The organism is Desulfuromonas soudanensis (genome assembly GCF_001278055.1).
GTDB classification, from domain to species: domain Bacteria; phylum Desulfobacterota; class Desulfuromonadia; order Desulfuromonadales; family WTL; genus Deferrimonas; species Deferrimonas soudanensis.
Genome location: NZ_CP010802.1, coordinates 3,202,747 through 3,664,119, shown reverse-complemented (window position 1 = coordinate 3,664,119; position 461,373 = coordinate 3,202,747). Strand labels below are relative to the sequence as shown.

393 protein-coding genes, 2 tRNA genes, 1 other RNA gene, 5 pseudogenes and 5 riboswitches (2 of these 406 cut by a window edge) are annotated in these 461,373 nt (G+C 62.7%); of the genes and pseudogenes, 227 read left to right on the top strand and 174 right to left on the bottom strand.

Annotated elements, in window-relative coordinates; genetic code table 11:
* The 10 genes from DSOUD_RS16310 to DSOUD_RS16270 all read right to left on the bottom strand — a co-directional run.
* A protein-coding gene (locus tag DSOUD_RS16310; protein ID WP_053552007.1) for a HAMP domain-containing methyl-accepting chemotaxis protein crosses the window boundary here: on the bottom strand, positions 1–624 show its start. Its footprint begins 1,464 nt before the window's first position; the window shows 624 of its 2,088 coding nt (coding positions 1–624); it begins with the start codon at positions 622–624; the stop codon falls past the left edge of the window.
* 68 nt (positions 625–692) lie between these two features.
* Positions 693–1,484, bottom strand: coding sequence for a substrate-binding domain-containing protein (locus DSOUD_RS16305; protein WP_053552006.1), 792 nt, complete (start codon positions 1,482–1,484; stop codon positions 693–695).
* 288 nt (positions 1,485–1,772) lie between these two features.
* Positions 1,773–1,925, bottom strand: a complete 153-nt coding sequence (locus tag DSOUD_RS18595; RefSeq protein WP_157671899.1) for a hypothetical protein — start codon at positions 1,923–1,925, stop codon at positions 1,773–1,775.
* Between the two features lie 68 nt (positions 1,926–1,993).
* Positions 1,994–2,695 carry a cytochrome c biogenesis CcdA family protein gene (locus DSOUD_RS16300; RefSeq protein ID WP_053552005.1) on the bottom strand — a complete coding sequence of 234 codons (702 nt, stop codon included), beginning with the start codon at positions 2,693–2,695 and terminating at the stop codon, positions 1,994–1,996.
* A gap of 139 nt (positions 2,696–2,834) precedes the next feature.
* Positions 2,835–3,239 (bottom strand): thioredoxin family protein, encoded by a 405-nt coding sequence (locus tag DSOUD_RS16295; RefSeq protein ID WP_053552004.1) that lies wholly within the window; start codon positions 3,237–3,239, stop codon positions 2,835–2,837.
* A 19-nt stretch (positions 3,240–3,258) separates the two neighbouring features.
* Positions 3,259–3,492, bottom strand: a complete 234-nt coding sequence (locus DSOUD_RS16290; protein ID WP_053552003.1) for a thioredoxin family protein — start codon at positions 3,490–3,492, stop codon at positions 3,259–3,261.
* A 75-nt stretch (positions 3,493–3,567) separates the two neighbouring features.
* Entirely contained in the window at positions 3,568–4,887 is a 1,320-nt protein-coding gene (locus DSOUD_RS16285; RefSeq protein ID WP_053552002.1) for a permease, read from the bottom strand.
* Between the two features lie 74 nt (positions 4,888–4,961).
* Entirely contained in the window at positions 4,962–5,297 is a 336-nt protein-coding gene (locus tag DSOUD_RS16280) for an ArsR/SmtB family transcription factor (RefSeq protein ID WP_053552001.1), read from the bottom strand.
* Between the two features lie 71 nt (positions 5,298–5,368).
* Positions 5,369–6,025 carry a potassium channel family protein gene (locus DSOUD_RS16275; RefSeq protein ID WP_053552000.1) on the bottom strand — a complete coding sequence of 219 codons (657 nt, stop codon included), beginning with the start codon at positions 6,023–6,025 and terminating at the stop codon, positions 5,369–5,371.
* 18 nt (positions 6,026–6,043) lie between these two features.
* Positions 6,044–7,426, bottom strand: a complete 1,383-nt coding sequence (locus DSOUD_RS16270; protein WP_053551999.1) for a TrkH family potassium uptake protein — start codon at positions 7,424–7,426, stop codon at positions 6,044–6,046.
* Between the two features lie 279 nt (positions 7,427–7,705).
* Between DSOUD_RS16270 and DSOUD_RS19020 the strand changes: the two genes are divergently transcribed.
* Positions 7,706–9,172 (top strand): GspE/PulE/PilB domain-containing protein, encoded by a 1,467-nt coding sequence (locus tag DSOUD_RS19020; protein ID WP_082351335.1) that lies wholly within the window; start codon positions 7,706–7,708, stop codon positions 9,170–9,172.
* Positions 9,173–9,234: 62 nt separating this feature from the next.
* Here the strand turns inward: DSOUD_RS19020 and DSOUD_RS16260 are convergent, their stop codons facing one another.
* From DSOUD_RS16260 to DSOUD_RS16225, 8 genes are all read right to left on the bottom strand, one after another.
* Positions 9,235–9,780: a hypothetical protein gene (locus tag DSOUD_RS16260; protein ID WP_198300328.1), complete on the bottom strand. Its 546-nt coding sequence runs from the start codon at positions 9,778–9,780 to the stop codon at positions 9,235–9,237.
* Positions 9,781–9,950: 170 nt separating this feature from the next.
* Entirely contained in the window at positions 9,951–10,964 is a 1,014-nt protein-coding gene (gene hypE / locus DSOUD_RS16255; protein WP_053551997.1) for a hydrogenase expression/formation protein HypE, read from the bottom strand.
* A gap of 35 nt (positions 10,965–10,999) precedes the next feature.
* Positions 11,000–12,091 carry a hydrogenase formation protein HypD gene (gene hypD / locus DSOUD_RS16250; protein ID WP_053551996.1) on the bottom strand — a complete coding sequence of 364 codons (1,092 nt, stop codon included), beginning with the start codon at positions 12,089–12,091 and terminating at the stop codon, positions 11,000–11,002.
* Positions 12,088–12,318, bottom strand: coding sequence for a HypC/HybG/HupF family hydrogenase formation chaperone (locus DSOUD_RS16245; RefSeq protein WP_053551995.1), 231 nt, complete (start codon positions 12,316–12,318; stop codon positions 12,088–12,090). Before DSOUD_RS16245 ends, hypD begins: the two co-directional genes overlap by 4 nt.
* A gap of 135 nt (positions 12,319–12,453) precedes the next feature.
* Positions 12,454–13,353 (bottom strand): hydrogenase nickel incorporation protein HypB, encoded by a 900-nt coding sequence (hypB, locus tag DSOUD_RS16240; RefSeq protein WP_082351334.1) that lies wholly within the window; start codon positions 13,351–13,353, stop codon positions 12,454–12,456.
* Positions 13,236–13,577 carry a hydrogenase maturation nickel metallochaperone HypA gene (hypA, locus tag DSOUD_RS16235; protein WP_053551993.1) on the bottom strand — a complete coding sequence of 114 codons (342 nt, stop codon included), beginning with the start codon at positions 13,575–13,577 and terminating at the stop codon, positions 13,236–13,238. The genes hypB and hypA overlap by 118 nt, the downstream gene beginning before the upstream one ends.
* A 94-nt stretch (positions 13,578–13,671) precedes the next feature.
* On the bottom strand, positions 13,672–14,187 hold the full coding sequence (locus tag DSOUD_RS16230; RefSeq protein WP_053551992.1) for a helix-turn-helix domain-containing protein: 516 nt from the start codon (positions 14,185–14,187) through the stop codon (positions 13,672–13,674).
* The gene (locus tag DSOUD_RS16225; protein ID WP_053551991.1) at positions 14,187–15,167 is read right to left on the bottom strand and encodes a MinD/ParA family ATP-binding protein; all 981 of its coding nucleotides are present in this window, start codon (positions 15,165–15,167) and stop codon (positions 14,187–14,189) included. The genes DSOUD_RS16230 and DSOUD_RS16225 overlap by 1 nt, the downstream gene beginning before the upstream one ends.
* Before the next feature lie 377 nt (positions 15,168–15,544).
* On the opposite strand from DSOUD_RS16225, the gene DSOUD_RS16220 reads away from it, so the two are divergent.
* The gene (locus tag DSOUD_RS16220; protein WP_053551990.1) at positions 15,545–17,716 is read left to right on the top strand and encodes a putative bifunctional diguanylate cyclase/phosphodiesterase; all 2,172 of its coding nucleotides are present in this window, start codon (positions 15,545–15,547) and stop codon (positions 17,714–17,716) included.
* Between the two features lie 50 nt (positions 17,717–17,766).
* On the opposite strand, the gene DSOUD_RS16215 is transcribed toward DSOUD_RS16220, so the two are convergent.
* From DSOUD_RS16215 to DSOUD_RS16200, 4 genes are read right to left on the bottom strand one after another with little or no spacing between them, the layout of a single operon-like run.
* Positions 17,767–18,210 (bottom strand): hydrogenase maturation protease, encoded by a 444-nt coding sequence (locus DSOUD_RS16215; RefSeq protein ID WP_082351332.1) that lies wholly within the window; start codon positions 18,208–18,210, stop codon positions 17,767–17,769.
* Positions 18,207–19,502, bottom strand: a complete 1,296-nt coding sequence (locus tag DSOUD_RS16210; RefSeq protein WP_053551989.1) for a Ni/Fe hydrogenase subunit alpha — start codon at positions 19,500–19,502, stop codon at positions 18,207–18,209. Before DSOUD_RS16210 ends, DSOUD_RS16215 begins: the two co-directional genes overlap by 4 nt.
* On the bottom strand, positions 19,492–20,238 hold the full coding sequence (locus DSOUD_RS16205) for an NADH-quinone oxidoreductase subunit B family protein (RefSeq protein WP_053551988.1): 747 nt from the start codon (positions 20,236–20,238) through the stop codon (positions 19,492–19,494). The genes DSOUD_RS16210 and DSOUD_RS16205 overlap by 11 nt, the downstream gene beginning before the upstream one ends.
* On the bottom strand, positions 20,235–22,130 hold the full coding sequence (locus DSOUD_RS16200) for a 4Fe-4S dicluster domain-containing protein (RefSeq protein WP_053551987.1): 1,896 nt from the start codon (positions 22,128–22,130) through the stop codon (positions 20,235–20,237). Before DSOUD_RS16200 ends, DSOUD_RS16205 begins: the two co-directional genes overlap by 4 nt.
* 228 nt (positions 22,131–22,358) lie before the next feature.
* On the opposite strand from DSOUD_RS16200, the gene DSOUD_RS16195 reads away from it, so the two are divergent.
* Together DSOUD_RS16195 and DSOUD_RS16190 are read left to right on the top strand one after the other, a co-directional pair.
* The gene (locus DSOUD_RS16195) at positions 22,359–23,150 is read left to right on the top strand and encodes a PstS family phosphate ABC transporter substrate-binding protein (RefSeq protein WP_053551986.1); all 792 of its coding nucleotides are present in this window, start codon (positions 22,359–22,361) and stop codon (positions 23,148–23,150) included.
* 244 nt (positions 23,151–23,394) lie between these two features.
* Positions 23,395–24,567 (top strand): GAF domain-containing protein, encoded by a 1,173-nt coding sequence (locus tag DSOUD_RS16190; RefSeq protein ID WP_053551985.1) that lies wholly within the window; start codon positions 23,395–23,397, stop codon positions 24,565–24,567.
* 76 nt (positions 24,568–24,643) lie between these two features.
* On the opposite strand, the gene dmpI is transcribed toward DSOUD_RS16190, so the two are convergent.
* The 3 genes from dmpI to DSOUD_RS16175 form a co-directional block, all read right to left on the bottom strand.
* Positions 24,644–24,832 (bottom strand): 4-oxalocrotonate tautomerase DmpI, encoded by a 189-nt coding sequence (dmpI, locus tag DSOUD_RS16185; RefSeq protein WP_053551984.1) that lies wholly within the window; start codon positions 24,830–24,832, stop codon positions 24,644–24,646.
* A 48-nt stretch (positions 24,833–24,880) separates the two neighbouring features.
* On the bottom strand, positions 24,881–25,144 hold the full coding sequence (locus tag DSOUD_RS16180; protein ID WP_053551983.1) for a hypothetical protein: 264 nt from the start codon (positions 25,142–25,144) through the stop codon (positions 24,881–24,883).
* A gap of 431 nt (positions 25,145–25,575) precedes the next feature.
* On the bottom strand, positions 25,576–26,997 hold the full coding sequence (locus tag DSOUD_RS16175; RefSeq protein ID WP_232426462.1) for a sigma 54-interacting transcriptional regulator: 1,422 nt from the start codon (positions 26,995–26,997) through the stop codon (positions 25,576–25,578).
* Between the two features lie 222 nt (positions 26,998–27,219).
* On the opposite strand from DSOUD_RS16175, the gene DSOUD_RS16170 reads away from it, so the two are divergent.
* The 9 genes from DSOUD_RS16170 to DSOUD_RS16130 all read left to right on the top strand — a co-directional run bounded on the left by DSOUD_RS16170 (position 27,220) and on the right by DSOUD_RS16130 (position 41,620).
* On the top strand, positions 27,220–28,206 hold the full coding sequence (locus tag DSOUD_RS16170; RefSeq protein ID WP_082351331.1) for an amidohydrolase family protein: 987 nt from the start codon (positions 27,220–27,222) through the stop codon (positions 28,204–28,206).
* Between the two features lie 15 nt (positions 28,207–28,221).
* The gene (locus DSOUD_RS16165; RefSeq protein WP_053551981.1) at positions 28,222–31,614 is read left to right on the top strand and encodes an acyl-[ACP]--phospholipid O-acyltransferase; all 3,393 of its coding nucleotides are present in this window, start codon (positions 28,222–28,224) and stop codon (positions 31,612–31,614) included.
* A gap of 76 nt (positions 31,615–31,690) precedes the next feature.
* The gene (locus DSOUD_RS16160; RefSeq protein ID WP_053551980.1) at positions 31,691–32,989 is read left to right on the top strand and encodes a hydroxymethylglutaryl-CoA reductase; all 1,299 of its coding nucleotides are present in this window, start codon (positions 31,691–31,693) and stop codon (positions 32,987–32,989) included.
* Positions 32,982–33,902, top strand: coding sequence for a UbiA family prenyltransferase (locus tag DSOUD_RS16155; RefSeq protein WP_053551979.1), 921 nt, complete (start codon positions 32,982–32,984; stop codon positions 33,900–33,902). Before DSOUD_RS16160 ends, DSOUD_RS16155 begins: the two co-directional genes overlap by 8 nt.
* On the top strand, positions 33,899–36,571 hold the full coding sequence (locus DSOUD_RS16150) for a PEP/pyruvate-binding domain-containing protein (protein WP_053551978.1): 2,673 nt from the start codon (positions 33,899–33,901) through the stop codon (positions 36,569–36,571). The genes DSOUD_RS16155 and DSOUD_RS16150 overlap by 4 nt, the downstream gene beginning before the upstream one ends.
* Positions 36,561–37,658 carry a BtaA family protein gene (locus DSOUD_RS16145; RefSeq protein ID WP_053551977.1) on the top strand — a complete coding sequence of 366 codons (1,098 nt, stop codon included), beginning with the start codon at positions 36,561–36,563 and terminating at the stop codon, positions 37,656–37,658. The genes DSOUD_RS16150 and DSOUD_RS16145 overlap by 11 nt, the downstream gene beginning before the upstream one ends.
* Complete coding sequence (locus tag DSOUD_RS16140; RefSeq protein ID WP_053551976.1) at positions 37,658–39,028, top strand: diacylglycerol/polyprenol kinase family protein; 1,371 nt, start codon at positions 37,658–37,660, stop codon at positions 39,026–39,028. Before DSOUD_RS16145 ends, DSOUD_RS16140 begins: the two co-directional genes overlap by 1 nt.
* A 43-nt stretch (positions 39,029–39,071) precedes the next feature.
* Positions 39,072–40,067, top strand: a complete 996-nt coding sequence (locus DSOUD_RS16135) for a hypothetical protein (RefSeq protein WP_053551975.1) — start codon at positions 39,072–39,074, stop codon at positions 40,065–40,067.
* The gene (locus DSOUD_RS16130) at positions 40,064–41,620 is read left to right on the top strand and encodes an AMP-binding protein (RefSeq protein ID WP_053551974.1); all 1,557 of its coding nucleotides are present in this window, start codon (positions 40,064–40,066) and stop codon (positions 41,618–41,620) included. The genes DSOUD_RS16135 and DSOUD_RS16130 overlap by 4 nt, the downstream gene beginning before the upstream one ends.
* A 447-nt stretch (positions 41,621–42,067) precedes the next feature.
* Here the strand turns inward: DSOUD_RS16130 and DSOUD_RS16125 are convergent, their stop codons facing one another.
* Entirely contained in the window at positions 42,068–42,688 is a 621-nt protein-coding gene (locus tag DSOUD_RS16125) for an arylesterase (protein ID WP_053551973.1), read from the bottom strand.
* Between the two features lie 253 nt (positions 42,689–42,941).
* On the opposite strand from DSOUD_RS16125, the gene DSOUD_RS16120 reads away from it, so the two are divergent.
* Positions 42,942–43,238, top strand: a complete 297-nt coding sequence (locus DSOUD_RS16120) for a hypothetical protein (RefSeq protein ID WP_053551972.1) — start codon at positions 42,942–42,944, stop codon at positions 43,236–43,238.
* Between the two features lie 44 nt (positions 43,239–43,282).
* Here DSOUD_RS16120 and DSOUD_RS16115 read toward each other — a convergent pair whose 3' ends face one another.
* Positions 43,283–45,577, bottom strand: coding sequence for a heavy metal translocating P-type ATPase (locus DSOUD_RS16115; RefSeq protein WP_053551971.1), 2,295 nt, complete (start codon positions 45,575–45,577; stop codon positions 43,283–43,285).
* A 152-nt stretch (positions 45,578–45,729) separates the two neighbouring features.
* On the opposite strand from DSOUD_RS16115, the gene DSOUD_RS16110 reads away from it, so the two are divergent.
* Positions 45,730–46,095, top strand: coding sequence for a DUF2784 domain-containing protein (locus DSOUD_RS16110; protein ID WP_053551970.1), 366 nt, complete (start codon positions 45,730–45,732; stop codon positions 46,093–46,095).
* 32 nt (positions 46,096–46,127) lie between these two features.
* On the opposite strand, the gene DSOUD_RS16105 is transcribed toward DSOUD_RS16110, so the two are convergent.
* On the bottom strand, positions 46,128–46,889 hold the full coding sequence (locus DSOUD_RS16105) for an endonuclease (RefSeq protein ID WP_198300327.1): 762 nt from the start codon (positions 46,887–46,889) through the stop codon (positions 46,128–46,130).
* A 262-nt stretch (positions 46,890–47,151) separates the two neighbouring features.
* On the opposite strand from DSOUD_RS16105, the gene DSOUD_RS16100 reads away from it, so the two are divergent.
* Positions 47,152–47,352, top strand: coding sequence for a hypothetical protein (locus tag DSOUD_RS16100; RefSeq protein ID WP_053551969.1), 201 nt, complete (start codon positions 47,152–47,154; stop codon positions 47,350–47,352).
* An 85-nt stretch (positions 47,353–47,437) separates the two neighbouring features.
* On the opposite strand, the gene nrfD is transcribed toward DSOUD_RS16100, so the two are convergent.
* The 9 genes from nrfD to DSOUD_RS16055 form a co-directional block, all read right to left on the bottom strand.
* Complete coding sequence (gene nrfD / locus DSOUD_RS16095; RefSeq protein WP_053551968.1) at positions 47,438–48,622, bottom strand: NrfD/PsrC family molybdoenzyme membrane anchor subunit; 1,185 nt, start codon at positions 48,620–48,622, stop codon at positions 47,438–47,440.
* Positions 48,612–49,538, bottom strand: coding sequence for a hydrogenase 2 operon protein HybA (gene hybA, locus DSOUD_RS16090; protein ID WP_053551967.1), 927 nt, complete (start codon positions 49,536–49,538; stop codon positions 48,612–48,614). Before hybA ends, nrfD begins: the two co-directional genes overlap by 11 nt.
* 3 nt (positions 49,539–49,541) lie before the next feature.
* Positions 49,542–50,645: a hydrogenase small subunit gene (locus DSOUD_RS16085; RefSeq protein WP_053551966.1), complete on the bottom strand. Its 1,104-nt coding sequence runs from the start codon at positions 50,643–50,645 to the stop codon at positions 49,542–49,544.
* A 21-nt stretch (positions 50,646–50,666) separates the two neighbouring features.
* Positions 50,667–51,227 (bottom strand): hydrogenase maturation protease, encoded by a 561-nt coding sequence (locus DSOUD_RS16080; RefSeq protein ID WP_053551965.1) that lies wholly within the window; start codon positions 51,225–51,227, stop codon positions 50,667–50,669.
* Positions 51,227–52,792, bottom strand: a complete 1,566-nt coding sequence (locus DSOUD_RS16075) for a nickel-dependent hydrogenase large subunit (RefSeq protein WP_053551964.1) — start codon at positions 52,790–52,792, stop codon at positions 51,227–51,229. Before DSOUD_RS16075 ends, DSOUD_RS16080 begins: the two co-directional genes overlap by 1 nt.
* Positions 52,793–53,048: 256 nt before the next feature.
* Entirely contained in the window at positions 53,049–54,410 is a 1,362-nt protein-coding gene (locus DSOUD_RS16070) for a sigma-54-dependent transcriptional regulator (protein ID WP_053551963.1), read from the bottom strand.
* Positions 54,411–54,514: 104 nt separating this feature from the next.
* Positions 54,515–56,911 (bottom strand): sensor histidine kinase, YfiR-like protein-associated, encoded by a 2,397-nt coding sequence (locus DSOUD_RS16065; RefSeq protein ID WP_053551962.1) that lies wholly within the window; start codon positions 56,909–56,911, stop codon positions 54,515–54,517.
* A complete protein-coding gene (locus tag DSOUD_RS16060) occupies positions 56,908–57,471 on the bottom strand; it encodes a TOL_0243 family YfiR-like periplasmic protein (RefSeq protein ID WP_053551961.1) in 564 nt (187 codons plus the stop codon). The genes DSOUD_RS16065 and DSOUD_RS16060 overlap by 4 nt, the downstream gene beginning before the upstream one ends.
* A 20-nt stretch (positions 57,472–57,491) precedes the next feature.
* The gene (locus DSOUD_RS16055; protein WP_053551960.1) at positions 57,492–59,537 is read right to left on the bottom strand and encodes a TOL_0244 family TonB-dependent receptor; all 2,046 of its coding nucleotides are present in this window, start codon (positions 59,535–59,537) and stop codon (positions 57,492–57,494) included.
* Between the two features lie 215 nt (positions 59,538–59,752).
* Between DSOUD_RS16055 and DSOUD_RS16050 the strand changes: the two genes are divergently transcribed.
* Together DSOUD_RS16050 and DSOUD_RS16045 are read left to right on the top strand one after the other, a co-directional pair.
* The gene (locus DSOUD_RS16050; protein ID WP_053551959.1) at positions 59,753–60,589 is read left to right on the top strand and encodes an MBL fold metallo-hydrolase; all 837 of its coding nucleotides are present in this window, start codon (positions 59,753–59,755) and stop codon (positions 60,587–60,589) included.
* 144 nt (positions 60,590–60,733) lie between these two features.
* Positions 60,734–61,399 carry a hypothetical protein gene (locus tag DSOUD_RS16045; RefSeq protein WP_053551958.1) on the top strand — a complete coding sequence of 222 codons (666 nt, stop codon included), beginning with the start codon at positions 60,734–60,736 and terminating at the stop codon, positions 61,397–61,399.
* A 51-nt stretch (positions 61,400–61,450) separates the two neighbouring features.
* Here the strand turns inward: DSOUD_RS16045 and DSOUD_RS16040 are convergent, their stop codons facing one another.
* On the bottom strand, positions 61,451–64,012 hold the full coding sequence (locus DSOUD_RS16040) for a PAS domain-containing sensor histidine kinase (RefSeq protein ID WP_053551957.1): 2,562 nt from the start codon (positions 64,010–64,012) through the stop codon (positions 61,451–61,453).
* Between the two features lie 259 nt (positions 64,013–64,271).
* Here DSOUD_RS16040 and egtD point away from each other — a divergent pair, with 259 nt between their 5' ends.
* The 4 genes and pseudogenes from egtD (at position 64,272) to DSOUD_RS16025 (ending at position 69,820) form a co-directional block, all read left to right on the top strand.
* A complete protein-coding gene (gene egtD, locus DSOUD_RS16035) occupies positions 64,272–65,309 on the top strand; it encodes an L-histidine N(alpha)-methyltransferase (RefSeq protein ID WP_053551956.1) in 1,038 nt (345 codons plus the stop codon).
* A 36-nt stretch (positions 65,310–65,345) separates the two neighbouring features.
* Positions 65,346–66,755: pseudogene (locus DSOUD_RS18910) on the top strand (molybdopterin-dependent oxidoreductase); the annotation flags it as partial.
* Positions 66,756–66,958: 203 nt separating this feature from the next.
* Positions 66,959–68,608 (top strand): IscS subfamily cysteine desulfurase, encoded by a 1,650-nt coding sequence (locus tag DSOUD_RS18905; protein ID WP_232426461.1) that lies wholly within the window; start codon positions 66,959–66,961, stop codon positions 68,606–68,608.
* A 210-nt stretch (positions 68,609–68,818) separates the two neighbouring features.
* The gene (locus DSOUD_RS16025) at positions 68,819–69,820 is read left to right on the top strand and encodes a YhdH/YhfP family quinone oxidoreductase (RefSeq protein WP_053551955.1); all 1,002 of its coding nucleotides are present in this window, start codon (positions 68,819–68,821) and stop codon (positions 69,818–69,820) included.
* Positions 69,821–69,928: 108 nt separating this feature from the next.
* Here DSOUD_RS16025 and DSOUD_RS16020 read toward each other — a convergent pair whose 3' ends face one another.
* A complete protein-coding gene (locus tag DSOUD_RS16020) occupies positions 69,929–70,588 on the bottom strand; it encodes a 3'-5' exonuclease (protein ID WP_053551954.1) in 660 nt (219 codons plus the stop codon).
* Positions 70,589–70,655: 67 nt separating this feature from the next.
* Positions 70,656–70,907: a CDGSH iron-sulfur domain-containing protein gene (locus tag DSOUD_RS16015; RefSeq protein ID WP_053551953.1), complete on the bottom strand. Its 252-nt coding sequence runs from the start codon at positions 70,905–70,907 to the stop codon at positions 70,656–70,658.
* A gap of 585 nt (positions 70,908–71,492) precedes the next feature.
* Here DSOUD_RS16015 and DSOUD_RS16010 point away from each other — a divergent pair.
* Together DSOUD_RS16010 and DSOUD_RS16005 are read left to right on the top strand one after the other, a co-directional pair.
* A complete protein-coding gene (locus DSOUD_RS16010) occupies positions 71,493–72,044 on the top strand; it encodes a hypothetical protein (protein WP_053551952.1) in 552 nt (183 codons plus the stop codon).
* Between the two features lie 97 nt (positions 72,045–72,141).
* Positions 72,142–73,170 (top strand): annotated as a pseudogene (locus DSOUD_RS16005) (IS4 family transposase); the annotation flags it as partial.
* A 231-nt stretch (positions 73,171–73,401) separates the two neighbouring features.
* Here the strand turns inward: DSOUD_RS16005 and DSOUD_RS16000 are convergent.
* On the bottom strand, positions 73,402–74,748 hold the full coding sequence (locus DSOUD_RS16000) for an IS1380 family transposase (protein ID WP_053551338.1): 1,347 nt from the start codon (positions 74,746–74,748) through the stop codon (positions 73,402–73,404).
* 118 nt (positions 74,749–74,866) lie between these two features.
* Here DSOUD_RS16000 and DSOUD_RS18590 point away from each other — a divergent pair.
* From DSOUD_RS18590 to DSOUD_RS15875, 27 genes and pseudogenes are all read left to right on the top strand, one after another.
* Positions 74,867–75,010: pseudogene (locus DSOUD_RS18590) on the top strand (IS4 family transposase); the annotation flags it as partial.
* Between the two features lie 433 nt (positions 75,011–75,443).
* On the top strand, positions 75,444–75,785 hold the full coding sequence (locus DSOUD_RS15995) for a PilZ domain-containing protein (protein WP_053551951.1): 342 nt from the start codon (positions 75,444–75,446) through the stop codon (positions 75,783–75,785).
* Positions 75,786–76,895: 1,110 nt separating this feature from the next.
* Positions 76,896–77,480 carry a type VI secretion system-associated FHA domain protein gene (locus DSOUD_RS15990; RefSeq protein ID WP_053551950.1) on the top strand — a complete coding sequence of 195 codons (585 nt, stop codon included), beginning with the start codon at positions 76,896–76,898 and terminating at the stop codon, positions 77,478–77,480.
* Positions 77,477–77,941: a type VI secretion system lipoprotein TssJ gene (tssJ, locus tag DSOUD_RS15985; RefSeq protein ID WP_053551949.1), complete on the top strand. Its 465-nt coding sequence runs from the start codon at positions 77,477–77,479 to the stop codon at positions 77,939–77,941. The genes DSOUD_RS15990 and tssJ overlap by 4 nt, the downstream gene beginning before the upstream one ends.
* Before the next feature lie 14 nt (positions 77,942–77,955).
* Positions 77,956–79,299, top strand: coding sequence for a type VI secretion system baseplate subunit TssK (gene tssK, locus DSOUD_RS15980; protein ID WP_053551948.1), 1,344 nt, complete (start codon positions 77,956–77,958; stop codon positions 79,297–79,299).
* An 11-nt stretch (positions 79,300–79,310) separates the two neighbouring features.
* Positions 79,311–80,060, top strand: coding sequence for a type IVB secretion system protein IcmH/DotU (gene icmH / locus DSOUD_RS15975; RefSeq protein ID WP_157671898.1), 750 nt, complete (start codon positions 79,311–79,313; stop codon positions 80,058–80,060).
* Positions 80,057–83,728, top strand: a complete 3,672-nt coding sequence (gene tssM / locus DSOUD_RS15970; RefSeq protein WP_053551946.1) for a type VI secretion system membrane subunit TssM — start codon at positions 80,057–80,059, stop codon at positions 83,726–83,728. Before icmH ends, tssM begins: the two co-directional genes overlap by 4 nt.
* Before the next feature lie 32 nt (positions 83,729–83,760).
* Positions 83,761–84,780 carry a type VI secretion system-associated protein TagF gene (gene tagF, locus DSOUD_RS15965; RefSeq protein WP_053551945.1) on the top strand — a complete coding sequence of 340 codons (1,020 nt, stop codon included), beginning with the start codon at positions 83,761–83,763 and terminating at the stop codon, positions 84,778–84,780.
* Entirely contained in the window at positions 84,777–86,291 is a 1,515-nt protein-coding gene (tssA, locus tag DSOUD_RS15960; protein WP_053551944.1) for a type VI secretion system protein TssA, read from the top strand. The genes tagF and tssA overlap by 4 nt, the downstream gene beginning before the upstream one ends.
* 73 nt (positions 86,292–86,364) lie before the next feature.
* Entirely contained in the window at positions 86,365–86,874 is a 510-nt protein-coding gene (tssB, locus tag DSOUD_RS15955; RefSeq protein WP_053551943.1) for a type VI secretion system contractile sheath small subunit, read from the top strand.
* Between the two features lie 46 nt (positions 86,875–86,920).
* Positions 86,921–88,456, top strand: a complete 1,536-nt coding sequence (gene tssC / locus DSOUD_RS15950; protein WP_053551942.1) for a type VI secretion system contractile sheath large subunit — start codon at positions 86,921–86,923, stop codon at positions 88,454–88,456.
* 131 nt (positions 88,457–88,587) lie between these two features.
* Positions 88,588–89,073, top strand: coding sequence for an Hcp family type VI secretion system effector (locus DSOUD_RS15945; RefSeq protein ID WP_053552427.1), 486 nt, complete (start codon positions 88,588–88,590; stop codon positions 89,071–89,073).
* Positions 89,074–89,157: 84 nt separating this feature from the next.
* The gene (tssE, locus tag DSOUD_RS15940; RefSeq protein ID WP_053551941.1) at positions 89,158–89,583 is read left to right on the top strand and encodes a type VI secretion system baseplate subunit TssE; all 426 of its coding nucleotides are present in this window, start codon (positions 89,158–89,160) and stop codon (positions 89,581–89,583) included.
* Positions 89,576–91,306 carry a type VI secretion system baseplate subunit TssF gene (tssF, locus tag DSOUD_RS15935; protein ID WP_053551940.1) on the top strand — a complete coding sequence of 577 codons (1,731 nt, stop codon included), beginning with the start codon at positions 89,576–89,578 and terminating at the stop codon, positions 91,304–91,306. Before tssE ends, tssF begins: the two co-directional genes overlap by 8 nt.
* A complete protein-coding gene (gene tssG / locus DSOUD_RS15930; protein ID WP_053551939.1) occupies positions 91,270–92,256 on the top strand; it encodes a type VI secretion system baseplate subunit TssG in 987 nt (328 codons plus the stop codon). Before tssF ends, tssG begins: the two co-directional genes overlap by 37 nt.
* Positions 92,257–92,272: 16 nt before the next feature.
* Positions 92,273–94,981, top strand: a complete 2,709-nt coding sequence (gene tssH, locus DSOUD_RS15925; RefSeq protein ID WP_053551938.1) for a type VI secretion system ATPase TssH — start codon at positions 92,273–92,275, stop codon at positions 94,979–94,981.
* A 73-nt stretch (positions 94,982–95,054) separates the two neighbouring features.
* A complete protein-coding gene (locus tag DSOUD_RS15920; RefSeq protein WP_053551937.1) occupies positions 95,055–97,121 on the top strand; it encodes a type VI secretion system Vgr family protein in 2,067 nt (688 codons plus the stop codon).
* A 20-nt stretch (positions 97,122–97,141) separates the two neighbouring features.
* On the top strand, positions 97,142–97,576 hold the full coding sequence (locus DSOUD_RS15915) for a hypothetical protein (protein WP_053551936.1): 435 nt from the start codon (positions 97,142–97,144) through the stop codon (positions 97,574–97,576).
* Positions 97,577–97,590: 14 nt separating this feature from the next.
* Positions 97,591–98,148, top strand: coding sequence for a DUF4150 domain-containing protein (locus tag DSOUD_RS15910; protein ID WP_053551935.1), 558 nt, complete (start codon positions 97,591–97,593; stop codon positions 98,146–98,148).
* Complete coding sequence (locus DSOUD_RS15905; protein ID WP_053551934.1) at positions 98,145–101,474, top strand: toxin VasX; 3,330 nt, start codon at positions 98,145–98,147, stop codon at positions 101,472–101,474. The genes DSOUD_RS15910 and DSOUD_RS15905 overlap by 4 nt, the downstream gene beginning before the upstream one ends.
* A 26-nt stretch (positions 101,475–101,500) precedes the next feature.
* A complete protein-coding gene (locus DSOUD_RS15900) occupies positions 101,501–102,565 on the top strand; it encodes a hypothetical protein (RefSeq protein ID WP_053551933.1) in 1,065 nt (354 codons plus the stop codon).
* Positions 102,566–102,681: 116 nt separating this feature from the next.
* Positions 102,682–103,158 carry a DUF805 domain-containing protein gene (locus DSOUD_RS18050; RefSeq protein ID WP_082351326.1) on the top strand — a complete coding sequence of 159 codons (477 nt, stop codon included), beginning with the start codon at positions 102,682–102,684 and terminating at the stop codon, positions 103,156–103,158.
* A gap of 183 nt (positions 103,159–103,341) precedes the next feature.
* Positions 103,342–105,219, top strand: coding sequence for an NAD-dependent DNA ligase LigA (ligA, locus tag DSOUD_RS15895; RefSeq protein WP_053551932.1), 1,878 nt, complete (start codon positions 103,342–103,344; stop codon positions 105,217–105,219).
* A gap of 87 nt (positions 105,220–105,306) precedes the next feature.
* The gene (locus tag DSOUD_RS15890) at positions 105,307–106,566 is read left to right on the top strand and encodes a hypothetical protein (protein WP_053551931.1); all 1,260 of its coding nucleotides are present in this window, start codon (positions 105,307–105,309) and stop codon (positions 106,564–106,566) included.
* Positions 106,559–107,593, top strand: coding sequence for a DUF2169 family type VI secretion system accessory protein (locus tag DSOUD_RS15885; protein WP_053551930.1), 1,035 nt, complete (start codon positions 106,559–106,561; stop codon positions 107,591–107,593). Before DSOUD_RS15890 ends, DSOUD_RS15885 begins: the two co-directional genes overlap by 8 nt.
* Positions 107,590–108,711 carry a hypothetical protein gene (locus DSOUD_RS15880; protein ID WP_053551929.1) on the top strand — a complete coding sequence of 374 codons (1,122 nt, stop codon included), beginning with the start codon at positions 107,590–107,592 and terminating at the stop codon, positions 108,709–108,711. The genes DSOUD_RS15885 and DSOUD_RS15880 overlap by 4 nt, the downstream gene beginning before the upstream one ends.
* Positions 108,712–108,791: 80 nt before the next feature.
* Positions 108,792–109,706: a phospholipase A gene (locus DSOUD_RS15875; RefSeq protein WP_053551928.1), complete on the top strand. Its 915-nt coding sequence runs from the start codon at positions 108,792–108,794 to the stop codon at positions 109,704–109,706.
* 143 nt (positions 109,707–109,849) lie between these two features.
* Here DSOUD_RS15875 and DSOUD_RS15870 read toward each other — a convergent pair whose 3' ends face one another.
* From DSOUD_RS15870 to DSOUD_RS15860, 3 genes are all read right to left on the bottom strand, one after another.
* Positions 109,850–110,155: a cupin domain-containing protein gene (locus tag DSOUD_RS15870; RefSeq protein ID WP_053551927.1), complete on the bottom strand. Its 306-nt coding sequence runs from the start codon at positions 110,153–110,155 to the stop codon at positions 109,850–109,852.
* A 59-nt stretch (positions 110,156–110,214) separates the two neighbouring features.
* Complete coding sequence (locus tag DSOUD_RS15865) at positions 110,215–110,394, bottom strand: hypothetical protein (RefSeq protein ID WP_053551926.1); 180 nt, start codon at positions 110,392–110,394, stop codon at positions 110,215–110,217.
* Positions 110,395–110,489: 95 nt separating this feature from the next.
* Positions 110,490–110,864 (bottom strand): HEAT repeat domain-containing protein, encoded by a 375-nt coding sequence (locus DSOUD_RS15860; RefSeq protein ID WP_053551925.1) that lies wholly within the window; start codon positions 110,862–110,864, stop codon positions 110,490–110,492.
* A 151-nt stretch (positions 110,865–111,015) separates the two neighbouring features.
* Here DSOUD_RS15860 and DSOUD_RS15855 point away from each other — a divergent pair, with 151 nt between their 5' ends.
* Together DSOUD_RS15855 and DSOUD_RS15850 are read left to right on the top strand one after the other, a co-directional pair.
* On the top strand, positions 111,016–111,540 hold the full coding sequence (locus tag DSOUD_RS15855; protein ID WP_053551924.1) for an O-acetyl-ADP-ribose deacetylase: 525 nt from the start codon (positions 111,016–111,018) through the stop codon (positions 111,538–111,540).
* A 106-nt stretch (positions 111,541–111,646) separates the two neighbouring features.
* Positions 111,647–112,111, top strand: coding sequence for a ferritin family protein (locus DSOUD_RS15850; RefSeq protein ID WP_053551923.1), 465 nt, complete (start codon positions 111,647–111,649; stop codon positions 112,109–112,111).
* Between the two features lie 111 nt (positions 112,112–112,222).
* Here DSOUD_RS15850 and DSOUD_RS15845 read toward each other — a convergent pair whose 3' ends face one another.
* Entirely contained in the window at positions 112,223–112,435 is a 213-nt protein-coding gene (locus DSOUD_RS15845; RefSeq protein ID WP_053551922.1) for a hypothetical protein, read from the bottom strand.
* Positions 112,436–112,859: 424 nt separating this feature from the next.
* On the opposite strand from DSOUD_RS15845, the gene DSOUD_RS15840 reads away from it, so the two are divergent.
* The 3 genes from DSOUD_RS15840 (at position 112,860) to DSOUD_RS15830 (ending at position 116,579) form a co-directional block, all read left to right on the top strand.
* Positions 112,860–114,488 (top strand): PAS domain-containing sensor histidine kinase, encoded by a 1,629-nt coding sequence (locus DSOUD_RS15840; protein ID WP_198300326.1) that lies wholly within the window; start codon positions 112,860–112,862, stop codon positions 114,486–114,488.
* On the top strand, positions 114,481–115,926 hold the full coding sequence (locus DSOUD_RS15835) for a sigma-54-dependent transcriptional regulator (protein WP_053551920.1): 1,446 nt from the start codon (positions 114,481–114,483) through the stop codon (positions 115,924–115,926). Before DSOUD_RS15840 ends, DSOUD_RS15835 begins: the two co-directional genes overlap by 8 nt.
* A gap of 272 nt (positions 115,927–116,198) precedes the next feature.
* Positions 116,199–116,579: a hypothetical protein gene (locus DSOUD_RS15830; protein WP_053551919.1), complete on the top strand. Its 381-nt coding sequence runs from the start codon at positions 116,199–116,201 to the stop codon at positions 116,577–116,579.
* Between the two features lie 87 nt (positions 116,580–116,666).
* Here the strand turns inward: DSOUD_RS15830 and DSOUD_RS15825 are convergent, their stop codons facing one another.
* A complete protein-coding gene (locus DSOUD_RS15825; RefSeq protein ID WP_053551918.1) occupies positions 116,667–117,308 on the bottom strand; it encodes an outer membrane protein in 642 nt (213 codons plus the stop codon).
* A 134-nt stretch (positions 117,309–117,442) separates the two neighbouring features.
* Positions 117,443–118,012: a porin family protein gene (locus DSOUD_RS15820; protein ID WP_157671897.1), complete on the bottom strand. Its 570-nt coding sequence runs from the start codon at positions 118,010–118,012 to the stop codon at positions 117,443–117,445.
* Positions 118,013–118,326: 314 nt separating this feature from the next.
* Between DSOUD_RS15820 and DSOUD_RS15815 the strand changes: the two genes are divergently transcribed.
* From DSOUD_RS15815 to DSOUD_RS15805, 3 genes are all read left to right on the top strand, one after another.
* The gene (locus DSOUD_RS15815) at positions 118,327–120,021 is read left to right on the top strand and encodes an ATP-binding protein (RefSeq protein WP_053551916.1); all 1,695 of its coding nucleotides are present in this window, start codon (positions 118,327–118,329) and stop codon (positions 120,019–120,021) included.
* The gene (locus DSOUD_RS15810; protein WP_053551915.1) at positions 120,011–121,000 is read left to right on the top strand and encodes an HD domain-containing phosphohydrolase; all 990 of its coding nucleotides are present in this window, start codon (positions 120,011–120,013) and stop codon (positions 120,998–121,000) included. The genes DSOUD_RS15815 and DSOUD_RS15810 overlap by 11 nt, the downstream gene beginning before the upstream one ends.
* 134 nt (positions 121,001–121,134) lie before the next feature.
* Positions 121,135–121,704: a response regulator gene (locus tag DSOUD_RS15805; protein ID WP_053551914.1), complete on the top strand. Its 570-nt coding sequence runs from the start codon at positions 121,135–121,137 to the stop codon at positions 121,702–121,704.
* Between the two features lie 38 nt (positions 121,705–121,742).
* On the opposite strand, the gene DSOUD_RS15800 is transcribed toward DSOUD_RS15805, so the two are convergent.
* Positions 121,743–121,819 (bottom strand) — tRNA-Met (locus DSOUD_RS15800).
* Between the two features lie 163 nt (positions 121,820–121,982).
* On the opposite strand from DSOUD_RS15800, the gene mnmH reads away from it, so the two are divergent.
* Positions 121,983–123,032 carry a tRNA 2-selenouridine(34) synthase MnmH gene (gene mnmH / locus DSOUD_RS15795; RefSeq protein WP_053551913.1) on the top strand — a complete coding sequence of 350 codons (1,050 nt, stop codon included), beginning with the start codon at positions 121,983–121,985 and terminating at the stop codon, positions 123,030–123,032.
* 71 nt (positions 123,033–123,103) lie between these two features.
* Complete coding sequence (locus DSOUD_RS15790; protein ID WP_053551912.1) at positions 123,104–123,286, top strand: hypothetical protein; 183 nt, start codon at positions 123,104–123,106, stop codon at positions 123,284–123,286.
* A 307-nt stretch (positions 123,287–123,593) separates the two neighbouring features.
* Here the strand turns inward: DSOUD_RS15790 and metX are convergent, their stop codons facing one another.
* From metX to DSOUD_RS15725, 13 genes are all read right to left on the bottom strand, one after another.
* On the bottom strand, positions 123,594–124,706 hold the full coding sequence (gene metX / locus DSOUD_RS15785) for a homoserine O-acetyltransferase MetX (protein WP_053551911.1): 1,113 nt from the start codon (positions 124,704–124,706) through the stop codon (positions 123,594–123,596).
* A gap of 150 nt (positions 124,707–124,856) precedes the next feature.
* Positions 124,857–124,968: riboswitch (SAM riboswitch) on the bottom strand.
* Between the two features lie 78 nt (positions 124,969–125,046).
* Complete coding sequence (locus DSOUD_RS15780; RefSeq protein WP_053551910.1) at positions 125,047–126,192, bottom strand: trans-sulfuration enzyme family protein; 1,146 nt, start codon at positions 126,190–126,192, stop codon at positions 125,047–125,049.
* Positions 126,193–126,255: 63 nt separating this feature from the next.
* Positions 126,256–128,610 (bottom strand): methyl-accepting chemotaxis protein, encoded by a 2,355-nt coding sequence (locus DSOUD_RS15775; protein ID WP_053551909.1) that lies wholly within the window; start codon positions 128,608–128,610, stop codon positions 126,256–126,258.
* Positions 128,611–128,640: 30 nt separating this feature from the next.
* Positions 128,641–129,603 carry an ABC transporter substrate-binding protein gene (locus DSOUD_RS15770; protein WP_053551908.1) on the bottom strand — a complete coding sequence of 321 codons (963 nt, stop codon included), beginning with the start codon at positions 129,601–129,603 and terminating at the stop codon, positions 128,641–128,643.
* A gap of 45 nt (positions 129,604–129,648) precedes the next feature.
* A complete protein-coding gene (locus DSOUD_RS15765; protein ID WP_157671896.1) occupies positions 129,649–131,772 on the bottom strand; it encodes a porin family protein in 2,124 nt (707 codons plus the stop codon).
* A gap of 55 nt (positions 131,773–131,827) precedes the next feature.
* On the bottom strand, positions 131,828–132,808 hold the full coding sequence (locus tag DSOUD_RS15760; RefSeq protein WP_232426460.1) for a DmsE family decaheme c-type cytochrome: 981 nt from the start codon (positions 132,806–132,808) through the stop codon (positions 131,828–131,830).
* Positions 132,809–133,084: 276 nt separating this feature from the next.
* Positions 133,085–134,218 (bottom strand): trans-sulfuration enzyme family protein, encoded by a 1,134-nt coding sequence (locus tag DSOUD_RS15755; protein WP_053552425.1) that lies wholly within the window; start codon positions 134,216–134,218, stop codon positions 133,085–133,087.
* Between the two features lie 126 nt (positions 134,219–134,344).
* A riboswitch (SAM riboswitch) is annotated at positions 134,345–134,470 on the bottom strand.
* Between the two features lie 94 nt (positions 134,471–134,564).
* Complete coding sequence (cysK, locus tag DSOUD_RS15750; protein ID WP_053551906.1) at positions 134,565–135,521, bottom strand: cysteine synthase A; 957 nt, start codon at positions 135,519–135,521, stop codon at positions 134,565–134,567.
* 51 nt (positions 135,522–135,572) lie between these two features.
* Complete coding sequence (cysN, locus tag DSOUD_RS15745; RefSeq protein ID WP_053551905.1) at positions 135,573–137,420, bottom strand: sulfate adenylyltransferase subunit CysN; 1,848 nt, start codon at positions 137,418–137,420, stop codon at positions 135,573–135,575.
* Positions 137,420–138,325 carry a sulfate adenylyltransferase subunit CysD gene (gene cysD / locus DSOUD_RS15740; protein ID WP_053551904.1) on the bottom strand — a complete coding sequence of 302 codons (906 nt, stop codon included), beginning with the start codon at positions 138,323–138,325 and terminating at the stop codon, positions 137,420–137,422. Before cysD ends, cysN begins: the two co-directional genes overlap by 1 nt.
* Positions 138,326–138,374: 49 nt before the next feature.
* Positions 138,375–139,082 carry a phosphoadenylyl-sulfate reductase gene (locus tag DSOUD_RS15735; protein WP_053551903.1) on the bottom strand — a complete coding sequence of 236 codons (708 nt, stop codon included), beginning with the start codon at positions 139,080–139,082 and terminating at the stop codon, positions 138,375–138,377.
* A gap of 20 nt (positions 139,083–139,102) precedes the next feature.
* Positions 139,103–140,551 (bottom strand): SLC13 family permease, encoded by a 1,449-nt coding sequence (locus tag DSOUD_RS15730; protein WP_053551902.1) that lies wholly within the window; start codon positions 140,549–140,551, stop codon positions 139,103–139,105.
* A complete protein-coding gene (locus DSOUD_RS15725) occupies positions 140,551–141,315 on the bottom strand; it encodes a hypothetical protein (RefSeq protein ID WP_053551901.1) in 765 nt (254 codons plus the stop codon). Before DSOUD_RS15725 ends, DSOUD_RS15730 begins: the two co-directional genes overlap by 1 nt.
* 388 nt (positions 141,316–141,703) lie before the next feature.
* Here DSOUD_RS15725 and DSOUD_RS15720 point away from each other — a divergent pair, with 388 nt between their 5' ends.
* Positions 141,704–142,918, top strand: a complete 1,215-nt coding sequence (locus DSOUD_RS15720; protein WP_053551900.1) for an ammonium transporter — start codon at positions 141,704–141,706, stop codon at positions 142,916–142,918.
* 133 nt (positions 142,919–143,051) lie between these two features.
* On the opposite strand, the gene DSOUD_RS15715 is transcribed toward DSOUD_RS15720, so the two are convergent.
* On the bottom strand, positions 143,052–143,492 hold the full coding sequence (locus tag DSOUD_RS15715) for an RrF2 family transcriptional regulator (protein WP_053551899.1): 441 nt from the start codon (positions 143,490–143,492) through the stop codon (positions 143,052–143,054).
* A gap of 164 nt (positions 143,493–143,656) precedes the next feature.
* On the opposite strand from DSOUD_RS15715, the gene gluQRS reads away from it, so the two are divergent.
* Entirely contained in the window at positions 143,657–144,571 is a 915-nt protein-coding gene (gene gluQRS / locus DSOUD_RS15710) for a tRNA glutamyl-Q(34) synthetase GluQRS (RefSeq protein WP_053551898.1), read from the top strand.
* A 15-nt stretch (positions 144,572–144,586) separates the two neighbouring features.
* Here the strand turns inward: gluQRS and DSOUD_RS15705 are convergent, their stop codons facing one another.
* Complete coding sequence (locus DSOUD_RS15705; RefSeq protein ID WP_053551897.1) at positions 144,587–145,399, bottom strand: hypothetical protein; 813 nt, start codon at positions 145,397–145,399, stop codon at positions 144,587–144,589.
* Between the two features lie 163 nt (positions 145,400–145,562).
* Here DSOUD_RS15705 and DSOUD_RS15700 point away from each other — a divergent pair, with 163 nt between their 5' ends.
* The 26 genes from DSOUD_RS15700 to DSOUD_RS15580 all read left to right on the top strand — a co-directional run bounded on the left by DSOUD_RS15700 (position 145,563) and on the right by DSOUD_RS15580 (position 170,328).
* On the top strand, positions 145,563–146,372 hold the full coding sequence (locus DSOUD_RS15700) for a hypothetical protein (protein ID WP_157671894.1): 810 nt from the start codon (positions 145,563–145,565) through the stop codon (positions 146,370–146,372).
* Between the two features lie 436 nt (positions 146,373–146,808).
* Complete coding sequence (rho, locus tag DSOUD_RS15695; RefSeq protein WP_053551895.1) at positions 146,809–148,056, top strand: transcription termination factor Rho; 1,248 nt, start codon at positions 146,809–146,811, stop codon at positions 148,054–148,056.
* 121 nt (positions 148,057–148,177) lie between these two features.
* Entirely contained in the window at positions 148,178–148,387 is a 210-nt protein-coding gene (gene rpmE / locus DSOUD_RS15690; protein WP_053551894.1) for a 50S ribosomal protein L31, read from the top strand.
* A 137-nt stretch (positions 148,388–148,524) separates the two neighbouring features.
* Positions 148,525–149,211: an FAD-dependent thymidylate synthase gene (gene thyX, locus DSOUD_RS15685; protein ID WP_053552424.1), complete on the top strand. Its 687-nt coding sequence runs from the start codon at positions 148,525–148,527 to the stop codon at positions 149,209–149,211.
* A gap of 52 nt (positions 149,212–149,263) precedes the next feature.
* Complete coding sequence (prfA, locus tag DSOUD_RS15680) at positions 149,264–150,331, top strand: peptide chain release factor 1 (protein ID WP_053551893.1); 1,068 nt, start codon at positions 149,264–149,266, stop codon at positions 150,329–150,331.
* 2 nt (positions 150,332–150,333) lie between these two features.
* Complete coding sequence (gene prmC / locus DSOUD_RS15675) at positions 150,334–151,182, top strand: peptide chain release factor N(5)-glutamine methyltransferase (RefSeq protein ID WP_053551892.1); 849 nt, start codon at positions 150,334–150,336, stop codon at positions 151,180–151,182.
* A 79-nt stretch (positions 151,183–151,261) separates the two neighbouring features.
* Positions 151,262–152,512, top strand: coding sequence for a UDP-N-acetylglucosamine 1-carboxyvinyltransferase (gene murA / locus DSOUD_RS15670; RefSeq protein WP_053552423.1), 1,251 nt, complete (start codon positions 151,262–151,264; stop codon positions 152,510–152,512).
* A 63-nt stretch (positions 152,513–152,575) separates the two neighbouring features.
* On the top strand, positions 152,576–153,238 hold the full coding sequence (gene hisG / locus DSOUD_RS15665) for an ATP phosphoribosyltransferase (RefSeq protein WP_053551891.1): 663 nt from the start codon (positions 152,576–152,578) through the stop codon (positions 153,236–153,238).
* A gap of 47 nt (positions 153,239–153,285) precedes the next feature.
* Positions 153,286–154,569, top strand: a complete 1,284-nt coding sequence (hisD, locus tag DSOUD_RS15660; protein ID WP_232426552.1) for a histidinol dehydrogenase — start codon at positions 153,286–153,288, stop codon at positions 154,567–154,569.
* A 135-nt stretch (positions 154,570–154,704) separates the two neighbouring features.
* Complete coding sequence (gene hisB / locus DSOUD_RS15655; RefSeq protein WP_053551890.1) at positions 154,705–155,292, top strand: imidazoleglycerol-phosphate dehydratase HisB; 588 nt, start codon at positions 154,705–154,707, stop codon at positions 155,290–155,292.
* Between the two features lies 1 nt (position 155,293).
* On the top strand, positions 155,294–155,917 hold the full coding sequence (gene hisH / locus DSOUD_RS15650) for an imidazole glycerol phosphate synthase subunit HisH (RefSeq protein WP_053551889.1): 624 nt from the start codon (positions 155,294–155,296) through the stop codon (positions 155,915–155,917).
* Complete coding sequence (gene hisA / locus DSOUD_RS15645) at positions 155,914–156,651, top strand: 1-(5-phosphoribosyl)-5-[(5-phosphoribosylamino)methylideneamino]imidazole-4-carboxamide isomerase (RefSeq protein ID WP_053551888.1); 738 nt, start codon at positions 155,914–155,916, stop codon at positions 156,649–156,651. Before hisH ends, hisA begins: the two co-directional genes overlap by 4 nt.
* Before the next feature lie 225 nt (positions 156,652–156,876).
* Entirely contained in the window at positions 156,877–157,647 is a 771-nt protein-coding gene (gene hisF / locus DSOUD_RS15640) for an imidazole glycerol phosphate synthase subunit HisF (RefSeq protein WP_053551887.1), read from the top strand.
* An 83-nt stretch (positions 157,648–157,730) separates the two neighbouring features.
* Entirely contained in the window at positions 157,731–158,423 is a 693-nt protein-coding gene (gene hisIE, locus DSOUD_RS15635) for a bifunctional phosphoribosyl-AMP cyclohydrolase/phosphoribosyl-ATP diphosphatase HisIE (protein WP_053552421.1), read from the top strand.
* Positions 158,424–158,543: 120 nt separating this feature from the next.
* Positions 158,544–158,990 carry a GatB/YqeY domain-containing protein gene (locus tag DSOUD_RS15630; protein WP_053551886.1) on the top strand — a complete coding sequence of 149 codons (447 nt, stop codon included), beginning with the start codon at positions 158,544–158,546 and terminating at the stop codon, positions 158,988–158,990.
* 38 nt (positions 158,991–159,028) lie between these two features.
* Positions 159,029–159,508 (top strand): CvpA family protein, encoded by a 480-nt coding sequence (locus DSOUD_RS15625; RefSeq protein WP_053551885.1) that lies wholly within the window; start codon positions 159,029–159,031, stop codon positions 159,506–159,508.
* A gap of 33 nt (positions 159,509–159,541) precedes the next feature.
* The gene (locus DSOUD_RS15620) at positions 159,542–161,908 is read left to right on the top strand and encodes an endonuclease MutS2 (RefSeq protein ID WP_053551884.1); all 2,367 of its coding nucleotides are present in this window, start codon (positions 159,542–159,544) and stop codon (positions 161,906–161,908) included.
* A complete protein-coding gene (gene dnaG / locus DSOUD_RS15615; RefSeq protein ID WP_053551883.1) occupies positions 161,908–163,722 on the top strand; it encodes a DNA primase in 1,815 nt (604 codons plus the stop codon). The genes DSOUD_RS15620 and dnaG overlap by 1 nt, the downstream gene beginning before the upstream one ends.
* A gap of 61 nt (positions 163,723–163,783) precedes the next feature.
* Positions 163,784–165,541 carry an RNA polymerase sigma factor RpoD gene (rpoD, locus tag DSOUD_RS15610; RefSeq protein WP_053551882.1) on the top strand — a complete coding sequence of 586 codons (1,758 nt, stop codon included), beginning with the start codon at positions 163,784–163,786 and terminating at the stop codon, positions 165,539–165,541.
* A 66-nt stretch (positions 165,542–165,607) separates the two neighbouring features.
* A tRNA-Ile gene (locus tag DSOUD_RS15605) sits at positions 165,608–165,683 on the top strand.
* A gap of 107 nt (positions 165,684–165,790) precedes the next feature.
* On the top strand, positions 165,791–166,918 hold the full coding sequence (locus DSOUD_RS15600; RefSeq protein ID WP_053551881.1) for a Nif3-like dinuclear metal center hexameric protein: 1,128 nt from the start codon (positions 165,791–165,793) through the stop codon (positions 166,916–166,918).
* 73 nt (positions 166,919–166,991) lie between these two features.
* A complete protein-coding gene (locus DSOUD_RS15595; RefSeq protein ID WP_053551880.1) occupies positions 166,992–167,702 on the top strand; it encodes a zinc ribbon domain-containing protein in 711 nt (236 codons plus the stop codon).
* A 102-nt stretch (positions 167,703–167,804) separates the two neighbouring features.
* An RNA gene (gene rnpB / locus DSOUD_RS17635) (RNase P RNA component class A) lies at positions 167,805–168,197 on the top strand.
* 74 nt (positions 168,198–168,271) lie between these two features.
* A complete protein-coding gene (locus DSOUD_RS18585; RefSeq protein WP_053551879.1) occupies positions 168,272–168,817 on the top strand; it encodes a hypothetical protein in 546 nt (181 codons plus the stop codon).
* 60 nt (positions 168,818–168,877) lie between these two features.
* Entirely contained in the window at positions 168,878–169,906 is a 1,029-nt protein-coding gene (locus DSOUD_RS15585) for an LOG family protein (protein ID WP_053551878.1), read from the top strand.
* A 50-nt stretch (positions 169,907–169,956) separates the two neighbouring features.
* Positions 169,957–170,328: an acyl-CoA thioesterase gene (locus DSOUD_RS15580; RefSeq protein ID WP_053551877.1), complete on the top strand. Its 372-nt coding sequence runs from the start codon at positions 169,957–169,959 to the stop codon at positions 170,326–170,328.
* A gap of 89 nt (positions 170,329–170,417) precedes the next feature.
* Here DSOUD_RS15580 and DSOUD_RS15575 read toward each other — a convergent pair whose 3' ends face one another.
* From DSOUD_RS15575 to nadA, 4 genes are all read right to left on the bottom strand, one after another.
* A complete protein-coding gene (locus DSOUD_RS15575) occupies positions 170,418–171,374 on the bottom strand; it encodes a SurA N-terminal domain-containing protein (RefSeq protein WP_053551876.1) in 957 nt (318 codons plus the stop codon).
* Between the two features lie 19 nt (positions 171,375–171,393).
* Positions 171,394–172,326, bottom strand: coding sequence for a peptidylprolyl isomerase (locus tag DSOUD_RS15570; protein WP_053551875.1), 933 nt, complete (start codon positions 172,324–172,326; stop codon positions 171,394–171,396).
* A 119-nt stretch (positions 172,327–172,445) separates the two neighbouring features.
* The gene (gene mfd, locus DSOUD_RS15565; RefSeq protein WP_053551874.1) at positions 172,446–175,931 is read right to left on the bottom strand and encodes a transcription-repair coupling factor; all 3,486 of its coding nucleotides are present in this window, start codon (positions 175,929–175,931) and stop codon (positions 172,446–172,448) included.
* A gap of 341 nt (positions 175,932–176,272) precedes the next feature.
* Positions 176,273–177,187: a quinolinate synthase NadA gene (gene nadA / locus DSOUD_RS15560; protein ID WP_053551873.1), complete on the bottom strand. Its 915-nt coding sequence runs from the start codon at positions 177,185–177,187 to the stop codon at positions 176,273–176,275.
* A 179-nt stretch (positions 177,188–177,366) separates the two neighbouring features.
* On the opposite strand from nadA, the gene DSOUD_RS15555 reads away from it, so the two are divergent.
* Positions 177,367–177,717 (top strand): twin-arginine translocase TatA/TatE family subunit, encoded by a 351-nt coding sequence (locus DSOUD_RS15555; RefSeq protein WP_232426459.1) that lies wholly within the window; start codon positions 177,367–177,369, stop codon positions 177,715–177,717.
* Complete coding sequence (gene tatC / locus DSOUD_RS15550) at positions 177,710–178,471, top strand: twin-arginine translocase subunit TatC (protein ID WP_053551871.1); 762 nt, start codon at positions 177,710–177,712, stop codon at positions 178,469–178,471. The genes DSOUD_RS15555 and tatC overlap by 8 nt, the downstream gene beginning before the upstream one ends.
* Positions 178,472–178,534: 63 nt before the next feature.
* Here tatC and DSOUD_RS15545 read toward each other — a convergent pair whose 3' ends face one another.
* A complete protein-coding gene (locus DSOUD_RS15545) occupies positions 178,535–179,362 on the bottom strand; it encodes a ribonuclease H-like domain-containing protein (protein ID WP_053551870.1) in 828 nt (275 codons plus the stop codon).
* A 79-nt stretch (positions 179,363–179,441) separates the two neighbouring features.
* On the opposite strand from DSOUD_RS15545, the gene DSOUD_RS15540 reads away from it, so the two are divergent.
* Both DSOUD_RS15540 and DSOUD_RS15535 read left to right on the top strand, forming a co-directional pair.
* A complete protein-coding gene (locus DSOUD_RS15540; protein ID WP_053552420.1) occupies positions 179,442–180,380 on the top strand; it encodes an ABC transporter ATP-binding protein in 939 nt (312 codons plus the stop codon).
* Entirely contained in the window at positions 180,377–181,156 is a 780-nt protein-coding gene (locus tag DSOUD_RS15535) for an ABC transporter permease (RefSeq protein WP_053551869.1), read from the top strand. Before DSOUD_RS15540 ends, DSOUD_RS15535 begins: the two co-directional genes overlap by 4 nt.
* Before the next feature lie 300 nt (positions 181,157–181,456).
* Here the strand turns inward: DSOUD_RS15535 and DSOUD_RS15530 are convergent, their stop codons facing one another.
* Together DSOUD_RS15530 and DSOUD_RS15525 are read right to left on the bottom strand one after the other, a co-directional pair.
* Positions 181,457–182,629 carry a cation:proton antiporter gene (locus DSOUD_RS15530; RefSeq protein WP_053551868.1) on the bottom strand — a complete coding sequence of 391 codons (1,173 nt, stop codon included), beginning with the start codon at positions 182,627–182,629 and terminating at the stop codon, positions 181,457–181,459.
* A 49-nt stretch (positions 182,630–182,678) separates the two neighbouring features.
* On the bottom strand, positions 182,679–184,163 hold the full coding sequence (locus DSOUD_RS15525) for a potassium channel family protein (RefSeq protein ID WP_053551867.1): 1,485 nt from the start codon (positions 184,161–184,163) through the stop codon (positions 182,679–182,681).
* Positions 184,164–184,332: 169 nt separating this feature from the next.
* On the opposite strand from DSOUD_RS15525, the gene DSOUD_RS15520 reads away from it, so the two are divergent.
* The gene (locus DSOUD_RS15520) at positions 184,333–187,155 is read left to right on the top strand and encodes a GPMC system transcriptional regulator (RefSeq protein ID WP_053551866.1); all 2,823 of its coding nucleotides are present in this window, start codon (positions 184,333–184,335) and stop codon (positions 187,153–187,155) included.
* 221 nt (positions 187,156–187,376) lie between these two features.
* Here DSOUD_RS15520 and DSOUD_RS15515 read toward each other — a convergent pair whose 3' ends face one another.
* The 9 genes from DSOUD_RS15515 to DSOUD_RS15475 all read right to left on the bottom strand — a co-directional run bounded on the left by DSOUD_RS15515 (position 187,377) and on the right by DSOUD_RS15475 (position 196,763).
* Positions 187,377–188,672 (bottom strand): M16 family metallopeptidase, encoded by a 1,296-nt coding sequence (locus DSOUD_RS15515; protein WP_053551865.1) that lies wholly within the window; start codon positions 188,670–188,672, stop codon positions 187,377–187,379.
* Between the two features lie 30 nt (positions 188,673–188,702).
* Entirely contained in the window at positions 188,703–189,398 is a 696-nt protein-coding gene (locus DSOUD_RS15510; RefSeq protein WP_053551864.1) for a DUF2270 domain-containing protein, read from the bottom strand.
* A 99-nt stretch (positions 189,399–189,497) separates the two neighbouring features.
* Complete coding sequence (gene hemB, locus DSOUD_RS15505; protein ID WP_053551863.1) at positions 189,498–190,472, bottom strand: porphobilinogen synthase; 975 nt, start codon at positions 190,470–190,472, stop codon at positions 189,498–189,500.
* A 216-nt stretch (positions 190,473–190,688) separates the two neighbouring features.
* Positions 190,689–192,206: a uroporphyrinogen-III C-methyltransferase gene (gene cobA, locus DSOUD_RS15500; protein WP_053551862.1), complete on the bottom strand. Its 1,518-nt coding sequence runs from the start codon at positions 192,204–192,206 to the stop codon at positions 190,689–190,691.
* 96 nt (positions 192,207–192,302) lie between these two features.
* A complete protein-coding gene (gene hemC, locus DSOUD_RS15495; protein ID WP_053551861.1) occupies positions 192,303–193,265 on the bottom strand; it encodes a hydroxymethylbilane synthase in 963 nt (320 codons plus the stop codon).
* 15 nt (positions 193,266–193,280) lie between these two features.
* Entirely contained in the window at positions 193,281–194,597 is a 1,317-nt protein-coding gene (gene hemA, locus DSOUD_RS15490) for a glutamyl-tRNA reductase (protein WP_053551860.1), read from the bottom strand.
* Between the two features lie 27 nt (positions 194,598–194,624).
* The gene (gene ccsB / locus DSOUD_RS15485; protein WP_053551859.1) at positions 194,625–195,461 is read right to left on the bottom strand and encodes a c-type cytochrome biogenesis protein CcsB; all 837 of its coding nucleotides are present in this window, start codon (positions 195,459–195,461) and stop codon (positions 194,625–194,627) included.
* Entirely contained in the window at positions 195,458–196,126 is a 669-nt protein-coding gene (locus DSOUD_RS15480; RefSeq protein WP_053551858.1) for a precorrin-2 dehydrogenase/sirohydrochlorin ferrochelatase family protein, read from the bottom strand. Before DSOUD_RS15480 ends, ccsB (DSOUD_RS15485) begins: the two co-directional genes overlap by 4 nt.
* Before the next feature lie 58 nt (positions 196,127–196,184).
* The gene (locus DSOUD_RS15475) at positions 196,185–196,763 is read right to left on the bottom strand and encodes a D-sedoheptulose-7-phosphate isomerase (RefSeq protein WP_053551857.1); all 579 of its coding nucleotides are present in this window, start codon (positions 196,761–196,763) and stop codon (positions 196,185–196,187) included.
* Between the two features lie 182 nt (positions 196,764–196,945).
* On the opposite strand from DSOUD_RS15475, the gene trxA reads away from it, so the two are divergent.
* Entirely contained in the window at positions 196,946–197,275 is a 330-nt protein-coding gene (gene trxA, locus DSOUD_RS15470) for a thioredoxin TrxA (RefSeq protein ID WP_053551856.1), read from the top strand.
* A gap of 236 nt (positions 197,276–197,511) precedes the next feature.
* On the opposite strand, the gene yjgA is transcribed toward trxA, so the two are convergent.
* The 5 genes from yjgA to dapF all read right to left on the bottom strand — a co-directional run bounded on the left by yjgA (position 197,512) and on the right by dapF (position 200,921).
* Complete coding sequence (gene yjgA / locus DSOUD_RS15465; RefSeq protein WP_053551855.1) at positions 197,512–198,027, bottom strand: ribosome biogenesis factor YjgA; 516 nt, start codon at positions 198,025–198,027, stop codon at positions 197,512–197,514.
* Positions 198,027–198,476, bottom strand: coding sequence for a D-aminoacyl-tRNA deacylase (dtd, locus tag DSOUD_RS15460; RefSeq protein WP_053551854.1), 450 nt, complete (start codon positions 198,474–198,476; stop codon positions 198,027–198,029). Before dtd ends, yjgA begins: the two co-directional genes overlap by 1 nt.
* A 3-nt stretch (positions 198,477–198,479) precedes the next feature.
* Entirely contained in the window at positions 198,480–199,352 is an 873-nt protein-coding gene (locus DSOUD_RS15455; RefSeq protein ID WP_053551853.1) for a deoxyribonuclease IV, read from the bottom strand.
* A complete protein-coding gene (locus DSOUD_RS15450) occupies positions 199,352–199,987 on the bottom strand; it encodes a pyrimidine 5'-nucleotidase (RefSeq protein WP_053551852.1) in 636 nt (211 codons plus the stop codon). Before DSOUD_RS15450 ends, DSOUD_RS15455 begins: the two co-directional genes overlap by 1 nt.
* A 94-nt stretch (positions 199,988–200,081) precedes the next feature.
* Positions 200,082–200,921 (bottom strand): diaminopimelate epimerase, encoded by an 840-nt coding sequence (gene dapF / locus DSOUD_RS15445; RefSeq protein ID WP_053552419.1) that lies wholly within the window; start codon positions 200,919–200,921, stop codon positions 200,082–200,084.
* Between the two features lie 150 nt (positions 200,922–201,071).
* Here dapF and DSOUD_RS15440 point away from each other — a divergent pair, with 150 nt between their 5' ends.
* Together DSOUD_RS15440 and DSOUD_RS15435 are read left to right on the top strand one after the other, a co-directional pair.
* Positions 201,072–201,290, top strand: coding sequence for a hypothetical protein (locus DSOUD_RS15440; protein WP_053551851.1), 219 nt, complete (start codon positions 201,072–201,074; stop codon positions 201,288–201,290).
* Entirely contained in the window at positions 201,287–201,910 is a 624-nt protein-coding gene (locus DSOUD_RS15435) for an MBL fold metallo-hydrolase (RefSeq protein ID WP_053551850.1), read from the top strand. Before DSOUD_RS15440 ends, DSOUD_RS15435 begins: the two co-directional genes overlap by 4 nt.
* Before the next feature lie 101 nt (positions 201,911–202,011).
* On the opposite strand, the gene DSOUD_RS15430 is transcribed toward DSOUD_RS15435, so the two are convergent.
* The 3 genes from DSOUD_RS15430 to prmA are packed head-to-tail and all read right to left on the bottom strand — an operon-like array spanning position 202,012 to position 204,462.
* A complete protein-coding gene (locus DSOUD_RS15430) occupies positions 202,012–202,785 on the bottom strand; it encodes an RDD family protein (protein ID WP_053551849.1) in 774 nt (257 codons plus the stop codon).
* Complete coding sequence (locus tag DSOUD_RS15425) at positions 202,782–203,537, bottom strand: 16S rRNA (uracil(1498)-N(3))-methyltransferase (RefSeq protein WP_053551848.1); 756 nt, start codon at positions 203,535–203,537, stop codon at positions 202,782–202,784. The genes DSOUD_RS15430 and DSOUD_RS15425 overlap by 4 nt, the downstream gene beginning before the upstream one ends.
* 4 nt (positions 203,538–203,541) lie before the next feature.
* Positions 203,542–204,462 (bottom strand): 50S ribosomal protein L11 methyltransferase, encoded by a 921-nt coding sequence (gene prmA, locus DSOUD_RS15420; protein WP_053552418.1) that lies wholly within the window; start codon positions 204,460–204,462, stop codon positions 203,542–203,544.
* A gap of 231 nt (positions 204,463–204,693) precedes the next feature.
* Between prmA and DSOUD_RS15415 the strand changes: the two genes are divergently transcribed.
* The 5 genes from DSOUD_RS15415 to odhB all read left to right on the top strand — a co-directional run bounded on the left by DSOUD_RS15415 (position 204,694) and on the right by odhB (position 211,978).
* Positions 204,694–205,503 (top strand): pyruvate, water dikinase regulatory protein, encoded by an 810-nt coding sequence (locus DSOUD_RS15415; protein ID WP_053551847.1) that lies wholly within the window; start codon positions 204,694–204,696, stop codon positions 205,501–205,503.
* Between the two features lie 73 nt (positions 205,504–205,576).
* Positions 205,577–206,251 carry a heavy metal response regulator transcription factor gene (locus tag DSOUD_RS15410; protein ID WP_053551846.1) on the top strand — a complete coding sequence of 225 codons (675 nt, stop codon included), beginning with the start codon at positions 205,577–205,579 and terminating at the stop codon, positions 206,249–206,251.
* Entirely contained in the window at positions 206,252–207,694 is a 1,443-nt protein-coding gene (locus DSOUD_RS15405) for a sensor histidine kinase (RefSeq protein ID WP_053551845.1), read from the top strand.
* 195 nt (positions 207,695–207,889) lie between these two features.
* Positions 207,890–210,571: a 2-oxoglutarate dehydrogenase E1 component gene (locus DSOUD_RS15400; RefSeq protein ID WP_096335451.1), complete on the top strand. Its 2,682-nt coding sequence runs from the start codon at positions 207,890–207,892 to the stop codon at positions 210,569–210,571.
* 225 nt (positions 210,572–210,796) lie between these two features.
* Positions 210,797–211,978, top strand: coding sequence for a 2-oxoglutarate dehydrogenase complex dihydrolipoyllysine-residue succinyltransferase (gene odhB / locus DSOUD_RS15395; RefSeq protein WP_053551844.1), 1,182 nt, complete (start codon positions 210,797–210,799; stop codon positions 211,976–211,978).
* A gap of 77 nt (positions 211,979–212,055) precedes the next feature.
* Here the strand turns inward: odhB and DSOUD_RS15390 are convergent, their stop codons facing one another.
* The 7 genes from DSOUD_RS15390 to DSOUD_RS15365 form a co-directional block, all read right to left on the bottom strand.
* The gene (locus tag DSOUD_RS15390; protein ID WP_053551843.1) at positions 212,056–212,460 is read right to left on the bottom strand and encodes a pyridoxamine 5'-phosphate oxidase family protein; all 405 of its coding nucleotides are present in this window, start codon (positions 212,458–212,460) and stop codon (positions 212,056–212,058) included.
* Entirely contained in the window at positions 212,457–213,410 is a 954-nt protein-coding gene (gene trxB / locus DSOUD_RS15385) for a thioredoxin-disulfide reductase (protein ID WP_053551842.1), read from the bottom strand. Before trxB ends, DSOUD_RS15390 begins: the two co-directional genes overlap by 4 nt.
* Positions 213,394–214,275, bottom strand: coding sequence for a lipoyl synthase (gene lipA, locus DSOUD_RS15380; protein WP_053551841.1), 882 nt, complete (start codon positions 214,273–214,275; stop codon positions 213,394–213,396). The genes trxB and lipA overlap by 17 nt, the downstream gene beginning before the upstream one ends.
* The gene (gene lipB, locus DSOUD_RS15375) at positions 214,238–214,945 is read right to left on the bottom strand and encodes a lipoyl(octanoyl) transferase LipB (protein WP_053551840.1); all 708 of its coding nucleotides are present in this window, start codon (positions 214,943–214,945) and stop codon (positions 214,238–214,240) included. Before lipB ends, lipA begins: the two co-directional genes overlap by 38 nt.
* Entirely contained in the window at positions 214,933–215,124 is a 192-nt protein-coding gene (locus DSOUD_RS15370; protein ID WP_053551839.1) for a ferredoxin, read from the bottom strand. Before DSOUD_RS15370 ends, lipB begins: the two co-directional genes overlap by 13 nt.
* Before the next feature lie 14 nt (positions 215,125–215,138).
* Entirely contained in the window at positions 215,139–215,297 is a 159-nt protein-coding gene (rd, locus tag DSOUD_RS18045; protein ID WP_082351320.1) for a rubredoxin, read from the bottom strand.
* Positions 215,298–215,410: 113 nt separating this feature from the next.
* Positions 215,411–219,952, bottom strand: coding sequence for a glutamate synthase-related protein (locus DSOUD_RS15365; RefSeq protein ID WP_053551838.1), 4,542 nt, complete (start codon positions 219,950–219,952; stop codon positions 215,411–215,413).
* A 419-nt stretch (positions 219,953–220,371) separates the two neighbouring features.
* On the opposite strand from DSOUD_RS15365, the gene DSOUD_RS15360 reads away from it, so the two are divergent.
* From DSOUD_RS15360 to DSOUD_RS15300, 13 genes are all read left to right on the top strand, one after another.
* On the top strand, positions 220,372–220,815 hold the full coding sequence (locus DSOUD_RS15360; RefSeq protein ID WP_053551837.1) for a MarR family winged helix-turn-helix transcriptional regulator: 444 nt from the start codon (positions 220,372–220,374) through the stop codon (positions 220,813–220,815).
* Between the two features lie 67 nt (positions 220,816–220,882).
* Complete coding sequence (locus DSOUD_RS15355; protein ID WP_053551836.1) at positions 220,883–221,473, top strand: YceI family protein; 591 nt, start codon at positions 220,883–220,885, stop codon at positions 221,471–221,473.
* A gap of 99 nt (positions 221,474–221,572) precedes the next feature.
* Positions 221,573–222,019 (top strand): DoxX family protein, encoded by a 447-nt coding sequence (locus DSOUD_RS15350; RefSeq protein ID WP_053551835.1) that lies wholly within the window; start codon positions 221,573–221,575, stop codon positions 222,017–222,019.
* 12 nt (positions 222,020–222,031) lie between these two features.
* On the top strand, positions 222,032–222,628 hold the full coding sequence (locus DSOUD_RS15345) for an NUDIX hydrolase (RefSeq protein ID WP_053551834.1): 597 nt from the start codon (positions 222,032–222,034) through the stop codon (positions 222,626–222,628).
* A gap of 13 nt (positions 222,629–222,641) precedes the next feature.
* Positions 222,642–223,340 carry a pirin family protein gene (locus DSOUD_RS15340; RefSeq protein WP_053551833.1) on the top strand — a complete coding sequence of 233 codons (699 nt, stop codon included), beginning with the start codon at positions 222,642–222,644 and terminating at the stop codon, positions 223,338–223,340.
* Positions 223,341–223,480: 140 nt separating this feature from the next.
* Positions 223,481–224,218, top strand: a complete 738-nt coding sequence (locus DSOUD_RS15335; RefSeq protein WP_053551832.1) for an SDR family oxidoreductase — start codon at positions 223,481–223,483, stop codon at positions 224,216–224,218.
* Between the two features lie 301 nt (positions 224,219–224,519).
* The gene (locus DSOUD_RS15330) at positions 224,520–225,182 is read left to right on the top strand and encodes an isochorismatase family protein (protein WP_053552416.1); all 663 of its coding nucleotides are present in this window, start codon (positions 224,520–224,522) and stop codon (positions 225,180–225,182) included.
* Positions 225,183–225,232: 50 nt separating this feature from the next.
* Positions 225,233–225,634 (top strand): iron chaperone, encoded by a 402-nt coding sequence (locus DSOUD_RS15325; RefSeq protein WP_053551831.1) that lies wholly within the window; start codon positions 225,233–225,235, stop codon positions 225,632–225,634.
* Between the two features lie 74 nt (positions 225,635–225,708).
* Complete coding sequence (locus DSOUD_RS15320; RefSeq protein ID WP_053551830.1) at positions 225,709–226,113, top strand: VOC family protein; 405 nt, start codon at positions 225,709–225,711, stop codon at positions 226,111–226,113.
* A 206-nt stretch (positions 226,114–226,319) separates the two neighbouring features.
* Entirely contained in the window at positions 226,320–227,315 is a 996-nt protein-coding gene (locus DSOUD_RS15315; protein WP_053551829.1) for a TAXI family TRAP transporter solute-binding subunit, read from the top strand.
* 108 nt (positions 227,316–227,423) lie between these two features.
* Entirely contained in the window at positions 227,424–229,856 is a 2,433-nt protein-coding gene (locus tag DSOUD_RS15310; RefSeq protein ID WP_053551828.1) for a TRAP transporter fused permease subunit, read from the top strand.
* Between the two features lie 24 nt (positions 229,857–229,880).
* Entirely contained in the window at positions 229,881–230,327 is a 447-nt protein-coding gene (locus DSOUD_RS15305; RefSeq protein ID WP_053551827.1) for a universal stress protein, read from the top strand.
* 46 nt (positions 230,328–230,373) lie between these two features.
* Positions 230,374–230,907, top strand: coding sequence for a VOC family protein (locus DSOUD_RS15300; protein WP_082351318.1), 534 nt, complete (start codon positions 230,374–230,376; stop codon positions 230,905–230,907).
* On the opposite strand, the gene DSOUD_RS15295 is transcribed toward DSOUD_RS15300, so the two are convergent.
* The 3 genes from DSOUD_RS15295 to DSOUD_RS15285 form a co-directional block, all read right to left on the bottom strand.
* Positions 230,892–231,077 carry a hypothetical protein gene (locus tag DSOUD_RS15295; RefSeq protein ID WP_053551826.1) on the bottom strand — a complete coding sequence of 62 codons (186 nt, stop codon included), beginning with the start codon at positions 231,075–231,077 and terminating at the stop codon, positions 230,892–230,894. The genes DSOUD_RS15300 and DSOUD_RS15295 overlap by 16 nt on opposite strands.
* A 216-nt stretch (positions 231,078–231,293) precedes the next feature.
* Positions 231,294–231,956, bottom strand: a complete 663-nt coding sequence (elbB, locus tag DSOUD_RS15290) for an isoprenoid biosynthesis glyoxalase ElbB (RefSeq protein ID WP_053551825.1) — start codon at positions 231,954–231,956, stop codon at positions 231,294–231,296.
* 110 nt (positions 231,957–232,066) lie between these two features.
* Positions 232,067–232,663: a helix-turn-helix domain-containing protein gene (locus tag DSOUD_RS15285; protein WP_053551824.1), complete on the bottom strand. Its 597-nt coding sequence runs from the start codon at positions 232,661–232,663 to the stop codon at positions 232,067–232,069.
* Positions 232,664–232,851: 188 nt separating this feature from the next.
* On the opposite strand from DSOUD_RS15285, the gene DSOUD_RS15280 reads away from it, so the two are divergent.
* From DSOUD_RS15280 to DSOUD_RS18040, 5 genes are all read left to right on the top strand, one after another.
* Positions 232,852–233,595, top strand: coding sequence for an HAD family hydrolase (locus DSOUD_RS15280; RefSeq protein WP_053551823.1), 744 nt, complete (start codon positions 232,852–232,854; stop codon positions 233,593–233,595).
* Between the two features lie 86 nt (positions 233,596–233,681).
* On the top strand, positions 233,682–233,951 hold the full coding sequence (locus tag DSOUD_RS15275) for a hypothetical protein (RefSeq protein ID WP_053551822.1): 270 nt from the start codon (positions 233,682–233,684) through the stop codon (positions 233,949–233,951).
* Complete coding sequence (locus tag DSOUD_RS15270; protein WP_053551821.1) at positions 233,952–234,926, top strand: RluA family pseudouridine synthase; 975 nt, start codon at positions 233,952–233,954, stop codon at positions 234,924–234,926.
* Positions 234,927–234,953: 27 nt separating this feature from the next.
* A complete protein-coding gene (gene pgeF, locus DSOUD_RS15265; protein ID WP_053551820.1) occupies positions 234,954–235,748 on the top strand; it encodes a peptidoglycan editing factor PgeF in 795 nt (264 codons plus the stop codon).
* A 4-nt stretch (positions 235,749–235,752) separates the two neighbouring features.
* The gene (locus tag DSOUD_RS18040) at positions 235,753–236,106 is read left to right on the top strand and encodes a translation initiation factor (protein WP_082351316.1); all 354 of its coding nucleotides are present in this window, start codon (positions 235,753–235,755) and stop codon (positions 236,104–236,106) included.
* A gap of 82 nt (positions 236,107–236,188) precedes the next feature.
* Here DSOUD_RS18040 and DSOUD_RS15255 read toward each other — a convergent pair whose 3' ends face one another.
* The 8 genes from DSOUD_RS15255 to DSOUD_RS15220 all read right to left on the bottom strand — a co-directional run bounded on the left by DSOUD_RS15255 (position 236,189) and on the right by DSOUD_RS15220 (position 246,139).
* The gene (locus DSOUD_RS15255) at positions 236,189–237,631 is read right to left on the bottom strand and encodes a TrkH family potassium uptake protein (RefSeq protein ID WP_053551819.1); all 1,443 of its coding nucleotides are present in this window, start codon (positions 237,629–237,631) and stop codon (positions 236,189–236,191) included.
* The gene (trkA, locus tag DSOUD_RS15250; protein ID WP_053551818.1) at positions 237,632–238,984 is read right to left on the bottom strand and encodes a Trk system potassium transporter TrkA; all 1,353 of its coding nucleotides are present in this window, start codon (positions 238,982–238,984) and stop codon (positions 237,632–237,634) included.
* 137 nt (positions 238,985–239,121) lie between these two features.
* Positions 239,122–239,952, bottom strand: coding sequence for an exodeoxyribonuclease III (gene xthA, locus DSOUD_RS15245; protein WP_053551817.1), 831 nt, complete (start codon positions 239,950–239,952; stop codon positions 239,122–239,124).
* A 106-nt stretch (positions 239,953–240,058) separates the two neighbouring features.
* The gene (locus DSOUD_RS15240) at positions 240,059–240,601 is read right to left on the bottom strand and encodes a type II toxin-antitoxin system VapC family toxin (RefSeq protein WP_053551816.1); all 543 of its coding nucleotides are present in this window, start codon (positions 240,599–240,601) and stop codon (positions 240,059–240,061) included.
* Positions 240,591–240,956 carry an STAS-like domain-containing protein gene (locus DSOUD_RS15235; protein ID WP_053551815.1) on the bottom strand — a complete coding sequence of 122 codons (366 nt, stop codon included), beginning with the start codon at positions 240,954–240,956 and terminating at the stop codon, positions 240,591–240,593. The genes DSOUD_RS15240 and DSOUD_RS15235 overlap by 11 nt, the downstream gene beginning before the upstream one ends.
* A 9-nt stretch (positions 240,957–240,965) precedes the next feature.
* Positions 240,966–241,835 (bottom strand): ATP-binding protein, encoded by an 870-nt coding sequence (locus DSOUD_RS15230; RefSeq protein WP_082351314.1) that lies wholly within the window; start codon positions 241,833–241,835, stop codon positions 240,966–240,968.
* A gap of 48 nt (positions 241,836–241,883) precedes the next feature.
* Complete coding sequence (locus DSOUD_RS15225; RefSeq protein ID WP_053551813.1) at positions 241,884–244,325, bottom strand: DEAD/DEAH box helicase; 2,442 nt, start codon at positions 244,323–244,325, stop codon at positions 241,884–241,886.
* On the bottom strand, positions 244,322–246,139 hold the full coding sequence (locus DSOUD_RS15220; RefSeq protein WP_053551812.1) for a site-specific DNA-methyltransferase: 1,818 nt from the start codon (positions 246,137–246,139) through the stop codon (positions 244,322–244,324). The genes DSOUD_RS15225 and DSOUD_RS15220 overlap by 4 nt, the downstream gene beginning before the upstream one ends.
* Positions 246,140–246,461: 322 nt before the next feature.
* On the opposite strand from DSOUD_RS15220, the gene DSOUD_RS15215 reads away from it, so the two are divergent.
* Positions 246,462–246,758, top strand: a complete 297-nt coding sequence (locus tag DSOUD_RS15215; protein ID WP_053551811.1) for an HNH endonuclease — start codon at positions 246,462–246,464, stop codon at positions 246,756–246,758.
* Between the two features lie 12 nt (positions 246,759–246,770).
* Here the strand turns inward: DSOUD_RS15215 and DSOUD_RS15210 are convergent, their stop codons facing one another.
* The 7 genes and pseudogenes from DSOUD_RS15210 to DSOUD_RS15185 all read right to left on the bottom strand — a co-directional run bounded on the left by DSOUD_RS15210 (position 246,771) and on the right by DSOUD_RS15185 (position 257,610).
* Positions 246,771–246,968, bottom strand: coding sequence for a hypothetical protein (locus tag DSOUD_RS15210; protein WP_053551810.1), 198 nt, complete (start codon positions 246,966–246,968; stop codon positions 246,771–246,773).
* A pseudogene (gene glgA / locus DSOUD_RS19210) lies at positions 246,961–248,400 on the bottom strand (glycogen synthase GlgA); the annotation flags it as partial. The gene DSOUD_RS15210 and the pseudogene glgA, both read right to left, overlap by 8 nt.
* Positions 248,401–249,312: 912 nt before the next feature.
* Positions 249,313–251,283, bottom strand: a pseudogene (locus tag DSOUD_RS19205) (alpha-amylase family glycosyl hydrolase); the annotation flags it as partial.
* Between the two features lie 633 nt (positions 251,284–251,916).
* Positions 251,917–252,954 (bottom strand): galactose-1-phosphate uridylyltransferase, encoded by a 1,038-nt coding sequence (locus DSOUD_RS15200; protein WP_053551808.1) that lies wholly within the window; start codon positions 252,952–252,954, stop codon positions 251,917–251,919.
* A gap of 21 nt (positions 252,955–252,975) precedes the next feature.
* Positions 252,976–255,498: a mannose-1-phosphate guanyltransferase gene (locus DSOUD_RS15195; protein ID WP_053551807.1), complete on the bottom strand. Its 2,523-nt coding sequence runs from the start codon at positions 255,496–255,498 to the stop codon at positions 252,976–252,978.
* 88 nt (positions 255,499–255,586) lie between these two features.
* Entirely contained in the window at positions 255,587–255,949 is a 363-nt protein-coding gene (locus DSOUD_RS15190) for a response regulator (protein WP_053551806.1), read from the bottom strand.
* Positions 255,946–257,610, bottom strand: coding sequence for a two-component system sensor histidine kinase NtrB (locus tag DSOUD_RS15185; RefSeq protein WP_053551805.1), 1,665 nt, complete (start codon positions 257,608–257,610; stop codon positions 255,946–255,948). Before DSOUD_RS15185 ends, DSOUD_RS15190 begins: the two co-directional genes overlap by 4 nt.
* A gap of 148 nt (positions 257,611–257,758) precedes the next feature.
* Between DSOUD_RS15185 and mnmL the strand changes: the two genes are divergently transcribed.
* The 4 genes from mnmL (at position 257,759) to DSOUD_RS15160 (ending at position 262,814) form a co-directional block, all read left to right on the top strand.
* Positions 257,759–258,694, top strand: coding sequence for a tRNA modification radical SAM protein MnmL/YtqA (mnmL, locus tag DSOUD_RS15180; RefSeq protein WP_053551804.1), 936 nt, complete (start codon positions 257,759–257,761; stop codon positions 258,692–258,694).
* A 428-nt stretch (positions 258,695–259,122) separates the two neighbouring features.
* Entirely contained in the window at positions 259,123–261,162 is a 2,040-nt protein-coding gene (locus tag DSOUD_RS15170; protein ID WP_053551802.1) for an ATP-dependent helicase, read from the top strand.
* 279 nt (positions 261,163–261,441) lie between these two features.
* Positions 261,442–261,621 (top strand): hypothetical protein, encoded by a 180-nt coding sequence (locus DSOUD_RS15165; protein ID WP_053551801.1) that lies wholly within the window; start codon positions 261,442–261,444, stop codon positions 261,619–261,621.
* 128 nt (positions 261,622–261,749) lie between these two features.
* Positions 261,750–262,814, top strand: a complete 1,065-nt coding sequence (locus DSOUD_RS15160) for a branched-chain amino acid aminotransferase (RefSeq protein ID WP_053551800.1) — start codon at positions 261,750–261,752, stop codon at positions 262,812–262,814.
* 2 nt (positions 262,815–262,816) lie between these two features.
* On the opposite strand, the gene DSOUD_RS15155 is transcribed toward DSOUD_RS15160, so the two are convergent.
* From DSOUD_RS15155 to DSOUD_RS15145, 3 genes are all read right to left on the bottom strand, one after another.
* A complete protein-coding gene (locus tag DSOUD_RS15155; RefSeq protein WP_053551799.1) occupies positions 262,817–263,620 on the bottom strand; it encodes an FKBP-type peptidyl-prolyl cis-trans isomerase N-terminal domain-containing protein in 804 nt (267 codons plus the stop codon).
* Between the two features lie 184 nt (positions 263,621–263,804).
* Positions 263,805–264,392, bottom strand: a complete 588-nt coding sequence (locus DSOUD_RS15150) for a cohesin domain-containing protein (protein ID WP_053551798.1) — start codon at positions 264,390–264,392, stop codon at positions 263,805–263,807.
* A 26-nt stretch (positions 264,393–264,418) separates the two neighbouring features.
* Positions 264,419–266,860 (bottom strand): multicopper oxidase domain-containing protein, encoded by a 2,442-nt coding sequence (locus DSOUD_RS15145; RefSeq protein ID WP_053551797.1) that lies wholly within the window; start codon positions 266,858–266,860, stop codon positions 264,419–264,421.
* A 483-nt stretch (positions 266,861–267,343) separates the two neighbouring features.
* Here DSOUD_RS15145 and DSOUD_RS15140 point away from each other — a divergent pair, with 483 nt between their 5' ends.
* From DSOUD_RS15140 to DSOUD_RS15125, 4 genes are all read left to right on the top strand, one after another.
* Entirely contained in the window at positions 267,344–268,624 is a 1,281-nt protein-coding gene (locus DSOUD_RS15140; protein WP_269745854.1) for an ammonium transporter, read from the top strand.
* 314 nt (positions 268,625–268,938) lie between these two features.
* A complete protein-coding gene (locus DSOUD_RS15135) occupies positions 268,939–270,045 on the top strand; it encodes a class II glutamine amidotransferase (RefSeq protein WP_053551795.1) in 1,107 nt (368 codons plus the stop codon).
* Positions 270,033–271,676 carry a glutamate synthase-related protein gene (locus tag DSOUD_RS15130; protein ID WP_053551794.1) on the top strand — a complete coding sequence of 548 codons (1,644 nt, stop codon included), beginning with the start codon at positions 270,033–270,035 and terminating at the stop codon, positions 271,674–271,676. Before DSOUD_RS15135 ends, DSOUD_RS15130 begins: the two co-directional genes overlap by 13 nt.
* A 12-nt stretch (positions 271,677–271,688) precedes the next feature.
* The gene (locus DSOUD_RS15125) at positions 271,689–273,998 is read left to right on the top strand and encodes an FAD-dependent oxidoreductase (protein ID WP_053551793.1); all 2,310 of its coding nucleotides are present in this window, start codon (positions 271,689–271,691) and stop codon (positions 273,996–273,998) included.
* A gap of 189 nt (positions 273,999–274,187) precedes the next feature.
* Here DSOUD_RS15125 and DSOUD_RS15120 read toward each other — a convergent pair whose 3' ends face one another.
* The 4 genes from DSOUD_RS15120 to efp form a co-directional block, all read right to left on the bottom strand.
* Entirely contained in the window at positions 274,188–274,457 is a 270-nt protein-coding gene (locus tag DSOUD_RS15120; protein ID WP_053551792.1) for a cytochrome c3 family protein, read from the bottom strand.
* Positions 274,458–274,593: 136 nt separating this feature from the next.
* Entirely contained in the window at positions 274,594–275,385 is a 792-nt protein-coding gene (locus DSOUD_RS15115; protein ID WP_053551791.1) for a J domain-containing protein, read from the bottom strand.
* A gap of 132 nt (positions 275,386–275,517) precedes the next feature.
* Entirely contained in the window at positions 275,518–276,429 is a 912-nt protein-coding gene (gene epmA / locus DSOUD_RS15110; RefSeq protein WP_053551790.1) for an EF-P lysine aminoacylase EpmA, read from the bottom strand.
* Between the two features lie 7 nt (positions 276,430–276,436).
* Positions 276,437–277,000, bottom strand: a complete 564-nt coding sequence (gene efp / locus DSOUD_RS15105) for an elongation factor P (protein WP_053551789.1) — start codon at positions 276,998–277,000, stop codon at positions 276,437–276,439.
* Between the two features lie 191 nt (positions 277,001–277,191).
* Between efp and DSOUD_RS15100 the strand changes: the two genes are divergently transcribed.
* The 3 genes from DSOUD_RS15100 to DSOUD_RS15090 all read left to right on the top strand — a co-directional run bounded on the left by DSOUD_RS15100 (position 277,192) and on the right by DSOUD_RS15090 (position 281,471).
* Positions 277,192–277,755 (top strand): elongation factor P, encoded by a 564-nt coding sequence (locus DSOUD_RS15100; RefSeq protein ID WP_053551788.1) that lies wholly within the window; start codon positions 277,192–277,194, stop codon positions 277,753–277,755.
* 157 nt (positions 277,756–277,912) lie between these two features.
* Positions 277,913–277,990, top strand: a riboswitch (cyclic di-GMP riboswitch).
* Between the two features lie 123 nt (positions 277,991–278,113).
* A complete protein-coding gene (locus DSOUD_RS15095) occupies positions 278,114–279,349 on the top strand; it encodes a cytochrome-c peroxidase (RefSeq protein ID WP_053551787.1) in 1,236 nt (411 codons plus the stop codon).
* A 469-nt stretch (positions 279,350–279,818) separates the two neighbouring features.
* A complete protein-coding gene (locus tag DSOUD_RS15090; RefSeq protein ID WP_279330583.1) occupies positions 279,819–281,471 on the top strand; it encodes an L-lactate MFS transporter in 1,653 nt (550 codons plus the stop codon).
* 136 nt (positions 281,472–281,607) lie between these two features.
* Here the strand turns inward: DSOUD_RS15090 and DSOUD_RS15085 are convergent, their stop codons facing one another.
* The 8 genes from DSOUD_RS15085 to DSOUD_RS18890 all read right to left on the bottom strand — a co-directional run bounded on the left by DSOUD_RS15085 (position 281,608) and on the right by DSOUD_RS18890 (position 291,180).
* Entirely contained in the window at positions 281,608–283,500 is a 1,893-nt protein-coding gene (locus DSOUD_RS15085; RefSeq protein WP_053551786.1) for a rhomboid family intramembrane serine protease, read from the bottom strand.
* 172 nt (positions 283,501–283,672) lie between these two features.
* A complete protein-coding gene (locus DSOUD_RS15080) occupies positions 283,673–284,053 on the bottom strand; it encodes a hypothetical protein (protein ID WP_053551785.1) in 381 nt (126 codons plus the stop codon).
* 61 nt (positions 284,054–284,114) lie between these two features.
* A complete protein-coding gene (locus DSOUD_RS15075; RefSeq protein WP_053551784.1) occupies positions 284,115–284,747 on the bottom strand; it encodes an acetate uptake transporter in 633 nt (210 codons plus the stop codon).
* 390 nt (positions 284,748–285,137) lie between these two features.
* Positions 285,138–286,505: a sigma-54-dependent transcriptional regulator gene (locus tag DSOUD_RS15070; RefSeq protein WP_053551783.1), complete on the bottom strand. Its 1,368-nt coding sequence runs from the start codon at positions 286,503–286,505 to the stop codon at positions 285,138–285,140.
* Positions 286,506–286,522: 17 nt separating this feature from the next.
* Positions 286,523–288,487 (bottom strand): cache domain-containing protein, encoded by a 1,965-nt coding sequence (locus tag DSOUD_RS15065; protein WP_053551782.1) that lies wholly within the window; start codon positions 288,485–288,487, stop codon positions 286,523–286,525.
* 133 nt (positions 288,488–288,620) lie between these two features.
* Positions 288,621–289,745: an AI-2E family transporter gene (locus DSOUD_RS15060; protein ID WP_053551781.1), complete on the bottom strand. Its 1,125-nt coding sequence runs from the start codon at positions 289,743–289,745 to the stop codon at positions 288,621–288,623.
* Positions 289,746–289,752: 7 nt separating this feature from the next.
* On the bottom strand, positions 289,753–290,274 hold the full coding sequence (locus DSOUD_RS15055; RefSeq protein WP_053551780.1) for a cyclic nucleotide-binding domain-containing protein: 522 nt from the start codon (positions 290,272–290,274) through the stop codon (positions 289,753–289,755).
* 39 nt (positions 290,275–290,313) lie between these two features.
* Complete coding sequence (locus tag DSOUD_RS18890) at positions 290,314–291,180, bottom strand: hypothetical protein (RefSeq protein ID WP_053551779.1); 867 nt, start codon at positions 291,178–291,180, stop codon at positions 290,314–290,316.
* Between the two features lie 246 nt (positions 291,181–291,426).
* Between DSOUD_RS18890 and uvrC the strand changes: the two genes are divergently transcribed.
* From uvrC to DSOUD_RS15015, 7 genes are all read left to right on the top strand, one after another.
* Positions 291,427–293,274: an excinuclease ABC subunit UvrC gene (gene uvrC / locus DSOUD_RS15045; protein WP_232426458.1), complete on the top strand. Its 1,848-nt coding sequence runs from the start codon at positions 291,427–291,429 to the stop codon at positions 293,272–293,274.
* The gene (locus DSOUD_RS15040) at positions 293,274–293,690 is read left to right on the top strand and encodes a gamma-glutamylcyclotransferase family protein (protein WP_053551778.1); all 417 of its coding nucleotides are present in this window, start codon (positions 293,274–293,276) and stop codon (positions 293,688–293,690) included. The genes uvrC and DSOUD_RS15040 overlap by 1 nt, the downstream gene beginning before the upstream one ends.
* Before the next feature lie 407 nt (positions 293,691–294,097).
* Positions 294,098–296,623, top strand: coding sequence for a DEAD/DEAH box helicase family protein (locus tag DSOUD_RS15035; protein WP_053552411.1), 2,526 nt, complete (start codon positions 294,098–294,100; stop codon positions 296,621–296,623).
* A 92-nt stretch (positions 296,624–296,715) separates the two neighbouring features.
* Positions 296,716–297,549: a KilA-N domain-containing protein gene (locus DSOUD_RS15030; RefSeq protein WP_053551777.1), complete on the top strand. Its 834-nt coding sequence runs from the start codon at positions 296,716–296,718 to the stop codon at positions 297,547–297,549.
* 2 nt (positions 297,550–297,551) lie between these two features.
* Positions 297,552–300,065 (top strand): N-6 DNA methylase, encoded by a 2,514-nt coding sequence (locus DSOUD_RS15025; protein WP_053551776.1) that lies wholly within the window; start codon positions 297,552–297,554, stop codon positions 300,063–300,065.
* Positions 300,062–300,766, top strand: a complete 705-nt coding sequence (locus DSOUD_RS15020; protein WP_053551775.1) for a DUF6602 domain-containing protein — start codon at positions 300,062–300,064, stop codon at positions 300,764–300,766. Before DSOUD_RS15025 ends, DSOUD_RS15020 begins: the two co-directional genes overlap by 4 nt.
* 54 nt (positions 300,767–300,820) lie before the next feature.
* On the top strand, positions 300,821–302,824 hold the full coding sequence (locus DSOUD_RS15015; RefSeq protein WP_053551774.1) for an ATP-binding protein: 2,004 nt from the start codon (positions 300,821–300,823) through the stop codon (positions 302,822–302,824).
* Positions 302,825–303,255: 431 nt separating this feature from the next.
* Here the strand turns inward: DSOUD_RS15015 and DSOUD_RS15010 are convergent, their stop codons facing one another.
* The 4 genes from DSOUD_RS15010 to bamJ all read right to left on the bottom strand — a co-directional run bounded on the left by DSOUD_RS15010 (position 303,256) and on the right by bamJ (position 306,053).
* Positions 303,256–303,888, bottom strand: a complete 633-nt coding sequence (locus tag DSOUD_RS15010) for a DUF924 family protein (RefSeq protein ID WP_423739488.1) — start codon at positions 303,886–303,888, stop codon at positions 303,256–303,258.
* Positions 303,857–304,597 carry a response regulator gene (locus tag DSOUD_RS15005; protein WP_053551772.1) on the bottom strand — a complete coding sequence of 247 codons (741 nt, stop codon included), beginning with the start codon at positions 304,595–304,597 and terminating at the stop codon, positions 303,857–303,859. Before DSOUD_RS15005 ends, DSOUD_RS15010 begins: the two co-directional genes overlap by 32 nt.
* A 233-nt stretch (positions 304,598–304,830) precedes the next feature.
* Positions 304,831–305,259, bottom strand: coding sequence for an FKBP-type peptidyl-prolyl cis-trans isomerase (locus DSOUD_RS15000; RefSeq protein ID WP_053551771.1), 429 nt, complete (start codon positions 305,257–305,259; stop codon positions 304,831–304,833).
* Positions 305,260–305,351: 92 nt separating this feature from the next.
* Positions 305,352–306,053, bottom strand: a complete 702-nt coding sequence (gene bamJ, locus DSOUD_RS14995; RefSeq protein WP_053551770.1) for a BamJ family beta-barrel-assembly machinery protein — start codon at positions 306,051–306,053, stop codon at positions 305,352–305,354.
* A 326-nt stretch (positions 306,054–306,379) separates the two neighbouring features.
* Here bamJ and DSOUD_RS14990 point away from each other — a divergent pair, with 326 nt between their 5' ends.
* Positions 306,380–308,785 (top strand): DUF3536 domain-containing protein, encoded by a 2,406-nt coding sequence (locus tag DSOUD_RS14990; RefSeq protein ID WP_053551769.1) that lies wholly within the window; start codon positions 306,380–306,382, stop codon positions 308,783–308,785.
* A gap of 78 nt (positions 308,786–308,863) precedes the next feature.
* On the opposite strand, the gene DSOUD_RS14985 is transcribed toward DSOUD_RS14990, so the two are convergent.
* Positions 308,864–309,877, bottom strand: coding sequence for a transglutaminase-like domain-containing protein (locus tag DSOUD_RS14985; protein WP_053551768.1), 1,014 nt, complete (start codon positions 309,875–309,877; stop codon positions 308,864–308,866).
* Positions 309,878–310,182: 305 nt separating this feature from the next.
* Between DSOUD_RS14985 and DSOUD_RS14980 the strand changes: the two genes are divergently transcribed.
* Positions 310,183–311,016: a hypothetical protein gene (locus DSOUD_RS14980; protein WP_053551767.1), complete on the top strand. Its 834-nt coding sequence runs from the start codon at positions 310,183–310,185 to the stop codon at positions 311,014–311,016.
* Positions 311,017–311,040: 24 nt separating this feature from the next.
* Positions 311,041–312,078 (top strand): acyl-CoA thioesterase, encoded by a 1,038-nt coding sequence (locus DSOUD_RS14975; protein ID WP_053551766.1) that lies wholly within the window; start codon positions 311,041–311,043, stop codon positions 312,076–312,078.
* Positions 312,079–312,084: 6 nt separating this feature from the next.
* Here DSOUD_RS14975 and DSOUD_RS14970 read toward each other — a convergent pair whose 3' ends face one another.
* Entirely contained in the window at positions 312,085–313,383 is a 1,299-nt protein-coding gene (locus DSOUD_RS14970; RefSeq protein WP_279330581.1) for a M48 family metallopeptidase, read from the bottom strand.
* 235 nt (positions 313,384–313,618) lie between these two features.
* On the opposite strand from DSOUD_RS14970, the gene corA reads away from it, so the two are divergent.
* Genes corA through DSOUD_RS14950 form a run of 4 tightly spaced genes read left to right on the top strand, consistent with a single transcriptional unit; the run spans position 313,619 to position 319,099 of the window.
* A complete protein-coding gene (corA, locus tag DSOUD_RS14965) occupies positions 313,619–314,695 on the top strand; it encodes a magnesium/cobalt transporter CorA (protein WP_053551765.1) in 1,077 nt (358 codons plus the stop codon).
* Positions 314,696–314,753: 58 nt separating this feature from the next.
* A complete protein-coding gene (locus DSOUD_RS14960; RefSeq protein ID WP_157671892.1) occupies positions 314,754–316,967 on the top strand; it encodes an ATP-binding protein in 2,214 nt (737 codons plus the stop codon).
* 11 nt (positions 316,968–316,978) lie between these two features.
* Positions 316,979–317,827 carry a mechanosensitive ion channel family protein gene (locus tag DSOUD_RS14955; protein WP_053551763.1) on the top strand — a complete coding sequence of 283 codons (849 nt, stop codon included), beginning with the start codon at positions 316,979–316,981 and terminating at the stop codon, positions 317,825–317,827.
* 48 nt (positions 317,828–317,875) lie between these two features.
* Positions 317,876–319,099: an anion transporter gene (locus DSOUD_RS14950; protein ID WP_053551762.1), complete on the top strand. Its 1,224-nt coding sequence runs from the start codon at positions 317,876–317,878 to the stop codon at positions 319,097–319,099.
* On the opposite strand, the gene DSOUD_RS14945 is transcribed toward DSOUD_RS14950, so the two are convergent.
* Complete coding sequence (locus tag DSOUD_RS14945; protein WP_053551761.1) at positions 319,096–320,442, bottom strand: FAD-dependent oxidoreductase; 1,347 nt, start codon at positions 320,440–320,442, stop codon at positions 319,096–319,098. The genes DSOUD_RS14950 and DSOUD_RS14945 overlap by 4 nt on opposite strands.
* A gap of 186 nt (positions 320,443–320,628) precedes the next feature.
* On the opposite strand from DSOUD_RS14945, the gene DSOUD_RS14940 reads away from it, so the two are divergent.
* Positions 320,629–322,215: a peptide chain release factor 3 gene (locus tag DSOUD_RS14940; RefSeq protein ID WP_053551760.1), complete on the top strand. Its 1,587-nt coding sequence runs from the start codon at positions 320,629–320,631 to the stop codon at positions 322,213–322,215.
* Between the two features lie 18 nt (positions 322,216–322,233).
* Here DSOUD_RS14940 and DSOUD_RS14935 read toward each other — a convergent pair whose 3' ends face one another.
* Entirely contained in the window at positions 322,234–324,366 is a 2,133-nt protein-coding gene (locus tag DSOUD_RS14935) for a sensor histidine kinase (RefSeq protein WP_053551759.1), read from the bottom strand.
* 170 nt (positions 324,367–324,536) lie between these two features.
* Between DSOUD_RS14935 and asnS the strand changes: the two genes are divergently transcribed.
* The gene (asnS, locus tag DSOUD_RS14930; RefSeq protein WP_053552409.1) at positions 324,537–325,922 is read left to right on the top strand and encodes an asparagine--tRNA ligase; all 1,386 of its coding nucleotides are present in this window, start codon (positions 324,537–324,539) and stop codon (positions 325,920–325,922) included.
* Positions 325,923–325,981: 59 nt separating this feature from the next.
* Here the strand turns inward: asnS and DSOUD_RS14925 are convergent, their stop codons facing one another.
* The 3 genes from DSOUD_RS14925 to DSOUD_RS14915 form a co-directional block, all read right to left on the bottom strand.
* On the bottom strand, positions 325,982–326,602 hold the full coding sequence (locus tag DSOUD_RS14925) for a hypothetical protein (protein WP_053551758.1): 621 nt from the start codon (positions 326,600–326,602) through the stop codon (positions 325,982–325,984).
* 83 nt (positions 326,603–326,685) lie between these two features.
* The gene (locus DSOUD_RS14920) at positions 326,686–328,623 is read right to left on the bottom strand and encodes a sodium/solute symporter (RefSeq protein WP_053551757.1); all 1,938 of its coding nucleotides are present in this window, start codon (positions 328,621–328,623) and stop codon (positions 326,686–326,688) included.
* Positions 328,624–328,636: 13 nt separating this feature from the next.
* A complete protein-coding gene (locus DSOUD_RS14915; protein WP_053551756.1) occupies positions 328,637–328,903 on the bottom strand; it encodes a DUF485 domain-containing protein in 267 nt (88 codons plus the stop codon).
* A 462-nt stretch (positions 328,904–329,365) separates the two neighbouring features.
* On the opposite strand from DSOUD_RS14915, the gene DSOUD_RS14910 reads away from it, so the two are divergent.
* The gene (locus tag DSOUD_RS14910) at positions 329,366–330,226 is read left to right on the top strand and encodes a TIGR02757 family protein (RefSeq protein ID WP_053551755.1); all 861 of its coding nucleotides are present in this window, start codon (positions 329,366–329,368) and stop codon (positions 330,224–330,226) included.
* Position 330,227: 1 nt separating this feature from the next.
* Here DSOUD_RS14910 and DSOUD_RS14905 read toward each other — a convergent pair whose 3' ends face one another.
* Complete coding sequence (locus DSOUD_RS14905) at positions 330,228–330,497, bottom strand: hypothetical protein (RefSeq protein WP_053551754.1); 270 nt, start codon at positions 330,495–330,497, stop codon at positions 330,228–330,230.
* Positions 330,498–330,544: 47 nt separating this feature from the next.
* Here DSOUD_RS14905 and DSOUD_RS14900 point away from each other — a divergent pair, with 47 nt between their 5' ends.
* Entirely contained in the window at positions 330,545–330,733 is a 189-nt protein-coding gene (locus tag DSOUD_RS14900) for a hypothetical protein (protein ID WP_053551753.1), read from the top strand.
* A 16-nt stretch (positions 330,734–330,749) separates the two neighbouring features.
* Here DSOUD_RS14900 and DSOUD_RS18580 read toward each other — a convergent pair whose 3' ends face one another.
* The 4 genes from DSOUD_RS18580 to DSOUD_RS14885 form a co-directional block, all read right to left on the bottom strand.
* Positions 330,750–330,926: a hypothetical protein gene (locus DSOUD_RS18580; protein ID WP_157671891.1), complete on the bottom strand. Its 177-nt coding sequence runs from the start codon at positions 330,924–330,926 to the stop codon at positions 330,750–330,752.
* A 91-nt stretch (positions 330,927–331,017) separates the two neighbouring features.
* Complete coding sequence (trpS, locus tag DSOUD_RS14895; RefSeq protein ID WP_053551752.1) at positions 331,018–331,983, bottom strand: tryptophan--tRNA ligase; 966 nt, start codon at positions 331,981–331,983, stop codon at positions 331,018–331,020.
* Between the two features lie 316 nt (positions 331,984–332,299).
* Positions 332,300–334,762, bottom strand: a complete 2,463-nt coding sequence (locus DSOUD_RS14890) for a hypothetical protein (RefSeq protein WP_053551751.1) — start codon at positions 334,760–334,762, stop codon at positions 332,300–332,302.
* Positions 334,763–335,029: 267 nt separating this feature from the next.
* Complete coding sequence (locus DSOUD_RS14885) at positions 335,030–335,680, bottom strand: helix-turn-helix transcriptional regulator (RefSeq protein WP_053551750.1); 651 nt, start codon at positions 335,678–335,680, stop codon at positions 335,030–335,032.
* A gap of 291 nt (positions 335,681–335,971) precedes the next feature.
* On the opposite strand from DSOUD_RS14885, the gene DSOUD_RS14875 reads away from it, so the two are divergent.
* From DSOUD_RS14875 to DSOUD_RS18575, 3 genes are all read left to right on the top strand, one after another.
* Positions 335,972–336,178, top strand: a complete 207-nt coding sequence (locus DSOUD_RS14875; protein ID WP_053551748.1) for a DUF3185 family protein — start codon at positions 335,972–335,974, stop codon at positions 336,176–336,178.
* A 399-nt stretch (positions 336,179–336,577) separates the two neighbouring features.
* Entirely contained in the window at positions 336,578–336,913 is a 336-nt protein-coding gene (locus DSOUD_RS14870; RefSeq protein WP_053551747.1) for a BON domain-containing protein, read from the top strand.
* Between the two features lie 66 nt (positions 336,914–336,979).
* A complete protein-coding gene (locus DSOUD_RS18575) occupies positions 336,980–337,129 on the top strand; it encodes a lmo0937 family membrane protein (RefSeq protein ID WP_157671923.1) in 150 nt (49 codons plus the stop codon).
* A gap of 71 nt (positions 337,130–337,200) precedes the next feature.
* On the opposite strand, the gene DSOUD_RS14865 is transcribed toward DSOUD_RS18575, so the two are convergent.
* From DSOUD_RS14865 to DSOUD_RS14845, 5 genes are all read right to left on the bottom strand, one after another.
* On the bottom strand, positions 337,201–338,079 hold the full coding sequence (locus DSOUD_RS14865) for a DUF1207 domain-containing protein (protein ID WP_053551746.1): 879 nt from the start codon (positions 338,077–338,079) through the stop codon (positions 337,201–337,203).
* Between the two features lie 161 nt (positions 338,080–338,240).
* The gene (locus tag DSOUD_RS14860) at positions 338,241–339,245 is read right to left on the bottom strand and encodes a sigma-54 interaction domain-containing protein (RefSeq protein ID WP_232426457.1); all 1,005 of its coding nucleotides are present in this window, start codon (positions 339,243–339,245) and stop codon (positions 338,241–338,243) included.
* A gap of 279 nt (positions 339,246–339,524) precedes the next feature.
* Positions 339,525–341,081 carry a sigma-54-dependent transcriptional regulator gene (locus tag DSOUD_RS14855; protein WP_232426456.1) on the bottom strand — a complete coding sequence of 519 codons (1,557 nt, stop codon included), beginning with the start codon at positions 341,079–341,081 and terminating at the stop codon, positions 339,525–339,527.
* Positions 341,078–344,899, bottom strand: a complete 3,822-nt coding sequence (locus tag DSOUD_RS14850; RefSeq protein ID WP_082351305.1) for a hybrid sensor histidine kinase/response regulator — start codon at positions 344,897–344,899, stop codon at positions 341,078–341,080. Before DSOUD_RS14850 ends, DSOUD_RS14855 begins: the two co-directional genes overlap by 4 nt.
* 57 nt (positions 344,900–344,956) lie before the next feature.
* Positions 344,957–347,551, bottom strand: a complete 2,595-nt coding sequence (locus tag DSOUD_RS14845; RefSeq protein WP_053551745.1) for a CheR family methyltransferase — start codon at positions 347,549–347,551, stop codon at positions 344,957–344,959.
* Between the two features lie 443 nt (positions 347,552–347,994).
* Here DSOUD_RS14845 and DSOUD_RS14840 point away from each other — a divergent pair, with 443 nt between their 5' ends.
* From DSOUD_RS14840 to DSOUD_RS14815, 6 genes are all read left to right on the top strand, one after another.
* Complete coding sequence (locus DSOUD_RS14840; protein ID WP_053551744.1) at positions 347,995–349,842, top strand: ice-binding family protein; 1,848 nt, start codon at positions 347,995–347,997, stop codon at positions 349,840–349,842.
* Between the two features lie 154 nt (positions 349,843–349,996).
* The gene (locus tag DSOUD_RS14835; RefSeq protein ID WP_082351304.1) at positions 349,997–351,052 is read left to right on the top strand and encodes an OmpA family protein; all 1,056 of its coding nucleotides are present in this window, start codon (positions 349,997–349,999) and stop codon (positions 351,050–351,052) included.
* Between the two features lie 437 nt (positions 351,053–351,489).
* Positions 351,490–352,296 carry an ice-binding family protein gene (locus DSOUD_RS14830; protein ID WP_053551742.1) on the top strand — a complete coding sequence of 269 codons (807 nt, stop codon included), beginning with the start codon at positions 351,490–351,492 and terminating at the stop codon, positions 352,294–352,296.
* Positions 352,297–352,394: 98 nt separating this feature from the next.
* The gene (locus tag DSOUD_RS14825; RefSeq protein WP_053551741.1) at positions 352,395–354,053 is read left to right on the top strand and encodes an ice-binding family protein; all 1,659 of its coding nucleotides are present in this window, start codon (positions 352,395–352,397) and stop codon (positions 354,051–354,053) included.
* 514 nt (positions 354,054–354,567) lie between these two features.
* The gene (locus DSOUD_RS18885; protein ID WP_232426455.1) at positions 354,568–355,917 is read left to right on the top strand and encodes an ice-binding family protein; all 1,350 of its coding nucleotides are present in this window, start codon (positions 354,568–354,570) and stop codon (positions 355,915–355,917) included.
* Between the two features lie 412 nt (positions 355,918–356,329).
* Positions 356,330–358,240 carry an LTA synthase family protein gene (locus DSOUD_RS14815; protein WP_053551740.1) on the top strand — a complete coding sequence of 637 codons (1,911 nt, stop codon included), beginning with the start codon at positions 356,330–356,332 and terminating at the stop codon, positions 358,238–358,240.
* 153 nt (positions 358,241–358,393) lie between these two features.
* Here DSOUD_RS14815 and DSOUD_RS14810 read toward each other — a convergent pair whose 3' ends face one another.
* The 3 genes from DSOUD_RS14810 to DSOUD_RS14800 all read right to left on the bottom strand — a co-directional run bounded on the left by DSOUD_RS14810 (position 358,394) and on the right by DSOUD_RS14800 (position 360,704).
* Positions 358,394–358,876: a hypothetical protein gene (locus DSOUD_RS14810; RefSeq protein WP_053551739.1), complete on the bottom strand. Its 483-nt coding sequence runs from the start codon at positions 358,874–358,876 to the stop codon at positions 358,394–358,396.
* Positions 358,873–359,427, bottom strand: a complete 555-nt coding sequence (locus DSOUD_RS14805; protein WP_053551738.1) for an FMN-binding protein — start codon at positions 359,425–359,427, stop codon at positions 358,873–358,875. Before DSOUD_RS14805 ends, DSOUD_RS14810 begins: the two co-directional genes overlap by 4 nt.
* 71 nt (positions 359,428–359,498) lie before the next feature.
* Positions 359,499–360,704, bottom strand: a complete 1,206-nt coding sequence (locus DSOUD_RS14800) for a hypothetical protein (RefSeq protein WP_157671890.1) — start codon at positions 360,702–360,704, stop codon at positions 359,499–359,501.
* 246 nt (positions 360,705–360,950) lie between these two features.
* Here DSOUD_RS14800 and DSOUD_RS14795 point away from each other — a divergent pair, with 246 nt between their 5' ends.
* From DSOUD_RS14795 to nfi, 11 genes are all read left to right on the top strand, one after another.
* Complete coding sequence (locus DSOUD_RS14795) at positions 360,951–361,169, top strand: hypothetical protein (RefSeq protein WP_053551736.1); 219 nt, start codon at positions 360,951–360,953, stop codon at positions 361,167–361,169.
* 52 nt (positions 361,170–361,221) lie between these two features.
* The gene (locus DSOUD_RS14790) at positions 361,222–361,680 is read left to right on the top strand and encodes a hypothetical protein (protein WP_053551735.1); all 459 of its coding nucleotides are present in this window, start codon (positions 361,222–361,224) and stop codon (positions 361,678–361,680) included.
* Positions 361,680–362,234 (top strand): hemerythrin domain-containing protein, encoded by a 555-nt coding sequence (locus DSOUD_RS14785; protein WP_053551734.1) that lies wholly within the window; start codon positions 361,680–361,682, stop codon positions 362,232–362,234. Before DSOUD_RS14790 ends, DSOUD_RS14785 begins: the two co-directional genes overlap by 1 nt.
* 241 nt (positions 362,235–362,475) lie before the next feature.
* Complete coding sequence (locus DSOUD_RS14780) at positions 362,476–362,676, top strand: cold-shock protein (RefSeq protein WP_053551733.1); 201 nt, start codon at positions 362,476–362,478, stop codon at positions 362,674–362,676.
* A gap of 282 nt (positions 362,677–362,958) precedes the next feature.
* Positions 362,959–364,314 carry a magnesium transporter gene (gene mgtE, locus DSOUD_RS14775; protein WP_053551732.1) on the top strand — a complete coding sequence of 452 codons (1,356 nt, stop codon included), beginning with the start codon at positions 362,959–362,961 and terminating at the stop codon, positions 364,312–364,314.
* Positions 364,315–364,342: 28 nt separating this feature from the next.
* Positions 364,343–365,116 carry a DNA repair protein RecO gene (gene recO / locus DSOUD_RS14770; RefSeq protein ID WP_053551731.1) on the top strand — a complete coding sequence of 258 codons (774 nt, stop codon included), beginning with the start codon at positions 364,343–364,345 and terminating at the stop codon, positions 365,114–365,116.
* A 135-nt stretch (positions 365,117–365,251) separates the two neighbouring features.
* On the top strand, positions 365,252–366,121 hold the full coding sequence (gene glyQ / locus DSOUD_RS14765; RefSeq protein ID WP_053551730.1) for a glycine--tRNA ligase subunit alpha: 870 nt from the start codon (positions 365,252–365,254) through the stop codon (positions 366,119–366,121).
* A 55-nt stretch (positions 366,122–366,176) separates the two neighbouring features.
* Positions 366,177–368,243 (top strand): glycine--tRNA ligase subunit beta, encoded by a 2,067-nt coding sequence (glyS, locus tag DSOUD_RS14760; protein WP_053552405.1) that lies wholly within the window; start codon positions 366,177–366,179, stop codon positions 368,241–368,243.
* A 76-nt stretch (positions 368,244–368,319) separates the two neighbouring features.
* Entirely contained in the window at positions 368,320–370,980 is a 2,661-nt protein-coding gene (gene ppdK / locus DSOUD_RS14755) for a pyruvate, phosphate dikinase (protein ID WP_053551729.1), read from the top strand.
* A gap of 283 nt (positions 370,981–371,263) precedes the next feature.
* Positions 371,264–371,716, top strand: coding sequence for a hypothetical protein (locus DSOUD_RS14750; protein ID WP_053551728.1), 453 nt, complete (start codon positions 371,264–371,266; stop codon positions 371,714–371,716).
* 282 nt (positions 371,717–371,998) lie between these two features.
* Positions 371,999–372,682 carry a deoxyribonuclease V gene (gene nfi / locus DSOUD_RS14745; protein WP_053551727.1) on the top strand — a complete coding sequence of 228 codons (684 nt, stop codon included), beginning with the start codon at positions 371,999–372,001 and terminating at the stop codon, positions 372,680–372,682.
* A 22-nt stretch (positions 372,683–372,704) separates the two neighbouring features.
* Here nfi and DSOUD_RS14740 read toward each other — a convergent pair whose 3' ends face one another.
* From DSOUD_RS14740 to DSOUD_RS14730, 3 genes are all read right to left on the bottom strand, one after another.
* Positions 372,705–373,577, bottom strand: coding sequence for a Rossmann-like and DUF2520 domain-containing protein (locus tag DSOUD_RS14740; protein ID WP_198300324.1), 873 nt, complete (start codon positions 373,575–373,577; stop codon positions 372,705–372,707).
* 8 nt (positions 373,578–373,585) lie between these two features.
* Positions 373,586–374,242, bottom strand: coding sequence for a fumarylacetoacetate hydrolase family protein (locus DSOUD_RS14735; protein WP_053551725.1), 657 nt, complete (start codon positions 374,240–374,242; stop codon positions 373,586–373,588).
* A gap of 100 nt (positions 374,243–374,342) precedes the next feature.
* Positions 374,343–374,948: a trimeric intracellular cation channel family protein gene (locus DSOUD_RS14730; protein ID WP_053551724.1), complete on the bottom strand. Its 606-nt coding sequence runs from the start codon at positions 374,946–374,948 to the stop codon at positions 374,343–374,345.
* Positions 374,949–375,087: 139 nt separating this feature from the next.
* Between DSOUD_RS14730 and DSOUD_RS14725 the strand changes: the two genes are divergently transcribed.
* On the top strand, positions 375,088–376,260 hold the full coding sequence (locus DSOUD_RS14725; RefSeq protein ID WP_053551723.1) for a rhomboid family intramembrane serine protease: 1,173 nt from the start codon (positions 375,088–375,090) through the stop codon (positions 376,258–376,260).
* 25 nt (positions 376,261–376,285) lie between these two features.
* Complete coding sequence (locus DSOUD_RS14720; protein ID WP_053551722.1) at positions 376,286–377,176, top strand: radical SAM protein; 891 nt, start codon at positions 376,286–376,288, stop codon at positions 377,174–377,176.
* A gap of 61 nt (positions 377,177–377,237) precedes the next feature.
* On the opposite strand, the gene DSOUD_RS14715 is transcribed toward DSOUD_RS14720, so the two are convergent.
* From DSOUD_RS14715 to thiF, 6 genes are all read right to left on the bottom strand, one after another.
* Entirely contained in the window at positions 377,238–379,013 is a 1,776-nt protein-coding gene (locus tag DSOUD_RS14715) for an SLC13 family permease (RefSeq protein ID WP_053551721.1), read from the bottom strand.
* A 97-nt stretch (positions 379,014–379,110) separates the two neighbouring features.
* On the bottom strand, positions 379,111–379,752 hold the full coding sequence (thiE, locus tag DSOUD_RS14710; RefSeq protein ID WP_053551720.1) for a thiamine phosphate synthase: 642 nt from the start codon (positions 379,750–379,752) through the stop codon (positions 379,111–379,113).
* Positions 379,753–379,754: 2 nt separating this feature from the next.
* Positions 379,755–380,882, bottom strand: coding sequence for a 2-iminoacetate synthase ThiH (thiH, locus tag DSOUD_RS14705; RefSeq protein WP_053551719.1), 1,128 nt, complete (start codon positions 380,880–380,882; stop codon positions 379,755–379,757).
* 4 nt (positions 380,883–380,886) lie between these two features.
* The gene (locus DSOUD_RS14700; RefSeq protein ID WP_053551718.1) at positions 380,887–381,657 is read right to left on the bottom strand and encodes a thiazole synthase; all 771 of its coding nucleotides are present in this window, start codon (positions 381,655–381,657) and stop codon (positions 380,887–380,889) included.
* A gap of 50 nt (positions 381,658–381,707) precedes the next feature.
* Complete coding sequence (thiS, locus tag DSOUD_RS14695) at positions 381,708–381,908, bottom strand: sulfur carrier protein ThiS (protein ID WP_082351302.1); 201 nt, start codon at positions 381,906–381,908, stop codon at positions 381,708–381,710.
* 185 nt (positions 381,909–382,093) lie between these two features.
* A complete protein-coding gene (gene thiF, locus DSOUD_RS14690; protein ID WP_053552403.1) occupies positions 382,094–382,900 on the bottom strand; it encodes a sulfur carrier protein ThiS adenylyltransferase ThiF in 807 nt (268 codons plus the stop codon).
* A gap of 50 nt (positions 382,901–382,950) precedes the next feature.
* A riboswitch (TPP riboswitch) is annotated at positions 382,951–383,054 on the bottom strand.
* A gap of 149 nt (positions 383,055–383,203) precedes the next feature.
* Here thiF and DSOUD_RS14685 point away from each other — a divergent pair.
* Positions 383,204–383,521, top strand: a complete 318-nt coding sequence (locus tag DSOUD_RS14685; protein ID WP_053551717.1) for a hypothetical protein — start codon at positions 383,204–383,206, stop codon at positions 383,519–383,521.
* A gap of 17 nt (positions 383,522–383,538) precedes the next feature.
* Here the strand turns inward: DSOUD_RS14685 and glpK are convergent, their stop codons facing one another.
* Complete coding sequence (gene glpK / locus DSOUD_RS14680) at positions 383,539–385,017, bottom strand: glycerol kinase GlpK (RefSeq protein ID WP_053551716.1); 1,479 nt, start codon at positions 385,015–385,017, stop codon at positions 383,539–383,541.
* A gap of 162 nt (positions 385,018–385,179) precedes the next feature.
* On the opposite strand from glpK, the gene DSOUD_RS14675 reads away from it, so the two are divergent.
* The 17 genes from DSOUD_RS14675 (at position 385,180) to DSOUD_RS14595 (ending at position 404,811) form a co-directional block, all read left to right on the top strand.
* Positions 385,180–386,061 (top strand): AAA family ATPase, encoded by an 882-nt coding sequence (locus DSOUD_RS14675; protein WP_053551715.1) that lies wholly within the window; start codon positions 385,180–385,182, stop codon positions 386,059–386,061.
* On the top strand, positions 386,051–386,596 hold the full coding sequence (locus tag DSOUD_RS14670; RefSeq protein WP_082351301.1) for a formylmethanofuran dehydrogenase subunit E family protein: 546 nt from the start codon (positions 386,051–386,053) through the stop codon (positions 386,594–386,596). Before DSOUD_RS14675 ends, DSOUD_RS14670 begins: the two co-directional genes overlap by 11 nt.
* Entirely contained in the window at positions 386,589–387,545 is a 957-nt protein-coding gene (locus tag DSOUD_RS14665) for a permease (protein WP_053551713.1), read from the top strand. Before DSOUD_RS14670 ends, DSOUD_RS14665 begins: the two co-directional genes overlap by 8 nt.
* A gap of 275 nt (positions 387,546–387,820) precedes the next feature.
* Entirely contained in the window at positions 387,821–389,317 is a 1,497-nt protein-coding gene (locus DSOUD_RS14660; protein WP_053551712.1) for a CRTAC1 family protein, read from the top strand.
* Positions 389,318–389,430: 113 nt separating this feature from the next.
* Positions 389,431–390,474: a hypothetical protein gene (locus DSOUD_RS14655; protein WP_157671889.1), complete on the top strand. Its 1,044-nt coding sequence runs from the start codon at positions 389,431–389,433 to the stop codon at positions 390,472–390,474.
* Positions 390,471–392,309: an outer membrane protein assembly factor BamB family protein gene (locus tag DSOUD_RS14650; RefSeq protein ID WP_053551710.1), complete on the top strand. Its 1,839-nt coding sequence runs from the start codon at positions 390,471–390,473 to the stop codon at positions 392,307–392,309. The genes DSOUD_RS14655 and DSOUD_RS14650 overlap by 4 nt, the downstream gene beginning before the upstream one ends.
* A complete protein-coding gene (locus tag DSOUD_RS14645) occupies positions 392,306–394,741 on the top strand; it encodes a spermidine synthase family protein (RefSeq protein ID WP_053551709.1) in 2,436 nt (811 codons plus the stop codon). Before DSOUD_RS14650 ends, DSOUD_RS14645 begins: the two co-directional genes overlap by 4 nt.
* A 29-nt stretch (positions 394,742–394,770) precedes the next feature.
* The gene (locus DSOUD_RS18570) at positions 394,771–395,856 is read left to right on the top strand and encodes a hypothetical protein (RefSeq protein WP_053551708.1); all 1,086 of its coding nucleotides are present in this window, start codon (positions 394,771–394,773) and stop codon (positions 395,854–395,856) included.
* A complete protein-coding gene (locus tag DSOUD_RS14635; RefSeq protein WP_053551707.1) occupies positions 395,853–397,049 on the top strand; it encodes a right-handed parallel beta-helix repeat-containing protein in 1,197 nt (398 codons plus the stop codon). The genes DSOUD_RS18570 and DSOUD_RS14635 overlap by 4 nt, the downstream gene beginning before the upstream one ends.
* Positions 397,046–398,080 carry a carboxypeptidase-like regulatory domain-containing protein gene (locus DSOUD_RS14630; RefSeq protein ID WP_053551706.1) on the top strand — a complete coding sequence of 345 codons (1,035 nt, stop codon included), beginning with the start codon at positions 397,046–397,048 and terminating at the stop codon, positions 398,078–398,080. Before DSOUD_RS14635 ends, DSOUD_RS14630 begins: the two co-directional genes overlap by 4 nt.
* Positions 398,055–399,428: a NosD domain-containing protein gene (locus DSOUD_RS14625; protein ID WP_053551705.1), complete on the top strand. Its 1,374-nt coding sequence runs from the start codon at positions 398,055–398,057 to the stop codon at positions 399,426–399,428. Before DSOUD_RS14630 ends, DSOUD_RS14625 begins: the two co-directional genes overlap by 26 nt.
* Positions 399,425–400,459 carry a hypothetical protein gene (locus tag DSOUD_RS14620; protein ID WP_053551704.1) on the top strand — a complete coding sequence of 345 codons (1,035 nt, stop codon included), beginning with the start codon at positions 399,425–399,427 and terminating at the stop codon, positions 400,457–400,459. Before DSOUD_RS14625 ends, DSOUD_RS14620 begins: the two co-directional genes overlap by 4 nt.
* Before the next feature lie 49 nt (positions 400,460–400,508).
* Complete coding sequence (locus DSOUD_RS14615) at positions 400,509–400,811, top strand: DUF3467 domain-containing protein (protein ID WP_096335444.1); 303 nt, start codon at positions 400,509–400,511, stop codon at positions 400,809–400,811.
* 10 nt (positions 400,812–400,821) lie between these two features.
* Positions 400,822–401,715: a NosD domain-containing protein gene (locus DSOUD_RS14610; RefSeq protein ID WP_082351299.1), complete on the top strand. Its 894-nt coding sequence runs from the start codon at positions 400,822–400,824 to the stop codon at positions 401,713–401,715.
* On the top strand, positions 401,712–402,320 hold the full coding sequence (locus tag DSOUD_RS14605) for a glycine betaine ABC transporter substrate-binding protein (RefSeq protein WP_053551701.1): 609 nt from the start codon (positions 401,712–401,714) through the stop codon (positions 402,318–402,320). The genes DSOUD_RS14610 and DSOUD_RS14605 overlap by 4 nt, the downstream gene beginning before the upstream one ends.
* A 26-nt stretch (positions 402,321–402,346) precedes the next feature.
* On the top strand, positions 402,347–403,267 hold the full coding sequence (locus DSOUD_RS14600; RefSeq protein ID WP_082351297.1) for a DUF362 domain-containing protein: 921 nt from the start codon (positions 402,347–402,349) through the stop codon (positions 403,265–403,267).
* The gene (locus tag DSOUD_RS14595; protein WP_053551700.1) at positions 403,264–404,811 is read left to right on the top strand and encodes a 4Fe-4S binding protein; all 1,548 of its coding nucleotides are present in this window, start codon (positions 403,264–403,266) and stop codon (positions 404,809–404,811) included. Before DSOUD_RS14600 ends, DSOUD_RS14595 begins: the two co-directional genes overlap by 4 nt.
* An 82-nt stretch (positions 404,812–404,893) precedes the next feature.
* On the opposite strand, the gene DSOUD_RS14590 is transcribed toward DSOUD_RS14595, so the two are convergent.
* Positions 404,894–406,342 (bottom strand): glyceraldehyde-3-phosphate dehydrogenase, encoded by a 1,449-nt coding sequence (locus DSOUD_RS14590; protein ID WP_053551699.1) that lies wholly within the window; start codon positions 406,340–406,342, stop codon positions 404,894–404,896.
* A 248-nt stretch (positions 406,343–406,590) separates the two neighbouring features.
* Between DSOUD_RS14590 and DSOUD_RS14585 the strand changes: the two genes are divergently transcribed.
* Positions 406,591–407,571: a class II fructose-bisphosphate aldolase gene (locus DSOUD_RS14585; protein WP_053551698.1), complete on the top strand. Its 981-nt coding sequence runs from the start codon at positions 406,591–406,593 to the stop codon at positions 407,569–407,571.
* A 107-nt stretch (positions 407,572–407,678) separates the two neighbouring features.
* Here DSOUD_RS14585 and DSOUD_RS14580 read toward each other — a convergent pair whose 3' ends face one another.
* Positions 407,679–408,926, bottom strand: a complete 1,248-nt coding sequence (locus DSOUD_RS14580; RefSeq protein WP_053551697.1) for a ChaN family lipoprotein — start codon at positions 408,924–408,926, stop codon at positions 407,679–407,681.
* Positions 408,927–408,960: 34 nt separating this feature from the next.
* Complete coding sequence (speD, locus tag DSOUD_RS14575; protein ID WP_053551696.1) at positions 408,961–409,761, bottom strand: adenosylmethionine decarboxylase; 801 nt, start codon at positions 409,759–409,761, stop codon at positions 408,961–408,963.
* Positions 409,762–410,068: 307 nt separating this feature from the next.
* On the opposite strand from speD, the gene DSOUD_RS14565 reads away from it, so the two are divergent.
* Positions 410,069–411,226: an efflux RND transporter periplasmic adaptor subunit gene (locus DSOUD_RS14565; protein WP_053551694.1), complete on the top strand. Its 1,158-nt coding sequence runs from the start codon at positions 410,069–410,071 to the stop codon at positions 411,224–411,226.
* Positions 411,223–414,336 (top strand): efflux RND transporter permease subunit, encoded by a 3,114-nt coding sequence (locus DSOUD_RS14560; protein WP_053551693.1) that lies wholly within the window; start codon positions 411,223–411,225, stop codon positions 414,334–414,336. Before DSOUD_RS14565 ends, DSOUD_RS14560 begins: the two co-directional genes overlap by 4 nt.
* A gap of 59 nt (positions 414,337–414,395) precedes the next feature.
* Here the strand turns inward: DSOUD_RS14560 and DSOUD_RS14555 are convergent, their stop codons facing one another.
* Entirely contained in the window at positions 414,396–415,340 is a 945-nt protein-coding gene (locus DSOUD_RS14555; protein ID WP_053551692.1) for a LysR family transcriptional regulator, read from the bottom strand.
* A 146-nt stretch (positions 415,341–415,486) separates the two neighbouring features.
* On the opposite strand from DSOUD_RS14555, the gene DSOUD_RS14550 reads away from it, so the two are divergent.
* Positions 415,487–417,976 carry a cytochrome c3 family protein gene (locus DSOUD_RS14550; protein ID WP_053551691.1) on the top strand — a complete coding sequence of 830 codons (2,490 nt, stop codon included), beginning with the start codon at positions 415,487–415,489 and terminating at the stop codon, positions 417,974–417,976.
* A 161-nt stretch (positions 417,977–418,137) separates the two neighbouring features.
* On the opposite strand, the gene thiC is transcribed toward DSOUD_RS14550, so the two are convergent.
* From thiC to DSOUD_RS14535, 3 genes are all read right to left on the bottom strand, one after another.
* Entirely contained in the window at positions 418,138–419,442 is a 1,305-nt protein-coding gene (thiC, locus tag DSOUD_RS14545) for a phosphomethylpyrimidine synthase ThiC (protein WP_053552401.1), read from the bottom strand.
* Between the two features lie 75 nt (positions 419,443–419,517).
* On the bottom strand, positions 419,518–420,969 hold the full coding sequence (gene thiD / locus DSOUD_RS14540) for a bifunctional hydroxymethylpyrimidine kinase/phosphomethylpyrimidine kinase (protein ID WP_053551690.1): 1,452 nt from the start codon (positions 420,967–420,969) through the stop codon (positions 419,518–419,520).
* A 339-nt stretch (positions 420,970–421,308) separates the two neighbouring features.
* Positions 421,309–421,414, bottom strand: a riboswitch (TPP riboswitch).
* A gap of 16 nt (positions 421,415–421,430) precedes the next feature.
* Entirely contained in the window at positions 421,431–421,616 is a 186-nt protein-coding gene (locus DSOUD_RS14535; RefSeq protein ID WP_053551689.1) for a CooT family nickel-binding protein, read from the bottom strand.
* 156 nt (positions 421,617–421,772) lie between these two features.
* Here DSOUD_RS14535 and alr point away from each other — a divergent pair, with 156 nt between their 5' ends.
* From alr to DSOUD_RS14465, 14 genes are all read left to right on the top strand, one after another.
* Complete coding sequence (gene alr, locus DSOUD_RS14530) at positions 421,773–422,942, top strand: alanine racemase (protein ID WP_053551688.1); 1,170 nt, start codon at positions 421,773–421,775, stop codon at positions 422,940–422,942.
* A gap of 19 nt (positions 422,943–422,961) precedes the next feature.
* A complete protein-coding gene (locus DSOUD_RS14525; protein ID WP_053551687.1) occupies positions 422,962–424,194 on the top strand; it encodes an ASKHA domain-containing protein in 1,233 nt (410 codons plus the stop codon).
* Between the two features lie 78 nt (positions 424,195–424,272).
* A complete protein-coding gene (gene purH, locus DSOUD_RS14520) occupies positions 424,273–425,838 on the top strand; it encodes a bifunctional phosphoribosylaminoimidazolecarboxamide formyltransferase/IMP cyclohydrolase (RefSeq protein WP_053551686.1) in 1,566 nt (521 codons plus the stop codon).
* A 214-nt stretch (positions 425,839–426,052) separates the two neighbouring features.
* Positions 426,053–427,324: a phosphoribosylamine--glycine ligase gene (gene purD / locus DSOUD_RS14515; protein WP_053551685.1), complete on the top strand. Its 1,272-nt coding sequence runs from the start codon at positions 426,053–426,055 to the stop codon at positions 427,322–427,324.
* Between the two features lie 154 nt (positions 427,325–427,478).
* The gene (purE, locus tag DSOUD_RS14510) at positions 427,479–428,003 is read left to right on the top strand and encodes a 5-(carboxyamino)imidazole ribonucleotide mutase (protein ID WP_053551684.1); all 525 of its coding nucleotides are present in this window, start codon (positions 427,479–427,481) and stop codon (positions 428,001–428,003) included.
* A gap of 429 nt (positions 428,004–428,432) precedes the next feature.
* On the top strand, positions 428,433–429,797 hold the full coding sequence (resB, locus tag DSOUD_RS14505; RefSeq protein WP_279330766.1) for a cytochrome c biogenesis protein ResB: 1,365 nt from the start codon (positions 428,433–428,435) through the stop codon (positions 429,795–429,797).
* 32 nt (positions 429,798–429,829) lie between these two features.
* Positions 429,830–430,687, top strand: a complete 858-nt coding sequence (gene ccsB / locus DSOUD_RS14500; RefSeq protein ID WP_053551682.1) for a c-type cytochrome biogenesis protein CcsB — start codon at positions 429,830–429,832, stop codon at positions 430,685–430,687.
* 216 nt (positions 430,688–430,903) lie between these two features.
* Positions 430,904–432,868 carry a cytochrome c3 family protein gene (locus tag DSOUD_RS14495; protein WP_053551681.1) on the top strand — a complete coding sequence of 655 codons (1,965 nt, stop codon included), beginning with the start codon at positions 430,904–430,906 and terminating at the stop codon, positions 432,866–432,868.
* A gap of 304 nt (positions 432,869–433,172) precedes the next feature.
* Positions 433,173–434,276: a 6-bladed beta-propeller gene (locus DSOUD_RS14490; RefSeq protein ID WP_232426549.1), complete on the top strand. Its 1,104-nt coding sequence runs from the start codon at positions 433,173–433,175 to the stop codon at positions 434,274–434,276.
* Between the two features lie 262 nt (positions 434,277–434,538).
* On the top strand, positions 434,539–435,528 hold the full coding sequence (locus tag DSOUD_RS14485) for a cytochrome c3 family protein (RefSeq protein WP_053551679.1): 990 nt from the start codon (positions 434,539–434,541) through the stop codon (positions 435,526–435,528).
* A 62-nt stretch (positions 435,529–435,590) separates the two neighbouring features.
* Entirely contained in the window at positions 435,591–436,688 is a 1,098-nt protein-coding gene (locus DSOUD_RS14480) for a 6-bladed beta-propeller (protein WP_053551678.1), read from the top strand.
* Positions 436,689–436,999: 311 nt separating this feature from the next.
* Positions 437,000–437,602 carry a cytochrome c3 family protein gene (locus DSOUD_RS14475; protein WP_157671888.1) on the top strand — a complete coding sequence of 201 codons (603 nt, stop codon included), beginning with the start codon at positions 437,000–437,002 and terminating at the stop codon, positions 437,600–437,602.
* Between the two features lie 244 nt (positions 437,603–437,846).
* Positions 437,847–440,108 carry a hypothetical protein gene (locus tag DSOUD_RS14470; protein ID WP_053551676.1) on the top strand — a complete coding sequence of 754 codons (2,262 nt, stop codon included), beginning with the start codon at positions 437,847–437,849 and terminating at the stop codon, positions 440,106–440,108.
* Positions 440,109–440,289: 181 nt separating this feature from the next.
* Positions 440,290–441,024, top strand: coding sequence for a tRNA1(Val) (adenine(37)-N6)-methyltransferase (locus DSOUD_RS14465; RefSeq protein WP_053551675.1), 735 nt, complete (start codon positions 440,290–440,292; stop codon positions 441,022–441,024).
* A gap of 6 nt (positions 441,025–441,030) precedes the next feature.
* Here DSOUD_RS14465 and DSOUD_RS14460 read toward each other — a convergent pair whose 3' ends face one another.
* Both DSOUD_RS14460 and DSOUD_RS14455 read right to left on the bottom strand, forming a co-directional pair.
* Entirely contained in the window at positions 441,031–441,546 is a 516-nt protein-coding gene (locus DSOUD_RS14460; RefSeq protein WP_053551674.1) for a DciA family protein, read from the bottom strand.
* The gene (locus DSOUD_RS14455; protein ID WP_279330569.1) at positions 441,543–441,800 is read right to left on the bottom strand and encodes a hypothetical protein; all 258 of its coding nucleotides are present in this window, start codon (positions 441,798–441,800) and stop codon (positions 441,543–441,545) included. Before DSOUD_RS14455 ends, DSOUD_RS14460 begins: the two co-directional genes overlap by 4 nt.
* Before the next feature lie 450 nt (positions 441,801–442,250).
* On the opposite strand from DSOUD_RS14455, the gene DSOUD_RS14450 reads away from it, so the two are divergent.
* The 8 genes from DSOUD_RS14450 (at position 442,251) to rplS (ending at position 446,869) form a co-directional block, all read left to right on the top strand.
* On the top strand, positions 442,251–442,502 hold the full coding sequence (locus DSOUD_RS14450) for a putative Se/S carrier protein (protein WP_053551673.1): 252 nt from the start codon (positions 442,251–442,253) through the stop codon (positions 442,500–442,502).
* A 110-nt stretch (positions 442,503–442,612) separates the two neighbouring features.
* Positions 442,613–443,965 (top strand): signal recognition particle protein, encoded by a 1,353-nt coding sequence (ffh, locus tag DSOUD_RS14445; RefSeq protein ID WP_053551672.1) that lies wholly within the window; start codon positions 442,613–442,615, stop codon positions 443,963–443,965.
* 63 nt (positions 443,966–444,028) lie between these two features.
* Positions 444,029–444,298, top strand: a complete 270-nt coding sequence (rpsP, locus tag DSOUD_RS14440; protein ID WP_053551671.1) for a 30S ribosomal protein S16 — start codon at positions 444,029–444,031, stop codon at positions 444,296–444,298.
* A 49-nt stretch (positions 444,299–444,347) separates the two neighbouring features.
* Positions 444,348–444,581 (top strand): KH domain-containing protein, encoded by a 234-nt coding sequence (locus DSOUD_RS14435; protein WP_053551670.1) that lies wholly within the window; start codon positions 444,348–444,350, stop codon positions 444,579–444,581.
* Positions 444,581–445,117: a ribosome maturation factor RimM gene (gene rimM, locus DSOUD_RS14430; RefSeq protein ID WP_053551669.1), complete on the top strand. Its 537-nt coding sequence runs from the start codon at positions 444,581–444,583 to the stop codon at positions 445,115–445,117. The genes DSOUD_RS14435 and rimM overlap by 1 nt, the downstream gene beginning before the upstream one ends.
* A complete protein-coding gene (gene trmD, locus DSOUD_RS14425; RefSeq protein WP_053551668.1) occupies positions 445,107–445,844 on the top strand; it encodes a tRNA (guanosine(37)-N1)-methyltransferase TrmD in 738 nt (245 codons plus the stop codon). Before rimM ends, trmD begins: the two co-directional genes overlap by 11 nt.
* Positions 445,841–446,404, top strand: coding sequence for an RNA methyltransferase (locus DSOUD_RS14420; protein WP_053551667.1), 564 nt, complete (start codon positions 445,841–445,843; stop codon positions 446,402–446,404). The genes trmD and DSOUD_RS14420 overlap by 4 nt, the downstream gene beginning before the upstream one ends.
* A 117-nt stretch (positions 446,405–446,521) precedes the next feature.
* Positions 446,522–446,869, top strand: a complete 348-nt coding sequence (gene rplS / locus DSOUD_RS14415; RefSeq protein ID WP_053551666.1) for a 50S ribosomal protein L19 — start codon at positions 446,522–446,524, stop codon at positions 446,867–446,869.
* Positions 446,870–447,150: 281 nt separating this feature from the next.
* Here the strand turns inward: rplS and DSOUD_RS14410 are convergent, their stop codons facing one another.
* A complete protein-coding gene (locus DSOUD_RS14410) occupies positions 447,151–447,339 on the bottom strand; it encodes a hypothetical protein (RefSeq protein ID WP_053551665.1) in 189 nt (62 codons plus the stop codon).
* 103 nt (positions 447,340–447,442) lie between these two features.
* Between DSOUD_RS14410 and DSOUD_RS14405 the strand changes: the two genes are divergently transcribed.
* From DSOUD_RS14405 to rsmI, 4 genes are all read left to right on the top strand, one after another.
* The gene (locus DSOUD_RS14405) at positions 447,443–448,084 is read left to right on the top strand and encodes a ribonuclease HII (RefSeq protein WP_053551664.1); all 642 of its coding nucleotides are present in this window, start codon (positions 447,443–447,445) and stop codon (positions 448,082–448,084) included.
* Positions 448,081–448,443 carry a YraN family protein gene (locus DSOUD_RS14400; RefSeq protein WP_053551663.1) on the top strand — a complete coding sequence of 121 codons (363 nt, stop codon included), beginning with the start codon at positions 448,081–448,083 and terminating at the stop codon, positions 448,441–448,443. Before DSOUD_RS14405 ends, DSOUD_RS14400 begins: the two co-directional genes overlap by 4 nt.
* A 275-nt stretch (positions 448,444–448,718) precedes the next feature.
* Positions 448,719–450,689: an NAD(+) synthase gene (locus tag DSOUD_RS14395; protein ID WP_053551662.1), complete on the top strand. Its 1,971-nt coding sequence runs from the start codon at positions 448,719–448,721 to the stop codon at positions 450,687–450,689.
* Positions 450,686–451,534: a 16S rRNA (cytidine(1402)-2'-O)-methyltransferase gene (gene rsmI, locus DSOUD_RS14390; RefSeq protein WP_053551661.1), complete on the top strand. Its 849-nt coding sequence runs from the start codon at positions 450,686–450,688 to the stop codon at positions 451,532–451,534. Before DSOUD_RS14395 ends, rsmI begins: the two co-directional genes overlap by 4 nt.
* 19 nt (positions 451,535–451,553) lie before the next feature.
* Here the strand turns inward: rsmI and DSOUD_RS14385 are convergent, their stop codons facing one another.
* From DSOUD_RS14385 to ligA (DSOUD_RS14375), 3 genes are read right to left on the bottom strand one after another with little or no spacing between them, the layout of a single operon-like run.
* The gene (locus DSOUD_RS14385; RefSeq protein WP_053551660.1) at positions 451,554–451,832 is read right to left on the bottom strand and encodes an acylphosphatase; all 279 of its coding nucleotides are present in this window, start codon (positions 451,830–451,832) and stop codon (positions 451,554–451,556) included.
* 33 nt (positions 451,833–451,865) lie between these two features.
* Positions 451,866–452,306: a hypothetical protein gene (locus DSOUD_RS14380; RefSeq protein ID WP_157671886.1), complete on the bottom strand. Its 441-nt coding sequence runs from the start codon at positions 452,304–452,306 to the stop codon at positions 451,866–451,868.
* Positions 452,284–454,410, bottom strand: a complete 2,127-nt coding sequence (gene ligA, locus DSOUD_RS14375; protein WP_053551658.1) for an NAD-dependent DNA ligase LigA — start codon at positions 454,408–454,410, stop codon at positions 452,284–452,286. Before ligA (DSOUD_RS14375) ends, DSOUD_RS14380 begins: the two co-directional genes overlap by 23 nt.
* A 174-nt stretch (positions 454,411–454,584) precedes the next feature.
* Here ligA (DSOUD_RS14375) and DSOUD_RS14370 point away from each other — a divergent pair, with 174 nt between their 5' ends.
* The 7 genes from DSOUD_RS14370 to DSOUD_RS14340 all read left to right on the top strand — a co-directional run.
* Positions 454,585–455,844 (top strand): HlyC/CorC family transporter, encoded by a 1,260-nt coding sequence (locus DSOUD_RS14370; RefSeq protein WP_053551657.1) that lies wholly within the window; start codon positions 454,585–454,587, stop codon positions 455,842–455,844.
* Positions 455,845–456,022: 178 nt separating this feature from the next.
* Positions 456,023–456,475 (top strand): division/cell wall cluster transcriptional repressor MraZ, encoded by a 453-nt coding sequence (locus tag DSOUD_RS14365; RefSeq protein ID WP_053551656.1) that lies wholly within the window; start codon positions 456,023–456,025, stop codon positions 456,473–456,475.
* Positions 456,476–456,478: 3 nt separating this feature from the next.
* Positions 456,479–457,423 carry a 16S rRNA (cytosine(1402)-N(4))-methyltransferase RsmH gene (gene rsmH / locus DSOUD_RS14360; RefSeq protein WP_053551655.1) on the top strand — a complete coding sequence of 315 codons (945 nt, stop codon included), beginning with the start codon at positions 456,479–456,481 and terminating at the stop codon, positions 457,421–457,423.
* Positions 457,424–457,461: 38 nt separating this feature from the next.
* Positions 457,462–457,779 (top strand): cell division protein FtsL, encoded by a 318-nt coding sequence (gene ftsL, locus DSOUD_RS14355; protein WP_082351295.1) that lies wholly within the window; start codon positions 457,462–457,464, stop codon positions 457,777–457,779.
* Positions 457,779–459,749, top strand: coding sequence for a penicillin-binding protein (locus DSOUD_RS14350; protein ID WP_053551654.1), 1,971 nt, complete (start codon positions 457,779–457,781; stop codon positions 459,747–459,749). The genes ftsL and DSOUD_RS14350 overlap by 1 nt, the downstream gene beginning before the upstream one ends.
* A 47-nt stretch (positions 459,750–459,796) precedes the next feature.
* The gene (locus DSOUD_RS14345; RefSeq protein ID WP_053551653.1) at positions 459,797–461,299 is read left to right on the top strand and encodes a UDP-N-acetylmuramoyl-L-alanyl-D-glutamate--2,6-diaminopimelate ligase; all 1,503 of its coding nucleotides are present in this window, start codon (positions 459,797–459,799) and stop codon (positions 461,297–461,299) included.
* On the top strand, positions 461,296–461,373 hold the 5' portion of the coding sequence (locus DSOUD_RS14340; RefSeq protein ID WP_053551652.1) for a UDP-N-acetylmuramoyl-tripeptide--D-alanyl-D-alanine ligase. 1,317 nt of this gene lie beyond the right edge of the window; the window shows 78 of its 1,395 coding nt (coding positions 1–78); it begins with the start codon at positions 461,296–461,298; its stop codon lies beyond the right edge, outside the window. The genes DSOUD_RS14345 and DSOUD_RS14340 overlap by 4 nt, the downstream gene beginning before the upstream one ends.

Genomic DNA, 461,373 nt, shown 5'->3' with positions numbered 1-461,373 from the left:
CAAATACCCCCTGGCCTCCTGGGCCGCTTCGTTCTCCGTTTCAAGGTGTTCGAGCCACTGCCAGAACGGCGAATCTTCCATGACCAGATTGCCGTCGAAGGGCGCCCGTTCTAGGACGGCTTTGCCGCTTGCCGCCCCCCAGGCCCGATAGGCGCCGAAATTGCGCTCCAGTTCGAGCGCCAGCTTTTGCGGATTTTGCAAGCGCAAATCGTTGACCCTGGAACTGACGACCAAAAAGCCGTCGACCTTCTCACGCCATTGGTTCCAGGCCGCCTGTACGTCTTTCCAGAGCACCTCTTCTTCGGTGCTCTTTGCTATTCCCTGATAGATACCGATGAGGGAATCGGCCTTTGCAAAGCTTTCCCGAATCTCTGCATGGCGAAGACTTCGCACCGATAATGGCAGCGCCGGGTTGAGCAGGGCTTGTTGCGCGGCGGTAATCCGGCTGGCCGTTTCATCCAGCCCCAGGACGGCCTGAAGCCCTGGGACATCGCCCCGCCCCGTCGCCACCAGCTTGGTCTCGATCCGGGCGGCTCCCAGCCAGCCGACAACCCCGATGACCGCACAAACAAGGGCGACACTGCCAAAAGCCAGGAGGAGCTTGTTTTGTAGATTATTAATCATGGGGATATCCGTTCATCAAAAGCATGAGACCGACGATGGATGGGCCCGTGGGGCCGTAAAGTCACCGGTTAGTCGAGAATGTATTTCCTGCCTTCGGCCGAACGGAAAAAATCGATAATTTTCTGCACATCCGGGGCCGGGTTGCCGATGGTGATCAGCGCCAGGGGCCGGGAAACGGTCTCGGTTTTTACGGTCTTGGTTCTGCCGGGATTCATGTTAAAGAAGCCGGCACTGACGGCACCGACACCGCCGGGGGCTTTGGATACTTCATTAATCTCAAGGCGCGTGCTGTTGACCTCAATGGCGCCGGCCGAATAGGCTGCTTTTTTCATGACGAGTTCCTGGAAAACAGCCTTGGTCGAACTTCCGGCATGGCTCGTCACGACCTGTACCGGCAGGTCGGGGCCGCCGACATCCTTCCAGTTGGTGATCTTTCCCGTGTTGAGATCGGCCAGTTGGGTCCAGGTCAGGCTTTCCACCGGGTTGTCCTTGTTGACAATGGGGACGATGATGTCGGTCGTGATTTCATGAAACTGCAAATTCGCCGGAATTCTGGCTTCAGGCTTGCCTTCTTTTTTGAGAACACCCTGGGCCGACTTGATCGTCCCTTCAAGGTCATTGGACGTCATGGCCACATTCGTTTTTCCGTCCAGAAGCGCCAGCATCCCTTTTCCCGTACCCACGCCGAAGACCTTGATGTCGACACCGGTCGCGTCCTTCAACGGTTTAGCCCCTGGTTCGAGGAAACGCTTTTGACAGGTCGTTGAACCCCAGAGATCCACGTTCCCGGCCATCGCACCGCAAACAGTAAAGATCATGACCATGATAAATGCCGACAACTGCAGACCGAATCGTTTCATGACTGTTTGTTCTCCTTTGTTGGATAGAGTTGTTTTTTGCGACGTAAAAACTAACAGTGTTTTATTGTTGAACGTCTGTGGGGTTCAGGAAAATTTTATGTGATATATTGCACTTAGCATACCAATACCTTTTTCAAGAAACGTCTGTCCACGGCTCATTGCAACGTCTTGTCTTCAATAACAAAAGAAGACGGGGCGACTGGATAATTCTTGAAACCAGATATGCATATTTTTGTGGATTGTCGGAGATTTTCTGGGGCGCCCTGTCAAAAAACGACGCTGGTGGCGTTATTTTGACAGGGACGGGAGACATTCCTTGAGGAGATACCGGGCGTCCTCGCCGCGCAGATTTTCCATCAGCACGAGGAGGGCATCGGTGAGATAGCGGGCCGCGAATCCCCGGGGGGAAAGGTAGCCCATGGCGATGACCGCCCGGTCCATGTGCGGGGAGACACAGGCGACGATTCTGCCCTTCGGCTGCTCGGCAAGGAGTTCGTTGAGGGGTTTCTTCAGATCGGCGCGCTGTAGATCAGCCAGATCCCGCCGGCGATCACCAGCAGGCCGCAGATTTTTTTCAGGATGATGGCGCCTTTGGATTTTTCATTCCAGTCGAGATAGCGCTGGATGACTTCGGTAAAGGTGCCGGCCAGAACGATTACCGCACAGTGCCCGAGGCCGTAGGCCAGAAGCAGGGCGGTCGCATAAACCGTGTTGTCGGCCGCCTGGTTGAAGGCGACAGCGAGCATCGGCGCCATGTAGGCGAAGGTGCAGGGACCGAGAGCGACGCCGAAGATCAGGCCGAGGAGGAAGGCGGCGAGCATCCCCTTGCGGGCCATGCCGATCCTGCCGGGGGCCGACCAGGGGATGGGGATGATGTCGAGGAGGTGCAAGCCCACGAGAATAAAGATCGCCGCCACGAACCAGTTGGCCCCGGGTCCGAGGTCGCCCATCATCCTTCCTGCCGCGGCGGTGACGGCACCGATCAGGGCGATGGTTAAAAGGATGCCGAAGGCGAAGAGGTTGGAGATGACGAAGGCGCGGCGCGTGCTCATCCGCCCCTGGCCGTCGATGAACCCGACGATGAGCGGGATGCTGGCCAGATGGCAGGGGGAGAGGACCACGCTCAAAACGCCCCAGGCGACGGCGGCGGAGAGGGCGACCAGCGGGGTGCCGGATACGGCATGGTTCAACGTAATAAAGAGCGATTCCACACATAACTCCCGGATTTGGAATGTCTGACCAACGTCTCAACGCAGAGACCGCAGAGTTTTGGAGTTTTGGTGAAAAGGGTTTTCCTCCGCGATCTCAAGGGATTCTCTGCGCCTCCCCGTTAAAATCTTTTTCCAGGTATCAATCCCTGAAGTCGTAACCAAGCTCCCGCCACCTGGCCAGGATCTCCTCCTTGCCGATGAACCCCGAATGACGGAAGAGTTCCTTGCCGCTGGCGTCATAGAAAATCTGCGTCGGGATCATCTGCACGCCGTACCGGGCGGCTTTCTCGCGAAATTTCCAGGCATCGACGAATTCGACCTCGAACTTTCCGGCATACTCCGTCTTCAACTCCTCGAGAATCGGCGCCATCATCTTGCAGGGGATGCATTTGTCGGCGCCGACATCGACCATTTTCGGCAGTCTTCCGGCAGCGACAGAGGCGGCCGGCGTTGTTGAGGCGGCCGACTCGGCCCGGCTGAGCGAGGGAAGGATCAGGGCCAGGGTCAGAACCAGGGGAAAAATCCAGTGTTTGGCCGTCGGCATAAGGGGTTCCTTTCGTCTGTTAGCGCAAAAATTCGTCGATCTGAGCTGCCGTGAGCACCTTCCCCTGGGAGACGACCCTGCCGTCGATGGCCAGGCCGGGAGTCGTCATCACCCCGAAGGTCAGCATCTCATTGATGCTGGTGACCTTCTCCAGCTCATAGTCGATTCCGAGGGCTGTCGCGGCATCTTTGGCGTTGGCGGCCAGCTGATTGCATTTCGGGCAGCCGGTGCCGAGAATCTGGATTTTTTTCATGGTTTTTTCTCCCTTGTCGTTTTGGAGGGGCAGGGCATGCCTTGTCCAGGGCGACGCCTGCGTCGCCCCTGCGGGTTAAAAGAGGGCGCCGAAAATCATCCCGGAAATCGTCGCCATGACGATCACCAGACCGACGAAAACGACGGTCTTTTTGGTCCCCATGACGCTGCGGATCACCAGCATGTTGGGGAGGCTCAGCGCCGGCCCCGAGAGGAGGAGGGCCAGGGCCGGACCCTTCCCCATGCCGGCGCCGATCAGTCCCTGGAGAATCGGCACCTCGGTGAGGGTTGCGAAGTACATGAACGCCCCGACCACCGAAGCGAAGAGGTTGGCCGAGAGCGAATTGCCGCCGACCAGCCCGGCGATCCAGCCGGAGGGGAGGAGCCCCTCGTGGTCGGGGCGACCGAGGAGCGCCCCGGCGATCAGGACCCCCAAAAGGAGGAGGGGGAGGATTTTCTTGGCAAAATCCCAGGAAGTCGCAAACCATTCCCGCAGTTCGCCGTCTTCGGTATCGGCCGTTGAAGTCAGAAGCGACAGGCCGATGGTGCCGGCGATGAAGGGGAGAAGGGGATAGTCCGGCAGGAAGAGGGCGAGCCCGGCGACGGGGAGGGCGGTCAGGAGCATCCGGTACTTGCCGACCTTGAACCAGGCGACGAGAATCACCGCCAGAGCCAGGGCAAAGAGTGCGGTGATGGACCACTTGGCGGCGTAAATGGCCTGCCACACTCCGACCGGCTCGGCCGGTTTCCCCCAGTTGGCAAAGACCAGGATGCCGACCATGCTGGCAAAATAAAGACCGTTCTGCCAGAGGGGGCGCGCCACCTCCGGCTCCGGCATCGCCGCTGCCGCCGCGACCTTGGCCGACTCTTCCTTGCGGAAAAAGAGGTGCATGAGAAGGCCGATGACAACGGCGAAAACGACCGCCCCCACGGCCCGGGCGATCCCCATCTCGGGACCGAGAACGGCACCGGTGAGGACGATGGCGAGGATGTTGATGGCCGGTCCCGAATAGAGAAAGGCGCAGGCGGGTCCCAGTCCGGCTCCCATGCGGTAGATCCCGGCAAAGAGGGGCAAGATGGTGCAGGAGCAGACGGCCAGGATCGATCCCGAAACCGAAGCCACCCCGTAAGCCACACCCTTGTTTGCTTTGGGCCCGAGATACTTCATGACCGCGGCCTGACTGACGAAGACTCCGACGGCTCCGGCGATGAAAAAAGCCGGAACCAGGCAGAGGAGGACATGTTCCTGGGCATACCATCGGACGAGGTGGAGCGATTCCCACAGGGCGTTTTCCAGCCGCTGCGACTCCTGCAGCCATTCCACGGGCAGATAATAACAGGCGAGAAAAACCGCAATGATGGTGGTGAGCGGCTTCCATTCCCGGGAAAAATTCATGACCTGTGCCTCGATGGGGTTTGGTCGTTTGGCGATACGGCCAAATAGATTGTTAAAAAAAAGGGGAGGACCGGCTAGCGGTCCCCTCCCACAGCCAGGAAGCCGGCGTGGGCCCGGGCCTGCGACTCGAGAACCGATTCGATGCAGCCGAAAAAGTTGAGGATGCAGGGGACCTGCAGACGGTAGAAGACCTGGTTGCCGCGCTTGTCATCGACGACGATCCCGGCCTGCCTGAGCACAGACAGATGCTTGGAGACGGTGGAGACGTCGGCGCCGATCATCGCCGTGAGGTCGCAAACGCAGCGCTCCTCTTTTTCCAGCTCTTCGATGATGAAGAGGCGGGTCGGGTGCGCCATGGCCTTGAGGACCCGGGCGCGGGCGTCGAGATGGTTTTTTCTGTTCAGATCCATAGCTCTCTCTTTGGGTATTTGGCAATATAGCCAAATACCCAGGCGTTGTCAATCCGCGGTTTCTCCAGTCCTTATTTATTCAAGGCCTTTCCCACATCCTCGGTCTTGCCGATGACGATTAAAACGTCGCTGTCCTTGATCATATGGGTCGGCGGAGGGGCGGGGATGAACTGATCGCTCAAGACATCCTTGATGGCAATTACCGTGATTTTGAACTTGCGGCGCAGGTCGAGATCGATCAGGGTCTTGCCGATGAAGTGCTTCGGCGGCGCCGATTCGGAGATGGAGTACTCCTCGGCCAGGGGGATGAATTCGAGGATATTCGGCGTGGAGAGGCTGTGGGCGATCCGTATGGCCATGTCCTTTTCCGGGTAGATCACATCGGAAGCCCCGACTTTTTCGAGAATTCGGCCGTGATCTTCGCCGATCGCCTTGACCAGAATGCGCCGAACCTTCAGTTCCTTCAGATAGAGGGTGATCAGGGTCGACAGGTGGGTGCGCTCGCCGGTGGAGACGACCACCGCATCCATTTCATTGACGCCCTGGGCGGAGAGGAACTCCTTGCTGGCTGCATCGCCGAGAATGGCATAGGAACAGATGTCCTTGACGGACTGAACCTTCTCCTTGTCGGTATCGATGGCCGTCACTTCGTGTCCCTGCTCGTAGAGAGTCGAAACGACATGAAAACCAAAATTCCCCAGGCCGATGACGCAAAACTTTTTTTTCATCGTAACGTTCTCCCGTCCCTATCCAATCATGATGTTTTCTTCGGCATAGCGGGTGGCGAAGCGCCGAGTCCGCCCGGCAATGGCAAAAGCCATGGTGAGGAGACCGACCCTGCCGACGAACATCAGGACAATGATGATCGTTTTGCCGGCGCCGGTGAGTTTGGCGGTGGCGCCGATGGACAGTCCGACCGTACCGAAGGCGGAAAATGCCTCGAAGGTGTAGTTTAAAAATTCCCTGGCGGATTCATGGGCGAGGTCGAGATTCTGGCCGATCATCAGCGCAAAGAGGGCGATACCGATGAGGATGATGGCCAGGAGCACCAGCGCCAGCGCTTTGCTGATCAATTCTTCGGGAATCGTCCGCCGAAAGAGACTGGTATGGGGGCTCCCCTTGAGACGGTTATAGAAGATGGCGAAAAAGAGCGCCATGCTGGTGGTCTTGACGCCGCCCCCTGCCGACCCCGGGGAGGCGCCGATGAACATGAGGAAGATGATCAGAAAGAGGGTCGGGGCGCGGAAAGTATTGAGATCGATGGTGTTGAAGCCGGCGGTGCGGGCCGACACCGATTGAAAGAGCGCGGTCCAGAAACCCTCCATGAGCGGCATCCCGGCCAGGGCGTTGCCGCCTTCGAGCCAGCCGATCACCACCGCGCCGTAAAGAATGAGAAAGGAGCTCGTCACCAGAACGATCTTGGTATGGAGGGAAAGTTTCGGTCGCTGGGAGCGTTTCTTCGAACGGTTCCGTGCGACCTGCAGCAGTTCGCGGATGACGAGAAAGCCGATCCCGCCGAGGACGATCAGCCCCATAAGGGTCAGATTGACCAGCCCGTTATCGCGAAAGGCGACCATGCTGTCGGGAAAGAGGGAAAAGCCGGCGTTGCAGAAGGCGGAAATCGAATGGAAGAGAGCACTGTAGAGTCCGGGCCAGAAACCGAGGACGGGGACAAAGGCAAGGGCGAGGAGGAGCGCTCCTCCCCCTTCGATGACCAGGGTCATGACGAAAATCCCCTTGATCAGTTCCTGCCAGGAGCTGACCGGACTGTGCATCAGGGTTTCGTTGATGATCCAGCGGCCGCGGCTGCTCATTCCGACCCGCAGGTAAATAAAGAGATAGACTGAAAAGGTCATGATCCCCAGCCCGCCGATTTGAATCAGCACCAGGACGACGCTTTGGCCGAAGAGGGTGAGCCTGGTCCCGGTGTCGACCACGATCAGGCCGGTGACGCACTGGGCCGAGGTGGCCGTAAAGAGGGCGTCGAGAAAGGAGAGAGGGGAGTCGTTGGCCGCCCAGGGGGTGGCCAGCAGCAGCGCCCCGAGGAGAATGGTCGCTCCGTAATAGAAGACCAGCGCCTGGGCCGGTGAGAGGTTTTTGAGCCTTTTGAGTAAAGGGACGTCGGCCATCGGTGCTTTTCCCCCTGGATCGCAGTTTTAATTGGCGTCGGTCTGCCGCACCCTCGGGGCGTGGCAACCGGTCCGGACCTGCCGGACTCGGGACAGGGCAGGAGAATATAACATACCTGCGGGCAATGGTCACCTCCCCCTTGGTCCGCCGGCGCACTCGGGGGGTGGGGGAAAAGGGGAGGGCCGAAGACAGGCATTCCCTTTGATCCATTAATTTGTTATAAATTGCGATGCTGCTAATGGGCAGGGTTATTGGTGCGGACGCTTTGCGGAGGGAAAATGGCGATTACATTAAGGGACATGCTCCTCGAGGTGAACCTGATCACTCCGGAGCAGTTCGACGAGGCGCTGCGGAACCTGGTCATCTACGGCGGCAAGATCGGCACCAGCCTGGTCGAGATGGGATATCTGGACGACGGGGAACTGGCGCGGCTTCTGAGTAAGAAGCTGGCCGTCCCTTACGTCCGTGCCGACGACCTCCTGCACATTCCCGACGAGGTCATTGGGCTTCTCTCCCGGGAGCTGACCCTGAAGTACAAGGTCATCCCCCTGAAACTCGAAAAAAAGAAGCTCAGCCTGGTCATGGCCGACCCCACCGACCTGCGGGCCATCGACGATATCGCCTTCATTACCGGCTACGTCATCAAGCCGCTGGTCGCCCCGGAACTGCGCCTGATCCAGGCCCTGGGGCAGTACTACCAGATGGAGATCAGCCCCCGGTTTCAGCAGGTCATCGACAAGGTGGCCGTGCGGGACCAGGAGAAGGAGCGGCAGCGCCGGGAGGCGGAGGAGCAGGAGCGTGCCGAGGCCGAGGAGCGGCAGCGCCTCGAACTCGAGGAAGAGGAGCGTCGGCGGACCGAAGAGCGGCAACGGCGGGAGGCCGAAGAGGCGGAGCGCCGCCAGGCCGAGGAACGGGAGCGCCAGGAGCAGGAGGAACGGGATCGCCTCGAAGCCGAGGAACGGCAGCGTCGGGAACTCGAGGAGTGGGAAAAGCGCGAATTGGCCGAGTGGGAGGCGCAGCGCAAGATCAAGGAGCAGCAGCGCCGCGAGCTGATGGAGCGGGCGGCGCGCGAGCGGGAGGAGCGTTCGCTTCTGGAGCGGGCGGAGCAGGAGCGCCTGGTCCGCGAGGACCGCCGGCGTCGCGAGCAGGAAGTTCAGGAGCGGGAGCGGCTCAAGAAAGAGGCGGCGGAGCGTGCTGCCATGGAGGAGCTCGAAGAGCTCGAAGTGATCGAGGAGGGGGCCTGGGTCGAGCGTCTGGAGCGTTATTCCATCGGCGAGATCCCTCTCAAGCTGGCCCGGGCCGAGAACCGTGACGAGATCGCCCAAACCCTCCTGCAGTTTCTCGGGCGGGAATTCGATCGGGCGGCCCTCTTTCTCATCCGCGGCGGTGTGGCCACCGGCTGGCAGGCCTTCAACCGCGAGGAGCCCGTGGAGAATTTCGATACCTTCAATATCACCCTCGAGCGCGCCTCGTTTCTCAAGACCGTGGCCGAAGGGAAGAGTCTCTATCTCGGCCCCCTCCCGGATACGGCGCAGAACCGGCGCATTCTTGCCGGTCTCGGCGGCGGGCGGCCGGAGACCGTCCTCCTCATCCCCCTGATGATCTCGGGGCGCGTGGTCAACGTCATCTATGTCGAGGGGGGTGAAAAGATGCTGGCGGATCGCCTCGGCGAGCTGACGTCCCTGGTGGCCAAGGTCGCCCTCGCCTTCGAAATTCTCATTTTGCGGGAGAAGATCCTCAGCTGAAGCGGCGGAGGGGACGTCTCCCTGAAAATCTCAAGCCGGGCGGAAAATCCGCCCGGCTTTTTCTATGAGCGCCGGGCGTTGCCGGCGCTGCGACCGCTGAGACGGGGGACGGAGGGCCCTCGGGGATTGAGCTCCCTTGACCCCTCCCGGACGGCGGCCGGGACGGTCTCGCAATCGGGCCGGGAGAGGTGGAGAAAGAGTCCCATGCCGATGAGGAGGACGCTGGCGCTGCAGAGAATCCCCACCGGGTAATAGAGGTTGCCGGCGAGATCGAGCTGGCTGTACTTGATGATCATGATCAGCCCTTCGAGGACCAGGGCGATGCAGACCGTGCCGACGAAACGGACGATGGTGCGCCGCACCAGGGCGTAGGTGTTTTGCTCATGCTCCCGGCCGATGTATTCCTTGCTGATGCCGATCCCCAGTTCGAAGATCGCCAGAGAGATGATGACGGTGTTGATCGACTGAACGAAGACCGAGATCATCTCCTTGCTCTGCGCCAGACCGTGATAGAACTGGTAGCCGGCCAGGGCGATCAGTCCCAGGGCCATGAGCAAAAAGGCCGCGGCGAAGATCCCTCCCATCCAGGATTTTATCTTGTGCTGCATCAGGTTTCCTCCTTTTGACCCCCCTTTGGAGGGGTTCGTTGACGGACCCCAAGGTAGTCGATAGCGGGGACGGAAGGAAGGGGACAACGCGCAAATATCCGCGGCACAGAGGCGGTAGGGGAGTGTGGTATCGCACAGGAGGGAAAGGAGAAGGGAGAAGGGAGAAGGGGTCAGCAGATGCGCGGCAGCTGCTCGCCGGCGAGCATCTCGATGGCACGGCGGCCGCCGATGGCGGTGGCCATGTAGACCTTTCCTGCGGAGACGGCGCCGACCTCGCCGATAATCGCCGCCTCCCGTCCCTCGGGGCGGCGGCGCATCAGCGCCAGGATTTCTTCAGCGGCTTCTGGGGCGACCACCGCCAGCAGCTTCCCCTCGTTGGCGACGAAGAGCGGGTCGAGGCCGAGAATGGCGCAGGCGCCGGCGACCGCCTCCCCCACCGGCAGGGCGCTCTCCTGCAGGGTGATGTCGACGCCGGACTGCAGGGCGATCTCCTTGAGGGTGGTGGCGACGCCGCCGCGGGTCGGGTCGCGCAGGGCATGGACCGCCCCGCCGGCTGCGGCGAGAATGTCGGCCACCAGGTGATTGAGGGGGGCGCTGTCGCTGCGGATGTCCGACTCGAGAGCGAGCCCTTCGCGGGAGGCCAGGACCGCCATGCCGTGGTCGCCGAGGGTGCCGTTGATGAGGATCTTGTCTCCGGGACGGGCGCCGCTGCCGCGAATTTCCAGGGGGTGGTCGAAGACCCCGATCCCCGAGGTGTTGATGAATATGCGATCCCCCTTGCCGCGGGGGACGACCTTGGTGTCGCCGGTAACGATGGCGACTCCGGCCAGGTCGGCGGCCGCTCTCATCGCCTCGAGAATCGCCTTCAGATCGGCCAGGGGGAGCCCCTCCTCGAGGATCAGTCCGACGCTGATGGCCAGCGGCCGGGCGCCGGTCATGGCCAGGTCGTTGACCGTGCCGTTGATCGCCAGGTCGCCGATGTTGCCGCCGGGAAAGAAGATCGGATCGACGACATAGGAGTCGGTGGTGAAGGCGAGGCGGCCGCCGTCATGGTGCAGCACGGCCGCGTCGTTCTGGTCGCGCGTAGCGATTCCGGAAAGGATCGGGACGATGAGGTCGTCGAGGAGCTGGTGGCTGAGTTTGCCGCCGCTGCCGTGACCGAGAAGAATGACGTCGGATTTCATGGAGACTCCTGAAGACGGTGACGGGTATTGCGGTTTCAGCAGCCGTACTTGTATTCGGCGGCGCAGGTCCCCTCGCTGGAGACCATGCAGGCCCCCACCGGGTCTTCGGGGGTGCAGACCGTGCGGAAGAGGGGGCATTCCTTCGGCCTGACCTTCCCCTTGAGAATCTCCCCGCAGAGGCAGCCGCCGTGCTCCACGGGCTCCTCGACCGTTACGCAAAGCTGACGGGCGGCATCGAAGTATGCGAAGGCGGTGCGGATTTTCAGGCCGCTGCCGGAGATCTCGCCGATCCCCCGCCAGCGGGCGTCGCAGGGGGCGAAGACTTCATCGAGGATCGCCCGGGCCCGGGGATTGCCGTCTGGTTTAACGTAGCGGCTGTACTGGTTTTCGACCCGCGCCTCTCCGGTTACAACCTGACGGGCGAGCATCAGTACCCCCTGGAGAACGTCGAGGGGCTCGAAGCCGGTGACGACGCAGGGAACCCGGTGCTTTTTGGCGAGAGGGAGATAGGCGTTGGCGCCGATGACGGCGGAGACGTGGGCCGGGCAGAGGTAGCCGTCGACTTGCAGCTCCGGGTCGGAGGCGAGAGCGGCCATCGGCGTCGGCATCGTCTTGTGCGCCGCCAGAACCAGATAGTTATCGAGTCCGCGGCGCCGCGCCTCGAGGATCGAGCCGGCGACGGTCGGAGCGGTGGTTTCGAAGCCGACGCCGAGGAAGACCACCGTCTGCTGCCGATTGTGTTCGGCAATAGTCAGGGCGTCGAGGGGGGAGTAGACGATGCGCACATCGGCCCCCAGGGCCTTTTCCCGCAGCAGGGTGCTGCTTGAGCCGGGGACCCGGACCATGTCGCCGAAGGTGGCGACGATCGTCCCGGGGAGCCGCGCCAGGGCGATGGCGTGGTCGACGTACCCCACGGGGGTGACGCAGACCGGGCAGCCGGGGCCGGAGATCAGCCGGATCCCTTCCGGGAGGAGGGCGCGGATGCCGTGCTGGTAGATGGCCATGGTATGGGTGCCGCAGACTTCCATCAGCGTCATTTTACCCCTGTACCCGGCCACCGTTTCGGCGATGGCCGCAAGGAGCCCCCGGGCCAGAGCCGGGTCGCGGAATTCGGCCGAGTATTTCATTCCGGGATCATCCCCTTGTCGAGGAGTTGGCGAAAGAGGCGCAGCGTCTCCAGGGCCTCTTCTTCGTCGAGTTTCTCGATGGCGAAGCCGGCATGGATGAGGACGAAGTCCCCGACGGCGACGTCCTCGACCATCATCAGGCTCGCCTCCCGTTTCACCCCGTCGACCTCGCAGATCGCCGTTCCCTCCTCGATGGTCATGACTTGCATCGGTACGGCCAGGCACATCGCTTCCTGCTCCTGTTGTTTTTTGAGGGGAAAACCTTAATCACCCCCTCGCGTTGCTCGCTGGAGGTACCGAGAGACAGAGGTTAAAGACAAAACAGAGGCAAATAAACAAAAATAACAGGAAGTTCTGCTTTTCTAAAGATCTCCTCTGTGTCTCCGTGCCTCTGTGGTGAGGTCTTTCAAGGCCTTTTTCCGCGATAAACCCGCCGCCAGCCACGCGTACCACCCCTCCATCCCTACGCCGCTCTGGCAGGAGAGTTCGAGGATGGTGATCTTCGGATTGACGCGGCGGGCAAAAGTCTTGCATTTCTCGAGGTCGAAGCGCAGATAGGGGAGGAGATCGATCTTGTTGATGAGCATCAGATCGGCGGCCTGGAACATCTGCGGGTACTTGAGGGGTTTGTCCTCCCCTTCGGTGACGGAGAGGACCGCGACCTTGTGATCTTCTCCGAGGTCGAAGGAGGCCGGGCAGACCAGGTTGCCGACGTTTTCGATCATCAGGATTTCGGCCGCCGCCAGGTCGAGGTGTTCGATGCCGTGCCCGACCATGTGCGCGTCAAGATGACAGCCGGTGCCGGTGTTGATCTGGTGGACCGGGACGCCGGTGGCGGCGATGCGGTCGGCGTCGTTGGCCGTCTGCTGGTCCCCTTCGAGAACGGCGAAGGCGATGCGTCCCCGCAACTCGACAAGGGTGCGCTCGAGGATGGAGGTCTTTCCCGAGCCCGGCGAACTCACCAGGTTGAGGACCAAAAGCCCCCTGGCAGCAAAGAGGGCGCGGTTGATCCCGGCCAGACGGTCGTTTTTGGCCAGGAGGTTTTCCTCGATGCGCACGGTCTTGCCGCCCTGCGTACGGACCTGGTCGTGGTCGTGAGGGTGATCGTGCCCGCCGGAGGGGCAGCCGCAGTCGATGCACATGATCAGTCGATCTCCATTTCCCTGATGCGAAGTTCGTCCCCCTGCAGCCGGTCGAGGGCGAACTCGCCGCACGCCGGGCAGGCGAAGGTGAAGGTGTCGATGGCCGCTTCGGTGCCGCATTCCCGGCAGCGCCCCCGTCCGGCGATTTGTTCGATGATCAGCGTCGCCCCCTCGAGGAAGGTGCCGCAGCTGCAGGCCTCGAAGCAGAATTCCACCGCCTCGGCCATGACCCCCGAGAGGGCCCCGATCTCCACGGTGACCGACAGGATTTTGCTCGCGCCCTGGTCGCGGGCGCTGCGCTCGGCGATCTCGATGATACTGCGGGTGATGCCGACTTCGTGCATGCGGGGCCCTCGAAACGGTCGGAGGTATCAAGACTGACTATAGTGCGGGGGGGGGAGAAAAATCAAGGAAGAGCTGGCGCCGAAGGCGTATACGTCAGGTATCGGAGGACTGCTGCCGGAAGCGCTCGAGAAAGAGGGAGGCCAGCCCTGCCGGGTCGGGGTACCCGAGGGCGCGGGCATATTCGTGGATGAACCCCCGTAGGTAGACAGGGGCGGGGAGGTGGTCGAAACGCTCCTGCTCGATGCAGTCGATGGTCGTCGTGCTGATCTTGGTGCGGCTGGCGATCTCGCTGCGGGGGAGTCCCTGGGACTCCCGCAACCGCTTGAGAAAGAGCCCCGGCGAGTCCGCCGGGTCGATGGGCGGAGGCTCGGGCCCCTCCTGCTCTTCGCGGAAGGGGGGGGAGACGCTGCGCTGGGCCAGTCCGTGGCTGAGGGCCTGATAGGCCTCTTCGATCGCCTCGAGTTTGTCCCGTCTCTCCTCGTCGTCGAGGAGGGTGTAGGTGGCCAGGCTCCCCTCGGCATAGAGGTTCTTCATGCGCAGATAGGCGCGCTTCACCTCGAGGATGCCGGCGTCCGGGGGGATCCCCAGGGTCTGAAAATGACGCTCCATCAGCACCCTCCGAAGGGGGCGGCGGCGAGTTTGCGGGTGATCTCCCGCAGAGCCAGGGAAAAGGAGGATTGGGGGTAGGCCTCCATGGCGGGACGCTTCATGCGCACGGCGTTGTAGGCCCGGTCGTCGTTGCGGATGCAGCCGAGAAAATCCACATCGAGGCCGAAGAAGTCGCGGCAGGCGACCTTCATCTGCGGCCCCAGATCCATCTCCTCCTCGGTGCGGATCTGGTTGACGATCAGGGCCGGTGCCAGAGGGGACATCTCGGCCTCCAGGGAGGCCCCGAGAGGGGGATTTTCCCGGGAGATGCTGGCGATGAGGTCGCGGGGTGAGCGGATCCCCCGCAGCATCTTCTCCCCCATGGCCCGGTCGACGAGGCGCTGCGCGCCGAGGGTCTGGATCGCCCGTTTCAGTTTGCGGTAATAGACGGCCTTGAGGAAGTGATAGGCGTTTTCCACCGAGGTCGGGGTGGGAACGACGACCATGATCTGGGTATGGGCGGCCAGGAAAAAGTCGAGGGCGTTGAAGGCGGAGCCGGCGCCGAGGTCGATGAAGATGTGATCGACGTCGAGGGAGAAGAGCTGGCGGATGATCTTCTCTTTCTGAACGTGTTTGGGGTTGGCCATCTCCATCAGCGCCCGCGAGCCGCTGATCAGCTGGAGGTTGGGAACCGGGGTGTCAACCATGACCGCCTCAAGCTTCATCCCCCGGCGGCTGAAGAGGTCGGAGAGGGTCGTTTTCGGGTTGGGGAGGCCGATCAGGGTGTGGATGTTGGCACCCCCGAGATCGGCGTCGAGGATCACACAGCGCTTCCCCTCCCGGGCGAGGACAACGGCCATGTTGGCGGTGATCACCGATTTCCCCACCCCCCCCTTGCCGCCGCCGACGGCCCAGATGCGCGGCGCCGCGGTCGCCGCCGTCGGGGTCGGAACCGGAGAAGAAGGGGTGGTTTCTGTCGTCAGGGGGAGGGACTGGTGCATGGCACAAGACTCCGTCGAGGGGTTTCCGGATAAAGTCATATAAATAGATGCACAAGGGGTGCCGAGCGGGGAAGCGCCGGGAACTGGCGGGCGCCCGGCGGCGGGGTGTCGGTAAAATGACACCCGTCCCCGGCGGATTTGCCGGGACGGGAGGGAGAGGCCCTATCCCGACAGAGCTCCGGGGCCTCCCCCGGGACCCGCGATTCGGCCGCGCCGGGTGACGCAATGGCGCCGGGGCGCGGCGGTGATTTGGCGGTCCTTTTGCATGGAATCGGGAATGATGGGGGACAGGCCGGGGATTATGTGTTTTAATGTTCAACGAGTCGGAGCCGTCCCCGATGCAATGTTCCTGACGGGGTTTCCCCGGGAGGTGTGCGATGGAGTTGGCGAAAAAACCGGGGCAGACCCTGGTGCTGGTGGTGGACGACGAGCCGTTCATGCGGCGGACGATTCGCGAGGCCCTGGAACCCTTCGGCTTCGAAGTCGCCGAAGCCGTCGACGGTCGGCAGGCCCTCGAGCTCATCCCCCGCCTTTCTCCCGATGTGGTCCTGCTCGATGTCATCATGCCCCACCTCGACGGCTTCGAGACCTGTGCCGCCCTGCGTCGTCTCCCTGAGGGGGCTCATCTTCCGGTGGTGATGCTCACCGCCCTCGATGACAACGCCTCGATTCTCCGGGCCTACGAGGTCGGCGCCACCGATTTTGCTTCCAAACCCCTCAATTACTCCGTCCTCGGCCACCGCCTGCGCTACATCCTGCGGGCCAACGCAGCCTTCGCCGGGCTGCACCGCAGCCAGGCGCGACTCGCCGAGGCCCAGCGCATCGCCCGCCTCGGGGGGTGGGAGTGGGATCCCAAGGGGGAGCGGTTCCGATTAAGCGCCGAGGCGGCGCAAATTCTCGGTCTGGGAACGGATGAGGTTTGTCTTTCCGAGAAGGAATTGCTCCAGGGCCTTCTCCCGGCGGACCGCCCCGTCCTCGCCGAAGCCCTGGAGGCCATGCTCCGGGAGGGGATTCCCTTCGGCGTCGACTGCGGCCTCCTTCTTCCCGGGAGGGAATTGCGCCATCTGCGCGCCCAGGGGACCACCGCCTGCGATCTTCCCGAGGCGACGACGCGCATCTTCGGGACCATCCAGGACATCACCGAGCACAAACAGGCCGAAGAGAGGATGCACTTCCTCGCCTACTACGATCCCCTGACCGCTCTCCCCAACCGGCTGCTCTTCAACGAGCGCCTCACCTACATCCTGGCCCATGCCCGGCGCTACAAGACCCGGGTCGCTCTCCTCTACCTCGACCTCGACCGCTTCAAGACCATCAACGAATCCCTCGGCCACAGCGCCGGAGACCGGCTGTTGCGGGAGGTCTCGCGACGGATCCTGGCGACCCTGCGGGTGACCGACGTCGTCGCCCGACAGACGGCGGAGGAGTTCCCCGAAACCCTCGCCCGCCTCGGCGGCGATGAATTCAGTCTCTGGCTCCCCGAGGTCGATGAGGTGCAGGACGTGGTCAAGGTCGCCCGACGGATCATGGAGATCTTCGAGCGTCCCTTTGAGGTGGCGGGGCAGGAGCTCTTCGTCTCCGCCAGCATCGGCATCGCCCTTTTCCCCGACGACGGCGGCGACATGGAGGTCCTCCTCAAAAACGCCGATACGGCCCTCTCCCACGCCAAGCGGATGGGGCGCAAAAACTACCAGTTCTATTCCCGGCCGATGAACGCCGCCGCGGTGCAGATGCTCGAGATGGGAAATCACCTCCACCGGGCGGTGGAGAGGGGGGAACTCCTCCTCTATTACCAGCCGCAGATCGACCTGCGCAGCGGCGAGATCTTCGGCGCCGAAGCGCTGCTGCGCTGGCGCCACGGCGGCAAGGATCTGGTCCTACCCGGGGAATTTATCCCCCTGGCCGAAGAGTCGGGGTTGATCATCTCCATGGGCGAATGGGCGTTGCGCAGCGCCTGCCTTCAGGCCAGGGCCTGGGAGGAGGAAGGGCACCCGCTGCGCGTTTCCGTCAACCTCTCCAGCCGCCAGTTCTGGCACCGGGATCTGGCGCCGATGGTCGCCCGGATCCTTGCCGAAACGGCTCTTCCGCCCCATCTCCTCCATCTGGAGATCACCGAGACGATCCTTCTCGAAAGCGGACCCGCGACCCTCGAGACCCTGATGGCACTCAAGGATCTCGGAGCAGTTCTCTCCCTCGACGACTTCGGCACCGGGTACTCCTCCCTGAGCTACCTGCGGCGCTACCCCTTCGCCATGCTCAAGATCGACCAGGCTTTCACCCGTGAGATCGAGGGGGATGCGGGCGCCGGGATGGTGGAGGCGATCATGGCCATGGCCCGTTCCCTGAAACTGCAGGTGATCGCCGAGGGGGTGGAGAACGCCGCCCAGCTCGATGCCCTTCGGTCCCGGGGATGCGACATCATTCAGGGCTTTCTGGTCAGTCCTCCCCTCGCCGCCGAAGAGTTCGGCACCTTCCTGCGCCGCGCCGCCTTCGCCGGCGAAAAGCCCCTCCCGCCGGGAACGGGGTGGCTTGCTGAAGGGGCGATTTAGGGGAAAAAACTGGAAGGCAGAAAATAGAATACAGAATATAGAAGAAAGCGTCAGGCTTTGAGCTCTTCTCGGATGAGGGCGAGGAGGGGGGGGAGGGCGGCGGCGACCGGGTCCGAGAGGCCGAGGCGCACCTCCACCGAGTGCGGCTGCACCCCGAAGAGAATCAGCGGCGGAAGGGTGCCGAGCGCGCGCCCGAGGGCCAGGACCTCGGGGAGGCCGCCGGAATGCAGGGAGAGGGAGGACGCCGCCGTCTCCGGCTCCAGGTCCTCCCCCGCCAGGCGCAGGATCGTCCCCGGGGGGCTCCCCGTCTCCACCGCATCGACCAGGATCACCCTCTTTGCCCCTTCCATCAAAGTCAGCAGCGTCAATCCCCCCGTTCCGCCATCGATAATGTCCACCCCTTCCGGAACCCCTTCCTTCTCCAGAGCCGCGACGGCGGCGATGCCGATGCCGTCGTCCCCCATCAGCGGGTTGCCGATGCCGATGATTCTCACTTCCCTCCCTTTCCGCCGACGAAGCGCACCTCGAGGAGGTGGGTCGAGCAGCTGATGCAGGGGTCGTAGGCCCGCACCAGCATCTCCAGGCGCTTCGTCACCTCTTCCTGCGGCAGGTGGAGGAGAGTCGGCACCAGGCCCCGCAGATCAGCCTCGATATTGCCGAGATTCTGAGCGGTGGGGATGACGCAGTCGGCGCTTTCGATGCAGCCGGAGGCGTCGTAGCTGTAGGCGTGGAAGAGAGTCCCCCTTGGGGCCTCGATGGCCGCCGCTCCGCGCCCCGGTCCCGAAGGGGAGGGTGCCGTTTCCGGTCGCAGTCCGTCCTGAAGGACCAGGTCGATGAGGTGAATCCCTTCCTCCAGACAGTGCACGACTTCCACCAGTCGGGCGACGAGGTTGAAGTAGGGGTTGGCGGTCGCCGCCGAGAGCCCCAGGGCCCCGGCCACGGTGCGGGCCATGGGGGAAAGTCGGTCGTGGGCGTTGCGCACCCGGGCCAGGGGGCCGACCATGTAGGCTCCCCGCGTCGCCCGGGCGAAGCGGGCCGTGGAGTGGGGGACCGGGTACTCCTCGATCACTGTGCGGTACTCCGCCGCCGGGGCGCAGAGGCCGACGCTGGAGACCAGGGTGTCGCCGAGGAGGGGGTAGCCGTCTCCGGCGGCGAGGGAGAGGTATTCGGTCTCCCGGATGAATTCGGGGATGGGGAAGGCGGCAAAGAGCTCGACGGTCGCTTCGAGGTCGGGGAGCGCCTCCACCAGTCGTCGTCGCAGATCCTGCAGGGCCTGGGGGGAGGGGAGGGCGGAGAAGCCGCCGACGCAGGGGGTCACCGGATGGACCGGCCGGCCGCCGACGGCCAGGCAGATGTCGTTGGCCAGCTTCTTCAGGCGTAGGGCGCGGGTCACCAGCTCGCGCTCGCTGCGGACCAGGGGGAAGATGCTGGCCACTCCCAGGTAGTCGGGGACGGCCATGAAGTAGATCTGCAGGATGTGGCTCTGCAGAATCTCGCCGTAGGCCAGAAGCCGGCGCAGCCTGCGGGTCTGATCGCTGACGGCGATCCCCAGGGCGTTTTCCGTCGCCGCCAGGGAGACGAGGGTGTGGGAGTTGGAGCAGACTCCGCAGATCCGGGCGACGATCGGCGCCACGTCCCGGTAGTGGCGCCCCCTGAGGATCCCCTCGAAGAAACGGGGCGATTCGACGATCTCCAGCCGGCACTCCTTGAGTTCCCCCTTTTCGGCGTCGATTACCAGGTGGGCGTGTCCCTCGACCCGGGCCAGATGCCGGACTTCAATCCTCATGGCGCCCCCCTTTGCCGGGAAGGTTGAAGGTGCGGAATTCGCCGAGAATCTCCTCGGCGTCGAGGCCGTGCTCCTCGAGAATCCGGTAGTAGGGGGTCTGCCGGGGGTTGTCGATGACCCCGCGGCAGCCGCGGCAGCGGTCGCCGGCGGCGATACACAGGGCGTTGCAGCCGGCGCGGGTCACCGGACCGAGGCAGATCCGCCCCTCCTCGAAGGTGCAGGGGAGTTCGGCGAGCTTGCACTCCACGCAGAGGGAGAAGCTCGGCAGCTCCGGCGGGCGGCCGACGAGGAGCGCCTGGAGGACGGAGAGGAACTCCCGCCCGTCGATGGGGCAGCCGGGAACCCGCCAGTCGACGGTGACGTGGGCGCTCAGGGGGAGGGGATGCCCCCCCTGCAGGCGGGCCGGGTCGTCGCCGTAGAGATCGCGCCGCAGCTGCTGCGGGTCGTGCAGGTAGGTGAGGGCGTTGACGCCGGCGGTGTCGGCGCAGGCCCCGAGGGCCACCAGGGTTTTGGTGCGGGCGCGGATCGCCTGCAGGCGGGAGGCTTCCTCGGGAGTGGCGATGCTCCCCTCGACGAAGGCGATGTCGAGGTCGCCTTCTTCGGAGCTCATCACTTCGCGGAACTCGACGATCTCCACCAGTTCGAGGAGCTCGAGAAAAGACTCCTCGAGGTTGAGGACGGTGAGCTGGCACCCCTCGCAGCCGGTGAAGTCGAAAAAGCCGATCCGTGGTTTCATCGTTCGATGGCCTCCCGCAGGTGCCGCACCCGGTCGTAGGAAAAGATCGGTCCGCACTCGCAGACGCAGATGTCGTTGATCCGGCACTTGCCGCACTTGCCGAGGCCGCACTTCATGTGGCGCTCGAGGTTGAGATAGATCGCCTCCTCGGGGATCCCGAGGCGGAGCAGGAGGGGATTGACGAAACGGTACATCCCCGGGGGGCCGGAGACCGCGGCGGTGGTGCGTTGCGGCGCCAGGTCGAGATCGCGCAGCAGCACGGTGACGTCGCCGACGGCGCCGCTCCAGGCGTCCCCGCCGTCGCTGACGGTGAACCGGCAGTCGAGAATCCCCTCGCGGTGCCACCGCAGAAGGTCGTGACGAAAGAGGAAGGCCTCGGGGGAGCGCGCGCCGCAGAGGAGGAGAACCCGGCCGAACTCGCCGCGGCGGGCAAGGATCGTCAGGAGGAGCGAGCGCAGGGTCACCAGCCCCAGTCCGCCGGCGATCAGCAGCACGTCGCGGCCGAGGAAGCGATCCACCGGGAAGCCGCTGCCGAAGGGGCCGCGCACCCCGACGGTGTCGCCGGGCTTGAGACGGTGCAGGGCGCAGGTGAGGGCTCCGGCGGCGCGCACCACAAGGTCGATTTCGCAGGTGCCGTCCGGCGGCGAGGCGATGGTGAAGGGGGCCTCGCCGAGGCCGAAGACGGAGACTTCCATGAAGGCGCCGGGAGCAAAGGCCAGCGGCGCGTCGAGCCGCAGCCGCAATCCCCGTTCGCCTTCGGTGAGGGTCTCCACCCCGACCACCTCCGCCAGCTGTGGGTGGTACTCCCCCCCCGGAGTCTCCGGGATCTCCGGCAGGGCCTCGGCGGTAAAGAGGCGGTTGAGGACCGAAGGCGGGTCGATGCGGCTCAGGCATTCGCGGCTGCACCGGCCGCAGCCGACACAGGCGGTGCGCTGGTGTTTTTCCCAGAGGTACTTGTACTTGCGGAAAAAGCGGTGGCGCTGGCGGTCGGCCTGATCGGCGCGGAAGTCGCCCCCGCCGGCGACCTTGCTGAACTGGTCGAGCTGGCAGGAATCCCAGGTCCGCAGCCGTTCCCCCCCCTCGAGGTCGAGGTCGAGGCGGTCCTGGACGTTGAAACAGTAGCAGGAGGGGCACAGAAGGGTGCAGGCGCCGCAGCCGAGGCACTTCTCCCCCAGTTCCCCCCACAGGGGGTGGTCGTAGACCCCTTCGAGGAGGGGGGCCAGGGACTCCACGGAGAAGCGCAGGGCGCTCTGCGTCTGCTTGACCTGTAGGGGGAGAGGCGGTTCCCCGGGGCGAAGGGCGACCTGGGGGAGGTAGCGGCCGAGGAGGGCTTCGCCTCGTTCGCTCCCCGTCTGGGCCAGGTACCCGCCGTCGACCTTATGGAGAAAGAGGTCGAAGCCGCCGGCGACCCGGTCGGTCCCCATGCTGGTGCAGAAGCAGTGCTCGTCGGGGACGCAGTCGACCCCGATCAAAATCGTTGCCTCCCGCTTCGCCCGGTAGGCGCTGTCGGCTTCCCCCTCGAAGAGGCAGTCGTCGAGAACCCGCACCGCATGCAGGTCGCAGGGGTGCATGCCGAAGATCACCCGCGGTGCCGCCGCTTTTTCCGCCTCGAGGAGGACCCGGCCGCCGAGGCGGAAGCGGAAAAGCTTCTCCCAGTGGGGAAAGAGGTACTTTTTCGGTGAGTGGACCCGGGGGGGGAACTCGAGGAGGAGTTCGGCTGGATCGTCGAGGCGCTCCAGGGTCAGGCGTCCCCGCAGGCGCTGCACCCCGACCACCTCGTAGGCGCTGGACAGGGCCCGGGCGAAGCGTTCGATTTCGCCGCGGCTGATCGGTCGCCAGGGGGTTCCGCCGGACGACGGGGGAGCGGCAGAGGGAGAGATGGGGCGGTTCATCGAAGGACCCTTCCTGGAGGGATCGCGGGCGCCTGGCGCCGAAGTTTTCCAGTGTAGGCGAGGGGATGAGGCAGAGTCAAGCGGAGGGGGCTATCGGTTCCTTCCGAGGAGAGGGCGCAAAATTCTCCACCGAGTAAATTTCAATTGCCGAGGGACCCTTATAAGGCTACTGTTGCGGAATCGAATGGATAGTTCTGTCCCCTGCAGGCCAAAAAAGGAGAATGCCGCGTGAAAAAAGGATTACGTAAACTGGGACTCGGTCTGCTGCTGCTCACTTTGGCTACACCGGCGATGGGTGCCAGGATCGATATTCCCGGGACGGGTGACGGCGTCAATATCCTTGCCGCCGTCGGCGAGGCCTTCACCGCGGCCACCGGAGTCGAGGTCAGGGTGCCGCAAAGCATCGGTTCATCGGGAGGGATCGAGGTTGTCGGGACCGACAAGGCGCTGATCGCCCGGGTGGCCCGCCCGATCAAGGACAAGGAACAGCACTACGGCTTGACCACCGTGAATTTCGTTCGGGTGCCGACGGTTTTTTTCGTCGATCCGGCCATCGGAATCGACGGCCTGAGCAGCCGCCAGATTCTCGACATATATGCCGGAAAAATCACCAACTGGAAGGCCGTCGGCGGCATCGATGGGGAAATCGAAGTTTTCAGGCGCGAAGACGGCGACAGCTCCTTGCAGAACCTGATGCAAACCTTCCCCGGCTTCAAGGATATCGTTCTGAGCGACAGGGCCCGGATCATGAACAAGACGCCGCACATGGTTAAAGCAATCCTCTTTACCCCGGGGAGCATCGGATTCGGACCCCTCGATGTCGCCATCGCCGGAAAGCTCAAGGTGTTGAAAATCGACGGCATGGCCCCTGAGCAGAAGGGATATCCCGCTTTCGGCATTCTCTCCTTTGTTTTTAAACAAAATAATTTCCAGGGTGATGTCAAGGCGTTCGTCGAATTCGCCACCTCTCCGGCGGCCCATGATGCCATCAAAAAGGCGGGGGGCGTGCCGCTCATTTGATAGAGTCCGGTTATCGATAAAAGGAAAAGGGGGCAAGCTGTTTTCCACAGCCTGCCCCCTTTTTATTGAGCCATCGATGCGAACTCCAGGATGTCGTTTCGTCCTAGGGTGAGCGGATTCGCGTCCAAGGGGTAAAATCGACCCATCCGGGGGAGTTTCTGAAAAATCCCTTCTCCTTGTCCGGATTTACCGTTATACTAAAATAGAACACGGTCTCAATTCTCTCGATGGAGATTATCCTCCCATGCCGCAAAGCCAGTCAGTCGCCTATTTTAAACTGTTTTACGAAGCGGCGCAGACGATCCTCTCCTCTTCGTCGCTGCAGGTCACGCTCGAGACGCTGGTCGAACGCTCCGTTGCGGCGCTGCACGTCAGGGGGGGGAGCCTGCGGCTCGTCGACGAGGAGACCCACCGTCTGGAACAGATGGCGTCCTGCGGCCTGAGCGAGGCCTATCTCAACAAGGGGGCGCTCAACGCCGACCTCAGCGTCCCCGAGGTCCTCGACGGGAAGGTCGTCTGCATTCAGGATGCCTACGACGACCCGCGCATCCAGTATCGCGACGAGCTGCGATCCGAAGGGATCAACACCCTGCTGTCGCTGCCGCTGGTCGCCTCCGGCAGGGCCATCGGCGTGCTGCGTCTCTACAGCGCCGAGCGCCGAACCTTCACCGACGAAGAGATCGAACTGGTCTCGGCGATGGCCGAACTCGGCGCCCTGGCCATCGTCAATGCCCGGCTCTACAAGGCCCAAGGGGTCAAGCTCTCGGCCCTGCTTCAGGATGTCGGCGTCGAACTCACCGGCGCGCCGGCCGAGGTCGAGGAGCAGACCCGTCCCTTCGCCTCCGTCCCCGGGGAGACAGGGCGCAGCCTCGAATATTTCCGCGCCCTGCACGAAATCACCCGGGCCATGCTCTCGACCCTCGATTCCCGCGAGTTGATGCAGCTGATCATCGAGCGGGTGATGGGACTGATGCACGCCAAGGCGGCGGCCCTGCGCCTGATCAACGAAGTCTCCAACGAGCTGGAACTCCTGGCCGCCCGGGGGCTCAGCGACCGCTTCCTGGCCAAGGGGTCGCCCCATGCCGACAGAAGCATCCGCGAGACCCTTGAGGGGATTCCGGTCCTCATCGCCGACACCGGTAGCGATCCGCGCCTCGAATACCCGAAGCAGACCGTGGCCGAGGGGATCGCCTCGATTCTCTCTCTGCCGATCATCGCCCGGCATCGGGTGATCGGTGTGCTGAGGGTCTACTCGGATCGGCCGCGGGCCTACAGCCAGGAGGACGTCACCTTCCTTTCGGCCGTCGCCGAAATTGCCGGGATCGTCATCGTCAATGCCCGCCTTTTCGAGAAGACCCATTACGACCTGTCGTTCTGGAATGCGACGCTCGGGTATCTGCGGGAGCCGGAAAGCTGAAAAAAAGAAAATCCGAGGAAAAAAAGAGCCGGCTGCGTGAAGCAGCCGGCTCTTTTTTTTTGCTGTCCCGGAGACGTTATCTCAGGTCAGCGAGCAGCTTGCCGCCGACGGCCACCTGTTCCGGGGTGTTTTCGCGGATAAGGACAATGATTTTTTCTTCCGGCAGGGCGTAGGCCCGGGCGGCGGCGGACGTCAATTCACTGACCAGTTTGCGGCGGACATTGAGATCGGCGATGGGTGGCCCTTCGATGGCGATGATCGGCATGGTGAACTCCTGTGAATGTAGTGGAGGGAAAAATCTCCCCTGAACCGGTCAGCGCTTCACCGGCATGATCGGCTCGCGATTGTGTTTTGCGATGTCGGCCGAAACCTCCTTGACGCTTCGATGATAGAGGATCTCGCGCCCCATCAGGCTTCCGACGTAGGCGAGGTTGTTGCGGGTGGGGGTGAGCTTGCACTTGACGTTGTGGAGCCCTTCGCCGAGGACGATCCAGATGGCGTCGGCTTTCTTGCTGGTGACCACGACCTCCAGGGTCTGATCGTTTTCCGTCTCCACCTTGATCTTCTCGATGTCCATGCGGATCCAATCTCCTTGTTCACATCGTGGTTGCCAAACGAGTCCAAGCCATCGTTGAGGGGTGCTCTTGCCGTTCTCGGTGAGATCCTCCTGGGTATTTAGAGGGCGAAGGCGAAATTGACTACCCCCAGGCTCCTTGGGGGGTGATTGCTGTCCATTCGTCATGTCGGGCAGGGACGATTGCGGAAGGATTGGAATCAAAGGGTGCGTGTCCTGAAACGTGCAAATCGCGCGTCAGCATACTATGCCAACCCGGGATGTCCAAATGCCAACCCGGATCCCAAGGATTTTCTGGTGCATCCATCGAGCATGAATATACACTTTGCTTCCTTTAATGCATGCGGCCCACATGCCGGGCAGGGACAATCCCTGGCCTCTTCCTGCCGATCGAATGTCCTATTCAAAAAACCAGGGCACGCCAAGCTTCTCTTTCAATCTCCGAGGTACTTCTTGACCGTTCTGCGATCAAGGTCGGTGCGGCGGGCGACTTCCTCGATGGTGCCGTGGCGTTGGTAAAGAAGGCGGCAATAGCAGGCCTGGAGTTCCCGGGCATTGAGGGCCCCGGCATCGATGTCAATCAAGAACTGCTGTTTCCCGTTGGCCGCCGTCGGTGGGGTTTCGCCTCGGAAATCCTCGGTCACGAGGATGCGGCGCACCGCCTGTTCGAGTTCGCGGACATTGCCGGGCCAGGGGTAGTCGGGTGCGACCGACCGCGTCAGGGTGGCACAGACGAAATCAACCAACCTCAGCCCTGAAGAGCCGAGCATCCGGGAGAGAATTCCGCTCACCATCTCGGTGAGTTCCCGTGGTTCTTCACGCAGGCGTTGGCGCAAAGGCGGCACGACGATGATATCGGAGCAGAGTCGATAGTAAAAGTCGTCGCGAAATTGCCCGGTTCGGCGCATCGCCTCGAGGGGCTTGTGGGTGGCGGCAATGACCCGACCGTGAAAACGCTGACGGTCATGGCTCCCCACCGGAGAAAAAATGCGTTCCTGCAGGATCTGCAGGAGCTTGATCTGCACCGGGATGGAGAGATCGCCGATTTCGTCGAGAAAAATCGAGCCATGGGGGGTGCAGCGGGAAAAAGCTCCGGGGTGGTCGACGATGGCGCCGGTGAAGGCCCCCTTTTTGTGGCCGAAGAGTTCCGACTCGATGAGCGCTTCGGGATACTGGGAAAGATTGAGGTGGATGAAGTTGCGGGTGAAGCTCTCGCTGAAGCACCCCTTGCGCTCCTCGAAGGGGATGAAGCCCGAGCGGCCGATGGCGGCGGCCGCCGCCCCCTTGCCGGTGCCGGTTTCGCCGAGGAGCAGGGTCGAAAAGTCCTCCATCCTGTCCCAGAGGAGGGTCTCATAGCGGCCGATATCGGCAGTAAAGATGCAGTTCCAGAGGTTCCGCCGCAGGGTGTTCATCGACGGGGAGAGCCCGAGCAAGGTTCCTTCGATGAAATAAAAAGCACGCCGGAGCTGGTAGAAGATGGCGAAGTAACGGAGGATTTCGTCGTCGGCAAAGCCCCGTTGCGCGAGGAGGGAGAAGATCTCGGGGGCAAAGGGGATCTGGCAGGGGGCGTCGCCGGCGGCGATCTGCTGCTGGATAGAGGCGTCGAACGCCTCGCGGTAGCGATGATAGATGTCGAAGAGACAGACTGTGCGCAAGACATCCTGGTCTTCACTGCGGTAGCGGGTCAGGTCCACCCGGCCATCGACCTCCAGTCGCCGCAGAGCAGCCTCGGCCCGGTCCACCGCCCGTGCATAGAGCTCGTTCCGGTCGAGGGGAATATCGACCCCGGCGATGCGCCGATCGAGATCCTCCCGCTCGGAGCCGAAGGGGTTGGCGAAGGACGCTCGGGCAATCATCGTGAAAAACTCACGATCCGCTGGGCCTAGGGTGAGGGTATTATTCATGCACGGAATGTAAGGCTAATGTTCATTTTTTGTCAAGTCTGCCGTGACCTCCTAACAATGAAAAAGAGATAATCCTTTACTTTTGCTGTAAATTCACCATGATAGCAACGCTTGCCATTTTCGGCACGACTCCTGCGTAAGGCATGACTGTCATCACGAGACAAGGAGAGAATCATGGACAAATCGATGGTCATCGACATTCATACCCATGGGGCCGGAATCGGCGGCGGCGGCAGCGGCTGCCATGTGGCGCCGCAACTGCGCAACAGCTGGAAGTTCCGCTTTTACCTCAGGGCCTTCGGCGTCACCTTCGCCGATCTGGAGCGGGACGGAGACATGCGGGTGCTGCAGGGGATGTCCGCACGCCTGGCCGCCGCGCAGCATGTGCACAAGGCCGTGGTCTTCGCCCTCGATGGCGCCATCGACGGCCAGGGTCACCTCGATCTAGAGAAGACTGAACTCTACATCCCCAACGCCTTCATCGCCCAGGCCTGCCGCGAACACAACAACCTCCTCTTTGGCGCCAGCGTCAATCCCCGGCGCCGCGACGCCCTGGAACAACTCGACGCGGCAGTCGCCGATGGCGCGGTGCTGCTGAAGTGGCTGCCGTCGATCCAGGGGATCGACCCGGCCGACCGGGCCCTGATCCCCTTCTACAAGCGCCTTGTCGAGTTGAAACTGCCGTTGCTCAGTCACACCGGAAACGAGGAGTCCTTCACCCGCACCGACAACCGCCTCGCCGACCCAGAACGTCTGCGTCTCCCTTTGGAGCAAGGGGTGACGGTGATTGCCGCCCACTGCGCCAGCAACGGCCGCAACGGCGGCGAGGGCAACTTCGGGCGTTTCCTGAGTCTGGCTGCAGCCTATCCCCATCTCCATGCCGACATCTCCGCCCTGACCCAGATCAATCGCCTCGGTCACCTGCAGCGGGTTCTTGCCCGTCCGGAGCTGCACAGCCGGCTCCATTTCGGCACCGACATGCCACTCCCCTGCACCGGCCTGACCTCCCCCTGGTTCCAACTCGGGCGTCTCCCCCTGGCTACCATCCGTCGTCTCTCGGCTATCGACAATCCCTGGGACCAGAGCCTGCAATTGAAACTGGCGCTAGGCCTTCCGCAAGCGGTGCTGGGCAACACTCCCCAGCTGCTGCGCCTGAACTGAACAAGGAAGAAACCGATGCCCGCTATCGAGCCCAATGTGCAACTGCCCCTGTCATTTCGCCGCCTCAACCTCGTCCAGGCCCTCGGCGCGCTCAACGACAACCTGATCAAGCTTATCATCATCTTCTTTCTCATCGGCCAGGGGGGCGAGGCGAACGCCGCCGGCATCGCCGCCCTCGGCAGTGCCGCCTTCATCGCGCCGTTTCTCCTCTTCTCCGCCCTGGCCGGTTCCCTCGCCGACCGCCTGCCAAAAAGCAGGGTGATCGTCGCGGTCAAGGGGCTGGAGGTCGGCATCGCGATCCTGGCCGCCGTCGGCGCGTGGCAGCAGAATGCTCCGGTACTCTACCTGGCGATCTTCTTCCTCGGTTGCCACAGCGCCTTCTTCGCCCCGGCCAAGTACGGCGTCGTCCCGGAGCTGGTGGGGCGACAGGAGCTTTCAAGGGCCAACAGCCTCCTGGAGATGCTGACCTTTCTGGCAATTGTCGGCGGCACAGCCCTCGCCCCCTTCCTGGTGCAGGCTGCCAACGGGCGCCACGGCGTCGCACTTTTTGGCGGAATCGCCATCGCTGTTTGTGGTCTGCTGATCGCCTGGCGGTTGCCAACCACCCCGCAGGGTGCGCCGACGCGCCCCCTTGCCCTCTTCCCGGCCGCCTACTGGCGTACCCTGCGCAGCCTCCGCCAAGACGGCTATTTGCTCCTGGCGATCTTCGGCGCTGCCTACTTCCTCTTCGTCGGTGCCTTCTGCCAGCTCAACCTTCTTTCCTACGGCATGAGCCGCCTTGGCCTCAGCCAGGAGGAGAGCGGTTACCTCTTCGTCGCCGCCGCTCTCGGGATTGGCCTCGGTTCTCTCCTGGCGGGACGCCTCTCCGGCCGCACCGTGGAATTCGGCGTCGTACCTATCGGCGCCACCGGTCTGACCCTCACCTCTTTCGCCCTGTACGCCGCCCCCCCCCATATTCCCACGGTTCTGGGCATCGTCGCCCTCTTTGGCCTCAGCGCCGGCGTCTTCATCGTGCCGCTGCAATCCTTCATCCAGCTACGCAGTCCGGCCGACCGCCGCGGGGAGATTCAGGCCGCAGCCAGCTTCCTCAGCTGGGTCGGCGCCCTCGCCGCATCGGCACTCCTCTGGTTTCTCTCCGGTCCGCTGCAGGTTTCGCCGGGCGCCTCCTTTGCCCTGCTGGCGGTCGTGACCCTGATTCTGACGGTGCTGACCCTCTGCATCCTCCCCGATTTTCTCCTGCGCTTCATCTCCCTTCTGGCCATGCGCCTCTGCTACCGACTGGAGATCGTCGGCCGCAATAACGTCCCCATGGAGGGGGGGGCACTGCTGGTCGCCAACCATGTCTCCTGGCTTGACGCCCTGCTGCTGATCGCCACCCAACAGCGCCGGATCCGTTTCGTTATGGAGCGGGAGATATACAACACGCCGTTGCTTCGCCAGCTTTGCCGCCTGATGGGAGTGATTCCGGTCTCGTCCAAGGACGGCAAAAAGGGGATGTTGACCTTTATCGCGGCAGCCCGCCAGGCTCTCGACGACGGCTACCTGGTCTGCATCTTTGCGGAAGGGGCGATCACCCGCAACGGCATGCTCAACCAATTCAAGGGAGGCTTCGAGCGCATCGTCAAGGGGAGTAAGCACCCGATCATCCCGATTTATATCGGCGGCGCCTGGGGGAGCATCCTCTCCTATGCCCACGGCAAGCTTCTGTCGCGCCTGCCGACCCTCTTCCCCTATCGGGTGACGGTACTCTTCGGCACGGCCCTCCCGGCCGGCAGCAATCCCCAGGAGGTGCGGGGGGCGGTGATGGAACTCTCCTGTGCTTGGTTCGATTCCCGCAAGCCCCGGCGCCGCGCTCTCGGCGAACTTTTTGCCGAAACCGCCCGTGAAAACTGGCGCCGGCCCGCCCTGGCCGACACCGGGGGCCGCACCCTGCGTTATGGAGAGGCCCTGATCGCCTCTACGGCTCTGGCGGCAAGGCTGCGGACGCAGATCAAGGGGGCGCCGATGATCGGGGTCTGCCTGCCGCCGACGGTCGGCAGCGCTTTGGCCAATCTTGCCCTGAACCTTGAGGGGACGGCGCCGGTAAATTTCAACTACACCGCCTCCCCCGACGGGATCCGTTCCGCCATCAATCAGTGCGGAATCGACACCGTGATCACCTCGCGGACCTTTCTCGATAAGCTCTCTGCCCTGCCGGAGCTTCCCGGCGTTCTCTACATCGAGGACCTCCTTGTCGAGCTGAGTCCCGGTGAAAAACTCCGCGCCTTTTGCAAAGCACGTCTCCTGCCGCTACGGCTCTGGGCCCGTCCGAAAAGCTTCACCGCCGACCGCCTCGCCACAGTGATTTTTTCTTCGGGGAGCACCGGCGAGCCGAAAGGGGTGATGCTGTCGCACCACAACATCCTCTCCAACCTCGAGGCGCTGCGCATCGTCTTTCGCGTCACGAAGCGCGACAACATCTGCTCGGCCCTCCCTTTCTTCCATTCTCTCGGCTTCACCGGCACCCTCTGGCTACCGCTGTTGTCCGGCTTTTCTGCCGTCTACCACACTAACCCCCTCGACGGCGAGGTCATAGCCCGCACCGTGCGCAAGGAGCGCTCGACTCTGCTTATTGCCACCCCGACCTTCCTCATGGCCTACCTGCGCCGTGCCAGACGGGAAGACTTTGTAACTTTGCGCCTGGTCGTCACCGGAGCCGAAAAACTCAAGAGCAAGCTTGCCGACAGTTTCGAGGAGAGGTTCGGACTCCGCCCTCTCGAAGGATACGGCGCCACCGAGCTGTCCCCGGTCATCGCCCTCTCCCTCCCCGATGTGGAGATCGACGGCATCCGTCAGGCCGGCTGGTGCGACGGCAGTGTCGGCCTGCCGATTCCCGGTGTCGTCGTCAAGGTGATCGATCCTGAGAGCGGAGCGCCGCGGAGGACATGTGAGTCCGGCCTGATTCTGGTCAAGGGACCGAATGTCATGCTCGGCTATCTCGGCCAGCCGGAGAAGACCGGCGAAGTGGTCCGCGACGGCTGGTATGACACCGGCGATATCGGCCATCTCGACGCCGGCGGTTTTTTGCACATCACCGATCGCCTCGCCCGCTTCAGCAAGATCGGCGGCGAAATGATTCCGCACGGCGCGGTGGAGGATCTTCTGCACGCCCAGCTCAATCAGACCGGGGTGGTCGCGGTGACGAGCATTCCCGACGAAAAACGGGGTGAGTGCCTGGTCGTGGTCTACGAGAGCGCTTCCAGCACTGTCGAAACCCTGCATCGCCTGATTTCCGAAAGCGACTTGCCCAACCTCTGGAAACCGGCGCGGGATTGCTATGTAGCGGTCGAACGTCTGCCGTTGCTCGGAAGCGGCAAGCTCGACCTCTGCGGCGTCAGGGAGCTGGCTCAGGCAGGGATTCATCCATAAGAGACGAGTGCCCTTGCGGAACAAACCGGGCCGGACCCCAGACGCTGGAACAGTCCCGATGTCAAAGGAGATCACCATGCCAAGAGATGCGATACAGACTCAGGGATTTTTGGCGCACCTGCTTCAGAACCAGAGCAAGGGAGAGCTTCTCAAAAGACTCGAACCGAACTGGGAGCCCCCGGCGGCGAAGGTGCCGGGAGGTGCCCGGATCACCCCGGAGATTGTGGCGCGGCGCTGGAAGAGGCTGGCACTGGCCCCGGAGATCAGGGCGGCGCTCCTCGGTGACCTGGATCCGGCGACTCTGGCCTCCTTTGGCCGCAATATCGAAAACTTCATCGGCGTCGCCCGCCTCCCCATCGGCCTTGCCGGACCGCTTCGGGTCAACGGACTCTTTGCCCAGGGAGACTATCTCCTCCCTCTGGCTACCACCGAGGCGGCTCTGGTCGCTTCCTACCATCGCGGGGCCTCTCTCCTCTCCCAGGCGGGCGGCTGTAGTTCCATGCTGCTGGCCGAAGGGGTCAGCCGCGCGCCGGGATTTGCCTTCCAGACGGCTCGCGAGGCCGGTCTGTTCGTCGCCTGGGCGATGGAGAGCCTCGAGAGAATTCGGGGCGCCGCCGACGCCACCTCGCGATACGCACGACTTAAGGATCTGCGCATTACCATCGAGGGAAACCACGTCTATCTCCTTTTGGAGTTTCAGACCGGCGATGCCTCGGGTCAGAACATGGCGACGATTGCCACCGAGGCCGTCTGTGCCCTGGTTGCCGCGGAGTCTCCCGTTACTCCCGAATATTTCTTCGTCGAGGCCAATATGTCCGGCGACAAAAAAGCCAGCGCCCAGTCGTTCTTGGGTGTGCGCGGAAAGAAGGTGACAGCCGAAGCGATCATCCCGGCCGAACTGGTGGAAAAGATCCTCCATACCACGCCCCTACGCATGACCGACTATTGGCGCATGTCGGCCCTCGGCGGGGTCCTCTCCGGCACCATCGGAGTCCAGGGACATTACGCCAACGGCCTGGCGGCTTTGTACATTGCCTGTGGCCAGGATGCCGCCTGCATCGCCGAATCGGCGGTGGGAGTGACCCGCTTCGAAGTACGAGAGGACGGGGCACTCTACGCGGCGGTGACCCTTCCCAACCTGATGGTCGGAACCATTGGCGGCGGGACCGGCCTTCCCACCCAGCACGCCTGTCTGGAGCTGATGGGGCTCGCTGGTGCCGGGAAGGCGCGGGCGTTGGCCGAGGTCTGTGCCGGCATGGTCCTGGCCGGTGAACTCTCGATCATCGGTGCACTGGCTGCCGGCGAGTTCACTTCGGCCCACAAAAAACTCGCCCGGGGAAAAGAGCAGTCAAAAGAGGGAGATAATCATGACTAACCGCTGGTGGCTCTACCAGAAGGAACGCTTCCCGATCTTTGCCCACGGTCCGCTGATCCTGGCCTTCAGTCTGTCGGCGATGAGTTATTCGGCTTTGCTGCGCGGCGAATCAACCCTGCGCCCAGCCGCAGCCCTCGTCGCCTTCGTCACCGCTTTCTTCTTTTTTCTTCAGCTGCGCATCGCCGACGAGTTCAAGGACGCCGCCGACGATGCCCGCTGGCGCCCCTACCGGCCTGTCCCCCGGGGGTTGGTCACCCTGCGGGAGCTCGGCTGGATCGGGGTCGGTGCCGGGGTGATCCAGTTGGCCGGATCGTTGTGGCTGCGGCCGCTGCAGGCGCTCATGCTGGTAATCGCCTGGGTCTATCTCGCCCTGATGAGCCGGGAGTTTTTCGTCCACGATTGGCTCAAGGCCCATCCCACCTTCTACCTTCTCTCTCACATGATCATCCTTCCGGTTTTCGATATTTACGCCACCGCCTGCGACTGGCTCATGGCCCGGGCTACACCACCGCAGGGCCTGATCTGGTTTTTGGCAGTCAGTTACCTCAACGGGATCGTCATCGAAATCGGCCGGAAGATTCGCGCCCCGGAGGATGAGGAGGAGGGAGTGGAAACCTACACCGTTCTCTGGGGGCGGCCCCGGGCCCTGGCCGCCTGGCTGGGGGCGATGGGGCTCACCGCCCTCTGTGCCTGGCGCGGGGCGGTACTCATCGGCTTTGCCACGCCGGTGGCGCTCCTTCTTCTTATTCTGCTCGTCAGCGCGACCCTGGTCGCTATCCGTTTTGCAAGACATCCCCTCCCCGGTAGGGGGAGACACTTCGAACTGGTATCCGGCATCTGGACCCTGGTAATGTACCTGAGTCTCGGGGCCGGGCCGTTGCTTCTGCGTTTTCTGCAGGGAGGTTTGCGATGACCTACATTATCACCCCAACCCCAGGGAAGTCCCCTGCGGCGCTGGGAGGGAAGGCAAAAGCCCTGGCGAGCCTGCAGGGGGCCTCCCTCCCCATTCCACCCTGGTTTGTCGTATCACCGACAGCCTTTCAGGACAGTCTCACGGCTGCAGGTCACGCCGCCCTCTCCGCAGGCAACCCGGCAGAGGTCCTGATCGCACTCCAACTCCTATCGCCGGCAGAGCCCGTTTGCCTTGCGGTCGCCGCGGCCCTGACCCGGCTCTGCCCCCAGGGGGAGTTGGTGGCGGTGCGCTCCTCGGCGCTGGACGAGGACGGCAACGAGCATTCCTTTGCCGGACAGCTCGATTCTTTTCTCTTCGTTTCGCCGACAGACGTGGCGAAGCAAATCGCCGCCGTTTGGCGCTCCGGCTTTCATGAGCGGGTTCTGGCCTACCGGCGAGAAAAATGTTTAACGCCCCTCCCCGCTCCGCCGGCGGTCCTGATTCAGCGCATGGTCTCTGCCGATGTCGCCGGGGTCGCCTTCAGCGCCGATCCGGTCAGCGGTCGGCGCGGCGTTGCCGTAGTAAGTGGCGTTTTCGGCCTGGGGACGTCCCTGGTTTCAGGGGAGTGCGATGCCGACACCTGGCGGGTGGATCGCAACGGCACAATCGTCGAGGTGGAGTTGGCCGACAAAGAGACGGCGCATCGGGCCGACCCGGAAACGGGGGAGGGGGTACGCAGCACCGTGATCGCCCCGGAAGACGCCAAAAAACCCTGCCTGAGCGATGGTCAGGTCCGGGAGGTGGCGGCGCTCGCCCGCAGTGCCGCAAGTCATTTCGGCCGCCCTCAGGACATCGAATGGGCGATCGAAGGCGACCGGCTTCATCTTTTGCAGTCCCGTCCCATCACCTCTCTGGCGGCCTTGCCCGACCCGGACGGGGAGCTCAATATCTGGGACAACAGCAACATCGCCGAAAGCTACGGAGGTGTCACCACTCCTCTCACCTTCTCCTTTGCCCGCCATATCTATGAAGAGGTCTACCGCCAGTTCTGCCGCATCATGGCCGTGCCAAAAAAAGCTATCGTCGCCAACGAGCGGATTTTCCCCCGCATGCTGGGGTTGGTGCGGGGACGGGTCTACTACAACCTCCTGAACTGGTACCGCCTGTTGGCCCTCCTCCCCGGATTCACCACCAACCGGCGTTTCATGGAACAGATGATGGGGGTAAAAGAGGGGATCCCCGATGAGATCCTCACCGAGGCTCTGGCGACCTGCAAGGTCGGCCGTATGCAAGATGCCTTCAATCTCTCCCGGAGCCTGGGGGGGCTGGTCCTTAATCAGCTTGGCCTGCAGAAAAATATCGATCGTTTCTACGCACGGATGAATCGGGCTCTGGCTCCGCCGAATCCTCCCCTGGAAGAGCTGCGCCCCGACGAACTCGTCGCCCATTACCGGATGCTGGAGGAGCAACTTCTCACTCGCTGGGATGCACCGCTGGTAAACGATTTCTTTGCCATGGTCTTCTACGGGCTGTTGCGCAAGGTGATGGCGACCTGGTGTGGTGACGGCAACGAAACCCTGCAGAACGACCTCCTTTCCGGAGAAGGGGGGATCATCAGCGCCGAACCGGCCAAGCGGGTTAGGGAGATGGCCGAGGTTGTCGCCGAGGATGAAGCTCTGACCGAACTCCTGGCCACCGGGGATGTGCCGAGGAGCCACGCTGCCAGCATTGCTCACCCCGCTCTCGGGCCTTTGTATCAGGGTTATCTCGCCAGATTCGGCGATCGCTGCCTCGATGAACTCAAGCTGGAGAGCGCCACCCTCCTGGACGATCCCTCACCGCTCCTGTGCTCCGTCGGCGAGTTTGCCCGTCGTATCCGCAGCGGTCGCGCCCTGGCGCCCTTCGACGAAACCGCGTTGCGGCAAGTGGCGCAATTAAAGGTGCGGGTGGCCCTTGCCGGTCATCCGCTCAGGCGCATCCTCCTGACCTGGATTCTCAAACAGGCCCGGGCGCGGGTGCGTGACCGGGAAAATCTGCGCTTCGAGCGCACCCGCCTTTTCGGTCGGGTGCGGCGGATCTTTGTCGAGCTAGGAAAACGCTTCGCCGCCGACGGTATTCTTGCCGAGGCTCGGGATATCTTCGCCCTGGAGAAAGAAGAGATTTTCGGGTTTGTCGAGGGGACCGCCTCGGGCACCGACCTGCGTGGTCTGGCTGCCCTGCGCCAGGCCGAGTTCCTTCGCTGGCAGAGCGCGGAGCCGCCATCCGACCGCTTCGATACCCGCGGCATGGTCAACCATGCCCAGACCTGCCGCTCCACCAACCCCACGCCGGCCGTTCCGCAAGGGGAGAGTTTGCAGGGGCTAGGCTGCTGTCCCGGTCTGGTGAGGGGACGGGCGCGGGTGATCACCGACCCGCGCGGCGCGGTCATACGCGAGGGGGAGATCCTCGTCGCCGAGAGGACCGACCCCGGCTGGATCATGCTCTTTCCTGCCTGTTGCGGACTGCTGGTGGAACGGGGGAGTCTCCTCTCCCATTCGGCCATTGTCGCCCGCGAGATGGGGATCCCGGCCGTGGTCTCTCTCGCCGGGATCACCGCCTGGCTCAAGGACGGTGACTGGGTGGAGCTGGATGGTGCAAGTGGCCAGGTCCGCAAACTCGATCAAACGGAGGTGCCGGCCGATGCAGAGTGAAGCCGCCCGACATGCTGATTTTTCCCTGATCCGCTATGCCCAGTGCTGGGAGGATGCCGACATCCTGCTGGCGGGGCTGGACATCCGTCCCGGCGACACCTGCCTCGCCATCGCCTCCGCCGGAGACAATGCCCTGGCGATGCTGGCAGCCGGTGCCGGACGGGTTATCGCCCTCGACCTCAATCCTGCCCAACTGGCCTGTCTGGAACTGCGGGTGGCCGCCTACCGGCAGCTTTCCCACCTTGAGCTGCTGGAACTCGTCGGTTCCCGCCCGAGCAGGCGCCGCAATGAACTCTACCGGAGGTGCCGTCCCCTCCTCTCCAGTGCCTGTCGGGACTTCTGGGATGCCCAGCCGGCGGCCATTGCATCGGGGATCGGCGGTGCCGGCAAGTTCGAGCGTTACTTTGCCCTCTTCCGCCAGCGGCTTCTGCCGCTGGTTCATTCCCGGGCCACCGTCTCGGCTCTGCTGGCCGGTGGCGAGGCATCCATCCGGGAAAAATTCTACCGCAAAAAATGGGATACCTGGCGCTGGCGGCTTCTGTTTCAGGTCTTCTTCTCCCGCCTTGTCATGGGTCGGATGGGACGCGATCCCAGCTTCTTTCGCTACGTGGAAGGGAACGTGGCGCAGCGCATCCTCACCCGCACCCGCCATGCCCTCACCGCTCTCGATCCGGCGGATAACCCCTATCTACAGTGGATCCTCACCGGCTACCATGCCACGGCGCTCCCCTACGCCCTGCGACCGGAGAACTTCGAGGTTATCCGCGCCAACCTTCACCGGCTGGAGTGGCGCTGCCAGCCGCTGGAAGCGTTTCTCGACGAGGAAGGGGATCAGGCCATCGACCGCTACAATCTCAGCGATATCTTTGAATATATGTCCGAGGAAAATTACCATCACCTGCTGGAGAAGCTGCACCGGGCCGGCCGGGCCGGCGGCCGCCTCGCCTACTGGAACATGCTGGCACCGCGCAGCCGGCCGCAGGCGATGGCGGACCGGCTGCACCCCCTGAAACCCGAGGCCGAGAAACTCTTTAGCCAGGACAAGGCCTTTTTCTACAGCGCCTTCGTCATCGAGGAGATCCTCTGATGCCCTCCCCCTGGCTTGGTATCCTGCTGGTGGTAACCGGGCTCGGCGTGGTCCTGGCCGCACTGAAATGCCTCATCCCCCGCCTTGGCCTGCATCCCGAGACCAGCCGCAAAATGGTCCATATCCTCATGGGATTGGTGACGCTCTCTTTCCCCTGGCTCTTTGATGCCGCATGGCCGGTTCTCCTCCTCGCCCTCCTGGCCGTGGCTGCCCTGGCGGCAACCCGAGTCTTTGCCCCCCTGCGGCAGAGCTTCGGCGGGGTTCTGCACGGAGTGGAGCGCCAATCGCTGGGAGAGATCTACTTCCCCCTGGCGGTGGCCCTCCTCTTTTTGCTCGCGGCTGGCAATCCCCTCCTCTATACCATCCCCTTGCTGACCCTGACTCTGGCCGATGCCGTCGCAGCACTGGTGGGGGTGCGCTACGGGCAGCTCCGTTTTGCCACTTCGGAGGGAACCAAGAGTGCCGAAGGATCTTTCGCCTTTTTTACCCTGGCCTTTCTCAGTGCCCATGTGCCGCTTCTCCTTTTAAGCGACACCGGCCGCGCCGAGTCGCTGCTGGTCGCCCTGGTCCTCGGCCTTCTGGTCATGATGTTCGAGGCCATCTCCGTCGGCGGACTCGACAACCTCTTTATCCCCCTGGGGTGCTACGCCCTCCTACGGCGTTACCTGACTATGGGTCCGGATGAGCTGCTGGTGCGTCTTGGGGCCATCTGCCTGCTGGCACTCCTGGTCCTTCTCTGGCGGCGGCGCACCACCCTCAAGGAGAGCGGTCTGCTGGCGGCCGCCCTGACCGGGTACATGAACTGGGCTCTGGGGGGCTGGTCATGGCTTGCCGTGTCGCTCATCCTTTTCTTAACCTATACCCACCTCTGGCCCCGCAGCGAGGAGAACAGCCTCCCTGTGCATACGGTCCGCGCCGTGGCCTCCGTCGCCGCGCCGGGCCTTCTCTGGCTGCTGGCCCGGGTAGAAACGGGGGAGAGCAGTTATCTCTTCCCTTTTATCCTCGTCTATGGGGTGCATTCCGTTGTCGTCGGCTGCAGCCAGCTCGCCTATGCCAGGCCCGGACAGCCGATTGGCCGGCGTCTGTGGCAGGCGGTGGTCCGGAGCTGGCTCATTTTCTTTCCGACCTTCTTTTTCCAGGCGATTGCCGCCGTGGGAAACGGCCCTGTAGTGGACGAGCTTTTTGCCGGACTCTTTTCGGCCACGGTCGCCTTCCCGCTGCTGCTGGCCGCCGCCACCGTCCATCTGTGCCTGACCCGGGGTTGCGGCGAAGTTGAAACGGGATTCGGGCGCTGGTTCCAGCGTGCCAGCATCGCCCTTGGCACCTCCCTGGCGGGATGGGGGTTGTCGCTCCTCGTCGTACGGCTTTAGCCTCGTCCCTTGCTATGCTCCCTTTTTGCCCAAGGAGACCCTCATGAAGCACCTCGTCAGGATCACAACGCCGGAAGAGCTGGCGGCTTTCGGTGCCGGGGAGTCGGTTTCACTCGTCAGTGCCGACGAGTTGAACCATCATGGTGCCGATGCCCACTGGATTCTGGCCGACGGGAACAACCGACTGGCGGCCCGCTGCTCCCTCTGGTGGAAGAGCGTTCCCGACCACCCGGGGAGGCGGCTCGGAATCATCGGCCACTATGCCGCGCGGGACGCGGCCGCGGCGGCCAAACTCCTTTGCCACGCCGTGACCGAACTGGCCGCCGAGGGATGCACTCTGGCCGTCGGGCCCCTCGACGGAACCACCTGGCGGCGCTACCGATTCATCGTCGAGCGCGGGGGGGAACCGGCTTTTTTTCTCGAACCGGACAACCCCGACGACTGGCCCCACCACTTCATGTCGGCCGGTTTCCGGGAGTTCGCCTCCTACAGCTCTTCGCTCAACACCGATCTGAACTACGCCGATCCGCGCATGGCGGCGGTGGCCGAGCGGATGAGGCGGCAGGGAGTGACCATCCGACACCTCGATCCGGCCCGGTTCGATCAGGAACTCGACGCCATCTTCGAACTCTCCCTGATCGGCTTTCAGCACAACTTCCTCTATACGCCGATCGGGCGGGATGAATTCAAAACGTCCTATCTCAGGGTGCAGCCGTTTATCCGCCCCGAATTAACCCTTATTGCCGAACATGAGGACCGCACCGTGGGCTTCCTCTTCGCCCTGCCTGACATGTTGCAGGCGCAGCGCGGGATGGCCATCGATACGGTGGTCATGAAATCGATCGCCGTTCTCCCCGGTAAAACCTACGGCGGGCTCGGCAACCTGCTGATGGTGCAGACCCTCGGCAACATCAGCGAACTCGGCTATCGCCGAGCCATCCACGCCCTGGTCTACGACAGCAACAGTGCCCGTAACATGAGCGCCCAGTACGCCCAGCCGATGCGCCGCTATGCCCTCTTCAGCCGGGAGATCCCATGAATATCGCCGAAATTTTACAAAAACAGGCACGGGAACGAGGCGAGGCCCCGGCCATCATCGATGTGCGGTGCGGTAGCGACCGAACCACCACCTTTGCCGGTCTTGAGGGGGCGGCGGCCCGCGGTGCGTCACTCCTAATGGCTCGCGGTTTGACCCCCGGGGAGACCGTGCTGGTCTTTCTGCCGATGTCGGCAGAGCTCTACATCGCCCTGATGGCCCTCTTTCGGCTCGGGATGACCGCCATGTTCATCGACCCTTCCGCGGGGCGGGAACATATCGAGCGCTGTTGTGCCATTCGCGCCCCGGCGGCTCTGATCGCTTCCCCCCGAGCCCATCTGTTGCGCCTAGTCATCCCGGCCCTGCGATGCATCCCGCACCACTTTTCCATGGGTGGGTTCATCCCCGCCACCACTCCCTGGAACCATTCGAATCGCATGTCGCCCCGGACGGCGATCACTATTTGTGCGCCTGAAACCCCGGCCCTGATCACCTTCACCAGCGGCAGTACCGGGCAACCCAAGGCGGCGGTCCGCAGCCACGGTTTTCTTCTTGAGCAGCACCGGGTCCTGGAGCGCGCCATCCATCTCACCCCCGGCGCTACCGATCTGACCACCCTGCCGATCTTTGTCCTTGCCAACCTCGCTTCGGGGGTCACTTCCCTGATTCCGGATGCTGATCTGCGCCGTCCCGGTGAGATCCGGCCCGCCCGGGTTCTGAGGCAGATCGACCGCTTTTGCCCAACCAGCCTCGCCGCCTCACCCGCCTTTGTGGACCGTCTTTGTGCCGGAGTCCTGGCTGCCCGGCCGACAATTCCCGGTTTCCGTCACGTCTTCACCGGTGGCGCACCGGTCTTCCCCGACCATCTTGAGCGGTTTGCTGCCACCTTTCCCGGTGCCGAAATCGTCGCCGTCTACGGTTCTACCGAGGCGGAACCGATTGCCCACATTGCTCGCAACGAACTCTCAAATGAGGAGATGTCGGCCATGGCCTCCGGAGCCGGTCTGTTGACCGGAAAACCGGTGGTCGAGATCCGGGCCGTGGTCATCGCGGCGACCTGGGGTGTACCCCTCGAGGCCATGGGGAGAGATGAGTTTGTTGCCCGATCCCTGCCATCGGGAGCTTCCGGCGAGATCGTGGTCAGTGGCGGGCATGTTCTGCAGGGTTATCTGAACGGTGTCGGCGACGGGGAAACCAAGTTTTCCGTCGAGGGTAGGGTCTGGCATCGCACAGGGGATTGGGGCTATTTCGATGCCAGGGGACGATTGTGGCTCCTCGGCCGGGCATCGGCAGTCATCAGGGACGAGCGGGGAGAATTGCACCCTTTTGCCGTCGAGTGCGCGGCCAGGAATATTCAGGGGGTCGAGCGAGCGGCACTGGTGGCTCGTAACCGGCGAAGGATACTCTTTGTGCAGCGACGGCGGCGAGCTTCAGTCGATATGGAGGCGCTACACACCGCCCTGAAGTGGGCCGATCTCGATGAGGTACGCATGTTGCGCGCGATCCCCCTCGATAAAAGGCATAATGCCAAGGTCGACTACACGCGCCTGCGCTGACCAGGACGCGAAATCGCATCTTCCCAAGGAGTAAAGTGGAGCCAGCACGAAATGTTGAGTTGCGTTGTTACATCTCTTCCATGATCAAAACCCCTCTCAATTTCCTTCTCCCGTCTGGCGCGTAGAGGGAACCCCCCCCCGACTGATTCCCGGAAGGTTGGCTCTAATCACCATAGTACCCGTATTTTTAACAACTTTCGACGGCAGTTTCAAAAAAGGCAAGACGCGTGAAATTCTGAGGCACGAAGTGTGTTGTCAGGATACGCTGCAGGGGAAGTCAGGGGGGCTACCATTGAAGGGAGTAAACCGCGGGGCACCCCTTGATGGAGAAACTCAAAGCTCAGAGTTGCATTTGGGAGGAAAGGTGCAAGTGAAACTAACGGGGAAGAACAAAAACGCGGCCGATAAATTGATCTCGGATCAAGCAACCCGAGCTGCCTTGATCAGCTAGATCGCGCCGCTTCGTCGCAACAGCTTCGCCAGGGATTCGGCGATCTGCCGGTAGCCGGCGGCGTTGGGGTGGATCGGGTCGGATTTGAGGGCGGCGTCGGAAAAAACCTTTTCGAGGGTCTTCTCGTCGAGGAGGACCTCCTCCTTCTCGGCCATCTGGCGGAAAAAATCGGGGATCTGCAGGCCGAATCCGAGCTTCGGCACCGCGATCAGCACGACCTCGACCCCTTGACTCCGGGCCAGGCGGACCATGGCGCGCAGGTGGTCCCGAGCCCTTTTTTCGTCGAGACGGCGGAGAAAGTCGTTGCCGCCGAGGCAAAGGATCAAGAGCGCCGGCCGGCTCTCCTCCAGCACCCGGGGGAGACGGGCGAGCCCTTCGGCCGTCACCTCCCCCGGCACTCCGGCGTTGACCACCCGGCGGCCGATGAGCCTCGAGAGGACCGCCGGGTAGCTCTCGTCCCTTTTTGCCCCGGTGCCGAAGGTCAGGCTGTCGCCGAAGGCAAGGACCACGGCGTCCTCCGGCAGGGGCGAAAGCTTCGGGTCCTGCCGGCAGGCGGCCAGGAGAAAAAGGAGGCACAGGGCAAGGGCGGTGCCGCGGAAAAGAGGTCCTTTGAACATGGGTGCCGGCTTTCTCCGTTTTTCCGGGGGCAAAAATCCGTTTTCCGCAGGAATGATTTAGAGCGACAGCATAGGGAGTTTTGCCGGAAATTTCAAACGGAACCTTGCCGCTCGATCTGTCCCGGGACCTGTTCGTAACCGGAGTGCGGTAAAAAGGGGGAGGAGGGCTCGGGGGATTTCGTCACCCCGTCTTGACAGAACGAAACGTTCCGGCAAACTTGGACCCGGTGGCGTTGTTTATATGGGGGGTCTCATGACTCTTGAGGAATTTTTACAACGGGCGCGTCGGAATCAGATCCTCAAGGACAGGGGGATCGTCGGAATCTTTCACCCGATTTTCGGACTCCGGGCCGTCTGCGGCGTCTGCCGGGGTCGGACGGCCGCCGGTTTGGTGCGTTTTTTGGAACTCGGTCAGAGCACCGGCAAAGGCTACTGCTGCCGTTCCTGCTGGGCCAGCATCAGGATGGAGCAGGAGCGCGGAACCCGGTTCCGGTACCGGGAAGGAATTCCTTTGACTCTGCACCATCGGCACGAGGCGAAACAGGAGTGACCCGGGGAGAGAGTCGGCGGACGGGAAGGGGCCGGCCCTCTTCATTACAATTCCCTGTGCCGCAACCGCAGGGCGTTGGCGACCACCGAGACCGAGCTCAGACTCATGGCGGCGGCGGCGATCATCGGGCTGAGCAGGAGTCCGAAGAAGGGGTAGAGGAGACCGGCGGCGACGGGGATGCCGAGGGCATTGTAGACGAAGGCGAAGAAGAGATTCTGACGGATGTTGCCCAGGGTGGCGCGGCTGAGCTTGACCGCCTTGACGATGCCGTTGAGGTCCCCCTTGACCAGGGTGATGCCGGCGCTCTCCATGGCGACCTCGGTCCCCGAACCCATGGCAATGCCGACATGGGCCTGGGCCAGCGCCGGGGCGTCGTTGATGCCGTCGCCGGCCATGGCGACGATTCGCCCCTCCTCCTGCAGCGCTTTGACCACCTCGATCTTCCGGTCGGGGGAGACTTCGGCCTCGAGGTCGTCGATTCCCAACTCCCTGGCGACGGCGCGGGCGGTGGTTTCGCTGTCGCCGGTGAGCATGACGACCCGCAGCCCCATCTTCTGCAGCTCTTTGATCGCTCCGAAGGTCGAGTCCTTGATGGGATCGGCGACGGCGAGGAGTCCGGCCGGCGCTCCGTCGATGGCCACGAACATCGCCGTGGCCCCCTTCCGCCGCAAGGTCTCCGCCTGATCGGGGAGATCGCCGGGGTCGATGGAGAGCTCATGAAGGAGTTTGAGGTTGCCGACGGCCACCTTGCGGCCGTCGATCTTTCCCGTCACCCCCTTGCCGGTCACCGATGCGAACTCGTCGGGGGAGGTGAGTTGCACCCCCTTTTCCTTGGCCGCATCGACGATGGACTCGGCCAGGGGGTGTTCGCTCCCCTGTTCGAGACTTGCGGCGAGCCGCAGGAGGTCGTCCCCGGAAAAATCCCCCTGCACCCGGACGGCGGTGAGCTTCGGTTTGCCTTCGGTGAGGGTCCCGGTCTTGTCGACTACCAGGGTGTCGATTTTTTCCATGGTCTCGAGCGCTTCGGCGTTCTTGATCAGCACCCCGGACGTCGCTCCCCGGCCGGTGCCGACCATGATCGACATGGGGGTGGCCAGCCCCAAGGCGCAGGGGCAGGCGATGATCAGCACCGCCACGGCGTTGACCAGGGCGTGGGCGAGTCGGGGTTCGGGTCCGAAGAGGGACCAGAGAATGAAGGTGAGGATGCTCACCCCGACGACCGCCGGCACGAACCAGCCGGCCACCTTGTCGGCCAGTCCCTGGATCGGTGCCCGGCTCCGCTGGGCCGCGCTCACCATCCGGACGATCTGCGCCAGCATCGTCTCGCGACCGACCCGCTCGGCGGTCATGATGAAGGTCCCGCTCTTGTTCAGGGTGCCGCCGGTGACGGCGTCGCCCTTCCCTTTTTTTACCGGCAGAGGTTCGCCGCTGATCATCGATTCGTCGATCGAACTCGATCCCTCCATGAGAACGCCGTCGACGGGGACCTTTTCGCCGGGGCGCACCCGCAGGCGGTTCCCCTTTTCCACTTCATCGAGGGGGATGTCCTCCTCGCTGCCGTCCTCGCCAACGCGGCGGGCTGTTTTCGGCGCCAGGCCGAGGAGCGCCCGGATGGCGCCGCTGGTCGCCCGGCGGGCCCGCAGTTCCAGCACCTGGCCGAGAAGAACCAGGGTGATGATGACCGCCGCCGCCTCGAAATAGACCGCCACGTCTCCTTCCGGGCCGCGAAAGGACGGGGGGAAGGCGCCGGGGAACAAGAGCGCCGCCAGGCTGTAGACATAGGCGACGCCGGTCCCGATGGAGATGAGGGTGAACATGTTGAGATGGCGCTGGACCAGGGATTTCCAGCCGCGCCGGAAAAAGATCGCCCCCCCCCAGAGAACCACCGGAGTCGCCAGCAGACACTGAATCCAGCTCTGGACCTTCGTCGAAAGGAGCTCCTGCACCTTAAGCCCCGGAATCATCTCCGACATGGCCAGGGCAAAGACCGGCAGGGTGAGGACGAGGGAGACCAGGAAGCGCCGGGACATGTCCTTGAGTTCGGAGCTCTCGCCCTCCTCCTCGAGGCTGGCCTCCTTCGGCTCCAGATCCATGCCGCACTTGGGACAATCTCCCGGGCCGATCTGCACAATCTCGGGATGCATCGGGCAGGTGTACTCGCGCGAGCTCTCCCCGGGGCGGGCCGATTTCTCATCTGTCCCTTCGAGATAGCGGTCGGGATCGGCCGTGAACCTGTCCCGACAGCGTTCCGAACAGAAATAGAAGTTCTTTCCCTGGTGTTCGACGGTCCCGGCCGACTCCTCCGCCGAGACCGTCATGCCGCAGACGGGGTCTTTCATGTCGCCTCCCTGAGCTTCGACTCGAATTGTCCGACAGGTTCCTGCAAAGCTTAACGGGGGTCCGGTCCGATGACAAGGGGGAAGGCTCTGCATTTGACCCCAGCGTCCCGGCGCCGGAGCCAAGACGACCGGCAAGTTTCCAAGGAGGATCGATGTTCTTCCGGTTCCTCGCCGACCTCATCGTCGTCATTCACCTCCTCTTTATCCTGCTGGTGGTCTTCGGCGGCCTGCTGGTGTGGTGGCGGCGATACCTGATCTGGCTCCATCTGCCGGCGGTGATCTGGGGGGTGGGGATCGAGCTGCTCGGCGGGGTCTGCCCCCTGACGCCCCTCGAGGTGCGCCTGCGGGAAGGGGCGGCGCAGCAGGGGTACCAAGGGGGGTTCATCGAACACTACCTGATTCCGATCATCTATCCCCTGGAGATGACGCGCAGCGTGCAGATCGGCCTCGGCCTCGCCGTTCTGGTCGTCAACCTGGCGATTTATGCCTGGATCTGGCGCCGTCGACGCTCCGGCTGAGGAGGGTCAGGCTCGCCTCCGGAAGGCCCATCTCACAATCCCGCCTCCTGACAAGCGCCCCCCACGAAGGGGTTCCCGTTCCCCTGCAGTACCGCCACTTTTTGGCTGCGCTCGCACTCCCAGGCGTCGACGGGGTCGCCCTTGTTCCAGGCTTCGAACATCTTCCTGCATTTGTTGCCGATTATGCCGCGGCCGGGATAGGCCGCCTCCATGTAGAAGTAGGTGCGGGCGATGTCCCCCCGGACCTCCGGCGGCGGCTCGGCCTTTTTGCTTTCGATTTCCATGTCGCAGGAACCGAACCTGCGCTTCTCGCCGGGGATCATGGCGAAGGAATAGTTGGAGCGAAGGCCGTTGACCTCCCCGATGGCCGGGACAAGGTTGTGCATGTCGGCCTGCATGTAACGGTAGGTCAGATTCATCTTTTCGGCGCAGTTGCGCCCCTTGAAGCTCTTCCCTTTGCGGTCGACACAGGCCGGGTCCCCCTGGCGCCATTCGGTAAAGGACTGGCCGAAGGCCTGGGCGGGGACGATGTGCTCCCATTCCAGGCGCCGGGCCCGCTTCCCTTCTTTCTTCGCTCGATAGCCGCTGCTGTGAGTCACCCTGCCCTTGCTGTCGAAGCCGGAGTCGCAATAGAAGGTCCGGAGATGATCGGCGTAGACGTCCCTCAGAAGGGTTTTTTTGGCCTTGTTGAAGGAGGAGTTGCTGGTGTTGCCGGGTGTGGAGGCGGAAAAAGACGGGGTCGCCAGGAGGAGCGCAAGGACGAGGAAGGCAAGGGAGGTCCGATGGGCGATCAAGGTCTCTTCGTTTCTCCCGGCGCGGAAAAGCGGGGTTGGGGTAAGCATTACAACATGTTAATTTTATTGAATAAATGACCTCCTTCAACATACTCTCCGGGCCTTCGGCAGTCAATTTTAATCCGAGCGTCGCCGGGGGAACGACCCGGCGGTGCAGTTGTCATGTCCTTTGTTTGTGCTAATTTGTCTTCAGGGGGAGAGGCCGGGTTTGCTCCGGCGACCCATTTTGCCCTCAGGGGGCGCAAAGGAAAGGAGAAGGGAGATGAACAGATGGATTCTGGTTTCGATCGTGATCCTCATGGTCACCGGGTGCGCCGGCAAGGAGCGCCTGGCCCAGGGTGATGAAAAGATCTACTGCCGCACCCATGCGCGGGAGGCGGCGGTCTCCGGGTCCCCCGACGAGGAAGCCCTCTTCCTCAACTGCATGCACCTCAAGGGGGTTCACGAGGTCGAGGTTCGGTAAAAATTACGGCCACCGTGTTGTCAGACAAAAAAAGCCCGCATCGCTGCGGGCTTTTTCTTTTACATCAGTCATCTGTGGCCTTGGATCAGTGCTCCTCCTCGAGAATCGGCAGGTAGTTGACGCCGATCTTGTAGAGGAGGACGCCGAAGGCGATGAAGGCAAAGGTGATCGCCCACTCGCCGACGGAGGGGAAGTAGCTGTATTCGGGCCCCATGTCCATGCCGATGAGAAAGACGTTGAAGCGGTTGAGGACGACGGCGCAGATCACCGACAGCGAGCAGAGGAAGAGGAGGGTCGGATTCTGCCGCGACCGTCGCCGTTTGAGGACGAAGTAGGGGACGGCGAAAAGGGCGAATTCGAGAAGAAAGGCGTTCCCCTGCAGGCTGCCGTCGAAGGCGGTGGCGAGGACCCCGCGGTAGGCGAGGTCGCCGAGGCGCAGGAGGAGATAGGTGCCGAGGAAGAGGGGGATGTACTTGGCGATCCCGGCAAGGAGCTCCGTTTCCGGCTTGCGGCCGAAGAATTTGGCGGCCAGCGTCCCCTCGAAGACGACCATCGGAATGCCGACGGAGACCGCCGAGGTCAAAAAGAGAAGGGGGGAGAGGGGCGTGTACCAGAGCTCGTGGAGCTTGTAGGGGGCGATGAGCATCATCGTCCCGAGGGAGGACTGGTGGCCGAAGGAGAGGACCACGCCGGCGATGACGAAGAAGGCCATGGTCCGCCTGCAGAACCCGTCGGCCTTGCCGAGAAGCCAGTCGGTGGGTCCGTTGAGGCCGGAGAGAAACCCGGGGAGGGCGACCTTGCCGCGGAACTGCTCGATAACGTTGGGGAGGTTTTCGATGGCCAGAACCGTAAGGTAGAGCATGACGCACCAGGCGACTTCGAAGAGGACGGAGGTGCCGTTCCAGTAGACCAGGGCGTGCCAGATGTTGTAGTACTTGCCGAGGTCGAAGAAGACCGCCAGGCCGACGAGGAAATAGCCGATGAAGGCGGTGAGGATCGCCGGGCGGACGAGGGCGTGATATTTGTGGCGGCCGAAGATTTCGACGATGGCGGCGGTGGTGAAGCCGCCGGCGGCTAGCGCCACGCCGCAGGCGACGTCGAAGGCGATCCAGATGCCGAAGGGGTAGGCCGGGTTGAGATTGGTCACGGAGGCGAAGCCGTGGAAGAAGCGGAAGTAGGCGAAGACCACCCCCGAGGCCATGAAGAAGAGAAGGACCGCGACGTTCGGTGTCCAGAATCTGTGCCGCAGCGGCAGCGCTTTAATATTCATCGTCCCCTCCTTCGATGCCGGCGTTGTGCTTGCGCCGCTGGTTGTAGGCCATGATGCCGCCGAGGATGCTGTAGACGGCGATGGGGGGGATAAAATACTGGAAGATGCGGTGCTGGATGCTCTCGGTGAGCCCGGAGACCGGCTTGTAGTCAAAATCCCCCAGACCCAGTCCGGCAAAGGCGACGTACTTCTTCGTCAGATAGAGAACGCCGGTACCGCCGACCTCCTGCTCGCCGTAGATATGGTCGAGATAGATCTCGGGGGCGGCGTCGATGCGGGCGCGGGCTATTTTGATCAGCTCGCTGCGTCTGCCGAAGGTGATGGCCCCGGCGGGACAGACGCCGGCGCAGGCCGTCGGTTTCCCCTTCTCGAGGCGGGTCTCGCTGCACAGGGTGCACTTTCTGATGGAAGGAATCGCCCTGTGCCACTCGAACTGGGGGACGCTGTAGGGGCAGGCGACCATGCAGTAGCGGCACCCCATGCACATCCCTGCGTCGTACTTGACGGCGCCGTTGTCCTCTTTTTTCAGGGCGCCGACGATGCAGGCCGAGGCGCAGGCCGGGTCGACGCAGTGCATGCACTGGGCCTTGACGAAGGTTTTCTCCTGTTCCCCCTCGCCGTGCATCTTGATCAGGGTGTAGGTGTGCTCGGAGAGGGCGCGGGGGGCGTCGTAGAGCTGCTCCCCGAGAGCCTCCTTTTCGCCGAGGGTCGACTCGGCCTCGAGTTTGTTCTCCTTCTTGCAGGCGACCATGCAGGCCTTGCAGCCGATGCAGCGCGTCGAGTCGTTGAGCATCCCGTACCACTGGGGCTCGGGTTGCCGGGCGTTTCTCGCCTCGGCCTTGGCGGCGACGGCGCAGGCGGCACTTCCTCCGGCTGCGGCGCCGATCTTGAGAAATTTTCTGCGGCTGATGTCCATCCCCTACTCCTTTTCGTCCTGAGCCTGCGTCTCTTCGCCGCTCTTCTTGCCGGCGAGGCGCATGCCGACGACGCCGGCGGCAACCCCGGCAAGAGCTGCATAGCCGGGGGTGACGTCGATGGCTGATTTACGGTCGGTGAAGATCGGCGGATAGGCCGCCGGCGGAGTCATGTCCTTAACCGGCACGGGGGTCCACATCGACTGTTCGTAGGGGTATTCGGGCTCGACGCAGCCGTTGCAGGGGTGGCCGTTGTCGATGCACCAGTTGGTGCCGGAGTTGAAGCGCTTCTCCGGACAGTTGGCGTGGGCCACCGGCCCCTTGCAGCCGAGCTTGTAGAGACAGCCGGCATCGCCGAAATTTTCGGCGAAACGCCCCGCGTCGAACTGGCCGCGCAGCGGACAGAAGTCGTGGATCAGTTTGCCGTAGAACATCTCGGGGCGACCGAGAGCATCGACCTTGATCCCTTCCGGGCCGCCGAGGAGGATCGCCGCCACGGTGCCGATGAACCAGTCGGGGTGGATAGCGCAGCCCGGGAGGTTGATGGTCGGGGTGGTGACGCCGTGCTCCCGGAAGACCTCCATCACCCCCTTGGAGCCGCTGGGGTTCATGTTGGCGGCCGGAACGCCGCCGAAGGAGGCGCAGCTGCCGACGGCGAGGACCGCCTTGGCCTTGTTGCCGAGGCGCAACACGTGCTCGAGGACGGGGATGCCGTGGCCGTTCTTCTCGCCGACCTCGCAGTGGCGGCCGCCGTCGGCGGTGGTGATCGACCCCTCGACGACGAGGAGGAAGGGCTTCTCCTCCGTATCGTACATCGCCTGCATCGCCAGGTCGCCGGAGGCGGCCATCACCGTCGGATGAAAGGCGAGCTCCGTGTGGTGTCCCGGAATGACCTGGTCGAGGAGGACGTCCTGGATGCGCGGCGAGAGGGCGTTGAGGAGCGAGACGCTGCAACCGCTGCAGGCCCCTCCCGCCAGCCAGATGATGGGGGTCTCCTGGACGGCGCCTGCGAAGGCCTTGCGCAGCAGGGGGTTGTCGAAGAGGTTGACGCCGAGGGCGGCGGCGCCGCCGGCGGAGTATTTTATGAATTTACGTCTTGAGATGGGCATGGGTGCTTTTCTCCTTGTGATTTAAAGAGGTGCGTGGGGGCGACCAGGGGGTCGCCCCTGCGAATAGATTTCCTGCAGCACCAGTTCCACCGCCTTCTCCACCGCCGCGGCCACGACGGGCGAAAGACCGATGCCGAGGGCGGTGTCCTGCGGCTGGACTCCGATCACCACCGTCTCCTTCGGCTTGCAGTTCACCAGCTCGCCGAGGCGCAGCGTCTCGAGGAGGCCGACCTGGTGCAGGGAATTCATGGGGAGGGCCTGGGCCTCCACCTCCTCGGGGCTGAAGCGGTAGAGGGTGCCGGGGGCCGCTCCGCCGCGCACCGCATCGAGGACGATGAGCCTGTCGCGACGGTCGAAGATCTCCATGAGGTCGATGGCGGAGGTCCCGGCGTCGAAGAGCTCCACCGTCTCAGGGAGATCCCGCTCTGCGAGGGCGGCAAGGACCGCCTCGGCGAAGCCGTCGTCGCCGCGGAGGAGATTCCCCACCGCCATGACCAGGATCGGCGCTCTTGCAGGAACGACCCAGGGGTCGCCCTGGGCGAGGGATGCCTCGCCCCTGCGGTCGGTATCTGCGTTCCCCATCACTGGGCCCCGACGACGAAACGGCCGAGGTCCTCACCGGCGGGGGTGACGACATGCACGGCGCAGGAGAGGCAGGGGTCGTAGGAGCGGACGATGCGTACCAGCTCGAAGGGGTTCTTCTCGTCCTTGACTTTTGTCCCGATGAGGGACTGCTCGATGGGTCCGGGCTGCCCCTTGGCGTCCATGGGACCGGCGTTCCAGGTGGTGGGGACGACGGCCTGATAGTTCTTGACCTTCCCCCCTTCGGCGACGACCCAGTGGCCGAGGGCCCCGCGGGGCGCCTCGTGGAGCCCCATCCCCCGGGAGGTGACGTCGAGGCCGAAGGGGGTGAAGGTCGGCTCGCCGGGCTTGAGCTGCAGGACCCACTCCTTGAGGCGCTCGGCCACCAGTTTGGTCTCGATGGCCCGGGCGGCGTGGCGGCCGAGGACGGAGAAGAGGGCTTCGGGGCCGGCGTGGAACTGGCCGAGGACGCCGTCGACCATCGTTTTGACCTCCCTGTTGCCCGTGACGTAGGCCCCGAGCATGCGCGCCAGGGGTCCGACCTCCATGACTTCGCCGTCGTAGCGCGGCGACTTCACCCAGCTGTAGGCGCCGGCCTTGTCGCGGTCGGGGACGGTCTGGCCGTCGTAGGGGTGGACCGGGCCGTTGGCGGCGAACCAGCTGCTCTCCACCTCTTCGGTGATCTTCCCCGGATCGATGCGCCGCAGCTTGAGCTCGCTCCCCCGGACGATCCCCTGGGGGAGGTAGCGCTGGCGCTTGGTGAGGTCGGGGTCGCTGTCCATGTCGAAGACGCCGAAGGAGAGATACTGCTTGCAACCGGCACCGATCCCGAAGTAGTCGCTGTAGCGCCTGGCGACCATGAGGACGTCGGGGAGGTAGACGGTGTCGATGAAGTCGGTGAGCTGCTCCATCTTCCAGAGGAAGGAGGCGATCTTGTCGAGGGTCGGGGCGGCCGTGGCGCCGCCGGCGACGATGGACATGTTGTGCGGCATCTTGCCGCCGAAGATGGCCACCGCCTCGTGGGCGAGACGGCGCATGTTGAGAGCCTCGACGTAGTGGGCGACCGCCAGGCGGTTCTCTTCCTTGCTGAGGCGGTAATCCCCCTCGTAGCGGGGGACGAAGGGGCCGAGGTGGCCGCGGCCGATGAAATCCCTGACCTTGTTCAGGGTCGGGTCGGAGCCGCTGTAGTCGGCCACCGCGGTGACGTCGACGTAGTCGAGGGCGGCGAGCTGATAGAAGTGCAGGATGTGCGACTGGACGAAGTTGGCGCCCTGGATGAGGTTGCGCAGGATGCGGCCGTTGTCGGTGATGTTCCCCTGGACGCCGTAGAGCTCGTCGAGGGCGAAGGCCGCCGCCAGGCCGTGGGAGGTGGGGCAGACGCCGCAGACGCGCTGCATGATGCGGGCGGCGTCCCGGGGATCCCGGCCGAGGAGGATATTCTCCAGGCCGCGGTACATCATGCCGGAGCTGCGGGCCTCCTTGACAACGCCGTTTTCCACCGTCGCCTCGATCTTCAGGTGCCCTTCGATGCGGGACACCGGATCAATTACAATCTTTCCTGCCATCACTCTCTCCTCATCGGGTATTGGGAAGGGCCCGGAGGGCGCCGGCGGGCGGCGCCCTCGGACAAAAGTCAGCCTAACGGAGGATTCTCAATGGCAAGGAGCGTGCCGCCCGTCGGAGGCGGAAAGAAAAACGGAGTTATATCGGAGGATTAAGCAGGGAAGCGTATACGGAGAGGGGAGGGTCAGTCGGAGCGGCGTGACGGACAAAATGTCCCATCATGGAGCCTTTTGATACAGGGGGGCGGCGCGCAGCCCCTTATTCATCTTCCTGGCGGCCGATGCCGTACTGGGCGAGCTTGCGGTCGAGGGTCTTGCGGGAGATCTCGAGGATCCGGGCGGTATTGACCTTGTGTTTGTGGCTCTGGAGGTAGACCTGCTCGATGTACCGGCGCTCGATGGCGGCCAGGGACATCGCCTGGGGGGGGAGGGTGAAGGCGACGGCGGGGGTCTCGGTGAGCTTGAGGGGGAGGTGGTCGGGGGTGATCTCGGCGCCGTCGCAGAGGATGGCCGCCATCTCCATGACGTTCTCCAGCTCCCGGACGTTGCCGGGCCAGTCGTAGCTCCGCAGGCGGGCAAGGGCGGCGGAGGTGAGGGCTTTGTCTCCCCGGGGGGCGAAGCGCCCGAGGAAATACTCGGCGAGTGGCTGGATGTCGTCGCGCCTTTCGCGAAGCGGCGGGACATAGAGGGTGATGACGTTGAGACGGTAGAGGAGATCCTCGCGGAAGCGGCCCCCTGCGACCTCGGTTTCGAGGTTCTTGTTGGAGGCGGCCAGGAAGCGGACGTCGGCCTGGCGCACCCGGGTGGCGCCGACGGGGATATATTCCTTTTCCTGCAGCACCCGCAACAGCTTGGCCTGCAGGGCCGGACTGATGTCGCCGATCTCGTCGAGAAAGAGCGTTCCCCTCTCGGCCTCCTCGACCAAGCCGCGCTGGTTGGCGACGGCGCCGGTGAAGGCCCCCTTGAGGTGACCGAAGAGCTGGCTCTCGAGGAGGGTGTCGGTGAGGGCGGCGCAGTTGATGGTGAGAAAGCGCTCGTTTCGGCGCCGGCTGCTGTAGTGGATGGTCGAGGCGATGAGCTCCTTGCCGGTGCCGCTCTCCCCCTGGATGAGGACGCTGGCGTCGCTGGGGGCGACCCGCCGGGCGAGATCGAAGACCTTGCGGAAGGGAGCGCTCTTGAAGATCACCTGGTCCGGGTCGAAGCGGCGCCGGATCTCGGCCTTGAGGGAACGGTTCTCCTCCACCAGGCGGCGGCGGTCGACCTCCTTCTCGACGACGGCGAGGAGCTCCTCGGCGACAAAGGGCTTGATCAGGTAGTCGCAGGCGCCCTGCCTGATGGCGGCGACGGCGCCGCGGACCGTGGCGCAGGCGCTCATGACGATCACCGGCGTCTCGGCACAGGTGCTGCGGAGCCGGCGCAGGATCTCGAGGTTGTCGCCGGAGCCGCCGGCGTCGAGGAGAATCAGGTCGGGACGAGCCTCCCGGGCCTCTTCGAGGGACTTGAGAAGCTGGGGACCTCCTGGTTGAATCTCGACGGCGTATCCGCTCGATTCGAGGGTGCGGGAGAGAAAATCGCGCACCTCCTCCTGGCTTTCGCAGATGAGGATCTTGTCCTGGTGCATGACGGGCGGCCTGGAAAAAAAGGGAGAGGTGCTCCAGCGCGGCCCGGTCGGCCGCGGCGGATTTTAATCACCATAGCAAAGAGATCCCCCGCGGGGCAAATGAATTAGCCTTCGGCGGAAACGGAAGGGGAGGCCGGCACCTCAGGCGGGGCGAGCCAGCGGCGGAGGATCTCCCGCATCTGTTCCTGCTTGAAAGGCTTGCAGAGGAAGTCGTTCATGCCGACCTCGCGGCAGCGGGCCTCGTCATGGCGCTGGGCGTTGGCGGTGAGGGCGACGATGGGGGTCTCGCACCCCTGGCGGCGCAGCCGTAAGGTGGCCTCGTAGCCGTCGGTGCCGGGCATCTGGCAGTCCATGAGAATCAGGCGATAGGGGGTGGCGCTCGCCATGGCCACCGCCTCGCTGCCGTCGACGGCGACATCGACGTCGCAGCCGAGGTTTTCGAGGATGATCCGTACCAGGCGCTGGGTCGAGGGGTTGTCCTCGGCAAGGAGAATGCGCCCCTGGAATTGAAACATTTTGGCCGGCAGCGGCGCGGCGGCGTCGTTTTCGCGAGTCGGCAGGAGGGCCTGACGCAACGCCTCGAAGCGCAGGGGCCTGACGAGATAGCCGTCGATGCCGGCCTCCTGCCAGGGAGCGATCGTCTCGGGACCGCTGCGCGGTCCGAGGAGGATCAGCTGCACCCCTGCGGCGCCGGGGTCGCGGCGGACGGCGCGCGCCAGGGAGAGGGGGATGGGGGTGCCGGGGGGGACGCAGATCAGGGCGTGGGTGAACGGGCTCGTCCCTCCCCGGGGGGCAAGGAGGGGAAGAGCCTCTTCGGCGTTTTCCGCAAAGGTCGCCGTGCTGCCGAGGGCGACCAGATAGGAGTCCAGGGCGGCACGGGTGGCCGGGGGCGCGGCGACCACCAGAACGGTTGCCGGCGGCGAGGAAGGGGGGACCGGGAGGCTTTCGGAGATTTCGAGGGGGAGCTTGACGGTGAAGACCGTCCCCTTCCCCGGTTTGCTGGTCACCGCCACCGTCCCCCCCATCAGGTCGACCAGTTGCTTGACGATGGCCAGGCCGAGGCCGGTGCCGCCGTAGCTGCGGGAGGTGGAGTTGTCCTCCTGGGTGAAGGTGTCGAAGATCGTCTCCTGGGATTCGCTGCGGATGCCGATGCCGGTGTCCCGCACCTCCAGAAGCAGGTGCGGGGTGTCTCCGTCCTTCACCACGGAACTCCGGACTTCGACGGTGCCGACGGTGGTGAATTTGACGGCGTTGCCGACCAGGTTGAGAAGAATCTGCCGCAGCCGGGCCGGGTCGCCGACGACCCGGACGGGGGAACGGGGATCGACCAGGGTGACGAGTTCGAGCCCCTTGCGCTGGGCCCCTTCGGCGAAGAGTTCCACCGTCTCCTCGATCGTCTGCCGCAGATCGAAGGGCTCCTTCTGCAGCTCGAGGCGGTCGGAGGCGATGCTGGCGACATCGAGGAGCTCGTTGAGAATGGCCAGCAGCGCTTCCCCCGAGGAGCGAACCGTGGCGGCCAGGGAGCGCTGGCGCTGGTCGAGGTCGGTCTCGAGAAGGAGGTCGGTCATCCCCAGCACGCCGATCATCGGCGTGCGGATTTCGTGGCTGATGTTGGCCAGGAAACGGGATTTTGCGCGGCTCGCCCCTTCTGCGGCATTTTTGGCCTGTTCGAGGGCGGCGACGGTCTCCTCGAGCCGGGAGTTGGCCACGGAGAGTTCGGCGGTGCGGCGGAAGATCTTGTCCTCCAGGTGCCCCTTGTACTGTTCGAGCTGGCGGTCGCGACTGGCAATCTGCTCGAGCATGGCATTGAAGCCGTCGACCAGGGCGCCGATTTCGTCGTCGCCCCCTCTCGGGGCGCGCAGGGCGTAGTTTTTTTCTTCGCTGACCCGGCGCATGACCTGGCCCAGGTCGATGAGAGGTTCGGAAATCACCCGCTGAAGGCGCCGGGAAAGGAGGAAGCCGATCAGAGTGGAAATCAGGAGAACCACCAGGCCGACTCCGGACATGGCCAGGAGATGGAGATAGAAGAGCCGGAGGTTGATCTGCAGATAGACGGTGCCGAGACGCTCGCCGTCGACGACGACGGGGGTCGTCAGACCCAGGGCGTCGAGACCGAAGAAATGCCGCTCCTGGCTGCCGGCGACGGCATCGACGTGTCTGTGGAGCAGGGAGGGGAGGGCGAGGCCTGCGGCGGCCGGATAGCAGGCGAAGGCGGACCCTTCCCCGTCGAGGAGACAGGCGGCGTTGATCATCGCCTCGGATTCGAGAGCCTGAAGGATTTCCTGGGCGGCCCGGGGGTCGTTGAAGGCCAGGGCGGCGCGGCTGTTGGCGCCGACGATCTGGGCCAGGGAGGAGAGTTTGCCGAGCATCGCCACCCGGAATCCGACGGCCTCGGTGACCATGAAGGCGCCGTAAGCCAGAAAGAGGACGCTGCAGCTGGTGAGCATGATGATGCCGGTGAGCTTGGAGCGGATGGGGAGATCTTTGAGTCGGGAAATCACGGCGTCTCTCCTTGTTTATTACCGACCACGATGGTGGCCAGATCGAGAAGCTGGGCGCTGAGCGTCAGGCCGTTCTTGCGCACCGCTCCGAGATTGATTTCAAAACGGATCCTCCCCCCCTCGGGAACGAGAGCGATCATCCCCCCGCGGCCGGCAAACCCCTCCGAATCGCCGACGGTGAGGACGGGGCGCCCCTTGAGCAGCGAGAGGGTCTTTTCGAGGGAGTGACGCTTGCAGGGGGCGATGAAGAGAAGCTGACAGGCGAAAATCTCCTCTATGTCGCCGATCCGCCGCACCTCCACGGGGCGCCCCTTGATCCGACGGCCCGCCAGCAGGGATAGGTCCTCGCCAAAGGGATCGCTGCCGAGAATGCCGAGAACAAAGGGTTTCTCCCCGAGAGGGAGGGCTCCCGGAGGCCAGTCGGTGAACTGGGCGAAATGATGGAGAAAGGCCACCTTGACCTGGCTCTCCTCCCAAGGTCCGGCGCCGGTTGCCGGAACCGGCCAAAGGAGGAGCCCGGCGAGGAGCCCGGTGGCGATATATCGGGAAAAAATAATCATGGAGTCTTGCCGGGATCGTTTCAAAATTGCCAGGTTGCCTTGCCGTAGACTCCGCGCTCGATCTCTATGCGGGCGGCATCGAGGTATTCCGATGCGAATTCGCCATGGCGGGGTGCCAGCAGGTTCTGTCCGACCAGGGCCAGCTCGAGTCCGGTGCGGGGGCGCCAGGCGATCCGGGCATCGAGGGTCTGGTAGTGACGGATGGCCGAGGACGGCAGGTCGCCGACATAGCGCCACCAGAGGTCCCATTCCAGATTGTCGGTGAGGTCGAGGGAGGAGCGCAGCGTCCCCTGGTGGTGGGGACTCGCTTCGGCCAGCTCCTTGAACAGGGTGTTGCTCCCCTCGTCGACTTCGAGCAGGAGCTGCAGGTAGCTGTAGCTCCCCTGCAGCCGCCAGCAGGGGAGCACCTGCCATTCGCCGGCCAGTTCGACGCCGAAACTTTCGCCGTCCATGGCGTTGGCCGCCACCAGAGGGTAGACATAGTGGGGCGGCGGAGGCGTCGTCTCCAGATAGGGGGTCCCCGGTTCGACGGTGATCAGGTTGTCGTAGCGGTGGTAAAAGGCGGCGATGTCGATACTGGAGTGCCTGCCGAGATCGGCGCGGTAGCCCGCCTCCAGTGCCAGCAGATCCTCGGCCTGAACGCTGCGGCTCCCCTGGAGGATGACCTGCGTCGGCGGGTTGGGCGGGTCGGGGAGGACGACCTGTTTGATGCGGATGTCGTCCTCGGACCGCGCCGGGGTGCGCACGGCGCGGGAAACGGCGGCCCACAGGGTCTGGCCGGGGCGGGGATGGCCGAGGAGACGCAGGGTCGGCTGGACTTCCCAGCCGCTGTGGTCGTTGTGCTCCACCTGGGCGCCGAGGATCAGTCGCAACCCTTTTTCCACCAGGACGACATCGTCCTGGAGAAAGAAGCGGAAGAGCTGCTGGTGGTTGTCGGGCGGGGCAAAGGAGGTGACCGCCCCGGCGCTGGACCGGTCGGGGGAGTAGCGGTATCCACCCCCCCAGAGGAGAGTGTGACGGTTCCCCGGCGAGACGCGGTGCTGGAGGTCGAGATCGTAGACCTCGCGAAGCTGGCGGGCGACCAGGTCCTGGTTGCGGGCCCGGTCGTAGTAGAGCTGCAGGGCGAGCTCCGACCCCCGGGTGGAGAGATGCGTCCAGCGGCCGAGGAGAAAACCTCCCGTCGTGCGGGTGTCCATGTCGACGCTGGCGCTGTAGGGGGGGGTCAGCTGCGGGATGGTGAAGGTCTCGCCGACCTGGGCCCGATAGAGATCCCCGGTCAGCAGGTAGCTGTTTCCCCGGCGGTCCTTTCCATCGAGGCGCAACCCCCCCCGGAGGCTGCGCCAGTCGTCGGCGCCGTTGCCGTCGTCCGTCTGGTGGCCGCCGTCGCGCTCGAACCCCTTCCCCCAGATCCGCAGCGCCGCCTGGTCGCCGAGACGCATCCCCTGACGCGCGGCGACGAAGGCCCGTTCCTCGGTCCCTCCTCCCGCCGTCAGAAGGGTCCCGGTGGTCTTTTCGGCGCTACGGGTGATGATGTTGATCACCCCGTTGACGGCGTTGGCGCCCCACAGAACCGCTCCCGGACCGCGGATCACCTCGATGCGCTCCACGTCCTCGAGAAGGGTGTCCTGGACGTCCCAGAAGACGCCGGAAAACATGGAATTGTAAAGGCTGCGGCCGTCCATCAGGACGAGGAGCTTGTTGGCGAAGCGCCCGTTGAACCCCCGGGCGCTCACCGCCCAGGCGTTGGCGCTGATCCGCGCCACCTGGACCCCCGGGGCCAGACGCAGGGCTTCAGGGATGCTGGTGACCCCGGAGCGGCGGATCTCCTCGCGGCTGATGACGAAGATCGCCGCCGCCGCCTCCGCCAGCGGCTGGGCGTTTTTGGCCGCCGAGGTCACCTCGAGATTCATCAGCGTCTCGAGACTCATCTCCAGCAGCTCCGATCCGTCTTCGGCGGCGCGAAGGGGGGCCGCCCCGGTGAAGGTCAGAAGGAGGGCGGCCACCGGGACGAGGCGGCGCAGCAGGGTGCGGCTGTGGGGGGAACCCCCGGGGGGAGAAGAGCTCATGTCGTCGTATCCGGTTGCCGGCGACGAAGCCGGGTCTATTGGCCGCTTTTTCGAAGGGGGCCATGGAAAAATTTTGAAAAATGTTTCCTAATATAATGGCGTCCTTAGATCCTGTCAATGTTTTGTTTGTTACTCCGGAGTGGAGGGAAAAAGGGGTGCGGCCCGCCGGGGTCTGGGGTATGCTCGAAATCAAACACCGACAGAAGGAGTTGCCCATGCGCGTCAAGCTGACCATCCTCTGCGACAACACCGTGGGTCGACCCATCGCCGCCGTCGGCGAGCACGGCTTCGCCTGCCTCGTCGAAACGTCCGAGGGCGCTACCCTCTTCGATACCGGCCAGGGTCTCGGCCTGGCTCAGAACGCCCGGGCCCTGCACAAGGATCTCTCCAGCGTCCGGAGAGTGGTCCTGAGCCACGGCCACTACGACCACGTCGGCGGCCTCCCCGAGCTGCTGCGCATCACCAGTCCCCTCGACGTCCACGCCCACCCAGAGATCTTCCTTGATCGCCTCTGGGAGGGGGCCGACTCCACCCGCGACATCGGCATCCCCTACCGGCGCGCCCATCTCGAATCCCTCGGCGCCCGTTTTCGCCTCGAAACGGGGTTCGCAGAGATCGCCCCCGGCCTCCATCTCAGCGGCGAAATCCCCCGCACAACCGATTTCGAAAGGGGCGACCCGCGCATGATCGCCATCGCCCCCGACGGCAAGCGCCTTTCCCCCGACCCTTTCCGCGACGATCTTTCCCTCTTTATCCACAGCGACCGGGGCCTGATCGTCCTCCTCGGCTGCGCCCACGCCGGGCTGATCAACATCCTGCGCCATGCCCTGGCCAGGACCGGCTGCGACCGCATCTACGCCGTCCTCGGCGGCACCCACCTCGGCTCGGCCGGCGACGCCGATTTCGAAGCCACCCTCGAGGCCCTCGACAGCTTTTCCATCGAACGCCTCGGCGTCTCCCACTGCACCGGCCTGCCACGGGCGGGAAGGCTTCAGGAGCGCTACGGGCGGCGGTTTTTCTTCGCTTCGGTGGGGACGGTTCTGGAGGCGTGAGTTTCGGTAACGACGGGAAGGGTGTTTTCGCCGGGAACAGGGGTGCCTATCGGGTTGATTCCCCGGGACTCTGGTCTAAAATGGAAATGAGAAGAAAAAAACTCTCTGCCGACGGCCTGCGAGCCGCGCAACAGGAGGTCGATCATGAAAGGATTTTGCCGCCGCCATGTTCACCGTCTCCTCATTCTTCTGCTGCTGACCCTGACGGCCTGTCCGGCCAGCACCAGATTGACCGGAGCCTGGAAGGATACCGATTTCCACGGCCGCATCCACCAGGTTCTGGTCATCGGCATCTCCGGACAGGAAACGACGCGGAAGATGTTTGAAAATGCCTTCGCCGAGGCCCTGGCTACCTACGGCGTCAGGGCCGTTCCCGGATACAAGCTGATCCGCGGCGATGAGGTCGAGAAGGAAGAAGAAATCATGGCCAAGGCCCGGGGGGCCGGCGTCGACTCGGTGCTCATCACCAAGGTCATCAGCATCGACAGGGAAAAAGAGCAGGTCACCGATGTCGACGCCTACGGTCCGGAATACGACCGCTTTTACACCTACGGGCGCAGCTACCCCTATCACTACCGTCCCCGCTACGACTCCTGGTACCATGACTACTACGGCAGCTACACCCAGGTGCGCACCTATACGGTGGAATACAAGGTCGCCTCCCTCGAGACCACCCTCTATGATTTTCCCGGCGGCGGGGCCGTCTGGAGCGCACTCTCCCGGACGGTGACCATGGACACCCTCTCCGAGGAAATCGACGGGATCGTCAAGGCCCTGGTGGAGCGCCTCGCCGCGGACGGCCTTATCTAGAGGTAATGGTTGCCAAAAAAGACCTGCCCCTGGCAACGGGGCGCACTCCCCTCAACCGGCGGCGAGGGTAAAATAGAAGGTCGCTCCCCGCCCCGGTTCTGCTTCGGCCCAGATCCGCCCGCCATGGCGCCGTATGATCCGCTCGACGGTGGCCAGTCCGACTCCGTGCCCTTCGATCCCATCGGATCCCGGAAGTCTCTGGAAGGGGATGAAGAGCCTGTCCGCATCGGCCATGGAAAATCCTGAGCCGTTGTCCCGCACGAAATAGACCGGAGCCTCACCTGTCAGCTCTCCGAACTCGATGAAGGCTTCTTTTTGCCCCCCGGTGTACTTCCAGGCGTTGCCGAAGAGGTTTTCCAGAACCAACTGCATCAGACTCTCGTCGCCAATTGCCCTGATTCCTTCGCCGATCTGAAACCGCACCCGTCGCTGCGATTCCGCTCCCTTGAGTTCTACGGCCACCCTCTGGGCCAGGGCCGAGAGGTCGATCTCCTTTGGGTGCGGTTCGAGCCTGGTAACCCTGGAGAAATCGAGGAGGGTGTCGATGAGCCGGTTCATGCGCCAGGTCCCTTCGTAGGTTTCACGGAGATAGGTGTTGCAGGCCTCGTCGAGCCTCTCTGCGCAGAGGTCGCGGAGGATCTGGCAGTAGCCGATGATCGTCGTCAGGGGTTTGCGCAGGTCGTGAGCCACGGCGAAATTGAAGGCCTCCAGTTCCCTGTTGGCGTCCTCGAGTTCAGCCGCCCGCTGCTTCAGATCGGCGTTCAACCGCTCGATCTCCTCCTGGGCCCGCCGGCGCTCGGTGATGTCCTGGCAGACGACCATGACATTGAGGTCGCCGCGGGGATCCTGGACCGTCTGGGCCAGTTCATCTACCCAGAGAAGTCCGCCGTCCTTGCGGATCTTGCGGAACTGCCAGCGAAAAACCCGGCCGGGATGTTCCAGGCAGTTCTGCAGCTGCCTGGCCACCGCCGGCCGGTCATCCCCATGGAACAGTTTCAGCACCGACTCCCCCTCCAGTTCGTCGATGGTGTAGCCGAGCTGGCCTGCACAGGCCGGGTTGACCGAGAGCATCGTCCACTCGGCATCGAGAGTCGTTATCATGGTGGGATTGTCGCGGTACAGGGCCTGGTACCGGGCCTGGCTGAAGCGCAGGGCCTGTTCCACCTCCTTGCGGGCGCTGATTTCCTCGACGACCCCGACGAAAAATCTCGGCCTGCCGTCGGCATCGGAAACCTTGGAGACGGTCAGGTTGACCCAGGCCGTCGATCCGTCCTTGCGAATGTAGCGTTTTTCCATGGTACAGTCGGCGAGGGTCCCCTCAAGGAGGCGCCCCAAGGCGGTCATGGTGGCCTCCAGATCATCGGGGTGGGTGATGTCCCTGACGTCCATGGACGTCATCTCCTCCATCGTGTAGCCGACGATATCGCAGTATTTCTGATTGACTCTCAGCCAGCGCCCTGTCGGATCGACGTGACCGATGCCGACGGCGGCCTGATTGAAGGTGGCCCGGAAGCGCTCCTCGCTCTCCCGCAACGCTTCCTCGGAGTGCAGGCGCTCGGAGATGTCGCGGATGAAGGCGCAAAAGGTGAATCCGCCTTCCCAGGGGGTGGGGGTCAGGGTCAGCTCGATGGGGATTTCCCTGCCGTCCCGGTGCTGGGCCATCAGTTCGATGGGCCGATTGGGGATCGGTCCTTCCCCTGTGGCGAGAAAATGTCCCAGTCCCTCCTCGTGGGCGTCCCGACAGCTTCGGGGGAGGATCGTCTCGGACGGTTTTTGCCCCACCGCCTCCCTCTGCGACCAGCCGAAGATCTCCTCGGCCCGGGGGTTCCAGGAGGTGATCACCCCCCTGTCATCCATCTCGACCACGGCGTCGAAGGCATTGGTGATGATCGCCTGCAATCGGTCCCGGCTCTGGCGCAACGCCGTCTCGGCCCGGAGGCGCTCCAGTTCTCCGGCGGCCCGCGCGGCAAAGAGGGGGAGGATTTCCTCCGCCCTCTCGCGACCGGCCAGCGACCGGTCGTCAAGGGCGGCCAGCAGGCCGATAACCTGGCCGTGGGCGTCGACGAGGGGTGTGGCGAGGAAACTTTCGGCGGCCAAATCGGAGGGGAACCGGGCGTCGATCAGGAATTGGCGCAGGTCACCGGAAAAAACGGTCGTGTGCCCTCCCCGGAGAACCGGTTCAAGGGGAGTCCCGATGGAGGAAGCCTCGAAATCTCCGAAACGGCGGCCGCGGCAGAAGACGGCCAGGGAGTGTATTCTCTCTCCGGCGTCCCCCTTGAGTTCGCAGATGAAGGCGCACTCTGCTTCGAGGACCCGGGCGAGACTTTCCGCCAGCCGGGGAAAGAAGTCGGCGCCGCCGCCCGTTGAAAGTCCTTCGCTGACTTCCCGCTGCCGGCGTTTCCGGTGTTGGGTCCCCGCGATGCGTCGCTGGATCAGGACGGCCAGGAGGATCGCGGTGCCGAGAAAGAGGAACCATTCGATGTATTCGGCCTGCTCCCAGGCGAGAATCCAATGGGCAAGAAGTTCGGTGAGGATCATGACCAGGAGGTAGACCCCGGCAGCGATCAGGGCCTTTGACCAGGTCCCTTTCTCTTTCGATTTCCGTTGCGCCATGATGACCTGGATCCTTGAACCTTCGGGGTCGTTTCCTTCCGGCGGCCCTGACCGCCGAAGCCTCTCCCTGTCGGGAGTTTTAACTATAATCCCTTCAACCGTCCGCGCAAGGCGAACTCCGTCGGCAGGAGGGGCCGGGCGGTTCCCGGTTTTTTTCTCCGGGACTCCATCCCCTTGACAGGACCGGTACAGATCCTAGACTGATCAGGGTGGGCCAAGAGTGGCCCATGGATTTCGGCCGTCAACAAAGGAGCCCGCCATGCTCTTTGACCCGAGGATCCCAGAGACCGCCCCCTCCCGGGGTTTTCCGGTCCCCCTGGAGGGAACCCGCAGCGTCCTCCTCCAGGCCTCTTCGCAGGGGAAAGATCCCGCCCTCGAATTCGCCGCCTCCGTGGCCGCCGGGCTGGAGCGGCGCCCCCGCTCCCTCGACTGCCGGTTCCTCTACGACGAGGAGGGGAGCCGCCTCTACGAGGAGATCACCAGACAGCCCGAATACTACCTCACCCGCACCGAAGCCTCCCTCCTCGCCCGTTACGCCGTCGACATCAGCCGCTTGACCGGCCCTGCAACCCTGGTGGAATTCGGCTCCGGCTATTCGGTGAAGACCGACTATCTCCTCTCTGCCTACGAGGCGTGGAGCCCGGAGGTTTCTTACCTCCCCGTCGATGTCAGCGACAGCGCCCTGCGGGGAGCGATTTGCGCCATCAACAGGGCTCATCCGGCCGTCCGGGTTATCGCCCTCCATGGCACCTTTGAAGAGGCCTTTGCCCTCTTCGACCACGTCTCCCCGATCCTGGCCCTCTTTCTCGGCAGCACCGTCGGCAACATGAACGAAGAGGAATCAAGGGACTTCTTCACCCGGGTGGCCGACCATCTGCGGCCCGGAGACCACTTCCTCCTCGGCGTCGACCTGCTCAAGGACAAGGGGCTCCTGGAGGCGGCTTACAACGACGCCGCCGGCGTCAGCGCCGCCTTCACAGGCAACCTCTTCGTGCGGATGAACCGGGAACTCGGGAGTCAAATAGACACCTCCGGCCTCGAGCATGTGGCCCGTTTCGACGCCGAGAAGGAGCAGATCGAAATTCATGCCCGGTTCCTCCGCGCCCAGACCCTCGAGCTCCCCCTTCTGCAGCGCTCCTTCCGGATCGAAGCCGGAGAAGAGATCCTCACCGAGATCAGTCGCAAGTACCGCATCGAAACCCTTCTTCCCGAGATGGAAACGGTCGGCTTCCGGCTCCGGCGTCTCTTCACCGATGAGCGCCGCTGGTTCGCTCTTTTGCTGTTGGAAAAGGGGTAGGAAGAGGGAGAAGGAAGAAGGAAGAAGGAGAACCGCATGATCGAAACGGGAATCGAGGAGCGTGACGGCCTCTGCGGCATCTGCCCGGCCGGGTGCTGGATTCGCGCCCGGCTCCGCGACGGGGCCCTGGAGTCGGTGGAGCCGCTGCCGGACCATCCCCTGGGGATCCTGTGCCGCATCGGACGCTCCGCCCCCGAGATCGTCCACGATCCTGACCGGCTGCGCTTCCCCCTGCGCCGCAACGGCCCCAAGGGAACCCACGCCTTCGAGCGCATCTCCTGGGAGGAGGCCTACGACCTGCTGGTCGGCAAACTGCAGGGGATCAAGGAGGCCTACGGCGCCGAAGCGGCAGCCATCTACACCGGCCGCGGCAGCTTCGATATGGCCATGTGCGATCTCTTCCAGCCGCAGGGGGTCGCCGTCTCCTCCGCCTCCTCCGTCCTCTTCCCCTTCGGCTCGCCGAACACCCTCGGAGTCGGCGCCCTCTGCTACGTCTCCTTTGCCATGATCGCCCCCCACGTCACCCTGGGGGAGATGTACGTCACCATGGACGTCGACATCGAGCAGGCCGAACTGATCGTCATCTGGGGGGCCAATCCGGCCACCGACTCCCCCCCTCTGGCGCACCGGCAGATTCTCGAAGCGCGGCGGCGCGGCGCCGAAGTCATCGCCATCGATCCGCGGCGCAACGGCACGGCGAAGGAGGCGGACGCCGAATGGATCGCCGTTCGTCCCGGCACCGACGGCGCCCTCGCCCTCGGGATGATCCAGGTCCTCCTCGAAGAGGAGCTCTACGACGAGCGCTTCGTCGCCGACTGGACCGTCGGATTCGACGGGCTGAAAAACCTCGTCCGGCACTACCGCCCGGAGATGGTCGAGACGATCACCGGCGTGGCCGCCGAAACGGTCCGGGCCACGGCCCGGCGGATCGCTTCGGCCCGGGGAGCCACGCCGATCATGTACACCGGCCTCGAGTATTCGGACAGCGGCGTGCAGGCGATTCGCGCCGTCTTCACCCTCTGGGCCCTCGCCGGCCAGCTCGACGTCCCCGGAGGGCTCCTCATCCGGATGAGGGAAAACGCCTTCCCCCAGAACCGCCGCCACCTCATCGCCAATCCGGACCTGCGCAAGGCCCTGGGGCGGGAGCGCTTCCCCGTCTACAGCCGTTATCGCGGCGAATCGCACGCCATCGCCCTCCCCGACGCCGTCCTCAAGGGGGATCCGTACAAAATCCGGGCCCTGATCGTCCTCGGCGGCTCGATTATCACCTCCTGGCCCGACCCCGATCTCTGGCGCCGGACCTTTGAGGCCCTCGACTTCTCCGTCTGCATCAACCGCTACCACACGGCCGATTCGGCCTATGCCGACCTGGTCCTGCCGGCCACCACCCAGTTCGAGACGACCTCCTACATGCGCTACGGCCCCCTCTTCAAGATCCGGGAGAAAATGCTCGAGCCCGTCGGCGAGGCGCGCAACGACTTTCTCATCCTCGCCGAACTCGCCCGGCGTCTCGGCTACGGCCATCTCTATCCGCAGAGCGAAGAGGAGATCCTCGAAAAGGCCCTCGAAGGGACCGGCTTCACCGTCGCCGCGGTGCGCCAGGCCGGCGGTTCGGTGCGGGTGCCGACGGTGATGAGAGAGTACAAGAAGTGGCAAAAGGGGTCGCTGCGCCCCGACGGCCTCCCCTGGTCTTCAACTCCGGCACCCGCACCCCCTACGACTTCCGCAGCCAGCATCACGGCGTACGGGGGCTCGGGGAGTTTCACCCCGAACCCGAGGTGCTCCTGCACCCCGATGATGCTGCGCCGCGGGGGATCAGGGACGGCGATCCGGTGTGGGTCGAGACGCTCCGCGGCCGCGTGCGCCTGCGGGCCCGCCTCTCCGGAGATATCGTCCGCGGCGCCGTCGACGCCGCCATGGGCGGGGGCGGCCCCCTGGGTCCCGAGTCCTGGCAGCAGGCCAACGTCAACGCCCTCACCGACCCGGAGCATTATGACCCCATCTCCGGATTCCCCGTCTACAAGACGCTCCTCTGCCAGGTGAGCCGGGCTTTGGGGACGAGGGGCGCCGCCGCACCCCTCCCCGGGGAGGAGACCGGCATGGAGAAAGAGAAGGATCCTGCCGCAGGCACCGAGCCGGTGCAGCGGGTCTATCTCGACCACAACGCCACCACTCCGGTCGATTCCGAGGTCCTCGAGGCCATGCTCCCCTTCCTGAAGGAGAACTGGGGGAACCCGTCGAGCATCCACGCCCTCGGCCGCGCCAGCCGCACGCCCCTCGAGAACGCCCGGCGCCAGGTGGCGCAGATGCTCAACTGCACCGCCCGGCGCATCCTCTTCACCGGGAGCGGCTCCGAGGCCGACAACCTCGCCATCCGCGGCATCCTCCCCTGCCGCCCGGGGCGCCACCTCATCACCTCGGCCGTCGAGCATCCGGCGGTCCTGCAGACCTGCCTCGGCCTGGGCCGGGAGGGGTACGAGGTCACGGTCCTCCCCGTCGACGGCCAGGGGCGCGTCTGCCCCGAATCCCTGGCCGAGGCCCTGCGCCCCGACACGGCCCTGGTGAGCATCATGCTGGCCAACAACGAAACGGGGACCCTCCAGCCGGTGGCGGAACTGGCCGCCGTCGCCCGCCGCCGGAAGGTCCCCTTCCATACCGATGCGGTGCAGGCTCTTGGGAAGATCCCCCTCGACGTGGAGGAGCTCGGGGTCGACCTCCTCTCCTTGTCGGCGCACAAGATTGGCGGCCCCAAGGGGGTGGGGGCCCTCTACGTCCGCAGCGGACTGGAGCTGGCCCCCCTCATCACCGGCGGCGGCCAGGAGCACGGCCTGCGCTCGGGAACGGAAAACGTCGCCGGCATCGTCGGCTTCGGCAAGGCCTGCGAGGTCGCCCTGCGGCGTCTGAACGCCGGGGAAATGGCGCGCCTGGCGCACCTGCGCGACCGGCTCGAAGCCGGCATCTGTTACCTCCTTCCCGATGCCCGGCGCAACGGCCCGGAGGAGGACCGGCTGCCGAATACCCTGAACCTGACCCTGCCGGAGATCCGGGGGGAGTCGCTGGTCCTCTCCCTCGACCGCCGCGGCGTCTTTTTCTCCTCGGGATCGGCCTGCAAATCGGGGAATCCCGAACCTTCCCCTGCTCTTCTGGCCATGGGACTGAGCGTCGAGGAGGCGCACTGCGCCGTCCGCTTCTCCCTCGGGACGGGGAACAGCGCAGAGGATATCGATTACGTCCTCTCCGCCCTGGAGAAGACCCTGGCCGAAACCCGCAGCGCCATCCGCTTCGTCTCCTGTCGCTGAGGTTCCCCGACCTTTCAAATCCGGCTTGACTTGAGTCGGAGCCTGTCGGACACTCCATGGGCCGGCTGCAAAATCCTCTGTTTTTGCCGTATCCGAGCGCCTCACTGCGGCCGGAAGGCGAATTCGTCGCTATCCTCTTCAGCCGTGTGCCGGCCGCTGGGTCACCGTCGCCACTCCGCCCGTCCCCCCTGCCCAAGAAGGAGAACATTGATGAGCGAGCAATCCTTTTCCGCCCTGGTCGTCACCGAGACCGCCCCGAAAACCTTCAGCCGCGCCATCGTCAAGCGCAGCATCAACGACCTGCCGCCGGGAGAACTGCTGATCCAGGTCCATTACTCGTCGCTGAACTTCAAGGACGCCCTCTCCGCCTGCGGCAAACCGGGGGTGACCAAAAACTACCCGCACACACCGGGGATCGACGCCGCCGGAGAGGTGGTCAGCTGCAGCGACGGGCGCTTCAAGGCCGGCGATCCGGTCATCGTCACCGGCTTCGACCTCGGCATGAACACAGCCGGCGGCTACGGCCAGTTCATCCGCGTCCCTTCCGCCTGGGCGGTCCCTTTGCCGCAAGGGTTGTCCCTGCGGGAAAGCATGATCATCGGCACCGCCGGTTTCACCGCCGGTCTGTCGGTGTACAAGCTGCAGAATAACGGCGTGCAGCCGGGGGATGGCGACGTCCTGGTCACCGGCGCCACCGGCGGCGTCGGCAGCATCGCCGTCGCCGTCCTGGCCAGGGCCGGCTACCGGGTGGTCGCCGTCACCGGCAAGGCGGCCGAGCACCCCTACCTGAAGGAGCTCGGCGCCGCCGAGGTCATCGACCGCCAGACCATGCTCGCCGGCTCCGAGCGGCCGATGATGAAGGAGCGCTGGGCCGGGGTGGTCGATGTCGTCGGGGGGGACATGCTCAGTGCGGCGCTGAAATCGACCCGCTACGGCGGCACCGTCACCTGCTGCGGCCTGGTCGGCTCCCCCGATCTGCCGGTCAACGTCTTTCCCTTTATCCTCCGCGGCGTCAGCCTGCTCGGCATCGACTCGGTGCAGTGTCCCATGGAGCCGCGCCTTGCCGTCTGGAAGCGGCTCGCCGGTCCCTGGAAACCCCAGCGCCTGGAGACCACGGTCCACGAAGTGACCCTTGCAGGGCTCGAGGAGCCGATCAACGACATCCTCGCCGGCAAGCTGCGCGGCCGGACGCTGGTCAACCTGCAGGGATAAAATACGCCGGTTCCCTTAAAAAAAACGTCCGTATCGACGCGATGCCGATACGGACGTTTTTGCTGGCAGACGTTTGGGGAGGAAGGCGGGGCCCCCCGCTTGCCGATACTAAAACAACCGCCCCTGCTCCCCCTTTTGCAGCGGCAGGGCGCCGCGCTCGATGATCTGCCTCCCCCGGAGCCAGAGGCTTCGCGTCAGCTCGATGTCGTACTGGGAATCGTGCAGGCGGCTCTCGTCGACTTCGAGACCGGCGTAGGCGGCGACGGTCATCAGCTTGAAGTTGGTCAGTTGGGCGCGGACCGGCAGCAGGATCTGCGCCCAGAGGAGCATGACGTCGAGGCAGGGATACCAGAACCAGCTGCCGAAGAAGCGGTCATTGTTCTTCTCCCAGAACTTGCGCAAAAACGGCATGTCGAAGCTGTGGGCGTTGTAGCCGACGAACTGGAATTTGTCGCCCTTGTCAAATTGGTTGACATGCTTCCCCAGCAGCCCGACCAAACTTATATACACCGCCTGTGGATCCTGGAATCTCTGTCCGGGGACAGCGAGAAAATCGGGGTGAGATTCGGGGAGAAACTGCCGGCGGTCGATGCCGGTCACATCGAGGGCGGTCTGTTCGATCAGATCGGTCGCGTAAGGGCGGAGATAGTAATCGAAGCTGTCGGTCAGGGTCTCGCCGATCTGGATGCAACCGGAGATCTGGGTCAAGCCGTTGCGTTCAGGGTCGACGCCGGTGGTTTCAACATCGATGAAAACCAGCTTTTGCATAGGAGTGTCCTGATCGGTGAGAGCCATTCCTTCCAGCCGGTTTCATCCGGCACCTTTATGGCCCGCCTTACTGTCGGTCCGCCAGGGAAACCCCGCAGCTGCCGTCGCAGAAGGGCTGCTCCCCGGTCAAGCCGCAACCGCAGATAAAAACCTTCTGACGCTTATCGATTTCAAACCGGATCGGCAGATCCGCCGAGCCGCTATGGGACTCATCGCAAAAAGGGAGGTTTTTCGATTTTCCGCAGCCGCAGCGGTAATAAACCCCCGGATCGAGAGTTATTCCGATGGGCATGCCTTTGTCTTTCTTTTCCGTGGTCATGTTGGTCTCCTGAGTCGCAGGGGGAAAATTATCCAGGCTGCCGATGAGCGGTTTGAATGCGGGCCTGGGAGGAAGTGAGAGTTTTGGAGAGTGGTATGGACACTTTAACATTTAGAGAGGCCGTGGGGATATCCATGAATTTATAAATTCTTCGAGACAACTCTACGGCCTGCCAGCGAATCCCTCCTGGGGAATTGGGTCTTGGGCTGACACATTTGTTTTATGGCAAGATCTGACCAGCACTAGCGACTCTGCACCCGTTCATAAAAAGGAAAGGGGCCATTCGGATCGCCAGATCTGATGGACCTTCATTGACGGGCGGGGTAGCGGGGCAGGAGTGACCAGGTATGCCTATCGCTTAAGGGGCGAACCTTCAGGAACGACTCTCCTGAGGACTAATGCTTTGACAGAACTCATAGTTTAAACTAAATTGGCAACGCCTTAATTTGTATATTCAGAATGTGGAGAAGTTTGGGGTCGGTGAGAATAATAAGGAATTGGGGCTTGGGAATATCCGCGCCTCGGGCTATGGTCGACCAAGGCGGCGCGAGCCGATGTAGCCATAAGACATTTCAGGAGGTTGGAATGAAAAAAATGGTGTTACTGGTCATGTCCGTCCTGGCGCTGGCGGCCTGTGGCGTCCCGAAGAACGCTACGGAATTCCGGCAAATAATTAAGGGAGGTGGGCGCTTTGCGGTGAACCGCCAGGTGCAGATTCCCCGTCCTTTCAGTGCCGTCTGGGCCGATATCAAAGCGCGCAGCGAAGCGTGTTTCAACGTCACCGTCGAAAACACGGCCATCGTTTATAATACCTCCGGTGGTCCCCCCTATACCTACACCGCCGGGGGGCAACTCACGCAAAGCGGCACCGGCGAGCTGATCATCCGGGAATCGACCCCAGGCATCACCCTCGGTAGTGCTCCTCCCGGGGGGTTGGCGTATCACCTGATTGCCGATGTACGACCTCTCTCAACTGAGGCAGCCGAAGTGACGATTTACGGCATGGCCGGGACGGACAGGCTGGCCAAGGCGATTCTCGCCTTCGCAGCTGGCGATGAGCAAAGCTCCTGCCCTAAGTTTAACGGATCCTACCACTACTGTCCGGTTAACTTTGAATGTACGTCGATAACCTACTGAAAATTATAGTACTTTGGCTCAACTGTTCTTTTCTCGATTTGAAATCGCTTCACCCCGCCCGCGAGTGATATCTTCCTGACACTTCAGGAGGGCATCCATGAACGCTGGCCAGACCGTTTTCAGACAGCTACTTCAGTTTCTCCCGCGTCACGAGTTCAACCTCTGTGCCCGACGGTATCGCGGCGAGTACCGGGCCAAAAGCTTTACTGCATTTGACCAGTTCCTGTGCCTGGCTTATGCCCAGCTATCGGGTCGCGAGAGCTTGAGGGATATCGAAACGTGCCTGAACTCTCATCGGGAGAAGCTCTACCACATCGGATTTCGTGGCGCTGTCTCCCGCTCCACCCTTGCCGACGCCAACGAGCGCCGGGATTGGCGCATTTTTCAGGATTTCGGCCAAGTCCTGATCGGCATGGCACAGCAGCTGTACCGGGATGAGCCCTTGGCCATCGAGTTGAAGCAGCCACTGTTCGCCTTTGACTCGACGACCATTGACCTCTGCCTCACCCTGTTTCCGTGGGCCGAGTTTCGCACGACCAAGGCAGCGGTCAAGATGCACACGCTCATTGACTTGCGCGGCATCATCCCCACGTTTGTGGCCGTGACAACCGGCAAAGTACATGACGTCAAGATGCTTGACGAAATGCCCGTCACCGAAGAGGCCATCTACACGATGGACCGCGGCTACGTAGATTTTGCCCGGCTCTATGCCATTCACCGACAGGGCGCCTTCTTCGTGGTGCGGGCCAAGGACAACCTACGCTACCAGCGGTTGTACTCTTTGCCCAAGGACAAGGAGGCCGGCGTCCGAGCCGACCAAGTGATTGCCTTGGTCACCCAGAAATCGAAAAAGGGTTACCCGGAGAGATTGCGCCGGGTCAGTTATGTTGATAAAGAGCGAAACAAGCGGCTTGTATTCCTCACCAACCACTTTGAAATTGGAGCCACAACGGTTGCAGACATCTATAAACAGCGCTGGCAAGTGGAGCTATTCTTCAAGTGGATCAAACAGCATCTACGAATAAAAGCGTTCTACGGGACTTCTATCAATGCGGTCAAGAGCCAGATATGGGTAGCTCTTTGCATATATCTACTTGTGGCGATCGCTAAAAGGCAGCTTAGCATCAACCTGAATCCGTGAGCAATAATCTCGCATCGTGATTTTCCTCCAGAAAAGTGAGTTCGGGAGGCTGGGGCTGTACAAATTTTGAAAAACCGGCTCTCTGAGAGCCTCTGTAACCTCCGCTCTTTGGCAGTTTGTCCGCTACGCACCGGTTTGTGCCGATTTCAGGACGAGTTCGGCTGTGAACACTGCGGTGCCCGGGTTTTTGCCAGGTCTGTTGGCCGAGAGAGTGGCCTAACCGTAGGCCAGGCGCCGATAGACCCGGTCGAACGCCGCGAAAGAGAGCCCGCTGTGGCGGCTGAAGCGCAGGTACAGCCGGTGACCCGTGGCGATCAGGCGCGCAGCCAGGTACATCAGCTCCTGGATGACGGTCTTGAGTCGCCGTCGTTTGGCGCTGTGTCGCACCGGGGTTTTGTCGCCCAGCAGGCCGAGCTGGCCGATGAAGCGCAGGATGTTGTAGGCGAGCGCGGCGCAGGCCATGACCAAGCTGTTCACCTCGAAATTTTCTGCGGGGAGCCGCTCCAAATCCATGTCGGTCTTGAGTTCGCTGTGAAACTGTTCGCTGGTGCCGTGATCCTCGTAGAGGGTGATGATCTTCTCGGCCGGCAGCTTCAGGGAGGTCCACCAGCCTTCCATCTCGATGTCGGGCTCCAGCAGCAGCTGCCCCTTCTTGTCGATAGTGCGCTCGATGACGCGCACGACCCGGCGGCAGGTGAGCTCCCGTTTCGTGCCGACCTCGTCGGTCCACTGATGGGTGTCCCGGACGCTCAGCAGCGCCACCCGTTTACCCGGGCGCGGCTCGCTGATGCGGCCTTCGGCAAAGGCCCGCCGATGCCAGAGCGTCTTGCCTTGCCCCCGGGGATTCCATTTGAGGATGTAGTCGACCCGCTCGTGGCCGGCCAGTTCGATTCGGGTCTCCCAGGCATCGTGGGCCGAGTCGATCCGCACCAGAAGTGGTTCGGCCGTCAGCTTCAGGGCCTTGTGCAGCACCCGGGCGAGAAAGGGGATAAAGTTCTTCTGGCTGTGCTGGGAGCCCTCGCGGTGCTCGATCTCCAGCAGCCACCCCTCCAGGGCCAGATAGGCGGCGATCGGGGCAAAGCCGTCGAAGCCCATGTAGGTGCGCGAGACGCCCTGCTTCTTGGTCCCGGAGTTGTCCATCGTGAACACGTCGATGTCCAGCGGCACGTGACCGGTAGCCAGGGCCGAGAACAGCGCTCCGGAGTTCTGCAGAAACTCGGTGACGCTGTAGTTGACGATGGTCCGAAACGCCTGGGCGTGCTCCTTCATGCGCTGGCGCAGGGTCGGTTCGGAAGGGACCTCCGCAAGGCCCAGAGCGTCGCGGAAGAAACGATCCTGGCGGAAGCCTTCGATGGCCGCGAAGTCGCTCTTGCCGAGACAGAGCAGCCCGATGTAGCCGCGCACCACATCGGCGTGGGCGATGGCTCCCTTTTTCAGTTTGGACACCCCGTATAATAGCTTGGTCAAAGGGGTGTAGCGGTTCAGACACAGCCCGATCAGAGCGGCGCCAGAGTGGGAGGTGTAGAACTCGTCCTCGGATTTCTCGATGATGAAACGCTTCATGGAATTCACCCGCCAAGTGAGATGTTGACGGGTTGCATGCTAGCAATAATTGACAACAAATTCAATGACTTGAATGCATTGGATGGCTAATTTATGACTATAATCTCACGGATTCAGGATCAAATGTACTCTCTACACTTTTTTGCAGATCCTGGAGGTCAATCTGTTCGAGAAAAAGCCCATTTCATCGTTGGTTGCGGAAGCGCTCAAGCAGATTCCAGACACCCAAGATTATAACCAGCTGAATTTATTCGGCTATTAACCGGACAGTAGTGGGATCCTACAACAAGGTCTACCACTATGCCTCTTCGCAGCGCTGATGGTCTCTGCTGCTGCACCGGCAAATCCTAAGGCTGCCGGATGGTCGTTGGCAGTCGGGAACATCTTGGTGGACATTCATAAGAAGTTTAAGAAACATCAGGTCTCAACTCATGACATCGTCAAGAGTTGAGACCTGACTCTCTGTACTGCTGTTGACCCGGGAAGGAGGCGCGGCCGGTTAAATTAAACTATGGTGGGATTGTTCGCAACGGATAAGAATAAAGGGAGTTGGTTTTTGCGTTGACACATTTGTTCCCTAGCAAGACCCTTAACCCTAGTGATATTTAATTGGGCAATGGTCATTTTCGGTGCGAAATGTTATAAAGCCTCGATTTCACTCTTGTTGGGGGATTTAATTCAATTGCGGAGGCGACATGGCAGGTGACAAGCGCAATATCCGGCGGCACCGCAAGCGCCTGCAGGTCAAGTTCGGAGTGGAGGAGGCCGGACGCTTCGGCTTCACCGAGGATCTTTCCGATACCGGCATCTTCATCAAGTCCGCGGTGGTGCAAAACCCCAACTCGGTGCTCAAGCTGGAGCTGACCTCTCCCGGTGGCGAGATCATTTACCTGGTCGGGCGGGTGATGTGGGCAAGGAAGGTTCCACCCAACCTGCTTCAACGGCTCAAAGGGGGGATGGGAGTGCGCATTCTGAACATTACCAGTGGGGAAAACACCTATCGCTCCCTGCTCAGCGAACTGAAAGAGCGCCTTTAGAACGAACGGCTCCTGGAACGGTAGATTCCAACGGGAAATCGTGGGTGAAGCAGTGGGCGGTGGGGACGCCCATCGGTTTATAGGTTGCCTTCCATTAACCCTTCAGTCGCCTCTCCTGGTCTCGCACCAGCCTCTCCCCCCGTTGCATCGCCAGGGGCAGGGGTTTGCTATAAAACCAATGTGTCAGAACGGGACCCCAATTCTCTGTGTTGGCGCATTCCTCTGATGTGACCCCAGAAGCCGGAAATAAAAATTAGCGAAAAAGGCGACTCCTGCGGGGTCGCTTTTTTTTGTCCCGGGAAAAGGGGGCGCGGCCAGCTAAATAAAACTGTGGTGGGATTATTCGAAGGCATCAGGGTCAGGTCTCAACTCTTGACATTGTCAAGAGTTGAGACCTGACCCTCTGAACGACGCTTGTATGGGAAACCACAGGGTCAAGAATGGGAAACCACAGGGTCAAGTCTACACTTTTGACAAGGGTAGTGGGGACGCCCATAAGTTTATAGGTCGCCTTCCATTAACCCTTCAGCCGCCTCGCCTGGTCCCGCACCAGATTCTCTCTCTGTTGCATCGCCAGGGGCAGGGGCCTTCTTGCTATGAAACCAATGTGTCAGAACAGGATCCCAATTCTCTGCGTTGGCGCATTCCTCTGATGCGACCCCAGGAGCGGGAAAAAAATTAGCGAAAAAGGCGACTCCTGCGGGGTCGCTTTTTTTTTGTCCCGGGAAAAGGGGGCGCCCGACTAAAAAGTATCGGCCGGACAGGGGATTGGAGCTGATGGAGGAGTGGAGGTCACAAGAAAGAAAATAAAAAAAAGAAAAAGTTAATTGACAAAAGAAAATTTAAAATGATAAAAGTCCCGTCACCAAAAGTGCTTTTTCTAATTTGATTTTATCAATGTTGTGGTCGGAATGAACTGGCAAAAGGCCCTGTTTGTGGATTTGACCTGTGCCAGCCCTTTAAATTGCCACCCTGAAACACTGTATGTCGATTCATCCAGGGGGTTGCAAACGGGACGCACAACCCGTGATTTCGACCGTTTTTCGCCGGTGTATCCCTGCGATGGCAGGAGAAGCGCTTCCGGAAGGCTAAGGGTTTTTTGGAGTCTGCATGAACAGTGGTGATCAAACGGAATTTGTCGTCGAGGAGAGGAAGGGGAACACCGTCTGCCTCCGGCGCGAAGCAGAAAAGGCGGCACCGGTTTCCGGGACCGTTGCCGTCCTGATGCAGGGTCTGGCCCGGCTCATCGAAGGACAGCGCTGCTTCGCCGAAGAATTCGGGCTGGCCTACGGCCGTGTTTTTTGCGAGGAATTCGAGGATTTCAAAGGGAATACGCCGGATGAAGTCTTCAGGCTCTGGGCGGATGGGGGCGAGGAAGGGATCCTTCGTTTGACCCGGGTGTTTGACGACCTGGTGTATCACCAACTGGCCCTTGTTGCCGCTCTCGATGGCGTCGCCCGGGAGACGGTGGCCGAACTCAGTCCCCGCCGGGTGGCCGAGCAGGCGCCTGGGTGGCTGGGGTTGAAGCCCTTTGTCTGGCGCAGCTACCGACTTCTGCACAGGAAGCTGGAGCACAACCCCAATCTGCGCCACGCCCGTCTGGTCCTCCCAGGGTTCGTGAAGGGATATGTTCGGTGCCGGGAAGAATGGAAAAAGCAAACAGCCCAGCAACAGGAAAAGGGAGGTGCTCTATGAACTGGAAGCCTTTGGTCAGACTGTCGGTGATTCTTCTCCTTTTCTCCCTGGCCGCCGGCTGTTCGGGTCCCCGGGTCAAGGTGGCGATGTCGGCGACGGCCAACCTCAATCTCAACGAATTTGACGAACCCCTTCCCGTGGTGATCCGTTTCTATCAGCTTTCGGACAACAAGGCCTTCGAGAAGGCGGCCTTCGAGGAGTTGTGGAAAAAGGATCTGGTGACCCTGGGCGACGCGCTCCTGACCAAGGAGGAGGTGGTTATCAATCCGGGGACCCAGGAAAGATTGATCTATCCCCGCCATGACCAAGCCAAATATGTCGGAGTGATGGCGATCTTCCGCCGGCCCGGCGGCGAAGGCTGGCGTTCGGTGAAGACCGTCGCCTCGGGTTTTATCTCCCGTCAGTTTTCCAACTCGGTGACCGTAAGTCTCAAGGGAAATTCGGTCGAGATCGTCGACTGATCAAGGATGGGGTCATGGCTGTGCAGGGATTGAAGAAGGTCGTCTGGTCCGAAGGAATTTTTCTCGGCCCGCAACATTTTCAGCAGTGGGAAGAGTACGGCGAGGCCTGCCGGCAGTTGCAGGGGAGGGCGCTTAACCCTCTGGCCTGGGGGGTGCTGTCGTTGCTGGTGGACGAAAAGGGGCTCGAGAGCGGTCGCTTCCGGGTTCAGGAGTGTACGGCGATCTTCCCGGGCGGACAACTGGTCTGCCACGACGGCGCCGTCGATGCCCCCCTGCAGGTCGATCTCGGCGGCCGTGGCGGGGAGACCCTCGAGGTCTTCCTCGCCCTCCCCGCCAATGGCCACGTCGAGGGGATCAACGGCTATCCGCGGCCGGGACGGCTGAGTGCCTGGAGCGCCGATTACCTTCAGGTCGCCGATGCCTACGACCCCCAGCGAAAGCGGGAGGTCCTCGTTGCCTGTGCCAATCTCCAGCTTCTTGCCGGCGACCAGTCGCGGGAGGGCTTTTCCTTCCTGAAGATCGCCGAAGTCGTCAACGAGGGGGATGGCTCCTTCCGTCTCCTCGGAGAATACATCCCCCCCCTGGTGCGGATCGGCGCCTCTCCTTCCCTGCGGGGAATGGTCGGGCGCCTGGTGGAAATCACTTCCGCCCGTCTGCGCGCTCTAAGCGAGCGGATGCGCCAGGGGAACGGCGGTCCGGCGGAATTTGCCCAGCGCGAGCCGACAAATCTTTTCCTGCTGCAGGCCCTCAATGTCGCCAGCCCCCTCCTCGCCCACTACCAGGCCAACCCCGACTTGCACCCCGAGGGACTCTACCGGACCCTCTGCGCCCTGGTCGGAACCCTCTGCTCCTTCTCCCCGGTTCTCGATGTCGGCGTCATCCCGACCTATCAGCACGAGGCCCCCTCGGCGGTCTTTCCGCCCCTTGAGCGGGCGCTGGGAAACCTGATGAATGTGGCGGGTCCCTCACGCCCTACCGCCTTGAAGCTCGTCAGAGAGACCGAGGCGCTCCTCTGCGTGGCGGGGTTCGAGGAGAAAACCCTGCGGGAGTGCACCTTCTTCCTCGAAGTGCTGGTCGACGCCGCCGACCCTTCCTGGGTCGCCGACTTTGCCCGGCAGGTCAAGGTTTCCTCCCGGGGAACGATCGAAATGGTCGTTGCCTCGGCCCTCCCCGGGGTGCGGATGACCCACACCCAGCGTCCGCCGGCCCGGCTTGCCACCAAAAGCGGCTTTGAATACTTCCGCCTTGAGCCCAGGGGAGATTTCTGGGGGCGGATCGTCGAGGAGGCGACCCTCGCTCTCTTTTTGCCGCAGCACTTTATCTCCGGCACGATCGAACTCGTGACCATTCAGGAATAAGGGACATGGATATGGAAGAGCGTAAGTCCACGGGGAACACCCTTCTGCAATGCGGCGCGACGGTCCTGTCGCTGGTTGCCCCCTTCCGGCGCAGCGACCGCGGTATCGCCGTCGAAAGCGACTTTCGCGAAAAGGTCCTCGCCGGTTTCGACGAGATGGAGCGGCTGGCCTTTGAGTCCCGGATCGCTGCCGGAATCCTTCGCGACGCCAAATATGCCCTGGCCGCCTTTGTCGACGAGGCGGTCCTCAGTTCGAGCTGGCCCGGGCGTCTGGCCTGGATGAGCAAGCCGCTGCAACTGGAAATGTTCGGCGACCACCTCGCCGGGGAAGGGTTCTACGACAAGCTCAACCTTCTCCGCCAGGGCGGGGAGGGGCATGTCGATCTCCTCGAACTTTATTACATCTGTCTTCAGCTCGGTTTCGAAGGGATCTACAAAATCCGCGGTCTCGAACATCTCACGGCGCTCCAGGTCGACCTGCGCAGCCAGATCGAGAACTACCGGGGGGTCGTCGATCCACGCCTCTCCCCGGCGGGGGTGCCCAAGGTCGGCATGATGGCTCGGGTACGGAGGGAAATCCCCTGTTGGGTGATCGGGGTCTCCACGGTATCGGTGGTCTTTTTCACCTATCTTGGTTATTCGCTGGTCGTCACCAACCTGATGAACGAAAGCGTCTCCACAATCACCCAGAGTCGCGAGGCGATCCTGCGCTTTGTCGAAAAGAGTCCGGCCGCCGCCGTCGAGAGGGAAGTGCGCCCATGAAACGGATCCTGAATTTCCTCCGGGGGTATCTTCTTGGCCGTTCCGGAAGTACCGTCGTCGGCCTTTTCCTTCTCCTTTCCCTGGTGTGGTGGGGCGGACCCTCTGTCGGTCTTAGGAGCGGCGCCCTTCGCCTGACGGTAATGGCGGCTCTCGTCGGGGTCGCCGGGGCGATCTGGCTGTTGCGTCTGTGGAAGGTACGGCGCAGCGCCGCCCGATTCCGGATGGAGTTGCAGGGGGAGGGGGGTAGCGCCCCGGAGCGCCAGCTGGAGATCGCCGAGCTTAGGGAGAAGATGAATGCCGCCATTTCGGCCCTCAAGTCGTCGGGACTCGGAGTCGGTTATCGGGGGAACGCGGCCCTCTACGCCTTGCCCTGGTTCATGATCATCGGCCCAGCCGCCGCCGGCAAGACGACCCTTTTGCGAAATTCGGGGCTGCACTTTCCCTATGCCCATGGCGACGACGCCGACATCAAGGGGTTCGGCGGCACCCGCAACTGCGACTGGTGGTTTTCCGACGAGGCGGTGATTCTCGATACGGCCGGTCGCTACACCACCGAAGATGACGACCGTGAGGAGTGGGTGGCCTTCCTTGACCTCCTCCGCCGCCACCGCAGCCGGGTGCCGGTCAACGGGGTGATGGTGGCCTTGAGTCTCGCCGAGCTCCTGACCTGCGACGGCGCCGGAATCGAATGGCATGTCAAGGTAATCCGCGACCGTCTCGACGAGCTGATCAACCATCTCGGCTGCAACTTCCCCATCTACCTGGTGGTGACCAAGTGCGATCTCCTCCACGGCTTCACTTCCTTCTTCGAGGATCTCAGCGAGCATGACCGCAGTCAGATCTGGGGGGCCTGGCTCCTTGACGAGGGGGAAAATCAGGATCTGGCCGCCAGCTTCGAAAAGCGGTTGCAGCAGTTGCAGGGGCGGCTGAGCGAACTGCGGTTGCGCAGGCTATCCATGCAGCGAAAGTTAGAACTTAAACATGCGATTTTCGACTTTCCCAACCAGTTTCAGGTCGCAACGGACAAGCTTCAGGAATTTTTCAACCTCCTGGTCAAGGAAAATCCCTACCAGGAAACCCCGCGCTTCTGCGGCGTCTATCTCACCAGCGGCACCCAGGAGGGGACACCGATCCAGCGCATCGTCGGCAATCTCCGTCAGGCCTTCGGCTATGTGGAGGATGCCTCCCTCGACGATCCGGGGACGACGAAGAGCTATTTCATCAAGAAACTCTTCCAGGAGGCGATATTCCCCAATTCCGGCGGGATCGTCCGCAACCGCCGCCGGGAGGTCCTCAACCGCTGGTTCAAGAGCGCCTGGGTGGCCACGGGACTGGCGGTCATCGTCGGCAGCGTCCTCCTTCTCAGCGCCTCGCTGGCCAGCAACACCCTCCTGGCAGGCAAGGGGAGCGATTTTGTCCGGGTGATGACCGAGGAGGTCGTCTCCGGCGACCGCAACCAGGAGCGAAGCTTCAGCTCCATCCTCAGCGTCTATCGCCATTATCGCAAACTGTGCGGTTATGAAGAGCGCCTCCCCCTTCATCTCCTGCTGGGGATCTACCAGGGGGAAAAACAGCTCGAACCGACCCTCACGGCCCTCCTCGATTCCCTCGACCTGGTCTTTTTCAAGCCGTCGGTGACCTCTCTCGAATACCGGCTGGAGAACTTCGCCCGCCAGTGGGACGGTTCCGACGACAAGGGGCAGGAGAAGATTCGCGAACCCTACTATCAGGCGCTCAAGACTTATCTGATGCTGTCGATGCCGGAGCGGCTTTCGCCCGAGTTCGCCGCGCCGGTGCTTGCGGAAACCTGGTGCGAACTGATTTTCCGGGGGGGAGCGGAATCCGAGTTCCAGGAAGAGGAGCGCCAGGATATGGAGGAGATGATTCTTCTTTATCTTGCCCATCTCAAGCGTCCCATGGACGATCCTCTGGCGGTTCGCCCCTGGAAGCGGCGAAAGGAAATCGTTGCCAGGTCCCGGGAACAGCTGCGGACCCCCCCCAACGCCGAGCGCCTCTATGTGCAGATCCTCAACAAGGGGAAGCTCTCCCTCAAGGACCGCAAATTCGAAGAATTCATCAAAGGGCACGGTTACGGCGTCCTCCACAGCGACCATGTGCAGCCAGGCGTCTATACCGCCCGGGGGTGGACGGATTTTGTCCAGCCGGAGATCAAGAAGGTGGTGACGGTGGCCAGTCGCGGCGACTGGGTGATCGGCTATTACCGCGACGGCGAGGGTCCCGCTTCAGGGAACCCAGCCGAGGTGGCGACCGGGGTGACCGTCGCCGATTCGCCGGAGGGGGCCGAGCCCGACGAGGGGGCTGTCAATGCCAAGCTGGCGATGCGCCTGGAGAGGGAAATTCGCCAGCAGTATTTTCGGGACTATGCCGACGCCTGGTTCTCGCTTCTGGAGTCGGTGCGGTACCCTTCCTTCACCTCCGTGGCCGACGCTTCCAAAAAGATGCTGGTCGTCGCTCAGAGCGACGGGCCGATTGGCGAACTGATGCGGGTTATCTCCAACAACGTCAACCTCGAGGATCCCCCGGAATCCGGTGTCGGAGCGCCCCTGGAAAACCTCGCCCAGGGAGCCGGAGGCTTTCAAGCCCGCCGCAGCGTACCGGAGCTCGAAGAAACCCTGCGCGACCTGCGCAAGTTCGCCGATCCGGCGGAAAAGATGACCGTCAGCCTCCTTATTAATCAGTACCTTCTCGCCATTTCCTCGGTGCAGAACGAGATGGAGCGACTGGGGGCTTCGGTCGACGTGCAGCGGGAGGCCAACCTCTATGCGGCGAAGATCCTCACCGGCTCCGGCGGGGATCTCGAGCTCTACAAGAGCTGGGTTTCGACCTCCAGCATGCTCAACGGCATCGAGCCGCGAACCCGTAAACTTGCCTCGGGCGTTTTGATCGGGGCGATTCGCAGCGCCTGGGGGGCCGTCCTCAGCGAAGCCGATCAGGACCTGCAGCTGCAGTGGAAGAATTCGGTGGTCAGTCCCTACGAGCGCAAGCTGCAGGGAAAATTCCCCTTTGCCAGCAAGGGGTCCGATGCGGCCCTGGCCGACGTCGCTGATTTCTTCCGACCCCAGGACGGAATTTTCTGGTCCTTTGTCCGCACCAATCTCGCCCCCTTTGTCAGCGAAGGGCGGGGGGAATGGCGGCAGAAGACCTGGCTCGATCTGGGACCGGGCTTCAGCAAGGAGCTGATGACCTCCCTGTCCCGCTCAAATGTCATCACTGCCGGTCTCTTTCGCCGCGGCAGCGACGAGCCGAATCTGCAGTTCTACCTCTATCCCATGCCGAGCCGGGGCCTCAGTGAAACGATGATCGAGAGCAACGGTCAATCCTACCGCTACCGCAACGAACCTCAGGAGTGGCGCAAATTCCTCTGGCCCGGCAACGGGGAAGGGCTCGGGGCGAAGATCCAGGGGGTGAGCGGACGGAGTGCGGCGCGGGGCGAGCTGAACTACGAGGGGATCTGGGGACTCTTCCATCTGTTGCAGAAGGGGAAAATCACCGCCGAGAGCGGCAACCAGTACCTCGGCGTTTGGGAACTCACCGGCAGCGACGGCGCCCCGCTCACGGTGCAGTTCAAGATCAAGGCGGACCGGGAGAACAACGTTTTTGACCGTAAGGTTCTCTCCGGGTATGCCCTCCCCGTATCCCTTTTCTGATCGACCCACACCCAGGGAGTCAATAACCCGCGATGTTCGGACTCTTCTCCAAAGCTATCAAGCATCAGCCCCGTGCGGTTGCCGGCGATCAGCTCGGTTGTTTCGGCAAGATGCCGATCCACTCCGAGTTCATCCGTCACAACGTCAAGAGTCGCGAGGCCGTGGCCCTCGACGCCTGGATTCAGGAGGGAATCGGCTTCATCATCCGCAAGCATGGCAGCAGCTGGCCTGAAACCTATCGGACCTTCCCCGGATGCCATTTTGTTATGGTCGGCGGCGAGGAGGAGCGGACGGTGATCGGTACGCTGATCCCCAGCCAGGATCGCAGCGGACGCCATTATCCCTTTATCCTCTTCACCGTCGCCGAGGACCCGATTTTCCGCCGGATGCAGGCCGTCCCCCCGGCGGTCTACGACGAGTTTTTTCTTAAGGCGCAGGAACTCTGTGAAGAAAGGTGGAAAAACGAGGGTGTGCCGCTCCTGGTCAGCCGGGTCGAAGGGTTGTACCGCCGTCAGGGAGAACTTTCCCGCCGCCTTCTTCTCGAGCAGCAGATCGAAATCCTCAAGAATGTCGAACTCGGTCTCCTCTGGCGCACGGCGCTGCCGGATCTTGCGCCGGAGAACCGCCAGATGTTGTTTGCCACCCTCGTTCAGACACTGCGAACCGTCACGAGGCGGACGCCGCTGCGCACCAGTTGGGGGGTGCGCCTGCCCCTGCCGGGGGAGGGGAACCCGCGCCCCTTCGTGATTTTTTGGATGCAGCTCATCGAGTCGATCCTCGAGGACCGCAACCTGCGCGCACATTACTTTTGGCGCGCCTCCTCCTGCGCGGCACCGGCCTCCCTGACGGTCTTCTTCCGCCCCATTCCCGGCTCCTATCTTCTGCACCTTATCGATCCTGCCCTAAACGATGGTTCGATATTCGACGTGGTGGCCGAAATGAGCCGGGGAGAGGGGAAGGAGAACCTCGACCTGCGGCGCCTTCTGGCCGATGACCGGGTCAGCCTCCTCGATGTCCTCTACCGGCTCGGTCGTCGGGAGGTAGCTGGGTGAGCGGCGCCTGGCTCGCCGCGGTGGCAACCCCCCTGCCCAAAAGCCCCTGCGGGGAAGATCCTCGTTACCACGACGATTTTTCCGCGATCCGGCAGGAGATGGAAAAACTTCAGGGAAACGACTACGGCCGGGTGCTGGAGAGGGGGCGCCATCTTCTCGCCACCCACAGCAAGGACCTGCGGGTGGCTGGATACCTGATGCTGGCTTCGACTCACCTTGCCGGGATCGCCGGAGTGCAGGAGGCGGCTTCGGCTTATCGCCTGATCCTTGAAGGGTTCTGGGCCGACTGCCACCCCCTCAAGGCCGGCGCGCGCAACGCAGCCCTGACCTGGCTTAACAACCCCCGCTTCGACGGGGCCCTGCAGGAGGCCGCCACCCTTGCCGGCGCCGACGAACTGCGCGCCCTTGAGGAAACCGTCGCCGGGATCAATCAGGCAATCCGCACCGCCGGAGGTGATGAAGCGCCTCTCTGGAGCGCCCCCAATCATTGGCTCCCCGGGAAACTGCGGGAGAAGACAGGGAAGGCGCAATCCGTCGCCGTTCCCCTTTCCGGGGAACAGATGGCCGAGCTTCTGTGCGCTCTCTCTCCGTCAACTCAGACGATGCCTGCGGCGGGGAGCATTACCTCGGACCGGGAGATGATCGCCTCCACCAAAGCGATTCGCGAATTTTTGCTGCAAAAAAAGGCTTATCTGCATGCGCTCAGTTTCAGTCGGACCCTGCGCTGGGGGGGGCTGACCCTCCCCCCTCATGAACAGGGGAAGACGCGGATCCCCCCCCTGCGTCAGACCGGATGGAATGAGCTGCAGCAGGCCGGAGAGCGAGGCGAAGGTGAAGGCGCCTTCCTTCTCTGTGAAAACCTCTTTCTCGAACCGGGAGGTCAATTCAGCCTTGACCTGCAGCTGGCAGCCTGCGAGGCGGCGGGGCGGTTCGGCCGGGAGGACCTGGCGGCGGGAATCGCCGACCAGACTCGGAGCCTTGTGCGACGTCTTCCCGAGATTCTCGCCCTGAGTTTCGAAGACGGCCGTCCCTTTGCTTCTCTCGAGACCAGGGAGTGGCTCGACACCCGCCTCGCCGGGGGAGAAGAGCCGTGTCGCGGGAAGGAGGAGGGGTGGGACGCCCTTCTGGAGTCGGCCCTGGCCGAGGCCCGCAGGCTGTCTCCGAAGAAGAAGCTTGCCGAGGGGCTCGCCTGCCTCAAGGCGGTGGCCGTTGGCAACGAGAAGGAGCGGTTAACGCTGCGTCTGACCATGGCTCGCCTCTGCCTCGAAGGGGGGCGTCCCGACCTGGCCCTCCCGGTCCTCGACGACCTGACGAAAAGGGTGGAGGAAGAATCTCTCCATCTCTGGGATTCGTCCCTGGCCCTCGGAATCTGGAAGATCTCGCTCGAGGCCGGGCGTCTCCTCGCCCCCAAGGTGACAGGAGAGGAGGCCGAGACGCTGCGGAACAAAATGGCCGATCTGCGGAGCCTGATCTGCCGGGCCGATCCTGAAGCGGCGGCCCGTCTGGTTTGACCGGCAGGCGACACTCCGAACTCTGGGATCCCGGAGATATGAATACTAAGGCGGCAAAGACAAGGAGACGATGATGACAGACAGTTTTCAGAAGGAAATCCCCAAGGCGCGGATCAACCTCTCCCTCGATGTGGAAACCGGGGGCGCCAAAAGGAAGACGGAACTCCCCCTCAAGCTGTTGGTGATGGGTGACTTCAGCAGCGGGAAGGGGTCCGGACGACTGGCGGAGCGGGAGCGGATCAGCCTCAACCGCAACAACCTTGAAGCGGTCCTCAAGGATTTGGCGCCGACGGCGGAATTTTCCGTTCCCAGCATCGCCCGGGGGGAGGGTGAGATCGGCATCCATCTCCGTTTCGATTCCCTGAACTCCTTCCACCCGGAGCAGGTGGCCAATCAGGTCCCCGAGCTCCACAGCCTGATGGCGATGCGCAATCTCCTCAAGGATCTCAAGTCCAACGTCCTCGACAACGGCAAATTCCGCCGGGAGCTGGAAAATATTGTCAAGAACCGTCCGGAACTCGAGGGGCTGCAGAAGGAGTTGGAAAAGATCGTCTCCGAAGCTTCGGCGGCAAACGGCGAGTAAAACCTTTCATCCCTTGAGCAAACCGGAACCTTTGGGAGAATCCGTCATGACCATCCAGGAAAGTGCGCAAGCCAAAACGATATCTGTCGTGGACGCCTCGGCCGCAAGTGTTTATGAGCGTCTTTGCGGATTGGTGGACATCAGCCCGCTCGCCGAGCAAATCGACCTGGGCAGTTTCTCCAGCTCAGCCCGCCTGGCGGAGGCGCCCCTCGACAAGCGGCTGACGGCAGCCATCCAGGTCTTCATTGACCTGGTCGCCAAAAGCGGCCACCCCATCGAGAGGATCGACAAGGCCCTCCTCGACAGCTACATCGCCCAGATCGATGCCACCATCAGCAGGCAGCTCGACGCCATTTTACACCACGGGCGTTTCCAGGAGATCGAATCGGCCTGGCGCGGCCTGAAATTTCTCGTCGACCGCTGCGATCTCCGCAGCAACGTCAAGGTCGACCTCCTCGACTGCAGCAAGGCAGATTTGCAGGACGATTTCGAAGAGGCACCGGAGACGATCCAGACCGGCCTCTACAAGCACGTCTACATTGATGAATATGACACTCCCGGCGGTGAACCGGTCTCGGCGGTGGTGGCCAATTATGTTTTCGACAGCTCGCCCCAGGATGTCGCCCTCCTCGGCGAGGTCTCCCGGGTGGCGGCCAGCGCCCATGCCCCCTTCCTGGCGTCGGTGGGAGCCCGTTTCTTCGGCAAGGAGAGCATCGACGACCTCCCGAAGATCCACGACCTGACCAACTACATGGAAAAGGCGGAATATCTGCGCTGGAAGGGGTTCCGCGAGACGGAGGACGCCCGCTACGTCGGCCTGACCCTCCCCCGATTTCTCCTGCGCCTCCCCTACGGCAGCACCAGCAATCCGGTGCGGACCTTCAACTACGAGGAGAGCGTCGGCGGCGAGCAGCATGGCAACTACCTTTGGGGGAACTCGGTCTTTGCCTTTGCCGGCAACATGGCCCGCAGTTTTGCCAAAAATGGCTGGGCGGTGAACATCCGCGGCCCCGAGGCCGGCGGCAAGGTCGAGGGGATGCCGGTGCATCTCTATGACGCCGGCAAGGGACTGCAGGCCAAGATCCCCTCCGAGATCCTCATCCCGGAGACGCGGGAACTCGAGTTCGCCAATCTCGGTTTCATCCCCTTGAGCTACTACAAAAACAGCGATTTCGCCTGCTTCTTTTCCGCCAACTCGGTGCAGAAGGCGACAGAATACTCCACGGCGGAGGCGACGGCCAACAGCCGCATCAATGCGCGCCTCCCCTACATCTTTCTGGTGTCGCGCATCGCCCATTACCTCAAAGTGCTGCAGCGGGAGAACATCGGCTCCAGCAAGAGCCGGCAGGTGCTGGAGAAGGAGCTCAACGACTGGATTCAGACCCTGGTGACCAAGATGAAGGACCCGGAACCGGACCTGATTGCCACCCACCCCCTCAAGGACGGACAGGTCGTGGTCAAGGAGATTCCGGAGAATCCGGGGTATTTCAGCGTCAGCCTCTTTATCATGCCCCATTTTCAGATCGAGGGGGTCGACGTCCGGCTCTCCCTGGTGGCCCAGATGCCGACGGGGAAAAAATAGGGAATCCCTGAAGAAATCAGAGGAAAGGGGGGATGGAGGGGGACCGGCGGCCTGAGGCTTCCGGTGGAGGGTTTCATTGACGGGCAGTTGAATTCTTATTCATGGTTTTTCAAAAAAAGGAGGAGTTCGCCATGGCTATTCCAGCCTACATGTGGATCGAGGACGACCAGGGGAGCAAGATCGAAGGGCCGGTTTCCATTTCCGACCGGGAGGGGAGCATCGAGGTCCTCGGCTTCGATCATGAACTGAGGATCCCCACGGATTCTGACTCGGGAGCGTTGACCGGGACCCGCAAGCACGAGCCGCTGGTCTTTCTCAAGGCTTTCGACAGCGCCACCCCCTATCTCTACAAGGCCTGCAGCAACGGTCAGACTCTGAAGAAAATGGAGATGCGCTGGTACAAGATCGACGATACCGGCACGGAAAAGGAGTATTTCCGCCACACCCTGCAGGGGGTGAAAATCACCTCCATCAAGCCGAAGATGCACAACGTCAAGGATATCGACAAGGAGCGCTACCCCCACCTCGAGGAGGTTTCGGTGCGCTACGCCAAGGTGACCTGGACCTACGTCGACGGCAACATCGAGTTCTCCGACGCCTGGACCGAAGGGCGTTAGCTCCCCCTGGCCGCCGCCCGGCGCCAGCACGGCGCCGGGCGGCGAATGTTACCCCCTCCCACCGCGAAGGCGGAAAGTATCCCCATGTCCCGAGCGCTTTACGAAATTCTGGCCGGTCGTTACCGTGACGGGCGCCCCCTCGCCGAGGTTTACCCCGCCGAGGCGCTTTTGGCCAGCATCCGTGATCACATCGAGCGACTTCTCAGCGCCCGGCGGCGGACTCTGGTCCATCTGCCGGATTACGGTCTGCCGGATATGGATGCCATCTACGAGGCCCTTCCCTATTCCATCGACTCTCTGGTGGCCGAAGTCAGGAAGTGCATCGAGCGGTTCGAGCCGCGCCTAAGCCGGAGTCAGGTTAGTTACCGTCCCCTCAGCGACGCCAAAAACCGTCTGCATCTCGATATCTCCGGGGTGGTCGCCTCCGGTGCCGTGGTGCGGTTGCAGGCGATCTTCGTCTGCGGCGGGGCGACCACCGTCAGCATCCCCTCGGGATATTCCCATGCGTGACTATTTCGAGGCGGAAATGCGCCTCCTCCATGAGGCGGCGCAGGATTTTTCCCGGGCCTATCCCGAGCAGGCCGGCATGCTCAACCTGCAGGAGGTCAAGGACCGCGATCCCTATGTGGAGCGTCTCCTCGAGGGGATGGCGTTTCTGACAGCGCAGATCCGCCAGCGCATCGATGACGACGTCCCCGAGGTCTGCGAGGCGCTCCTCAATCAGCTCTGGCCGCATTTTTTACGCCCGGTCCCCTCCTTGAGCATCCTCCAGTTCTCCCCCCGGCCAGGGCAGCTCCAGCAGACCCGGACGCTGGCGAAGGGGAGCGCCGTCCTCAGTCCGCCGGTGGGGGAAGAGCGGGTCATCTGCCGCTTTCGCACCACCAGCGATACCCTCCTGCAGCCGATGCGCCTCGCCCGTCTTTCCCTGATCGAACCGCCCGGGGGAGGGACGGCCCTGATCCTCGGATTTCAGCTCGACGCCGGGATCGTCGCCGAGTCCCTCGAGCTCAGGGGGATCAAGCTCTATCTCCATGCCGACCCCCAGGTCGCCCTGAAGCTGCACCACGCCCTGACCGCCGATGTCCAGAGCGTCCGGGTCTCCTTTCCCGACCACCCCGGCCAGGGAGCCCGAAGCCTCGGCGGGCCGGAGACCGTCACCGCGGCCCATCTCGGCGTCGAGGAGATGCTCGTCCCCGGGGCGGGGCGCAGCTTTGTCGGATTTCACCTCCTGCAGGAGTATTTCGCCTTCCGGGAGAAATACCAGTTCGTCAACCTGTCGGGGTTCGATCTGTTGAACTGGCCTCCCCACTGCAGCGCCTTCGAGGTCGAGATCCGCCTCAAGGGGGTGCTGGACAAGGAGCTGAAACTCAAGAAGGAGAATTTCCTCCTCCACTGCACTCCGGCGGTAAATCTCTTTTCCGCAACCAGCGAGCCGATCCATCTCACCCACCTGCGGAGCGAATACCCGGTGGTGGCCGATGCTGCCGCTGCGGAGGGGATGGAAGTCTACAGTGTCGATGCGGTCTCCGGGAGCGACGGCGGCAGCGGCCGCCGCCACGACTACCTGGCGCTCCACGCCTACAAGCATCGCGGTGGGCGGGGGCGCTATTTCCAGAGCAGTCGCAAGGAGAACGGCGTCCGTCCGCTGATCTCCATCCGTGTCGGCGGAGACAGCGCCTTCAGTCGGGAATCCCTCTCCTGCGCCATTACCGCCTGCAATGGCGACTACCCCCGGCGCCTCCTGCAGGAGAACACCCTCCGCGTGCCGTCGCCGGACATCCCTTCCTGGGTGCAGGTGGTCAACCTCACCCGGCCGAGCAAGGTCCTGCGCCCCCCGATGCGGCGAGATTACCGCCTGGCCCTCATCTCTCACCTCTCCCTTCATTACGGAACCCTCTCCTCCGTGGAGACCTTTCGCCAGATGCTCTCCCTCTACGACTGGAGCGGGCTCGAGGCGAACCAGCGGCGGATCGAGGGGATCCTGGGCATCGCCGTCCACCCCGTCGACCGGATCTCCCGGGGGGCCCTGATGCGCGGACTGCGGGTCGAATTGACCCTGCATGAGGAAAATTTCGCTTCCCAGGCCGACATCCACCTCTTTGGTCTGATCCTGCACCATTTTCTCGGGATGTACGCGTCGCTCAACACCTTTGTCGAAACCCGCATCCTCTGTCATCCGTCCCACAGGGATTACGCATGGAAACCGCTCGTCGGGGAGAGCTACCGGCTCTGATAGCCGCCCTCGTCGAGGAGGGGCCCCACTACAATTTTTTTCAGGCCGTGCGTCTCTTCGAAGCGGCGGCAGCGAAGGTTCCCCGAGGTCCGGGAGAGCTTCCGTCTACGATCCGCTTCCGGCCGGCGGCGGAACTGAGCTTTCCGGCCGGCGACATCCGCCGTTGCCGCCTCGACGAGGAGGGTCGCCTCGAAATGCAGCTCAACTTCATGGGTTTTTACGGGGTGGATGCCCCCGTTCCCCATTATTTTCTCGAGGCCGCCGCCGAGGAGGAGGGGGGGGCGCTGCGCGCCTTCCTCGACATTTTCAACCATCGCCTCTATGAGCTCCTCTACCTCGGGTGGAAGAAGTTCTTATCCCCGGTCCTCCCCGGCGGGGAGAGCACCTTCGAACGCTACCTCTCGGCCCTCTCCGGGGTGGGAGGGGGTGCCGGGAACGATCTTGCGCAGGCCTTTGCCGGCCCCCTCGGAAGTCCCGTTCAAAACGGGGCGGGGCTTCGAGGGGTCCTTCGGGAATTTCTCGACGAGACCCCGGTGGAGGTGGTGCAGTTCTGTCCCCAATGGGTCTCCCTGCCAGAAATTCCCCCCGTCGGCGGGAGGGGGGGAGAGGAGCTGGTCCTCGGCGAGAACCTGGTTCTCGGCGGCTCCGTCCTCGACGTCGGTCGCCGGGTGGAGATCCGCATCGGTCCCCTCCCCCTGGATGAGGCCCTCGCCCTCCTCCCCGGCGGGGAGCAGTCGGAAACCGTGGCCCGTCTGATTCGCCGGTATCTGCCGCCGACAATCGATTTCGATCTGCTGTTGCGGGTGCGCATCGAAGGGACCGCCCCGTTGCAGCTCGGCGTTGAGGCGATGATGCTCGGCTGGAACAGCTGCCTGGGGGAAAACAGCCGGGCCGAAAGCGAAATCCGTCTCCCCGGAGCGAATCTCCTCGCCCGGACCCCTTCTATCTAAAGAGAGGATCAACCGGATGGACAGCAGACACCTCAGGGCCCTCCTCGACCGCCTGAATCCCCATTGTGCCAGGGCCCTGGAAGCCGGCGCGGCCTTTGCCGCGACCCGCGGCCACTACGAAGTCACCATCGAGCATGTGGCGGTCAAGCTCCTCGAGGACGGCGGAGGCGATTTCGACCGCATCCTCCAATATTTTGCCGTCGACCTCGACTCCTTCTGGCAGGATCTGCTGGAGAATCTCTCGCGGTTGCGCCAGGGAAACCAGGGGAAGCCGATCTTCTCCCAGAACCTGTACCAGTGGCTCGAAAGGGGTTGGCTGACGGCTTCCCTTCATTACGCCGGCACGGAACTTCGCTCGGCGGCCCTCCTCGAGGCCCTCGTGGAAATGATCCCCCAGTTGCCGGGCAAAGGTTTTGATCGCCTCGAGGCGCTGCCCCTCCCCCAGTTGCGCCGGCAATACTCTGCGATGGCCGCCGGTTCGGCCGAGAGTGCAGCGGAGGGCGCCGAAGCACCGCGCCCGGAGGTTCTCCCCTCGATTTCCTCCCCCGAGGGGAGCTCGGCCCTGGCCCGCTTCACCATCGACGTCACCGGCCGGGCCGCTTGCGGCGAGATTGATCCGGTCCTCGGGCGCCACGACGAAGTCCGCCAGGCAATCGATATCCTCACCCGGCGCCGCAAGAACAACCCGATCCTGGTCGGAGAGCCGGGGGTGGGGAAGACCGCCATCGTCGAAGGGATGGCGCTGCGCATCGTCGAGGGGAAGGTCCCGGCCCTCCTTTGCGGGGTGCGGCTTTTGACCCTCGATCTCGGCCTCCTCCAGGCCGGCGCCGGGGTCAAGGGGGAATTCGAGAAGCGTCTGAAGAACGTCATTGACGAAGTCAAAACCTCGACGACTCCGATCATCCTCTTCATCGACGAGGCCCACACCCTCGTCGGTGCCGGGGGGGAGGCGGGACAGGGGGACGCCGCCAATCTCCTCAAGCCGGCCCTTGCCCGGGGAGAACTGCGGACCATCGCCGCCACCACCTGGGCCGAGTACAGGAAGTATTTCGAGCGTGACGCCGCCCTGGCGCGGCGCTTTCAGCTGGTCAAGGTCGACGAGCCGGGCCTGGAGCAGGCGATCGGCATGCTCAGCGGCCTCAAGACCCTCTACCAGTCCCATCACGGGGTGCTGATTACCGACGACGCTCTCGAGGCGGCGGTGCGCCTCTCCAGCCGCTACATCAGCGGCCGCCAGCTTCCCGACAAGGCGATCGACCTCATCGATACGGCGGCGGCCCGGGTGCGCATGGGACAGGCGGCGATTCCCGCCCTCATCGACGCCGGCCGAGAGCACATCGCCTACCTGCAGCGGCGCCTCGGGCATCTCGAGGAGGACCGCCGCCAGGGGGTGAACGCCGATTCCCGACTGATCGCCACCCTGCAGCGGGAGGAGGCGGAGAGTCGGGAGCGCCTCGAGGGGCACGAGCGGCAGTGGGAGGAGGAGCGGGCCCTGGTCGGAGAGATCGGCCGGGAGCGGCCGACGGAGGACGGCGACGGGGACTTTTCGGCGGCGGGGTGCCGGGCCCGACGCCGACTGCGGGAGGTTCAGGGGGATGCGCCCCTGGTGCAGGCCGAAGTCGATGCCGAGGCGATCGCCGCCGTGGTCGCCGACTGGACGGGGATCCCCGTTGGCAAGATGGTCCGGGACGACATCGCCTCCCTCATCGAGCTCGAGGGCGCTCTGGCGACAAGGATCGTCGGCCAGGAGGGGGCGCTCGCCGAGATCGGCCGGGCGGTGCGCAGCGCCCGGGCGAAACTGCGCAACCCGGAGACGCCCCAGGGGGTCTTTCTCCTCGCCGGTCCCAGCGGGGTCGGCAAGACCGAAACCGCCCGGGTCATCGCCGAGCAGCTCTTCGGCGGCGAGCGCTTTCTGATCACCATCAACATGAGCGAGTACCAGGAGGCTCACACCGTCTCCCAGCTCAAGGGGGCGCCGCCGGGGTATGTCGGTTACGGCGAGGGGGGCGTCCTCACCGAGGCGGTGCGCCAGCGCCCCTATGCGGTCCTCCTCCTCGACGAGGTGGAAAAGGCCCATCCCGAGGTGATGAACCTCTTCTACCAGGTCTTCGACCGTGGGTTCATGCGCGACGGCGAGGGGCGGGAGATCGACTTCAAGAACACGGTGATCCTCATGACCACCAACCTCGGCGCCGCGGAGATTTCCGAGCGGACCGTCCCCCCCGAGGCGGCGGACACCCCCTGGGAGCGTCCGTCCCTGTCCGCCCTCGCCGAGGCGATTCGGCCGGCGCTCCTGAGCGCTCTGGCCCCGGCTCTCCTGGCGCGGATGCAGGTCGTCCCCTATCTCCCCCTCGAAGCCGAAGCGCTGCACTCCATCGCCGCCCTCAAGCTCGAGGCCTTGGCCAAACGCCTGCGCCAGGCCCATGACATCGAACTGCGCTGCCGGCCGCAGGTCGTCGCCTATCTGGCGGGGCGCTGCCGGCAGGGTGCCAGCGGCGCCCGCATGGTCAACGCTCTCATCGAACAGCAGCTCGTCCCCGGCATCGCCAAGAGCCTGCTGCAGTTCATGGCCGCCGGCGAGATGCCCGAGATCCTCTCACTGGAGATCGACGACAAAGGGGATCTCTCCTGTCTCTTTGCCGACCGCTGCGCCGACGGAGAGGAGGACAGGGCACCGGGGGACGAGGAGCACGAAGACGACCTGGCGAAGGCGGCCCAGGGGTAGCGCTCCTGCCAAACTGGGGCAATGAATCCGAAGAGACGGCGACCCGGAAACGGGCGCCTGGGGAGGTCGTTCCATGCATATCCCATCCCTGGCCGCAGGGAAGATCGACGCCCCGGCCAACCGCAGCCAGTTCGCCTGCTCCGTGCGCGGCATCCCCGATGAGACCTTTTCCGTCCGTTCCTTCTCCGGAAAGGGTCATGCCCTCGGCGGGGATTACCGTTTCCGGATCGAACTCCTGGCCTCCTCGGCGATCGATACGACGTATATCATCGGTCGCCCGGCGGCCCTGCACCTGGCCCCGGGGGGAGAAGTCCCGATCCACGGGGTGATCCTCGAGGTCGCCTATGGCGGAGCGGGGGCCAACGGCCACGAATATCAGGTTGAGTTCGCCTCCCCCCTGGCGCCTCTGGGGATGGGTCGGAGGCATCGGGTCTTTCTCGGCAAAACGGCGCCGAAGATCATCGAGGAGGTCCTGCTCGGCGGCGGGTTTGCCGCCGGCGATTTCGAGCTGCGCCTCAAGGAGAACCATCCCGCCCGGGAGTTCACCGTCCAGTTCGACGAGAGCGATCTGGCCTTCATCAAGCGCCTGGCGGCCGGCGCCGGAATCTTCTTTCGCTTCGAGGTCGGCTCCTCCGGAAGCCGGCTCCTCTTTCACGACGGCGTCGGCGACCTCCCGCATCTAGGCTCCGGTCCGTTGCGATTCCAGCTTCAGACCGGGGCGGTACGCGACGAAGAGACGATCTTCGCCTTCACCCCGAGAGCCAGGCTCCTCAGCCAAAAGGTCGAGCTGCGGGACTACAACGACCAGACCCCCGAGGTCGTCCTCGAGGCCTACGGCTCTCCCGGAACCGCCGTTGCCGGTGCCGGGACCGATTACCGCTTCGGCGAGCACTTCAGGGACATGGCCGAAGGGGCGGCCCTGGCCCGCATCCGCCAGCAGGCCCTCGACTGCCAGCGGGAGACCTTCGTCGCCGAATCCGACTGCCGAGGCCTCTCCCCCGGGCTCCGCATCACCCTGACCGGCCATCCGGAATCGGGCAACAACGGCGACTACCTGGTGGTGGATGTGGAACACGCCGGCGAGCAGGGGGCCGCCTTCGCCTACGGCGGCAGCCCCGGAAGGATGACCTACCGCAACAAGGCGCTGCTTGTCCGCGACGGCGTCGCCTACCGTCCGGTCCCCATCCCGAGGCGGCTGCACGGAACCTACACCGCCCGCATCGAGAGCAGCGGCGGCGAGTACGCCTTTCTCGACGAGCAGGGGCGCTACCGGATTCGCGCCGACTTCGACCTCGGCGACGCCCAGAAAGGGTCGGCAAGCCATCCCGTGCGTCTGATGCAGCCGGCCGGCGGCGACAACTGCGGCCTGCACTTTCCCCTTCACCCCGGCACCGAGGTGGTCTTCACCTGCATCAACGGCGACATCGACCGGCCGATCCTCCTCGGCGTCCTTGCCAACCCCGACACCCCCAGCCCGGTCACCAGCGCCAACAGCAGCGAAAACATCCTGCGCACCAAAGGCGGCAACGAACTGCTGATGGACGACCGAAGGGGAAAGGAGAAGGTCGAACTCTTCACCGCCGAACGGAAGAACCTCCTTGCCCTCGACGCCGACAGCGAAGGGCACCGGGTGCGCCTCGCCAGCGAGGAGGGGACGATGGAGCTCTTCGCCGCCAAAACTCTCCTCCTCGATTCGGGGGAGACCCAGACGGTCGAAGCGGGGGGGGATCATATTGTCACGGTCGAAAACGCCCAGCGCCTGATGACGAAAAACAAGGAGATCGAGCTGCAGGCGGCCACCGATATCCTCCTCAAGGCCGGGGAGAACATCCTCATGCAGGCCGAGGGGGGGGAGATCTCCCTCATGGCCGGAGAAAATCTCCTCCTCGACGTCGGCGAGACGTTCTCGGTCGAGGTTCGCAACCGGAATCTCGAGATCCTCGCCGACCAGGGGAACATCAGCATCCGCGCCGCCGGAGCCCTGAGCATTCTCGGTCAGGGAGGGGGGACCATTCACCTCGGCCAGGGGGGAGGAGCCATCGAGATCTCCGCCGAAGGGGATCTGACCATCGATGCGCCGCGCGTCGAGATCAACGGCCAAAGCATCGGCATCAAGGGGGCGAGCCTCGTCAACAACTGAGGCCCGGCCAGGGAGGTTCCATGAAGAGCAGGGTCAGGCAACTCCACGAACAGAAACTCGCCGTCGGAACGGTGGGAATCGCCGAGGTTGTAACCGCCGAAGGCGGAGAGGCGCTGCAGGTGATCCTCTGCGGGCAGCGCGAACCGTTGTCCGTGGCCGGGCATTTCAGCGACGTGCCGCCGCTGCGGGAGGGGGATAGGGTGGCGCTCCTGGCGAGCGCCGAAGGACCTCTGGTGATCGGACGGCTGCGCGGGAGCGGCGAATCTCCTCCTCCCCTGCTGCAGGATCGGGAGGGGCGCCTGCTCATCGCCGCCGGGGAGGGGATCTGCCTGCAGGCGGGAGGGAGCCGCATCGAGCTCGACGCCGACGGCCGTATCCGACTCGACGGCCGGGAGATTGCCAGCATCGCCTCGGGGCTACAGCGCCTGCAGGGCTCCACCATCGAACTCAACTGATACCGGGGCATTTTATGGGCAACGTCCTCATCAACGGCCGCACCGCCGTCCATGCCGGTAGTAAAGGCACCCTGAGCACCGTCGACATCTGCCTCACCCAGATCGGTCAGGCGGTGGTCCCCATCCCCTACAGCAACGTCGCCCGGTCGAGCGACGCCGACGGCACCGCCAGCAGCGTCCTCATCGACGGTAAGCCCGCCTGCCACAGGGACTCGACCTTTGCCAGGAGCGCCGGCGACGAGGCGGGGAACAGGAAGGGGCTCATCTCCGGCACCATCCAGGGGAAGGCCGAGTTCATCACCGCATCAGGCAATGTCTATTTCGAAGGGGTCGCCGCCGTGCGCGCCTTCGACCTGATGACCTCCAACAACGGCAACACCGCACCGATGCCGCTGATGCAGCCCGGCGCCGGGGCGCCGCCGCAGGGAGCGCTGGAGGGTGCGCAGGAGCGCCAGGCGAGCGAAGCGCCGGATGTCATCGGCTGGGAGGTCGCCGGCTTCAATCCGCAACGGCTCAAGGGGATGCTGGAGTCCGCCCCCGAGCCGCAAGGAACCGAGGGAGAAGAGGGATGAGCGAGTCCGCCCAGAAGATCGATCCCAGGGAGATCGTCGTTAAACCGGTCGGCTCCGGAGAGCAGAAAGAAGGGAGCCGGGAGCTCCTTTTTTCCGTCAGCCCCGGGAAAAAGATGGTCTGGCTCAAGCTTAAGGATGCCGAGTTCGGCTGGAACAACCTTACTCTGGGGACCGTCGAGCCGGAAAAAAAGGGGGAGGCGACCAGGGGGGCCAATGTCCTGGTGCCGGTCGTGCCGCTCCGCTACACCACCGCCGAGTGCGACGAGGAGGAGGCCGACAAGCTCCGCCCCGGCTGGGTCTACGTCTTTCGCCGCGAGGTCGGGGAGGAGGGCCCTATGCAGCTGTGGCGGGAGCTGGCTGTGGACGATGCAGGGTATTTCAGTGACGTCCACCTGGGGAAGATGGATGGAAAGGATCTGCGCCGGGCCACCGGGTCTCCCGACAGCCGCATTCTTCTTCCCTACAAGGTCTTTAACGTCGAGCAGGAGATCCTCATGGCCTACTCAGAGGTGCAATGGAGCTGGGTCCGGGTGCAGAAAGTCGCCGAGGATGCCGAACTGCAGGGGGAGCGGCTGCAGCGCATCCCCCTGGCGGGGTATGAAAACAACTTTGCGCGTAACACTCCTGCGGGCAACGACGCGGTCGTCAAGAATGTCGAGGAGGCGCCGCAGTTGTACCATTTGAGTCTGTTGCGCAGGGAGAAGGTTCCGGTTGTCTATCTGCATGACCCGCTGGGGGTGGCGGAAAGATATATCGATGCCTTTTTTACCGTCGAAGGAGACTTGGCAGGAATAATCAAAGGGCTGCCAGAGCTAAAGCCGATCGAAGGACGGGAGGAAATCAAAGGTTTCTCCCTGGCGGACAAACAGGCATATTATCGTTCTGCGGTTATGACCTACCGAACCTTCTTCGATCCCCAACTCTCTAAGCGCAGCCGGAAATTTCTCGTCAAGGGGGTGGTGACAACCAAAGAGTTCGATACCCCGATTGGCCAAGCTGCAAACGAAATTGACAGGATCTACCTTGAGGAGATCCTTGCGGTACAAAAACGTAAAGAATTGCGTGCCCAGATCAGGGAGATTAAGCGCATCTATGTTGAGTTTCTTGAGGGTAAATTCAATGGCCGAGACCTTAAAACCGAATATCCTGATTTTGTCGATATAAACGCCGCATTGCGCGACTTTTCCAGCCAGGAAGGCGCCGCTTTTATTCTTTTTTGGGACAAGGTTAAGGAGCTAATCTGTTTTCTCAATCACGATCCTAGCGTGCTCGATTCTTCTCACGACATCGCTTCGCTTGTTGCGGCAGAGCGTCCCAAGCTTGAAGATGACCCCGGTCACCGCTTCTTGGATAGCCTGCTTGAACCTGCGCACCCCCTGCATAGCATCCTGTTTCCAAGTGCCGAGCAGGTCGACATCTATACGGCGGAGATGGATTTAGATCTGAACCACGATCAGCAGAGTGAGTCGGCCCGAAACAGTGAAAATTTCCGCCCGGCCTGTTTTGCGACTGCGATTGCCGCTTCTCGACGGCCCCCCAGAGGGGCAGCCAGTAATCTCAAAAACACCTTGGCTCAAAGCGAAAAAATTGTCGCCGATATCTTGTCCAGTTTTCAAAAGCAGTGGCAGCTGGCCCTAAAAAACAGCTCTACAGTTAAAATCGAACCGCTACTTCGCCTTGTCAAAGGGGCGAAGATTCCCGAACTTGCTGGCATGCACATCGCCAAGGCTGGCAGTGATCTGGGCGGACAGGTCGTCATCGACGGCAAGCTGCGGATCATGAAGGTTCTCAATCGTCATCAGCGCAGGGCGGCCACTTCAGTTGCAGAAAAGCTGGCGGTAGATTCTATAAACATCGTTGATTCTCGCACCAGAAAGGTGATCGGGAGCCAAAGGATAACCGATCTGGGTAACTTCAAGGGTGCCTCACCTAAAGTGTCCAATCAGGATTGGACCGACCTCTGGGGTCAGTCCTGTAAAACCGGCAACCGGGTTAATATTGTCCGCACGCACGCTGATCTCGTCGTCGTGCCTGAGACCTCACCCTATGTCGTCAAATATCATAACCCCGATGCTGTTAGCAGTTCAGCTGTCGGTACGCAAATTAAAGCGCTGCGCGGTCTCAGCAGAACCCTGCCGCCGTTGGTCGCGGTGTTGGAGGGGTGGAACCTGATCTCTACAACTAATGCAGCAATTGCAAGCAAAGAGAGTGTCGCCAGGAAGTCCTCAAGAATTCTGACGGGCTTTTTTTCCCTCGCTTATGCCTCCACGGACGCGGCAATTAAGATTGGTGGCGAAGAGGCTGTCGCCAACAAGCTTGCCAACTACGGCAAAACGGGCAGGATGGGCAGCAGAATAGTCAAAGGCAGCATAAAAATCTTTAGCAAGGAGATCAAAATCTTTGGCGCGGCCGGAGCAGGGGTAGCAGGTCTCGGCGCAGTTATGTCGGCCTGGGAGATGATTGATAGTATTCAGCACGATGATGACGATGCGGCGCTGGGGCATGGAATCGCAATGGCGGGTACGCTCGGGTTGGCGCTGGCGGGTCTGGGCTCCAGCGGCGTTACCATGCTGGCCTTCCTTGGCCCTTACGGCTGGGCTTTTATGGGGGTTGCCATCCTCGGCAGTGTTTTAGCCTATGCCTTCACGGACACCGACATGGAAAAATGGGCCAAGCATGGTCTCTTTAGCGTGGATCAAGAAACTCGGATGACCCACGAATTCTCCCAAAAAACGCCGCAAGAAATGCTTGAACATTTTATGGGGATGTTCATGCGTCCCTCCATGACCATGGAAAAGGATACATCAACCGGAAGCAGAAACGAGCAGGGCAATTTGATTCCGGATATCGTGGTTGAGGTTATCGCCCCCGGCTTTGAACCCGACCTCAGCAATCTTGACGTGCGCGCAACCTTCGAAGAAGGAGAGGTTGACATACGCGGACATCAACCCACACTCGCTCGGTTGAGTGGTGAGCAGAAAAGTCAAACCCCGTATCTTATTGAGCAGCTCTATGCCGACGAACAAAGCCAACAAATTATCGGAGTTCGCTACCGGTACCGCGCACCGAGTTCGCACCCTCTCCGCTGGCGCTCCTGTGCCCGTCATATCACTAAAGATAGGATTGTTTTGCCGCAATATTCACAGGGGCAAACAAGCAAGAGTACCGATATGCTCTCTTGCCATACCTCTCTAAACATTGGCATGCTGGCCAGTCATGGCCCGATCGGCCCTGCCACCGCTTCACAACAAGCAAGCCTGCAAGCTAAAGAGAACGGTGCCAAGATTATTGATACCGTGCCTGGCTGGGTCTATGCAAAGTTGTAACGAATGAACAAACAAGGACAATCAGGATGAAAAATCAGTATTACGCCGACACCGCCTATGACAGTACCTCCCCGCGCACCTTTGCCTCGGGTAACAATCTGCAGTTTGGGATGACGACCCGCAAGCTGCGCGTGATGCCGTTGAACACTAACGGCATTCATTGTCGTGAATGCCTGGCCGAGGATGATGCCGAAGTCATCGAACTTCTGAACGAGGACAGTGCCGAGGTCCGTAAACAGTTAGAAGCCGCCGGGCACGAAGCCCAACCCTGGCAGACCTTTGGTAATCCCCGTGCTGTGGTGACGGTAGTGACTGCAGTGGTGGGTCTTTTCATTGTGTTCGGGGGCTTACCTGGCCTTGTCACAATGATATTAATCGGAGGTGTAGGTTTTTTTGAAGCAATTAAAGGATGTAGCTATTTGCTCGTCCCTGCATTTTCTATCTATGCTATCGGCAAGCTCATCCTTCGCTACGATCTAGTCAAAGACAAAAATAACGTCCTGATCAACCGGCGCACCGGGATGATCTCCATCCCGCAGAAAAAAAGGGGGCTGCTGGAACTTCCGTTTGATGAATTCGATCCCTATCTGACCGCCGGAACCAACCCCACCGGCAGCAGTGAATTCTATCTGCAGCTTGGCCACCGTTACAGCGAGGCCCGAGTGCAGTATCCGCCCAATATGACCGAGCCCTGGCAGGTCTATCTGGCCTGGGAATACTGGCAGCAATACATGGATATATCCCAGCCGCTACCCGACACCCCGCGCATGGAGCCCTTCCGGTCGCGTGATCCGGTGACTGCCGCCTACGACAAAGAGCACAACCGTCCCGCAGATTACTGGAAGAAGACACCCGTCGATCAGGCCAGAAAGATGAAAATGGCGTCGGTGAAGAGCGCCGCCGCTTACCCCTGGGGAGCAAGCTACCAACAGGCGCGGGCAATGGGCTGGCAGCCTTCTGGCTACGGCGAGGGTCCATCCACCGAAAATCCTGCGCCACTACCCGATATGACAGTGTCACAAGAACCAGAAGTCCCACCCGAGGATTTTGCGGTGGTTGAACAGCGCGGAGATTTTGAGGTTTTTAAGTAAGGAATCGATATTGGGGTCAACTCTCCATTATTCACGAAACAGGGTCCACAACAGGGGTCAGGAATCTCAGAAAGCCTTCAGTTTAACCATTTACTAATATAGTCGTGGAGGAGTCAATGAATATAAAAACAGTTTTTGGAAAGATGCTTAGTTTGACGTCAATACATGGAAGAACAAGCCGCAAAAACTATCTTGTTTTCTTTTATGTAAGTATAGCAGTGACTGTTGCACTTGTTTTACTGCTTCCAGATACAGACAATTCATTTGTTTTTTTGATTTTATGGTTGCCAATTTATTGGATTGCTGCACCAAGTATAATTACGATAAAAAGATTTCATGATATTGGACTTAGCGGGAAATCTATATTTGTCACAACAATTATATCAATCATTCTGTTTGTAATAATTTGTTTTTTTCTCGTAATTGGTCTAGCTGCCGGCGTTGGTGGTGGTAACACCACGTTTCCTGCATGGTTTTTCCCTTTGTTTCTTTGTGCCATTCTAGCCTTTATTGGTGTTGTGGGACGCAATGTCCTTATCTGCCTTCGTCCAGGGCAAGAAGATGTGAACGCTTACGGTGAGTCGCCCAAGTAAATTTATGATGGAAGAGCCCTTAAAGTAGAGGAGGGAAAGTTGGGTCGCGGAGAAAGAAAACTTCCTTTTGTTTTGGCTACGCACGGTGATTTTGAGGGCTTGTGAGAAAGTTGCCGAATTTTGCCTGTTCTAAAATTTCGGGAGTCCGAACCTGTGGCATTTTTGATCATTTTGGAGGGAGGTATGTGTCGTAATCTCTGTCTTTGTTTCCTGTTCGTTCTCCTCCCGGGGATGTCATCGGCGGTCGGCGCTTCCGCCGGCTGTCCCGAACTTGTACCTGTCGTCGCCAAAAAGCGGATGGCCGATCTCGGTGGTGAAATAAGGTATCACGATGACCTCTATTACCGTGGGGCGCGGCCGGTCGTCAGCGATGCGGCCTACGACCGGCTCCTGGGCGAACTCCTTCGTCTCGAAGGATGCTTCCCCGAACTGGCGGACCCGGCCTCGCCGACCGCCGGGGTCGGCAGCAGCGACAAGGAGAAGCTGACCGTTGCCCACGAGGGGCCGATGCTCAGTCTGAACTCGACCGTCGGCAGCGAGGCGGTCGAGGCGCTGTTGCGGCGTCTGGCTCAACATCGCATCGGCGAGCCGCTCCTGGTGCAGCCGAAGGTCGACGGACTCCCCGTGGAACTCCTCTACAAAAAGGGGCGGCTGGTTTCGGCGGCGACGCGGGGGGACGGCCTCTCCGGAGAGGATGTGACGGAGCGCGCCGGCCGCGTCCAGGGGATTCCCCGGCAGCTGATCCCCCCTTTCCCGGAGCGGTTGGCGGTGCGGGGCGAAGTCTACGCCGATCTCCCTTTGTTCGCTGCGGCGCAGGCCGGGAAAACGCAGGAGGAGTGGTACTCTACCCCGCGGTACCTGGCGGCGGCGACCCTGCGGACCGGCAATCCGGATCCCTGGGCCCTGGCGGCGCTACGCTTCTTTCCCTACCAGTTGGTCAATCCCCTCTCCCTCGGCCGGACTCTGGAGTCCGAAAGGCAGGCGCTGCAACGCCTGGCAGCCTGGGGCTTCCCCGTTGCAGCCGCAGAGAGCCGCACGGCGAGAAATCTGGAGGAGATTCGGGCCGTCTATCGCCATTATCTCATCCATCGGTCCGAGCAGCCCTTTGCTATCGACGGCATCGTCGTCAAGGCCGACAGCCTCTCCCTGCAGAAGAAACTCGGCGAGGGAAGGCGGGCCCCCTCCTGGGCGGCCGCCTGGAAATTCCCTCCGGCGACAGTGCGGACGACGGTGGTGGGGATCGACTGGAGCACCGGCCGCACCGGCCGACGCACGCCGGTGGCCGAGGTGGCGCCGGTGACCCTCGGCGGCATCAGCGTCGCCCGGGCGTCGCTGCACAGTGAAGCGGAAATGGTCCGCCTCGGGGTCAGCGCGGGAGCCGAGGTCATCGTGGCCCTGATGGGGGATGTGATTCCCCAGATCATCGAGGTGGTGAGTCGTGGGCCCCATCCTCCGGGGCCGCTGGATCTTCTGACGGAGGCCCCGGCCATCGACGCCTGCCTGAGCGATTCGCCGCAGTGCCGGGAGCAGTTCCTGGCGCGGGCTCTTCATTTTGTATCGAATAAGGGACTTGATATTCCCGGGCTCGGCGCCGGACGGCTGCGCACGCTGATCGAGGCGGGACGCGTCACCGATCTCCCCTCATTTTTCGAGCTGCAGGAGAGCGATCTCGCCTTTCTCCCCGGATTCGGTGCCGATTCGGCCCGGCAGGTTTCCGAGTCTCTGGCGGCGGCCCGCCGGCCCCCCGTATCCAGGTTAATCCGTGCCATCGGCATCCCCGGGATCGGCCCGGCAAACGCCGAGCGACTCGGGAGCCATTTTCCCAACCTGGAATATCTGGCCGCCGCCGGAGTGGAAGAACTGTCCGCCATCCCCGGGCTTCAGTCGGAGCGGGCCGGGAATGTCCGGGCGTTTTTCGCCTCTTCGGGGGGCCAGAAGCTGCTGAAGCGCCTGCGCCTCCTCGGGATCGTCGAGCCGCCCGAGGAACCGGAGTCGGCGGCGATAACGACAACGCACCGCCGGGGAAGTTTCTCCGCAGTCCTTCCGCCGACGCTGAAGTGACGTCGGAGGCTACCAACGTTCAGCAGTGAAGAGAAACAGGGTAAAAATTGCCGCCGACGGTGGCTCGCCTGTCGAAAAGGACCCACCATGTACGTTCCCTTTGCCCGGTTGCACCGGGATTCGGCCGTCGCCCTCTTTCGCCAGCGCCAGGGGTGGCTGGCCCAGGACGCAACCGCCGCGGTCCCCCTCGGACGCCTCGAGCGACGGCTGCGGCTGCACCTCCATGTCCTGTCCCGGTGCGGCGACGAAGACCCGCCGCCGGAGAAGGGGCCGGAGACCTTCGTTCACCTGGCGGCCCGGCTCGATTCCCCCCTGGAGGGACAGCGCATCGCAGGGGTGGAAGCGGCCTGTGCTTTTCTTGCCGAGGGGGGGGCGCAGGGGGAGGGGGCCTTTGCCGCTCTGGCGCTTGTTGCTCCTCCGGAGGCGCAGGAGGCCCTTCTCGATCTCTACCGCGGCCACGAAGGGCTGCGTCCGACCCTCTTCCGGCTGTGGCGTGAGCAGGGCGTTGTCGTTCCGGCGGCGCTTGTCGCCAGGGATGAGCTGCGGCGGGGGGGTGTCGACCTTCAGCAAGCCGCTCTGGAATATGCTGCGGAAGCCCCGGCGGTCGGCCCGGAAATTTTTCGTTCCTTCTACCAACCGCTTCTTGGCGGGGCTGCGGCCCCAAAGATTCCCAAAACGCTGCTGGTCCCCGCCCTGTGGGGTGGGATGGTGCGCGGCGAGCGGGAGGCCAGCCGGGCCCTGCGCCGCGCCATCGAGCGGGAAACCGGCGCCGGGGATGAAGCCTTGCTGCGGCTGGCCGCTCTGGGAGGGGATGCCGATTTCTTGCCGGTGCTGCGCCGTCACTTCGAGACCGATCCCGCGCAAGGCGCCGGACTTCTGGCCCTGCACGGCAGAGCCGGGGCGGTCGAAATTCTCCTTGAAGCACTCAAGCATCCACCGGCGAGGACGGCTGTCGCCAGGGTCTGGCCGCATCTCACCGGATCCCCCCTCCCCCTCGTCCCCCGCCTGCGCCTGGTGGGGGACGAGAATCCCGGGGAGAACGCCGCCACCATCCCCGATCCCCTGGCCGCAATCCGCTGGTGGGAAGAGCACCGCAAGGAAGGGGCCGGACGCTGGATCGGCGGTGCGGCGATGAGCACCGCGCACCTGGCCGATCTGGCCGGGAAAACGAGCGGTACGGCCGGGCGCGACATCCTCGACCTCCTCGCCCTGCAGCTCGGGCGTCCCCTGGGACTTTCTGCCAACGCCGAGCAGGCCCGGCGGAGGGTGGCTCTTCAGGAAGCCCTGAATCAGGCGCCCTTAAGGGCCGTTAAACAGCAGCCCCCCGGAGTGTCCTGCCATGTTTGAACTCGACAATCCTACCCCCTGGGCCGCTGGCCTCTACCCCGGGTGGAGCCGGGATCGGCAGCGGCAACTCACCCTTGTCGTCAAGGCAGGCTTTTCCTTCGACGCGCGCGGACGGCTCGCCCCTCTCGCTTTGCCACCCATCGAGGAGGCAGATCGCTACCGCGGCGCGGCGGATCGATCGAGCCTGGCGGCAGCCTGCGAGACGGTCCCCTTCAAGGCCGGCGCCGAACTCCTTCTTTCCGGCACCGCCCGTCCCCTGCGCCCGGGGAATACCGGCACGGAAATCGAAGTAGGGCTGCGCCTGTCTGACGGTTGCTATTGGAAAAAGACTCTCGCCGTTTTCGGCGAGCGCCGCTGGGAATTGAGCCTCCTCAGGCCGGTGGTCAGCGCCCCGCAGCCGCTCCTGAACCTCCCTTTGTGCTATGAACACGCGTTTGGCGGCTGCGACCGGCACGACGAAAAGATGGTCTTTTCCGCCAACCCCGTGGGGAAGGGGTACAGTGGCAAGGGGTGGCGGCTCAAGGGGCTGGAACTGCCGCAGATCGAAAGCGGCCCCAAATTCATCGCCTCTCCCGGCAGTCGACCCCAGCCGGCCGGATTCGGTCCCATCGCTCCTTTCTGGGAACCGCGCAGTCGGGTCTCCGCGGCCCTCGATCTGGAGGCCGCGGCCCGCGCCGGCTCCCCCTTTGCCGCCAACGCCCCTGCCGACATGTACAACGCCGCTCCTCTGGACCAGCGTTTTGACCGTCCATTTTCCGGCGGGGAAGCCCTGAGCCTCAAGGGGCTCATCGAGGGTGCCTCGGCGCCGGAAGGGGTGCGCCTTGAACTGCCGCGGCTGCGGCCGCAGCTCACCCTGGCGGCGGGGGAGACCCGGCAAAGACTGACGGCGGTGTGCGACACCCTCCTTGTCGACGGTGACCGACGGCAACTCTTCCTGCTCTTTCGGGCGGCCATCCCCTTCAGCCTCAAGGCCCCGGCCGGGGGGTGGGTGTTGGTTCGTGAGCCCGATGCCGAGGTGCTTCCATGAAGTGGTCCAAAACCCTGTGTCCCGATTCGGGGGAAGCCCCGTCCTGTCCCTCCCGGCTCTCCGAAGGGTTCGATCCGGTTCCCGACATCCGGATCGGCGCCCTCGGTCTCTCTTGTCTCTCCGGCAACCAGCCCTTCGCCCTCCTCGGTGCGGTGGGGACCTCCCTGAGCGGCGCCCTGCCGAGCTCCTCCCTCACCGCAGCGGCCTCCGGTCAAGGGGGCGAGTCGCCGGTTCTGCGGGCACCGATTCCGGAACTGGAGGGACTCGATTCGCCTGGCGGGAGGATCACCTGCCTCGCCGAGGCAGCCCTGGGGCAGGCGCTCTTCGCCCTCTCCGAAGGGACGGACTGGAGCCGGGTTCTGGTCCTTACCCTCCTTCCTCCCCCTTCGAGTCCTCGCGGCAGGGCCCTTGAGACGTCGGCGCTGGAAGGGGCCCTGCGGACCCTTCATCCGGGATTGGTGCAGGCGAGTTTCCGTTTTGCCGAGGCCGAAGCGGGTGCAGTGGTACGTCTTAAGGAGATCGGTCAGGCGCTGGCCGGGGGGAGGTGGGAGGCGGTCCTCTTCGGGGGGGCCGACTCGCTGGTCGATGTTGGGACCTGCGGCACCCTCATCGGAAAGGGGCGGATCGCGACGGTCGCAGCCGCCGGGCTTTTCCCCGGCGAGGGGGCGGCCTATCTGCTGCTTCAGGGAGGGGGCGCCGGGACCCCGGGTCGGGCGCGGATCGCCGGGGCGGGGCACGCCCCCGAACCCCATCCCGGGGAGGCCGACAGTCACCCCATGACCGGACTTCATGCGGCCATCGAGGCAGCCCTGGCCGAGGCGAAGAGGGCTGCCGCCGATCTTGCGGTCGTCGTCCTTCCCTTCGGAGCCGAGACCTCCGGTCCTTTAGAATGGCACCAGGTGACGCAGCGCCTCTGGGCTCCCTCGTCGGCGTCGGTCGTCCGTCCCGCGGAGCTGCACCCTTCCCTCGTTTTGGGTGAGCTCGGCGCCGCGGCTCTCCCCGTCGCGCTGGTCCTCGGCTGTGCGCGTCTCGATTTCCGACATCCCGCCGCCGGCACGGTCCTGGTCTGCGAGGGGGGAGATCATCCGCAGCGCGGCGCGGTTCTGCTGACCCTGTGAAGGTGTAGCCGGATCGTCGGAAAACATGCTATCCTCCCCGTGGTCACGCTGCCAATAATGACCTGGGGGGGAGAGTTTAGATGAAACTGCGACGTTTGTATTCGCTGGGGCCGGTCCTTTTTCTCGTTTTCGGGCTGCTGCAGATTGCCGATCCTGCCGCGGCTCAGGAGACGGGAGGGGTGGCCGTCGCCGCGACCGCTCCAGGGGACGAATCGGCCATCGAAAAACGGAGCAAACTGGAACGTCATGTCTCCGGCAACCGTTTTGCCATTCTCCCCCACAAGCAGAACTATCTTCTCCCCGTCAGCTACAATTTTTCGCCCAACCGGGGAGACTCGGAGGAACTCGGCGACGGCATCAATCACGCCGAGGTCAAGTTTCAACTGAGTCTCAAGATGCCTCTCTGGGAAGGGATCTTTTCCAGGCGGGGGACGCTTTTCGGCGGCTACAGCCAGCAATCTTTTTGGCAGGCCTACAATTCCAACCGTTCGGCCCCCTTTCGCGAAACCAACTACGAACCCGAGCTCTTTCTCTCCTTCGACACCGATTTCGATGTCCTCGGGGCGCGCAACCGCATCGTCTCCTTCGGGGTGGTGCATCAGTCCAACGGTCGGAGCGAACCCTATTCCCGCAGTTGGAACAGGATCTTCGCGCTGCTCGCCTTCGAACGGGGCAACCTCTACTTTGCCCTCAAGCCCTGGTATCGGATCCCCGAGTCCCTTGAGGACGATGACAATCCGGATATCGATGCCTATCTTGGCTTCGGCGAGTTCTATGCCGTCTATTCCTGGCGCACCCAATGGCTGGGGCTGATGCTCCGCAACAACCTCCGCGCCGACAACCGCGGCGCAATCCAGATCGACTATAGCTTTCCCCTGATCAAAAAAATGGACGGCTACCTGCAGTTTTTCAACGGCTATGGAGAAAGTCTCTCCGACTACGACGAGTCCGTCAGCCGCATCGGCTGCGGAGTGATCATGGCCAACTGGCTCTGAGGGGTCTGGCTGCGGCGCAGCAGGGGGCGTACCGCCGTCGGGACGACGCGTCAAGAAATTGACTTTCGGAGGATGGGAAGGCTTCCTGCGGGGGTTTTTCGGGAAAAAGGGAAGACGTCGTGGAGGGCTTCGGAGGAGGGGGATTAGCGGGCGACGGCGATGAAATCGTAGCGCCCTCCCCCTTGCACGAGGAGGTACCTTGCCCGCTCCTTGCCGGGGTTTGCCACCCGGTGCGGTCGCCGGCAGGCGATCTCGCAACGGTCGCCGGGGTGGAGCGTCACGTTTTGCGGCGGGTCGAGGAGGTCGATGCCGATGCGCCCCTCGAGGCAAAAAATATTGTCGGTGACGGCGCTGTGGGTATGCCAGGGGACCTCCTCTTTTCCCTGGAGCGTCATGATCCGTACTCGGGCTTCCTCGCAATCGATCAGGACCTGCTGGGGTTCGCTCATGGGGTACCGCTCTCCGGGGGGAAGGTCTGCTCCCTTGGAAGTGGGTGCTGGGCTGGCGGCTACAGGGGCCGGGGCTGGCAGAGGTCGCGACCGGCATTGGCCCTGGCGCCGCATTTGCTGCAGATCACCGTCGGCCGGCTGGAACGTCGGTCGAGCTCTTCCATCAGTCCCTTCCTGAGAAGTTTGCACAGGTGCATATCGTGAGAACGGGGGGTCTGGCATTCTTCCGTTGGCTTCATTGTCGCCTCCTTGACCGTGCCTGGAGCCATTATAGCGCATTTCCCTTTCGAGATGCAGGGGGGCTACAAGGGGAAGGAGGGCGCTGCGCGGGGCTTCAGGGGGTGCGGAGCATCTCGAGGCTGCGCAGGGCGTTGCGCCGCACCACGGGGGACGGGTCGTCGGCGGCGGCGCTGAGGGGGATGCGGGCGGACGGGTCGCCGAGCAATCCCAGGCTCTTGGCGGCGCTCTTGCGCACGAATTCGTCGGGATCCTGGAGCAGGCCGATCAGCGCCGGCGTCGCCTGAGCGGCGCCGATTTCCCCGAGGGAGAAGGCGGCGTTGCTGCGTACCGACGGGTTGGCGTCGGCCAGGGCGTCCAGAAGGGGGGCGGCGGCGCGGGCGTCGCCGAGTTTTCCCAGGTCGGCGGCGGCCCGCGATCGGATGATGCCGCTGGTCGCCTTGAGATCGTCGATGAGTTGCTGGAATGTCATATTGTATTCAGTCCTCTCTGGTTGGAATTGTGATCGATTATAACGAAAAATATCCGGGAGGGAACCGGAAAACGCGAGGAGGGCTGCTGCAGGGAGTATCCCCGGTGGTACGATGGGGTATAGACCGCCTTGATGAAGGGAGAAGAAGGGGATGAAAGAGGGAGGAATTGCCATTGTCCAGGGGGACATCACCCGGATGAAGGTCGATGCGATCGTCAACGCCGCCAATACCTCCCTCCTCGGCGGAGGTGGGGTCGACGGGGCCATCCACCGCGCCGCAGGTCCGCAGTTGCTTGCCGAGTGCCGGACTGTCGGTCCCTGCCCGACGGGAGAATCCCGCATCACCGGCGGCTACCGCCTGCCGGCGCCTTACGTGATCCACACCGTCGGACCGGTCTGGCAGGGCGGGGCTCACGGCGAGGACCAGCTCCTCGCCTCCTGCTACCGTTCCGCCCTGCGACTGGCGACGGAGCACGGACTCTCGACTTTGGCCTTTCCCTCCATCAGCACCGGGGCCTACCGTTTTCCCCTCGACCGCGCCTGCCGGATCGCCCTCGGAGAGACCCTGCGCTTCCTCCGAGAGGAGGACTCTCTGGCCGAGGTGACCTTCGTCTGTTTCACGGCAGCCGACCGGGAGGTCTATCGCCGGATCCTGGCCGAGATGTCGGTATCCTGAAGACGCTTCGGATAAAAAATGTTCAGGGAGGGAAAAAATCGTGATAAGGTTCGCCACCCTTTGACAAATTCTTCTGTAACCCATCGACCTGTGACGGAGGCCAAGGATGACGAATAGAGCAAGTGCCCAGGCGGCGATCCGCGATGCGATCCGAACGGAAAAGGACGCCATGGATTTCTATCTTTATGGTGCCGAAAAACTCAGCGAAGAGAGGGCCCGCCAGGTCTTCGAGCTCTTGGCCCGCGAAGAGCGGCAGCACGCCCGGATGTTCTATCAGGCTTACACGGGGGGGGATCTTCCCCCCTTCGACGAGTATATGCAGGCCCCTCCCGACACCTCTTCCGAGTGGTGGACGGCGCTGCAGCAGGTCATGATGGGGGGATTCGACGAGCGCAAGGTCCTTGAGCTGGCCATGGAGCAGGAAGAGGCCCTGGAGAAAAAACTGCGGGAAGTGGCCTCGGGGATCGCCGATCCGGCGATCCGGGCCATCTACGAGGCCAACGCCAGTTCGACCCATCATCACGGGATGCTCATCGAGGAAGAGTATCGGGCGATGTTCGGTATGTCCTGATCCGTCGGGGCTTTCCCTTTCAGGGGAAACCTGAGAAGCAGGAGAGCCTCCTGCAGCGGCGCATGGCCGTTGCAGGAGGCTCTTTTTTCTTGGGACGTCTCCGGCGGGAGGTTATCGTTGCCGGTTTTTTCCCGTCAGGATATCGGTTTGCGCCCCGATGCCGCAGACGAAGCGGCTCCAGGCGACGCGCTGCCGGGTGCGGCGGGAGAAGTGCAGGGGACAGGAGCGCTTCGCTGCGGCGTCGCGGCGACTCCACCATGCCATCAGAGGGTCGAGATGGAAGACGTGCAGAGCGCGCTGGCAGAAGGTCGAAGTCGGGGACATGGGCATCTCGCTGCGGGTTGAATGTTGTTACAATTGGTCTTACCATAAGACCGTCCCGATCCGGTGTCAAGGGGGGTAAAATGTAGAATGTTGTTTCTGTTCGGCTCTTTGCGACAACAGATGAATATGACTGACTCCCTGCCGACAGGGACAGGAAGCCAGGTGCAAAAAATATGACCATTTGCCAGATAGATAACATTGTCTCACCGCAGATTCCGATTCGTCTCCGGCGCACCCTGGGTGCGGATCTTGTCACCAGGGGCGAAAACCCCCGGTTCTCGGCTCCCTTCTGGCCGATCCGGGCCGAAGGGGCAGGAGGGGGGGGCGTGGCGGGGAAAAAGGCTGGGGGCGCTTCCGGAACGGATTGTGCATCGACAGGAAATGAAGGCGACAGATCGTCCTGCAGAAAGAAAAGGTGAACGCGGTGAGTTTCGAAAGCTGTTTAGTCGGGTTGACGGTCGCATGCCTCCTGATCGGCAGCGGGTGGATACTGCGGGAACGAAAAAAATCCGGATCCGTCGACGCTCTCCTGCGGCCCCTGGTCGAACTCTCCGACGACGCCTGCTTTCTGACGACGGTCGGCGGTCCCTGCATCGCCGTGAATCAGCGCGCCTGCGATTTCCTCGGCTACACCCGCCCCGAGTTGCTCGCCCTCTCCTGGGAGGAGATCGAGGCTTCCGGCGTCGGTTTTTCTCTGGGGCGGTTTCTCCTGGGGGCGGTCGCCGGGGAAATTGTCAGCGAAGGCGGGCTCCTGCGCCACCGGGACGGCTCAGAACTCGCCGTGGCAATTCGGGGGACCCTCCAGAGCGTCGGCAGGCGGAAATTTTTACTCATTTGGGCCCGGGATGCGGAGGAACGTCTGCGGCTCGATTCGGAGCTGCTGGAGAGCCGGGCCCGTTACCAGAGTCTTTCCCAGGAGTTTCAGACCCTCCTCGACGGGATCCCCGATTCTCTGAGTCTCCTCAACCCCGAGGGGGGGCTGATCTGGGCCAATCGCAGCACCGGCGATTACCTTGAGGCCCAGGGGGATTCCCGGCAAGGAACGTTCTGCCACGGGTTGTGGTTCTCCTGGGCGGATTCCCCGGGGCCGCTCCTCTGCCCTGTCTGCGAGAGTTTCCGCAGTGGGAAACCTGCCGAGGCCCTCGATCGGACACCCGACGGCAGGATCTGGGGGGTCAAGGCATTTCCCCTCACCGACGGCGCCGGCCTGGTCACCGGGGTGATCCGGCTCTCCAGCGACATCACCGAGAAGTTCGCCTTCCGGGAAGAGGCCCTGCGCAACAGCCGTCTGGCTGCCCTCGGCGAACTGGCGGCGGGCGTCGCCCATGAAATCAACAACCCCAACGGCCTGATCATCCTCAACCTTTCCCTGCTGGCGGATGTGTGGGCCGATGCCCAACCGATCCTCGAGGCCCACTGGGAGAAGGAAAGAAATTTCACCCTCGGAGGGATGGAATACGAGCGGATGCGGGAAGAGCTGCCGATGGCCTTGAAGGAGATGGAGGACAGCGCCGGGCGCATCCGGCGGATCGTCGTCGATCTCAAGGATTTTGCCCGCCAGGACCCCCAGGGCTGCAAAGATTCTTTCGATTTCAATGATTCGGTTCAGACGGCGGTGCGCCTGGTCGCCAGCACCATCCGCACCGCCACCACGGTCTTCGACTGCAGATACGGCGAAGGGTTGCCCCAGCTCTCTGGCAGCTCCCAGCGTCTCGAACAGGTGGTCATCAATCTCCTTCTCAACGCTTGCCAGGCGCTTGACGCCAAAGACCGGGGAATCTTCCTGACCACCCGCTTCGATCCCGGGCGGGGAATGAACCTCCTGGAGATCAGGGATCAGGGGCGGGGAATCGCCCCGGAACATCTCCCCCATATCCTTGAACCCTTTTTCACCACCCGGCGGAACAACGGCGGGACCGGCCTCGGACTTTCCGTCTCCGCCCGCATTGTCAAGGAACACGGCGGCACTCTCCGCTACGACTCGACCGTCGGCGAGGGGACCACCGCGACCCTTTCCCTCCCCGTGAATACCAAGGATGACGCCGATGAGTAATTGCACCTCCCCGCCCCTGCCGATTCTGCTGGTGGACGATGAAGTTCTCTGGACCCGCAGCCTCTCCCGGATGCTCGAGCGCTCAGGGGGCTACGGCAACCTCCTGACCTGCCACGACAGCCGCGAGGTCATGGGGATTCTGGCGCATCAGCCGGTCAGTCTGGTCCTCCTCGACCTGACCATGCCCCACCTCTCCGGGGACGATCTCCTGGCGACCATCGCCCCGGAGTATCCCGACATCCCGGTGATCATCCTGACCGGTCGGGATCAGGTCGACATGGCGGTCAAGTGCATGAAGGGTGGCGCCTTCGACTATTTTGTCAAGACCGTGGAGGAAGAACGGCTTCTGGCCGGAGTGCAGCGGGCGATACGCATGCAGCAGCTGCAGCGGGAAAACCAGATCCTCAAGACGCGTCTGGGTCGAAAGGATCTGAAGTTCCCCGCCGCCGTCGCCGCCATCCTCACCGGCGACCGGCAGATGGAGTCCCTCTTTCACTATCTGGAAACCGTGGCACCCACCAGCCAGCCGGTACTGATCACCGGCGAGAGTGGGGTCGGCAAGGAACTCTTCGCCCGAGCCGTCCATGAGGTGGGCCGTCCGGGCAAACCCTGGGTCGGGTTGAACGTGGCCGGACTCGACGACACCATCTTTGCCGACACCCTCTTCGGTCACAGCCGCGGCGCCTTTACCGGCGCCGACCGGGAACGCCCGGGGCTCGTCGAGCAGGCCCGCGGCGGCACCCTTTTTCTGGACGAGATCGGGGATTTGAGCCTGAATTCCCAGGTCAAGCTCCTGCGCCTGCTGCAGGAAGGAGACTACTATCCCGTCGGCAGCGATCGTCCCAAGCGCAGCGGCGCCCGTATCGTCCTGGCGACCAATGTCGATCTCACCGCCCGCCTGGCCTCCGGTGCTTTCCGCAAGGATCTTTACTACCGCCTTCGCACCCATCACATCCACATCGCTCCTCTTCGGGAGCGCAGCGACGATATTTCGCTTCTGCTCAACCTTTTCCTTGAAGAGGCAGCCAGCGAGTTCGGCAAGAAGAAGCCGACCGCCCCCCCGGAACTCTCCGTCCTCCTGGCCACTCACCCCTTTCCCGGCAACATCCGCGAGCTGCGGGCGATGGTCTTCGAGGCGGTCAGTCATCACCAGGGGAGGATTCTGTCGACCCGGACCTTCCGGATGGCGATGGGCCTGACGCCAAATGCGGCCGCCGGCGAACCTTTGACCCCGGGAGCCGATGGCGCTCGGGAAGGAATCTCCTACGGCGACCGGTTGCCGACCCTGACCCAGGGGGCCAACCTGCTGGTGGAGGAGGCGATGCGCCGCGCCCAGGGGAACCAGACCATCGCCGCCGGAATGCTCGGCATCTCGCGACCGGCACTGAGCAAGCGTCTAAGGAACCAGCGCCAGGAGGCCGCCTCCACCCCCCGGTAAACACCGATTTCACAAAATCAGCGGAGCCCAGGAGAACCTGGGCCCCGCTGATTTTTTCGGGGGAAGGGGAGCGGCGGGGAACTTTCGGCTCAACGGCGCGGGTCGAGCGCAACTCCGGTTACACCCTTCGTGGAGAGCTTTTCTGAAGCCAGTCGATGAAAAAATCAGTAAAATTGCAACCCTGCGTCTTGGACGTCATCCTGGCATCGACCTTGCTCCTCTAAGAGAACAAGAGAGAGGCATTTTTGCAACGGTCGACGAAGAGGTGAACCATGGGGGCAAAAAATATCCTGATGGTGGAACGGCCGAGCGATGAACCGGTCAGTCTCAACTTTTTGCTGCATATTGCCGGGAACAGGGTAGTCGTGGTCAGCGACCCGATCGAGGCGATCAACCGGATCTCCAGTCACAGGGAGACCGAAGCTCGAAGCGATCTTTTGCTGGTGAACAACTGGGGGGCACAGGAGGAGATCCGCGAGATGGTTCTGCGCGTCCGCGAGGTTCAACGGACCCTGCCGATCGTCATCGTCGATCGGGGGAACCGCTTTCGAACGGCTCTTGCCCCGTTGATTCGGGAGGAGAATCTCACCTATCTCGGCGTTGCCGAGCCGTTCTTCATTGTAAAGCAAGTCGGAGCGCTCCTCGCCGGATGAAATCATAACGAAGATCAACCCCTCAGGGTTCTCCCCCACGAAAAAAGGCCAGCCTTTCGGCTGGCCTTTTTCGTGGACGTTGGAACCCTAGAACATGATGCGCAGGCCGAGGGAGGCATTGTGGGTTTTGTATTCCGATTCTAACTTGAAGCCGTCGACGTCGGTGAACTCGGGGTCGGAGGTGGCAAAGTAGCGGTAACCGAGATCGAGGGCCATATTGGGGTTGAGTTCAAAGGCGACTCCGGCGCCAACCTGGTAGGCGAAGACCGTATCGTCATCGTCGGCAATCGGTCCAATCCCTGGTGCGCCCAGGTCATTAATCGAAACATTTGCGACCCCGATACCGCCGCCGAGGTACGGTGTGACCGGACTCCCCGTCGGGATGTCCCAGAAGGCGTTGGCCATAAAACTGATGGCGCTGATGTCGCCATCCAAGCCTGTAATGACAAGACCTGGTACGGAAATTTTATCAAAATCGTTCTGCCGATAGTTTAATTCGAGCTCGTAACGCCCCGGCCCGCAGTCGACTCCCCCCGTAACCCCGACGTTGAAGCCCGTGTCGAATTCGGCTTCGCCAAAGGTTCCTGTCTCGTCACTGAGGTCTGCGTCATCCACCCAGGTTCCCCCCACCTGAACGCCCAGGTAGGGGACGTTGGCGGCGAAGGACACCGAAGCCAGACATGCCGATGCCAGCAGCGTCGCCAGCAGCCCCAAAATCTTCCTTTTCATAACAACCTCCTCCTTGTGGTTAGAGAAAACTCTAAAACACATTAGCAGGTTTGTTTCGACCTGCAAGAGAGGAGGGTTATTTTTTTGCCGGGGAAATTTGTTTTGTGGGACGGGGGGTTGGGGGCCGAACCTGATTAAAAAGCCAGTTTTAGGCCAACGGAGATGTGATGATCGTCGCCGGCCGGATCGGAGTCCAGGCCGAGGGGGTTGGCCAGTTCCGGGAGGCTGTGTGTGGCGTAGCGGTAGCCGAGGTTGAGCCGGGCTCCGCGGTTCAGGTCACAGGCGATTCCGGCGCTGAGAAGATAGGCGGAGGATTGCTCGAGGTTTTCCGGAGGTGCCGAGTCCGGTCTCCCTGCGGGGGTGGCGTCGGCGGCGGAAGGACCGATGGCCGCGCCGAGGTAGGGGGTGAAGGGGGATGCGGTCTCGAAACGGAGGGATACACCCTTGGTCTTCGGCGTCGACCCGACGACTGGAGGGGCGGGCGGAGCGTCCGGAACCTTGAGATCGGTAAAAGGGGAGGTGTCGGGCTCTGCGACGGTCCCCGGCGCCCCTTCGAGAGAGGGGATCTCTATCCGGTCGTAGTGGAGAGCGGGAGAAGAGGTGGGGGGGAGAGGACAACTGCTGTTCCCGGCGCCGAAGGCCGGCAGAGCCGTCAGGAGGGTAAAGAAGAGAAGTCCCATCCAATACGTCGAGTTTTGTCCCATCGTTGTCCTTTCCGGGAGCGCGGCAGGGAAAATAACTTGGCGAATTATAACAGCAATGGTCATTTGAGTCAAGATCGGCAACGCGGAGACGGGCCGTGGGGGGAGGGAAAGGGAGGATCGGGCAAGGCGGAGGTGGCACGGTAATTGAAGAGTTTCCCCTGATCCCCGCCGCTCTGTTGGCCCGGGCGTGCTGAGGAACTCCGGGTCCGGGATAAAGGCAGGCTTCAGGGCGGCGGAAGGCGGGCGGGCAGGTCAAAACTTTGACCGGCCGTTCGTTCAGAAGCGGATGCCGGGAGGCAATCAGAGGATTTTCGATGAATCTTGGCGAAACCAGAATCAATTCAGCGGCGGGGCCAGAGGTTCTGGACGAAATGTTCCGGATGGTTTTTGCCGGCGCCACAAGTGCGAAGATCATTCTCGATCCCGGTATGAAGATTGTCGCGGCCAGCGATGAATTTTCGAAGCTGATCGGCCGTCCGCCGGCGTCCCTTCCGGGGAGCGAAGCTTGGTTGGAGATGTTTCCTGCCGGGGTGCGCGCGAAAATTGTTTCACTCCACGGGTTTTGCCAGGAGGAGGGGGCTTTGCTCTCCGGCCGGGAGGAGATCCCCCTGATCCGGGAGGGAGAGGCCCCCCGCACCCTGATGGTCTCGGCGCGGTCTATTCCCTCCCTGGCCTGCAGCGTAATTTCTTTTGTCGACATCACCGATCGCAAAAAGACCGAAACCGAGCTTGAATCGGCGAGGGGGGAGCAGGAGAGGAAACACACCGAACTCAGGGACGTCTTTTCCCAGGTCGTCAAGGCGAAGCAGGAGTGGGAAGAGAGCATGGACCGGATCGCCGATCTGGTGATCCTCATCGACGAAACGGGGAGGATCCGGCGCTGCAACAGGGCCTTTGCCGTTCTTGTCAAAAAAGGGTTCAACGAGATCCTCGGGACGCCCATCGGCGGCTTTCTCGCCGACTTCGACACCTCCGTGGAGGAACTCAACCCCCAGGGCGTCGAATGCTATCACTGGGATTCGGACCGCTGGTTTTCGGTGAAATTCTCCGAGAATGCATACAACAACGGAGCGGGAATCATCGTCTGTCACGATATTTCGGAAATGAAGCGCATCAGTCTCGAACTGCAGGAGAGTCATCGGCAGCTGGAGCGAAGCCGGGCGGAACTCGAGCAGGCCTTCGACGACCTGAAGTCCACCGAGGCGCAGATGGTACAGCGGGAGAAAATGGCCTCTCTCGGGCAACTGGCGGCGGGGATGGCCCACGAGATCAACAATCCCATGGGATTTATCGCCAGCAACCTCCTGTCGCTGTCCCGATACGCCCAGAAGATTGTCGATTATCTCCTCGAAGAAAGAACGCTCCTGGGCAGGGACGCCCTGGGGGGGGAAACGGCGGCGGCGCTGGAGCACCTCCGGAAGAGGATGAAGATCGACTACGTCCTCAAGGACATCGTCGACCTGGTCGAAGAGTCGCTGGAAGGAGCCGATCGGGTGAAGAAGATCGTCCAGGATCTCAAGAGCTACTCCCGCAAGGACGGGGAGGAGAGGCAGGCGGCCGACCTCATCCAGTGCCTCGAATCGACCATCAACGTGGTCTGGAACGAGATTAAATACAAGGCGACCGTGGAGAAGGATTACGGGGAGATCCCCATGACCCTCTGCCATCCCCAGGCCCTCAACCAGGTCTTCATGAACCTCCTGGTCAACGCCGCCCAGGCCATAGAGGTGCAGGGAACGATCCGTATCCGCACCTGGTATGAAGACGAAAACATTTTCGTCTCGATTGCCGACAGCGGCCAGGGGATTCTCCCCGAGAACCAGAGCCGCCTCTTCGAGCCCTTTTTTACCACCAAGGAGGTCGGCAAGGGGACGGGACTGGGTTTGAGCGTTTCCTACGACATTGTCAAAAAACATGACGGCGAAATTCGCATCTGCAGCACCCCCGGTCAGGGGAGTACCTTCACCGTTGTCATCCCGGTGGTCAGGGAGGAGTCGCATGGTGCCTGAGGCCGTCCTCTTCGTCGATGACGAGGAAAAGATTCTGAACTCCCTGGAGCGGCTGTTCCTCGACGATGATTTCGAGTTTCTCCGGGCGAGCAGCGGCGCTGCGGCGCTCGAGCTGATACAGCAGCGTCCCGTCGCCATGGTGGTCTCCGATCACTGCATGCCGGGGATGAACGGGATCGAGCTGCTCTCCCGGGTGCGGGGCCTTTCCCCGGAGACGGTGCGGGTGCTGATGACGGCCCATGCCGATCTGGCGACGGCGGTGGCGGCCATCAACCAGGGGGAAATATTCCGCTTTCTCTCCAAGCCCTGGGACGATGCGGAGCTGAAGGGGGTGGTCATCGACGGGCTCTTTCGCTACCGGCTCGCCGGCTCCATGCGCAGCCGCGACGATTCGACCCTCCGTTCCCTGGGGCAGATGGTCGAGCTCAAGGATCCCTATACCAAGGGACATTGCGACCGGGTGGCAGACTACGCCCAGCGAATTGCCTCTGTCCTCCCCCTGGAGGGTGAGGCGTTGAAGGAGATCCGCTACGGCAGCTGGCTGCATGACTGCGGCAAGGTGGGGGTGCCGGAAGAAATCCTCAATTTCCCCGGGCCCCTGAATCCCCAGCAATACTCCCTGGTGAAGAACCATTCCCAGTGGGGAGCCGAGGTCGCCCTGCAGGCGCGCCTGGCTCCGGCGGTGGTCAACATCATCAGGCATCACCATGAGCGCTACGACGGCAAGGGGTATCCCTGGGCCCTCGCCGGGAAAGCCATTCCTCTTGAGGCGCGGATCGTTTCCATCGCCGATGTCTTCGACGCCATGACCAGCGATCGCCCCTATCAACGGAAGCTCTCCTTCGGGGGGGCGATGGAGATGCTCGAAAGACTGCGCGGCACATCCCTCGATCCGGAATTGACCGGAGCCTTTCTCGATATCCTCAGAAGAGACGAAGATTTCCGGGACGGGGATGACAGGGTCGCAGGACAGGGATGACGCCGACCCGGTCAGCGGGGCCGGGCCTTCAAGAAAAAGATGACAGGGAGCCAGGGGGAGCGGCGGAACGATCGGCGCCTTTTTCGGCCGACACAAGGGTTCGGCCCCTGCGGCCGCAGCCGGGAGATTAAATCATGAGCAATGCCATTCTACTCGTCGATGACGAGGCAAACGTACTCAAGGCACTGCAGCGGGCACTGATCGACGAGGATTGGGAGGTGCAGACGGCCAGCAGCGGCGAGGAGGCCCTGGCACTCCTCAAGGAGGTGCGATTCAAGGTGGTCGTCTCCGATGAGCGGATGCCCGGCATGACCGGTTCGGAATTTCTGTCCCTGGCCAGCTTGCGCGCCCCGGAAACGGTGCGGATCATGCTGACCGGTCATGCCAGTCTCGACGGGGCGATGCGGGCGGTCAACGGCGGAGAGATCTACCGTTTTCTCATCAAGCCGTGGAACGACGTGGAACTGCGCATGGCAATCCGTTCGGGGATCGAACGGTACGATATGGACATGGAAAACCGTCGGTTGCTGTCGCAGGTGCGGGGGGAGGAATATCGGTTGAAGCAGGCCGAAAGGCTTCAGCCGGGGGTCACCGTTCCGGAGAAGAATGCCGACGGCAGCTTCAGGGTCGAGGAGCTCTCCGAGGGGGAGATCAAGGACCTGCTGCGCGACTGCGGTGTCGGCACCCCGGAGGAGGGTGGATAAAAAAAGGACCGGCCTGATGGCCGGTCCTTGATGTTTTTTGGTTGCGGGGGAAGGATTTGAACCTTCGACCTTCGGGTTATGAGCCCGACGAGCTACCAGACTGCTCCACCCCGCGACAGGGAAGGCAGACTATAGGGCATCGCCTGGCCGATGTCAACCCTCAAAACACGATTTCTTTGGCTGAACCCCCCTTGCCGGGGAAGGCCCTTGTGTCTGCGGCGCTTTTCCGGTATAACCGGGCAAGAAACAAACCCTTTCCCCCCCGGTGTCCCTTTCCCATGTCCCACCTGACCATCGATCTCCACCAGGCCCTTGCCCTGCGCGACCTCGGCGCACTCCTCATCGACGCCCGCAGTCCGGCGGAATTTGCCGAGGGGACCATCCCCGGCGCCGTCAATGTGCCGATCTTCGACGATGCCGAGCGGGCGCGTGTCGGGACCCTGTACAAGGTCGAGGGGAAGCGGGCGGCAAAGCGCCTCGCCGTGGAACTGGTGGCGCCCCGTCTTCCGGCGATGATCGCCCGGATCGAGGAGGCCCTGGCGGGACGGCGTCCTCCGGTGGTGGTCTTCTGCTGGCGTGGGGGGATGCGCAGCCGCGCCCTGACCACTTTTCTCGACTTCGCCGGAATTCCCGCCCGCCAGCTCATCGGCGGACACAAGGCCTTTCGCGCCGAGGTGCGCTCCTTTTTCGAGGAGGGGCGCTGGGGACGGCTTCTGGTGCTGCGGGGGCTCACCGGGGTCGGCAAGACCCGGCTGCTGCTGCGCCTGCGGGAGGAAGGGTACCCGGTCATCGATCTCGAGGGGCTGGCCCATCACCGCGGCAGCGCCTTCGGAGGCCTCGGCCTGCAGAACCAGCCGACGCAGAAGACCTTCGAAACCCGGCTGTGGGAGGCCCTGCGGCAGGTCCCCGCGGACGGCTATGCCCTGGCCGAAGGGGAGAGCAAGCACATCGGTCGTCTGGTCGTCCCCCCCCGCGTCTTCGAGTCCCTGCAGCAGGAGACGACCCTCTGGATCAACGCCTCCCTCGACTACCGGGTGCAGGTCACCCTCGACGACTATCCCGCCGTCGACGATCTCAAGCCGTCCTTCATTGCTCCGCTCAACGCCCTGCGTCAGCGCCTCGGCGCCGAGACCGTCGAGCGTCTCCTTGGGCTCCTCGAAGCCGGGCGCTGGCAGGAGCTTGTGCGCGACCTGATGGTCCTCTACTATGACCCCCTCTATCGGCACACCCGCCCCGAGCGGCGCATCGAGATCGACATCGAACCGGAGGAGGAAGGGGTGCGGCGACTGCGCACGGCGATCGAAGCGGTCCTCAAGGGGACGCTCTGAGGGCTCCTTTACTTTCGGCGGCCGGTTCGGCGACAATGACTCAGGGATAAATTCCAGGGCGGCAGGGGACCATGGGCAAAGAGATCAAGGTGCAGAAATATAACGTCCTGTGCGCCAAATGCCTGCGCACCTGCAAACAGCTCGAGGGATTGCACGTTCTCGACTGCCCCCGCTATCTCCATCGCCCCTTCAAGATCGTCGAGCACAAATTCTCCCAGCTCGATCTCTTCGGCGTCGATGAAGAGGGGGATTGAGAAGTCAATCGAAAGGTTTGACGCAGAGGCGGGGAGGTGCAGAGAAAAAGTGCGGGAGAGGACTTTGACCGGATTTCCTGTGCTCAGGGGGAGCGAAGGATTCCGGCGCAATTCCCATTGAAGGGCCATTGACGAATGAGGAGCAGGGCGGAGCCGGCAGGTACCGCTCTTTTTTTGTGCCCCGCCTGGAATATAAGCCATTCCGATGCGGACAACCTGAGGGAGAAGAGGCAAGAGCCAACCCTCGCTCGGGAATATTCTCTGCGCTCTCTGCCTTCTCCGCGTCTCGGCGTTGAAGGTTTTGTTGTTAGCCGAGTCGATCGAGAAAGGCGACGATGAAGGGGGTGAACTTCTCCGGTTCGACGAGGAAGGAGTCGTGACCGTAGTCCGAATCGATCAGGTGGTAGGCGACGGATTTGCCGAGGCGGGCAAGGATCTCCGTGACCTGTTCGGTCTGCTGCGGCGGATAGAGCCAGTCGGAGGTGAAGGCGAACCACAGGGACGGGCACCGGAGGTGGTCCAGGGCGTCCTCGAGACCGTCAAAATTCCAGGCCGCGTCGTAGAGGTCGAGAGCCTTGGCCAGGTAAAGAAAGGCGTTGGTGTCGAAGCGCTCGACGAAGCTGGCGCCGTTGTACTCGAGATAGCGCTCGACCTCGAACTGGCCGAAGAAGTCGAACATCCCGTCGCGGGCGGAGAAGCGGCGGCCGAACTTGAGGTGCATGGAGGCGTCGGAGAGGAAGGAGATGTGCCCTACGGCGCGGGCCAGGGCGAGTCCGTCGGCCGGAGGGTGCTCGGGGCGGTAGTTCCCCTTCTTCCACATCGGATCGTTGAAGATCGCCTGGCGGGCCACGGCGTTGAGGGAGATGGACATGGGCGAGGTGCGCCCGGTGCCGGCGATGGGGATGATGGAGCGGACCATCTCCGGATAGAGTATCCCCCACTCGAGGGCCTGCATCGCTCCCATGCTGCCGCCGATGACGGTGAGGAGCGAAGGGAGGCCGAGGCGGTCGACGAGGAGCTTCTGGGCGCGCACCATGTCGCGGACCATGACGACGGGAAAGGCGAGATTATACGGTTTGTCGGTGCGGGGATTGATGCTCGTCGGTCCGGTGGACCCCTTGCAGGAGCCGATGACGTTGGAACAGACAACGAAATAACGCTCGGTGTCGAGGACCTTGCCGGGGCCGATCATGTCGTCCCACCAGCCGGACTTGCGGTCATCCTCATGGTAGCGCCCGGCGGCGTGGGCATCGCCGGTCCAGGCGTGGGTCACCAGGATGGCGTTGCTGCGCTCGGCATTGAGGGTGCCGTAGGTCTCGTAGGCGAGGGTGACCGGCCCGAGAAGGCGGCCGCTCTCGAGCTGCAGTTCGACGTCGAACTCGGCGTATTCGGTTTTGACGATACCGACGGATCCGTTCAATGCTCCGGCCCTTTGCCTGGTGGGGGTTTTTTCTGCTTCTGTCCTGAAGTCGATCGGTGCCCCTGGCGGGGTGAAAATAAAAAAGGCCCCTTCCCATAGATGACGGGAAGGGGCCTTTTGGATACCAGGAGACGTATCTGCCAGACTCCGCCCTCATCTTGCCCCTGGATCTCGGGCAGGAATTAGCACCTGGCATCCGCAGGACGCGGATCGGTTGCTGTGGTTTCACAGGGCCTTTTCCCTCCACCACTCTTGATAAAGACGTTGCGCTATTTGATTGTAGGGGCGAACTTAACGGAATCCCGGGAAAAAGTCAATCGGATTAGACGGCTGCCGTCCTTCACGGAGCGAGGGCGGCCTCGAGATCGTCCCAGAGATCCTCGGGGTCCTCGATTCCCGTCGAAATCCGCACCAGCGTCTCGCGGATACCTAGCTGTTCTTTGACCGAGGCCGGAATGGCGGCGTGGGACATGGACCAGCAGTGGGTGAGGATCGTTTCGACCCCGCCGAGGCTCGGGGCGATGATCGGCAGCTGCACCCTCTCCAGGAGCGGGACGATCCCCTTTCGCTCCTTGAGTTCGAAGGAGAGGACGGCGCCGGCGCCGGCGGCCTGGGAAAAATGGAGATCCCGGCCGGCAAATCCCTCAAGCCCCGGATAATAGACGCGGGCCACCGCCGGATGCGCCTGAAGGCGCTCGGCGAGGATCTGGGCTCCCTGCTGTCCGGCCTCGAGGCGCAGCTTGAGGGTCTTGATCCCCCGGGAAAGGAGAAAGGAGTCGAAGGGGGAGAGGACGGCGCCGAAGGCGTTGTGAAAAAATTTGAGACGCCGGGCGATTTCGGGGTCGGCGGTGGTCGCCAGGCCGGCGAGAAGGTCGCTGTGGCCGCCGAGAAATTTGGTGGCGCTGTGGATGGCGATGTCGATGCCGAGATCGAGCGGGCGCTGCAGCAGCGGCGTCATGAAGGTGTTGTCGAGAAGGGTGAGCAGACCCCTCTCCCGGGCCAGGGCGGCGATTCCCCGCAGGTCGGTGATCTTGAAGAGGGGGTTGGAGGGGGTTTCGAGAAAGATCGCCCGGGTCCGGGGGCGGATGGCGGCGGCGACGGCCTCGAGGTCGGTGACGTCGACGAAACTCGCTTCGATCCCCTGTTGGGGAAGGACCGTGGAGAGATAGCGGTAGGACCCGCCGTAGAGGTCGTCGGGGGCGATCAGGTGATCGCCGCTCTTGAGCAGAGCCAGGGCGCTGCCGATGGCCGCCATCCCCGAAGGGTAGGCAAAGCCCCGGACACCCCCCTCGAGGAGAGCGATCGCCTCTTCGACCTGGTCGCGACTCGGGTTGCCGCTGCGGGCGTAGTCGTACTCCCCCGGTTTTCCGGCGGTGTGATGATAGGTCGAGGCGGGATAGATGGGGACGACGGCGGCGCCGGTGGCCGGGTCGCGGTCGCGCCCCTGGTGCACGAGGAGGGTTGCGGTGCGCAGTGTTCTGGTCATGGTCGTTCCTGACTCAAGGGGGTCGTTGCACGGAGTCGGACCCGGGTTTGGCGAATTGTTCGCTCAGGCCTTGAAGGCGCCCATTTCCCGGGTGAGTTCGGCCGCCTGCAGGGAGAGGGCGTCGACCACCTGGTCGAGTTCGACGGCCCGGCCGCTGTTGGCCTCGGCGATGTGCCGGATCTGCGAGACCGCCTCGATGACCTGGCGGTTGCGGCGGGTCTGCTCGCCGGTGGCGCTGTCGATGGACTCGACCATCTGCTGGATCCTCTGCATGTTTTCGGCGATATGCTTGCTCCCCTTGGTTTGCTCGCCGGTGCTGAGCTTGACGTGGGAGGCGATCTCCTTCATCGCCTCGGCGGCTTTGGCCAGCTGCCGGGTACCGTCGGTCTGCTGGCGGACGGCGGTGGAGATCTGGCCGAGCATCGATGCGATCTGGTTGATCGAATTGGTGATCTGCTTGCTCCCCCGGGCCTGTTCCTGGGTCGCCCGGACGATGCTGCGGACCTGGTGAGTGGCGTTGAGGGTACTGGTGCGAATCTGATCGAGTGCGCCGACCGTCTCCTTGCTGCGGGAGGCCTCCTGGTGGACCCGTTCGCTCCCCGCCTGCATCGCCGCCACGGCGTCGCGGGTTCCCTTCTGGAGGTTGTCGATGATGGTGGAGATCTCCCGCGTCGAAATCGCCGTACGGTCGGCGAGATTGCGGATTTCGCTGGCGACCACGGCGAAGCCCTTGCCGTGCTCGCCGGCCTGGGCGGCAATAATCGCCGCATTGAGGGAGAGGAGCCCGGTCTGGTCGGCGACTTCGTCGATGACGGTGAGGATCTTGCCTATGGAGTGGGACTGCTTGCCGAGTTCCTGAATCGCCGTTCCGGCGCGGTCGACCATGGTGCGGATCGCTTCGATCCCTTCGATGGTCTGGTCGACGGCTTCCTTGCCGCGCTGGGCGTCCTTGGCTGCGGCCTCCGAAAGGAGGTTGGTCCGTTCGGCGTTCTCCTCGATCTCCTTGATCGAGGAGTCCATTTCGATGATCGAGGAGGCGGTGACTTCGGTGGAGGAGGAGAGGATGCCGACGTTTTCGGTGATCTGCTGGCTGGTGACGGACATCTCGTTGATGCTGCTGGAGACCTCGTCGACGGTGGCAAAGAGGCGCTCCATCTGCTCGGCGATTTCCGAGGTCGAGGCGCCGAGCTCCAGCGTTGCCGCCGAACTTTCCTCGGCCGCCTCGAGAAGGGAGCCGATCTTTCCCGCCACGGCCGTCGCCGTCGCGTCGATCCCCTGGATGGCGGTAAAAGACTCTTCGAGGGCGCTGGCCTGGCTGGCGGCTCCTCTGGCCACCTCTCCCGAGGAGGTGCGGATCTTTTCCGTGGCGCCGTTGACGTCGGCAGTCACGGCCCGGATACGCTGGACCATCTCCCGCAAACGGAGGATAAAGCGGTTGAAGGTGATTGCCAGATCGCCCACCTCGTCCTGGGAGGTGACGGCCAGGGTGCGGGTGAGATCCCCTTCGCCGTCGGCGATTTCCTTGAGATTGTCGACCACCGCCGTCAGGGGCCGGATCAGTCCCCGGGAGAAGGTCAGCCCGACGATCAGGGCGAGAGCGGCGACGATAGCGGCAAGGATGAAGAGGACCCGGCGGATCGATGCGCGGGACTCCTGCTCGGACTGGCGGTCGAGGGCAAGAATCACCCCCTGGCCTTCGCTGCCGAGGGGTTTGCTGTAGAGAGCGTAGGATTTGCCGTCGACCTCCACCGTCTGCAGGTCCATGGCTCTTCCCGGATCGAGGTCCCTGAGGCCGGCCAGGGAGCTGGCGACGATGCCGCTTTCGTTGAAAAAGGCGACTTCGGTGCCGCTCAGGGTCTTGAGGCGGGAGGCGAATCCGTCATCGAGGAGGGTGACCCCGACCATGGTGCCGATGGGTTGATTCTGCAGCATGATCGGGGAGGTGACGATGATCGAGAGTCGGCCGGCAAAGGCGCCGATGGCACTGCTGGCTTCGCCGCTTGCCGGGAGCTGGTCCGCCCCGACGGTTTCGTCGAGAGACAGGCCCTCGCGACCGACGCGCAGCAGGCGCCCTCCGCCGGTGCCGCGAACCTCGAGGAGATCGAAGTCGTAACGCGCGCGGGCCTGGACGATGAGTTCGGAGAGCTGGTCGACGTCCTGGGTCAGGGTCGCGTAGTAGGTGGCGTTGACCACGTCGGTATTGCTGCAGAGAAGATCGATGTAGTTGGCGTTCTCCCGTTGCGACGAGGCGGTGCTGCGCTCGGCAAAATTACCTGTCCTCTCGGCGAGCTGGCTCATGTCCCGCTGGATCAGGTCGTCGGTCAGGCCGGAGATGAGAACCAGCGTGACGATCATCGGGGTGACGGAGAGGCCGATAAGGGCAAGAAGAATTTTCCAGCGCAGTTTCAATGTGTTCATGGCATCAGGCCCTTTTCTTCGATGATGACCTCAGCGGACGACGCGGGTGGCGGCGGCGAGAGTTTTTGCCGGCACACTCAGCCCGAGGGCGCCGGCGGTCTTGAGATTGATGACCAGCGCCATCTTTTTCGGCGAACGGACGGGAAGGATGAAGGCCTTCTGCCCGCCGAGCACCTGCAGGGTGTGGACCCCCAGGAGCTTCCCCTGTTCATCGGGATCGGCTTCCAGGTTGATGAGCGCGCCCTGCTCGGCCAGGCCGGGGATCTGGGAAATCACCGGAAGTTTCTTGGCGGAAGCCAGGGCGAGGAGCTCCTGGGTCCTGGTGCCGATCATCAGGCTATTGGAGAGAAAGAGGACATCGGCTTCCCCTGCCAGTTTGCCGACGGCACCGGCTGCCTCCTGGGGGGTTCCCACATCCTGCTTGAGGAGGGAGAAACCGAGCTTTTGGGCAAGAGTCTGGAACTCCTGGACCTGCAGGACCGAATCCTTGTCGTCGCCGCTGTAGAGAACGCCGATTTTCTTACCCGGGACGATGGCCGACAGAGCCTCGAGAAGGGGCGCCATCGGGATCATGCTGCTGGCGCCGCTGCGGTTGACGCCGGGGGCGCTGAGGGTATTGACGATCCCCAGCCCGACGGGGTCATAGACGTCGGCGAAGAGGACGACGGATTTCTTCGCTTCCTGGGCCGCTCCGTCTGTCGCCGCGCCGCCGTAGGTGATGAAGAGGTCGGCGCCGGCCGAGGAGGCCCGCCGCAGGCTGTTGGTAATCGACATCCGGTCCGCATTCGGTTTCTGGACAAAGACCTTGACCTTGTCCTCGCCATACCCGCCGCTTTCGAGGATCTTGAGGAAAGCGGCATGGGCCTCGCCGTAGCGGGGGAGATCGCCGGGGATGATGACAGCCACGATCTGCGGCCCCGCACTCGCCGGGACGGCCGGGAGGAGCATGAGCGCCAGGAAGAAGGCGGACAAAAAATGAATTTTATAGTTCATGGTCACTGTCCAGGGAGAGCAGGGGTTGACGTGCCACGAGGCAGATTACCAGCTCCTCGACAGGTTGGCCAGATAAGTTTGGACTTTTCCTTCGTAGAGTCCGTTGGTGCGGTCGTCGTAGGCGTCGTAGGTGTAGGTTCCGGCAATATCCCAACCCTTCACCAGGGTCCAATCGAAGCCGGCCGACAGGCCGTTTTGCTCGATGTTGAGCTCGGTCAGCTCGCGCAGCCCGGTGGAGTCGGCGGCAATGGCGCCGGGGGGGAAATTGGAAAAGGTCGAAAAGGTGGAGCTGAATTGCGGGTCGAAGTAGGCCCGGGAGCGGATGTGGCGCCCTTCGGTCCGCAGGAGCAGTTTTTGGACGATCTGCCATTGGATGCCGACGGACACCGTCTGCACCCGTTGCAGGTAATCGACATCCTCGGCTTCAATGTTGGCCTGGGACGGTTCGTTGCCGATCAGCAGATCCTGGACGATCTTGCTCCGCAGATACCCGTAGTTGGCGGTGATCAGGGACCCTTTGCCGGGGTTAAACCAGAGGCCGGCCGAAAAATTCTGGTTTTCGTTTTTGCGGTCCAGTTCGTAGGCTTGAAGATTTGCACTGCCGTCAAATTGCAGAACGGTCTGGTTCTGCTTGGCGGTGCGATCGGCCCGGACGGTGGTGTTGACCCCGAAGCGGGGAGAAAGGAGCCAGTCGAGGGCGGCGAATCCGCGGTGACCTTCCTCGATGGAGGTTCCGTAGGCGGGGTCGTCGCTGGTCCGGTACTGATACCAGCCGCGCACCTTCAGGCGCCCCTTGTCCAGGGGACGGGCGAAAAAGCTGACCTTGTACCGGTTGATGACTTCGTCTTCCGGCAATTCCCAGTACGGGTCGATCACATGGACACCGCCAAAAGCGGTGAAAAGAGTCGGGAGGAAGGGGGCGCCGGTGTTGCCGCGATGAATATCCTCGCGTTTATAGTCCGCCCTGAGGGTCAGCCTGCGTACGGGACGATAGCTGAGGGAGGCTTCGTAGGTGGCCGTGGTCAGATCGACGTTTTCCCGGACGTTGATGGTGTTGGGCGGGTTGTTCGGTCCGACATTGAGGCTGTCGACAACCAGGGTGTCGCTGTTGTCGTTGTCCATGTCCAGAAGACGATAGCGGAGATTGATGGTCAGTTGGGAGAAGGGGGTCAGGGTCAGATCGCCGGCGGTTTTTTGAAAGTCCGTTTCTGATTTAATCGGCCGCACGTCGCTCAAATTCGAGCGGTTTTCCCTCTGGCCGATGGTGAAACTGGCGGCGCCGACGACTCCGCCGGAGAGGGAGGTGTGGGCCTGGATGGTGTGGGAGGTCAGCCGGGAGTCCGGCGCTTCGTCATGTTCCCAGTCGCCGGTGATGCGTTGTCCCGCGAGACCTTCGAAGGGATCGATGGGGATCGGCTGCTGGTCACGGAAGTCGCGGTTGAGAAATTCATAGACCAGGTCCACGGGGCCGAGGTGGACGTCGAACCCGGCGGTGACTTCCTCGGTGACGCGGTCGAGTTTGCGGGTCTGGCTCCTCATGTGGCAGGTGGAGCAGGGAGACCCCTCGGCCACATAGCGCAGCTGCTGTTTTCCGCTGCGTTCCAGACGCCAGTAGCCGAGATTGAGGTGGGCGGGGACCCCGGGGTGTTTCCCCCGGAATTTGCCGCCGTACTGCTCGAGTTTGACCCCGTAATGGTCGCCGGGATCGGCATCGGCATAATCGATCAGGGTGCTGGGACCGGTCGCGACGGGTACGGCGGCCGGGTTTCCCGGCGTGCTGGCGACCGGTCGGTTGAGGTATGGGACGTGGTCGAGATTATGGAAAAAGGCGTCGGTGAAGAGCGTCAGCCTCAGCAGCCCCTTGTAGTCGAGGTGGGCATCCCCTCGGTAATCGTCCTGGTCGAGGTAATCGAGGCCGAGGGAGAGGTGATTGGGTCCCTGGCCGGCCTCGACCTCGGCGCCAAGGGTGACGCTGGAGTTGTTGGTTTCATATTCGGCCGCCCGGTTGGGATTGTCCCGAGTGTCAACGAGGCGGTAGCCGATGGTGAAGTTCTGTTCGATATACCCTTCGTCGAGCGAACCAGGGCCGCTGTCGGCAAAGGCCAAGGCGGAACAAAGGGTCGTGATCAAGAGGGTCGGCAGGCAGAGTTGTTTGAATAAACGGTCCATTTTCACGGCAGTCTCCTGATAGAAATGTCATTCAAGGGGAAAAGGGTCCAACCCCTTACCGGGCCAGGAAGGTGCCCCGTCCCTTGCTGGACGGCACATCGGTGCCGTGAATCTGTGAGTGGCAGTCGGTACAGCGGGTGTAGAAGGCCCCCTTGAAAGAACCGTTCCCCTGGGGATCGGTGGTTGCCGGGACGACATTGCTCTGGTGGCCGGCATGGCACTGCAGACAGAGAAAGGGCTGGGCCGTGATCAGCAGCGGATCGTTGGGTGAGCCATGCGAACGGTGGCAGTTGGTGCAGTCCTCGGTGACGTCGGCGTGCTCGTAGACGTAGGGGCCCTGGTATTCCATGTGGCAGCGGGTGCAGGTTTCCTTGACTGTTGTCCCCTTGAGGAGATGGTCGCTGGCGCTGCCGTGGGGGTTGTGGCAGTCGGTGCAGACCATTTTCCCCTCGGGGACCGGGTGATGGGAGAACTGGGCGAATTCGGAGCGGATGTCCTGGTGGCAGGCGTAGCAGAGTTCGTCCATGTCCTTGCGGTCGACCTTCTGCTGCGGGCCCTTGTGCAGCTGGTGGCAGTCGAAGCAGCTGACGTCGCTGCCGGCGTGGGTGCTGGCGTTCCAGAACTGGAGGTTGGGGGTCGAGGAGGCCGAATGGCACTTGAGGCAGATCAGCGACTGGACCTGAGCCGGGAATTCCTTGAGTTGCAGGAAGGTGCTCGCGTCGCAGCTCTTCTGCTCGGCGGCGTGTTCGACCGCCAGGCTGCCGGCGCCGTGGCACGACTCGCAGTTGACCAGGGGGAGACCGGTTTCCGAGCTGAGCTGCTCGCCGTGGACCGAAAGACTGAAATCCCTGCGGATCCGGTCGTGGCTATGGCACTTGGCCATGCAGTTGTCGTTGCCGATGTAGCCGGCCTCGAGATTGCCGACGAGGAGCCTCTCGTAGTCGGCCACAGGGGCGATGGGGTGGTCGGTCCGCAGCGAGCTGCAGGCGGCGACCGTCAGGGCGACGATGGCGATGATCAGGGACGTTGTTTTCAAGGGGGGGCCTCCTTGGGGAATATAACGTGCAAATGTTTGAATTATTGGATGAATCAGATCTCCCGGACAAGACTCGGGCCTGCAAGTTTCGTGCAATTTTAATGCTGGAGCGGGTGCGTTGATTAAAGTGTCGGTATCCCGGGCTGTTGGAAGAAAAGTGCCTGCCGGGGGAGGGGAGGGGGGAGCGTCAAGAAACCGACTCGGAAGGGGGATTCAGTGAGGGCGCGGCACCGTTCCCCTCCCCGCCCGGAGACCCGGGCGGAGAAGGGTGCGGAATCAGGCGAGGGCCTGTTCGAGATCGGCGAGGATGTCTTCGGACGATTCGATTCCCACCGATAGGCGCAGCAGGCTCTCGCAGATTCCGAGGCGCAGGCGTTCCGCCTCGGGGATGTCGCCGTGGGTCTGCACCGCCGGCAGGGTCATCAGCGACTCGACGCCGCCGAGGCTCTCGGCAAAGGAGATGAGCTGCAGCCGTTTCAGGACCTGGCGCGCCAGGTCCGGGGACTCGACGCGGAAGGAGAGCATGCCGCCGAAGCCCTGGGCCTGCCGCCGGGAAAGGAGGTGCCCCGGGTGCTCCGGCAGCCCCGGGTAGTAGACGGCGGCGACCCGGGGGTGCGCCTGCAGCCAGGAGGCGACCTGCAGGGCGTTCCGACAATGGCGCTCCATGCGCAGCGCCAGGGTCTTGAGGCTGCGGATGAGCAGCCAGCAGTCCTGGGGGGAGAGGACGGCGCCGGTGGAGTTCTGCAGGAAGTAGAGGCGCTCGCCGAGCTCGGGCTCCCGGGCGATGAGCACACCGGAGCAGAGGTCGTTGTGGCCGCTCAGGTATTTGGTTCCCGAGTGAATCACTACGTCGGCTCCCAGGGCGAGGGGGCGCTGCAGGATCGGGGTGAGAAACGTGTTGTCGACGATGAGGAGCAGGCCCCGTTGCCGGCAGAGCTCCGAGAGGGCGGCGATGTCGGCGACGCCGAGGAGGGGATTGCCGGGGGTCTCCACGAGCAGCGCCTTCGTTGCCGGCGTGAAGGCCGCTTCCACCGCGGCGGTGTCGCTGGTGTCCACATAGGCGGCGCAAAGGCCGAGCTTGGCAAAGACCTGTTCGAGAACCCTGTAGGTGCCGCCGTAGAGGTCCTGGGAGACGACGAGGTGGTCGCCGCTGGAGAAGTGGAGAAAGAGCGTCGTCAGAGCCGCCATCCCCGAAGAGAAGGCCAGGGCGCGGCTCCCCCCTTCGAGCTCGGCCAGCCCTTCCTCGAGGATCTGCCGCGTCGGGTTGCCGGAGCGGGTGTAGTCGTAGCCGGTGCTCTCGCCGACGGCCGGGTGACGGTAGGTGGCGCTCGGGTAGATCGGCACGCTGATGGCGCCGGTCCGCTCGTCGCAGCCGACGCCGAGCTGCACCAGTTTGCTTTCCAGGGTCAGTCTGTCCTTTTGTTTCATCGGTGATCCCCCTCTGTCGGGCTCTCGGGGCCATAAAAAAGCCCCTTCTCACGGGAATGAGAAGGGGCTTCGAGGCATGCGGAATCGTCGCTGTCCGTCGAAGCGCCGTTCCCATCTTTCCCGCCGCTCCCCTGGGGGGCGTCGGCGGGTAGGATTTAGCACCTGGCATCCGCAGGAGGCGGACCGGTTGCTGTGGCTTCGCAGGGCCTGTCCCTCCGCCACTCTGGATAAAAACGATGCTGTCTGTATGTTGATCAATAATGTAGGGAATCTTTGGACTCTTGTCAATAGTAATTCCCACGGTCCGATGGGGTAGCCGCCCGACCGATTACAACAGCCCCTCGTAGAGGACACTGCTCAGGTAGCGCTCGCCGGAGTCGGGGAGGATGACGACGATGGTCTTTCCCTTGAATTCGGGGAGGACCGCCAGTCGCAGCGCCGCGGCGACGGCGGCGCCGCTGGAGATGCCGGCGATGATCCCCTCCTCTTTGGCCAGGCGCCGGGCGAACTCGATCGCCTCGTCGTTGCCGACCTGCTCGACCCGGTCGATCAGGGAGAGGTCGAGGGTGTCGGGGATAAACCCGGCGCCGATCCCCTGAATCTTGTGGGGACCGGGGGTCAGTTCGGCCCCGGCGAGCTTCTGGCTGATGACCGGCGAATCGGACGGTTCCACCGCCACCGAAAGAATCTGTTTCCCCCGGGTCTTTTTCAGGTAGCGGGAGACGCCGGTGATGGTGCCGCCGGTGCCGACCCCGGAGACGAGGAGATCGACGGCGCCGCCGGTGTCATCCCAGATCTCCGGGCCGGTGGTCCTCTCGTGGATCGCCGGGTTGGCGGGATTTTTGAACTGGTGCATGAGGAGATAGCGCTGCGGGTCGGAGGCGGCCATCGTCTCGGCTTCGACAATCGCCCCGGTCATGCCGCGGTTGCCGGGGGTCAAGACCAGGTTGGCGCCGAAGGCCTTGAGGACCTTGCGGCGCTCGAGGCTCATGGTTTCCGGCATCGTCAGGGTGATGGGGATGCCGCGGGCTGCGGCGACGAAGGCCAGGGCGATCCCGGTGTTGCCGCTTGTCGGTTCGACGATCTCCATGCCGGGCTTCAGGAGGCCCCTCTCCTCGGCGTCCCAGACCATCGCCGCGCCGATGCGGCACTTGACCGAGTAGGCGGGATTGCGCCCCTCGATCTTGGCAAGGACCGTGGCTCCCCCGGCGGGGACCATGCGGTGGAGGCGAACCAGCGGCGTGCCGCCGATGGAGAGGCTGTTGTCCTGAAAAATTCTGCTCATGACGATCTCCTTTTGCTGGCGGGAGGGGACCTTCGTCCCCTTCTCCCGAAATCAGATGATGCAGCTTGGCGGCTCTCCGAAGATCAGGCGCACGAGGGTCAGGGCGATCTCCTCGGGGGCGTCGGCGCCGTCGACGGTGAAGTCCGGGGCCTCCGGAGGCTTGTAGGGCAAATTGACCCCCCCGGAGCGGGAGGCACAAACGTCGGCGGCGGTGTCGATGAAAATTTCGCTGAACTCCCCCGGAGCGAAGCGTTCCCGGGCGATTTGCGAGCCACGGCCGGAATCGGATGCCAGGACGATGAGCCCGGCATCGGCGAGAATCCGCGCCACTTCGACGATGCGGCGGCGGATTTCCTCCTCCTCGGACCCCGAGGCGCCGAGATCGGCGTTGAGGCCCTGGCGCAGGGTGTCGCCGTCGAGGAGGTAGGTGTGCTTGCCGAGGGAAAGGAGCCTCTTCTCCACCAGGGCGGCGACGGTCGACTTCCCGGCCGAAGGGCGGCCGGCAAACCAGAGAACCTTCGGCGTCTGCCCCTTGAGCCCGGAGCGGGCGTCCTTGTCCACGGTGAGGGTCGGCCAGGCAAGGGTAACCGCCTTCTGGAGCGGCGCCTCGATCATCCCGGCGCCGACGGTGGCGTTGCTCAGCCGGTCGATGAGGATGAAATTGCCGGTGCCGCGGTTTTCGCCGTAAGGGTCGAAGGGGATCGTCCTGCCGGCGGTGAGGGTGCAGGCGCCCACCTCGTTGAGGGAGAGGGTCTCGCCGGGTTCCTCCTCCAGGGTGTTGACGTTGACCTTGAAGCGCAGGGCGCTGACCGTTACCGGGGCGGTGGTGGCGCCGGCCTTGATCAGGTAGCTGCGTCCGAGGTGCAGGGGTTCCTCGTGCATCCAGACCACCTTCGCCTCGAACCGGTCGCTCTGACAGGGGCGGGCGTCGGGGGTGGCGAGGAGGTCGCCGCGACTGATGTCGATTTCGTCGGCCAGGGTCAGGGTCACCGCCTGACCGGCTCCGGCCTTTTCGAGGTCGCCGTCCATGGTGACGATCCGTGCTACGCGCGAGGTCTGTCCCGAGGCGGAAACGATCACCGTCTCGCCGGCGGAAATCGATCCCGAGGCGATGGTGCCGCAGAAACCGCGGAAGTCGAGATTCGGGCGGTTGACCCACTGCACCCGCAGGCGAAACGGCTTGCCGGCGTCGGCATCGGCGATCGGCACGGTATCGAGGTGCTCCATGAGCGTCGGTCCGGCGTACCAGGGGGTGCGATCGCTGCGGGTCAGGACGTTGTCCCCCTCGAGGGCCGAGATCGGGATGGCGGCGATGGCGTCGAAACCGAGGCTTGCGGCGAAGTGTTCGTACTCCCGGCGGATCTCTTCGAATCGCTCCTGACTGTAGTCGACGAGGTCCATCTTGTTGATCGCCAGGACCACCTGACGGATGCCGACCAGCGAGACGAGATAACTGTGGCGGCGGCTCTGGGTGAGGACCCCCTTGCGGGCGTCGATGAGGATGACCGCCACCTGGGCGGTCGACGCCCCGGTGACCATGTTGCGGGTGTACTGCTCGTGCCCCGGGGTGTCGGCGACGATGAACTTGCGCCTGTCGGTGGAGAAGAAGCGGTAGGCGACGTCGATGGTGATTCCCTGCTCCCGCTCGGCCTGCAGGCCGTCGAGGAGGAGGGCGTAATCGATCTTCTCCCCTTGAGTTCCGACCCTCTTGCTGTCGGCGGCAAGGGCGGCGAGCTGGTCCTCGAAGACCATCTTCGAATCCCAGAGGAGGCGGCCGATCAGGGTGCTTTTGCCGTCGTCGACGCTGCCGCAGGTGATGAAGCGCAGCATTGTTTTCTCTTCCTGGCTCTTCAGATAGGCGAGGATGTCTTCGGCGATCAGTTCGGATTGGTGAGCCATTAGAAATATCCCTCCTGCTTTTTCTTCTCCATGGACCCGGCCTGGTCGTGGTCGATGAGGCGCCCCTGACGCTCGGAGGTGCGGGTGAGGAGCATCTCCTGGATAATCTCCGGCAAGGTGGCGGCCGTCGACTCGACGGCGGCGGTGAGGGGGTAGCACCCGAGGGTGCGGAAGCGCACCGATTTCATCTGCACCTCCTCGCCGGGGCGCAGCTCGAGCCGCTGGTCGTCGACCATGATCAGCATCCCGTCCCGTTCCACCACCGGCCGCACCGCCGCGAAGTAGAGGGGGACGATGGGGATTTTTTCGAGATAGATGTACTGCCAGATGTCGAGCTCGGTCCAGTTGGAAAGGGGAAAGGTGCGGATGCTCTCCCCGGGGCGGACGCGGGCGTTGTAGATGTTCCACAGCTCGGGGCGCTGGTACTTGGGATCCCAGCGGTGACTGGTGCTGCGGAAGGAGAAGATCCGCTCCTTGGCCCGGGATTTCTCCTCGTCGCGCCGCGCCCCGCCGAAGGCGGCGTCGAACTTGTACTTGTCGAGGGCCTGCTTGAGCCCCTCGGTCTTCATGATGTCGGTGTAGACGGACGAACCGTGGCTGAAGGGGGTGATGCCGCTGTCGACCCCCTCCCGGTTGGTGTGGATGAGGAGGTCGAAGCCGCACTCGGCCGCCATGCGGTCGCGAAACGCGATCATCTCCCGGAATTTCCAGGTGGTGTCCACGTGCAGCAGGGGAAAAGGAGGGGGCGACGGATAGAAGGCCTTGCGCGCCAGGTGGAGCATGACGGCGGAGTCCTTGCCGATGGAGTAGAGCATCACCGGGTTTTCGAACTCGGCGGCCACCTCGCGCATGATGTGGATGCTTTCCGCCTCGAGCTGGCGCAGGTGAGTCATTTTTGTCTTCATGGGTTCGATCCTTCCTGGTGAACTCTATCGTCTCTGGGCTCTGTTCCTATTATTTGCGGTGCAGCCCGCACTCCCTGTGCTCCGGGTCTTCCCACCACCAGCGCCCGGCCCGGGTCGATTCCCCCGGCTGGACGGCGCGGGTGCAGGGGGCGCAGCCGATGGACGGATACCCCTGTTTATGCAGGGGGTTGACCGGCAGTCTTTTCTTCTCGGCGTAGGCCCAGACCTCGGCTTCGCTCCAGGCGGCCAGGGGGTTGATCTTGACGATCCCCCCGTGGGGGAAGTCGATCTCCAGGGGCGCCAGGACGCTGCGGGTCACGCTCTGTTCGGCGCGCATCCCGGTGACCCACCCGGAGAGTCCGGCCAGGGCCCGTTGCAGCGGCTCGACCTTGCGGATGGCGCAGCACTGATGGCGGTCTTCGAGGCTGTTGCGGAAGGAGAAGAGTCCCTTGTCCCTCTCCAGCTCTTCCACGGCGGAGCGCTCGGGAAAGTACCAGTCGATCCGCACTCCGTAGCGCTGTGCCACCGCCTCGGCGGTCTGGTAGGTCTCCTCGGGGAGGCGGCCGGTGTCGAGGGCGAAGATGGACACCGGCAGCTGCAGCTCCCGGATCAGGTCGATGACGACCACATCCTCGATGCCGAAGGAGGAGGCGAGGGCGACGGGTCCGCCCGCGGCCTCGAGGCCGGCGCGGAGGATCTCTTCGGCACCGGCGCCGCCGGGGAGTTGCGGAAGATTTCTTGGAGTCGGTTTGTTCATGGGTGCGGGTCCTTTTTTGGTCAGATGTGCAGTCCGATCAGGGGCCAGACAAGCCAGGCCGAGCCGAGAAAGAGGAGCCAGGCGATGGCCATGACGATCATCCCCGGGACGATCATCTCCCGAGTTTTTAGATACCCCGACGAGAAGACGATGGCGTTGGCCGGAGTGCCCATGGGGAGACAGAAGGCGAGGCCGGCCGGCAGGGCAATGGTCAGGGTCATGACGCGCGGGTCGATCCCCATGCTCTGCTGCAGGCTCATGCCGATGGGCATGAGGATGGCGATCACCGCGGCGTTGCTGATGCATTCGGTGAGAAGGAGCGAGAGAAGGGAAAAAATCGCCACCACCATGAAGGGGGAGTGGAGCCAGCCGGCGAGTCCTTCCTCGGCAAGCCAGCGGGCTGCGCCGCTCTTCTCCAGCGCCGAGGCCAGGGTGATGGCGCCGCCGTACATCAGGATCACCCCCCAGTTGACGTACTCCTCGATGGCCTGCCAGGTGACGACCTTGAAGACGAAGAGTGCCGCCACGGCGAGAATGGCGATGTTGGCCAGGCCGTAGCGTTTGCCGAGAAAGACCCAGCCGAAGAGGGTCAGAAGCATGATGACGGCGACGATCTTCTCGTTGTAGCTCATGCGCCCCATTTCGAGGCGCTGCCTGTTGAGAAAGGTGATCCCCGGGGCGATGCTGTCGATATCCCGGGGGAAAAACCTTCCCAGGAGGAAAAAGCCGATCACCAGCAGCGGCAGCACCACGGGGAGGGCGGCGACGGTCCATTCGAAGAAGGTGAAGTCGAGGCCGGTCGCCTCCCGCAGCATCCCCACCGCCAACGGCGCCCGCGCCCCGCCGAGGAAGGTGGCAATGCCGCCGATCACGCACCCCCAGCCGATAGACATGAAGAGGAACTTGCCGTAGTTGCTCTGGCCTTTTTTGAGATCGAGACTGCGCACGATCTCCAGGACCACAGCGAACATCATGGCCGCCACGGCGTGTTCGCTCATGGCGAAGGAGAGGACGGTCGAAAGAAGAAAAACCGTCAGGACAAGGCTCCTCGGGGTACGGCCGAAACGGACCAGCATCGTCCGCGCCAGGCGCGTAGAGAGACCGCTCCCGGTCATGGCCGCCGCCAGGATAAAGGCGCTGAGGATGAAAAAGATCGCCTCGTTGCCGAAGAGGGCGTAGGTCTTCTTGGTTTCCAAGATCCCCAGCAGGGGGATGACCGCCATCGCCAGCAATGAGGTCACCGCCAGGGGGAGGAGCCCCGAGACCCAGAGGATGACGCAGGCGCCGAAGACGATGAGGGCGTGGTAGCCCTGGTGGGAGAGACCCGACGGCGGAGAGAGACAGAAGAGGACGGCCCCGACGATGAAGAGGGCTGCGATCACCTGGTAGCGCAGCGTCCGGTCGGCGAGGATACGCCACAGCGGCCGACGATCGATTTTGAGCGGTTTGTCGAAAATGATCTGGTCCATCAGAGCCCCGCTGATTCGAAGGATGCTTCCACTTCCCTGACCCGCAGCAGGCGGCGCAGATCCGATGCCGCGTGAAGGCGCGCGTCGTCGACTTTGTCCAGCAGGCCGACGATTCCCCTGCGTCGGACCGGCTCCACCAGCGGGGTGGCCACGGAGAGGAGAGGGTGCAGGGGCTTGAGTGCCACCTTGCGCTGGCGCCAGGTGCGCACCAGGTGTTTGAAAACGGGGATGAGGGTGTTTTCGGCCGAACTCCCGGAAAGACCGTCGAGGGAGAGAAGGGGCACGATGCCGCGCTCGGCCAGGGTCTCGACGTCTTCCCCGAAGCGGGATGCCGCCGGAAGGGTCCCGATCACCGACCAGAGGGGGAAGACCGTGCAGGCATAGTCGAGGGCCTCAAGACGCTCCTTGCTGATTCCGCCTTGAAGAGGGATCTCCAGCAGGTCGAGGCCGGCGGCGTAGGCGCGTTCGATCAGGACGCCGGAGGGGGGCATTTTGAAACGGCCGAGTACGAAGCCACGGAAATTTTTCTTGATCTGGCGCAGGAGTTCTTCTGCCCGGAAAAATGCTGCCTCGTTGTCGAAGGCGAGGCAGAAGAGATCGGCGGGTTTCTGGCAGGTGCTATCGAAGATGGTTTCCAGGGTCGGCAGGATCGGCAGGTCTGCGGCGACGAAGAAGACCTGGTCCTGGCGGCGCAGTTCTCCGGGGACCGGGGAAGCGACCGGCTGTGCTCGGAGGATGGCGATTTTGGCTGGATCCAGGTTCATAGGGTATTTCTCGTCTGGCTCGTTGGCCGCAGTGTGGACGGCTGCCGTTTTACCAAGTTGGCTGCTGTTGAAGTCAGACTACAATATTGCTAGCTTGGTAGTCAAGAATAAAAAAGCAAAAAAGAGACCAATTGTTTAGTATATTGGTGTAGTATTCTCTGGCCTGTATTTCTTGGGTTGGCGGCTCGACGGCGCCGGCCGAGAGTGTCTTATTTTTGGGCAGATGTGCCTGGAAAGTATGCAGATCGGAGGGACGGGGGGAAATAGGCTCTTCGTAAGGTTCGGGAATTAAGGGGATCGTCGGCTGGCACGGGTATTGAATTCTCCCTTAACCCTGATTCCCCGGCAAAGGCGCCATCGGGATCATAGACGAGGAGGTCAAAAGACGATGGAGTCGGCAATCACATCCCTGGGGCATAGCGGCGACGTACTTTTTTTGATGCTGGGCGCGGTCATGGTCTTTGCCATGCACGCCGGTTTTGCCTTTCTTGAGGTCGGCACGGTTCGCAAAAAGAGCCAGGTCAATGCCTTTGTGAAAATCCTTTCCGACTGGTCGGTGTCGACGGTCGTCTATTTCGCCATCGGCTACCCCATCGCCTACGGCATCCACTTCTTCCATCCGGCCGTCGAGCTCCTCGGTGACAATCAGGGGTTCGAGCTGGTGCGCTTCTTTTTTCTCCTCTGCTTTGCCGCCTGCATTCCGGCGATCATCTCCGGAGGGATCGCCGAACGCGCCCGTTTCTGGCCCCAGGTGCTGGCCGGAGGGATCTTCGTCGGCCTGACCTACCCCCTCTTCGAGTCCCTGATCTGGGGGCGCAACAGCGCCGGGCTCCAGGCCTTTTTCGTCAAAAACTTCGGCGCCCCCTTTCACGATTTCGCTGGAAGCGTGGTGGTCCATTCCATGGGGGGGTGGCTGGCGCTGCCGGCGGTTCTCATCCTTGGTCCGCGCATGGGGCGCTTCGTGCGCGGGCGTTCGCACGCCATCCCCGTCAGCAATATCCCCTTCCTCTCCCTCGGCTCCTGGATTCTGGCGGTCGGCTGGTTCGGCTTCAACGTCATGAGTTCCCAGCGTCTCGAGGGGATTTCCGGCCTGGTGGCCATCAATTCCCTCATGGCGATGGTCGGCGGCGTCCTCTTCGCCCTGGTGGCGGGGCGCAACGACCCCGGCTTCGTCCACAACGGCGCCCTCGCCGGGCTCATCGCCATCTGCGCCGGCAGCGACCTGGTTCATCCGGTGGCGGCCTTTTTCATGGGGGGGATCGGTTCGCTCATCTTCGTCTACGGGTTTGCCTGGGAGCAGGAAAAATTGAAGATCGACGACGTTCTCGGCGTCTGGCCCCTGCACGGCATGATCGGGACCTGGGGGGGGATCGCTGTCGGCATCTTCGGCCTCCCCCTCTTCGGGGGGCTCGGCGGGGTGAGCTTTTTCAGTCAGCTCTGCGGCAGCCTGGCGGCGGTCGTCTACGCCCTCCTGACCGGCGTCCTCGTCTACGGCCTGATCTCCAGGACCATCGGTTTCAGGCTCAGCGACGAAGAGGAATTTGCCGGTCCTGACCGCGCGATTCACAACATCCACGCCTATCCGGAAGATTCGGTGCAGTAGGCCGGTGGGCTTTGATTCCGGACTGCACGGAACGAAGGCTCTCCAGGTTTTTTTGCCGTAAAAAAGCGAAGAGCCGTTCCCCGAATCGGGAACGGCTCTTCGCTTTTTTTTACTCAACCCCGGCGGAGGACCGTCAGGAGACTTTTTCGCAGAGCGTCTGCAGGTTGTGTTCCTCCTGGAGAGCGAGGCGGGCAAAGGTGTAGCGGGAGAGGGTGGCGGTCATTTCGTCCCGGACTTCTTTCCATGCGCCATGGACCGGGCAGAAGAGGTCCTTGGCGCAGGCCCCGGACCTGACCAGGCACTGATTGAGATGCAGCGGACCTTCCTCGGCCCGTACCACGTCGAGGAGGGTGACGTCCTCGGGAGTCTTGAGGAGATAAAAACCGCCGCCGACTCCCCGCTGGGAGCCGACGATCCCGTCCTTGATCAGGGGCTGCAGGATCTTGGTGAGGAAGGCGGGGGTGATGTCCTGGGTGGCGCAGATGTCCTTTTTGAGGACGATTTGGCCCCGGGGCTGTTTGGCCATGAAGAGCAGGGCGCGGATGGCGTATTCGGTGGCGCGGGTGATGAACAAGGAGACCTCCTATAGATAACCGGTACGGTTATCCTTACCCGGAGAGGGGCCGTTTGTCAACGGCAAAGGTCCCCCGCCCGCCCCTTCCCCTCGCGACGTCCTTGACAGGGGCGGGGCGGGGGGGCATCATCAGGGGAATCTTCAGGTAAAGGAATTCCCCGTTCATGTCGTCTCCGGGAACTGCGCCCGTCGTCGTCGGCCGCTTTGCGCCGAGTCCCTCAGGTCCCCTGCACATCGGTTCGCTGGTGACGGCGGTCGGCAGCTATTGCCTCGCCCGAAGCCAGGGGGGGCGCTGGCTGGTGCGGATGGAGGATCTCGACAGGCCGCGGGTCGTGGCGGGGGCGGCGGAGGAGATCCTCCACACTCTGGAAGTGCTGGGTTTTGAGTGGGACGGAGAGGTCGTCTGGCAGAGCCGCCGCACGGCGGCCTATGAGGAGGCCCTGGATCGGCTGCGCAGCGCCGGGCTGGTCTTCGATTGCGCCTGCTCCCGCAAGGAGATTCTCGCCAGCGCCCCTCACGTCGGGGAAGAGGGCCCCGTCTATCCGGGCACCTGCCGTCAGGGGTTGGAGGGAGGGAGTCAGGCGCGGGCGCAGCGCATCCGGGTTCCGGCCGGCCCCCTCTGCTTTACCGACGGGGTCTTCGGCCCCGTCGAGCAGTGCCTGGCCAGCGTCGTCGGCGACTTCGTGCTCCGGCGGGCCGACGGTCTCTTTGCCTACCAGCTGGCCGTGGTGGTGGATGACGGCGCCGCCGGGGTCACCCAGATCGTTCGGGGGGCGGATCTGCTCTCGTCGACGCCGCGGCAGATCTTTCTCCAGGCCGCATTGGGCCTCCCCCTTCCCCGCTATCTTCACCTCCCCCTGGCCCTGGCCGAAAACGGAGAAAAAATAAGCAAGCGTCATGGCCCCCTGCCGCTGGCCGCCGAGGGGGGAGAAATTCTTTGGAGGGTTCTGCGTTTTCTCGGGCAACCGGTGCCGCCGGAGCTTCGGTCGGGCTGCGCCGCGGAGGTTCTCGCCTGGGGGGTCGGCCACTTTGATGCGGCGCTGATTCCCTCAGCCGACCGTTTTTTGTCCGGGGACTGAAAAACGCCCCCCCCCTCAGGAGCCGTCGGGAAGGGTGAAGGGGAGGGTCAGGCCGCTGCGGACGCTCCATTCCTCGCTGTTTCTTGCATAGCCGAGGCTACCGCCGATGTCCCAGAGCCACTTTCCCGCCGGTATCTGGATTCCCGCCAGCAGAGCGCCCCGCTTGTTGGTCCGCTCTCCCAGGTCCAGTCCTTCGGCGGAGAGCAAAAAGGCCCCTTGGCTGTCACCCATGGGGATGCGCAGGCCGAAGGCATACTTGAGGAGATCGTCCTGGCCGTCCGTTGTTTCGCCGGGGTCCCCGAGAATGGCCAGTCCGAGGTTGAGGTGAAGCGCCATCGGACCGAGGTCCTTGCTGAGGAGGAGTTCGGTGAAAATGTCGGCCTCGTCGGTGCCGAAATCCTTCTTCTCGTCGGCATTGGGGAACTTGGTGGCAAAACGCAGAGCCATGGCCGACCCGCTGTCGTTAGGGGGAAGGAGGCGGATTTTGAAGGCGACCAAAAGGTCGCCGCTCCCCCAGGTGGTGTCCTGCCCCGTCTCCTGGACGCGCATCCAATTGTAAAGGAGCTGGCCTTCGACGCGGCTTCCGAGGCCGACGGCGAGGCGCAGCGTCGGCGCTTCCCAGACCCGGCGGGTGCGGTCGACGCCCTGGAACGGCAGATGGAGGCCCGAGCTGTAGGCAAGGCCGGCGCGGAACTCGCCATCGTCCTGTCTGAGGAGGGCGGCATCCTCGATGCCGAGGGGCTGGAGGCCCGCAGCGGCGGCGGGTCCTGCGGCCATGGCAATCAGCAGCAGGGCAAGGATGAAGCGGCGGGGGGGAAGGGGTGGCATGGCAGTCCTCCTGGGCATGGAAACATGACATGAACGCTCGATTATTAATACCTTCGGGAACGGAGATGTCAAGATGCGGCCGGCAAAGGAGAGGGGTGTGGGCGCGGTTCGGAAAATTGTGTGGTATGATACTTCCCTTATTACAGACCAAGGAGTCAAAATGATGAGTCGTCGGTTGTGTGTGGCCCTTGCCCTGCTGCTGCTTGCCGGTTGCGGACAGAGTTATTACAAAATTCCCAAGGAAGAATTCCGCCAGACGGTTCGGACCCTCGGGGTGCTGCCGCTTTTGGTGGACGAAAATTCGACGATCATTCATCCCGAGCGGCAGGGGATTGTCGACCTGCTGCGGAAAGAAAATGCCGGGAAGGAGATCCCCCTGGTGGCGATGCTGCGGGAGGAAAAGGCGTACTTCGATGTCCGCGCCATTGCCGGGGATCCTGCCGCCCTCTTCCCCCTTCTGGTCTCGGGTTCCTCCCTGCGGGGGAACGGGGCCGACATTGTCCGCCGCTATCGTTTTAACCCCGCGGGCGTCTCAGAGATTGCCGCCCGAGAGAGGGTCGACGGCATCCTTGTCGTGATCATGAACGGCGTCGAACGCCCGGAAAAGCGCTGGGACCGCGATTCATCGAGCATGAGTTATCTGGAAACCGTGTACAACGACATCCTCGTCTACGCGGCCGTTCTCCTCCCCACGGGGGTCGTGGCCTGGGAATACCCGGTGAACGGCGGCGGCAAATTTCTCAACCTGCAGTATCCCGACTTCGACGGGGCCTTCTTCAACCGGACCGAAAACGTCCAGGTGCGGCCGATCTCCCTGGCCGGTCTCGGCCGGACCCTCTCGGAACGCGAGCGGGGGCTCTTTCGCGAAGAGGACCTCCCTCGCCGCTACAAGGAGCTTTTCGAGCATTTCACCCAGGTCCTGAAGCCGGGGCTTCTCAGCCGCCTCGGCAACGGCGACGGCGCGGCCCGGTGACGAAGGGGAATTGACGGTGCGGGCGCTCGGGACGGCAGGGTCCAGATGCCCCGAGGGCCCGCACCGGCTACTTTTTTGCTGGCGGCAGCAAATTAATGGATTGACAACCGCCGGCAAAGAGGGTAAAAAAAATTCCATCGTCCCCGGTCTTCCCCCCTGATTTCCGTGCCTGTCCTTTCATTGTCATCCCGCAGCTCTCTTTTTCAGGTTTCCGGACGTCTGCAACCAGACCCGAGAAATGAATCTGTGGCGGGTGCGTGGTCCTTTTGGGCCGCCCGGTCCCGTACGAGGAAATATCCCACCTCCACTCATCACTATTTGAATCCCATAGATGCCTGTTGACAATCGGACCGTCTTTTGCGGGGCCGCCAAAATGGCGACCGACCCGGCGTATCCCCGTGAACGTCATTCTGCCGCGCTCGACCTAGGAGAACACATGAACCTGAAGGAACTGAAAGAGAAAAAAGCCACCGAACTTGCGGCTCTTGCCAAGGAATTGAAGGTGGAGGGGGCTCCGGGAATGCGCAAGCAGGACCTGATCTTCGCCATACTCAATGCGACCGCCGAGAAAAACGGGGCTATTTTCGGCGAGGGGGTACTGGAAATCCTCCCCGACGGCTTCGGTTTCCTTCGGGCTCCCGATGCCAACTATCTTCCGGGGCCGGACGATATCTACGTTTCCCCCTCCCAGATCCGCCGGTTCAATCTGCGCACCGGCGACACGGTCTCCGGTCAGATCCGTCCCCCCAAAGAGGGAGAGCGCTACTTCGCCCTCCTCAAGGTCTCCGAGGTCAACTTCGAAAATCCCGCCGTCGCCAAGGACAAGACCCTCTTCGACAACCTCACCCCCCTCTACCCCGAGGAACGGGTCATTCTCGAGACGACCTCGGACAACCTGCCGATGCGGGTCATGGATCTGGCCTCCCCCATCGGCAAGGGACAGCGCGGCCTGATCGTCGCCCCGCCCCGGACCGGCAAGACGATGCTGCTGCAGAACATCGCCAATTCCATCACCGCCAACCATCCGGAAGTCTATCTCATCGTCCTCCTCATCGACGAGCGCCCCGAGGAGGTCACCGACATGCTCCGCTCGGTGAACGGGGAGGTCATCTCCTCGACCTTCGACGAGCCGGCCACCCGCCACGTCCAGGTGGCCGAGATGGTCATTGAGAAGGCCAAGCGTCTGGTGGAGCACAAGCGCGACGTTGTCATCCTGCTCGATTCCATCACCCGCCTGGCCCGGGCCTACAACACCGTCGTCCCCCCTTCGGGGAAGATCCTCTCCGGCGGCGTCGACTCCAATGCCCTCCACAAGCCCAAGCGCTTCTTCGGCGCGGCCCGCAACATCGAGGAGGGGGGGAGCCTGACCATCATTGCCACCGCCCTCATCGATACCGGCAGCAAGATGGACGAAGTCATCTTCGAGGAATTCAAGGGGACCGGCAACATGGAGCTCCATCTCGACCGGCGCCTCGTCGAGAAGCGGACCTTCCCCGCCATCGACATCAACAAATCGGGGACCCGCCGCGAGGAGCTCCTCATCGATCGCACCAGCCTGCAGCGGATCTGGCTGCTGCGCAAGGTCCTCTCGAGCATGAACGTCGTCGACAGCATGGAGTTTCTGCTCGAGAAGCTCGGGGAGTCCAAGAGCAATCAGGAATTTCTCGATTCGATGAATCGTTAGTCCCCGCCGGCTCATAGAAAGGGCTTGCAAAATCTGGCGGAAAGTGGTAATTGTCCGTCTTTATCCCGACCCAATAAACCAGCGATGGCCTGTACAAAGCCAGGCCGCAAGGAGACGCATCATGAAAGAAGGAATCCACCCCAGTTACGCGCCGGTGACCGTCAACTGCCAGTGCGGCAACACCTTTGAGACCGGCTCGACCAAGCCCGGCGGCGAGATTCGTACCGAGATTTGTTCCGAATGCCACCCCTTCTACACCGGCAAGCAGAAGCTCATGGATACGGCCGGCCGGATCGAGCGTTTCCGCAAAAGATACGATCAGGGCAAGTAATTGCCGGAGACGGCCCTCCGGGGCCGTCTCTTTTTTTTTGTCCTGGAGCTTCTCGGCTTGATCCTCGCCAGCGGGCACCAGGTTCCTGCCTCAGTTCCGGACGCCGGCTGCTGCAGCGGGGAGACGTCGCCAAGATGATGCTTGTCCAGCTTTTGACCCATACCCCCGACCCGGAGCAGGTCGCCGCGGCCGCGGCCCGGCTCTGCTACTCGGCCTCCTCCATCGACCGACTCCTCGACCAGGATGCTGTCCAGCGCCAGGCCCTGCTGGAGAAGATCCTCTCCCTCGGCCACCATTCGGTTCTGGAACACGCCTCCTTCACCTTCGGTATCGAAGGGATCAGCCGCGCCTGTTCCCACCAGCTGGTGCGCCATCGGGTGGCCTCCTTTTCCCAGCAGAGCCAGCGATACGTTTCCCACAAGGAACCGTTTGAAGCCGTCGTCCCCCCGACCATCGCCGGCCGTGCCGACCTGGCCGAGCGCTACCGGGATCTGCTCGAGGAAATCCACGGGGTGTATCGCCAGCTCATCGATGCCGGGGTGCCGGCGGAGGACGCCCGCTTCGTCCTTCCCAATGCCGCCGCCACCAAGCTGGTGGTGACCATGAACGCCCGCGAACTGCACCACTTCTTCAATCTGCGCTGCTGCCGGCGGGCCCAGTGGGAAATTCGCGCCATGGCCAAGGAAATGCTCCGCTGTTGCCGTCGCGCCGCCCCTTCGCTCTTTGCCGTTGCGGGCCCCGGCTGCCTGAAGGGCGCTTGCCCCGAAGGAGCGATGAGCTGCGGCGAAATGGCCGCAGTGCGCCGCGAATATTCCGAGTTTTGAGTTTCTTTATCCCTGCATTGGACCCCTCCGGGGAGGATGATAGAAAAATCGTATGTTTAAGAGACTTGAAGCAGTTGTAGACCGCTTTCGCGAGGTGGAGGGGCTTCTCTCCGACCCGAAGGTGGTGTCCAACCAGGAAAAATTCCGCGGCCTGACCCGGGAACACTCCGAACTCTCCGCGGTGGTCGAGACGTACGGCAAGTACAAACGGGTCAGCGAGGATCTCGAGGGGAACCGCGAGCTGCTCCGCGATGCCGACCCCGAGGTCAAGGAGATGGCCCGGGCCGAAATCCCCGAACTCGAGGCGCGCAAGGACGCCCTGGCCAAGGAGCTCAAGGTTCTCCTCCTCCCCAGCGACCCCAACGACGACAAGAACATCATCCTCGAGATCCGGGCCGGTACCGGCGGCGAGGAAGCGGCCCTTTTCGCCGGCGACCTCTTCCGCATGTATTGCCGCTTTGCCGATGCCAAGGGGTGGAAGGTCGAGGTGATGAGCCTCTCCGAGGCCGATGCCGGCGGCGTCAAGGAAGTCATCGCCATGATCAGCGGCCAAAGGGTCTACTCGCGGCTCAAATTCGAGAGCGGCACCCATCGGGTGCAGCGGGTGCCGGCGACCGAGGCCCAGGGGCGGATTCACACCTCGGCCTGCACCGTCGCCGTTCTTCCCGAGGCCGACGACGTCGATGTCTCCATCGATCCCCAGGACCTGCGCATCGACGTCTACCGGGCCTCCGGCGCCGGCGGCCAGCATGTCAACAAGACCGAGTCGGCGGTGCGCATCACCCACATCCCCACCGGTGTCGTCGTCGCCTGCCAGGACGAGAAGTCGCAGCACAAGAACAAGGCCAAGGCGATGAAGGTCCTGCAGTCGCGCATCCTCGACGCCAGGATTGCCGCCCAGAATGCCCTTACCGCCGCCGACCGCAAGAGTCAGGTCGGCAGCGGCGACCGGAGCGAGCGAATCCGTACCTACAATTTTCCCCAGGGGCGCTGCACCGATCACCGCATCGGGTTGACCCTCTACCGCCTCGAGGCGATCATGCAGGGGGATCTCGACGAAATCCTCGATGCGCTGGTGACCGACTTTCAGGCCGGGGAACTCTCCAGCCAGGACGGGTGATTTTGAGCGAGAACTGGACGGTCCTCAAGGTGCTGCAGTGGACGGCGGGGTATCTCGGGTCCCAGGGGGTCGAGGGGGCCCGTCGCGATGCGGAACTCCTTCTGACCGACATCCTCGGGCTCGACCGCGTCGGCCTCTATCTCAACTACGATCGTCCCCTCGAATCCGCCGAGCTCGCCGCCTTTCGCGGGCGGGTCGCCCGCCGGGCCCGCCGGGAACCGCTGCAGTACATTCTCGGCTCGACCGAGTTCTGGTCCCTGCCGCTGACGGTGACTCCGGCGGTGCTGATTCCCCGGGCGGACACGGAAATTCTTGTCGAGGAGGCCCTGGCACGCTGTCCCGCCTCCGGCGCCGTTCTCGATGTCGGAACCGGCAGCGGCGCCATCGCCATCGCCATTGCCAGCGAGCGCCCCGCGGCCCGGGTGGAAGGGGTCGATCTCTCCCTTGAGGCCCTCGCCGTCGCCGAAGGGAATGTCCGCCGCCACGCCCTGGAGGGGCGACTGACCCTGCGCCAGGACGACCTGGCGGCTCTGACCGGCGGCCCCTGGGATCTGATCGTCTCCAATCCCCCCTATATCGCCGAGGGCGAATTGGCGGGGCTGATGCCGGAGGTGCGGGATTTCGAACCGCGCCAGGCTCTGGCCGGCGGAGAAGACGGTCTCGACTGCTACCGCCACCTCGCCGGTCAGGCGTCGCACCTGCTGGTGAGCGGCGGCTGGCTGCTGGTGGAAGTCGGCCTCGGCCAGGCCGCACCGGTCAAGGATCTCTTCGCCGCCGTTGGGCTCGACCAGACCTTTCTCCGGAATGACTATGCCGGTATCCCCCGGGTGGTCGGAGGACAAAAACGCTGAGTCCGCCCTGGGGCAAGACCTTGTTCTTTTGCCGATCCTTTCCTCTTCTCCTCTTTTTCTCGAAACGGTAGTGACTGCGTTGGAAAAAATCGTGATCCACGGCGGAAGCCGACTCAAGGGGGAAGTTCAGATCAGCGGCGCAAAGAATGCGGCGCTCCCCCTTCTCTTTGCCACCCTCCTGGCTCCCGGCGAGCATCGGCTCACCAATGTCCCGCACCTGCGGGATATCGCCACGGTGGAAAAGCTCCTCGGCACCCTCGGGGCAAAAGTCAGCCATAACGGCACCTTCCTGGTCGACGCCTCGAACATCGATAGCATCGAGGCCCCCTACGAGCTGGTACGCACCATGCGCGCCTCGGTTCTGGTCCTCGGGCCGCTCCTGGCCCGTCTCGGCCATGCCCGGGTCAGCCTCCCCGGCGGCTGTGCCATCGGCGCCCGGCCGATTAACCTCCACCTCAAGGGGTTAGAAGCGATGGGGGCGAAAATCACCCTCGATCACGGCTATGTCGAGGCCAAGGCGTCGCGCCTGCGCGGGGCGAAGATTTGTTTCGATTTCCCCTCCGTCGGCGGTACCGAAAACCTGATGATGGCCGCGACCCTGGCCAGGGGGACGACCCTCCTGGAGAACGCCGCCTGCGAACCGGAGATCGTCGATCTCGCCGAGGCTCTCAACGGCATGGGCGCGAGGATCTCCGGAGCCGGGACCGACACCCTGACCATCGAGGGGGTCGACGAGCTCTCTCCCATGAATCACGCGGTCATGGCCGACCGCATCGAGGCCGGCACCTTCATGGTCGCCTCCGCCATCACCCGCGGCGACGTGCGCCTCCAGGGGGTGATCCCGGCCCACCTCGAGGCGGTGATCGGCAAGCTCCGGGAAGCGGGGGTCGAGATCCTCGACGAGCCCGGCGGTCTGCGGGTCAAGGGGCCGAAGAAGCTTACGGCGGTGGACATCAAGACCCGTCCCCATCCCGGCTTCCCCACCGACATGCAGGCCCAGTTCATGGCCCTCATGACCCTGGCTGACGGGACGAGTCTCATCTCCGAGAACGTCTTCGAAAATCGCTTCATGCACGTCTGCGAACTGCAGCGCATGGGAGCGGACATCACCATCGAGGGGCATACCGCCATGGTCAAGGGGGTTCGGGGACTCACCGGCGCCCCGGTCATGGCGACCGACCTGCGGGCCAGCGCCTCGCTGATTCTTGCCGGTCTCGCCGCCGACAATACCACCGAGGTCTCCCGCATCTATCATCTCGACCGGGGCTACGAGCGGATCGAGGAGAAGCTGCGGAAGCTCGGTGCCGACATCCGGCGGGAAAAGGAGTAAACCAGTGACGGGGCCTTTCCTCCGGGGAGCCGCCGGTCCCTCACCTTCGACAGGGTTACAGTCATGAGCGATTACATCACTTTCGCCCTCCCCAAGGGGCGCATCCTCCAGGACTCCATGGAGCTCTTCGCCAAGATCGGCATCACCTGCCCCGAGATGGAAGGGAGCAGCCGCAAGCTGGTCTTCGAGAACCGCGAGAGCAAATTCCGCTTCATGGCGGTGCGGGCCACCGACGTGCCGACCTATGTCGAGTACGGCTGCGCCGATATCGGCGTCGTCGGCAAGGACACCCTCCTCGAGCAGGGGAAGGATCTTTACGAACCCCTCGATCTCAAGTTCGGCTATTGCCGCCTGGCGGTGGCCGAGCCGGTGGCCCTGCGTCAGCAGGACGATCCCGCTTCCTGGTCCAATATCCGCGTGGCCACCAAATATCCCAATATCACCGAGCGCTTCTTCGCCGCCAAGGGGATCCAGGTCGAGCTGATCAAGCTCTACGGATCCATCGAGCTGGCCCCCCTGGTCGGCCTCTCCGAGCGGATCGTCGATCTGGTCTCCACCGGCGCGACCCTGAGGGAAAACGGCATGGTGGAGGTGGAAACGATCGCCGAGATCACCAGCCGGCTCATCGTCAACCGCGCCAGCCTCAAGACCAAGCACCTGCGGATCACCGCAATTCTCGAGGGACTCGAGAAGGTGATCGGCGACGAGGTTCGAATTTCCAACTAGAACGGTCCGCGCCGCGACCCGTTATGCAGGGAGTCCGCATGATTCAGATGCTGCGTTTTTCCGATCCCGGCTTTGAGGCCGCTTTCGCCAAAATTGTCGCCCGGAGCGAGACCCTCCCCGAGGGAGTGGAGGAGACCGTCCGCACCATCATCGACGACGTGCGGCGCCGGGGCGATCAAGCCCTCTTCGAGCTGACCGCGCGCTTCGACCGGCTGGAACTGACCTCAGGCACCGTGCAGGTCAGTGAGGCCGAGATCGACCGCGCCTGCGCCGCCGTTTCCGCCGTCTCCCATGCCGCCCTCAAGCTGGCCGCCGAACGCATCGCCGCCTTTCACGCCAAGCAGAAGGTGGAAACCTGGATTTCCACCACCGAGGAGGACGTCCTCCTCGGTCAGATGGTGCGCCCCCTCGACCGGGTGGGGATCTACGTCCCCGGCGGCAAGGCCGCCTACCCCTCCTCGGTGCTGATGAACGCCGTCCCCGCCAAGGTCGCCGGCGTCCCCGAGGTGATCATGACGGTGCCGACTCCCGACGGCGTGGTCAATCCCCACGTGCTGGCGGCGGCGCGTTTGGCCGGCGTCGACAGGATTTTCCGGGTCGGCGGCGCCCAGGCCGTGGCCGCCCTGGCCTACGGCACCGAGTCGATTCCGCGGGTCGACAAGATCACCGGCCCCGGCAACATCTACGTCGCCACGGCCAAGAAGATGGTCTTCGGCCAGGTCGACATCGACATGATCGCCGGCCCCAGCGAGATCCTGGTGATCAACGACGGCAGCGGCGACCCGGCCCATATCGCCGCCGATCTCCTCTCCCAGGCCGAACACGACGAGCTCGCCTCCTCGATCCTCATCACCACCGACGAGGCCTTCGCCGGAAAAGTCGCCGCGGCCTTGGAGTCGCAGCTGCAGGCCCTCTCCCGGCAGACGATCGCCCGCCGGTCCATCGAGGACTTCGGAGCGATCGTCGTCGCCGAAAGTCTCGACGACGCCATCGCCTTCTCCAACCGCATCGCTCCCGAGCACCTGGAGCTGGCGGTGGCCAACCCCTTTGAAATTCTCCCGCGCATCCGCCACGCCGGGGCGATCTTCATGGGGCATCACACCCCAGAAGCCGCCGGCGACTACCTGGCCGGGCCCAATCATACCCTTCCCACCGGCGGAACCGCCCGCTTCTTTTCCCCTCTGGGGGTGGACGATTTCATCAAGAAGTCGAGCATCGTCTCCTTCTCCCGCAGCGGGCTCGAGCGGCTCGGGCAGGAGATTATCCACATCGCCGAACTCGAAGGACTCGAGGCCCATGCCCGGTCGGTTTCCATCCGGTTGAAAGACTGACAAGACTCACCACGGAGGCACGGAGACACAGAGGAAAGCATTTTTGGACAAGGTTAGTTTCTATGTCTGGTTTCCTCCGTGCCCTCTGGGACTTCTGTGGTTAACCCTGTTTTTTGATAGACAACAGGAGATGCCATGCGTAGTGCAACCATCGAGCGCAAGACCAGCGAAACCGAGATCCGCCTTGAATTGACCCTCGACGGCCACGGGGAGAACGACATCCGCACGCCGGTGCCGTTCATGGACCATATGCTCAGCGCCGTCGCCCGCCACGGCTTCTTCGATCTGAAGGTCCAGGCCACGGGGGATGTGGAGATCGACGCCCACCACACGGTGGAGGATCTCGGGATCTGCCTCGGCGAAGCCTTCAAGAAGGCTCTCGGGAACAAGGCCGGGATCCGCCGCTTCGGTCGCGCCACCATGCCGATGCATGAGGCGTTGGCCTCGGTGATCATCGATTTTTCCGGGCGCCCCTTTCTTGTTTTCAACGTCGACATCCCCAAGGCCAAGGTCGGCGAGTTCGACACCGAGCTGGTCGAGGAATTTTTCGTCGCCTTCTGCAACCACTCCGGCGCAAACGTCCATGTCAATCTCGCCTACGGCGACAATCTGCACCACATCATCGAGGGGATTTTCAAGGCCTTCGGCCGGGCTCTCGACGAGGCGACCGGTCTCGATCCCCGCATCGAGGGGGTTCTCTCCACCAAGGGGAAGCTCGAATAGCATGATCACGATCATCGACTACGGCATGGGGAATCTGCGCAGCGTGCAGAAGGGGTTCGAAAAGGTCGGCTTTGCCGCCCGGGTGACCTCCGACCCGCGCGACCTGGCGGCGGCGGACAAGCTGGTTCTCCCCGGGGTCGGCGCCTTCCGCGACTGCATGGCCAATCTCGTCGACGGGGGGTTCGTCGAGCCGATCAGGGCCCACGTCGCCTCCGGCCGCCCCTTTCTCGGCATCTGCCTCGGCTTGCAGCTCCTCTTCAGCGAAAGCGAGGAGTTCGGTCTTCACAGGGGTCTCGACATCATCCCCGGGCGGGTGGTGCGCTTCCCCGCCGACCTGCGCGTCGCCGGCGAGGCCCTCAAGGTGCCGCACATGGGATGGAACCAGATTTCCATCCGCCGCCCGTCGCCGATTCTTAAAGGGGTGGCCGACGACGCCTCCGTCTACTTCGTCCACTCCTATTACGTCGTCCCCGACGACCCGGAGGTGGTGGCGACCGTCACCGATTACGGAATCCCCTTCTGCTCGAGCATCTGGCGGGACAACGTCATGGCCACCCAGTTTCACCCGGAAAAGAGCCAGCAGGTGGGACTGACCATCCTCAAGAATTTCGGAGAACTCTCATGATCGTCATACCCGCCATCGATCTCAAGGGAGGGCGCTGCGTCCGGCTGGAGCAGGGGCTCATGGAGAAGGACACCGTCTACGGCGAGGAGCCGGCGGCCCAGGCGCGCATCTGGCAGGAGGCGGGGGGGGAGCTTCTCCATATCGTCGACCTCGACGGCGCCTTTGCCGGCGTGCCGCGCAATCGCGAGGCGATTTCCGCCATCGTTTCGGCCATCGACATCCCCACCGAACTCGGCGGCGGCATCCGCGACCTCTCGACCATCGAGGCCTATCTCGAACTGGGGATCGGCCGGGTGATCCTGGGGACGGTGGCCCTGGAGAATCCGGCCCTGGTGCAGGAGTCCTGCCGCCTCTTTCCCGGGCGCATCGTCGTCGGCATCGACGCCAGCAACGGATTTGTCGCCGTGCGCGGCTGGGCCGAAGTCACCGGGAAAAAGGCGACGGAGATGGCCAGGGAGATGGAAGGCTTCGGCGTCGAGGCGATCATCTACACCGACATCGCCCGCGACGGGATGATGCAGGGGCCCAACCTCGAGGCCACCCGGGCCCTGGCCGAGTCGATCGCCATCCCGGTCATCGCCTCCGGCGGCGTCTCGAGTCTGCAGGACATCGAAAACCTCATGACCATCGAGACCTCCGGGGTCGTCGGGGTGATCACCGGCAAGGCGATCTATAGCGGCGCCCTCGACCTGCGTGCGGCGGTCGCTTTGACCAAACGGCCGAAAACGGCGTAGGGGCGTGATTCATCACGCCCAGGCATTGGCCCAGGGCGCAACCAAAGGGCGCAATGAATTGCGCGCAACCAAAGGGCGCAATGAATTGCGCGCAACCAAAGGGCGCAATGAATTGCGCGCAACCAAAGGGCGCAATGAATTGCGCGCAACCAAAGGGCGCAATGAATTGCGCGCAACCAAAGGGCGCAATGAATTGCGCCCCTACAAACCCGGGACGTTCAAATCATGCTCAGCAAACGCATCATACCCTGTCTCGACGTCAAGGACGGGCGGGTCGTCAAGGGGGTTCAATTCCTCGAACTGCGCGACGCCGGCGATCCGGTGGAGGCCGCCGAGGCCTACGACGCCCAGGGAGCCGACGAGCTGACCTTTCTCGACATCACCGCCTCAAGCGACAAGCGGGGGATCATCCTCGACATCGTCGCCCGCACCGCCGAGCGCGTCTTCATGCCGCTCACCGTCGGCGGCGGGGTGCGGGAGATCGCCGACATCCGCAACCTCCTCAACGCCGGCGCCGACAAGGTGTCGATCAACACCGCCGCCGTGCACCGGCCGGAGTTTGTCCGCCAGGCCGCCGAACGTTTCGGTTCCCAGTGCATCGTCGTCGCCATCGACGCCCGCCGTGTCCCCGGCAGCGATCCGGGTTCCTGGGAGGTCTATACCCACGGCGGACGCAACCCGACGGGGATCGACGCCGTGGAGTGGGCGGCGCGCATGGAGTCCTACGGCGCCGGGGAGATCCTTCTCACCTCCATGGACAAGGACGGGACCAAGGACGGCTACGACCTGGAGCTGACCCGCGCCGTCGCCGACCGGGTGCATCTGCCGGTGATCGCTTCCGGCGGCGTCGGCAATCTTGAGCACATCCGTCAGGGGCTCACCGAAGGCGGTGCCAGCGCCGCCCTGGCCGCCAGCATCTTTCACTTCCGCGAGCACACCATTTTCGAATGCAAGGAATACCTGGCGGCAAGGGGCGTACCGGTGCGGCTGTCATAAATTAATCCCACCACAGAGACACTGAGACACAGAGGAAAATCGACCTGGACCCTGTCCTGCGTCCCTACCCTATGGGAAAAAACATGTCCTTAGCCGATCAACTCAAATTTGACGCCCATGGCTTGATCCCGGCCATCACTTCCGACGCCGAAACCGGCGAGGTGCTGATGATGGCCTATATGAACGCCGAGGCGGTCGATCTGACCGTCCGCACCGGCAAGGTCCATTATTATTCGCGCTCCCGCCGCAAACTGTGGATGAAGGGGGAGAGCTCCGGCCATGTGCAGCACGTGCGGGAAATCCGCTTCGACTGCGACGGCGACTGCCTGCTGATTGCCGTCGAGCAGGAGGGAGCGGCCTGCCATACGGGGCATCGCTCCTGCTTCTATCGGGTCTGGAACGGGGAGGGCGTGGAAACCGAGGGGGAAAAACTCGTCGATGCCGCATCCATCTACGGCCGCGCCGACATTCTCGACGCTCTCTACCATGTCATCCAGGAGCGGCGCCAGAACCCGACGGAGAAGTCCTACGTCGCCTCCCTCTTCGCCAAGGGGCTCGACAAGATCCTCGGCAAAATCGGCGAGGAGGCGACGGAGACCGCCGTCGCCGGCAAGGGGGGGGACCCGGAAGAGGTCGTCGGCGAAGTGGCGGATCTCTTCTTCCACACCCTGGTTCTCCTCGGCTATTACGATCTGCCGCCGGAGCGCATCTATGCCGAACTGCGCCGCCGTTTTGGTCTTTCCGGGATTGTCGAGAAGGAGAGCCGCGGCAAGTAATAAAAAGAGTTGCTTCCCCGGAGGAACCGAATTATACTGTAAAATTACTGTGAGAAGGGCGCCGGTCGACCGGCTGCCCTCTTTGCGTTTACACCTCCAAGAGGTGAGGTAGATTAGTCCATGACCCTGAAAGACCGGCTCAACGAAGCGATGAAGGAGGCCATGAAGGCCAAGGCTCCCCTGCGCCTGAGCACCATCCGCCTGGTGCGCTCCGCGATCAAGAACCGCGAGATCGAGGCCCGCTGCGAACTCGACGATACGGAAGTGATCGGCGTCCTCTCCACCCTGGTGAAGCAGCGGCGGGAATCGGCTCAGGTCTATCGGGAAAACGACCGCATCGAGCTGGCCGAGAAGGAAGAGGAGGAACTCGCCATCATTCAGGAGTTTCTCCCCGCCCAGCTCGGCGAAGAGGAAATCCGCGGGATCATCGAGGAGGCCGTCGCTGCCGTCGGCGCCGTCTCGATGAAGGAGATGGGGCAGGTCATGAAGATTGTCGCCGCCCGGACGACGGGGCGGGCCGACGGCCGATTGGTCAGTGAGCTTGTCAAGGCCCGGCTGGCAGGGTAGTTGGCGGGGGCGGTTTTTTGCCGTTCCGGGCAGGGGTTATGAGCGGAGTGGACATCGCCATTCTGGTGATTCTCGGGGCCTTTGTCCTCAAGGGGATGTTGCGGGGTCTCCTGCGGGAGCTCTGTTCCCTCCTCGGTTTGACGGTCGGCGGTTTTCTGGCCTTCACCTTTCACGGCCCCCTGGCGCAGAGCCTGGCCGATGCCTTCAATCTGCCGGCCCGTCTCTGTGTCATCGCCGCATTTCTCCTCCTTTTTCTGACCACGGTCCTGTTCTTTTCCCTTCTCGGCTACCTGCTGTCGCGGTTCGTCAAGATGATCTTTCTCGGCGGGATCAACCGCATGGCCGGGTGTTTTTTCGGCCTGGTCCAGGGGGTGCTCCTCCTCACCGTGGTCCTGACCGCCGTGAGTCTGGGGCCTTTTCCGGAGACGGTTCGACCCTATCTGGAGGAGTCGGAGCTGGCTCCCCCCTTCGTCCGCCTCGGATCGACGATGTTCAGCGGCTCCGCCGGACTGCGCTAGCCGGCCGCCGGAGGTGAACAAAACGGTAGAGCGATGATCGAAGCGACCCTGCGGGTTCTCGAATATGACAAGGTGACAGGGCTTCTTGCCCAGTTTGCCGTGACCGACCCCGGACGGGAACGGGCTCTTGCCCTGCGGCCCCTTTCGGCGCCGGAGGCGGTGGCCGATTCCCTGGCCGAAGTCACCGAAATGACGGCTCTTCTCGAGCGTCAGAAGAGCCCCCCTCTCGCCGGCTGCCGGGACCTGCGCCAGCCGCTGCGGGAGCTGCATGCCGAAGGGACCTGGCTGGCCCCGGCCGTCTTTCTCGAGGTCGTTTCCAGCGTCGAGGCGGCCAGGGACTGCCGGCGGTATTTTACCGGCCGCCAGGAAGCGCCGCGCCTCGGGGTGCAGGCCGAACTTCTCGACCCGCTGCCAGAGGTGCGCCAGGGGATCCGCGAGAGCATCGGCCCCCGGGGAGAGATCCTCGACGGCGCCTCCTTTGAACTTGGCGAAATGCGCCGCGAAATTTTGCAGACCCGGGGGCGCATCAAGCGGATTCTCGAAGGGCTTTTGGCCTCCGATACCCTCTCCGGCGTCTTTCAGGAACGGATCATTACCGAACGCGGCGGGCGCTACGTCCTGCCGGTGCGGGCCGATCGCCGCGGACAGGTCAAGGGGTTCGTGCACGACGAGTCGGCGAGCGGCCAGACCCTTTATGTCGAACCGGCGGCCGCTCTCGAAGCCAACAACCAATTGCAGACCCATCTGCGCGAGGAAAAGCGGGAGGAGGAGCGGATTCTGCGCCGCCTCTCGGATCTGGTGCGCCGCCAGACGCCGGCGCTCCTCGTCAATCAGCAGATTCTCGCCCGGCTCGACTTTGTCGCTGCCGCCGGACGCTTTGCCCTGGCCAGCGGCGCCACGGCGCCGCATCTGGCCTCCGAGCCGCTCCTCGAGCTCAGGGAGGCCCGCCATCCGCTCCTTCTCTTCAACTCCGACGGAAGCCGTCGGGAGGGGGAGGCGGTCCCCGTCGACCTTCTTCTCGGCAGCGACTGCGATATCCTGGTGGTGAGCGGACCGAACACCGGCGGCAAGACCGTGGCCCTGAAAACGGCGGGGCTCCTGACGCTGATGGTGGCCTCGGGACTCCCCGTCCCCTGTCACCCCGAGAGCCGGGTTTATCTCTTCGGCCGGGTCTTCGCCGATATCGGCGACGAACAGAGCATCGAGGCGAATCTTTCGACCTTTTCCGGCCACATCACCCGGATGCGGCGGATTCTCGCCGAAGCCGACAGGGAATCCCTGGTCCTCCTCGACGAGGCCGGCACCGGGACCGATCCGGCGGAGGGGGGAGCCCTGGCCCTGGCGGTTCTCGACACGCTGCGGGGGCGCGGCGCCCGGGTCGTGGTGACCACCCATCTCAATCTCGTCAAGGGGTATGCCCATCTCCAGCAGGGGGTGCAGAACGCCGCCGTCGAGTTCGACGAGGTCACGCTGGCACCGACCTACCGCCTGCATTACGGGATTCCCGGGGCCAGCAGCGCCTTCACCATCGCGCGGCAGCTCGGGCTCCCCGAGGAAGTTCTGGCGCGGGCCGAGGGGTATCTCTCCCCGGGGGAGCGGGATGGGCTCGAGGTCATCGAAAGCCTCAATCGCCTCAGCGCCGAACTGGAGGGGGACCGGGCCGAGGCCCGCCTCCTCCTCCGCCGGGCCCAGAGCGAACACGACCGCCGCCACCTCCTTCTGGCCGAGCTCGAAGAGCAGAAGCGCGGCATTCTCGACAAGGCCCGGCGCCGCGGCGAGCAGATCGTTTCCGAAGCCGAGGTCAGGCTCCGGCACCTCCTGCGCCAGGCGCGGGAGGCCGGCAGCGATGCCCGGCAGCAGGCGCTCCTGGCCGGCGAGCTGCAGGAGGTTCGGGGGACCCTCACCGACCTGCGCAGCGAACCCCTCCGCAAGGGACGCCTGCCGTCCGAAGTCGTCGTCGGCGAAATCCTGCGGGTCACCGTCCTCGGCAGCGACGGGGAAGTCGTCCGGCTCCTCGGAGACGAAGTTGAACTGACGGTGCACGGCAAGAAGCTGCGCCAGCCCCTGTCGGCCCTGGAGCAGTACGCTCCCCGGCGCTTTGCCAAATCGAGCCGCGGCCGGGGCGGAGTGCGCAGCTCCGTCGAGCGGGAGGGATTTCAGCCGCGGCTGATGCTGGTCGGTCGGCGCGTCGACGGGGCCCTTCCCGACCTCGACCGCTTTCTCGACGACGCCCTCCTTCACGGGATCCGCGAGGTGGAGGTGGTCCATGGCGCCGGCGAAGGAATCCTGCGCCGGGCGGTCCGGGAGTTTCTGGCCCGGCACCGCGAGGTCAGCGCCTATCATGGCGCCGACCTGTCCCGGGGGGGAGACAACGTAACCATCGTCGAGTTGAGAGAATAATGCGAGGACGGATACCGGAAGAAAAAATTCAGGACATCCGGGAGCGCACCGACATCGTCGAGGTCATCTCCTCCTACCTCCCCCTCAAACGGTCCGGGGCCAACCACCTGGGGCTCTGCCCCTTTCACGGCGAGAAGACCCCGTCCTTCAACGTCAACGCGCCGCGGCAGATCTTTCACTGCTTCGGCTGCGGCGTCGGGGGGAACGTCTTCTCCTTCGTCATGAAAATGGAGGGGCTCTCCTTTCCGGAGGCGGCCCGGCAGCTCGGCGAACGGGTCGGGATCGAGATCGCCGAGGAGGCCGTCTCTCCCGAGGAAGAAGAGAGGCGCGTCGAAGCCGATCGTCTGGCGCGCATCAACGAGGTGGCCTGCGACTTCTATCACCAGATTCTTCTCGAGTCCCCCGAAGGAGGAGCGGCGCGGCGCTATCTCCGCGATCGCGGCTACGATGGGGAGATCGCCCGAAGGTTCCGTCTCGGGTTTGCCCCCGAGCGCTGGGAGGCGCTGGCCGGCCATCTGGCCGCCAAGGGGTTCGATCCGGCCCTCGGGCGCCAGTTGGGGCTCATCCGCCCCGGCAAGGAAGGGCGATCCGACTACGATCTCTTCCGGAAACGCCTGCTCTTTCCGATCCTCGACCTCGCCGGTCGGGTGACGGCCTTCGGCGGCCGGGTGCTGGACGATTCGCTGCCGAAATACATGAACTCCCCCGAGTCCCCGATCTATCACAAGGGGCGGGTTCTCTTCGGCCTCTGCGAGGCCCGGGAGGGGATGCGGCAGCGCCGGGAAGGGATCGTGGTCGAGGGGTATTTCGACCAGATGGCTCTGTACCGCGCCGGTTTCACCAATGCCGTCGCCACCTGCGGCACCGCCCTGACGGTGGAGCACGCCCGGCTCCTGAAACGCTACGCCGAGCGCCTCCTTCTCCTTTTCGATCAGGACAGCGCCGGGCGCAAGGCGACCTTTCGCGCCATGGAGGTTCTCCTTGCCGAAGGGATTCCGGCGTCGGTGGTGGCCCTGGAGCCCGGCGAAGACCCCGATTCGTTCCTGCGCCTTCACGGCGTCGACGACTTCTCCCGGCGCCTGGAAGCGGCGCGCCCGGTTCTCGAGGTCTACATGGAGACCGTCCTTGCCGAGCACGGCGCCAGCATCGAGGGGACGACCCGGGCCGTCGACGAGATTCTCGCCCGGTTGCGCCTTATCCCCGGCGAGATCGAACGCAGCCTCTATCTTCGCGCGCTGGCGGCGCGCACCGGCATTGCCGAGGATCTAATCCGGCGCCAGGCCGAAAAGGGGGGCCCCGCCAACCGGCCGGTGCTCGAGAGAGCTCCCCAGGCGCCCCGGCCCCAGACCGCCGTCGCCCCCCCGCGCCACCGCCGGGAGGGGCCGACGCGGGATATCAAGACGCAGGAATGGCTTCTGGTGATGATGCTTTCCGACCCGACGATCCGCGCCCGGGTCGCCGAAGAGGGGCCCGAGCTCCTCTTTTCCGACGACGACCGGCGGGCCATCGCCGAGGGGATCCTGGCCCTCTCCGGAGAGGACGGTTCCCTCAGCGAGACGATTCTGCTCGATTCCCTCGGCGAGGAACAAAAAGCGATTTTGTCGGGTATCCTTATAAAGGATGAAAAAGCCTTTGCCGACGACCCGGCGGCCATCTTCGAAGGGTGCCGTCAGGCGGCCGCCCTGGAGCGGATCCGTCGGCGCATCCGCGAGCTTCCGGCGATCCTGGCGGCGGCCGAGGCGGCCGGGGACCTTCAGGGGCGCACCGCCTGCCAGGCCGAACTCGTCGAACTCAAGCGTAAACTGAAAAAGTAATTTCGGCATAGAGGAATTCACTCCCGGACGAGGGCCGGGAGTCGAGAGGAGAATCGAAGGCATGTCCAAAAAAGCAAACATGGAAGAAGTGCAGCAGCTCATCGATCTCGGCAAGGAAAAGGGGTACCTCACCTATGATGAGGTCAACGACATCCTTCCCGCCGACATGGTCAGCTCCGATCAGCTCGACGATGTCATGAGCATGTTCGGAGAGATGGATATCGAAGTCGTCGATTCCGAGGCGAAAATCTCCCTCGGCAAGGACCAGGCCCTCGACGAGGAGGGGAGCGAGGACGAGGAAGAGGAAGAGACCGAGTTCGAGGCCGGCGTCCTCGGGCGGACCAGCGACCCGGTGCGCATGTATCTGCGCGAGATGGGTCAGGTCTCCCTCCTCACCCGCGAGGGGGAGGTGGTGATCGCCAAGCGCATCGAGGAGGGGGATGCCCTGGTGACCAGCGTCATCATGAAGACCCCCATCGCCTTCAAGGAGATCATCTCCCTCGGCGAGCGGCTCGCCAAGGGGCAGATCGGTGTCGCCGAAATCACCAAGGAATACGAGGAAGAGGAGGGGAGCGAGGCGGAGGAGAAACACCACCAGCGCATCCTCGAGCTCGTGGAGCAGATCAGCGAGCGGGACGTGCGCTTCACCGAGCTGCGGGAGAAACTTGCCGGCGAGGTCCCGAAGGAAGAGAAGAAGCTTCTGGACAAGGAGTGCAAGGTTCTCAAGGGGGAGATTGCCGAACTGATGCGCAAGATCCGCCTCAAGGACTTTCAGGTCGCCAAGATCGTCGACCATCTCAAGGAACTCGCCAAGCAGGTCAAAAAGGGGATGGCCGAAGTCCATGCCTGCGAGGCGGAGCTCAAACAGCCCCACAAGGAGATCAAGCGCCAGCTGCGGCGGATGCGCAAGAGCGACGAGGAGGCCCGCAAGGTTTCCGAGGAGCTGGGGGTCCCCATGGATACCCTGCTGGCGGTGGAAAAACGCCTCAAGAGCGCCCAGCGCAAGTTCAAGCGGGTCGAGGAAGAATCCGGTTTCGCTCCCGAGGAGCTCCTCGAATCCCTCAAGGAGGTTCTCAAGGGGGAGTGGCGGGCCAAGCTGGCCAAGACCGAGCTGGTCGAGGCCAACCTCCGCCTCGTCGTCTCCATCGCCAAGAAGTACACCAACCGCGGCCTGCAGTTTCTCGACCTGATCCAGGAAGGGAATATCGGCCTGATGAAGGCGGTGGACAAGTTCGAGTACCAGCGCGGCTACAAGTTCTCCACCTATGCCACCTGGTGGATCCGCCAGGCGATCACCCGCGCCATCGCCGACCAGGCCCGCACCATCCGCATCCCGGTTCACATGATCGAGACCATCAACAAGCTGATCCGCACCAGCCGGCAGCTGGTGCAGGAGCTGGGGCGCGAGCCGATTCCCGAGGAGATCGCCGAACGGATGGAGCTCCCCCTGGAGAAGGTCCGCCGGGTCCTGAAAATCGCCAAGGAGCCGATCTCCCTCGAGACCCCCATCGGTGAGGAGGAGGACTCCTCCCTCGGCGACTTCATCGAGGACAAGGGCGTTATTTCCCCCCTGGAAGCAGTGATCAAGGGGAACCTCGCCGACCAGACGTCCCGGGTCCTCTCCACCCTCACGCCCAGGGAGGAAAAGGTCCTGCGGATGCGCTTCGGCATCGGCGAGAAATCCGACCATACCCTCGAGGAGGTCGGTCAGGACTTCGCCGTCACCCGCGAACGGATCCGCCAGATCGAGGCCAAGGCCCTGCGCAAACTGCGCCACCCCAGCCGCGCCAAGCGCCTCAAGAGTTTTGTCGAAACCTGAAGCGAAACGCCGCAGAAAAGCCCTTGACACCCCTCAGGGAAAAGCTTAACCTACAGCTTCGTTTTCGGGCCTATAGCTCAGTTGGTAGAGCCACCGGCTCATAACCGGTTGGTCCCAGGTTCGACCCCTGGTGGGCCCACCACCCAAGGAAAAGATGAGTCACGTGCTCATAGACCGATAGACATTCTTATAGCTTTTGAAGAGTGCAACGCCCAGCGGTTGCACTCTTCTTTTTTCCCCTGCCGGAACATGAAGAAGGAACGCATCGTCCGCATTCAGGAACTCATTGGTCTCGTTCATTCGCTCTATCCCCCGGCTCTGGCCGAAGAATGGGACAATGTGGGATTGCAGGTGGGTGACCCCGCCGCCGCCGTCAGCCGGGTTCTGGTCGCTCTCGACCCCGGCGAAGCGGCTCTGGCCGAGGCCCGTCGCTCCAACGCCCAGGCCCTTCTGACCCATCACCCCCTCCTCTTTCGCCCTCTGCACACCCTGGTCCCGGCCGACGAAACGGGCCGGGTTCTTTTTTCTGCGGTGAAAAACGATATCGCCATCCTCTGTGCTCACACCAACCTCGACCGCGGCCGGGACGGCCTCAGCGACTGGCTGGCGCAGCGCCTCGGCCTTGTCGACGCTGCGGTTCTGGCTCCCGGTGCCGCCGATCTCCTCAAATTGACGGTCTTTGTTCCGGCCGGCTACGAAGAGGCGGTGGCCGAGGCGCTCTTCCGCGGCGGGGCCGGCCGGATCGGCCGCTACGACCGCTGCGCCTTCCGCACCGTTGGAACCGGGACCTTCCGCCCCGGCGCCGGTGCGACCCCCTTCATCGGCGCCGTCGGCAGCTCCGAGGAAGTGCGGGAAGTCCGCCTCGAAACGGTGCTCCCCCGGGACCGGTTGACCCGGGTGGTGGAACGCATGGCCAAGGCTCATCCCTACGAGGAGGTGGCCTACGACCTCGTACCGCTGGCCAATCGTCGCAGCGACGTCGGTCTCGGTCGGATCGGGCGTCTGGCCGAGGCGACCACCCTCGGGGCCTTTGCTCTTCGGGTCAAGGAAGCCCTCGGGGCGACTGGGGTGCGCATCGCCGGCGAGACGGCCGGCAAGGTCTCCAGGGTGGCGGTCTGCGGAGGGAGCGGAGCCTCCCTTCTCGGCGAAGCGCTGCGCCAGGGGGCCGACGTTCTGGTCACCGGCGATGTCAAATACCACGAGGCCCGCGCCGCCGAAAGTCAGGGGATCGCCCTGATCGATGCCGGGCACTTCGCTACCGAGCATCTCATGGTCCCCGAACTGGCCCGGACGCTTCGCCAGGGCGCAAAGGAACGGGGATTGAAAATAGAATTCATAGAGCTGGAAGGGGAGAAGGATCCGTTTGTCGCGATCTGACTCCCCTTTCGTCGTTTCCGGGGGCCAACAGGGGCGCCCGGTCAGGCTGAGGACATAGACGGGAGGCAAAACCGTGCAAGAACAGATGCAAGTGCTCAAGGAACTGCAGCAGCTCGATCAGGACCTGAAAGGGATTCGCCAGAACCGCCAGAAACTCGACCAGGAGCAGGCCGTTCTCGGTGCCGACCTGGACCGGGTCCGGGCCATGGTGGATGCCCTTTCGACCAGCATCGATCTCCTCAAGCAGCAGCGTCAGGAAATCTCCCTGGCGTTAGTGCAGGAGAAGGACAACGTCGCCAAAGCCGAAGGGCGTCTCCCGAGCATCAAGACCCAGAAGGAGTACGTGGCGGTGCTCAAGGAGATCGATACCGCCAAAAAGCTCAACAAGGATCTGAACGAAAAGATCCAGGCCAAGGACGGGGAGATCGCCGCCCTGGCTCGGGAACTCGAAGAGAAGGAGACCGAGATGGCCGCCATCGAGGAGAAGGTCAACGCCCGCCGCAGCGAGCTGGAAAAGGCCCTGTCCGGATTCGACCTCTCCCTGGCCAAAAAGGATGGCGCCCGCAACGAGCTCCTCGGAAAACTTCCGGTGCCGCTGCGCAAGCGCTACCAACTCCTTCTCGATCGCCGCGACGGCGTGGCGGTGGTCGAAGCCAGCAACGAGACGTGTCTCGGCTGCAACATGCATCTCCCCCCCCAGCTCTTCAACAGCCTCTTCCAGTTCAAGGAAGTCCAGAGCTGCCCCCACTGCAACCGACTCCTCTTCGTCAACGGGGAGTGCTAGGAGCCCCTCGAATCCGTTCGGGGAGTTGCTGTCCGGGGGAGCTGACCTCAGGGGAATTGCCTTTGCCGGCAAAATGTAGCATAGTGTCGAACGCAGATGGTCAAAGAAGGACAGATGGCCGCCGGTCCCCCCTTTGCCGCTCGCGGCATCTGTGGGGGACGGGAGGAAAGTCCGGGCTCCACAGGGCAGGATGGTCCCTAACGGGGACCGGGGGCGACCCCAGGGAAAGTGCCACAGAGAGAAGACCGCCCGCTTCAAGCGGGTAAGGGTGAAAGGGTGAGGTAAGAGCTCACCAGTTCCGGCGGCGACGTCGGAAGCTCGGTAAACCCCATCCGGAGCAAGGCCGAATAGAGGAGCGTTTGAGGGCGGCCCGTCCGAGGCTCCTGGGTGTGCTGCTTGAGGCCGTCGGCAACGGCGGTCCTAGAGGAATGGTCATCGCCCCGCCGCGGGTAACTTCGGCGGGGAACAGAACCCGGCTTACGGCCTTCTTTGGCCATCTGCGTTTTTTTTTGCTGCGGTGCAGCCGGCTCCCGGCTGTGCCGCTTCGTTTCCGTGGAAGCAAGGGTGTCTTGAACAAAGAAAAGGTAAACGATCAGCGGCTGTGGCGACAGCTTGTCGGCGCCCTCGTGCAGGAGCTAAGGGGGGTTTCCGCCGCCGAGCGCGCCTGGATGGAGGAAGGACTTGCCGAAATCGCCAGGATCCAGGAGGCGATTCACGTCCTGTTCGAAAAAGGAGGGGGAAAAAGCCATTGCCGCAGCTGCGGCGGCGCCTGTTGCGATCGGGGCAAATACTATCCGACCCTGGTCAACATCCTCCCCTATCTGCTGGAGGGGGGACGACCGCCCGAGCCCGATTTCTCCTCTTCCTGCCCTTTTCTGCACCGGCAGAGCTGCCTTCTGCCGCCGCCCCGCCGCCCCTTTATCTGCATCACGTTTTTTTGCGAGCCGACCCTGCAGGGGCTGTCGGCCGGGGACAGGACCCTGTACCTGGCATTGGAGAAGGAACTCCGGTCCCGTTACCAGGTCTTCGACGGCCGCTATGCCGGCTCGAGTCCGGGCGGCCTCCTCAACCGTGGCCCGGCCCTCGGCGACCGACCCCTGCTCGGCAGGTGCTGAAGCCCCCTGCTCCCTTCGATTCTTCCGGACCCCATCCCACTGGCAAGGAGACCTCCTTCGATGGAACTGCATTTCACCCGCACCAACAACGAAGTCGATCCGCTGATCGACGAGCTCATCGCCAAGGTCGGCATTGCCCATCCCGGGATCGTCCGGGAGATGATCATCAGCGCCCTGAAGGCCGGCCATGAGTCCGACTATCTGGCCGACCTCAAGCTGATGCGCACCACCATGAAGGAGATGCGCTACACCAACAAGGTCTTCGGCCCCTTCCGGAATCGCAAGAAGGTGACCATCTTCGGCTCGGCGCGCACCGCCCCGTCCGAGGCGATCTATCAGAAATGCCTCGTCTTCGCCCGGGAACTCGCCGACCGGGGGTACATGGTCATCACCGGCGGCGGCGGCGGAATCATGCAGGCCGGCAACGAGGGGGCGGGAGCCGACAACTCCTTTGCCGTGAACATCCGTCTCCCCTTCGAGCAGGAAACCAATCCGGTGATGAGCCAGAGCAAGAACGTCATCACCTACAAGTACTTCTTCAATCGCAAGGTCGCCTTTCTCAAGGAGGCCAATGCGGTCGCTCTCTTCCCCGGGGGGTTCGGCACTCTCGACGAAGCCATGGAAGCCCTCACCCTGATGCAGACCGGCAAGAATCCGCCGATCCCCCTGGTCCTCATCGATTCGGACGAGGGGGATTATTGGGAGAACTGGCTGCAGTTCATCAAGAAGACCCTTCTCAAGCGGGGATTGATCTCCGGCGAGGATTTCAGCCTCTTCACCATTACCCGCGATCCCATCGAGGCGGCGGAGATCATCGACGAATTCTACCGGGTCTACCATTCGAGTCGTTTTGTCGGCGACATCCTGGTCATCCGCCTCAACAAGACCCTCGAACAGTCGCACCTCGATACCCTCACCAGAGAATTCAGCGAGATCATCCGAGCCGGCAGCGTCCCGGTCTTTTCTGCGGCTCTCCCCGAGGAGAAGGACCAGCCCGACCTCCTCCACCTCCCCCGGCTGGTCTTCGAATTCAACCACTTCAGTTACGGACTGCTCAAGGCCTTCATTCGCCGGTTGAACTCCTTCTAGCGCGACCCTCCCCCCTGCAGGGCAGGGTCTTTCATCCTTTTGGAGACGGCATGGAAAATTTCACCCTGGTGCGTCCCGAGCATCTCAATCATCACGGTTACCTCTTCGGCGGCGTCCTCCTCAAATGGGTGGACGAGTTCGCCTGGATGGCCGCCTCCCGGGACTATCCCGGCAGCACCTTCGTCACCGTCGGCATGGACAAGGTCGCCTTCCGCCACCGCGTGGTCAACGGGGCGATCCTGCGCTTTCAGATTCTCCCCCTGGAACGGGGCCGAACCTCCCTCACCTATGCCGTCGACGTCCACGCCGCTCCGCCGGGATCCGTCGACGAAGAGCGGGTCTTCTCCACCCGGGTCACCTTCGTCCGCATCGATGGAGAGGGGGAGAAGATCCCCCTGCCGCCGGCAAAAGAGGGTCTGTAGCAACGCTGGAATCAGGAGACGACAACAAAAAAAGCCCCGCCGGGATATTCCCGACGGGGCTTTGTCATTTTCCGTGGCCGACAGGAGGGTCAGAGGCGGATGTCGATATAGGCGTTTTTCTTCAGCCCCGCGGCCCACTCCTGGTAGCGCGCCTGGGTCTTTTTGTCGCGCAGGGTGCGCTGGATCTCGTCCTTGACTGTGTCGAAGTTGCGGACTTCGCCGGGATTGCGACCGATCACCCTGAGGATGTGAAAGCCGGAGGAGTTCTCGATGACCTCGGAGACGGCGCCGGTGTCGAGGCCCGCGACCGCCGCGTAAAAGAGAGGGGTAAGCTCCCCCTCGGCGAAGGTCCCCATGTCTCCCCCCTGGGCTTTCCCTGTCTGCTCGAGATCGGCGAGGACGGCGGAAAAGTCCTCACCGTCGCGCAGACGGTTCCACGCTGCTGCGGCCTCTTCGCGCAGAGCCGCCTTCCTGGCGGCGCTCGCCTTGGCGGGGAGCACGAAGCTGATGCGGGAGAGGTGGAGGGTGGGCGATTTGCGGTAATCGTCGATGTGGGTGCGGAAGTACTCGCCGATCTCCTCGGTGCTGACTTCGATCTTGCTCTGCACCTCGCGGCCGATGAGCTTGAAGCGCAGAATCTGCTGCCGGAGTTTTTCCTTGTAGCGCTCGAGGGTCAGCCCTTCGTTGCCCAGGGCCTCCTCGAGCTGGGCGAGACTGAGCTTGTTCTGGCGCAGCACGTCCTGCACGGCGGCATTGACCTCCTCGTCCTCGGCCTTGATCCCCAGGGCGGCGATCCGCTCATCGACCAGGGCGTTATCCACCAGTTCGTTGAGAACGGCGCTGCGCAGCTCCGCCAGCTCTCCGGCGGCAAGGTTTTGCTGCCCCCGTCCCCTTTCGGCGAGGCGTTCGGCGACGGCCTGCTGAAGCTGGTAGGTGGTGATGATCTGCTCATTGACCACGGCGGCGATGCGATCGAGAGTTTCCGCCCGGACGAGTCCGCCGCAAGCCAAAAGCAGGGCGAGGGTCAGGGTGAAGAGGTGCTTCATCGGTGGGTGTCCTCGGGGGTTAAAGAAGGTTCCAGTTGACTTCGATGGTGGCCCGCTCGCGCAGGTTCTGGAGCCATTCCAGGTGGGTCTGTTCTTCCTTGGCGGCCCGCAGCTGCTCGCGTATCTCGTCGCGCACCGCGTCGAGGGTGAGGCGAACGGCTTTGCGGCTTTCCTCGACCCGGAAGATGTGGTAGCCGTACTCGCTCTTGATCAGGTCGCTGAGACGGTTGACCGGGAGGGTGAAGACCACGGCATCGAATTCGGGGGGCATCTGCCCTCGGGAGAAGAAACCCAGGTCCCCTCCGGCTTCGCTGTCGGGGGAAAGGGAGTACTTTCGGGCGACCTCGGCAAAATCCTCTCCCTGTCGCAACAGGCCGAGAATCCGCTGTCCCTCGGCTTCGCTGCCGACGACGATCTGCCGTGCCCTGACCTGAGCCGGCCGGTCGAATTCCTCGCGGTGCTCCTTGTAATATCGGCTGATCTCGTCGTCGCTGATGGAAACCCGTGAATAGACGGCCTGGCGGACGATTTTTTCCATCAGCAACCCTTCAGCGAGTGCGGACTGCCATTTTTCCATGGTCTGGCCGGACTCCTGCAGCATGGTTTCCAGCGCCGTTCCGGGGTAGTCTTTCTGATACTCCTTCAGGGCGGCCTGCTGCTCCTCGTCGGTGACCACGATGCCGAGACGCCCGGCTTCGGCCAGGGTCAGTTCGCGGTCGATGGCCTGGACGAGGAAGGCCCGTTCCAGGTCCCCCCGTTCCTCGATGGAGAGGGTGCGTCCTGCCGGCAGGGTGCGTTCGAAGTCGCTTTTGAACTGACTCAGGGTGATGACCCGACCATCGATCCGCACCAGGGGCGGGTCGACGGCTTCGGTCTTTTCCTTGCAGGCCAGAAGGGCGCCGAGGAGAAAAATTGCCAGGGCCAAACGCGGCAGAAGACGACAATGGAACATGGGATGCTTGACCTCGCGGACTGAATGCAGAGGGGATTCCTGCGGAAAAGGGGGGTGGTGAAGGGTCCGGGCAAGTGACTGTCCCTCGGATCGATCAGGACGAATTCGAATAAAACAAACTAGCATGCCTGCAGAAATCGTTGCAATTCTTTTCTGGCCTCACCCAGCACCTCTTCGGCGGGGAGGCGCTCGAGGCGGATCGACAGCCGGTAGTCGGGGGAGAAGGCGTAGCGACCGGAAGGGTCCTGGAGGAGGGCGAGGATTTGCTCGGGAGTGATCGGCGTTGTGGCGTTGACACCGAAGGTCAGGCGTCGTCCGTCATATTCGGCGATCTCGATGCGCAGGCGTTTCATCAGCACCCGCAGCTTCATCATCTCGAGGAGAAGCTCCGCCGCCGGAGGGAGTTCGCCGTAGCGGTCGCGCAGCTCGTCGGCGCCGAGGTAGAGGGCTTCCTCGTCCTCGGCGGCGGCAAGTTTCTTGTAGAAGACGAGGCGCTGGTTCGGGTCGGGGACGTACTTCTCGGGGAGGAAGGCCGAGAGGCCGAGGCGGATTTCCGGGTCGATCCGGTCTTCTTTGGCCAAACCCTTGAGTTCCTGGATCGTCTCCTCGAGAAGCTCGGAGTACATCTCGAAACCGATGGCGGCGATCTGACCGGCCTGGCGGGCGCCGAGGAGATCGCCGGCGCCGCGCAGCTCGAGGTCGTGGCTGGCGATGCGGAAGCCGGCGCCGAGTTCGGTCAGCTCCTGAAGCACCTTGAGGCGCGCCCGGGCGTCGGACGTCAATGTCGCCTCGCCGGGAATGAGGAGATAGGCGTAGGCGCGGCGGTTGGAGCGTCCGACCCGGCCGCGGAGCTGGTAGAGCTGGGAGAGCCCGAAGCAGTCGGCACGGTTGACGATCATGGTGTTGGCCGCAGGGATGTCGATGCCGTTTTCGATGATGGTGGTGCAGACGAGGACGTTGGTCCGGCCGTCGATGAAGTCGACCAGGACCTCCTCCAGGACTCTCTCCCCCATCTGTCCGTGGCCGACGGCGATTTTCGCCTCGGGGACGAGGCGGCGGAGGAATTCGGCCATGGCGGCAATGGATTGGACCCGGTTGTGGACGAAAAAGACCTGTCCCCCGCGTCGGAGTTCGCGCAGGATCGCCTCGCGGATCAGGTTGTCGTCGAAACGGCTGACGTAGGTGCGGATGGCCATGCGGTCGACGGGGGGGGTGTCGATGACCGAGATCTCCCGCAGACCGACCATCCCCATGTGCAGGGTGCGGGGGATGGGGGTGGCGGTGAGAGTGAGAATGTCCACTTCGGCGCGCATCTTCTTCAGTCGCTCCTTATGACTGACCCCGAAGCGCTGTTCCTCGTCGATGACCACCAGTCCGAGATCCTTGAAGCGGACGTCGCGCTGCAGGAGGCGGTGGGTGCCGATGAGGATGTCGACCCGGCCGGCGGCCGTCCGCTGGAGAATTTCCTTCTGCTGGGCCGGGGTGCGGAACCGCGAGATCATTTCCACCTCGACGGGGGTGCCGGAAAAGCGCGTCCGGAAGGATTCGAGGTGCTGGCGGGCGAGAATGGTCGTCGGGACCAGGACCGCCACCTGCCGGCCGTCGAGAACCGCCTTGAAGGCGGCACGGATCGCCACCTCGGTCTTGCCGTAGCCGACGTCGCCGCAGATCAGGCGGTCGACGGGGCGCTCCGACTGCATGTCGGAGAGAACGTCGGTTATGGCCGAGAGCTGGTCGGCGGTCTCCTCGTAGGGGAAGGCGGCCTCGAATTCGCGGAAGAGGCGGTCGGGGGGGGAGTAGACGAACCCCTGATTCATCTCGCGGCGGGCGTAGATCTTCAGCAGCTCCCGGGCCATCTCCTCGACGGCGGCCCGGGCCTTGATCTTGGCTTTTTCCCAGGCGCCCCCCCCCATCTTGTCGAGGCGCGGCGCGTGGCCTTCGCCGCCGGAATATTTCTGCACCTTTTCGATGCGCTCCACCGGGACGTAGAGCTTGTCGTCGCCGGCGTATTCGAGGTGCAGGTAATCCCCCTCGGTGGCGCCGGTCTGCAGGTGGAGGAGGCCACGGTAGCGGGCGATGCCGTGGTCGGCGTGGACGACGTAATCCCCCTCCTTGAGTTCGGCGAGGGAGGAAAGGAGGGCCCGGGCCCGGGCCTCGGAGGTGCCGCGGCGCCGCACCCGGCGTCCGAAAATTTCCTCCTCGGTGACCAGGGCCAGCCGGTCGTCGGGGAGGCGGAAGCCGGAGGAGAGTTCGCCGACAAGGAGATGGATCTCGCCGCGGCCGGCGTCGCCGAAGGTCGCTGCCGGCGAAAAACGGACCGGCACCCCATGGGGCTCGAGGAGGTCGAGGAGGCGCTCGGCCTGCCCCCTCTGGTGGCAGACCAGGATCGTCCGCCACCCTCGGTCGGACCAGTCGCGCAGGTGCCCGGCGAGGGCCTGCAGCCCCCCTTCCCCCTGGCGCAGGTCGCCGTTCCCTTCGGCGTTGATGCGGAAGAGGGGACGCTCTTCTTCGAGATGGAGGAGGCGCAGAGCCGAAAAGTCGATGCGCGGCCGTTTTCCCAGCGCGGTTTCCAGTTGCCGCGGATCGAGGAACAGGGTCTCGGCGCTGGCGTGGAGTTCCCCCCGGTCCCGCATCCGTTTCTCCCCTTCGGCGACCTCGACGGCGAACTGGTCGCTTGCCTGCTCGATGGCCGGGGGGTCGAGGAGGACCCAGCGCCCTCCGGGGGCGTAGTCGAAAAAGGTGTCGAGTGACGGATAGTTGAGGGGGAGGAGGAAGTTGCGTCCCGGAGCGAAGAGGCCTTCGCGCACCTCCTCGAGGATCGCTTCGCGGAGGGTGCGGGGGAGCTCCAGGGCGTCGCACCGCTCCTTGAGGCGGCCGGCGAAGGTTTCGAGGTGCTCGCCGGCGAGGATCATCTCCCGGGCGGGGAGGAGTTCGAGGCTGCGCAGCTCCTCCGGCGCCGAGCGCTGGCTGGCGGGATCGAAGGGGCGCATCCGCTCGATGGTGTCGCCGAAGAATTCGATGCGGACCGGCGTCGATCGGCTCGGAGGAAAGATGTCGAGAATGTCGCCGCGGGCGGAAAAGGTCCCGCGGTCTTCCACCTGGGGGACGTTGTGGTAGCCGAGTTCATCCAGGCGGTAAAGGAGCGGGGTGCGAAGGTATTCATGGCCGGCTTCGAGGTGCTCGACGAGTCCGGAGAGGACCGAGCGGGGGATGACTTTTTGCAACAGGGCGCGAACGGTCGTCACCACCGCCCGGGCCCGGCCGGCGTCGAGGGCGGCGAGGGTCGTCAGGCGGGTGGCCTCGACCTCGGGGTGAGGGGAGAGGGGTTCGTAGGGGCGCACTTCCCAGTGCGGGAAGAGGAAAATCTCCCCGGGGCGGCCGTGGAAAAAAATCAGGTCGGCCGCCAGCTCCTGGGCCTTTTTGCCGTCGGCCGCCAGAATCAGCAGCGGCTCCTTCCTTTCGGCGAGGAGGGCCGCCAGGAAGAGGGCATCGCTCGAGCCGACCAGACCGAGGACTTCACTGTGGGGCGCGCCCTCGCCGATCCCCTCGACGAAGGAGCGGAGGGTGGTGTGGGCGCGTTCATATTGGGGGGCGTCTTGTTCCATGGTCAGAATCAGGAGGTCTTCCGAGAGGGGCGTTTCAGGGTGCTTTCCCGTTGAGGGCGTGCACGATGTCCCCCCTAATAAAGAGTGTTGCCCGAATTATGAAGGCTTAGGTGTAAGAAAAGCGATTATGGCCACCAAGACACGGAGGCACCAAGAAAATCAACCAAGGTAACCTCTTTGCCTTGGTGTCTTGGTGCCTTGGTGGCAAACTTTGTTTTTAATGATGAAAGCAAACTCAAGGGACTCAGCTTGTACAGAAAACAGAGGGCTGAAGGCTTGGACTCGAAATATTTTTTCTCTGTGTCCTTCGTGTTCTTCGCGTTAAATAGCTCTTTTTGACTTCAGTCCCGGGGGACGGCGAGCATCCGCTCCAGGGTCACCCGGGCCCGGGCGCCGACCTCGGCGGGGACGGTCACCTCCGGGCTCAGGGTCTGCAGGCAGTGCAGGAGGTCTTCCAGGGACGTGAGCTTCATGTTGGGGCAGATCAGCCGCGCGGTCGGCAGGATGAACTCCTTGTCCGGGTTGTCGCGGCGCAACCGGTAGAGAATGCCGGCCTCGGTGCCGACGATGAACGTCTGCGCCGGGCTGGTGCTCACGTAATCGTACATGCCGCTTGTGGAGCAGATGTGATGGGCTTTCTGCAGGACCTCGGGGGGGCATTCGGGGTGGGCCAGGAAGAGGGCGCCGGGGTGTTCGGCCAGGGCCCGCTCCACGTCCGCCACCAGCAGGCGCTCGTGGGTCGGGCAGTACCCTTCCCAGATGTGGCAGATCTTGTCGGTCTGGGCGGCGATGTAGCGGCCGAGGTTGCGGTCGGGAACGAGGATGACTTCCTGTGCGTCCAGGGAGTTGACGACCTTGACGGCGTTGGCGCTGGTGCAGCAGATGTCGCTCTCCGCCTTGACCGCGGCGCTGGAGTTGACGTAGGTGACGACGGGCACCCCGGGGTGGCGGGTTTTCATCGCCTGCAGACCCTGGACGGTGACCATGTCGGCCATGGGGCAGCCGGCGTCCAGGCGGGGGATGAGAACGAGCTTGTCCGGGGCGAGAATCGCCGCGCTCTCGGCCATGAAATGGACGCCGCAGAAGACGATGACCCGGTGCTCGGTGCGGGCGGCCTCCATGGAGAGTCCGAGTGAATCTCCCGTGATATCGGCCACTTCCTGGATCTCGTCCCGCTGGTAGTTGTGGGCCAGAAGGAGCGCGTCGCGCTCTCTGGCCAGACGGCGGATCTCCTGTTTGATCTCTTCCTGATTCATTCCGACCTCTCCGCAAGCTTTTTGTCGTGGATGTTAGTTTAAAACCCCTGCTATGTCAAACCCTTATCGGAACCCATTGCCCCTTGACAGTGCGGCGGACTTGGGGCTATTCTCTCCACTATCCTTTTGCTCCATCCGTCTCCCCCCTGCGAGGTACCCCCCTTATGTTCGGAATCGGAATGCCCGAGCTGCTGCTCGTTCTGGCTCTGGCCCTCATCGTCATCGGTCCCAGCAAACTCCCCGATATCGCCCGCGCCCTGGGGAAGGGATTGGCCGAGTTTCGCCGCGCCACCGACGAGTTGAAGCACTCCTTCAACGAGGAATCGGGAACGGCCGCCACCCGTGACCGGCTGCTCAAGGAGGGGAAAATCAAGCCCCCGGAGCCGGCGGGAAATCCCTATACGGATGGGACCAGCGACAAAAAGGAGGACGCAGCCGCCGTTGAAACGGCGGGCGTAACGAGCCCCGAAGGGGAAAAAAAGGCCGTCGATCCGGCTCAGACCGAAGGGGAGAAGACGACCCATGGCTGACGGCCAGCTCCCCTTTACCGCCCATCTCGAAGAGCTGCGCAAGCGCCTGATGATCGCCGGGATCTCCTGGATTGTCGCCTTTATCGCCTGCTACAGCGTCTCGGAGCGGCTCTTTCAGTTCGTCGCCGGCCCGGTGCGCGCCGCACTCCCCGAGGGGAGCTCCCTCGTCTTCATCACCGCCACCGAACCCTTCTTCACCTATGTCAAGGTCGGCGCCGTTGCGGCGGTGCTTCTCGCCCTGCCGGTCATCCTCTGGCAGCTCTGGGCCTTTGTCGCCCCGGGGCTCTACGCCCACGAGAAGAAACTCGCCATCCCCTTCGTCTTCTTCAGCTGTCTCTGCTTTGCCGCCGGCACCTATTTCGGATTCGTCTTCGTCTTCCCCACCATCTTCACCTTTCTCATCAAATACGGCACCGGCAGCGGCGAGATTGCCGCCATGCTCTCCATGGGCGGGTATCTTTCCCTCTCCAGCAAGCTCCTCTTCGCCTTCGGGATGGTCTTCGAACTCCCCATCGTCATCTTCTTCCTGGCGCGGATGGGGGTGGTCGACCACCTATGGCTTGCCAAAAACCGCAAATACGCCCTGCTGATGGCCTTCGTCGTCGGCGCCGTCCTCACCCCCCCCGACATCTTTTCCCAGACCGCCCTCGCCCTGCCGTTCATCATCCTCTACGAGGTCGGGATCGTTGTCGCACGCCTCTTCGGCAAAAAGAAAGTGGCCGAGGCCGAGGAAGAACCGCCGGCCGGGGGATGACCGGCATGAAGTGAAAAAAAGAGGGCCGGCTCGCAGTGCGACCCGGCCCTCTTTTTTCTGGATTTACCATCCACGCAACCGGTCCAGAACCCCGGCATCGGCGCAAAAGGGGTTCTTTGCGGGCTCCGGCACCGGGATCCGCAGTTCGTCGCCGAAGGGGGTTTCGGCGAGCTTGCGGTTGTAGGCGTGGACCATGAGGAGCTCGAGGTTGATCACATCCTCGATGTTGTAGGCCAGAAGCGTCTCGAGGGTGCGGCGCTCGCCGCGGCGACGCCAGTCGTGCCAGAGCCGCACGGCGAAGAGGCCGTCGACGCCATCGAGGGCGCCGCGGGAAAGACCGATCTCCCGTTCGCACCCTTTCAGGCCGCCGCGCATCCCGAGGCTGCCGAGAACGTAGCGCAGATCGATGTGCGCCATCGGCAGGGAGATCCCGAGGGCGGTTTCGATGAAGGGGAGATCGAAGCATTTGCCGTTGTAGGTCACCAGGAGCCGGTAGTTGCGGATGTCGGCGGCAAAGGCCTCGAGGTTTTCCCCCCGGACATAGGTGCGGATCTCCCTCCCGTCGTAGAGGGCGATGGTGGTGATCACATCGGCCTCGCGGGAGAGACCGGTGGTCTCGATGTCGAGATAGGCGATGCTGCCGGCAAAGGCGGAAAAGAGCCGCCAATGTTCCCGGGAGGGGAGGGCGGCGCAGAAATAGGCGGGGTCGTTGGCGGCGAGGCGGCGCCGGGACTCGTCGAGGTGCAAGGCGACGTGGCCGTTTTTCTTCCAGGAAAAGAAGGGACCCCCCTCGGCGGGAAATCGTTCCCAGGAGGTGATTCCGTCTCTCCACAGACTGTGCTCGACCCGGGCGCTGATCCCGGGAATGTGGCAGAAAGTCTTTTCCAGCATTTCTGATTCCTCTTAAGTGGTGAATGAATACACATCCAAACCCTTGACAGGACGGGCGTCCCCGGCAACTATGGAAACCATGATCACACCGGCCCTGAATATTTCCCATCTCGGCAAGAATTTCGACGGCGTCGCCGCGGTGAAGGATCTCTCCTTTGCCATCGCCCCGGGGGAGATCTTCGGCCTGCTCGGTCCCAACGGCGCCGGGAAGAGCACCACCATCAACATGGTCGGCGGCGTGACGCGCATCGGCTCGGGGACGATCGAGGTCTTCGGTCATGACAACCGCCGGGATTATATCCTCACCCGGCAAATGATCGGCGTCATGCATCAGGAGATCGTCATCGACAACTTCTTCACCATCGACGAGGCGTTGAAGTTTCACAGCGGCTACTACGGGGTGCGTGACGACAAGGTCTGGCGCCAGATGCTCATCGAGCGCCTCGGCCTCGGGCCCCACCTGCACAAGATCATGGTCAAACTCTCCGGCGGTCTCAAGCGGCGCTTCATGGTCGCCAAGGCCCTGATCCACAAGCCGCCGCTCCTCATTCTCGACGAGCCGACCGCCGGGGTCGACGTCGAGCTGCGCCACACCCTCTGGGACTTCGTCCGCGAGATCAACGCCGACGGGACGACGATCCTCCTGACCACCCACTATCTCGAAGAAGCCGAGCAGATGTGCGGACGCATCGCCATCATGGACCACGGCGAGCTGGTGGCCCTCGAGCCGACCTCCTCCCTTCTCGAGCGCCTCGGCGGCAGCCGGATCGTCGTCACCCTCTCCCGGCCGCTCGAGGTTCTCCCCGCCGAGCTCGCCGGTATCGGCGCCCGCCTCGGCGGCGACGGGCTGCGCCTCGAGCTCCCCCTGAACGGCGGTCACGGCGCCGGTGAGATTCTCGGGCTCCTGTGCCGCTGCAACCTGGCGGTGGCCGACATCGAAACCCTCCGCGCCGGACTCGAGGAGGTCTTTCTCAAGCTCACCGGCACCGCACGGCCGGCACCGGGAGGGGACGAATGAACGAGCGCCCCTTTCTCCCCTGGCTCCCCTTCTACACGCTGCTGCAGAAGGAGGTGCGGCGCTTTTTGCGGGTCGCTTCGCAGACGGTGATGACCCCGATCATCACGGCCTCCCTCTATCTCTTTGTCTTCGGCGCCACCCTCGGCGACCGCATCAGCGTCCTACCCGGCTTCAACTACGCCCAGTTCGTGATCCCCGGGCTGATTCTCATGGGGGTCATCAACAACGCCTTCTCCAATACCGCCTCGTCACTCTTCATGTCCCGGTACCTGGGGAGCATCGTCGACCTCCTCGTCACCCCGGTGACCCCCTCCCAGTTCATTTTCGCCTACACCCTGGCGGCGATGATCCGCGGGCTGCTCGTCGGCCTGGTGACCTGGCTGATTTCGCTCTTCTTTGCGCCCCTCCCCTGGGTCCATCCCCTGGCGGCGGTGGCGATGGCGACCCTGGCCTCCTTCCTTTTCGCCCAGTTCGGGCTCATCGCGGCGATGTACGCCAGCAATTTCGACTCCCTCTCCATGTACACCAACTTCATCCTTCTCCCCCTCATCTACCTCGGCGGGGTCTTCTACCCGATCTCCATCCTCCCCCCCTTCTGGGCGGGGCTCTCCCACCTCAATCCCCTCTTCTATCTCATCGACGGCTTCCGCCACGCCGTTCTCGGCGTCGGCGACATCCCTTTCCTCCTCGCCTTTGCCGTTTCGGCCCTGATGGCTCTCGGCCTCTTCGGCTGGGCCGCCTTCCTCATCGGCCGCGGCTACCGGCTGCGCGGCTGACCTTTCGATTCCAAAAACCACGTCCAATCATCTCACGCGACGCCGCAACGACGCAACGCAAAGCAGGACCTTAAAATCCCGGCCCCCGATGCCAACCCGACTGAACGACCTCCGGGTTTGAACATCCTGACTTTTGGATTTGACCCGCATTGCGTCGTCGCGTGAGGCCGCCCTGGATTTTTTAGGTCCCTGGCCAAGTCCTGCTCCTTCTCCGCGGACTCTGCGACCTCCGCGGTGCAGATTGCTCCTTTGCTTGTGCTCATTCGGATACGGGGTGAAAAACCAGAAGGGAAGGGGAGTCTACCCCGCGGCGGCGGCCAGTTTGGACTTGATTCGCCGGGAAATGGGACGGAAGAGGGAGGGGTAGAGGATGCTGGCGAAGAGGGCGGTGAGGATCAGGGCGCCGCTGTGCTCCGGCGAGAGGATCCCCATCTTCTCCCCGAGGGTTCCGGCGACGACAATCATCGACAGGGGGGCCGAGAGGAGGAGGGACATGCCGGTCGCCTCGAGGAGGGTCAGGCGCAGCGGGCGGTGGAGAAGGAGGGGGTAGAGGTTGCTCCCCAGGACCATCAGGGTCAGGAGGGCCGCGATGCCGACGGTCTCCGGCGAGGCGAGAAAACGGAGGTCCAGCTGGGCGCCGACGCCGATGAAGAAAAAAGGGATCAGGAAGCCGAAGCCGAGGGCGTTGACCTTTTCGTCAAAACGGCCGCGGCTCTTGAAGACGTGGCTGAAGATCATCCCGGCCAAAAACGATCCGAGAATCGGTTCGGCGCCCGCCGCCGCTGCCAGGAGGCCTCCGGCGAAGGCCACGGTGACCACCGCCCGGATCCCCTCCTCGACGGGATCCTCGCTCTCCATGACCTTCTCCACCCGTTCCGGGTGCCACCAGGCCGCCAGATAGAGGAGTTTGAGCACCAGGAGCGCCAGTCCGAAGAGGAGTGCCAGCTTGGCCAGCTCGAGGGCGGCTTCGAGGGTGAAGCCGTGCTTCTGATGGGCATCGATCAGGGTCAGGGTCAAAATGGAGAGGAGCTCGCCGGTGAGGGCGACGCCGACGATATCCCGCCCCAGGGGGGTCTTGATCAGCTCCGACTCCTTGAGGACCGGAATCACGATCCCCGCCGAGATCATCGCCACGGCCACGCCGAGAAAATAAGGCTGCCCGGCAATGAAAAAGAGGAAGGGGGTGACACTGAAGGAGAGGACCGAGATCAGGAGGTACCACCCGGCCTTGCCGCTCTTGCGCACCAGACCGAGTTCGAGCTCCATTCCGGCGATGAACATCAGGTAAATAAAGCCGATTTCCCGCAGCACCGTGAACCAGTCGGGGCGGTGGTGGACGACGAAATTGAAGAGCAGGGTGCCGTAGACGATCTCGAGGGCCGCCGAGGGGAGACGGACGCGCCGGGCCAGAAAGGGGATGACGGCGGCTCCGAGAAGGACGAGAAAGATGACGAGATGTTCTTTGTTTATCAAGTCGGAGTCCTGAAGGGAGCAGGGTGGAAAGGGGGCGGTTCACAGCGCCTCAGGCGATGATCTCCATCGGCGGGATGAGCAGGGTCGACAGCGGCGTGCGGCGCACGGTCTCCCAGGCGACATCGGGCTGCAGCAGGGAGGCAAGCCAGGTGCCGGTGCGCCAGCTGCCGATGTCGTTGACCATCAGGTTATGCTCCACCAGGGCTTCGGTCAATTCCTTGATGGGGTTTCCCTGCAGCTCGCTGTTGCGAATGCTCGTCTTGTAGACGAGGCTGAGATCCGAGACGGTTTTTTTCATTTCGTCGAGGGCCGAGGCTTCGTCCTCGGAGCCGATGTAGCGGGAGAGTCCGACGAAGAGGGTTTCAATCTGGTAGCTTATGGCCGAGGACATTTCGAGAGTCGTCTCCAGGGCGTGCTGCAGGGAGTCCCTGTCGATACAGGGGACGGCCACCCGGGCATAGGGGAAGGAGCCGCCGGCCAGGAGCACCGGGCAGCCGAAGGCATCGGAGAGGTTGCGCAGAAATCTCTTCCCCCGGGGGTTTTTCAGCCCTCCCCAGGAGGTGCGCACGGTCGCCTCCTTGGGGAGAACTATGATCGCCACGCGCCGGCCGAGGCTTTGCTGAATGACGCGAAGGGTTTCGATGACCGGACCGGCGGGAATTTCCTCGATGTGGAGTCCCTGCAGGGTGCGCGTTTCTTCCAGGTTCCGCAGACGTTCGGCCAGGGCGTCCGAGTCGGGAGGGAGGAGGAACATGGCGTTTTTGAGGGGGAAAACGCTCAGAAGGTAGGCGATCTCCTCGAGAAAGAACTCCTCCTCGCCGTTGGTGAAGAGGGCCACCAGGGTGTCGCCGTATTCGAGGGGAAAGAGGGTGAAGCGGAAGGTGAGGAGGTCGGTGACGGTGCGCAAGACCTTGGGATCGCCGAGGATGACCACCTTGTCCTTGGGGCGCAGGATCGTGTCGCCGCCGGGGATCAGGATGTTCCCTTCCCGGTAGACGATGCCGACGTGCCAGCTCTTGGGGTGGAGGGCGGCCAGCGGCTTGTTGGCCAGGCGCGAGTGGGGATGAACCTCGACCTCGAGGATTTCCCCCTTGCCGAGGCCGATCCCGTGCACCGCCTTGGTCTTGTGCTCCATGCGGTTGCGCAGCCCCGTGGCGCTGACGGTGAAGATGCTCTCCACCTCCACGCCCAGGGACTCGAGCTGTTCGATCCCCTTCTGGGTGATGCCGATGGAGACGACCCGCGGAACCTGGAAGTGTTCGTGGAGGATGCGCGCCACCTCGATGTTGACCGCCTCGGTGGTGGTGGTGATCAGCACCGTGTCCGCCTCGGCGACCCCGGCCCGCTCCAGCACCAGGCGGCTGGTGGCGTCCCCCTGGATGACGGTCAGGGAGTCGCCGCGCAGCTCGAGGGCGGTGTCGAGGGTCTTCTGATTGCCGTCGATGCAGACCAGGGCGAAGTCCCGGGAGAGCATCTTGATGAGTTGCAGGCCGATGTTGCCGAGGCCGATGATGATGCAGGTGCCGTTTGCCATGGTTTCCTCGCTGAAGACGGGGCGGGCGGGGCCCGGGTGCCCAAGTGTAGAAATAAAAGGAGGGGAATGCAAGGTGCAATTGCCGCGACCTCTCTCTCTTTGACAGCAGGGCGCCCGGCGGTCTATACTCCCCTGTGTCATTAATCTACTCAGCAAGGACTCACATCCCATGGATATCGCCATCGACCAGCGCCTGGCGCAGATCACCGACAAGATTCGCAACTACGGCAAGGAAAATCTCGAGGACATCCTGCACGTCCTGGTCGAGGCGATCAGCCTGATCACCACCCGCAACCGCTGCCGGGTCTACCTCGAAGACCTCACCGTCGGCAGCCTGGTCTGCGCCGCCGCCACCGGGCTCCAGGCCCGGGCCATCCGCGAGCGCTCCTTTCCCATCAACAACACGGGTTTTCTCGTTTCCCGGGTCTACGTGACCCAGGAGGAGGCCCAGATCGAGGACGCCACCACGGTCTCCTATCCCCAGGTCCGGGAGCTGGCCGAACGCTTTGCCATCCGCGCCAGCTACCATCTCCCCCTCATTCACCAGGGACGCTCGGTGGGGGTGCTGTGCGTCGACAGCAGCCGCAAAGGGCAGATCCCCACCGACAGCCAGCGCCAGAGGCTCAAGGGGTTTCTCGCCGAGGTTCTGCCGCTCATCGATCACGCCCGCAAGTACCACCAGCAGATCGTCATGGCCCGCCGGGTCGACGAGGCGAAGAAGAAGGAGGCGGCCTTCACCATGGTCAAGTCGGCCGTGCGCCTGATCGACAAGCTCTCCCTGGCCTCGGTCCTCGTCCCCTCACCCCTGGCTCCCGGAGCCGGCGAGGAGGGGCTGCAGATCCTCGCCTCCTACTCGGAGGAGAAAGAGGCCAAGCTCCTTTACGAGGACGAGCGGCTGATCAGCCTCGGAGCGGGGGAGTCGCTGCTGTCGCGGTACATCAACAGCTCGGGAGTGATCATCGACGACACCCTCCTCTCCCCGCTTTATATCCCCGACCTCCCCTCCGAGCCGCTGCAGAAGCGCTATCTCACCGAGCAGCTGGGGCTCAAGTCCCTCTATGTGGTGCCCCGCTACGAACCCCTCACCCGGAGGGTGATCTGCCTGGTCAACTACTACACCACGGAAAATCACATCTTCAACGACTTCGAAAAGGGGCTTCTCGAAGCGCACGCCGAAATGGCCCAGCGGGTCATTCAGGAGATCGGCGACGAGCACATGGAGATCCAGGTCCTCTCGGAAATCAACGACCTGCTGCAGGAGCGCTTCGAAGGGGTCCAGCCCTTTTTGACCCGGATCCTCTCCAAGGCCACCGAGCTCATCGGCGCCGACACCGGGAGTATCGCCCTGGTCCGCGAGCACGGCGGGGAGCGCTGGCTGGTGGTCGAGGAGCCCGACGGGCGCCTGGTGGGGGCCAAGAGCAAGGAGTGGATGAAGAAGAATATTCCGCCGATCCGGATCGGCGGCAAAAATCTCCCCCCCGAGGAGCGCAGCCTGACCGGCTATGTCGCCCATACCGGGCGTCCCCAGCGGGTGGACGACACCGCCGAGGAGAAGCGCAACGGCGGTTTCTACCGGGAGATCACCGAGGTGATCAAGAGCGAGATCGCCATCCCGGTGGTGCGCGACGACGAGGTCCTGGCGGTGATCTGCCTCGACAGTCAGAGGCCCCACCATTTCACCGACGAGCACAAGCGGATCCTGCTCATCATCGAACGGATGATCGCCCGCTACATGTCCGACCTGCAGCGCATCGAAAAGCTCACCACCGAAGTCAACCGCCTGCGCTCCGATGTCGGCTACAAGGACCCGAAAATCTCCTCCTACAAGCTCGGCAATATCATCGGCAATTCGCCCAAGGCCAACGACCTGGTGGAATTCATCCAGCGAATCACTCCGCCGATCTTCAATCGCATCGCCACCTGGAACACGACCGACGTCCAGGAGGCGACCCTCGGTCTCCCCTCGATCCTCATCACCGGAGAGACCGGCAGCGGCAAGGAGTTTCTCTTCAACAACATCTTCTCCCGGCTCAACGAGATCTACCAGGTCAAGTTCAAGGGGCGCGGCGAGCTGCCGGTGAAAAAGACCAATATCGCCGCCTACAGCGGCGAGCTGACCTACTCGGAACTCTTCGGCCACAAGCGCGGCGCCTATACCGGTGCCCACGCCGACCGCAAGGGGATCCTCGAAGAGGCACACGGCGGGGTGGTTTTTCTCGACGAGATCGGCGACGCCGATCCCAAGACCCAGGTGCAGCTCCTGCGCTTTCTCGACAACGGCGGCTTCGTGCGTCTCGGCGACAACCAGACCCGCTATGCCCGGGTCCTCTTCATCGCCGCCACCAACAAAAATCTCGGCAAGCTCATCGAGCAGGGTCTGTTCCGAGAAGACCTTTACCACCGCCTCTCGGAACTGACCGTCGAGGTCCCCTCTTTAAACCAGCGTCGCGAGGACATTCCCGATCTGGCCACCCACTTCATGGGGAAGCTCTTCCGGGTCTACAAGAAACCGGAAGAGGGGGAGGAAGACACGCCGCCGATTACCCGCAACGCGCAGAATCTTTTGGCCCGCCATCACTACACCGGCAATATCCGCGAGCTGCGCAGTATTCTGCTGCGGGCCCTCTTCTTTCGCACGGCGCCGGTCATCAGCGAGGAGGATATCCGTCGGGCCCTGGAGAATCTCGGGGCCCGGGTCGAGGAAGGTGCGGCGGAAAAGCTCACCGGTCAGCTCGCCCAGGAAATCTTCGCCGCCATCGGCCGGGGGGAGGTGGATTTCTGGGACGGGGTGTATGCCCCCTACAGCGAAAACCGCATCTCCCGGGACGTCGTCGCCGCCATCATCGATCTGGCCAAAAACAAGGGCGGGACAAGCATGCCCAAGGTCGCCCTGGCCCTGCGCGCCTGCGATCCGGCCAGCGACCACGACGACGACCGGCGCAGCTTCTACAAGTTCAAGAACTTTCTCTACAAGACGATCCGCATCGGCTGAGGACAAGCCGATACAGGTAAACAAAGAGCCCGGGACGGTCTGACCGTCCCGGGCTCTTTGCTGTGATCCCGACTCCAGGGGAATTTTTACCTTCTCAACGGAGAGTCGCTGAGAATGGCGAGGCGGAGAGAAAATCCGATCAGAAATTCACCCCTGTTTTTGACTCTCCTCCCCTTCTCTGCGTCTCCGCGTTGAAGGGCGTGTCTTGGTCCCCGCTCCTCTTAACCCTGTTTGCGAAAGCCTTCGAGAATTTTCTCCACCGCCTTGCGGTCGGCGGCGCGAAAGGGGCCGACCACGGCCAGCTTGAGGTCGCCGGGGAGAAAGAGGCTGCGGGCCGTCTCCAGCAGGAGTGTCGGAGTGATGGCGGCGATATCCTTCCGGTCCTGCTCCAGGGTCCGCAGGTGATCGACCAGTTCCCCCCAGCCGTAGCGCACGGACATGTCCTCCGTATGGTCGCGGCTGAAGTCGAGATCGTACCGATAGCTCCTGACCACGCGCTGGAGTTCCTCGTCGCCGGCCGGTTTGGTGCAGAGATCTTCGACGATGGCCAGGACCTCCCGGACCGCCTGCACCAGGTTGTTGGGCGCCAGGGAGAGGTCGATGGTGAAACAGCCGCATTCCTCGAAGAGAGAGAGATTGGCCTCGACGCTGTAGGTCAGTCCCAGGGTTTCGCGCAGGCGCAGCATCAACCGGGAGGTCCCCCCCCAGGAGAGGATGAAGCGCAGGACCCGCAGCGCCACCGAACGCCTGTCGCGGCGTCCCGGCATGCGGAAGGCGAACTGGACGTTGACCTGGGAGTCCGAATCCCTGACCCAGGTGGCCTGAGCCGTCGTCTCTTCTCTCGAAGGGGGGACGGGAATCTCCGATTGCCGGGCGGCCTGCGCCCAGTCGCCGAAGGCCGCCGCCACCGCCGCCACCGCCTCGGCCCGTTTCAGATTTCCGGTGACGGCGACCACCGTCTCGGCGGGGGAGTAGCGGGCGGCATGATAGGCGCGCAGGTCGCCTTCGGTGATGCGACTGATCGATTCCCGGGTGCCGATGGTCGGCATTCCCAGAGGATGGTCGGGCCACAACATCCGGGCGGTGAGGTTGTCGGGACTGATTTCCTCCCCCTTCTGGTTGACGTCTTCCAGGGCTTCTTCGAGGATAATCCGCCGCTCGAGTTCGACCTCGGCGAAGCGGGGGCGCAGCAGCATCGAGGCGAAGAGGGCCGCCCCCTCGGCGAGGCGGGAGGGGTGGAGGCGGGAATGGAAGCAGGTGATCTCCGAGTCGGTGGAGGCGTTGACGGCGCCGCCGATTTCCTCGAAGGCGCGCTCTAGCTCGAAGCTGCTCGGGTAGTCGGTGGTGCCGCGAAAGACGATATGTTCGAGAAAGTGGGAGATTCCGGCAAGCGTTGCCGTCTCGTGGCGTCCGCCGGCCCGGACATAGCAGACCATCTCGGCGCTGTGGAGGTGGGGCATTTCCACGGTCACCACCCGCAGTCCGTTGGCCAGGGTGTCTCTGTAAAATTCGCTCATAAGCTCCGATCAAAAAAAAGGAAAGTTGCTTCAGGGGAGTTCCTCGGGAGGGGGGTGCTGCGGACCCGCCGTGTACAGGATGTCCCGGCCCCCCAGTCGGGGGCGGCCGACGGCCAGGAGGTGGACGAGGTGGGCGATGAAGAGGGCCATGAAGAAAAAGACGGCCCAGGCCGGGATCGCCCCCAGGGCTCCCTGTTCGAGATACTGCCGCCAGGTGAGGGCGGGAGTGGGGTGAAGCTTGATTTTCAGCAGCCAGCCGGCGAGCAGGACGGCAAAGAGGTAGATGTAGTTGGCCCGCAGCCGGCGTCCGAGGGCATAAACGCGCCCCATCTTGTACTGGGGATGAAGGAGGTCCGAGGCGAGTTCGGCAAGCCAGAAGGACCCCTCCTTGAGATCGAGGCGGCCGGTGAGGACGCCGTAGATGAAGTTCTGATGCAGCAGCCGCACCCGGTACTCGTAGGCGTCGTAGAAGCGGTAACGGCGCGCCTCGACGTAGAGGAGGATGTAGGTGATCGCCAGGCCGAAAAGGAAAAAGGCATGGGTGATCTCCGGGTGGGAGAAGCCGAAGCCGAGAAAAGCCGCCGTGGTCCCCACCGCCCAGTTGGTGGTGCGGTCGAGGCGCTCCCGCCAGGCGAGGCTGCGCGCGCTCTCGGCCCGGTAGTAGTGGGACAGGGCGGTGATGGTCTCGGCGTGGGTCAGTTTCTGTTCCTGGGGTCCCTTTTCCATGATCCCCTCTCGTCCGGCAAACCCTGCCCCAAAAGTATAGCAGAGGCTCAGAGGGGTTGTCTTCTCTGAGCCGGGGAACAGCCAGGCAGGGGTAAGGGGCTACCTGTTGAGCACCTTCGCTGCATCCTTGGCGTGATAGGTGATGATCAAATCGGCGCCGGCGCGCTTCATGCCGAGGAGGGTCTCCATCATCACCCGTTCCTCGTCGATCCACCCCTTGGCGGCGGCGGCCTTGATCATGCTGTATTCGCCGGAGACGTTGTAGGCGACCAGCGGCAGGTCGAAGCGTTCCTTGATGTCGCGGAGAATGTCGAGGTAGGCAAGGGCCGGCTTGACCATGAGGAAGTCGGCGCACTCCTGGACGTCGAGGGCCGCCTCGCGGAAGGCCTCGCGGCGGTTGGCCGGGTCCATCTGGTAGCTTCTGCGGTCGCCGAACTGGGGGGTGCTCTCGGCGGCGTCGCGGAAGGGGCCGTAGTAGGCGCTGGCGTACTTGACGGCGTAGCTCATGATCGGGATGTGGGAGAAGTCGTTGGCATCGAGAATTTCGCGGATCGCCGCCACCCGTCCGTCCATCATGTCGCTGGGGGCGACGATGTCGGCGCCGGCGCGGGCATGGGAGAGGGCCTCGGCGGCGAGGAGCTGGAGGGTGGCGTCGTTGTCCACGTCGCCGTTCTTGATGACGCCGCAGTGGCCGTGATCGGTGTACTCGCAGAGGCAGACGTCGGTGATCACCGTCAGCTCAGGAACCGCCGCCTTGATGGCGCGGATCGTCTCCTGGATGATGCCGGTCTCGCTGTAGGCGTCCTGGCCGACGGCGTCCTTGGTCTCGGGAATGCCGAAGAGGATCACCGCCGGGATGCCGAGGGCATGAACCTCTCGGGCCTCGGCGACGATGTGCTCGATGGACTGCTGAAAAATCCCCGGCATGGAGACGATCTCTTTTTTGATGTTCTTGCCGAAGGCGGAGAACATCGGGTAGATCAGGTCGTCGACCCGCAGATGGGTCTCGCGGACCATGCGGCGCATGGTGTCGTTGCGGCGCAGGCGGCGGGCTCGGTATTCGGGGAAGAACATGGGTCACCTCCGGTGGTGAAGGGTTTCGGATTTGCTGTCGGGACAGTTTCGCCTGAATATATCTGAACTTGAGAGCTTGGCAAAAAAAGATTACCACTGAGACACAGAGGACACAGAGGTAGGGTCTTGATGTTATTTGTTGTTTCCCTCGGTAGTGACCTTAGCGTTTTTCCTCAGTGTCTCTGTGTCTCTGTGGTGAACGCCTTTCCTTGCGCATCACCCCTGAGAAAAATGCAAAACCATCGTCTCGACCATCGCCTCGAGGGTTGAGGGGTCCGCCTCGGCGGCGACGGTCAATCCGTGCCGGACCATGGTCTGCGAGGTCAGAGGCCCGATGGAAAAGAGCGGTATCTCGCCAACCAGGGCGGATGCATCGGTGCCGATAAGGGCGACGAAGTTGTCGACGGTGGAGGAGGCGGTGAAGGTGATGGCGTCGATATCCCCGGCAAGGAGTACCTCGCGGATCCGTTCGCCGTCGGCCGGCAGTCTGCTGCAATAGGCGACGGGCGCGAGGACCTCGGCTCCGGCGGCGGCGAGTTCCTTCGGGATCAGCTCCCGGGCCAGTTCGGCGCGGGGGTAGAGAATCCGTTTGCCGTTCACTCCGTGTTCGTTGAGGATTTGGAGGACCCCTTCGGCGCGGAAGTCCCGGGCCACCAGGTCGGGTTTGAGTCCGTAGAGAGCCAGGGCCTCGGCGGTCTTCGGGCCGACGACCGCCACCGTCACCCCGTGCAGGGCCCGGACGTCCTTTTTACAGGCCGCAAGGCGGGTAAAAAAGGCCTGCACCGCGTTGGCCGAGGTCAGGATCAGGTAGTCGATGCCGGAGAGGGCGGCGATGGCGTCATCAAGCTCGGTGGTGTCGGAGGAGGGGTAGATCTCGATCACCGGGCAGGCCAAAGCCTCGGCCCCCTGCTCTTCGAGGAGCGCCGAGAAACTTCCTGCCTGCTCGGCGCTCCGGGTGACCAGAATCCGTTTGCCGAAGAGGGGGCGGTTGTCGAACCAGCGCAGCTCGTCCCGCAGGCCGACTACCTCGCCGACGATGATGATGGCCGGCGGCTTGATCCCGCTCTGGCGGACCTTCTCCACCAGGGTGCCGAGGGTGGCGACCAAAGTCTCCTGACGCGGGGTGGTGGCCCAGCGGATCACCGCCACCGGCGTGCCGGCTGCGCGGCCGTGGGCCATGAGCTCCCCGGCGATGAGGGGGAGGTTGGCCATCCCCATGTAGAAGACGAGGGTGCCGACGCCGGTGGCGAGCTTTTCCCAGTCGAGGCTGGAGAGTTTCTTCTCGGGGTTTTCGTGGCCGGTGACCAGGGCGAGGCTGGTGGTGAAGTCGCGGTGGGTCAGGGGAATCCCGGCATAGGCGGCGGCGGCAAAACTGGAGGTCACCCCCGGAATCACCTCAAAGGCAACCCCTGCGCGGTGCAGGTGCAGCGCCTCCTCCCCCCCGCGGCCGAAGACGTAGGGGTCCCCTCCCTTGAGCCGGGCCACGGACTTCCCCTGGCGGGCCTTTTCCACGAGGAGGGCGTTGATCTCTTCCTGGGGGAGGTGGTGCACCCCCTTGCGCTTGCCGACGTAGATCCGCTCGGCGTCGGGAGGTGCGGCGTCGAGAAAGTGCGGATTGGCCAGATAGTCGTAGATCACCACGTCGGCCCGGCGCAGGCACGAGAGTCCCTTGACGGTGATCAGCCCCGGGTCGCCCGGTCCGGCGCCGATAAGATAAACGATTCCCTGTTTCAATGGTTCTCCATAAAGGCAGGGGCGGGTCTGAGACCCGCCCCTGTGTCCTGTGCTTCAAAGGGTGAGATGGGGCTCAGGTCCGCCTCATCCCGCCGATCAGACCTCTTCGCGGTTCTGGTTGAAGGTCTCGTGCTGATAAACCTCATTGAGAATCTTGCCGGCGCCCTTGATCAGCAGATCGTCGGCGAGGGAGATTCCGGTCTTTTCGGCATCCACGGCGGCGCAGGTCAGCGTCTTTTTCAGGTACTGCTGGCCGTCGATGGAGGAGACGAGGCCGGTCAGGGTGAGCTGGTCCCCCTCGACGAGGCCGTAGGCGCCGATGGGGACCTGGCATCCCCCCTCGAGGCGGCGAAGCACCGCCCGCTCCCCCTTCACCGCCCAGGCGGTGGCGGGGTGGTTGAAGAAGTCGATGAGGGTGTTGATCTCGGTGTCGTCGGTGCGGCTCTCCAGCCCCAGCGCGCCCTGGCCGATTGCCGGCAGGGAGACGTCGATGGAAAGATATTCGCTGATCTGGCCTGCGAAACCGAGGCGGTTCATCCCGGCGGCGGCCAAAACCACTCCGTCGAGGTCGTCCTCGGTGAGTTTGCGGATCCGGGTCTCGACGTTGCCGCGGATGTCGATCATCTGGAAATCGGGGCGCAGATGGAGGAGCTGGGCCTTGCGCCGCAGAGAGGAGGTGCCGATGCGGGCTCCCTGGGGGAGGTCGAGAAACGACTTGAATCCCGGCTTGAGGATGATGATGTCCCGCGGGTCTTCCCGTTCGGTGATGCAGCGCAGGGAGAGCCCTTTGGGGAAGATCGTCGGTACGTCCTTCATGGAGTGGACGGCGACGTCGATCTCGCCGCGCAGCATCGCCTCCTCGATTTCCTTGACGAAGAGTCCCTTGCCGCCGACCATCGCCAGAGGGACGTCGAGGATCTTGTCTCCCTGCGTCTTGATCCTGGTCTGGGTGACTTCGAGGTCGGGGTAGCGTTTTTCCAGTTCGGACTGGACCCAGTTGGCCTGCCACAGGGCGAGCTGGCTGGCGCGGGTGCCTATGCGAAGCGTCTTTTTTGCCATACGGTTCAAACTCCTTTATTCCTGGTCGTTGTGATCGTCCAGGTCCTTGATGTCGCCGGCGGGGGGCGCGGGGTGAATGTCGAACAGGACCCGTACCGCATCGACGTAGCCGTCTCCCCGGCCGTCGTTTTGTGCCTGTTTGAGGACGGTGGTCGGCTGGTGGAGAACCTTGTTGATGATGGCGGAGGTCAGGGCCTCGATGGCCTTCTTCTCCCGCTCGCCGAGGTCCCTGAAGTTGGCAAAGGTCTTCTCCAGTTCCCCCCGGCGGATCTCCTCGAGCTTGTTGCGCAACGAGACGATGGTCGGAACGACTTCGAGGCTGCCGAGCCAGCGGTAGAACTGGCCGATTTCCTGTTCGATGATCCCCTCGGCCTTTTTGGCTTCCTTGTGCCGTTCCTTGAGATTGGCCTGCACCACCCCCTGGAGGTCGTCGACGTCGTAAAGATAGACGTTGGCGATGTCGTTGACCCGGGGATCGATGTCCCGCGGAACGGCGATATCGATGAGCAGCATCGGTTTGTTGCGCCGGACCCGGATCACCTCCTCGACCTGTTTCTGGCTGAGGATGAAATTGGGGGCGCCGGTGGAGGTGAGGATGATGTCGACCTGCTGCAGATGGTGGGTGAAGTCTTCGAAGGGGAGCGCCCGACCGTTGAACTCCTCGGCGAGCTTGACGGCCCGCTCGAGGGTGCGGTTGGTGACCAGCACCGAGGAGACGCCGTTGTTGATGAAGTGACGCGCAGCCAGTTCGCACATCTCGCCGGCGCCGATGAGGAGCACCGTCTTGTCTTCAAGGGAGCCGAAGATCTTGCGCGCCAGTTCCACCGCGGCAAAGGAGACCGAGACGGCGTTGCTGGCGATGTCGGTCTCGGTGCGCACCCTTTTGGCGACGGAAAAGGCCTTGTGGAGAAAGCGGTTGAGAATCAGTCCGGCGGTCTTGAATTCGGCGGCGTAACCGTAGGCGGTCTTGATCTGGCCGAGGATCTGCGGCTCGCCGATGACCATCGACTCGAGGCTGGAGGCGACGCGGAAGATGTGGCGGATCGCCTCTTCTCCCTGATGATCGTAGAGATGGGATTCGAGGGTTTCGAGAGGGATGGAGTGGTAATCGGAGAGAAAACGCTTGAGCTGGGCCACCCCGGCCTCGATGTCGCGACTGGTGGCGTAGAGCTCCACGCGGTTGCAGGTCGAGACGATGACGCCTTCGGCAATGGCCGGAAGAGCCACCATCTCGCGCAACGGTCTTTCCATGGCGGTCGGGGCGAAAGCGATCCGTTCGCGAATTTCCACCGGAGCGGTCTTGTGACTGAGCCCTACAACAATGATGTTCATGCTACCAATCCGTTGGAATGCTGGCCGTCAGCGGCCGCTCAGAGCGCGAAAGCTGTGTTCGTTCGACAACAGCAGATTGATCCCGAGAAAGCCGAAGAGGAGGAACAAAAAGCCGATGATGGCAAAGATGGCGGCGCGCCGGCCCCGCCAGCCGACCGTCAGCCGCCCGTGGAGGAGGGCTGCGTAGAGAAACCAGGTGAGGAGGGCCCAGGTCTCTTTGGGGTCCCAGCGCCAATACCCCCCCCAGGCGGAATTGGCCCAGATGGCTCCGGAGATGATCCCCATGGTCATCAGGGGAAAGCCGAAGGAGAGGCACTTGTAGTTGATGCTGTCGAGAATTTCCAGGGAGGGGAGCCGGAAATAGAGGGCGGAAAAAGACTTGCTCTTGAGCATCCGCTCCTGCAGGAGATACATGATCCCGGCGACGAAGGCGAGGGCGAAGACGGCGTTGCCGAGAAAGGCCAGGGTGACATGAACGGGAAACCACCAGCTGTCGAGCATGGGGCTGGCTTCCTGGACGGCCTTTGGAACGGCGCTGCCGGCGATCATCAGCACCAGGGCCAGGGGACAGATGAAGGCGCCCAGGACACTCAACCGGTAGCGCAGATCGAAGAGGAGATAGATGACGACCACGGCCCAGGCGAAAAAGGAGAGGGCTTCGTGGAGATTGGCCACAGGGGTGGCGCCCGCCTCCAGGTAGCGGGCGACGAGGGTCGCGCAGTGGACAAGGAATCCGCCGATGAGGACCCATCGTCCGGCCTTGCCGGTCTTGCCATGGCGGGCGATGACGTCGATCAGGTAGAGTACGGTGGCCGCAAAGTAAAGGAGCAGGGTGATTTTGAAAAGCAGGATATTGACGGTCATTTCGTCCCTTTCGGCAGGCGAACCCCAAGATGTTCCAGTGTCAAGCCCTCACCGCAGAGGGATTCGAGCAGGCAATCGATCGGGGCCACGTCTCCTTCGGCGATCAGTGCGAGGAGGTTGCCGGCCAGAAGCCGGTGCAAAATGTCACGATTGTATTCGGTTTTTTCCTGAAGTGTCAACCGCTTTTGCCGCAGGGCGGCGGCAACCTCCAGGAGCGTTGCCCATTCAGGACCGAAGGACTCGGACAACCGCTCGCCGGCAAGGGCTGCCAGGGCCGGCGAGCGTCCGGCGGTGGAGACCGCCAGGGTGAGGTCGCCCCGGCGCACCGTGGCCGGGAGGGTGAAATCGCTCCCCTCCCCGGCGTCGGCGCGGTTGACCAGGGCGCCCCGGCTCCTTGCTTCGGTGCAGATTGCGGCGTTGACGACCGGGTCATCGGTGGCGGCAAAGACCAGAAAGGCCCCTTCGAGGTCGGCGGGGCGATAGTCCCGGAGAACGATTTCGGCCCCGGAAAGGAAGGCGTCATCGGGGAGGGGGCGCAAAGAGATCAGGCGCACCCGGGCTCCGCAGTGCAGCAGCCCCCGGGCCTTCCGAATCCCCACCGGGCCGCCGCCGACGACCACGCACAGACGGTTTTGAACCTGGAGGAGCACCGGATAGTCAGCCATGAACAGGCTCCGGCCGAAGGGGAGGGGACGAAGGCATGGGGAAATCCTTGGTGCGTCGTCAGATGCCGAAGAGCTCGGCTTCGACGATTTCGCAGAGGAGGTGGCCGAAGAAGAGGGCTCCCTCGGTGGCGCGCGCTGCCGATTCGGTTTCGAGATGAAAAAGAAAATCCGGCGGGTCACCGGTCATTTCTCCCTTCCCCTGGACGAGGGCGGCGGTGGTGCAGCCGATGTCCCGGGCGGCACCGAGCGCTTCGTCGAGGGCCTGATTCCGGTAGGCGTCGCCGAAGGCGAGGACCACGTCGCCGGGGGCGGCCAGGGCCCGCAATTGCCGGGAGAAATAGTGGTCGCTCTGTCCGTCCCGGGCCAGGGCGGTGGCGAGAAAGGGGTCATGGCACAGGGCAATGGCGGAGAGCTGGGGGCGGTCCAGGGTCAGTCGGTGCAGGAAGAGGTTGGCCACCAGCGAGGCGATGGCACCGAGGGCGCCGCTGCCGATAAGGAGGAGGCGCCCCCCCCGGTGAAAGGTCTCGAGAATCGCGGTGGAGAAGTCGACGACCTGCTCCTGCTGGCTGCGGAAGGCGGCCTCAAGAAGGAGGGCGTGGTCCCTGAGGGCGGCATCGATTTTTTCCTGGGCGCTCATGGCTCAATCTCTCTGGGGAATTTCCCGGCATGATAGGGGGTGGAGCAAGGGCTGTCAAGGAGAAGGTCGGGAGGCCTGCTTTCGCCGCCGGGAGAAAATAACCCCTTGATTTTTTTCGGATGTGTTTTATGATGACACTGATAATTCAATGTTAATCATGCCAAGAAGAAGGAGATTCGATCATGGCGAGTGATAAAGTGATTCATCTTTCCGATGATGCCTTTGAGAGTGAAGTCCTGAAATCGTCCATTCCGGTCCTCGTCGATTTCTGGGCCTCCTGGTGTGCCCCCTGCAAGGCCATCAGCCCGGTCATCGACGGGCTGGCCGACGAGTACGACGGGCGGGTCAAGATCACCAAGCTCAATGTCGACGAAAACCCGGCGACCCCCGGCAAATTCGGGGTGCGCGGCATACCGACCTTGATTCTTTTCAAGGACGGCAAGATCGTCGATCAGGTCGTCGGCGCCGTCCCCAAGAACCAGCTCGAAGGACTTCTGAAAAAGGCTCTGTGACCGCATTTGCCATTGCTGCTCGGCTCGAATCAGGGGACCCGTCTTAAGGACGGGCCCCTTTTTTTATTCAAAGCAGGAAAAAACGGCGGTTGGGTTGTGTGACACCAACTCCCCCAAAGACCTTTTTCAACGCAGAGGCGCTGAGAGGGGGAGAGACCGGAGAGATTTCCAGTGAGTGGTACCTCTCCGGTCTTTGCGTCTTGCCTGAAGCTTTGTTCCGTTCTGTCCGGCCTCGGTCAGCTCTTGACCGCTCCGTCCCTGAGGCGGCGGAAGATCTCGCGGGCGGCGCGCTTGTCGGCGCTCGAGTGGACCGAGCGCGCCAGGCCGCTCAGCGTCTCGCGGTCGAGGGAAGGGCAGGCCTGCATTGCTTCGTCGAGGGCTTCGGCGAAGGTGGCGGGTTCGCAGAGGCGGTCGCGCAACTCTTCGAGATGGTGGAATTCCCGGCGCGCCTGGAGATTGACCTGGTCCGTCCCCTCTAGAAACGTCTGGATGGCTTCGATCTCTTCCTCGCGGCGGCGCATCTCGCCGGCAAAGTGCTTGACCTGGCGCTTGCGGGCGCCCATGGCCTCGGTGTCGCGGGCCAGCTGCAGTTCCTTGCGCAGGTCGGCGGAGAGAGGGAGCTTGCGGCAGGCGGCCTCGGGGAGAGCCACCAGGCGCTTGGCCAGCTCCTCCACCGCCTCGGCGGCGCGTTTTTTGGCCGAACGGCCGCGCCCTTCCGTGGGCGGTTCGTCATTGTACCAGCGTTGATTCATCAGAAGTCCTTCCGGCTGTCGAGAAGCATGGTGACCGGTCCGTTGTTTATGAGCTGAACATCCATTGTCGCCTGGAAGACGCCGGTGGCGACCTCCAGCCCCTCCTGCCGCAGCAGTTCCACGAACCGTCGGTAGAGGGCGTCGGCCTCCTGGGGCGGGGCGGCCTGGGAGAAGCCGGGGCGTCGCCCCTTGCGGCAGTCGGCCAGCAGGGTGAACTGGGAGACGACCAGGACCGCTCCCCCCGCCTCGCCGACGGCAAGGTTCATTCTCCCTTCCCCGTCCTCGAATATGCGCAGTCCGGCAGTTTTTTTCGCCAGGAAGGAGGCGTCCTCTTCCCCGTCCCCCTTCTCGACGCCGAGGAGGATCATCAGACCGGGACCGATGGCGCCGGTGATCGTCCCTTCGACGGTGACGCTCGCCGAGGAAACCCTCTGCAGAACCGCCCGCATCTCCTAGCCCCCTGTGGCCAGGCGGCGCAGGGTCGCCAGGTTCATGCGGTCGAGGCTGTCGTCGTCCCCCTTGGGGGTTTCGAGGATCTTGGGGACGGAAAAAAAGCGCGGGTCGCGCATCAGTTCCCCGAACCCCTCCAGACCCATGGCCCCCTGGCCGATGTGGGCGTGGCGATCGACCCGGCAGCCGAGCCCCTTCTGGCTGTCGTTGATATGGAAGGCCGCGATCCTCCCGAGGCCGACCAGCCGGTCGAAGTCGTCCATCGTTTTCCGGTAGCCGGCGGCAGTGGAGAGGTCAAAGCCGGCGGCAAAGGCGTGGCAGGTGTCGAAACAGACGCCGATGCGGCCTTCGGGAAGCTCCTCGAGAATAGCCGCCAGGTGCTCGAAGGTGCCGCCGAGGTAGGTCCCCTGGCCGGCGGTGTTCTCCACCAGGACGCGGACGGAAGGCGGGGACTCGGCAAAGATGCGCCGCAAGGCTGTGACGATCCGCTCCAGTCCGGCATCCTCCCCGGCACCGAGGTGGGCGCCGGGGTGCATGACCAGCGAGCCGATGCCGAGGGCGGCACAGCGCTCCATCTCGTCAGCAAAGGCGGCCAGCGATTTTTGCCACTTCTCCTCGTCGGCGGAGGCGAGGTTGATCAGGTAGCTGTCGTGGGCGATCACCGGGCCAATGGGGCTCTTCTTCCAGGCGGCGCCGAAGGCGGCCGCCGCATCGGCGTCGATCGGCTTGGCGTGCCACTGGTTGGCGTTCTTGGTGAAGATCTGCATGGCGCGGCACCCCGCCGCCTCTCCCCGGGCAAAGGCGAGATGATGACCGCCGCTGATGGACATGTGGGCGCCGATGAGAAGCGGAGACTCTGCGGTCTTTTTTCCCATCAGCAATTCATCCACTGCGCCAGGACCTGGGGGACGGCGGAGGCATGGGCAATCTGCACGTCGACATAATCGGGCATCGGCCCCTCGCCGACGAGGATCGTCCCCATCCCCATCTCCTTGGCGGTCCGGAGATTCTCGCGGCTGTCCTCGACCATCAGGCAGGCGCGGGCGTCGACGCCGAGATGCTCGAGAACCTTGCGGTACGGCTCGGGGAAGGGCTTGGGGAGATAGGAGGCGACGCGGATGTCGTAGATCTCCTCGAAAAGATCCCCCACCCCCAGCGAAGAAAGGACCCGGTCGGCATGGCTGCGCGAGCCGTTGGTGAAGACGGCCCGGCGCAGGGGGACGCAGGAGAGGGCGGCGCGCAGTTCGTCGTCCGGTCCGAGGTTCCCGGCGACGTCGACGTCGTGAACGTACTCAAGATAATCCTCGGCATCGACCCCCCAGTGGCGGATCAGTCCCTGCAGGGTGACGCCGTAGTCGGCCCAGTAGCGACGGCGCAGGCCGTCCACGTCGCCGCCGGGGATCCCCACGACTTCGAGCATGTAGCGGTTGATGCGCACGTCGATGAGGGCAAAGAGCTGGCGCTGCGGCGGGTAGAGGGTGTTGTCGAGGTCGAAAAGGATGGCTTCCATAGTCTTCACTTTACCACGGGGGGGAAGGAGAATCCTCTCCTCTTCTGTCCTTCCTCTTCCCGGGTCATCGGTGCGGCGTTCCCCGGGATGCAGGTCATCGGGGGTCGTAGTCCCCTTCGAACACCTGGACGGCAGGACCGGTCATGTAGATCTCGCCGTTTTCGGCCCATTCCATTTCGAGGTCGCCACCGCCGAGATGGTTGAGGATGCGCCGCTCGGTGTGGCCGCCAAGGACCGCGGCGACGGTGACCGCCGAGGCGCCGGTGCCGCAGGCCAGGGTCTCTCCGGCACCCCGTTCCCAGGTGCGCTGCCTGACCTCGTGACGGGAGAGTATTTCCACGAACTCGACGTTGGTCCGGTTGGGGAAGAGGGGATGGGTCTCGATGGCCGGGCCGTATTTGGCCACGGGGAATTCGGCGACGTTGTCGACGAAAATCACGCAGTGGGGATTCCCCATGGAGGCGCAGGTGATATGAAAGGTGCGGTCGAGAATCTGGAGCTCGACGCCGACCACCTGTTCGTCGGGGTTGCCGGTCATGGGGATCTCCCCCCGGGTCAGGCGCGGCCGCCCCATGTTGACTCGCACTCTCTCCACCCGGTTGAAGTCGTCGGTGAAGAGCTGCAGGGTGAGTATGCCGGCGCCGGTTTCCACGGCGATCTCCCGGGAGGCGACCAGGCCGCGCTCGTAGGCGAACTTGGCGACGCAGCGGATGCCGTTGCCGCACATCTCGGCCTCGCTGCCGTCGGCGTTGAACATCCGCATTTTCACGTCGGCCACCGTCGAGGGGAGGATGAGGATCAGGCCGTCGGAGCCGATGCCGAAGTGGCGATCGGAAATCTCCATCGCCAGTCGCGCGGGATGCTCCACCGTCTCCTTGAAGCCGTTGACGTAGACGTAATCGTTGCCTGCGCCCTGCATCTTGGCGAATTTCATGGAGACGACCCTTCCCTTTTTGCGTAATTTCACCGGTTTCTCCGTCATTATACACGAAGGGGAGACCCGGCGGGGGAGCCCTTTCGGTTGACCGGAAGGCAATTCCTCAAGTATCATGAATCCATTATTAACACAAGTGGAGGATGGCCGATGGCGTTTAATCTCAAGACCAAGATTTGGCAGACCGGCGCCCTGGAATGGTGGGCGATGATCGGGAAAGAAGACGTTTATCTCGGGAGCCGTGAGTTCCCCGTCCCCCCCGAGGACGGCGATGCCTGGACCGTGCGGGCCACAGGCGAGATGTTCAAGATCATCGACGGCGAAATCTGCCATGTCGGCAAGCAGGAGCCGGTCAAGGAGATCTGGTGAGAGACGGGACGCTGGAAATCGTGCAGATTCGGGCCGGGGAGATGGCCAATTTCTCCTACCTGATCTACTGCCCCCTGACTCTCCGCGGCCTCGGCGTCGACCCCTCCTTTGCTCCCGATGCCCTCCTCGATGCGGCGGGGGAGAGAGGGGTTGCGATCGAAGTGCTGGTCAACACCCACGGCCACCCCGACCACATTGCCGGTAACGGAGCGGTCCTTGCCGCCACCGGGGCCCGGCTGGCGGCCCATCCCCTCGACGTCCCCGGGGCCGAGATTCCCCTGGGCGACGGGTCGGTTCTCGCCGTCGGCAAGGGGAGCCTGCAGGTGCTGCACACGCCGGGGCACACCCCCGGCTCCCTGGTTCTTCACCCGCCGGGAGCCCTGATCACCGGCGATACCCTCTTTGTCACCTTTGTCGGCCGCGCCGATCTGAAGGGGAGCGACCCTGCCGCCCTCTTTGCCAGTCTGCGTCGGCTGGCGGCGCTGCCACCCGAGACCCTTGTTTATCCCGGCCACGACTACGGCCCGCAGCCGGTCTCCACCATCGGTTACGAACGCGCTCACAATCCCTTTCTGCAGTGCGGCGACCTGGAGAGCTTCCTCCGTCTGCGCATGGGGTGAGCGGCGGCCGCCCGGCGGCACCAGGAGAGCGGCAAAAGGCCCCGTGACCGATGATTCGGTCCGGGGCCTTTTTGTCCTGGTGCTCCGTTTCCAGAAAAAGGTCAGCCGGGACCCGGGCCCTCCTCCTCTTCTCCCCTTCGGCTCAATCGCACCACCCTGCTGCCGGCCAGTCGATCGTTCCACCCCCGTCCCGCCCGGGTGAGGGGGATCGGCAGATAGCCGGCGCCGGCCGTCACCAGCGCCATCAGGCCGCCGACACTGCGTAAAAAAGCCTGGCTGAAGAGGAGATCTCCCCCCTCTTGCCTCTCGACCCGCAGACCGAAGGTCATCTTCCCCGGGGTCTGACCGGTCAGGTAGTGGAAGAAGGTGAAATAGCCGAAGCAGACGAAAAAGAGGACGAGAAAATAGGGGGTGGAGAGGATCAGGATCTCCTCGAGGGGGGGGAGAACGCGTCGAGTTTCCCCGGGGAGGAGGATGGCGTTGCCGGCGAGGATGAACAGGGCGAAGATCCCGGTCAGCAGGAGGAGATCGACGAGGTTGGAGGCAAGGCGGGACCCGAGGGACGGCCCCTGTCCGGGAAAGGAACCCGACGGGAGAAACGGGGGGGCCGCGGACTCCTCCGCCGGGAGAGGGAGGGCGTTTTCGGCCTCCGGCGGCGAATCGTCCCCGTCGCCGGGTTCGAGGTCGGAATCGGGTTCATCGACCCGGACGGGGTCCGGCAGGGGGGAGGTCCCGGCCTCCTTTGCGGCCGGGCGACCGGCGAAAAGAGGACCGGAGAGTCCGTGCTCCGCCTTGAAATGCGTCAGGTCGACGCCGCATTTCTTGCAGCTCTCCAGGTGGTCGAAGCTATTGTATCCGCATTCGGGGCATTTCATGGGTCATTCCGGGTGCTGCCAGCGCTGCCGAGATCGCCGAAAAGGTATTGCAGGACGCTGGCGACGGCAAACCCGGCGGTTTCGCAGCGCAAAATCCGCGGACCGATCTGCACCGGGTTAAACCCGGCGGCGCGGGCGGCCTCCGCCTCTTGCTGCGAAAATCCCCCTTCGGGGCCGACAAGGATCGCCGCGCTCCGCGGCGCGACGCCGGAAAGGACTCCCGCCATGGCAAGACTCTCCTCCTCCCAGAGCATCAGGCGCAACTCGGCGTCGCAGGCGATGAGTGCTTCGACCAGGGGGATGGGGGCGTCCAGACGCGGCAGGACGGGGCGCCGGCTCTGGCGGGCCGCCTCGCGGATGATCCGTTCCCAGCGGGCCAGGCGCTTTTCCTCCCGCTCTCCGGCCAGCGGGGGGAGGCTGCGGGAGGTCGTGACGGGGGAGAATGCGGTTATCCCCAGCTCCGTCCCCTTCTGCAGCACCAGCTCCATCTTGTCCCCCTTGGGAAGGGCCTGAAGGAGCTGGATGGGGAAGGCCGTTTCCTCTTCCTGGCAACTCTCGAGGATGCGGGCGCTGGCCGAACGCTTGTCCAGGGTTTCAAGGCGACAGCGGCACCGCCGGCCCTGGCCGTCGAGAAGGATGATTTCATCCCCCGGCGCCAGTCGCAGCACCGTGCGGATATGGTGGGCGATGTCGTCGGGGAGGGGGACGATCTCGTTGTCGAGGGAGGACGGAGGAACAAAAAATCGGCGCATGCGCTCAGACTTTTCTGTAGACGAGGCAGGACCACTCTTCCCGGCGGCTGATTTCCGGTCCGCTCAGGGGATAGGGGGCAAAGGCGGCCTGCACCAACGGTTCTTTTTCCTGGAGGATTCCGGAGAGGACGAGGGCGCCTCCGGGGGCCAGACGGGAAACGAGCTGATCGGCGAGGCGGGCGTTCTCTTCGGCGAGGATGTTGGCGACAACGATGTGGAAATCCCCCTCCAGGGACTCGAGGGGGGCGCCGGTTATTTCGACCCGGGCACCGACGCCGTTGAGATCACAGTTGGCCTGGGCGATGCGGCAGGATTCCTCCTCGATGTCGCAGGCCAGAACCCGGCTTGCGCCGAGCTTGGCCGCGGCGATGGCCAGAATCCCCGAGCCGGTTCCGACGTCGAGAACCCGCTGCGGCAAAGAGGGGCCTTCGAAAAGGTCGGAGAGGGCCTCGAGGCAGAGGCGGGTGGTGCCGTGGGTGCCGGTACCGAACGCCATCCCCGGGTCGATCTCGACCACCGCGTCTTCGGGGGTGGCCTCCAGGTCTTCCCAGCTCGGTTTGATCACCAGGCGGCTCCCGATGCGAACGGTGCTGAAGTGCTGCTTCCACCCCTCGGCCCAGTCCTCGTTGGTCACCGGGAACGCTTCGGGGGTGAGCGCCTGCAGGCCCGGCACCATCGGGACCAGATATTCGAGTCGCTGACGCACCTCATACTGCAGGTCGGAAAGGTTCCCGCCGACGGGAAAATAGGCTTTGATCCGGTAGTCTCCGGACATCGCCTCGTTGGGGTCGGGAGGGATGAAGGTGTCGAGCTGCCGTTCCTCGACGGTGATCCCTTCGCAGCCGAGGTCGGCGAGTTCGCTGCTCACCAGGTCAATGCCGGCTGCAGGGACGACAATATGCAATTCTGTCCAGGTCTTTTTCATGGGACCTGTGTAGCAGAAGGGGAAGGCCAAAAGCAATAAAAAATCTTGACAACTCCGCGGTGAATCGGGTCTAATCCTAGACGAGCTTTAATGAGTCGGCTACCCTAAGTGGTAACCCGTTCCGCCATTTGCGCTGCAGGCCCGCCGGTAAAGGGTTTTTCGGCCAGGGCCATCGTGGTCCGGTGTGCTGCCGGGTGCGGGACCGCCGGATTAATTTATCCAGGAAATTGCATGACCGTACCCCGTCTCGTCTATCTTCTGTCCGATGCCACCGGCGAAACGGCGGAAAAAATGGTTTCGGCCGCCCTGACCCAGTTCAGCGAGAGGGAAAGCGTTCGCCTCAAGCGGATCAGCAACGTACGCACCAAAAACGAGGTCTACGAGGCCCTCGACCAGGCCCTGAACGAAGGGGGGCTCGTCGTATATACGGTCGTCAACCGGGAGCTGGCCCAGCTGGTTCATGACGAGTGTGATTCCCTGGGAATCCCCAACATCGACCTGATCACGCCGCTGCTCATGAAGCTTTCCGGCTTTTTCGGCCGTTCTCCCCGGGAAATGCCGGGGCTGCTGCACGGCGTCAATGAGGAATATTTTCGCCGCATCGAGGCGGTCGAGTTCACGGTGCGTCAGGACGACGGCCAGGAAACCCGCCACCTCTGCCGGGCCGACATCGTCCTGGTGGGGGTGTCCCGAACGAGCAAGACCCCCCTCTCCATGTATCTGGCCCACCGGGGCTGGAAGGTGGCCAATGTCCCGCTGGTCAAGGGGATCGACCCGCCGGCCGAGCTCTTCGAGATCGATCCGACCCGGGTGGTGGGGCTGGTCATCGACGCCCAGCGCCTGGTGGAGCTGCGGGCGACCCGCCTCAAGCATCTCGGCCAGGGTTCCCGGGCGGCTTATGCCGATTACGGGCAGGTCGAGGACGAGCTCGCCTACACCCGGGCCCTTTTCCGTCGCCAGGGTTGGGCCGTGATCGACGTCACCGGCAAGGCGGTGGAGGAGACGGCCAACGAGGTCCTGGTCAAACTGAAATTGAAATAGGCGTTCAACTCAAATGGGAACCCTTTCCGTTGTATCGGATATTAACAGCAAATCTGCAGAGAAGGAGATCGATATGCGCATTCTGGTGGTAGAAGACGAGAAGAAAGTCGCCAGCTTCATCAAACGTGGGCTGGAAGAGGAGAATTTCGTCGTCGATGTCGCCTATGACGGCGAGGAGGGGCTGCAGATGGGAGAGGCCACCCCCTACGACCTGATCCTGATGGACCTGATGCTCCCCAAGATGGACGGCCTGACGGCGATCAAGCAGTTGCGGGAGAAGGGGGTTGCCACTCCGGTCCTCTGCCTGACCGCCAAGGATACGGTGGAGGACATCGTCTCGGGACTCGATTCGGGCAGCGACGACTATCTGACCAAACCCTTCGCTTTTGCCGAGCTGCTGGCCCGGGTTCGTGCCCTGCTCCGCCGCGGTTCCCAGGACCGGGGGGCGGAAATCTACTTTGCCGACCTGCGTCTCGATCCCGTCGGCCACAAGGTCTGGCGCGGCAACAAGGAGATCGAGCTCACCGCCAAGGAGTACGCGCTCCTCGAATACCTGATGCGCAATCCCAATCAGATCCTGACCCGGACGATGATTGCCGAGCACGTCTGGGATTACACCTTCGATTCCTTCACCAATATCATCGACGTCTATGTCAATTATCTGCGCAAGAAGGTCGACAAGGACTTCAGCAAAAAACTGATTCATACCGTTCGGGGCGTCGGCTACGTCCTCAAAGAGGAGGAGTAGTTGTTCGTCCGCTCCATTCGCTTCCGCCTCACCCTCTGGTATGCCTTCACGCTGGCCGTCATTCTGGCGGCCAGCGGTTTCTTCTGGCATGTCTACCTGGACCGCAGCCTTCTGGTGCACCTTGACGAAAGGCTGACCCTGATCGCCGAGGATGTCGCCGCCTTTCATCTTTTGCCCGGGGAAGGACCGGGGAAAGGGGAGGGGGATACCTGTGCGGCTATGGAAGCCTTCATCCGTGTCCACAACTGGGGCGAATATGTCCAGATCCTCGACCAGCAGGGGAGCATCGAGTGCACCTCGAACAATCTCGACGGTTTTCAGCTGCCGTTGGGGAAGGGGGCTCTGCAGGCATCGGGACGGGGGGAACCCATTTTCGAGCGGATTCAACTCACCGGCCCCTATTCGGTGCGCCTCCTGACCTACCCGGTGATGCGGGCCACGGGGGCGGGGCACATGGTCCAGGTGGCGGCGAGCATGGCTCCCCTCGAGGAAACCCTCAAGGAATTTCGCATCATCCTCATGACCTTCAGCCCCCTGGCACTGTTGGTGCTCTCCCTCGGCGGCTGGTTCCTCGCCGGGCGCGCCCTCTCCCCGGTCGTGCGCCTGACCCGGGCGGCGCGGCGGATCAATGCCGAAAATCTCAACCAGCGCCTGCCGGTGGAGGGAAGCCGCGACGAAATCGCCCACCTCGCCGAGACCTTCAACGCCATGCTCGCGCGCCTCGAAAGTTCCTTCCGCAAGATCAAGCAGTTCTCCGGCGACGCCTCCCACGAGCTGCGGACCCCTTTGACCATTCTCCGGGGCGAGACCGAGGTCGCCCTGCGCTGGGCCAAGGAACCGGAAGAGTTCCGTAAAATGCTCGAGTCGAACATGGAAGAGATCGACCGCATGGGGCGGATCATCGAAGATCTGCTGCTGCTGGCCAAGAGCGAGGCCGGCGGGCTCCCCATGGAATGCAAGGAGTTCAGCCTCAGCGACATGCTTCAGGACCTCTACATGCAGGGGCGGACCCTCGGCGAGCCGAAGGGGATCGAAGTCCTCCTGGATATGAATGTGGCGGAGGAAATCCGCATCCGTGGCGACGAGCTGCGCATCCGTCAGATGCTCCTTAATTTAATCGTCAACGGCATCAAATATACCCCGGCCGGAGAGGGGCGCCTGGCGATCACCCTCTCCCTCGAAGGGGACAACGTCTCCGTGGCCATTGCCGACAGCGGCATCGGTATCCCCGAAGAGCACCTCCACCACATCTTCGACCGCTTCTACCGCATCGATGAAGCGCGCAACCGGGAAAACGGCGGCACCGGCCTCGGTCTGGCGATCGTCAAATGGATAGTCGAGGCGCACGAGGGGAAAATCCTGGTGCGTTCCACCCCCGGCAAGGGGAGCACCTTCACCGTCCTCCTGCCGACCCGGGGCCCGTCCCGCGACCCGCGGCGATAATCGATACGTTCTTCCCCTCGGAAAGCCCCCGGCGACCCTGACCCTCCCCCGCCCTCCGAAACCGGTGGGGCGGGGTCTGTTCCTTGCCCGGCGATTGCATCCCTCCATTGGCGCTGTTATACTTCCCCTGCTTTGTGATTACCGCCGGTTAGCCCCAGGGGCGCCGGAAAATTAATATGGCAGACGGGAGAATCGGTGGCGAATCAATTTCTGTCCAATCTCAGTCCCGAGTGGCTTGAGTCCCAGTATCGTCTGTGGAAAGAGTCGCCGCAGGCTCTCGGTGCCGATTGGCAGGCCTTTTTCCAGGGGTTCGAGCTCGCCGGCAGCGGCGCCGGAGAAACAGCGTCCCAGGCCCTGAAACAGTCGGCAGTGCAGTCGCTCATCTACCGGTATCGCGACATCGGCCATCTGATGGCCTGCACCAATCCCCTCACCACCTGTCGGGAAGAGCATCCCCTCCTGGCCCTTGCGGCCTTTGATCTGACGACGGCCGATCTCGACCGCACCTATTACACCCGCAGGTTTTACAAGAAAAACGCCACCCTCCGCCAGATCCTCTCGGTGATGCGCCAGACTTACTGCGGCGCCATCGGCGTCGAGTTCATGCACATCCAGGACCCCGGGGAGCGCCAGTGGCTGATCGACCGCATGGAACCGGAAGGGAACCGACCTCCCGTCGCCCGGGAGCAAAAGCTGCGGATCCTGCGCAAATTGCAGGAAGCGGCCCTTTTCGAGGCGTTTTTGCACCGCAAGTTCGTCGGTCAGAAGCGCTTTTCCCTCGAGGGGGGGGAGGTGCTCATTGTCCTCCTCGACTTCGTGGTGCAGAAAGCGGCGGCTCTCGGGACGCGCGACCTCGTTCTCGGGATGTCCCACCGCGGCCGTCTCAACGTTCTGGTCAACATCTGCGGCAAACCGCCGGAGAACCTCTTTGCCGAGTTCAAGGACAATATCGAATACCAGGTGGTCGGCGAGGGGGACGTCAAGTACCATCGGGGGTTCTCCGCCGACCTGAAAACCGCCGAAGGCGCCTCGATTCATGTCACCCTCGCCTCCAACCCCAGCCACCTCGAATCCGTCGATCCCGTGGTGGAGGGGAAGTGCCGGGCCCGCCAGGAGGCCTACGGCGAAGGGGGCGACCAACGGGTGCTGCCGGTCCTGATGCACGGCGATGCCGCCTTTTCCGGCCAGGGAATCGTCGCCGAAGTCCTCAATCTCTCGCAGCTGGAGGGCTTCAGCACCGGCGGGACGTTGCACATCGTTCTCAACAACCAGATCGGTTTCACCACTCTGCCGGAGAACGCCCGCTCGACCCTCTATGCCACCGATGTCGCCAAGATGCTGATGGTCCCGATCTTCCACGTCCATGGCGACGACCCGGAGGCCGTGGTTCATGCCGCCGGCCTCGCCCTCGACTACCGCAAGGCCTTCGGCTGCGACGTGATTCTGGAGATCCTCTGTTACCGCCGCCAGGGGCACAACGAGGGGGACGAGCCCTACTTCACCCAGCCCCTGATGTACGAAAAGATCAAGAATCACCCCCTGGTGCATGAACTCTACGCCGACCGGCTGAGAAGCGAAGGGGTGGCGGGAGAGGAAATCGAGGCCATGGCCGCGGTCATCGAGGAGCGCCTGGAGGAGGCGGCCGGGCTCCCTGCCCGGCAGGAGGAGGAAGGCTTTCACGGAAAGTGGAGCGGGATCGACCGGCAGTACCGGCACCCGGAGGTGGAAACCGCCGTCTCCCGGGACAGTCTCGTCGAACTGGGGCAAGCCATCACCAGCATCCCCGAGGATTTTCATCCCCATCCCAAGATCGACAAGCTCTTGCAACGGCGCCGGGAAGCGATCGAAGCCGGCGAGGAAATCGACTGGGGGACCGGCGAGGCCCTGGCCTTTGCCTCCCTCCTCTCCGAGGGGACGTCCGTGCGCCTCTCCGGGCAGGATTCGCGGCGGGGAACCTTCAGCCATCGCCATTCCACCCTTTTCGACATCGAAAGCGGCAAGACCTGCGTCCCCCTTTCGGCGGCTGCCCGTAACGGAGCCGCCCTCCACATCTATGACAGCATGCTCTCGGAGGCTGCGGTGCTCGGCTTCGAGTACGGCTACTCGCTGGAGACCCCCTTCGGACTGACCCTCTGGGAGGCCCAGTTTGGTGATTTCGCCAACGGCGCTCAGGTGATCATCGACCAGTTCATCGTCAGCAGCCGGACGAAGTGGGACCGCGCCAGCGGCCTGGTCCTCCTCCTCCCCCACGGCTACGAGGGTCAGGGGGCCGAGCATTCGAGCGCCCGCATCGAACGCTATCTGCAGGCCTGCGCCGACGACAACATCCAGGTCGTTTACCCCTCCACCCCCGCCCAGTTTTTTCATCTGTTGCGCCGTCAGGTCAAGCTCCCCTTCCGCCGCCCCCTCGTCGTCTTTACCCCCAAGAGTCTGCTGCGCCTGCCGAAGTGCCGTTCCGACCTGGCGGCCTTTGCCGGCGGTCATTTCGATGAAATTATCGGTTCCGACGCCGAAGCGCAGAAGGTCCGCACTCTCCTGGTCTGTTCGGGGAAAATCTACTACGAGCTGGAGGAAAAACGGGAGAAGGACGGCCGGGACGACCTGGCCATCATCCGCATCGAGCAACTTTATCCCCTGCGCGTCGACCTGCTGGAGGAGGCCGTTTTGCCCTACAAGAAGGCGGAAAACTTTGTCTGGGTGCAGGAGGAGCCGGCCAACATGGGGGCCTGGAGCTTTCTGCGCCGGTCTCTGGCCGAGGTGATGGGAAGGGAACCCCTCTATCTGGGGCGCGAGGCCGCAGCCGCCCCGGCCGTCGGCTCCCACCGGCTCTTCAGGGAAGAGCAGGATCGAATCATCGCCGAGGCCTTCGATCTGTGAGTCGGTCGGGTCGGGGTCAGGACCCTAGGAGCCTGTCGGACTATCCATGAGCCGGCTGCAAAATCGTCTATTTGGTCCATATCCGAGCTTCTTTTCGACCAATAGAGAGGACTATTGGCTCTCAAACAAGCTAGAATCTGTCCTCAAATATCCAATTTTTCGCTTCGGCGCGTATAGTCCGACAGGCTCCTAGGGGAACGTTTTTTTTTAGTGAAGGAGAAGGTTATGGATATCAAGGTTCCGACGGTCGGCGAATCGATTCGCGAAGCGGAAGTCGGCAAATGGCACAAGAAGGACGGGGAGTCCGTGGCCAAGGACGACCTGCTGGTCGAACTGGAGACGGACAAGATTACCCTGGAGCTCAACGCCGAGGTCGACGGGGTGCTGCACATCGGCACCGCGGAGGGAAAGACGGTCGAAATCGGGGCGGTGATCGGCACCATCGAGGAGGCCTCAGGCGGCAAAAAGGAGGGGAAGGGGAAGGCTGAAGAGGCGCCGAAGTCCGAGAAAAAAACGGACGAGAAGAAGGACCGGACAAAGGACGGGAAAAAAGCGGCGGCCAGGGAAGGGACGAAGGACCAGGGGGCGGAAAAAGAGCAGGAAGTCCCCGCCTCCGAGGCGAAATCGCCGCGGCCTGCGGAAAAATCCGTCGCCGCCGAGGAGGAAGGGAAGGAGGAGGGCGGGTCTTCGCCGTCTCCGGAGAAGGAGGAGCGCACCGTCCGCCGGCCGATGAGCCCGATCCGCAGGAAAATCGCCGAGCGCCTCCTTTCCGTCCGGCAGCAGACGGCCATGCTGACCACCTTCAACGAGGCGGACATGAGCCGGGTGATGGCGCTGCGTCACCGGGATGGCCAGTCTTTCGCCAAACGTCACGGCGTCAAACTCGGACTGATGTCCTTTTTCGTCAAGGCCTGCGTCGAGGCCCTCCGCGAATTTCCCGAGGTCAACGCCAGCCTCGACGGCGACGACATCCTTTATCACAACTTTTACGACATCGGCATCGCCATCGGCGCCAAAAAGGGGCTGCTCGTTCCGGTGCTGCGCGACGCCGACCGCCTCCATTTCGCCGAGATCGAAAGGACGATCGCCGATTTCGTCGACCGGGCGGGAAACAACCGCATACAGCTCGCCGACCTCGAAGGGGGGACCTTTACCATCAGCAACGGCGGGGTGTACGGCTCGCTTTTGTCCACGCCGATCCTCAACCCCCCCCAGAGTGCCGTCCTCGGCATGCACGCCATCCAGGAGCGGGCGGTGGTTCGCGACGGCGAGGTGGTGATCCGGCCGATGATGAACCTGGCCCTCTCCTACGACCATCAAATCATCGACGGCCGGCAGGCGGTCGGTTTCCTCAAGCGGATCAAAGAATATATCGAGGATCTTGAGGGGATGCTCCTGGAACAGTAGTTTTTTCGGGGTGAAGGGCAACACTCGGGGCGGGCGGTCTGCAAGGCAGGCGCCCGCCCCGTCGTTTTTTCGCCGGGTCAGAGGTGGGGAATGAGGGAGCGGTCGCTGTGGGCGATGGTGGAAAATTCCATCACCTCCGAGATCCGGATCTCGAGTCGGGACTGGACCTGGGGGAGCCCCCGGGGCTCGAGGGGGGGGACATAGCCGTTGAGGATCGCCGTGTCCGCGGCGGCGACAACCTCGCCGACGAGCTGGTAGCCGGTGCCGCAGGCGGGATCGACGCAGAGGAGGGCGACCCGGGGGTTGGCGGCGACGTTGGCCAGGGTCTTGCGGCAGAACCAGGCCTCGAAGAGAAGGTGCTCGTCGTCGGAAAAACGCAGCCCGTGCCCGGCGGCGAGGTGGGGCTGGCCGCTGCCGTCGGCGGAGGCGACAAAGGCGCAGCCGTTCTCTTCGAGAAATTGCCTGATGCGCTCCGGGATCATGGCGATTCCTCCTGGGGAAGGGTTTCCAGATACCGTTCGGCCTGCAGCGCCGCCATGCAGCCGCTCCCGGCGGCGGTGATCGCCTGGCGGAAGTCGGGGTCCTGGACGTCGCCGGCGGCGAAGACGCCGGGGACGTTGGTCTCCGTCCCCTTGCCGGTCACCAGGTATCCCTCGCTGTCCATGTCGAGCTGTCCGGCAAAGAGGGAGGTGTTGGGGGTGTGGCCGATGGCGATGAAGAGGCCGTCGCAGGCAAGCTCCTCCGTGGCGCCGCTTTCGCGGTCGCGAATCCGCACCCCCTGCACCCCCTGCTCCCGGTCGCCGAGGATGGCCTCGACCAGGGCGTTCCAGCGGAAGGTTATTTTGGGGTTGCGGCGGGCCAGCTCCTGCAGAGGGAGGGTGGCGCGCAGGGTATCCCGGCGGTGAACCACCGTCACCTGCCGGGCAAAGCGGGTGAGAAAGACCGCTTCCTCCATGGCGGTGTCGCCGCCGCCGACCACCACCACCTCCTTGTCCCGATAGAAGAAGGCGTCACAGGTGGCGCAGACCGAAACCCCGCGGCCGTAGAGTTCCCATTCGTTGGCGAGGCCGAGCATCTTCGGCACGGCCCCGGTGGCGACGATGAGGGTCTGGCAGAAGAACTTTTCCTTGTCGACCCAGACCTTGAAGGGGGCCTTCTTGAGCTCCACCCGGGTGACGATTCCCTCGACGAAGCGGGTGCCGAAGCGTCGCGCCTGCTCCTCCATCTCCTTCATCAGCTGCGGTCCGTCGATCCCCTGGGAGAATCCGGGAAAATTGTCGATCACCGTGGTGGTGGTGAGCTGACCCCCCGGCTGACCGCCGTGGATGAGGAGGGGGCAGCAGCGGCTGCGGGCGGCGTAGATGGCGGCGGTGAGTCCGGCCGGACCGGAGCCGAGGATGATCGTTTCGTGGATCTCAGGTTTGGCGGGCATGGCCGGCCTCCGTGAACTGCTCTTCGGCGTGATAGGAGGAGCGCACCAGGGGGCCGGATTCGACATGGGCGAAGCCGAGACAAAGGGCCTGCCGGCGCAGTTCGTCAAATTCCTCGGGAGGGACGTAGCGCTCCACCGGGAGGTGCTTGCGGCTCGGGGCCAGGTACTGGCCGAGGGTGAGGAGGGTGCAGCCGGAATCGCGCAGGTCGGTCAGGACTTCGAGGAGCTCCTCAGGGGTCTCGCCGAGACCGAGCATCACCCCCGATTTGGTGGGAATCTGCGGCGAGAGCTCCCGGGCAGCGCCGAGAAGATCGAGGGAGCGTCGGTAGGAGGCCCCCTTTCGGGCCAGGGGGTAGAGGCGGGGGACGGTCTCGATGTTGTGGCCGAGGATGTCCGGGGCGGCCCGGAGAATGGTCGAGAGCGCCTCGCGGTTCCCCTGCAGGTCGGAGATGAGGAGTTCGAGGGTGCAGCCGGGGGCGGCCTGGCGCAGCTCCCGGGTGAGGGCGGCGAAGTGCTCGGCGCCGCCGTCGGGGAGGTCGTCGCGGGTCACGGCGGTGACCACGGCGTGGCGCAGGCCGAGTTCGGCCACCGCCGCGGCGACCTTGGCCGGTTCGGCGGGATCGGGGGGGAATGGGAGGGCGCTGCCGACGTTGCAGAAGGCGCAGTCCCGGGTGCAGCGGTCGCCGAGGATCATGAAGGTGGCGGTGCCGCGGCTCCAGCACTCCCCCTGGTTGGGACAGGCGGCGCTGCGGCAGACCGAGTGGAGTCCGGCCTCCCGATGGTAGCGGTCGATCCGGGCGTAGCCGGCCCCGGAGGGGATGCGGACCTTAAGCCAGGACGGTTTTTTCAGGATGGGTCGGGTCATAGAGTCCTGCGTGCTCGCTGGCAAAATGGAGTGAAAAAGCGTCGATCAGCACCTCCGTTACGGCCGCCCGGGAAACCGTGCGGCCGACTTCCCCTTCCAGGGAGGTCAGGGCCACCCCCGGCAGGCCGCAGGGGACGATGGTGGCAAAGCCCTCCCGGTCGTCGGCGACGTTGAGGGCAAAACCGTGGTAGCTGATCCAGTGGCGCACGGCGATGCCGATGGAGGCGATCTTGGCGCCGCCGACCCAGACCCCGGTGCGGCCGGCAATCCGTTCCCCGGTGACGCCGAAGGCCGCCAGGGTTTCGATGAGAACCGCTTCGAGGAGGCGCAGGTAGCGGTGCAGGTCGCGCCCCAGGACCGAAAGGTCGAGGATCGGGTAGCCGATGAGCTGACCCGGTCCGTGGTAGGTGACGTCCCCGCCGCGGCCGCTGTGCACCAGCTCGATGCCGCTCCGGGCGTAGTCGGCGGCGGCGAGGCGCAGCCCCCCCTCCCGGCCGCTGCGTCCAAGGGTGACGACGGGGGGGTGCTCGAGAAGGATCAGGACGTCGTCCTCCCCGCGGCGGCGGCGCTGCACCAACTCCTCCTGCAGGGTCAGGGCGGCGCCGTAGGGGAGGCGTCCCGGGCAAAGAGAGAAAAAGCGCCGCTTTGCCCCCGGCGTCAATCCTGCCAAAAGATGCAGGCCACCGGACAGGCGTCGATCGCCTCCTGGATTTTCGCTTCCGAGGCGCCGGCCGGGTCATAGACCTCGGCGAGCCCGGCGTCGTTCATGCGGAAGACCTCGGGGACGGTGTCGGCGCAGAGGTTGCAGCTGATGCAGACGTCCTGATCCACGTAGGGAATTTTCGCCATGATGCCACTCCTTGTCAGATTTTTTCGAAATTGCTCTTGTCGGCTCCGCACAGGGGGCAGACCCAGTCCGCCGGGAGGTCGCTGAAGGGGGTGCCGGCGGGGACGCCGTTGCCGGGGTCGCCCTCGGCGGGATCGTAGATGTAGTCGCAGATGACGCAGCGGTATTTTTCCATGGGACCTCTCTCGGAATGGGACCGGCTCTCCCTCGGGGAGACGCCGGTGCGGTTGTCGACAGGTACAGCCTCTGAAATCCTAGACGATATCGGCTCCGGCGCAAGCCCCCTTTTTATTCCGTGGCCAGCGCCGGACGCAGCGGCGTCCCTTCGGGAACGATCTTGACGAAGAGTATCCGGGCGTGTCCCAGCACGTTGTCGACCCAGTCGGCCTCGGCGGTCTGGAAGGAGTGGAGAAGTTCCCGGTGATAGGTCAGCAGCAGTTCGCCGATGGAGGCGACGTCCTCCTCCTCGAGATCGCGGATTTCGACTTTGGCACCGCTGGCCAGGCGGCGGCGCAGCGCCTCGCGGGTCATCCCCATCTCGCCGTCGAGGTGGCAGTAGACGGTGCCGCCGGTCATCCCCGAGCAGATCCAGGGGCCGGGGTCGCCGAGGACGACCACCCGGCCGGCGGTCATGTACTCGAAGGCAAACCCCTTGAGATTGGCCCGGCCGGCGAGATTGCCCCCTTCGTCGGCCAGGGGACGGCGCATCCGCCCGCCGAGGACGACGTCGGCTCCGGAGAGGCGGATGCAGGCCCGGCTGTCGGCGTCCCCCTGGATAAGGAAGGTCCCCCCCTGGGCGCCGTAGGCCAGCCCCTTGCCGACGGCTCCGCCGACCCGCAGGCCGTAACGGTTTTCCCCTTTGAGGATGACGATCTTTCCGGCGCGGGCGCTCTTTCCGACTCCGTCCTGGGCTCCCCCTTCGACGCGGATATTGATCCGCGGGATGTTGAAGGCGGCCAGACCGTTGCCGGGAATCGAGTCGCGCTTGAAGTGGAGAAGGACTTCCTGCTCGGGGCCGAAACGCCCCTCGCGATAGCCGCGGGTCATGGAGCCGGCGAGGTGGGTGCCGATGGCGCGGTCGCTGGAGGAGGCGCTGTCGTCGTCGTAGCGCACCCGGCTCTCGCCGCCGTCGAAGGCGTCGGTGACCAGCTTGGCGATGAGCGAGGTCAGATAGTTCAGAGGTTTCCGGAGGATGCGCACCTTCTTCTCCGGAGCGGCTTCGCTCTCCCCGGCGGCGGGGGCCAGGAGGTCGGCGAGGTCGAGACGCTCCTCCCCGCGGGTCTGGCTGAGGAGGTCGACGCGCCCCACCAGATCCTGGGTGCGACGGAAACCGAGGCGGGCGGTGATGGTGCGAATTTCCTGGCCGAGGGCGCGGAAAAAGGTGGTCTCGTAGATGATGCCGTTCTCCAGCACCCGGGGGACGAAGCGCTTCAGGCCGCGGCGCCCGGCTTCCTCCTCCGATTCGATCTGGGTGGCGATGCCGACGTGGCAGGTGTCGAGGTGACAGCCGCGGCAGGTGGTGCAGCCGATGACCACCATCGCCAGGGTGCCGAAGCCGACCCGGTTGGCCCCGAGAAGGATCAGCTTGACGACGTCCCGTCCGGTGCGGGCGCCGCCGTCGGCCCAGATTTCCACCTTGTCGCGCAGTCCCGAAGAGACCAGGGCGCGATGGGCCTCCCGGACGCCGATCTCCGCCGGCAAACCGACGAACTTGATGGCGTGCTTGCGGGCCGCCCCGGTGCCGCCGTCGTAGCCGCTGATGTTGATGATGTCGGCGCCGGCCTTGGCGACTCCCATGGCGATGGTGCCGATTCCGGCCACCGCCGGGACCTTGACGGAGATGCGCGCCTGGGGATTGGCGGTCTTGAGCTCCTCGATGATCTGGGCCAGATCCTCGATGGAGTAGAGGTCATGGTTGTTGGACGGAGAGATCAGTGCGACGCCGGGGGTGGCGTTGCGGGCCGCGGCGATCTTGGCCGTGACCTTGAACCCCGGCAGGTGCCCCCCCTCCCCGGGCTTGGCTCCCTGGCCGACCTTGATTTCGAGAAAATCGGCGGAGTTGAGGAGGTCCATGTGGACCCCGAAGCGTCCCGAGGCGATCTGCTGGCCGCGGTTTTTGCGGTACTTGCCGAGCATGTCGGCGATCTCCCCCCCCTCGCCGTTCATGCAGATGATGTTGAGACGCTTGGCCGCCTCGGCATAGATGCGGAAGGGGGTCTCCCCCTGGCTGCCGAAGCTCATGGCCGCAATCAGAATCGGCAGGTCGTGGCCGCCGATCCCGGCATCGACCTCCTCGGGGTCGACGGAGAGGGCTTCGGGGAAGGAAAAGTCGAGGAGATGGCGGATCGCCAGGGGATTTTCCGCCTCGAGGTTGCGGATCATCCTGGAAAGGTCGGTGTAGCTCTCCTCCATCTTGGCCACCGCCCCGACCATCTTCCAGATCCGCGGATAAATGCGAAATTGGGCCGGGACCGGCGTCTTCTTTTTGCTGCGGGCGACCCCGGCGCGGTCGCGATGTTCCGCTTCGAGGCGCGCCAGAGTCAACCCTCCCCGGGGGGAGCCGCAGAAATCGGGGGTTTCGAAGATTTCCGCCAGCTCCGGCGCCAGGCCGATGGAGGCAAAATACTTGCCGTAGCCGCCGATCTCGTGGGTCCCCATGGTGGAAATCACTTTTTCCAGCCCCCGGGAGAGGACCTCCACCAGGTTGGCCAGTCCTCCCTCCTCCTGGGAGGCGAGCTCCCACATCAGGTAGGGGCAGAGGGCGTCGGCCCCCATGCCGTAGGCGAAGATCAGGTCGTGGAGGTTGCGCAGCGCCCCGGAGCGCAGGACCAGAGAGGCGCGGCGGCGCAGGCTCTTGCCGTCCCTGTCGCCGCTCTCCTTGAGGGCCTTGTGCAGGGCCGCCACCACCAGGAAGGGGTCGAGAAAGGTGCGGCCGGGGGTGAAGGCCAGGCTGTCGTCGACAACGAGGAGCTGAATGCCGTTTCTTGCGGCGGCAACCCCCTCGGCGCGGAGGCGCTCGAGAGCGGACGCTACATCCTCTCCCCGCTGCAGGACGCAGGAGAGGGTGCGGTAGCGGGAGCGCCCCTCCCCGGCGAAGGCGCCGAGCACCCCTTCGAGGGTCGCCGTGCCAAAGGCGGCGGCGACCTCTTCGTCCTCCGGCCGGATGCCGAGGCGGCGCCCCCCGGTGAGAATCGGGACGTCGAGCTGCACGGCGCCGCGGCGCCTTCCCCGCAGGGACGGACGCGCCCCGAGAAAGACCCGGGTGGAGAAATGCTCCGTTTCCCTCTCCCGGTCGATGGCCGGGTTGGTGACGACGGCCACCTGCTCCTTGAAATAGTCGGAGAGATTCTGCCGCGAGGCGGCCAGGGCGGCCAGCGGACCATCGTAGCCGAGGGAGGCGATGGGATCCTGACCGCTGCGGGCCATGTCCCTGATATTGCGCAGGTCACTGTTTTTCCACGCCAGGGCCGAGAGGAGATTCTCCTGCAGAAGGTCCCCGCTGCGGGAAAAGGTCGCCGTCTTCTTGAGCGGGCCCGGAGACGGCAGGGGCGCTCTCTGCAGCGATTTGTCCTGGGCCTCGAGGGGGGTGCGGCGGCGGAAGCTCTGGTAGACCTCCCGCTGCAGCTCGTCGTGCTCGAGGACCCTGACCTTGCGCCCCGAACGGAGGCGCAGTCCGACTTTTTCGCCGGGGGCCAGAACCTTGGGGTCGGAGATGATCTCTTCCTGGGGGACGACGCCGACTTCGGAGGAGGCGAAATATTCCTTGTCCGTTTCGCCGAACCACAGGGGGCGCAGGCCCATGGCGTCCACGGAAAAGACGCAGCGGTCGTCGTGGCGGGCGATGATGGCCGCCGGCCCCTGGGCGCTGGCGGTGAGGAAGCGGCGGAAGAAGCTGTACATCTCCTGCAGCTCTTTGGGCATCTTTTCCACTTCGGAGAAGATCGGCGGGAAGACCATCTCCATCGCCTCGAAAAGGGTGAGGCCAAAGCTGTGGATCAGTCCCTCGAGGGTGCGGTTGAGGTCCTGGGAGTCGCTCCCCTCGGGCGGCAGGGCGATCCCCATCATTTTCGCCTCCTCCCGCAGCCGGGCGATGGTGTTGATCTCGCCGTTGTGCCCGAGCAGGCTGAAGGGCTGGGCGCGGAGGACCGTCGGCAGGGTGTTGGTGGAAAAGCGGCTGTGGCCGATGGTCACCGAAGAGAGAAAGTCCCTTCGCTTGAGTTCGGGATAGTAGCGGGGGAGGATCTCCGGAGCGCCGTGGACCTTGTAGGAGGCGACCTTCGTCGACAGGGAGGCGACGTGGATCGGGAAGTCGAGCTCGAAACCGAGGTGCAGGGCATAGAGAAGGGCCGGCGCCCGGTCCGGTTCGGGAAAGCGCAGGGCGACCTGCCAGAAAAGGGGTTCGGCGCGGCGGGCCATGGCCGAGAGGACCTCGTTGCGCACCGGCCCGGGGCGCTCCACCAGAATGGCGGCGCCGGCGTCGGAAAAGCGCTGGCGGATCTTTTCCTGCAGCTGCGGGTCGGCCGTCAACGCCTCCCGGGGGATGAGGATGTGGCCGAGGGCAAATCCCGGATCGTCGGCGATCTCCGCATCCTCCCCCGCCGTCGCCAGGATTTCCCGCCACAGCTGGCGGGGGATGTCAGTGAGGACCCCGCAGCCGTCCCCCTCGCCGCCGATCTCTCCGGCGCGGTGCCCCATCTTGACCAGCGCCTCGATGGTGCGCTGCAGGTTGCCGTGGGTGGGGTTTCCGGCCTTGTTGACGTAGCAGATGATGGCGCAGGCGTCGCGCTCGCTCGGGAGAAGGCCGGACGGGTCGTTGGGGTGTCGGTACATGGGGCTCTCTTTCTTGAAAGGACGCAGGAACACCCCGGAGGGTGCCCGATTAAAATACAAGCCTGCGTAAAGATTAACGGAAAGAGGGGGCGGTGACAAGGGGGAGGAGAGAGAGGAGGGGGCCGGGAGGGATTTTGTTGATCTGATTGAGGGGCGCTCCCTGCGTCGATGCCATCGGGAAAGCTCTCAGGCAGCCTTCGGGGTTCCTGGCGGGTCCTGACTGAACGAGCTTTTGCCAACACCCATGGGCGGGGGTGGACAAGGGTGGACGCCGAAATGATGGATAGGGGTACGCATTTAACCCGGAAAAAGAAGTCAATTTGCCAATGGCGCGCTCGAAGAAAAAAGAGTTGACAGTTTCGGCCGAGTCATATAGTTTAATGTTAAATTAAATGACATCGAAGGGATTGTTCTGACAGATGAAAACTGCAGGTAAAGAAACATACAGAGCCCTGAATACCTACACCAAGCTGATGCGTGCGGCAGAATCCGTCACCAGCAGGGCACATCGGATCCTGGCAGAACCAAAGCTGACCCTCAGCCAGTTTGGCGTGCTGGAGGCTTTATACCACAAAGGGCCTTTATGCCAGCGTGACATCGCCGCCAAGATTCTCAAGAGTGCCGGCAATATCACCCTGGTGATCGACAACCTCGAAAAAAGGGGTCTGGTACGACGGGAGCGCGACAACGAGGACCGTCGGTATCTGACCATTCACCTGACTGCCGCCGGGACATCTCTGATTTCCACAGTCTTTGCCGATGTCGAAACTAAAATCGTTGCGGAAATGGCATCGCTGGACGAGAAGGAGCAGGAGTTACTTGGCCGATTGTGCAAAAAACTGGGAACGAAAGGAGGGTCGTAGAGGAGCAGCTTTTTTTTAGGCCAATAGTTCAATATCAAACCATTATTCAAACCACAGGAGAAACGTCATGAAAAACATCGTCGTATCGATCAGCACCATTATCGCCCTGGCCCTCCCTGCCTTTGCCTTCGCCTCAACCTGGACTATCGACCCCGACCATACCAATATTGGCTTCAAGGTCCGGCACCTGATGATATCCAATGTGAAAGGGAGTTTCGACAAGCATACCGGCACCGTTGAGATCAACGACAAGGATATCACCAAGTCCAGGGTGGAAATCAGCATTGATACCAACTCGATCAACACCAACGTCCCGAAACGGGATGAGCATCTGCGCAGCGCTGATTTCTTCGATGTCGATAAATTTCCAGCAATGACCTTCGTTTCGAAAAAAGTTGCCAGGGCCGGTCAGGACCGCCTGGAAGTTACTGGCGACCTGACACTTCATGGCATGACCAGGGAAGTCGTTCTCGATGTTGACGGGCCGACCAAAGAGAGCAAGGACCCCTGGGGCGTTATCCGCAAGGGCGCGACGGCCACGACCAAGATCAATCGCAAGGACTTCGGCCTGGTCTGGAATGCTGCTCTGGAAACAGGCGGGGTGGCCGTGGGCGATGAAATCACAATCACCCTGGAAATCGAGATGATGAAGAAGTAAGGTCACCTGCTATCTGTCAAGGCCGGGAGGCAGTTTCCCTCTCCTCCCGGTCTTCAGCCTGTTGTCCGGTCGGAAGCCAAACCTCGAAGGAGAGGAACGATGCTGAACAAACTACTTGCGACAAAAGATGATTTTTCCACGACCACCCTGCGCGTGACTCTGGGGGTGGTCATGTTTCCCCACGGTGCCCAGAAGTTGCTGGGATGGTTCGGTGGCCATGGTTTTAGCGGAACCATGCACCATTTTACCGAGACCATGGGCATCCCTTACCTCTTTGCCCTGTTGGCGGTACTGGCAGAATCATTTGGTGCGCTGGGACTGATCGCAGGACTCTTTACCCGGGTTGCTGCCTTCGGCATAGGTGCAACCATCGGCGTGGCCGCCTTGATGGGCCATGTGAAGTACGGTTTTTTCATGAACTGGTTCGGAACGCAGGCCGGTGAGGGGTTCGAGTATCATCTGCTGGTCATCGGTATGGCGCTGGCCCTGGTGATTGCCGGTGGCGGGCGCTGGTCGCTGGACCGCCTTATCGCCCATAAGTCCTGAGGAGCCAGCACCGTGACCAAGATTCAACAGATCAGCACTGCTCTTAAAAGCCACCCGGTTCGCATCATTGAGCCGGGGGAGCGCGCACACGCCGCAGTCGCCTTGGTCCTGAAGGAGCGGTCCGACGGATTGAACATCCTGTTCGTCAAGCGCTCAACCAATGAAAACGACTATTGGTCAGGGCAGATCGGCTTTCCGGGGGGGAGAACCGAGAGCGGTGACGGGAGCCTTAAAGAGACCGCCGAGCGGGAGACACGGGAAGAGATCGGGCTCGATCTTTCCACGGGTCACTATCTGGGTCGTCTCAGCGACATTGCCCCCGGGGGGTTGCAGATCGTTGTCTCCTGCTTTATCTATGCAATAAAACACCATCCTGCATTGCACCTGGCCCAGAACGAAATTGCCGACGCTTTCTGGGTTCCTGTCCGAGAGCTCGTCAACCCGGCCCGTCGTTCACAGGTGGATTTCACATTTCGGAACCGAAAAAGAAGATTCCCCGCAGTGAGAGTTGATGATAAAGGACCGCCTCTCTGGGGGATAACCTATCGACTGCTGCGTGATTTCAACAAAACAATACATCGGACGATCGATCCGGATCGTTACCAATAAAGGAGTCACGACAATGCTACTCATACGAAAAGCAACGGAACGGGGACATGCCGATCACGGTTGGCTGAATACCTACCACACCTTTTCCTTTGCCGGCTATTACGACCAGAAGCAGATGGGCTTCAGAGAGTTGCGGGTCATCAATGAGGATCGGGTCCAACCGAAAGAAGGTTTTCCGACCCACCCCCACCGTGACATGGAGATCGTCACCTATGTCCTGGAAGGTGCGCTGGAACACAAGGACAGCATGGGCAACGGTTCGGTCATCCGCCCCGGCGAGGTGCAGCGCATGAGTGCCGGCACCGGTATCACCCACAGTGAGTTCAACCATTCCGGGTCGGAACCGGTGCATTTCCTCCAGATCTGGATATTGCCGGAAAAGAAAGGGGTAACGCCCGGCTATGAACAGACCTTCTTCCCGGACGAGGAGAAGCGGAAAAACCTGCGGCTGATCGCCTCGCCAGACGGCCGTAACGGGTCCGTGACCATCAAACAGGACGTTAACCTGTATGCAGCCCTGCTTGAGGCCGGCGAAGAGGTGATTCATCATGTGCCGAAACACCGTCATGCCTGGTTGCAGGTGGCTCGCGGCAGTGTTGAGATGAACGGCCACCATTTGGAAGCGGGAGACGGGGCGGCCGTCAGCGACGAAAGTCAGTTGCTTGTTACCGGCCGTGAAAAGGCGGAAGTGCTCCTTTTTGACCTGGCCTGACACATCAGGCCGCCTCACGGAGCGTAAAATGCCGCCTGCTCCGATTGATAACCTCAAAGGACAAGGACGCACGACGATCAACTCTGGAACGGGAGACCGGTCCGGAAAACTGCTAACAGTAAGATAAAAAAGGAGAGGGTATGAAGCTGGAGAATAAAGTCGTAGTGGTGACCGGTGCCAATGGCGGCATCGGCGAGGTTCTGGTCAAGGCGCTGCTGGACAAGGGGGCCGCGAAGGTCTATGCGGCAGCTCGTACAACCGCCGCAGTCGCAGAATTGGTTCAACAGCATGGTGGCAGGGTCGTTGCCGTTCAGCTGGATATTACCGACCCATCCAGCGTCGCAGCGGCAGCGGAGCAGTGCCGGGATCTGGATCTGCTGATCAATAACGCCGGGGTCAATCGCTGTGCGTGGTTTATGGCGCCCACTGCAATGGAAAGCGCTCGGGAAGAGATGGAAGTCAACTACTTCGGCACCCTGGGCATGTGCCGGGCATTTGCACCGCTGTTGGCCTCCCGAGGCGGCGGGGCAATCGTGAACGTCTGCTCGATCATCGGTCTGGTCAACCTGCCGGTAAACGGGACCTACTGTGCTTCCAAGGCTGCCGGCCATTCACTCCTGCAAGGACTGCGCGCCGAACTGGCGGCCCGGAATATTCTGGTGGTCGGTGTATATCCAGGGCCGGTGGATACGAAAATGACCGCCGGTCAAGAGATGCCCAAAACCACGCCGGATCAGGTTGCCGCGGCAATTGTTAGGGGGCTGGAGAACGGCGATGAGGACATTTTTCCCGACCCGATGTCGCAGGGTGTACATCTCGGTTTGGAGAAGAATCCCAAGCAGGTCGAAAAGGAATTTGCAGCGATGATTCCAGGCTGAGAAAAACATGTTTTTTACATGCGGAGTCATCGAAGGGCAACAGTAAAATTTCCGGGATGCAGGGATAATTTAGAGTATTGCTGAACAGGGCATTCTTCGTTGGAAATCCCCATTGCCAATGGTGGAAGTCCAGAAATTGACAGTGGGGAACAGTGTGGCACACTCGTCTCAGAACCACATCAACCCTTGAAAGGAGCCAACCATGAAGACAATCGGATTTTTCCTGACCCTGAATGCCGCCCTCCTGTTGATTGCGGCCCAGGTCATCCCCATATCCGAGGCGGGAGCCGAGAGTAAAGTGATTCAGGGCCTCTCGCGCCAACCCAGCGAGGCCGCCTCCCAGGTCCTCCTCGATCCCGATGACACGGTCCTGCTTCTGCTCGATCATCAGACCGGTCTGTTCCAGACCGTCAAGGACATCCCCGTCGCCGAACTGCGCGCCAACACCGTCGTGCTTGCCAAGGTCGCTGAACACGCCAAGGCACCGATCATCACGACCGCGTCGGAACCCAACGGTCCCAATGGCCCGCTCATGCCCGAACTGGCGACCGCCGCGCCGAGCGCCAAGTATGTGGCGCGCAAGGGAGAGGTCAGCGCCTGGGATAACGCCGACTTTGTCAAGGCCGTGGAAGCCACCGGGCGCAAGACGCTCGTCATGGCCGGCGTCTGGACCAGCGTCTGCGTGACCTTCCCGGCGCTGCAGGCCAAGGCCGACGGCTACAAGGTCTACGCCGTGATCGACGCCTCGGGCGACCCCAGCGAGATGGCCTCGCGAACCACCCTGGCACGCCTCACGCAGGCGGGGATCATCCCCGTGACCACCAATGTGGTGATGGGCGAGTTCCAGCGCACCTGGAACCGGCCGGACGCCGCGCAATGGGGAGCGCTCTACAACGAACTGGTGCCGAACTACCGCGCCGCAAGCGAGAGCTACCAGCGGGCGCAGGAAGCGGCGAAATATTGACCCCTCGATTTCAAATGAGGCCACTTTCGGAGAGTGACGAAGGACCTGACATGCAGACTGACTGCACAGAACCGAGGACGATCGACGAGTACATCTCCGCATTTCCGCAGGATGTTCAACAAATCCTTGAAAAGATAAGAATAACGATCCAGACGGCTGCGCCAGAGGCGAAGGAGACAATCACCTATCGCATTCCGACATTCACCCTGGGGGGCAGTCTTGTACATTTTGCTGCCTTCAAGAAGCACATCGGTTTCTATCCGACACCGACAGGGATTGAGAGATTCAAAAAGGAACTCTCCGCCTTTAAAGGAGCAAAAGGCTCGGTGAAATTCCCCCTGAATGAGCCGATACCCTATGCTCTCATAAGTGAAATTGTTCGGTTCAGAGTCAGGGAGAACCTGGAAAGAGGCAACGCAGGCGGGCAGCAGAAAAAGGATCAGGCGGGGTAGAATCGAGCATACAGTGCCCGCCGAGGTGAAAGGGGCGGCAACGGCGTTACGGCTTTTTCCAAGGGGCAGACCCCATGCGCATGGTGGTGAACATCGATGTGCCGGAACTCGCCCCGGCGATAAAATTTTATTGCGAGGCCCTGGGTCTCAAACTTCACCGCCTCCTCGATGAAGATGTGGCCGAGCTCACGGGCGCCTCTTCGATAATTTATCTTCTCGCCAGCGCCCCCGGGTCGGTTCCGGGCCGTTGCATCGGTGCAGTGCGCCATTACTTTCGGCATTGGACTCCGGTGCATCTCGATTTTGTTGTCGACGACATCGGGGAGTCGGCGAAGCAGGCGATTAGCGCCGGCGCGAGACAGGAAAGCGAGTGCGTGGAATGGAGGGGGTCTCAATGCATAACCTTCTCCGATCCCTTCGGTCATGGTTTTTGCCTCATTCAATTCGCGGGGACAGCCTACAGCGACGGAGCGTCCTGACGGCCTCAGTCTTTCGGGGGGCGTCGCCGCCACCATTCTTGATTCTTGACCCCTTCGGCTTCCCCGCTGGACCGCAGAAAGAAACCGCCTCCGCGCCCTTCTCTTTAATGCAGCCATGGACATGCGCTCTCTTTGCGATATTATCTATCTATTATTTTTAGATCGACGTTCTATAATCCGTCACCCCAAAAGAGGAGAGTGCTAACATGAGCAGATTGAAGAGTATCCTTTTGTCCGCCGGTTGTCTTGCCTTCGTCGCTTTGCTGGCGTCTCCCGGGGACGGCCTCGCCGCGAAAAGCCGCCTGGCCTTCTCGGGCGGTCCCGACGGCGGGACCTTCCAGTATTTCTCCAACGCCATCTCCAGTCGCCTGTCGAAAAACATCCCTGACGTCGAAGTCTCCAACATGGCCTCGGCTGGTTCGGTGGAAAACCTGCGCCGCGTCAATTCCGGCGATGCCGACTTCGGCATCGTCTACGCCGGCGACCTCTTTCTCGGCGCCAACGGCAAGCTGACCAACGACACGAAGAAATACACGAACGTCCATTCCCTGGCCTATCTCTACGGAGCTCCCGCCCACCTCGTCGTTCTCGAGGACAGCGGCATCAAGGCCGTCAAGGAACTGGAAGGGAAGCGGGTGGCCGTCGGCGCCGCCGGTTCGGGCGCCGCCGCCAGCGCCCAGCGTTACTTCACCTCCCTTGGGCTCTGGGACAAGATGAACGTGGAGTACATCGGCTACAGCGAAGCCGCCTCCTCTCTCGGGGACAAGAAGATCGACGCCATGTGGGTCTTTGCCGGCTTCCCCAACTCCTCCATCATTCAGGCCGCGGCCAGCAACAAGATCAAGCTCCTCAGTCTGGTGGAGGCCGCCAAGGCGGCGGGCTTCTTCCAGGAGAACCCCTACTACACCGAAGTGACGATCCCCGCCGGGACCTACAGCGGCGTCGATTATGACGTCCAGTCGGTGCAGGACTCGGCCATCTGGGTGGCCGGCAAGCACGTCAAGGAAGGGGTGGCCTATGCCGCCCTGAAGGACATCTTCTCCGACGAAGGGCTCGCCTATATGGCCAGCGTCACCAAGGCCGCCCGGTCGATGAAGGTCAAGGACGGCAACTACGGCATCGTCACCCCCCTGCACAAGGGCGCCGCCAAGTTCTGGAAGGAAAAGGGGCTGACCCTGACTTCGAGCCAGGAACTCAAATAAGGATCAGATCAACCCACTTGATGCCCGATCGAAGCGGGGCCGTCGGCCCCGCTTCGCATGTCCCCCTGGCCGGCAGGGCGCAATTTTTCTGTTTCCTGGAGTACCCCGATGTCTGAAGATGTGGATGAAATTGCCAGCCTGACGGCCGAGGAGAAGAAAAAACTCAAGGCGCTCATGGAAAAGGACGCCAAGTCCTTTCGAACGCCCACCGGTTTCTGGCACTGGGTCACCGCCCTCCTCGGCGCCTTCATGGTCCTCTTTTACTTCTATGCCGCGGGGGTGACCACGGTCGGCACCCAGTACCATCTGGGGATTTACGTTTTCATCACCTACGTCCTGGTCTTTCTCCTCTACCCCGCCGGCGGACCGGTGATCCGCGCCCTTCTCGGGCTCCTCCTCGGCGCCATCATCTCCTGCGTCGTCGCCATCCTCTTCGTCTTCCCGGACGTGGCGACCTTCCACGAGCGGCTCATGGGGATCGGCGAGGCCTTCGGCGATGAAGGACTCGGTGCGGCGCTCACCGCCTCCGCCTCCCTGTGGCCCCTGGCGCTTGGTACCCTGGCCGTCGCCGTGGCGCTCTTCTTCTGCGACCGCGCCATCCTGGCCCGGGCCAGGCAGGTCCCCTCCCTCAGCGATGTCCTTTTTGCCGTCGCCTCCGGCGGCGCGGTCGTCTACTGGATCACCCAGTTCGAGGTTCTCAACTATCGGGCCGGGGCCGAAACCGAACTCGACGCCCTGCTCAGCGTCGCCGGGGTCCTCCTCTCCCTGGAGGTCTGCCGGCGCGTCCTCGGCTGGTCGATGACTTTCATCGGCGCCACCATGCTCGCCTTCGCCTATTTCGGCCCTCATCTGCCGGAAATCCTCGCCCACCGCGGTTTCGGCATCGAGCGCATCTCCACCGCCCTCTTTCTCACCACCAACGGCGTATTCGGCGTCATGGCCAACGTCCTTGCCACCTACGTCATCCTTTTCATCTTTTTCGGCGCCTTTCTCCACAAATCCGGCGCCGGGCGGTTCTTCATCGACCTTCCCCTGGCCATCGCCGGCAACAGCACCGGCGGGCCGGCCAAGGTCGCCGTCATTGCCTCCGCCCTCTTCGGCTCGGTTTCAGGGAGCGCCATCGCCAATACCGTCTCCACCGGCGCCTTCACAATCCCGCTGATGAAGAAGGCCGGCTTCAAGCCCCACGTCGCCGGAGCCATCGAGCCGGCCGCCTCCATCGGCGGCATGTTCCTGCCGCCGATTATGGGCGCCGGGGGGTTCCTCATGGCCGAACTCACCGGCCTCCCCTACTCGTATATCATGATGATCTCCGTCGGTCCGGCCCTCCTCTACTTCTTCTCCGTCTTCTGCATGATCCACTTCGAGGCGAGCAAGCTCGGCCTCAAAGGGATCGATGAAGACATTCCCCCCTGGCGGACGGTTCTGAAGAACGACTGGTACTTTTCCATCCCTCTGATCCTGATGACGATCCTTATGATCATAGGACGTTCCCCGGGGTTTTCCGCCTTCTGGTCGACCCTTTCCTGCATCGCCATCAGCTGGGTCAAAAAAGAGACCCGCATGGGGCCGAAGGAGATCTGGGAGGCGATCTTGACCGGCGCCCGCAACACCCTGATCATCGGCGCCACCGTCGGCGTCATCGGCATCATCGTCGGCATCATCTCCCTGACCGGCATGGGGCTCAAATTCTCCGACATCATCATCACCATGTCCGGCGACAGCCTCATCCTCGCGTTGATCCTCATCACCCTGGCGTCTCTGGTTCTCGGCATGGGGGTGCCGGTCACGGCCGCCTATCTGATCGTCGCCGTCCTCGCCGTCCCGGCCCTCGGCACCTTCGGCGTGCCGATCGTCTGTGCGCACATGATCGTCTACTGGCTCAGCCAGGATTCCAACATCACTCCACCGGTCTGCGTCGCCGCCTATGCCGGGGCGGCCATCGCCGGCTCCGATCCCTGGAAGACCGGCTGGACGGCCTTCAAGTTCGCCAAGCTCCTCTATGTCATGCCGCTCCTCTTCGCCTTCACGCCGTCGATTCTTTTTCAGGGTAAACTCAACGTCATCGAGGTCCCCGAGCTGGCAAACGGCGCTCCCTTTGCCACCGTCCTGAAAATCAATCCCCAGGAAGGGGGGGAGTATCAGCCCGACGATATCGTCGCCCTTCTGCAGGCCGGTGACCAGACCATGGAGGTCCGGGCCGAAAAAAATGCCCGGGTCCTGCAGATCACGCAAAATCCCGGAGCGATGGTCAGCCCCGGCGATTCTCTTCTGCGCGGCGAGATCACGCCGACCCCCCTGCGCATCACCATGAGTTTCGTCTCGGCCATCCTCGGGACCATCGCCTTTTCCTCGCTGACGATGTTCTATTGGATTCGCCGCACCTCTCTCGTCGAATGGCTGCTCCTGGCGCCGGCCACGGTCCTCCTCTACTGGCCGACCATCGTCACCGACATCGCCGGCATCGTTCTGGTCGGCCTCGTCTGGTTCATGCAGCGCAGCAAGAACAAGCGTGACCAGGCTCTCGTTGCCACTGCGTAAATTCACTGTCGAGGGGATGCGTTCATGAAAACCATCAATAAAATTCTCTATGCCACGGATTTTTCCGAAAGCTCCCTGCCGGCCGGCGATTATGCCCTGACCCTGGCCAAGCTGGCCGGGGCCGAGGTGCACGTGCTGCACGTCATCGGCGAGTTTACCGACCGGCGCAAGAGCAGGATCCAGCCCGAGTCGATGGCCCTGCTGGAGCGGGAGGTGGAGATTCAGGCGTTCAAGGAGATGGAAGGGTTCTGCCGGGAGGTCTTCGACGAAGAGATTCCCTACACCACCGAGGTGGTCATGGGGCATCCCTTCGAGGAGATCATCAAAATAGCCCAGCAGTCGGCCTTCGACCTCATCGTCGTCGGAACCCACGGCCGCACCGGACTCGAACGGGTCTTCGTCGGCAGCACCGCTGAACGTCTGGTGCGGCGGTCGCCCGTCGCCGTCCTGACGGTGCGCTCCGGCGCCTGAAGAATATTCCCGCGGATCTGGAAAAAGAAGGGAAAGGTGAAGGGATATGAGCCAAACCCCAACTTCTGCCGAGGAAGGGGGGCGTCCGATCTTCGGCCCCATCGACCCCGGCGTGACCGTCGGGCATGTCCATCTCAAGGTGTCCGACCTGCAGAGGTCCCTCGACTTCTACTGCGGCGTTCTCGGCTTTGAGCTGACCCAGCGCCTGGGAAGCGGCGCCGCCTTCGTGTCGGCCGGCGGGTACCATCATCACCTCGGCCTCAACACCTGGGAGAGCCGCGGCGGTTCCCCGCCCCCCTCCGGCACGACGGGGCTCTATCACGTCGCTCTCCGCTATCCGACCCGCGCCGCCCTCGCCGATGCCCTGCACCGACTGGAGGCCGCGGGCATTCCCCTCGACGGCGCCGCCGACCACGGTGTCAGCGAGGCCCTTTACCTCCACGATCCCGACGGCAACGGCCTGGAATTGTACTGGGACCGGCCGCGCGAGGAGTGGCCGCGGACGGACGACGGCAGCGTGGCGATGGGGACGGAGCGCCTTGATCTTGAAGAGCTGAAGGCCTGTTACCACAGCCGATAGACCCCTGTGCCCATCCGGGTTTCGATCAGGGCGTAAACGGGACCATCCCGGGTGGGGATGAGACGAATGATTTCCCCTTCCAGGTAGCGTTTGCGTTTCCCGGCGCTGTCGAGAACGTCGATCCAGCCGCGCTGCCCGACGAAATATCCGTCCACTTCCCTGACCGACATTTCTCTGTCTGCTCCTTCCGTCCCGGAGAGCAACGGTTCAAGCTCATCCGCGATTCGGGTTTCCGGTGGTGCCGGACTACAAAAAGAGATTAACACAGGAGCGGTTCTCTGCTCCCCCCGAGAGCGATCACCTGCCGGGCGGGACCTGTAGAGACGAAAAAAGGCGGGCCGAGCGGCCCGCCTTTACTTTCATCCCATGGAAAATCCGACAGACTCCTACAGCATCTCCAGGAGCGCCTTGACGGTCTTTTCGATCCCCTCTGCCGCCTCGCTGATCCGTCCGGCGAGCATGTAGGCGGGGGTGGAGACGAGCTTGTTTTCCTTGTCGATGACGAATTCGCGCACCGGGCAGGAGACGTGCTTGCTCCCCATTTTCTCCAGGGCCCGGGCGGTCTCTTCGTCGGTGCCGATGGTCAGCTTGTGGGCGATTTTGTCGTCGCCGAGAACTTTGGAGATCAGGGCCGGGGCGATGCAGACCGCCGCCAGCGGTTTTTTCGCCGCGACGATTTCGCGGACCAGGCGCGCCACCTCGGGGTCGACGGTGCAGTCGCTCCCCTTGACGGCGAAGTTGCAGAGGTTCTTGGCGGCGCCGAAGCCGCCGGGGAAGATGAGGGCGTCGATCTCGGAGGCCTTGACCGTCCCGATGTCGCGGATCTTCCCCCGGGCGATGCGCGCCGATTCCACCAGGACGTTGCGCTTTTCTCCGCTCACGACATTGCCGGTGAGGTGGTCGACGACGTGCATCTGCTCGATGTCCGGGGCCATGCAGACCGCTTCGACGCCGGCGCGGTCGAGAGCCAGCAGGATGAGGACCGATTCGTGGATTTCGCTGCCGTCATAGACGCCGCAGCCGGAGAGGATGACTCCTACCTTTGCCATGGGTGACCTCCTGTCGGGGATGGGTTTCGGGCCGCCTTCGGCCGGGTTCGATGGGGGATGGGTCGTCAGGAAAGAGTAGAAAGGTGGCGGTGAAAGTCAAGGGGGGAAGGTCAGTTCTCCCGCGAGTAGAGGACGGCGACGGCCCGGGTCGGCGCCTCTCCGGGAGCGATGAAGCCGTGGGGCTCGGTGGAGTCGTAGTAGACCGAGTCACCGGGAGCAAGGGTCATCACCTGGCCGCCGTAGTGGAATTCGAGCTCCCCCTCGAGAAGGAAGAGAAACTCCTCCCCCTCGTGGCTCACCTGCAGCTCGGACTGCCAGCGGCGGGTCTCGAACTCGATGAGAAACGGCTCGAGGTTGCGGTGTTTCTTGCCGTAGGCCAGGGAATAATAGGTGTAGGGGGTTTGGGCCTGACTGCCGCTTCGGCCGCGGCGCAGGCGGCGACTTTCTCCGGCGCGCACCAGGATGCATTTTTCGCTGCTCCCTTCTTCCTGGAAGAAGGTGTGCAGGGCCACCCGGAAGGCCTTGGAGATGCGCAGCAGCGTCCCCAGGGGCGGAATGACCTGTTCGTTTTCGATCTGGGACAACAGGGGTTTGGAGAGGCCGGTGGCCGTGGCGAGATCCTGCAGGGTCATCCGCCGCTCCTGGCGCAGGCGGCGGATCTTGAAGCCGATCTGCAGTTCCTTGACTTCCTCGCGGATGTTTTCCATTGTTTTGTTACCTCCCTGTTTTTACAAGTGTTTCTACTCTGCCGTGGATTTGAAGTCAAGGCCTTTGTCCGCAGCGATTCCCTCCGGGCCGGGGGAGATTAAGCTTCTGATGCCGGGCGGTCCTGTGTTATTCTGGCCATTCCCGGTCTCTTGCCGGGTGGTCGCAGTTCAAGGGGAGGAAAACGAGGGTGGATGCAGATCGGCGGGAAGGTATCAGGGGGGTTCTCTTCGACCTCGACGGAACCCTGCTGCAGGTGGAAATGGGAACGTTCATCCCCGCCTATGTCCGGGGGCTTTCCGCCTGCTTTGCCGATCTTGCCCCCCGCGGCCTCTTTGCCGAGGTGGTGCGGGCGACGACCTTTGCCCTGCTGACCAGCGACGACGGGACAGTGACCAACGAGGAACTCTTCCTGTCGGGGATTGAGCGGCATCTCGGTATCGGCGCCGACCTCTTCAACGAGCGCCTCCTTTCCTACTGCCAGGACGGCCTGCAGAGCCTTTCCTCCCTCGTCCGCCCCCTCCCCCTGGCGCGACCGATCCTTGCGGCCTGCTTCGCCCGCGGCCTCAAGGTGGCCATCGCCACCAATCCGGTCTTTCCCCGGCCCCTCGTCGAGGCGCGCCTGGCCTGGGCCGGAGTCGCCGATTTCCCCTTCGAACTCGTCACCTGCTACGACGACAGCCGGTACTGCAAGCCTCACCCCCGCTATTTCCACGACGTTCTCGCCCGCCTCGGCCTCGCCCCGGAAGAGACGCTGATGGTCGGCAATGACACCGAACACGATCTCGGCGCCGGCCAGGCGGGGATTGCCACCTATCTGGTCGACACCTGGATGGTCGACCGCCTGCAGGGGGCCTGGGCCTGTGATTTCCGCGGCGGCCACTCCGAACTCTTCCGCTTCGTCGAATCCCTGGGAGGGATGCGGAACAATTGACAGAACCCCATTTATTCGCTACTCTGCCAGCGATTGACGGCAGGAGCGATCCAACCTGCTGACCCTATGTTTTCAAGGGAGGAACCATGGCCAGGCTTGTGGATAACCCGGACCTCGCCTTTCGGCTGGCGCGGGCGATCGTCTCCGACATTGCACTCTACAATCAGGAGAAGGTCAAAGAGGGGATCAAGAACGATAATATTTTCGAGATCCTCACCGAAGAGCTCAAGGAGGGGCGCGACCATTTTCACAGTCGGGTTTCCCCCGAACTCGAAAGCCGCGACCATCTCTTCGATCGTGCCATCGTCGACGTCATGATCAAGCAGGCCGGGAAGATCGAAAGCTCTATCTGGTAGATGGAGGATATTTATAGTTTTATCTTTGATATCGGGCGCCCTTCCGAGCGGCTCGACCGTTTTCTCGTCGAAGTCCTCCCCGACCTGACCCGCTCGCAGCTGAAAAAGCTCGTCGACGAGGGGCGGGTCGAGATCGCCGGGACTCCGGTCAAGGCCGGCGCACGCCTCAAGGGGGGGGAAGTTCTGACCGTTGTCGTCCCCCCGGTCGCCTCGGCCTCGGCCCTCCCCCAGCAGATCCCCCTTTCCATTCTCTATGAAGACCGCCATCTGATCGTCGTCGACAAGCCGGCCGGAATGGTCGTTCACCCCGCTCCCGGCCATCAGGAGGGGACGTTGGTGAATGCTCTCCTCTTCCACTGTCAGGACCTTTCCGGAATCGGCGGCGAATTGCGGCCGGGGATCGTCCATCGCCTCGACAGGGAGACCTCGGGGGTCATGGTGGCCACCAAGGACGATGCCACCCACAACCACCTCGCCGCTCAATTCCACGCCCACAGCATTACGCGGCGCTATGTCGCCCTGGTCCACGGCCAGTTGCCCCAGGACACGGGGCTCGTCGACAAGCCGATCGGCCGTCATCCCACCGACCGCAAGAAAATGAGCAGCAAGGGGCGCGCCGGACGGCGGGCGGTGACCCACTGGCGGGTGCTGCGACGCTTCGACCAGGACCGGATGACCCTGGTCGAGCTCAGCCTGGAGACGGGTCGCACCCACCAGATCCGCGTTCATTTCTCGGAAATGAACCATCCCATCGTCGGGGACCCGACCTACGGCAATACCGGACGCTCCGCCGCCCTGGCCGACACCCGGTTGCGCCAGTCGATTCGGGCCCTCGGCCGCCAGGCTCTCCACGCCCGGATTCTCGGGTTCGTCCATCCGGCCAGCGGCGAATATCTCGAGTTCGAGAGTCCGCTCCCTCCCGACATGCAGGAAATCATCGACTATCTGGAAAACAAATACCGGCCGCAGGATTAAGCCGGAATTCGAGGAGTTCACCGATTCATGAAGATCGTACGCCAGGCAAAGATCAACTTCCTTCAGCCGTCCTGGGTCACCGACTCCCCCCTGAAGGCGGGGTTCAGCACCCGCAACGGCGGGGTCAGCCGTCCTCCCTACAACTCGCTCAATCTCGGCTACAATACCGAAGATCCCCGGTACAACGTCGAGGGGAACCGCTCCACCTTCGCCCGGGCCTTCGATCTCCCCCCCCATCTCCTCCTCACCGTGCGTCAGGTCCACGGCACCGACATTCTGGTTATCGATGAGGAGAATCCCGACTTCTCCCACTTTCAGACCGTCGAATGCGATGCCGTGATCACCAACCAGCCGGGGATCATGATCGGGGTCCTGGTCGCCGACTGCTACCCCGTTCTCCTCTTCGACCCGGTGCGCCAGGTTGCGGCCGCCGTTCATGTCGGTTGGCGGGGGGCTGCACTCGGGATCATCGGCAAGGCCGTGGAGGCCATGGTCAACGGTTTCGACTGCCGCCCCGCCGATCTGCTGGCGGCCGTCGGGCCGGGGATCGGCGCCCACAAGTACGAAGTCGACCGGCCGGTCCGCGACGCCTTCCGCGCCGGGAGCGGCTACTGGGACGAGATCTCCCGGGAGGTGGCTCTGGGGCAGTGGCAGCTCGACCTGCAGCAGAGCTGCCGGTTGCAGCTCGAAGGAGCCGGCTTGGCCCCGGCGCGCATCGAAACGGCCCAGGAGTGCACCTGCTGCCATCGCGAACTCTTCTTTTCCTATCGCCGTGACGGTGGCCTGACCGGCCGTCAGCTCGGTTTCATCTCCCTCGGCTAGTCCCATGGCTGTTAAATCCCGTCATCTCACCGCTGGAGAGGGGTGGAGCCTGGAAACGGGGTGCCCGGCCTGCGGACGCTCTGCCTCCGAATGCCGCTGCCCGAAGGATGCGCCGGTCATGACGCCGCAGCGCCAGCAGGTGCGGCTGCGCCTGGAAAAGCGCCGCGGCAAACCGGTCACCGTGGCGGCCGGCCTCGTTCTTCCGGCCGCCGAAATGAAGGAGCTGCTGCGGGAGCTGAAAAACCTCTGCGGGGCCGGGGGTACGCTCAAGGACGGCGAACTGGAGATCCAGGGGGACCAGCGCGAAATAATCCGCCGGTATCTGGAAGGGAAAGGTTGTCGGGTCAAGGGGGGGTAAATTCAGGTTTTCGATGGAAATTTGGCAAAAGGGGGAGGCTGCGGCTTCCCCCTTTTGCCGTTTCAGGGGGGTCTGTTCGCGCCTACCTGCGCCAGAAGGAGGGAAAAATGAGGACCAGGACGGTGAAGAGTTCGAGCCGACCGAGGAGCATGCAGAGGATCAGCACCCCCTTGCCCAAGGCCGGGACGTGGGCGAAGTTGTCGGCGGGACCGACCGTGCCGAGGCCGGGCCCGATGTTGCTGAGGGTGGCGATCACCGCGCCTCCCGAGGAGACCAGATCCATCCCGGTGGCGGCCATCAAAAAGGAGGCGACGACGAAGACTCCCATGTAGAGCGCGAAAAAGCCGAGGATCGCCTGCATCACCTCGCGATCGACGGGGGTCGCTCCGAGCTTGACGAGGCGCACCGCCCGGGGGTGGATGAGGCGGTAGATCTGCACCTGGGCATGCTTGAAGAGGAGGAGGATGCGGGCGACCTTCATCCCGCCGCCGGTGGAGCCGGCGCAGCCGCCGATGAACATGAGAAAGACCAGCAGGTACTGGGCGATGACCGGCCAGGTCTCGTAGTCGGCGGTGCCGAAGCCGGTGGTGGTGAGGATCGAGGTGCTCTGGAAGGCGCTGAAGCGCAGGTTGTCCGCCAGGGAGGTGTAGACGGTGCCGTGGTTGAAGAAGACGAGGAGGGCGGTGGCTCCGAAGGTCACCAGCAGGTAAAAGACGAACTCCTCGTTGCGCCAGTATTCGCGGATTCTTCCCCGCAGGGCGTAGTAATGGAGGGAGAAGTTGACCCCGGCCAGAAACATGAAGGCCGTGATCACATAGTCGATATAGGCGCTGTCGTAGGCGGCGACCGAGGCGTTGCGGGTGGAAAAGCCGCCGGTGGCCAGGGTGGCAAAGGAGTGGCAGAGGGCGTCGAAGAAGGTCATTCCACCGGCCATGAGCAGGACCGTCTCCACGGCCGTCAGCAGGACATAGACCCCCCAGAGGAGCTTGGCGGTGTCCTGGATGCGCGGTTTGAGGCGATCGGCGGTCGGGCCGGGGACCTCGGCCTTGAAGAGCTGCATCCCCCCGACGCCGAGCATCGGCAGAATCGCCAGGGAGAGGACGATGATCCCCATCCCCCCCAGCCAGTGGGTCAGGGCCCGCCAGAGAAGGATGCTCTGCGGCAGCCCTTCGATCCGGGTGAGGATGGTCGAGCCGGTGGTGGTGAAGCCGCTCATGGTCTCGAAGACGGCGTTGAGGTAGGAAGGGATCGCTCCCGAGAAGACGAAGGGGAGGGCGCCGAAAAGGGCGTAGAAGAGCCAGCCGAAGGTGACGACGGCAAACCCCTCGCGCACGGAAAACTCCCGGTCGCTGCGGCAGTTCAGCAGGAGCGCCGCGCCGACCGCCAGGGAGACGGCCGCCGAAAGGAGAAAGGAGAGGGCGGCGCCGTCCCGGTAGTAGAAGGAGAAGGGGATCGGCAGGAGGAGGGCGGCGGCGAGGAAGACGAGGAGCGCCCCGAGGATGCGCAGGGTGAGGATGGCATTCATCTATTCAAAAAACCTCTCCACCCGGCCCAGGGCTCCGGAGAGGGCGAAGACCACCACCCGGTCCCCCTGCTGCAGGGCGCTTTCGCCGGTGGGGATCTCATAACTGTCGCCGCGGACGATGGCGCCGATGATGGCGCCGACGGGAAAGCGCAGCTCCCGCAGGGGGGTGCCGAGAATTCCGCTCTCCTTCTTGATGAGGATCTCCAGGACTTCGGCGTTGCTCCCCTCGATGGTGGCCAGGGAGAGGATCTCGCCGCGGCGCACATGCAGCAGGATGGCGCCGGCGGCGGCCAGCCGGGGGGAGATGCAGGCGTCGATGCCGAGCGTCGGCGCCAGGTTGAGAAGTTCGGGTTTGTTGACCAGGATCAGGGAGCGCCGGGCGCCGTGCTGTTTGGCGAGGAGGCCGCAGAGGATGTTGGTTTCGTCGCTGCCGGTGACGGCAATGAAGACGTCTGCTCCCTCGACCCCTTCGTCGACCAGGGTGCTGATGTCCGTCCCCTCGGCATGGATCACCATCGACCGATTGAGCTTGGCCGAGAGCTTTTCGCAGCGCGCCTCGTCCCGTTCCACCAGGCGTACGTCGAAACGCTGTCGCTCCAGCTCGGCGGCGATGCGCAAGCCGATGCGTCCGCCGCCGAGAATGAAGACCCGTGGCCGTTTGCGCTTTTCCTCCTCCTCGAGTTTGAGGAGGTACTGGATCGCCGGGAGATCTTTCTGGTGGGCGCAGATGAAGATGCTGTCGCCGGCCTGGATGACGTCGTCCCCCCGGGGGATGATGGTCTTGCCGCCGCGGCCGATGGCGGTGACCACGAAGCGGTACATGCCGCGGATCTCGCCGAGCTCCCGCAGGGTCAGGTCGCACAGGGGGCTCCCTTCAGCGATGCGGTAGCCGAGGAACTGGATCTGCCCCTCGACGAACTCGGCGACGTCGAAGGTGCCGCTGCGGCCGGCGATCTTGACCATCTCCTCGGCGACGGCGTCGTCGGGGTTGATCAGCAGGTCGATGCCGAGCTTTTCCTTGGAGAGGCGGGCGCCCCCCCCGGAGTACTCGATACTTTTCACCCGCGCCACCCGGGTCTTGACCCCGTATTCCCGGGCCAGAAGGCAGGCGAGGATATTGACCTCGTCGAGATCGGTGACGGCGATGAAGATGTCCGTCCCCTGGATCCCCGCCTGCTCCATCGTCTCGGCGCTGGCGCCGTTGCCGCAGATCCCCAGGACGTTGAGACGGTCCTGGGCGCGGCGCAGCTGCTCCTGGTTGCGGTCGACGAGGGTGACTTCGTGCCCCTCGAGGGAGAGCCGCTCGCAGAGAAAATAGCCGACTTGACCTGCGCCGATGATCAGGACCTTCATGGGTTTTTTTATCCTTGGGGGAGACGTCTTCAGCCGCCCGGAATCCCGGACCTCCGGCGACCTGATAAATGTCACATTTCATGAAAATGTGCAAGGGGGGAGGGGGAGCGGCGGAGGATTGCCGGTGCGATCCTCTTTCAGAACGGGTTTTGCTCCGATTCCAGTTCCACCCACACAGGACAGTGGTCCGAAGGGCGCTCCAGAGCGCGGATCTCGTAATCGATGCCGGCGCTGCGGCAGTTCTCCAGCAGGGGCCGGCTGAGGAGGATGTGGTCGATGCGCAGGCCGCGCCTGGGGTCGGCCTCGAAACCGCGGCTGCGGTAGTCGAACCAGCTGAAGCGGTCGTCGATGTCGGGGTGCAGGGCGCGAAAACCGTCCATGAGACCCCAGTCGAGGAGCTCCTGGAACCAGGCGCGTTCCTCGGGGAGGAAGGAGGTCTTGCCGGTGCGCAGCCAGCGCCGGGCGTTGTCGGCGCCGATGCCGATGTCGGCATCGAGGGGAGCGACGTTGAAGTCCCCCAGTACCGCCAACGGGGCGGCGGGGTCGCAGTGATTTTCGAGATAGCGGCGCAGGTCGGCGTAGAAGGCTTTTTTTGCCGGGAATTTCAGCGGGTGGTCGCGACTCTCCCCCTGGGGGAAGTAGCCGTTGATGACCCGCAAGGTCTCCCCGCCGGAGAGGGTGTAGGAGGCGGCGATGAAGCGCTTCTGCGCCTCGTCGCCATCGTCGGGAAAACCGATCCGGACCGCGGAGGGTTTCTCCCGGGAGAGGAGCGCCACGCCGTAGTGGGTCTTCTGGCCGCTGTAGACGGCATGGTAGCCGAGGGCCTCGATGGCCCCGACGGGGAAGTCGCCGTCCTGCACCTTGGTTTCCTGCAGGCCGATGATCTCGGGGGCGTGACTCTTTATCAGCGCCTCGAGCTGGTGGAGGCGCGAGCGCAGACCGTTGACGTTGAAGGAGACGATTTTCACGGGGCACCCGGACTAAAGAGGATTGAAAGGCCGAACACAAATCGGCATCATTTCGCGAAAGGAGGAGTTAGGGACAGGTTGGTCGGACATTCAGTTTGGTGAGGCGTCACGCCAGCAACCTTTTATTCGCAGTAAGAACAGTCAGGCCGCAATCCTTGAAATCACCGTCGTGGGTCACAAGTTTCCAGCCGTTGGCCTTGCACAATTCAACCATAACTTGATCGTTGAAATCCGAGTTGCCTCGACCAAATTCAGCAAGGAGGCCGTCAAGATCACAAGTCGAAAAGCCGCTGTCCGTTGGTTGGCAATGTTTCATGATACGCCGAACTGTAGCCTCGATCTCCCGAGCAACCGGCTTGAATTCGGCTGATTTACGGTAGTCCTTGTACTCTATGACCGCTCCGGTTCTCTTGGTTAAATTGAATGCCAGCCGCGTATAGCGGTTGATGAACTCGGAAAGGACCAGGGCATCGATGAAAATCCGACTCTTTGCTGAGAGGATTTTTGCCAGAGCCCTTGAGTAGACTCTCGCTTTCCAGTCTCCCGGCGCTTGCGGTGCATAGAGGTAAAGCCAGACGTTTGTGTCGATAAAGAGCTTGTCGTTGGAGTTGAAGGTGCAAGCATCGATGCTGAGAGAGTCAGTCGGCATCTTTTTCCTCCAGTGCCTCGGCATGCGCTTTTTTAAAACGGGACGGATCGCGGAAGAACTCCTTGGCCGTGACGACCACCTGTTTTAAAAGACCCATATCGTCCTGTGCCATTTCGGTTACGGAGAGACCCCCGCGAATGACCTCCTCGGAAAATTCACCATACAGTTGGCCAATCGCCGCATTGAGGAATGCCGAGGTCAGGCTCTCTACGTTCATGAAGGAAAGTTTGACCTTCTTTCCTTCCCTCAGGGCAGCAGCAATCCGGTCGTGAACAATTTGACCGTCATCGGACGATACGCAAATGCTGCTCCCTGCCACTTCAAATACCATAATGTTGACTTGTTCGCTTCTCATGGCAACCTCTCAAAAAATATCATCCGGGCTGATTTCGGAGGAAAGGCAATAGGATTTGGTATCGGCGGTATTGATTTCAATATTAACCACAGTACCTGGAAATGGCTCAGGAAAAACCTTTGTCAAAACTTTTCCCCGACATAATTCCCAATACCCCTTGTCTGAGACAACCTGGATCCGCCCTTGATTCAGTTCAATGAATTCGCGAAGGAGTTTGAGCCCCAGCCCGCCAGGTATTGGGCCGGATTTGGTGGTGTTTTTCCCTTCCAGTGCCCAGTTGATCGCCTGCTCGGCAGGCAGGTCGAGGCCGAGCCGTTCGTGGAGATTTTGCTGTATTCCGATACCCAGGTCTGCGACTGAAAAATCCATCCGGTGCTTTTTGGGAAAATACTGGCCGCAAGAAAAAATTCCCAGTTTGGTTTGAGAATGAATCACTGCGTTGCTGAAAATTTCATAAATGCTTTCGCGAAATTTTTTAACCAACCCCGGTGACATCTCCGGAATTCCCTTGTCAACCAGTTGTTTTTCGACATATTCGGCAAAGTAGCGATCATCCTTCGGTTCGAACCGCTTGTATTCAACCGTCGAACCGTAGGTGTCCAAACGCCGGGGCCTGCCATAGTTACACAAGAAGCCGTTTTTGGATAGAATCGCTTCGACGCTGGTGGGGGCATTGGTCAGGGTGACCGTATTGTTGTCGTATCCCATCTTGTAAAGAATGGCGCCAAATGGAGCGCACATATTGGCATCGAACCACGAAACGTGGCTCATGTCGACTTCGATGTCATCGAACCAACATGCTCTTGTTTCGGTCGCAAGTTGAATGAGCCGAGAGAACCCATCTGCATCACAGCGGATTTCCGGGAGGAAGATTTTCATCAAATTTCCCGCGCGTTATTGTACAGTTTTTGGTCTGCCATTTAGGGTCTAATACTCCGCCAGCGCATCCAGCCGGAAGATCGCATCAGGCTCGTTCTTGCCGGTTCGGTCATTGTAACGCAATGTCATCCAGCGCCCGGAATTTTCCTTCATGACCATCAGCGGCTTGCTGTAGAGCTTGTGGCTGGCTGCGGCCTTGTCTGGGGTGTTCATACTGTTGATCAAATGCTCACCTTTGACCTCGATCAGTAGAATACCGTCTCCCCTGGTACGCCCTTTAATCTTTACCAGAAAGTCTGGATAGTAATGGGTTCCGTCGGGCATGACCAACCCGGCCGACCAGGGCTTGCGGGGTTCGTTGCGATGCCACCAGACGATTTGACCGGACATTTCAACGTCAAGGAGTTGCGCAAAAGCCAGTTCGTCCTTGTTCAGGTCCGGAGGGAAGGCTTGATAGGCCGCCAGCCGCTCTACTGCGCAGCCGGTCGGCCACGACATCACTTCCGGCAGGGGCGCGGTGTCAACAAGTTCGGCGTTTTCGGCACAACAGATGCGCACTGCCTCGCGTAGCAGTTTCGGGTGAGAAACGAGAATGAGGTGCATCGCTTGCCGTAGTTTCTCGGGCGATTCGAGAACCTCGAGAAAACCGCGCTCCCTGCATTCCTTGCGCAGTCGATTCAAAAGAGCGGCCTGCAACTCGCGGGGGTCGAGGTAGTCAGGTTCGAAGAGAAGAAGCTGGGCACGGCGGGCAATCTCGGCATCGGAGAGCCTGGCCTGATATTCGCCGTAGTGCACGTCGTGGGTGAAGATTTCCTCTTCCTTGCGCTGGATGCTCACTGCCTGGCGAAATCCGGCGGTAAAGACCGAGTCGTCGATGCGGATGCGTGCCTCGACCGCTCTCAGCAAACCGGATGTATCGAGATTGAGTTGCTCCCGTTTGAATACCCGCTCCATTCCGGGACGCAAAGGATAAACCTTCATCCCCGGCGCGTTTTTGCCCACGACACCTTGAGTCGCAGCCCTCGTGTACGGATGATCGTCATCGGTCTCAAGGAAAAATCCGACCAGGTCGATCTGCCCGGCAAAGGGGCGAACAGTATCGGTGCCACCAGCGGTCTCAGTCGGCAGAGGCGGCGGACTCCATCCTTTGGGCAAAAACGAGGACTGCCCGTTTTCGACGACTTGAACCGTCGGGTTGTCGCCCATCCTGACCAGCATGGTAAAGGGGCTGATTTTGGCCAGTTCGCTGCGCACCGCGTTGATGCGATCGGCGGCGCCGGAGAGCCCTGCCTGCTTCTCCGCATCGGCGAGAAAGACATACCCGTATTTGAGCAACTCGCTGGTCGCACGGCTTTGCAGCCGCCAGTCGACGCGCAGGATGCGGCCGACGATCTGGGTTCCGAAGTCCTTGTCCTGCGCCCCTCGCATCGACACCAGGGTAAAGGCGCGCGGCGCGTCGAAACCGAGGGCGACCGCCATCTTGAAGATCAGCGCTTCCTTGGATTCGTCCCGCGCCACCGCCAGCAGGTCGTCGTCCGGCTCCTTCGAGGTATAAACGGCAATGGCATCCTCCGCCATGCCGAGGGCCATCAGATCCATCTTCGCTTTTTCCACGCTCTTATCGGTCGAGGCGACCTGGACGAGCATGAGCGGCACCAGGTCGATGCCTTCCGTGACCAGTTGCGCCTTGATCGCGTTATGTACTCGCACCCCGTCAGCCAAGGCCGCCTGGCCGAAATCGACCAGCTCGCGGTGCTGCTCCCCGGCCAGATAGGCGACAGACTTGATCCCCGGCTTGATCAGGCCGGCACTCACCGCATCGAGTCGGCTGACAGTGATCCTGTGCATGACCGCAATCCCGGCCGATTTGCGAAAGCTCTCCGCATCCTGATCGTCCGGGGTGGCGGTGATCATCAGGGTGAAATCGGGTTGCAGTACCTCGCGGTAATAGCGCACCGATTCGGTCCCGGAAGAAAAGGTATGATGCGCCTCATCGACGATCACCCCGATTTTGAATCCGTCCTTGCGCCACTGCTCCAATACGAGATCGAGGGAGACTGATTCGTCGCCGTCTTTTCGAATGCGCTTTGAGTCCTTGCGTCCGGCAACCGCCGCCCAGGTCGAGACAAAAACGTCGCCGCTTCGGGTGCCGTGGGCGCGGCGCTCGCGGGCGATGTCGCGCACCCGCAGACCGTTGAACTCGGCTTTGATGGCAATCCGCGCCTGCTCTACCAACCCGGCAAAGGGGGTGAACCAAAGCCAGACGATCTTGATGTCGGGGTCGCGTGAAAGCTCCTGGGCCACCAGTCCGGCGATCAGGGTTTTGCCGGCGCCGGTCGGGGCCTGAATCAGCACGCAGCCGTTGTGGGCGATGGCGGCGCGGCGGCTGTCCGGGTCGGTGGCGGCGTCGATCTGGGCATTGGCATAACGGAAGATGTCGAGGACGTTGTTCTTGGCTTCGGTCTGATAGCCCTTCGGTTGCGCGATCATGCGGCACCTCCGAAACGGCTGACGAGATAGTGGGGGATCTGTTCGATCGTCACCCCTTCGACGTTGATGCGGTTGCGCAGCAGGCCGGGCTGCCAGGTGTAGACGGTCAGGTGCGGTACGGTGGCTGCAAGTTCGATAATGCGGGTCACGGCGTTGTCGCTGATCTGGGTAGCGTAGACCAGACCACCGTCCGACGTTAGCGATTGCTGCAACGGGTTCGTGTCCGTGAAGGGGGCGAAGTTCTGGCGATAAATCAGTTGCAGGGCGATCCAGACCTGCGAATGGTCAATCTCGGTCAGCACCGCTTCCTGCTCGATGCGCCGCACCCGCAGATAGGCGAAGTCGCCGCCGGTCCCTTCCTTGTCGCCGTAGCCTTCGATCACCCGGCGGATGCGCTCGGCGCAGACATCGCGGCAGATGTTCTTTTCCGGCTCGGCACTGGTCGCCTCGGTTGCCGAAACCATGACGAAGCGCCGGTTGCCGCCGTCCTCGCGGTTCAGCTCCAGCACCGCCTGGGCGGTGGTGCCGGAGCCGGCGAAGAAGTCCATGACCAGATCGTTTTCCCCGGCAGCCTGTCGCACCAGTTCTTTGATGAGAGATGGTGGCTTGGCATAGTTGAAGGTTTTGGTGCCGAAAATCGCTGCCACCGCCTTAGCCCCTTCCTGATTGGTGCCGGAGACAAAGCTGTTGTCGGCTTCATATTTCTTCTGCTCCGAAGTGGGAACGACCCAACTGCTCACCGGTTGATTGAGATTGCGTAGATCTGCCTTGTAGCGCTTGAAGGCGGGCCGGTTGAATCCGACCTTCTTGCCGACCCAAAATTCCAGATCCGGAAGATCGAGGCGTAGCACAGGATTCTTCCCTGTCTTCGGCACATCGCCGCTTTCAATGGCGCTTTTCAACTCGGCAAGGCTATACCAGACTTCAACTCGCTGTTCTTGTGGGAAAAGAATCTGTCCAGTCGCAATGAACTCTTCCATCGTCTTTGCTTGGAGACGTTGGCCGGGCTTCAGGCGTTCTTCGGTGGCATAGACCCAAATTCGGTCGGGGTTGGGGGGATAAAAAATATCGGTCTTGGGGTCGCGCAGGGGGTAATAGAGATTTGGTCGTTCTTGATAGGAAAATCCGAGGGTCAGGTTGTCTGGTCGCCAATCCCCTTTAGGATCTTTGTCCGGATTGGAGTACATCCCATAACTTTTCCCATAACCCAAAAATTCAAATCCTGGTCCGCCATAAACCAGGACGTGTTCATGGTCTACGCTTAGGAAACAACTTTGATCTACGTTGGACCCCTGCCGGGTGCGCCAGACAAAGGAGCCGAGCCGCATTCCCGGCAACGTCTGATCAAGAAGCAATTCCAGCTTGGCACGATTGTCGTCGTTGATGGAAACGAGGAGGACGCCGTCCTCGGCCAGGAGATCGCGGGCGAGGAGCAGCCGGCGGTGCATGAATTCGAGCCACTTGCTGTGTTTGTAGAGATCGTCCTTGTCGACGAAGCGGTCGTTGTAGATGAAATCCTTGTTGCCGGTGTTGTAGGGGGGGTCGATGTAAATGCACTTCACCCGCCCGGCGTGCGTCATGCGCAGGTAGCGCAGGGCGTCGAAGTTGTCCCCTTCGATGAGCAGATTGCTCCACGGCCCGTCGCCGCAGGAGATTTCAGGGAGCAGGTCGAGGGCGATGAAATCCTGATTCAGCGAGCGGTCGTGGTCGATCTCGTCCCGCTCCCAGACCAGCCCGAACTTCGGCTTGCGGTCGCGTTCCTCGATGATGCGGACCAGTTCTTCTTTTGAGTAGCGCTCGTATTTGGAGGTCATTGCGACAACTCTCATGTCGGAGAATTTATAGGGCGGGGCATTTTTGAAGTGGTTGGAACAAGTCCGTTGCTCCCTGCATGAAACCGCCCCAAGATATACCACCATGTCATTTTTGTAAACGCATTCAACAACGGGGAACGCCACCGCAACCCTGCGTCGCAGGGCGGTCGTGTTTCTGAATCCCGGGCTGTTTTATGGGGATGTTGAGTTGCAGGGGAGGGGGGGCGTTTAATTACCAGGAATCATGGGGCTTGCTGCGTCATGAAGGCTTGTCCGGCGGTCGACCCTGGAGTACAATGGCGCCCTATCCGGAGGTAATAGCATGGATTTTTGTGTCGAGGTATCCGAAGATGAGATGCGCCGCGAGCGGGAGAAAGCCCGGGAGCTGCGCAAGAGCCAGTGGTGGAAGAATCGCATCGCGTCGGGGATCTGTCATTACTGCGGCGGGAATTTCCCCCCCAAGGAACTCACCCTGGACCATATCCTGCCGATTGTCCGCGGCGGGAAGAGCAGCCGGGGGAACTGCGTTGCGTCCTGCAAGGCCTGCAACAGCCGCAAGCAGCACCTGCTGCCGGTGGAGTGGGAAGAGTTTCTCACCGGCCAGGATAAAAAAGACTAGGAGTGCCTCCGACTAGAGCTCCTCGAAAGGCTCATCCTCGCCGTCGACCTCCTCGTCCTCATCCTTGAAGCTGTCGTCGAGAAAATTTTCCAGAAAGCGCCGGTTGTCGCGGATCCGCTTCTCGACTTCGCGCTGCAACTCCTCCAGCTCGGGAAAGCGCTGCGGCTGGGGCTTTTCCTCCTCCTCTTCAATCCGATGATCCTCAGACACGCTTCCCCTCCATGATTCTGCGGTAGAGCTCCAGATAGCGCTCGGCCGATCCCCGCCAGGAGAAATCCTGGGACATCCCCCGTTTGACGAGTTTGAGCCAGTTGCGCCGATCGCCGTAGAGCGCGAGGGCGGCGTCGAGAGCGCCGAGGAGGGCGTCTGCTGTCGCCTCGGTAAAGGTGAAGCCGTTGGCCTGGCGGGGGTTTTCGGCGGGATCGATGACGGTGTCGGCCAGCCCTCCGGTCTTGCGGACCACGGGGACGGAGCCGTAGCGCAGGGCGATGAGCTGGCCGAGGCCGCAGGGTTCGTAATGGCTCGGCATCAGGAAGAGGTCGCTGCCGGCGTAGATGCGCCGGGAGAGGGTGTCGTCGAAGGCGAGGTTGATGGAGACCCGTCCGGGATAGCGGTCCTTGAGGCGGGCGAAGCGCTCGGTGTGGATCTGCTCGCCGCTGCCGATGAGAACGAACTGCAGGGGGCGTTCGAGGAGTCGTTCCCAGGCGTCCTCCACCAGGTCGAGCCCCTTCTGGGTGTCGAGGCGGGTGACCATGGCGACCAGCGGGATCGACGGATCGGTCTCCAGGCCGAGCTGCGCCTGCAGGGCCTTCTTGTTGGCGCCCTTCCCCCGCAGGTCGTTCTCGTCGTAGGCGCGGGCGAGGGCGGGGTCGAGAGCCGGATTCCACAGGCGGGTGTCGAGGCCGTTGAGGATGCCGTGCAGTGCCTTGCTGCGCCTGGCGAGGATGCCGTCGAACCCGTGCCCCATCTGCGGCGTCTGGATCTCCCGGCAGTAGGTGGGAGAGACGGTATTGAGAAGATCGGAGTAGATCACTCCCCCCTTGAGGAAGGAGATCTTGCCGAAGTATTCGAGCCCTTCGGGGGTACCGAGTTGCGGCGCCAAACCGAGGAGGGGGAGTACCTCCGGCGGGAAGAGCCCCTGGTAGCCGAGATTGTGAATGGTCATCAGGGTGCCGATGGTGCGGTAGAAGGGGTCGTCCCTGAGCTCGGTCTTGAGAAGGACCGGGATCAGCCCGGTCTGCCAGTCGTTGAGATGGAGTACGTCGGGGCGGAAATCGAGGCGCCGCAGGAGCGCCAGGACGGCACGGCAGAAGAAGCCGAAGCGCTCGCCGTTGTCGGGATAGTCCCCCTCCGCCGTACCATAGAGGCCTTCACGGTGAAAAAATTCGCGGTTTTCGATGAAGTAGACGGGGACGCCCTCGAGGGAGTGCTGGCGCAGCATCCCCTTGTGCATCCGGCCGCCGATCTCCACCTCGACGCTCTTGCGCCCCTTGCGCAGCGAGTGCTTTTCTTCCACCGTCTGGTAGCAGGGGAGGATGATGCGCACGTCATGGCCGAGCTGGCGCAGGGCCGTGGGGAGCGAACCGGCGACGTCGGCGAGGCCGCCGGTCTTGGCGTAGGGTGCGACTTCGGAGGCGACCAGGAGGATCTTCATGGCAGGGGTCTTTCTCACTCTTCGGGCTTTGCGAGGTGAAACCGGGTCCGGGGAGTCTCCCCGGTCCCCCCGGGAGGCGCAAAGAAGATCCCGGAACGGGTCGAATCGGTAGTCGGCCGCTTCCGCTTTTTGGCAGACGGCCGAAGAGAGGGCGTGCAGACGCCTTAACTTGTCCATGAGCCCGGTCCCCGTGAGGGGAGGGGCAGCGCCGGAAAGGGCGGAGACGACAAACAGGGCGTCGCTGAGCTCTTCGAGACGCTCGCGGCTGAACCAGTGGGTCCCCTCGAAGGGGTGGACCTCGAGAAAACCCTGCACATCCTCGTCATTGAGGAGGCGGGCGAAGTCGGCCGGGCCTCCTTCGGCCTCCCAGGCCTTCTGGTGGCGAGTCAAAATTTTGACCAGAAGGGCGTCGAGCGGCGCCGTTTCCGACGGCAGCAGGCGCTGCAGTTCTTCGCCGAGGAGGTATTCCTCCAGCCAGGCTGCCGAGAGCTCCGGAGTGCCGTTTTCGGCGAGTTCGCCGATCCGGTGCAGAGCCAGGTAGGGGAGGAAAACCGCCGTGAGGCGCGGGGGGAGTTCCCCCTGCCGTCCTTCGCCCAGGGAGCATTTAAGCAATTTCAGGGCCAACTGATCCTCTCCTCCTTCGCCGTCGAGAGCCAGGAGGGTACAGAGGTCGGCCAGTTCCCGGAGGAGGGCCTGCGCCAGGGCGTCGGGATTCCCCTCCGTCCCTGTGAACCGGGAGAGGGTGTGCAGGAAAACCGCGAGTTGACCGGCGAAGCGGTTAAATCCCCGGGTCCGTTCGGCAGCGCTTCGTCCGGGGGAAAGGAGGGCGGCAAGCTCTTCCCGGCGGCGCACGGCCAGGGTCCTGTCGAGCTCGGCGAGGAGGGGGGCAAGGCGCAGACGGCGCAGCTCCTGGTCCAGGTTCGGCACCGGCCTGCCGTCAAGATTCCGGCAGAGCTCTCCCCAGACTCCGGTGCTGTCGGCAAACTCCCGGATGTCGAGGAAGACATGGTACTGGTAGGGGCCGAGGAAGAGGTAGAGACCCTCCTCGAAGAGTTGGCGGCTGCTGTGCAGGTATTCGAGACCGCTGCGGTGATCGCGAAAGCGGCAGTACCGGTCCGGCTCGCTCCGCAGACCGAGTTCGCCGGCGAGGGGGACCGGGTTCTGGGAGACGCCCCGGCGCAGCCAGCCGCCGGTTTCGCCGTGCCGGTTGTGATAGACCACCAGCGAGCGTTCGTCGCCGCAGCGGTTGCTGTAGGCGAAGACGTCCTCGTTGACGGCGCCGCCGCTTTCGAAATCGTAGAGGACGAAGTGGCGCGCGTCGCTGAAGAGATGGCGGCGGTGGAGGAGGGGGGCGATCTGTCTTTCGTGGTGACGGATGAACGCCTCGTCGGGGACTTCGTCCCAGTAGGCGCGCCGGTACTCCATGCCGTATTTCTCCTGCAGCCCCTCCACCTGCCCGTGGCCGAACATGGGGGTGCCGGGGAGGGTCGCCAGAAGGACGGCGACGCCGAAGTACTTGTCGCCGCGGCCGAACTGCTCCACCGCCGTCTCCTCGTCGGGGTTGTTCATGAAATTGACGAAGCGCTTGAGAATCTCCCGGTTGAAGCCGAGGATTTCCTTGACGACCCCGCGGTACTTGCCGTTCTCCTCGCTCTTGAGCATGTGCATGAAGGCGCTGTTGTAGACCCGGTGCATGCCGAGGGTGCGGACGAAGAATCCCTCCATGAGCCAGAAGGCCTCGGCGAGGAGGAGGGTGTCGGGGGCTTCTGCGGCGACCCTGTCCACCACTTCCCGCCAGAATTCCGTGGGGAAGACCTCTTCAAAGGCCTCACGGCTCATCCAGTGCTCGGCCCGGCTCGGCACCCCGGCGCCCCCTCCCGGCTGGGGGAACCAGAGGCGCTGGAAGTGCTTTTTGGCCAGGGTCATTGCCGCGTCGAAGCGGATGATGCGGAAGGTGCGGGCGACGTGGAGGATGGTGCGGATCACCGCTTCGCGCACCTCCGGGATGAGGAAATTGAGCTGGGCGGTGTCGTTCCACGGCATGTGGGTGCCGTCGTTGCCGTGGTAGAGATAGCGCACCCGGCCGCTGGCCCGGTCGCGGTGGCAGAAGACCACCGCCGCGTCGCTGTGGGTCCAGTAGCCGTCCTCGATCTGCAGAACGATCGCCGGGTCGCCGGAGAGGTCGGGGCCGGTGAAGCGGTAGGCAGGAAAAGGGGGGGTGTCGACCTGCACGAACCAGTCGGGGTGTTCGCGGGTCCAGCGGGAATAGATCCCCGTGTGGTTGGGGACGACGTCGCAGGCCAGGCGGATCCCCCGGGCCTCACAGCGCCGGCGCAGATCGCCCAGGGCCGCCTCGCCGCCGAGATCGGCGGCGGTGACGTAGTCGTAGAGGGAATAGGCCGAGGAGACCGCCTCGGGGTTCCCCATCCGCCGCTTGATCTCCTGCGAGGCCGGAGAGCGTTCCCAGATGCCGATGAGCCACAGGGCATTGAACCCCCAGCGGACCAGCAGGTCGAGTTCTTCGTCGGGAATCCGGTCGAGGGTGGTAATCTCCCGTCGGTACTTGCGGCTGAGCTGGTCGAGCCAGACGTAGATCGTCTTGGCGACCAGGACGGCGTTCGTCATCCAGTCGGCATCGGCGGAGAAGGCCTCCCGCTCGTCCCCGCGGAAATGGGGGGCCCGGGCCGGCCCCGGACCGAATCCCCGGACCGCTTCCTCTTCCCCCTGCAGGTCGGAGGCGGTGAGGATGGCGCGGAGAAAATCGGCGGGGAGAAAGGAGCCCCAGGTCCGGCGGACGTAGTCGAGCTGTGCCGAAAGGGAATGGGGGGCCTTTTTTGCCGGAGCCGAGAGCAGATCGAGGAGGGACCCGCCGAAAACTCCCGGGACGTTCTCGCCGGCAAGCTCCCGGTCGAGCTCCTGCAGCACCTCCCGGTAGGCAGAGCGCTCCCGCAGCGGAGCGTCGTCGAAGAGGGGGGAAAGGGGAGCGGCGGCCGGGTTGTCCATCTGGGTGGCCAAAAGGAAGAGTTCGATGACCGTTTGCAGCCGCCCCGCGGCGTCCTGAAGAAAATCGTCCGGGCCGAGGATGGGGGAGGGGGGGTAGAGGGCGACGAAGGAATGGAGCGCCGTCGTCAGCGGCGGCAGAAAAACCCTCCGCTCTCTGACGGCGATCTCCCCCCGGTCGACCCGGCAATGGCGTGCCGCCAGGTAGTGCCCGACGACAAGACGGCAGGCCTCTCCGAGGAGCGACAGGAGATAGAGCTCTCCGGCACTGGCCTTAGGTCCCCCTTCCTTGTCCTGGAGGGCGGAGGAGAGGAGGCGCAGGGCGTAGATGGTCGGGTGGCGAGTTTCGAGGAGGTCGTCCAGGGTGAAGAGCCGCCGTGCCTCCCGGGAGATCTGCAGCCCCAGGGGGAAGTAGGGTCTGGGGTTCGGGTTTGCTTCGGTCATTTTTTTCCATGGCGCCGCCGGCCGGGCCTCGGGGAAAAGGGTGCCGGGGGCGGCGCGGGGTCAGAGGGTGAAGGACGGGTCGGCTTCGCGCAGGTAGCGTGCCGCCTCTTCCGGGAGAATGGGATTCATGTAAAATCCGGTCCCCCATTCGAAGCCGGCGATCTTGGTCAGGCGCGGAACAATCTCCATATGCCAGTGGTAATCGTAGGGGAGCGATCCCCAGTAGGCCGGTTTCCCCAGCCGCTGGTGCATGGGAGGAGCGTTGTGAAGAACGAAATTGTAGGGCGGGTCATGCAGGACCTGACTCAGCCGCTGCAGGGAGTCCTTGAGGGCTTCGGCCAGGAAAAGAAGCTCGGCGTCGGTCATCAGGGCAAAATCGTGGCCGTGTCTCACCGGAACGATGCGCATCTCAAAGGGGAAGCAGGAGGCAAAGGGTGCGTAGACGAGAAAATGGCCGTCGTCGCGAATGACGTGCCGCCCGTCGGCGCGTTCCTGAAGGAGCAGGTCGCAGACGAGACAGCGCTCCTTGCGCTCGTAGTATTCCCGGCAGACCATCAGCTCGGTGGCGGCCACCGGCGGCGTGATCGGCAGGGCGATGACCTGGGAGTGGGAATGGGGGATCCCCGACCCCGCCTCGACCCCGTGGTTCTTGAAGATCAGGATGTAGCGGAAACGGACGTCCCGGCGCAGGTCGAGTAGCCGGGCCCGGTAGGCCCTCAGGATATCGACGATTTCTGCGCTTTCGAATTCCCCCATGCTGCGCTCGTGGTCGGGGTTTTCGACGATGACCTCATGGGCGCCGATGCCGTTCATGGCATCGTAGAGCCCCACGCTCCGCTTGTCGAGCATCCCTTCGATGCCGAGAGCGGGAAACTTGTTGGGGATGACCCGCACCCGCCATCCCGGGCCGTTGTCGCTTCCGGCGTTGCGGATGACGAAAAGCTCCCCCGGCGTCTTGGCCTCCTGTCCGGGGCAGAAGGGACAGAGGGAGAGGTCCACCTGCTGCCGGGCGACGAAGAAGTCGCGGGGGCGGCGCCCCCCTCCGTTGGTGATGATGACCCAGCTCCGCTTCAGCGGGTCCCAGCGCAGCTCCGACACGGCGGATCCTTTCCCCGAAGGCTATCCCTGCTGGTTGAGCTCCAGCTTCCAGGCTTCGACCTTGCGGCGGTAACTCTCGAGAAGCGCCTCGGCCCGCTTCGGGTCGCCGGCCTCGACGACGACGTGAGCCACGGGGCTGTGCTGGTCGGGGAGGACCAGGACCCAGTCCTCTCCCAGGTGGACCTTGACGCCGTCGATGAAGGAGGCCTCCTGGTCGACGGAATCCTCGCTCATTTTGCGCATGATCCCCCCCTTGAGTTCCCAGGAGCAGGGGATCTGCAGGTGGCGATAGGCGCGGGTCGGAACGGCCCGGCGGATGCGTCCCAGGGTCTGGCCGGTGCGGGCGAGGAGTTCGAGGGTCTTGGCGACGGCAAAGAGAGCGTCGAAGTTCGGCTGGAAGGCGGGGAAGACGAAGCGCCCGTCCATGGAGGCGGCGAACTGGACATGCCGCTCCTTGGCGGCTTCCACCAGGGAGCGGCCGTCGCTCTTGGTGCGCTTCACCGTCAGGCCCGCCTCCCGGGCCAGGGTCTCCACCACCATCGGCGTCGGCACCGGCACCGCCAGGATGCCGCCCCGTTCCGCCCGGCAGACGAGAGCGGCCAGGGAGGTGAGGGCCTCGATGTCGGTGAGGACCGCTCCCGATTCGTCGATGAGTTGCAACTTCTCCCCCGAGGCTCCGAGCCAGAAGCCGGCCGTGGCGCCGAGGGTGACGACGATCCTTGAGAGCTGGTCGAGGCCGCGCTCCACCTGGTCGGCGGAGGTACCGGTCCGGCTCTCGCTGACGTGGGAGTTGAGCTCGATCACCTCACAGCCGAGCTCGGTCAGCAGGGCCGGCAGCAGGTCGCCGGCGGGGGAGTGGTTGAGGTCGATGACGACCTTGGGGGCGGCCTGGCGCAGGGCGGCGGCGTCGAGGGACCGCAGGAACCCCTCCTTGTAGTAGTCGTATATCCGCGGGATTTCCCAGATCCCTCCCGGCTCGGAGTAGTGGACGCGGCGGAAATTCTCCTTGTAGTAGATCCGCTCGATCCCCTTGGCCGTCGCCGAGGAGACTTCCACCCCGTCGCCGTCGAAGAAGATGATCTCGGTGGCGGCGGGGTCTTCCGGGGACTGCCGGAAGTGGATGCCGCCGACTTCGCCGAAGGTGGTGAGCTTGTAGCGCAGCACCGGCAGGGAGACCATCTTGGTGTCGCGGACATTGACCCCCGCCGAGAGGAGGCCGCCGACGAAGGCCCGTTTGAGCATCCGCGAGGAGCGGATGGCGTCGCGGCCGCAGAGGACGAAGGAGTCCTTGGGGAGGGTCGAGCCGTAGGCCGCCCCGAGCTTGGCGGTGAATTCGGGGGTCAGTTCGACGTTGGTCAGCCCCCGGACCTGGGCCCCTTCGAAAAGGCTCTTGCGCCACTTCTCCCCCCAGATCAGGTTGGTGGTGACGATCGCCCCCCCCTCGATCACCTTGCGCGGCCAGACCTTGACGTCCTTTTTGATGTAGGCCTCGTCGCCGATGGTCGTTTCATCGCCGATGACCGCCCCTTCCTCGATCACCACGCCGCGGCCGACGCGGACGTTGTGGCAGAGGACCGCCCCCCTGATCCGACACCCCTTCTTCAGGTAGACGTTGTCCCAGAGGACGGCGTCTTCGAGCTCGGCGCCGTCCTCGATGATGCAGTTGCGTCCCACCACGCAGTTCTTCAGCCGCGCCCCCCCCAGCACGTGGGTATTGTCGCCGAGGACGACCATCCCTTCGAGGAGGGAGTGGTCGGCGGCGGCGACAAAGGCCTCTTCGCCGAGGTGGAGACGGCTCCCCTCTCCGCTCCCCGCCCGTTCGTCGATCTGCACGGTGATCTTGCCGAGGGTGATGTCGCGGCAGGACTCGAGATAGGCGTCGGTGTTGCCGATGTCGGCCCAGTAGCCGGAGAGGCTGCAGCCGTAGAGTGGCGCCCCTTCGGCGAGCATCTGTGGAAAGATGTCCTTGGACCAGTCGCGGTTCTCCCCTTCGGGGATCAAATTCAGGACCTCCGGTTCGAGAACGTAGATCCCGGTATTGATGGTGTCGGAGAAGACCTCGCCCCAGCCGGGTTTTTCGAGAAACTTGTTGATCCGCCCCTGCTTGTCGGTGATCACCACCCCGAACTGCAGCGGGTCCTTGACGCTGGTGAGGGTGATGGTCGCCAGCGCCTGGTTCTCCTGGTGACAGGCCAGGACGCGGGTGAGATCGAAGTCGGTGAGGAGGTCGCCGCTGATGATGACGAACCGCTCGTCGAGATATTTGGCCGCCGCCTTGACGGCTCCGGCGGTTCCGAAGTCCTCCAGGGGGGTGACGTAGGTGATGCGCACCCCGTATTCGCTGCCGTCGCCGAAGAAGTTCTTGATGACCTCCGGCTGGTGGTAGAGGAGGAAGATCAGTTCGCTGATGCCGTGAGCCTTGAGGAGGTCGACGATGTGCAGCATGATCGGCCGGTTGACCAGGGGGATCATCGGCTTGGGGAGGTTGATGGTCAGGGGTTGGATGCGGGTGCCGAAGCCTCCGGCCATGATGACTGCCTTCATGCGTGGATCCTCCTCGTGATTAAAACGGGCGCAGGGGTTCAGGAATTTGAGCACCGGTCAGGGACATCTTGGCCGGCTTTTTTTTGCTTCAGGGCTGCTGCTTGGCCAGCACCCGGCGGATTTCGCTTTTCAGCTCGGAGAGGTCGGAACTCTTCACGACGTAGCCGTCGGCGAGCCAGGAGGAGAAGTCGTCCTTGTAGCAGCTGAAGGCGGTGCAGAGGATGACCGGCAGATCCGATTTTTTCCGGACGATGTTCTGCAGGATCTGCAGGCCGCTCTCCCCCTTCATCTGGATGTCGAGGACGATCAGGTCGAAATCCTTCCGTTCGAGGATCTCGGCGGCTTCCCGGCCGGTGCCGGCGGTCTCCACCTCGTAACCTTCATCCTCGAGTTCGGCGGCGTAGAGGTGGCGGATGTCCCGCTCGTCATCGACGACCAGCAGTCGTGTCATGGCATGTCTCCTTGGGGGGTGGTGGCTTCACCCGGCTCGGGGCGGGTGGCTTCGGGTACCGGCAGGTGCAGTGTGACGGTGGTGCCGCTTTCTCTGGCGCTGTCGATCTCCAGGCGTGCGCCGTGCCCCTCGAGGATGCGTGCGCAGAGGGTGAGGCCGAGTCCGCTCCCCTGCTCCTTGGTGGAGAAAAACGGGGTCGTGGCGGCGTCGATCGTTTCCGGGGCCATGCCGCTTCCGGTGTCGCTGATGACGATGAGGAGCTCCCCCTCCCCGGGGACGGTGCGCACTTCCAGATTTCCTCCCCGGGGCATCGCTTCCAGGGCGTTGATGACGATGCTGCGGATGCAGTAGGTCATCTTCTTGTAGTCGATGCGCACCAGGGGGAGCTGCCGGTCGAGAAGGAGCTGGCACTGCACGCCTCCCGCCTCCAGATCTTCCCGCAACCCGGTATAGACCCCGGCGATCAGCTGGTTGATGTCCCAGGAATCGAGGGTCGGATGGAGCGATTCCGAATAGTTGAGCGCCTCCTGGAGGACTTCCTCGAGCCGCCGGGCCTCGCGGACGATCGACTCGATGTACTGGCGGTTGGGATTGTCCCCGGGGGTGCTCTTGATCAGGGTGCGGGCGAAGCCGCCAATGATCGTCAGCGGGTTGCGGATGGAGTGGGCGATGTTGGCGGTGATTTTGCCGACCAGGGCCATCTTCTCCATGCGCAGGATCAGCTCCTGCTGTTGGCGCAGGCGGCGATTGGCTCCGGTGAGTTTGGTCAGCTCCTCCTGGAGCCGTTCATAGAGAAAGGCCCGCTCGATGGCGTAGGACATGGGGAGGACGAAGGTCTCCAGGGAGTGGAGATCTTCGGTGGTGATCGGGCTGCGGTTGATGATGTTGTCCGCCAGCAAAAGGCCGATGCGCCGATTCTTGCTCACCAGGGGGACGAGGATCACCTCGCCGACCCCCAGGGCGGCCAGTTGCGCAGGATCGATGCCGGGTTCGGCAAAAAGATCGGTAATATGCCGGGACTGCTGGTCATTGAGAGTCCGCACAAAGAGGTGATCCGTGCGGTTCAGGGGGGTGGTCAGGACCTCCAGAAGGTCGCGGAACTTCTCCCGCTCGTCGGCCATCTTGTGCTCGAAGAAGAGCTGGGCCATCTCCCGCAGGGTGTAGTCGTGCTCCTCTATCTCCTTCCAGATCCGTCCGGCGTCGGCATTTTCCCGGGGGCCGAGGGCGAAATATCCCTTGAGAAACTGTCGTTCCTTGTCGACCAGAAGGAGGATCGCCCGGTTGAGGCCGAACCCCTTGCCGGCGGTGACGGCGGTCAGGGCCATGGCGATGACCTCGTCGATATCGACGGAGGTCTGCAGCACCAGACTGACTTCGTGGAGAAATTTGATCTCGCGGTTGCGCCACACCATCTGGCTTTCGAGGGATCGGTTCTGGGCGCGCAGCGCCAGGAGCTCCTCGATGGCATAGGGGAAGAGCGAGGAGAGGTCGTTGTCTCCCCCTCTTTGGGACTGCAGGTCTTCGAGGAAGCGCGGGCATTCGAGGCAGCGCTGGAGAAAGCGCTGCTTGCGGTTGAAGAGGAGTCCCTCGTCCCCCGGCCGCAGGGCCTCGCAGTCGGCGGCGGTGATATGGTCCTTGTGCCAGCAGCAGCCCGGTTCCATGACGGTCCCCTGATTCATCGGCGGCACGGCCGGTCGGCCGCGGAAATGTCCAGTGAAAACAAAGCATAAGCATAGCAGAAAGGCCGGCTCAGGCAAGGAGGGAATGCGCCTTCTTGTCTGGGCGCAGGAGCTGTGACATAGTGCGGTCATGGATGAGAAGCGCTACCGGTTGATTTCCCGCGAGTTCAAGGACCGTTTCGGCGGACGGGTGCACAAGATTTCCGTTGACGCCGGATTCACCTGCCCCAACCGGGGGGGAACCCGGAGTCGGCCGGGGTGCCTCTTCTGCGACCCTTCCGGCTCGGGGTCGGTGGGGATCGCCCGCGGCGTTTCTGTCGCCGCTCAGCTCGAGCACGGCAAGGAAGTGATGATCCGCAAGTACAAGGCCCGGCAGTTCCTCGCCTATTTTCAGCCCTTCTCCAACACCCACGCCCCCCCCGAGAGGCTGCAGGCCCTGTATGACGAGGCCCTGGGCGTCTCCGGCGTGGTCGGCCTGGCGGTGGGAACCCGCCCCGACTGCCTGCCGCCGGCCGTTGTCGACCTGCTCGCCGAGTACCACCGCCGCACCTATCTGTGGCTGGAGCTCGGGCTGCAGAGCGTTCACGACGCCACCCTCGGTTTCCTGCGGCGCGGCCACGACTACCGGACCTTCCTCGAGGCCCATGCGGCGCTCAGGGAGCGGGGGGTGCGGGTCTGCGTCCACGTCATCATCGGCCTGCCCGGCGAGGGGAAAGAGGAGATCCTCGCCACGGCGGAGGAAATGGGGCGGCTGCAGGTCGACGGCATCAAGATCCACCTCCTGCACATCCTGGCGGGGACGGCGCTGGGGGATCTCTACCTCGGGGGGGGCGTGAAGGTGCTGGAACAGGGGGAATACGTGGCCCTGGCCGCCGATTTCATCGAACGGCTCCATCCGAAAACCCTGATCCACCGCCTCACCGGCGACGGACCGCGGGATTATCTTCTCGCCCCCCTGTGGTCCCTCAACAAGTGGGAGGTTCTCAACGCCATCGACGACGAGCTGGCCCGGCGCGGCACCCGGCAGGGGAGTCTCTGGAGGGGGGATGGATCGGGCGCTCCCTGAGGAGAAGGGGGAGGCGCGGGGATGTTTTTTCGGGGTCGGGTCGGTTCAGCGGAAGGGGAGGGGGGCGTCAGGGACAGGTTTCCCTACGCGCCGGAGAAGGCGATGTTGCCCGGAATGTTCCGGGAGGCGCGCCGGCCCGGAGGGGCCTGGCACTGGAGTAGGTCAGGCGCCGCCCCAGGAGATGAGGAGGAGGGAGGCCCAGACGATTCCGGCGAAAAATACCACAAATTTAATCATGGCGCGGAAGATACCTAAAACCGCAGCAGAAATCAAGCGGTTATATGGACTGGAAGCGCATATTTTTCCCCCCGCTTGTGCCGCAACTCGGCCCCGTGCTATGGTTGCCGGCGACGGATAGGGATTTTTCCCTCCTCCGCCCCGGCAGCGCCCCGCCTCCGATTTTTTTCTGATTTAAAATTCAGGTCGATATGGATCTCAGTACCCTCAACAAGGAACAGCTCACCGCGGTGCGCCACGGCGAAGGGCCCCTGCTCCTTTTGGCCGGCGCCGGCTCGGGGAAGACCCGGGTCATCACCTGCCGCATCGCCTACCTTCGGCTGCAGCGGGGGGTTCCCGCCGAGCAGATTCTCGCCGTGACCTTCACCAACAAGGCGGCCCGGGAAATGAAGGAGCGGGTCGAGGAACTGGTGGGGCGCAAGAACGTGAAGGGGATGATTATCTCCACCTTCCATTCCCTCTGCGTGCGGATTCTCAAGGAAGACATCGAACGCCTCGGCTACAAGAAGAATTTTTCCATCTACGGCACCGCCGACCAGGGGCGCCTGGTGCGGGACCTGATCCAGGCGCACAGCCTCGACGGGCGCAGGTTCGACGCCGACCGGGTCCTCTTTCTGATCTCCGACGCCAAGAACCGCCTCATCTCCCCCGAGCAGTTCCTGGTTCGCCACCACGACGACTACGAATACCTGGCCGCGGAGATCTATCCCCGCTACCAGAAGGCCCTCAAGGCCTACAACGCCATCGATTTCGACGACATCATCATGCTCACCGTCCGCCTCTTCCGGGAGCACCCCGAGGTGTTGGCCAAGTATCAGCAGCGCTACCGCTATCTCATGGTCGACGAGTACCAGGATACCAACGCCGCCCAGTACCTGCTGCTGCGCTCCCTGGCCCTGGTGCACGGCAACCTGTGCGTGGTCGGGGACGACGACCAGTCGATCTACGGCTGGCGCGGCGCCGATCTCGGCAATATCCTCGGCTTCGAAAAGGATTTCCCCGGGACGACGGTCATCAAGCTCGAGCAGAACTACCGCTCCACCGGCAACATCCTCGCCGCCGCCAACGCGGTGATCAAAAACAATGGCCAGCGCAAGGAAAAGGCGCTGTGGACCTCCGGGGAGAGCGGTCCCCTCGTCGATTACCTGTGCTGCGAAGACGCCGAGGACGAGGCCCGGGAGGTGGTGGAACGGATTCACGGCGCCCGTTTCCGCCACGATCTCGCCTACCGGGACTTTGCCATCCTCTACCGGACCAACGCCCAGTCCCGGGCCTTCGAGGAACAGCTGCGCTACGAGAACATCCCCTACGTCCTCATCGGCGGCCAGCAGTTCTTCGACCGCAAGGAAGTCAAGGACACCGTCGCCTACTTCAAGGTGCTGGTCAACCCCCGGGACGAGGTCAATCTCCTGCGGATCCTCAACTTCCCCAAAAGGGGGATTGGCGAGACGACCGCCGACAGGCTGATCCGCGTCTCGACGGAGGAGCAGCGCCCTCTCTGGGACGTCCTGCGCGACCCGCCGGGGAGCGAGGAGCTGGGGGAGAAGGCCCATCGCGCCCTCGCCGATTTCGTCGCCCTGATGGAGGGGTTCCGGGCGCGTTTTTCTTCCACCGCCGATCTTGCCGCCCTGGGGCGCGAATTCCTCGAAACCCTGCACATCGAGGAGGAGCTCTACCGCACCGCCGACGATCCGAAAAAGGCGCGCCGCCGGGTGGAGAACGTCGGCGAGGTGATCAATGCCCTGGCCTCCTACCAGGAGCGGGACGAGCAGCCGACCCTGGCCGGTTTTCTCTCCAAGGTCTCCCTCCTCGATCGGGACGAGCCGCCGCGGGGGGGGAAGGACGCCAAGCTGGCCCAGGACGCGGTGATCCTCATGAGCCTCCACTCCAGCAAGGGACTCGAATACCCCTATATCTTCCTGGTGGGGATGGAGGAGGGATTCCTCCCCCACCAGAAGTCGGTGGGGGAGCATGTGGATGTCGACGAGGAGAGGCGGCTGTGCTATGTCGGCATCACCCGGGCCCGGCAGGTCCTCACGCTTCTGGGGGCGGCGCGGCGCAAGAAGTACGGCAAGATGCTCCCCCGGGAGCCGAGCCGTTTTCTCGCCGAGATCCCCGCCGAACTTCTCTGCACCCAGCAGAGCAAGGGGCGCCCGGAGGCCTCCCCGGAAGAGGAGGAGGCGATGGCCAGCAATTTTTTCTCCAGCATGAAGTCCCTCCTCGGGGACTAAAGGGGGGCCGGGGCGTCGAACCCGGCGCCCTCGGTCTTTTCCGCAAATTCCTCTCCCCCCATTCCGGCCCGCTTCCAAACACTCCCCCTCCCGTCCCCATCCCCCCTTTTCCCCTGAAAATCCGAAAGCGAGCCGATTTCCGTCGCCGGGAAAAGGGGGGAAATCATAACGGCGTTATAACATTTATAGTAAAAAATACCTTGACCGGCAGGCGGTTGCTGGTAGCATGGCGGCAGGGGATGGGGAGTGTTCTGGCGTCTGTCAACCAAGGAGAGCGGCATGGAAGATCTGTGGAGAATCGGCGACATGGGTTACCGTCTCAACAACCCGGCGGACCGCGCCGAGTACGACAAACTGCGCAAGCGCTTCCGCGAGGAAGAGGAGGCGCTCAATGTAAAAAATCTCCTCTACGGCGACAGCCGCCTGGAGCGTGAACTGCCGAAAAAGGAGCCGGTTTAATTCAGGGAGGGAGGGTCGGGATCCGGGGCGGAGAGGGTCAGGCAATTGCCCTTGCCTGGCGACGGTAGATTGTGATAGATATCGTTCCTGTTTCCTTATATTTCCTGATATCGGAGGCCCCCCGGACTATGGAGATTCAACTTTTGCCCCTCGCGGAAAAAAAGCCTCGCATCGAGGATGAGTCGCAACTGGCATTCGGCAAGCAGTTCACCGACCGGATGTTCGTCATGGAGTACGATGCGGGGAAGGGTTGGCATTCGCCGCGGATCCAGCCCTACGGTCCCTTCGCCATCGACCCGGCGGCGATGGTCTTCCATTACTCCCAGGAGATTTTCGAGGGGCTCAAGGCCTTCCGGCGGCCCGATGGCGCCATCGCTCTCTTCCGTCCCCGGGACAACATCCGCCGTTTCAACCGCAGCGCCACCCGGATGTGCATGCCCGAAGTCGACGAGGATTTCTTTCTCCAGGCGCTGAAGCAACTGGTGAAACTTGAGAGAGACTGGGTCCCCCGCAGCGAAGGGACGAGTCTCTACATCCGGCCGACGATGATCGGCGTCGAGGCGGCTCTTGGCGTCAGGCCGTCGAGCAAGTACCTGTGCTACATCATTCTCTCCCCCGTCGGCGCCTATTACAAGGGGGGCTTAAGCCCCGTCAAGATCTGGATTTCCGACGAATACGTGCGGGTCTCCCCCGGCGGCACCGGCGAAGCCAAGACCGGCGGCAACTACGCCGCCAGCCTGCGCGCCGCCATGGAGGCCACGGAGAAGGGGTTCGATCAGGTTCTCTGGCTCGACGCCGTGCACCGCAAGTATGTGGAAGAGGTCGGCAGCATGAACATCTGCTTCCTCTACGACGGCAAGCTGGTGACTTCCCCCCTCAAGGGGACGATCCTCGACGGCATCACCCGGCGCTCGATCCTCACCCTGGTGCGCGAACTGGGGGTCGAGGTGGAGGAGCGGGCCCTCTCCGTCGACGAGATTCTCGACGGCGCCGAAAGCGGGCGCCTGACCGAGGCCTTCGGCACCGGCACCGCCGTGGTCGTCTCCCCGGTGGGGACGGTCACCTACCGCGATCGCACCGTGGCCATGGGCGGCGGCCAGGCCGGAGAGCTGACCCTGAAACTCTACGAGACCCTCACCGGCATTCAGTGCGGGAAGATCCCCGACCCCCACGGCTGGGTGGAAATTCTCTGAGCTCATTTCTTACGCAAACAAAAAAGCCCCCGTTTATTACGGGGGCTTTTTTTGTTCGATCGAAGAGCGGGTGGGACCCGAGGGGAGAAGGGGCCCGGACTCACCCCGGAGGGGAGTCCGGCAATGGCCGGTTCACCCTGAGGAGCTCGATCTCGTAGATGACCACCTGTTCGGCCAGGGGGCCCCGTTCCCCGAAGGCGAGGTCGGCGGGAATGAAGAGTTGCCAGCGCCCCCCCCTCCCTCATCAGCGGCAGCGCCTCCTGCCAGCCCGGGATGACGTTGGTCAGGGGGAAGGTCGCCGGTTCCTTGCGGCGATAACTGCTGTCGAACTCCGACCCGTCGATCCTGGTGCCGCGGTAGTGCACGGTGACCGCATCCGAGAGGGTCGGGCGCGGCCCGAGTCCCTCCTGAAGAATCCGGTACTGGAGTCCGCTCGGCAGGGTGACGACCCCCTCTTTTTTGCCATTGGCGTCGAGAAAATCCCGCCCCTCTCCCCGGTATCTTTCCAGCTGCGCAAGTCTCTGTCCTTTTTGTTCGGCGTCGATTCTCTGTTTCAGGGTCTTCAGGGTGGTCTCCATCACCTCAGGGGTGATCCGGGGGCCTGACATCCGGAGGGCATCCTCGATTCCCTGCACCAGCGCCGGGGAATCGAGGACGACCCCCTGTCGCTTGAAGTCGCCGCCGATCTGGTAGCCGACACTGTAGTTGATCTGGGCGGTCTCGGTCTTCAGGTCGACCGGTTCGGAGGCCCAGCAGCATCCTCCGGTGAGAGCCAGAACCAGAATCGTTGGTAATCCCTTGTTCATCCCTGTTCCTTTCCTCGGCCAGAAGCGGTGGGGGGCATTGCGTTACATGGGGGTCTGTTCCGTAGGGGCCGGCATGAGACGATGATAGCAAAAAAAATCGCCCGTGCCACCGTTCGAGATCTGCGCCGGCAAGAGCGGCAGCCCCGGCCGGGCTGCCGCTCTTGATCTTCAGGGAGAGGAGGGGTTAGCCCCGGTTGAAACGCCTGCGATAGCCGACGATCCCGGCCAGGCCGAGGCCGAGAAGGAGGAACGTGCCCGGCTCCGGAACCGGCGCCACAGTGACGCTGCCGGCGACATTCACCGGATCGAGGCCGGCATTGCCGAGGTCGAGCTCCCCCGTCAGGGTGAGGGGAGAGGTCCCCAGACCGATTCCGGTGAAGTTCAGCGACGCCAGGGTGAAGCTGCCGGAGAGCGGCTCCGTGAGGACATCCCAGGGAAGAAAAGTGCCGCTGAATGAGATGACGGTCGGATCGACCGTCGGTTCAAAGGTGAAGCCCCCCAGGTAATCGAAGAGAGGATTGAAGGGGTCGGAAGGATCGAGCAGGGAGGTGCTGAAGCTGTCGAAGCCGACGAGGGCCGGATCGAACGTGAGAGCCAGATCGAATCCGAAGAGGGCCTCGGTGCCGGTCAGGACGAGATTGATGTCGACCGGGGCGGTGGTTCCCAGGAAAATCGTCTGGTCCGCCGGGTTGAGACCGACGCTGTAGGCCTGGGCCTGGCCGGGGAGAACCAGAAGGGCGCACAGGCTGAGGATGCTCAGAAACGTCTTCATGCCAAATCTCCTTTCAATGCGGGTTGTCAGCGGGTCAGTCCCAGCTTGCCGACCAGGATCCGGGCGTCGAGCAGGTCGACCTTCTGGTCGAGATTCAGGTCGAAGGCGAGCTTCACCGGTTGCGGGCTGCGGATTTGGGCCAGCAGAAGCGCCAGATCGGCCCGGTCCACGGTGTTGTCGCCGTTGAGGTCCGGGAAGGCGGGATCGTAGCGCACCAGGTAGGGGCGCATCATCTCGTTGTCCTCGTGTTCCAGGATGTGACAGTGCCAGACGTAGAGACCGGCGCGGTCGAAGTGGGCGCGGATGCGGGTGATCTGTCCCGGGTAGTTGAGCGCCGTATCCTTGTACCCTTCCTCGTTGGCTTCGGGCGGCGTGATCGTCCCCGGGATCGGGGCGAAGGTCACCGGATCGAACGCCTGGCGATTGATGACCTGGAAGCGCACCAGGTGCAGGTGGATCGGGTGGGCGTCCATGGTGAGGTTGAAGATCTCCCACTCCTCCGTATCGCCGATAACGGGATTTTCGGTGATCACGTTCATCCACAGCTTCGGAATGCTGACGGGCGCCCCGCTGACCGGATCGGTCCCGAGGACCCCGAGGAGAGCGGCCCTGGGGGCCATGGGGACCCCGCCGGCCGCCGTGCAGTTGGCGAGGAAATTGGGGTCGTTCGGCGTGTTGAAGAGGGTTGTGATGCTGCCGTCGGGGAGCTGCTGCACGCAGAGCTGGCCCGATACCTCTTCGTTGAGGGTGAGCTGCCGCGTGGCGACCGCCGGTCCCACCGCCGGTTCAGCCGGCAGGACCAGGTTCTGCGGTGGGGTGGCGGCGGCATCCGTCGGCTGGGTCAGGGCCGAGTTGACCACGAACTGCATCACCTGCCCGGTGGTCCCCGGGTCGGCCGGCACGTCAGGAAAACCGCCGAAGGGGGCATCGGGTGCGGTGTTGAGGATCCGCACCACGGTGCCGTCGGGGAGACCGGAAAAATCGACGAGGACGTCGGCGCGTTCCGCAGGCCCCATCAGCAACGCCTGCATCGCACCGGGAGCCGGGGCGGGGAGAACCGGGAGGGTCCCGTCGCCGGGGAGCGGCAGGGAGATGCCGGTCTGGAGGAGGACGACCGCCGGGAGGAACCCCTGGTCGCCGCCGATCTGGAAGAAGGGCCTTTCGGCGACCTGAACGTCGCCGGCCATCTGGAAGAGGGAGAGGTTGAGGGTCCGCGAGTTGCACCCGTTAAGAAGGCGCAGGCGGTAAAGAGCGGGCGCCACTTCGAGCTGCGGCCAGGTATTGCCGTTGACCACCATGGTATTGGCGAAGAACTCGGGGTTCCAGATCGGGGCGATGTCCGAGTTTGGGATGAAGGGGATATCGAGCGTCCCCGCACCGGGAATCTGCGGCGGCAGAAGCGGGACGTTGAGCCCCTCGAAGAAGGCGCGGTTGTCGGGGTAGAAGAGGGCGCCGTCGGCGTTGAAGGAGCGGTCCTGGATGACGACGGGGATTTCCCGTATCGCCGCTCGGACACCGGCGTTGAAATTCGGGTCGCCGCCGGCCAGGGTCGGCGCCGGACCGGGAAGGACCCCGTCGTTGGCCGTCGCCGTGGCGACGTTGTCGATGGCCGCATCGCCGTTGGCGCCGCCGCGGATCAGCCAGAACCCGGCCGGTCCGGCATAGACGTTGACCCGGGTGATCCCCAGGGAGTGGTCGTGATACCAGATCGTTGCCGCCGGCTGGTCGTTTTCGTAGGCAAAAAAGGCGGAACCGGGGACGGTGTTGTTGATGTCGTACTGGTCGAAGAGGGTGCCTGTCCTGGCGTAACCGGCCGGGATGTTGCCTGCTGCCGGCAGCCACCAGGCCTCGGGATAGCCGTCGCTCTCGGCGTTGACGTGGGCTCCGTGGACATGGGTGACCATCGGCACCGGCCCCGTGTAGTTGGCTGGGTTCAGGGTCCGGCAGTCGGTGCGGTTGCTGCCGTCCAGGCACCCGGTGGCCGGCGGGTTGGCCCAGTGCAGCGTCTGGTCGATGGGGAAGAGGTGGGGGAGGTAGTTGCCGCCGGCGTCGACCAGGTCATTGATCCAGCGCACCCTGGTCGGAACCCCCGAGGTGTTCTCCACCGTGAAGGCCGGATAGTTGAAGGTCGAGTTCGGCGCCGGGGCCAGGGCCGGGACGGCGTCCTCGGCCAGCCCGTAACTCCACACCGTTGTCGCGCCGAAACCCGCAGGGAGAATCTGCTGCTGGAACTGGCGGACGGCGATATTGTAGTCGGCCGCCGGCTGGGGAGCGGTGTTCAGGGGGCTGGCCGCAGGGCTTTTCGGCATCTGCGGGGGGATGACCAGCGGCGTGACGAATTTGGGGATCGTCGTCGGGTCGAGGGTTCCTCCGGGGAGGGGCTGGGCGGGGAGGAGTGTCGGCAGAAAGAGGGTGAGGGCGACTCCCAAAGCCGGGAGCGACAGGGACCAAGTGACTCGGTGCTTCATGAGTTTATTACCTCCTTTTTTGGTTTATTCAGGCTGTTGACCGTTTCTCTGGCCTTAAGCGATTCGAGCGCCTGCTCACCTCCTTTCCCCGGGTATGATTGTCGAGGGCCGCCGGACGGAGTAAAGTTAGAAAAATTCAACGATTTTGCCGTGAATCAATCAGGTAGCAAAAAAAGTTCCCAGCTTCAACCTGTTGAAAATAAAGGAATATTTTTCAGAGTCCGGGGAGGTGTAAGGAATTCCAACAGGGATTGCCGCCGGGATCCGGGGGGAGGCGTCGAGGAGAGGGGCCGGGGGTGAGGGACGCCTCTCTCCGAGGCAGAGCTGGCGTTTTTTTGGGCATACCTGGCCGCAAGGCGGTGGAAGCCGGATGCAAACTGTTGTATTTACTGCTCCTTGTCCATGGCACGGCGCTTGCTCAGGAGAAGAGAATCGAAATATTTTGCCAAGCCGGGTGACGATGCCGTCCCCACTGGAGGTACGATGATGTACGGATCCTTCCTTCGCCTTTCGGGCCCCGCCGCGCTTGCCTTCCTCCTCCTTCCGGCCCTGGCCCGGGCCGCCGGAAGCGCCGATCCCGGAGATACCGCCTGGATGCTCGTCTCCTCGGCCCTGGTTTTGCTCATGCTTCCGGGGCTCGCCCTCTTTTACGGCGGAATGGTCCGCGCCAAGAACGTCCTCTCCACCACCATGCATATCTTCGCCGCCCTGGCCATCCTCGGCGTCCAGTGGATCGTGGTCGGCTATTCCCTGGCCTTCGGCGGCGCCGGCCCCTGGATCGGCGGATTCGACCAGATGTTTCTCGCCGGGATCACCCCCGAGAGCCTGACCGGAACCATTCCCACCTACGTCTTTGTCATGTTTCAGGGGATGTTCGCCATCATCACCCCGGCGCTGATCGCCGGGGCGGTGGCGGAACGGATGAAGTTTTCCACCTACTGCGTCTTCATCCTGCTCTGGGGGACTCTCGTCTATGACCCCATCGCCCACTGGGTCTGGGGGGAGGGGGGATGGCTCCTGGAAGCCGGCGCCCTCGACTTTGCCGGCGGCACCGTCGTTCATTTCTCCTCGGGGATCACCGCCCTGGTGCTGGCCATCGTCCTCGGCCGGCGCAAGGGGTATCCCCAGGAGCGGATGCCGCCGCACAACCTGCCGATGACCCTTCTCGGCGCCGGTCTCCTCTGGTTCGGCTGGTTCGGATTCAATGCCGGCAGCGCCCTCTCCGCCGGACCCTCCGCCGCCCTGGCCTTCACCACCACCCAGGCCGCCGCGGCCGCCGGAGCTCTCTCCTGGCTGGCCGCCGAGTGGATCCATTCCGGCCGGCCAAGCGCCCTGGGAGCCGCCTCCGGGGTCGTGGCCGGGCTGGTGGTGATCACTCCGGCCGCCGGTTTCGTCACTCCCGCCTGGGCCCTCCTCATGGGGCTGACGGCAGGCCCGATCTGCTTCGCCGGTGTGCTCCTCAAGCACCGGCTCGGATACGACGATTCCCTCGACGCCTTCGGGGTTCACGGGGTCGGCGGCGCCTGGGGGGCTCTGGCCACGGGCCTTTTCGCCACCGTCGGCGCCTCCGGCCTCATTGCCGGCAATCTCCACCAGCTCTGGCTGCAGTTGCTCGGGCTGCTGGCTGCCGGCGTCTACGCGGTGGTCGTCTCCCTGGGGATCATCTACCTCCTTAAAGTCACCCTGGGATTGCGCGTCGAGCCGGACGAGGAGCGGATGGGGCTCGATCAGGCGGCTCATTCGGAGAGCGGCTACAACTTCTGATTTTTTCCTCGGATACCCAGCACGGCACCTCCTAGGGGGTGCCGTTTTTTCGTGTACTCAGGCTACTCGGTCAGAGTAGAGAGCCCTTCAAGGAGGCGGGAAAAATTTCCCTTATGGCCCCTCTTCGGGGCTTCGAACTGGACCCCTATCCGACAAAAACATAAAATATTACAATTACTTATGGGTGTATACGGAATTTGCAACCGTCAATGGGGACTGTTGGCACGCAATGTGCTAAAAATTTCATGCTCCCCGGGCTCTCCGGCACCCGGCCGGGGCAGGGTCAAGGAACTTCTCTCTGGAGGTAAACGGATATGTGTCGTATTGGCGCGATCAAGAGCCTGAACTATGTCCATCCGAGTCAGGCGCTGCTGCTCATGCAGTCGCAGCAGAAGGGGCACGACAATTCCGGTTTCGCCATGGTCATGCACGATCTCGGCGGGATCTTCGAGGGGTACAAACACCTGCCGACCCTGTCGCTGGCCTGCACCGACGAGGGGCTCAAGGTCGCCGAAGACATGCTCCACGCCGCCGGATTCCAGAGGGTGCTGCAGTGGGTCCCCGAGGTCAACGACAAGCCCGGACTCGATATCAACGCCATGCCGAACTACGTCTTCGAGACCTTCGATTATCCGAAGCACATCAAGAAGTCGTCGCAGAAGGAGAAGGAGGAGCTCCTCCTCGACATGCGCCTGAACCTGCGGGCGGCCCTCGAGGACGACGAGATGGGTTTTGTCTACTCCTTCTGGCCCGACGTCGTGACCCTCAAGGAGATCGGCGACCCGCGGGACATCGGCACCTATTTCAATCTCTGGGAGGCGGACAGCAAATTCACCGCCCGGGTGATTACCGCCCAGTGCCGGCAGAACACCAACTACGACATCGTCCGCTATGCGGCTCACCCCTTCTTTCTCCAGGGGTTTACGGCGCTGGCCAACGGCGAGAACACCTTCTATCAGAAGAACAAGGAGTTCCAGCGCAAGCTCCACCGCGGCTATATCGGCTTCGAATCGGACTCCCAGTGCTTTCTCTACACCCTGCACTATGTCCATCGTCAGCTCGGCTGGCCCCTCTCCTACTACAAGCACGTCATCACCCCGCTCCCCTTCGAGGAGATCGGACACCGCGACGACGCCCAGGAGCTGCAGGCGATCCGCCAGTCCCTCTCCCATCTGGAGATCAACGGACCCAACACCATCATCGGCGTCCTCCCCGACAACACCCTCTTCACCTGCTGCGATGCCAAGAAGCTGCGGCCGATCGTCGTCGGACGCTCCAGCGACACGGTGGTCTTCTCCTCGGAGGTCTGCGGCATCAACGAAATCCTCCCCGACCGCGACTGGGAAACGGATATCTATCCCAACGAGCGCGAGATCGTGGTGATCGATAACAACCTGGAGGTTCAGCGATGGAAACAATGAAAATTCACGACATCACGCCGAACGATCTCCCCTGGAAAATCCGTTACGACGCCAGCCGCTGCACCCTCTGCGGCTCCTGCGTCGCCGCCTGTTCCTTCCGCGCCATCGCCCCCAAGGTCGAGCGCCGGCGGATGGTCTTCTCGGAAGGGGATTTCCCCGAGCCCAAGACCCGCTTTTCCGCGATTCCGGTGATTCGCCAGGTCCATTCGATCAAGAACTACTGCCGCGGTTGCGGGATCTGTGAGAAGGTCTGCCCCAACGACGCCATCGGGCCGCTGCGCAACGTCGACAACCGGCACTCCATCGTCACCCGCTGTCTGGCCGGCGACTCCGTCAAGCGCGGCGGCCGCAAAAACCTCGAGAGCACTTCGCGCACCCTCGACCGACTGCGGGTGGGACGCATCTCGCAGATGACCGACCCCTCCCTCGACGCCCAGCGTCACACCTTCGACCTGCTGGCCCCCTTCGGCCGCATCCTGCCGCCGGGCAAGCTCCCCTTTGCCGTCGGCGCCGACGGCAAGCTGCAGACCACCGGGCAGTCGCCGCCGGTGCGCTGGATCTACCCGGTGATCATCGGCGACATGTCCATCGGCGCCCTCTCCTGGCGGATGTGGGAAGGGGTGGCCATGGCCACCGCCTACCTCAACGAGGAGTGCGGGCTGCCGGTGCGCATGTGCTCCGGCGAAGGGGGGGTGCCGGTACGCCTCCTGAAGTCCAAATATCTCAAGTACATGATCCTGCAGATCGCCTCCGGTCACTTCGGCTGGAACCGCATCCTCAAGGCGATGCCGCACATGACCGAGGACCCCGCCGGGGTGCTGATCAAGATCGGCCAGGGGGCCAAGCCGGGCGACGGCGGGCTCCTCATGGCCCAGAAGGTCGCCGAGCACATCCAGGCGATCCGCGGCGTCCCCAAGGCCGACCTCCTCTCCCCCCCCAACCACCAGGGGCTCTATTCCATCGAGGAGAGCGTGCAGAAGATGTTCCTCTCCATGAACGCCGCCTTCAAGTTCCGGGTGCCGGTGGCCATCAAGGTCGCCGCCAGCGCGACTTCGGTGTCCGTCTTCAACAACCTGGTGCGCGACCCCTACAACATCGTCGGCGGCTTCTTCCTCGACGGCATTGACGGCGGCACCGGCGCCGCCCACGAGGTCTCCCTCGATCATACCGGCCACCCCATCGTCTCCAAGCTGCGCGACTGCTACCTCGCCGCCGTGACCCAGGGGCGCCAGGGGCAGATCCCCCTGTGGGCCGCAGGAGGCCTCGGCAAGACCGGAGACCTGGCCGCCGACGCCTTCAAGATGATGTGCCTGGGCGCCAACGGCGTCTTTACCGGCAAGCTGATCCTGCAGATGGCCGGCTGCGTCGGCAACGACATGGGGCGTTGCAACGCCTGCAACACCGGCCTCTGCCCTGCGGGGATCACCACCCAGGAGCCGGCCCTGGCCCATCGCCTCGATCCGGAGAAGGTAGCGCAGAACATCGTCAACTACTATCTGGCCATGGACCAGGAGCTCAAGAAGCTCATGGCCCCCATCGGCAACTCCTCCCTCCCTGTCGGGCGGTCCGACGCCCTGGTCTCCACCGACCGGGCCGTGGCCGAGCGACTGCAGATCCAGTACGTGTGTTAAGGAGGATCCACCATGGCAGCGGAAATCATCGGATTTGAAAATAACCAGCGCATCTCCACCCAGCAGCTCCTGCAGCAGATCTATGCGGCGCTCGAGGCGGGGGAGACGGAGTTCAACGTCCTTTCCTCCGGGCACCACGATATCGGTGGCCCCCTGTGGACCGAGGACGGCGCTCCCCTGAAGTTCCGGGTCAAGAATCCCGGACAGCGGGTCGGTTCCTTCGGCCTCGACGGCACCGAGATCGTCGTCGAGGGGTCGGCGCCCGCCGACGCCGGCTGGCTCAATGCCGGCGCCACCCTGACCATCCTCGGCGACGGCGGCGATACCACCGCCCACTGCGCCGCCAGCGGCAAGATCTATGTCGCCGGCCGGGTCGGGACCCGTTCCGGCTCCCTGATGAAGCACGACCCGGCCTACGATGCCCCCGAGTTCTGGGTCCTGAAGAACACCGGCTCCTTCTCCTTCGAATTCGTCGGCGGCGGCTTTGCCGTCATCTGCGGCGTCGATTGCCAGGAGGACGATTCGGTTCTCGGCGACCGCTCCTGCGCCGGGATGGTCGGCGGCACCATCTACGTCCGCGGACCGGTCTCAGGCCTCTCCGAGGATGTCTGGCTCCTCGATCTCGACGAGGCCGACCGCACCTTCCTTTCTGGCGGGCTCCCGGTCTTCCTCGGCAAGATCGATCGATCCGCTCTCCTCGGCGAGCTCACCGACTTTGCCCGGTGGAAGAAGATCGTCGCCAAGACCTACGAGGAGCGCAAGGTTCATCACCGCATCACCATGCGCGAATTCCGCCTCGGCAAGTGGGTGGAAGGGGGGATCTTCGGCGATCTCGTCCAGGACGACTACAACCACGTCGCCGGCCTGGTCAACAGCGGCGCCGACCGCCTCAAGCTCCCCCACTGGCAGGACCGCAAATACGGCGCCCCCTGCCAGACCTCCTGCCCCTCCTCCATCCCGACCCAGGACCGCATCAATCTGCTGCGTCAGGGGAAGGTCAAGGAGGCGCTGGAGCTGGTCCTTCGCTACTCCCCCTTCCCGGCCAGCGTCTGCGGCGAGGTCTGCCCCAACCTGTGCATGGATGCCTGCACCCGCCAGTTTCTCGATCATCCGGTGGCGATGAAGGAGCTCGGGCGTCTCTCCCTGGAGGCGGCCTCTCCCGAGCCGAAGCCGTCGACGGGGAAGACGGTGGCGGTCATCGGCGGCGGCCCCGGCGGTCTGTCCGCCGCCTGGCAGCTGCGGCTTTCCGGGCATGCCGTGACCCTGTACGAAGCGGACGAGGAGGTCGGCGGCAAGCTGCGCCAGGTCATTCCCGGTTCGCGCCTGCCGGAGAGTTCCCTCCAGGGCGAGATCGCCCGGGTCAAGGCGCTCGGCGTCTCCATCAGGACCGGCACCGCCGTCGACGCTCCCCTCTTCGCCACAATCCGCAAGGAGCACGACGCGGTGGTCATCGCCAGCGGCGCCCACAATTCGGTGATCATCCCCTTCCCCGGTCATGAGCGCCTGGTCAAGGGACTCGACTTCCTCAAGGAGGTCAACGCCGGCAAAAAGCCGGCGGTCGGCGAGCGGGTCGTGGTTCTCGGCGCCGGCAACGCCGGAATGGACGTCTGCCTCGGCGCCTACGCCATGGGAGCCAAGAAGGTCACCTCCATCGACATCCAGCGCCCCGCCGCCTACAAGCACGAAATCGACGGCGTCAAGGCCCTCGGCGGCGAGGTCCGCTGGCCGGTCTTCACGGAAAAAATCGATGAAAGGGGGGTCTGGACCAAGGACGGCGAGCTCATCGAGGCCGACATGGTGATCATTGCCATCGGCGAGCGCCCCGATCTCTCCTACGTCCCCCGGGAATGGCTCACCGACCGCGGGATGGTCGACGTGGACGGCTGCTGGCAATCGGTGAAGGCTCCCGGCATCTTCGCCATCGGAGATACCATCAAACCTGGACTGCTCACCCACGCCATCGGCCAGGGTGCCGAGGCCGCCCTGCTGATCGATGACTATCTTGCCGGCAAGGAGCTCGTCCCGATCAAAAAGCCCGAAGTCATCCCCCAGAGCTGCCTTTCCAAGGAGCTGTTTCGTCCCCAGAACCGCGGGCGCCTCTGCGTGACCGACGCCAAGGCCGAGACGAGCCGCTGCCTTTCCTGCGGCACCTGTCGGGACTGCTCCATGTGTCTCGAGGCCTGTCCCGAAGGGGCCATCCGCCGCATCGAGAAGGCTGACGGCGCCTTCGAATATCTCTCCGACGATCATCTCTGCATCGGCTGCGGGATCTGCGCCGGGATCTGCCCCTGCGGGATCTGGGCGATGGAACAGGTCGTCTGAGAAGGTCTCCCGGGACATCGCGCGACAAAAAAATCCCCGCCGTAAAGCGGGGATTTTTTTGTCGCCTCTCCCCGGAAAGGGACAAGAGCGGGGGAGAACAGGGCGGAGCAAAAATGAAAAGGCCCCGCCTTGTGAAAGGCGGGGCCTGATCCTGAACTCCGAAGGAAACCCTTGGGGGTCCTGCGGTGATTACTTCTTGTGGCAGTCGCCGCACTTGGTGGGGCCGGCGCCCTTGGTCTTGTGGCAGTCCTTGCACAGGGCGTGGGCCGAATCCTTGTCGAGTTCGATCTTGCCGGGGGTCCCTTCGCCGTGGCAGGTCTTGCACTCCATCGACTCGCTGTGGACCTTGTGATTGAAGGTGACGTCGCCGTTTTTCGCTTTGAGAACGACGGTGTCGGCGGCCAGGGCAGGGGTGGCGGCGAAAGCGACCAGCATCAGGACAACAAGCAGTTTTTTCATTTGTTTTTTGCCTCCTCGAAAGTTGAGAGTTAAAAAGCTCGCACAATATATAAAATGTAATGAGATATTGTCAAGGTAAAAAGGCGGAGAGGTACGGTCGGGAAGGAACGGGGCAGGGGGGCGGTTGGGAGGAGATTCAGCGCCCCCGGAAGGGGGTCGGGCCGCCGGTGGCGGCTGACCGATACCGGTTGGTGACTGCGATCCCCTGGTTGTGCTTGTCTAAATCTTCGGCCAGCCGGTCGATGTCCGCCGCCTTCAGGATCCCCTGTTCGACAAAATACTGGCCGAATTTCTTGTGCAGCGTCTGCTGGTAGCGGAGGAGGGCCTGGAGTTGAATGCCGGTGAGAAAGCCGAGCTGCAGGGCGCGGGTGCCGAAACGGTTGCCGGAGCCCCGGTGCTGGAGAGTCGCCTGGATCTTCTGGTCGTCGAGCCACCCCCAGCGCTTGGCGAGGGCGCCGAGGTTGGGACGTTGCCGACGCTGCCAGAGGAGAGCGGCGATGAGATCGGGATAGGCGATAAGTCCCCGGTAATAGAGGAAGAGCCCGAACTCGAGGTGCTGCCTGGGAAGATGGGGCGGACCTCCCGTTCCCCTGCGGTACGGCCCGGAATCCTTGGCCGTTCTTTCCTCGCCGCCGGCGGGGCGTGTCGGCGGGGGGCCGGGGCGGTTGCGCTGGTCGAGATAGGAGGCCAGGAGTTTGTAGGCGCCATGGATTTCCTGGAAAAGTTCCGACTGCCGGCGACGGACGCCGGGGGGGGAGTCGGCGAAGAGGTCGGGATGATTTTTTTTCGCCTTTTCCCGGTAGGCCGACTTGGCTCCTGCAGGCTGCAGGTAGGCGAGGAACTGGCTGCTCAGGTCGATCTTCGTCCCGAAGAGGATTCGGCAGGCGTCGAGGAGCGCGGATTCGGAAATGTTTGATTTTGGCTGCATGGGAGAGGACTGCCCGGGAAGTTGGGAAGGAACGCCTGCCAGTGGTCATTTCTGAGGCCAGGGAAAAATTCCGGGGAGGCGAGGGAGCCTATAAAAAAGACGCCCCCCCGCCGCGACCCTTGTGACGGTATTCTACAGATCTTCCGGGGTAAACGCCACCACTTCGTCAATGGTTTGGACGTCGCACAGGAGCATGACCAGACGGTCGACGCCGAGGGCGATTCCGGCGGCGGCCGGGAGGGTCTCGAGTTCGGCGAGAAATTTTTCCGGCAGGGGGACGGACGGCTTGCCGGCGGCGCGCCGCCGCTCCTCCTCTTCCTCGAAGCGCCGCCGCTGCTCGACCGGGTCGGTGAGTTCGGAGAAGGCGTTGGCCAGTTCGATGCCGGCGACATAGAGTTCGAAACGTTCGGCGACCTGGGGGTTTCCCGGTTTGAGGCGGGCCAGGGCGGCGCAGGCAGAGGGGTATTCGGTGAGAAAGGTCGGGCGCATCCGGCCGAGGCAGGGTTCGATCTGCAGGGCGATGATCTCATCGAAACGTCCGCTGGCCAGGGCCTGCTGGGGCGTCAGATCCGCATGGCGGGCAAAGGCTTCGGCGACGGTGAGGCGCTCCCAGGGGGGAGAAAGGTCGACGCTCCTCCCCCCGAGGGTCAGCCGGAGACCGGGGACCAGGGCGCCCAGGAGGTCTTCGCACTCCTCCATCAGGGACCGGTAGTCGCACCCGGCCCGGTACCATTCGAGCATGGTGTATTCGGGGAGGTGCCGGCGCCCCCGTTCCCCCTGCCGCCAGCAGCGGCAGATCTGGAAGATCCGCTCGTACCCTGCCGCCAGCAGGCGCTTCATGCCCAGTTCCGGCGAGGTGTGGAGAAACCAGGGCAGGGAAGGGACGGGATCGATGTGCTCTTCGGGGGCGTTGCCGGGGAGGCGGTGGGGCGTTTCCACTTCGAGGTAGTTCCGGGCGATGAAAAAGGCCCGGATCGACTGTATGATCCGGGCCCGCTCTTCGAGTTTGGGCCGTTTGCGGGCCAGGGCCCAGTTCGGCTCCATGGTGAAATTATTCCTTGACGCGGGTGACGTAATCGCCGGTGCGGGTGTCGATCTGGATGAGGTCGCCGGCTTCGACGAAGGGGGGGACTGCCAGGGTGTAGCCGCTTTCGGTGGTGACCGGCTTATTGTTCCCGGCGGCGGTATCCCCTTTGACCCAGGGATCGGCCTCGGTGACGCGCAGGTTGACGAAGTTGGGGAGGGTGATGCCAATGCCGCGACCGTTGAAGAGGAGGATCTTCACATCCATGTTGTCGCGCAGAAAGTACTTCTCGTCGCCGAGGGTTTTCTCGTCGAGGGTGACCTGTTCGTAGTTTTTGTTGTCCATGAAGACGTACCCCGACTCGTCCTGGTAGAGGTACTGCATGTCGCGATCCTCGAGGGCCGCCGGTTCAAAACTCTCCCCGGAGCGGTAGGTGCGGTCGAAGAGAGAGCCGGTGATCATATTGCGCAGTTTGCATTTGTAGAGGGCCTGCCCCTTCCCCGGCTTGGTGAAGTCGAAAGCGACGATGTAGTGGGGTTCGCCGTCGATCATCAGTTTAAGGCCCTTCTTCAGGTCGGCACAGCTGTACATGGGTGAGTCTCCTTCGGGTGCGTCATCTATGGTCGATGGAAAAAATGGCGGAGTGGGGACAAGGGGGAATTAAATCACAATTCTTCGCAGCTTGTCACTGAAAATTTCCGGGCGCAGCGATTGTCTTTCCCCGCCCGATTGTGCTACATTCCCAAAAAAATTGGCCATCTTCGTTGTCAAAGGAGCAAACCATGATCACCACCGCCGACTTCAAGCGCGGACTTGTCATCCAGCTCGAGAGCGCGCCCTGTCTCATTCTCGATTATACGACCCAGTCCCCCTCCGCCCGCGGCGGATCGACCCTGGTCAAGACCAAGTATCGCAACCTTCTCACCGGGCAGGTCCTGGAAAAAGCCTTCAAGGCCGGTGACAAGGTCGACGAGGCCGATTTCGAGCGGCGCAAGGGGCAGTTCCTCTATCCCTCCGGCGATGGAGGGGTCTTCATGGATCTGGAAAATTACGAACAGTACGAACTCGATGCCGAGCTCTTCGAGCCGGTACAGGGTTTTCTTCTCGAGGGGGCCGAGGTGCAGCTCGGCGTTTTCCAGGGGAGGGTGGTAAGCGTCGACGCCGCCAACATCGTCGAACTCGTCGTCACCGAGACCGCTCCGGCCATCAGGAACGCCACCGCTACCGCCCAGACCAAGGAGGCGGTTCTGGAGACGGGGCTGTGCATCCAGGTCCCCGGTTATCTCGAGTCCGGTGAACGGATCAAGGTCGACACCCGGGACGGCCGCTTCGTCTCCCGCGCCTGAGGGAGCCAGGGGAAGAACCGAGGCACAAAAAATAATGGATTGTCATCGCCGCCCCGGAAGGGGCGGCGATTTTTTTTGCCCGATTGAAAAAAAAGGGACGGTCCCGGCTTGACAGGAGGGGGGTGGGCGGCTACGTATTGATACAGCCTAATTAAACAATTATCAGAGCCAAACCCGCCGCGAGGGGGGGACGGAAAGCAACGGGTCTTCCAGGGAAGACGGCCGAGCTGCGGAAGGTGAACTCCCGGGCTCGGCCGTTGGTTTCTACTGCGCAGGAAAGGAGGTGAGGGGCCGGTTTCAGAACTGGAGGTTATGCAGGAGAATCGCCAGAATTCACACCATCTTTCAGGAGGTCTTCATGTTCAGTCGATTCAAAAAAACCGTATTCCTGGCCCTGCTGGGCGGGATCTTGATCGCCGTCCCTGCCGTCGCCGCCCTGACGCCGAGTCAGCAGCTGGGGGAGCTCCTCTATTTTGACGCCTATCTTTCCCTCAATGCCAATCAGGCCTGCGCCAGCTGCCATCTGCCGCCGGGCTTCGCCGATCCCCGGAATGCCGCCAATCCCGCGGCCCTCCCCGTCTCCGAGGGTTCGGTCGCCGGACTCTTCGGCGGACGCAACGCACCGACGGCCGCCTATGCCGCCTTCGGTCCCCTTTTTCAGTGGAACGGCGGCCTCGGGTTGTTTGCCGGCGGGCAATTCTGGGACGGCCGGGCCGGGACCCTCACCGCTCAGGCCATGGGACCCTTTTTGAATCCCGTCGAGATGGCGATGCCGAACAAGCAAGCGGTTCTGCTGGCCCTCCGTTCCAATTCTGCGGCCGCAGTACCGGCCAACCCGAACTGGACCGCCTACCTGGCGGGGTTTGCCGCCGTCTATGGCGTTGACCTGTCGAACCTCGATCTTCTCACCCCCCTGGAAATCGACAGGGTCTACGAGCTGCTGGCCACGGCCATCGGCGATTTTGAAAAATCGTATCTGGTGAACGCCTTCACCTCCAAGTACGATGCCTGGCTGGCCGGTCTCTATACGATGACTCCGACGGAAGAGAAAGGGATGAAACTCTTCAACGGCAAGGGGAAGTGCAATCTCTGTCATCTCAGCGTCGCAACTCTTGCCCCCGACGGCCTCACCCTGATGCCCCCCCTCTTCACCGATTTCACCTATGACAACCTGGGGATTCCCAAGAGCACCAACCCCCTTCTCGCCGGCAATCCCATCGATTACGGCCTCGGCGCCCGTCCCGAGATCGCCGCCTACGACCCAGTGGCCGGCCCGGACGGCGCCCTGGTTTCGGCGAGTCAGGCCGGAAAATTCAAGGTTTCGACCCTGCGGAACATCGCCCTGACCGCCCCCTACGGGCACAACGGCTATTTTGCGACCCTCAAGGAGATCGTAAACTTCTACAACACGGCGGGGATCCCCGGGATGTGGCCGGCGCCGGAAGTCCCCATGAACGTGAATCGGGTGGAACTCGGCGACCTGCATCTGAGCGGGGCCCAGGAGGATGACCTGGTGGCCTTTCTTCTCACCCTGAGCGACGGTTTCCTCCCCCAACCCGTGACTTCGCCTTTCCCCTTCCCTCCCTTCCCCTGACACCGGCCTGTCCCTTCAGGCCCTGAACGAGACGGCCCTTCCCCCCCGGAAGGGCCGTTCTTTTTTTCCCCCCCCCTCGGTTCACGGTCCCCGCCGCCTATTTGCAAGACTGCGAAAGGGGCTGCTTACCTCCTCGCAGGGATGCAAAACTCTGTTTGTCGTATACGTCCTGCCCCCGCCAATCCCGGCCGAATCCTGGTCCGGAGCCGTTTCCCTCTTTAAAACCCCGGTCTGCGGACGGGCCTCGATGGCCAGAAGGGGGGGCGGATGGATTTGCATAAATGCAAATCCATATCTTTTTCCCTGAGGCGGTTTCCCGTCCAGCCTGTTGGGTAATATACCGAAAGTAAAGGGGAAAACAGGTGGCAAAAGAAATTTTAAAACATTGGTATGCCCATTGCTCTAGGGAATAGGCAAGTCGGTCAGATATTTGCGGCGCGATTCCCTGCTCTCGAAATGGAAATCATCCATGGTCTGCCCATTTTACGGAAAAAGCGAAGATTACTGTGACGTCGGCTCCGGATACATCTCGGCCCACGACGCCAAGACGATCTCGACCTACTGCAGCTGCCGTTATAACACCTGCACCAAATATCATGAGTTGACGGACCGCTGCCCCGAGCTCCTGCAGGCGGCGGTGGCGCTCCCCCGAACGCCCCCCCGCCACCGCGAAGCCGCGCCCCCCTCGGCCCGGGCCCGCAAGCCGATAGCGATCCCCTTCCGGAACAAATGGCCACTGCCGTTTCAGATGCGAAACATAAGCGCGAATTACGATCCGAACTACCAAATCCCAAAGGAGGAGAACATGAGCAAGGAAACGATGAAAAACAAGGGATGGACCGTCGTCCTGGCCGGGACCGGTATCAATCTGGCCCTCGGTATTCTCTATGCCTGGAGTATTTTCAAGTCGGCCATCTCCGATTCGATCAAGGCCGGCGGCCCCGGCGCCTTCACCTGGGATCCGGCCTCGATCAACGACCCCTATGCGGTCTGCTGCCTCTTTTTCGCCGTGGCGATGATCGTCGCCGGCAAGCTGCAGGATAAATTCGGACCGAAAATTACCTGCATCATCGGCGGACTCCTGGTCGGCAGCGGATTCATGTGGATCTCCCAGACCACCAGTTACTGGGCCTGGGTCGTCGGCTTCGGCGTTCTCGCCGGCGGCGGCATGGGCTTCGGCTACTCGGCGGCGACCCCGCCGTCTCTGAAGTGGTTTACTCCGGCCAAGACCGGCCTGATCGCCGGGATCGTCGTCTCCGGATTCGGTCTCGCCTCGGTCTACATCGCCCCCCTGGCAACCTACCTCCTCGGCGCCTACGGCCTGCAAAAGGCCATGATGGTCTTCGGCATCGCCTTTGCCCTGGTCGTCTGCAGCCTGGCGCTGCTGATTTCCAATCCTCCCGCCGGCTATGTTGCTGGCGACGCCGCCAGCCTTGCCAAGAAGACTCCGGCCAAGGCCGTCGTCGACGTCTCCCCCTCGAAGCTCTTCACCGACGCCAAGTTCTACACCCTGTGGCTTTGCTATTTCATCGGCGCCGGCGCCGGCCTGATGGTCATCGGCTCCGCCAAGGGGCTGGCCAAGGCGAGCATGGGAGAGATGGCCTTTCTGGTGGTGGCGATCATGGCCGTCGGCAACGCCGCAGGCCGCCTGGTGGCCGGCGTCGTTTCCGACAAGCTCGGTCGCGCCAACACCCTGACCTTCATGCTCGTCTTCCAGGCTGTGCTGATGTTCGTCGCCATCCCCGGTCTCTCCGGCAAGGGGAACCCCTTCCTGGTGGGACTGCTGGTGACTTTTATGGTCTTCAACTACGGCACCAATCTCGCCCTCTTCCCCTCCTTTGCCAAGGACTACTGGGGGATGAAGAACTTCGGCATGAACTACGGGATCCTCTTTTCGGCCTGGGGGCTCGGCGGTCTCCTCCTCGTTCGGGTCGCCGAGATGCTCAAGGTCAAGACCGGCGCAGACACCGCCTCCTTTGCCGTCGCCGGCGTCATGCTGCTGGTCGGCGCCATGATGTCCCTGACGCTGCGCACCCGGAAGGCGGCCGTGGCCGTTGAGGAAACGGTCACCGTCGGTGCCTACGACGAGGAAGATCTCGCCCTGCAGGAAATCAATCGCTAGACGAAAACCTCTTGTTTTGAGCCTTCTGAAATGGAATGCGGCCCCGTCTTTGACGGGGCCGCTTTTTTTTATGGAGGGGGGCCTGGCAAAAAATTGGACTGGTGTTCCGGGAGCCGATGGCCGAGGCCGGGCCTGTTCAGGCTGAAGCAAGGCGAACCCGGGCCCTGTCCAGGTGGGGGGAGGTGGGGAATTCTTCGATGATCCGCCGATAACAGGCGGCAGCAGAGTCCGTTAAGCCCTGCTCCTCAAGAATTCTTGCGCTTTGGAAGAGGGCACGCTGACGGACTTCGGACGTCGTTTCCGGATCTTGGAGGACCCCCTCGATGCACCGGTAGGCCAGTTCCAGGTCCCCCTCCTGGTAGAATATCCCGGCGAGACGGTACTGGGCCGCGGTTTCGACCCCCTGCAGGTATTTTTGATAATACTCCCGAAACACGCTGGCCGCCTCCTTCGGGTTGACCCGGAGGAGTTCGGGGATGGCCCTGCGATAGAGGTCCCGCCCCTCCTCCGAGGTCTGGTGCTTGCTCCGGATGCGGGCGAGCAGGAGGAGTGCCTCCGTGTTGCGGGGGTTCTGGCGTAAGGTCAGGCGCAGGGACTCCTCGCCGGCGGCGAGGGAGACCTTGCCGCCGGCCAGGGCCTGGGCGCCGATCTCCATGTGGCGCTCCTCCACCGCTTCGTCGCCGAGGCGGAAGAGGGAGGCCAGTGCGATGCCGCAGAGCATGCCGCCGATGTGCGCCCAGTGACCGATGTTCGAGGCGTTGCTCCCGGTGAGCTGGCCGAGGCCGCCGCTGAGGTCGGAGAGGAAGAAAAGGCCGATGATCACCAGGGAGTTGAGGCGCACCTTGAGGCTGATGGGGAGGATCAGGGAGAAGATGCCGAGAATCGGCAGGGGGAAGACCATGCTCTTGAAATAGCAGCGCACCGCAAAAACCCCCATGATCCCGGAGATGGCCCCCGAGGCGCCGAGGCCGTGAGCCGTTTCGCCGAGAAAGGTGCGGGCCACCACCACCGACAGTAACCCGGCCATGAGCCCGGAAAGGAGGTAGAAGGCCCCTAAGCGGCGGAATCCGATGCGGCGCTCGACGACGGTCCCCACGGCCCAGAGAAAAAGCATGTTCCCCCAGAGGTGACCGTTGCCGGCGTGGAGAAAGAGTGCGGTCACCGCGCTCACCGGAACGTTCCAGAGGTTGGGGGCGTGGGGGAGAAAGACGAGGTTGTCGGAGAGAAATTCGATGTCGGCGTGGATTTCGTAACCGTAAAAGACCAGGACGTTGAGCAAAATCAGGGTGTAGGTCAGCCAGCTGACCCCTTCCTTCTTGCGCTCCCCTTCGGCGTACATTATCGGCATCAGGGTGATGTGCTGGGCGAGGACCGCCGTGGGGCTCTGTCCTGTGCTGGCGGCCTCCGCGCGCACATAGAAGAGAAAGCCGAGAGGGAAGAAGAGGAAGAGGATGAGGAAAAAGATGCCGCTGAGAAAGGACTTGAGGAGGAGGATGGCGGCGATGACCCCGAAGGCTTTGAGAACGAAGGCCCGCTCCCGATGCCGGCAAAGATAATCGGCGATCCGCTCAAGGAGAGGGGCGTCAGCCGGCAGCGTCGAGGCCTCGACTCCCCGGTCTGGTTGACTCCCCTTCTCGGCGGCCATGGCCGCTTTGCGGGCCTGAACCTGGAGATAACGCTCGAAGACTATGCCGCAGTGGCGGCATTCGGTCCCCGGCGGCTGCTCCCTGTGGCAGTGGGGACAATGCAGCGTTGCCGCAGGCGCCTTGGCGACGGCCGCCGCCTGCGGAGTCGGCGCGGGAAGGGGTTCGAGGGTGCAGAGAGCCCCGGTGCGCTCGAGGGCAGCCAGGTATTTGCCGGCCGTGACAGCGTCGAGATCAGACTTGAGTACCCCGCCGCCGGAGAAAAGGCGCTCGACCCTCCCCTCGTCAAAGCGGCAGAGATTTTTCAGATTGTCCCGGACCTCGTCCCGGTCAAAGCCGAAGGCGATCTGACCGCGAAAAACGATGCGGTAACGTGGCTCCTGCATTTCTTTTCCCCCTCCCGGCTCCCCGGCCCAAAAAAATTAATACTTTATAACAGCACCCTGGGGGACGAGGCAAGGGATTTTGCTGAAGGGGGAGGGGGTCGGGAGGAGGGCGAAAAAAAGGCCGCCCCTGAAGATCAGTGGCGGCCGGTGTCGGGTTGAAGGTGCGGAAGGGTCAGGGGACCGCCCCGGCGAAGAACTGCTCGTGGGCCAGGGTGTGCTGCAGCGCCTCGAGGAAGGAGACGCCGATGGGCGTCATGACCCAGATCGCCATGCCGGCGAGGATCCCCAGGGCGAAAATCCAGTTGACGATGGCCGCCAGCCAGGGCCAATCGGCTTCGGAGGTCCGGCTTTTTTGTTTCTCCTTGCGTTCCCGTTCGGGGAGACTGCGGGCGGCCTTGCGCATGAAACGGCCGGAGGAGAGAAAGAGGACGGCGGAGACGACAAACTGGGGCATGACCTCGGTGGAGAGGACCCCGGTGGCGAGCATGACGGCGTAAAAGACCATGGCGCACAGGCCGAGGATGGTCATCTGCTGGCTGAGTTTGCTGTTCAAACGCTCCTCCCTGGTCCGTTTCTGCCTAAAATAAAACCCTTTTTGAATTCAATGTCAAGAGTTAAAGCGGACGGTCGGCGGGGCGGGTCGCCCCCTTCCAGGTCCCCAGGGGGGCGACGGTGCGTCCGGCCCTCTCGTTGAGGCGCTGGGCCACACCGGCATAGAGAGCCAGGGATCCGCAGATCATCCCGGCGTACCCGGCGAAGAGGGTGAAGACCGGGTTTCCGGACGAGGCGGCCATGGCCAAGAGGAGGAAGAAGGCCATCAGGGACCCGAAGACCCCCTGCAGGACGCGGTTGAGGCGGAAGGTGGCAAGAAAGAGGATGGCGGCAAAGAGTCCCCACATGGTCAGATAGGCGACCATGTTGGCGGCCTTGGGTTCTCCCCCCCAGCCGAGGGCGGGAAAGATCGTCAGGGCCAGAAGCGAGAGCCAGAAGAGGCCGAGGGAGGTGAAGGCGATGGCGCCGAAACTTTTCTGCCGTTTGTGCTCGCTGATGCCGACGATGACTTGAAAGAGTCCGGCGTAGAAGATGGCGAAGGCGAGGACCTGATTGTCGATGGCGACCAGGCCGCTTTTCCCCAGGCCGAGGAGGATCGTCGTCAGTCCGAGCGTCAGGAGTCCCAGGGGGGCGGGGGGAGCGGCATTTTCCCCGGGGGCGGAGGAGATGACAGGGGGTGCATTGTCGGCGGTCATGACGTCCTCCCGGGTCTGATGGAAAATGGAGTGGATGAGGCAGGGCCGTCCCTCAACGACCCGGCCTCATCCGCGAACAGGAGTACCTGGCCAATTGTATACGCAATCGCCGTACCAACTTTTCGACGGATCCCGCCATGCGGGTGTATTGGCGGCTTTTGCGGCTTTCGGAGGGGAGAATCGGCGGGGAGAGTGGGGAGGTTTTTCGCAGTGATGCAAAAGGCCGGGGGGGAATGGGGCGCCGCCCGGGACGGTCGGTGTCGGGCGGCGCGGAGTCTAGCCATTAAAATATTTAACAAAAACGGCGTCTTGTAAAGAGGAGATGTTTCAGAACACCTTTTTGCAGATCTGCAAAAAGGATCCGGGTTATTTGCAGGAATGCGATGACAATTACAGCACATCCCCCTTTTTGAGTCCGTATTTCTTGAGCTTGCGATAGACGGTGGCCATGTTCATCCCGGCCACCCGGGCGACCTCGTCGATATTGCCGCCCCGCTTCTGCAGCAGGTCCCGCAGGTACTCGATCTCGAAGCGGGCCAGGGCGCTGGTATAGTCGTCGTCACCGGCTCCGGTCTCGAAGCCGTCGACCTCGATGAACTGGGCCAGGGTGCCGAGGGCAATGGTCTCTCCCCCCTCGAGGGTCATGCAAGCCTCGATGACGTTCTTGAGCTGGCGGATGTTGCCGGGCCAGGCAAAGGCGGCGGCGGCGCGGGCGGCCTCGGGAGAGAGCCCCTTGATGCGGGTTCCGAACTCCTGGTTTTGCAGGGCGATGAAATGGGCGGCGATGAGCGGGATATCCTCCCGGCGTTCCCGCAGGGGGGGGAGGTGAAGGTTGACGACATTGAAGCGGTAATAGAGGTCTTCGCGGAAGGTTCCCCGCTCGACCTCGGCCAGGAGTTCCGAGTTGGTCGCCGAGATGATCCGCACGTCGACCCGTGTCGGTTTATTGTCGCCGATGCGGAGAAATTCCCGCTCCTGGAGGAAACGCAGCAGGGTCTTCTGCACGTTCATCGGCAGGTTGCCGACCTCGTCGAGAAAGAGGGTTCCGCCGTCGGCGGCCTCGATGAGCCCCATGCGGTCCTCGGCGGCACCGGTGAAGGCCCCCTTCTTGTAGCCGAAGAGTTCGCTCTCGAGGATCGACTCGGGAAGGGCGCCGCAGTTGATGGCGACGAAGCGCTTGTCGCGGCGCGGCGAATTGTAATGGATCGCCTGGGCGATGAGCTCCTTGCCGGTCCCCGATTCGCCGGTGATCAGCACCGAGGTGTCGCGGATCGCCACCTTTTCCACCTTGTCGAGAAGGGCCTTGAGGGCGGGCGAGGCGCCAATGATGTTGCCGAAGTTGAATTTGCCGGCCAGTTCCTGGCGCAGTTCGCGATTTTCGGCCAGGAGCTGGTTGTGGTTGAGCGCGTTCTTGACCCGGTAGAGGAGCTCATCGGGTTCGAAGGGCTTGGTCAGCATGTCGTAGGCCCCCTTGCGCAGGGCCTGGATCGACATCTCGACGGTGGCGTAGGCGGTGATCATGATGACCGGGATCCCCGGCTCGGCCTCCTTGAGGCGCTGCAGCACCTCGAGGCCGTCGATCCCAGGCATCTTGATGTCGCTGATGACCAGGTCCCAGGTGCCGGGGCGGAAGGTGCTGACGGCGTCCAGAGGGTCGGTGAAGGAGCGCACGGCGTAGCCGTTGTCCATGAGGACCGCCTCCATCATCCGGCACAGCCCCTCCTCGTTGTCGATGATCATGATTTTTTTCGGTGCCATATCTTTTTCCGTCGCTTTCAGTATTCTTCCCGTTTCAGCGGCAGCACGATGGTGACCATCGTCCCCTGACCGACGGTGCTGTCGATGGAGATCCGTCCCTGATGGAGGTCGATGATCTGCTTGGTGATCGCCAGGCCGAGTCCCGTTCCCCGGGCCTTGGTGGTGAAAAAGGGTTCGAAGATCTTTTCCAGGTTCTCCGCCGGGATGCCGGCGCCGTTGTCGGCGATGGTGATGCGCAGCCGGCCGTCGTCGTTCAGGGCGGTGGCCACCTCGATTTCCCCCCCTTCCGGCATTGCCGCGCCGGCGTTGAGGATCAGATTGATCGCCACCTGGCGGAGCTGGTCGGCATCGACCATGACTTCCGGCAGGTCAGGGGAGAAGTTTCGCACCATGGTGACGAAATAGAGATCGGTGTGGTTGGCGGCGAAGTCGACGATCTGGCCGAGGAGCTCGTTGATGTCCGTCGCCTCGAGGACCGGATTGGGGGTGCGGGCGTAGCTGAGGAGGTCCTGGACGATCTTCTTGCACCGTTTGCTCTCGCGCTTGATCTCATGGATGAAGGCGTAGTTGGGATCTTCCGGCGGGATCTTTTTTTCCAGATAGCCGGCGTAGCCGAGGATCACCCCGAGGGGGTTGTTGATTTCGTGGGCCACCCCCGAAGAGAGGACCCCGAGAGAGGCCATCTTCCCCTGCTGGGCGAGGGTCGATTCCATCTCCCGGTTGCGTTTGATGATTTCCGTCATGCGGTTGAAGGTCGCCGCCAGTTCGCCGAGTTCGTCGTTCCCCTCGATGACCATCTGCCGGTCGAGGCGTCCCTGCTTGACCTGGCGGATCACGGCGATCATCCGCTGAATCGGGTCGGTAAAGATCTTGGCGGCCAGGGAGACGAGGATCACCGAAACGGCACAGGCGAGGATCGTCAGGGCGAGCATGCTCAGGAAGGTCTGCCCCTTGATGAGGTTCGCCTCGTGGTAGAACTCATCCTCGTAGGAGCCGACGGCGACGATCCAGTCCCAGGGGGCGAAATAGGTGTACCTTACAATCTTCATCCGCGGTGCCGGGTCGCCGGGGTTCTGCCAGGGGTAACGGATCCAGCCGTCTTTCTCCCGGCACATCTGCCGGAGGAAGGAATTTCCTTCGGCGTCCCTGGCGTCGATGAGGTTGCGCCCTTCGGCATCGGGGTGGATGGTGAAGGTTCCCCTTGAGTCCATGGTGTAGATGTAGCCGGTCTGGCCGACCTTTTTTTCCTGGATCCGCGCCTTGAGGTCGGCAAAGGCGTTGCGTTCGAAGGCGTTGTCCTCGTAGGTCTCCTCGAGGTAGCCGCTGGCGGCGATGATCCAGTCCCACTCCTTGAAGTAACGGTAGGCGGCGATCTTCTTGCGCGGCGAAGAGTCGCCGAGGGCGGCGTTGCGCCAGGGATAGATGATGTAGAGGACCTCGCCGGGGCGGGATTTCAGGGCCGAGGAGACGATTTCGCGGATGAAATGGCGGCCGTTTTCGTCCTGGGCATCGAGAATGTTCTCCCCTTCCTGGGCGACGTGGATTTCCAGATCTCCCTTGCTGGTCATGGCGAAAATGTAGCCGGTGTCGCCGACGTTGACCCTCTTGAGCGCTTTTTTTGCCTCGGCCTTGGCGGCGGCCATGGAGAGCCGCCCTTTTTTCTGCTGGTTGTATTCGACCTCCACCAGGTCGGTGGCCATTCCGACCATGGAGGTCAGCCCCTTGATGAAGCTCTTCTGCTTGTCTTCCTTGTAAACCTGAAATTGCTGATAGTGGGAGTTGAGGAGGTCGGTGGTGAAGGTCGCCATGTGCTCCAGGTCGGCCTTGCTCGTCTGGGTGATCCCCCGGTAGGCCTGCTGGGTGGAAATGAAGCCGATGACGCTGCCGACGACGATGATCGGCACCACCACCAGGGGGAGGACCAGAACCAGCATCTTGGAGCGGAGACTGAAATTTTTGAACAAACGGCGGTAGCGGCTCATGGCATCCCTGGTCCGCAGGCAGTCTCGGGACCTCGTCTAAATCTGAAATTATCGTGTATACGCTACGGGGATGTCAAGCCCGGGGTGGGGTTTCTGGGAGCGGCACCGACCTTGAAAACCCGACGGTGTCCCTTCAGAGGATCCGCTCGCCGTCGCCTGCGACTTCGGGGAGTGTGAAGGTGCGTCTGTAGTGGCGGATTTCGAGAATGGTAATCTTGATGATGCTGGCCACGGGAACGCCGATGATCATGCCGAGGACGCCGTAGAGTTTGCCCCCCATGATGATCGCCAGGATCACCCACAGGGGATGAAGGTTGGAGACCCGGGAAATCAGGACCGGGATGAGGATGAAGCCGTCGACGATCACCTGGGCGATGAGGAAGTAGACCGTGACGATCCACCAGAATTCCCCCCCAAGGCCGAGGTCGACCAGAGCGATGAGAATCCCCGGGATCATGCCGATCAGGGGGCCGATATAGGGGATCAGGTTGGTGACCCCGGCAAAGACTCCGAGGAGCGGGGCATAGCGGATATCGGTGAAGGAGAGTCCGATGGCCACCACCAGCCCGACGATAAAGGCCTCGAGAATGCGGCCGCGAATGAAGTGAGCCAGTTGGCGGCTGATGCCGTAGGAGAGGTCGTGGGCCATCTCGAAGTGGCGATTGGGGGCCAGGGCGATGATGGCGCGCATGATCCGCTGGCCGTCGCGGAGGAAAAAGAAGGAGAAAAGCGGGACGATGAACAGAAGGCTGGCCAGGCGCAGGGCCGACCGGGGGGTCTGGACCAGGATCTGGGATACGAGCTGTTCAGCAAGGGCCCGGGCCCGGGCCGGCAGGTCGTAGCTGTCGATAAAGGGGAGGTGCTGGCGCAGGTCGTTCTGGGCGCTCCTGAGAAAGGTGATCAGGCCAGAGGTGTAGCGGGGGATGTCCGTCTTGAGGGAGCCCCACATCTGTTGCCAGTGGGGAGCGAGCCACAGGGCGCTGAGGGCCATGGCGATGGCCACCAGAAAAAAGACAACGAAGATACTCGTCGTCCGGCTTCTCCCCCCCCGTTCGATGACCTTGACCAGCGGCTCGAGGAGAAAGGTGGCGATCAGGGACAGGATGAGGGGGAGAAGGAGGCCGGCGGTGGCGTCGCGGAATAGGGCAATGATCGTCGAGGCCGAAGAAAAAAGGGCCAGGCCGGTGGCGATGGCAGCGGTCAGGACCAGATAGAAGAGGAGAAGTCCGGCGCGGGTGGGGAATTTGCTGGGGGTCATCGGCGGCTTATTCTCCGGCCGGCCCGGTGGTCGCGGCCGTTTTCAGCCGGCGGATTTCGAGGCCGGCGGCCTGCAGCCGTTCGCTGACGACCCGGGTCAGCCCCATGAGAATCTTGCTGGCGATGGTGGGATATTTCTGGGTCGTCGCCAGCAGGTCGGCGCGGAAGAGGCCGAGGAGTTCGCTGTGGTCGAGGGAGCGCGCCGAAGCGGTGCGGGGAGCCGGGGCGGCGAGGGTGGTTTCACCGAAAAAGTCGCCGGGACAGAGGAGGGCGAGCTCCTCCTCGGTCCCGTCACCATGGCGAAGGAAGATCTGGATATGTCCGGTGCGTACCAGATACATGCCGCTCCCCGGGTCCCCCTCCTCGAAGACCGTCTCCCGGGGATCGTAATGACGCGGGTGGACAAGCTCCTCGAGGGAGGCCAGTTCCCGGGTGCCGAGATCGGCAAAGATCGGTACCTTCCCGAGAAAATAGGAGAGGGACTCCTCATCTGTTTTCTTGCGGAAAATATTGCTCCAGAGCGGATTCATGGCGTCCTTAGGGCGGGGGAAGGAACCGGGTTTGTGCCGTCAGCGCGGCTCCCCTTGCACCGGAGAGGCGGTCTGCGGGAGGTTGACGCGGTGGCCGACGAAGGTCACGGTGGTGCGTTCCTCCCCCTCGGGGCGGCGACTCTTCCTTTCCTGCCGGGCAGGGAGGAGAAAGCCGCTCACCTCGGCGAAGGTGATTTTGAGGCGATCGTCGATTCGGCCGTCGGGGGAGGTGATGAGAACCTCATTGAGGAGATAGCCGTTACGGCAGGGGAGATGCCGCAGTTCGGCGCTCAGCCGCTGCCCCGAGGCGGTGCCGACATCGAGGCGGCGCAGCACCTTCTGGATGGGATCGAAATCCATGGCCAGGGAGACGATTTCCTTCTGCGGCAGGGAGAGGGCGCGATGGTAAAAGGCGCCGCCGAGGGCGACCGGGTCGCGGAAGGTGGCGCTGATGGTCAGGCTACGTGCCGCACCGAGCTGGGATTCGCTCACCCTGACCTCGGCTGCTTTCAGCAGTCGGCGTCGTTCTGCGGCGCCGCGCACCGGGAGAAAGAGGCCCGGCATGTCCAGGGCGAATTTGCGGGAAAAATGCCGGATCATCTCTTCCATGGTGGGGAAGGGCTGAGGGTGCGCCGCCGAGATAGTCGTCTCTCCCGTGTCGCGGGACCAGAAAAGGATCAGGGTCGGCGGCGTCGGCCGCGGCAGGTCCGGGGGGATGCCGGCGGTCATGGTCCGAAAGATTTCGGCGATGCGATCGGTCTCGATGACCGCCTGATAGCGGTCGAGCCCTGGCTGAACCTCGGCATAGGCTGCGGCAACCGCCTCGATGGGCGCGGGGTCGAATTCCGCTCCGGCGACCGGGGCGCTCCAGAGCAGGGCAAGGAGAACGGGGACGAAAATTTTCATGACGACCTCCTGTCGGCAGGGAGCAGGGTGCAACCGTGGACGGGGCCAGGGCAAACACAATGCATTATAGCGAATGTCGCTCGGACAACAAGGGGATTTATCGAGCCTTCGCCCTTTGTTGACAGGATCTTGCCCCCTTGCTATGCTCGAGGCCACCTTGCTGCGCTCGGTGTCATCGGCAACACTCTTTCACCGGCCAGGGGATGCCCTGGCTTTCTTATTTTCCTGCCGAGAAAGGGCGCTTCTGTGGCCGCCGAGGAGATCGACCCGAAAAAATTCCCCACCGCCGCCGGCGTCTACCTGATGAAGGGGGAGGACGGCACCGTCCTCTACGTCGGCAAGGCGAAGAACCTGCGCAACCGGCTGCGCAGCTACTTTTCTTCCGCTGCCGGCGACGGCCGGGCGCAGATTCGCTTTCTCCTCCCCCGGGTCCGGACAGTCGAGACCATCGTCACCGACACGGAAAAAGAAGCGCTGATCCTCGAAAACACCCTGATCAAAAAATACCGGCCGCGCTACAACATCCACCTGCGGGACGACAAGACCTACGTTTCGGTGCGCATCGATCCCGGGGAAGAATTTCCCGCCCTGCAGGTGGTGCGCAAGGTCCGCGCCGACGGAGCGCTCTACTTCGGCCCCTTTTCCTCCGGCGGTGCGGTGCGGGAAACCCTCAAGGAAATCTACCGCATCTTTCCCCTGCGCCACTATCCCCTGACGACCTGCCGCCGCCGCGGCCGCCCCTGCCTTTTTTACCAGATCGGCCAATGCAGCGCTCCCTGCCACGGGCGCATCAGCGCCGCCGAATACGCCGGGCTGGTCCAGGGGGTTGTCGATCTCCTTTCGGGTCGGGAAGAGGCGGTGGTGGCGCTGCTGCGGGAGAGGATGAAGGCCGTCGCCGCGGCGACACGCTTCGAGGAGGCGGCCCGCCTGCGCGACCAGATCCGCTCCATCGAGCAGACGGTGGAACGGCAGAAGGTGGTGGCTCCCGGCGGCGGCGACGAGGACGTCATCGGTCTCCATCGGGAGGGGGGGGAAGTCGAGGTGGCGATCCTCTTTATCCGCCAGGGGAAGCTGATCGGCCGCAGAAATTTCTCCCTGGAATGGCGCCTCGACGAGGACGAGCTTCTCTCCTCCTTCCTGCAGCAGTACTACAGCCGCGAAGTTTTGGTTCCCGACCGGGTGCTCGTCCCCTTCGCCCCGGCGGATGCGGAAACCCTCGGCGACTGGCTCGGCGAACGTCGCGGCCGAAAAGTCTCGGTGCTCGCCCCGCAGCGGGGGGCGCGGGCCGAACTGGTCCTCATGGCGGCGCGCAATGCCGCCGAAACCTTTCGCGAGCGGGGGAGCCGCCGGGAGGCCCGGGACGGGATTCTCGAAGAGATCCGCACCCGCCTGCACCTCTCCCGGGAGCCGCGGCGCATGGAGTGTTTCGACATCTCCAACGTCCAGGGGGACTTCAGCGTCGGCAGCATGGTGGTGACCATCGACGGCGAACCCGCCCGGGACCAGTACCGCCATTTCCGCATTCGCACCGTCACCGGGGCCGACGACTACGCCTCCCTGTACGAGGTCCTCAAGCGTCGCCTGACGCGGGGGATTTCCGAGGACGTCCTTCCCGACTTCATTCTTATCGACGGAGGGAAGGGGCAACTCTCCGTTCTGGCGGCGGTCCTCGAGGAGCTGGGCCTGTCCGGGCGCATCGATGCCGCCGGGATCGCCAAGAGCCGTGTGGTTTCCAACGTGCGCGGCAAGGGGGTGGAGCGCAGCGAAGAGCGCTTCTTTCTCCCCGGGCGCAAGAACCCCCTGATGCTCCGTCAGGGGGGGGCCGCCCTCTTCATGCTCGAGCGCCTGCGGGATGAGGCGCACCGCTTCGCTATCACCTACCACCGCAAGCTGCGCGGCAAGGAGGCTCTGGCGTCGGCCCTGGAAGAGGTCGAAGGCATCGGCCCCTCCCGGCGCAAGGCCCTCCTTCGCCATTTCGGCAGTCTGAAGAGAATCCGGGACGCGTCGCTGGAGGAGCTGTCGGCCGCTCCCGGGCTCCCCGCGGCGGCGGCGCGCAACCTCCACGCCTTTCTTCATCCCGAGGGTGACGCCTGATGCCTGCGGCAGGGGAGAACCTTCCGGTCTTCGTCTACGGCACCCTGCGCCGCGGGGAGAAAAACTATCCCCGCTATCTGCGGGGGCGGACGCTACGGGAGGTTCCGGCTTCCGTGGCGGGAACCCTGTATCTGGCTGCGGAAGGGGGGTATCCCTATCTTCTGGCGGAGGGGGACGGGGGGAGGGTGGTCGGGGAACTGATGTATCTCGATCCGGCCTGCTACGGGGAAGTCCTGCGGAGCCTCGATCTGCTTGAGGAATACGACAGCGCCGCGGAGGGCGAAAGCGTTTATCTGCGCCGCCGGGGGACGGTGAGGGTGGAAGGGGAGGGGCCAGTGTCGGCCTGGATCTATTACTGGAACGGCCCCGGGGATGCGGGGCGGCACATCGTCGGGGGCGACTTTTCCAACCGCTGAGGTTCCTGGGAGCCTGTCGGGCTATCCCAAATTAACCTAAAATAACGGTAGGCTACCTCTCGAAGTCGCCAGAAGGACCATGCGGGACCAGGAAGAAAACCCGCCTTCCCAACCTCACCCGCAGCGGAGCGGGCAGGCAAAAGTACCAAATACGCCATCCCCCGCAAGAATATCCGCAGAACGAGACGAAAGGGAGAGAAACCACAACATCGTTTGCACACTTGCATCGGAGAAGACGCGCCGTTACCGCCGCAAGTACCGTAGAAAGACCGTGCGGTCTGGTCGGGGGCCGATTTTGTTTTGGGGGCGAGGGCAAAAAAATGCTAATCTACCCGCGCTATTAATGCCCTTCGGCAGTATAGATCAGGAGCGCGAGACATGTCCCTTCCCGTTGCATGGGTTTGCCCATGAAAGAAGCTACCGCGCGGATCAAGATCAACAGGCTGCTCGAAGGGTCGGGTTGGCGATTCTTTCCAGAGGGGACCGCACCCGCCAACATTCGTCTTGAGCCTGGTGTCACTCTCAAGACGGCCGACCTCGACACTCTTGGCGACAATTTCGAAAAAGCCGGCAAGGGCTACATCGACTTTTTGCTTCTCGATACCAAGGGCTTTCCGCTGATTGTCCTCGAAGCCAAGGCCGAGGAGAAAAACCCGCTGGTCGGCAAGGAGCAGGCGCGCAAGTACGCCCGCTCCCTGAACTGCCGCTTTGTCATCCTCTCCAATGGCAACCTGCACTACTTCTGGGACCTGGAGCGCGGCAACCCCTATCTCATTACCTCGTTTCCGACTCCCGATTCGGTCACCGGCTATCAGAAGGTCACGCCCAACCCGCAGCGCCTCATCGAGGATCTGGTCGACGACGACTACATCGCGCTGACCCAGCGCCCCAATTACCATGCGGAAGCGGCCTGGCGCAACGAAGCCGAACGCTCCGGTTTTGTCCAGGTCAATAAGCTGCGCTTTTTGCGCCCCTATCAGCTCAAAGCCATTCACGCCCTGCAACGGGCGGTCAAAGACGGCAAAGACCGTTTCCTCTTCGAAATGGCCACCGGCACCGGCAAGACCCTCACCGCCGCCGCCGTCATCAAACTCTTCCTCCGCTCCGGCAATGCCCGGCGCGTCCTCTTTCTGGTTGATCGTCTCGAACTGGAGGATCAGGCCAAGAAGGCCTTCGCCGCCCTTCTCTGTGCCGATTTTCAGACGGTCATCTACAAGGAGAACCGCGACGACTGGCGGAGGGCGGAGATCGTCGTCACCACCGTGCAGTCGCTTCTCTTCAACAACAAGTACCAGCGGCTCTTCTCACCGACCGATTTCGATCTGGTCATCTCCGACGAGGCCCACCGCTCCATCGGCGGCAATGCCCGCGCCGTCTTCGACTACTTCATCGGCTACAAGCTCGGCCTCACCGCCACGCCGCGCGATTACCTCAAGCGCTTCGACAAGACCAGTCCCACCACCCGCGACCCGCGCGAGGCCGAACGCCGGCTGCTCCTCGACACCTACCGCACCTTCGGCTGCGAGAGCGGACTGCCGACCTTCCGCTATTCTTTGCTCGATGGGGTAAAGGAAGGCTTTCTGATCAGCCCGACGGTGGTGGATGCCAGGACCGAGGTCACGACGGATCTCCTTTCCGAGGAAGGGTTTGTGGTCGAGTTTAAGGACGACACCGGGGAGGACCAGCAGGAAGTCTACAAACAGCGCGAGTTCGAGAAACGCTTCTTCTCCGAGGCGACCAATATGGTCTTCTGTAAGGCTTTTCTGGAGAACGTTCTGCGCGACCCGGTCAGCGGCGAGGTCGGCAAGGCGATCGTCTTCGCCGTCAGCCAACACCACGCGGCCAAGCTGACGCAGATCCTCAACCTGATAGCCGATCGTATGTTCCCCGGCAAGTACCAGTCCGACTTCGCCGTGCAGGTGACCTCGCAGATTTCCGACGCCCAGCAGTTCACCATCAACTTCGCCAATAACAACCTGCTCGGTTCCGGTAACGTCCTGCCATCCTACAAGACCAGCAAGGCGCGCGTCTGCGTCACCGTCGGCATGATGACCACCGGCTATGATTGCCCGGACATCCTGAACATCGGGATGTTCCGCCCGATTTTCTCACCGACCGACTTCATCCAGATCAAGGGGCGCGGCACCCGCAAGCACAACTTCCTCGAACAGCTGTTCGACGCTGGCATCAAGGAGACGGTGAAGGAACCACATAAAAAGGCCTTCAAGCTCTTTGACTTCTTTGCCAACTGCGAATACTTCGAGACCGAGTTCGACTACGACGAGGTCCTCAAACTCCCCAAGCCCAAGGATAAGGGCGAAGATGGAGGGGACCCGCCGCCGTACGCTGAGACCTACGAGCACCTTGGTTCTGACATCCTGGCCGGCATCAAGGAAGAGATGATCGGCCTGGACGGGATGCGGATCGACCGGATGTTCTTCGAGAAGTTCGAAGAGGTCGTGCTGGAGAACGACTTCATCGCCCAGGCGATTGAGTCGGGCCATTGGGACCGGGTCATCGACTACGTCAACCGCGAGGTTTTCGACAAGCCCGAGGAGTACTACACTCTCGACAAGCTGCGCAAAGCCGCTGCCGTCGACCGTCGTCTGACCTTGCGCGAGATTCTGGAAAAAATCTTCGGTCTGATCCCGCGCTTCAAGTCGAAGGACGAACTGCTCGAAGAGGAGTTCGCCAAGTTCGTCGCCGACGTCAAGCCCGAAGAGGCCGCTGCCATTCCGGCGATCAAAACCTTCTTCAAGGCCTACGTCACCAGCGACCAGGTGCGCCATATCATCGAGAGCAAGCACTACACCGATCTGGCCACCAACCCGGTCTTCTCCTCCAGCGACTTCCGCGCCGTGCCGCCGAAATACCGCACCTTCGTCCCGGAGTATGTCAAGGATTACGTCTCGTTGAATCAGTTTGCGGCATAATTCTATGCGCTCATAACAATGCGTCGCTAAATACGGCGAATTCACCCTATTTAAACCCCTCGAATTCGAGGGGTTTGGGGAGCACAAATGTCATGACTAAGGAAAAGAGAAGCACACTCGAAGTTCAGGGGTTGGCGATCGCCATCATTAGCAAACATAACCAGGATTACATCTCCCTTACAGATATTGCTCGGTATCGGGATTCACAGGAGCCTTTTTCGATCATCAATAACTGGATGCGCACCCGGAGCACTATTGAATTTCTTGGGCTTTGGGAAACGCTGAACAACCCGGATTTTAAACCTATCGAATTCGAGAGGTTTAAAAGTGAAGCCGGAAGTAACTATTTTGTCCTCTCGCCGAAACGGTGGATCGCCGCCACGCAAGCAATGGGCATCACCTCAACCTCTGGGCGCTATGGCGGCACCTATGCACACAAGGATATCGCCTTTGAGTTTGCAACATGGATATCGTCAGCATTCAAACTCTACTTGATCACGGAGTTCCAACGTCTCAAGGAAGACGAAAGCCGTCGCCTCTCTCTTGCCTGGAACCTGAACCGCACCCTTTCCAAACTCAACTACCACATCCATACCGATGCCATCAAAATCCACTTGATACCGGAGGCAATTACCCCCGCGCAAATTGCCATGACCTATGCCAGTGAAGCGGACCTCCTCAATGTGGCCCTTTTCAGCCAGACCGCCAGGCAATGGCGGGATGCCAACGCTGGCCTGGAAGGCAACATGCGCGATTACGCCACCATCGAACAACTGCTGGTGCTGGCCAACCTCGAAGGCATGAACGCCGAACTCATCCACATGGGTCTGTCCCAAGGGGAACGGCTTAAGCGCCTCAATGAAATCGCCATCCGGCAGATGCAGGTCCTCACCTCTGCCTCGGCAATCAAAAAACTCAAGGGATAAACATGCTCGATACCGATACCAAGCGCCGCATCGACACCGCTCGTGACATTCTTGTCGGAAAAGTCCCCGATCCTAAATCGCAGGTCGAGCAGATCACCATCGCCTTGATTTACAAATTCATGGACGACATGGACGCCGAGAGCGAAGAGTTCGGCGGACAGCGCAAGTTCTTCACCGGTGACTTTGCCCGCTACGGCTGGGCCAAACTCATGCACTCCGGTCTCGGTGGTCACGAAACCTTGAACCTTTACGCCGAGGGGATTACCAAGATGCCGGAGAACCCCGGCATCCCGCTCCTCTTCCGCGACATCTTCAAGAATGCCTATCTCCCCTATCGCGATCCGGAGACGCTGCGCGCCTTCCTCAAGATCATCGACGAGTTCAGCTACGACCACAGCGAGCGCCTCGGCGACGCCTTCGAGTATCTCCTCTCGGTCCTCGGGTCGCAGGGAGATGCCGGGCAGTTTCGCACCCCGCGCCACATCATCGACTTTATGGTCAAGGTCCTCGACCCGAAGAAGAGCGAGACGATCCTCGATCCGGCCTGCGGCACCGCCGGTTTTCTGATCTCGTCCTACAAGCACATCCTGTCGGCCAACACCGACGCCAAGGGGAACAGCACCCTGACTCCGGACGACAGGGGGCGACTCGCCAAAAACTTCAAGGGCTACGACATCTCCCCCGACATGGTGCGCCTCTCCTTGGTCAACCTCTACCTGCACGGCTTCGCCGATCCGCACATCGTCGAGTACGACACCCTGACCTCCGAGGAGCGCTGGAACGAATTCGCCGACGTCATCCTCGCCAACCCGCCCTTCATGTCGCCGAAGGGGGGGATCAAGCCGCACAAGCGTTTCTCCATCCAGGCCAAGCGCAGCGAAGTGTTGTTCGTCGACTACATGGCCGAGCACCTCACTCCCAATGGTCGCGCCGCCATCATCGTGCCGGAGGGGATCATCTTCCAGAGTCAGGGCGCCTACAAGGAGCTGCGCAAGCTGCTGGTCGAGAACGCCCTCGTCGCCGTGATCTCGTTGCCGGCGGGGTGTTTCAACCCCTACTCCGGGGTGAAGACTTCGATCCTGATTCTCGACAAGTCTCTTGCCAAAACCGCCGAGACCATCGCTTTTTTCAAGGTCGAGAACGACGGCTTCGGCCTCGGCGCCCAGCGACGAGCCATTGAGAAGAACGACCTGCCGCAGGTCCAGTCCGAACTCGCCGCGTACCTCCAGTCCCTCCGCTCCAACGGGTCCACCGAATCCATCCTCTCTTCCCTGTCCACCGCCCAAATCGTAACGAAGGTGAAGATCGCCGCGAATGGGGATTACAACCTGAGTGGGGAGCGGTATCGGGAGGGCGCTGCACGCGCTTCGTTTTTCCCGAACGTCCCACTTGGCGAAGTGTGCATTCTTATCGGCGGTGCAACCCCGTCCAAAAAAAATGAGTCCTATTGGACAAACGGCACGGTGAAATGGATTTCATCAAAGCACATCGACGAACGCGGACTCATCACCTCTTACGAACTCATTTCCCAAAAGGCGGTTGAAGAGACATCCACAAGAGTAGCTCCCAAAGGATCGACCATCATCATCACCCGCGTCTCCGTCGGGAAGTTCGCATTTGCAAACGACGACTACGCCATCAATCAAGACCTCACGGCACTTGTATCGAAAGACAATGAGCGCCTCACACCTGAGTTCATCCGTGTCGCAGCGCACCACATCGCTCAAGTGGTTGAGCGCAATGCGGAGGGTATCGGTGTTCGCGGAGTGACGCGAAGTTTTCTCTCCGCACTCCAAATCCCACTGCCACCGCTGGAGGTGCAGAAGGAGATCGTGGCGGAGATCGAGGGCTACCAGAAAGTCATCAACGGCGCCCGCGCCGTCCTCGACCACTATCGCCCCCACATCCCCATCCATCCCGACTGGCCGATCTTCCAGCTAAGCGAAATCTGTTCATTTAAGAACGGCCTGAACTTCGACAAGACCTCGTCGGGATACACTGTAAAGATCATTGGCGTCAGTGATTTTAAGGCGAACCTCTACGCACCACTCGACGACCTCGACGAAGTGCATCTGGCCGCGCCACTCGCAGACGATTACCTCGTCAAAACTGGAGACATTCTTTTCGTTCGATCAAACGGTAATCCTGACTTAGTCGGGCGCTCGTTGTTTGTCCCTCCGCCACGAGAACCTACGACGTTCTCCGGCTTCACGATTCGAGGCCGAATTCAGGACCAGCGAGCACTGCCGCTCTTCTTCGCCCACTTCTTCAAATCCCGTGACTTTGCGGAGATGATCAAGACAGTTGGCCAAGGCGCGAACATTCGAAACCTATCCCAAAACATTCTGAATGAACTCAAAGTGCCCCTCCCGCCCCTCGCTACGCAGCAAGCCATCGTGGCGGAGATCGAAGCCGAGCAAGCGCTGGTCGCCGCCAACCGCGAACTGATCACCCGCCTCGAGCAAAAAATCCAAGCCACCCTCGCCCGCATCTGGGATGGGGACGAGAAGCCATGAAATTCGCCGAGTTCGATCAATACTCGGAAGACCTCCTGATGGCGCAGTATGGCGTCTCGGAGATCATCACGCACGAGCTGATGAAGGGCGAAGTCCGCGAAGATTTCTTGATTTCCACTTTGGAGTCATGCTCCGATCCCAAACCAAAACTGGTGAAGGGGACAGTTTCAGATGGTCAGCACGACGCGGGCCAGTTGGACATCATTCTCTGCCGCCCACATGCACACCTGCGACGTCTCGGCTCGCAGTGCTTCGTGGAGAAGAACGACGCACTCTGCGTGATCGAAGTGAAAGGCAACTGCACGGGACGTGACTTGAGGAAAGCAGAGAAGAAAGCGGTGATGATTCAGAACCTCCAAGGCCAGCGGGTCCCGCAATATGGGGTGGTGTGCTACAAGGTCGATCTGGAGTTGAAGACCATCATGGGTCGATTCGGTTATTCCTATGATGTCGCGAACAGTACCTATTTTGATAATTCCACGATTCCGAATGAGGCCGAAGCCGACTGGCGCAAGATTGATTATCCAAACCTGGATTTCTTCGTCTCCCTTGAGGACGGGAAGAAGGTTTTCCTGCGGAAATATGAAATGAGCCCTGGCAAGTTCCGGTTCATCCGAGCGGTTAAGTCCCCACTCATCAAGGAGCTGTTTTCAATGATGCGGAGCTTGTGGATTCCGGCGAACCAAGCGCCTGTGCCCTGATCGATGCCGAGCAAGCGCTGGTGCCTGCCCAACCGCCTCCAAGGGAGTACCTGAATGAGCAACGTCAATATCAAGCGGGCCGTCGAGAACATCCGGACGAACACGACCGTTTACACCCCTGTTGTCGAGATGATCGTCAATGGAATTCAGGCCATAGACGAAGCGGGCCGAAGGGATGGCAAAGTGCTGGCGCGGGTGCAACGATGTACCCAGCCCGAGCTCGATGACAGCCTGCCGGAGGTCATCGGTTTCGATATCGAGGACAACGGCATTGGCTTCACCGATGCGCACCGCAAGTCCTTCGATACGCTCTATACCGACATAAAGATCGAGGAAGGCGGAAAAGGGTTTGGGCGTTTCACCGGCCTCAAATATTTCGAGGATCTGCATGTCAAGAGCGTCTACCGCGATGGCGACAGTTTCAAGCTCCGCAGTTTTTCAATGGGCAAGGAGCATGAGATCATCGTGCGCGAGAAGGTCGCCGCGGTAGACGGGACGGATACGGGATCGACGGTGACGCTCGCCATGCTTAAAGGTGGGCGGGGATTCGACAAAAAGCTCTTGACCATCGCCCGCAACCTTGTGGAACGTCTACTTCCATACTTTATTACGCAGGATTACGTCTGCCCGGACATCGTTCTCTGCGAGCAGGACGGTAGCGGCGCGATCCGCCTGAATGACTTCGTCAACAATGAACTGTCCGCCGTAATCCGAGAAATTGGTGTTGAGCGAAAAACATTCACCCTGAAAGCCCGAGAGACGGATGAAGATTTCCTGGTCCGGGTCTTCAAGCTCTATTCGCCGGGCAAACAGAAAAGCCGGATCAGCCTTGTCGCGCACAAGCGCGAAGTCGCGGGCTCTGCGATTCACAAATACATCCCCGAGTTCGAAGATGAATTCTTCGAAAAGGACAGGAACGGGGAGATCGACCGTGAGCGCAATTACATCGTTAAAGCCTATGTGTTCAGCCCTTATCTGGATCGCAATGTTTCCTTGGAGCGCGGCGGGTTCGAGTTTCAGATGGAGAGCGATCTCACTCTCGGAATCGGGCAAACCCAGATTGAGCACGACACCGCCCTGATCGCACGTGAGACGATGGGCGCGGATATCACCTTCCGGCAGCAACGCAAGAAGGAGCGCGTGCAAACCTACGTGGACGAGGAGGCGCCCTGGCACAAGACGATCCTGGAGAAGCTCGATCTGACCAGCATGCCTTACAAACCCACGAACGAGGAGATCGAGGCACGGCTCCAGAAGGAGAAGTTCGCGCAGGAAGTCACAATCCGCAAAGAGGTAGCGAAGCTGTTGACGGAGCCAAGTTTGGAGAAAGTGAAGGACAGTGTGAAAGAGATCGTCAGCAAGGTCTCCGACACTAGCAAAAACGACCTGATCCACTACATCGCCCTGCGCCGGACTATCCTGGATATCTTCGGCAAAAGTCTCAATTTGGATGAATCTGGAGCCTATTCCTCAGAAGGCGTGGTTCACGACATCATCTTTCCGCGCAAGGGCGACTCGGACGCCACGCCGTTTCACGACCACAACCTCTGGATCGTGGACGAGCGCTTGAACTTCACGACCTGGGTATCCTCCGACGTTCCGCTCGACGGCAAGAATGCCGACCGTCCCGACCTTTTGGTCTACAACAAGCGAGTACTCTTCCGCGGGGACAACGAGGCGAGTAATCCGATCACCATCTTCGAGTTCAAGAAACCGCAGAGGGACGACTTCGTGAACCCGTCTTCGCACGAGGACCCGGTGCAGCAGATCGTGCGCTACGTGAACAACATCCGCGACGGCAAATACAGGACCCCCGAAGGCCGCAAGATGTTGGTCGCGGAGAACACACCGTTCTATGGTTATATCGTGTGCGACCTGACGGCCAAAGTTGAAACCTGGCTGGAGCGCGAGAAGAATTTTACGCCCATGCCGGATCGGTTGGGCTGGTTCCATTGGATGGGTAACATCAACCTCTATGTCGAGGTCATGAGCTGGGACAAGGTGCTTAAGGACGCGAAGATGCGCAACCAGATATTCTTCCAAAAGCTTGGAATATAGGGGCACATTTATGGCTTTGAAGAACGCCGAGGCCACCCCGGCGGAGGTTTGATCCATGGAAGAAATCGCCGAGGAGTTTCGAGATTTCGTAGCCGAAATTGTCAAGGCATCCAAAACCTGAGAAGACGCTGAGGACGGAGACTGGTTCGCGCGGACTTCCGGAGAGGGAAGGAGGGAGGAGGTAGCTCGGACCTCCCGGCCTGCCCGGACCTGGCAAGGAAGGTGCTCGGGTTTCTGTGCTGAAAATACCTGGACAGCGTCAGGCGTCTCGCTGCCACCTTCTTCGACGGAAAAGAAACGAGGTCCAACCAAGAAAAAGAGCCTACGGACCTTAGCGGTACCGTAGGCTCTTTTTGTGTTCGGGTTGGCTTGCGTGGTCGGGCTGAGAGGATTTGAACCTCCGCCCCTCTACTCCAGAAGCCGTCTGGATCCTAGAATGAGGAGCCGGGCTGGCGGAGAAACTCGGCTTCTTCGACGCTTGAGGTCCGGCCGAGAACCGCGTTGCGGTGGGGAAACCGGCCGAAACGCTCGATGATCTCCGCGTGGCGCACGGCATAGTCGAGAAACCCTTCGCACATTTTCTTCAGGTCCGGCGGCGCCTCCTCGAGGAGCCGGGTAAAGAGGGCGACGGAGCGGCGCTGGAGGGCCGCATCTTCGCTGTGTTCCAGGGGGAGATAGAAGAAGGCCCGCTCGACGACGGCCAGTCCCCTGTCCTGGCCGCGGGCGAGTCCCTCCAGGGCGATTTCGAGGGCGCAGCCGTCACAACCGTATGCGGCCGGAGTCTGGCGGTGGATGTTGCGGGGAAACTGATCGAGAAGGAGGATCAGCGCCAGGGTCCCCCGGGGCGTTTCCCTCCAGTGCCGGTATTCTCCGGCCATGGCCCGGGGGAGGTCGTTTGCGAAGCGGTGGCGGATCAGTTGATCAGTTTCGGCGTCGCCGCCGAACCAGAAGCGCATCCGCTCCGTCGGGGGCGCTCCATTGGCCGGGCGGGGGCCGAACCAGAAACGGAGGATCTCCTCGGCCCGCTCCGGCTCACTCTTCATCGCCGGAGGCCATGGCCGCAACCCGGTCCTGGTCCAGCTCGGCCAGGTACCTGAGGATGGCGGCGCTTCTGTCCGGGGGCAAATCCAGAAACTGGACGCCCATCCCGACATCCCGGCGCGAAGTTTTCATCCATTCGGGGTGGTTCACCCAGGAGACCCGCCCCAGATAGCGGGTCTCTTCCGCTTCGCCGGGAAGGGAAAATTCAACAGTAAGGCGGGTGTCGATGGGGAGTAGCCTGGTGGTGGAGATAAAGACCCCGCCGCCGGTGAGATCGACGACGCGGCCGGGGAAGGTATCCCCGGACAGGGGACCGTAGCGGGTTGCCAGGTCGACGGGGATACGGCGTTCGAGCCGTTTTCCGATGCCGAGGAATTGACTGGCGGTGGTGACAAGCTCCCGGGGTTCGAGGGGGGAAAGGGCAAAGGCGTCGCACCCCGACTGGCGACAGCGCTCCAGGCTCTCTTCCGAGTCTCCCGGGGCGACGAGGATGATCGGCGTCTTTCGCAACAGGCGGTCGTTTTTGACCCGGCGGCAGCAGGCGTCACCGGCGAGGACCGGCATCTCGAGGGCGAGGATGACCAGGATCGGATCCTCGGCTTCGATCGCCGCAAAGGCCTCCTCCCCGTCGTGCACCACCAGAAGATCGTAGTGGACCCGTTGGAAAAAGGAGTGTTTTGTTGCTTCGAGGATTTCCCGCTGCGCCGCCACCAGAATCTTTCGCTTTTCCACGTCGCGTCTCTCCCCTCCCCCGCTAAAGGGTATTGATTTTCCGTTTTCCGGGGTCTTCCCCGGAAAACGAGACAACCGGTTTTCATGCAAGATAGGGTCCACGGGGAGCCTTCAGCACGAATTCGCTTCTTTCCCGGCCGATGCAGCCTCGGAGCTTTTCCGCCGGGTCCCGGCGGCGGTCCGGAGTCAAAAAGCCGGTCATTTGACCGGCTTTTTGACTCCGAATCAGGGGGTCAGACGATTTCCACCAGATTCAGGTCGAAAACAAGATTCTTGCCCGCCAGGGGGTGATTGGCGTCGAGGGTCACCGACTCTTCGGTCAATTCGGTGACCATGACCACGAAAGAGCTGCCGTCGTCCTGGGTCACTTCCAGCTGGTGGCCGAGAATCAGTTCGACGTCGTCGGGGATGTCCTTGCGCTCGACGACGGCAATCATCTCCTCGAGATGCGGGCCGTAGGCGTCCTCCGCTGCCAGGGTGACGGTCTTCGTTTCGCCCGGGACCATGCCGAGGACCGCCTGCTCGAAGCCGGGGATGACTTCGCTGCTGCCGATGGTGAACTCCATCGGCTCGATTCCGGCGGAGGTGTCGAATTCGGTGCCGTCCTCGAGACGACCGGTGTAATGAACTTTGACCAGGTTTCCCTGCTGAACGTGTGTCATGAATGATTCCTTTCCTTCGGGTAAAAAAAGGGCCGTCTGCGCAGCGGTAGCTGGCGCAGACGGCCCCGTCTTGTCCGGCAGAAGCCGGGGTATTATTTGATGGAGATCAGTTCCACATCGAAGATCAGGGTGGCATTGGGGCCGATGAGCTGCCCGGCGCCGCGCTCGCCGTAAGCGAGGTCGGCGGGGATGAAAAGCTGCCACTTGGCTCCTTCCTTCATCAGCTGCAGCGCCTCGGTCCAGCCGGCGATGACGCCGCCGACGGGGAAGGTGGCCGGCTGGCCGCGCTTGTAGGAGCTGTCGAACTCGGTTCCGTCGATCAGGGTCCCCTTGTAGTTGACGGTGACGGTGTCGCTGGCCGAGGGGGTCTTGCCGGTCCCCTCTTCGATGATCTTGTACTGCAGGCCGCTGGGGAGGGTCTTGACCCCCTCCTTCTTGGCGTTTGCGGCGAGGAACGCCTCACCTTCGGCCTTGTTCTTTTTCGTCATCTCGGCGTTCCGGGCTTCCTGCTTGGCCATCATTTCCTGCTGCAGGGCCATCAGGGTCTTCTGGGACTCTTCTTCGGTGAGGAGGACCTTGCCCCCCGAAAAAACGTCCTTGATTCCCTGGGCGAGGATGTCGGCGTCGATCTCGATCTCCTTGCTCTTGAAATCCTTCCCGAGGTTCATGCCGATGCTGTAGCTGGCTTTTTCCCTGTCGGTCTTGAGTTCCAGTTCCTTCTGCTGGGCGGTGCAGCCGGTGGCGATCAGCAGGGCGGTCAGGGTGCACAGGGTAACGACCATTTTCTTTTTCATGAAATGTCCTTTCCTAGCTTGAATGGAGACAATAAATCCCAGGGGAGCCCTTTCGAGTAAATGCTGATAACACTACCCGCCCGAAGGCGCCCTGTCAATAGTCTGGCGCCGGGCAAGGCGGCAATCTTTTCCGTCCGGGGCCCGGCCCCCTTTTCCCGGGAGCTCTCCATCCCCCGATTAACCTTGGCATCCTCCGCCGGCGGATATATCCTTTTTCCGGGTCTCCCTGCTTCGGCCGGGGACTCTTGCCTGCCGGCAGTTCCTTGTTAGAGTTTGTTTTATCCCCACTGCGGGCGATTATATTCAAGAAATGGAGCCGTATCGCCATGGAACCCTTCATCTGCATTCACGGCCATTTTTATCAGCCCCCCCGGGAAAATCCGTGGCTCGAGGATATCGAGCTTCAGGATTCGGCCTACCCTTTTCACGACTGGAACGAGCGCATCGCCGTCGAGTGCTACGCGCCCAACGGCGTCGCCCGCATCCTCGACGGGGAGGGGCGCATCGGCCGTATCGTCAACAACTACGGGCAGATCAGCTTCAACGTCGGTCCGACCCTCCTCTCCTGGCTCGAAAAGCACCGCCCGGATACCTACCTGGCCATCCTCGATGCCGACCGCACCAGCCGCCAGCGTTTTGCCGGGCACGGCTCGGCCATCGCCCAGGGGTACAACCACATGATCATGCCCCTGGCCAACAGCCGCGACAAGGCGACCCAGGTCGCCTGGGGTCTGGGCGACTTCCGCCGCCGCTTCGGGCGGGAGCCGGAGGGGATGTGGCTTCCGGAAACCGCAGTCGATCTCGAGACCCTGGAGGTCCTCGCCGGCGAAGGGATCACCTATACCATCCTGGCCCCCCACCAGGCCGCCCGGATCCGCCCCCTCGGGGAGAAGCGCTGGCAGGACGTCTCCGGAGGAAAGGTCGACCCGCGCATCCCCTATCGCTGCCCCCTCCCCTCGGGGAAGAGCATCGATCTCTTTTTCTACGACGGGCCCCTGGCTCAGGAGATCGCCTTCGGCGGGCTTCTGAGGGACGGCGAGCATTTCCTCCAGCGCCTTGTGGGGAATCCCTCCGCCGACTCCCGGCCGGAGCTGGTCCATGTCGCTACCGACGGCGAGACTTACGGTCACCATCACCGCTTCGGCGAGATGGCCCTGGCCTACTGTCTCGATCAGATCGAGCGGCGCAAGCTGGCCCGGATCACCAATTACGGAGAATTCCTCGCCACCTACCCCCCGGCCTTCGAGGTGCAGATCGCCGAGAACACCTCCTGGAGCTGTGCCCACGGGGTGGAGCGCTGGCGCTCCGACTGCGGCTGTCACATCGGCGGCAAACCGGGGTGGACCCAGGCCTGGCGCGCACCGCTGCGGGCGGCTCTCGACTGGCTGCGCGACGACCTTGCCCTCCTCTTCGAAAAGGAAGCGGCGAGCCTTTTCGCCGACCCCTGGAAGGCGCGCGATGCCTACATCGAGGTCCTTCTCGACCGCTCCCCCGAGACGGTCCGCTCCTTTTTTCAGGCCCAGGCCGGGCGGGTGCTGAATCCGGAGGAAGAAGTGCGGGGCCTGCGCCTTCTGGAGCTGCAGCGCCAGGCCATGCTCATGTACACCAGCTGCGGCTGGTTCTTCGACGAGGTGTCGGGAATTGAAACGACCCAGATCCTCGCCTACGCCGGGCGGGCGGTGCAGCTGGCCGAAGAGGCCTGCGGGGTGCGACTCGAGGACGACTTTGTGCAGCGGCTCTCCGAAGTGCCGAGCAACGATCCGCGCAAGGGGGACGGGGCGCGGATCTACCGCGACCTGGTCGCCGCCATCCGGCTCGACCTGCCGCGGGTGGCGGCGCATCATGCCATCGTCGCCGGGTTCGGCGGCACCGAGACCGAGGGGCGGGAAGTTTACTGCTACAGCGCCACCGACTGTGAACAGCAGGACTTCCCCGGCGGACGGATGAAGCTGACCGTCGGCCGTACCCGTATTCGCTCCTCCATTACCTGGAATGAGGAGGATTTCGCCTTCGCCGTCCTCAATCTCGGCGGCCACAACGTCAATGCGGGTGTCCGCCCCTTTGGCGGAGGGCAGGCCTTTGCCTCCCTGAGCTCCTCCCTCTCCGAGGCCTTCGGCCGCAGCGACATCCCCGGAGTGATCCGTCTCATGGATCAGCACTTCGGCACCAGCAGTTATTCCCTCTGGCACCTCTTCCGGGACGAACAGCGGCGCGTCCTCGGCCAGGTCATGGCCCAGCCCCTGGAACTGGTCGCCGCCGCCTTCCAGACGATCTATGCCGACAACTTCACCCTGCTGCGCTTCCTCAGGGGGATCGGCATGCCGATCCCGGCGGCGCTGCAGGTCCCCGCCGAACAGGTCCTGACCGGGCGGCTCCGTGATCTCCTCGAAAACGGTCCCCTGCATCCCCGCCGGCTGCACGACCTGGCCGAGGAGGTGGAAAAGCTCGGACTCACCCTCGACGACCCGATGCTCCCCCTGGCCGCCGGGCGCCAGCTGCTGCGGCAGATGGAGAAACTCTCCCGCACACCGCGCAACATGGCGCTCCTCCTGACCATCATCGAAACCCTCGAGGTCCTGCAGGCCTTTCCCCTCGAGGTCGATCTCTGGAAGGCACAGAACCTCTACTGGGACACCCACCATGCCCTGAAACCCCTCTCCGGCGGCGAAAACGGAGAATGGCAGGAGAGCTTCCGTCGTCTCGGCGATCTTTTGCAGATCCGGATTTCCTGAGACGACGGATTCGTCGGTGAAAAAAAAGGGCCGCCCGGCAGGGCGGCCCTTTCTCTGTCTGTCAGGCTGGAGCCGGGGCTAATGGGGGCGCCAGGTGATGCGGTAGCCGAAGGTCTTCGGATCGAGCCAGTCGAGGGTCGTCGCGCCGATCTCGGCGTAGGGGTACATCAGGTAATTGACCGGAGCCCCCTGCTGGGGCGGGTTGAGGGTCAGGTCGCGGCCGTGTCCGAGGGCGATGCGGTAGGGGTCGATCCCACCCCAGAAGTAGGCCCGGTATTCGGCTGCCTCGGGGGATTCGGGGGCGAGATTCTCCGTAAGCATCTTCTTGCGCACATCCGCCGGGTCGACGGGGACCCAGCCGTAGCCGGGGAGGAAAAACTCGGCCCAGCAGTGCTGCCAGCCGGTGATCTCCTCTTCCGAGCCCTTCCCCTGGCGGATGCCGAAGACTTCCCGGGCGGGGACGCCTGCGGCCCGGGCGAGGGCGACGAAGACCGAGTGAATGTCGGCGCATTTGCCGCCGGGAGCCGTCAGCAGGGTGCAGACGTCCCCCGGGCCGCAGCCGCGGGTTTTGGGGTCCCGGTACATGTTGTCGCAGGTCCAGTCGTAGATCGCCCGCGCCTTGCCGGCGACGGTCCCCTGTCCCCGGGTGATGCGATCGGCGAGGACCTTGACGGCGCCGTCGATGGGGCCGAGGGCGGTCGCCTCCAGGTAGGGGGCGTAGTCGGCGGGATCCCAGGCCCCTTCCCGGGCGGGAAAATCGCGGCGAATGACCTCCTGGCGCTCGACGGCAAAAGCAAAGGTCAGCTTGCGGCTCTTGGCCCCATCGGCCCAGCGGGCAAAGAGCATCGGCGTCCGGAAGACGCGGTCGGTGTAGACCGCCGCCTCGGCGTAATCGCCGTCGATGCGCACGGCGCTGACGACCTGATTGGCATCCGACACCGGATAGGGGATCCAGAGTCGGGTCTCCCCGGGCTCCGTCCGGGCGGAGAGGTCGAACACCTGGGTGACGGTCCCCCCCTGGCTTGCGGCCAGGGCGCAGGTCCCGGCCAGGGCGGCGAGGAGGGTCAGGAACAGAGTGAACAAGCGTTTCATTGCGGCGCTCCTCGAGTGGGAATGTATGGCGGGAGGCTAGCAGCGCCGGGGGGCGGATGTCCAATAGTTAATCCTGATGGAAATCCCTGCACGAATCGGGATCTGTTATGCTTTATCGGGGACGGGTTGCAGCCGTCGGGTTCAGCCTCCTCTCCTTTGCCGGGCCGGGTCCGGGAGCCATGGCAAGAGTTCAGCGGCCTTCTCCGGCGCCGAAGGCATGGATTTGAGGCCCTGATCCATATCTTGAGTTGTGCCTGCTCGGCGGGAATGTTAAGCTTTTCCACAAATGAAAGGCAGGAGAGTCGATGCGGTCGAACAAGGCGGAAATTAAATGTCCCGAATGCGGCAGGAAGATTCCACCCGAGACGGGGAACCTGCTCCGCAAGGTCGTCAAATGCTCCAAGTGCGGCATGACCATCAGGCTCGGCAGCGAGACGGAAACCTCTTCTCTCTCCCCGCGCTCGGCCGCACTCTCCCGGGAAGTTTCTCCTTCGGCCAATCCGGCACCCCTCCGGGCGGTCGCTTCGCCCCCACCCGCCCCGGCCGCACCCGTCCCTTCCCCCCTCCGTCCGGCCCCGGAGGAGAGGTCCGCTGCGCCGCCGCCCCCCTCTCCTCCCGTCGCCGAAAAGTCCCCTGCGCCCCTTTCGGCTGAGAAGACTCCCCCTCCGGAGATGGGTGCCGTCGAGCCGGCGGTGAAACCGGTACCCGTCGAACCGGCGGCGGTGCGGGGACTGGCCCGACTGGAAATGGGCTTTGCCGACCTCGATCCTCCTTCCGCCGCTGCGGCCGGCGGCGAAATCGAGGAGGAGGACAAGGCTCCCCTCGTCGGGAGTTCCCCCCCCTCCGGGGAGGAGGGAGCCGGCGGCGCGGACGAAGGGGAGCCGGAACTGGTCATCGCCGAGGCGGATGCTCCCCGGGAAAGCGCCGCTCCTTCGACCCCAAACCCCATGGCCACCATCGTCGCCCAGATCGACGGCCAGTTCGGCGCCGGTTACGCGCAGAACCATCCCGAACTCATCGGTCCGCTGTTGCAGGCCGCCCTGGCCGACACGACCAATCAGCAGATTCTGCGGCGCCTCGATGAGATCGACCGCCGGCTCCTCAGGCTCGAGGAGACCCTCGTCCGCCTGCCCCACTGATCCCGTTTTTCCAGGACAACTGCCATGCTCCGTCCCAAGGATACGTCCCTGACCCGCACCCTCCCCCTGGGGAGCGACCCGGCTCTGCGCCGCCGCTTCATGGTGGTCGACGAACCTCTCCAGGGGAATCTGCGTTTCGGTCTCCTCCTCGAAGTCCTCGACAAGCTCGCCGAGGATACCGCCCTCGGCTATGTGCGGCGCTTTGCGCCCGGGGCGCGGGTGGTGACGGCGGCCATCGACAACATCCTCGTGCGCCACGCCGCCGACGTGACCCGCGATCTCAGCTTCTACGCCCAGATCAACCATGTCGGCCGCACCTCCATGGAGGTGGGGATCCGCGTCGAGCAGACGGGAGAACCGGCCATTCACGTCGCCTCCTGCTACTTCACCATGGTGGCCCGCTCCTTGGAGGGGGAAGAGGCCCGGGGGATTCCCCTCCCGCCTCTGGAGTACCGGGACGAATTGGAAAAGCGCCGGGCCCAGCAGGCCATCGCCGGGAGGGAGGCCTATCGCGCCGAGAGCGCCGCCGCCCTCGAGCCGCCGAGTCGCGAGGAGTTCGAGCTTCTGGCGCGGCTGCACCGCGAGCAGGAGCAGTCGGGTTTTGCCGGAATCCTCGCCGGCTCCCTGGTGACCGATTCCTGGGAGCGGATGTACCCCGAGCAGGAAAACGTGCCGACGACGATCTTCGGCGGCTATCTGATCCGCCGCGCCTACGAGCTCTCCTCGATCTGCGCCGAACTGGTGGCTCCGGAACGCCCGGTGATCGCCGCGGTCAACCGCATCAATTTCTTTCATCCGGTGCGCCTCAGCGACAAGCTCCACTACACCAGCCGGGTCGTTTACACCGGACGCACCTCCATCGGCGTCGAGGCGAGCATCGAGCGCATCAGCCGCGACCGCACCACCAAGGCCCTCTCCAACTCCTGCCTCTTCACCTTCGTCAACGTCGATCGCAACCTGGTGCACCAGCCGGTGCCGACCATCTATCCCGTCACCTACGCCGAGGACGCCCGCTTCCTCGCCGCCTACCGTCGTCACGAGGACCTGGCCCGGCACCGCTGAGCCGCTCTATTTTCTCCCTTTCGTTTTTCGAGGTGCCCGGTGCCCTCTGGCTGCGGCGTCGAGCTGCGCCACCCGTTGCACCACCGGCGGATGGGAGTCGTAGAAGGCCGAATAAAGGGGGTGGGGGTGGAGGTTGGCGAGATTGTTCCGGGAGAGTTTGACCAGCGCCGAAGCGAGGGCTTCCGGCTTCCCCGAGAGGGCGGCGGCATAGTCGTCGGCCTGCCGTTCGTGGCGGCGGGAGAGGTAACTTTGCGCCGGGGTGAGGAAAAAGGCCCCCAGCCGGGCGACAAAGGCGAGGATGACCACCCGGGCGAAAAAAGAGGCCTGCTCCAGGCCGAGAAGGCCGGGGAGTCCCTTCCATCCGAGAAGCAAAAAGCTCCCGTAACAGACGGCCAGGGACAGGAGTCCGCTCCACAGCAGGCGGTTTCTGATGTGTCCCAACGTCCAGTGTCCCGCCTCGTGGGCAAGGATGGCGAGGATCTCGTCGTCGTTCATTTCCTCGAGAAGGGTGTCGTAAAGGACGATGCGCTTGACCCGGCCGATGCCGGTGAAATAGGCGTTGGAATGCCGGCTGCGACGGGAAGCGTCGACCTGCAGGACCCGGCTCACCCGCAGGCCCGCCCGCCCCGTCAACCCCTCGATTTTCGTCCGCAGCGGCTCCCTTCCGACCGGTTCGAATTTGAAGAAGAGCGGCTCGATGAGGACCGGGGAGAAAAGGATGAGAAAGAGGGAGGTCAGGGTGAACAGGACCCAGACGGCCAGCCACCAGAGCTGCGGGCTTCCGGCGACGAGGGCCAGGGCTGCGGCGGTCATCAGGCTCAGGATCACAGCGGAGATCAGGCTCGACTTGAGGAGGTCGGCCAGCCACAGACGGGGCGTCGTGGCGTTGAAACCGTAGCGCTCCTCGATGACGAAGGTGCGATAGAAAGAGAAGGGGAGGGTGAAAACGGTGGCCGAGAGCTGCAGGCCGAGGAAAAAGACGACCCCGCCGCCGACGAAGGAGGGGACGAAATCGCCGATCCAGCGGTCGTAGAGGACGAGGCCGCCGCCGAAGAGAAAGGCGAGGAGGACGAGGTTCCCACCCAGCATCTGCCAGAGGCCGAGGCGGCTTAAGGCGCCGGTGTAGGCGCAGCTTCGGGAGAGAAGTTGGCCGTCGATGGCTTTTTCGAATCCCGGCGGAACGATCTCTCCGTGCCGGGCCAGATGGCGTAAATTGAGGGTGCGCAGTAGCAGGCGGCAGGCCAGGGTGAGGAGATAGAGGAGGAGAATCGGGATCATGGCCGAGATTGTAGCCGATTTGTTCACCCCGGTCGAGGGTCCTGCGGTCGCCTTGTTTCATCGCCGGCGTTCAAAAGCGCCGCTCCTCTTGCCGGACGCCCTGGTCACGCCCCCGCGACGGGCGGCGGAGCGGGGGTGTCGGCAAAAGAGGCGAGGGAGGGCAAATACTCCTTTAATCATTAGGTTTTTCGGTTATAGTTGAGCAGGCTTGATGGCTATTTCCCCCCTCTGCCCGGCGCGGCAGGCGGCATGGAGAGTGAGGATGCGCAGAAAGAAACTCGTCAAGAAAACGCCGAAGATCGCCGGGTCGGCTCCCGGGACCCTGGTTCACGTCGGCGAGCGCAAGGCCGAACGCATCCGGGTGCAGATCCTCGATTACACCTCGGAACACCTTGAAGAGCGGGCTCTTTCCGGCGAAGAGATTGCCGAATGCTGTTCGTACAAGGAGACGCCGACGGTGAGCTGGATCAATGTCGACGGCATCCATGAAATCGGCCAGATCGAGGCGCTGGCCAACGGATTCGGTCTGCATCCCCTGGTGCAGGAGGACATCCTCGACACCGAACATCGCCCCAAGTTCGAAAATTACGACGATTACATCTTTTTGGTTCTGAAGATGCTCCAGTTCAACGGCGAGCGCGGCGAGATCAGCACCGAGCAGGTCAGCCTGATTCTCGGACCGGGGTACGTCATCTCCTTTCAGGAGCGGCAGGGGGATGTCTTCGACGCCGTCCGCGAGCGCCTGCGCCTCGGCAAGGGGCGCATCCGCCGGATGGGTGCCGACTACCTGGCTTACGCCCTGATCGATTCCATCGTCGACAGTTATTTCGCCATCCTGGAGAAGATCGGTGACGAGATCGAAATTCTCGAGGAGGAATTGGTCCTCGATCCGGGGCGGGACACGATGACCCGAATCCACCATTTCAAGCGGGAGATGATTCTCCTGCGTCGGTCGATCTGGCCCCTGCGCGAAGTCGTCAGCAGCCTGCAGCGGGAGGAGTCGCCCCTGGTGACCGAAGGGGTCGGACTTTACCTGCGCGACATCTATGACCACACCATCCAGGTGATCGACACGGTGGAGACCTTTCGCGACATCATCTCGGGGATGCTCGACCTCTATCTGTCCAGCGTCAGCAACCGGATGAACGAGGTGATGAAGGTGCTGACCATCATCGCCACCATCTTCATTCCCCTGACCTTCTTTGCCGGGATCTACGGCATGAATTTCGAGTACATGCCCGAGCTGCACTGGAAATACAGCTATCCCCTCCTCTGGCTGCTGATGATTGCGAGTGCCGCGGGGATGCTCCTTTTCTTCCGCAGGAAAAAATGGCTGTAGCGCCAGGGGCACAATGGAATATTCAGGTCTGGAAGGTTAACCGCAACGGAGACTGTTTGTGAAAAAGAGCCGGGATCATGCCGCGCCGCCGTCGACAACAGAGACTGCGACAAGAAAAGAGAACAGCGAGATGCTTGCGGAGTTCTTCCGGTCCCTGAAAGAGCGGGAGCGCCAGACCACTGTGGATGCGGCCGGGCGTCTTGCCGAGGCCGATGCTCTCCTTGAAAAAGCCTTCGCCGAGGCGGCGGCCGAATTCGACAGCGGCCTGAAGCGCCTGACGGCCACCTTCGACCTTGCCTCGGCGGACAGACCCTGTTCGGGGGCGGCCCTGAAAAAAACCGCCGACGAGATCGACGGGTTTCTGGTGTTCCTCGGCAAGAAGATGCAGCCTGCCCTGGAGCGTGAATTGTTTCAATTCGCTCCGAAAAAAAAGCTTGTTCTTTCCCTGGTCGAAAACGTGCTCCGGGCGCAGCAGGAGGCCGTCGCAGCACTCCCCGCCGAGCTGATCCAGCCCAGGCACGGGCTCAGACTCCTCCCCCCGAGGAAAATCCCCCTGAGGGCGCTGGTGACCCGGGTCCTTCCCTCTGTGGAAGATCTTTCCTCTCACCCCCTGGTGCGCGGTTATGAAGAGACCTACGCGGCCTCCGCAGCGGCTCTTGCCGCGCTCTGGCGCGGGGTGCGCTTTCACCTGGAGACGGCGGCCGCGGAACTGGAGGAGGGTGTCTCGACTTCCGCCGTGGAACCTGCCGAAGTCGAGGATCTTTTTCCCCGTCTTGACGGCGCCAGGATGTTGACCCTGGCCGCCCTGGACGATGCCCGGAAGAAGCTCTTCACGCTCGGTGCGGCCCTGCGGGATTTTCTGCGAACGATTCCCTCCGGCATGGAAGAGGAGTGGGTCCTGCTGCACGTCGCCCCTGCCGCCGAGCTCGAGTGGGCGGGGTTTCTGCGCTCCCGGTTTCTGCGTTTCGGGCGGAGCCTGAAGCGGCTGCCGACTCGACTGTCTCGGCGGCTGCAGAAACTTTTGGCTCAGGAACGGCGGGACTGGGTGCAATACGTCGGGGGGATCCGTTCGCGTCTTGTCGCTCTGAAAGGGCGCCTTGCAGCTCTGCTCGGGTGGGAGACCCCCCCCGAGCAGACCCTGCTGCAATTCACCGATCTCCCTTCCCCGGCCGAGGTGCTGTTGCGGGCCGAGAAGCTGCCCCTCCTCTTCCGGCGCCTCTACACCCTGGGTCCGCTGAAGAATCGGGAGTTTCTTGTCGCCCGAGAGGATGAACTGACCACCTTCGAAGGGCTCTACCAGCGCTGGGCGGCCGGTCGGGCATGCAGCGTTGCCGTGATCGGTCCCGAGGGGAGCGGCAAGACATCGCTGGTGAACTCCTTCGAGAGCGAATTCGGTTTCGAGGCGGAGGTCGACCGGAAAATCATTGCCCGACGCCTGCGCGGCGAAAGTGATGTGCTGCATCTTTTTGCCGAGTGGTTTCGTCCCGGCGAACCCTTTGGCGGTCTGGACGAGGTCGTCGAGTTTTTGCACAGTCGTCCAGGGAAGATCCTTATTATCGAACAGGGGCACAACATCTTTTTGCGAACTATCGGCGGACGGCGGGGGGTGGAGGCATTTCTCTATGTGTTGATGGCGACCCGGCGCCACCTTCTCTGGGTGGTCACCTTTCGCAAGGTGGCCTGGCAGCGTCTCGATTATCTCCTGGGTATGAGCCGCTACTTCACCCACCAGGTCCCGACTCTGTTTCACTCGCAGGAGACGATCCGCGCGGCTATCCTGCTGCGTCAGGAGACCTCGGGACTTCCCCTGGCTTTTCTTCCCAGGGAAGGGGAGCCGGCGGCGGACTCCGCCGAGACGAAAAAAAGTCTTGAGGACCGCTTCTTTCACGAACTCTTTGTGGCCAGTGGCGGCAATATTGAAGCGGCTCTTTTTTACTGGCTGCTCAGCCTGGATTATGATGCCGAAGAGGCGATCCTCAAAGTCAGCCCTCTCGCCAAGCTGAGCTACGGAGCCCTTCGCGCCCTGGACCAAAAGTATCTCTTCGCCCTTGCCGAAGTGGTCAGCCACGGCGGGCTTTCTCCCGAGGAACATGGCTCCATCTTTCGCTGCACCCTCCTGGAGAGCCGCCTTGTCCTCGGTTATCTCGCCCAGCTGAACCTATTGATGATCCAGGGGGGCAAGAACTGCGAGCTGCCGGTGAGCTATACCTTCAACCCGATCTTCTTCGGGCCGGTGACCGCCACCCTTCAATCGATGAATATTCTTTACTAGAGGGGTAGACCGTGCCGGACGAGACACTCAAGACACTCATCGAACAGTTTTCCTTCACCAAGATCACGTCAGCACTGGTCTTTTTTTTCATGGTCTGGGGGGTGGTCTGGGGATTGCGCATCCTCTCGAACTGGCTGGCGAGAAAATTCAGTCGATCCCGGCTCTTCATCGCCAGCTTCTATCCGGTACTGCGACTCGTTCTCTGGGTCGGAGCCGTCGCTTTCATCATCTTCGGCATCGTCCAGCCGCCGATGAATACCCTGGTTGCCATCAGCGCCGGGGTCGGCCTCGCCCTCGGTCTCGGGGCCCAGGACCTGATCAGGAATATCATCGCCGGCATCCTCATCCTCTTCGACCGCCCCTTTCGGGTCGGAGACATGGTCGATGTTGGCGGCCAATACGGCGAGGTGACCAACATCGGCCTGCGGTCCACCCGTCTTCAGACCTTCGATGACAGCGCGGTGACCCTCCCCAACGCCCTGGTTCTGAGCGTGGCGGTGTCCAATGCCAACAACGGATCCCTGGATGAGATGGTCGTCACCGAATTTCACCTCCCGGCGACCGTCGATGTCCAGGAAGTCAAGGCTCTGGCCGCCGAAGCCGCCGCCTGCTCCCCCTATGTCTACCTCAAAAAGCCGATCATCGTCATGGTGGACGATCACTTCGATCGCGCCTTTCTCAGCCGGTTCCGCATCAAGGCCTATGTCCTCGATGTCCGTTTCGAGCGCCTCCTGGCCAGCGACATCCTGGAGAGGGTGAAGAAGGAAATCGTGCGGCGAAACCTCCTTCCCGAGATATCCGCCCCCCTGTTCCTCGCCCGGTCCACCGGAGTCGGGGCCGTTGCCGGTACGGACGATTGACCTCGTCGACCGTTTTCTCAACCCTTGCCGATTTCGGAGTGCGCTTTCTTGGACAGTACGGTTCTGGCGATTTTTCTTGTCGTCTATGGGGGGATGATTCTGGGGAAGGTGCCGGGGCTGGCCCTCGACCGCACCGGCGTGGCGCTCCTCGGGGCCATCGCCCTGCTGGCGACGGGGAAGCTCACCCCGGGCCAGGCCTGGGGGGCTCTTGACGGATCAACCCTTGCACTTCTCTTCGGGCTGATGGTGGTCTCGGCGCAGCTGCGCCTCGGCGGCTTCTACTCGGAACTGACGGGGCGCCTGGCGGCAACGGATATCCCCCCTTCGCGCCTGTTGGCGCTGCTGGTCCTCACCGCCGGCCTCCTCTCGGCCCTTTTGGCCAATGACATCGTCTGCCTGGCCATGGCGCCGATCCTGGTCGTCGGCTGCTCCCGCCGCGGCCTCGACCCAAGGCCGTTTCTCCTCGCCCTGGCCTGCGCCGCCAATGTCGGCTCGGCCGCCACCCTGATCGGCAATCCGCAGAACATGCTCATCGGCCAGACCCTCCGCCTCTCCTTCGGCGGCTACCTTCTCGATGCCGTCCCTCCCGCTCTCTGCGGCCTGGTCGCGGTGTGGTGGGTGGTGCGCCGTCAGGTGGGAAGCGACTGGCTCCGTGGCACCGTCGTCGTCGAACCGCAGGCCCCTCCCTTCGACCGCTGGCAGAGCGGCAAGGGGGTTCTGGTGGTCGTCCTGCTGACGGCCGCCTTTCTCTTTGCCCCCTGGCCGCGGGAGGTTTTGGCCCTGGCGGCGGCGGGGATCCTCCTCTGCAGCCGGCGCATGCGCTCCGGCAACATCCTCGCCCTCGTCGACTGGCACCTTTTGATCCTCTTCATCGGCCTCTTCGTGGTCAATCACGCCCTGGCATCTTCAGGACTCCTCGGCGGCGGTTTCGCCCTGCTGCAGCGGGCGGGGGTCGATCTCGCCCGTCCCGCCTGGCTCTTCGCCCTGACCGTCCCCCTCTCCAACCTGGTCTCCAACGTCCCGGCGGTGATGCTCCTCCTCCCCCTCGCCGACCACCCCCTCTCCGGCGCGGTCCTCGCTCTGGCAAGCACTCTGGCGGGGAATCTTCTCGTCGTCGGCAGTATCGCCAACATCATCGTCATCGACCAGGCCGCCCGTCTCGGGGTGGCGATCTCCTGGCGGGAGCACCTCCGGGTCGGAGTGCCGGTCACCCTGATCACCCTGGGGATGGCGGCGCTGTGGCTGTGGATTCGCTGGCAGTTTCCCGGTTAGATCAGCTGCCGGGCGGCGGTCTGAACCGGGTCCCACACCGGGGAGAAGGGGGGGGCGTAGGAGAGGTCGAGATCGACGATCTGCTGCACGGTCATCCCGGCGTGAAGGGCGGTGGCGAGGATATCGATGCGTTTGGCCGCCCCTTCGAGGCCGACGATCTGTCCGCCGAGGAGGCGGCCGCTCCCCTTTTCGGCGAGGAGCTTGACGGTGATGTGCCCCGCTCCGGGATAATAGCCGGCCCGGGTGCGGCTCTTGATCGTCGCCGTGTCGTATTGCAGGCCGAGCCTGAGGAGATCCCTCTCCTGCAGTCCGGTGCGGGCGACCTCGTATTTGCAGATTTTGCTCACCGCCGTCCCCACCACCCCGGGAAAGGTGGCGTAGCCGTCCCCGAGATTGGTGCCGGCGACGGTCCCCTGTTTGTTGGCGATGGTGCCGAGGGCGATGTGCACCGGCTCCCGACTGACCAGGTGAAAGGATTCGGCGCAGTCCCCCGCCCCCCAGATGCCGGAAGTTTCCGTCTGCATGCGGGCGTTGACCTTCAGGGCCCCCTTGACGCCGAGGGGAATCCCGGCCGCTGCGGCCAGGGCTGTGTTGGGGCGGGTCCCCATGCCGAGGATGACGATGTCCGCCGGCAGGGTGCGGTTGGTCGTCACGGCGGCGGTCACCCGGCCGTCCTGGACCTCGAATCCGGTCAGCGACTCCTCAAGGTAGAGCTGTACGCCGATTTCCCGCAGCGCCTCCGAGATCAGGGCCCCCATCTTCGCATCGAGGGTCTCCATCACCTGCGGTCCGCGCTGGATCAGGGAAACCTCCAGCCCCCGCCGGATCAGGGCTTCGGCCATCTCCAGGCCGATGTAGCCGCCGCCTACGACCACCGCCCGCCGCGGTTTCTCCTCGTCGAGAGCCCGGCGTACCCGGATCCCGCTCTGCAAGGTGGAGAGTCCGAAGATCCCCCGGGCGTCCGAGCCGGGGAGTTCGGGACAGAAGGGGAGGGCGCCGGTGGCGATGAGGAGCTGGTCGTAGGGTTCCCAGGATTCCTTCCTGCTCTGGCGATCGACGACCTGTACCCGCCCGGCGGCCGGGTCGATGGCCGTGACCTCGTGGAGGATGCGGGCGTCGATACTGTATTTGTCGCGGAAAACCTCGGGGGTGCGGGAGATCAGATCCTCGACCTTTTCGACCATGCCGGCGATGTAGTAGGGCATGCCGCAGGCCGAATAGGAGGTGTGGGGAGAGCGTTCGAAAACGGTAATCCCAAGGTCCGCATCGAGGCGCCTTGCTTTGGCGGCCGCGCTCATCCCCGCAGCGTCGCCACCGATCACTATCAGTCTTTTTTTTGCCATGAGTTGCCTTTCCAGGTTCGGGGAGCAAATTTTCTTTTAAGTGTGCCGGGATTGTTTCGACAACGCAAGGCGGGATTGACCCCGGCGGCATTTTTGAGTTATTATCACAGGTCGACCGGGCCCGGGATGGTCCCGTATTTTTCGTCGCCGTCGAGGATCACCGGAATCAGCAGATTGAGGATCGCAGTGAAGAAACACAACCAGCAGGAAATCGATCGCCGCCGCACTTTTGGCATTATCAGTCACCCCGACGCCGGCAAGACCACCCTCACGGAAAAGCTGCTCCTTTTCGGCGGCGCGATTCAGATGGCCGGTGCGGTGAAGGCGCGCAAGGCCTCCCGGCACGCCACCAGCGACTGGATGACGATGGAGCGCGAGCGCGGCATTTCCGTGACCTCCTCGGTGATGAAATTCAATTACCGCGACTACGAGGTCAATCTCCTCGACACCCCGGGTCACCAGGACTTCTCCGAGGATACCTACCGGGTTCTGACGGCCGTCGACTCGGCGCTCATGGTCATCGACAGCGGCAAGGGGGTCGAGACCCAGACCGAAAAGCTGATGGAGGTCTGCCGCATGCGCAACACCCCCATCATGACCTTCATCAACAAACTCGACCGCGAAGGACTCGATCCCCTCGATCTCCTCTCCAATATCGAGGAGACGCTGCAGATCGAATGCGCCCCCCTCTCCTGGCCGATCGGCATGGGGAAGTGTTTTCGCGGCACTTACAACCTCTACCGCAAGCAGCTCCATCTCTTTGTTCCGGGGCAGGAAACCCGGTTTTCCGACGGGATCGTCATCGAGGACCTCGCCGATCCGCGTCTAGACGAGCTCCTCGGCAGCCAGGCCGCCGAACTGCGGAACGATATCGAACTCCTCGAGGGGGCGGCCAGCCCCTTCGATCCCGCCGAATACCTCAAGGGAAACCAGACCCCGGTCTTCTTCGGCAGCGCCGTGAACAACTTCGGGGTCCAGGAACTCCTCGACGCCTTCGTCGAGCAGGCTCCCGGTCCCGGTCCCCGGGCCACCGCCACCCGCATGGTCTCCCCCTACGAGGAGGAATTTTCCGGCTTCGTCTTCAAGATCCAGGCGAACATGGATCCGGCACACCGCGACCGCATCGCCTTTCTGCGGATCTGCTCCGGCAAATTCAGGCGCGGGATGAAGGTGCGCCATCACCGCATCGGCAAGGACGTGCAGATCGCCAATGCCACCATCTTCATGGCCCAGGACCGCACCAATATCGAAGAGGCCTGGCCCGGCGACATCATCGGCATTCATAACCACGGCACCATCAAGATCGGCGATACCTTCAGCGACAAGGAGCCCCTCAAGTTCACCGGCATCCCCAGTTTCGCCCCCGAACATTTCCGCCGGGTGCGCCTGAAGAATCCCATGAAGACCAAGCAGCTCGACAAGGGTTTGCTCCAGTTGGCCGAAGAGGGGGCGGTGCAGCTCTTTCGGCCGCTGATGAGCAGCGACTACATCCTCGGCGCCGTGGGGGTGCTGCAGTTCGATGTCATCGTCGCCCGGCTCAAGGACGAGTACGGAGTCGATGCCCTGTACGAAGGGATCGAGTTTGCCACCGCCCGCTGGGTGAGCTGCGCCGACCAGAAAAAATTCAACGAATTCGAAAAGAAGAACCAGGGGAACCTCGCCCTCGACGCCGAGGGGAATCTCGCCTTCCTCGCCCCCAGCGAATGGCGTCTCGGCTACGTCATCGAGCAGTGGCCCGACATCGTCTTCCACAAAACAAAAGAGCACAGCTGACAAGGGGCGGCGGCGGATTTATTCTGCCGCCGTTTTTTTTTCGGCGGCGAGGGACGGGAGGGTGAAATAGAAGGCGCTCCCCTTTCCCAGGGCGCTCTCCGCCCAGATCCGTCCCCCGTGGGCCCGCAGGACCTCCCGGGCCAACGCCAGTCCGAGGCCGACCCCCCCCGGCATTCGCCTTACGCTGTCATCCACCCGGTAGAACTTGGTGAAGATTTTGTCCAGGGCCTGCTGGGGGATCCCCATGCCGTCGTCCCTGACCCAGATTCTCACCCGGTCCTCCTCCTCCTCGGCGCCGAGGTGGATGGTGCCGCCGCCGGGGGAATACTTGATGGCGTTGCCGAGGAGGTTTTTCAGGACCTGGAGGAGGCGGTTGTAGTCGCCCCGGGCCCGAATCGGTTCCGGGGGGAGCTCCAGGGCGACGGAGTGCTCCTTCGAGGCAACGGAAAAGAGGTGGGCGGCCTCCCCGAGGAGTTGGGCGACGTCAAAGGGCTCGAAGGAATAATGGTTGAGATCGGCCTGGAGGCGCTGCAGGTCGAGAAAGTTGCCGATCAGCTCGCTGAGGCGTTCCGTTTCCTTGTGCACCGTCTGCAGGTAGTCCCTCTGCCTGTCCCGGTCGACTTCATGTTCCAGCAGGAATTCGGTGAATCCGAGCATGGCGGTGAGGGGGGTGCGCATTTCGTGGCTGACCGAGGAGAGGAGGTCGTCCTTCATCTGCTCCAGGTTCTTCTGCTCCGTTTTGTCGTGGGCGATATGCACCCCGCCGAGCAATTCCCCGTCTTCGTCCAGCAGCGGGTAGACGGCGATGGTGAAGTAGCGGCGGTTGTTCGGGTCGAAGAGTTCTCCGGTCTCGGGGCGCCGGCTCTCCAGCATGCGGGAAAAGGGAGACGGCTCCTCCGTGCCGCCGATGCCGAGAAGGCCCAGAGACACCCCCTCTCCCCCTTCTGTTCCGGTGAGGTCCCGGAGGAAAGTGGCGGCCGCCGAGTTCATTTTCAACGGCCGGCCATGGGTGTCGAGGATCATCACCGCATCGGTGATCGACTCGAAGGTCAGTTCCCAGCCGAGTTCGCTGCGGCGCAGGTTTTCTTCAGCCTGCTTCCGGTCGCTGATCTGCTCCTGAAGAACCCGGTTGAGTTTTTCCATGGCCCGCGAATAGATCAGCACCTTGCCGGTGAGGGGCCGCAGCAGGAGCACCATCCCGGCGCCGGCGCAGAGGGCCAGCACCACAGCCACCAGACCGACGGAAAGCAGCTGGCGGTTCACCCGGGAATAGAGTTCCTGTTCGTTCATCGTCATCAGGAGCACCCAGCGTCCCTGCCGGACCGGGGTGTAGGCCAGAAGAAGGTGCCTCGGGCCACCGTTGTCGCCGGAACGAAGGATCCCCGATTCGTCCCTGGCACTGCGGCGCATCGCTTCGAGAAACAGGGGCTCGGTGATCGGTCTGTTGTAGACTTCCCTTTCATCCCGGCAGCCGGGAAAAAAGATCGTCGGCGTACCGGCGCTTCCCCCGCCGAGGTGAGCGTTGCCGGTATTGCCGAGACTTTCCCTATCCCAGAGGATCCCCTGCAATTTGTAGAGGGTAAAGAGGACGATGTCGGTGCCGATCCTTTTGCCGGCATGAAAAATCGGCGCGCTCACCGCTAGGTAGAGATCGTTGCCGATGGTGACCGGGTCGGAAAAGGTCGTCTCGGCAACCGCTGGCGCCGGAGGGCGGATCTCCGGGGGGAGGGGGATCCCGGTGCGGGCGACGAGCTTCCCGCGGTCGTCGAAGCGGGAGATGCCCGAGACTTCAGGGGCGTGCTGCATCGCGTCCCGCAGGCGCGGACGGGTGAAGGCCTCGAGATCCGCCAGGCTTTCCTTCCCCTGGCGGTAGTCGTCGAGCCGGTCGCGGATCACGGAGCGGCTGGTGATCTGGCCGGCGATGTCGGCGAGGCGGGAGAGGTGTTCCTCGATGGCCAGGGTGCGCGTCTTCGCCCCCTGGAGGAGACTCCCTTCCTCCTGTTCCTTCAAAAGCTTGACCAGGGGGAGGATGCTCACCGCCGCCAGAAGAAGGGAGGCCGCCAGGGTGTACACAAGGGCGTAGACGACGATCTGCCGCCTCTTGTGCTCGAGGAACGCGAGGTTGGATTTTTTTGCGAGGCGCTTTTGCATCGGCTCCCTGCCGCCAGGGGAAGGGTAAATCCGGAATGGACCCTAAAGTCGATTAATATTAACAGGGTTATGCCGCCGGGCAAGAGCGGTGCGGCAAGGATTGACAATCGCCCGCAGGCGTGGTCAGCTGAGGTTCTATGCATGCACAGGGGGGAGAAAAGATGGACGGATTGTCGGCAAAAATGCGCATCGCTGCGGCGCTGGCCAGTGCCGCAGCCAGGGACGGGGTTCTGCTGCAGGGATGGGTGCGCACCGTGCGCCGGGCCAAGGAGGTGACCTTCATCGCCCTCAACGACGGCTCCTGCCTCGACGGGATCCAGGTGGTCATCGAGCCGTCTCTGGCCAATTTCGCCGAACTCGGCCGCCTCGGCACCGGGGCGTGTATCGAGGCAAGAGGGGATCTGGTGCCGTCGCCGGCGAGCGGTCAGCAGTGGGAGCTCCGGGCCCGGGAGGTCCGGGTTCTCGGCGAGGCGGACGGCGACTACCCGCTGCAGAAGAAACGTCACACCCTCGAATACCTGCGGAGCATCGCCCACCTGCGCCCCCGGTCCAACACCTTCGGCGCCGTGTTCCGCCTGCGCAGCGCCCTCTCCTTTGCCGTCCACCGCTTTTTTCAGGAGCGGGGCTTCCTCTGCGTGCATACCCCGATCATTACCGCCAACGACTGCGAGGGGGCCGGGGAGATGTTCCGCGTCACCACCCTCGACCCCCGGCGTCCCCCCCTGGAGAAGGGAGATGTCCTGTGGAAGGACGATTTTTTCGGCGAGAAGACGGGGCTTACGGTCAGCGGCCAGCTCGAAGGGGAGCTCTTTGCCATGGCCTTTTCCGACATCTACACCTTCGGTCCGACCTTTCGCGCCGAGAATTCCCACACCAGCCGTCACGCCTCCGAATTCTGGATGATCGAGCCGGAGATGGCCTTTGCCGACCTCGCCGCCGACTGCCGCCTCGCCGAAGACTTCCTGCGCTTCCTGGTGCGCTACGCCCTGGAGCACTGCGGCGCCGACCTGGCTTTTTTCAACGAGCGCGTCGAGCCGGGGCTCATCGCCAAGCTCGAAACCCTGGCGGAGGCGACCTTTGAAACCCTGAGCTACGGCGAGGCGGTGGCGGCCCTGAAGCGGTCGGGGCACCCCTTCGAATTCCCCCTCGAGTGGGGACTCGATCTGCAGTCGGAGCACGAGCGGTATCTGACCGAGACGATCATCGGCGGGCCGGTCTTCGTCACCGATTACCCGGAGGGAATCAAGGCCTTCTACATGCGCCTCAACGACGACGGCCGCACGGTGGCGGCGATGGACCTTCTGGTCCCGCGGGTCGGGGAGATTATCGGGGGGAGTCAGCGGGAGGAGCGCATGCCGGTGCTGCTGGAGCGGATGAAGGGGAAGGGCGTGTCCGAAGCGTCCCTGGGGTGGTATCTCGACACCCGCCGCTGGGGGAGCTGTCCCCATGCCGGGTTCGGACTCGGTTTCGAACGGTTCTTGATGTACGTCACCGGGATGGAGAATATCCGCGACGTCATCCCCTTTCCCCGCACCCCCGGCAATGCCCGGTTTTGACAACAGCGAAGGGGGGGACAAAAAAAGGCGGGATCTTGCGATCCCGCCTTTTTCGCGTTTTAAGCCTCTCCTTGCGGGGGGCTGTTTCTTTTTCCCATGGCGGCGAACTTGACGAGCCCGGCCAGAGCCAGGGCAAAAAAGATAAAGCCGCGGATCCGTGCGGGTTCCTTCCCTTCGGCGATGAAGATCACGTCGTCGGTGACCTGCATGCCGACATCCTTGGCCAGGGTCATGAGCTTGTCGCGGTTGCCGGTGGCGATCAGGCCGGTGACCAGTGTCCCCGAAACGTCCTGCCGGGGGAAAAACTCGGACCGATGCTCGTCGAGATAGCGCTCCTGCGCCTCCTCGGAGTCGAGCTTGAAGTGGTAGGTCCGGAACAGCTTAATCAGTCCGGGCTCGCGGGTTTCCACCAGGACCCGGAAGTCGCCGGCCTGGGGGTCGCTCTTGAGCGGAATCAGCAGAGCTTCGAGTTCGATGCTCCCTGAGGTGGAAATGGCTTCGAGAAGATCGAGGGTGCCGCCGGTGACGTGCAGCCATTCCCTGGGGGCTCCGTTTTGCTCCAGGGCCGTGACGGCGATAGTCTCCGGGGCGCGGTTGCGCAGAAAGAGCGAGATGTCGTTCCAACCGAGAAAGAGGAGGACCAGACAGATCGCCAGGAGGGTAAAGCGGAAGCGTTTCATGGTGCATCCTTAAAAAAATGGGCCGCCAAGACGGCGGCCCAAGAGTATGGCAAATCAGCTGTGAATTTTCAATCCCTTTGACTTCAGGCCGTTTCGGCGACCTCGCCGGGGGCCAGCTCCTTCTGGGTCAGCAACGAGACGACGACCAGGGCGATGAAGGAGAGGGGGATGGAGATGGCCGCCGGGCTGTTGATCTGGATCGGCGCGTCGCCGGGGAGAAGGCCGTAGCGCACCCACATGTCCGGCGAGATCAGGATCAGCCCGAGGGCCGAGACGAGGCCGACGCCGATGGAAGCCGTAATCCCCTGAGCGGTCGTCTTCTTCCAGAAGAGAAGCATGAGGATCGCCGGGAGGTTGGCGGAGGCGGCGACGGCGAAGGCCCAGCCGACCAGGAAGGAGACGTTCATCCCTTCGAAGACGATGCCGAGGTAGATGGCGATGCAACCGACGACGACGGCGGCAATTTTCCCCGCCTTGACCTTGCCGGCGTCGGTCATGTGCAGGCCGAGGAAGTTGTCCATGAGGTCGTGGGCGACGGCGCCTGAAGAGGCGACGATCAGGCCTGAGACGGTGCCGAGGACGGTGGCAAAGGCCAGGGACGAGATGACGGCGAAGAGGACGACACCGAAGGAGAGAGCCAGCAGCGGCGCGCTCATGTTGTTGTCGGTGAGATTGATGACGCCGTTGGTCATGGCGCCGAGGCCGAGGTAAAGGGTCAGCACATAGAAGAAGCCGATGGCGGCGATGGCGACGATGGTCGACTTGCGGGCGGCCGCCTGGCTCGGCACCGTGTAGTAGCGGATCAGGATGTGGGGGAGAGCCGCGGTGCCGCAGAAGAGCGCCAGCATCAAGGAGATGAAGTTGAACTTCTCGGTGCCGGTGGCGTTGTCGACCTTGAACTTCAGCCCCGGGCGCAGGACGCGGGCGCCGGCGGTCGGTTTCTGGTAGAAGATTTCGTACTTGTTTCCACCCTCGATGACGTACTTCTTCCCCCAGAGAACGACCGTCGAGTCCTTGATGGCGGAGAGGAAGGCGAAGGGGCCGATGGCGCCGGTCTCGGCGACGGACTGGCCGTCGATCTTGAGTTCCTTGATGTGGCCGACGGGGAAGAAACTTCCTTCAGCCTTTTCCGAGCCGTTGTAGAGTTTGGTGCCGTCCGCCCTGGTCGTGACGAAGAGGGTCTCCTCCAGGGCGTAGGTGCCGTCGCCCTTGGCGGCGAAGTGCCAGATCGATTCCTGCCCGTCGCTGGTCAGACGCACCAGATCGGCCTTGCCGAAGTCGCTCTCCCGCCAGCCGGCTGGGACCGAAAAGTTTCCGGCCTGCAGGGAACCGTCGGCGGCGACGGAGGCGGTCAGGGACTGGAAGGTGTGGGGCTCGCCGTTGGACAGGCCCTTCGGCTCGGTGGAGAGGCCGCGGGTGAGGAGGGCGACGACCACCACGGTGGAGACGATGAGGAGGAGGGCCCCCTTGATGAACTGCACATAGGTGGTCGAAGCCATCCCGGCGGTGGCAACGATGATGGTGACGACGACGCCGACGATGCAGACGCCGACCCAGTGGGGCATGCCGAGGAGCGGCTTGACGAGGACGCCGGCACCGACCATCTGCGGAATCAGGTAGAAGACCGAAACGCAGAGGGTGGAGATCGCCGCCATCAGCTGGATCCCCTTGGAGTTGAACTTGGAGTCGAGGGCGTCGGTGAAGGTGTACTTGCCGAGGCGTTTCATCGGCTCGGCGACCAGGAAGAGGGCGACCATCCACCCCGCCAGGTAACCGATGGCGTACATCCAGCCGTCGTAACCGGCGGTGGCGATCATGCCGCAGATGCCGAGAAAGGAGGCGGCGGAGAGGTAGTCGCCGGCAAAGGCGATGCCGTTGACGAACCAGTGGATGTTGCCGCCGGCGGCATAGTAGCCGGCCGAGGAGGTGGTGCGGCGGCCGAGGTAGAAGGAGAGGCCGAGGACGACGGCGACGAAGGTGAAGAAGAGGGCGATGGCAATCGGTGAAGTGGTGTACATCATGGTCGGCGTCCCCCTAGTTGTTCAAACGCGCTTCTGCGCGATTGCAGAGCGAGTTGTAGATGACGGCCTGTACCAGCGCCAGGAGAAGGAGGCCGAAGCCGTAGATGATCGCCAGGGTCTGCCCGAAAATGACTTCCTGCATCAATGAGGGCATGGTGGAATTGATGACGATGAAGCCGGCATAGACGATGGTGTAGGCCAGAAACATCCAAATTCCGAGCCTGGTTTTGTAGGCGGACGCGTTGTCCTTGCCCATTTTTACCGCTGGTCCATGTGCCATGGGTATTACTCCTTTTTTCGTGTTCTCTCCGTGAACAGAACGCTGCATTGAATGGTCCCGGGGCCGGCCATCGGCGTCCGGGGTCTGACATCGCCCGTGGGAATTGCCCCTGTCTTCCTGCCGGCAGACTCTGTCGCCCCTCGAGGGAAGGGGTCGGAAGAGAAGGTGCCTCTGGCGGCAGGAGGTCCCACCCGCCGGGCGCAGATGGTAAAATATGCCTTATCTGGGGTATTTTAATTCGCAACATAATACGTCGTTATAAAATCATGTCAATAGATAAAGTTTACTAAAATTTGCGTTTCCTCAGGCGAATATCCCCCGGGTGCGGCCGTATACGCCTGATATTCCGAGGTTGCCGGCTTGTCGAACGGGTAGAGTAGAAAAATGTTTTTTTTTATGATGAGCGGAGAGGGGGGGGATAACCGCTGGTGGCGCAATCGCAATTTGTGCTAACTTGTTCCCATGGACCTGCGACAGATTCTCGAAGACGTCGGCGCCCGCCGCAGCGCCGATTTCCTGGCCAATGACCCCCTGGAATTTCCCCGGCTCTTTCCCCGGAGAGACGACCGGGAAGTTGCGGCCTTTCTCAGTGCGGCGCTTGCCTACGGGCGGGTGTCGATCATCCGCGCCAGTCTCGCCGACCTCTTCCGGCGCATGCCCGAGGGACCGGCGGCTTTCGTCCGGGATTTCGAGCCGGCGCGGGACGGGGTCCGGCTGGCCGGCTTTCGGCATCGGTTCAATTCCGGCGAGGACCTGGGATGCCTGTGCTGGCTGCTGCAGAAGATGATGGCGGCCGAGGGGAGTCTGGAGGGGTTCTTTCTTGTCGGGGATGATCCGGCCGCCTCCGACATCGGCCCGGCCCTCGGTTCCTTCTGCGCCCGGGCCCTGGCTCTGGACGTCTCTCCCCTCTATGGTGCCCCCCTGCTGCCGAAAGGGGCGGGGGCCCGCTATTTTTTTTCCAGTCCCGATGGGGGGAGCGCCTGCAAGCGCCTCTGCATGTTTCTGCGCTGGGTCTGCCGCCCCGACGACGGCATCGATCTCGGGTTGTGGGGAAGGGTCGATCCGGCGCGGCTGGTGATCCCCCTCGACACCCACACGGCGCGGATTTCCCGGCTTCTCGGGCTAACCGGGCGCACAACGGCCGGGTGGAAAATGGCCCTGGAGGTCACTGCGGCGCTGCGCCGCCTCGACCCCGCCGATCCCATTCGCTTCGATTTCGCCCTTTCTCATCTGGGGATCAGCGACGGCTGCAGCGGGGCGCGGGGAGGGGCCTGTCAGGAGTGCCCGCTGGCCCCCCTTTGCCGGGCCGGCGGCGGAAAATGATTTAGAGCGGGATGCGTTTTTTCTTGCAGTAGGCGCGCAGAACGACTTCGGCCTGGTGAAGGCGGGAGAGTTTCATGTTCTTGGCCTTGAGAGCCATGACGTCATCGAGGGGGACCTGCTCCCCGCGCACTTCCCGGCCGACCATGGAGAGATGGGCGACGACGATCTTGCAGTCGGCGGGGGTGTAGTTCTTCAGCAGGGGCGGCGACAGGGACAAATAGCCCTCGGATATATCCTGGGCGAGCTTTTTCGGGCTTCCGGCGATGGCCAAGGTGGAGTCCTCCGGGGTGAAACAGGGATAATCGGGAAGGGGACAGGATGATTCGCTACAAGATTGTGGAGACGAGCGTGGTTTCCGACGACGTGCTTGAAACATTGGTCAACGAGTGGGTCGGGCAAGGCTGGCAGTTCGACCGGATTCAGTTCGCCATGAGCGAGGCCAGCAAGCGGCCGGCCATGGCCTTCGTCTTCTTCGTCCGGGAAGAGGCCGGTCCGCGGCGGGATTGAGCCGCAGCCCCTTCGCTCAATCCTCCCAGTCCTCGATGTCGCGGTAGAGGACGGTCTGTTTCGGGTCGGAGGAGGGCGTCGCGCCGCAGCCCTGGCAGAACGGCTCCCCTTTCTCCTCCTCGAAGTTTTCCTCATAGACCAGTTCGACCGGCAGGCCTTTGCAGGTACAGTACCACTTGCGATAAACGCTCATAGAACCTCCCTTCGGGCAACACCCGTCGCCTCCCTGCCAGTATGACAGACCCCGGCATGACTTCAAGGCGATGCCGGCGTCGCCCCTTCCCTCAGTAGATCAGCCCGGCCTTTTTCCGTACCCTGCCCAGCGTCTTGAGGGCCACCTGCCGGGCCTTGTCGGCGCCGGTTGCGAGGACGGCGCGCAGCCCCTCGGGGTCGGCGAGCAATTCGGCGCGGCGCTCGGCGTAAGGAGCAAAAAAGTCGCGGACCGTCTCGAAGAGCTCGCCCTTGACCTCGCCGTAGCCGAGCCCGCCGGCGAGGTAGCGCCGGCGCAGCGCCTCCTCGGCGGCCTTGTCGAGGAAGAGGCGATAAATCTGGAAGACGTTGCAGGCATCGGGATCCTTGGGGGCTTCCACCGGCGTCGGATCGGTGACGATGCGCATCACCTGCTTGCGCAGCGCCTTCTCCTCGAGAAAGAGATCGATGGTGTTGCCGTAGCTCTTGCTCATCTTCTGGCCGTCGAGCCCCGGGACGGTGGCGACATTGTCATCGACCTCCGGTTCGGGAATGGTGAAGAGTTCGCCGTAGGTGTTGTTGACCTTGAGGGCGATGTCGCGGGTGACCTCGACGTGCTGCTTCTGATCCTTGCCGACGGGGACCTTCTCGCTCTGGAAGAGGAGGATGTCGGCGCTCATCAGCACCGGGTAGGCGAAGAGGCCGTGATTGGCGTGAATCCCCCGGGCGACCTTGTCCTTGTAGCTGTGGCAGCGCTCGAGGAGCCCCATGGGGGTGAAATTGGAGAGGAACCAGGAGAGCTCCTGCACTTCGGGGAGGTCGGACTGGACCCAGAAGGTGCTCTTTTGCGGATCCATCCCCAGGGCGAGGAAGTTGGCGGCCGCCTCGAGGGTTCCTTTGGCCAGGACCTTGCCGTCGGCAACCGAAGTCATGGCGTGATAGTTGGCAATGAAGCAGAAGAGTTCTTCCTGCTCCTGGTACTCGATCATTTTTTTCATCATGCCGAAGTAGTTCCCCAGGTGCAGGGAGCCGGAGGGCTGAATGCCGGAAAGAACGCGCATGGGATTACCTCGTAATTTGCGGTAGGTGCAGGGATGAAAAAAGCCGCGGACCCGGGGGGCGCGGCAGGGGACGCATGGGTTGTTAAGCTAGCAGTTCGGCGCCTTTTCGTCAACGGGGAATCAGGGGCGTAGGGAAAAGGGGACGTTGCCGCCCCGAAAATTTTCCGTCCTCGGCTCGGCCCGGGGAGGCACGACTCTCTGTCGGCGGATCCCCTGCTGTGAGTCGGCGATGGCAGATAAAAGAGCGGGCGTGCTGAAGCACACCCGCTCTTTTTTTTACTGGCCTTCAGGGACCCTGTCCCGCCGGGTCCTGCGTCTAAGGGGTGTCCTGAATAATGTCATGGGTAAAGGCGATCACTTTCCGGGCATCGTCCGCCTTTCTGGCGAAGGCCTGGATTCCGCTCCCCTGGTAATCGTCCTGATCGAGGACCCGTTCCAGTATGCCGCCGATTTCGTCGGTATAGGTGCAGGAAAAATCCGGCTCGAGCGGGTCGTGCCGCTGGACATAGTTTACCTCGATGCCGGCGTACTCGAGGGCGCTGCCGTAGCTGAAGCCGGCAAAGCTTGCGTAGCCGTTGGGCAGCCGGTCGAGGCCGCCGGCGGGGTTGCCGCCGCGTTTGAGGAAGCCGAGACCGTGGGTGTCGACATCGAGCTCTTCACGGAGGGCGAGGTGGACCGTCGTCTCCTTCCCTTCGGCCCTGATCGTCACGTCCCCCTCGAGTTTCCCCCACAGCATCAGGGCCCGGTAAAGCGCCAGGTTCTGCAACGGCGAGTCGATGGCATAGTCGACAAGGGTCTCGACGCCTTCTTCGTCTAGCTTCGGCACCGAGAAGACCAGGCGGCCGCCCAGGTCGCGCTTGAGCACCGTCCCCAGGTTGAGATTGGCGAAGGCTTCGACCAGCTGTTTTTCGAAGACCTTGGGGTCTTCAGCGGCACTGCGAATGCAATTGAGCCGTCCCATGGGAAACTCCTGGGTGTACTCTTCATACCCCGGGATGGGAACGCATTTGGTGGCGCCGTCCATGTATTCCTCGGGAAACAGGGGGACGAGATCGCTCGGCACCAGCGTATAAACCGGGACACCGAATTCATCCCGTGTCGGCTCGCCGTCGGCATCGAAGACGGGGACGATTTCGCCGAAGGCATCGTACACCGGGAAAAGCTCCGGAACCATCAGCGGTTGATTGGCGATCGGCTGGACGCAGCCGGCGGCATTAAGAACCGGCACGCCGTCCTCATCCCGCAGCAGCATCCAGAGGTCGCCGAAGAGGTCTCCCTTGTCGGTGAGGCCGAGGTCGTTGATGCCAAAGACGGTGTTGAGGAAGACGATGGCGTCGACATTGACCGGAACGGTTTTATTCGCCGCGGCGCCGATCAGCGACGCCCCCAGCTCGAGGAGGCGGGGATCGGTCCCGGGAAGACCTTCAGCCGGAGGCGTGTAATCCTCCATGCCCGGAAGGGACTCCATCTCCCCGTTCTCCGGCAGATCCTGGATGATGTTGTGCAGAAAAACGATGACTTTGCGGGCATCGTCGGCGTGCTTGGCGAAGGCGGCGATGTTGTTGCCGTCAAAGGCATCACTTTCGAGAACCCGTTCCCAGGCGTCCGCGGAATCGTCGTAATAGAGGCAGGGGTTTGGTTCCGCCGCCGGGGCGTCGTTCACCGGTTCGATCAGGGGCGGGTTGTATTGGACGAAGTCGACGATTTTGTTCTGATAGTCCTTCTTGCTGCTGTGGCTGGCGACCGAGAAGTCGGCATACCCGTTGGCGAGGCCGACACCGAGGTCGCGCCCCTCGGTGCCGTGGCGCAGATAGCCCTGTTCGCCGAGCTCGATGTCCGGACGGAGTTCGAGCCAGGGGGCGGGAATGACCTGTCCCTCCTCACCGGTTTTTGCGACGCCGTAGCCGGCGATGCGCCCTTGGACCAGCAGCGCCTTGTAGAGGGCGAGATTTTCCCGGGGAGCATCTATGGTCGCCTCGACGGGGACCAGAGAGGTCTGTCCAGTCTCCTCGTCGATCACCTCCCGGGTGGAATGGAGCACCAGCCGGCCGGCGGGGTCGAGGGTGACGCTGTCGGCGGCGTTGATGTTCTTGATCGCCTCTCCGAGGGCGCGGGCCAGGGTGTCCGGATTTTTCAGCGAACTGCGCACCATGTTAAGCCGGCCGAGGTTGAGCTCCTGGGTGTATTCTTCGTAGCCGGTGACCACGCTGCACTTGGTCTCGCCGTTCTTGTACTCCTCGACAATCATCGGTACGGTCTCGCGGTAGGCGAGCTGATAAACGGGCGCGCCGTTTTCGTCCAGCACCGTGAGGCCATTTTCATCGAGCAGGAGAACCGGATTTCCCTCTTCGTCCAGGACGGGAACCGGGACCGGCTCTTTGGCGATCGGCTGCTCACAGCCGTTTTCGTCGAGGATCGGCACACCGTAGGCGTCGCGCAGCAGGATCCACAGATCGCCATAGAGGCAGTCGGGCTGCCTGGGAACCATATTGAGCCCCATAACGGAGTTGACGAAGACCACATTGTCGACGGTGATGGGGTTCTCCTTGCCGGTCGCCGCGGCGAGGAAGGCGGCGGCGCTGTCAAGGACGCGGGGGTCGATAGCCACCGGGGTCGGATCGGTCACAGGATCGGTCACAGGGTCGGTGACGGGATCGGTTACTGGGTCGGTCACAGGGTCGGTCACCGTCACCAGGGTGTCGTGGGAACTGCTGCCGCAGCCCGCCAGCAGCACGATGGCCAGCAGGAAAATCGCCAGTTGAATCTTCGATCGTTTCATGGAGGACCTCCTTCCCGAACCCTCGGGGGGCTCGATCCCGATTCCCAGTTGAGGGTGGCCTGTGGAGTTTACATTTGATCAAATTAATAAATTCTTACAATTGGCCGGAAGGTTGAAAATCAGATCGAATTCGGTGAATTACGAACGGGCGGCGCTGTCTGGCCACAGGTTAGGATTCAGGTAAAAAACGGTCAGTAGAGGATTGGGGGCGAGCCGGAAAAAGGGGGGGGCAACGATGGCGGAACCTGGGGAGCCGGGGCGTCCTTCTCAGGTTTTGTGCTGGGGCTGGGTCAGGATGTGAATGAGGTGAGCGCGGGTTGGCACCTGATGTTTTTTGTATATTCGGCTGATATATACCTTGACCGTCGATTCGCTGAGGAAGATTCGGGAGGCGATTTCCTTGTTTTTCATCCCCTGGAGAATCATCTCGGCAATCTGTTGTTCCCGGAGGGTCAGTCGGATCGTTTCCCCTTCCGGGCGGCGGTTGTTCCGCCGCTGGAGGAGGGATTTGACCGTTGCGCCGTCAATCCAGACTTCACCCTTCTGGACGCAGCGGATCGCCTTGACCAACTGACGGTTATTGCAAGTGCTCCTGATCAAACCGGCGAAATTGGGATAGCTTAGTACTTTTTCGATTTGCAGTTGATCGAGTCCTTCATCGAAAACGATGACCTTGGCCTCGGGAGGGGCGTCGGTCCCGCACTGTTCGAGGGAGGGGAGGTCGGTCAAGAAATGGGTGGGGGTGAAGCCGGGTTCGGCTTCTTCGCTGTGACGGACATCGAAGCCCGGTTCTTCCAGGCGCAGAAAGGTACACAGCGCCTGGGACAGGCAACGGTTGTAGAGACAGACCAGGATTCGGATCGGCTCCAAAGGACCGGAGGTCGGGGCCGCGTCAACTCCGGGTGAAGATTGGACCATGGTCGCCCCCTTTGAGTTAGTCGACCTTAATTTCATCCTAGCAGGGAGGGACGGACCGTCAATGGCTGGTGAGGGCGATTTCTTTACGCTTCGGGAAGTGGCGAAAATCCTGGGAGGAAGGTTGAACCTGGGAAAAGGGATCAGGAGGGAAGGTGTCCGTCGTCTGGTGGTATTGTTCTTGCTTAATTATTAATCTCGGTGGGTGCCGTGCCGCTGATCGTTCCCAGGCCAAGCGCCGCCCAATCCTGGATCTGTTTCATCAAACCCTTACATTCGAATCAGGAGAGAACCATGGCCAAAGGAAATTCCCAACTGATTGCAATCGTTCTGCTGGTGGTGGGCATCGCCCTCCTCATCTGGGGGAGCAATCTTTACGGCGCCTTCGGCAACACCTTCACCCGGGCCATCGACGGCTCCACGGACACGAAAACGATCGTGGTCCTGGCCTCCGGCGCCGTCTGCACCCTTCTCGGGCTGGTCAAACTGGGAGGGAGATAGGTCCCCGGATCAAGCTCTGGCAAAAGGGGGGTCTGTCGTCGGCTCTGGCCGTCCACAGGCCCCTTCTCCTTCCCTCTCCCGCCTGACCGTTCCCCGTCCCCGAAATCGAACGGAGTTTTCCGCCCGTCTCCCGCCCGTCAATTTGCCGCAGGACCCATCGCATGTTGCGGTTCCGTCAAATGTTGAGGCACAAAAGGTCCTGCGGGAGGCTCCCGGACTGGAGGCAAATTATTGCTTTCGAAGGGAAAAATATACCTTTGACCGGTCTCTGAATATTTGGCAGGACCCTTGCTAATACCATTGCAGGCAAGAAGAAAAATAACGGCGACGGCCACAGACTCCCTGGCCGGATTCAGTAAAGGTCACATCCCGGGGAGGCAGAGAGGAAGGAGCATCAGTGTGAATTTCAATCGTCTTTTCCGGCTTGTCCTTTGCCTCGGGATAGGGGCGATTTTCCTCGGATGCGCCGGTACGCCGATAGGAGAATGGACCGGTCCCTGCGTCGACGACCCGGTCATCACCGCCAGGATTAAAGCCGCCATCATCAGGGAAGAAACCCTGGAGAGGTTGCAGATCAAAGTGGAAACGTTCCAGGGGGTTGTTTTGTTGAGTGGTTTTGTCGACTCTTTGAAAAGTGTCGACAGGGCCGAGGAGGTCGCCGCAAGCGTTGCGGGGGTGGTCTCGGTGAAAAACGACCTGGTCGTAAAAGAGAAGAATTTTAAATCGCAAATCTAACAGGTGGCTGCAAGGGCCGTGCTAAGAGCATTGGCCTGCAGCAACGAAAAAAGGGAGGAATTCTTTATGCTTTGGACTCTTTGCGTAATATTGATCGTGTTGTGGCTTCTGGGTATCGTGACGTCCACGACCATGGGCGGGCTGATCCATATCCTGCTGGTTATTGCCGTGATTATGCTCCTGGTACGCGTCATCCAGGGAAGAAAGATTTTGTAGGCGACCAAGTCACCCTGTGAAACGGTTTAAAAAAAGGACGCACTGCGGTGCGTCCTTTTTTTTGTTCGCTTTCAAAAGGATATGTTGATGCCGGCACCATAGTATTCCGCCCGCAGGGCATAGAATTGTCCGAAGGGCAAGTTGCCTTCATAGTATTCGCCAAAAATCTGAATGGATCTTTTTTCCGCATAGGGGCTGCGAATGTTGAGGCCTGCCTTGACCGTCGTGTCCGTATCCCAGTCTGTTTCTTCCCAGAAATGCCAGAGAACGCTGGCAAAAGGGTACACCGTCGATTTGTAGACGGGCTTGGTGAGGAGGTAATCGATCCCCCCCTGAGCGCTGTAACGCTTGAGCGGCGTCGAGGTATGGACAATATAGGAGGGTCCGGCGGTGACCCGTATCCCCTTCCAATCCCAGCCGGCGAGGAGTTCGATGGTCTCGAAGCTCAAGTTGATGCGCGGTTCCTGCAGCGCCGGGTCCTGGGGGAGGAGAAGGAATTCGTCCCCGAGGTGGGAGGACTGATGGAAGAGGCGCGCTCGCGCTGACCAGGCGCCGTTTCGATAGCCGAGAGGGAAGCCGATAATGTAGTCCGCATTGATCAGATCCAGGGACTCGGAGTCCATATTGAACTGGGCCAGAACTGTCCCGCTGATGCCGAGCTGCCAGGAATCCGTTTCACCCCATCCGGGGACGCGCACCAGACCGAAGCTGTCGCCGAAGCCGACCGAGCCGACGTTGAAGCTGCTCACGGGGAGGTTGAGGCGGAGCCAGGTGACGTGGGTGCGGGGCTCCTTGGCGCTTGACAGAGAATTTACGAAGAGAGGGTCCACGGGGAAGAGGGTCGCCGACCGATCGGCGACCTGTTCCGTCTTCTCCGGTTCCGTGTCGCTGAATCCGGTGATCAGGGGGAGGAGCATGGCCAGAATCAAGAAGGAAATGAACTTTTGCATCGAGGAGCTCCAGGGGGGTGTGGTTTTCATTGTTGGGTTTCAGTCGGGCTGATTCATTGTCTTTGGCTGGCAAAAAAGGAGGGAGGCGGGCTGTTTTTAAAACACAGCCTGTCTCCCTTTTCTCGACTACTCTCTTCTGTCTCCTGAGGTCGGAATCCTTCTTATTGTCGCGTGATGCCGTATTTGCGCATGCGGGCGCGCAGCGTGCTGGGGTTGAGGCCCAGGATCAAGGCTGCTCCGGTCTTCCCTTCGATGCGCCAACCGGTATTCTGCAACACCTGGAGAACGTAATCATGCTCCAGATCGACCAGGGCCTTGACATCCTGCTCGGCGGCTTCTTCTCTCTTCCGGTCTGCTTCAAAGCGGTCCAAAACCTGGAGTGTCTTTCCCTGACTGATGATGACCGCCCGTTCGATGACACTTTCCAATTCCCAAACGTTCCCCGGCCAGGAGTACTCCCGAAGGGTGTTCAGGGTGGCTCGGGAGACGAGTTCTATCTGCTTGCCGATTTTTTTATTGAACTTGGCAAGGAAGTGGTGGACGAGCAGGGGGATATCTTCCTTGCGTTGCCGGAGGGGCGGCAGGGTGATGGGAAAGACATTGAGGCGATAGTAGAGGTCTTCACGGAAGCTTCCCTGCCGGATTTCCTCCGTCAGATTCCGGTTGCTGGCGGCAATGATCCGCACGTCGACCTTGATGGTGCGGGTGCTTCCCAGCCGTTCAAACTCCCCCTCCTGCATGACCCTGAGAAGCTTGCTCTGCATCTCCAGCGGCAGCCCGCCGATTTCATCGACGAAAAGAGTCCCGCCGTCGGCCAGTTCGAAACGTCCGATCTGCCGGGGATTCCCCCCGGTAAACCCCGCCTTTTCCTCCCCGAAGAGTTCGCGTTCGATCCGGTCCGCCGGCAGGGCGGCACAGTTGACCGTGATCATCGGCTTCTCCTTGCGCGCACTGCAGCGGTAAATGGCACGAGCGACCACCCCCTTGCCTGTGCCGGTCTCCCCGGAAAGGAGAACGGTGGCATTCATGGGCGCGACCTGCTCGACCCGGCGGAATACGTTCGCAAGAGCCTCGCTTTGACCGACGAGCTCGTCGAAGTTTTCCGGACGGGCCATCAGTTTCTTCAAAGAAGCGCTTTTTGTCTGGATGAGATTAAGATTACTCAACCGTTCTGTCTCCGCATATCCCATCCTGCTCTGAGGCAATAGTTTTCCTGAGTCGGTGAGTGGCGCGCACCTTACTGACCCATTGAGTTTTGCAACGAGCATACCAGAAAAGGCAGACGGGACGTGAGTAGCTAAGTTTCCGATTATACGATGGAATAAGTCTGGGGAGGGAGAGGTGTCGCGGGGAAGCCGTAAGACGGATCCGTCATCTATGACCTTACTGTTATATATGACGGACCGTGTTGCGGCCAAAATCCTGGACGTGGTGCGGGTTTTTATCTATTGCCTGACGATGCCGATTTTTCGCATGCGAGCGCGCAGGGTGCTGGGATTGAGTCCCAAAAGGAGCGCCGCCCCGTTTTTCCCTTCGATGCGCCAGCCGGTTTGCTGCAGCACCTGGCGGATATGATCGTGTTCGAGCTCGGCAAGGGCTTTGACTTCCTGGGGATCATTCCCACCGGCGATTTCATCGGTCATCTGGATCGCCTCGAAACGGTCGAGAACCTGGAGGGAGTTCCCCTGGCTGGTGATGACCGCCCGTTCGATGATGCTCTCGAGCTCTCTTACGTTGCCGGGCCAGTGGTAGTCGCGGAGGAGGCTTAGGGTGTTTGTCGATACCGTCTCTATTTTTTTGCCGATTTTATTGTTGAATTCGGCCACGAAATGATTGACGAGCAAAGGGATGTCTTCCTTGCGCTGCCGCAGGGGCGGCAGGGTGATGGGGAAGACATTGAGGCGGTAATAGAGGTCTTCCCGGAACTTGCCGTTGCGGATCTCTTCCTTGAGGTTGCGGTTGGTGGCCGCGATGATCCGCACGTCGGTCTTGATGGTGCGGGGGCTCCCCAGCCGCTCGAACTCGCCGTCCTGAATGACGCGGAGGAGCTTGCTCTGCAGCTCCAGCGGCATTTCGCCGATTTCGTCGAGGAAGATGGTGCCGCCGTCGGCCAGCTCGAATCGGCCGATCTGCCGGGCGTCCGAACCGGTGAACGCCCCCTTTTCGCGGCCGAAGAGTTCGCTCTCCACCAGGGTGGCCGGCAGCGTCGTGCAGTTGACGGTGATGAGCGGGCGGTCCTTGCGCGTGCTGCTGCGGTGGATGGCCCGGGCCACCACCCCCTTGCCGGTGCCGGTCTCGCCGAGAAGGAGAACGGTGGCGTTCATGGGGGCGACCTGCTGGACCTGGGAGAATATGACGGAAAGAGCATCGCTTTGTCCGATGATCTCGCCGAAGTTGAACTTCTGATCCACCTCATTTCTCAGGTAGACGTTCTCCTCCTGGAGCCGGTCTTTCAAGCGCTTTATTTCCGCATAGGTTTTGTGCAGCGATTTTTCCGCCTTTTTGCGTTCCTCTATTTCCTGAGTGAGCTGAGTGTTTGCGCTGGTCAGGTCCATCGTCCGCTCTTGCACCGTCTGTTCCAGCAACTTGTTGTGATTCTGCAGTTCTTTGTACAGCATCCGCACTTCCAGCATGTTGCGGATACGCGTCTTGACTTCGACCAGCTTGAAGGGCTTGCTGATGAAATCCTTTGCTCCGGCTTCCAGGGCCCGCACCTTGTGCCCCGGTTGGGCGGTAATCGCCAGAACCGGAATGTAACCCTTCGGGTTGTCGGCCTGAAGGCCCTCCATCACCTGAAATCCATCCATACCCGGCATCTGCAGATCGAGAAGGATCAGGTCGTAATTGTTGTCGCCATGCAGGGCGCAGACTTCTGCCGGATTCTGCGTTGAGGTCACGGCGGTGTAGCCGGCTTCGCCTAACAACTGGTCCAGCAGGGCCACATTGGCCTCCTGATCGTCGACGATGAGGATTTTGGCGTTAAGTATTTCGGATGCGATCATGATTTTGGTTTTCCTTTTTTAGCTGCCTTGGCCGCTTCCGTTTTTGCATGTTTGAGTGTCATATCCAGCGTATCCATGAACTCGGTGACCTTGATCGGTTTGGTGAGATAACGGAAGAATCCGGCCTCCAGGCCCTTTTCGATATCGCGGGGGATGGCATTGGCACTGAGGGCAACGACGGGGATGTGCGCCGTTTCCGGGATGCCGGCGAGAATTTTCAGGGCATCGATGCCGCTGATGCCGGGGAGATTGATGTCCATCAGGATGACATCCGGCAGGGAGGTGCGGGCGATTTCGATCCCTTTAATGGCGTCTTGCGCACTCAGAAAGCGGATGTCGGGGCGGCGCGCCAGAAGATCTTCGACGAGCATCAGGTTCGCCGGGTTGTCCTCGACGTAGAGGAGGGTGCTCTTCTGCGCGTCCTTCTGGCCGGTCGTTTCGGAAATGGCCGCGCCCTGGTCTATGTGGGCGGACGCCTGGTGTTCCGTCGTCCGAATCAGTTCGAACCAGAAAACACTCCCTTCCCCGACGGTGCTTTCCACGCCGATGACGCCTCCCATCAGTTCGACCAGACGTTTGCAGACCACCAGGCCGATGCCGGTCCCTTCTTCGACGTCCCCTTTTTGTCCGAGACGATTGAAGGGCTGAAAGAGTTGCGAAAGCTGCTCCGGAGTCAGCCCCGCGCCGGTGTCGCGGACGCTGATACGGATAAAATCCGGAGAGTTCAGGGTGCAGCTGACCGTAATCGTTCCGTATTCCTTGTTGTATTTGATCGCATTGGAAAGAAGATTGAGGAGGAGCTGCTTCACCCGTGTCCGGTCGGCGTTGACGAAGTAGGGAGATTCCAGCCCGGAAAAGATCACCCGGATACCCCGCTCTTTGGCCTGCGGTTCGACCATGACCTCGCATTCGTGCAGGACCTCTTCGAGGGAGACCGGTTCCAGTGAAAGGGAGAGTTTCCCGGACTCGATCAGGGCGAGGTCGAGGATTTCGTTGATGAGCTCCAGCAGGTACCAGCCGGCCTTGAGGATCTGGTCGATGCTCCTCTTCTGGGCGGGGGTCGGCTCCGGTTTTCCCGATTCCATCAGCTGCGCAAAACCGAGGATGGCGCCGAGCGGCGTACGCAGTTCATGGCTCATGCTGGAGAGAAAATCCGATTTGGCGAGGTTGGCCTTTTCCGCCACGGACCGGGCGCTCTCCAGTTCGACGTTCTTTTCCTGCAACGCCTGATCCAGGCGCTTACGTTCAGTCACATCGCGTGCCCCGAAAAAAATCCCCTGCAGTTTGCCGTCCCGGTCGTAGTGGGTGTTGGCGTTGAAGGAGACCACCGTCTCCTTGCCGTCCCGGGCCCGGGCGGTGAGTTCGTAGTTGGAGATATTTTTTTCCTTCAGCACCCGTTTGACCCCGGCCGCGGCGAGTACCGGATCGGTGAAGTAGTCCTTGAACGGTGTGCCGATCAGTTCATCGCGCGTCCGTCCGGTGAGCGCTCCCATCTGCTTGTTGACATCGGTGATGATGCCGGACGGATCGGTGGTCGTGATCGCGTCGATGTTGGCTTCAATGAGGTTGCGGGTATAGAACTGCTGGTCCTGCAGGCGCTGGCTGAGTTCCTTCTGTTCTTCCTCGATCTGCTTGCGCGCGGTGTTGTCGGTACCGATGAGCAGATAGCCGATGATGGCATTCTGATCATCGCGCAGGGCGGTGACGGAGACGACGGCCGGAAAGCGGCTGCCGTCCTTGCGAATGTAGGTGAGCTCGTAGATGTCCTCGATGCCGCGGCGGGCCTTGAAGACCAGGGCCCCAAAGCCCGGCGTGATCTTGGTGTCGAGCTCGATGCTCAGCGCCTTGGCGCGGGCGATCACCTCCTGCGGGTCGGAAATGTCGGCCGGGGTGATCTTGTTCATGACTTCGGCGGCGGTGTAGCCGAGCATCCGTTCGGCACCGACATTGAAGATCTGGATGACTCCTTTTTCGTCCGTGGCGATGCTGGAGAAGTTGGCGCTGTTGAAAATCGCCCGCTGCAGCGCTCCCGCCTGGAGGAGGGCCTCTTCGGCCTTCTTTCGCGCCGTGTTGTCGGTGCCAATGAGCAGATAACCGATGATGGTCTCCTGATCGTCGCGCAGGGCGGTGACGGAGACGACGGCCGGGAAGCGGCTTCCGTCCTTGCGAATGTAGGTGAGCTCGTAGATGTCCTCGATGCCGCGCCGGGCCTTGAAGACCAGGGCATCGAAGCCCGGTGTAATGGTGGTTTTGAGCTCGGTGCTCAACGCCTTGGCGCGGGCGATAATTTCCTGGGGATCGGAAATATCGGCCGGCGTGTTCTTGTTCACCACCTCGGCGGCGGTGTAGCCGAGCATCTTTTCGGCACCGACATTGAAGATCTGGATGACCCCCTTTTCGTCCGTGGCGATACTGGAGAAGTTGGCGCTGTGGAATATCGCGCTCTGCAGGGCTCCCGCCTGGATCAGGGCCGATTCCGCCTGCTTGCGCTCGGTGATATCCTCCATGGCCAGGAGAATAATGTCGGAGCCGATTTTTTCCCGGAAGATCTGTCGGGCGTTGAGAAGGATAAACTTGTGGCCGATGCCGGGAAAATCATGCTCGACTTCATAGCCATTGATTACCGTATCCAGGGGGAGAATTTCCTCGACGAGGAGTCGCAGCTGGGGAATGTCCCATTGCCGGTTGCCGACGTCGTAGATGAAATTTCCGATCGTTTCCTCGGGGGTGACCTTGAACGTTTCGTAGAAGCTGTGGTTGGCGGTGAGGATTTTTAGGTCGAAATTGAGCACCACCAACGGCTCGCGCAGGGTTTCGACAATGTTTTCGGCATATTCCCGGGCATCCTGGATTTCCGTTTCCAGCTGCTTGCGATCGGTAATGTCCTCCATGGCCAGAAGGATAATATCCGAGCCTATTTTCTCGCGGAAAATCTGCCGGGCGCTGAGGAGGATGATCTTGCGGCCGATGCCGGGGAAATCGTGCTCGACCTCATAATCCTTGATCACGGTATTCCGGGGGAGGATTTCCTCGACGAGAACGCGCAGTTGGGGAATGTCCCATTGCCGGTTGCCGACGTCGTAGATGAAGTTTCCGACGGTTTCCTCGGGGGTGACCTTGAACGTCTCGTAGAAGCAGTGGTTGGCCGTTAGAATCTGCAGGTCGGAGTCCAGCACGACCAGAGGCGCACGCAGGGTTTCGACGATGTTCTCGGCATATTCCCGGGCATCCTGGATTTCCGATTCCAACTCCTTGGCCACAGTGACATCGACGATGGAGGAAAGGATGTCTCGTCCCTGACTCTCGTTCGTCTCCAGAGCGGTACTCTGAACCTGGGCGTACATCACCTGCCCGTTTTTTTGCGTCAGCTTGATTTCACAAACCTGGATGCCCTTTTTTTGTAAAACGTTCTTGAGGTGACCGCTGAAAGCCTTTTTCCCCTTGGCATCAGCAATGAAGCGGCTGATGGGGACATTGGTCAGCAGGCCCCGCTCGATCCCCAGCAGTTGGGCGCCGGCGAGATTGATTTCCTGTATCAGTCCGCGGGCGTCAAAGGTGAAATAGCCGACGGGGGCAAAGTCATAGAGCTCGGAATATTTATCCCGCGACAATTCGAGCTTTTCCTGAGCGCTGCGGAGTTCTTCGCTCTGCATCTCCAGCTCGATCTGGTGGACCTCAAGTTCATGGACGAGTCTCTGCGTCTCTTCCTCGTTGCGGGGAAATTCCACCGAGGATGATCTCTCCACCAACTGCTCTTCGGCAAGAATGCGCAATTCGCCGTCTGCGATCGGCAGACCATTACTTTTACTGTTTTTCATGACGAATTCCTCTGGCCTTTGGTCGTGGAAAAAGGTTTTTTCAATCCTGTATTGAAATTAAGGCCCGGATTCGAGTCGACTCCGGAGTTCGGCAATCTCTTCGCGCAGGCTCCTCTCCAGCATTTTGGCCGCCGTGATGTTCAAAAAGGTGATGACCACTCCTCCGATCACGTCTTCCATGGTGCGATAGGGCATGATGCGCACCGAATACCAGCGGCCGTCGCTTGTTTCGATTTCCTTCTCCGAAAAGATCAGCGTCCGCAGCACTTCCTCGGCGTCTTCGGCCAGGTCGGGATAACGCAGGTCGCTCACGATGTCGGAGAGGGGCCTCCCCACATCGCCGGGGAGGAGCTTGAAGAGCTTGTCCGCACCCGAGGTGAAACGGCGGATCCTGAGCTTTTTGTCGAGAAAGACGGTGACGATTTCCGTGCTGTTGAGCAGATTCTTCATGTCGTTGTTCACCCGCGACAATTCGTCCATCTTCGACTGCTGCTCGGCGTTCACCGTCTGCAACTCTTCGTTGAGGGACTGCATTTCTTCCCGGGAGGTGGTCAGCTCCTCGTTGGTCGACTGCAGCTCCTCGTTGGCGGACTGCAGCTCCTCGTTTACGGATTTGAGCTCTTCCTGCGAGGATTGCATCTCTTCACGAGTCATCTGCAGCTCTTCGCGAATGCGCTGCAGGTTCTTCTCCATTTCGTGAACCTGGGTGTTGGTGGCCGGAGCCGTTCCGGAGGGGGCAGAGGTTTTCTTTTCCGGAGGCGTTGGCACGTCTGTAAAGACGATCATGGCCATCCCCCGCAACGCTTCCGGCTCTTCAATCGCCTGGACCGTAATATCCACACCCTGGGTCCCGTCGCTCTCCCCGATTTTGAGACCTTTGACGGTAATTGAATTTTTTTGCCGGAGGGCTTTCTGGAAGGCGATGCCCAGATCAAACCGCAATCCCTGACGGGCCATGGCGTAGATATTCCAGTTGGCCTTGCCGGCTGCCGGCTCCAGATATTTGCCCGTCCGTCCGCTGATATAGAGGATGTCCCCTCTGTCGTTGACCAGGACAGCCGGGGGTGAAAATGTTTGCAGCAGAAGTTGTTCCGCAAGCAACTGAAGATTGGGCTGGGGCTTTAAATTAATGGATTCCGTGGGCTCACCCGTAAAAGCCAGAGCAAAGGCGGCGGGAAAGACGACCGGTTCGGCCAGGACGGTTTCGCGCCGGCCGAAGAGTCTCAACTTGGTGGAGAGCGGCACGAAAAGCTCAGTCGAGGCGCTGACCGATTCGGAACTCCCCAGAAAGAGGACGCCACCCGGGTTCAGACTGTAGTGAAAGAGAGGGAGGAGCCTTTTCTGCACTTCCGGCGTCAGGTAGATCAAAAGGTTGCGGCAGATGAGGATGTCCAGCTTGGTGAAGGGAGGGTCCTTGACGACGTTCTGTGTGGCGAAAGTCACCATCTCCCGGATCTCCTTGCCGATCCGGTAGCCTCCCTCTTCCTTGACAAAGAACCGGCGGAGACGCGCGGAGGAGACGTCCGCCACGATGTTGGGCGGATAGATCCCCTGGCGGGCTTTGTCGATCCCGTCCTTGTCCAGGTCGGTGGCAAAGATCTGCAGGGTGAAATTGCCTTCCGGCTTGGTCTGTTCCAGCGCCTCCTTGAAGACGATGGCCAGGGAATAGGCTTCCTCTCCGGTGGAACAGCCGACCGACCAAGCCCGAAGCACTCCTCCGGCCCGGTGTGTTTCAATGAGCGCCGGAATGACCTCGTCCCGCAGTGTGTCCCAGGCCTCCGGGTCACGGAAGAAGCTGGTCACCCCGATGAGGAGTTCCTTGAAAAGGAGATCCAACTCCTGGGGATTCTCCTGCAGTAAACGGACGTAGGAACTGATTTTGTCCAGCTTGTGAATGCTCATGCGCCGTTCGATCCGGCGGTCCAGGGTGTTCTTCTTGTACATGGAGAAATCGTGGCCGGTCTTGGCGCGCAGCAGGATGAGGACCTTGGCATGAGAATTTTGTTCCTTCTCGCCGAGGGGGCGCGGGGCCTTGGCCAGGACACGGGCGTGACTCAGGAATTCGAGGATCTTGCCGGGGAGATCCCCGGCAGGGGCGATCAGGTCGGCGAGCCCGGCATTGATGACGCTTCGGGGCATGCTGTCGAATTTGGCGGAGGCCGGCTCCTGGACCAGCACCAGGCCCCCTTTTTCCTTAATGGCCCGCAGGCCGATGGTGCCGTCCGAACCCATGCCGGAGAGTATGACGCCGATACTGTATTCCTGCCGGTCTTCAGCCAGGGAGCGGAGGAAAAAATCGATGGGGAGACGCAGGCCGCGGGGTTCCGCCGGCTCGAAGAGGTGCAGCACGCCGTGCAGGATGGACATGTCCCGGTTCGGGGGGATCACGTAGACGCAGTTCGGCTTGACCTCCAGATTGTCCTTCCCCTGGAAAACCTCCATGACCGTGGTGCGCTGGAGGAGTTCGGGCATGAGCCCCTTGTGGGTCGGGTCAAGGTGCTGGATGACGACAAAGGCCAGGCCGCTTTTCTCCGGCACCCGGCCGAGAAACGACTCCAGTGCCTCCAGCCCGCCGGCGGAGGCGCCGATGCCGACAATGGGAAAAGTGAGGGAGCTTTTCGGTGCCGGATTCTTTTTGGGTCGAGTAGTCACTTGTTTTTCACCCTTGTCCGCCGATTTTTTTGTTTTTCACACGAGGACCCACGATATCAGCCTTGCTGTGAAATAGCCTTAAAATTCGCGAGGGCAACCTGGAATTTCCACGAAAACACCCCTCAATATATGGCAGTTCCACCAGATATTGAGGCTGCCCCGTCGTCATATTCCGTCCCCGCCTTACGGCCTCTCCTGCCAATGGACCGTTATTGTTAGCTTATATCGGTTACATGTCTTTGCAAGGATCTTGGCAGGGTCCTTGCGATACTGCAGGACAAGATCCCTGCTTCTGTCGCGAGTTTACCCTGTCAGACGTACGGTTTCCGAAACGCCGGGATTTAGGTTGGATTTCAATAGAAACAATATGACCAGAGAGAGGGCCGCAGGGAAGGTTTGGATACAAACAAACGTAATTTCACTGAGTTTCAACGGAGGCATTTATGAAAAGATTGAGATTGATGAAGGCTTGTCTGGGGTTTGGCTTGTTGCTGGGAATTTTCCTTCTCTCCGGCTGCGGCGGCGAAGCCGGTGGCGGAAATTGGGATGCACCCCCGGAAACGAATAAACTCCTGGTTTCCCTTGCGGTGACGCCTGCCGGAGCCTCTATCGCCATCGATGGCCTACAACAGTATACGGCCACGGCAACCTATGATGATGGGTCGATCGGCAATGTGACCTTGTCGTCCATCTGGACTTCGGCGACCCCCGCCGTGGCAACCATCTCGGCCAGCGGTCTTGCCACCGGCGTGACCGCCGGCACCTCGCAGGTCACAGCGGCTTTCGGCGGCCTGACTTCGGCAGCGGTGACGTTGACCGTCACTCCGGCCACATTGACGTCCCTCCAGGTGACCCCGTCCCTTGCTTCCATCGCAGTGGGTGGCACCCGGCAGTATGCGGCGCTGGCAACTTACAGCGATTCATCAACGTCCATCGTGACCTCCGCCCCCACCACGGTCTGGACCTCGGCAACCCCCGCCGTCGCCACCATCTCGGCGACCGGTCTTGCGAACGGCGTCACCGCCGGCACTTCGGATATCACGGCAACTTTCGGTGGCCTGACTTCGACAGCGGTGACTTTGACCGTTGATCCGGCCCTCGTCGTGACGATTGTCCCCGGCGCGGTTTGCTCCGTAGACGCCGGGCCGACCATCCCCACCGTAACGATGTCCGATCCGACCAGTGGCAACCTTCTTGCTTCGACCAGCACTGCGGGCGTTGCCAATAACGGCAAATTGATTACCGCCACCTTCAGCCTGGAGATGGACCCGACAACGATTGCGTCGGCCACTGCGCCGCTAACCTTCACGATCATCGAGACGATCTCCGGAAACAATGTTCTCGGCACTGTCGCTCTGGATGCCACGAACAAGCTCGCGACCTTTACCACCGACGCAGCTCTCCTCCCCGATACGGATTATACGGCGTCCGTAACGACCGACGCCCTGAGCGCCGGAGCCATCGCCATCGCCTGTCCCTATGAATGGGATTTCAGGACCGTCACCCCCGCCGCCATAGGCGTCGGCCCGGTCAACTTCGGCGCAGCCGCAACCTTCGGAAGTGCTGCGACCGCCGGGTTCGTCAATGTCGGCGCGACGACGGTGAATGGCGATGTCGTTCTGGATCCGGACTTCACCTGTAATGGCGTGACCGTAGGGAGTGCCGGACTGATCGGCCAATGCAACGGTATCGCTCCTACGATCAACGGGGATGTCATCAGTCCTTTGTATCCCGATGCAGGTGTTACTTCCGGCAAAGTCATTGCCGATTTGCGGGCCGCATATATCGCCCTTTCTCCGGCGCAGATGAGCACCGGGGTCACCACTCTTGCCGATGGCACGACTATGGGAGCCGGGGCCGGAACCGCCCCTGTGACCAACGACAACCTCTTCTTCCCCGGTATCTATAAAACCACCTCCGGCGGGATGCTGATCACGGGTGATCTCACCCTCGACGCCCAGGGGAACCCGGATGCGGTCTTCGTTTTCCAGTCCGACAGCTCCATAGGGACGGCCGCCACGGGCGCCGCCGATCCTCATACCCAGATCCTCCTGGTCAACGGCGCCAAGGCATCCAACGTCTTTTGGTGGGTTGGCAGCAATCAAGCAACCCTTGGAAGTTATTCCATCTTCCAGGGCAACATCCTCTCCTACAGCAGCATCACCATGGAGACCGGCGCATCCTCCTGCGGCAGGTTGTTTGCCGGGGCGTCTACGGACGGCGCCTTTACCTTCGGCGACAATATCGTCTCCGTACCGGGGAACGTGAATGCCCCTGCCGGCTGCGAGTAAGGGCTGAAGAATCCACTGTGAACACAGGATAAATAGGGGGAGACAGGCCCATTCAGCCTGCAGCCTGTCTCCCCTTGAATCCTGAAAAAGTTAATTTGAAAAGAACGTTGTCAATAACGGATTAGATTCATCCAGATACTTCCAGGAGGTATATATGAAAAAAGAATACTCTATGGTTCCGTTAAGGAAAAAGATTTTGCCTGTTTTGTTGACGGCGGTTTTTCTATTTCCCCTGGCGGCTCACGCCGAGATCAAGGCCAATAGCGTCGAGCTGAGCCCTTTCATCGGTTATCATTTCTTCGAAGAAGACCAGAATCTGAAGGACGATTTTGTCTTCGGCGGACGTGCTGGTTATAACATCACCAACCGTTTCGCCATCGAAGGCGCCCTGGAATTCATCAACACCAGCGTCGACGACAAAAACCAGGCATTTACCACCGAAGGGCAGTTTACCAGTCCGATTGATGACGTGAAAATGACCTCCTATCATCTGGACGTTCTCTATCATTTCATGCCGGAGAAGAAGTTCAATCCCTTCATCGCCGCCGGGTACGGCGCCGCCCACTACAGCCCCAAGATCAACAATGAAAACCTGTCGGTCATCAGCTACGGGGTCGGCGCCAAATACTGGCTGGCCGAAAACATCGGTCTGAGAGCCGATCTCAGGGACAATCTGGTTGTGGATGATACGTTCCACAATGTCGAAGCCACTCTGGGTGTTATCTTCCGCTTCGGCGGCGCGTCCGAGGCCGAAGCCGCTCCTGCTCCTGTCGTGAGGCGTGAACCGGCGCCCCAGCCTGTGAAAAAAGCGGAAAAGAAGGTTGTCGCCGCACCGGTGGAACCTGCGTACACTGTTCTTGAATTTGACGACGTCTATTTTGACTTCGATCAGTCGACCCTCAAGCCCACCGCGAAGATAAAGCTGGACGAATATATTAAGCTCCTGAAGGAAAATCCCAAGGCTAAAATCCGGATCGAAGGGTATACCTCCGAGAAGGGGACGGCAGAATACAATCAGGATTTGAGCGAAAAAAGAGCCGCTGCCGTCAAGTCCTACCTCATTAACGAAGGGGGCATCAAGCCGAGCCGCCTTAAAGCCGTCGGCTATGGCCAGGACGACCCGAAAGCCTATGAAGCAAATCCGGACGATATCAGGTCCCGTGCCGCGAAGAAAAACATGCGCGTTCTTTTTGAAATAGTCGTGCAATAAGGGGATGGGGCCAGGGCGGAGAACGTTTGTGCGTTCAGCCTGATGTCCCTGGCCGGTGAATAAACATCCTCTCCGGAAAGAAGAAGGAAGCCTGCCGCCAGTTATTGGGGGTGGGCTTTTTTCTTTACATCGATCGAACCGCGTCCGCCGGTCGCCCTGGCACCCGAATGCTTTCCGTCCCTGGGGGCCGGCGAGATAAAATTTGACCCCCTGTACCCTGTCTGCTCGCTCCGGTCAGGGAACCGCAACATTTGACGGAATCGTTAAATACGACGGTCACGGTAGCGGGTCGCTCCTGCCGAAGCCCTCGGTCTGGGCCATTTTTCATTACAAAAACGGGTGCTTGTCGTCATGGTGATCCCTTGGCACGAAAGGTGTAACTCTCCTGCATATACAACCCATCCGGTTTGTATCCATTCAAATGAGGAGTAGGCGACATGTGTAAAAAATTGAAAATCAATTTGGGATTTCTGGGATTGATACTGGCCGTTTCCCTTGCCGGCTGCGGCAGCGACGGCGGTGGGGGTGTGGCCCAGGACCCGATCGGGAACGTCAGTGTGGTCCCGGGAAGCGTTGACCTTGGAACGGCCGGCAACTATGTGATCCTGGCAAAAACGGGTGTTGCAACCGTTCCCCCTTCGGTCGTGACCGGGAGTGTGGGCGTGAGCCCCGAGGCCCGGGTTGCCCTGACCGGCTGGGATCTGGTGAGCGAGCCGACGGACACCTATTTCACCTCGGCGCAGGTGGCCGCACCGGGCAAACTCTATGCCGCCGACAATGTGGGGGGGACGACTTCCGTCGATCTGACCACCGCCGTAGCCAACATGGAAACCGCCTATACGGACGCGGCCGGCCGGACCGCCACCTCGGCGGCGACGACCAACGTCGGTGCCGGCACCCTGACTTCCTTGACCCTCGCCCCCGGTGTCTATGAGTGGGGGACTTCTGTTGGCATCCCCACCGACCTCACCCTCAACGGCAGCTCCACCGATGTCTGGATCTTCAAGATTGCCGGGACCCTCACCATGGCCGCGGCCAAGAACGTCATCCTCGCCGGCGGCGCCCTCCCCCAGAACATCTTCTGGCAGGTGAGCGAAGCGGTGACCGTTGGCGCTAACACTCATTTCGAGGGGGTTATCCTCGGCCAGACAACCATCACCTTCGGGGATTCTGCCTCGATCAACGGGCGCCTGCTGGCACAGACGGCCGTCACTCTTGGTGCGACGACAGTGACCGTTCCGTAAAAAAAGCTCGCATTCATTTCTGAGATGTGGTGCCAGGCATCTTGCCTGGCACCAAATTCAACCTGGGAAGAATCAAGATTCCCACGAAGGAGCAATACATGAACATACTTCGCAGATATACCAACAAATGGGTCGTGGCCTTAGTCCTCGTCGCCTTTGTCGCCGGATGTGGCGACGATAACGACGGTGTGTGGAATGCCCCGGCAGGGACGGCAAATGAAATGACCGCCTACTCCCTTGACGGGACGGACGGCGTCGTCACCGAAGGGACAACGCCCAAGACCATTGAGGTGGTGATGCCCTTCGGGACCGACCTCGCGCAGGCGCTGATTGCCACCTACACGACGACCGGCGTTGCCGTGACCGTCGACGCGGTCGTTCAGGAGAGCGGAGTCACGGAGAACGTCTTTCTCTCGGTTCCCCAGGCGCCGGTAATTTATACCGTGACGGCTGAAGACGGCTCAATAGCGACCTATGAAGTCAACGTCACCGTGGCCGCAAGCAATGCCGCTGTCATGACTTCCTATTCTCTGGGTGTCAACGCAGGGATTGTCAGTGAAAACGCCAATCCCAAGACCATTGACGTGATCATGCCCTTCGGCACCGACCTCGCGCTCCCGCTGATCGCGACGTTCGTGGCCACAGGGGACGTTGAGATCGGCACGGTCCTTCAGGAGAGTGGAGTCACAGAGAATGTCTTTGCCGCACCGGTGACTTACACCGTCATCGCTGCTGACGGCATTGCCTCGGCGACCTATGAAGTCAATGTCACCGTTGCCGCAAACGATGCTGCGGCCATCACTTCTTATTCTCTTGAGGGAACTGACGGAATTATCAGCGAGAACACCCTTCCCAAGACGATCGCCGTGGAGATGCCCTTCGGGACCGACCTGGCTACTGACCTGGCCGCAACATTTACGACGTCCCCCGGGGCAAGTGTCGCCATTGGTGTGACTCCTCAGGTAAGTACCGAGACGCTTAATAATTTCACCAATCAGGTGATCTATACGGTTACCGCGGCTGACGGCGTTACAACGGCTGACTATAACGTCGACGTCACCGTGGCCCCCTTTACCCTGGTAGGCGTCAACCTTGGTACGGCTGGAAATTATGCAATCCTCGCACAAACTGGGGTCTCAACCGTCCCCACTTCGGTTGTGACTGGCGATGTCGGTGTGAGCCCTGTAACCTCGGCTGCCTTGACCGGTTGGGCCTTGACGGCCGATGTAACCAATACCTATTCCACCTCCGATCAAGTTGTCGCACCGGGAAAACTCTACGCAGCCGACAACATTGGGGGGACGACTGCTGTCGATCTGACCGCCGCCGTTGCAGACATGGGGTTTGCCTACAACGACGCGGCCGGTCGGATTGTAACCTCTGCCGATACGCTCAACGTCGGTGCCGGCACCCTCACCGATCTGACCCTCGCCCCGGGCGTCTATGAGTGGGGGGGCGCTCTTGACATCCCCACCGACCTCGCGCTCAGTGGCACCTCAACCGACGTCTGGATCTTCAAGGTTGCCGGGACCCTCACCATGGCCGCAGCTAAAAACGTCACCCTCGCCGGTGGCGCTCTCCCCCGGAACATTTTCTGGCAGGTTAGCGAAGGGGTGACCATCGGTGCAGGAACGCACTTCGAGGGGATCATCCTCGGCAAGACGAGTATCACGTTTGGCAATCTTGCTTCAATTAACGGTCGACTGTTGGCACAGACTGCTGTCGTACTTGACGCGACGACCGTGACTGCTCCTTAAAGCCTCGCCAAGTACATTTGTAAACCAGGCGAATATTACTGCCCCGTAGGGCAAATGATTGAAATGTCATAAAGGAGCCCGCAACAAGTCATTTGTTGCGGGCTCCTCTATATTTGTCTCAACCTGAATCCTCGCTATTCTTAAACCTTTCTGAGGTAAATTATAAAAAAGATTTTAGTATTTATTTTTGCAACGAAAATCTTCCTTCTCTCAGGCCGTAGCATTTGGCGGATTTGCCAAATATGACAGTTTTCTTCGACGGTTTTTCCCTGTCGTCAGCAATATCCTATTTAATTTATACATTTCAAACAGTCACTTAACTCAACTGAATCAGTAAATATTTTCTCGGTATGGTACTTGCTGAGTCTTATGAGCAAGTTCACGAATCCTCTGCATATATTCGCCAGATGATTCGCCATGCGGGTTTTAGATTAAATAGGTAGTGGCAGGCACCTGGGTCGCCACGAAGAATTTGGTTTTAGCAGTCTGACAAGTCCCCAAGGAGGAGACAAAGATGAAGAGATTAAAAAGGTACACAAAGATTGGGTTCCTGGGGTTATTTCTCGTCGCTTTTTTGGCCGGGTGCGGCGGCAGTGACAGCAGCGCACCGGTCGCCGCCGATCCCGCAGCCAAGGACACCAAGGCCATTACCACGTATTCGCTTGATGGCGCCACCGGGGTCATCGCAGAGTCGGCCAAGACGATACTGGTGACTCTGCCGAACGGAACACCACTGGAGGCTCTGGTTGCGAAATTCACCACCACGGGTGATTCCGTTCATGTTGACGCCGAGCCGCAGACCAGTGCCAGCACGCCGAATGACTTCAATGCAGCGGTGGAATACACCGTCACCGCCGAAGACAAGTCGCAGACGGTTTATACCGTGACCGCGACCGTTGCTCTGGCTGATGCCAAGGCCATTACCCGCTATTCGATTCAAAATGGGGCTGTTTTCATTGATGAAGCGGCCAGGACAATATCAGTGACCATGCCGGCCGGGACCGATAAAACGGCTCTGGTTGCGACTTTCATCACCACGGGGACGTCCGTCGATGTGGTGGCTACCGGAGCCCAGGTGAGTGGTGTTACGGTAAATGATTTTACAGATCCTGTGGACTATCTGGTGACCGCGGGCGATTTGTCAGAGGTGACTTATACCGTGACCGTGACCGTGCGCTCTGCCCTTGGTCCCGATCCGGTCAACCTCGGAACCGCCGGCAATTTCGTGATTCTGGCCAAAACGGCCGTCTCGACGACCGGCACCACCGCCGTTGTCGGCGATATCGGTGTGAGTCCTGCCGCCGCCAGTTACATCACGGGCTTTTCCCTCATCGCCGATTCCACCAATACCTTTTCAACCTCGTCGCTGGTGACCGGCAGCATCTATGCCGCCGATTATGCCACGCCGACCCCGGCGAATATGACCACGGCGATCAGCGATATGGAAATCGCCTTCACCGACGCCTCCGGCCGGTCAAACACCGATTTCACCGAACTTCATGCCGGGGACATCAGCGGCCAGACCCTTGTTCCCGGCCTCTACAAATGGGGGACCGGAGTTCTCATCACCAGTGCCGGCGTGACCCTGGCAGGGGGCGCCGACGACGTCTGGATCTTCCAGATCGCCCAGGACCTCACCGTGAACAACAGCGCCATCGTAACCCTCCTCGGGGGAGCGCAGGCCAAGAACATCTTCTGGCAGGTCTCCGGCCAGGCGACCCTGGGAACGGCCGCCGACTTCAAGGGAATTCTGCTGAGTCAGACGCTGATTTCCTTCAACACCGGAGCCAAGATGACCGGCCGGGCCCTGGCCCAGACCGCGGTGACACTGGACGCCACGGCGATGACCCAGCCCGCCCTGTAAGTTTCCCGGAAACATGACCGGCGAAACAGGCCGGTCGCAGGAATAAAACAAAGAAACCCGCACCAATTCCTGGTTGCGGGTTTCTTTGTTATTGTTTGGCCTCATCCTGGCGCGTTTGCATTTTCCGGCTGTCGAGGGGCGTTATTGATAGGTCACTCCCGGACCTGGGGAGTGGACGTCTTCGCTCCTGGGAGAATATTTCCGAGGCCAAATTTTTCTGTCGTGGCTCCATCACGGAATGCCGGAGCAGGGGGCCGAGCGACCACCGGCTCCAGTCCGCCCGTAAAATAAAAGTAGCCGCATCGCCTTATAATGAATTGCTGGACAGGATGTTGCATCAATACTTCTCCTGATGCAGTTCCTCCCTGTTGCCCATGGGACTGCCAGACCAGAATCCCAGAACGGTGTGCATATGATCTCCTCTCCCGTATTGAATCGCTTTCGGCCCCTTCTTTTTGTCTCCCTTTTTTATCTCGGCCTCTCCTTCGTGTTGCGTCTTGTCCTTTGGAAAGTCTTCGGCGCCGCGGCCGGCGTCTCCTGGGGGGCTCTGGCTTCCAGCCTCGGGGTCGGTCTGGTCAATGACCTTGTGGTGCTGGTTTTTCTCAATCTGCCGGCCACCCTTTATCTGACGTTTCTCCCCGAGCGCTGGGCCCGCAGCCGTTGGCAGAAAATCTGTTTCCTTGCGCTTCTGTTTTTCACCGTCTTCGGCCTCTTCTATCAGGCCGGCGCCGAATTCTTTTTCTTTGAAGAGTTCGATGCCCGCTTCAATCTGGTCGCCGTCGATTATCTGATCTATCCCCACGAAGTGTTGATCAACATCTGGGAGTCCTATCCCGTGGTGCGGATCCTTCTGGTCGATGCCCTCCTGAGCTCCCTGCTCCTCGGCGCCTTCTGGCCGCGGCTTCGCACGGCCTTTTCAGTGCCGACCCGGTTGGGGCGGCGGCTGGGGTTTGCCGGCGTCCACCTGCTCCTTTTGGTCCCGGCCCTGCTCCTTTCCACGGACAGTTTCGATTTTTCGGGGAATCGGGTCACCAATGAACTGACCCATAACGGGGTGAGCAGCCTCTTTTGCGCCTTTCGCACCAACCACCTCGACTACAACGCCTATTACCGGACGATGCCGATCGACCAGGCGTTTCTGCAGGCGCGAGAGGAACTTGAAGGCGACGGTGAATTTTCCAGCAAAGATCCGCAAAATCTCAACCGCAGCCATCCTTTCCGCCCCGGAGGTCTGGGACGGGTCAATGTGGTGGTCATCGTCGAGGAGTCGCTGAGCGCTTCCTACAGCGGGCTCTTCGGCAATCCGGAGAGTCTGACGCCCAACCTCGATGCCCTGGGTGAGAAAGGGATCCTCTTCAGCCAGGCCTACGCCTCCGGGACGCGCACCGTCCGGGGTCTTGAGGCGATCAGCACCTCGCTGCCGCCGATTCCGAGCGAGGCGGTCGTCAAGCGTCCGGGGAACGAAAACATCGCCAACTGGGGTGAGGTGATGCAGGGCAACGGCTATCACAGCAGTTTCCTTTATGGCGGCTTCGGTGCCTTCGACAACATGAACTACTTTTTCGGCCATAACGGTTTTGCCATCAGCGACCGCAGCGATATCGACGATCCGGCGTTCACCAATATCTGGGGCGTCTCCGATGGCGACCTTTTCAATCACGCCCTCGATTATTACGACGGTCTTGCCGGGGAAAAGAAGCCATTTTTCTCCATCATCATGTCGACTTCGAATCACCGTCCCTATACCTTCCCCGAAGGGATTCCCGGAATTCCCGCTTCCGGAGGGGGGCGCCGGGCCGGTGTCCAGTACGCCGACTATGCCCTGGGGGAGTTCCTCCGGGAGGCCGGCAGCCACAGCTGGTTTGACCAAACCCTCTTCGTTATTGTCGCCGACCACTGCGCCCGCGTTTATGGCCGTGCGGAAATTCCCATCGACACTTTTCATATCCCCCTGGTTTTTTACGCACCGGCCCTCCTGACCCCTTCGCGGGTGGCGATGCCGATCGGCCAGATCGACATCGCTCCGACGGTCCTCGGACTCCTCGGCCTGCCGTACACCGCCCCCTTTTATGGGCAGGATGTTTTGAACGGCGAGGGTGATCCGAAACTTCATCCCCTCTTCATGAATCACAACCATGACGTGGCGATGATGATCGGAGATCGCCTCGCGGTGCTCGGACTGCAAAAGTCCGGCGACCTCTACCTCTATGACCGGCAGAAGGAGAGTCAGTCGCCCCTTCCCGAGGATAAAGATTTACTCGACCGGGCCACGGCGATCTATCAGTCGGCCTATGATCTGTATATTAACCATCGCTACCAGTAAGGGGGCGTTGCTGACGGCCTCCTGCTGAGGCGATGTCGGCATCGGCACAACATAGAAACGGGCGCCCATTTTCGGGCGCCCGTTTTTTCTTTGTACAGTTCGGAATTACACTCAACTTTTCGGACGGAGATCTTCGCCAGCTTTGGTCCTTCTTCAGCGGTGCGGATTCTTTTTGGTCATAGTCAAAAGCAACAGGGCGAAAAGGATAAGCGAAACCCCCTGCAGCAGCCAGAAGGCGCCGAGCTTGAGCCAGGCCCATTCGGCGGCGAGGTAGCGCACCAGGTAGCCGGAGGAGAGGTCGGCGAGGATGGCCCCCCCGAGCAGCCAGGTGAGGGCGCTTTTCAGCGCCGGGCGCAGGGGGGTAAAGAGGAGGAGGTGGCAAAAGACGACGAAAAAAAGGCCCATGGCAAAGAGGTGGAAGTGGGTCACCTCGAGGAGCCCGGAAAAACTGCGGGGGTTCATGAAGAGATCGGGATCGCCGCGGTAGTAGCGCGCCACCGAGGCGGCGGTGAAGCCGAGCTTGTCCCAAAACATCAGGAGTCCCGTCCCCCAGTGCAAAAAGAAGTAGAGGTAGAAAAAACGCAGAATGGTCCGGCCGAGGGGGGAGGGGGACGGGCCGTTCATCAGCACTCTCATGGCCGGCTCCGGGAGAGGAGGAGGCGCGCCATGGCGGCGCTCTTGCGAACCTGGCGGGCGAGGGCCTGGGCGGAAAGGGTGGCGCCGCTGATCCCCTGGATCTCGCCGCCGATACGCAGCTCCCGGGAAAGGGTTTTCCCCCCGAACTGGTCGAGCCAGCGTCGGGCCGGTTTGTACTCTTCCGGCTCGAAAAAGGCGAGAATTTCCACGAAACGGACGGTGCCGTCAGGGTTCAGCACCACCATGACCGTTTCCGGCAGGGTGCGCACCGTCGCCGCTTCGATGGCGGCAAAGCCGAGGGGCTTGTCCCCCTTCTTCCCGGCATAGAAGGTATAGATCCCCGATTCGACGGTTGCCCCGGAGGAGCGCGTCACTTCCTTCATCTCTTCTTCGGTGAGATAGAGATTGACCGCGGCGATTTCGTCGGCGCCGGGAAAGGCCCGTTGGAGGGCCTCGTCCTTGGGGAGGTAAACCTTCCCCTCGGACAGGCTGAGGAATCCGGCCAGGAGGAGAGGGAGGATGAGGGCGATTCGAAGTGATCTGATCCGCATGCGGGCTCCGTGGATAAAAAAGAATCGGGGGACGGGCGTCCGTCCCCCGGCGGGAGGGATTTGTCCGGGGTTTAGAAGATGTAGCCGAAGCCGAGATTAACCTCGTCGGCCTGGGTTCCGACGGCTTTGTCGAAATTCCGGTAATCGGCCTTGAGGACGACGTTGGGGATCGGTTTGTAGCTGAGACCGGCGGTGTAGAGGTCGAGGTCTCCGTCGTTCCCCTTGTAGTCGACCTTTTCATAGCGATAGAAGGGGGCCAGATACTGGGTGGTTCCGCGGGCGAAGAGCGGCATCACATCGTAGGCGAGCTCGCCGTACCAGGCGGTAATCTCCTCGGGAACATTTGCTGCGATCAGTTCGTTGTCGTCGATGCGGACGATCGTCCCGAGGGACTTGAGTTCGAGTCCGGCGACCTTGTACTGACCGTGAATTTCATAGATTTCGGTAAAGACATCGGCTGCCTTGCCGTTGGCATCGAGGACTTCCTTCTGGCCGCTGTCGCCGAGATAAAAGCTGCCGCCGAGGTTGAGGCCGAGGACCGGTTCGTAAGCAAGGCTGCCGACGAGGGCCCAATCCTCCGCCCGGGCCTTGGATCCCTTCTGCCGCCCGCCGCGCAGCCCCTTGCTGGTGAAGTCGCTCCCCTGCAGGCCGTTCATCACATAGAGCTTGTATTCGAGATTTTTCGTCAGTTTGCCGAAGGCGCCGGCGCCCATCTCCCGCCAGGTGCTGGGAATGACTTCGCTCTCCACGTAGGGGCGGTCATTGCCGTGATAGAGGGTCGGTTCGTGCAATTCATTGGTGATCCCCACCGGGGTCAGCAGGAGACCGGTGCGCAGGGCGATTTTTTCATGGAGGAGAAAGTCGAGGCTGACCATCTCGGCGTAAATTTCGTTGGCATGCTCGATCTCGATTTCGGTATTGAGAACGATCCGGTCGGAGAACTTGTAGCCGACGTAGAGGATGGCCCGCACCAGGTCGGCGCTGTCGCTGCCGGTCCCCTTGTCGCTGACGAGATTGCTGAAGTGCCCTTCGCCGTACCCGCCGATGGAGAGTCCCTTGTTGAGCTTGTAGACCTTGGAGGCGGCAGGACCGAGGCCGAAGCTCGATGAGTAATCGTTCTCGCCGGTAACGGCCGATTCATTCTTCAACGATTGCAGTTCCTGCGTGACGATGTCGATTCGTCTCTCCAGTTCATCGATGTCGGCGGCGCGGGAGATCCCAGGCACAAGAAGGGTCAGGGTCAGCAACAGGCAGGCGGTGGACAACAGGGTCTTCATGGTCGGCTCCTTGGGGAAGAGGGGGATCGGGCTGCGGTGCCGCGGCCCGATCAGGAAATTGAAAATCGGTTTCAGAAAGATAGGCGAGGGGCGCATCACCTGTCAAGCGGAAAATGAAAACTATTTTCAGTTACCGTTCGGGCCCTGAGCGAAGGAGGAAGATTTTTTCCGGTTTTTGATCCACATCATGTTTCCCCTCCGGGACCTGGGGTATGCTCCAGTCACCATCGAGGAAGGAGAAAAAACATGGAATTGAAACAGGATATGGGAAGCCGGCAGATCAAGGATGTCATCGTCGCCCACCCGCACATAGGCGAGATCCTCGGGCGCTTCGACATCGGCTGCGTCACCTGCGGCGTCGGCATCTGTCTCCTCAAGGACGTGGTCGCCATTCACGCCCTCGGAGCCGAGGCCGAAGAAAAAATCGAAGAGGAAATCAACGCCTATCTGGAGACCGTTTCCTGAATCGTCTTGCACTTTTTACCCGTCACCGCTTTATAAAGAAGGAGATACGACCATGAAAAACCTTGCCTGCGGATGCCCCGGATCGAGCGTACGCACCATCGAAAAAAAAGAGACATGCAACAGCGTCGAAACCGGGCGTCTTGCCTCCGAGCTGCGCCAGTGGCCGACCCAGCTGACCCTCGTCCCTCCCACGGCCCCCTGGCTGCAGGGCGCCCACCTCCTCATCGCCGCCGACTGCACGCCCTTTGCCTATGCCGAATTCCACCGCGACTTCATCCGGGGGAAGGTGCTGGTCAACGCCTGTCCCAAGCTCGACGACTGCGGCCCCTACGTGGAGAAGCTGACCCGGATTCTTGCGGACAACGATATCCAGTCCCTTACCGTCACCATCATGGAAGTCCCCTGCTGCCGCGGCATGGCGGCAGTGGCCCAGCAGGCTCTGGCGGCCTCCGGCAAGGAGATCCCCTTCGAGGTGGTGGTGATCGGCGTCGACGGCGAAAGGAGATCCTGATGAAAACCGATGTCACGGCCGTGATGGTCGAAGAGCACAAGCTGATTCTGCGCCTGATCGCCCTGGTGGAAAAGAACACGGAGCTGATGGAGGCCGGGCGTTTCCGCAACTGGCCGTTTTACCTCGACGCCGTCGATTTCATCCGCAACTACGCCGACCGCTTTCATCACGCCAAGGAGGAGGACGTTCTCTTCAAGGCCCTGCTGGCCAACGGCATGCCGGAGCAGAACTCGCCGGTGGCGGCGATGCTTTTGGCCCACGACCAGGGGCGGGCCTTCGTGCGCGGAATGGAGGAGGGGGCGCAGAAGGCGATCGCCGGCGAGTCGGGGCAGATCCCGATCATTGCCGACAACGCCCGGGGCTATGCCGCTTTGCTGCGCGAGCATATCCACACCGAGGATCATATCCTCTATCCGCTCTCCGAACGGGTTCTCCCCGAGGACCCGCGCCCGGCGATGATCACCGCCTACGCCGCGGCGGCAGCGGCCGCTCCCGGGCTCGAAGAGCGCTACCGCAAGCTGGTGGAGAGTTACGAGGCGCAATGGGCGGCCTGAGATGCCGGTCGCGGGCTCCCGAAAAACTTTTCGAGGTCCGGTTAAAAAACTTGCATTCCTGAAGTTTGTTGTGTTATTTTGGGACCTATCAAGAAAGTCAGTGTAAATTTACTGTCGCCGACCTGGTCGACAAGGTGTCAACCAGGGACAAAGGGCAGGCCCCAAGGGTCTGTGTTTTTATTATTCAGGCGATTTTGATTTACACAAAAAAACCCCATAAAGGGGAAGATGGAGCAAAAAGATGGCAGAAGGTACAGTGAAGTGGTTCAACGACGCCAAGGGTTTCGGTTTTATCGAGCAGGACAACGGACCTGACGTGTTCGTTCATTTCTCCGAAATTCAGGGCGATGGCTTTAAATCCCTCGCCGAAGGAGACCGCGTGACCTTTGATGTTGTTCAGGGTCAAAAAGGTCCTCAGTCGTCTAACGTGCGCAAGATCTAAATAAGCACTTTCGACTACTATCGATAAAAGAGCCCCACGAATCTTCGTGGGGCTCTTTTATTTTTTCGCCCGCCAATTTCCCGTCCGCCGACTTCCTTCGGTGGCGCGGCAAAATGGCCGGGGACGAAGAGCGTCAGGAAACCCACGGAGAATGACTTCAGCCCGGCTGTGTGCTGCGGCATTTTTTTTGGCCGCCGGCGTCGGGCGTTGACAGTTTGAAGGGGGGGGTGTTAGGCTTGCACGCTTTACCTGTTCACCCCGCACCCCGAGGAGAAGATTGTCATGGACCAAAAACTGCAAATGCTCCTCGACACCGTCAAGAAACTCATCCGCCGCGGTGCTTTTCCTCACCTCACCAAGGTCATCGTCAAGTCTCACCCCGCCGACATCGCCCACATCTTCAGATATCTCGACCTCAAGGACCAGCGCACCCTCTTCAACCTGATCGAGAACCCGGAAACGGCGGCCTACGTCCTCTCCGAGCTTGACCACGGGACCGGCGCCCAGCTCCTTGAGCAGATCGACAAACAGACGATCACCGAAGTCCTGCAGGAGATGCCCTACGACGACGCCGTCGACATCATCCGCAATATGCCCGAGGAGCTGGCCGAAGAAATTCTCGGCATCATGCAGGACGAGGACTCGGACGAGATCGAGCAGCTTCTGCTCTACGATGAAGACACCGCCGGCGGCATCATGTCGACGGAGATCTTCTCCCTCAACCAGGACCTGACGGTCCAGGAAGCCATCGAGGCGGTGCAGCAGGCCGGGGATGTGGAGATGGTCTTCTATCTCTACGTCACCGACGACGACAACCATCTGGTGGGGGTCCTCTCTCTGCGTCAGCTCCTGACCGTCTCTCCCGCGCGACTCCTCAAGGACATCATGGTCCGCGAGGTGATCAGCGTCCGTACCGACGTCGATCAGGAAGAGGTGGCCCAGCTGGTCGCCCGGTACAACATCCTGGGAATCCCCGTCGTCGACGACGCCAACCGACTGGTGGGTCTGGTCACCGTCGATGACGTCATCGACGTCATGCGCCAGGAGGCGACGGAGGATATCTACAAGATGGCCGGCGCCAGCGAGGAGGAGCTCCTCTACGGCTATAAGGCCTTCAAGATCGCCCGGCTTCGCCTCCCCTGGCTGGTGACCAACCTCTTCGGCGGCGTTATCACCGGGTATCTGATGTGGCGGTTCAAGGCGACCCTCGCCGAGGTCCTTGCCCTGATCACCTTCATCCCCGTCATCACCGGCATGGGGGGGAACGTCGGCGGCCAGTCGGCGACCATCGTGGTGCGCGGTTTTGCCACCGGGCGCATCGACATGTCCACCCTGCGTCAGGTTTTTTTCCGGGAGCTGCGGGTCGGGATGATCATGGGGGCGGTCTGCGGACTGACCATCGGCGTCGTCGCCTTCGGCTGGCATCACAACCCCTATCTCGGTCTGGTGGTCGGAATGGCCATGGCCACCGCCATGACGGTGGCGGCAACGATGGGAGTTATGGCCACCTCCTTCTTCAAGCGGATCGGAATCGATCCGGCCATTGCCTCGAGCCCCTTCGTCCAGACCGCCAACGACATCACCGGTCTCCTGATCTATTTCGGCACGGCGACCCTCTTTCTCCCCCATCTGCGCTGATCCGGGACAACGCCCGGCGGATCCCCCCATGCGCGAACAGCGTTGCGAAGCCGTGGTCCTGCGCCACCTCGATTACGGAGAGGCCGACCGCATCGTCACCTTTTATACCCGCGAGGCCGGACGCATCAAGGGGTTTGCCCGCCAGGCGCGCAAGAGCCGGCGCCGCTTCGGTGCGGCTCTGGAGCCCTTTGCCCGGGTGCAGCTGCACTGGAGAGCCGCGGCGCGGGGCGATCTGGTGTCCCTGCGCGAGGCGGAACTCCTGGACCTGCGCAGCGGGCTGCGCCGGGACCTGATCGCCGTGGCCCTTGCCGGCTATGGGTGCGAACTGGTCGAGGAACTCTTCGCCGAGGGGCAACCCCATCCGGCCGTCTACGATCTCCTGTGCGCCTTTCTCGACCATCTCGACGGCAACGGCGGCTCCCCCGAGGCGCGCCTCCTCTTCGAGTTGCGAATCCTTCACCTGGCCGGCTATGCACCGCACCTGCTGCACTGCTCGGAATGCGGCGAGACCCTGCGGAGCGCCGAGGTCGCCTTCGAGGCGGCGCGCGGCGGCAGCCTCTGTCTGACCTGCGCACCGGAAAAGACGGCCTGGCGCCTGAACCTGCCGACCCTCGGGACGCTGGCGCGGATCCTGGCCGGCCCCGCCGAGCTCTTCGCCGGGTTCACCCTCAGCGAGCGCACCCTGATCGAAGGAGGAGCGCTCCTCGGCGGGGCCCTGCGACTCCATTTGAACCGCCCCCTGAAATCCCTCCCTTTTCTCGAACAGATGCTCCGCGAGATGGCCTCCCCCCAAAGGCGGTAAGGGGCGTCTTTGCAGGAGTATTAGCCTTGACATGCCCCGGGGGGCGAGTTAGAATTTTCCACCTTAATTTTGTATACAGTATACGCTAGACCGTTCTCCCGAGGGGGGATCGGCGGCGATTTTTACGGAGGAAATGTGACATTTCAAGATCTGATCCTGTCGTTGCAGAACTACTGGGCCAACCAGGGGTGCATCATACAGCAGCCCTATGACGTCGAGAAGGGGGCGGGAACCTTCAACCCCGCCACCTTTCTGCGCGTCCTCGGTCCCGAGCCCTGGAAGGTGGCCTACGTCGAACCGTCACGCCGACCCACCGATGGCCGCTACGGGGAGAACCCCAATCGTCTGCAGCACTACTATCAGTTTCAGGTGATTCTCAAGCCGTCGCCGTTAAACATCCAGGAACTCTACCTCGACTCCCTGCGGAGTTTCGGCATCGATCCTCTCAAGCACGACATCCGCTTCGTCGAGGACGACTGGGAATCGCCGACCCTGGGCGCCTGGGGACTCGGCTGGGAAGTCTGGCTCGACGGCATGGAAATTACCCAGTTCACCTACTTCCAGCAGGCCGGCGGCATCGATCTCAAGCCGGTCTCCGGCGAGATCACCTACGGTTGCGAGCGCATCGCCATGTACCTTCAGGGGGTCGACAACGTCTACGATCTCGAATGGATCAAGGGGGTCAAATACGGCGACGTCCATCACCAGACCGAGGTGGAATTCTCCACTTACAACTTCGAAGTCGCCGACACGGGAATGCTCTTTTCCCTCTTCGACATGTACGAGAAGGAGTGCCTCCAGGTGGTGAAGCGGGACCTGGTCTTCCCCGCCTACGACTTCGTCCTCAAGTGCTCCCACGCCTTCAACCTCCTCGATGCCCGGGGAGCCATTTCGGTCACCGAGAGGGCTCACTACATCGGCCGGGTCCGCAACCTGTCGAAGCTCTGCGCCGAGGCCTATGTCGCCCAGCGCGAAAAACTCGGGTTTCCCCTGCTGAAGAAATGACACTCCAAGGGGCGCGGCAGGACCGCACCCCTTGGATATTTTTGGAGATATTTTCATGTCCGCTGAACTCTTTTTGGAAATCGGTACCGAGGAAATCCCCGCCGGCTTCATCCGCCCGGCCATGAAGGATCTCGAGAGGCTGCTGCGCAGGGAGCTCGAGACGGCGCGCATACCCTTCGGCACCATCCGCACCTTTGCCACCCCCCGCCGTCTGGCGATCTCCGTGGCCGACGTCGCTCTGGTCCAGCAGCGCCAGGAGCTGACCGTCGCCGGCCCGTCGGTGAAGGTGGCCTATGATGCCGACGGCAACCCGACCAAGGCCGCCCAGGGGTTCGCCCGCTCCAACGGCGTCGACGTCTCGGCGCTTTCCACCGTCGAAACCGACAAGGGGACCTATCTCTACCTCTCCAGGGTCGACGAGGGGCGGCCGACGGCCGACCTTCTGCCGGAGATGCTCCCGCAGGTGATCAGCAGCATCCCCTTCAAAAAGTCCATGCGCTGGATGGATCTCGACATCCGCTTCGCCCGGCCGATGCACTGGATCGTCGCCGTTTACGACGGGATTGTCGTCCCCTTCTCCTTCGGCAACCTGCAAAGCGGCAACCTCTCCTGCGGCCACCGCTTCATGGCCCCCGGCGCCTTCGCCGTCAAGGGGGTCGACAGCTATCTGGCCGAGGCGGAGCGCCACTTCGTCATGCCCGACCTGCAGCAGCGCCGGGAGATCATCGCCCGGGAGATCGAGCGGGTGGCCCACGCAGCCGGCGGCGAGATCAACCCCGACGAGGAACTCCTCGACGAGGTCGCCTGTCTGATCGAAGACCCCACCCCCCTCTGCGGCTCCTTCGAGGAAAAATACCTCGAACTCCCCCGCGAGCTCCTCATCACCAGCATGCGCGAGCACCAGCGCTACTTCACCCTGGTGGGCAAGGACGGATCCCTCCTGCCGCGCTTTGTCACCGTCTCCAATACCCGCGCCGAGGACCTCTCGGTGGTGGCCCGCGGCAACGAGCGGGTGTTGCGGGCACGGCTCTCCGACGCCATGTTCTTCTGGAACGAGGACCGCAAGGTCAAGCTCGAGACCCGTCTCGAGGCCCTTAAAAACGTGGTCTACCAGGCCAAACTCGGCACCAGCTACGAGAAGGTGATGCGCTTTCGCGCCCTGGCCGGGGGACTCGCCGAACGCCTCGATCCCTCCGTCGCCGCTCTCACCGACCGGACCGCCCTGCTTGCCAAATGCGACCTGGTGACCGGGATGGTCTGCGAGTTTCCCGAACTCCAGGGGGTCATGGGGCGGGAATATGCCCGGCTCGAGGGGGAAGATCCCCGGGTGGCCCGGGGCATTCATGAGCATTATCTCCCGGTGCAGGCCGGCGGCGAACTCCCCTCGGATAACGTCGGCGCCTTCGTTTCCATCGCCGACAAGATCGACACCATCTGCGGCTGTTTCGGCGTCGGCCTCATCCCCACCGGCACCGCCGACCCCTATGCCCTGCGCCGCAGCGCCATCGGCATTCTCAACATCATTCTCGATCGCGGCTATCCCCTCTCCATCCCCGGCCTGGTCGGGGAAGCGGTGACCCTCCTCGGGGAGAAGCTCAATCGCCCCGCGGCCGAGGTCGCGGCCGAGGTCGTCGAATTCATCCGCTTGCGCCTGGTCAACATGCTCACCGGCCAGAAATACCCCCAGGACGTGGTCGACGCGGTCCTCGCCGCTTCCTTCGAGGACGCCGGCGACGCGCTGGAGCGGGTCAAGGCTCTTGCCGAACTCAAGGGGCGGACGGATTTCGAACCCCTGGCCGTCGCCTTCAAGAGGGTGGTCAATATCATCAAGGGCGGAGTCGAGGCAACCGTCGACCCCGCCCGTTTCGAGGCCCCCTGCGAGGGGGCTCTCTTCGGGGCGCTGCAGAAGGTGCAGGGGGAGGTCGCTGCCCTCGTCCAATCGGGGGATTACGGTGCGGCGCTGCGCACCATCGCTACCCTGCGCACCCCGGTGGACGACTTTTTCGAGGGAGTCATGGTCATGGCCAAGGACGAGGGGGTGCGCAGCAATCGCCTCGCCCTGCTGACCGCCGTGGCCCGTCTGTTTGAGGGGATTGCCGATTTCTCGCGGATTGCCGATTAGTCTTTTCCGCAAAAAACGGCTTTCATATACGGGGGCTGCACCCCCAGGTTCATCACTTTTGGAGGAGGAGAGTTCGATGGCTGTCAAGTATGTGTACTTTTTCGGCGATGGGAACGCCGAAGGCAAAGGGGACATGAAAAACCTGCTCGGAGGGAAGGGTGCCAATCTGGCGGAGATGACCGCCATTGGCCTGCCGGTCCCTCCCGGGTTCACGATCACCACCGAAGTCTGCACCGAATTCTACAAGAATGACCGTCAGTACCCCGCCTCACTCAAGGAGGAGGTGGCGGAACACCTCCGGAGAATCGAGACCTTGATGGGCAAGCGCCTGGGGGATGCGAAGAAGCCGCTGCTGGTTTCGGTGCGTTCCGGGGCGCGCGCCTCGATGCCCGGGATGATGGACACCGTCCTCAACCTCGGACTCAATGACCAGACCGTGCAGGGGGTGATCGAGCTCAGCGGCGACGAACGCTTCGCCTACGACTCCTACCGGCGCTTCATCCAGATGTACTCCAACGTCGTCCTCGGCATGGACGGCGATATTCTCGAGCATATCCTCGAGCAGGCCAAGGAGAAGCGAGGCGTTCATCAGGACACCGACCTCACCGCCGCCGATCTCAAGGAGATGGTCGGTCTCTTCAAGAACAAGGTCAAGGAGACCCTGGGACGGGAATTTCCCGGCGATCCCCAGGAACAGCTCTGGGGGGCGATCGGCGCGGTTTTCGGTTCCTGGATGAATCCCCGCGCCAACACCTACCGCAAGCTCAACAATATCCCCTCCGAGTGGGGGACCGCGGTCAATATCCAGTCGATGGTCTTCGGCAACATGGGGGACGACTGCGCGACCGGCGTCGCCTTTACCCGTAACCCGTCCACCGGCGAGCACCTCTTCTTCGGCGAATTCCTCGTCAACGCCCAGGGGGAGGATGTGGTCGCCGGAACCCGCACTCCGCAGCCGATCAACAAGGCCGGCGGCGACGGCTCCCTCCCGTCCATGGAGGAGGTGATGCCCGAGTGCTACGGCCAGCTGATGAAGGCCCAGCAGATCCTCGAGAAGCATTACCGGGACATGCAGGATATCGAGTTCACCATCGAAAAAGGGAAACTCTTCATGCTGCAGACCCGCAACGGCAAGCGCACCGCCAATGCTGCGGTGAAGATCGCCGTCGATATGGTCAAGGAGGGTCTGATCAGTGAGCGTGATGCGATCCTGCGGGTCGCCCCGGAGCAGCTCGACCAGCTCCTGCACCCCTCTCTCGACCCCTCGGCTCCCAAGACAGTGATTGCCAAGGGTCTCCCCGCCTCCCCCGGAGCCGCCAGCGGCGAGGTGGTCTTTTCCGCCGACGAGGCCGAAGCGGCGGCCCGCCTCGGTCTCAAGGTGATCCTCGTGCGCGTCGAGACGAGCCCCGAGGATATCCACGGCATGCACGCCGCCCAGGGGATCCTTACCGCCCGCGGCGGCATGACCTCCCACGCGGCGGTCGTCGCCCGCGGCATGGGCAAATGCTGCGTCGCCGGCTGCGGCGACATCAAGGTCGACTACAGGACCCAGCAGTTCGTCGCCCGTGACGGTTCGGTCATCGCCAAGGGGGACGTCATTACCCTCGACGGCTCCACCGGCGAAGTGATGAAGGGGCAGATTCCAACGGTCCAGGCCCAACTGACCGGCGAATTCGGGGAGTTGATGTCCTGGGTCGACAAGGTGCGCCGCCTCCGGGTCCGCGCCAACGCCGACACCCCCCACGATGCGGCGGTGGCCCGCAAATTCGGCGCCGAAGGGATCGGCCTGTGCCGCACCGAGCACATGTTCTTTGAGGCCGACCGGATCATGGCCGTGCGCGAGATGATCCTCTCCGAGGATATGGAGGGACGCAAGCGGGCCCTGTCGAAAATCCTCCCCATGCAGAAGGGGGATTTTCTCGGACTCTTCCGCGAAATGAAAGGGTTGCCGGTCACCATCCGCCTCCTCGATCCGCCGCTCCACGAGTTCCTCCCCCAGAACGACAAGGACATCGACGAGCTGGCCTCGGTGATGAAGGTCACCGCCCAGGATCTCAGGCACAAGGTCGAGTCCCTCCACGAATTCAACCCGATGCTCGGCCACCGCGGCTGTCGCCTGGGGATCACCTTCCCCGAGATCTACGACATGCAGGTGCAGGCGATCATGGAGGCCGCCTGCCAGCTGATCAAGGACGACGGCTTCGAAATTGTTCCGGAAATCATGATCCCGCTGGTCAGCGAGGTCAGGGAGCTGGCTATCCTCCGCGCCAACGCCGTGCGGGTGGCCGACGAGGTGATCGCCCGTTCCGGGGTCAAGGTGAGCTACCTGATCGGCACCATGATCGAACTCCCCCGGGCCGCCCTGACCGCCGATGCCATCGCCGTCGAGGCCGAATTTTTCTCCTTCGGCACCAACGACCTGACCCAGACCACTTACGGTCTTTCCCGGGATGATGCCGGCAAGTTCCTCCCCCTCTATGTCGAGCGGGAAATCTTCCCCACCGATCCCTTCGTCGCCCTCGACCAGAGCGGCGTCGGACAGCTGGTGGAGATCGGGTGCGTCAAGGGTCGCCAGACCCGCCCCAATATCAAGCTCGGCATCTGCGGCGAGCACGGCGGAGAGCCTTCGAGCGTGATCTTCTGCCACAAAATCGGCCTCGACTACGTTTCCTGCTCCCCCTTCCGGGTGCCGATTGCGCGCCTGGCCGCCGCCCATGCGGTGCTTCTCGAAAAATAGCCTGCGAAAAGATTGCCGGTTCACCGCGGGTCCCCGGATTGTTCTGTCCGGGGACCCGTTTTTTTAATTTCTGCCGGGGATGAGCAAGGGGAAGATCGCCGTCTCCCTCCCTTTTTGGCCGGAAGACGTGTAAATCCTTGTCGCCTGATGACCTCTTCCTGCGGGGGTAACCTTGACAGGGAACGGGGGGGGATGGTATAAATCAAGCGTTGTCGAAACATCCTCGATCGCCACAGGGGAAGGATTTCCCTTGTGGCTTTTTCGTCTCGAAATAAGGATAAGTATGAGCAGAAAGCCGCCGTCCGCAGGAGATTTCATCGACGCCCGTTGCACCCGCTGCCGGGTGATCACCAACCATACCATTGTCGCCATGGTCGCCGACAAGATCGTGCGTGTCCAGTGCAACACCTGCAACGGCATTCACAATTATCACACGCCCAAGGGACCCTCGGACAAGAAACCGCGCCCCTCGGCCGCGCCGACTTCCACGGCCGTTCGAGCGACCCGCAAGACGCTGGCCGCTGCCGTTTCCGCCGATCTGCAGGAATGGGCGGCCCTGAGCACCCATGCCGATCTCTCCCGGGCGATCCCCTATGACATGGAGCGGAGCTTCAAAGTCAACGACCTCCTGGTCCATCCGAGCTTCGGCGTCGGTCTGGTCAAGGTCGTCAGCAAGCCGAACAAGATGGAAGTCCTGTTCGAGGACGGCAAAAAGCTCCTGCGCTGCCGTATCTGATCTTCTCCCCGTTGTCAGAAGGGAATTTTTCGCTAGAATAGCCCTGTTGTTCGGGACGTTTCTAAAAGATTCCCCTGAGGAGAAGGACGATGGCGATCAGCGAGCGGCGGCGGGAACTCAAACGGAGGCGGCAGCAACAGGAGAAGCGGAGGCGTTGTCGGATCAAGGCGGGGTCCGCAGGCCGCAGGTCGACGGACCCTCAATTGCAGAGGCAGTCGGCTGGCAAGAAAGGGAATGAACAGGGGATTCCGGGGCTCGAGTAGCCCGGAGCGAGGGAGGGATATGGATCTGCCCTGCCTGCACGGCTGGAGACTGACCGGTCGCGAGGCCGTCGCCCTGCAGCGGGAGCTGGCCGAAAAGGTGGTGCTGGCCGACGGTCTCCCCCGCCCCGTACGCACGGTGGCAGGGGTCGACGTGTCCTACGAACGGAACGGCGACTCTTTTTTTGCCGCCGTGGTGGTTCTGGAACTTCCGGATTTCAAATTGATCGAGGAGGCCTCGGCTACGGGAAGGATGTCCTTCCCCTACGTCCCGGGCCTTCTCTCTTTCCGGGAACTCCCCGTTGTCCTCGATGCCTTCTCCGCGTTGCGGACCGTCCCCGATGCCGTCCTGGTCGACGGTCAGGGGATCGCCCATCCCCGTCGCTTCGGGATCGCCTGTCACCTCGGTCTCTGGACCGGCCTGCCGACGGTCGGTTGCGCCAAAAGCCGGCTCTGCGGCAGCCATTTGCCTCCCGCCCCTCACAAGGGGGACTGGGTTCCCCTCCTCCTCGACGGCGAGGCGGTCGGGGCGGTCCTCACCTCCCGCCGCGGCGTACGCCCCCTCTACATCTCCCCGGGGCACCGCACCGATCTCCCTTCCGCCCTGAGGCTGGTGCAGAGCTGTCTCGGCAGCTATCGCCTTCCCGAACCGACTCGCCTGGCCCATCTGCTGAGCAACCGTCTGCGACTCCAGGCCCGGAATTAACGGGGACGCAGCCCCCATCCCTTCAAGATTCTCCGTCGCTTTCCAGCAATCGCAGGATCTCCTCGGCCGCTTCGGCGTCGAGGGTCCCCTTCTTCAGTGCCAATTCCACCGTTTTTATCCCCAGGATGCGATAGATCTGGTCAACTCCCCCGGGGAGGTGGGCGATGGCCCTGAGATGCTTGCCGACGGTGCGCACGTCTCCCCGGGCGATGGGACCGGTCAGCGCCAACTTCGGGCCGAGAGCCGCCAGATTGCGTCCCGTCCCCCGCAAGAGCGGCGTCAGGTAGTGAAAGGCCTCCTCCTGGCCAAATCCGCAGGCGGAAAAAATCTGGCAGGCGGTGTCGACCAGGGTCACCATGTAATTGGAGGCGACGCAGGCGGCGGCGTGGTAGAGGGGTTTCTGCTCGGCAGAAAGGACCAGAGAGCGTCCGCCGAGATCGGCGACCAGCGCCTCGCCGAGGGGGATGACGTCCGGAGTTCCTTCCACGGCGAAGGTGGTCCCGGGGAGATTGCGCACCCCCATGACCGAATCGGCAAAGGTCTGCAGGGGATGGAGGGAGAGGGCCCGCAGGGGCGGACCCTCTTTGCCGAGAAGGATCGCCGCCGGATGGAGGCCGCTGAAATGAATCAGGGTGGCGCCCGGCCGGAGATGACCGTCGCGGCGCAGGGTGGCGGCCATGGCGCCGAGTTGATCGTCGGGAAGGGCCAGGAGGATCAGCTCCCCTTCTGCGACCCGGGAGAGGTCGGCCGACGCCGCATTGCGGCATCCGGCAAAGCGGGCCGCGGCCACCGCCCGTACCGGGTCGCGGCTGATGAGGGCCCGGAGATCGTATCCGGCATCGCAGAGGAGGCGGGCGATGGCCTGTCCCAGTCTCCCCGGTCCGATGAGGACCACCCGACCCTTCACTGGACGGAGACCTCGAGGTGCCCGACCCCTTCGATTTCGGCGTAGAGTCGGGCGCCGGAGGTGACGGGACCGACCCCGGCCGGGGTCCCGGTGAGGATGATGTCTCCCTCCTCGAGGGTGAAGACCGAGGAAACCTCGTGGATGATGGTCGGAATCCGGCGCATCATCAAGGCGGTGGAGGAGTCCTGGCGCATCCGGCCATCGACGGCGAGGGTGATGCGCAGGGCATGGGGATCGGCGATCTGCGAGGCCGGCACGAAGTCGGAGAGGGGGCAGGCGGTGTCGAAGCCCTTGGCGATGTCCCAGGGGAGTCCCTTCTGCTTCAAGGCGTTCTGCACGTCGCGCAGGGTCATGTCGATGGCGACGCCGTAGCCGGCGACATGGCTCATCGCCTCGTCTTGGCGGATGTTTTTGCCGTACTTGCCGATCAGGAGCGCCAGCTCGACTTCGTGGTGGCAGTCGTGGGAATAGGGGGGGATGACGACCTGTTCGCCGTCGCCGATGATGCTGCTGGACGGCTTGATGAAGAGGACGGCGCTGTCGGGGACTTCATTCCCGAGTTCCCTGATATGTTCGGAATAATTCCGGGCCAGGCAGACGATCTTGCCCACGGCGTAGGTTCGGGATGTGCCGAAGAGTCTGACGGTATGCATTGAGGAATTCCTCCCGGGGTGGAAAAGGGGGGTTAGTGGGTAATCCTAATTCCTGCGGTGAAAAGGTCAAGGGGGGCGGCGGAGTGACCGGGGTGTTTTTTTAGCTCCGGGCCCGGGGGAGGGCCCAGTTGTGGCGGATGGCCAGCAGGCGCAGGCCGATTACGGTCAGGGCGGCGACGAGGGCAGCCGCTCGCGGATCGACGGAGGTCTGGTGAAGGAGGAAGAGGAGCGCGCCGCCGGCCAGACAGGCCGAGGCGTAGACCTCCTTGCGCAGGATCAGGGGGATCTGGTTGGAGAGGACATCGCGCACCGCCCCTCCGGCCGTGGCGGTGATCACCCCCATCATCACCGCGCCGATAAAGCCCATGTGGTAATCGAGGGCCTTGCCGGTGCCGATGACCACGAAGGTGCCGAGTCCGATGGCGTCGAAGTAGAGAAGGGGGTGCTGGAGGAAGACGAGCCGGCGATGGAAGAAGAAGATTCCCAGGCCGACGGCGATGGAAATATAGAGGTAGGTTTCGTCCTTGAAGCAGAAAGGGGGGGAGTCGCCGAGGAGTATGTCGCGCAGGGTGCCGCCGCCGGTGGCCGTGACCACCGCCAGCACGAGAACGCCAAAGAGGTCCATCTTGCGGCGGATACCGGCCCAGGCCCCCGAGGCGGCGAAGGCGGCGGTACCGATGAGGTCGAGGGTATAGAGCAGATTCACAACAGTGTGTCCTCCGGGGGCGGAGAATAGCCGGTTCGCGAGGAAAAAGCAATAGGGGTGTCGAGGCGAAGCGCCCTGTGTTAGAATGCCTGGGCTAGGGCCCCTTCCGCTCCAGACTCTGCCGAAAAAGGACCCCCCCATGTTTCTTCCGGTCGGCGATATACCCAATCCCCGGGGAACCCCCTATCTCAACTACCTGCTCATCGGCGCCAACGTCGCCGTTTTCCTCCTCGTCACCCTCCCTCTGACCGTCGCCCGCCCCGATCTCACCGATCCCCTCCTGGTCGACTACCTGCGAGCCCTGGGGGCCCGGGGGGCGATCCCCCTGCAGTCGATCCTCGACCAGGTCTCCGCCTACGATCTCTTTGTATTCCGTTACGGTTTCCGTCCCGCCGAGCCCTCGGTGCTGACCCTCTTCACCGCCATGTTTCTCCACGGCAGCTGGCTGCACCTGGCGGGAAACATGCTCTTTCTCTGGATATTCGGCGACAATGTCGAATACCGGATCGGCCGTTTCGGCTACCTGCTGGCTTATCTCGGCGCCGGGGTGGCGGCCACTCTCTTCTTTGCCCTCTTCGCCTGGGACTCCCCGATCCCCCTGGTGGGCGCCTCGGGGGCGATCTCGGGGATTCTCGGGCTGTATTTCCTCTGGTTCCCGCGCAACCAGGTCAAGGTTTTCATCTTCCTCTTCCCCTTCATCATGAACATCTTTCTGGTGCCGGCCCGCTGGGTCCTCGGCATTTACCTGGTTCTGGACAATCTTATTCCCTTTCTGGTCAACGGCACGACGGGGAGCGGAGTCGCCCATGGGGCCCATATCGGCGGTTTTTTCGCCGGCCTGGCGCTGGCCTGGTGGGTCGACCGGGGAGCGAAGCGGACGAAGGGGGGCAACCCGGCCGGGGGAGGGAAAACTCCGACTGCGGACGGTCCCCCGTCGGCATCGATAGCCCGGCGGGTCCGCAGCGGCGACCTCCCCAGGGGGACGGCGGACTTTCTCGCTCTCGAGAGCCCCGAGGAGCGGCGGGAGGTGGACGGTGCCGACGTCCTGGCCATCGGCGACTTTCTTTTGCGCACCGGCGAACCTGACCGGGCTCTGGCCGTTTACCGCCGCTTTATTGCCGAGCGACCCGCCGCCCCCCTTCTCGACCGCGCCTACCTCGGGGCCGGAAAAGCTCTGCTGCACATGCCTCAGGGTCAGACCGGCGCCTACCAATATTTTCTCGGTGCCGTCGATGTGACCGACAGCCCCGAGGTGGCCGGCGAGGCCCGCCGCCATCTGCGAGCGATGGAGAGCCGCGGCCACCGGCGCTGAATCCAGAGCGAAAGGAACCTATTCCATGTACGGCTATTTCGACTACCAGGAACCGCTCTTTCGTCCCCCCTCGGAGGGTCGGTCGCTGATTTTTCAGGCCACCATCGGCTGTTCGCAGAACAGTTGCGCCTTTTGCGGCATGTACAAGATGAAGCGGTTCCGCATCCGCCCGGTCGCCGAACTTCTCGCCGAGATCAACCTTGTTCCCCTTCACCATCGCCCCCACATCCAGCGGGTCTTCCTCGCCGACGGCGATGCCCTGGTCTATCCCCAGGCCGGGCTGGTGACGATTCTTGAGGCCCTTGCCGCAGCCTTTCCGCACCTGAATCGGGTCGGGCTCTACGCCTCTCCCAACAGCCTGACCACCAAGAGCGTCGAGGAGCTGGAGGTGCTGCGGCAAAAAAAGGTGCGCATCCTCTACTTCGGGCTGGAGAGCGGGGATGCCGAGACCCTGGCCCTGGTGCGCAAGGGGTTTGACCCCGCCGAGATGCTGGCGCTGGCCCGCAAGGCCCAGACGGCGGGGCTCAAACTTTCGGTGACGGCCATTCTCGGCCTGGCCGGACGCCGGCGCAGCGCCGAGCATGCCGCCGCCACCGCTGCCTGGATCAACGCCCTCTCTCCCGAATATTTCTCTTTGCTGACGATGTTCCGCCGGCACAATGATGCCTATTTTAAGACCATCGAGCCCCTGAGCAACGGCGAGGTCATCGCCGAAGCGCTGGCCATCGTGCAGCGCCTGCACCCCCGGAAGACGATCCTGCGCTCCAATCACGTCTCCAACGCCCTTGAACTCTCCGGAAGCTACCCCAAGGATCGGGAGCGGATCATCTCCCAGGCCGAGGAGGCGCTGGCGGCTGCCCGGCGGCTGCCGCAATGGTTCCATGCTGTGCCGGACTACGAGGAAGAGCTCTACTGATCCCCTCCTCGGAACCTGCGCTGCCCGGGAAGGAGCCGCAGGGGAGGGGGCAGGGAGGCTCTCAGAAAGGAAAGACGAGGGGGATCAGGGCGGTGGAGAGAATCCAGATGCTGAAATTGAGTGCGGCTCCGGCCTTGGTGTAGTCGAGGAAATGGTACCCTCCGGGGCCCATGACCAGGGCGTTGGACTGGTGGCTGATCGGCGTCATGAAGCAGGAGGAGGCGGCGATGGCCACGGCCATGAAGAACGGTTTGGGGCTCACCGCCAGTTCGAGGGCGGTGTTGTAGGCGATGGGGGCGATGAGAACTGCTGCCGCGGCATGGCTCATGACTTCCGTCAGGACGGAGGTGAGGAGAAACAGGGCGCCGAGAACGATCCAGGGGCCGTAGGGACCGACGACGCCGATGAGGCCGTCGGCCAGGAAGCGCGCCGCGCCGCTGTTTTCCATGGCCATGCCCAGGGGGAGGGTGCCGGCGATGAGCATGATGATGGACCAGTCGATGCTTTCGTAAGCCTCCCGGGGGGTGAGGCAGCGCAGGAGAACCATGCCGACCGCCCCGAGGGTGGCGGAGAGCATGATCGGCAGGATCCCCAGGGCCGCCAGGAGAACGACTCCGCCGAGGATCAGGAGGGCGATGGGCGCCTTGCGGGGATAGTAGGAGACATTCGGTACGCCGCCGAGCAGGAGGAAATCGTGTTCCTTGCCGAGATGCAGGACTTTTTCTTCTGCCCCTTGCAGCAACAGGACATCGCCGAAGCGCAGCTCGACATGGTCGACTCTCTTGACGACCGGCGCCCCGCGGCGCCAGATGGCGAGAACGGTCAGCCCGTGGGTGTCGGCGAAGCGGACCTCGCGCAGGGTTTTTCCCACCAACTCGCTGGTCGGGGTGAGGCTCGCCTCGACCACCACCATCTCCTTGCTCTGTTTCGAGTCGAGGAGAACCGGGTTGTCCCGTTCCGGGACGACCTCCAGCCCCTTCTGCTTCCGGACCCTGAGGATCCCCTCGGGATTCCCTTCGATAAAGAGGATGTCTCCGATCCGCAGCTTGTGGTTGCGACGGGGATTGGGGATCTTTTTTTTCTCCCGCAGAATCCCCCTGACCTTGAGATTGAATTCCGAATCGAGGCCGCTTTCGGTAATTGTTTTGCCGGCCAGGGGGGAGTCGGCCTTGATCTCCACTTCGGTGATGTATTCCTTGACCTGGTAGGCCTCCGTCAGGGTGCCCGCCTTGCGTTTGGGGAGGAGATGGCGGCCGATAAAGGCCATATAGAGCGTGCCGGTGGCCACGATGGCCACACCGACCGGGGTGAAGTCGAACATGGAGAAACTCTCCCCGGTGTATTGCTCCATCAGGGCGTTCATCAGGATGTTCGGCGGCGTGCCGATCAGGGTGCAGACCCCCCCCATCAGGGAGCCGAAGGCCAGGGGCATGAGGAGTTTGGAGGGGGGGATGTTCGTTTTGCGGGCGATGGTGATGACAAGCGGCATGAGCACGGCGGTGGAGCCGATATTGTTGATGAAGGCCGAAAAGGTGGCCACCGTCAGCATGATGACGATGATGAGGCGGGTTTCGCTTGATCCGGCCACCTGCAGGAGTTTTTCGCCAAGCTTGCCGGTGGCGCCGGTGCTGGCGATGCTGGCGCTGATGACGAACATGGCGGCGACGGTGATCACCGCCGGATTGCTGAACCCGGAAAAGGCTTCCTCGACGGACACCAGGCCGGTGAGCCCGAGGGCCAGAAGGACCATCAGGCTGACCAGATCCATGCGGATCCATTCGGTGGCAAAAAGGGTGACAGCAATCGCCAGAATGATGAGGACGAGGACTATTTCCATGGGTATCCCGGATACAGGTGGTGAAAAGGATCTCGGTCCCTCGCGGCCCGCATAGCTACAGTTTAATGGACGGCAGGGAGTCCACAAGGCGGGCGGGTCAAATCTTCTTCAGGCGGGCGAGGATTTCGCGGGCGGCGCCGGCCGGGTCAGGGCGGGAGAGGATGGCAGAGATCAGGGCGATCCCCCGGACGCCGCTGTCGAGGACTTCGCTGATTCTGTGGAGTTGGATGCCGCCGAGGGCAAAGACCGGCAGGGGAGGGGCGATGCAGGCGCAGCGCAGGGCCTCGAGGCCGACCGGCTCGCCGTAGGGCGCCTTGGAGGCGGTGAAATAGACCGGACCGAAGGTGACGAAATCGGCCCCCTGGGAAGCGGCCCCGGCGATCTCCTCCAGACGGTGGGTGGAAACGCCGATCAATGGGGCGGGGCCGAGAAAGCGCCGGGCTTCGGCCGTCGGCAGGGAGTTGCCGCCGAGGTGGACGCCGTCGGCCCCGATGGCCAGGGCCAGGTCGATACGGTCGTTGATGAGCAGCCTGGCGCCGAACGCCCGGGTGAGGGCGCGCAGCTCCCTGGCCAGGGGGTAGAGCGCGGCATCGTCGAGGTCCTTCTCCCGCAGCTGGACCGCCCTCACCCCCCCTTCGAGAGCGGAAGTTACGGCCTCGATCAGGGTGCGCCCCGCCGGGAGCAGCAGCCGGTCGGTGATCAGATAGAGGGGAAAGTCGATCCGGGGCGGGGCATCCATGATCAGCAGCCGGCGCTTCTGTCGAGAAAGGCGCTGTCCCAGTCTTTCCACACCGGGTCGTATCCCCGGCTGCGCAAGAGCGCGCAGACTTCGGCGGGGGTGCGGTCGTCGTCGATGGCGAACTGCTCGGTGCTGCGGTCGCCGTCGGCGTAGCCGCCGGGGGCGGTGCAGGATCCGGCGCTCATCTGGGTGATCCCCAGGGGGAGGAGATTGTCGCGCAGCGCGGCGCTCTCGCGGGTGGAAAGGACGAGGCCGGCATCGGGCATCAGCAGGCGCATGGCGCAGATCAGTTGCACCAGGCTGCGGTCGGAGACCGGACTGGGGGGGGAGAAACCCCCTTCGGCCGGGCGCATCCGCGGAAAGGAGACGGAGATCTGGGTGCGCCAGAAGTTCCGGGAGAGGTAGAGGGCGTGCAGCCCGGTGAAGAAGGCATCGCTGCGGAAGTCGCCGAGCCCCTGGAGAAAACCGATGCCGATGCGGCGCAGACCGGCGGCCCCGGCCCTCTCCGGCGTGAGGAGGCGGAAATCGTAGTCGCGCTTCTTGCCGAAGGGGTGCAGCTGGCTGTAGAGAGCGCGGTCGTAGGTCTCCTGATAGACGGTGAGGCCGTCGACTCCGGCCTCGACCATCTGGGCGTACCCCGCCTCCTCCATGGGGTAGACCTCGATGGAGATGGAGCTGAACAGGGGGCGGATGCGCCGCGCCGCGGCGGCCAGGAGATCGTTGCCGACCTTGGCCGGGGCTTCTCCGGTCACCAGGAGGATGTGGCGGAACCCGAGGTTGTGGAGGATGCGGGCGTCCCGCTCGACTTCGTCGAGGGTCAGGGTGCGACGGGGGACCCTGTTGTGGGCGTTGAAGCCGCAGTAGAGGCAGCCGTTGCTGCATTCATTGGAGATGTAGAGGGGGGCGTAGAGGAGAATGGTGTTGCCGAAGCGTTGCCGGGTCAGGCGGTGCGCCTTCTGCGCCATGGCCTCGAGAAAACCTTCGGCGGCGGGGGAAATCAGCGCCATGAAATCGTCAGGGCGCAGCCGCTCGGAGGAGAGGGCGCGCTCGACGTCGCTGACCGTCTTGGCGGCGATCCCGGCGCGGACCTGTTCCGGATCATATTTATTGATTTCGTCGACGAAGGACACGGCATCAGTCTCCCAGGAATCCGGTCAGGGGACTCGACGCCTCGGCGCGGTCCTGTTGCCTGCCGAGTCCGGCCAGGTAGGCCTCGCGGCCGGCCTCGACCCCCTTTTTGAAGGCGATCCCCATCCCGCCGGGGTTGGCGCTGACGGCGAGGGCGGTGTTGACCAGGACGGCGTCGGCTCCCATTTCCATCGCTTCGGCGGCGTGGGACGGGGCGCCGAGTCCGGCGTCGACGATGACCGGAACGATCGCCTGTTCGATGATGATGGCGATGAGATCCCGGGTCCTGAGTCCCCTGTTGGAGCCGATGGGAGCGCCGAGGGGCATGACGGTGGCGGTACCGACTTCCTGCAGGCGCTTGGCCAGCACCGGGTCGGCATTGATGTAGGGGAGGACGATGAACCCTTCTTTGACCAGGATCTCGGCAGCCTTGAGGGTCTCGACGGGATCGGGGAGGAGGTAGTAGGGGTCGGGGGTGATCTCGAGCTTGACCCACGGCTCGCAGCCGGCGGCCCGGGCCAGACGGGCCAGGCGCACCGCCTCCTCGGCGTCGCGGGCGCCGCTGGTGTTGGGGAGGAGGAGATAGCGGTTGCGATCGATGTGGGAGAGCATGCTGTCGGCCGGATTGTCGATGTCGACGCGACGCAGGGCCACAGTGACGATCTCGGCTCCCGATCCTTCCATGGCTGAGACCATGGCGGCGTTGGAAGCGAATTTGCCTGTGCCGACCAGCAGGCGGGAATGGAAGCTGCGGCCGGCAATGATCAACGGATCCATTGGGTCATCCTCGGTGAAGGGTTTGGGGAATCAGGCGTTCGGTCGAAAATCTATCCGCCGCCGACGAACTGGACGATCTCCAGGGTGTCCCCCTCCTGCAGCAGGGTGGCACTGAGGCGATCCCGGGGGAGGATTGCCCGGTTGAATTCAACCGCGACGCGGGCGATCTCCATGTTCAGCGTTTCGAGGAGGGCGCCGACGGACGTTCCGGGGGCGACCTCCCGCTCTCGGCCATTAACGGTGATCATCATGGTTCTAAGGCTCTCCTGGGGTACTTAGAAATCGATGAAAGTTTAAATTTGCCACCAAGGCACCAAGTAAGGCTGGTTCCTTTCGTTGCTCTTCTTGGTGTCTCCGTGTCTTGGTGGCTAAACACCCTGCTTTTCTGTCGTTATTAAGGTGGATTTCTGTTGCGTCTTGCCCGAGACGCGGTTCTTCACCCCGGTTCTTCGCCGAGGAGGAGTCGCAGCACGGCGTTGGCCTGATGGTGGGCGGCGATGCCGACCCGGGGGGCCATCAGCCCTTCGCCGGGTCCGGCGGCCGACTCCAGATCGCCGACCAGATAGAAATTGCCGGCGGCGCGGCGGGTGGTCAGGGTGTTGGAAGGGCCGTATCCGGCCATTCCCGAGGCGGCGACCAGCGGCCTCCCGGGGCAGTATCCGAGAAAGGTTTCGACGAGCATGGCCTTCTGGTCGGCGCCGTCGAAGGCTTCGGTCAGAACGTCCACCTCGCCGAAGAGCTGCGGAATGTTGTCCGGGGTCAGGCGCAGGTTGTGGGCGGCAACCCTGACGTAGGGGTTGATCCGCGCCAGGTTCTCAGCCAGGGCCACGACCTTGGGGAGACCGATCTGGTCGATGAAATACTGCTGGCGGTTGAGATTGGACGGTTCGACGACGTCGAAGTCGGCGATGATCAGTGTCCCCACCCCGATCCGCGCCAGAGCGACGGCGATGGCGGAACCGAGGCCGCCGGCACCGGCGATACCGACGACAGAACGTTTGATCCGGGCGTGTACGCCCGGGGTGTGGCGGGCGGCCATCAACGCCTCGAGCTCATCGGCGTCGGGGCGCTCGCCGCGGCGTATCAGGACCACCCGGTCGCCGTCGCAGAGCCTTGCGTCGACGGTGGCGGGGAAGCCGTTGACGATCATCACGTCGGCGTCGGCCTTGAAACGCTGCCGCACCTGCAGGAGGGTGGCGTCGTCGGCCATTTCGGCTGATTTTTCGTTGATATGGATGCGCATAAACGTCAAAAGGGCCGCGAAAAGCGGCCCCAGCAAAGAGGTCTCCCTCTCCGATGTTCGCGCCGCTTCCCTACGCCGGTATGATCCGGATCAGGTTCAAAGGGTCGCCTTGCCGTTGCAAGGCTCTCAGTAGACTACTCCCCTAGGGCTTCGATCTCAAAATGTGACCTCACGTTACCAGCTGCCTCCCGGCCAAGTCAACTTTTTTAAGGGTTTTTATCGTTGTCAATGGTGGGGCTTTTGACTACCATGTTCCTTTTCCATTGCAGCCAAGGTCTTTGTCCCAGAGGGAGTCGTCAGACTATGAGTATATCGGATCGTTATCGGGAGCTGGTGCGGGATATCGAGGGGTACGGAATGGAGCTGGCGGCCGTCGTCGGTGCCGGGCGGGCGGAGGTGGAGAGCTACAATCAGGGGGTCCAGGGACTGCGTGAGCTGCAGGAGCAGGTGGGGGAAATCCCCCGAATCAAGCTAGAATCCCAGCTCACTCCGGTCCTCCTCAAGGCCCACACCCAGCTCGACCGGGCGCGAATTTTTCTCGATGAGCAGGGAGAGGAGGATCGCGCCGCCGCCATCTGGGAACTGGAGCAGCGCATTTACCGTCTCCTCAACGATCTCTAGGAGAGGCGCCCGTCGTTCTAGGCCTTGAGCACCGCCCGGTGCCAGGCGTCGAGGAGTTCGCCGCGCTCTTCGGGTGCCATCTGCGGCAGGAAGCGCCGCTCTTCGCTCCAGGCGGCGGACAGGGCCGCGACGTCGGTCCAGAAGCCGCATCCGAGACCGGCAAGCATCGCCGCCCCCAGGGCGGTGGTTTCCACCATCGACGGGCGAACCACGGTGAGCCCGGAGAGGTCGGCCTGCAGCTGCATGAGGAGGTTGTTGTGGGCGGCGCCGCCGTCGACCTTGAGAAGGACCATCGGTTGTCCGCGGTCCTCCCCCATCGCTCCGGCCAGGTCGCAGATCTGCAGGGCGATGCCTTCGAGGGTCGCCCGGGCCAGATGGGCCGCCGTCGTTCCCCGGGTGATGCCGCTGATCGTCCCCCGCGCCTCGCTGCGCCAGTGGGGGGCGCCGAGACCGGTCAGGGCCGGGACGAAGATTATCCCGCCGCTGTCGGGGACGCTGGATGCCAACGCTTCGATGTCGGAGGCGGCCGGGATCACCCCGAGTCCGTCGCGCAGCCACTGCACCGCGGCCCCGGCGATGAAGGCGCTCCCTTCCAGGGCGTAGCTGGTCCGTCCCCCCAGTTGCCAGGCCACGGTGGTCAGCAGGCCGTTTTGGCTGCGGACGATCTCCTCCCCGGTGTTCTCGAGGAGAAAGGCACCGGTGCCGTAGGTGCACTTGGCCTCGCCGGCGTTGAAACAGGCCTGGCCGAAGAGGGCCGCCTGCTGGTCGCCGGCCATGCCGGAGACGACAATGCCGTCGGGGAGGAATTCCAGCCCCCGGGTTTGGCCGTAGGGGGACGAGGAGGGGACGATTTCCGGCAGGAGCGCTCCGGGAACTTCGAGCAGCTCCACGAGCTCCTCATCCCAGGAGAGGTCCTCCAGATTCATCATCAGGGTGCGCGAGGCGTTGGAGACGTCGGTGACGTGGTTGGCGCCGCCGGTCAGGCGCCAGACCAGGAAGGTGTCGATGGTGCCGAAGGCCAGTTCCCCCGCCAGGGCGCGGCGGTGCAGTTCGGGACCGTCGCGCAGCAGCCAGGTCAGCTTGGTCCCCGAGAAGTAGGGATCGAGAAGGAGCCCGGTCTTTTGACGGAAGCGTTCCTCCAGCCCCCGGTTTTTCAACTCTTCGCAGATCTCGGCGCTGCGCCGGCACTGCCAGACGATGGCGTTGGCGACCGGCCGGCCGCTGCTGCGCTCCCAGAGGAGGGTCGTCTCGCGCTGGTTGGTGATGCCGATACCGGCCAGGGCTCCCGGCTTGATATGGCCGTTCTGCAGGGCGCGGCGGACGGCCTGCTGCACCGAAAACCAGATCTCTTCCGGATCGTGTTCCACCCATCCCGGCCTCGGGAAGTGCTGGGGAAAATCGACGGTGGCCCGGCCGCGGACCCGCAGCTGGCGGTCGATCAGCAGGGCGGTGGTCCCGGTGGTCCCCTGGTCGATGGCCAGAATGAATTTTTCCATGAACGGCTCCTTTAATCCGACAGCACCCCTATTATAGGGGGAGACGGAAGAGAGTCAAGGTGGCATGGATGTTGCTCCCATCGTGTCACGCACCCTCTTTCCGTCCGGGCTCCCATTCCAATCCGTCCGCTCATCTTTCGGGGCGACGAGACAGGTCAAATCATGCATAGAAAACTGAGCAACATCTTTTACGAAGTCCGGGATCCCATCCTCGGCTGGGACGACATCGGCGGCTACGCCGACGTCAAGGAAACCCTCAAGGAGATGGTCTGTCTCCCCCTGCAAAAGCCCGAACTCCTCAGGCAGCACAACCTGGGGATTCCCGCCGGAGTCATGCTCTGGGGCCCCCTCGGCACCGGAATCACCATGCTCGCCGAAGCCTGCGCCAGGGAGGCGGGGGTCAGCTTCGTCTATATCTCCGGGCAGGAGATGCTCGGCAAGGGGCCGGAGCTCGTCGAGGCCTTCGACTGTGCCATCCATGAAGCCCCCTGCGTTCTCTTCATCTCCGACTGCGAGTGGCTGGCGCCGCGGGCCGGGTGCGACTACGAGTGGAGTCCGGGGAACCTGCGCGCCGTGCCGCCGACCTTTGCCGACAAGGATCTGACACGGCTCTTCATCGAGCAGGTCGACCGCATCAACCAGGTCCCGAACGTCATGCTCCTCGGGTCCTGCTACCGCATCGACACCGTCGACCAGGCGCTGATCAAGGAGAAAAAGCGCTACAACCGCAAGGTCTTCGTTCACCCCCCCACCGCCGTCGATCGCCGCGGGATGCTCGATATCTACATGGACAAAATGCCCAATCTGGCCCCGGGGATCGACCGTCAGGAGCTCTCGGAACTGAGCGAGGGGTACGTCGGCTGGGATATCGAGAGCCTCTGCAAGCGGGCCACGGTCAACGCCATCAAGACCGACAGCCCTACGGTGACCCGCGAGCATTTTCTTCGGGCCGTCAAGGAGGTCCGCTGTTTTCTCACCCCGGACATGACCGCCAAGTACCACCAGATTCGTGATACCGACTGTCCGCATCACTATGAATTCTGAAGGGGGAACGTTCCCCGGGGCGGTGCCGCCGGAGCTCTTTGAGGAGATCTATCGCCGTCACGGCCACCGCTGCCCGATGAGCACGCTCGGCGGTCGTCTCGGCTACGCCGTATTCCGGCATCTGGCCGCCGATCCCGATGAGGATCTCCTGGCCATCTACCATACCCGGACCTGCGCCCTGGACGGCATCGGAGTCGCCACCGGCTGCACCCTGGCCGCCGGCAACCTCCTGGTCCGCGAGGAAGGGAGGCACGCCCTGACGCTGGTGCGCCGTCAGGACGGCGGGGGGGTCGAAGCGACCCTCAGTGCGGAAGCCCTCGCCATCGCCGGGGAGTACCGGAAGGTCAGCGAGGTTCTGGAGCGGGAGCGCCCGGGACTCTCGGGAGAGGAACTCAGGGAGCGGGAAGGCCGACGGGAGGCGATCCTCGAGGGGGTGCTGGTCAGGCTCCGCGGCGAGGACGAAGAAAATCTCCTCGAAGTGCGTCCCGTCCTTTCCGATCCCGAAGCTCTCGGGGTGGACGGTCGCCATGCCTGAATCGATTCTGCTGCAGATCCTCACCGTCATCGGCGACGAAATCGCCCGGATGTGGTGGTTTTTTCTTCTCTCGGTGGTCCTTGTCGGCGTCATCAAGGGGTACCGTCTCGATCTGCGGCTGCGTGACTACGTCAACCGCGCCGGATCCTACGGGATCGTTCTGGCCGTCGGCGTCGGCATGGTCTCTCCCCTCTGCGCCTGCGGCATCCTGCCGGTGGTGATCTCCCTGGCGATGCTCGGCACCCCCCTGGCGCCCCTCATCGCCCTGCTGGTGACCTCGCCGATCATGGGTCCGGATGCCCTCTTGCTGACCTACAGCGGCCTCGGCCTCAAATGGGCCGTGCTCAAATTCCTCGGCGCCGGGGTCCTCGGCCTTTCGGCCGGACTCGTCGTCCAGGCGCTGGTCAGACAGGGTTTTCTCGCCGGGGATCAGGTCACCCTGCGCCCCGTCCATCGGGAAGACGGCACCCTGGCCAGCGCCTACGAGATCGGCTCGGCCAACGGCGTGGCGGTGCGCACCATGACCATCGTTCCACGGGCGAGCCGGCTGCGCTTCATCTGCGACCGGACCCTCGACGCCGCCCTGTTCGTCGGCAAGTACCTGCTGCTGGCCATCGTTCTCGAGGCCCTGATCGTCACCCTCGTCCCCCTCTCCTGGATCACCCTGCTGGTGGGGCAGAAAAGTTTCGTCTCGGTGCTGCTGGCCGGACTCATCGGGCTGCCGCTGCCGACCAATCAGATTCCGATCATTCCCATCCTCGCCGGACTCCTGGAGCGGGGGATCGACCACGGCGCCGCCCTGACCCTCCTGATGGCCGGGCCGGTTTCCAGTCTCCCGGCCATCCTCGCCCTGTGGGGGATGTTCCGCCGCCGGGTGGTTCTGGTCTACCTCGGGGTGAGCCTTGGCGGGGCGGTCCTTCTCGGCTGGGGGTATCAGTTGTTCAGCTGATGGACTTCTGACGCTCCAACCTGTCCCGGTGACGGGTTTCTGCCAGAAGCGGGTGGGCGCGTTTTTTGCAGAACATCCCGCCCGAGGGCGTTTTGCTGGCAATTCTCCGCCAGAAGACAGGATGATCCGGCCACATGGCGAAGGGGTCTTGACTTGCCCGTTCTCCTTGCTATAAGGATTGAACCCGTTCCCGTTTTTTTGAAAGTCTTGGAACAGGGATTGCTGATACTGCACACAAGAAATGAATCTGCGTTTTCGGTGAAAAGGAGAGGACCATGGATAAAAAAACATTAGGGGCGATTCTGGTTGTGACTGCGCTGGTCTTCGCCGGCACCGCGGTCGCCAAGGAGTTTGTCGACATTTCCACCGCTGCCGGTGTGGCCGACGAAGGTCTCGGTAAGGGGGTCGCTTTTGCCGACATCAACAACGACGGGCTCACGGATCTCTACGTCTCCAACAAGGGGGGCGCCAACCGGCTCTACCTGAACAAGGGCGCCGGCCGCTTCGAGGACATTACCGCCAAGGCCGGAACCGGACTCGACTATCCCGGATTCGCCATGGGGAGCGTGTTCGGCGACTACGACAACGACGGCTACATGGACCTCTATCTTGCCACGGGCGGACAGTATGAAATCGAGGCCAACCGCCTCTTCCGCAACCTCGGCAACGGCACCTTCGAGGATGTCACCGAAAAGGCCGGAGTCGGCCTCAAGGCCTTCACCTACGCCGCCTCCTTCGTCGACTACGACAACGACGGCTTTCTCGACATCTACTGCGCCAACTATGGCGTCGGCGCCAAGAACGTCCTTTTCCGCAACAACGGCGACGGCACCTTCGGCGACGTGACCGATGCCGCCGGCGTCGGCGACCGCTCCTGGAGCTGGATGGGGGTCTGGGCCGATGTCAACGGCGACAACTTTGCCGATCTCTACGTGGTCAACGGCCGTTATCCGGCCGGCGAGCCCAACAAGCTCTATATCAACAACGGCAACGGCACCTTCACCGAAACGTCCAAGGCCGCCGGCGTCGACGACGGCAACTGGGGCCTCGGCGCCACCTTTGCCGACATCGACAACAACGGGACCCTCGATCTTTTCGTCTCCAACTACGTCGGGCCCAACAACCTCTATCTCAATGACGGCAAGGGGCATTTCACCCAGGCCTCGGAGAAGATCAAGTCCGATCACGAAGGGTGGGGGAAGGGGCCGACTTTCGGCGACATCGACCACGACGGCGACGTCGACCTCTACGAAGGGGACTGCAAGCTCGCCAACCAGCTCTACGTCAACGACGGCAAGGGGAATTTCGTCAACATCGCCGAATCCCAGCCCCAGCTCCAGTGCCAGACGGTCCGCACCAAGGGGACCGCTTTTGCCGATATCGACAACGACGGCGATCTCGACCTTTACGTGGTGAACTGGGGAGCCCCCAACAAGCTCTACAAAAACAACCAGGACGACAAGAACTGGATCAAGGTCAAGTTGACCGGCACCGTCTCCAATCGTGACTCCTTTGGAGCCAAGGTCAAGGTCTTCGAAAAGGGCCAGGACAAACTCCTCGCCCTGCGGGAGTTGCGCAGCGCCAGCGGCTTCTGTGCCCAGGAGCCCCAGGAGCTGCACTTCGGCCTCAGCTCCGGCAAAACCTACGATGTCCTGGCCATCTTCCCCAGCGGCATCGAGGCGCGGATGAACGGGGTCAAAACCGGTCAGACCCTCGAGATCATCGAGCCCGCCCTCACCAGGCCCAACATGCTCAGTCAGGTGGTCAAGTAACAGCTCGACGGGGATTGCCGAAAACCGGGAGAGGGCTGCTCAGTGAGCAGCCCTCTCTTTTTGCGCCCGCCGTCCGACGCCTCTTGGAACGAATCGTGCTAATCAGGGACGCTATGCAACTTCGACTCATCGCGACATTGGGACTCTTTTTTCTTCTGGCCGGCTGCCTGTCACCCAATCCGGTCGCGGAGGTCAGGGTGGAGGGGAAGGTGACCAGCCATCGCACCCCGGCCGCCGACGTCCGGGTGCTGGCCTATCCCGTCACGGCCCGAACCCTGGCCGGACCCCCCGCTTATTCTTCGCTGCCGACGGCGGCCGACGGCCGCTTCGAGCTCAATCTCCCTCCCGGGGAATATTATTTTTTCGCCCGGGGCGCCGGACTCTTCTCCTTTTACGGCCGCAACCCCGTCGCCGTCCCGTCCGAGGGACTCTCGGAGATGAACCTCGGGCTGGTCCCGGAGGCTGGGAGTCCCCCGGCGGAGGAACCCTTCGTCGCCACCGGGGTTCTCGGGCGGGCCTTCGGGGAAGAAGGGCCCCAGGCCGAAGCGACGATCTACGTCTATACGGACCTCACCAGTCGCCTCAAGGGGATGGGGTACGTGATGGCCGGTCCGACGGACAGAGAGGGGGTTTTCGAGGCCGCCCTTCCGGCCGGCACCTACTATCTCCTCGCCCGGCAGCGGCGGGGGCATTCCAGCACCGGCCCTCTGCAGGCCGGGGACCATGTCGGCTACTATCCGGCAAATCCCCTCACCGTCAAGGACGGGGAGGTGGCTCGGGTCGCCATCCCCATGCTCGAGGTCCCCGCCAAGGTGACGGAGATGGCCGGCAATCTCTTCGGCCAGACGAGCATCGCCGGCCGGATCCTCGACCGGCAGGGGACTCCCGTCGCCGGAGTGCGGGCCGTTCTCTACGAAGACGGCCAGATGCTCAACCGCCCCCTTTACGTCTCCCAGCCGACCGGCGCCGACGGCGTCTTCATCCTCTCCTTCCCCGAGGGGGGGACCTATTTTCTCGCCGCCCGGAACACCCTCGGCGGCGCCCCCGGACCCGGGGATCTCTACGGCACCTACGATGCCAGCGCCGACCATTCCCTCTCCCTTGAAACCGGCGAAAAGCGCAGCGCCGTCGACATCGTGGTGGAGGAAATGTGGTGAAACGGCTGCTGCTGCTCCTCCCCCTCGTCCTCGGCGGCTGCGTCGGCCTCTTTGGGACGGATCGCCCCCTTTTGCCCCCGGCGGAGATTCATCGGGATACGCTCTGGCAGGGGCGGATTCTCATCGACGGGACCGTCAAGGTATTCAAGGGGGCGACCCTGACCATCCTTCCCGGGACCGAGATCGCCTTCGTCCGTCGCGACCTCGACCGCGACGGGCTCGGCGACTCCACCCTGGTCGTCGAGGGGGCTCTGCACGCCCTCGGGACGCGCCTGCAGCCGATCCTCTTCCGCAGCGCGAGCGCCGATCCCCGTCCGGGAGACTGGCTGGAGCTGCGGGTCGATTTTTCCAGGGACGTCCATCTGCGTTACTGCCAGATCCGCGACTCCGCCTACACCCTGCACGCCCATTTCACCCGCGGCCTGGTGGAGGACTGCACCATTGCCCACAATATCGACGGCTGCCGCCTCGGCCAGGCCACCTTTACAATTCGCAACTGTCTCATCGAAAAGAACCAGGGGAAGGGGATCAACTTCCGCAATTCCGAGGTGGAGGTGACGGGGAACATCATCCGCAACAACGGTTCGGGGATTTTTCTCTTCGAGACCGACCGCACTCCGTCCATCCACGGCAACAACATCTACGGCAATCGGGAAAACTTCCGCCTCGGCGATTTCTTCACCGGCGACGTCCGCCTCTCCGGCAACTGGTGGGGCACGGCCGACCCCGAGGGCGTTGCGGCGACGATCTACGATCGCAGGCGCGACCCTTCCATCGGCGAGGTCTTTCTCGAACCTGCTTCCGCCTGGCTCCCGCAGAGCGGCCCCAGGGAGGCGCTGGGGATATCCGAAGCCTGGCGCTTTGCCACCGGGGGTTATGTCGACGCTTCTCCTGCGGTCTCCGGCGATCTCCTCTATCTGGCGAGCTGGGATGGCAGAATCGTCGCCCTCGACGCCAAGGGGGCGCAGCGCTGGTCGAAGGACCTCGGCGAGGTGGTCGACGCTGCGCCGGCCCTCTCCGGCGATACGCTCTATTGTCAAAGCTGGGGGCGGCAGCTCTACGCTCTCAACCGCCATGACGGGGCGCTGCAATGGCGGTTCGGCTATGGCCCCTCCCCGGCGGACGATCATCGCCAGGGCGCCCCTCTGCCGGTGGCCGATCTCCTTCTGCTTCCGGCCTGGAACGGCACGCTCTTCGCCCTCGAGGCCGCCTCGGGAGAGGTCCGCTGGCAGTACAGGGGGAGATCGCCTCTGCGCGCCGTTCCGGTTTTCGACGGCGACCGCCTCTATCTGAGCGGCGGCGACGGCACCTTCAGCGCCCTCGCCCTGGACGGGACCCTCCTCTGGAGCGTCCTCCTCGAAGCTCCCCTGCTGGCTCCGGCCGCCCTGACCCCGGCCGGTCCGGTGGTGGTCACGCGCAGCGGCACCCTGGTCGCCTTTGACCGCTCCGGGGTCGAACGCTGGCGAAAAGAGCTGGGGGAGCCGTGCTATTACGGCGCGCCCGTCTACTCCGGCGGCGATCTCTTTCTCGGAACCGCCGGCGGCACACTGTGGAAGTTCGATGCCGCCAGCGGCGCGACGATCTGGAGTCTTGATACCGGAGCGAGCATCTACGCCACCCCTCTTTTGATCGACGGCCGGATTTTCATCGGTGACAACAGCGGCTCCCTCCTGGTGGTGGGCGCCGACAGCGGCGATCTGCTGGCCACCTTCCGCGCCGAAGGGGAGATCCAGGGGACGCCGGCGCTCTTCGGCAAACGGATCGTCGTCGGTTCCCGGGACCATAACCTCTATGCCCTCGACCTGATCGAGATCCCCCTCGAGACGCAACCATGAGCACCCTGACATCCCCCACCGGCCGTATCTACGGCGGCATCTTCTTCCTCTGCCTGGCGACCCTGATGTACGAGCTGGTCCTCACCCGGATCTTCTCGGTGCTCATGTGGTACCACTTCGCCTCCATGGCCATTTCTCTGGCGCTCTTCGGCATGGGGGTCGCAGCCCTCCTCGTCTATCTGCGCCCGGCCTGGTTTCCGGCCGACAGGGTTCCCTTTCTTGCGGCCCGTTTCTCGGTCCTCTTCGCCCTGTCGGTGGCGCTGTTTTTTTTCATCTTCGTCCTCTTTCGGCTCTATCCCCAGCTCGGCTTCAAGGTCCTCTCCTTTTTTCATCAGCCCTTCTACCAGCCGTTTCAGCAGGGATTCTACGATCGGGGGGTTCCGGGGAGCCTCCTGCTGGTCATCGCCCTCCTCTACCTGGTGACCTCGCTCCCCTTCTTTTTCGCCGGCCTCGCCCTGACCCTCCTCCTCTCCCGCTACCTCGCTGCCATCAACCGCCTCTACTTCTGGGATCTCCTCGGCGCCGGCACCGGCTGCCTGCTGATCATCGTCGTGCTCAAGCTGGTCGGGGGGATCACCGCCATCCTCGTCATCGCCGTCATTGGCCTGCTGGCCGCCGCCCTCTTCCTGCCGCCCCAGACCCCCTCCCTTCACCGTCTCGGCCTCTGGGGCGTCCTGCTTCTCCTTCTGGCGGCCGGAGGAGCGAACCTTCTCTACGGCTATGCCGATATCCGCTTCGCCCGCGGACGCTACGAGCCCAATCTGCTGTGGAGTTCCTGGAATTCCTTCTCCCGGGTCGCCGTCTACCCTTCCCAGAGCCAGGAGATGGGGCAGGCCTGGGGGCTGTCGCGAACCTACCAGGGGCCGATTCCCGAACAGCTCGGGATGGTGGTCGACGACACCGGCTACACCACCATGTACCGCTGGGAGGGGGAGAAGACCCTCGGATTTTTCCGCGACAACGTCATCGCTCTCCCCTACTACCTGCAGCAGCGCCCCAAGGCGCTGGTGATCGGCCCCGGCGGCGGGAAGGACGTCCTGACCGCTCTGGCCATGGACGCCGTGGAGGTCACCGCCGTCGAGGTCAACAACCTCATCGTCGCCGGGGTCAACGACGAATTCGGCTCCTTCACCGGGGAGCTCTACCGTCGCCCCGAGGTGCGCCTCGAAGTCGACGAGGGGCGCAGTTATATCCGCCGCAGTTCCGAACGCTACGACATCATCCAGGCCTCGGCCGTCTTCGGGCGGATGGCGCCGGCCGCCGGAGCCTTTACCCTGTCGGAAAACAACCTCTATACCGTCGAGGCCTTCCGCGACTACTGGGACCATCTGAGCCCTGACGGAATTCTGACCATCTCCCGCTTCATCTTCGAGCGGGAGACGCTGCGCCTGGTCTCCCTCGGCCTGGCCCTCCTCAAGGAGGAAGGGGTGGCCGACCCGGCGGCGCACCTGGCGGTCATCAAGGAGCGGGGGCTGGCCAACTTCATGCTCAAGCGCTCCCCCTTCAAACCCGAGGAGATAGCCCGGCTGCGGGAGCTGGCTCGCCAGAAGGAATTCGACGTCGTCTTTCTTCCCGACAGCCGCTCGGGGACCGGCCCCTTTCCGGAGCTGATCGCCTCGGGGGGGAGTGCCGAATATTACCGGGCCTATCCCTTCGATATCACTCCGACCAGCGACGACCGCCCCTTTTTCCACTACATGTATAAGCCCCTGGATTTCATAAGGCTCTTTACGTTCCCGGCCCAGAGCAATTTTGAGGATCGGGCGGTTCTGACCCTGCGCAACCTCCTGGTCGTGGTGGCCGGCTTCGTCGCCCTCTTTTTCTTCGTCCCTCTTTTTCTCTGGCGGCGCCAGGGTCTGCGCGAGCCGGGGACGGCGGGGCGGATCGGCTACTTTGCCTGCCTCGGTCTCGGCTTCATGTTTATCGAGATCGGGCTGATGCGGCGTTTTATCCTCTTTCTCGGTCCGCCGATCTATTCTCTGGCGGTCATCCTCTTTTCCCTTCTCGTATTCTCCGGGGTCGGCAGTCTACTGGCCGGACGCTTCTCCGACAAAAATCGCCGCCGTACCCTCCTCCGTGTGCTGTTGGCACTGGTCTTGCTCGCTCTTTTCAGTATCTATGCCCTGCCGCTCCCCCTCGACGCGGCGATGAGCGCACCGATCCTCTGGCGCTGTCTGCTGGCCGTCCTTCTTCTGGCTCCCCTGGGTCTTCTCATGGGGATGCCCCTCCCCCTGGGGATGGCACTTTTTCACCGGGACGGCTCTGCCGTCCCCTGGAGCTGGGGGATCAACAGCGCCACCAGCGTTCTCGGGGCCCTTTTGGCGGTGGTGATGGCGATGAATTTCGGGTTCAATCTCACCCTTCTCGGCGGCGTGCTGGTCTACGCTTTGGCCCTGCTGCCGGTGCTGCTGCATCGCGCCCCGCAGCCATGATCCGGCGCCTTGCCGCAAAGGAATCAGTCATGTCCCGCTTGGCCCTGAAAACGAAACGCCTCCTCTTTCTGGCCCTTCTTTTCCCCCTGCTGGCCGCCTGTCCCCAGAGGGAAGAGTCGGGGGTTCAGGGTCTTCTGCTCTTTGGCGAGCACCCCCTTTCCGGGGCCCAGATCGAGGTCTACCTGAAAAACGACAAGGATCGGTCGACTCTCCCCTTTGCCGTCACCTCCACGGACGGGGAGGGGCGCTACCGGCTGACCCTCCCGGCGGGGCGCTACTATCTCATCGGCAAGAAGAAGGAGGAGAATGCCGGGCGGGTGCGGATGCTGATGGCCGAGTGTCCGGACAACCCCGTCGAAATCGATGCCGCAATTAAAGAGATTCCCTCCTTTTCCCTGCGGGAGATGGGACAGAGCGGCTCCCTGATCCCCGATCCGGGGACCGGGGTGACCGGGCGGATTGTCGCCGCAGGAGCGCCGGTGGCCGGAGCCTTCGTCTACATTTACACCGAAGAGGCCGCCGGGCTGATGGGGCCTTCCTACGGCGAGGCGGTTCAGGCCGGCGACGACGGTCGTTTCCGGATCAATCTGCAGGCGGGGCGCTACTATCTGGCGGCGCGCCGCCGGGGCGACGGGTCGCGAATGGGGGAGGTTCAGCCCGGCGATCTCAACGGCACCTATCCCGGCAATCCGGTGACGGTACCCCGGGGCACGGTCGCCTCTCTCGGCGATTTCCCCCTCAAGACGGTCGACGGCGGACAGCGCCAGGAGCGCCTCAGCCAGGGGAAGTTCACCAAAACCAAGACCTTCTTTTCCGGCCGCACCGTCGATCAGGACGGCAACCCGGTCTCCGGGGTCTATGCCTTCGCCTATCTCGACAGCCGCATGGTCGGCAAGCCGAGCTACATTTCCGATCCGAGCGACGACGGCGGCCGATTCGTCCTCTATCTCGGCGACGGCGGGACCTACTACATCGGCGCCCGCAGCACCTTCGGCGGACCTCTCGAACCGGGGGAGTGGGTCGGCACCTACGACGGCCGTCCCGACCACGGCGTCGCTCTTTCGAGGGACCAATCCCTGCCTCTCGGCGACCTGGTGGTGAGGGAGGTCTGGTGAGGCGCGCCCTGGTCCTTCTCCTCCTTCTCCTCCCCCTGCCGGCCTGGAGCCTGACCCTGAGTTCGGCCACCCTGTGGGAAGGAGAACTCAGCTTCAGCGAGACGGTGCGGGTCGAGCCCGGCGTTGTTCTGACCGTGGCGCCTGGGACGGTCGTCACCTTTTCCGGCGGAAAGCTTGAGGTGGCCGGGCGCCTGGTCGCCCGGGGCGTACGCTTTACCGGTCGGAATTGGGAGGGGATTGTCCTCAAGGGGTGCGATGCCGCCACCGTCCTCTCCGACTGCACCGTGGACGGCGCCCGCACCGGGATCTTCGTCGGCGGCGGGGCGCCGAAACTCGAAGGCCTTCGTCTCGAAAAAAATGATGTCGGGATGGAAATCAAGCAGAAGAGCGCGGCGGAGGTCAGGGACTGCCGGTTTTCCGGAAACAGCCGGGTCGGCCTCTTCATCAAGGACGAAGCGGCGCCGCTGGTCACCGGCAACCTCTTCACCGGCAACGGCAAATTCGGCGTCTATATCTACCGGGCCCTCCCCCGGATGTTGAGCAGAAACGTCTTTTCCGGCAATCCGACGGGGTTGATGATCTCCCACTACGGCAGCGACCCGCGGGTCGAGGGGAACCGCTTCGAAAAGAACGGCGTCGGCATTTTCGTCGACCGCGCCGCCCGGCCGCATCTGCAGGGGAATCTGCTGCGCGGCAACGAGACCGGCCTTCGCCTCTATCGCCGCTCCGACCCCCGGGTCGAGGGGAACGACCTCAGGGACAACGGGTTCGCCATAGCCGTCGCCTACTCCTCCTACCCGGTGATCGCCGGAAACGACTTCACCGGCAACGGCAGCGCCCTGGTCCTCGAATTCCAGTCCTCCGCCTGGGAGGCGGAGAAGGGGAGCGTCGTCCGGCAGGAGGAAGTCTCCAGCGTCGGAGCCTTCGGCCGCGGAGCGCGCAACGAGGTCACCGAAGACGAGCGCCGTCCCCGGGTTCTCGACGGCACCGTCGATGCCCGCGGCAACTGGTGGGGCCTCAAGGAAACGGCCGAGCTGGAGAAGACCGGCGCCGGCGGAAATCCTGTCTCCATCGCCGACGGCCGGGACACGCCGACCTTCACCGAGGGGGGTAAAACCTACCCCCTGGACACCGTCCGCTTTGCCCCCTGGAGCAAGGTCCCCCTGACCGCTGACCTGGAGAAACTGCCATGAAACGCTGGGGCATGGTTTTGCTGCTGCTTCTGATCGCCGTGCAGGCCGAAGGCGCCTCGGGGGTCAAGGGGCGTGCCGCCTGGCGCGGCGAACTCGTCCCCGAGATCCGGGTACGCGCCTACCGCGCCATCGCCGACATCGCCGTCGGCAGAGAAGTGGCCGTGGCGGCGCCGAGCGCCGTCGACGGCACCTACGTTCTCGAGCTGCCGCCGGGGAGCTATTATCTCACCGCCCGCGACTACGACGGTCCGCCGCGCCCGGGAGGTCACTTTTGCTTCTACAGCGGCGCGCCGGTGCAGGTGCGGGAGGGAGCCTACACCAACGTCGGCTTCAACCTGATCAGGATTCCCGAAGAAGCGCCGCCGGTCGCCGGTCGCTCGGGGCTCCGCGGTGAGATCACCTTCGAGGGGGAACTTCTCGAACACTGCTATCTCTACGTCTACAACACGGCCGAGGACGGGTTCAAGGGGCCGGGGTACTTCATCCAGCCGGTGGAAAAGGGGCGCTTTCGTCTCCGCCTCCCCCCGGGGGACTATTACCTGCTGGCGCGCAAGCGGGCCAAGGGGGGGCAGTTCGGTCCCATCGAGATCGGTGACCGCTTCAACTACTACTACGGCAATCCGGTGCGCATCCGCGAGGGGGAAACCCGGGAGGTGCGGATTGAAACGATCACCCGCCTCTCCATGCTCGAAGAAGGGGAGGCTCCCCCGTTCCGGGGGATTCGTGGTACGGTAAAGGGTCCCGAGGGGACACCGGCTGCGGGCGTTCACGTCTTCGCCTATCGCGACCCGGCCATGACCGGAACACCCGACTACTTTTCGGCGCCTGCGGACGCCGCCGGCCGATTCGAACTCTCCTTGCCCGACGCAGGGCCTTTTTACCTCCTGGCCCGGGAGGCCTTCGGCGGGCCGGCCGGCGAGGGGGAACTCTACGGCCGATACCGGGGAGAGTCGGGTTCGGCAGTGACCATCGGCGCAAGCGAGCCGATTCGGGAGATATCCATCCATGTGGAAAAGAAATTGCTTCCCTAGCCTGCTTCTTGCTCTGTTTTTCTGCGGAAGTCCCCTGGCCGAAGCCGCCACCTATTCCGGACCCCTGTCGGGGAATACGACCTGGCGCGGCGAAGTGGTGCTGGCGGCTCCGGTGACCGTCCCTTCCGGGGCGACCCTGACCATTGCCGCCGGAACCCGGGTTCGCCCCGTCGATGCCGCCGCGCGCCTCATGGTGCAGGGGGTTCTTCTCGTTCAGGGAACGGCCGCCTCCCCCGTTGTCTTTATCGCCGTGGAGAAGTGGCAGGGGATCGAGTTTGTCGAGGCTCCGCCCGGCAGTGTCATCGAGCAGGCCCGTTTTTCCAGGGCCGAGGCGGCCCTCAGCAGTATCGCCACGGATCTGACGGTGCGCGGCAGCACCTTTGCCGACTGTACGGCGGCCATCAAGCTGCTGCGCGAGTCGCACTCCCTCATCGAGGACTGCCGCTTCGTCGGCAACGGGATGGGAATCGAAAACGAGATGAAATCGACTCCGGTCATCCGCGGCAACCATTTCGAAGGTCATACAAACACAGCGATCTTCGCCTCCCACAACAGCAGCGGCGCCATCGTCGACAACCTCTTTTTCAAGAACAAGCAGGGGATAACCCTGGTGCAGAAATATCCCGACCGGATTGAAAAGAACCGCTTCGTGGAAAACGGCGTCGGCATCTTCTGCAATCAGACCCAGAACACCCCGACGATTCTCGCCAACACCTTCGAGAAGAACGAAAATGCCTTGGTGAACTTTTCCTTTTCCTATCCGGTGGTGGAAAACAATCGATTCCTCGACAACGAGACGGCGATCCGCAACGACCAGTTCGGTTCCCCCCGGGTGGCCCGCAATCTGCTGCGGGGGAACAGGACGGCGTTGTACAACAACCGTAAGTCCAATCCGGAAGTCCGTCTCAACCGCATCGAAAAAAACGGACTGGCCCTCTTTGTCGACTATTCCTCCTATCCGCAGGTGAGAGAGAACAATTTTCTCGACAACGGGAGGGGGGTGGAACTCGGAATTTTCCAGAGTGCCGACTGGGAGAAGCGTTCGGGATCGAGCGGCATGGTGCAGAAAGAGGCTCTCTCCCGCAAAAGCCAGAACCCCCTGCTGGCCAAGGCCCCCACCGTCTTCAACGACTACGTGGATGTCAGCGGCAACTGGTGGGGAAAAGATACGGCGAAGCTGGCCGCCGCCGGGAGCGAGGGGAACCTGGAGATCTTTTTCGATCGCTGCGACAAGCCGGAAGTCATCTATGAGGGGTTCGGACCCGACAGCTATCGTCTCGACCGGGTGGTCTTCAGCCCCTGGCTGGAGGCGCCGGCAAAAGGGGCCGGTCTGGAGGTGACCCCGTGAGGACGATTTTATTCCTTCTCCTCCTCCTTCTGCCGGCGTCCCTGTGGGGCGGAACGGTTACGGGGCGGGTGGTGCTCGGCGATGCCCCCCTGGCCGGGATGCGGGTCGAAGCCCATGGCGGCCTCGACTTCTCCGCTCCCCCCCTGGCCCTCTCGGCACCGACGGAGGAGGACGGCGCTTTCCGGCTCGAACTGCCGGACGGCCTCTACGCCCTCTTCGCCCGCGACGAAGGAAATCGTTATTTTGCCTTTTGCGGGCGCAACCCCGTCGCCGTTTCCGGAAGTCCCGTCTGGGCCGGGCTGCAGGCCGTCCCGGTCGACCCGCCAATTTTTGCTGCCTATGAGGACGAATATTCGGCAGCCATCGAGGGGAAAATCCTATTCGAGGGGCGTCCCCTGGCCGGGGCCTACGTCTCTCTCTATCTCGACGCCGCCGAGGATCTCAAGGGACAGGGGTACCGGCTCTCCCTCCCCACCGGGAGCGACGGCTCCTTTATTTTTGAAGGGCTCCCCGAAAGCGGCTACTTTCTCGCCGCCCGCAAGCGCCAGGGGGGAGGGCGCGTCGGGCCGATCCTCGAGGGGGACTATCTGTCCGTCTATCCGGGAAACCCCCTGCTGGCCAGGGCGGGGAAGACGGTCCGGGTGCAGCTGACGGCGGTGCGCAAGGTCAAGGACGAGGCCGAAAGCGAAGTCTTCGATCGCCGCAGCGGCCCCAGGGTTTCCGGCCGGGTCACCGACGACAAGGGCAAGGCCGTCCCTGGTGTTCATGTCTTCGCCTACACCGACCGGGTCATCGGCCACCAGCGCCCGGCGGCCCTCTCCCCCGCCACCGGCAGCGACGGCCTCTTCACCCTGACCCTCAAAGAGCCCGGCACCTATTATCTCGGCGCCCGGGAGCGCTACGGCGATTCCCCGGCGCCGGGGGAGCTCTTCGGGATGTACGACGAGTCGGCGGACCACGGCCTGGACGTCGGCGCCGGCGCCGCTCTCGAGGGGATCACTATTATTGTCGAGCCGATCGACCTGCAGTAGCATCCCCGGCTTCTCCGGGCGTTGCCTTAATCCGTGCAATGGAGATATGATGAGCGAAAAGAAACCCGCCGAGGTGAAACTGGAAATCCAGCTCGACGAGGAGATGGCCCAGGGTGTCTATGCCAACCTGGCCGTCGTCAATCACAGCGATTCGGAGTTCACGCTCGACTTCATCTTCGTTCCGCCGCAGGCTCCCCGGGCCAAGGTGCGCAGCCGGGTGATCACCTCTCCCCGGCACGTCAAGCGCCTGATTGCGGCGCTGCAGGACAACCTCGCCCGCTACGAACGGACCCACGGCGCCGTGGAAGGCGAACGTCCAAAACCTGCCCCGGACGGGGGGAAGGTCCATTGAGAGGGACGCGATGAATCGGGGAAAACCTTTGGCCTCCGTCTTCCTTTTGACGTGCCTGCTCTTCGTTTCCGGCGGCTGTCAGGGGAGGGGGGCAAAGCACCTGCTGATTTTAAACTCCCCGGTCATCACCGAGGCGGTGGTCTGGTCGGGCGAGGTGAGAATCAGCGGGGTGGCCACCGTCAAGAAGGAGGGTCGGCTGACGATCCTTCCCGGGACCCGCGTCGTCTTCAGCAAAATCGACGGGGACGGGGACGGCATCGGCGATTCGGAACTGCTGGTGGAAGGGGAACTTCTCGCCCGGGGAACGAAGGGGGCGCCGATTGTCTTTACCAGCGGCGCCGCAAAACCCCAGAAGGCCGACTGGAAATATCTCTATCTCGACTTCGCCCGGCGCGCCGAACTTTCCTGGGTGGTCAGCGAGTACGCCTACAGCGGCGTCCAGATCCACTTCTGCCAGGCCCGCATCGTCGACTCGGTCTTCCGCTACAACGTCGACGGCGTGCGCTTCTCGACGGTCAAGCTCGAACTGGCCGGCAACCGCATTCACGACAACAGCCACGGACTGCGCTACGAAGAGCGGGGGAGCACGGCTCATATCCACCACAACGAGATCCGCGACAACGACATCGGTATCTTCGTCGTCACCCGGGGCGACGACAGGGCCGTCATCGAGGGGAACAACATCGTCGGCAGCCTTGCCTACAGCGTCAAGCTGGGGCTGGAACAGCAGGGCGACGTTACCCTCCCCGGCAACTGGTGGGGGAGCAGCGATCCGGAGGCCGTGGCCTCCACCTTCTTTGATCACCGTTTCGATCGGAGTCTGGGAACGGTCAGGGCCCCCGAGCCCCTCGCCGCTCCGGTCCCCATAGACGCATGGCACCTGCACCAAGGAGATCAATTATGAAAAAGACGTTTTTCCCCCTGCTCGCTCTCGTTCTGGCATCCTTTATCCTCTTTGCCGCTGCCGTCCTCCCCGCCGGGGCCTGCGTCGGCAAGACCCTGGTGATCGGCTCCACCGGGACGGTGCAGCAGGATATCCTGGCCCAGCTCCTGTCGATCCTCATCAGCGAGCGCACCGGGACGTCGGTGAAGGTCCAGCGTTTCGACTCCTCGGCCGCAGCCCACGCCTCCCTCCTCAAGGCCGACCTCGACCTCTATGTGGAGTACACCGGCGTCGGGCAGGTGGAAATCCTTCACGGGGCGGCGATATCCGATCCCGAAGCGCTTTATCAGGCGGTCAAGGACACCTACAACCAGGAGCTCAACCTGGTCTGGCTCAAGCCGATCGGCTTCGACGAGCCAAGGGTGGCCCCCGCGGGGGTGGCGGCTCAGGCCGCCCCCGTGGTGCGCAAGGACACGTTGAAAAAATTTCCCGCCCTGGCCCGTCTGATCAACAAACTCGGCGGGGCGATCGACGCTCCCGCCATGCAACGCCTCGAAGCGAAGGCCGCCGGTGAAAATATCGCCGCCGTGGCCCGGCAGTTTCTCAAGGACGGTCAGCTGATCTGAAGAGGGGGGTTCCCCCGGGAGGCAAGATGCCGGCAATTGATCGCCGCCAATTTGTTCGACAAGCCCTGCGCAGCGCCCTGGCGGTGACGGCCATGGGCGGAGTGCCGGTTCTCGACCTCTGGGCCGCCGCGGCAAGTCCGGAGACGTTCCCTGCCGTGGCGGTGCGTCGGGGAGAAGAGATCCCGGAGCTGGTGCGCCGGACGGTGGCGGCCCTCGGGGGCATGGGCGCCTTCGTCAAGCCGGGCGAAACGGTGGTGGTCAAGCCGAACATCGGCTGGGATCGGACCGTCGAGTTGGCGGCCAATACCCATCCCCTGGTGGTGCGCACCGTCGTCGAACTCTGCCTCGAGGCCGGGGCCAAAAAAGTGCGGGTCTTCGATCGCAGTGCCAACGATCCCCGCCGTTGCTACGTGCAGAGCGGCATCCAGCAGGCCGTCGAGGAGATCGGATCCGAACGGGCCGTCATCGAGCACATGGAGCGCCGCGCCTATCGCGACCTCGACATCAAGAGGGGGGTGGAGCTGACCCGCTGGTCCTTTTACGGACCGGCCCTCGATGCCGACCGCCTGATCAACCTGCCGATTGCCAAGCATCACTCCATGTCCATTCTTACCCTGGGGATGAAGAACCTGATGGGGGTGATCGGCGGCAACCGCGGCACCCTCCATCGGGAAATCGCCGAGTCCCTGGCCGATATCAACACCATTATCCCTTCGACCCTGACCCTCATCGACGCCACCCGGATTCTGGTGGCCAACGGACCCCAGGGGGGGCGCCTCGAAGACGTGCGCGTTAAAAATACCCTCATCGCCTCTCCCGATATCATCGCCGCCGACAGTGCCGCCGTATCTCTCTTCGACCTTCGCCCCGAGGAGATCCCAACCATCGTTGCCGGGGCCCGGCGCGGACTGGGGGTCATGGATTTAACCAGGGTGCGCATGGTTTGAAGACCCTTCTGACCCTCCGAAATCTGCGCCGCGCCGTCCAGATCCTCTCCCTGGCAATCATCGTCGCCCTCTTTCTGGCGACGGAATACCGGGGAGAGGACAGGCTCCCCTATCCTGTCGGCCTCCTCTTTCGCCTCGACCCCCTCGCCGCTCTCGCCGCCGCCTTCGCTCCGGGTTCCTTTCCCTGGGCGATTCTCTGGCCGGCCCTCGCCCTGCTCCTTTTGACGGCGCTCTTCGGGCGATTCTTCTGCGGCTGGATCTGTCCCCTCGGCACCACCCTCGACGGCTGCGGCAAGGCGCTGGGGCGCGGAGCGAACGGCAATTATCCCCGCCGGCGGCGGATCAAGTACTATCTCCTGATCTTCCTAGTCGCCGCCGCTCTCTTCGGCGTGCAGCTGTTCGGGCTCTTCGATCCCCTGGCGATCTTTCTTCGCACCCTGACGCTCTCGCTCTATCCGGCCGCCAATCTTCTCCTCAGCGATTTCTTCGATTTTTTCTATCAGCATTCCGTGCCCCTCCTTTCGCCCCTGGTCAACGGCGCCTACCCCCTGTTCCGCGACACCGTCCTGGCCTTCCAGCAGCCCTACTTCACCCTCTCCCTCTTCACCCTTGTCGTCTTTGTCGCGATCATTTTTCTTGAGAAGGTCGAGGGGCGCTTCTGGTGCAAGAATCTCTGTCCCCTCGGCGCCCTTTTCGGTCTCTGCGCCTCCAGGGCGCTCCTGGTTCGCCGCCCCGGGACCCTTTGCGCCGATTGCCGGAGCTGCACCGAGCGCTGCCACGCCGGTGCGGTGACCGCCGGGGGGCATCGCCGCCAGGAGTGCCTCCTCTGTCTCGACTGCAGCGACTTCTGCCCCGAGCGCCGGGTGACTTGGAGCTTCGGCAATCCGGGGAAGGGGAGGGTGGGGATCGATCTGAGCCGCCGGGGACTCCTCGCCTCCCTGGCCGGGGGCGTTTTGATCGCGCCGGTGGTCGGGATCGCTCCGCCGGTCTATCGCCGCAACCCCTTCCTCCTTCGTCCCCCCGGCGCCGTGAATGAGGAGGAATTTTTGCGCCGCTGCATCCGCTGCGGTGAATGCCTGAAAGTCTGCATCGGCGGCGCTCTCCACCCCGCCTTCCTCCAGGCCGGGGCGACAGGTCTCTGGACCCCGCTCCTCGTCCCGCGCATCGGCTACTGCGAGTACAATTGCACGCTCTGCGGTCAGGTCTGCCCCACCGGCGCCATCCGCCTCCTCCCTCTGGCCGAGAAGAAGAAGGAGGTCGTCGGCCTGGCGGTCTTCGACAAAAATCGCTGTCTCCCTTTTGCCGAAGGGGTGGAATGTCTGGTTTGCGAGGAGCACTGTCCGACGGGGGAGAAGGCGATTGTTTTCGAGGAGAAGGAGGTCCTTGTCGAGGGGGTGGCGACCAACCTCAAATTCCCTCGACTGCTGAAAAAACGCTGTGTCGGCTGCGGCATCTGCGAAACCAAGTGTCCCATCGAGGGGAGCAGCGCCATCCGGGTGATTAACGAAGGGGAGAGCCGGCGGACAAAGGATGCCTGGGTCTGATCAGGGGGTAGGGCAGGACTAAAAAAAACGAGGGCGCCCCATCCGGGACGCCCTCGTTGTCTTTAGATGTATGGAATCTGCCTCAGGCGGGGAGGGAGGGGAGCTCGAGGCCGGCGACGCGGTCGAGCATGCGCACCACCTGGCAGCTGTAGCCGTACTCGTTGTCGTACCAGACATAGAGGACGCAGCGGTTTTTCTCGACGATGGTGGCCAGGGAGTCGACCACACCGGCGTACTCGCTGCCGACGAAGTCGCTGGAGACCGCCTCGGGGGAGTTGGTGTAGTCGATCTGGTTCTGCAGCGGCGAGTCGAGGGAGACGTCGCGCAGATAGCTGTTGAGCTCGGCCACCGACGTCTCTTTCTCCAAAGTCAGATTGAGGATGGCCAGCGAGACGTTGGGGGTCGGCACGCGGATGGCGTTGCCGGTGAGCTTGCCGGCCAGTTCCGGCAGCGCCTTGGCCACGGCCTTGGCGGCGCCGGTCTCGGTGATGACCATGTTGAGAGGGGCCCCGCGGCCGCGGCGGTCCTTGTCGTGGTAGTTGTCGATGAGGTTCTGGTCGTTGGTGTACGAGTGGCAGGTCTCCACGTGGCCGTTGACGATGCCGAAGCCGTCGTTGATCGCCTTGAGGACCGGGACGATGGCGTTGGTGGTGCAACTGGCGGCGGAGAGGATGCTCTCCTCGTCCCGGATCAGATCGTTGTTGACGCCGTAGACGACGTTGGGGATCGTCCCCTTGCCGGGCGCGGTGAGGAGGACGCGGGAAATCCCCTTGGCCTGGAGGTGACGGCCGAGGCCGTCGCGGTCGCGCCATTTGCCGGTGTTGTCGACGAGGATGGCGTCCCTGATTCCGTACTGGGTGTAGTCGACGGTTTCCGGCGCGTCGGAGTAGATGATGCGGATCATGTTGCCGTTGGCGATGATCGCGTTCTCCTCCTTGTCGATGGTGATGGCGCCGTTGAAGGGGCCGTGCACCGAATCGCGGCGCAGGAGGCTGGCGCGCTTGGCCAGGTCGTCGTCGCTCCCCTTGCGCACCACCGCGGCGCGGAGGCGCATCTTGTCGCCGCCGCCGGCCTGCTCGATGAGGATGCGGGCGAGAAGGCGGCCGATGCGGCCGAAGCCGTAGAGAACGACGTCGCGGGGCTCGCTGAGGATCGGAGCCTTGCCGGTGTTGATGGCGGCGAGTTCCTGGCGCAGAAAGGTGTCGAGGTCGAGGCCGTTTCCCTGGGCCTGGAAGCGGATGGTCAGCTTGCCGATGTCGACCTTGCCGGGGGCGAGGTCCAGGCGGGTCATCGCCTCGATGACCGGAAAACTGTCCCGGATCGAGAGTTCGTTCTCGAGAATCTGCCGGGCAAAGCGGTGGGCCTTGAGGATGTCGATGGTCGACTTGTTGACCAGGGAGCGCCCGTAGACGGTGGTGACGACGCCGTGGTTGCGGTAGAGCCGGCCGATGAGGGGGAGGGCCGTTTCGGCGAGCTCTTCCCGGTTTTGCCAGTCCTTGAAATAGTTTTCCTGCTTCTTGGTACTACTCATCTCAGGATCCCTTCCCAACAAGAATAGGCCGTAGCGGCCGGTTGCGTACAAACCCGCGTATCTTAGTTGAACTTCCCCCCTTTTTCAACCTTTTTGCCGGGATAAAAATGCGACTTAGGGCTGGACTTGACCCCAGTTGGCTGATATTAATAAGCCTTTGTCGCCGCAGAAAAAATGCCTTGGTCGTTGCGGCACGGCGCGGCCGGCGCCCGACAAGGTTCCCCGTTTCAGCAAGGAGGTCGATATCCATGGGCAATACGGTGCATTTCAGTGATCTTGGCCTGGTCAATACCCGGGAAATCTTCAGGAAGGCGGTCGGCGGCGGGTACGCCATCCCCGCCTACAACTTCAACAACCTCGAGCAGCTGCAGGCCATCGTCGTCGCCTGCGTCGAAACCTCCTCGCCGGTGATCATCCAGGTGAGCAAGGGGGCGCGCAACTACGCCAACGAGACGATGTTGCGCCACATGGCCCAGGGCGCCGTGGCGATGGCCACGGAGATGGGCTCGAAGATCCCCATCGTCCTCCATCTCGATCACGGCGATTCCTTCGAGCTCTGCAAATCCTGCGTCGACTCGGGCTTCTCGTCGGTGATGATCGACGGTTCGCACCTCCCTTATGAGGAGAACATCGCCCTGACGAAGAAGGTGGTCGACTACGCCCACGCCCGGGACGTCTCCGTCGAGGGGGAACTCGGGGTCCTGGCCGGGATCGAGGACGAGGTCTCCGCCGAGCATTCCACCTACACCCAGCCGGAGGAGGTGGAGGACTTCGTCGCCAAGACCGGCGTCGACTCCCTGGCCATTTCCATCGGCACCAGCCACGGCGCCTTCAAGTTCCGCCTCAAGGAGGGGGAATCGGTGCCGCCGCTGCGCTTCGATATTCTCGAGGAGATCGAACGGCGCCTCCCCGGGTTTCCCATCGTTCTCCACGGCGCCTCCAGCGTCGTGCAGGAGTACGTGGAGCTGATCAATGCTTACGGCGGCCATATGGAAGGGGCCGTCGGCGTTCCCGAGGAGCAGTTGCGCCGCGCCGCGGCCAGCGCCGTGTGCAAGATCAACATCGACTCCGACGGCCGGCTGGCGGTGACCGCCAAGGTCCGTGAATACCTCGCCAAAAACCCCGGCGAATTCGATCCTCGCAAATATCTCGGCGAGGCGCGCAACGAACTGGTCAGGCTGATCAAGCACAAGAACCAGGCGGTCCTCGGCAGCGCCGGCAAGGCCTGAGGGTTTATCAGGGTAGGGAGACGAAAAGGGCCCCTGTTCCTTCTCCGGAACGGGGGCCTTTTTTCGTCATGTAAATAGCGACCGGTGCCAAGGACCCGCTCCCGTTCCTACTTTTTCGGCTGGCCGTGGCTGCCCATCGGCCGCGGCTCCCGAAAGAGAACCTCCACCGACTCCTCTTTCCCCTCCCGTTCGATGCGGAGGGTCCCCCGGTCGCCCGGGCGCTTCTGCTTGACGGCATAGATGAGGTCGAAGGTGTCGCCTATCGCCTCGCCGTCGATGGCCAGGAGAAAGTCCCTCTTCTGCAGACCGGCGGCCTCCGCGTTCGACTCCGGAACCACCCCCTCCACCGTCACCCGCCCGGCGTCCGTGCCGAGGAGGACGCCGAGTTTGACCTCGGTCTTCTCGAGGCTTTCGTAGGCGCAGTAGAGGATGAAATCGTAGGGGCGCATGGGGAAGTCGGGGGTCTCGACGTCCATCAGGGACTCCTCCTTTCCTTCCGGGATGAGGATCTCCCGGGTTCCGACCAGGGTATAGGAGGTGGGGAGGCGCCGGAAGGCCCGGCGGGGGATGCCGAACCCGTAGCGGACGTGGTTGCCGCCGGCGACCACCACCAGGCGCTTTCCGCTGCCGGCGGGGCTGCCCAGATAGGCGGCGACGTTGGCCGCCATCGTCTCGTCCCACAGGGTCTGGATCTGCAGGAAACGCTCGAGGTGCCGCCCCCCCTGGTCATGGCCGGCGAAGATGGCTGTGGTCTGCGCCCGCTGGTAGGGATCGTCGAGATCCATCTCGGGGAGAAGCTGCCGCTCCTCCTCGGAGAGTCCGGCAAGCCCCTTCTCCTTGACGGCGGAAACCAGACTCTTTTCGGCATTGAGGCCGAGAAGGGGGATCTTCTCCCGGCGGACAAAATCGAGGAGTTCCCGGTAGTAGTCGAAATCCATCCCCCAGGCTTCGAACCAGCGGACCCGTTTCAGGAAGGTCTTTTCGTCGAGGCGGCCGGCGGTCCAGTCGTCGAGGACTCCCTGCTGGGACGGGGTGAACATCTCCATGCCGAGGGCGATGTTTCCGGGATGGCGCCGGGACATCTCCTGCAGTACGGCGAGTTCGAGGCGGTGGGAGGCGGGATTGTCGTGGGTTTCGCCGACATAGACGATGCGCGCATCGCCGACAACCGCCAGCATCTCCCCTTGACTGACCGAGACGCCGGTGGCGAGGTGGCGGATCTCCCCCACCTCCGGCGGCTGGCCGCCGGGGTAGGGGAGTCGGGGGTTGCCGAGAGGGGGAGGGGCGCAGCCGCTCATGAGGAGCAGGAGGAGGGAGAAGAGGGCGGCCGGAACGGTGTGCACGACTGAGGGCATGGGGCGGTCTCCATCGGCAGCGGCGATGCCTTGGTCAGTAGATGTTTTTGGAATAGAAGATCTCGGTCATCTCGCGGCTCAGGCTCTCCTTGACCCGGGCCTTCTCCTCGGTGGAGAAGTCGCTGGCGGCGGTGGCGAAGAGGTAGTTGTCGAGGTTGAAGTCGCGCAGCAGCATCTTGGTGTGGAAGAGGTTTTCCTGGTGGATATTGATGTCCACGCACTGGTAGTTGTCGAGGATGTGCTTCTGGATGTACTGCTGAATCGAGAGGATCTTGTGGTCGATATAGTGTTTTTTCCCCTTGACGTCGCGGGTGAAACCGCGGACCTTGTAGTCCATCAGCACGATGTCCGACTCGAAGGAGTCGATCAGGTGGTTGAGGGCCTTCAAGGGGCTGATCTTGCCGCAGGTGGAGACGTCGACGTCGACCCGGAAGGTCGAGACCCCGGTGCGCGAGTCGGTCTCGGGGTAAGTGTGGATGCAGAGGTGGCTCTTGTCGAGATGGGCCAGCACCTGGTCGGGCTTGATGGTCTCCACCGGTTCCTCGGCGATGAGGATGGTGACGCTCGCCCCCATCGGATCGTAGTCCTGGCTGGAGATGTTGAGGATGTTGGCACCGATGATGTCCGAAACCTCGGTGAGGATCTTGACCAGACGCTCGGAATTGTACTCCTCGTCGATGTACTCGAGGTATTCCTTGCGCGCCTGGGGAGATCGGGCGTAGCAGACATCGTAGATGTTGAAGGAAAGGGTTTTGGTGAGATTGTTGAAGCCCCGCAGCTTGATTCGCGGCGGACGCTTGTTGCGGACGGTCTTGACGTTCTTCTTTGCGCACATAAGCAATATCCCTCCCAAGGGGGTGGTGAGATATTTGGCAAGCCAAATCCAGTGATTAGACCATGAAAGGACGGTTCAGGACAAGGGGTATTCTGCGGTGCCCCTCATTTAATTCCGGAACCGCAGCGGCGCCCCGCCGGGGAGGCCGAGGCGGCGGATCTGACCCCCCGTGAAGACCCTGTCCTGCGGGTTTTGCCATTGACGGCCGACAAGGGGAAAAGCTAGGATAAAGCTCCCGTCATCCCGCCGGGCGCCCTGCAAGTCAAAGAACGACTTCCTTTGGTTGCCCGTATTCCATGAGGCCCAGATGCTCACTCCCCGACCTCGGCGCCGGCCTTCGCCGTCACCCCTCCTGAAAGTCTTACTGCTGGCCGCCCTATTTTGCGCCACCGGCTGCTCGCCGGACGAAAAGGCCAAGGGGGACACCCCGGCACCGGCCCGGCCTCCGGTGCCGGTCGTCGTCGCTCGGGCGGAGCAAAAAGCGGTGCCGGTCGAACTCCGGTCCGTCGGCCAGGTCGAGGCCTCGTCGACGGTCACGGTGCGGTCCCAGGTCGCCGGGGTCATCGCCCGGGTCCATTTCCGGCAAGGGGATGAGGTCCGTCGCGGAGACCTCCTCTTCACCCTCGATCAAGGCCCCCTGGCCGCCGCCCTGGCCAAGGCCGAGGCCGACGGGGAGCAGGCGCGGGTGGCGGCGGAAAAGGCCGCAGCCGATGCGGCGCGTTACGCCCGGCTGCTGGAGGAAGGATTCGTCAGCCGCGAGGAGGCGGAGACCGTCCGCGCTCAGGCCGACAGCCTGGAGGCGGCCCTGGCCGCCGCCCGTGCCACCCTGGAACAGGCCCGCATTCAGCTCCGCTACGCCACCATCCGTGCACCCCAGGGGGGGAGGACCGGCGAGCTGCTGGTGCATCCGGGGACGGTGGTCAAGGCCAACGACGCCCCCGATCTGGTCACCATCAACGCCCTCCACCCGGTTCTGGTCGGCTTCAGCCTCCCGGAGCGGAGCCTGGCGGCACTGCGCAGGCACCAGGCGGCAAGAAGCCTGGAAGTGTCGGCGCAGGTTCCCGGCGACGACGGACCGCCGGAGCGCGGGACCCTGAGCTTTCTCGACAACCGGGTCGATCCGGCCACCGGGACGATCCGCCTCAAGGGGACCTTTGCCAATCCCGGCAACCGGCTCTGGCCGGGGCAGTTTGTCGAGGTGGCCCTCCTGCTCGAGACCCTCGCCGATGCGGTGGTCGTTCCGAGCGCCGCCATACAGACCGGCCAGCAGGGGACGTACCTCTTTGTCGTCCAGCCGGACGGCAGCGCGGAGACGCGAAGGGTGAAGGTCGGGATCAGCGCCGGCGACGAGACGGTCATCGAAGCGGGACTGGCCGCCGGGGAATCGGTGGTCACCGAGGGGCAGCAGCGGATCTCTCCCGGCGCCCGGGTCGAAGTGAAAGAGTCCGGGGCCTTGCAGCCATGAACGTCTCGGCCCTCTTCATCCGCCGGCCGGTGATGACCAGCCTGGTCATGCTCTCGATCCTGATCTTCGGCACCTTCGCCTACCGGCTCCTGGCGGTCAACGACCTGCCGAGCATCGATTTCCCCACCATCCAGGTGCGCGCCAGTCTCCCCGGGGCCAATCCGGAGACGATGGCCAGCGCCGTGGCGACCCCCCTGGAGCGCCAGCTCTCCACCATCGCCGGCATCGAGTCGCTGAGCTCCACCAACGGCGCGGGGTCGACGATCATCACCCTGCAGTTTGCCCTCGACCGGGATATCGATGCCGCCGCCCAGGACGTCCAGTCGGCCATTTCCCAGGCCGCCCGCCAGCTCCCCAAGGAGATGCCGAGTCCGCCGTCGATCCGCAAGGTCAACCCCGCCGATTCCCCGATTCTCTATCTGGCCCTGAGTTCCCCGACCCTCCCCCTCTCCGAAGTCAACGAATACGCCGATACCGTCATCTCGCCGCGCATTTCCATGATCAGCGGAGTCGCCCAGGTCCTGGTCTACGGTTCGCAGAAGTATGCGGTGCGCATCGACCTCGACCCACGGCTGCTGGTGAGCCGGGGGATCGGCCTCAACGAGGTCGCAGCGGCTCTTTCGAGCTGGAACGTCAACCTGCCGACGGGGGGGGTGCAGGGGAAAAGCCAGGCCTACACCCTGCAGGTCAGCGGCCAGCTCTACAACGCCGCGGCCTTCCGCTCGCTGGTCGTCGCCTACCGCGCCGGCGCGCCCGTGCGTCTTTCCGACCTCGGTACGGTCAGCGACGGCGTCGAGAACGACAAGGTGGCCGCCTGGTACAATGCCGGCGGAAAATCGACGCGGGCGGTGGTCCTGGCCATCCAGCGCCAGCCGGGGACCAACACCATCGCGGTGGTCGACCGCATCAAGGAGGAGATCCCCAGTTTCCGCGCCCAGCTCCCCGGGGCGATCGAGCTCAACATCCTCTACGACCGCTCCAGCTCCATTCGCGAGTCGGTATCGGAAGTCAAGTTCACCCTGATTCTGACCATCGTCCTGGTCATCCTCGTCATCTTCCTCTTTTTGCGCAATCTCTCGGCGACCGTCATCCCCAGTCTGGCGCTCCCCCTCTCCATCGTCGGCACCTTTGCCGTCATGTACCAGTTCGGCTTCTCGATCAACAACATCACGCTGCTGGCCCTGACCCTCTCCGTCGGCTTCGTCGTCGACGACGCCATCGTCATGCTGGAGAACATCGTCCGCCACATGGAGAAGGGCGAGACGCCGATGGAGGCGTCGTTGCGGGGGTCGAAGGAGATCGGCTTCACCATCGTCTCCATGACCATCTCCCTGGTCGCCGTTTTCATCCCCGTCCTCTTCATGGCCGGCATGGTCGGCCGGATTCTCCACGAGTTCGCCATCACCATCGCCGTGGCCATCCTCCTGTCCGGCTTCGTCTCATTGACCCTCACGCCGATGCTCGCCAGCCGTTTTCTCAAGCCCTACGCCGAGGCGCGCCACGGCCGCCTCTACCAGTTCATGGAGCGTTTTTTCGACGGCTGGCTCCGTCTCTACGAAAGAACCCTGGATTGGGTGCTCCGTCACCGGCGGTCGGTCCTCATCCTGACCCTCTTACTCACCGTCTCCACCGGCTGGCTGTTCACCCGGATCCCGACGGGGCTCTTTCCGGCCGACGACGTCGGCGCCATCCGCGGCATCACCGAGGGGGCCCAGGGGGTCTCCTTCGAGGAGATGAAGCGCAATCAGGCCCAACTGGTGGCCATCGTCCTTAAAGACCCCGACGTCGAAGCCTTCATGTCCTCCGTCGGCGCCTCCGGTTCGCGGGTCGGTTCCAACAGCGGTTTTTTGTTCATCAAGCTCAAGCCCCGCAGCGAACGGGAAGCCAACGCCGACCAGATCATCCAGCGCCTGCGGCCGCAGCTCGGGGGGATTCCCGGCATCCGCATCTTTCTCCAGAACCCGCCGCCGGTCCGCCTCGAATCGACCTCCTCCAAGGCCCAGTACCAGTTCGTGCTGCAGAGCCCGGACAGCGACGAACTCTACGCCACCGCGACGGAGTTTGAAGCGAAACTGCGCTCCCTGCCGCTGCTGCAGGACGTGACCTCGGATCTGGAAATCAAGAACCCCCAGCTCAACCTCAGCATCGACCGGGACCGGGCCGCATCCCTCGGGGTGAGCGCCGAAGAGATCGAAACGACCCTCTATTCGGCCTACGGCGCCCGCCAGGTCTCGACCATTTTCTCCCCGACCAACCAGTACCAGGTGATCATGGAACTGGCGCCGGAATTTCAGGCCGATCCGGCCGCACTGGAGCTCCTCTACATCCGCTCGGCCGAGGACGCCCTCGTCCCCCTCTCCTCCCTGGTCACAGTCACCCGCGGCCTCGGGCCCCTGTCGGTCAACCACCTCGGGCAGATCACCGCGGTGACCGTCTCCTTCAACCTCAAGCCGGAGGTGCCGCTGGGGAGCGCTGTGGCGGCCATCGAAGCCGAGGCCCGCACCCTCCCCCCGTCCATCACCACCGGCTTCCAGGGGACGGCCCAGGTCTACAAGGCCTCGACCAAGGGGCTGGCCCTGCTGCTGATTCTGGCGATTCTGGTAATCTACATCGTCCTGGGGATCCTCTACGAGAGCTACATCCATCCCCTGACCATCCTCTCCGGACTCCCCTCGGCAGGCTTCGGGGCGCTCATCACCCTGCTGATCTTCGGCAAGGATCTCAACCTCTATGCTTTCGTCGGCATCATCATGCTGGTCGGAATCGTCAAGAAGAACGCCATCATGATGATCGACTTCGCCCTCGAAGCGCAGCGCAGCGAGGGGCTTTCGCCGCTGGAGGCGATCCATCGCGGCTGCCTGATCCGTTTCCGGCCAATCATGATGACGACTATGGCGGCGCTCATGGGAACCTTGCCGATCGCCATCGGCCTCGGCGCCGGCGCCGAGGCGCGCCGCCCCCTCGGCCTGGCGGTGGTCGGCGGGCTCCTCGTCTCCCAGCTGCTGACCCTCTACATCACGCCGGTGATCTATTACTATATGGATCGACTGCAGCAGGGGGTCATGGGGCGGCTGCAAAGACGGCGGGCGGTCGGAGCGGCCGAAGGGTAGCAAGGGGGAGTTTTCTCGGGAAGAAGAAGGGCCGGCACGGATCGTGTGCCGGCCCTTTTTTATTGCCGGCCGTCGGCCGGAACGGCCTCGGCTGCGAGGGTGCAGCTGCCGGTGCCGCAGACGTCCTCAATGCAGTCGAGAAAGGTCCGGAGGAGTGGCTCGGCCGTCCGATGCGGGTGGAGAACGACGCTGCGGCAGCGGATCTGGCGGAAGTCGGGGACTCTGTGCGCCCGCAGGGTCCCGGCGGCGAGCTGCTCGACCACCAGGCTGCGGGAGATGAAAGAGATGCCGTTGCCGGCCTCAACGCTGCTGATGGTCAGGCGCAGATCGTCGGAAATGACCAGGCCCGGGAAGGCGGAGAGGGAACTGCCGACCTTCTCGAGGTTCTGCTGCAGCAGCCGTTTCGAGCTGCAGCCGTCCCGTCGGGCATAGAGACGATGGCGCTGGAGGTCGTCCAGGTGCACCGCCTCCTCGCCGAGGTCGAGTTGGGGGGCGCCGATGAAGACCAGCTCGTCCTCCGGCAGCGGTTGGATGAAGAGCCCCTCCAGTTCCAGGTCCTGGCAGTACTCGATGACCGCCAGGTCGAAATCCCCTTCGAGGAGCCCTTTGATCGCCTGGTCGGGCTGGGCGAAGATGAACTTGAGATCGTCGAGATCGGCGTTCTGCAACAGAAACCGGTTGAGAACCCGGGGGAGATAGGCGGTGCCGAAGGTCGGCGTGCAGCAGAGGGAGAGGCGCTTTTCGCTGGAAAAACGCTCCAGCTCGTCGCGCAGTTCCTGCTCCCTGGTGAGGATGGCCCGGGCCTTGCCGATGATTCGGGCGCCGATCCGGGTGAGGACCAGTCCGGTGCTTGCGCGATCGAAGAGCTGCTGGCCGAAATGCTCCTCGAGAAACTTGATGCGCTGGGAGACGGCCGATTGGGTCAGGTTGAGAATCTCGGCGGTCCGCGAGAAATTGCCGGTCTCCGCAGCAACGACAAGCGTCTTCAAATAGCGTGTTTCCATGGGCCTCTCTTTCGGGACGGGCGACTATAAGACTTACTTATTGAGCCATAAAAACAATTCGCTTCATCTTACTATTGCAATGGATTAATCTCAACAAAATTTCCCGGTACTGTTGCGGTGCCGGGCCAACTCGAAGGAGATTCGTCATGCACAAGGACCAACGATGGAGATGGCGGCACCTGCCACTGCTGCTGCTCATGGCGGCGACCCTGCTGCCGGGATGCAGCAGCGACAACGATCCTTCGCCCGTTTCGGCTCCGACGGTGACCGAACTGTTCGCCTCCAGCCTGCACGGCACACGGGACGGCAAGGACACCTGGTACAACGACACCGACGGCTTCAGCAGCGTCGTCAACGTCGCCTACAGCGACCTCCCCTGCGCCGACTGCCACAACAAGGCGGCCTGGGAAACACGGGCCGATGCCGATGGCGGACCGCGAGCCTGGACCGGGCCGAACTGCCTCGATTGCCATGAAAGCACCCCCGGCGACGCGGTGGCCGACAGCACCTGCCTCGGCTGCCACAGCCGCCAGGGGACCGAGGTCGCCCTCGGGCTCACCGACGTCCATCGCGACGGCCCTTTGGCCATGGGATGCATGGACTGCCACACCCAGGGCGACGTGCACGGCGACGGCAACGCCTATCCGACCATGTTCGCTCCCGGCGCCATCGACGCCAAGTGCCAGAACTGCCACACGGAAACCGACCTGGCCGGTCTCAACGATTTTCATGACCCCCTGCACATGGGCGCCATCGACTGCTCGGCCTGTCACATGACCAGCGCCATCACGTGCTACAACTGCCACTTCGACAACGAGGCCGACGCAACCGGCGACATCCTCCACGCCAAGTTCGCCTCCGCCAAGTTCGGCGGCCCCGGCGCCAAGGCCTGGCGCTTCCTGGTCAACCGGGTGATCGACGATCAGGGGACGACCAAGATCTTTGCCGGCAGCATGCAATCGCTGATGGCCGATGTCACCGCTTCATCGGCTCCGGGCGAAGACGGCCTCGGCGCCACCTTCGTCGCCATCGGCCCCTACTACAGTCATTCGATTCAGAGAAACGCCATCACCTGCGAAGACTGCCACGCCAGCGCCGCCATGCAGCAGTACGTCGATACGGGGACAATGGACGTCGTCAAATGGAAGCCCGCCGAAGGCGTCGCCGTCACGGCGGCCAACCTCGGAATCGAGGGGTGGCAGGGACCCAAGGGGGTCATTCCGGTCCCTCCGGACTATGCGACCGCCCTCAATTTCGACTTCGTCGACCTGGTCGACCCCGCTGCGCCCCTCAACGCCAGCGGCACCTCCTCGAGCGATCGCGTCCTCTTCAAACGCGGCGCCGACTACATCCACTTCGTCGACGAGTACGTCCAGCCCCTGACCGTCGGTCAGATGCAGCGGCTCGGCTGGTTCGCCAACAGCCTTCACGCCACCCGCGCCGGCAAGGCGACCTTCTATGACGACGGCCTTAACGAGGCCACACCCGCACCTCTGCAGGCCGGCTTCGGCAACTACGTCGACGTCCCCTACGCCGATCTCCCCTGCGTCAACTGCCATAACGCCAGCGACAACGGCCCCTGGGACAGCGATCCGGCCGCCGGTGTCGTGCTCGATACCTGGCCGGGGAACCCGGTCTGCCGCGACTGTCACGGCAACACGACGGAAGGGAAGAGCCCGGTGGTCGGTTCCACCGTCGCCAACGACGTCTGCAAGGGGTGCCACAGCCGCCTCGGCGCCGAAGCCGCCGTCGGCATGACCGACGTTCACGGCCTCTTCAGCTGCAGCCAATGCCACGCCCTGGGCGACATCCACGGGGTCACCGGCGAAAAACCGGCGACCCAGTTCGACGGCGCCATCACCGCCGACTGCCTCGCCTGCCATACCCCGAGCACCACGGTCATGGAGCACGCCGTCCATCCGACGGGGATCGACTGTTCCACCTGCCATATGCAGAGCGTCGTCACCTGCTACAACTGTCATTTCGACAACGAGGCGATCAACGACGGCAGCGTTCTCCACGCCAAGTTCGCCAGCGCCAAGTTCGGCGGCACCGCCGCTTCCGGCAAATCCTGGCGCTTCCTGGTCAACAAGGTCATGGCCGACGGCACCACCAAGGTCTTCCCCGGCAGCATGCAGTCGCTGATGGCCGACGTCACCGCCAGCAACTTCCCCGGCGAGGACAACCAGGGAGCGACCTTCGTCGCCATCGCCCCCTACTATGCCCACGCCATCACCCGTGTCGACGCCCTGACCTGCGACAAGTGTCACGGCACGGCGACCGCCATCGCCCTCGCCGCCGGAAATCCCGTCGACGTCGTCGCCTGGACCGCCGCCGACGGCGTCGAGGTGCCGGTCGGCAGCATGATGGCCACCTGGCAGGCTCCGTCCGGAGTCATCCCGGTACCTGAAAACACCGCGCTCCTCGGTTTCGACTTCATCGATCTCGTCGATCCGGCGGCGGCCCTCACTCCCACGGCCACCTCCTCCAGTCCCCGCCTGGCCTTCAAGAGGGATGCCGATGCCGTCCACATGCCTGAAGAGTACGTCCGGCCGCTGACGGCGGCCCAGATGAGTGCTCTGGGACACAGCATCCACAATGCGACCCTTAACTGTGCCCTTTGTCACGGCAAGTAGTTTAGTCTCCAGTTGAACACAAAAGCCCGGCTGCTTCGGCAGCCGGGCTTTTTCTTTTCTATTCGGCTATCCCGTTCCCGCCGAGGGTGCATCTTATTGAAATCGTCCCCTGGTCTTTAGGACCCGGGTCTGGCCCTGTTGAATTTGGCGGGATGGTCTGCTCAGCCGGCGTCGGCCTGCTTTTCCTTGCGTTCGTTCATCACCTTGTAGGCGCAGAACTCGCCGCACATGGTGCAGGCGCCGTGTTCTTCGTCGACCCCCGATTCGGCGCGGAGGCGGCGGGCCTTGGCCGGGTCGAGGGCGAGGGCGAACTGCCCCTCCCAGTCGAGGTTCTTGCGGCACTTGGCCATGGCGATGTCCTTGTCGATGGCGCCCTTGACCCCCTTGACGATGTCGCCGGCGTGGGCGGCGAGACGGCAGGCGATGACCCCCTCGTGGACGTCCTCGACGGTGGGGAGGCGCAGGTGCTCGCTGGCGGTGACGTAGCAGAGGAAGTCGGCTCCGGCCGCCGCGGCCAGGGTGCCGCCGATGGCGCAGGTGATGTGGTCGTAGCCGGGAGCGATGTCGGTGACCAGCGGGCCGAGGACGTAGAAGGGGGCGCCGTGGCAGAGGCGCTTCTGCAGCTGGATGTTGGTTTCGATCTGGTTCAGGGGGACGTGTCCCGGTCCTTCGATCATCACCTGGATCCCGGCCGCCCAGGCGCGCTGGGTGAGCTCGCCGAGGATGATCAGCTCGAAGATCTGGGCGCGGTCCGTGGCGTCGGCGATGCATCCGGGGCGGAAGCCGTCGCCCAGCGACAGGGTGGCGTCGTAGGGCTTGACCAGCTCCAGCAGGCGGTCGAACTCCTCGTAGAGGGGGTTTTCGGCGTTGTTGTGGGTCATCCACTCGACGGTGAAAGAACCGCCGCGGGAGACGACTTCCATGATCCGTCCCTCGCGGTCCATCCGTTCCACGGTGGCGCGGGTGACGCCGCAGTGAACGGTGATGAAGTCGACGCCGTCGTCGAGGTGCTTCCTGATCCCGTCGAAGATCTCGTCGGCGGTCATGTCGACCATCGCCTTCCCCTTGCGGGTCACGGTGTCGACGGCGGCCTGGTAGAGGGGGACGGAGCCGATGCAGACGGTCGTTTCGCGGATGATGGCGGCGCGGATCTCGTCGATGGGGCCGCCGGTGGAGAGATCCATGATGGCGTCGGCGCCGGCGGCGACGGCGACCCGGGCCTTCTCCAGCTCCTTGTCGATATTCTTGTCGTCCTTGCTGGTGCCGATGTTGGCGTTGACCTTGGTGCGCAGCCCCTTGCCGACGGCGAGGGGAATGCCGTTTTTGTGGAGGTTGTTGTGGCAGATGATCGCCGTCCCTTCGGCAATGCGGCTGCGCAGGATCTCGGGGTCGATCCCTTCGACCTCGGCGGCCTGGCGCATCTTGTCGGTAATAATGCCCTGGCGGGCCGCTTCAAGCTGGGTCATGGTGTCCTCTTTGTTATGATGGCGATGATGGAAGATGCGATTGAAAATGAAAAGGGCCAAACCTCAAAAGTCTCTTCAACGCTGAGACGCGGAGTCCGGAGAGGCGGAGAGAAGACCGTTGCCCGTCACCGCCTTAGCCCCCTGCCAGTGGTTGACCGGGCCGTGGCCGGAGCCCAGGGGGACGGCGCTTCTGATCGCCTCGGTGATGTAGGCCTTGGCGAGGGCGACGGCCTGCGGCAGCGGCACTCCCTGGGCGAGGGCGGTGGCGATGGCCGCGGCGTAGCTGCAGCCGGTGCCGTGGGTGTTGACTGTAGCGATGCGCGGCGCGGCGAGCCGGTGCAGGGTGTTGCCGGCCAGGAGCAGATCGACGGCCTCTCCTTCGAGGTGTCCCCCTTTGAGGAGGACGTTGCGCGCCCCCATCGCCTGCAGGCGCTTGGCGGCGGCCTCCATCTCGTCCTCCGTCGTCACCCGGAGTCCGGTGAGGGCTTCGGCTTCGGGGAGGTTGGGGGTCAGGAGGTAGGTCCGGGGGATGAGCTCGTCGCAAAAGGCCTTGATCGCCTCCTGCTGCAACAGGGGAGCTCCCCCCTTGGCGATCATCACCGGGTCGACGACGGTCAGAAGAGAGCGCTCTTCGATGGCGCGGGCGACGACGGTGACGATGCCGGCGTCGAAGAGCATCCCGGTCTTGAGGACGTCGCAGCCGATGTCGGTAAGGACCGTCTCGATCTGCAGGGCGACAAAGTCGGCCGGGGCGGCATGGATGCCGGCCACTCCCCGGGTGTTCTGGGCGGTGAGGGCGGTGACGGCGCTCATCCCGTAGCTTCCCAATAACGCGATCGTCTTGAGGTCGGCCTGGATGCCTGCGCCGCCGCCGGAATCGGAACCGGCCACGGTGAGGACCCGTCCCCGGGGAAAGGGGAGGCGGCGGTTGAAGAGGAGGGCGAGTTCGGCAGCGGCCAAAGCCGGGGAGGGATCGCCCATCACCGCCGAGATCGTCGCCAGGGCGTCGGCACCGGCGTCGATGACCTCTCCGGCCTGTTTGTAGTCGATGCCGCCGATGGCGACGATCGGCAGGGAGACGGCGGCGCGAACCTCGCGGAGGCGCTCGAGCCCGACCACCTTAGCGTCGTTTTTGCTTCCGGTGGCAAAGATGGCACCGAGGCCGATATAGTCGGCGCCCTCCGCTTCGGCCCGGCTCGCCTCGGAGGGGGTGCGGGTCGAGACGCCGATGATTTTATTCCCGCCGAGAAGGGCGCGGGCGGCGGAAACGCTGCCGTCCCCCTGACCGAGATGGACGCCGTCGGCGCCGCACTCCCGGGCCAGTCGGGGGTCGTCGTTGACCAGAAAGAGGGCGCCGGTTTCGTGGCAGAGGGCACGCAGCTGCCGGGCCATCTTCAACCGGTCGCCGGGTTCGGCGTTTTTATCCCGGTACTGGACGACCCGGGCGCCGCCGGCGAGGGCGGATTGAACCCGCCGGGCGAGGCCGCCGTCGTTGCCGTCGGTGATGAGGTAGAGTCCGGTGATCATGATGGTGGTGGCCCCTCTGGAAGTAACCGGAACAATGACGGATGGGATGAGGTCGCAAACACTCGAAGCCGACCACAGAGACACAGAGACACAGAGGCTACAGAGAAAGAAAACACTCAAACCTTTTGTTCTTTACCTCAGTGCCTCTGTGCCTCTGTGGTGAAAATGCTTTTTTTACCTGCAACTCATTGATTCAAAGTTGAAAAATAGCCCAGACTCAGAATATGAAAACCAGAATCTCTCCCTCTCAGCGTCTCCGCGTTGAAGGATTTGGATTGGAATGTTTTTCCAAAAAAAATCGCCGCCACCTGCAAACAGGCGCGACGATCGGTGGAATACCGCTTCCTCTCGCCGCTTCCCTCCGCCGGAATGACCCGGATCAGGTTCTAAGGGTCGTCCGGCCTTGCGGCAGGACTCTCAGTGCAACACTCCCCTAGCGGTCTAGCTATGTGCTTCCGGCATCAGGCCAGGACGATCCTTTTGTTGAGAAAATCGATTTCGCCGATGTTTCCCGGGACAACTCTGACCTTGCCGAGAACGTCGACCAGTTTGAGCTCTCCGTTTCCCGGCAGGATGGAGGCCACGTGTTCGAGGGTGGTCTCCTCGTCGCCGTCGATGAGCAGAAACGATCCGTGATCCAGACACATGGTGGCACCTCCCGGCAAAGTGGAGAAAAGCCTAAAGGATTCGGCAGTTGCTGTCAACCTTATTGTCTGCCTCCCCCCGACTTTGCCCTTTACAGTCCCGGGGCGCCGTGATAGAAATCTTGTTTCCCGTTTCTCCCCTTAAGGACTGCATGGACCATGCAAGTTCACCGTCCGACCCATGTTGAAATCGACCTCGACGCCCTGCGTCACAACTTTCTCCTCGCCCGGGCCCAGGCCGGAGAAGGGCGGGAGGTCCTGGCCGTGGTCAAGGCCGACGCCTACGGCCACGGCGCGGTCCCGGTGGCCCGGGTTCTTCAGGGAGCCGGTGCCGATCTTTTCGGAGTCGCCATCGTCGAGGAAGGGGTCGAACTGCGCCGGGCGGGTATCCATGCGCCGATCCTCGTTCTCGGCGGCATTTATCCCGGACAGGAAGAGGACCTGCTGCGCCAGGATCTCACCCCCTGTCTCTTCGATCTTGCGGTGGCTCGCCGCCTGCAGACGGCGGCCGCGGCGGCCGGAAGAATCCTTCCCTACCATCTCAAGCTCGATACGGGGATGGGGCGGGTCGGCTTTCGCCCCGAGGAGCTCCCGCAGGTGTTGGCGGAACTTGCCGCCCTCCCCGCGCTGAGGATGGAGGGGGTCATCTCCCACCTCGCCCTGGCCGACGAGCCGCAGCACCCCTTTACCGACGAACAGGTGCGGCGTTTCCGGCAGGCGCTGGCGCAGATCCGCGCCGCAGGTTTTGCTCCCCGCTACACCCACATCGGCAACAGCGCCGCCCTCTTTTCCCGCGTCCTCCCCGAATGCAACCTGGTCCGCCCCGGGATCGTCCTCTACGGCGGGCTCCCTGCGGCGGAATTCGCCGGCCGCCTCGACCTGCAGCCGGTGATGAGCTTTCGTACCTCCATCGCCCAGCTCAAGACCGTCCCGCCGGGAACCGGGATCTCCTACGGCCACCGCTTCACCACCTCCGTCCCGACGCTGCTGGCGACGATTCCCGTCGGCTATGCCGACGGTTACAGCCGCCACCTCTCCTGCAAGGGAGAGGTCCTGGTCCGCGGCCGGCGGGCTCCCGTGGTCGGCACCGTCTGCATGGACTGGACCCTCATCGACGTCAGCGCCATCCCCGGCGTCGAGGTCGGCGACGAGGTCACCCTCCTCGGATCCGACAACGGCAACCGGATCAGCGCCGAGGAGTGGGCGGAAAAAGTGGGGAGCATCTCCTACGAGGTCTTCTGCTCGGTCAGCAAGCGGGTGCCGCGCATCTACAAGGATCAATCGTCCGACCTCCAGGGGCCGACCGCCGAGGCCGCTCCTCAACCCTGATTCCCTCGGGACCTATCCTATGCGTCAAGGGACTGCCTTTCTCGCCGTCGATCTCGGCACCACCACCCTGGCCGGCCGCCTCCTCGGCGCCGACGGGGCGGTGCTCGCCGAGGCGCGGCATCTCAACCCCCAGGCACTCTTCGGCGCCGACATCATCCGCCGTCTCGAGGCCGCAAGGGGAGGGGAGGGGGGGCGCCTTCAGGGCCTCCTCGTCGAGGGGATCGCGTCCCTGGTGGCCGAACTCCTGACTCAGGCGTCTCTCCCCCGCCGCGCCATTGCCGCCGCCGCGGCGGCGGGAAACCCCGGCATCAGCTACCTGCTGCGCAACCTCCCCGTCGACGCCATCCTCTTCCCCCCCCATCGCCCGGCCGAACATCAGGGGGTCGATCTGGCCCCGGAAACCCTCGGCCTCGATCTCCCCGTCCCCCTCTATCTCTTCCCCCTGGTCAGCGGCTATGTCGGTGGCGACCTGGTCGCCTTCGTCTATTCCCGCCCCTCCGTCGAAGCGGGGACCTTCTTCCTCGATATCGGCACCAACGGCGAGATGGCCCTCTTCGACGGGACGCGCTGGTGGGTCACCTCCGTCGCCGCCGGACCGGCCTTCGAAGGGGGCGGAATCTCCTGCGGCATCCCCCTGGCGCCCGGGGCGGTCACCGATGTTGCCGTGGAGGACGATAAACTGAAACTTACGGTGCAGGGGGGCGCTTCCCCCCGGGGACTCTGCGGCAGCGGCCTGGCCGCCGCCGTCGCCGCCGCTCTCGACGGCGGCCTCATCGATTCCCGGGGGACGATCGCGTCCGCCGGCGAGATCGCCACCAATCTCGCCCGTCACATCGTCGAATCCCCCGCCGGACGGGGACTGCGCCTCCATCGCGACGCCGCCGGGGAACTCCTTTTGACCCAGGAGGATATCCGCAACTTCCAGCTCGCCAAGGGGGCGATACTCGCCGGGGTTGAGTGTCTGCTGCAGCGGGCCGGCCTCCGTGCCGAGGAGGTGCGCCTCTCCCTGGTGACCGGCGCCTTCGGTTTTTCCCTGGCCCCGGCGGTCCTGAAAAGGGTTGCCATCCTCCCGAAAAACATGGTAGATAAGGTCGTCTTTGTCCCCGGGGGAGCCCTCTTAGGAGTCGGCCGCTTCCTCCTCGACCCGGAGGGCAGGACCACCCTGGCAGAACTGGCCGCCCGACTCAAGCCCTATCCCCTCTCCGGAACACCCGCCTTCGAGCAGGCGTTTCTTCGAGCCATCGACTTTTAAAAAACCGCCGCAACGACGGTTTTTTCTCGTTTTAAGGATCCGGTAAACGCCATCGCCGGCACAGAGAAAGGAACTCCCATGGCTGTCATCAAGCGCGCCCTCATCAGTGTCTCGGACAAGACCGGGATCGTCGAATTTGCCCGGGAACTCGCCGGTTTCGGAGCGGAAATCCTCTCCACCGGCGGCACCGCCAAACTCCTGCGCGAGCAGGGTCTGACCGTCAAGGACGTTTCCGACTTCACCGGCTTCCCCGAAATGCTCGACGGCCGGGTCAAGACCCTCCATCCCAAGGTCCACGGCGGCCTCCTCGGCATGCGCGACAATCCCGAGCACGTGGCGAAGATGGCCGAGCACGGCATTCTTCCTATCGACATGGTGGTGGTCAATCTCTATCCCTTCGAGGCGACCGTCGCCAAAGAGGAGTGCTCCCTCGAAGACGCCATCGAAAACATCGATATCGGCGGCCCGACCATGCTGCGCAGCGCCGCCAAGAACAACCGCGACGTCACGGTGCTCGTCGACGCCGGCGACTACGCCGCCGTCCTCTCGGAGATGAAGGAAAACGGCGGCGCCGTCGGGACCGAGACCAACTTCCGCCTGGCGGTGAAGGTCTACCAGCACACCGCCGCCTACGACGGGGCGATCTCCAACTGGCTCGGCAAAAAGCTCTCCGCAGAGGAGGCCCAGTTTCCGCCGACCCTGACCTTCCAGCTCAAAAAGGCCCAGGGGATGCGTTACGGCGAAAACCCCCACCAGCAGGCGGCCTTCTACGTCGAGAAGGACGTCCGGGAGGCCTGTATCGCCACCGCGCGCCAGCTGCAGGGCAAGGAGCTCTCCTACAACAACATCGGCGACACCGACGCCGCCCTCGAATGCATCAAGCAGTTTACCGAGGGCCCGGCCTGCGTCATCGTCAAGCACGCCAACCCCTGCGGCGTCGCCTACGGCTCAACCCTCCTCGAGGCCTACACCCGCGCCTTCTCCACCGATCCCGAGTCCTCTTTCGGCGGCATCATCGCCTTCAACCGCGAGCTCGACGGCGAGACCGCCAGGGCAATCTGCGACAAGCAGTTCGTCGAGGTGATCATCGCTCCGACCGTTTCTGCTGCCGCATCCGAAATCGTCGCCGCCAAAAAGAACGTACGCCTTCTCGAGTGCGGTTCCTGGCCCGCCGAGCCGGGGCAGCGCCTCGAAATGAAGCGGGTTAACGGCGGGCTCCTGGTGCAGGACGCCGACCTCGCCCTCTTCGGCGAGCTCAAGGTGGTCTCCAGGCGCCAGCCGAGCCCAGAAGAGATGAAGGATCTCCTCTTCGCCTGGCGGGTGGCCAAGTTCGTCAAGAGCAACGCCATCGTCTACGGCAAGAACGGAATGACCATCGGCGTCGGCGCCGGGCAGATGAGCCGGGTCAACTCGGCGCGCATCGCCGCCATCAAGGCCGAGCAGGCCGGGCTCGAAGTCAAGGGCTCGGTGATGGCTTCCGACGCCTTCTTCCCCTTCCGCGACGGCATCGACAACGCCGCCGGCGTCGGCATCGCCGCCGTCATTCAGCCCGGCGGCTCGATCCGCGACGAGGAGGTCATCGCCGCCGCCGACGAGCACGGCATGGCGATGGTCTTTACGGCCATGCGGCATTTCAGGCACTAGGGGGAGGAAGGGGCCCTTTCGGCCGATCTCGGCGCTGCCCGGCGCTCGGTCCTCGTCGACGTACGATGTACGCCTCCTCGGGCCTCCCTTGGGCGCCTTGACCTCGGCCAAAATTGCTCGCTTCTTCAGCGGGCTGCTTGATTGAAACCCAAAAGTCAGATTTTGTTTATCTCGGTGTCCTCTGCGGCTCTGGGATGAACAAAGGGAGTATGCCATGAAAATACTCGTCATAGGCGGAGGCGGCCGCGAGCATGCCCTCTGCTGGAAGATCGCCCAGTCGCCGCTGGTGAATACGCTCTACTGCGCTCCGGGGAATCCGGGGATCGCCGCGGTGGCCGAGTGCGTCCATATCGGCGCCGATGAAATCGAGGCCCTCTGCGATTTTGCCCTCGCCGAGAGAATCGACCTGACGATTGTCGGTCCGGAAGTCCCGCTGACCATGGGGATCGTTGACAGATTCCAGGCTGCAGGTCTTGACATCTTCGGCCCCAACCGGGCGGCGGCGCAGATCGAGGGGAGCAAGGGGTTCTCCAAGGAGCTGATGGTCCGTCACAACATCCCGACAGCGGCCTACAAAAGCTTCACCGACCATGCCGCGGCGGTCGCCTATATCCGCGAGCAGGGGGCGCCGATCGTCGTCAAGGCCGACGGCCTGGCCGCCGGCAAGGGGGTCATCGTCGCCATGACCGAGGCCGAGGCGATCACCGCCGTCGACGACATCATGCTCGACAGGGTCTTCGGCGCCGCCGGAAGCAGCGTCGTCATCGAAGAATTCATGGAGGGGGAGGAGGCGAGTTTTTTCGCCTTCACCGACGGCACAAATATTCTGCCGCTGGCCACCTCCCAGGATCACAAGCGGATCTTCGACAACGACGAGGGGCCGAATACCGGCGGTATGGGAGCCTACTCGCCGGCGCCGGTGGTGACAGCGGCGCTTCACGACGTCATCGTCGAAACCATCGTCCGGCCGACCATCGCCGGCATGGCCTCTGACGGCACCCCCTATGTCGGCATTCTCTATGTCGGGCTGATGATCAGGGATGGAAAGCCGCGGGTCGTGGAATACAACGCCCGTTTCGGCGATCCCGAGGCCCAGCCGCTGCTCATGCGAATGAAATCGGATATCGTGCCGGTGCTCCAGGCCTGCGCCCGAGGCGAACTGAAGCAGGAGTCCATCGAGTGGCACGACAAGGCCGCGGTCTGTGTCGTCATGGCTTCGGGGGGCTACCCGGACGTTCTCGAGACGGGGTTCGAGATCCACGGTCTCGAGGCCGCCTCGGCCATCGACGACCTGGTCGTCTTCCACGCCGGCACGGCTCTCAAGGACGGCGTCATCGTCAACAGCGGCGGCCGGGTTCTCGGCGTCACCGCCCTGGGGAACACGGTGGCCGAAGCCATCGCCACCGCCTATCGCGGCGTCGCGGCCATCTCCTGGCCGGGGGCGCAGTTCCGCAGCGATATCGGCCAAAAAGCGTTGAACCGGTAAAGCAAAACTTTTCACGCAGAGACGCAGAGATAACCCGGGAATACACTTGTTTTTTTATTGAATCGAAGGTTTCTCTCCGGCTCTCCCTCTTTGCGACTCAGCGTTGGAAAAAAGCCTTTTTATACATCCAAAAAATTGAACGGAGCACTGTGACATGAGCGAGAAAAAACCCCAGGTCGGCATCCTCATGGGGAGCGACAACGATTTCGATATCATGGCCGAGGCGGCCCGCGCCCTGAAGGAATTCGGGGTCTCCTGGGAAATGACCGTGACCAGCGCCCACCGCTCGCCGGAAAAGACCGCCAAATACGTGCGATCGGCGCGGGATCGCGGTCTCAAGGTGCTGATCGCCGGCGCCGGCGCCGCCGCCCATCTGGCGGGGGTGGTGGCGGCGGAAACGACGTTGCCGGTCGTCGCCGTACCGATCGACGCCACGGCGCTGCGGGGGCTCGACGCCCTGCTGGCCATGGTGCAGATGCCCGCCGGCATCCCGGTGGCGACCATGGCCATCGGCAAGGCCGGCGCCCGCAACGCCGGTCTCTTCGCCGTGCAGATCCTCTCTCTCGGTGACGCCGAACTGGCGGGGAAACTCGCCGCCTTCAAGACGAACCTGGCCCGGGGAGTCGAGGAGCGGGACCAGGCGCTGCAGACGCGGGTGGCCAGGGAGCTCGGCGCCTGAGGACTTTGCCGTGATAAACGTTGCGTCGTTGCGGCGTCGCGTGAGGCAAGGGTTGTGTTTTCCCGGTCAGGGGTCGTTTCCTCCACGGCGAATCCAGGCAAGGCTCGACCAGGACCGGTTCCACGCGACGACGCGACGAAGCGACGAAAATCTTTAATCAAAAGATCTCGGATCTTCACTGTCGGCCCCGGGACGCTGCAGGACGACGTCAAGCACCTTTTTTCAGATATTTAGGCTGTTTTTGCTGAGGGTGATGCGCACCCTGCCGGGGGCGATTTCCCTTGACAGGGTTCGAGTGCCCGTATTAGTTTTTCAAGGATTGCCACCGCCATCGACCTGCGGTGCGGCGATCTCTGCCCCGCGCAGCCCGGCCGCCGCATCCCTTCTGCGGCCGGGAAGTCCACCTTCTGAGGAGACGCGATTTTGAACGTGAAAAAACGCAGCCTTGCGACGGCCACCTGGGATTTTTTCTGCTCCCTGAAGCTGACCATCGCCACCCTGATTTTGCTGGCGATCACCTCGATCATCGGCACCGTGATCCAGCAGAACAAATCCCCGGAGGAGTACCTTCAGGTCTACAGCGAGTCGACCTATCAGATTCTCGATGCCCTCAAGTTCTTCGACATGTACCACTCCTGGTGGTTCCTCTCCCTTTTGGGGATTTTCTCCCTTAACCTCATCTCCTGCTCGGTGAAGCGTTTCCCCCGGGTCTGGAAGACCGTCCATGAGCCGGTGCTGGTTGCCGACGATTCCCTCTTCCGCACCCTCTCCAACGTCGACGAGCACCTGGTGTCCGGATCGATGGACGACCTTGAGGGGCGCCTGGGGACCTTTTTGTCGGAGAGCTTCGCCGCTCCCGTGGTCACCCGCGTCGGCGAGACGGTGCATCTCTTTGCCCAGAAGGGGCGCTATGCCCGTTTCGGCGTTTACGTTACCCACCTCTCGATCCTCATCATCTTCGCCGGCGCCATCATCGGTTCGCTCTTCGGCTACAAGGCCTACGTCAATATCGAAGAGGGGAAAGCCACCGACAAGGTCTGGCCCCGGGGTGGGGAGACCCCCATCGAGCTCGGCTTTTCGGTGCGCTGCGACGAGTTTTCCGTCTCCTACTACGACGGGACCGAACGACCGCGGGAGTTCAAGAGCCTGCTGACGGTCCTCGAAGGCGGGAAGCCGGTGAGCGAGGCGTTGACCGAACGCCCGGTCATCGTCAACTCCCCCCTGACCTACAAGGGGATCACTTTCTACCAGTCGAGCTACGGCCCGACGGGCCAACCGGTCTTCACCTTCAAGGTGAGCAACCGCGCCAGCGGCGAAACCGCCGAATTCAAGGTGAAACAGGGGCAGAGCCTCGACCTCCCCGGCGGCGGCACCTTCCGGGTCGCCGACTTCACCCCTTCGTTCCAGACCTTCGGCCCCGCCGCCCGCATCGAGGTCTTTCCGGCCTCCGGCGAACGCCGCTCCTTCGTGGTCCTGCAGGCCCACCCCGAGTTCGATGCCCAGCGCGGCGGGGATTATATTTTCTCCATGGTCGATTACAAACAGCGCTACTACACCGGCCTGCAGGTGGCCAAGGATCCCGGCGTCTGGGTGGTCTGGCTCGGTTGCGCCATGATGGTGATCGGCTCCATGGTGGCCTTTTTCATGTCGCACCGCCGCATCTGGGTGACGCTGCAGCCGGTGGGGAAAAAGACCGGAATCAAGCTCGGCGGGACCGCCCACCGCAACCAGCCGGCCTTTGAAATCTTTTTCGACGAGCTCAAGAAGAAACTCAAAACCGAAATCGCTTCCTAGACCCGCCCGGGTCTCACCGGAGGAACAAACAGATGACCAGCTCGCAACTGTTCAATATCGTCACCGTCTCCTATTTCAGCTCGATGGTGTTGTTCGTCGTCTATCTGGCGACCCGCAGCAAGGGAGTCTCCCTGGGCGCCAACATCGTCGCCTACATCGGCTTCCTCGCCCACACCGCGGCCATCGGCCTGCGCTGGTACGAATCGTACCAGCTGCCGGGGAACGTCGGCCACGCCCCCCTCTCCAATCTCTACGAGTCGGTGGTCTTTTTCGCCTGGACCATCCTCCTCATCTACATCCTTCTCGACTTCAAGTACAAGCAGCGCGCCGTCGGCGCCTTCGTCATCCCCTTCGCCTTCTTCGCCATGATCTGGGCCCAGCTGCAGCTCAATTCGGCCATGGAGCCCCTCGTCCCGGCGCTGCAGAGCAACTGGCTGACCTACCACGTCATTACCTGCTTCCTCGGCTATGCCGCTTTCGCCGTCGCCTGCGGGGTCTCGATCATGTACCTGATCAAGGTCGGCAAAGAGGAGCAGAGCTCCGAGGGCTCTCCAGTCGGCGGAATCCTCAGCCTCTTTCCCAGCACCCGCATCCTCGACGACATCAACTACAAGGCGATCATGATCGGCTTTCCCCTGTTGACCCTGGGGATCGTCACCGGCGCCGCCTGGGCCAACTACGCCTGGGGAACCTACTGGAGCTGGGACCCCAAGGAGACCTGGAGCCTCATCGTCTGGTTCATCTACGCCGCCTTCCTTCATGCCCGCTTCACCCGGGGCTGGGTCGGCCGCCGGGCGGCCTGGCTGTCGATCATCGGTTTTGCCGCCACCATCTTCTGCTACCTCGGAGTGAACCTGGTCCTCTCGGGGCTCCATTCCTACGGCGGTTAGGCTCCCCCGGCTACGCGCTATGCCGGTGAGCGGGCCGTCAATTGAGTCAGAATAGAGATCAGGACGCACGAGGGTGTGCGTCCTGATTTTCTGTCTTCATGCGGTCCTGCACCGTTTCGGCGCTTGCCTTGCCCCTTGGGCATCGAAATTGCTTAACTCAGACCCTTTGGACTGGGCTCAACATTTTTTTATTGGGATTCAGGGGGTAGGGGAGCCATGAAACGAATTTTTCCGATACTTTTTGCATTCGCCCTGGCGGCCGCCGCCTCTTCGAGCGCCGTCGCCGAAGAGGGGTGTCTGACCAGCGCCTGCCATACCGTCATGGGGAAGGCGAAGTTCGTCCACGGACCGGTCGCCGCCGGGGAATGCAGCGTCTGCCACGAAAAGACCGGCAAGAAGCACCCCGGGAAAAAGGGGGCCTTCAAGGATGCCGCCGCCGGGAGCGAGCTCTGCGCCCAGTGCCACGACAGCAAAACCGAGGGGAAATCCCACCCGCACAGCGCCCTCAAGGATGGCTGCGTCGGCTGTCACAGCCCCCATCAGAGCAACTACGAACATTTCCTCTACAACGAAGGGGCCCCCCTGTGCTACCGCTGCCATGGGGAGAAGACCCGGGGGATGGTGGATGTCCACCCGGCTCTTGAGGACGGCTGCATCTCCTGCCACGATCCCCATGCCGGCAACGCCCCGGGAATGCTCCCGGAGCGCGGCGCTGCCTTTTGCCTGACCTGTCACGACGATCCCCGCGCCGGGAAAAAGGTCCTCCATTCCCCGGCCGCCGACGGCGACTGCACCGCCTGCCACAACCCCCACGCCGGCAAGGCCAGGGGGATGCTCGTCGCCGCCGGTGCCGCGCTCTGCACCGAGTGCCACGACAGCAAGACCGAGGGGAAGAAACACGTCCACCCGATTCTTGAAGACGGCTGCACCGGCTGTCACGACCCCCACGGCGGGGCGGTCAAGGGGATGCTCCCGGCCTCGGGGAGCAAGCTCTGCTACCAGTGTCACGACAGCAAAACCAAGGGTTTCAAGGTGGTTCATCCCCCCGTGGCCGACGGCGACTGCCTCGCCTGTCACGACCCCCATGCCGGCAACGGTCCCGGGATGACCGTCGGCCCCGGCGGTGAACTCTGCACTCAGTGCCACGACAGCCAGACCGAGGGGAAGCGCAACGTCCATACCCCGGTCAAAGACGGCGACTGCACCTCCTGTCACGGTCCCCACGGCGGCGCCGCCAAGGGGATGCTTCCGGCGACCGGCGCCGCCCTCTGTTACGGCTGCCATGACAACAAGGCCCAAGGGTCCGTCGTCCACAGTCCCGTCGCCGAAGGCGACTGCGGGTCCTGCCACGACGTCCATGCCTCCGACGCGCCGAACCAGCTCGCCGCTTCCGGCAACGACCTCTGCTACCTCTGCCATGACGACAAGGCGCAGCTCGCCAGTCTGGCCAACGTCCACCCCATCGTCGCCGACGGCTGCACCAACTGCCACGATCCCCACAGCGGTCCGCAGAAACTCATGCTTTCCGCCTCGGGGGACGCCCTCTGCGCCTCCTGTCACGATAAGGTCGCCGAAACGGCCCGCAGCGCCAGCCACCCCCACGGCGCCCTCGAGGACGGCGGCTGCGCCGCCTGCCACGACGCCCACGGCACCGGTTATCCCAGGATGTTTTCCGGCCCTGCCGAAACGATGTGCTTCGACTGCCACGACGCCATGCAGACGACCATAGCCAAGGCCCGGTACCAGCACGAGCCGGTCAAGGCCGGGGAGTGCGCCAGCTGCCACAATCCCCACGGCTCCAGCAACAGCCGCCTGCTCGTGGCGTCCTACCCCGAAGAGTTCTACGCCCCCTACCGGGGCGAGAACTTCGTCCTCTGCTACACCTGCCACGAACAGAGTGCCATGGAGTACGCCCGCACCTCGGAGGCGACGGGGTTCCGCAACGGCGACCGCAATCTCCATTTCGTCCATGTTAACAAGGCCGACAAGGGGCGGGTCTGCAAGGCCTGTCACGGAGTGCACGGCGCCGACCAGCCGCGCCTTATCCAGAGCGCCATCCCCGGTTTCGGCAAATGGGAGATCCCCATCACCTACACCCAGACCAAAACCGGCGGCGGCTGCGTCGTCGGCTGCCACAAGCCCAAGACCTACGACCGGGTGCGCGCGGTGGGAAATCAATAACCCGGGGAAAGGCCTTAACGCAGAGGCGCAGAGAAACAGAGAGAAACAGCGCGGCATGCTGGTCTTGTGAAAACAAAACAGATCGGTCCTTTTTAGGATTCGGCCAGCCAGAACTCTAGGGATTGGCCACCAAGGGTTTTCTCTCCGATTCTCCGTTCTCCGTATCTCAGCGTTGAAAAAGTCCTGGGGGCAATTTCAATTTCTTTCGATGAATGAGGCCGAATCTTTGCTTAAAGACGCTGATCGACTGAGAAAACACGCGAATGACTCCGCAACCATTGAGGGGTGTTCCGCCCGTTTGCCGGTGCGACTGCTGATCCTCTCTCTTTTCGCCCTGACCCTGTCGGCCTGCGCGCCCGCCGCCGTGCAGAAACAGCGCTATTTCTGGCCCATCGGCACCGCCGAGCCGCACATCGAATATGTCGGGTTTTTCCAGTCCGACCGCGACATCCGCCAGGCCGGAGCCAACGCCTTCTCCGAGGCTGTCCTCGGCCGTGAACTCCCGGATTTTCTCTTCGAGCGCCCCCAGGAAGTCGCCAGCGACGGCGGCAGACGGGTCTTCGTCTCCGACGTCGCCGGCAACAAGGTCGTCGTTCTCGACCTGGAAAAGCACCGGATCCGCGAGCTCAAGGATCAGGAAGGGAACACCAAGTTTTTCAAATTTCCGTCGGGGCTCTCCGTCGGCGACGGCGGCCGTCTCTATGCGGTCGATTCCGCCGATGACGTGATCTACCTCTTCGGTGCCGACGAGGTCGTCATCCGCGAAATCGGCCGGGGGCACCTCACCCGCCCCACCGGCATCGCCGTCGACTCGAAACACGACCGCCTCTACGTCACCGATACCGGGGAGCACCGGCTTGCCGTTTTCGACGGTGAGGGGACCTTTCTGCGCTACCTCGGCCAGCGCGGGACCGGCGACGGGGAGTACAACTTCCCCCTCGATGTCGAGGTGGACGGCGACGGCAATATCTTTGTCCTCGACGCCCTCAACGCCCGGGTCCAGGTTCTCGACCCCGAGGGGCGTTTTCTGCGCTCTTTCGGCGAGCGGGGGACGGCCAGCGGCTCCTTCCAGATTCCCAAGGGGATCGCCGTCAGCCCTTCCGGGCAGGTCTACGTCACCGACTCGATGGCCAACCACTTCGTCATCTTCGACCGCGAGGGGAATTATCTCCTCTCCGTCGGCGGACGTTTCGACGCCACCCAGGGAGACGTCGCCCCCGGCGGCCTCAACCAGCCCGGCGGCATCGACGTCGATGAAAACGATACCATCTGGATCGCCGACGCCTACAATCGCATGATTCACCAGTTTCAGTATCTCAACGAAAAGTACCTCTCCGAGCACCCGATCCTCCCCGGTGAGACCTACTTTCCGCCCGGGTTCATGCCTGAGGCTCCCGCAGGTAAGTAGTTGTGGATAGGTGGGGAATTCACCACAGAGGCACAGAGACACGGAGAAGGGCCAAAATATTCTCTGGTTAAGCCAAGAAAAATCAATGAGATCAAGGTTTTTATTGAAAAAAATAAATATGGATTTTACCTCTGTGTCTCTGCGCCTCAGTGGTAAAATAAGCCTTTTTTAATTGACTGAACAGGGCTGTTGCAGTCAAGCATGGGTGCCTAAAAACGCAAACGCTCGCTCTATCCTGAGTCGATTCTTCTGGGGGTTGTTGATGAAAAAGACCGTTCTGTTGACCATGTTCCTTTCCTTGGGGCTCCTGCTGCAGGCCGGCCGCGCCCTGTCTCTGGAGATCGTCTACCCGGCGGACAAGACCTCGGTGACGCGCACCGACTTTCTCATCATCAAGGGGGGAAACACGCCCCCCCTCGAAGGGATGACCATCGAGCTCGGCGGGGCAAAAAGCGACCTTATCGACGTCTCGTCTCCCGAGTACCGCGCAGCCTTTAAGGATTTTCTCATTCTCGAGCCGACCTTCTCGCCGGGCAAAAATCTCGTCAAGGTCGAAGGATTCGTCGCCGGCAAGAAGGTCGCCGGCGCCGTGGCCGAGATCTTCTACCAGGCCGATCCGACGACCGCCGTCCCTAAGGATTTCAAGCCCTTCGTTATGCACATCCCGGCCCGCGAGGCTCTCTGCGCCCCCTGCCACAACATGAATCCCGACAAGATCGAGATCAACGCCGAAACCGCCGAGACCAACCCCTGCGCCGCCTGCCACCGGCGGATGCTCGACAAGAGCCATGTTCACGGCCCGGCCGGCGTCTACCGCTGCGGGTACTGCCACAACCTCGACAGCAAACCGGCCAAATATGCCGTTCCCGCCGACGAGGCCGCCCTTTGCAACGGCTGCCACAGTGACAAGGTCGCGGCCTTCAAGGCCAACAAGTTCGTCCACGGACCGGTGGCCGCCGGCCTTTGCCTGATCTGCCACGATTCCCACGCATCCAACAACCCGGCGCAGATGGTGGCGCCGATCAACGACGTCTGTCTTTTGTGTCACGAAAATGTCGGAAAAAATGGGCATGTCACCAGGGGGGTAAGTGGGGATTCACATCCCTTGAGTGGGCCAGTTGACCCTGGTCGTGCTGGCCGGGAATTTAGTTGCAGTAGTTGTCATGACCCTCATGGGGGGAACGGCCCGGCACTTCTCCAGCGGGGGATTACTTCGCGTTTTGCGCTGTGTCAGATCTGTCACAAAAAATAGACGATCAGCTATTGGTGGAAAAAATATCAACTAGCACAAAATACTTATACAGGAGCTTGCATATGATTCATTTGAAAGGAAGAATCCTGGTTGTTGGTTTATTTGGTCTTTTGTATTTGACCGGGTGTGCCACGACTCCCGAGCTGCCACGGTTTGTTTGGCCGGCCCCCCCGGATCAGCCGCGACTCGAATGGATCGGCGTCTATTATACTGAGGGGGATTTCGCGAAGACCGGTACACAAAAAGCTATGGTCAAGCTTTTGGGGGATAATAACGAGGTCGCATTCAAGACACCTTTTGGCATTGCCAGCAATGGTGCCGGACTTGTCTACGTTTCGGATATTCACGAGAAAAATATAAGAATATTTGATTTCAATCGAAAGACCGCTGAACTGCTGACCAAGGTTGCCGTGTTGGTGACCCCGGCCGGACTCGATGTCGACAGCCAGGGGAATCTCTATGTCGCCGATATGGGTTTGGGCAAGATTCTGGTTTTTGCCCCTGACCGCCGCCCGCTTTTTTCTTTCGGGGGGGATAAGGCGATAATTAACAATCCAAGTTATATTGCAGTACGGGAGGAACTTGGCCGGATTTACGTTTCGGACAGTATCGACAACAAAATCGTCGTCTTCGATATGCGGGGGAACTACCTCTTTTCCTTCGGGAAGCGAGGGAGTGGTGACGGTGAGTTTTTTGTGCCCCAGGGGCTTGCTTTTGATGGTCGCGGACAACTGTTTGTCGCCGATACGTTGAATGCCCGGATTCAGGTGTTTGATGCCGACGGGCATTTTTTGTATCGTTTTGGGGAGCGGGGTGACCAGATTGCCCAGTTTGAAAATCCAAAGGATGTCTCCTTTGATAGTGAGGGTAACCTCTATGCCGTTGACGGTCGTCGCTCCAACCTTTTCGTATTCAAGCCAGACGGTACCCTGCTGCTGACCGTGGGAGAGGGGAGACCCTCCGCGAGCATCTTCGGTTTTTCCGCCCCCAAGTCGGTCTATGTCGATGGGAATGATCGTATTTATGTCGCTGAGTCAATGGGGAAGCGCTTCTCGGTCTGGCAATATATGGGCGAGAAGTACCTCTCCCAAAAGCCATTTACCAAAGAGGATAAAACCAGGCTGCTCGATTACATGGAGAAACAACGACCGCGGCCATAGCATGGCTTTGCGGAGTTGGTCATGTTATTTCACAGGGAGGGCGGAGTGATTTGGCCAATTCACCAGTTTGAAGAGAATCTCCGAGGAGAAGATGCCGCCCCAACACATCGGATTTAGTGTAAAAAATCTTGCGAGTTTGATTTGGCATATCTGTTGCTTTTGATATATCGGTCGGTTGAGTCCATCGGGGCAAAAGTCGACAGAGGCACTATCAACAACAGGTGGCAAAGGGTCACCTAAAACAAGGAGGTAGCAAAATGAAGAAGGTTCTCGTACTGGCAGCCGCACTCGTGCTGGCCGCCGCCCCTGCCATGGCGGTTATCAAGGACACCAAGCATGACCTGTCCAGCGGAAACGTCAATGGCTCCGGTTCGAACACCGATGAAACCTGCGTGTTCTGCCACACCCCGCACGGTGCCTCCGCTTCCGGCACCGCACCCCTGTGGAACCGCACCAACGACACCACTCCCACCGGGACCTACGGCAATCCGACCGGTACCATGAATGCGGTCCCCCTGGCGGCCGATGTGGCTTTGACCGACGCGGTTCTCTGCCTCTCCTGTCATGACGGCTCGATCGGCAACACCCTGACCAATCCGCCCAACAGCCTTGGTGCTACTGCGCTGGCCGTGACCGCCACTCTCAGTGCAGGTGCCAACCTCGGCGCCGACATGTCCAACGACCATCCGATCGGCATGTCCTACGGCGATGCTATTACTGGCGGAGACACCGAATTGGTTGCAGCTGCCGGCGGCCTCCCCCTCTTCAGTCAGACCCTGTCTGTCGCCGGGGCCAAGACCGACGTCGTGTGGTGCTCTTCCTGCCACGACGTGCATGGTAAGGTCGGCGTTTCCACCTTCCTGCAGGTTACCAATGCCGCTTCGGCTCTTTGCACCACCTGCCATTCGAAGTAATTTGTTTCAGCGAAAAAAGGCGGGGCCTCCGGGTCCCGCCTTTTTTTTTGCGAGGGAGGGCCGAATACCGGTGATTCGGCGTTGTGGAAAAGGGTTATATCGCGAGGTTCTACGTCCAATGGGGGGCGTGGATGCTTTGTTAGTAGGTCTCGCGGTGCCTGAGCCTTGGGAATGATCCTTGCAGCCCTCTTTTTTCCGGTGCTTGTTTCTTTTGTCGTCGTCCGTAAAGGCTTCCAGGGTGTCCATGCTTCAAAAACTGATTCTGACATTCTTGTTGATTTTCCCGATGGGAATTCTGCCTGCTGGCGCATGGGCGAAGGACTCGTCGCTGTCCCTCGTGGGGGAGCTCGATTACGGCGAGCATTGGGCCGAAGATGGCGGCGTAAGAACTCTTGACGCCAATTATTTTGCCCAGCAGTACTCGTTGCTGGTCAAACAGAAAGGGCTGCTGGCTCATGGACAGGGGGGGCGATATGATTTCGCGCTCGGCTACGAGTGGAACTCCTTGGCCAGCAAGTTGAATGATGTCGAGACCGATATCGACACCGGCAAGGTGTTGTTCCGGGGCGATGTCCGTATCGAACCGGGCGGGTTGCCTTTTCGCCTGCATCTCTATTCCGAAGACATGCATCGTTCGACGTTCATTTCCAGCAACGTCGACAGTATTTTCAATAGTTCTCCGACCGACAGTTTCAACCTTGAGGGCCCGATTAATAACCTCTCCAACGGGCAACATATCCGTTCAGGTGCAACCCTTGTTGTCGGTATACGCAACGGGCATTATCAGGGTAGGTATCGGGATGTCCTGTCCAACTTTCCCCGATTGTTGATTGATTATGAGGAAATATTTGTTCGGGATCTGAAAAGCAGCACCCCTCAGGAATACCGAGATCGCAACCTCGCCTTTGTCTCACTCAACAAAAAAGATAACTGGTTTCACTATCGCCTGTTTACCCATCGGGATGCCATTAACCCGTTACAAGACTTCGATGAATCTATCTACATGCTGGGGACCGTCGATCATACCTATCGCCGGCAATGGGTCAATTTGACCAACTGGATAAAATTGTCTGCCGACGGCAGTTATACCACCTCCCGAGATTTCGATGCCATCGGGGAGACGACAAAGCGCTACGACATGAATCTCTTCACGACGGCGGCACGAGGCCATTGGAATGCAACAAATTTTAACACTTTTAGCCGTGAAATGGATATTGGTCTGTTACGGAAGGAATTAGAGGTCCCCCTGTTTGTTCAGGGACAAATTGACCGCGATACGGCGTGGCGTCTCCGTTTTATCGGGCATCAGGAGGAACGAAACCAATTTAATTCAGGAGCCGAGACGGACGAAGCGAATCTGTTTGCCTCTTCTCGGGTCGAGATGTTCAAAAGGGCCCAATTTATATTGAGCCCGCAGCTGGAGGCCGAACTCAAACGGGGGGACTTTGGCGAGGGGCATGCCGTGCGAGCCGGGTTCGAGCTTTATTCGAATCGTGATCGCCGACCCAAACATCATCTCTTCGGCTCCTATTCGGTGGCTCAGTTTGGCGGTACAGGACCGACCGGATTTGATACCGAATTCTGGGAGCAGGTTGTCAGGGCGCGTATCGAGTCAGAGCTTTCCCTGTCGGTCAGGGCGGGGTTCGAGCAGAAGTTTATTTATGGCACCGGAACCCTGGACAGAGAAGTCTCTGAATATGTCACTCCGGAAAGCGACCTTGGCTTGACCTTGTCGCAAACCTCTGTCGAGAAGATTGATGGCGACGTCTTCCGCTCAACGAGCCGGGCGTTTATCGAGCATTCGGTCAGATCGTGGCGAAACAGGCTGGAAGTCACCTACGATTTTCTCTCTAATTCTAATACTGCGGACACCCAGGTCATAGCCGAACATCGGCTCAGGTACGACAGACGTACATTCCTTGCAGATGTGAGCAACCGGATAGTTTGGGGGGGAGAATTTGCCGGCGGGAATATAGGTTCGGGCGGGGTTTTGGTGGCATCCGACAACGGTGCGGTGGTCGACATGTCCTATGAGCATCGGACTCGCTTAAATTACACCCCGAGCAGAGCCGTTGATGCGGGTCTGTCTCTCAATTATGATTGGCGTCACAGTTCCTTTGGGCCATTGACTCATATGCTTCTCACCCAGGACTATAAGTACAGCTTTTTTACTGTCAATGGGATTGTCCGCAAGCTCGCACAGTTGCAGCAGAAGCTTGAATATGAAAGATTTGTGCCGATCTCGGGGGTCCACAGTAGTGCTACGATCATTACTTTGGCGGGAGAGTATTATCCGACGAGAATCTACTATGTGGGCGGCCGGGTCCGATATGACTTGAGAAACCCTGAGGATACTGGTGCCCTGACCTGGTATGCAAGCACGGGCGCCAATTTTGAAAAGCTGCAGGTGGGCCTGGACTATGCCTACGGCACCCGCACCGCAGGGGTAAGTACCCCCGACCGCGTCGAGCAGCGTTGGGAAGTCAAAGTGAAAAAAATCTTCTAGACGCCTTTTGGACAGAGTGCCGAAGAGATTCTCCTGCGGGGGTGGTGGCAAACCACTCCCGTTTGCTATTCCAGGCCCTTTGCCAAGGGTGCAGTATAGATTGGCGATTTTCTCCGCGCCTCTCCGCCCCTCGGCGCCTCTGCGTTGAAGCGTTCAACCTAAGGTCAGGACTTACCCCACCATGCCGACCCTCCTCCCCGATGAAGAGATTCATCTCCTGCGCCCCGCCGGGCTCAAAATCATCCAGGCGCGCAGCGGCTACCGCTTCTCCCTCGATCCCGTCCTCCTCTGTGCCTTTGCCGCTCTTGACGGAACCGAGCGCCTGGCCGATCTCGGCACCGGCTCCGGGGTCATGCCGCTGATTCTCGCCGGACGGGGGCACGGGGGGGCGATTGTCGGTGTCGAGCTGCAGCCGCAGCTCGCCGACCGGGCGCGGCGTAGCGTCGCGCTCAACGGACTGCAGGATCGCATAGCCATTATCGAGGGGGACCTTCGGGCCCTGCCGGCGTCGCTTGCCCCCGGCACCTTCGACGGGGTGCTCTGCAACCCGCCGTACCGCAAACCGGGGACCGGCAAGGTGGCGCCGGGATCTGAGCGGGGGGCGGCCCGTCATGAACTCGCCGGAGGGATCGGCGACTTCGTGCGGGCGGCGGCGATTCTTCTCAAGCCGGGGGGGAGGTTTTTCGTGATCTTTCTCGCCGAGCGCCTCAATGAGCTCTTGGCGGTCATGAGTCGGGAGGGACTGGAGCCGAAGCGGCTGCGCACCGTTCATTCCCGGACCGGGGAGGGGGCGAAGATGGTTCTGGTGGAGGGGCGCAAGGGGGGGCGCGGCGGCCTGGCCGTGGAGGCGCCGCTCTTTGTCTATGACGGGGATCGCTATTCGGAGGAGGTGCTGCGGATCTACGGGGAGGGGTGAGGGGCGTCAGTCCTTCTGCAGGCGGGATTTTTCCAGCTGTTTCTGGCGCCGGAGGAGCCTCTTGAGGCGCTCGCGGGTCTCCGGGTCGTCGAGGGGGGAGACCATCTTTCCGATCGCCTCCTCTTCGCTTTCGCTCAGGACGAGGGATTGCCAGCTCGGCGGGCCGGGCGGTTCCCTGGGAACCTCCGTTTTGGCTTCGACGGCACCGCAGCGCAGAAAGAGGTCCTTGATGACGGCCCCGTCGAGACGCTCGTTGAGGCGGGTGAGGATCTTCGGCTTGAGGAGCTGCAGCTGCTGCATCCACACCGGATGGTCGACGCGCACCTCGAGGATGCCGTCGCGGATCCGCACCGGCTTGGTGCGGGCGGAAATCTGCGGGCCGACCGTATCGTCCCAGAGCTCCCAGGCGCGGTATTCGCGGATCTTCTCCTCGAAGCCGCGCTTGCGCAAGAGGTCGAGGATGAGCGATTTGGCGGTGGCGGCGCTCTTCATGCGCGGGCGCTCGCTGCGTTTGGTCGTCATCGCGCGCTCCGCCGCTTGAGGAAGCCGCCGAGGAGCTGTCCGGCGATGGCGCAGCCGAGGGTCAGGGGGATGATCTTCCAGTCGAAGCCGCCGCTGATCCGGAGCAGGATGATGAAGGGGATGGAGATGTGGATGAGGACGAACCAGCGCAGGGAGAACTTTTTGCTCTCCTCTCGCAGGTAGCCGAGGGGGACGTTGGCCAGAAAGGCGAAGCCGAGGATGGACGCCAGGCTGATGAGGCGGTGAATGTTCACTGGGGGCCTTTCGCGGCAGGAGGCTTGACGGGGCTAGGGGGCGACCCCGGTACGCCGCACAGTCTACTGCGCCGGGGAGAGCCCTGTCAACGCCGGGCTTGCCTCCCTCCGGCGAACGTGGCATTATGGCCGTCCCTTGCGTCCGGGTTTCCGACGGTCGGGGGTGGGACGGGCGTTATAATCAGATTCTGTCTCACGCGACGCCGCAACGACCCAACCGAAAAGGGATTTTTTAACGGAGAGACGCCAAGAGAGGAGAGGCGGAGAGAACACCGCCCCTGAAAATCTCCTTTGACTTTCTCTTTTCTCTCCCTCTCAGCGTCTCTGCGTTGAAAACTTTGCTTTATTGTACCCATTTGTCGCCCAGTCAGGCCGGGCAATCAAGGCTGGGTCATTACAACCCGGTATGTCTCGGGGATCTTGGTGTGTTCGGCCGGAGCAGGGGGAAATATGGTCCGTGAAAATGATTTGGTCGCTATCTTTCATTCGATCCACCGGGTGATGAAGGCGGAGAAGATATTGAAGACGGCCGGCCTCACTTTTCTGCTCATTCCGGTGCCGCGCCAGCTGACCTCCGACTGCGGACTGGCGATCCGTTATGCGCCGGCGGACCGGGAGGACATCGAGGCAATCCTGGAGCGCGAAGGGCTTCTGCCGCCGGAGATCTATCGCCGGGTCGGGCGGGAGTTCGAGAGGCTCTGAGAGGGGGGTGCGGAGCCGCGGATTGTCACGGTTTTTCCTTGACAAGGGGGGGAGGCTTCACTATAGTCCCTATTTTGCCACGCTCATAGAATCGGTGCGTCTGGACTCCCATGTTTGACAGCCTGACAGAAAAATTCGATTCAGTCTTCAAGAAGCTTCGCGGCCATGGCCGCCTTAGCGAAGAGAATATCAGGGACGCGCTGCGGGAAGTCCGCCTGGTCCTCCTCGAAGCCGACGTCAACTACAAGGTCGTCAAGGATTTTGTCGCTTCGGTGACCGCCCGCGCCGTCGGTCAGGATGTCCTCAAGAGTCTGACTCCGGCCCAGCAGGTGATCAAGGTGGTCCGGGACGAGCTCGGACTCCTCATGGGCGAGGGGGAGGACAACAGCCTCGACCTGGCGGCCCGCCCTCCGGTATCGATCATGCTTTGCGGCCTGCAGGGGGCCGGCAAGACGACGACCTGCGGCAAGCTCGCTCTCAAGCTGCGCAAGGAAAAACGCAATCCGCTCCTCGTCCCCGCCGACGTCTATCGTCCGGCGGCCATCGAGCAGCTCAAAACGGTGGGCCGGCAGATCGGCATCCCCGTCTACGATACCCAGCCCGGACAGGATCCGGTGGCGATCTGCGAGGCGGCCCGGCATTTTGCCGACCTCAACGGTTACGATACGCTGATCCTCGATACCGCCGGGCGCCTGCACATCGATCAGGAGCTGATGGGCGAGCTCTCGCGCATCAAGGCGTCCCTCGACCCCCGCGAGATCCTCTTCGTCGCCGACGCCATGACCGGCCAGGATGCGGTCACCGTCGCCAAGGCCTTTGACGAGCTCCTCAATATTACCGGCGTCGTGCTGACCAAGCTCGACGGCGACGCTCGTGGTGGAGCGGCCCTCTCCATCCGCGCGGTGACCGGCAAGCCGGTGAAGCTTGTCGGCATGGGGGAGAAGCTCGACGCCCTCGAAACCTTTCATCCCGACCGGATGGCCCAGCGCATTCTCGGGATGGGTGATGTCCTTTCCCTGATCGAAAAGGCCGAGTCGGCCATCGACCGGGATCAGGCCGCCGACATGGAGCAGCGTCTCCGCAAGGAGGGGTTCAATCTCGAGACCTTTCGCGACCAGCTTCAGGCGGTCAAGAAGATGGGCTCGATGGAATCGATCCTCAAGCTGATTCCCGGCGCCGGCAAGGCTTTGAAGAAGGCCGGCGACATGCAGCTCCCCGACAAGGAGCTCAAAAAAATCGAGGCGATCATCAACTCCATGACCCGCCGGGAGCGCCGCGATCACCGGATTCTCAACGGGTCGCGGCGGCTGCGCATCGCCGCCGGCAGCGGCACCACGGTGCAGGACGTGAACCAGTTGCTCAAGCGCTTTACCGAGGCGCAGAAGATGATGAAGAAGATGCAGAAACTCGGCCCCAAGGGGCTCAAGAGCCTGATGGGCCGCGGCGGCGGTTTCCCTTTTTAATCAACGCTAAAAAACCTATAACGAAAAGAAACGGGTCGAAAAAAGACTCAGGAGGAAGTGCATATGTCCGTTAAAATCCGACTCGCCCGCGGCGGCGCCAAGAAAAAACCGTTTTACCAGGTGGTGGTTGCCGATGAGCGCTCCCCGCGCGACGGCCGTTTCATCGAGAATCTCGGCCAGTACGATCCCCGCCAGGATCCCCCCATGGTGACCCTGAAAGAGGATCGCGCTCTCGAGTGGCTGCAGAAGGGTGCACAGCCGACCGCCACCGTCCTTCAGCTGCTGCGTCAGCAGGGGCTGTGGGCCAAGTTCAAGCAGCCCAAAGTCGCCTGATCCACTCCGGCAAGCAGGCGGGTACCCCTGTTCCCTAAGGATGGACTCCATGAAAGAACTCATTGAATTCATCGCCAAGTCGCTGGTGGAAAACCCGGAAGCCGTCGTGATCTCCGAAGAGGAGGGCGAGGAGGGGAGCATCCTGATCAAGCTCGCCGCCGCCCAGGAAGATATGGGGCGGATCATCGGCAAGCAGGGGCGCACCGCCAAGGCCATGCGCACGCTTCTCAATGGCAAGGCCACCCGGGAAAACAAGCGCGCCACTCTCCAGATCCTGGAGTGATGAAACCCGAACAGGATCAGCTGCTGGTTTTCGGAGTGGTGGCCGGGACGCACGGGTTGAAAGGCGATCTTAAGGTTCGTCCGTCCTCCGGCGACTCGGATTCCCTTCTCGAGGCCCCGGAGATTTTTCTCCGCCGCGGGACAGAGGTTCCGGTGAGCCATAAGCCGGCCCGGGTTGCTCCCCACAAGGGGAACATCCTTCTGCGCCTGCAGGGACTGGAGAGCATCGAAGCCGTGCAGCCCCTCGTCGGGTGCGAGGTGCTGATGCGCTACGGCGATCTGCCGGATCTGGCCGATGACGAGTTCTACTGGTTCGAGATCGAGGGTTTGACCGTCGTGGATCAAAGCCTGGGGGAGATCGGCATCCTCGAAGATATGTTCTCCACCGCCGCCCACGATATTTACGTGGTGCGCGGCCGCTTCGGCGAGATCCTGATACCCGCCGTCGATGAATTTGTGCTGGGAGTCGATCAGGAGGAGCGCCGGATGACGGTCGACCTCCCCGAAGGGCTCGTTCCGGACGCCGATGAAGTTTGATGTCCTGACCCTTTTTCCCGCCATGATCGAGTCCCCCTTTGCCGACAGTATTCTCGGCAAGGCCGTCGAACGGGGGGTGATCGAGATCAGGGGGCACAACCTGCGGGACTGGGCCGAAGGACGCCACCAGGTGACCGACGACACCCCCTGCGGCGGCGGCGACGGCATGGTCATGAAGGTCGAACCGGTGGCGCGGGCTCTGGCCGATCTGCGGCAGCGCACTCCCGGGACCCGGGTTCTGCTCATGACGCCGCAGGGAAAACGCTTTACCCAGAAGGATGCGAGCGCCCTGAGCCGCGAGGCCGGCCTCGTCTTCGTCTGCGGGCGCTACGAGGGGTTTGACGAGAGGATCCGCACCCTGGTCGACGACGAATACTCCCTGGGGGATTTCATCCTCACCGGGGGGGAACTGGCCGCCATGGTGATGATCGATGCGGTGGCGAGGCTCCTCGACGGCGTCCTCGGCTGCGCCGGAAGCGCCCTCGGCGATTCCTTCTCCGACGGCCTCCTCGAATATCCCCAGTACACGCGGCCGGTGGAGTTTGCCGGCATGCACGTCCCCGATGTTCTCCTCTCGGGGAACCACGGCGAGATCGCCCGCTGGCGCCGCCGGCAGCAGTTGAAGCGGACCCTCGAGCGTCGCCCCGAACTCCTCGAGTCCGCGCCGCTGAGCGCCGCCGACCGGAAGATGCTCGAAGAGCTGCGAAAAGCGGCGCCTGACGCATGATCGGCAGACGGCCTCTGGCTGTAGCTCTGGTGCATCACCCAATCGTCGATCGCCGCGGGGATCTCGTCACCACGGCGGTGACCAATCTCGACATTCACGATATCGCCCGTACCGCCCGCACCTACGGAGTCGCCCGCTACTATGTGGTGACGCCGGTGGCGGAGCAGCTCCTGCTGGTCGATCGCATTCTCCAGCACTGGCGCAGCGGTTTCGGTGCCTCGGCCAACGCCGACCGCAGCGAGGCTCTGAGCCTGGTGCGGAGCGTCGCCACGGTCGAGGACGCCATCGAGGACTGGGGCGCCGAACTCAAGGAAGAGGTGCAGCCGGTGCTCACGGGCGCCAGCCGCCGCGACGGCATCTCCTTTTCCGCCTGCCGGGACCTGTTGTCTGGACGCCCTCTCCTCCTGGTGCTCGGCACCGGGTCGGGGCTGGCCCCGCAACTCTTTTCCCGGGGGTGGCCGGTTCTGGAGCCGATCGCCGGAGGGAGCGACTACAATCATCTGCCGGTACGGGCCGCCGCGGCGATCATCCTCGATCGTCTCCTCGGCAACCGGGAGTAAACAACATTCGGATTATCCCGGCCGGGTTCGGCCGGAGGGGATTTGCGGCTCCGCGGAGCGCGGTGCTGACTGACCAAAAAATACAACGAAACCGGATCGGTATAGAGGAGGAAGAACATGAACATCATCGACGTTTTGGCCATGGAACACATCAGGAAAAATATCCCGGTCTTCAAGGCCGGCGACACCCTTCGCGTGCACGTCAAGATCTCCGAAGGGGACAAACAGCGCATCCAGGTTTATCAGGGCGTGTGCATCAAGCGCTTGAACCGGGGGATCGGCTCCACCTTCACCGTGCGGAAGATTTCCAACGGCTTCGGCGTTGAGCGTATCTTCTCCCTGCACTCCCCGGCCGTCGACAAGATCGAAGTCGTGACCGTCGGCCAGGTGCGCCGCGCCAAGCTCTACTACCTGCGCAACCTGCAGGGGAAAGCCGCCCGCATCCGCGAGAAACGCCGCGCCTGATCGGTTCAAACAAAAAAAAGCCCCGGCGGATGTCCGGGGCTTTTTTTGTTGGTTTCGTAGAATGTAGAATACAGAATATAGAATGTAGAATACAGAAAAGTTCAAATTCTTCGGGCACGATAGAAGAAGTTGAGGGGAACCTCCTTCTGAAATTGCCCGAGCGGAAGAGCCCGGTCCTGTTTTTCTTCTATATTCTGTATTCTTTTCTCAAAAAAAAAGAGGCCCCGTTTTCGTGGGACCTCTCTGCAGTTCTTTTGATCCTTCGATGACGCGGGTCGATCTCAGTGGTGTCCGCCGCCGGCAGACTGCACGACGTGCAGGGCTTTGGTCAGGTAGTAGGACAGGCCGATCACGCCGTAGAGTCCGAGAACCACCCAGCCCCCTCCCTTGAAGGGCGCGCTGAACTCTTTCCAGTCGACCAGAAACCCGAAGTACCCGGCCAGGGCCAAAACGATAATGAATGCGATCATGAACACTCTCCCCCTTTCGACAAAATCGTGATAAAAATCTGTTCATGGATACTATATCAGGCGGCCGCGGAAATCCAGCGGTAATTTCTCGCGGAGGGAGGTCATGACCATGGAATTGTTCGCCATTCCCGAGCTCTCGACCCTGCACTTCGAAGAGCGGGCGGCGTCCCGTGGCCATTCCCGCATCGCCGGGGTCGATGAGGCGGGGCGGGGACCGCTGGCCGGTCCGGTGGTGGCGGCGGCCGTCATCCTCCCCGAGCGCTTCGATCTCCCCGGTCTCGACGATTCGAAAAAACTCTCCCCCCTCGCCCGAAACCGCCTCTTTCCCCTGATCCGCTCCCAGGCTCTGGCCGTCGGGGTCGGGATCGTCTCCGCATCGGAGATCGACCGCGTCAACATCCTGCAGGCGACACTCATGGCGATGGCCCTGGCCGTCGAGCGTCTCCGCCTTCCGGCGGACTACCTGCTGGTCGACGGCATCTTTGCCGTCCCCCTCCCTCTGCCGCAGCTCTCCCTCAAACGGGGGGACTCCCGATCCCTCTCCATTTCCGCCGCCTCGGTGATCGCCAAGGTGGTTCGCGACCGGATGATGGCCGGCTACGAGCGCATCTATCCCGGTTACGGATTTGCCCGGCACAAGGGGTACGGCAGCGCCGCCCACATGGAGGCCATCGCCCGCCTCGGTCCCTCTCCATTGCACCGAAAAACCTTCGGTGGAGTCCGCGAACACCTGAGGGAGCCATGACCGAGGAGCGTCTTTCCCTCGGCCGCTGGGGGGAAGAGGAGGCGGTGCGCTACCTCCGGCGCCAGGGGATGAAGATCCTCGAGCGCAACCTGCGCACCCCGGTGGGGGAGATCGACATCATTGCTCGCCACGGAAAAATCCTCGTTTTCGTCGAAGTCAAGACACGCAAAAGCGACGCCTTCGGAACCCCCCAGGAGGCCGTCGGACCCTTCAAGCAGCGCCAGATTCTTCGCACCGCCCAGTGGTACCTCGGCGACGGCCGCGGGAAGGGGCTGCAGCCGCGCTTCGATGTCATCGCCGTGCGCCCCGCTCCGGAGGGAGCGCGGGTGGAGCATATTCCCGACGCCTTCGGCCTCTGATACTTCTTTTCCCCCGAGGCCGAGGGTTTGCTTTTTGCCGGGAAGGGAATTAGACTGGCGGCGGATAAAAAGGAAGAGGGAAGAAGGAAGAGATAATGCAGAATATAGAATGTAGAATACAGAAGAGAGAAGAGGGAAAATCAAGGCGGGACTTGGATCATCTATGGAAATTCTATGTGATCTCGGTGCCTTGGTGGTAAAAAAGTCTTTTAGCGAGGCGTGCGGAGATTCGCCTCGGCCCGGATACGTCCGACACTCTCCTGGGGGTTGATTCTATGAACAGCAATCTTTCCGACTACGGCCTGTTGCGTCTCGGAGTGGTCTCTCCGGAGCTGCGGGTGGCCGACGTCGCCTTCAATCTTGAGGCCATCCGCGGCGCCGTGACGGAAGCCTCCGAGGCTGGCGCCCGTCTCCTCGTCTTTCCCGAACTCTGTCTCACCAGCTACACCTGCGGCGATCTCTTCTTTCAGCCGCTTCTTATCGAGGCCGCGCGCGAGGCCCTTTTTTCCCTCGCCGAGGTGACCGCGGCAGTCCCGGTCGCTCTGGCGGTCGGCGCCCCCGTCGCCCTCGGAGGGCGGCTCTTCAACTGCGCAGTCTTCATCGCCGGGGGGAAAATTCACGGCATCGTCCCCAAGACCTTTCTCCCCAATACCCAGGAATTCTACGAGGAGCGCTGGTTCTCCAGCGCCGCCGACGTAGCCGACACCGAGTTGTCGTGGCGGGGGGAGAAAATTCCCTTCGGCTCCGATCTCCTCTTTGCCGCCGAAGGGTTTTCCGATCTTCTGGTGGGGATCGAGATCTGTGAAGATCTCTGGGCGGTGAGTCCGCCGAGCGGGCGCCTCGCTCTTTGCGGCGCGACCCTCCTGGTCAACCTCTCGGCCAGCCCCGAGATCCTCGGCAAGCAGGAATACCGGCGGGCGCTGGTTCAGGCTCAGTCGGCGCGCTGCCTGGCGGCCTACGCCTACGCCTCGGCGGGCCCCGGGGAGTCGAGTACCGACCTTGTTTACTCAGGACATTGCCTCGTCGCCGAAAACGGCGTCGTCCTCGCCGAGACCGAGCGCTTCCAGTTTGCCACGCGCATGGCCCTGGCCGACATCGACATCGAACGTCTGGTCAATGAGCGGCGAAGGAACAACACCTTCGCCGCCGCGGCGGCAGGAAGCGCCCCCTGCCGGGAAATCCACTTTCCCCTCGGGGAGACTCCCCTTGCCGGCGGCCTGCTGCGACCGGTCCCGGAGGCACCCTTCGTCCCCGGAGAGGATCAGGAACGGGCCGGGCGCTGCCGGGAGATCTTCGCCCTGCAGACCACCGGGCTCGCCCGGCGCCTCCTCCATGCCGGCTGCGGCAAGGCGGTGATCGGCGTCTCCGGCGGCCTCGATTCGACCCTGGCCCTCCTGGTCACGGTGCGGGCCTTCGACAAGCTGGGGCTTTCCCGCGAGGGGATCGTCGCCCTGACCCTGCCGGGTTTCGGCACCACGGTCCGCACCCGGGGGAACGCCGAGCGCCTGGCCCCCCTTCTCGGCGTGACCCTGCGGGTGATCCCCATCGACGGGGCGGTGCGCCGTCACTTCGAGGACATCGGCCATCTCGAGTCTCAACACGACATCACCTACGAAAACGCCCAGGCCAGGGAGCGGACCCAGATCCTCATGGACGTCGCCAACCAGGTCGGCGGCCTGGTGGTCGGCACCGGCGATCTCTCCGAGCTGGCCCTCGGTTGGTGCACCTACAACGCCGATCACATGTCGATGTACGGCGTCAACGCCGGCGTCCCGAAAACGTTGGTCCGCTACCTGGTCGCCTGGTGCGCCGAGAGCGAGTTTTCCGGCGAGACGGCGAATATCCTCGCCGACGTCTGCGCCACCCCCGTCTCTCCCGAGCTTCTCCCCCCCGACGAAAACGGCGAGATCGGCCAGATCACCGAGGACCATGTCGGCCCCTATCTCCTCCACGACTTTTTTCTCTATCACGCCGTCCGCCTCCAGTTCCGGCCGAAAAAGATCGCCTTTCTTGCCGGGATCGCCTTTGCCGGCCGCTATGACGAGGGGGAAATCCTGCGCTGGCTCGAACACTTCTATCGCCGCTTTTTCTCCCAGCAGTTCAAGCGCTCCTGCCTCCCCGACGGCCCCAAGGTCGGCAGCGTCGCCCTCTCCCCCCGGGGGGACTGGCGGATGCCGAGCGACGCCAGCGTCGCCCTGTGGCTGCAGGACCTCGCTTCGCTGCAGCAGGAAAGGGGTAAGAAATGAGCGGCGTCAAAGGGGGGACTCTCTATCTGGTCTCCACCCCCATCGGCAACCTCGAGGATCTCACCTTCCGGGCGCTGCGCGTCCTCAAGGAGGTCGACCTGGTCGCCGCCGAGGACACCCGCCACAGCCGCAAGCTCTTCAACCACTACGGGATCACCACCTCCCTCACCTCCTACTTCGAGCACAACGAGGGGGAAAAGGGGGCGCGGCTCATCGAGGCGCTGCAGCAGGGAAAGTCGGTGGCACTGATTTCCGACGCCGGAACCCCGGCGATCTCCGATCCCGGCTATCTCCTCGTCTCCCGCTGCCGCGATCTGGGGATCGAGGTCTGCGCCGTCCCCGGACCCTCGGCGACGGTGGCCGCCCTCTCCATCTCCGGGCTGCCGGTGGAGCGCTTCGCCTTCGAGGGGTTTCTCCCCCCCCGCAGCGCCGCCCGGCGCGCGGCCTTTGCCCTGCTGCGCAGCGAGCGGCGCACCACCCTCTACTACGAGGGGCCGCACCGGCTCCTGGCGGCCTTGAAGGATCTGCAGCTCGAAGTCGGGGAGACGCGGCTCATCGCCGTGGCGCGGGAGCTGACGAAGATGCACGAGGAGCTCTTTCGCGGCACGGTGGCCGAGGCCCTGGACCATTTCGGCAGGGAGCGGGTGCGGGGGGAGATCGTACTGCTGGTGGGGCCGGCCCCGGAGGAAAAGCCTGCGGGGACGGTGCGCGAAGCGCTGCTGAAAAGGAGGCAGGAGTGTGATCTGCCGATGCGCCAGATCGTCAAGGAGGTGGCCAAGGAGTTCGGCCTCTCCGGAAGCGAAGTCTACCGGGTGAGCCTCGAACTCGACGGGGAAGGGGACTGACTCCCTTTTGGGCGTCGTCTCAGCGGTGGACCTCGAAGGAGTCGAACTCGCCGCGAAAATCCTCCCAGTCGATGAGGAGTTCGTCGACCTGGGCGGCGGCCGGGCCGCTGCGGCACCAGTCGATGACCGCCTGCACCGCGCTCTGCGTCCCTTCGAAGAGGGCCTCGACGTCGCCGTCGGGGAGATTGCGCACCCAGCCGGTGATGCCGTGCTGGCAGGCGGTGCGCTGGGTGAAATAACGGAAGTTGACCCCCTGAACCCGCCCCTTGATCCGGACCGTCGCCCTGACAGATTTCATGTTGTTTCCTCTTAATAAGCTTTAATAGCGAGATTAGTCTATTAATTTGCCAGTTTTGAGAAAGTTTACGAATTTTGTTTGAGTGCTTTTTTGAGTTTCAGCCAAGACTAAGCCGTCGCCGCTGTTGGTTTTGTAGAAAACTTTAAATTCTACAGCACCATCTATGAAGTCGCCATTATCGTTAAGCTTGCAAGGTGTAGCTGATATGATTTGACAGGCTACGCTAATTTTTTTAATAGCTTTCTGCCAAATATCCTCATAGGCAGCTTTGTTGTTATAGAATACATTGCCAACTGAGAAGCAAAAGTAGGGGCCTTGAGTCCAAACGAAATACGATATTTTGTTTTTCTTTCGTTCAGAAAGGCTTATGTCAAGTTCATTACGGTAATGTTCGCCAATAGCCATGAACCAACCCTTTGCATACCCGCCTTCAAATTCTGCAATAAGTTTTTCAGGTCTGCTCTGTCTCTTCATCGTTTTGTCCAGTCTTGAGATTTTCCAAGTAATCTACCCACTGTTTTTCCGTCAATGTCCGAATTTCAAGTTTTTTGGCTTTTTCCAATTTGCTGCCAGCGCCTGGACCAGCGACTACAATATCTGTTCCTTTTGAGACAGATGTTGAGATGGTCGCTCCCAAGTTTTTTGCGCCATTTTCTGCTTCGTCTCTTGACATGGATTCAAGGCTGCCTGTAAAGACAATCCTCTTGCCTTGAAGTGGGAGGTTTAAAGCTGGTTGTGAAATTTTTTGGATTTCGACAATATGAATTAGTTTATTGATTTCATCGTAGTTAGAGGGGTTATCAAAAAAATCTAAGATAGCACTGACTGCCTTAGGGCCAATACCTTCAGTTCTGAGGAGGTCATTGTGCTCTTTTGTGGAATTTGTAATGGTTCTTTTGATGATATCTAATAGATGCTCGATGGATTTGTATTTTTCTGCTAATATATTAGCTGATGTTTTGCCAATGCCCCTTATGCCTAATGAGTAAATAAAGCAACTAAGAGAAACAGATTTGCTTTTTTGAATTGATTCAAAAAGATTGTTAGCAGACTTTTTACCCCACCCGGTTCTTTCTTCAAGTGGAATGATCCCTTGGGGTGTGTGGTCAAATAAAGACTTTTGGGGTGAAAGCTTTTGTTCAAGATAAAAAATGTCTGATGGTCTCTTTATAAGTCCTTCAGAGTGAAAAATTTTTATGTGCGATTCGCCGAGGCCATCTATGTCAAAGGCCCCCTTTGAGACGAAGTGCTTGAGGGTCTCTATTGATTGAGAGGAACATGTTAGCCCGCCCGTACAGTACCAATTGACGTCCCCATGCTCCTGATGAATTTTACTCCCACATGTAGGGCATTGGGTTGGGGGGGTATATGGTTCCGAATTCGCAAGTCTTTTCTCGAGTACCGCTGAAACAACTTGAGGGATTACATCTCCGGCCCGTTCAACTATTACTTGATCACCTTTTCGGACATCTAGTCTCTTTAAATGGTCAAAGTTGTGTAGGCTTGCACGGGAGATTGTTACCCCGCTTACCCTAACGGGTTTCAATATAGCGACTGGTGTGACTGAGCCGGTTCGACCTATTTGAACATCTATGTCTTCGAGCTCGGTCTCTTCACTTCTTGCAGGGAATTTGTAAGCTATGGCCCATATTGGAGCTCTAGATGTTGTTCCTAATTGGTTCTGTACTTCGGAATTGTTGATCTTTATGACAAGGCCATCTATTTCAAATTCGAGAACATCTCTAAGCTCGGTTAGTTCTTTGTAAAAAGTGATAGCATCTTTAATGTTTTTAACAACTTTTGTCCCCTTGGTATTTACTGGTAGACCCAGTGAACTTAGCCTTTGCAGAAGTTCAAAATGACTTTTTGGTTTATCCCATTCCGCTTTGCCAATGCCATAACTAAAAAAATTTAAAGGGCGTTTTGCGGTTTCGCTTGAGTCGAGTTGTTTCAAGCTACCTGCAGCAGCATTTCTTGGATTCGCGAAAGTTGGTTGGCCATTTTTGGTGCGTTCTCGGTTGAGATCTTCAAAATCCTTTGTGTGTATAAACACCTCACCGCGAACTTCTAAAAACGAAGGATATGGATACTTTAGCACGAGGGGTATGGCGTTAATTGTTTTTATGTTTTCTGTGATTACTTCTCCGTTAATGCCATCGCCCCGCGTTGAGGCCAAAATCAGTTTACCAAGTTGATATGTTAGTTCGACTGCCACCCCATCGATTTTCATCTCACAAATATATTCAAAATTGCTGTGGGATGTTTTCAGTTTGTTTTTGATTTTTTTTTCAAAGTTTTGCAGGTCGCCCTCATCTTTCGCGTTGTCAAGTGAGAGCATCGGCCTTTCGCGGTGGATAATCTCGAACTTTTCCAAGGGGGTGGCTCCGACCCGCTGGGACGGGGAGTCGGGGGTGGCCAGTTCTGGGAAGCCCCTTTCCAAATCGAGCAGCTCGCGGAAGAGCCGGTCGTACTCGGCGTCGGTGATTTCCGGGGTGTCAAGGACGTAATACAGATGGTTGTGACGGTGGAGTTGGCGGCACAGCTCTTCATGGCGTGTTCTGGCCTGTATCGGGTCCATGGTCGGTCCTTTTGAGTCGGTCTGTCGAGGGGGAATAGTCGTGTGCCTCTATTACAGCGCCTTATATCACAGAGGAGGGTGATCATTCAATTACGGCGGCGCCAACTCCGTTGTATTCTTGCGGTCCTTGGGTTAAACTCCAGCCGTTTGCAGATCGTTTCTGGAGAATAACCTATGACCGATGACCAACTGCTGCACCTCCTCGGCCTCGCCGTGCTGTTCGTGCTTTCCGCCTTTTTTTCCGGTTCCGAAACCGCACTTCTGAGCATCGACAAGTTGCGGGTCGCCTATCTGGTGGAGAAAAGGCACCGTGGCGCCGATCTCCTTAACGTGCTGCTCAAACACCCCGATCGCCTGCTGGGGACGATCCTCGTCGGCAACAACCTGGTGAACATCGCCGCCTCGGTCTACGCGACCTCCTTTCTCGTCGGCCTCTACGGGGCGCGGGGGGAGATCCTCACCATCCTGATTCTGACCCCTCTGCTGCTGATTTTCTCCGAAGTCTGCCCCAAGACCTACTCCGCCCGCTACCCGGAAAAGGTCTCCTTCGCCGTACTGCGTCCCATCTATCTCTTCATGGGACTCTTGACCCCCGTCGTCTGGGTGGTGACGGGGCTTTCGCGGCTCCTGACCCATTTCATCAAGGGGGAGGAGGCGCGCCCCATCATCTCAGAGGACGAGATCCGCTCCATGATCACCGTCGGCGAAAAGACCGGGGTTGTGGCCAAGGAACAACGGCGCATGCTCCACGGCGTCTTCGAACTCTCCCAGATCCGGGTGCGCGACGTCATGATCCCCCGCACCGAGATGGTCGGCATCGAGGTCGGCAGCACCTTCGCCGAGACCCTGATGCTGGTTCAGCAGGCTCACCACTCCCGCTTCCCGGTCTACGAGGGGGACTTCGACCGCCTGATCGGCATCATCCATTCCAAGGACATTCTCAATTTTGTCGGCTGTCCCGAGGGGTTCTCCCTGCGCGACATCGTCCGTCCCCCCTATTTCGTCCCGGAATCGAAACGGATCGAGACCCTTCTGCAGTCCTTTCGCCGCAAGCGGGTCCATATGGCGGTGGTGGTCGACGAATATGGGGGAGTCGAGGGGATCGTCACCCTTGAGGATATCTTTGAGGAGATCGTCGGCGAGATTCAGGATGAATACGATGTGGAGGAAGTCCTCTTCCGCGAGATCGCTCCCCGTCACTATCTGGTGGACGGCAGCGCCTCCCTGCGCACCATCAACCGCCGCTTCGGCATCCACCTCACCGAGGAGCATTCCAATACCCTCGCCGGCTTTCTGCTGCGGACCCTGGGGAGGATTCCCCAGGAGGGAGAGAGCTGCGAGTCGGCAGGAACCGTCTTCACCGTGCGCAAGGTCCTCGACCGCCGGGTGGAGGAGATCGAGATGATCCTGCCGGAACCCCCCCTTTCCGGGTAGGCATCCTACCTCCTCATGGGTTTCACCTCACCAAGCCCCCTCCCCAGGGGGCTTTTTTTCGTCTGTGTCGGGAATCTAAGTCCCTGGAAAACGGGAAATCTCCTTGACAAGGGTAAGGGGCGTCGCTATAGTTTCCCCAAAAAGTGTAAAAGTGTGTAAATTAGGGACAAGAGAAGCGATGAAATTCCAGGGCGCCTACAACAATTCCATCGATCTCAAGGGGCGGGCCAGCATCCCGGCGCGCTTCCGCGAGGAGTTGAGCCGCGTCTGCGGCGACGAGCGCCTGATGGTCACCCAGAACAAGGGGGGACTGGTAGCCTACCCGATGCCGGAGTGGGAAAAAATAATGAGCAATGTCGAGGCTCTCGACCCGGGACAGAAGCGGGACGACATCTATTTGTCGCTCATTTCTCCGGCTACCGAATGCAGCTTCGACAAGGTCGGCCGCATCCAGCTCTCCCAGTCCCACCGCGACTACGCCGGTCTGGAGAGTGAGATCCGCGAGATCGTGGTGGTCGGGATGGCCGGCAAGATCATGATCTGGAGCAAGTCCAAGCACGCCGAAATTCGGGCGCAGGCCGAAAGCCGTCTCGATGCCGATCCGCAAACCCTTGCCGATATTGGATTCTGATCCTTGGAAGACGGCCAATTCCAACATAGCCCGGTGCTGCCGGAGGAGGTCCTTTCCCTGCTGGCACCACGCCCCGGGGGGATCTATCTTGACGGGACCGTCGGCGGCGGCGGCCATTCCCGGCTGATTCTCGAGGCATCCGACCCCGATGGCCGTCTCATCGGCCTCGACAGGGATCCCGAGGCCCTGAAAAAGGCCGCCGAGGTCCTGGCTCCCTTCGGTGCGCGGGCGGTGCTGCGGCACAGCAATTTCTCCGAGGCGACGGAGGTCCTGAAGGCGTTGGAGATCGACGCCGTGGACGGGATCCTTTTCGATCTCGGCGTTTCCTCCCATCAGCTCGATGCCGGCAGCCGGGGCTTTTCCTTTCGCAGTGAAGCCCCTCTCGACATGCGCATGGACCAGACGCGCGGTGTGACCGCCGCCGAGGTTCTGGCCGGCAGCTCCGCCGAAGAGCTGGCGCGGATCTTTTTCGAATACGGCGAAGAGCGGTACGGCCGGCGCATCGCCAAGCGCATCGTTCAGGTTCGCAGCGAGACGCCGATTCTCACCACGCTCCAGCTGGCGGACCTGGTCCGGGATGCGATCCCCGGCGGCAACGTTCCGTCGCGGATCCACCCGGCGACCCGGGTCTTTCAGGCGCTGAGGATCCATGTCAATGAGGAGCTCGATCATGTCGCCCTCGGGGTGACCCGGGCCCTGGACCTCCTCCGGCCCGGTGGGCACCTGGCGGTGATCAGCTTTCATTCGCTGGAAGACCGGATCGTCAAACGGATTTTTCGGGAGGAGTCCAAGGGGTGCATCTGCCCCCCACGCCTGCCGATCTGCACCTGCGGCCACCAGCCGCGGGTCGAACTCCTCACCCGCAAGGGGATTCGGGCCTCGGCCGCCGAAGTCGAGGTCAATCCCCGCTCCCGGAGCGCAGTTCTCCGGGGCGTGCGGCGCTGCTGATAAAATTTTTCTCCCGCTGGGGAGGTAAGGAGGATAGCATGTCGGATACTATTTTAGGGGGAATCCCCAAGATCAACGGATTTGCACTGCAGAGGCCCCGTCTCCTTCCTCTCCTCGCCTTCGTCACCGTCCTCCTGGCTGTCTCCCTCTTTTTCGTCTGGTCCCGGCTGCAGGTGGTTCACCTGGAGTATGATATTTCGAGCATCGAAGCGCAGCTGCGGATCGTGGATCAGGAATCCCAGCGTCTGCGTCTCGAGGCCGCCAGCCTGCGTTCACCGGGGCGCATCGAGACGGTCGCCCGCAACGAACTGGGGCTGCGTCTTCCGACGCCCGAGCAGGTGATTACCGTCAACTGATGGAAACGCTGGAGAAGTGGGTCCGCATCCGCATCCGCCTGGTCGGCATCTGCTTCATCCTGATCTTTGTCCTTATCACCCTGAGAGCCTTTCAGCTCCAGGTCCTCAACCAGGAGGAGTGGCAGAAGCGGGCCGAGCGGCAGCACCAGAAAAACATCCCCCTCATGCCCCAGAGGGGAACGATCTACGACAGTCACGGCGAGGAGATGGCCTTGAGCGTCGAGATGGATTCCATCTTTGTCGAACCGGCAAAGGTTGTCGAACCCGAAAGGGCGGCGCGGGAGTTGGCGAGCGCTCTCTCCCTGCCGGTGGCGACAATCCGGGCGCGCCTCACGTCGAAAAAGAACTTTCTCTGGCTCAAGCGCAAGGCCTCCCTTCGCGAGAGCGACCGGGTCCGGTCCCTCGGTTTGGCCGGTATCGGCTTCACCAAGGAACATCGCCGTTTTTACCCCAATTCGGAAATCGGCGCCCAGGTGATCGGCTTCACCGGGCTCGATCCCGAAGGCCTCGAGGGGGTCGAACTCCAGTACGACTCGGTCATGCTCGGCCAGGGCGGGTACCTGGTGATGGAACAGGACGCTCTCGGACGGAGGATGGGCTCCGGCGATGCCGTCGTCCGCGGCGAACGCCGCGGCAGCGACCTTTACCTGACCCTCGACCGCAACCTGCAGTACATCGCCGAGAAGGAACTGGCGGTCGGGGTTAAAAATGCCGGAGCCAAGGCGGGAACCATCGTCGTCCTCGACCCGTCCAGCGGCCGGGTTCTGGCCATGGCCAGTCAGCCTGACTACAACCCCAACGCCTTCAACCGCTACCGTCCGGAGCAGTGGCGCAATCGCGCCCTCTGCGATACCTTCGAACCCGGATCGACCTTCAAGATTTTCCTGGCGGCGGCCGCTCTCAACGAAGGGGTTATCGGCCCGACGGAGAAGATCTACTGCGAAAAGGGTGACTACGCCGTCGGGGGGCGGGTCGTCCATGACCACCGGGGCTACGGATATCTCAACCTCACCGAGATTCTCAAGTTCAGCTCCAATATCGGTATTGCCAAGGTCGGCAAGGCCTTGGAACGGGAGAATCTCTTCCGTTATCTCAGCGATTTCGGCTTTGGACGGCGCACCGAGATCGATTTGCCGGGCGAGGTCAGCGGTATGATGCGCAAGCCGTCCCAGTGGTTCGAGTTCGACCTGGCGGCCATCTCCTTCGGCCAGGGGGTCTCCGTCACCCCCCTGCAGTTGGCTGCGGCGACGGCCGTTATCGCCAACGGCGGCAATCTCATGGCGCCCTACGTCGTCGAGAAGGTTGTCGACGGCTATGGGCAAACGGTTCAGAACCGGACCGCCAAGGTCGTGCGCCGCGTCCTCTCTCCCGAGGTCGCCGCCCGGATGAGGGCGATGCTGATCGAGACCACCGAGGAAGGGGGGACCGGAACCCTGGCGACGGTCCCCGGATACCAGGTGGCGGGGAAGACCGGAACGGCCCAGAAGGTCGATCCGGTCACCGGAGGGTACTCGGTGGACAAGCGGGTTTCTTCCTTTGTCGGCTTCGTCCCCGCAGACGATCCGAAACTGGTGATTCTGGTGGTGATCGACGAGCCGGAGGGGACAACCTACGGCGGGGTCGTGGCTGCACCGGTCTTTTCCCGGGTGGCCGGCCAGTCCCTGAGTTATCTGAAAATCCTCCCGAATCAACAGGCGAGGAAACCGTCCCTGCCGCCGATCTCCGAGTCGGCAGGGATCGTTTCCCTTCCGCCGCTGATGAAGGGAGAGAACGGCAACCGGGAGGGGGGGGCGCCGACGATGCCCGAATTCCGCGGAATGAGCTACCGCCAGGTGCTGCAGACCATGGAACGCGCCGGTGTGAACATCAAGCTCACGGGGACAGGGCGGGTCGTCGAACAGTCGCCGGCAGCCGGAGAGGCGATCCGTTACAGCAGTCCGGTGTGGGTCAGGCTCGGACCGCCAAGCTGAAAAACGCTTTGACATTTGTCGGGGCAGGTAGGAAGATGATTGATTCTATGACGATTTCAGCGCTAATCGAGAATCTGAAGGGATGCCTTCTCAAGGGCGCCCCGGACACCGAAGTCACGGGATTGCACTATGATTCCCGGACGGTGGAGCCGGGGGGTGCCTTTTTTGCGTTGCGCGGCCAGGCCCTCGACGGCCACCGTTTCATCGACCAGGCGCTGGAGCGGGGCGCGAAAACGATCTTCTTGGAAAAAGAGCGGGAACTCCCCCCGGGCGTGGCGACCGTGGTGGTCGACGACTGCCGCCAGGTCATGGCCCAGGTGGCGGCGGCCTTTTTCGGCGATCCGACCGCCGACATCCCCGTGGTCGGGGTGACGGGGACCAACGGCAAGACCACCGTCACCTATCTGGTGGAGGCGATTCTGCGCGCCGCGGGGCATCGCCCGGCAGTCTTCGGGACGATCAACTACCGTTTCGCCGACCAGATCCTCTCTTCCCTCCACACCACCCCGGAGGCCATCGACATGCTGCGGGGTGTGGCCGGCTTTCGCCGGCAGGGCGCCGACGCCCTGGTCATGGAGGTTTCCTCCCATGCCCTGGAGCAGCACCGGGTGAGCGGGGTTCATTTTAAGGTCGGTGTTTTCACCAATCTGACGCCCGAGCATCTCGATTACCATGGAAACATGGACGACTATTTTGCCAGCAAGACCCGCCTCTTTACCGAACTCCTGCAGAAAGAGGGGGCGGTGGTCAACGTCGAGGATCCCTACGGCGCGCGCCTGGCCGGCCTCCTTCTGTCGCCCCTCACCTGCGGCAGCTCGGCCGACTGCGCCATTTACCCTTTGGATGTGAAGACCACCCTCGAGGGGACTTCCGGCACCGTGGACACCCCCTGCGGGACGGTCTCCTTCTCCTCCCCCCTTCTCGGGGCCTTCAACCTCCAGAACCTCCTCTGCGCCATCGGCGCCGGGGTGGCCCTGGGACTTTCTGCCGAGGTGATCGGCCGCGGTCTTTCCGAAGCCCCCCAGGTTCCCGGGCGCCTCGAGCGGGTGGACAACGGCCGGGGCGTCATGGCGCTGGTCGACTACGCCCACACCGGCGATGCCCTGGACAAGGTGCTGGTCACCCTGGCGGCTCTGGCGCCGCGGCGGATGATTACCGTCTTCGGCTGCGGCGGCGACCGGGACCGCAGCAAACGGCCGGTCATGGGGGAAATCGCCTCCCGCCGCAGCGATCTGGCCGTGGTCACCTCCGACAATCCGCGCACCGAAGATCCGGACGCCATCATCGCCGAAGTCTGCGCCGGCGTCGCCCGGGTGCACCGGCGCCCCCTCACCAGGGCGGAAGCCGCCTCCGGGGCCAAAGGGTATATCGTCATTCCCGACCGTCGTGAGGCCATCGCCTTTGCCGCCGACGTCAGCCGCGGCGGGGATCTCCTGCTGGTGGCGGGGAAGGGGCACGAGGACTACCAGATCCTTGGCCGTGAACGCATTCATTTTGACGACCGTGAGGAACTGAGCCGGGCCCTGGCCCGGGTGGAGACGACTCCGTGAAACTCGAAATACAGAAGATAGCCGCCTACACCGGCGGCAAAATCCTCCCCCCCGGCGCCAGAGGCACGGTCACC

Coding starts and splice junctions, on each gene's coding strand:
- DSOUD_RS16305 (WP_053552006.1), bottom strand. CDS start 1,484: ATGAAACGATTCGGTCTGCAGTTGTCGGCATTTATCATGGTCATGATC.
- DSOUD_RS18595 (WP_157671899.1), bottom strand. CDS start 1,925: ATGGACCGGGCGGTCATCGCCATGGGCTACCTTTCCCCCCGGGGATTC.
- DSOUD_RS16295 (WP_053552004.1), bottom strand. CDS start 3,239: ATGCCGACGGCCAAACACTGGATTTTTCCCCTGGTTCTGACCCTGGCC.
- DSOUD_RS16290 (WP_053552003.1), bottom strand. CDS start 3,492: ATGAAAAAAATCCAGATTCTCGGCACCGGCTGCCCGAAATGCAATCAG.
- DSOUD_RS16285 (WP_053552002.1), bottom strand. CDS start 4,887: ATGAATTTTTCCCGGGAATGGAAGCCGCTCACCACCATCATTGCGGTT.
- DSOUD_RS16280 (WP_053552001.1), bottom strand. CDS start 5,297: ATGGATCTGAACAGAAAAAACCATCTCGACGCCCGCGCCCGGGTCCTC.
- DSOUD_RS16275 (WP_053552000.1), bottom strand. CDS start 6,025: ATGAAAAAAAAGTTTTGCGTCATCGGCCTGGGGAATTTTGGTTTTCAT.
- DSOUD_RS16270 (WP_053551999.1), bottom strand. CDS start 7,426: ATGGCCGACGTCCCTTTACTCAAAAGGCTCAAAAACCTCTCACCGGCC.
- DSOUD_RS19020 (WP_082351335.1), top strand. CDS start 7,706: ATGGCGATTACATTAAGGGACATGCTCCTCGAGGTGAACCTGATCACT.
- DSOUD_RS16260 (WP_198300328.1), bottom strand. CDS start 9,780: ATGCAGCACAAGATAAAATCCTGGATGGGAGGGATCTTCGCCGCGGCC.
- hypE (WP_053551997.1), bottom strand. CDS start 10,964: ATGAAATCCGACGTCATTCTTCTCGGTCACGGCAGCGGCGGCAAACTC.
- hypD (WP_053551996.1), bottom strand. CDS start 12,091: ATGAAATACTCGGCCGAATTCCGCGACCCGGCTCTGGCCCGGGGGCTC.
- DSOUD_RS16245 (WP_053551995.1), bottom strand. CDS start 12,318: ATGTGCCTGGCCGTACCGATGCAAGTCATGACCATCGAGGAGGGAACG.
- hypB (WP_082351334.1), bottom strand. CDS start 13,353: ATGCGGCACCGAAGCGGCCATCGACACCTTCACCTTCGCCTGCCCGGC.
- hypA (WP_053551993.1), bottom strand. CDS start 13,577: ATGCACGAAGTCGGCATCACCCGCAGTATCATCGAGATCGCCGAGCGC.
- DSOUD_RS16230 (WP_053551992.1), bottom strand. CDS start 14,187: ATGGAGCGTCATTTTCAGACCCTGGGGATCCCCCCGGACGCCGGCATC.
- DSOUD_RS16225 (WP_053551991.1), bottom strand. CDS start 15,167: ATGCACCAGTCCCTCCCCCTGACGACAGAAACCACCCCTTCTTCTCCG.
- DSOUD_RS16220 (WP_053551990.1), top strand. CDS start 15,545: ATGGAGTTGGCGAAAAAACCGGGGCAGACCCTGGTGCTGGTGGTGGAC.
- DSOUD_RS16210 (WP_053551989.1), bottom strand. CDS start 19,502: ATGAGGATTGAAGTCCGGCATCTGGCCCGGGTCGAGGGACACGCCCAC.
- DSOUD_RS16205 (WP_053551988.1), bottom strand. CDS start 20,238: ATGAAACCACGGATCGGCTTTTTCGACTTCACCGGCTGCGAGGGGTGC.
- DSOUD_RS16200 (WP_053551987.1), bottom strand. CDS start 22,130: ATGAACCGCCCCATCTCTCCCTCTGCCGCTCCCCCGTCGTCCGGCGGA.
- DSOUD_RS16190 (WP_053551985.1), top strand. CDS start 23,395: ATGCCGCAAAGCCAGTCAGTCGCCTATTTTAAACTGTTTTACGAAGCG.
- dmpI (WP_053551984.1), bottom strand. CDS start 24,832: ATGCCGATCATCGCCATCGAAGGGCCACCCATCGCCGATCTCAATGTC.
- DSOUD_RS16180 (WP_053551983.1), bottom strand. CDS start 25,144: ATGGACATCGAGAAGATCAAGGTGGAGACGGAAAACGATCAGACCCTG.
- DSOUD_RS16175 (WP_232426462.1), bottom strand. CDS start 26,997: ATGATTGCCCGAGCGTCCTTCGCCAACCCCTTCGGCTCCGAGCGGGAG.
- DSOUD_RS16170 (WP_082351331.1), top strand. CDS start 27,220: ATGGACAAATCGATGGTCATCGACATTCATACCCATGGGGCCGGAATC.
- DSOUD_RS16165 (WP_053551981.1), top strand. CDS start 28,222: ATGCCCGCTATCGAGCCCAATGTGCAACTGCCCCTGTCATTTCGCCGC.
- DSOUD_RS16160 (WP_053551980.1), top strand. CDS start 31,691: ATGCCAAGAGATGCGATACAGACTCAGGGATTTTTGGCGCACCTGCTT.
- DSOUD_RS16155 (WP_053551979.1), top strand. CDS start 32,982: ATGACTAACCGCTGGTGGCTCTACCAGAAGGAACGCTTCCCGATCTTT.
- DSOUD_RS16150 (WP_053551978.1), top strand. CDS start 33,899: ATGACCTACATTATCACCCCAACCCCAGGGAAGTCCCCTGCGGCGCTG.
- DSOUD_RS16145 (WP_053551977.1), top strand. CDS start 36,561: ATGCAGAGTGAAGCCGCCCGACATGCTGATTTTTCCCTGATCCGCTAT.
- DSOUD_RS16140 (WP_053551976.1), top strand. CDS start 37,658: ATGCCCTCCCCCTGGCTTGGTATCCTGCTGGTGGTAACCGGGCTCGGC.
- DSOUD_RS16135 (WP_053551975.1), top strand. CDS start 39,072: ATGAAGCACCTCGTCAGGATCACAACGCCGGAAGAGCTGGCGGCTTTC.
- DSOUD_RS16130 (WP_053551974.1), top strand. CDS start 40,064: ATGAATATCGCCGAAATTTTACAAAAACAGGCACGGGAACGAGGCGAG.
- DSOUD_RS16125 (WP_053551973.1), bottom strand. CDS start 42,688: ATGTTCAAAGGACCTCTTTTCCGCGGCACCGCCCTTGCCCTGTGCCTC.
- DSOUD_RS16120 (WP_053551972.1), top strand. CDS start 42,942: ATGACTCTTGAGGAATTTTTACAACGGGCGCGTCGGAATCAGATCCTC.
- DSOUD_RS16115 (WP_053551971.1), bottom strand. CDS start 45,577: ATGAAAGACCCCGTCTGCGGCATGACGGTCTCGGCGGAGGAGTCGGCC.
- DSOUD_RS16110 (WP_053551970.1), top strand. CDS start 45,730: ATGTTCTTCCGGTTCCTCGCCGACCTCATCGTCGTCATTCACCTCCTC.
- DSOUD_RS16100 (WP_053551969.1), top strand. CDS start 47,152: ATGAACAGATGGATTCTGGTTTCGATCGTGATCCTCATGGTCACCGGG.
- nrfD (WP_053551968.1), bottom strand. CDS start 48,622: ATGAATATTAAAGCGCTGCCGCTGCGGCACAGATTCTGGACACCGAAC.
- hybA (WP_053551967.1), bottom strand. CDS start 49,538: ATGGACATCAGCCGCAGAAAATTTCTCAAGATCGGCGCCGCAGCCGGA.
- DSOUD_RS16085 (WP_053551966.1), bottom strand. CDS start 50,645: ATGCCCATCTCAAGACGTAAATTCATAAAATACTCCGCCGGCGGCGCC.
- DSOUD_RS16080 (WP_053551965.1), bottom strand. CDS start 51,227: ATGGGGAACGCAGATACCGACCGCAGGGGCGAGGCATCCCTCGCCCAG.
- DSOUD_RS16075 (WP_053551964.1), bottom strand. CDS start 52,792: ATGGCAGGAAAGATTGTAATTGATCCGGTGTCCCGCATCGAAGGGCAC.
- DSOUD_RS16070 (WP_053551963.1), bottom strand. CDS start 54,410: ATGCACCAGGACAAGATCCTCATCTGCGAAAGCCAGGAGGAGGTGCGC.
- DSOUD_RS16060 (WP_053551961.1), bottom strand. CDS start 57,471: ATGATTATTTTTTCCCGATATATCGCCACCGGGCTCCTCGCCGGGCTC.
- DSOUD_RS16055 (WP_053551960.1), bottom strand. CDS start 59,537: ATGAGCTCTTCTCCCCCCGGGGGTTCCCCCCACAGCCGCACCCTGCTG.
- DSOUD_RS16050 (WP_053551959.1), top strand. CDS start 59,753: ATGCGCGTCAAGCTGACCATCCTCTGCGACAACACCGTGGGTCGACCC.
- DSOUD_RS16045 (WP_053551958.1), top strand. CDS start 60,734: ATGAAAGGATTTTGCCGCCGCCATGTTCACCGTCTCCTCATTCTTCTG.
- DSOUD_RS16040 (WP_053551957.1), bottom strand. CDS start 64,012: ATGGCGCAACGGAAATCGAAAGAGAAAGGGACCTGGTCAAAGGCCCTG.
- egtD (WP_053551956.1), top strand. CDS start 64,272: ATGCTCTTTGACCCGAGGATCCCAGAGACCGCCCCCTCCCGGGGTTTT.
- DSOUD_RS16025 (WP_053551955.1), top strand. CDS start 68,819: ATGAGCGAGCAATCCTTTTCCGCCCTGGTCGTCACCGAGACCGCCCCG.
- DSOUD_RS16020 (WP_053551954.1), bottom strand. CDS start 70,588: ATGCAAAAGCTGGTTTTCATCGATGTTGAAACCACCGGCGTCGACCCT.
- DSOUD_RS16015 (WP_053551953.1), bottom strand. CDS start 70,907: ATGACCACGGAAAAGAAAGACAAAGGCATGCCCATCGGAATAACTCTC.
- DSOUD_RS16010 (WP_053551952.1), top strand. CDS start 71,493: ATGAAAAAAATGGTGTTACTGGTCATGTCCGTCCTGGCGCTGGCGGCC.
- DSOUD_RS16000 (WP_053551338.1), bottom strand. CDS start 74,748: ATGAAGCGTTTCATCATCGAGAAATCCGAGGACGAGTTCTACACCTCC.
- DSOUD_RS15995 (WP_053551951.1), top strand. CDS start 75,444: ATGGCAGGTGACAAGCGCAATATCCGGCGGCACCGCAAGCGCCTGCAG.
- DSOUD_RS15990 (WP_053551950.1), top strand. CDS start 76,896: ATGAACAGTGGTGATCAAACGGAATTTGTCGTCGAGGAGAGGAAGGGG.
- tssJ (WP_053551949.1), top strand. CDS start 77,477: ATGAACTGGAAGCCTTTGGTCAGACTGTCGGTGATTCTTCTCCTTTTC.
- tssK (WP_053551948.1), top strand. CDS start 77,956: ATGGCTGTGCAGGGATTGAAGAAGGTCGTCTGGTCCGAAGGAATTTTT.
- icmH (WP_157671898.1), top strand. CDS start 79,311: ATGGAAGAGCGTAAGTCCACGGGGAACACCCTTCTGCAATGCGGCGCG.
- tssM (WP_053551946.1), top strand. CDS start 80,057: ATGAAACGGATCCTGAATTTCCTCCGGGGGTATCTTCTTGGCCGTTCC.
- tagF (WP_053551945.1), top strand. CDS start 83,761: ATGTTCGGACTCTTCTCCAAAGCTATCAAGCATCAGCCCCGTGCGGTT.
- tssB (WP_053551943.1), top strand. CDS start 86,365: ATGACAGACAGTTTTCAGAAGGAAATCCCCAAGGCGCGGATCAACCTC.
- tssC (WP_053551942.1), top strand. CDS start 86,921: ATGACCATCCAGGAAAGTGCGCAAGCCAAAACGATATCTGTCGTGGAC.
- DSOUD_RS15945 (WP_053552427.1), top strand. CDS start 88,588: ATGGCTATTCCAGCCTACATGTGGATCGAGGACGACCAGGGGAGCAAG.
- tssE (WP_053551941.1), top strand. CDS start 89,158: ATGTCCCGAGCGCTTTACGAAATTCTGGCCGGTCGTTACCGTGACGGG.
- tssF (WP_053551940.1), top strand. CDS start 89,576: ATGCGTGACTATTTCGAGGCGGAAATGCGCCTCCTCCATGAGGCGGCG.
- tssG (WP_053551939.1), top strand. CDS start 91,270: ATGGAAACCGCTCGTCGGGGAGAGCTACCGGCTCTGATAGCCGCCCTC.
- tssH (WP_053551938.1), top strand. CDS start 92,273: ATGGACAGCAGACACCTCAGGGCCCTCCTCGACCGCCTGAATCCCCAT.
- DSOUD_RS15920 (WP_053551937.1), top strand. CDS start 95,055: ATGCATATCCCATCCCTGGCCGCAGGGAAGATCGACGCCCCGGCCAAC.
- DSOUD_RS15915 (WP_053551936.1), top strand. CDS start 97,142: ATGAAGAGCAGGGTCAGGCAACTCCACGAACAGAAACTCGCCGTCGGA.
- DSOUD_RS15910 (WP_053551935.1), top strand. CDS start 97,591: ATGGGCAACGTCCTCATCAACGGCCGCACCGCCGTCCATGCCGGTAGT.
- DSOUD_RS15905 (WP_053551934.1), top strand. CDS start 98,145: ATGAGCGAGTCCGCCCAGAAGATCGATCCCAGGGAGATCGTCGTTAAA.
- DSOUD_RS15900 (WP_053551933.1), top strand. CDS start 101,501: ATGAAAAATCAGTATTACGCCGACACCGCCTATGACAGTACCTCCCCG.
- DSOUD_RS18050 (WP_082351326.1), top strand. CDS start 102,682: ATGAATATAAAAACAGTTTTTGGAAAGATGCTTAGTTTGACGTCAATA.
- ligA (WP_053551932.1), top strand. CDS start 103,342: ATGTGTCGTAATCTCTGTCTTTGTTTCCTGTTCGTTCTCCTCCCGGGG.
- DSOUD_RS15890 (WP_053551931.1), top strand. CDS start 105,307: ATGTACGTTCCCTTTGCCCGGTTGCACCGGGATTCGGCCGTCGCCCTC.
- DSOUD_RS15885 (WP_053551930.1), top strand. CDS start 106,559: ATGTTTGAACTCGACAATCCTACCCCCTGGGCCGCTGGCCTCTACCCC.
- DSOUD_RS15880 (WP_053551929.1), top strand. CDS start 107,590: ATGAAGTGGTCCAAAACCCTGTGTCCCGATTCGGGGGAAGCCCCGTCC.
- DSOUD_RS15875 (WP_053551928.1), top strand. CDS start 108,792: ATGAAACTGCGACGTTTGTATTCGCTGGGGCCGGTCCTTTTTCTCGTT.
- DSOUD_RS15870 (WP_053551927.1), bottom strand. CDS start 110,155: ATGAGCGAACCCCAGCAGGTCCTGATCGATTGCGAGGAAGCCCGAGTA.
- DSOUD_RS15865 (WP_053551926.1), bottom strand. CDS start 110,394: ATGAAGCCAACGGAAGAATGCCAGACCCCCCGTTCTCACGATATGCAC.
- DSOUD_RS15860 (WP_053551925.1), bottom strand. CDS start 110,864: ATGACATTCCAGCAACTCATCGACGATCTCAAGGCGACCAGCGGCATC.
- DSOUD_RS15855 (WP_053551924.1), top strand. CDS start 111,016: ATGAAAGAGGGAGGAATTGCCATTGTCCAGGGGGACATCACCCGGATG.
- DSOUD_RS15850 (WP_053551923.1), top strand. CDS start 111,647: ATGACGAATAGAGCAAGTGCCCAGGCGGCGATCCGCGATGCGATCCGA.
- DSOUD_RS15845 (WP_053551922.1), bottom strand. CDS start 112,435: ATGTCCCCGACTTCGACCTTCTGCCAGCGCGCTCTGCACGTCTTCCAT.
- DSOUD_RS15835 (WP_053551920.1), top strand. CDS start 114,481: ATGAGTAATTGCACCTCCCCGCCCCTGCCGATTCTGCTGGTGGACGAT.
- DSOUD_RS15830 (WP_053551919.1), top strand. CDS start 116,199: ATGGGGGCAAAAAATATCCTGATGGTGGAACGGCCGAGCGATGAACCG.
- DSOUD_RS15825 (WP_053551918.1), bottom strand. CDS start 117,308: ATGAAAAGGAAGATTTTGGGGCTGCTGGCGACGCTGCTGGCATCGGCA.
- DSOUD_RS15820 (WP_157671897.1), bottom strand. CDS start 118,012: ATGGGACAAAACTCGACGTATTGGATGGGACTTCTCTTCTTTACCCTC.
- DSOUD_RS15815 (WP_053551916.1), top strand. CDS start 118,327: ATGAATCTTGGCGAAACCAGAATCAATTCAGCGGCGGGGCCAGAGGTT.
- DSOUD_RS15810 (WP_053551915.1), top strand. CDS start 120,011: ATGGTGCCTGAGGCCGTCCTCTTCGTCGATGACGAGGAAAAGATTCTG.
- DSOUD_RS15805 (WP_053551914.1), top strand. CDS start 121,135: ATGAGCAATGCCATTCTACTCGTCGATGACGAGGCAAACGTACTCAAG.
- mnmH (WP_053551913.1), top strand. CDS start 121,983: ATGTCCCACCTGACCATCGATCTCCACCAGGCCCTTGCCCTGCGCGAC.
- DSOUD_RS15790 (WP_053551912.1), top strand. CDS start 123,104: ATGGGCAAAGAGATCAAGGTGCAGAAATATAACGTCCTGTGCGCCAAA.
- DSOUD_RS15780 (WP_053551910.1), bottom strand. CDS start 126,192: ATGACCAGAACACTGCGCACCGCAACCCTCCTCGTGCACCAGGGGCGC.
- DSOUD_RS15775 (WP_053551909.1), bottom strand. CDS start 128,610: ATGAACACATTGAAACTGCGCTGGAAAATTCTTCTTGCCCTTATCGGC.
- DSOUD_RS15770 (WP_053551908.1), bottom strand. CDS start 129,603: ATGAACTATAAAATTCATTTTTTGTCCGCCTTCTTCCTGGCGCTCATG.
- DSOUD_RS15765 (WP_157671896.1), bottom strand. CDS start 131,772: ATGGACCGTTTATTCAAACAACTCTGCCTGCCGACCCTCTTGATCACG.
- cysK (WP_053551906.1), bottom strand. CDS start 135,521: ATGAGCAGAATTTTTCAGGACAACAGCCTCTCCATCGGCGGCACGCCG.
- cysN (WP_053551905.1), bottom strand. CDS start 137,420: ATGGCTCACCAATCCGAACTGATCGCCGAAGACATCCTCGCCTATCTG.
- cysD (WP_053551904.1), bottom strand. CDS start 138,325: ATGAAGACAAAAATGACTCACCTGCGCCAGCTCGAGGCGGAAAGCATC.
- DSOUD_RS15735 (WP_053551903.1), bottom strand. CDS start 139,082: ATGAACAAACCGACTCCAAGAAATCTTCCGCAACTCCCCGGCGGCGCC.
- DSOUD_RS15730 (WP_053551902.1), bottom strand. CDS start 140,551: ATGGACCAGATCATTTTCGACAAACCGCTCAAAATCGATCGTCGGCCG.
- DSOUD_RS15725 (WP_053551901.1), bottom strand. CDS start 141,315: ATGAACCTGGATCCAGCCAAAATCGCCATCCTCCGAGCACAGCCGGTC.
- DSOUD_RS15720 (WP_053551900.1), top strand. CDS start 141,704: ATGGAGTCGGCAATCACATCCCTGGGGCATAGCGGCGACGTACTTTTT.
- gluQRS (WP_053551898.1), top strand. CDS start 143,657: ATGTCGTCTCCGGGAACTGCGCCCGTCGTCGTCGGCCGCTTTGCGCCG.
- DSOUD_RS15705 (WP_053551897.1), bottom strand. CDS start 145,399: ATGCCACCCCTTCCCCCCCGCCGCTTCATCCTTGCCCTGCTGCTGATT.
- DSOUD_RS15700 (WP_157671894.1), top strand. CDS start 145,563: ATGAGTCGTCGGTTGTGTGTGGCCCTTGCCCTGCTGCTGCTTGCCGGT.
- rho (WP_053551895.1), top strand. CDS start 146,809: ATGAACCTGAAGGAACTGAAAGAGAAAAAAGCCACCGAACTTGCGGCT.
- rpmE (WP_053551894.1), top strand. CDS start 148,178: ATGAAAGAAGGAATCCACCCCAGTTACGCGCCGGTGACCGTCAACTGC.
- thyX (WP_053552424.1), top strand. CDS start 148,525: ATGCTTGTCCAGCTTTTGACCCATACCCCCGACCCGGAGCAGGTCGCC.
- prfA (WP_053551893.1), top strand. CDS start 149,264: ATGTTTAAGAGACTTGAAGCAGTTGTAGACCGCTTTCGCGAGGTGGAG.
- hisG (WP_053551891.1), top strand. CDS start 152,576: ATGAGCGATTACATCACTTTCGCCCTCCCCAAGGGGCGCATCCTCCAG.
- hisD (WP_232426552.1), top strand. CDS start 153,286: ATGCTGCGTTTTTCCGATCCCGGCTTTGAGGCCGCTTTCGCCAAAATT.
- hisB (WP_053551890.1), top strand. CDS start 154,705: ATGCGTAGTGCAACCATCGAGCGCAAGACCAGCGAAACCGAGATCCGC.
- hisH (WP_053551889.1), top strand. CDS start 155,294: ATGATCACGATCATCGACTACGGCATGGGGAATCTGCGCAGCGTGCAG.
- hisA (WP_053551888.1), top strand. CDS start 155,914: ATGATCGTCATACCCGCCATCGATCTCAAGGGAGGGCGCTGCGTCCGG.
- hisF (WP_053551887.1), top strand. CDS start 156,877: ATGCTCAGCAAACGCATCATACCCTGTCTCGACGTCAAGGACGGGCGG.
- hisIE (WP_053552421.1), top strand. CDS start 157,731: ATGTCCTTAGCCGATCAACTCAAATTTGACGCCCATGGCTTGATCCCG.
- DSOUD_RS15630 (WP_053551886.1), top strand. CDS start 158,544: ATGACCCTGAAAGACCGGCTCAACGAAGCGATGAAGGAGGCCATGAAG.
- DSOUD_RS15625 (WP_053551885.1), top strand. CDS start 159,029: ATGAGCGGAGTGGACATCGCCATTCTGGTGATTCTCGGGGCCTTTGTC.
- DSOUD_RS15620 (WP_053551884.1), top strand. CDS start 159,542: ATGATCGAAGCGACCCTGCGGGTTCTCGAATATGACAAGGTGACAGGG.
- dnaG (WP_053551883.1), top strand. CDS start 161,908: ATGCGAGGACGGATACCGGAAGAAAAAATTCAGGACATCCGGGAGCGC.
- rpoD (WP_053551882.1), top strand. CDS start 163,784: ATGTCCAAAAAAGCAAACATGGAAGAAGTGCAGCAGCTCATCGATCTC.
- DSOUD_RS15600 (WP_053551881.1), top strand. CDS start 165,791: ATGAAGAAGGAACGCATCGTCCGCATTCAGGAACTCATTGGTCTCGTT.
- DSOUD_RS15585 (WP_053551878.1), top strand. CDS start 168,878: ATGGAACTGCATTTCACCCGCACCAACAACGAAGTCGATCCGCTGATC.
- DSOUD_RS15580 (WP_053551877.1), top strand. CDS start 169,957: ATGGAAAATTTCACCCTGGTGCGTCCCGAGCATCTCAATCATCACGGT.
- DSOUD_RS15575 (WP_053551876.1), bottom strand. CDS start 171,374: ATGAAGCACCTCTTCACCCTGACCCTCGCCCTGCTTTTGGCTTGCGGC.
- DSOUD_RS15570 (WP_053551875.1), bottom strand. CDS start 172,326: ATGTTCCATTGTCGTCTTCTGCCGCGTTTGGCCCTGGCAATTTTTCTC.
- mfd (WP_053551874.1), bottom strand. CDS start 175,931: ATGGAACAAGACGCCCCCCAATATGAACGCGCCCACACCACCCTCCGC.
- nadA (WP_053551873.1), bottom strand. CDS start 177,187: ATGAATCAGGAAGAGATCAAACAGGAGATCCGCCGTCTGGCCAGAGAG.
- DSOUD_RS15555 (WP_232426459.1), top strand. CDS start 177,367: ATGCCCGAGCTGCTGCTCGTTCTGGCTCTGGCCCTCATCGTCATCGGT.
- tatC (WP_053551871.1), top strand. CDS start 177,710: ATGGCTGACGGCCAGCTCCCCTTTACCGCCCATCTCGAAGAGCTGCGC.
- DSOUD_RS15545 (WP_053551870.1), bottom strand. CDS start 179,362: ATGCTGGAAAAGACTTTCTGCCACATTCCCGGGATCAGCGCCCGGGTC.
- DSOUD_RS15540 (WP_053552420.1), top strand. CDS start 179,442: ATGATCACACCGGCCCTGAATATTTCCCATCTCGGCAAGAATTTCGAC.
- DSOUD_RS15535 (WP_053551869.1), top strand. CDS start 180,377: ATGAACGAGCGCCCCTTTCTCCCCTGGCTCCCCTTCTACACGCTGCTG.
- DSOUD_RS15525 (WP_053551867.1), bottom strand. CDS start 184,163: ATGGCAAACGGCACCTGCATCATCATCGGCCTCGGCAACATCGGCCTG.
- DSOUD_RS15520 (WP_053551866.1), top strand. CDS start 184,333: ATGGATATCGCCATCGACCAGCGCCTGGCGCAGATCACCGACAAGATT.
- DSOUD_RS15515 (WP_053551865.1), bottom strand. CDS start 188,672: ATGAGCGAATTTTACAGAGACACCCTGGCCAACGGACTGCGGGTGGTG.
- DSOUD_RS15510 (WP_053551864.1), bottom strand. CDS start 189,398: ATGGAAAAGGGACCCCAGGAACAGAAACTGACCCACGCCGAGACCATC.
- hemB (WP_053551863.1), bottom strand. CDS start 190,472: ATGTTCTTCCCCGAATACCGAGCCCGCCGCCTGCGCCGCAACGACACC.
- hemC (WP_053551861.1), bottom strand. CDS start 193,265: ATGGCAAAAAAGACGCTTCGCATAGGCACCCGCGCCAGCCAGCTCGCC.
- hemA (WP_053551860.1), bottom strand. CDS start 194,597: ATGAACATCATTGTTGTAGGGCTCAGTCACAAGACCGCTCCGGTGGAA.
- ccsB (WP_053551859.1), bottom strand. CDS start 195,461: ATGACCGTCAATATCCTGCTTTTCAAAATCACCCTGCTCCTTTACTTT.
- DSOUD_RS15480 (WP_053551858.1), bottom strand. CDS start 196,126: ATGGCTGACTATCCGGTGCTCCTCCAGGTTCAAAACCGTCTGTGCGTG.
- DSOUD_RS15475 (WP_053551857.1), bottom strand. CDS start 196,763: ATGAGCGCCCAGGAAAAAATCGATGCCGCCCTCAGGGACCACGCCCTC.
- trxA (WP_053551856.1), top strand. CDS start 196,946: ATGGCGAGTGATAAAGTGATTCATCTTTCCGATGATGCCTTTGAGAGT.
- yjgA (WP_053551855.1), bottom strand. CDS start 198,027: ATGAATCAACGCTGGTACAATGACGAACCGCCCACGGAAGGGCGCGGC.
- dtd (WP_053551854.1), bottom strand. CDS start 198,476: ATGCGGGCGGTTCTGCAGAGGGTTTCCTCGGCGAGCGTCACCGTCGAA.
- DSOUD_RS15455 (WP_053551853.1), bottom strand. CDS start 199,352: ATGGGAAAAAAGACCGCAGAGTCTCCGCTTCTCATCGGCGCCCACATG.
- DSOUD_RS15450 (WP_053551852.1), bottom strand. CDS start 199,987: ATGGAAGCCATCCTTTTCGACCTCGACAACACCCTCTACCCGCCGCAG.
- dapF (WP_053552419.1), bottom strand. CDS start 200,921: ATGAAATTCGCCAAGATGCAGGGCGCAGGCAACGATTACGTCTACGTC.
- DSOUD_RS15440 (WP_053551851.1), top strand. CDS start 201,072: ATGGCGTTTAATCTCAAGACCAAGATTTGGCAGACCGGCGCCCTGGAA.
- DSOUD_RS15430 (WP_053551849.1), bottom strand. CDS start 202,785: ATGAAATGCCCCGAATGCGGATACAATAGCTTCGACCACCTGGAGAGC.
- DSOUD_RS15425 (WP_053551848.1), bottom strand. CDS start 203,537: ATGCGCCGATTTTTTGTTCCTCCGTCCTCCCTCGACAACGAGATCGTC.
- prmA (WP_053552418.1), bottom strand. CDS start 204,462: ATGAAAAAGACCTGGACAGAATTGCATATTGTCGTCCCTGCAGCCGGC.
- DSOUD_RS15415 (WP_053551847.1), top strand. CDS start 204,694: ATGACCGTACCCCGTCTCGTCTATCTTCTGTCCGATGCCACCGGCGAA.
- DSOUD_RS15410 (WP_053551846.1), top strand. CDS start 205,577: ATGCGCATTCTGGTGGTAGAAGACGAGAAGAAAGTCGCCAGCTTCATC.
- odhB (WP_053551844.1), top strand. CDS start 210,797: ATGGATATCAAGGTTCCGACGGTCGGCGAATCGATTCGCGAAGCGGAA.
- DSOUD_RS15390 (WP_053551843.1), bottom strand. CDS start 212,460: ATGATCCCGGAGCGCATCAGGCAATTTCTCGAAGAGAACGGCTGCGCC.
- trxB (WP_053551842.1), bottom strand. CDS start 213,410: ATGCCCGCCAAACCTGAGATCCACGAAACGATCATCCTCGGCTCCGGT.
- lipA (WP_053551841.1), bottom strand. CDS start 214,275: ATGACCCGACCCATCCTGAAAAAACCGTCCTGGCTTAAGGTCCGCATC.
- DSOUD_RS15370 (WP_053551839.1), bottom strand. CDS start 215,124: ATGGCGAAAATTCCCTACGTGGATCAGGACGTCTGCATCAGCTGCAAC.
- rd (WP_082351320.1), bottom strand. CDS start 215,297: ATGGAAAAATACCGCTGCGTCATCTGCGACTACATCTACGATCCCGCC.
- DSOUD_RS15365 (WP_053551838.1), bottom strand. CDS start 219,952: ATGTACCGACACCCCAACGACCCGTCCGGCCTTCTCCCGAGCGAGCGC.
- DSOUD_RS15360 (WP_053551837.1), top strand. CDS start 220,372: ATGAAAACTGCAGGTAAAGAAACATACAGAGCCCTGAATACCTACACC.
- DSOUD_RS15355 (WP_053551836.1), top strand. CDS start 220,883: ATGAAAAACATCGTCGTATCGATCAGCACCATTATCGCCCTGGCCCTC.
- DSOUD_RS15350 (WP_053551835.1), top strand. CDS start 221,573: ATGCTGAACAAACTACTTGCGACAAAAGATGATTTTTCCACGACCACC.
- DSOUD_RS15340 (WP_053551833.1), top strand. CDS start 222,642: ATGCTACTCATACGAAAAGCAACGGAACGGGGACATGCCGATCACGGT.
- DSOUD_RS15335 (WP_053551832.1), top strand. CDS start 223,481: ATGAAGCTGGAGAATAAAGTCGTAGTGGTGACCGGTGCCAATGGCGGC.
- DSOUD_RS15325 (WP_053551831.1), top strand. CDS start 225,233: ATGCAGACTGACTGCACAGAACCGAGGACGATCGACGAGTACATCTCC.
- DSOUD_RS15320 (WP_053551830.1), top strand. CDS start 225,709: ATGCGCATGGTGGTGAACATCGATGTGCCGGAACTCGCCCCGGCGATA.
- DSOUD_RS15315 (WP_053551829.1), top strand. CDS start 226,320: ATGAGCAGATTGAAGAGTATCCTTTTGTCCGCCGGTTGTCTTGCCTTC.
- DSOUD_RS15310 (WP_053551828.1), top strand. CDS start 227,424: ATGTCTGAAGATGTGGATGAAATTGCCAGCCTGACGGCCGAGGAGAAG.
- DSOUD_RS15305 (WP_053551827.1), top strand. CDS start 229,881: ATGAAAACCATCAATAAAATTCTCTATGCCACGGATTTTTCCGAAAGC.
- DSOUD_RS15300 (WP_082351318.1), top strand. CDS start 230,374: ATGAGCCAAACCCCAACTTCTGCCGAGGAAGGGGGGCGTCCGATCTTC.
- DSOUD_RS15295 (WP_053551826.1), bottom strand. CDS start 231,077: ATGTCGGTCAGGGAAGTGGACGGATATTTCGTCGGGCAGCGCGGCTGG.
- elbB (WP_053551825.1), bottom strand. CDS start 231,956: ATGGCAAAGGTAGGAGTCATCCTCTCCGGCTGCGGCGTCTATGACGGC.
- DSOUD_RS15285 (WP_053551824.1), bottom strand. CDS start 232,663: ATGGAAAACATCCGCGAGGAAGTCAAGGAACTGCAGATCGGCTTCAAG.
- DSOUD_RS15275 (WP_053551822.1), top strand. CDS start 233,682: ATGGCCAGGCTTGTGGATAACCCGGACCTCGCCTTTCGGCTGGCGCGG.
- DSOUD_RS15270 (WP_053551821.1), top strand. CDS start 233,952: ATGGAGGATATTTATAGTTTTATCTTTGATATCGGGCGCCCTTCCGAG.
- pgeF (WP_053551820.1), top strand. CDS start 234,954: ATGAAGATCGTACGCCAGGCAAAGATCAACTTCCTTCAGCCGTCCTGG.
- DSOUD_RS18040 (WP_082351316.1), top strand. CDS start 235,753: ATGGCTGTTAAATCCCGTCATCTCACCGCTGGAGAGGGGTGGAGCCTG.
- DSOUD_RS15255 (WP_053551819.1), bottom strand. CDS start 237,631: ATGAATGCCATCCTCACCCTGCGCATCCTCGGGGCGCTCCTCGTCTTC.
- trkA (WP_053551818.1), bottom strand. CDS start 238,984: ATGAAGGTCCTGATCATCGGCGCAGGTCAAGTCGGCTATTTTCTCTGC.
- DSOUD_RS15240 (WP_053551816.1), bottom strand. CDS start 240,601: ATGCCGACTGACTCTCTCAGCATCGATGCTTGCACCTTCAACTCCAAC.
- DSOUD_RS15235 (WP_053551815.1), bottom strand. CDS start 240,956: ATGAGAAGCGAACAAGTCAACATTATGGTATTTGAAGTGGCAGGGAGC.
- DSOUD_RS15230 (WP_082351314.1), bottom strand. CDS start 241,835: ATGAAAATCTTCCTCCCGGAAATCCGCTGTGATGCAGATGGGTTCTCT.
- DSOUD_RS15225 (WP_053551813.1), bottom strand. CDS start 244,325: ATGATCGCGCAACCGAAGGGCTATCAGACCGAAGCCAAGAACAACGTC.
- DSOUD_RS15220 (WP_053551812.1), bottom strand. CDS start 246,139: ATGACCTCCAAATACGAGCGCTACTCAAAAGAAGAACTGGTCCGCATC.
- DSOUD_RS15215 (WP_053551811.1), top strand. CDS start 246,462: ATGGATTTTTGTGTCGAGGTATCCGAAGATGAGATGCGCCGCGAGCGG.
- DSOUD_RS15195 (WP_053551807.1), bottom strand. CDS start 255,498: ATGAAGGCAGTCATCATGGCCGGAGGCTTCGGCACCCGCATCCAACCC.
- DSOUD_RS15190 (WP_053551806.1), bottom strand. CDS start 255,949: ATGACACGACTGCTGGTCGTCGATGACGAGCGGGACATCCGCCACCTC.
- DSOUD_RS15185 (WP_053551805.1), bottom strand. CDS start 257,610: ATGGAACCGGGCTGCTGCTGGCACAAGGACCATATCACCGCCGCCGAC.
- mnmL (WP_053551804.1), top strand. CDS start 257,759: ATGGATGAGAAGCGCTACCGGTTGATTTCCCGCGAGTTCAAGGACCGT.
- DSOUD_RS15170 (WP_053551802.1), top strand. CDS start 259,123: ATGGATCTCAGTACCCTCAACAAGGAACAGCTCACCGCGGTGCGCCAC.
- DSOUD_RS15165 (WP_053551801.1), top strand. CDS start 261,442: ATGGAAGATCTGTGGAGAATCGGCGACATGGGTTACCGTCTCAACAAC.
- DSOUD_RS15160 (WP_053551800.1), top strand. CDS start 261,750: ATGGAGATTCAACTTTTGCCCCTCGCGGAAAAAAAGCCTCGCATCGAG.
- DSOUD_RS15155 (WP_053551799.1), bottom strand. CDS start 263,620: ATGAACAAGGGATTACCAACGATTCTGGTTCTGGCTCTCACCGGAGGA.
- DSOUD_RS15150 (WP_053551798.1), bottom strand. CDS start 264,392: ATGAAGACGTTTCTGAGCATCCTCAGCCTGTGCGCCCTTCTGGTTCTC.
- DSOUD_RS15145 (WP_053551797.1), bottom strand. CDS start 266,860: ATGAAGCACCGAGTCACTTGGTCCCTGTCGCTCCCGGCTTTGGGAGTC.
- DSOUD_RS15140 (WP_269745854.1), top strand. CDS start 267,344: ATGATGTACGGATCCTTCCTTCGCCTTTCGGGCCCCGCCGCGCTTGCC.
- DSOUD_RS15135 (WP_053551795.1), top strand. CDS start 268,939: ATGTGTCGTATTGGCGCGATCAAGAGCCTGAACTATGTCCATCCGAGT.
- DSOUD_RS15130 (WP_053551794.1), top strand. CDS start 270,033: ATGGAAACAATGAAAATTCACGACATCACGCCGAACGATCTCCCCTGG.
- DSOUD_RS15125 (WP_053551793.1), top strand. CDS start 271,689: ATGGCAGCGGAAATCATCGGATTTGAAAATAACCAGCGCATCTCCACC.
- DSOUD_RS15120 (WP_053551792.1), bottom strand. CDS start 274,457: ATGAAAAAACTGCTTGTTGTCCTGATGCTGGTCGCTTTCGCCGCCACC.
- DSOUD_RS15115 (WP_053551791.1), bottom strand. CDS start 275,385: ATGCAGCCAAAATCAAACATTTCCGAATCCGCGCTCCTCGACGCCTGC.
- epmA (WP_053551790.1), bottom strand. CDS start 276,429: ATGGAGCCGAACTGGGCCCTGGCCCGCAAACGGCCCAAACTCGAAGAG.
- efp (WP_053551789.1), bottom strand. CDS start 277,000: ATGTACAGCTGTGCCGACCTGAAGAAGGGCCTTAAACTGATGATCGAC.
- DSOUD_RS15100 (WP_053551788.1), top strand. CDS start 277,192: ATGATCACCACCGCCGACTTCAAGCGCGGACTTGTCATCCAGCTCGAG.
- DSOUD_RS15095 (WP_053551787.1), top strand. CDS start 278,114: ATGTTCAGTCGATTCAAAAAAACCGTATTCCTGGCCCTGCTGGGCGGG.
- DSOUD_RS15090 (WP_279330583.1), top strand. CDS start 279,819: ATGGTCTGCCCATTTTACGGAAAAAGCGAAGATTACTGTGACGTCGGC.
- DSOUD_RS15085 (WP_053551786.1), bottom strand. CDS start 283,500: ATGCAGGAGCCACGTTACCGCATCGTTTTTCGCGGTCAGATCGCCTTC.
- DSOUD_RS15075 (WP_053551784.1), bottom strand. CDS start 284,747: ATGACCGCCGACAATGCACCCCCTGTCATCTCCTCCGCCCCCGGGGAA.
- DSOUD_RS15070 (WP_053551783.1), bottom strand. CDS start 286,505: ATGGCACCGAAAAAAATCATGATCATCGACAACGAGGAGGGGCTGTGC.
- DSOUD_RS15065 (WP_053551782.1), bottom strand. CDS start 288,487: ATGAGCCGCTACCGCCGTTTGTTCAAAAATTTCAGTCTCCGCTCCAAG.
- DSOUD_RS15060 (WP_053551781.1), bottom strand. CDS start 289,745: ATGACCCCCAGCAAATTCCCCACCCGCGCCGGACTTCTCCTCTTCTAT.
- DSOUD_RS15055 (WP_053551780.1), bottom strand. CDS start 290,274: ATGAATCCGCTCTGGAGCAATATTTTCCGCAAGAAAACAGATGAGGAG.
- DSOUD_RS18890 (WP_053551779.1), bottom strand. CDS start 291,180: ATGAAAATTTTCGTCCCCGTTCTCCTTGCCCTGCTCTGGAGCGCCCCG.
- DSOUD_RS15040 (WP_053551778.1), top strand. CDS start 293,274: ATGCCTGCGGCAGGGGAGAACCTTCCGGTCTTCGTCTACGGCACCCTG.
- DSOUD_RS15035 (WP_053552411.1), top strand. CDS start 294,098: ATGAAAGAAGCTACCGCGCGGATCAAGATCAACAGGCTGCTCGAAGGG.
- DSOUD_RS15030 (WP_053551777.1), top strand. CDS start 296,716: ATGACTAAGGAAAAGAGAAGCACACTCGAAGTTCAGGGGTTGGCGATC.
- DSOUD_RS15025 (WP_053551776.1), top strand. CDS start 297,552: ATGCTCGATACCGATACCAAGCGCCGCATCGACACCGCTCGTGACATT.
- DSOUD_RS15020 (WP_053551775.1), top strand. CDS start 300,062: ATGAAATTCGCCGAGTTCGATCAATACTCGGAAGACCTCCTGATGGCG.
- DSOUD_RS15015 (WP_053551774.1), top strand. CDS start 300,821: ATGAGCAACGTCAATATCAAGCGGGCCGTCGAGAACATCCGGACGAAC.
- DSOUD_RS15000 (WP_053551771.1), bottom strand. CDS start 305,259: ATGACACACGTTCAGCAGGGAAACCTGGTCAAAGTTCATTACACCGGT.
- bamJ (WP_053551770.1), bottom strand. CDS start 306,053: ATGAAAAAGAAAATGGTCGTTACCCTGTGCACCCTGACCGCCCTGCTG.
- DSOUD_RS14990 (WP_053551769.1), top strand. CDS start 306,380: ATGGAACCCTTCATCTGCATTCACGGCCATTTTTATCAGCCCCCCCGG.
- DSOUD_RS14985 (WP_053551768.1), bottom strand. CDS start 309,877: ATGAAACGCTTGTTCACTCTGTTCCTGACCCTCCTCGCCGCCCTGGCC.
- DSOUD_RS14980 (WP_053551767.1), top strand. CDS start 310,183: ATGCGGTCGAACAAGGCGGAAATTAAATGTCCCGAATGCGGCAGGAAG.
- DSOUD_RS14975 (WP_053551766.1), top strand. CDS start 311,041: ATGCTCCGTCCCAAGGATACGTCCCTGACCCGCACCCTCCCCCTGGGG.
- corA (WP_053551765.1), top strand. CDS start 313,619: ATGCGCAGAAAGAAACTCGTCAAGAAAACGCCGAAGATCGCCGGGTCG.
- DSOUD_RS14945 (WP_053551761.1), bottom strand. CDS start 320,442: ATGGCAAAAAAAAGACTGATAGTGATCGGTGGCGACGCTGCGGGGATG.
- DSOUD_RS14935 (WP_053551759.1), bottom strand. CDS start 324,366: ATGCAAAAGCGCCTCGCAAAAAAATCCAACCTCGCGTTCCTCGAGCAC.
- DSOUD_RS14925 (WP_053551758.1), bottom strand. CDS start 326,602: ATGAAACGCTTCCGCTTTACCCTCCTGGCGATCTGTCTGGTCCTCCTC.
- DSOUD_RS14920 (WP_053551757.1), bottom strand. CDS start 328,623: ATGATGTACACCACTTCACCGATTGCCATCGCCCTCTTCTTCACCTTC.
- DSOUD_RS14915 (WP_053551756.1), bottom strand. CDS start 328,903: ATGGCACATGGACCAGCGGTAAAAATGGGCAAGGACAACGCGTCCGCC.
- DSOUD_RS14910 (WP_053551755.1), top strand. CDS start 329,366: ATGGACCTGCGACAGATTCTCGAAGACGTCGGCGCCCGCCGCAGCGCC.
- DSOUD_RS14900 (WP_053551753.1), top strand. CDS start 330,545: ATGATTCGCTACAAGATTGTGGAGACGAGCGTGGTTTCCGACGACGTG.
- DSOUD_RS18580 (WP_157671891.1), bottom strand. CDS start 330,926: ATGAGCGTTTATCGCAAGTGGTACTGTACCTGCAAAGGCCTGCCGGTC.
- trpS (WP_053551752.1), bottom strand. CDS start 331,983: ATGCGCGTTCTTTCCGGCATTCAGCCCTCCGGCTCCCTGCACCTGGGG.
- DSOUD_RS14890 (WP_053551751.1), bottom strand. CDS start 334,762: ATGAAACGATCGAAGATTCAACTGGCGATTTTCCTGCTGGCCATCGTG.
- DSOUD_RS14885 (WP_053551750.1), bottom strand. CDS start 335,680: ATGGTCCAATCTTCACCCGGAGTTGACGCGGCCCCGACCTCCGGTCCT.
- DSOUD_RS14875 (WP_053551748.1), top strand. CDS start 335,972: ATGGCCAAAGGAAATTCCCAACTGATTGCAATCGTTCTGCTGGTGGTG.
- DSOUD_RS18575 (WP_157671923.1), top strand. CDS start 336,980: ATGCTTTGGACTCTTTGCGTAATATTGATCGTGTTGTGGCTTCTGGGT.
- DSOUD_RS14865 (WP_053551746.1), bottom strand. CDS start 338,079: ATGCAAAAGTTCATTTCCTTCTTGATTCTGGCCATGCTCCTCCCCCTG.
- DSOUD_RS14855 (WP_232426456.1), bottom strand. CDS start 341,081: ATGATCGCATCCGAAATACTTAACGCCAAAATCCTCATCGTCGACGAT.
- DSOUD_RS14850 (WP_082351305.1), bottom strand. CDS start 344,899: ATGAAAAACAGTAAAAGTAATGGTCTGCCGATCGCAGACGGCGAATTG.
- DSOUD_RS14840 (WP_053551744.1), top strand. CDS start 347,995: ATGAAAAGATTGAGATTGATGAAGGCTTGTCTGGGGTTTGGCTTGTTG.
- DSOUD_RS14835 (WP_082351304.1), top strand. CDS start 349,997: ATGAAAAAAGAATACTCTATGGTTCCGTTAAGGAAAAAGATTTTGCCT.
- DSOUD_RS14830 (WP_053551742.1), top strand. CDS start 351,490: ATGTGTAAAAAATTGAAAATCAATTTGGGATTTCTGGGATTGATACTG.
- DSOUD_RS14825 (WP_053551741.1), top strand. CDS start 352,395: ATGAACATACTTCGCAGATATACCAACAAATGGGTCGTGGCCTTAGTC.
- DSOUD_RS18885 (WP_232426455.1), top strand. CDS start 354,568: ATGAAGAGATTAAAAAGGTACACAAAGATTGGGTTCCTGGGGTTATTT.
- DSOUD_RS14815 (WP_053551740.1), top strand. CDS start 356,330: ATGATCTCCTCTCCCGTATTGAATCGCTTTCGGCCCCTTCTTTTTGTC.
- DSOUD_RS14810 (WP_053551739.1), bottom strand. CDS start 358,876: ATGAGAGTGCTGATGAACGGCCCGTCCCCCTCCCCCCTCGGCCGGACC.
- DSOUD_RS14805 (WP_053551738.1), bottom strand. CDS start 359,427: ATGCGGATCAGATCACTTCGAATCGCCCTCATCCTCCCTCTCCTCCTG.
- DSOUD_RS14800 (WP_157671890.1), bottom strand. CDS start 360,704: ATGAAGACCCTGTTGTCCACCGCCTGCCTGTTGCTGACCCTGACCCTT.
- DSOUD_RS14795 (WP_053551736.1), top strand. CDS start 360,951: ATGGAATTGAAACAGGATATGGGAAGCCGGCAGATCAAGGATGTCATC.
- DSOUD_RS14790 (WP_053551735.1), top strand. CDS start 361,222: ATGAAAAACCTTGCCTGCGGATGCCCCGGATCGAGCGTACGCACCATC.
- DSOUD_RS14785 (WP_053551734.1), top strand. CDS start 361,680: ATGAAAACCGATGTCACGGCCGTGATGGTCGAAGAGCACAAGCTGATT.
- DSOUD_RS14780 (WP_053551733.1), top strand. CDS start 362,476: ATGGCAGAAGGTACAGTGAAGTGGTTCAACGACGCCAAGGGTTTCGGT.
- mgtE (WP_053551732.1), top strand. CDS start 362,959: ATGGACCAAAAACTGCAAATGCTCCTCGACACCGTCAAGAAACTCATC.
- recO (WP_053551731.1), top strand. CDS start 364,343: ATGCGCGAACAGCGTTGCGAAGCCGTGGTCCTGCGCCACCTCGATTAC.
- glyS (WP_053552405.1), top strand. CDS start 366,177: ATGTCCGCTGAACTCTTTTTGGAAATCGGTACCGAGGAAATCCCCGCC.
- ppdK (WP_053551729.1), top strand. CDS start 368,320: ATGGCTGTCAAGTATGTGTACTTTTTCGGCGATGGGAACGCCGAAGGC.
- DSOUD_RS14750 (WP_053551728.1), top strand. CDS start 371,264: ATGAGCAGAAAGCCGCCGTCCGCAGGAGATTTCATCGACGCCCGTTGC.
- nfi (WP_053551727.1), top strand. CDS start 371,999: ATGGATCTGCCCTGCCTGCACGGCTGGAGACTGACCGGTCGCGAGGCC.
- DSOUD_RS14735 (WP_053551725.1), bottom strand. CDS start 374,242: ATGCATACCGTCAGACTCTTCGGCACATCCCGAACCTACGCCGTGGGC.
- DSOUD_RS14725 (WP_053551723.1), top strand. CDS start 375,088: ATGTTTCTTCCGGTCGGCGATATACCCAATCCCCGGGGAACCCCCTAT.
- DSOUD_RS14720 (WP_053551722.1), top strand. CDS start 376,286: ATGTACGGCTATTTCGACTACCAGGAACCGCTCTTTCGTCCCCCCTCG.
- DSOUD_RS14715 (WP_053551721.1), bottom strand. CDS start 379,013: ATGGAAATAGTCCTCGTCCTCATCATTCTGGCGATTGCTGTCACCCTT.
- thiE (WP_053551720.1), bottom strand. CDS start 379,752: ATGGATGCCCCGCCCCGGATCGACTTTCCCCTCTATCTGATCACCGAC.
- DSOUD_RS14700 (WP_053551718.1), bottom strand. CDS start 381,657: ATGGATCCGTTGATCATTGCCGGCCGCAGCTTCCATTCCCGCCTGCTG.
- thiS (WP_082351302.1), bottom strand. CDS start 381,908: ATGATGATCACCGTTAATGGCCGAGAGCGGGAGGTCGCCCCCGGAACG.
- thiF (WP_053552403.1), bottom strand. CDS start 382,900: ATGCGCATCCATATCAACGAAAAATCAGCCGAAATGGCCGACGACGCC.
- DSOUD_RS14685 (WP_053551717.1), top strand. CDS start 383,204: ATGAGTATATCGGATCGTTATCGGGAGCTGGTGCGGGATATCGAGGGG.
- glpK (WP_053551716.1), bottom strand. CDS start 385,017: ATGGAAAAATTCATTCTGGCCATCGACCAGGGGACCACCGGGACCACC.
- DSOUD_RS14675 (WP_053551715.1), top strand. CDS start 385,180: ATGCATAGAAAACTGAGCAACATCTTTTACGAAGTCCGGGATCCCATC.
- DSOUD_RS14670 (WP_082351301.1), top strand. CDS start 386,051: ATGAATTCTGAAGGGGGAACGTTCCCCGGGGCGGTGCCGCCGGAGCTC.
- DSOUD_RS14665 (WP_053551713.1), top strand. CDS start 386,589: ATGCCTGAATCGATTCTGCTGCAGATCCTCACCGTCATCGGCGACGAA.
- DSOUD_RS14660 (WP_053551712.1), top strand. CDS start 387,821: ATGGATAAAAAAACATTAGGGGCGATTCTGGTTGTGACTGCGCTGGTC.
- DSOUD_RS14655 (WP_157671889.1), top strand. CDS start 389,431: ATGCAACTTCGACTCATCGCGACATTGGGACTCTTTTTTCTTCTGGCC.
- DSOUD_RS14645 (WP_053551709.1), top strand. CDS start 392,306: ATGAGCACCCTGACATCCCCCACCGGCCGTATCTACGGCGGCATCTTC.
- DSOUD_RS18570 (WP_053551708.1), top strand. CDS start 394,771: ATGTCCCGCTTGGCCCTGAAAACGAAACGCCTCCTCTTTCTGGCCCTT.
- DSOUD_RS14630 (WP_053551706.1), top strand. CDS start 397,046: ATGAAACGCTGGGGCATGGTTTTGCTGCTGCTTCTGATCGCCGTGCAG.
- DSOUD_RS14625 (WP_053551705.1), top strand. CDS start 398,055: ATGTGGAAAAGAAATTGCTTCCCTAGCCTGCTTCTTGCTCTGTTTTTC.
- DSOUD_RS14615 (WP_096335444.1), top strand. CDS start 400,509: ATGAGCGAAAAGAAACCCGCCGAGGTGAAACTGGAAATCCAGCTCGAC.
- DSOUD_RS14610 (WP_082351299.1), top strand. CDS start 400,822: ATGAATCGGGGAAAACCTTTGGCCTCCGTCTTCCTTTTGACGTGCCTG.
- DSOUD_RS14605 (WP_053551701.1), top strand. CDS start 401,712: ATGAAAAAGACGTTTTTCCCCCTGCTCGCTCTCGTTCTGGCATCCTTT.
- DSOUD_RS14600 (WP_082351297.1), top strand. CDS start 402,347: ATGCCGGCAATTGATCGCCGCCAATTTGTTCGACAAGCCCTGCGCAGC.
- DSOUD_RS14590 (WP_053551699.1), bottom strand. CDS start 406,342: ATGAGTAGTACCAAGAAGCAGGAAAACTATTTCAAGGACTGGCAAAAC.
- DSOUD_RS14585 (WP_053551698.1), top strand. CDS start 406,591: ATGGGCAATACGGTGCATTTCAGTGATCTTGGCCTGGTCAATACCCGG.
- DSOUD_RS14580 (WP_053551697.1), bottom strand. CDS start 408,926: ATGCCCTCAGTCGTGCACACCGTTCCGGCCGCCCTCTTCTCCCTCCTC.
- speD (WP_053551696.1), bottom strand. CDS start 409,761: ATGTGCGCAAAGAAGAACGTCAAGACCGTCCGCAACAAGCGTCCGCCG.
- DSOUD_RS14565 (WP_053551694.1), top strand. CDS start 410,069: ATGCTCACTCCCCGACCTCGGCGCCGGCCTTCGCCGTCACCCCTCCTG.
- DSOUD_RS14560 (WP_053551693.1), top strand. CDS start 411,223: ATGAACGTCTCGGCCCTCTTCATCCGCCGGCCGGTGATGACCAGCCTG.
- DSOUD_RS14555 (WP_053551692.1), bottom strand. CDS start 415,340: ATGGAAACACGCTATTTGAAGACGCTTGTCGTTGCTGCGGAGACCGGC.
- DSOUD_RS14550 (WP_053551691.1), top strand. CDS start 415,487: ATGCACAAGGACCAACGATGGAGATGGCGGCACCTGCCACTGCTGCTG.
- thiC (WP_053552401.1), bottom strand. CDS start 419,442: ATGACCCAGCTTGAAGCGGCCCGCCAGGGCATTATTACCGACAAGATG.
- thiD (WP_053551690.1), bottom strand. CDS start 420,969: ATGATCACCGGACTCTACCTCATCACCGACGGCAACGACGGCGGCCTC.
- DSOUD_RS14535 (WP_053551689.1), bottom strand. CDS start 421,616: ATGTGTCTGGATCACGGATCGTTTCTGCTCATCGACGGCGACGAGGAG.
- alr (WP_053551688.1), top strand. CDS start 421,773: ATGCAAGTTCACCGTCCGACCCATGTTGAAATCGACCTCGACGCCCTG.
- DSOUD_RS14525 (WP_053551687.1), top strand. CDS start 422,962: ATGCGTCAAGGGACTGCCTTTCTCGCCGTCGATCTCGGCACCACCACC.
- purH (WP_053551686.1), top strand. CDS start 424,273: ATGGCTGTCATCAAGCGCGCCCTCATCAGTGTCTCGGACAAGACCGGG.
- purD (WP_053551685.1), top strand. CDS start 426,053: ATGAAAATACTCGTCATAGGCGGAGGCGGCCGCGAGCATGCCCTCTGC.
- purE (WP_053551684.1), top strand. CDS start 427,479: ATGAGCGAGAAAAAACCCCAGGTCGGCATCCTCATGGGGAGCGACAAC.
- ccsB (WP_053551682.1), top strand. CDS start 429,830: ATGACCAGCTCGCAACTGTTCAATATCGTCACCGTCTCCTATTTCAGC.
- DSOUD_RS14495 (WP_053551681.1), top strand. CDS start 430,904: ATGAAACGAATTTTTCCGATACTTTTTGCATTCGCCCTGGCGGCCGCC.
- DSOUD_RS14485 (WP_053551679.1), top strand. CDS start 434,539: ATGAAAAAGACCGTTCTGTTGACCATGTTCCTTTCCTTGGGGCTCCTG.
- DSOUD_RS14480 (WP_053551678.1), top strand. CDS start 435,591: ATGATTCATTTGAAAGGAAGAATCCTGGTTGTTGGTTTATTTGGTCTT.
- DSOUD_RS14475 (WP_157671888.1), top strand. CDS start 437,000: ATGGCGGTTATCAAGGACACCAAGCATGACCTGTCCAGCGGAAACGTC.
- DSOUD_RS14470 (WP_053551676.1), top strand. CDS start 437,847: ATGCTTCAAAAACTGATTCTGACATTCTTGTTGATTTTCCCGATGGGA.
- DSOUD_RS14465 (WP_053551675.1), top strand. CDS start 440,290: ATGCCGACCCTCCTCCCCGATGAAGAGATTCATCTCCTGCGCCCCGCC.
- DSOUD_RS14460 (WP_053551674.1), bottom strand. CDS start 441,546: ATGACGACCAAACGCAGCGAGCGCCCGCGCATGAAGAGCGCCGCCACC.
- DSOUD_RS14450 (WP_053551673.1), top strand. CDS start 442,251: ATGGTCCGTGAAAATGATTTGGTCGCTATCTTTCATTCGATCCACCGG.
- ffh (WP_053551672.1), top strand. CDS start 442,613: ATGTTTGACAGCCTGACAGAAAAATTCGATTCAGTCTTCAAGAAGCTT.
- rpsP (WP_053551671.1), top strand. CDS start 444,029: ATGTCCGTTAAAATCCGACTCGCCCGCGGCGGCGCCAAGAAAAAACCG.
- DSOUD_RS14435 (WP_053551670.1), top strand. CDS start 444,348: ATGAAAGAACTCATTGAATTCATCGCCAAGTCGCTGGTGGAAAACCCG.
- rimM (WP_053551669.1), top strand. CDS start 444,581: ATGAAACCCGAACAGGATCAGCTGCTGGTTTTCGGAGTGGTGGCCGGG.
- trmD (WP_053551668.1), top strand. CDS start 445,107: ATGAAGTTTGATGTCCTGACCCTTTTTCCCGCCATGATCGAGTCCCCC.
- DSOUD_RS14420 (WP_053551667.1), top strand. CDS start 445,841: ATGATCGGCAGACGGCCTCTGGCTGTAGCTCTGGTGCATCACCCAATC.
- rplS (WP_053551666.1), top strand. CDS start 446,522: ATGAACATCATCGACGTTTTGGCCATGGAACACATCAGGAAAAATATC.
- DSOUD_RS14410 (WP_053551665.1), bottom strand. CDS start 447,339: ATGATCGCATTCATTATCGTTTTGGCCCTGGCCGGGTACTTCGGGTTT.
- DSOUD_RS14405 (WP_053551664.1), top strand. CDS start 447,443: ATGACCATGGAATTGTTCGCCATTCCCGAGCTCTCGACCCTGCACTTC.
- DSOUD_RS14400 (WP_053551663.1), top strand. CDS start 448,081: ATGACCGAGGAGCGTCTTTCCCTCGGCCGCTGGGGGGAAGAGGAGGCG.
- DSOUD_RS14395 (WP_053551662.1), top strand. CDS start 448,719: ATGAACAGCAATCTTTCCGACTACGGCCTGTTGCGTCTCGGAGTGGTC.
- rsmI (WP_053551661.1), top strand. CDS start 450,686: ATGAGCGGCGTCAAAGGGGGGACTCTCTATCTGGTCTCCACCCCCATC.
- DSOUD_RS14385 (WP_053551660.1), bottom strand. CDS start 451,832: ATGAAATCTGTCAGGGCGACGGTCCGGATCAAGGGGCGGGTTCAGGGG.
- DSOUD_RS14380 (WP_157671886.1), bottom strand. CDS start 452,306: ATGAAGAGACAGAGCAGACCTGAAAAACTTATTGCAGAATTTGAAGGC.
- ligA (WP_053551658.1), bottom strand. CDS start 454,410: ATGGACCCGATACAGGCCAGAACACGCCATGAAGAGCTGTGCCGCCAA.
- DSOUD_RS14370 (WP_053551657.1), top strand. CDS start 454,585: ATGACCGATGACCAACTGCTGCACCTCCTCGGCCTCGCCGTGCTGTTC.
- DSOUD_RS14365 (WP_053551656.1), top strand. CDS start 456,023: ATGAAATTCCAGGGCGCCTACAACAATTCCATCGATCTCAAGGGGCGG.
- ftsL (WP_082351295.1), top strand. CDS start 457,462: ATGTCGGATACTATTTTAGGGGGAATCCCCAAGATCAACGGATTTGCA.
- DSOUD_RS14350 (WP_053551654.1), top strand. CDS start 457,779: ATGGAAACGCTGGAGAAGTGGGTCCGCATCCGCATCCGCCTGGTCGGC.
- DSOUD_RS14345 (WP_053551653.1), top strand. CDS start 459,797: ATGACGATTTCAGCGCTAATCGAGAATCTGAAGGGATGCCTTCTCAAG.